The organism is Reticulibacter mediterranei (genome assembly GCF_016587455.1).
On sequence record NZ_BNJK01000001.1, the window covers coordinates 6,914,746 to 7,376,118 of the forward strand.

The following is a 461,373-nucleotide window of genomic DNA, read 5'->3' on the forward strand; positions in this document are numbered from 1 at the left end:
GGTGAGCAATTCAGCTACGAAGGGAAGCATTTTCAGCTCTCGCAAGTGCAATTTCTGCCCAAACCGCTTCAGCAGCCGCGCATCCCTATCTGGATCGCAGGCAACTGGCCGAACAAAAAGCCATTTCGCCGCGCAGCTCAATTTGATGGGATCTTTCCCCAAAAGAGCGGTGATACCCTCACTCCAGAGGACTTCCGGGAGCTTCTTCATTATACCAATACCTATAGGACGCCAGCAACCCCTATCGATGCGATAGCCTATGGACTGACCAATGGTGCTGACCAGGCTCAAACTGCGGCACAGGTGGCTGCATTTGCCCAGGCAGGTGCTACCTGGTGGTTAGAACACTTTAGTCCCGATTACACGTTTGAGCAGGTCCGCCAGCGTATTCACCAGGGACCGCCCCGTCTTTGAGCATAAGCCATCCCAGAGTAGTGCAGGAATAGAAGTAGACTCGATAGGTTTACTTCTATTCCTGCACTGATAAAAGCCTGCTCGTTTTAACGATATGGTGAGGACGATTGCCTTAATGCTTGCGACGACGCAAGAGAAGTATTCCGATTAGTAAGCCAATCCCAATTCCAACCAGTAGTGTACGCTGTTGGTTTTTCTCTGTGGTGGTATCTTGAGTGGTCAGGGTATAGGTGCCTCCTGCCCTGTATGCATTATCAAGCAATTGAATGGGATGCATCACCTCTATCTGTAATCCACGCTCTCGGGCACCCATCGCGATTTGCATCATACAACCAGGATTGCCGGTTGCAATGACGCTGGCTCTGGTCGCCGCGATATGCTTCATTTTGCGTTCTAGCAGTTCGTTCGCCATCTCCTGATTCGTAATATTGTAGATACCGGCACTTCCACAGCACCAATCTGCCTCTTTCAAATCAACCAGTCTGAGACCTGGTATCGATTTGAGCAGTTGGCGTGGCTGCTGCTTGATTTTCTGGCCGTGAACAAGATGGCAGGCATCATGATACGCAACTGTGAGCGGTAGTTCTCCCATGCTTTGATTTAGCTCGATGCCGACAAGGAATTCACTGATATCTTTGACCTTCTCACTAAATGCCTTGGCCCGTTGAGCATAAGCTGGATCATCTCGTAACAGATGACCGTACTCTTTGATGGTCGAGCCACATCCAGCGGAATTGATGATAATGGCATCGCAGTTATATTGCTCGAACACCTCAATGTTGTGGCGAGCAAGTTCGCGTCCATGCTCGGCCTCTCCTCCATGCACGTGCAAAGCACCGCAACAGCTTTGTTGGGGAGGTGTGATGACTTCACAGCCATTCGCGGTCAATACACGGATGGTTGCCTCGTTGATATCATGGAAAACCTGATCCATGATACAACCGCTAATAAAGCCAACCCGATAGCGCTTTTGTCCCAAAGCTGGCGTAATTTCCGGCAACTGTTCTGGGATGAGATCGCCTTTTGCCTTATCCATCAACGCTTCTGGCACTTTCAGCTTGCCCTGGAATGGCGTTGGCAGGGCATTGATCGCATCAAAAATCCCGCTACGATGGGCAAAAGCCTGGAGTCCACTACGCTGATACAGTTTCAAACCGGCAAAGACCAGCGATAGAATCGGGCGGGAAGGCAACATAACATCGAAAAAGAAACGGCGCAACAGTTGCAGAACGAGCGGTGTGCTCTTTGGTGCTGTTTCCGAACTTGCCCCGTTCAAGTTGCTCGCTTCAATTTCTGTATGGTTGCTGGTCTCTGTTGGCGTTAACTGTATTTGTTCCCTTGCTGCCTCTATCAATTTGCCAAATTGTACTCCTGATGGGCAGGCAGTTTCGCAAGCGCGGCAGCCCACACAGCAATACATATGGTCAACAAAATCATCGGTAATGCCTAGCCGTCCTTCAGCTACCGCCTGCATCTGATAAATACGTCCGCGCGGAGAATCCATTTCTACGCCTAATACTGCATAGGTCGGGCAAGTTGGCAGGCAGAAACCGCAGTGAATACACTGGCGCATAAGATCATATGTATGCGTGTGTCGCTGTAGCGGACCTATGGTTGGCGGCGTGATGTCCGACGTTGCGCTCTGTTCAGGGATCGAGTCAAGAGACATGGTTTGCTCCGTAATCTAGCTGGAAAAATAACGTGGTTTGACAAATGAGAACGGCAAGGCACAGGCGCAAGCTTGCCAGATGCAACAATGAGTATGCCTATGTTGCGAGAGGGTGTGCTAAAACGACTGTTACCTCCTGTCTGTTGTGAAAAAGCTGTCTGGCTTGTACAGTGTCATAGTAAGTACTTAAGATCTTCAGCGCGCTATGCAGCGTTGCCAGTGGATTGATCTCATGTGTAGCATGCGGTAATTTCAGCGTGCTGATAATCAGGCCATCGGGACGCAGACAGCGAGCTGCCTGTGCCAACAAGCGTGCGGCCTCTCTCGCATCCATACGCATATCATTGACGATGATGTCAAATTTATAGTGCTTTTTGAGCGCCTCCTCCAGATAATTCTCGGCATAGCCTTGATAATGGTCCAGGCGCTGCCGCTTTTTCAGTCGTACATCAAGATTGGCTGGATCGACCGCCACAACATGTACCCCACTATCCAACAGTAAACGCGTCCAACCGCCCGGGGCAGCTCCGAGATCAAGCGCTCGACCCTGTGAAGGTAAAGTAACGCCAAAGACCTCCAGCGCTTCGAGCAGCTTGAATTCAGCACGGCTGATTTCTTCCGCTGTATGGGAGTAGTGCCGCGCGCCTCCCGACCAGCTACTCAGGTTTTCTTCCGCTGTGGAGATCCCCAGGTAGCTTTTTTGCATAGTACAGAGGATAGAAACGACGATTTGCGGCTTCTTTATGGACTCTATCGCCCCCGTTTCTTCTGCAAAAGCCTCTGCCAGCTCCTGGTTTAAGCGTCCGCTACTATAGGGGCGTGCCCCCTGGCTTTTGTCGGTCTGAACGAGGCGAGACTGTACCGCAAAACGCACGCCTTTTTCCAATAAAGAAAATGATGACAGCATTGCCAGTGCCTCTGCTATTCTGCCAATATCGTGTTCATCGTTATGTATGTCCACTATCGTCTGTGCCGGAGATAGATGCCGCACGAAAATAGGTTTTGCACTTGCTGCTCTTTGCATGACAGCCGATGCATTGGAGGTTGTACATAGGATAATCCCCGGCTGTAGCTCTTCAACGACCGTTAGTTGTTTATCAAGTTGTTTCAATTCTGTTACTGCCGCCTGAGCAAATTCAGGATGGGCAGTGACCAGTAGTAGATCGGTTGTAATGAGACTGGTGATAGTTAAAGTCCTCCTAAAAATCTTCCTCGTACAAAGGTTCCTTCTGGATCAAATTGCTGTTTGAGTCGTTGCATCATTGGGAAGTCGCCTCTGGGTTCTCCCCAGATACTTATACGTCGTTTGAGATCGACCGGGCAGCGCTCTACAACAAGGCTCCCGCGTTCTTCTTGTGCTGTGATGCGTAGTTCATAGATAGCAGGGACGAGCCGTTGTAGGGCATCGCTGGGCCTCAATTCTACGTAAAGAATGCCATTGCCTGCATGAGCAATTGTTGCTGCTTCCAGATCATGTCGCTGGCAAACATCGTCAATTGTTTGTAAGTAGGGCGCTATCTGTGAGACTGGAATAGAGACTTTACAGGTTAACGATCCCTGGATATGTTCACGCACAACCTCCCAGAAGCGTTCCTGCTCTTCTCCTTCCAGGTCGTCTCCTAATAATACATGATATTTGCGCGCCAGCAAGTGCGTTTCGTTGATCTGGCGTTCGATCGTCGCTGGACTCCCTTCAAAGTTGACCGCCAGTGTGTAGCCATTGGTGGGAAGGCGAAAGCCAAAGAAATCGCTCATATCGTTGGCAGCTCTTGCGTCGATCAGCTCTATTGCGCTGGGCGTTAACGATGATCTCGTAATAGCCATCACCGTTCGCATGACATCATCGGCGGTCGTGTAGGTGAGGAGCAGCGTACGCTCAGAGGCAGGGAGGGGATGGAGCTTAAAATTCGCTTCGACGATCACCCCCAATGTTCCCAGTGATCCGATATACAGCTTGTTCAGGTCGTAGCCTGCAACGTTTTTGACGACGCGCCCACCACTTCGAGCCACTTCTCCGCTCGCCTGAATAACTTTCAAGCCGATGACGAGATCGCGCGCCGTTCCGTAGCGAAGACGTTTCGGACCGCTGGCGTTGGTCGCTAACAGACCCCCAATTGTGGCCTGATCCGCGCCAGGTGCGTCCAGTGAAAGGCGCTGCCCCTTTGTCGCCAGCTGTTGCTGTAATTGAGCCAGCGTGATTCCCGCCTCTACATGGCAGGTAAGATCCGGGGCTTCGTGTTCCAGCAAGTGTGTCAGCCGGGTTGTGATGAGCATAACATCGATCTGTTCCGCCAGACCTCCCAGATTCGTGCGTGAGCCTCCTCCACGAGGGAGCAGCGTGAGATGGTGTTGCTGCGTTAATTCAATTACCCGTGTGGCTTCTGTAACCGTCGTTGGCGTGACTATCAGACGGGGTAATATGCCGTCAACTGCGTAGTTGCGCAGTATCTCGGCATCAGCCACAATCTCCACATGTGGCATCTGTTGTTGCAATTCGTTCGCAAGTGTTTCAATCTTGCCCATATTACAACTCCATTGGAAAATGAACAGCTATGCTCGAATTCCTTTTATTTCGTAATGTATGTTTCCTGGAGCTTTATAACTGCTTTATATCAGCGCAACGACCCGGTAGCGGGAAGAGCTTACCAGGATTAAAGAGCTGGCGCGGATTCCAGGCTGTTCGTACCTGTTGCATGATGCGTAGATCGGTATCGCTAAAAATCAAAGCCATCTCTGCCTGCTTTTCCAGACCAACGCCATGCTCGCCGGTAATTGTTCCCCCTGCCTGGGCGCAGACTTCGAGTATCTCGCGTCCAGCCTGTCGGACACGCTCAACTTCGCCGGGGATTTGTGAATCGAAAAGAATGAGCGGATGCAAGTTGCCGTCACCAGCATGGAAGACGTTGCCAACTTTCAGCCCATAATGCTCGCAAATTTCGCTGACTCGTCGCAGCACGATGGGGAGCTTTGTGCGTGGCACCACGCCATCCTGTACGTAAAACTCGGGACTAATCCGGCCCACCGCTCCAAAGGCATTTTTACGTCCGGCCCATAACAACTGGCGTTCGGCCTCATCTACCGCGATTCGTACCACACGAGCATGATGTTTGCGACAGATAGAGACTATCTGCTCGATCTGTTCCGCTACGCTTTCTTTTAGCCCTTCCGTCTCCATCAGCAGCACGGCGGCGGCATTCATCGGGTAGCCAGCGTGGGTGTCGGCCTCTACTGCCTGTAAGATCATTCTATCCATCATCTCGATAGCGGCCGGGATAACTCCGCTGGCGATGATCTCAGTAACCGTATTTGACGCATCATCCATCTCATCGAACACAGCAATCATCGTTTTGACCGCTTCTGGCAGCGGAACGATACGCACGATGATTTTCGTGGCAATGCAGAGTGTTCCTTCTGAGCCGATAAGTAGGCCGGTCAGATCGTACCCTGGTGTATCATAGGTTGTTCCCCCAACCTCGACAATCTCCCCTTCCGGCGTTACAACCTCTAGCCCCAGGACATGATTTGTTGTGACTCCGTAAATAAGCGTATGTGGACCGCCTGCATTTTCGCCAACATTGCCACCGATTGTGCATGAGCGCTGGCTGCTGGGGTCCGGCACATAGTAGAATCCCTGCGGGCCAAGAGCGACGCTGAGATGGAGATTGACCAGTCCCGGCTGAACGACGGCTCGTAGATTGTCAACATCTACTTCAAGGATGCGGTTCATGCGCGTAAAAACAATGACGATACCGCCATATATAGGGATTGCGCCCCCGCTCAGCCCTGTACCTGCCCCTCGCGGGACGATTGGGACATGATAGCGTCCCGCAATTTTGACGATCTCTGCAACATCTTGCGTTGTGGCAGGTAAGACCACAATATCTGGTTTGCCACGATCAATCGAGGCATCGTACTCATAGAGCGTCAGATCATACGGAGAGTGCAGGACGTATCGCTCACCAAGTACGTTGCTCAATTCGCGTACTACCTCTGCTTTACGTGCGGCTGATAGGCGCTCATAGGCAGGAGATACAGTTGTTGGAGGAAGCTCTGTAATGCTCATGGATGTACCCTTCCTGGGCCGGTTGTGCTTGCAACCTGCAATCATCGTCGATCAACATCTCTTTCTTAAGAGATCATACCATGCAGAGACAGGCTTGTGAAGGATAACATAGCTCTGCATTGAGAGAAAATGTGCGCTTCTCTATTTCTTTTGCTTTAACAAAACAGGGGAGATAAAAAGCTTCCAGCACCAGAGCAGACCGCCAGACAGCAAGATAGCCAGCACCGTCATTTCGATATTTCTTATAGTATTGTTCCCTGCTTCATCATCGGATGTTGCGAGTGGATCGTTTGTAGAGGTGTTACCTGTGTCGTCGGATGCTGTTGATGAAGGGGTTGAGCCGGGCACCGGGAGTTTGTTCCATGCTGGCTGGGTGCCATCGATCAATACAGAGGAGTCTGAACCTGTCTGAATTGCGCCTCCACTGGCTATTGTCGAGCCATCTTGTTTGCTGCTGCTAGATCGGCTTGTTTTTGACGGGCGGGGTGTTGGTGTGTGACGTGGCGTAGGAGATGGTTTGGGGGTGGGCGTGCGTGTAAGTGTTGCTATTGCTGTGATTGTTGTGTTGGATGATATCGCCGTTTGGAGCGTTGGGTTGCTGGCACCGATAGTGGGAACGTTTAGTATTTGCCAGGTGTTGCTGCCATCAGGTATGCGTGCGTAGGAAGTATCTGTAGCCATGTTTGCTGTTGGTAAGCTAACTGTATCAACTGCTATACCTGAAATGATCAATCGTAGTGTGGATGTTTCACTATTGAAGAAATTGGGATTAGTTCTTGGAAAGACAACCAGGAAGCTATGAGGGGCTATGGCTGAGTGAACTGGGAAATAAAAGGGATCGGTGCCTTCCCCATGATCAAGTGCTGCTCGAACATCATCCAGGTTGTAGGCGGCATCTTGAGAATTATAAATTTCTACCCATGTATCATTGCCCGCTGAAGGATTGCCTGTATCTGAACAGTTCCAGTTCGCATTTGGGGCCAGGAGGATCTCATTAATAAATAATTTGCCTGCATCTGGAGAAGGATCTGTCAGTTGACCTGTTACCACTGGAGGTGTTGGGAATGCACATGGATGTGTAGAGGCTAAAGAGGTAAACGGGATGGTCACACTCAAGAAAAAAAGCACGAAGCTTGCTATAACCAGAGTCCTCACATTGCCACCTATCCTTTTTCTTCAAACGACTTCTGTTGCGTGACCACCCGTCAGCATCATCCGTGACGCTTACGGATAGAGTACTGATATTGAATTGTTCAGATTCGCATTATTGGCCAAGGTATTTGAATGGAACTTTATTTCTGCCCGGCACACGTTCATTGAGCACGCGCCGGATGGCCTCCAGACTGCTTTCACCAATAGTAAATGCGATAATGGAGCCAATAATAAGTCCGCAAAGACCCCCTAGCGCAATCCCTTCAAGGAACATGCGGTTCCGAAAAAATGTCATCATCGTCACCTTTTCTATTGTGGTAGATTATTGCAAGTACACAACTGTCTTTGCTTCACTCCACAACCTCTCGATACGGTAATACTCCCGTTCCTTTGGCCCGAAGATGTGTACAATCACGTCGCCGAAATCTAATAAAATCCAACCGGTTTCGGCAGTACCCTCGCGATGAAGTAGCGCGGCCCCCTGTTTCCCCAGCTCTTCATCGATAGTGTCTGCAATGGTCTGTATCTGGCGCGGATTGTTCCCACTACAGATGACGAAGTAGTCAGCAACCGTTGTAACTTCTCTGATATCGAGCAAGAGAACATCAGAAGCTTTCTTGTCAGATGCGGCATCTGCCGCTGCTCTCGCTAACTGTGCTGGATCTAACAGAACTCCCTCCACAAGCGCTCCCTTGTTTGTGTCTTTGCTATGAACCATCTGGCCCATAGCTGAATAGAAATCATTAAACTTCTAACGTACCTTCTCTTTGTCATTATACTCGGCTAAGAAGAAAACGCTAGAGCGTGTTTCAATGTAAGAAAGAGATGCCAGGCACCTCCTCTACTTTATGCAACGATCATTGTGAGCCGGGCGTTTTACTGGGACGAACGTCCGAACCCTGCAATAGAGATTGCACCCGCATTATAGCATGCCGGGGCAAGGCTTGTTAAGTAGGTATCTCTCTGGAGAATCGGCCCATATGAGAAAAATTGGCTATCTGGATCATTCCCATCTCTACCTTGCCAGCACGTTTATCGCAATGCTAGTTGTTATTTAGAGATATCTCACCGGCTACTTTCTCGATCCCTTCTTGTGAAACAGTAGCCAACAATTGCTGTATGCTCTTTCCGCTTATTGGATGAACCAGCTCTGGCGCGATTTCTGCCAGGGGTGCCAGCACAAAGGCGCGTTCGGTCATACGTGAATGTGGTATCGTCAGGTCTTCTTGCTCAATCTGTAGATCGTCATACAGAAGAATATCGATGTCGATGGGGCGTGGTCCATTGCGAAAGGTGGGTTGCCTGCCAAGAGCAATCTCTATCTCCTGGGTGTATTTTAAGAGATCTTGTGCCGAGAGCCGGGTTTTCCCCCTGCATACCATGTTGAGAAATTGTGGCTGTTCAAGGTATCCAACCGGTTCTGTCTCATAGAGAGATGATAGTGCGTCTATCTTGACGACTTTGCCCAGTCGTTGTAATGCTGCTGTCAGGTTCCCACGCCGATCTCCAAGATTAGAGCCAAGAGCGAGATACATCGTATGTGTATCCTCTGACTGGTTGCTTTGTGGGAAGAATGGTGAGCGCGTTGGATCACTGCTCATGAATAAATTCCTTCTCTTCAAAAACAATCTGGCAGTTATCTACAAATGATAACAATCAACCTGATTGATGACAAGAGAAGGTCTGGGAAAATAGAGCATGATGGTTTGCGACTGCCCCCTTTGAGATCAGAACTATTTTTGGAATACCCAGACATTGCTGAAAACTGCCTCTGTTCCTCCCAAGTTGTCGTCACCAACGAAAAAGCCAATAAAGCCGGAGAGATAGGTGGTATCGGTGAAGCCTGGAATAACAAGTTGTTTGTTGATATAGACGTTGATCTGACCGCCTTTCGCGACGACGAGAATAGTATTTGTACGTCCATAGCCGCTTGTAATAGCGCGAGAGCGGGTCCAGTCAATAAGCGTTAACCAGAGCGAAGGGTCGCTGCCATGCGCGCGTATTAGCCGATATTCTCCCTGGTTGTTCAATTCGAGCACATAAAAATCTTTGCTGTTGGGGCGCAAGCGAAAAACCAGGCCGTAGATATCGCCGCGTAATAGCTGCACCTGAACAGTAACAAACATATTGGAGAAAATCTGCTGGCCATAATAGCACCAGCCTGCTGTATGTACTGAGGCCGCAACATGGTAGCCATCAGATCTGAAGAAACACTGGTAGCCATCATTGAGCCAGCCGGAACTGGGAGATACCAGATCGCTATTGTAGAGTACTTTACCAGCTCCCAGAGTTGATGTGATTCCCGCCGTTGCCTGCACGTGAGCCTGTGCCGCCAGCGTGGCCTGTTGTTGTGCCTGGATTGTTTCCTGTTGTTGTACATGAGTAGTGGGAGTATTCCCCGTTTTTTTCTCTGAGGCGGGTTGTTGTGGACTATAATAAAGTAATACAGATGGAATGATAATCACAAGTATGAGAAGTGAGAAGAGTAGTATGTGTAGGGATGAAACGGGTCGTTTATTGCCCAACCAGAACCATGAGGGTAAAAGAGATCGTTGCTTTTTTCCTGGCGGAAACTGTTGAAAGAGCGTATCCGCTTGAGATGGATGCAAGTCTGATACTGCCGTTGGAACTGGGATCGCTCCCAGGCTGTGGACCGGATAGCGTTCTTCCACCTCATCAGGGCGAGTATGATTGTTGTCGTGTTGGTGTTCCTGAACTGCTCGCAGCGCTTTTCTATAGTCGGCTGCCAGGAGCCTGGCTTGCTGATAGCGGTCTCCGGGATCTTTTGCCAAAGCTTTGAGCATGACGGTCTCGATGCTTGCTGGTATAGTGTTGTTGATCCTGGTTGGTGGTGTGGGCTGAATTTGTAAATGCTTGAGAGTGACTGCGACGGGCGAATCCGCCATAAAAGGCAAGCGACCCGTTAACATTTGGTACAGAATAATCCCAAGCGAATAAATGTCGCTGCGATGATCATTCGCTCCGTTTGATAGCTCTGGGGCCATGTATTCTGGAGTGCCTACCATAGTGACACCATGGCTCAGACAATCTACCTCCATCTTGGCTTTAGCCAGACCAAAATCGGCAAGATAGGCATAGCCGTCTGATCGCAACAAGATATTGGAAGGCTTGACATCGCGATGCACGACGCCATAATCATGGGCATGTTGGAGCGCCGCCGCGATCTGATCAAGAAAATTCCCCGCCTCCTCTATCGTCAGGAGGTTACGTTTCAGTAGATAGTCACGTAACGTGCCACCATCGATATAGGGCATGACCAGATAATACCAGGGGCGTTGTTCCCCGAAGTCGTAGAGCGGCAAAATATGGTTGTGAGAGAGTGTTCCAATTGCTAACGCCTCGCGCTCGAAACGGCGTACAAATGGTTCGTCACTGCCGTTGAGTACTTTGATAGCGACACGCCTTTTGACGCGACGATCATATCCTAGATAAACTTCAGACATCCCCCCCTGGGCAATACGATGGCGTAACTCATATCGACCCAGCGTTGAACCTTCTATCCCCTTCATCTATCCTCCTCGTCTTCACCTCATCTGATAGAGATGGTTCCTCTTTCCCCTTTTTCCTAGACGCACACATGCTTTGCTGATTTGAGTATCGGGAGTGGCAGATTGTTCAAGGAAAGACATAGACACTTTGTAGATAGCCTTTCCTTGAAGCTTGTACCGCTGCTAGTGGTTGGACCAGTAACGCTCAAGATTGACAGTTTCTACCGGGCGGATACTGTGGGTGTATTTCTGTATCGAAGTCTGCATCGCCTCTTCGCTGCCAAAATTCACACTTGTTTGTGACGTGTACATGCTTGAGGCCTCTATGCGTAGTGGCAGCATTTCCGACATCTCCACCAGCGCGGGTTCGAGTGCCAGCCCTATTTCCTGCAAACGTGCTTCACGTGCGCCCTGAGTCAGGACATAGGGAAAATCTTCGTAGAAGTTGACTTTAATGCCACGTTGCGCCAGACGATCGGCGGCAGAACAGACGATTTGATGGTCTACATGACGGCCTATGCCAAGAGGTGCGTACCACACAGCATCAGGCAGGCGTTCTTGCAGGGCCAGTAAATCCTGGGCCAGTTGCTGATCAATCCAACTGTCCGCTTCATTGACTTCGCTGCCCGCCAGTTGCTCGCCGCTCGTATAGTAAGCTGGATTGCCACGATAGATAGCATCATGATAGTCGAGCCAGAGGTAGTCGGCCTGGAGAAAGTCGAGCGCGGCTGCGTCTTCTTTGCGTCGGTGCTTGACAACGTCGCTCGCGCTTAGCGTCCCAAGTCCCCATCCACGATGTACCTGCGTGGCATATGAACTGAGTGGCGTATCAACAGATGGTGCGCTTGCGAAGACAGTAATGACCAGTGGGCGGAGACCACAACTGACCTGAACGCCAAGCGTGCCACCGCAAGAATAGACAACATCATCAAAGTGAGGTGAGAGAAATATGTGGCGATGTGTCCTGGTGATATCATTCAAACTCGTGAGTTGCAATTGCTCAATCCTCCATATCAGGACCAGGCGGTGAATGTCCCTCTTCGTTCCGTAGCGCTCATGTGGTCCTGCTTATATTCTAGCTTTGGAATAATCATAAGAAAATATCCGCTTTAATAATATAGCACCAAAAGGAAGAGGGCAAGTTATGTTATGGCAGCAGGCTTGCTCTCTTTTGAAGCTGTTAAGGCAGGCGAACTCCCTCTTCTGTATAATCAAGCAGTCCATCTCTTGCCAGCCCTGTCACGATCTGTTGTAACCATGCTGCGTCATCAGTGCTATATTCGGTTTTTATCCGGGGGCCAAGTTCTGCCAGGGGCATGCGCTGACCTATTGAGAGGGTGCGGAGGAGGTCGATGATACGGCCACGAAAATAGCGATTGGTGCTGGTGAAGGGTTGGCTCTGATAGCTGGATTTCTTCTCGGCCACTTTCTTCAACTGGCGAAAGACGGTGCCTGATGGAAAGAGGCTGTACTGGCTCATTTCGGTATAGGCCTGGCATGTGTTTTGCAATGGACAACGGGTGCATTCGGGATTATTGCTTGTACAGATCGTCGCTCCCAGATCCATGAGCGCCTGATTCCAGTTATAGGCCTCCCCTTCTGGCAATACTTGTTCCGCCAGAAGAAGCATTTGCGCATCGTTGATTGGTTGCTCTGTTTGTCTTGACCCCACTTCTAACCCGAGAAAAATACGGTGTAACACGCGACGGATATTGGTATCAACGGTAGCGACCTGCTTATGATAGGCAAAGCAAGCGATGGCTCCTGCCGTATAGCGCCCTATCCCCTTTAACTTGAGGAGTTCATCAATGGTATCAGGAATGCGACCGTTGTACTCTGCAATGACCTGCCGCGCAATAGACTGCAAGCGCACCGCCCGCGTATTATAGCCCAGCGGCACCCAGACGGAGATGACCTCTGCTGTTGGTGCTTTGGCTAGATCGGCCAGCGTGGGAAATGCGGCTAAAAATTGTTGATACTTGGGGAGAACCCGATCTACCTGCGTTTGCTGGAGCATGATCTCTGATACGAGAATGGCATATGGGTCACTGGTGGTCCGCCAGGGCAAATTACGCTGCTCAGCCTCGTACCATTGAAGAAGCTGAGCGTGTACCTGCGTTACGTTATCTGGTAATGGCAGGGGAACAAGAGACTGCGTTTGTTTGCTCATAGTGTCCTGGTTATTGACCGGAGCGCGGTGAGGTCGCAGGTTTCTTGGCTTTCGTTGCCTTGCCGTCTTTCGACTCTTCCTGTTTGCGCGCCGCTAAACTGAAGATGGTGTCCCCACCTTCCATCCAGCATTGAGCGTCAGGAGCGGGCAAATTCTCGCAGAGTATCCAGTCGTTGGCATCTTTCAGGACATGCCCTTTGATGCACTTGGCATACATAATATGATCGTTGAGATCAGGATCACCAGGTTTGATAGCAGGCGAAGCGATCTTTGGAATAAAAAATCTACACCACGCCACGATTATGTACCTTTCTTCATTCTGTGAATTGATAAGACCGGCTCCGGCTCTTTAAAAATAGAAGCTTCACCGGGAACCGCGCTCATTATAACTCATTCAGCAGTGAAGAGTCTATAGCATCAGCCCATTATGCCGTATAAGATTACTCAGAAAAGCACGTTGGCCTGGCTTGTTTTGTATGTGATCTCTATTAAATCACTTTCTGACTGATAATGACCAGACGGCTATCCATCGTTAAGGCGCTGGCGTCGAGTCCTCCATAATATGCCTGAACAGGCATACCTACAGAACTGAGCATGTGTATTAGTTCTGTGAGTGTGTAGATGCGCATCGAGTGTTTATGCTCTTTTCGTCGCCCTTCCGCATCGAGCATGGTAATGCGGACTTCATTGCGGCTGGTGAGGAGATCGATATATCTCTCTTCTAGTACAATGAGGCCATCATCATAGCGCGTGAGGCCGTGAGGGGTAAATGCGCGCATGACTCTTGGCTGATAGACGGTCTCTAATAAAAAAAGCCCCTGTGGTTTCAGCGCTTGATACACCTGCTGTAGAACCCGTAAATCTTCATCTTCATTTTCAAAATAGCCAAAAGAGGTGAAAACATTGATAATAGCATCAAACTCATTTTTAAAGGGAATATTTCTCATGTCACTACGCAACCAGCGGATAGTAACTCCTTGCTCCTCCGCCTCTGCCACCGCCTTCTCAAGAAGCGGCTCACTTAAATCTAGTCCACTGACCTGATATCCCTGTTGTGCCAGTGGAATGGCGTGCCGTCCATTGCCACAGCATAAATCGAGAATACGGCTCCCTTCGGGGAGATCAAGCAGAGCAAGGATATCTGCAACTTCGCGAGCTGTCTTTTCGGGAGGAAGGAAGGGCGCATAAATACGCAGGTAATCTTTGCCAAAGAACGCCTGATACCAGGGAATATCTTTCATAATCTATCCTTAATGGCGCTACCTCTGCCTGTCATTACAGATCTTGAGAGAGTATAGAACGATCTACATAAATACATGGTCTATCAAAATAAACGCTTCGGTTGTTGGCTTTGTAGCGGATTGTTTCTTCTCTTCTTTTTTCTGACTGAACCATTTGATTATAGCATGAGAACCTTTCACTACTGTATGCTGTTCGATGGCATGAGCAGGCACTCAGCGCGGCAAGAAAATGGAACGCTATTCCTAGGATCTTGTGCTATAATTTGGCGGATTGATATGATGCTTCTTGGGAGAATGTCGTGTGTTAGCTGACGAATTATCAGTAATTGATGCCGACTCCAGTTTATGGAGTGCTGCACGTCCGCTCCTGGATAATGCCCTGCGGCTTGAGCAACAGGATGATACGTATATCTGGCATGGCTGGCGGAAGTCTCAGGTAAATGCTTTTCTGCAACGCTTACCTGCACATTGTACCCTGCTTGTTGGCGTTTGGGGAACGGATGAGGATGATCGGGAGCAATTGATCCTGGGGTGTGTCTGTGAAGTGATCGAAGGAGAAATCCATACCATTCGCACATTTGAGACACTTGCCGATCCTGATCTCCCTCCTGTGCAAGAGCTAGAGCCTGGTTTTGAACATGCTCTGGCGCTCATGCGTGTGGCGAGGAACAGCGTTGCTCCAGTAGCCTGGGCGCTCTTTACAGACAAAACGACCTGGGATGAATGGTTGTTTGCTACGGGAGAGGATGAGGGAGAGATCGACAAAGGCTCTGTGCTGGCATCGTTTGCTCAGCAGGGGCGTTGTGTTTTACTGGGCAGTCAGGCTCCCCATCATCATTAGCGTATTTTATCTTTTTCGCGAAAAGCGCGATGAATCGCGCAGCTGCGACTTTAAAGTAGGAATGCAATGGAACATACAACACCGTTAGTGTGGAATCCTATTTTGCGGCAGTATCTTGTCAACGCGGCCCATCGTATGAGCCGCCGAGAAGGGACCACACAATGTCCTTTTTGCGCTGATATTACGGAGGGACGCGTTGGGCCTGATACGCAAGTCTGGCTCCATCCCAATGATTTTCCTCCGCTAATGCCTCCCGTTGGTGAAGCGTTCGTCGTGATTTATAACCGCGAACACAACCGCACCTTTACCCAGCTTTCGGTTGACGAAGTGTTCGCTGTCACAAAGTTGTGGCGTGATCTTTATCGCGACCTGGCTTCTCGCTATCCGGCAGTGATGATTTTCGAGAATAGCGGTCAGGCTATCGGCCAGACACAAAATCATCCACATGGGCAGGCGTACGGCGTTTCGGTGATTCCACCAACGCTTGAGCGTGAACTGGAAACGGTGGTGCTGGAAGACGCCGCAGGGCGTGGCTGCCCCTTTTGTCACGTGCGGGAAGAGTTGAACGAGAGCGAGTATCAGGTTGCAGATAACAATACCTGGCAGGCGTTTTTACCTCCATATGTGCGCTATCCCTACGAAGCCCATCTGTATCCACGCCGCCACGTTGCGAACCTCGCGCTGATGCAAGATGAAGAGCTGCGAGATCTGGCCGCATTATTGCTCCGCGTGATTCGTGGCTACAACGCCTTGTTTGACGGCGCTATGGCTCCTATGCCCTATTTGTTGGGTCTGCACCAGCTTGCCGATGAGCGCTTTCACTTTCACGTTGAGATTCAGGCTATTGGCCGCGCACCCGGGAAGCTCAAATTTGCCGCGTCTTCTGAGGGCGTCTGGGGCTTGTGGACAAATGATTCCGCTCCTGCACTGAAAGCTCAAGAGTTACGCGAAGCAATTGCAAAGACTGAGGAGGCATCATCATGAGTACAGAGGCGTTCTCTCAACCGGTTCGGGTGGCTGCAGAGCAATTTGCGACGGCCTTTCACGAGAGCATGAGTCTATACACTGGCGATCTGAGCGCTGCCTGGGCACCCGGACGCGTGAACCTGATCGGTGAACATACCGATTACAACGAGGGATTTGTACTGCCTCTCGCCGTTGATCGCGTTTCCGCCTTCGCTGGGCGGGCGCGAGCCGATCAAACGGTGCGGCTCTGGTCAACGCACTTCAATCACTATGCGCAATTTTCTCTGGATGGATTGCCGGAAACATTTGAAGCGCAGCGAGAAGCATTGCCAGGTTGGGCGCGCTATATATTAGGTGTCGCAACCGAGCTGGCACGTGCGGGTATTCCCCTGCAAGGCTTTGATGCTGTGGTGAGCGGTGATGTGCCGCTTGGAGGCGGGATGAGTTCGTCGGCTGCTCTAGAGGTCGCGACCGCTCAAGCCTGCGCGCTCTTTTCCGGTGGAAAGTTCACTATTGGTGCTGAGGACGCGACGTTGGCCCCTTTGCAAGTCGCAGCTCTGTGTCAGCGGGCCGAACATATTGCTTCCGGCCTCAAGAGCGGCATTCTCGATCAGGCCGCCTCGTGTCTGGGGCAGCCCGGCAAAGCCGTCTTGCTCGATTGCCGCTCGCTTGCGTACCGTTACTTGCCCTTCAGGGCACCTGAAATCTCGCTAATGGTCATCGATACAGGCGTTCGTCGGGAACTTGCCAGTTCTGCATATAACGAACGACGCCAACAGTGCGAAGATGCTGTCGAGATCTTGCGCGGCCAGATCGAACAGCATGAGCCGGAGAATCAGCAGGCGCGAGAGATCAAGTCGCTGCGCGATATCACACAGGAGCAATTTGACCGTTACAAGCAGGAGCTCCCGGAGATTTTGCGCAAACGAGCGGGCTATATTATCAAGGAGAATGAGCGTGTGCTGCAAGTTGTCGCGCTTTTGGAGAAGAACGATATTGAAGCGGTTGGCGCTATTCTCTGGCAGGGCCACGCCGGTCTGCGCGACGAGTACGAGGTCAGTTGTGAGGAGCTGGATGCGCTGGTTGAGATTGCTCATCAGGTGCCCGGAGTGCTGGGTGCGCGTATGATGGGTGGTGGCTTTGGCGGCTGTACCGTAAATCTTGTGCGTACGGAAGCGGTTGAGGTACTGAGTGAGGCCGTGATGCGGCAATATCCAGAGCAGACGGGGCGACAGGCAAGCATCGATATTTGTCGTGCGGCTGGTGGACCTGGATCGGTGACGCTGTAACGAACGGGAGATAGGACATATGAAACTGTTTCTCTCCACCGACTTTGAGGGAACAAGCGGCATTGTGGCCTGGGAGCAGATCATGCGTGGCAATGCCGAGTTTGAACAGGGGTTGCGGCTGCTCACGGACGAGGTAAATGCTGTGATTGCGGGGGCGATAGAGGGCGGCGCGACTGAATTTGTGGTCAACGACTCTCATAGTACGATGCGCAACCTGCATCCGCAGGATCTGCTTGGAAGAGCCACGCTGATTACCGGAAGGCATAAGCCGCTGTATATGATGGAGGGGCTGGACGCCAGCTTCGATGGTATCTGTTTTGTGAGCTATCATGGCTCGATTGGTGCTGAACACGCTGTTCTCTCCCATACCTATAATCCCGGTGCGATCTGGGAGGTGCGTATCAATGGCGAGATCGTCGGAGAATCGGGTATCAACGCGCTGGTGGCTGCACATTATGGTGTGCCTGTTATTTTCGTCAGTGGCGATGCGACGACGGCGCAGGAGGCAAAAACGATAGCGCCGGATGCCGAAAAGGTGGTGGTGAAGCAATCGCTGGGCCGTTTTGCCGCAGCGCATATGCACCCCTCTGCCGCATGCGAATTGTTGCATGCGGGAGCTGTGTACGCAGTTCGCAATCTCTCTAGCATGCGGGCACCGCAGTTCTCGTTGCCAGTCACACTAGAGATTACCTTCCTGGTTGCTGATATGGCTGATATGGCGACATGGATTCGTGGCGTCGAGCGTAGCTCGGCCCGCTCAGTCAAGATTACTACTGAACACCTGCTTGATCTTTATCGAACGTTTGTAACGATTGTAACTCTGACGCGTTCTCTGGTGGATCGCTAATTGATCGACGGAAATTCTCAGTCATTGTCTGTTTTCAGTTCTTCTCTACTTTCCAGAGGGGAAAATTTGCTGTATAATAGCGTCTCTGAAGATAAAACCTGGAAATATATACAGCTAGCAATGCTCGAAGTGAGGCGTTTCTATGACCACGACGAATATTCCACGCGGCAAATATCATATTTGGACGGTTGGTTGCCAGATGAACCAGGCCGACTCGCAGCGCATTCAGACCATGTTAGAGGAGTTGGGCTGGGAAGAGAGCGGTATGGATCAGGCAAACCTCGTAGTCCTCAATACATGCAGCGTGCGCAAAGCGCCTGAAGAGAAGGCTCATAACCAGCTTGCTCAGTTGAAGTATGCTAAAGAGAAGCGCAGCGACCTGCTAGTGGCTCTGATGGGCTGTATGATTGGCAATCAGAAGACGATTGATGAGTTAAACAGGCGTTACCCGCATATCGATCTTTTCATGAAGGTCGAGCAGGCCGATATTTTGCCGCGTTTCCTCGAAGAGCGCTGGACTCCCATCTCGGGGGCTGGCTGTCTTGACATCGAGTTTCTGCCCGATGAGCTTGCAACACAGGCACCTCCTGTTCTGGACGAAGAGGTGCTGCCAACGTTTGCGACCTCGCTCTCGCGCACTGGCAAGCGCTCAGTGTTGCCAATGGCGATTGTACCGAAGCCTGGAGAGCGTATCGCGCATTATCCCACGAAAATAGAACCGGCCAAAGCCAGCCCGACAGCGTGGCTGCCGATTGTGCTGGGCTGTAATAAAGTCTGTACGTATTGTATTGTTCCCTATCGTCGGGGGCGCGAACGCAGTCGTCCTATCGACGAGTTGATGACCGAGGCGCGTTTGCTGGTGAGTAAAGGTGCCAGGGAACTGACGCTGCTTGGTCAGACCGTTGAATCATATGGACTGGATCTGGTGGAGAAACCGGATCTCGCTGATCTCATGACCAGTTTGAGCGAGATCGATGGCCTGGATCGCATTCGCTTTATGACCTCGTATCCGCGTTATATGACCGATAGCATGATTGAGCGCATGGCTCATCTGCCCAAAGTCTGTGAGCACCTCAATATCCCGGTGCAGGCGGGTGATGATGCCACATTGAAGCGCATGAAGCGAGGCTATGAGCTTGATGAATATATCGAGCGTATTGAGCGAGTGCGTGAACTGTGGCCTGGCATTTCGCTCTCAACCGACGTGATTGTGGGTTTCTGTGGCGAAACCGAGGAGGAGTTTCAGCATACATTGGATCTTCTGGAGAAGATTCGCTTCGATGTTGTCCATGTAGCAGCCTATTCCGTCCGCCCTGGAACGGTCGCGGCGCGCTGGGAAGATGATGTACCTCTGGAGGAAAAGAAGCGGCGTCTCCATGCTGTTGAAGATCTACAGGCAAAGATCGCTTTAGAGATAAACCAGCAATACCTGGGTAAAACCGAAGAGGTGCTGATTGAGGACTTGAATACTTCTCATGGGCGTCAGCAATGGAAGGGACGTAATCGTACGAACAAGCTTGTGTTCTTCCCACACCTTGCAGAGGGAGAGCAGGGGTATCCTGGCAATGTCGAGCCTGGAGACCTGATTAACGTACGTATCGAGCGAGTTACTCCCTGGTCATTACAGGGTTGCGCGGTTGCGGTATAATAAGCAAACTAAACGGGACATTTCCGGTGAAGATGGAGGAGTCGTTCGATGACCCAAGCACTGTCGGCTGAAGAAAAAGCTCGGTTAAAGAAGCAGTGGACCGATCTGGCCGTCAAACAGGCCCAGGAAGGCCAGTGGGAAGATGCTGTAGCTACCAACAGGAATATCTTGAGCCTTTTCCCACAGGAGCCTGATGCGCTCAATCGCCTGGGCAAAGCATATAGCGAGTTGGGGCAGTATTCGGAAGCGCGTGATGCTTACTCACAGACGCTGAAATATAGCCCCGGCAACACCATTGCAAAGAAAAATCTTGATCGTCTTGCACTGTTGCAGGAGACTCCCTCACAGGCTCCTGCGGGGGTTGATCGTATTGATCCCAGGCTCTTCATTGAGGAGACTGGTAAAACTGGCATGACCGAGCTAATCAACCTCGGTTCGCCTGCTGTTCTGGCTCGTGTGGGCGTTGGTGATCGAGTGCAGTTTCACGTCAACGGTCACAGGCTGCTGGTACGTAATTCCGCTGGTGAGGATATTGGTCAGGTCGAGCCGCGCCTGGCGAATCGTTTGATTAACTTTATGGAGAGCGGCAACCGTTATGCTGCGGCCATTCTTGCTATGGAACATGGGCAGATACGCCTCATCATCCGAGAAGACTATCAGCATCCCAGCATGTTCGGCAAAGTCAGCTTCCCCTCGCAGGGTGGCGGAGATACGATCCGTGCGTATATCAAAGATTCAATGTTGCGCTATGACCGTGAGGATGAGGACGAGCTGGGTAATGACGATGAGTACTACGACGGAGGCGATGAGAGCGATGATATGGCTGAGATCGACTTCGAGGGAAACGTTGACTCTGAAGAGTAAGACAGGTATCTAATAAAAAGGAGTGATTAACTTATGAATAAAGCAAAACGCGTCGCATGGCAGAAACATCGTATCAAAGCGAAGAAGTACAAAGAAAAACAGAGGCAGGCTCAAAAGGCTGGCACTACGGCTGCTGCCACTGTTCGACGTTAGACGTGTTTGTCTGATTTTCTCTAGCGCGTATTTGTTGCGTACCCTAAATATGTGAGTCTGTGAGTTATGAGCAGTCTACCTTCCTCGTCATCATCGGCTTCGGTCCGTAACATTCTTACCCTGCTCTCCTCACGAGACGCACAGATGGTAGCAGGTGCAGGAGGGTTAGAACGTCGCGTCACCTGGGCCGCCTGTATGCGCGCTCGCCTCCCGGCTTTTGAGAGTATCCAGGGAGGCGAACTCGCCCTGCTTACCCTTTCCCAATTGCGCCGCCTTGATGAGACGCTTCCTCATCTCTTGAAAAGTTTGCATAAAGCAGGTGTAGCCGCCGTTGGCGTAGCTGCTCAATCGCTGGCTGCTCTCGGTGAGGAGGCCATCTCCGACGCCGACCACCTTAATCTCCCCCTGATTTTGCTGCCTTCTTCTGCTCAACTTGAAGATATTGCACGCGAGGTGATTACCTTTGTCGTCAGTTTTCGAGGTGAGATCGAGCGAAAAGCAACTGAGATAACTCATCAGTTGATGCAGTTGAGTGTGCAGGGAGCCGGTATTCAGGGCGTATGCGAATATCTTGCCAGCAGTCGTGGTAAATGGGTGGTCGTACAGGACGCCTCGCAACAGGTACGCTTTCAAGCCGCTCCACCTCTAGCCGAGGTACTCCTCTTGCCTGCTGTTTTGACGGATGAGTTTTTGCGACAACAGGGGTTGACGCGTGTTGTCGAGCCAATTTTGATCCGTCACGAGGTCGTCGGCTATATCTCGCTGGTGGGCAACGAGAGCGATTTCGACTATCTGGAGCGCATCATTCTTGGCAAAGTGGCTCCCATTCTGGCAATAGAGTTCGCGCGTGAGCGTGAGCGCAGCGAGGTGGAGAGCCGCTATCTGGTCGAGGCTTTTACGGATGTGTTGCACGGCCACTATCAGCAACCCGATGAAATGTTAGCTCGCGCTCGTATTCTCGGCTATGACCTCACCATGCCACAGGTGATCGTTGTCTTTGAGGTCGCGGCTGCTGAACCTGATTTCCCCATGAGCAGCCCTCTGGCGCAATGGAGCCGACGGATACGCGATGAGCTGTTGCGGGTGTGGTCTTCGTGCTGGGTGTTGTGTGAGCCGCGACGCGTGGTTGCTATCCTCCCCATGCTAGAGCTTGCCAGCGGTATCGAGAGCGAGAGTGAAAGCGAGAATAACACGTTTACCCGTCTGGAACGTGTGCATGCTCGTATGGCACAGAACCGTAGTGGTTCTTCCAGTGTTCCTCTTTACTCGTGTGGCATTGGACGCATTGCGAAAAATCTACAGGGTATCCCACAATCTTCGCGCGAGGCACAGCAGGCTCTAGAGATTGGTCGCCGCCTCTTCGGTGAGGGCAAACTGCATTCGTTTGCTCGTCTGGGGGTCTATCGCCTGCTCTTCCATCTTGATGGTCAGGGCGAACTGAGCGACTTTTATCAGGAAGCGCTGGGGCCGCTGATCAACCATGATGCACGCAATGGCGGCACCTGGATTGAGACGTTGGAGTGCTTTTTCCGCTGTAACGGCAATTTGAGCGAGACGGCTCGCCTGATGCATCTGCATCGTAACGCGTTGCTATATCGTCTCGGCCGTATCGAAGAGCTTATCGGACGCTCTCTGGAAGATTCAGAGTTGCGCCTCTCCCTCCAGATCGCGCTGAAAATCCATCATCTACAAAAACGCTGAGTTCGCATGCCTCTCATGCAGGAAAGATCTTGCCCCCCGTCGCTTTGAGCAGGCGATCACGAATCGCCAGTCCCAATCCTTGCTCACTAAAGCTGCGGCAGAGAATGACCTGTACCCCCGACTCTTCGAGGATGCGCAGTCCTGCAAAGAGGTGCGTTGCGATCTGCTCCGGTTCGTCTGCCCTACCAAGCGTATAGATCTGCGCTCCACTCTGCTGGAATGTGGCGAGATCTTCATCGGCTATTAGTACGCCAACTCGTTCGCCCTGCGCCTGCCGCCGCTGTACCTCTGCCAGCATGGTTGCACGCATGGTTGCACCTGATCCTTCAATGAGGAAAGACGGTACTGCAGGAGCATAATGGATGAGCATCTGGCCTGGCGATTTCTGCGCTTGTTGTTCATCATGGCTATCTTCACCGTTCGGGACACGCCGTACGGGAGCCTGTACCGCTGGCAACTGTGCGCGTAGCGCTTCCAGGCTGATCCCACCAGGGCGTAGTATGGTTGGAACGTCAGAGCAGAGGTCAAGGATGGTCGATTCTACCCCCACAGCGCAGGGACCACCGTCGAGGATCAGCGGGACGCGCCCGGACAGATCGCTCAATACATGCTGTGCTGTCGTGGGGCTGACATGCATAAAACGATTGGCGCTTGGGGCAGCAATAGGCAGTCCAGCGGCACGAATGAGCGCAAGGGCGACGGGATGGCGTGGCATGCGTACCGCAACCGTTGCGAGTCCCGCTGTCACCATGCGTGGAATGTGTGGGTCAGCTGGCAGGATCAGCGTTAACGGGCCGGGCCAGAAGGTGCGCGCCAGATCTCGCGCAATCGGAGGAATGTCGATAGCGACCTGTTCGAGGTCGTGTTCATCGGCGATATGGGCGATCAATGGGTCGCTATAGGGACGCCCTTTGGCAGCAAAAATCTTCTCAACCGCATCAGCCTGCAATGCGTTTGCGCCCAGGCCATACACGGTTTCGGTTGGAAAAACAACCAGCTCTCCCGAACGAAGCAGTTCAGCGGCTCGTGCGATAATCGCCGGGTCCGGGCGTATTGGATCTATCTGTATAACTTCTGTTTGCCTGTCATTCATCTATCGATTGGCTTTCTTATAGTTTTCTCGTTCAGGTGATATTGAGAGGAGTATAACATGTTGAGTGCAGTAGGGGTAGAGTCGTATGGTCAAACGTGCTCTGGTTATGTCTTGTGATCGTACAATACATTGGGTATGCTATTCAGAGAGCCTTGCAGGAGTTTATTGGCCGTTGTCTGTTAGAGCGAAAAGAAGATCTGGTGCGGTATATGAAAGTTTATCAAGTTTTTTCTGCTCGTCATTATATTTATGTTGCCCTGCTCGCCCTGTTGAGCCTGGTGATGTGTGCCTGCGATGCACCTTTTGCTGCTCCGATGCCGGCGGCAAATCCCTCTCCCACAGCGACACAGGCTCCCTGTACCGCTTCTCCTCAGCGGCCAGGAGACAGCGTCAAGACGATCTCTTCTGGAGGTCTCAAGCGTAGTTTTCTTTTGCATCTGCCACCGGCGTATGGAAAATTTCTGCAACCGCTGGTGATCGGCTATCACGGCTATAGCTGGACGATGCAACAGATGGAACGAGTAACGCAGTTTAATGATAAGGCTGATAAAGTTGGATTTCTCCTCGCTTTGCCACAGGGCGTTGATTCGCCACCATCGTGGAATGCGGGAAATGGCGCGTATGGCCCAACGGGCGATGCCGATGATGTGCAGTTCACGCACGATCTGTTGACCATGCTTAAAAAGAATTATTGTGTAGACAGTCATCGCATCTATCTGGTGGGTTTTTCTCTTGGTGGTGGCATGGTCTACCGGCTAGCTTGCACGCTTCACGATCAGATTACCGCGATTGCCACCGTATCTGGAGCATATTATCCCTTTGGCAACTGTCATCCCTCGCATCCCTTACCAGTGATGGAGATGCACGGCCAGGCTGACACGCAGGCACCTTATGGGGGCAATCCCTCCGCACATATGGCAGCGGTACAGGATTATTTGCGCCGCTGGCAGTCGCTTGATACCTGTACCGGCTCTTCACAGACGTTTTTTCAACAAGGAGATGTGACGGGGATCGAGTGGACACATTGCGCGGCAGGATCGCGCGTGATCCATTACCGTGTGGGCAATGGAGGGCATTCATGGTCGATGTCGAAGAGTATCAATACCAGTGATGTTGTCTGGCAGTTTTTTGATAGCGTTCGTTAGTGTTTCAACACTTTATTGACCTGTCGGGCGGCATTGTCCAGTGCGCTCTGTGGATCTTCCTGGCCTGAGAGGGCGCTGCTGATTGCCAGATCGAGCCGCTGGTGGATCAAGAGGTCATATGGGCCGTAGTTATCGGGATAGCCATCGTTTTGTGCGGAATCGAAGAGGACTTTGAGATCGGGGTTGGCACGGAAATAAGGATCATTGACCAGCTTTTTGAGGGTGGGCAGTGCGAAGCCCTCTTTCAACTGGCTTTCCTGTACCTCCTGTCCGCTCATATATTTAATCAGTTCCCAGGTCGCTTCGGGATGGGGCGTCTGGCTGTAGGCAGCCCATGCGTTGGTGAAGATCAGATCCGCTCGTTTGCCGCTGGGACTGATTGGCAGGGGAGCAATGCCGTATTGTGTGTGGGAGAAGTTCTTCTGTAGGTACTGGATGAGCCAGCCTCCTTCGAGCTCCATCGCTGCCCGCTGCTGGCCAAAAGCGTCAAGTACGTCACCAGTCCAGGGCGTTACCAGGCTGGAGGCGAGGACTGATGAGTTGTCTTCGCGCTGGAAGCTGGTATAGAACTTGAGTGATTCCACACCAGCCTGATTGTTGAAGACAGCGCGTGTCCCATCCGCACTGAGAACATTGCCACCATTGGCAAAAAGGAAGGCCAGCCAGCGCGAGGAGCTATCAGGCAGCGTAATGCCGTACACGGATTGTGTGTCTCCATAGATCTTTTTGGCCTCTTCCCCGGTTTTCGTCAACTTTTTCGCTGCTGCCCGCATATCATCCCAGGTCCATGTATTGGTCGGTGGAGCAATATTGGCCTCTTGGAAGAGCGTCTTGTTGTAGAAAAGCCCCAGTGTGTTGAAATCTTTGGGAATCCCGTAGACGTTGCCAGTTTTGCAGCTAAAGGTATTGCTGAAGTAGTAAGAGTCGGCCTGCACGTGGTCTTTTGCCATATACGGGGAGAGGTCGAGTAGTTTGCCGCTACTGATATAGTCGGGGGCCATGCGTGGTTGCAGGTAGAACACGTCGGGAACGGTATGATCGGCGAAGTTGGATTGCATCTTTGTGGGGTAATCAGTACCGAGAAACGGGGTCCATTGAACGCGGATATTGGGGTGCATATGTTCAAAGTTATCGAGGTTCTCTCTGACTAGCCGAGATTCTTCAGGCGAAGCCGCCCAGCCTCCCACGTTCAGCACAATCGGACCGTTTTCAGCAGGTATGGCAGCGGCATTCGTGCTGTTGAGGCGAGCTGGGGGGCAATCAATGTAGTTGTTGCCGCTGGTCAGCCCTTGCATAGCCTCATCATTATCAATACCGGTTTTGCCTGTTCCGCTACTACAGTCGGCGAGGGCGAAAAGTACACAGAGGATCAGCACCAGTGCAAGCGGGCGTTTCATTGCAAACCTCCTCCCGCGCCTCTTCTCGTCAAATAGGGTCTACTTGTCAGAACTACTTGCGGGTAAATTTGCACATACAGATATGATACGTAAGCGCATCTTATGTGTCAAGTAGACCTTGAGGCTGACGTGTCGCTATCCCGCTTTTCTGTGCATGGCCTCATCTGAATTCACGGTGATGTATTCCATATTTGCAGTGTGCCGTCTTTGCTCACCGAGGCGATTGATTTGTCGTTTGATGACCAGGCAATATCGTAGATCGGTTGTGAGTGGCCGTTGTAGGCGTAAAGTTGATTCCCTGTCGTATCCCAGCCGGTAATGGTTCCCACCGGATTTATCGCTGTTGTAGCGGCTGCCAGGTATTTGCTGTTGGCGGACCAGGACAGGACGCCACTGAACAGTTTACTCTGGTTAGAGTACCCGTAGTTGAGCCAGATATCACTCATCTGGTCGCTCTTTTGTGGCAGGATGTGTACCTCGCCATCGGTCAGCAGATAGGCCAGATAGTTATCATCGGGCGACCAGGCGAGGGCTGTTACCTCGTCTGCAACGGAGATGGGTCGATATTGTAACAGCTTGTTATGCAATGCCTTGAGGGGCTGGCCTGTGGACGCGTTCCAGGTCTCTATCATGTGATCGTTGTCGTTGCTGGTACAGGCCGTGCTGATCTCTTTGCTATCGTCAGTCCAGGCCAGTGCCTTTATGCTGCCCGGCTTCTGTTCCAACTGGCCGTTTTTATCAAGTGTTGTGCTGCATGCTGGCAAGATCGAGATGCTTTTCTGGCGCGTGATATCCCATACCTGAACCGGCTCTGTGCTTTCAGTTTTGCTCCCCTGTTTGTTGCCCCAGGTCACTGCAATATGCTTTCCATCGGGCGACCACGATGCAAGAGAGGGTGCGTTCGCTGGTCCGGCAAGCTGAGTTATTGTTTCTACCTGGGCATTCAAGGTGGTAGTTGTTACAACCACACGGTCCAGTTGGAGCATACTGTCGCCAGGTTTTGTATACGCAACAAGCAAACTATTGGCAACTCTGGTGAAGGCGACCACATGTTGAAAGCGGGTCGCGACTTCCACTGTTTCTCCGCTGCGCGTATTCCACAGGTGAATATGACCTCTTGTATCGATGGCTGTAACGATTGGCGTGTTCTGCCAGTCGGTCGTAAGCCAGGCGACTTTTGTATAAGCGCTGCCAGCCGGAGCCTTTTGTTTCAAGGTAAGAGAAACATTCCAGAGCGATCCGGTGTTGGAACTGATCACTCCTCGATTGAGCAGGAACCAGGAGAGGGCGATCCCGATGACGACAGCGGCGGCTATCCCACGCTCCAAAATATGGATGAAGGAGGAGCGGCGCGATGTTCGTGTCGATAGCCGTGTGGGTGTGCGTGCCCTTTGAACATGACCAGCCGTCACTGGTGCTTTGGTGGAAGCCTGTTGTTTCTGCGGTGAGGGTGCTGATGCATGTTCGGGCGAGAAATCCGCATCATTTTGCGCGCCTGCTTCGGCAGGAATCTCATCTGTCAGATCCTCGCTGGAGGGCGTCGTTTTTGTTGATGCATCTGGCTGAGGGAGATCTGAGACAGTATGCGTTGTATTGAAAGCGGTGGTTGTGAGCATTTCAGGATGGGTTTGCTGAATCGCCCATTCCACCGCGTCTCGTACGGCGCTATCCTCGTCGTTGCGTGTCAGCAGGAGGGGGGTGATTGGTGCCCGTTTTCCCTGTTCGCTGAGTGCATAAGCGGCAGCTTCACGAACTGTCCAGATGGGATCGTAGAGCGCTTTCACCAGACATTCGATAGGAACCAGTTCGCCCAACTGACCAAGCGTACTAGCAGCAGTGGCGCGGACGGTTTCATCCTCATCTTCCAGGGCTGCGATCAGAAGATCAACAGGGGCGTGTTCGCGGTATTTTCCCAGCACTAAAACGACCTCAGCGCGTACATGCCAGGAAGTATCGTGCAGTGCTGTAATAAGTGGCTCGTTGGATAGAACATCCTGAAGGGTTGGGTACGTTCCGAGTGCATGGACCGCAGCTGCACGAACCGCTGGATGTTCATCCTCCAATGCCGTGAGAAAAGCAGCAAGCGCATCCTGCTTGTGAGATCGTTCTAATTGACGGATCGCCTGTACACGCGTTTTCCACTCAGGATGTTGCAGCGCAGAAGTCAGTTGGTCCTCGACGAGAGGCGAGATATTGCCCAGACCCAGGTAATGCTGAATGGGGAGCAGCGGGGAAGCCGACATATCCACATGATCCGGGTATTCTCTTTGATGATGTGGTAAGGGTCCATCTGTGTTCAGATGGTATTCACCTCTGCCGTATTCCATTCTTTACCGTACCTCGTGTATTTCTATTGCCAACGCTTTGCGTAATAGTCGGACACCGCGATGAACATAAACTTTTACCGTTCCAACTGGCTGGTTGAGAATATCAGCGATTTCTTGATAGTTCAGATCCTCAAAATAATACAGGCTCACCACATCTCGATAGTGTTGAGGGAGCGTAGCAACAAGGATCTCTAGCTCCTGTCGATCTTCAACATGTTCAAATGCAACTTCTGGTTGGACAAACCTGTCGTCTTCTCGCTCAAGCACCGGACTCTCATCCGAAAGATCAAGCGGCACCGATGGCGGTTGTTTCGATCTGCCCGTGTAATTACAATACACATTCCAGGCAATTTTATAGAGCCAGGGACGCGCCTTTAGCGTCTGCCGTCGTTGCACTGGATAGCGTTCCAGCGCTACATATGCACGCAACAAAGCTTCCTGTACAATGTCTTCAGCATCCTGTGGATTGCCGACACGCCGTGCGATAAACGCCCTCAGTTGATACCAGTACAGCGATACCAGTTGTTCGTAATATGTCTCGACAGTTGTTGCTGGCAAGGCCAGGTTACTTTCGCTGCTTGCGTCCATTGCATCTCACCGTGTCTCTCGTGCCAGCCTCACTTATGTACAACACAAAAAGACTGCTGAAAGTTACAACCTGCAACTCCAATTTCCTCACGGTATTTTCCCTGTTGAACTGTTCTGTATACTATCTTATCTCAACATTGAGAGAAGCATACAGATCGTGTAAATCCGCTATTGATAGCAATGACTGAATGAAATATGTCTCTCATAGTATCATCTTTTGGCGTGAATGTATATGTTGCGAAAGTTGTAGGGATGTATAAGTTTGCTGCGCTGTAAAGGGAGCTTACTGGCAGGGGTCAACAGGTGAATCTCTGCCAGTAACGATATCCAGGGAGAATGTTTAGCGTCCGCTGCGAGCCTGCGCGCGACGAATCAGCGCATCGGCAGTGACAGCGAGGAGGAGAACGGCACCTTGAATCATAAACTGCACATCCGTTCCTCGGCTTTGCAGGGACAGGCCGTTCGCCAGGCTGGTAATAATCAGCGTGCCGAGAATAATGGCCCAGGCGGAACCTTTTCCACCAAAGAGGCTGACGCCACCGATGACCGCCGCTGCAATGGCTTGTAATGTGAGAACCGGGCTAATCGCGGTGGCCACCGAGTTTGCGCGGGAGGCCTGGATTACGCCAGCAACAGCAGCCAGACCGGAGCAGAGGGTGAAGACCGTGATACGGATCATCGTGATATTAATACCAGCGCGGCGCGCGGCTTCTGCATTGCCACCAGCCGCATAGATATGGCGACCATAGGTGGTTTTTGTCAGGACAAGCCAGACAATGAGGATCAGGATCATGAAGATGGCTACACCAGTCGGGACACCCAGGTAGAGGCCAGGCGTGGGTGACGGTGTATTTTCAAGAGTGAAAACAACACCTAAAACAATCGCCGCTACCAGCACAATTCGCCCAACCAGTTGCGGCATCGATTTTGTGCGTAGCCCATTGCGTTTGCGTATTGTCTGATCATAGAAGACGCTGACAGCATAGACAATCAGTAAGACAATTGGTAGACCAATGCCTAACCAGTCGGGCAAGAAGCTGGTGGAACTACCTGCGATATTGACAATAGTAGGATTGTGGATAATCAGAGTATCCTGGGGGGCAAGCAACGATAACACTGCACCCTGATAGAAAATATAAGCGGCCAGTGTGACGATAAAAGATGGAATGCGGAGTACTGCTATAAAGAAGCCATTGATGGCTCCAGCGAGCGCTCCAGCCAGAATGCCAGCAGCGATAGCAGCGGTAGCAGGAACGCCCATACGTTCAGAAAGAATGCCCATGACGACCGCGCCAAAGGTACCAACGACAGCCAGGGAGAGATCGACCTCTGCCAGCAGAAGTACAGGCACCACACCCAGTGCCGTGATACCGGTCTGCACACTCTGTTGCAGCAGGTTAGAGAAGTTGCGAGGCTGTAGGAAGATACCGGCTGGTGGCGTGGCAGTAAAGTAAACGACGATAATAAGCAGCGTCAGGAATACAGGTAGGAAGCCGAGGTCGCCACGTAGCAATTGTCCAAACGTTTGTTTTTGCGTATAGGATGGAGCCTCAACGGAGGAGGCCATAGCCTGCTGATTAGACTCATCTGTATTTTTATTGACTATATTACTCATGATCTATCTGCCTCTCTTGCACCGTTGCCATTTCCGCCATTTTGCAAGAGTTCGCCAAACTCGGCTCCTGTAATGGCCGCCACCACCCGCTCTTGCGTGGTAGTTTTAATATCAAAGGTGCCTACTCTTCTCCCCAGTCGCAGGACGATAACGCGATCAACAACTTCAAAAACATCGGCCAGATTGTGGGAAATGACGACGACGGCCAGTCCTTGCTCGCGCAGGCGTTTGATCAGATTTAAGACCTGACGGGTCTGGGCAACGCCCAGAGCAGCCGTTGGCTCGTCGAGCAGAATAACTTTCGCGTTACGTAGAATCGTTTTGGCTACAGCAATCGATTGGCGTTGGCCGCCGGACAGCGTGGAGACTATTGCGCGTACGGAAGGCAGTTTTACATCGAGCGTCCGCAAGACCTGCAAGGCCCGCCGTTCCATCTCGATCTCTTTGAGTGTGCTGATAGCAGTTTTCTCTTCACGGCCTAAGAAGAGGTTGGAAACAACGTCCAGGTTATCGCAGAGAGCGAGATCCTGATAGACGGTCTCAATGCCTAGATGGGTGGCTATTTGTGGGCTGGTGATTTTGACAGGTTGTTCCTCGATAAAGATCTCGCCTTCATCGGCGGGGCTAACGCCGGCAATCGTTTTGATCAATGTTGATTTGCCAGCGCCGTTATCGCCAACCAGACCAACGACCTCACCAGGGTAGACCTCAAAGTCTACATTATTGAGCGCACGGACAGCACCAAAGCTTTTGCCGATACCGACCATGCGGAGTACTGGGTTCCCATCGGGTGGACGGCGCGGCGATGATGGGGTATCCACCGATGGTATGTTATTGTCGGACATGGAATCCTCCAAATGTATCATACATTTGTTATGTCGCGGTGAACAATGCACCTTCACATTGCGAATATGCAGCAGAACAGGTAGTTTGGAGCTATTGACAGCCCCAAACTACCAGCTATCTACCAGAGCTTAGGGGCAGACGCCACCAGCACCAGCAGGAAGACCTTTACAAACATCGGCAACTTTGACGAAGCCGTCTTTGATAACCGTATCTTTGATATTGGTCTTGTCAACTGCAACAGGGGTCTCAAGCACCGAAGGAATGGCTGTGCCATCTTTGGTTTTGACGGTTGCGCCATTGGTCAGGGCTTTAGGATCGGTGCCGTCATGGATAGCCTTCACGAGATCAGCGGCTCCCTGAGCCTCTTTGTCGATGGCTTTGTAGACGGTCATGGCCTGGTCGCCAGTCAGAATGTTCTGGATACCAGCGACGGTCGCGTCCTGGCCGGTGACGAGAACTTTACCGTTGAGCTTCTGAGCTTTGAGGGAAGCGATAGCTGAGTTCGCCATACCGTCGTTTGCGACATAAGCGATCTGGATATTGTTCTGGTTGGCGGTTAGCACGCCATCCATCTCGACGCGGGCCTTGTCGTTGTCCCAGTCAGGGGTGTACTGATCGTAGACTTTCTTCAAGGTGCCATTGTCGAAAAGTGGCTGTAGGGCTTTGATTGCACCATTGCGGAAAAGAATAGCATTGTTGTCGGTCTGGCTACCGTTGATCATCGAGATGTTTTTGCCATTCTTGATGTAATCTTTGTAGTGATCAACAATGTACTGACCCTGCAACTGGCCGACCTTCTCGTTGTCGAAGGAGACATAGTAGTTGAGGTCGGGAGACTGGATCAGGCGGTCATAAGCGATAACAGGAACGCCCTGCTGCTTCGCTTTGGTAACGATGGTCGCGGCGGCATCGCTATCATGTGCTGCGAGTACCAGGATACAGTCGCCTTTGGTCAGATCTGCATCAGCCTGGTTCTGCTGGACAGTAGAGTCGCCACCAGCGTTCGCGTAATCAACGGTTGCACCTGGGATGGCGGCCTGAATTTTCTGAGTCAGTAAGGGTTTGTCTTTACTGTCCCAGCGCTCTGAAGATGCGGTCTCAGGCAGGAGCACGCCGACTTTGGTGCAGCCTTTGCCGCCAGCAGCCGTCTGTCCGCTACCAGTGTTGGTGCCGCTGGTGGGATTAGAAGCGGGTGGGGTGCTGCTGTTGCCGCAGGCGGCCAGCAGCATTGAGATCAAAACAATTCCGAAAATGGCGGTGAATGATCTGTTTCGACTAAATAGTTTCATCGCTGAATTGGTCCTTCCGCTTTTCTTAAGCGTTGTATTGAAACAAACAATCTATGAGTTGCATGACGTTCGTGCATCATTGTACGGAAAAGGTTCATAAGAGATCCGTAGAAGATCGGTGAACCTTGATGAAATTGTGAATATGTCAGCAACATCTGTCACAGGTGCAAAAGTGACTGATTATCCCTGCCTTTCAAAACGTAGTAAAACGTGTTTACCACAATCTTAATTGTTGCACTTGTCCCTCACAGGAAGCCTCCATGACTTCTACGCTGCTTTGGGTCGCCTGCAATACACCGCACTCTTGGGGAGTGTGTGGCCCAGGCCGGGCAAGGAGCCGCAGTATTGCGTACTGTTCCATAAAACCAGCAGTGTGCCGATGTGGTGCGTTTCCGCTACCATTGTGCGGATCGTGCAAAGATGTCGTTGCGCGACTCCCCGGCTTACCGATCCTCGTGGTGAAAAGTGTTCGATCTGCATACATATGCCCACGTTTGCATATGTATGCGCTCATTGTTAGTTCCTCCTTTCCGCATAAATTTTTTGTTAGCGGGAGGAGTGTTGCAGGGGCATGGATTGAGCATGTTTATGGCTCTCTTCCTGCTGCTGTTCAGCGGCCTCTTCTCTCGCGATAAGAATGCGTTCCCACGCTTTAAAAAAGGGATAATAGATAAGCGCGGAAAGAGCGAGATCTCCAAATTGGAGGAGGCTTCCTCGGATGTCTCCTCCAGAGGCGATGAACCCGCTAATTCCGAGAGGAACGGTAAAAGGTTGTATCACAACAGGCACATGTACCCAGCCAATCGTAAACACAATATAGTTAATTGTGACGATTAAACAGGGCACCAGCACGAAAGGTATCATCATAATAGGATTTAGGGTCATCGGTACGCCGAACGTGACCGGCTCGTTAATGTTAAAGATGGCTGGTCCCAACGCCACTTTCCCCACCATACGTAACTGTGCCGAGCGTGAACGTAGCATGTAGATGACCAGCGGCCACGTCGCGCCTGACCCGCCCAGGTGCGCAAAGATATGAAAGAACGGTTCGGTAACGATGCCGTGTCCACCGGTGGCGTTGTTTGCCAGCGTTGCGAACCAGAAAGGTGCTGCAATGGCTGTGACAACGTTCATACCATGAATGCCAACCGACCAGAGAAGCATCATCAGGATGATCTCTAACAGAGCGGCAGGATAGCTATCCTGCACGACCACAAGCGGCTTAAATACCTCCATCAGCAGGATCGGCAGCGTAAATTGCTGCACCTTGCCTGTACTATCCACAAAGGTATGGATGCTGATGAACCATTCAAGCAACCAGACCACCGTTAAGAGCAAGAATGTCGGCACCAGAGCTTCAAAGGCGCGTTTCACGTTTGGCGGAACTGATTTGGGCAGCTTAATGGTGAAACGCGAGCTACGAAACCAGCGCACAACTTCGGTTGTCAGGATGCCAATCAGGATGGCAACCAGCAATCCCTGTCCTCCAAAATAAGGAAGGATGGTTCCCAGCTTTAACTCTGAGAGATTGTTCACTGGCATGCTGGCGACCAGAAACAGCACCATTGCCAGGATGCCAGGTTGTACTGGTTCGGTACGACGATATTGTGCCAGACTATACGCTACTCCAAACGTCAGGAAGAGTGCCATCAGTCCGAACGATAATTGATAGGGAACCAGGATCGCGTTTTGATATGGTTGTAGCCATTTGTCCAGCCCATAGATAGGTGGCGGGTTCGCGATGATGAGAAAAAGGCTTCCTGCAATAATGAGCGGCAGCGTGAAAATGATAAACGCATCTCGCACTGCTTGCAGATAGACACTGCTGGCCAGTGCGCCTAATGGTGGAACGAGATAACGTTCAAACCAATCGCTACTTCGTTCGATAAGCGTATTCACGCAGCCCGGTTCCTTTCTTATGTTCCGTTTACTATACGCAGTACTTGCTCTAAGACCGCTTGTCCGTTCATGGTAGCATAATGAAATGGTTCAATCAGTGCCACCGGTTTCCCTACCGTTTGTGCCAGTTTTTCGATACTTTTGCGCAGATGGCGAATCTGTGGCGCGATCAGAACAATGTCGCATGTTTCAACCTTTGCCGAATATTCGCCTGCGCTGAGCGCCTCCACGTATAGCTCGTATTGACGCTCTTTGGCAGCTTCGAGCATGCTTTCAACTAAAAGACTGGTAGACATGCCCCAGCTACACACAATCAAAACTCGTATCATAACTTCGCTTCCACGACCCCGGATTGCTTCTGTGTATAACATCGGCCAGAATGTAACACACAATGGATGAACCTGATCTGTATTTAGACCTGTATATATTACTGCAATTATCATGCCAATTAGTGTGCTACACAGATAACACACTAATACGGAAGGATAGGTGACACGTTTCAGGCAAAGATATCGACCTGTCTGAGAATGCCGACAATATTATATGCCTCTTCTTCCGGCAGCGAGCGTCCTACCTGCGTTCCTAGTGTTTGCCAGGCTCGGCGGCATATCTCTAATTCCCTGGTGTAGTGTTGCTTGACAAGGTTTTGCAACGTTTCGTTCGCCGCGAATCTTCCTGGAGGAATGCTGCGCTCCAGCACACAGGCCAGATGCAGAATTAGGCCTGTCAGCACCTCGATTTCAAAGGTTTCTCCTACCTCCACTTCTATCAGCTCGATCATGCGCTCTATCAGGGGTAAGACTCTCGTTGTATTGAGGAAGAGCAGGCGTTGATCCAGTGTGTGTGCAATCTCATGAAGGATATCTGTGCGTTGTGCAAAGACCGATACGGCTGTGCTGGCAAGTGTGTGTGGTTGGAGCAGGGCTGGATCGATCAGCGTGCCTCCCAGCAGTGTGCGCAGGCGAGCAATGCCATCGCGAAAAAGAATTTCCGTGAGTGAGATGAAAGGATAGTTTTTCAGGTGCGGGTTAATGGTGCCGACAACGGCTATGAGCTGCCGATTGCCGACCAGTCGTTGCACATCTGCCTCAGTTTTTCCCGACAGGCTAATATCCATACAGAGAATGTCAATATCTTCTCGACGCAGTTCTGGTAAATGTTCTCTGAGCAACTCTGCCAGTTTGTTTGCACTGCCGTATCCTGTCAGACAGATCGAGAGAATAACCCGCGCTGTCTGTGTCATTGTCAGCGGTGCCGGGCTGCTTTCTTGCTCAGTGACGACGTGATGGGATGTATGAGTATATGCTGCGCTCTGCTCTTTGACCGCTGTGTCTGCCTTGCCTGTTTCGTGGTGGATATGAAACTGTGTTAAGCTTCTCGTAAGCTGGTCCAGCGTGATATGTTCAGAGCGTTGCGCACGTCGCAACGCCTCAACCACCAGCGGCGCACAGACGCCGGCAATCGTTCTCACAGCTATACCTGTACGTTGTGTGACCAGATCGCCGAGCGAGAGGAGCGAGGCGAAATCAACCAGCAAGAGGACACCGCTACCTTGATCTGTGTTATTGATCGCATGTTTAACCAGCGTCAGCAGCTCTTCGGGCGATTGCTCTAGCGTCAACTCGACCGCCGCGACCGTGTTTACTCCTACCAGTGTATTTGCCAGTTCTGCCAGTCCCGCAGCCACGCCATGACCATGAGCAGCCACGACAATACCTACCGTTGATTGCTCGCTGCTTAGCAACGTATCTGCATTTGCTAGCAGAACCGCCAGCACATCGATCTCGCTTTCTGGCAGGCTAACTCCCAGCGTGACACGGATGCGCTGATGAGCAATACGGGCGATCTCATATTCATCGGGATAGGTTTGTCGCACAGATGGGATGATTGGAACCGATAGCTGGCGTCCCTGCGAAATGTGTTCCAGCGCGCTGGAAAGATGCAGTGCCAGAACCAGTGAGAGCTTTTCAGGAAACTGACGCGCCAGTTGTTCTTCCGCATATTGTACGATAGATTGTGCCAGCGATGAGATGTGTTCGCTGACAAGGTGTGAGGCCGTTCCAGGCGTTTCTTGTGAGACTGTCTCGGCGAAGTGCTGAAAGTAGTGCTGGATATCTAGATGGATTAATTTATTGATCTCATATTCTGAAAGACCGCTATTGCGAAGCGAGATAACTTCCTTATTAATCGTATCGTAGAGATTACGGGCCGATTCTGGCAGGTTGTTCAGGCTGAGGCCGGTTGGCGTGAAAATATGTGTTGCCTCCAGCTGGTGCTGTACCGGGGCCAGGATGCGATGGAGGTCCGCCGTACGCAGCAAGCCGCGGCTGATATGTTCTGGCAGCGTATCGGTATTGACATATAATTCTGTCTGGTTATTCGTACGATATTCGAGATACGCACGGGCACAGGTAAGCTGTACATCTGTGCGCAGCTGTCCGATGTTTCCAGGACAATCGTAGAGCAAAAAAGCACGTAATACCTGTGCTGTGACGTGAATATTGCTGCCAATAGTGCTGCATTCGGTTGTGAAAAAGGCCCGGAGCAACTCGTAGCGCTCCATAATGGTGCGCTCGTGCAGGCCCGGCAGCGTGATAGTCATGGGTATGCGACGTCGGAAGGTTGGTAATAACGTGGTATTTGGATCTTCCGTTGTTGCAGCCAGCAGCAGCAGCGAGGATTGGCGTTCCCGGACATCTCCCAGACGTCGGAAGCGCTCACGATCCATCAAATAGAAGAGCATCTCCTGTCCTTCTGGGGGCAGGCGATGTACTTCATCGAGAAAGAGGATACCACGATGGGCTTGCTCGACCAGACCCTCTCGATCTCGTTCTGCCCCTGTATAAGCGCCGCGAACCACGCCAAAGAGATGCGCCATGAGCAACTGAGGGTTTCCCGCGTAATCGGCACAGTTGAAGCTAACAAACGGCGCGTCGGGCGGGAGCGCTTTCAATTCCAGCGCAAAGGCATGCATCAGGCGTGCGAGCGTAGTTTTTCCTACTCCGCTCGGCCCATATAACAGCGTATGCAGGCCGCGAGGTGGATAGAGAATCGCCGCTTTCGCCTGTTGGATTGCCACTTTTAGCCCATCATTGCTTCCAATCAACGTTTCAAAGCTGGTGACAACCGCACCGTTTTGGATAGATGCCGAGATAGTGGATGGTTTTATTGCCTTGTCGATTGTTGTTGATGGTTGATGCTTGTTGTTTTCTGGATGCTCTTTTTTCTGATGGTTTTCCGATGCTGGTGCGCTGAGATTGAACAATACCGGCCGTCCTGGGATGCGTTCAATGATCCCTTCTTGTGCAAGCAGGTTCAGGTCTCGACTGGCATTCGTACGGTCTATACTGATCTGCTCTGCAACTTCTTCAGCGCTGAAACCGGCATGACGGCGCAAAACGTTTTGTTGTGCGGAGTGCTGCTCACACAACAGTCGTAATGCGTCTAACACTCTATCTTTTCGTTGCACAGAACGATCCCTTCCGATGAAGGTTCTCTATCATGATTGGTTATCCCAACTAGTATACAGCATTAATAGATCACTGTACAACACCGACTTTCGCCTATTTCTACACTCAGTTTGAAGAGCTTGGAGCTTCTTCAAAATCCGCTCCCTTTCGTTGCGGTGTTGATCAAATTGGCTAGCTATTTCAGATCGCGTGTTCATTACTAAACATTGTCCGTAATTTTGTTCGGGAAAATTGTTTCAAACGCTTTTTGCTTGATTTTCTTTTTCTGTTCATGGTAGGCTAACACCAATAATGATATTGAACACCCTGTTCAGTAGTGGTTGTACTGTCAATTGGGAAAGCATGAGAGAACGCAACAAGGAGAACAAAACAAGGATGGATGCTAGCTGGGATATACGAGAAAAGACCGTTGTGGTGACGGGAGGGACTGGAGGAATTGGGTATGAGACCGCGCGAGGGTTGGCCGCGCTTGGAGCAACCGTCGTTGTGGTTGGTCGCAGTGCCCCTCGTGGTGCGGGTGCAGTCTCTCGCATTCAGCAACAAACAGGCAACGTGGCCTGCTCATTTGTGCAGGCGAACCTCTCTGATCTTGCTGAGGTCCGTCGTTTAGCTGCCCATATCGCCACGCATTATCCACGATTACAGGTGCTTGTGAATAATGTTGGAGCAAGATATGCACAGCGTGAAGAGACGATAGATGGATTAGAGGCGACTCTCGCGACAACGCACCTGTCTCCTTTTCTCCTGACAAATCTACTCCTGCCTTTGCTTGAAGCCAGCGCTCCCGCACGGATTGTGAACGTCGGTTCATATACACATCGCTCTGCTCATATTGGCGATCTGCAATCCAAAAATGACTATGATGAACTGCAAGCCTATGCGCAGGCCAAACTCGCCAACCTGCTCACATCTTATGAGTTGGCACGCTGTCTGCATGGCACAGGTATTCGAGTCAATGTAGCAGATCCGGGCATTGCTTCTGATACGGAACTGGCGAAAAAGAGCATCGGCACGCGTCGCCTTATCGACAGGCTAACGATAGCGATTGGATCGCGCGTCTTCACCTCGAAGCGAGCGGCGAAAAGCTCGATCTATCTAGCATCCTCGCCGGATGTCGAGCATTTTACCGGCAAATATGTGGATTCTCGTTGCAGGATTGTACCCTCGTCGCCAGCTTCTTACGATCAAGCCATGGCCGAGAAAGTATGGGCTATGAGCGCTGAATTGACCGGTTTAGAGAACAGGAGCCTTGCAGGGTCGTGATGTGCCTGACAAGAGAGCAAAAAGGGCTTGCTTTCTGGCCACTAGAGCACTTGTTTTTGATTCGAGAGAGCTTGTTATGACAAAAAATCGAGCTTGCCAATTTGACAAGCTCGAAAGATTAAGAGCGGGAGACGGGACTCGAACCCGCGACAGCCACTTTGGGAAAGTGGAACTCTACCACTGAGTTACTCCCGCATGCCGCTATACTACCATAAGCGCATGAGGCTGTCAAGCAGGGAAATACGCAAATCTCCTGGATGACATAAATTTGCCCGAGAAACAAAAGGAAGCTCGCCAATGCAGAGAATGGCAAGCTTCCTGGTTGCTTTTCTGGCTATCCGTTTTCTTGCGCTGACTCCAGACGTGCTTGCATCGCTTTCATATCTTTTGCAACTGTCTTGAGGCCGATCAGACAGATCAAGCCTGCTATGAGCAGACAGGTTGGGGCTGTGGTGAGAAAGGCAGCCCTTAGAGATGAATGATCGGCAATGATGCCGATGAGCAGCGGCGAGGCGGCGTCGCCAAGCACGTGAGCAACGAGCAGCACAATACCTATCGCCGTCGCGCGCATTTCTGGCTCAATGATATCCTGAATAACAGCATTGAGTGGCCCCAGACAAAGGCTGAGCGTGACGATAGCGAGCGTAAAAACGCCTATGAACGGTGTCAGGTCGTGTATAGAGAGAGCAATAAAGGTCAGGGGAGCGCCGAGCAGAAACGAGATCGTTGATATGAGTAAACGTCCCTGCGGCATGCGTCTTTGCAGGTGGTCAGCTAACCAACCGCCGAGCAATGTACCGATCAAGCTGCCAACGGCCAGCGTGCCGCCCGTCACGCCTCCCGCTGCTCCCTCACTGAGATGAAAATCTCTCACAATATACGTGGTCATCCAGGCCATTGCAGCGCCTACCGTGAAGAAGCTGGCGATGAAGGCTCCAATTAAAATCCAGTATGTCGGGATTTTGATGATTTTTTTGAGCGTATTGCCAAAGCCTTTGCCGATGCTGCCGTGCCCCATGCTGGCGCTATCGGCGTCTTCTTCTTCCTGGTCAAATGCCCCGCGCTTTGGTTCCACTGCCCGCCAGATGAGGAAGGCGGCAATCAAGCCAGGGATGCCGACAAGATAAAAAGCCCAGCGCCAGCCTAGTGTGATTGCTATGACGCCACCCATTGCCTGACCGATGGCCGTTCCAATGATATTACCGATAGACCAGATGGCAAGGACGCGTCCTCGTTGCGATTTGGGGAAATAATCACCAATCATCGATAACGAGGCAGGTGCGTAACCAGCCTCTCCAATTCCAAGCACTGAGCGCGTGAGGAAGAGTTGGAGAAAGTTGTGGGTAAATCCGGCCAGCGTGGTGGCAATACTCCAGAAACCTACACAGAGGGCCACAATATTTTTGCGTATACTTTTATCAGCCCATATGCCCAACGGCAGCGTTGAGAGGCCATAGATGAAGAGAAATGATGAGCTAAGCAGGCCTAATTCTGTATCTGTTAAGTGAAATTCTGGTTGGATTTTTGTCTGAACAGCCGCAAGAACGGAGCGGTCTGCATAATTGAGTATATTAATGGCGAGCAGAACTATAAATGCGAAGCGTGCCTGTCCCTTTGTGATGGAAGCAATGCCGCGCTCCTGCTTTGATGGTGGAGACGTTGTTGTCATCAGGCTATTTTTGTCCCTTTCCTGTTTGGTTGTCTTAACATGATTGCCTGTTCGGGCGCGCCACAGTGGTTGCTCCGCCCCAACATTGTCTGCTTCTCTGTATTTCTTACGTCTGATAAACGTAGATGTTACGAGTTTTAGGACGGCTTTTGCTATGAGGGCGTCACTTTCTGTAGTCTGGAGCTACTATTTTTGTTCAGCAGTGTAACCGGCTTTCCTATTTGTTCGTCTTTGTACAATGAGAAAATGAATAACGAAAACCCCGGTACGAGTAATAGTAGTACTCCTGAAGCACTAGTGCAGATCTCTAGCATAAAAAGGACAGTTTTGTGCATATTGTGACACATGTTTTACTGCACACCAGTCCGTTGCTCATGTATCTTCTGGTTGGCTGTGTACTTCTTTTGGAAAGTTCTGGCGTTCCTATCCTCAATAGTACGCTGTTGCTGTTTGCAGGCGCATTGGTCTCACTCGGCCATCTGAACATTGTGAATCTGGCGCTTGTTTCGATTGCTGGGAGCGTCACAGGAGCGTGTCTGGCATATTATATTGGAGGGCATGGAGGTCAGCAGGTTCTCTTGCGCCTGGCCTCCCTCTTCCGTGTGGATGCTGGGAAGATCACCGTTGTTGAGCGCTGGTTTCAACATTCTGGCGCGTGGATGATCTTCTTCTCCCGTATGTTACCCTATGCACGACCTTTTGCCTGCTTCCCGGCTGGTATTGCGCAAATGAACTTCCTGCGCTTCTTTTGTTCTGCTTTTGTAGGTTCAACTATCTGGTGTATCTCGATGCTGGTTGTCGGCTGGAATCTTGGGAAGCGCTGGGAGCTAGCTGTGGCCGCTATTCAGCAATATACATTGCCCGTATTGGCGCTGATCATCTTGTTGCTGGTTCTGTATATTTTCTTTGCGCGTCAGGTGAAACGACATCTACAGGCGCGTTTTCAACGATCCTCTCATTCTAGCGAGTGTTCCCATGATCTAGTGGCAACGCGTCGCGGTTTCTCTAAAGATCGTCACTGGTGGGGGACAATCTCCAAACGATAAGAATGTTATAATGAGTTGTGCTAAGACTCTATCAAAGTGGGACAGGAAGCCAATTGATGGAGCGGCTTGCTCTCGATCAAAAATGGAGTTTCTTGAGAGAGATAGCCATCTTCTCTACGTAGTAGAAAATAAGAATGTTAATGTAGACAGGTTCTTGCTTGTCATCTATCGGCAGGCTGGCGCTACATAACGTTTGTTCTATCACAACAACTCATTTTTAGCTCTGAGGAGGTATACCTTCATGACATCTTTGACTCCAAAAGTGTCAAGGGGACGTGGTACATTCAGTATAGTGTTTGCTAGTGTGATGTTGGGGCTTTCCCTGTTATTTGTTGCATGCGGGGGCGAGGGATCTGCGCCTACCGCCGGTGGTGCTACTCCTACCGCTGCTAAGCCATCTATTGCAGCCCCTACCGATCTTATCACTCCTGGTACTTTGACGGTTGGCAGCGATACGACGTATCCACCACAGGAATTTATGGACCCGGCAAGTGGGAAGGCGACAGGCTTTGATGTTGACCTGATTACGGAAATGGCTCAACGCATGGGTCTGAAGGCTGATGTCAAAACCGCCAACTTTAACACAATTATCGATGATCTTAATGCGAAACGCTACGATGTGGTTATTTCTGCGTTGACGATTAACTCTGATCGTGAGCAAAAAGTGACCTTGATACCATACTTTAATGCTGGTCAATCGCTGCTCGTGCAGAAAGGGAACCCTGAGAAAATCGCCACTGTCACCGACCTTTGCGGCAAAACCGTTGGCGTGCAAGATGGCACCGTTGAACTGGATACGCTCAACGAGACAAACAAAACTGACTGTCAGGGCAAAGGCAAGCCTGCTATTAAGCTGACCGTCTTAAAAGATCAGACCGAAGTGATTCAACTCCTGGTCAACAAGCGCGTGGTAGCCACCTTCCAGGATTCGCCTGTTACTGATTACTATCTCCAGCAAAATGCGGCTCAGTTTGAGGTCGCTGGCACAGTTATCAAGCAGGCGCTCGAAGGTATCGCTGTTCGCAAGACCGACACCGCCATGCAGAAGGCTATCACGGATGCTTTTCAGGCGGTAAAGGCCGATGGAACCTATGGGAAGCTGTTCGACAAATGGCATTTGAACCCTGTTCAGAAAATCACCGTTATTGATCGCGCTGCGGCGTACGCTTAATTGATTTTTGCTGGCCTGGCCTTTTCTTTGCTTCTCAAGACTAGAGAGAAGGCCAGATCTTTTTATTGTGGAGGGTTCTAGTGTTTCGTTGGGATGTTTTCTGGCAGTTTCTCTTCTCTGGATTTTTTGTCCAGGCTGCCTGGACGACGCTCTGGATCTCAGTGGTCGCCCAAACAATAGGCGTTATTCTCGGCCTTTTTCTGGCCTTGATGCGCATGTCCCGTTTCCCTGTCCTTTACTGGCCTGCCCGGGCATATATCTGGTTTTTTCGCGGCAGCCCCTTGCTGGTACAGGTACTGCTTCTCTGGGATGGTCTGCCTAAACTCATTCAAGATCCCAGATTTTTGCTGCCAGACTTTGCCTGTGTGCTGGTCGCTTTCTCGCTCAACGAGGGAGCGTATATGGCGGAAATCATTCGCGCTGGCATAACTTCAGTTGATGCGGGACAGATGGAGGCAGCAAAGGCGTTGGGGATGCGCTACCCGCTGGCAATGCGCCGCGTCATCCTGCCGCAAGCTGCTCGCGTGATCATTCCTCCCCTGGGCAACGAATTTAACAATATGCTCAAAACGACCTCTATTGCTTCTGTCATCGGCGTTGTAGAGCTGACTCATGTAGCCGAGGTTTTTGGCTCTCCGACCTTTACCATTTTTGAATTGTTGATCGTTGCTACCCTCTATTACTTGCTCCTGACAACGCTCTGGGGCTACTTCCAGCGCTGGCTTGAGCAGCGTCTCGATCCGAACCGGACTATAAAAACTGATCTCTCTGAGCAGAAGGGATGGACTTCGCGCGTGCTTGGATTTGGCGGCTCTTCTCGTACCGGCGGCACTCTGGTCAGCGGTCACTAAGTTCTATGCATTGCATCAGACTGTGGGCCAGAATAAGAAAAGCAAAAGAGAGTGGATAGCATGTTCATGGATCTATCTATAAGGAGGTGCCGATAGCGTGGGAACACAACAAAAAGACGCGAACGAGATGGTTCGAGGAGAGCAAATTGTCAAGCGCTTTGGACCGCTCACTGTATTAAATGGGATCGATTTTACCGTCAAATACGGGCAGGTGGTTGTGATCATCGGCCCCAGCGGTTCTGGCAAAACCACTTTGCTGCGTTGTATCAATCATCTAGAGAAGATTGACGATGGGCGTATTTACGTCGATGGCGAGCTGGTTGGCTATCGCATCGTCAATGGCAAACCTGTAGAGGATAGCGAGGCCAATATTGCCCGGATGCGCTCTAAAGTTGGCTTTGTCTTCCAGCGCTTTAATCTCTTTCCCCATATGACCGCCCTTGAAAATGTCATCGAGGCTCCTGTGCATGTGTTGGGTGAGCCAGTCAATGTGGTAAAAGAGCGAGCGATGGCTCTGCTGGAGAAAGTCGGGATGGCTGAGAAGGCGGGGGCATATCCGCACAAGCTTTCGGGTGGACAGCAACAGCGGGTGGCGATTGCCCGTGCGCTCGCCATGCAGCCCAAGCTGATGCTTTTTGATGAGGCGACCTCGGCTCTTGACCCAGAGCTGGTTGGCGAGGTACTCAAGGTGATGCGCCAGCTGGCTGAGGAGGGGATGACTATGGTAGTGGTGACGCATGAGATGGGCTTTGCGCGCGAGGTGGCAGATCATGTCATCTTTATGGATAAGTCTGTGATTGTAGAAGAGGGGCCGCCTGAGCAGATCTTTGAGTATAGTGAAAACGAGCGTACCCGCAACTTCTTAGGTCGTATTCACTAAGCAAATCTTGCTGCTAGACAACGGAGTGATAGCATAGCATATGGCGAACACAATAATAGGCGTGGGTGTAGATCTTGCTCCCACGCCTGTTTACGCCTATCGTCAGGTTTATTTGTAGCTCTCTTAGCGATGATTGAGATCAACATGGTGTAGCTTCACAAAATTCGTGCGTGCTCGACTCGCTACCGGCATGCCTCCCATAATAACCACATTTTCGCCATGCGACACAATTTTATCCTCCAGTAAGCGCCGTTCCACAGTCTCTATCAGGTCTTCCGTCGTTCCTTTCAACTCAATACAATATGGCCAGACACCCCACCAGAGGGCCAGTTGCCGATAGACGCGTTCGGAGGGAGTATATGCAATGATTGGGGTGCGTGGACGATCTTTAGAGATCAGGCAGGCAGAATTTCCTGAGCGCGTCAGGACGATGATGGCTTTTACGCTTGCCTCTTCCGCCAGTGCTCGTGCGGCATGGCTGACCGCACGCGTTTGCGTGAGTGGCTGGCATTCGGGTTGTTGAGCCGTTCTGTCACCGGCTTCGGTCTCCAGAGCGATTCTAGCCATCATCTGTACCGCCTCGATTGGATATGCTCCGGTGGCCGTTTCAGCGCTCAGCATGATGGCATCGGTTCCGTCTAAAATGGCATTTGATACATCGTTGACTTCGGCGCGAGTAGGACGGGAATTGGTAATCATCGACTCGAGCATTTGCGTTGCTGTGATAACTGGTAATCCTAGCTCATTGCAGCGAGCTATCACACGTTTCTGGATTAATGGCACTTTCTCCAGCGACATTTCTACTCCCAGGTCTCCTCTTGCCACCATTATCCCGTCTGCGACTTTGAGAACGTCGTCCAGGCGCGCGACGGCCTCTGGTTTCTCCAGTTTGACAATCAGAGGAATGTTTGCCTGTTTGTTATTGCCCTGGTACTCGACCTGATATTCGTGGATAAGTTCGCGGGCCGCTATTACGTCTTCTGGTCTGCGCACAAAGCTGAGCGCGATATAATCAACTCCATGCATGATCCCAAAACGCAGATCATCGCGGTCTTTTTCGGTTAGAGCCGGGGTGCTGACCGCTACTCCTGGCAGGTTAATGCCTTTGTGTTCTTTGAGTAGCCCGCCGTGAATCACCAGACAATGGACATCGCTCTCGTCGGCACTGAGGACGCGCAGTTCCATGAGGCCGTCGTCTAAGAGGATGCGGTCGCCGGGTTTTACGTCCTGGGGAAGCTGTTTGTACGTGGTAGGTATGGTCTGCGAATTGCCCGCGACCGGGCGACTGGTAATGATCACTTCTGTTTGATCGATCAGTTGAAGCGGCTTTCCGTCCTGAAGCGATCCAACACGGATCTTCGGTCCCTGTAGATCTTGTAGAATGGCGATGGGGCAGCCCAGACGGGTGGAAATAGATCGTACACGCTCTATGACGGTGGCATGCTCCTCTTGTCTCCCATGTGAGAAATTGAGCCGTGCAACGTTCATTCCTGCTCGTATGAGCGCTTCGATACGTTCCTCACTGTTGGTCGCCGGTCCTATAGTACAGACGATTTTTGTTCGACGCATAGTTCTATTCCTCTATATTCATAGAATGGGATGCTGGATGATTGTGTTTGCCCTGCGACTCTGATCGGGTAAAAAGGACCGCTCTGTCCCGGTGCTAAGAGGAGTGTACACTGTATTGTGCTGGACGGCAAGCGTGGGGTGGGCAAAAGACTCTCAAACAAAGTTGACAATTTTTTTGCCGCATGCTATCCTAGTCTAGCCGAAGTTCAGGATCACAATCAGGTGACATATCTGGTGTTGGCGCTACCGTTCGCATGTGGCGCTCCTGCAAGTATAAAACTGAAAGTGCAAACAACCCCATTGAGTGGGGAAGAGGTGAGAGTAGAAAAGCATGGCCGTTAAGATTCGCTTAAAACGTACAGGGATGAAGAAAGCCCCTAGCTATCGTGTTGTGGTGGCAGATGCCCGTTCTCCACGCGATGGTCGTATCATTGAAAATATCGGGTGGTATAACCCACGTGTCGAGCCTTCCGCGATCAATATCGACAAGGAAAAGGCTCTCAACTGGCTCAAGAATGGTGCCCAGCCCACCGACTCGGTGCTTTCGCTGCTCCAGCGTGCTGGCATCGTCGAGCGTTCCTCTCAGACAACTGCTGCCCCTGACGCTCAGTAAGTCTGAAGTAAGGTAGTTATATGCGTAAACTGATTGAGTATGTCGCTCAGTCATTGGTGGATGATCCTTCGGCTGTACAGGTTCGCGAAGTACGCAACGATCGTAATGCTTTAGTGTTGGAACTGCACGTCGGTGCTGATGACTTTGGAAAAGTGATCGGTCGCCAGGGACGAGTTGCCAAAGCTATGCGTACCCTCTTGCGTGCTGGCGGTACGCGTGAAGGGCGTCATACCTCTCTGGAGATCATTTAACGTCGTTTGATCTTCGGGTAGTTGAGCAAGCATTACGTAGAAGGCAGTGCGTTATGCCAATGCAAAACGAGACAGAATGGGCTACTATCGGCAAAATAGTGGCCCTTTTTGGTCTACGCGGCGAATTCAAAGTCAAATCTCTTTCCGATATCCCCGACCGCTTTACTAATCTTGAAAGTATCTATGTCGGTTCTGAGCATCGGCGCTATACTATTGAAGGGGTGCGCCCGTATAAAGGAGATATGCTCCTGCTCAAACTGTATGGCATTGCAGATGCGACCGCTGCTGAGCCACTACGCAATCAGGATCTTTGCATCCCCCTCGATCAACTGGCTCAGTTGCCGCCCGATTCATATTATCAACATGATATTCTGGGCTTGCAGGTCTCTACACTTGAGGATCGTACTGTCGGTGTCATTGTTGATATTATTACGACTGGTGGCAACGATGTGTACGTGGTGAAGGGGCCGGATGGACAGCAATTTCTCATTCCAGCTGTCAAAGCCATCATTAAACAGGTTGACCTTATTCGTCGGAAGATGTATATTGATCCTATCAAGGGGTTGATCGATGACGAGGCCGTAGTCGATACATCCAATCCTGGATCTGGGAATGAAGAGGAGGTATAATTGTCGGCTTTTTCCCTCCATAAGGAGGAATAAAGAGAACCGACCCTGTGTTCTTTTTTATAGTGGAGCTTGCTGAAACCAGATGGTTACTCTACACGTGTAAGCGATGTTGGCCTCTTTCTTGTAAAGAATCAGCCGAAGCTTACGTCAATACGTAGAGCATCACAGTATTTCGTAGGGAGGTGTCTTGTGTCCGACCGTATCCCGACTCTTGCTGATGTGTGTTGCGCTATTGCTGAGGGCCATGTCTCTGTGACTCTTGACGACAATATGTATTCTGTCAGCGCACTTGAACTACGCCGCTATTTCAACAAGTCTCGTCCTCTTCCTTCCGTCTCTCAACCTTCTACAACGTCTTCGGGTTCTGATCAATGGTCAAGCTCTTCCCAGATCTCTGTCGCGTGATGCTCATCGGCCTTCTCAGGCCGTTTTTTATTGCTCATCAGAGATTGGGGCAGGCGGTTGCGTTCGGTGGAGGTTAGGACTATAATTAGGACTATACTTAAGATGGCAGCATACAGGCTATCATACGATTGCCCGCATGCATTGCTCGAAGTTGCCGAAATATATGCTGTGGAGGCGTAATCATGTTTCGGTTTGCCACCGCGCAAAACTCGCGAGCGACATTTGATCTTTGAGGAAGGTATTTTCATGGAACCGATTGATACAGATCTTGAATACACTACAAGCGGTTCGCGTGAACTCAATTTCCGTTCACGCTTCAACTGGTTGTATATTATTCCAACACTCGGCCTGATCTGGCTGGCGTATATCATCGCCGCCGTTGTCTTTCAGTGGCCCGTCTCCGGCATCGTTGATCCACTGATGGTCTTTATGCTTGTGGTGTTCTTTGCTTTTGTCATCCTGCTTTTCTGGGCGATGGCCCCAAAAGAAAACCGCTAATTATCCGCAATAATTGGACCAGACAGGCAGAGGGTGAACAGGATTTGCGAGGCTTCAGTCAGATCCACCTCTGCTTGTTTGGTTTATGCAATCTCTCTCCAGGCAGATTCATCCACGTTGATTGTCAGACGTTCTCCCCACAGTGCACGCGCCAGCAGTTCGGCAGATTCGACCAGTCGCGGCCCTGAGCGGTTCAGATAATAAATTCCGTCGATGGCATAGACACGCCCCTGTTGCACTGCTTGTAGCTCCTGCCAGGCTGGATGGCGTTGCAGGAGAGGGATATCTTGCATGGTTCGTTCCAGAGAGAAACCACACGGGGACAGCACCAGCACGTTGGGATTGGCCGTGACCAGTTCTTCCCATGTGAGCCAGGGAGAATGCTCTCCAACCCTGCCAAAGATCGCCTCACCGCCTGCAACATTGATAAGCTCTGGCGTCCAGTTTCCGGCAACCATCAGCGGATCAAGCCATTCCAGGACGGCGACGCGTGGCTTTGTTCTCAACATCGCCGTCATCTGTGCAAGCGAGTTGAGTCGTTGCTGATAGTCATTCACGAGCTGTTGAGCCTGTTCTTTTCGGTCCAGCGCCTCGCCGACGCGTATCAGATCTTCCCAGACATCGCTCAGACGATAGGGAGCAAGAGAGACGATACGCGGCTGAATGCCCACCACCTGTTGCAATGCCTGTATTACATCGCGTTCGCTGACCGCGCAGACCTCACATTGCGTTTGTGTAAAGATGATGTCTGGCTGGAGCGTTTGCAGGAGGTCGGTGTCGATGACATAGATGCTCAATGCTCTGAGCGCATTACCCTGGACTGCATCTTTTGTATGCGCGATCTGCTTGATCTGCGCATCGATCTGCTCACTGGTTGCGTTGACATCGATTTGCACATTGCTTACCAGTGGTAATTGTAGCACTTCATGTGGGTAGTCGCATTCGTGCGAACGTCCTACAAGCTGATCAAGGCAACCGAGCGCGGCAATCATTTCGGTCGCGCTTGCCAGAAGAGAGACAATGCGCATGGCAGTTCCTTTCAAATAATATGATCGTATCAGCCATGCGCTATTATAGCATATGCTTTGGAGCCGCATATGTTCTGGAGCTACCTTTTGTCAGGCTTCATCAACCTTCCAGACGATCACGGTTGTATCGAATGAGGTCGTTGCAATGTAGCGTCCATCTGGCGACCATCTTGCGTCGGTTATAGTATCGCCATGTCCATTTTTCTGCCCGAAGAGAAATGTCGGCATTTGTATGCCTTTGGAGACGACAGGTTTTTTCTCCTGCAAATCCCAGATATGGATATTGTGGCTTCTCCCATAGCCTCCCACCAGATAGCGTCCATTGGGCGACCAGCTGACTCCAGTGGTGTTTGGATTCCACTTGAAACCGAAGCCGGCATCATCATTAGGTGGAGGTGTAAGGGCGTTCTTGTCGTTGGTGCCGAGTTGCCAGCGGGGTTTTTTGGGTTGTTGCACATCCCATACATTCACGATATTTGCATTGGTGGCAAGTAGCAGGTGGTTGTCTGCTGGCGACCACTGAATCGCATCTCGAATCACGAAGATGGCGTGTGTGCCAGGAGGCAGTGTGAGGGGAGCATCGGGCACATTGATGTAGTATTTCACTTTGCCCGTCTTCACATCCCAGATAGCCAGGTTGAAATTGTTTGTCAGCGTCGCCAGCATCGTTCCATCCGCTGACCAGGCCAACTCGCCAACGGAGATCTCGGCCCCATCGACTTTGCGCGGCCCCTGATCGTTATAGAGGGTTTTGATCGGCGTGTTTGGCTTCTTGAGCTGCCAGAGCAACACATTCTGTGTGTTGGAGACGGCAGCGGCAAACATATTAGTTTTAGGCGACCAGGCGCTATAGAGAAAATCGGGACCGCCGAGATCATCTGTTTTGCTGCCATCTTTATAAATAACGGGATCGCTCGTTTTGCCGAAGACATCCAGAAGAAATATCTGATTTGAGCCTGTGACTGGCGTAGCAACAAGATAACGTCCATCGGGAGACCAGCTAAGCGCGTTGCTGTAGACTGTGCCAGGGAGCCTCCAGCGGCGTACCGGTTTTGTGAGAGTCTGGACCTCTTTCGGAGATTTTGCCAGATAACTGCCTACGTCCCAGAGCATGACCGTCTGATCCTCTCCTGCTGTGGCAAGATAGCGTCCATCAGGAGACCAGGCGGCATTATACACGGTGCGTAAATGTCTGGTGATATTTAAGAGAGGCACTCCCGGCATGATTTTCTGAGGCCCAGGAGGAGTTTTTGCGGGTGAGGCCGGCGTCGAGCTACGTTGCCAGATCAGAAACGATGCGCCTCCTGCAACGGCTACAGCGGCAACACTACCTCCTATGACCAGTTCGCGCCGACTTATAGTACGCTTTGGCTCCTGTTGAGGAGATGCTATCTCCTGTCTGGTTTGTGGAGACTGAACAGGCGGATATTGGATAGTGGGTGGGTAGGTGTTCTGTTGTGGCGGAACGATGTTGGTTGGGGTGACGGGATACCCTACATATGATGGAGTTGGCACTGTCTGCTCACGTCCCTGATTGGATGTCTGAAATGATACAGATGGTTGGGTCGGTGTTTGAGAGAGCGACGCCTCTGGTATAGTTGGAGTTGGCGTGATGGGTTGCTGTAACGGATATGTTAATACGACCTTGCGCAGGCGTTTGCTCCAGGGGGCCAGGATCGTTGCTTCTGAGTCATCCGATGTTGTTTGTGGTGGCAGAGAGAAGGCCTGCTCCAGCGCATTGACAAAGGCGACGCATGTTGGGAGCCGATCTTCGGGCCGTTTTGCCAATCCCTGCAAAAGAATCTCTTCGGCTGCCAGTGGCAGCGTAGGGTTCCATTGTGTTGGTGCGAGCGGGGCCGTTTTGATCTGTTTGATGAGAACCTCATAGGGGTTATCCCCTCTGAAGGGGAGCGCCCCCGTCAACAATTGATAGGCGGTCATTGCCAGGCTGTAGCGATCACTGGCGGGCGTGGCATGGCCCTGCGCCTGCTCTGGAGCCATATATTCGGGAGTGCCGGAACCTGTATGGGTGCGGCTGCGTTGGGTCTCGCTGCTCATTAACTTGGCGAGGCCAAAATCGGCGAGGAATAACCAACCTTCCTGAAGCAGCATATTGGCCGGTTTGATGTCGCGATGTAAGACGTTCTGACTATGCGCGTAGTCTATAGCTTGTGCGGCCTGCTTGAGATATTGCAAGCTCTCATGTGGTGGTAGCGTGCGAGTGGTCGCGCGCATGCGGTCACGTAAGGAGCCACCGGCCATATAGGGCGTAATCAGATAAGTGACGATCTCATCGCCGGCAATATGTTGTTCGCCGAAGTCATGGATGGGAAGGATATTGGGATGTTCCAGCGCGGCGGCGGCCCGTGCTTCATACTCAAACGCATGGAGATAGCTCTTGTCAGATGCCAGTACGGACGGCAAGAGTTTGGCGGCGATCTGGCGGCGTAGCTCAGTATCTTCCGCCAGCCAGACCTCGCCCATGCCGCCACGTCCCAGCAGGCGTATCATGCGATAACGCCCAAGCATCTCTCCCTGCCAGTCCATTGTTTGATTTGTCAGCATAATTCTTAGAATCCTCGTCCCTGTATGTTCCAAACCAGAATACTTGCATCTTTATCATTGAAACCCGCGGCCAACCACCGTCCATCAGGTGACCACGCCAGACTGATAACCTCAGCCTTCAAGCTGCTATTCAGGTGTGCAGGAATATTGCTGCCTGCATATTTCCAGATCAATACCTGTCCATCCTTGCTTCCGATGGCAATGAGATCGCTGGTGGCGGCAGGAGACCAGGCCATTGTGGTGAGTATTGCATCAGTGGAGAGCGCGTCCTGCTCTTTTTTCTGCATCGTCCAGAGCGCTAGAGAGAACGCCTGATCGTTTGTTGTGGTCAGAGCACCCATCACAGTTCCGCTGGACATCCAACTGATGGCTTTGATGCGACCATCCAGCTTGACCGGGCTTAGCACCTGCTGCCATTGTACCGTTGTTCCTGATAGCTTGATCTGTCCAGCAATAACGCCTTCTGCCTCCGCCAGAGCAAGCAGGCTACCATCGGGCGAGGCCAGGAGCAGCGGTGATCTGGCTGATAGCATCGTTGAAAGGGTGCCAGTGAGCGCGATGGGATCGAGTTGTTGTTGTGGCTCCTGAGTATTCCAGATATGCAGTTGTAGCGGTTTCTCTCCTGCGGCGATGGCTGTAAGATAGTGATTCTGCCAGGCGAGACCGGCGATGACCGTCTTGCTGGGAATAGTTACAGCTGTGCTATAGCCAGGGGCCGTCTTGCGCAAATCGCTGGAATATAGCTCAAGCGAGGCCGTTGTTCCTTTGCCCGTATTGCCTATTGCAAGCCACTGACCATCTGAAGACCAGGAGAGCAGCAAAGGACCGGTGGGCTGAAACGTTTGTCTGGCGGTGGCGGAAGGTTGGATTGCTTGTTGCTGTTGCGGGTTCCAGAGCAGCACCGTGCCATCTTCTGAGGCCGACGCGAGCAGAGATTGCGCCGACCATGCCAGCGAGGTGACAGGCTTCGTATGTCCGTGCAGGATCAGATCAGGTCCATTAGGATCAGTAGCGGTGGGCGTGAGCTGTGCAGTGCTTTCAGGTTTTTGCCAGGTGCTTGTGAAAGCCCATGTTCCCGCACCTCCCGCTAAAACGGCCAGCGTCGCACCACCTCCGATTAACAAAGAGCGCCGTGAAACCTGTTGTTTTGCTGCTCTGTCTGTTTCGGGATTGAGCGATCGCTGAATGTGAGGTATGGGTTCAGCTTGAGTCGCATGTGGATCTCGTATGTGGGAGGCATGTTCAGCTTTTGTATTGAATGAGCCTCGTATTTGAGATGTTTGCCCCTCTTCAGATGAGGTGCTGTTCTGCCTGAGTGCAGGCTGGTGAGATTGCCCGGTGATGGGCAGCTGGTTCTGTGACGAAAAGATTTGCTGTGAGAACGCGCTCGTGGTAGGGCCGGGCATTGTTTGCCGTGGGACGACTGGTGCGTAACTAAGGAACGATGTGTTGCCCGAAGCCTCTCGTAGCTCTTCCACCAGCGCGCAGGCCGAGTTGGGCCGTTCCGCTGGCTTTTTGGCGAGACCATGTAGCAGCACCTGTTCTTGTTGGAGCGAGAGGGCTGGATTGATCTGCCTCGGCACTGGTGGCGCTGAAGTTATATGCTGTACTATTGTGCCATAGCTGGACAGAGCTTTAAAGGGAACTTTTCCTGTAAAAAGATAATAGGCGAGAACGGCCAGACTATAGATATCGCTGGAGGCTTCTGCTCTCCCCTGGGCCTGTTCCGGCGCTATATATTCAGGGGTGCCAGTGCCAACACCTGTACGCGTGAGATTTTCTGTGTTGGAGAGGACGCGCGCGATGCCAAAATCGCCTAGCAGCAACCAGTTATCGGTGCGTAAGAGCATATTGGCAGGTTTGATATCGCGATGAATAATACCATGCTTGTGGGCGTAATCGATAGCCTCTGCTGCCTGTGTAAGATAGGCCAGCGCTTCCTGTTGTGGCATCGATGTCTGGTTGGTGTTATGTGCATCGATACGATCAGCTAACGTTCCGCCGGTGATATAGGGCATGACGATGTAAGCGATGAATTCATCGTCGGGCAAGTTCTGTTTGCCGAAATCGTGAACAGGAAGGATATGGGGATGATTGAGCGCTGCTGCGGCCCGCGCCTCCCGCTCGAAGCGGAGCAGAAACTCATTATCCTGTTGCTTTTGTGCTGGAAGGGTTTTAATCGCAACCTGACGGTGCAAGCGTGGGTCTTCGCCAAGCCAGACTTCGCCCATGCCTCCTTTGCCAATCTGCTTGAGCAGACGATAGCGCCCTAAGCTGGTTGTTGTCATGATATCACCGTCGTTCACAGCATGTATCCTGCCTTTGCTCTGCTATACCATCCATTCTTAATATACTAATTCTGTTTCAGCCGCCTGGTTCTGACGAGCCAGAGTAGCTTAAAAGCCTCGTCCCTGTATTTTCCAAACAAGGATGCTTGTATCATTATCGTCATAGCCGGCTGCGAGCCATTGCCCATCTGCCGACCAGGACAGAGCCGTGATTTTTTTATTGGTGATCTCCCCGCCGTTGAGCGTTCCCACCGGGGCAGTGCCTTTGTTCGGGTTCCAGATCTGCACTTTCCCATCTGTGGAAGCCGTTGCAATGAGCGGATTTTTTTGTGTGGGAGACCACGCCATTGTGATGAGCTTTGCATCGGTATCGAGTTCTTTGGCTGGCGTACTTTGTTTGTTCGGCCAGTTCCATAGGTAGAGGCTTGAGACATTGGACTGAAAAAACGTTCCTATGTTCCTCCCATCTGGTGCCCAAAAAACGCCGGTTGATTGCGCAAATGAGTTCTTCTCAAATTGGAGCGTGGAGGTCGGTTGCCATTGTACCGTATTGGCAAGCAGGCTCACTTTGCCGATGACAATTGTAGTGTACAACGAGATCGCGACAAGCGTCCCATCCGGCGATGTTGCCAGCAGTTGTGGGGGCGCACTAAGGGAGAATCCTCCTCCCAACGAGCCTGCTATTGGAATTGCCTTGATGTGTTGCCCGGGCTGTGTGACATCCATTGCCCACAGGCGAAAATGGTTGGAATCGTTACTGTTGAGGGGAGAATGTGTCACCGTGACCAGTGTTGTTTTGTTGGCCCAGCACATCCCGGAGACTGTAGCCGTGCCCTCGCCGGTTACATAGTTAGTAAAGCCCGGAGCGAGTTTGCTGATATCGCTGGTGTAGAAATCGATGGCGGCGCTATCCTGGCTGAGCGGTTCTTCTCCTGTGTTTGCCAGGGCCAGTATGCTGCCATCGGGCGACCAGGAGAGCAGCATCGCGCTGCCTTTGCGCGCTTTGCGCCTGGCTATCGGGTCAGGTGAGCCACTTTGTTGTTTGGTGATATCCCAGAGCAACAGATCGTCCTGATCGGCAATGGATGCCAGCACATTCTTTTGAGGAGACCAGGCAAGCGAACTGGCTGGCTTCAGATGCCCCTGTAAGATCAGATTAGGGCCATCAGGATTGGGGGTTGGCGTTGGAGCACTTTTTGTTTGCTGGTTTGGGGCCGCGCGAAATTTTGACATGGCGGCCCATGTTCCCAGCCCTCCCGCTACAACTAGAGCCGCACTGCCTCCTATGAGCATATTTCGCCGGGAGAGAGAGCGGCTCCCTGGCTGTCCAACTGGCGTATTCTGGTTTGCGCTCTCTTGTCCATTGGACATGGTGGGTTGCGTGATCGTTGAAAAGGTATTGGGTTGTCCAGCAGAAGGTGAATACGGTGTGGCAGAGATCATAAGTGCCTCAAATGGTGTACCTACAAATGCCTGTTGCAGCGAGGCAGCAAATGTGCGTGCCGATTTAGGGCGTTCTGCTGGTTGCTTGGCGAGGCCATGCAGCAGCGCCATCTCAAATGCCGGTGGGAGTGCCGGATTGAATTGTTGCGGCGGTGGAGGTGGCATGGTCATATGTTGAATAGTGGTCGCATAGCTTGTTTCGGCATTGAAAGGAAGGCAACCTGTAAAAAGGTAATAGGCCAGGACTGCCAGACTATAGAGATCGCTGGCGGCCTCAGCTCTGCCTTCCGCCTGTTCCGGTGCCATATATTCAGGAGTGCCAATGCCAACACCAGTTTGCGTCAGATTTTCTGCGCTGGAAAGAATATGGGCGATGCCAAAGTCTGTTAACAAGAGCCAGCGATCATCGCGCAGGAGCATATTGCCGGGCTTGATATCGCGATGGATGATTCCCTGGGCATGGGCATAATCGATAGCCTCCGCTGCCTGTGAGAGATATGCGATGGCCTCCTGGGGCGGCATGAACGTTTGCCTTGTCTGATAGGTTGCGATACGCTCTGTTAAAGAGCCGCCCGAGACATATGGCATCACGATATAAGTGACGACCTGCCCGTTTTTTGTGGGTTGTTCGCCATAGTCATAGATGGGGAGAATATGCGGATGACCAAGCGCAGCCGACGCCTGGGCCTCTCGCTCAAAGCGTTGAGAGAACTCACGATCCTGTTGACTCTGGGCAGGTAAGGTTTTGATGGCGACCTGACGATGCAGGCGTGGATCGTCGCAGAGCCAGACATCTCCCATCCCTCCCCTGCCGATACGTCTGATAATCTGGTAGCGACCAAGAGTTCTAGTGGCTGCTCGTTGTACGGCTTCACCTTCTCTCATGCTCTTTTTTTACCCCTACAGAAAAATATTGTATGTAATAAAGCCCGGCCTATACTATACTACGGTTTAGAACGCCTGTATAGACAATTGATGCTGTATTGCTCTGCGTACTTGATGAGGTTTGGATATCAAAAAGTCGTGAAATGGCCTCTCAGCCTCTTGTAAAAAATATACCTTTATGATATCGCATAGAGGTGGTTGTGAGGAGCGAATAGCCTATTGGTCATAGTGTATACCCATATTATGGAGCCTCTTAACTCGCTTCCTGTCAGTGAAGGTGATTCAGAAAAGAAGCGGATCTTCTATGCCCTCTTACTGCTCAAGCCCTTCCTATTTTAATGGTAGTGATACGGTAAATGTTGAGCCTTTTCCTTCTTCGCTTTCAACTATAAGCTCTCCTCCATGTTGCTTGACAATTTCATAGGCAATATACAGTCCCATCCCTAATCCTGAAAATACTTTATTGCGCGAGTCATAGGCGCGATAGAAGCGCTCAAAGATGTGTTTCAAGTGGGCTTGAGGAATGCCCACACCATAATCACGGACGCGAATAGTTGCAGTTTGCGGAGAGGTGGCAAGCAGTATCTCAACAGTATTTGCGTCGGGAGAATACTTGATGGCGTTTGTAATCAGATTGGTAAACACCTGACCTAAGCGATCTTTGTCTCCCACTGTAATAGCAGGAGCCGTTCCGCTCAGTGCCAGGATATGCGTTGGATAGGTTGGTTGTAGTTGTTCAATCGTTTCCCGCAGGAGGAGGGTGAGGTCAACTGCTTCCTCTTCATAATCTAATCGCCCGGCCTGGATTTTCGAGGCGTCTAATAGCTCATCTATGAGTTTGACCTGACGATTGACCTGCTCGTCCATCTTGCGTAGCAGGGGCAACTCTTCCACCTGAGCTTTTCGCTCAAGCCGTTTGATTAAGAGTTGCGTGAACCCTTTGAGGGACGAGAGCGGCGCTTTTAGCTCATGGCTGGCTATGCTGATAAAGTCATCTTTACGCTGTTCCAGGTCTTTGCGCTCTGTGATGTCCAGGGCAAAACAGACCCATTGGAAAGGATCTTGCTGGAAGCGTGCCGCACCAATAAGAATAGGAACCTGGCTGCCATCTTTGCGATAGTAGGCCTTCTCAAAGGGAGCGCATATCCCCTGTTCCTGCAACTCCTGTACAGCCTTCATGCTCACGGGAAGAAACTCACGGGGGGTGATGTCCCACCAGTCGAGGCGCCCAGATTTCACATCTTCTTGGGTATAGCCAACCATCTCAAGGAATGCATCGTTGGCCTCAAGAATATGCCTGTTATCTGCAATGACTACGCCGATAATATTCGCGTCAATGAGCCGTCGTGCCTGCTCCTGGCTATGTTGTAGCGCCGCCTTTTGTTGTTGAACCAGCATTTCAGCTTGCTTGCGTTGCGTTACATCCTTGCCAAGACCAAGAAACCCTATCGGCGCGCCCTCCAGGGAATGCATGAGCGTGGTTCTAATATCGATCCATATGGTTGTGCCATCTTTGCGTCGTCCCTCCCACTCTCCAAGATAATCCTCTCCAGCAAGTACGTGTTGTAAGTCGGCTTGCAGTGCATCGCTCGACAGTGTGGGATACAGGAGAGCAGGAGTTTTGCCAAGTACCTCAGAAGCCGTATAGCCGAAGATGTGCTCGGCTCCTTTGTTCCAGTAGGTAATAGAGCCCTGTAAATCCGTGACAATGACGCTCTCTTGAATACTTGCTAAGATGGTGGCTTGAAATTGAATCAGTTCTTCGGAATTTGCCATAAAGTTGCTTTTGTCTTTTCTGTTGCTCGCTCCCTTTTCATAGGAGGTTAACCACTTCCAGTGTACCTTTCTTATCTTTTCCGGTCAAGGCCACTTTTCGTTGGAGATTGTGTTGTGATGCAAGGGAACAATCACTTTCAAGCATTGCTTTGCCATAGAGGTATAGATTGGCGTCTGACCTCGGATCTCTCCATCGAGCGTCACATCTTGGGGATCATTTTGTGTGATAATGGTTACTCCCCGTACGCGCAAGTGATGCAGACCAGGAATACCCGTGAGTTCAGCTGTGTGCAGCAAAGGATAGCGCGCTTGCAATAGATCGAGATCAGAGGGTTGCTGCTCTTGATGAGAGAGAAAATGTGTGATTGCAGTTGCCAGCGTTGCTCTATCGATATCTTCTATAACAAGGATATCAAGCAAACGATCGTGCAGACTGGCTCCGGGGATCGTCAACTGCCATGCTCCACCAAAAATGGGTGCGTTGATCACCGCCACCTGGAGCGCTCGACAGCGGAGTGGCGGGATTGCATCGTTTGGCTGCATAGGTGCCACGCCAGATTGCATTACCAGCCCCTCGAAGCGCAGTTCTACATCGAGTACGGTATGGTTTTTCAAGACTTCGAGCGCCGTGAGCGGGTAGGTCAATCTGCCGTAGCGCTGACGAGTTGCAATACTGGTTGCCAGATGTGCGAATTGCACATTGAGGCCTACCGTCAACGCATGAGCGAAATAGCCCTGCTTTGGTCGAGCCGTTTGTGGATTGAGAGACGGTGCGCGTTTCCCGGATGCCGCATGCGGTGCTTGCTCGGCTGGCTGGGCAACGCCAATGTCGATCAATTGTTGTCGTCCATGCATAATATTTTTAGCGGCCAGGCGAATATCTTGCGGGATAGAGAGGGAGCGAGCGGTATCGTTTGCCGTACCCAACGGCAGGATACCCAGTGGTAGATTGCTTTCCGCGATATGGGTAATCACGCCTCCTACCAGACCATCTCCTCCAGCCGCGACAATCAGGTCGATACCAGCGTGCATCCAGTGCTGCCCCTGCTCTGGTAGTCCATCCAGATCGTTGATTGCCAGCACCTCGACAATGGAGATGTCCTCCTGCTGTAAGTAATCAAGGGCGAGTCCAAGCTCATTTGAGCGTCCAGAATGTGGGCTATGGACAATGAGCGCTTTGTGATGATGGGATTTCTTTTCTTCCATGTCTTTCTCGCTTCTGTTGACGCTATTTTCTTAGTATATCTTTGACAGGAGCATCAGGGCAACCGTGTGCTATACTACCCATAGCTCTTTGTTCTTCAGAGGCCGTCTGATGAGGAGAGAAGAGAAGCAGATGTAAGTAGAAGGTTTTGCCGGATTGGAGGTTGCTATGTCTATGACGACAGAAGATGTCTTGCGCTGGTTGCAACAGTTAGCTCAAGTGCTGCAAGAAAACCGCGAGTATTTAACGCAGCTAGATGCCGCGATTGGCGATGCGGATCACGGCGCGAATATGGATCGTGGTTTCAAAGCTGTTTCTGCAAAATTAGCAACGCTCACCAATGCAGATATTGGCGCTATCCTCAAGACTGTTGGCACAACGCTCGTCTCCACTGTTGGCGGGGCTAGTGGACCACTGTATGGCACGGCCTTCTTGCGCGCAGGCATCGCGACCGCCGGCAAACAGGTGTTGTCCGAAGCCGATGTGGTAGTTTTGTTGACAGCTTTTGTGGAAGGGGTGAAGGCGCGTGGCAAAGCTCAGGTAGGAGAGAAGACAATGCTTGATGCCTTGCAACCTGCGCTGGATGCCGCCAAAAAAGCCGGAAGCGATGGTCTGGACCTGGCGCAACTCCTCAAGCAGAGCAGCGATGCCGCCCAACAGGGAGTGCAGGCGACGATTCCCCTGCTGGCTACCAAAGGGCGCGCCAGCTATCTTGGGGAGCGCAGCATTGGTCATCAAGATCCTGGGGCTACCTCTAGCTGGCTGATATTGAAAACGTTAGCAGATAGTTGTGGATAGTGTTCTTATTTTTGTGGAGGTCTCTGCTTTATGGCTGTCGGTTTAGTCATTGTCTCTCATAGCACGAAGCTGGCCGAAGGTGTGGCGGAATTAGCGGGACAGATGGCACAGGGCAAGGTTGCGATTGCCACCGCAGGAGGAACGGCTGACGGCTCACTGGGTACGGCGATGGAGAAGGTGCTGGACGCGTTGCATCAGGTAGATGGTCCTGATGGTATTCTGGTGCTGCTCGATTTGGGCAGTGCGGTTATGACGACCGAAATAGCGGTCGAAACCTTTACCGCAGAGCAGCCGCGCCGCATTGTTATCAGCCCCGCGCCTCTGGTTGAAGGAGCGGTGATTGCCGCCGTCGAAGCCTCGATTGGCAACAGTCTAGATGATGTTGCCGCCGCCGCTGCTAATGCTCATCTGCTACCAAAAATATCGGATCAACCTTCTTGAGCGCTATCGATCGGTGAAAAGTCTGGTCTGATAGCGGATCAGAGCGTGTTGTGAAAAATGAGGAGATGCTATGAGTGTGATACATCGTTTTGGTGGGACGGAAAATGGGGAGCTACGCTGGCAAGATGTCCTGGTGCGAGCGTATGGGCCGGACAATAGCGGTGCAGATCGGGCCACGCGTCAAATTCTTGTTGGCAATGAAGAAGGCTCCCCGCACTTCCACCTGCGCTATTTTGCCGTCCAGCCCGGCGGGTATACGTCGCTTGATCAACACGCGCACGATCATGGCGTCTATGTGCTGCACGGAAATGCTCGTTTGCGGCTGGGAGATGCAGAGCATGAATTACATACTGGCGATATTGTGTATATTGCTGGTAATGAAGTCCATCAATTTTTTACCGTTGGCGATGAACCGTTTGGTTTTCTCTGTGTGGTTCCTGCCAAACGTTGAGGGGGGAAGAGTTGTATGCGTGTCGTCGAATATCATGCGAACGATGATATCCGTCTTGTTGAGCAGCCGGTGCCGGAGATCGGTCCCGGCGAACTGTTGGTCCAGATGAACGCCTGTGGCATCTGTGCTAGTGATGTGATGGAGTGGTATATGCAGCCACGTGCCCCGCTCTATCCGGGCCACGAGCCAGTGGGAACGGTTGTGAGCGTTGGCAAGGGTGTCGAGCAGTTCGCACCCGGACAGCGCGTATTTTTTCATCATCATGTTCCCTGCATGATTTGCCATTTTTGCCAGCGAGGATCTTTTTCGCAGTGCGTCACCTTTCGTCGCACGCGTCTCTATCCAGGTGGTCTGGCAGAATATGTGCGCGTCCCGGCTCAAAACGTGCAGCTTGATGTCCTTCCGTTGCCTGACGATCTCTCGTTTGAAACTGCTACGCTGATCGAGCCGCTGGCCTGCTGTATTCGTGGGATTCAACGAGCGAATATCCAGCCAGGAGACCGCGTGCTTGTGCTGGGAGCTGGGAGCAACGGTCTCATGCTGGCACAACTGGCCCGGCAGCGTGGTGCAATTCGTGTGATGATCGCTGATCCCATCGCTTATCGACGAGAGCGCGCATTGGAGGCCGGAATTGATCGCGCCTTTGATCCCCAGGCTCAACCACAGCTCGATCAGGTATTGGCGGCGAATGATGGCCTCAAACCTGATGTGGTGATTGTAACTCCATCTCATATGAGCGTCATGCGGCAAGGCGTCGAGCTGGTTGGTCCCGGTGGAACGGTTCTGTTCTTTGCTCCTCCCCCTCCAACTGAGGAATTGACGTTGACGCCTAATTATCTTTTCTTTCAAGAGATCACGCTTCGTACCAGCTATTCGGCAGGTCCATATGATACAAGGCAGGCGCTTGCTTTGTTGCAATCCGGTCGCATCCGCCCTGAGACGATCATTACCCACCGTTTTGGGCTTCATGATGCGGCTGAGGCGTTTCGCCTGGTTGCACGGCCCGGCAACGCCCTGAAAGTGGTTATTCATACATAGTCGTTAACAGCGAATAGCATTGCATCCAGCCGAGCTAATCAGCTCGTAATCATAGTGATGACGGTAATTCACTATGTTTTTGGTGAGAGGATTGCAATGCGTAAAACCACTGATCCCGAAGGAATACAGACGCCTACCGCTACGACGACGGCGGGTGGTGAGAGGCGTCAGGATGCCACTCGCTGGCACCGGTTGGAGGCTATTATATGGGTGATCGCCCTGCTGCTGTTTATTGTCTCGTGTTTCTTCGTGCATGTTCATCCAGCCCCGTATCCTATCGATCTCGCCGCCACAATCACTATTCAGCACTTGCAGCTCTGGCCCTGGCTTGACGCCGTTCTACGCTTCCCTAGCGTGCTGGATAATCCTCTGCCCTCTCTGGTTGGCGGCATCTTCTGGTCGGCAGGTATGCTTATCATGGGTATCGTCTTCTGGTTGCGCAAAAAATCTCCTCTGGTCTGGTTTCAGAATGGCCTGTTTTTCGCGCTGACCGTCTTAGGATCGGCAGCGATGAACGTGCTGGTAGACATTCTGGTCAGTCGTCCACGCCCTGATCCGCATAAGTATCCTATCCACCTGGAAACGCCGCTCGTTCCCTTCCCAACCTATCCTTCCGGGCATACGGAACATGATGTTGCTTATTACGGTTTTCTGCTGTACCTGACCTTCACCCGGCCTGTCCGTCAGTGGCGTTATCGCTGGTGGCTCCTGCCGCTGCAACTCTTCGCCGTTTATGATATTCTCGCGATTGGCTATTCACGCGTCCTGCTGGGCGATCACTGGCTGACCGATGTACTCGGTGGCTATCTTGAGGGAGCCATCTACCTGTTTCTGTTCATCTTTCTCTATCGCCGGGTCACGTCGCTTCTGGCTCGCTGGCGTGAGAAGAGGATACATGGCTAGTGGCAGGTAGATGATGGTTGAACCCGAATGACGAGCTTACCCGTATTACTATGGAAGCCTTGTATAAAATGGGGTTTAAGGACATGGAGGTATAAAATCATGACTATTACGTTTACTACCCTGGTCATCTGGTTAATCATTTCAGCTCTTGTTGGTATTCTCGGCGAAGTGCTGGCGCGCCGCCGCACTCCGGGCGGTATTATCGGAGCTATCGTTCTCGGCTTTATTGCTATTCTCTTGATCGTTGGCGTGTTCCACTTTTCTATCGCTGGTGAGCCGCGTGTAGAGGGTGTTCCGCTGATCAGCTCGGTACTTGTAGCAGCAATTCTCGTCATCCTGTGGAGCGGTTTTGCCTATCATAGAGTGGCCCCGTATGCTTCACGCTATACCTATCGTCGCGGCACGTATGCCCGTCGTCCTCGCACACGGCGTCGCTGGTTCTAAATGGTTAACACATCTGCGGTAATACAAAAAACGAGGTAGAGACCAATCTCACCTCGTTTTTTGTGCGAATGTCCCTAAATTGGTGTGAGATGCTTGGAGAGCAGGAATGCGCTGAAGTCGGCAACGCTCTCGACATCCCCTTCATCAAGCATATTGAGGATATTTTTGACCACCAGACGGCGGGGTTGGCCGGAAGATGAGGGAACAGTAAAGCCGATAGCCCTGGTCATCTGTGGCTCGCGTTCGCTGCGGATTTCTTCCGCCATCAGTTCCAGCAGTTCCGCCAGATCCAGGTCCAGCGCGCGGGCAAGGCTTTCCAGGACTTTCGCTGAGGGATATTTCTGTCCTCGCTCAATCTCTCCTACATAGATCTCGGAAAGACCCGCCTTTTCTCCCAACTCCTTGATAGTCATCTGGCGTAATTGTCTTTCCTGGCGTATAACCTTTCCGACAATTTCCTGTAAATCTGCCATAAAACGTACCTTCCTATGCTATTAGCATTGCTTTTGAACAGGGTATGCTAACAGCATATATTCTCTCTATCAGTATAAGCTATTGGCATGCTATATTCAAGACAAGGAAAACGGATCTATTCTCTTGATTGAGAGGAGTATTCACAAAGGAGCAGAACAATGTTTGGTCCACGTCCTTTTCAGACACAGCGTTTCTCTCATCTCTCGATGGCCGATAAACCAGATGTCCGTCCATCGGTGTTTATACCAACCGTTTATGAGCAAGTGACAGCGGAGCCAGCGCAGTGGGAGTACCACGTGCTGACGATAGATGTACGCGAAGCTCCACTGCCTGATGCAGAACAGTTAAATGCCCTGGGGAAAGAAGGCTGGATACTGGTGAGCCTGCTCGACGAAAGCGCCTCCGGGGAAGGGCATCGCGTCCATTATTACTTTGTGCGTCGACCGCAGGAATGATTGTCGCTTGAAGTAATGTACATCTATGTTTGTTTAGCTATATCAACCAGTAGTATTGTTGTCCAGTTTACGGGGCGACAGCTATTGTATCACTATAAAAAGGAGCCTTATCATGTCCAGTTTGTTGGTCCCAACAGTTTTAGAAAATACTGGTCGTGGGGAACGTGCGTACGACATCTTCTCGCGGCTGCTGAAAGATCGTATTGTGATTGTGAATGGCCCTGTTGAAGCGAGTATGGCGAGTCTGATCATTGCCCAGCTTTTGTTTTTAGAGGCAGAAGATAGCCAGCGCGAGATTAATATGTATATCAATTCTCCCGGTGGCTCTGTCTATGATGGCCTGGGCATTTACGATACAATGCGTGTGATGCGCTGCCCTATCGCGACGACGTGCGTGGGCTTTGCCGCCAGCTTTGGGACGATCCTGTTGATGGCGGGAGATAAAGGGAAGCGCTATGCCATGCCGCACGCTCGTATTCACCAGCATCAGCCGCTGCTGGGTCAGGGTGTCAGCGGACAGGCCTCGGACATTGACATCCAGGCGCGCGAGATCGTTCATATGCGCGATGAATTGAATGAGATTATCCACCTGCATACCGGCCAGCCTTTGGAGCGTATCCGGCGCGATTTTGATCGTGACCATTATATGAGTGCCGCCGAAGCCAAAGAGTATGGTATTATCGATGAGATAGTGACATTTTCGGATAAACCTTCTTTCAAATAGTGGCACCCACCACTCTATAAAAGCCGGGAAGGATGCGTGCAACAGAGCATCCTTCCCGGCTTTTGCTGTGATCTTTTCCCGCTATGGTATCATAGGCAAGCTAGCACATTGTCCATCTGGACGATATTTTTGGTGGCTCTTTCGGTTTTATTGTGCGGGAGAGCCTGTCACGTGGGAATTGTTGCTTTATTTTCAGGAGGTCTAGCTTGCAAGTTCGTCGCTTTAGCTCCGACATGAAAACGAAGATACCGGGCAATCACCCCGGATTATATGGCGTCCCGATACAGTTTGAACGCGGCATGATCCCCGACGACCAAATGGAAGCCGTAGCTCAGCGTGTCAACGGCCTGCCTATTTTGTTGGATCGACCAATGCTCGTGGTGGCATTTTATCTGGAACCGCATGGCAATATGGAGGAACATAGCACCGATGTTCCCATCCTGTTTCTTGTGACGGAGGGCAAGGGTTTTGTTCGCATTGGCGGCCCGAACGGTGAGACGCGCGAAGTAACGGTTGGCGATGCGGTACTCTGGCCAGCCGGTCTGGATCATATGGTGTGGACTGAAGATGAGGCGCTATCCGCTATAGTCATTGATGGCCCGCCTGAGCGTGAGGCAGCCCGATAAGGGGTATATGGAGGGAGGATTACAGCGGCTCGATGCGAATAGAATCGAGTTCAAGCCACTGCGGGCTACAGGCAATGGTGCCAAAGCGCAGGGTGCCGCGCGGCGTGGCGATTGCATATTGATTGTCGAGCCAGGCGACGAAACCGAGCGCGCGGTTCGGTGGTTGTGGAGCGCGTAAGACACAGGTGCCATCGACAAAGAATGTGGCCTCCGTTGCGCGCCATTCGAGCGTATAGGTATGCCAGGAGGTTATATCGGCACTGAGCAAGGCTTCATTGGCTCCGCTAAGTCGCTGGAGCCAGCGGGCAGCTGATCGCGTGTCTCCGGTCAGGAGACCCCAACCGGTTGAGAGCGCGGTCGGCACTGTTGCTAGCAATGCACCCGGTCGCATGCTATGGATCACCTGAGCCTTCCACCCCCAACCAGGAACGCCCGGAACAAGCGCCATATTGGAGGGAGGTGAGGCATAGAAGAACCAGACGGCTTCTGGGAGCATTAAGATGTCTCCTCGCACGGAGAAGGGATAGTTCCAGAAGCCAAACCCGGCTGTTCCACGCAAAAAGTTTGTGGTGGGATTGCCGACCGTTGCAGATGGCAGCGAAGCGCGGGAGCGTACTTCCATACGCAATGGCGGTTTCCAGGGGAATGCAGAACGCGCTAATGAGCCGTAATCGTCAATTTGAGCGTCGGCATAGTGGCCTTCCTGTACTTCTGGAAAGGCCAGCCGAAGCGTTGAGGTGGAAACTGTAAGCGTTCCTGGCCCTAAGCGTGTCTGCGTCCAGTAAGGAGCGAGAGGAGCATCAAAATCGTCAAACATGATACCATCTGTGAGCGAGTATAAGAGGACAGCAGGCGCGGTTATCGCGTCTTTTTGTGCGAGGCATACTGGAGTAGCTCCTCCTCCAATCGTTGCCATACTTTCCAGTCGGCTTGAACGTTATTTGCCGGTCGATTTCTGTGTGCCTCAGTGATCATCGTGTCCGCAATCAATTGTCGGAATTGGGAAAAGTATTGTTTTTGTTCCTCGTGCGATGGCATGACATGCAGGGCTATCTGCTCAGGCGCATAGAAATCTTCTGGCTCAAAGGCCAGCGCGAGTAGATCTGCATATTTCTGTACCAGCGAGGTGCGTGCTTGCGAGACAAAGTAACTGTATTGTGCGCTGGAAACCAGGAAGACGCCAGCAATGCGTCCGGCGTAGAGAATCGGGAAGATTGCGGCACTTTTCTCATTTTCAACACGTTGCGCAGGCATGAGATTATGTTCTTCATCCAGATTTTGAATAATGCCAGGACGACACAGTGTTATCACGTTGCCAGCTAGCGATTCTGCTCCCAAGAACATTGCCTGCTGCTCCAGGTTTCCCACCCAGGGCGGCGTTCCCAGTCCCACGCTCTCGCGCAAACTACGGACCTTATTATGTGGGCCCGACTGCGGCATGCAGCGTACTACCCACAGACATATGCCCAGACGGTTAGGATCGAGCTGGCCTATCGCCTGCTGCAAAATAAGATTGCAGGTGGACCAGAAGCGCAAATTTTCGGTTGTAGAGGCGCGGGCCGTAAAGATGCGTGCATAAAACTCCGCCGGAATATCTCTCTCCGACTCTTCTGGTATGATCTGCGATAGATCGCCAACACTTTGCTCTTCTTGTAATAACTTGACCAGTTTTTCACGATGCAGAGGTAAAATAGTGATAAGGTGACGCAAATTCTGCGGACGTGGCGCTGATTCTCCATTGATCCAACGCGTCAATGTAATCGGTGTAATATTGAGCGCTTCAGTGATGCGCTGCTTCTCTTTGCTATCACTAATGATCGTTGCCAACAACTCTCGCCATGTCTCTGCTTCTTGCATATCTTTCCCCTACCGCTAAAATAACCATCAAGCACCTCATGGGTTTTATGATAGCAGTTCGTTGCATGAACGTCAACGGTTGTTAAAATATTTTAATAGCAACCATCCCTATACCGAACGTTGAGAACCAGTGTATCTACCCCATAGCCAACGAGTTTATCTGATGACTGCAAGACAATACTTCCTACTTTTATATATCAGAAGTTACATAGTTCTCATGCACATCCAACAATGTTCACTGTGCTAACCAAATAGGTCAGGCTGATGCGTCTCAATTCAGGAGAGAATGAGCGCTATTTCATGAAGTAACTGCCTCCTTGCTACATTAAAGGAAGACGGCCAATCAGGAGAGCAGGAATAAGAAGGTACAAAAGAAATTGCGTTGGTGGTGTTAGTGCCGAAACGCAATTCAATTTAGGAACTCTATCCTCATAGAGGATTTTCAGAAGAGGATGTAGAGTGGAATCTTATTTATCATTAATATTGATAGGACGTAGAATGGCTTTATTCAGTTGTGTTAAGCTCGCGTGACGACCTATACCTCGTTGTTTTATCTAATGAGGTGTGATTTTTTGCTGCATTGACCTCATAGAGAGGGATGAGTGTGGCAGATGTTAGATTTGAACCTCGCTCTAATAATGTTACAACAATTTTTTCTGTTAGTGTGATTTTTTTTGCATCATGAGGGTCTTTTTCATCAGGTAATTCTTTAACAAGTTTGATAGTAAGCATAGTGTCTTGCAAAACGACTAGTTGCCTGAAGTAATAGTTCATTTGGGTAAGATTCATACGATACATGAAGAAGTATGAAGCACCAATAAAATCACACAATACACCAGATATAATTGTTATTGCTGGTAGAGTTATATCAGATGAACGTAAGTAGAAGAGCCATATGCCAGAAGCAATGGTGAGAGAACCAATGATAATTACTGACATACTAGCATGGAAACTCAATTTTGCTTGATCTTTGTTTAGACTATAGAACATTGCTAATTTTGTTAGTTGGCTCTCTATTGATTGCATAACATCCAGTTGTGCCTCTTCATGCGGCTTTTTTTCAGCTTCGCTTGCGATTATATCCTCCTGGCGTTCTACAACTTGGTTCCTTTTTGAGGTATCACGGATATATTTTATCAATGCACTTATGGAGGATAATCCAGCAGCTATTGCAGTGATTATCGGTATCAAAAGCTCTATTTCTGCCATCTGTTTTTCCTTTCTATAACTCGAATTTGGACTAATAAGTAGACGATGTTGAAATATTTTTTAGAGGATATATAAAAATGGTCTCGATCGATTAGATGTGTGAAGTCAATGTACTGATGCATCCTATCTATCTCCTTCAGATGAAATACTGGGAGGTCAATTCGTCCCCGATCAAGGCATTGTCCACTCAGCAAAACTTGTGCAGGAACTCTTGCCTGCATCGCTACGCCGAAGAGCGCAGGCATAATCTTTCCCTGGCGTGAACAAATGCTTGCGTATGCCCCGATAGAACCAGTATTTCCTACAGGAATAAGCGCCGATATAGACACGGCTGAATATTGGAGACAAACACCAGACGGAACTATACGCATCGGTGGATGTGGCAATGTTGAAGAAGAGAGAAGTTTAGGAAGTTGAGGATGAAAGCAGTTACTTTCGAGCCACTACCAAACAAAATGAGGGTGCCAGAAGAACAGCAGATATACAAGCAATACTCCACAGAGCGTGAGGATTATTCCTGGCAGGATAGTGCCCACGATAGCCATGCCTTTCCCCTTTCTCCATTGTCGCTTGGATGAAATGGTTAAGGCAATACCGGCGAAGATGAAAGCACTGAGGTAAAGATAGAACAATGAAGAAAAAAACGGAGGAAGAGGCATAAATAAAAATATCTTCAGAAGCAAAGATTGCAACAGATACAAGATCTGATACAGAGGTGCGAGTTGAGAATGTGGACGATATGGCACTATATTGCAAATAAGTTGTATCAGAAATACAAGCATCGCAAAAACAGAGTAACCACAACTCACTTTTGAGGTCCAATGAATATGAGAGACAGGTGTTTTATCATCCATAACAAGAACTCCTGGATCTGTTTTAGTATTGCTTGAAAGTTATTGTAATTGGCTTACCAGTACGATGTATGGGTCAAATGACCCATTTCAGAACGATGATTGGGGGCACACCGCTAAAGCTGGTGTCAATGCCAAAAATACAGTAGTTGCTGAAGTAATGGCATCCTAAAGCTAACAATGAGTAGTACAAATGGAAGGAGGCAGGGGAGAAATGCACGCCCAAGCGCACCGAGAAATGAAGAAGGCCCTCTAGATCTGATGAGTCTAGAGGGTCTCTATCGTCTACAGCGGCAACATCACAGATAGTTTCAATTTGTAATCTCCACATCAATAGGCTTACAGGTGCCATTATTGCATGCCTCAGTCGAGCAGGCTGTAATACCAACAATCAGGTTTATTTCTGCCCTGAGCCGTACAAAGCTGCCAGGTCGCGAGAGCGGAGGGGCGATCTTGATTTGTCCAGTAGGAAGAACTGATGCATTCATGAAGAGATTGAAAGGAGTTGGGATCATATCTCCCGTGATCCCGAAGGGGGACAGGTTCTTCACTAAGTTTTCAAAGCAACTGGGATGATACCCTTCAATCCCTCCGAGAATCCGAAACATCTCTGAGCTACAGGCAGCAAAGAGGAAATCGTGCTTCCCAACCGTATCTTCTACAATCGTGAACATTGGAGTACTTCGATTCGAGTAGAGGACATGACCCGTTGTCAGATAAATGGTTTCGCTATAATCGATACTTCGTCCAGACGATAACCATTCGGTCTTGTAGGACTGTCCAAAGGCCACCAGGTCGGCTACCTGTTCTCCTTGCGGATCAATGACGGTGAGAATGTGGCCTTGCTGTAACAGGAAGCCAATCCCTGTTTGTGCTTCCACATGGTACTGTGCAATCAGAGTCACTACTCACATCCTTTCCCTGTTCTCTGATATCGTTGTGAGAACTTGGCATAGCTTACTGAACTTCCTTTCCTCAGACAAGCTTTTTGCACCTATTGCTAATAGCATAAGTAAATCAAGTGCTACCAATTTCAGTTGTATTACCTTTACCGATGGCAACGGCTCTTGCAAGACCTTCTTTTCTATTGTGCATCCATGCTATTCTAACAGAGACATAGTAAAAACGTGAGGAAACATCAAGTTGACCATGATAAACTTCTCAATAGCTACGTCTCTTTAATAGCAACTGTTGAGAAAGAACCTCTCTACGCGGCTTAATGTGGTAGGGGTAGGGAGAAAAGGAGGGAGACTGCGAGTATTGAGAGGAGAAAGATCAGATGCTCTCCTGATCTTTCTCCCGTAATAATGTCTTGAAGCTAGATGAAGTGTATTACTATAAATGTTGCTTCTAAAGCTTTGAGCAAACCGGTTATCGAAGATAATGATACCCCTCATACGGCTCCAGAAGAGCCTCTTTAGCGTGTACAAATGCTCCTGATCGGGTTGATGTTAGCTTTTTGTTGCTACAATTTGCAGCCATGTGCGTGGCACTTCGGTAAGCTGTAGCTCTTCTCCTGCCTGATAGACTGCAACTTCTAGCGCCTTCGCACCATATGTCAGCGGCACTCCTGGTAGCGCCCCCTCGATAAAGAGCCAGTATTGCCCAAGATCTTTCCAGGCATCAACCGAGATCATGACATCGGTTTGCTCAAACTCTACGTGGCTAAAGCCGCTCTCTTTGAAGAAGTTGACGTATCCGTCTGGTGTGACCCACTGCATCGCCATCGCTTTTGCCTCACGTGACAGATGCACCTCTGGATGCTCTTTTTTGAGCCAGCCGACCGCACGCCTCGTCCATAAGCGGTAAAAACGCTCAGTGCCGGGAACGTAGGTTCCTTCGTAGAAGGCGCTGTTACAGGCAAAAATCCCGCCCGATGTGAGAATGGCCGCCATTTGTCGGAATGCGCTCAACTTGTCGGGAACAAGGTGAATGGCATTGCAAAAGAAGGCGGCGTCAGCATCATGAACGATAGAGGGCAGGTCGTCGGCCTCTCCTTGGATGAAGTCGGCCTGAGCGTTGATCCCCGCTTCTTTCATATGCTTGATTGAGGTGTCTGCCCGACGTAATGCTTCTGCTGATGGATCAACACCTATGAGTCGTGTCTGCTCCAGACGGCCCTGGCGTGCCATCTCTTCTGCTATCAGTCGGGTAATTGCCCCAGTGCCACAGGCCATATCAACAATTGTGAATTGGCCGTTCTTTGGCTGTGCTGGCAGATGAGCGAGAGCCTGGCGAACGAGCGCTCGATTGACCTCGGTATAAAATGGATGAGCGGCGAAAGGCTCAAATGTAAACTGGTTTGTTTCATCCGTTTCAGTTAAACCCATGTATGTTGTCTCCTTAACAGTATATGTTAAGGAGTTAGATACAATTTATCGCCAACTTGTTTCACCATTTTTTGTCTTAGATATGCATCGACATGCCACCGTCAACGGTAAGCACCTGGCCAGTAATGTATCCCGAGTCGGGTTGACAGAGAAAACAAATAGCAGAAGCAACTTCATCGACCGTACCAAAACGATCTAATGGGATGGTATCCATGATGTTTTTGCGTTGCTGCTCGGTCAGATTTGCTGTCAGCTCGGTTGGGATATAGCCGGGAGCGATAGCGTTGGCGGTAATATTGCGGCTTGCCATTTCGCGAGCGGTGCTGAGCGTCAGAGCAATGATAGCTGCCTTCGATGAGCTGTAATTGGCCTGTCCCGGAGAGCCAAGCAGCCCGGCAGTAGAAGAGACGTTGACGATCCTGCCCCAGCGAGCCTTCATCATGCCGCGCAGAGCCGTTCTGGTGCAAAGGAAGGTGGAGCGCAGGTTGCTATCCAGGACATGCTCAAAATCATTGAGCGACATTTGTAAGATGAGTTTATCGCGTGTTGTACCGGCGTTGTTCACGAGAATCGTAATAGGTCCCAGCTCTTGCGTTGCTTCTGAGAACAGTCGGGTGACTGCTTCTTCCTGGCTGACATCGGCTTGAATGGCGATACAGCGTCTCCCGATGGATTCAATGCTGGCCCTGGCCTCGGCTGCTGTGGCTGCGTTGCTACGATAGTTGATGATGATATCGGCCCCGGAGCGTGCGAGGTGTTCGGCGGCGGCTCGACCAATGCCCTGGCCGCTACCGGTAACTAGCGCGACTCTACCTGCTAATGGAAAGCGTTGTTCGTTGACCATTGTATTTATAGCCCTCTTTATTATTCATTCTGAGATTGGAACTCTGTTGATGTTCCTCCAGTGGCGTTGTCCTACCAAGTGTATCACACTCACTATGCGTTTTCAGCTATCTCCTCTGGCTGTTTTACAACTGCATTGTTCTCAGGATTCTGCTTTTCTTCCTCCTGTGCTTGTGAGGGTGTAATATCACTTTCAGCATCAGCGTTTTCTTCTATAGTTGTTTCTTCCTGCAAGGATGCGGATGATTCCTCTTTCGCTTTGGCAATTACTATAGATTCCTGATTTGCTGGTACTACATGATGTGCGCTGAAATCGGGATGAAGTGCCTGCGCTATCTCCAGATCAAATCGGGTTGTTTCATTATAAATTGTCGTACGAATCTGCTCTGATGTAAGGTTGTGAGCATTTTGCAAGTTTGCGCCAATTAGAATCGTGTTGTCAAGATCTGTCACCAGGAAGTTTGCGCCTTCCAGATTGGCCCCTCGTAGATCTGCATGAGAGAGATTGGCGGCGGAGAGATTTGCGCCCGCTAGATTTGCATCTGCCAACTGTGCCCACGAGAGATCAGCCATAAAAAGATTTGCCTGTGTTAATCTGGCCTCGCGTAAATCGGCATAATTGAGAAGGCGAGATGAGAGATCTCGTCTCGATAAGTCGGCCCCTTTGAGATCTGGCGCTTGCTGGGAGGAGAGTGGGCCAGTTTGCTCGCTCTGACTTCTGAGCGGCAATGGCGTATCTTCTATGCGGGGCAAGCGTGCCAGAGCGTATTCTTGCCGTGCCAGGCGCAGCGTCACTTCAAAATGTTGTTGTAAAGCCTCCGTGCTGGCTTTATGTTCCTGCTCTAGCTTTTGCCACTTACTTTGTGATTGCTGAAGCTGGCCCCTTAAATGCTTTATTGTGTCTGTTAAGCGTTTTTCTATATCAAGTGCCTGGGTCTCCTGCTGCATCTTCCATTGCTGCTGACGTACCTCTTGTGCTCGCTCCCAGGCTTGTTGTTGTGCCTGCATTCTGGCGTTGGTTCGTCGCAGCATTCTCAAGATGATGAAGGAGACTGCAAGGGCGATAAGTGAAAAGATTATAGCCCCTACTAACAACAGTTCAACCATCGTGATACTCCATCATGCTAATAATCTCGTATTTTTATATCTATGGGAACTTTTTTACATCCCTCTCATGATACAACAACGGGTGGCTCGCATAGTATGGGAATTTCGTGGGTAAAATAGGCTGTTTGATCACAATTTCAGGCCGCTTTATTCTATGGACCCGAAAGCAGGTTCCTATTATAATATGGACGATAAATTCATTCGATTTTTGCCATATTGTTGCCCGGTTTCAAGAGAGGTATAGAACATTACTATGTCGCAATATAATCATCCTGTTCCAACTTCATTTCTGTTGGATGAAGAAAATAGACGCTTGATTTTATCGTGGAGTGACGAGCATGAAAGCGTGTATGGTTGGGAAGCATTGCGCTGGGCCTGTCCCTGCGCCTGGTGCGCTGGCGAGGGGGGACAGCCCGGTATGCTGCAAAGCAGAGAGAGTTTAAATGTGGAGGAAACGACTCTGGTGAATATTCAGCCTGTTGGTCGCTATGGTCTGACTCCTATCTGGGAAGATGGACATAAAACAGGCATCTACACATACGAGAAGCTGCGCGCACTGTGTGAATGCGACGAGTGCCGCAAGTCAAAGAGGTAGGAACTGTTAACATCTCCTCTATGTACCGTTGTAATAAAAGTGTGGAAGGCTTCCTGGCAGCATTGAGCCAGGAAGCGCTCGAATCTCGTATGTTGTAATGTGTAAGTATACTATTGAGGACGCTCTTCGATGAATGGAAGCTCCGGGCAGAATACGACGACGCCTCGCCGTCGCCCCTGGTATGTCCCCAATCTGACAATGCGAATAGTGATTGCTCTGATCATTGCCTGGCTGGTTGTGATGGTGTTCTTCGGAACTTCAGCTATTTCTCATTGAGCCTGTGTGTGCTGTTGAAGCAACTGCCAGAAACCTGCGCCTGTCAGGTGTTCGGCTTTGTCCTGATCGCTTTGCATAATCTGTAGCGCCTGGGCAATATCGCGATTTGGAGCTAGCGTAAGGTCTGATCGGTTGTCCTGCACCGCTTGCACTATTTCGCTGGCTACCTGCTCGGGAGTGAGCAAGGCTTCGATATGGAGTAAGTTCATCGGATCTTGTTCCTGGTGAATCATGGGTGTGTCAACCCACGATGGATAAACAGTTGTGACACCGATTTCGTTTGCGCCCGTTCCATATAGCTCGGCTCGTAGTGCTGAGGAAAAGCCGCGTACGGCCCATTTGGTTGCAGCATATCCTGTAAGCATTGGTGGACATAATTTTCCTGCGACCGAACTGAGCAGGACAAAATGGCCATTTCCCTGTTGTCGCATCGTGGGCAGTGCCGCTCGGACGCAGTGATAGGTTCCCATAAAGTTGATATTCATCATCCGTTGCATCTCATCACCTGTGAATGCATCTACCGGGCCTCCCCGACCGATACCGGCACTGGTCACTACCAGATCGATACGTCCACAGGTGCTCAGGGCTTCGCGCATCAAATCCTGCACCTGCTCTTCTTGCGTGACATCCGTAGTGACGACGATGACCTGCTCTGAAGAACTGGCGTTGCTTTCACGTACCAGTTGCCCTGCCTGCTGTAATCCCTGCTCGTTGATATCGGCCAGCACAACATGCGCCCCTTTCCTGTATAATGCGCGTGCCGTTGCCAGTCCAATTCCGCTCGCTCCCCCAGTGATAACCGCGACTGCTCCTGCGAAGTCTTTCAATGGCATGGAACACTCCTCTCGACAGAGAAACTCTTCGTATCAACAATCTTATTTATCGATCTTATCTTTTTCTGTATCGTCCTGTCAAATCCTGCACCTGATTCTTTTTTGCTGTGTGCCACAATTTTCCAGTTGACACAATTCTGGTTTTGCTACTATACTCCCTATGTCCTTTGATATTGACGAGCAGGCATAACATGAAATTGGCAACACAGAAACAGGCACCGCACAGCATTCAGCCGCAGCGCTGGCTCAAAAAGCGGCGACGGCTCTCTCTCGCATTTATCTATAGTATTTTATGTGTGGTATTGCTGATAACTGTTGTGCTGGCCGTCAGCTTTGGTTCTGTCTCTATTCCTTTTACTACCATTGTACGTATCCTGTTAAATGGCTCCGGGCTGTTCCACTTTGCGCGGCAGTGGGATGCGACAATCGAGATCATCGTCTGGCAGGTGCGTATGCCAGTTGTGATCGGCGCAGCCCTGGTCGGTGCAGCCCTGGCGGTCTCCGGCGCGCTGTTTCAAGGCATGTTGCGCAATCCTCTGGCTGATCCCTTCCTGATCGGTACGTCTTCTGGTGCGGCGTTGGGCGCGACGATTGCGTTTGTGCTGCCCTTTGCCACGTTCTATGGCACGTATTTTCCGCTAACGATGATCCTGGCTTTTCTTGGCGCGCTGGCAACCGTGTTTTTCGTCTATGGTATTGCGAGGAGCGGAGGGCGCACTCCTGTCGTCACGCTATTGTTGGCCGGGGTTGTGGTTAATGCCGTTCTGGTTGCGTTACAAACGTTGATTCTGGCGCTATTTCCGCGTGAGCAGTTCCAACTTCAGGCGCTCTTTAACTGGCTCTCTGGCGGCATTCAGGTCACGAACTGGCTTCCCCTGGTGAGCGTTACCATTGTTGTCGTCCTGGGGATGGCGCTTGCCTTGAGCTTTGCTCGTGTGCTGGATAGCCTGGCGTTAGGGGAGGAAAGCGCAAGCCACCTGGGATTGCATGTTGAGCTCTACAAGTTTTTGATCGTCGTGACCGCATCGTGCCTGACCGCCGCCGCCGTTTCGATTAGCGGGCTGGTGGGCTTTGTTGGATTGGTAACACCGCATGTGATGCGCCTGTTGCTCGGCCCCAACCATCGCACATTGCTCCCGGCCTCCGCGCTTGGCGGAGCCATTTTCCTCACCCTGGCTGATCTGCTGGCACGTGTGGTCGTTGCTCCAACGGTGCTGCCAGTCGGGGTCTTTACTGCCCTGGTGGGAGCGCCGTTCTTCCTGCTGTTGTTGCGCAGAAGCAGGAGGGATTATCGATGGTAGCGACCATGCCGCCGATCTTACAGGTGCGCGATGTCACTTTTGGCTATGACTCGCAACCGCTTTTCTATACTGTGTCGGTGCAGGTGCAGCCCGGGGAGATGGTTGGTCTGCTGGGACCAAACGGCTCTGGTAAGACAACGCTGCTGCGACTGATAAGCGGGTTCTTGCAGCCGCAACAGGGCCATGTTTTGCTGGAGGGACGCGATCTGAAGCAATGGGGACGCAAAAAGGTGGCGCAACACATTGCCCTGGTGCCACAAGAACTGCATGTTCCCTTCGCCTTTACCGTCGAACATATGGTGAGCCTGGGGAGAACGCCTTTTGTCACCTCGTTCTTTGGCTCTCATACGCGTCAGGATCAGATAATTATGCAAGATGCGATTGAGGCTGCTGGAGTCGCACCGCTGGCAGAGCGAGTCTTTAATGAGTTGAGTGGTGGAGAGCGGCAGCGCGTGACGATTGCGATGGCGCTGGCTCAACAGCCACGTGTGCTGTTGCTCGATGAACCAACCTCCCATCTCGATATCAAATATCAGATTGAGACACTGGAACTGGTGCAAAAGCTGAACCGAGAGCGTGGCGTGACCGTGATTGCGGCCATTCACGATCTGAATCTGGCGGCCCGTTACTTCCCTCGTTTGTTGCTTTTTCAACGTGGGGTTGTGGCCGATGCCGGGCCTGCCGAAGTCCTGGAGACGGGATTGCTGCGGCGCGTCTATGGGATCAATGTGCAGGTCGGCATTTTGCGCGGTGCCGCCCATCTCAGCGTCTTGCCGCCAGCCAGTGATGTGCCGTTAGAGCCGGCGGAGAGGGCTGACATATCACGCGTACATGTGATGGCCGGTGGTGGCAGTGGAGAGGTCTTGATGCGTGCGCTGGCCGATGCGCGCATTCCCTTTGTTGCCGGTGCTTTAAATATTGGGGATAGCGATCATACGCTGGCATTGCGTTTAGCCGATGAGGTGATTACGGAGCAGCCTTACGCCCCTATCTCCTCAGCAGCGCTGGCACAGGTACGTTCTAGCCTTTCCTATGCGCCACTACTCATTTTTTGTCCCACTCCCATTGGTCCTGGCAACCTTGTTTTGCTGCAAGAAGCGGCGCAGGCAGCTCATCGTGGGTTGCCCGTGCTGCTGCTTGCTGCTTCCCCTGAGCAAATGGCAGACGAAGATGCATGTGAAAGAGAGTATCGCCGCGAATTTGCCGCTCGCGATTATACAGATGGCGAAGGAGGAAAGGCGCTGGAAGTACTCTTGCAATCTGATGCCGTCGTGGTACAATCAATAGGAGAAGTGCTTGAAATGATCAAAAAGCGCCAGTCTCTCCTCACCGAAGCCCAAATTTCCCCTGAATGAAATATAACCAATGGTTATGATTTAAATAACTTGCAATTATGATATAAATGTGGTATGTTGTTGATAGTAATCGGATCAGGCAGTATAGCGCTTTAACCGGGTTGGAAGGTCTGCCGATAAACACCAGCACATCTCGTGTATTTCTATTTGACTTTCGGTTTTGAGGAGAAGAAAATGTCAGAGAACAAAGGTTACGTTCATCCAGAGGTTCTGGTAGATGCTGATTGGGTACAGGCTCATCTCAACGATCCCAATGTGCGATTGATTGAGGTGGATGTAGACACAAAGTCATATGAGCAAGGCCATATTCCCGGTGCCGTTGGCTTCAACTGGCAGAAAGAGTTGCAGGATCAGGTTGTTCGCTCTCCCCTGGATAAGGCGCACCTGGAAGAACTGTTGAGTAGCGCAGGTGTGAACAACGATACAACGGTGGTGTTGTATGGCGATAACAATAACTGGTTTGCAGCCTGGGCACTCTGGATTCTCAAGTACTACGGCCATAACGATGTGCGCCTGCTTGATGGCGGTCGCGTAAAATGGCTTGCTGACAAGCGCGAAATCAGCACTGAGGCTCCCTCCTATGCTCGCACGAGCTATAAAGCTGGCGAACCCAATGACGATATTCGCGCCTTCCGCGATCAGATCCTCAGCACGCTTGGCAAAGAGGGCTTTACTCTGGTTGATGTCCGCTCTCCTGCTGAGTTTAGCGGTGAACTGCTTGCGCCCGCTAACCTGCCTCAAGAGGGTGCTCAGCGTGGCGGACACATCCCCGGTGCTGCCAATGTTCCCTGGGCCAGTGCGGTTCGTGAAGATGGCACCTTCAAGTCGGCAGACGAACTCCATGCTATTTATGGTGGTAAAGGGGTGACGGCCGATAAGGATGTGGTTGCATATTGCCGCATCGGTGAGCGCAGCAGCCATACCTGGTTCGTTCTCAACTACCTGCTGGGCTACAACAATGTGCGCAACTATGACGGCTCCTGGACCGAGTGGGGCAGCTTGATTGGCGCACCCATCGAGCGCTAGCTGCCGGCCATTTATTATAAAAATATAAAGACAGGCATGCTTGGCCTTGCTAGACGCTAAATAAGAAAAGATGTACGCATTTGATAAAAGACGTACATCTTTTCTTGCTCTATGGTTGTTTTTTCTGTATAGATCGTGATAAGATATTAGGAAAGAGAGTCCAATCGAAAAAATTGTCAGGCTCATTTTTGCTCTGATAGATAAATAGCTGGTCGATGAAGGTTTGTACGCGCCCGGCTTATGAGAGACACTTCGAGAGGGGGATGTTGAGGAGAGTGTATGTCTAAAGAAAAGCCCGTCGTGACGCTGCGATTGCCGTCAACGTTGAGCGCTTACAGCGGTGGCAAGAGTCAGATAGTGTTGCAAGCTGAGACGGTCGAGCAGCTTTTGAGTCTCCTGGAAAAACAGCATCCTTCGATATGGGAATATCTCTGTACGCAGCAAGGGCATGTGCGCGACCATGTGAAGATCTTTGTGAATAATGCCGTGATTACAGGCTCTCAAGGGCTGGAAACTCCGCTCAAATCAGGTCAGGAAATCATCGTACTTCCCGCCACCTCTGGTACATAATCCTCTGCATCACTTCCGACCAAAGCTCGTCGGTAATGATATACTATATTGCTATAGCATATCGTTTTCTATCTGGCCGTGTTTTTGAGCTAAAGAAGTCGGATGTTACATGAAGGCTGAACCACAAAAAAATACCTCCCCTGACTCCGCTATTGATCCTGCTATCGTTCCTGTTGCTACCTCGCCGTCTTACTGGGCTGTCCTGCGCAATCGCGATTATGCGCTGCTTTTCTGGGGTTATCTGATCTCCTCTGCTGGCACGCAGATGCAGATAGTGGCTGTAGCATGGCAGGTCTATGAACTGACCCATTCCGCCGTTGCCCTGGGCATTATTGGGTTACTCCAGGCTATCCCGCGCTTGCTGTTCTCGCTGGTTGGCGGTGTTTTTGCTGATGTGCTGGATCGGCGTAAAATGTTGCTGACGATTGAAATTGCGATGTCGTCTGCCTCGGTTGTGCTCGCGCTCTGCACTCATCTGCATATGATCAATATCTGGATTATTTATGTCGTTGTACTGTTCTCTGCCACCATCTCGGCCTTCGAGTTCCCGACACGGCAGGCCATTATCCCGACGCTGGTGCCACGCGCACAGATGGCCAGTGCGGTCTCGTTAAGCTCTGTGATGATGCAGTTGACGTTTGCTATCGGCGCGGCCTTTGGCGGCTATACCGTTGCCTGGTTGGGTCTGGTCAACACGTACTGGTTCGATGTGATTACCTACGGAGTTGCCATTACGACTGTTCTGCTAATGGTTGTGCCTGCTATTCCCTCTGAGAAGCGTGCGCAGCCGGGCTTGCAGGCATTTACCGCTGGCATGCATTTTTTGCGCTCACATCCGATTATCCTGGCGGTGCTGTCGCTGGACTTTTTCGCTACCTTCTTTGGCTCGCCGAAAGCGTTGTTGCCCGTCTATGCCAACGATATTTTGCATGTCGGCCCCGAGGGACTTGGTATTCTGCTAGCGGCAACCTCTATTGGCGCGCTGGTGTTGACTCCGCTGACTGGCCTGATTGGTCGCGTTGCCTATAAAGGCGCAGGTGTGGTGCTGGCAATCCTCGCTTGGGGAATATGTATTGTGTCCTTTGGTGTGGCGGCGGGACCGCTCTGGCTCTCGGTTCTCTTCCTCGCAGGGGCTGGTGCCGCCGATATGATCAGCATGATTTTGCGCGGGCTGGTGGTGCAATTGACGACCCCTGATGAGTTTCGGGGCCGCATCAGTGCGGTGAATGCGATGTTTGTGGTTGGCGGTCCTATGCTGGGGCAATTTGAGTCGGGGGTTGTCGCTGGCTTTGTTACGCCTCAACTCTCCGTAATTAGCGGTGGCATTGCATGCATTATTGCAACGTTGTTGATTGCAGTTGCTGTTCCGCGCTTGTTGCGCGTGAAGGTTGAGTGAGCGCTGGCACAGCGAAAAATCGATTTGGAAGCAGAATCTCGATCATATATTGATGTGATGGAGATAGAAATTTGTACTGGTTCTATTGCTTTTTGTGCAGTTTTCAGGCATAATCTGGGAAGAAACTACTGAGGAGGCATGGGGTTTATGTTGGCGATGGCACGAAGCTGTGCAGTTGTTGGGTTAGATGGCGCTCTGGTCGAAGTAGAAGTGGATACCTCTAATGGCATGGCCGGTTTTACGATGGTTGGCCTGCCTGACGCTGCCGTCAATGAAGCAAAAGAACGGGTGAAAGCCGCCATCAAGAATAGCGGGTGCATTTTTCCCTTCAAACGTCTGACCGTCAATCTGGCACCGGCTGATCTGCGTAAAGAAGGCCCATCGTATGATTTGCCTATAGCCATAGGCATATTGCTCGCTTCGGGTCAGGTTCAGATGACGGATGGGCAAGTGCTGTTTCTTGGCGAGTTATCGCTGGATGGGAGTGTACGCCATACAAATGGTGTGTTGCCGATGGTGGCGGTTGCGCGTGAGAAGCATATTCAGACGGTCTTTGTCCCGGCGGTTGACGCGATGGAAGCAACGCTGGTCGATGGCATCATGGTCTATCCTGTGGAGTCGTTGGGGCAACTGGTGGCGCATCTCAATGGGGAACGATTAATCGAGCCATTTAAGCGCGATCCCTCTATTCTAGAGCGTGCGAGCGAAGGCGAGTATGCTCAGGATATGGCGGCGATACGTGGGCAGGAGCATGTCAAACGAGCATTGGAGGTAGCGGCCAGTGGAGGGCATAATATTTTGTTGAGTGGCCCTCCTGGTTCGGGCAAGACGTTGTTGGCTCGGGCCACTCCGTCCATTTTGCCACGTATGGTGATTGAAGAGGCTTTAGATGTCACGAAGATTTATAGTGTGAGCGGGATGTTGCCAGCGGAAGTGCCTCTTGTATTGCAGCGTCCTTTTCGCGCGCCTCACCATACAATCAGTCATGCGGGTCTGGTTGGTGGAGGACGTATTCCTCGCCCGGGCGAGATCAGCCTCTCTCATCGCGGCGTTCTCTTTCTCGATGAGTTACCGGAATTTGGCAAAAATGTGCTGGAGGTGCTGCGCCAACCGCTGGAAGATAAGGTCGTGACTATCTCACGGGCGCAAGGGACGATTACATACCCCGCGAATTTTATGCTGGTGGCGGCTATGAACCCCTGTCCCTGCGGTTTTTACGGTGATCCCATTAAAGAATGCACCTGCTCGGCAACAGCGATTGCGCGCTATCAGAAGCGTATTAGCGGTCCGTTGTTGGATCGCATTGATATTCATGTCGAAGTCCCAAGAGTAGATTATGAGAAACTGGCCGATAAGCGGCAGGTAGAGAACTCAAAGACCGTTCGGGGGCGCGTACAGGAGGCGCGAGAACGGCAATTGCAGCGCTTCCATGGGACAAAATTGACCTGCAATGCAGAGATGGGACCAGCAGAAGTACGCGACTTTTGCCAGGTTGATGCAGCTGGTGAGAAACTGCTGAAAGCGGCAATGCAGCAGTTGCACCTCTCGGCTCGTGCCTTTCATCGTGTATTAAAGCTGGCAAGAACCATCGCCGATCTTGCCGGAAGCGAGATGATCGCGGCCAATCATGTTGCCGAAGCTGTGCAATATAGGCCCAGAGTTGGGATGTAACTCAGAAGCGCATGCAGCATATGCCGCCCTCTGATGGTATTCATCAGATTTGCTCTCTTGCTAAGGGAGAAGCAGGTGAAGATCACCAAACTCGTGCCAGAGATAGCCTTGCGTTAAGGCTTCCTGATATGCCTTTTTGAGATGCTCGCGTGGTGCCAGTGCCTCAAGCATCAGCAAATGAGAAGCTTGTGGCTCATGCAGACCGGTGAGGAGAGCATGAACGGAGCGAATCCCTCGTTGTGGAGTGACGATGACAGGCGTCCATCCTTCTCCGGGATGCACGGTGCCGCTGGCATCGGTTACTGTTTCGAGAGCGCGTATCACCGTCGTTCCCACCGCTATGACACGTTTCCCGGCTGTCTTTGTCTGATTTACCAGGCGAGCCGTTTCAGATGGCACACGATACCACTCTTCATATGGCGGTTCGTGGTGTTCCAGGCTCGCAACCCCTGTATGTAGCAGGAGTGGCGCGACCTGCACTCCCTGTGCCACCAGTTGAGTGATCAAGGTAGGGGTGAATGCACGTCCGGCTGACGGCATTTCTGCGCTGCCGATCTCTGTTGCATAGACCGTCTGATAATACTCTAGCGGCCACTGTTCTTTCACATAGCCATAGCGAATAGGGAAGCCGTAGCGCGTCAGGTAGGCTTGCAGCATGCTTTCCGTTATGGGAAGCTGCAGGGTTGCAAGCCAGAGACGAGATCGTGACGTGAGTGGATCTACTGTTGTATTGGCGATGAGATAGGGACGATGTAACGTCACCTGCGCGCCACCCTCAAGTTGTAGCACCTCTCCTGCTTGCGCGCCATAAAACGGCTTTGTGGTGTGTTCATGGTATGAACGCAACTCGACCGTCCACAAATCGGCGGGGAGATGCGTTGAGAGATGGAGTTCCAACGGTGTGCCATCTGAGCAGGTGGCATGCAGAGCCGCGTTCATTGTGCCACTGGTATTGATGACGAGCAGATCGCCGGCGTTGAGAAACTGCCCGATCTGGCGGAACTGCGTGTGCGTTATCTGATCCGTCGATTGCTGCGAAACCATCAACCGCACTTCATCACGAGCAAGCCCGCGAGCCTCCGGGGGCGCATCAGCTTCGAGTTCGGACGGTAATATAAAATCGAACAGATCATCGTGGAAAGCAACCACCTGATCGACTGTCGCGTCGTTTTTTGAACTGACGAACTGTAATGATGGACTATTGAAAAACTTAATCATGCTTGTCCCTCTGGCGTCAGAGCATGGGCGGAGTAGCGCCCGCTTGGATAGGTTCCTGTAATGAGTGCATAGAGTCCCGGCACGCTTTCTTCTGGCAATGGTCGATCGCTGATGTCTTCCCCGGGAAACGCTTCCTGGTGCATTTGCGTTCTCATATCTCCCGGATCAACCCAATAGATGCGCCAGGCTTCTTGCTCGGCGGCCAAAACATGAGAAAGCTGTTCGAGCGCGGCTTTGCTGGAGCCGTAGCCACCCCAACCGGGATATGCCTCAACGCCTGCGTCGCTGGTGATATTGAGAATGCGAGCACCTGATTGCAGATAGGGCCGCATAGCTTGAATGAGAGCCAGTGGCGTAAGAACATTGGTGCGGTAGACCTGTTCGAGGACATCGAGCGGATAGTCGAGCAGAAAGGGCTGCGGGCTGGGACCAAGCACACTGGCATTGTTGACCAGCAGATCAAGGTTTCCATGTCGCTCAACAGCATGAGCAAGTGCCGCACGATGAGCGGGATCGGTGACATCGCCAGCCAGCGCCTCAACCTGTGTCCATTGCGCCAGTTCCGTTTTCGCCTCTTGTAGAGCTGTCTCGCCACGAGCATCGATAATGAGGTGCCAGTCGCGTTGTGCCAGATCACGTGCCAGCGCCAGCCCTAGCCCTCGCGAAGCGCCGCTGATGAGGGCTAGGGGCTGATGTGAGGAAGTATCATGTATAGTCATCTGGATTCGTCCTTTCATTTTTCTCCAGAAAAGTGTCTTGTTTGTTCTTAACTATAGCCGAAAGCGGAGGAGATGAGATCGCACAAGAGGACAGGGTTGGCACTGATCTTTTGATCAGTAGGAAGCTATGAACGATCAGTTACTCACAAAACATTTTTTGAACATTTCTCATGATGAACTGGAAGAGTTAAATGATGGGCAAACTCTATACGTATATATCAGGGTTTGTTATAATGGTTGAGTCATAAATTCCCAATACAGGAAAGACAGTACATTAATTTGGACTGACGAAGAAGAGTAGATTTATTTCCTGAAAGCTTGTTCGGTGGCAGAAAAGGAAGAAAGCCGTGACCAACACATATATACTGGACCCGGAAGATGGGGCGGAGATGGCTCGCCTGATTCATCTCGATAGGGTGAGCACACAAGCGATGGGCGGACCACTGGCAGGGTTGCCTGAACTATCAGAAACGGCTCAGGTGCTTGATCTGTGTTGTGGTCCGGGTGGCTGGGTACTTGATATCGCTTTTGCGCATCCTGAGATGGAGGTCGCGGGCATCGATGTTAGCAATATGATGATCGACTACGCGAATGCACGAGCACGGACACAGCAGTTACGCAATGCCTCTTTTGGCGTGATGAGTATCCTGGATCCGCTGGACTTCAGCGATAACAGCTTTGATCTCGTCAATGCGAGATTTCTCGTAGGAGTTGTATGTCGAGAGAAGTGGTTGGATGTTCTGCACGAATGTTACCGCATTACCAAACCAGGCGGACTGATCCGTTTAACCGAAGCCGATTTTGCGGGATTGACTAGCAGTCAGGCTCTAGCAAATTTATGCCAGAAATATTATCAGTTCAGTCAGACTCGTGGCTATGGTTTCTCTCCCGATGGTCGTTCGTCGGGCATTACCCACATGTTAGGAGGCTTCCTGCGCACCGTTGGCTGTGAAAATATTCAGAATCGCATACATGTGGTGGATTTCTCAGCAGATTCAGAAGCATGGGCCGATCTTTTTCATAATTTCGATATCGGCTTCAAAGCACTACGATTGCCAATAGTCAATGCTGGAATAGCAACTCCCGAGGAATTTGATCGCCTCTATCAACAGTTTCTTATTGAGATGCATCTCAAGACGTTTCGAGGCGTCTGGCCCTCCATGAGCGTGTGGGGAACAAAACCTCTTCCTGCTTAGAGAAAGAGAAATCCTGATTATGATACCCGCTTGTTCTTAGCAAGCCGGTATCATAATCAGGATTTATGCTACTCCTTCTGCTTTTTCTAATTAATACTCCGAAAAAAGCTAGTAACGAACCAATCACCAGTTTTATGCTTTTGTTCTACTTTTCGACATAGAAGGGCAACTGTAGAAGAGACGTTAGTTTGTACTGTCTTCGAACAGAAGTTTAACGAGATATCTTATCAATCTGTTACACAAACTAAATGTTTTAGCGCATTGGAATATTTTAATGTGTCCTTAACGCATATCGCGCTTCCATTGTGATATGCTGTTCATATAAAGTTTCTGATGATTAACCTCTCTTTACTTGTGATATTCAGGGAGATTGCTCATGCGATATTACATGAATCAGTGCCCATTATCCCAGGAAATACTTGCTTATGAATGTGAACCTCCTCTTGCGATGTTATCCAGGAGATCAGGGCTATTCTTGCTCCAGCAGGCGACTGAGACGCTTCTATAATCGATTTTGTTTCTTTTCAAGGATGGATGGATTTAGGTTGGGAGGAAGCAGGAATGCAGACCAACAACTTCGCGAGTCTTTTACAACACCTCAATCTCTCGCAGCAAAGTGGCACGCTCATTGTCAGCCGTCAGGGAGAGGCCTGGCAAGCGCGCCTGCACTTGCGAAATGGCAAATGGCTTGATTGTTCTCTTTTGAGCGGGCGTAATGGTCGGATGTTATTAGATGGCGAGCAGGTGGTTTATTGGCTTTCACAAAAGGGCACCCTTGAGTGGCAACTGGTGGACCAGCAGAGCCACGATCGCTCAAATCAGGAGCAGGACAACCAGCAGGAGCACTTCGTCAAGCCGCCAGCCTCGGTCAAGAGCAATGTCCGTCTGATACCACGCCGTCTCACACCGACTCTGAGCCAGAAGCATGCGCGAGAGGTGCGTCACATTTTTCATTTAATCGATGGCAAGCGATCACTGGAAGACGTGGCCCGGCTTTTGCACAAGCCGTATGAAGAGGTCGTGAGAATTGCCCAGATGCTTGTCGCCGAAGGGATTGTGACCATCAATCATGATTAAAGGGTACATGCCTTCACCACCTGGTATTTCAACTGTGAGCGTGGTCTATTGGTGATAGTGCTGGAAGAACTCCCAGATCACCTGACTTGCATCCAGGTGGGTTTGAGACTCTGCAGGTTGTACAGGTTCACCACTACCGGGCCAGGTATGGACTCCGCCTTCAATAGTGTAAAGAACGACATCGGCGTCCTCTTTGCATGAACTATAGCTTGTGCGCAAGACAGAGGTGCCATCGTTGGTTGCCGGTGGTGCCTCTGTGGTGACAGGTGTGGGGTCGCAAGTATCGTGGTCCACCCATTGTTGGATGGTGTCAGCTGTTGAAAGATCAATGCCCTGATCACCATCGACTTCGCCGCCTTCAAAGGGGACAGACGCATCATCGGTTCCCATGAAGAGGAGAACAGGGATAGGACGAGCAGGCTGGCAGTCCTGGGAGATATTCTGGGCCATCGTGCCTGAGACACTGGCAATCGCTGTGATTTTGTCCGCCCGTTCACATGCGAGGCGCTCTGAGAAAATACCACCATTTGACATACCGACGGCGTATACGCGCTGTTTATCAACCGCCAATTCTTCGGCGAGTTTATCGATCAGGTCGGAGACGAAGCTCACATCGTCCACTCCGTCCACATCTGGCGGCGTGGTGCCACGCCCATCAGCCCATTGCTGTTGATAGCCATCGGGATAGACCACGATAAAATTGCCAGTGTCGGCAATATCGTTCAGATGGCTTTGGCGGGCGAGATCTTTACCAGTTGCGCTTGAACCATGAAAAGCAAGCACAAGCGGAATCGGCTGTCCTTTTTGATACGAGGGGGGAAGGTGGATATAGTAGGTGCGTGTGAGGCCACCAGACTGCATAGATTCGGTGTAGTCTTTCTGTATGATGCTTGCGGTGGGGAGAGCACGCGCTGATTCTGCCTCTGTGTGCTGAGGAAGCGTTTGAGATAAGGCGGCGTGTTGTGTGCTACAGGCGCTAGTAAAAAAGCAAATAACAAGCAATACGAAAAATTTCGCTCTCACTAATATCGTATCCATTTATCTATACCCGTTTGTCTACAGAGGACAACAATCTCTCATTACAGAATATACTATTTAGAAATAAAATGTATATGTGAGAATCTTCAAGATTTTATCAAGACGGGAAGGCAAAGCACGATGGGGAGGCGTACACATTGCAAGATGGAGGATAGGAGGGAGGGGATAGAAGGTCTCTCATCAAATGAGAGACCTTGCTTTTGGCCAGAGAACTATTGCTATGCGAGGTAGCGTTCAAACCAGGCGGTGATATGACGCAGGCGTTCCAGGCGAGAGTGTGGATGGCCGCCACGCGAGAGACCATGACTCTGGCCCTCAAAGCGCACGAATTCGACCTCGCGCCCCATCCATTTGAGGGCTGTGAACAGTTGTTCTGCCTGTTCAATATTGCAACGTAAGTCCTGTTCGCTATGAATGATCAGCAGCGGAGTATGTATCTGTTGCACATAGGAGATCGGCGACATGTGCATATAGCGGTCGAGATGCTCCCAGGGCGTAGTTTCCAGATTATCTTCGGCCAGATCCCAGCCAATATCGCTACTGCCGAACATCGAAGCCATATTGGAGACACAGCGGTCTGTAATAGCAACGCGGAAGCGGTCAGAATGTCCGATGAGCCAGTTAGTCATGAAGCCACCATAGCTACCACCAGTAACCGCGAGGCGCTGCTCATCGATATAACCGCGCTGGATCAACGCATCGATGCCAAGCTGGATATCCAGCGAATCTTTCTCACCCCAGGCACCGCGCACGGCATTGGCAAAGTCATAACCATAGCCACAACTACCGCGCGGATTGGTGTAGAACACGACATAACCCTGAGCGACGAGGAGTTGCATTTCGTGGAAGAAGCCGTGACCATATTGTGTATGTGGACCACCATGAATTTCTACGACCAGGGGATATTTGTTTGATGGATCGAAATTATGCGGTTTGAGTATCCAGCCATCCATCGGCCAGCCGCCCTCGCCTGTATAGGGCAGGTATTCCGGCTCGGCCAGCCGCAGCTCTTGAAAGAACTCGTCGTTGATATGAGTGATCTGACGGGGAGCGTCGCTTGCATCAAGAGAGCGAACAAAGATCTCCTGGGGTCGTGTGGCACTGCCGACCAGGAGGGCAAGCGTCTGATGGTCAGCATCAATGCTGACATCGCGAACATGAGTCTCACCAGGTGTCAGGGTTGCAGGCTCCGGTCCCGATCCATCGGTTGGGATGGCATAGATGCGCGAAGAGCCGCGCTGTGAAGCCAGCACATAGAGGGTTTTGCCATCAGAAGACCAGGCCGGGGCAGGCATTAGATGCTCATCGCCCAGATCTGAATTTGTCCAGTCCGCACAGATACCCTCGAACTCCTGGGTTAAACAGGTTGCCGGTGCACTGTTGGCGTTTGCCGCAATAGTATAGAGAAAGACATGACCAGCAGAGCGCAGCTTGGGCGACGCCAGGAATGCAATCGTTTTGCCATCACGCGACCAGGAGGGCGAGCCAGCCGCCAGCTTTCCATCGGTGAGGCAGCGCAGTTCGCCCACAGCGCCATTTTGCAGCGGTAAGATGTAGACATCGGCTCCAGGCAAGCGCCAGCGGTCTTCAGCATGGTTGGAGACGAAGGCAATCTGCGAGCCATCGGGCGACCAGGCAGCGTCCCCATCATCCCAATCGCCGTCCGTGAGCTGTTGCAGCCCGCCACCATCGATATCAATCAAGAAGAGGTGGGAGCGACGATCATAAATAAAGCCAACGCCATCCAGTCGATACCAGAGTCGATCGATGACGCGCACTTTAGGCAATAGTTTGCCATCCTCCGTCTCTTCCTCCGAGGGGCCGACCAGCGCATTGAAGAGGAGTTGTCGATTGTCGGGCGACCAGATGGGGGAAGAGGCTCCATGCTCGATAAAGGTTAATTGTCGCGCCTCGCCGCCATCGGTGGGAATGAGCCAGATTTGTGGTTTTCCCACACCAAATTGCTTTTTGGTCTTCTTGTCGTCGGGAGCTGTTTTCGGTTCCTCTCCTTCCCGCACAAACGCCAGCCATTTGCCATCAAGCGACCACGCGGGACTGCCAGTTCCGGTTGTTTCGGCTGTAAATTGTCGTGTTTCGCCGCCATCCACTGTTGCTATCCAGAGGGATGAACGATACTCATGCTTTTTGTCATCAATGCGCGTCACCACATAGGCAACCCGCTGTCCATCAGGAGCGATTCGCGGCCTGCTTACAAATTTTATTTGATACAGATCCTCAATCGTAATGAGTCGCGCCATGCTTTCAATCCTCTCTAGTAGAAAACGCAGTTCTGCTCGAGATAGCATTACTGCTCTTCAAACTATACGCTATGAAAGTATACGATATGCGTTTGCTGAATCTCTCCTCTTTGCCAGAAGGCAAGCCACAGCCGAAAGAATGCGTTTTCTCCAGTTTCTCGTCAGCAACGCGTTTTTATTGTAATTGTGACCGGTCCCATGTATATACAATTTATGGAAGTGCGTCAATAAAGCGAAATTCCACGTGTAAACGCTTTATGAATGATTGCGCTTTGCATAGCTTTTTCGCAATACTGCATCCTCATGGATGAGGGGATGTACTGTTGGACCCCGCCTTTCATCCTTTTGAAGGAGAAGCTTTTATGACGGTGAACTTCCCTTGCTCCAACAGGAAATGGAGATGGATGCTCCTCGGAATGTCTTTTGCGTTGATGGCGATAACCCTAATACCAATGCTTAGCGGACCATTTCATGTTGCTAAGGCTGCGCAGGCCGCGACGCAGGCATATACCTGGAAGAATGTTGTGACCGGCGGTGGCGGTGGTTTTGTCGTTGATACAATCTTTAATCAGAAGCAGAAGGATTTGATCTATGCCCGAACCGATATCGGAGGGGCTTACCGATGGAACGCCAGCACCAGCACCTGGACGCAACTGCTCAACTGGGTCAGCCCCGATCAGTGGAATATGACGGGCGTTGAGAGCCTGGCAACCGATCCAGTTGATCCAAAGCGTCTGTATATTGCGGAAGGAACGTATACAAACTCGTGGACTAGCATGAATGGCGTGATCTTGCGCTCGACGGACCAGGGCAATACGTTTCAGCAGACCGCGATGCCTTTCAAAATGGGTGGCAATATGCCCGGACGCGGCATGAGCGAGCGCCTTGCTATTGACCCTAACAACGACGCTATCCTCTATTTTGGTGCTCGTAGCGGAAATGGGTTGTGGAAAAGTACCGACTACGGGGCCACATGGAGCAAAGTGAGCAATTTTCCCGATACCGGTCCCTTTGTCGAAAAAGCGGGCGATGCTTACCAGGGCGATCCTCTTGGCATCGTTTGGGTGACATTCGACCCGGCAACAGGCACTTCTGGTAGCCCGACGAAGACGATTTATGTTGGGGTTGGAGACAATAGCAGCGGGGCGAAGAATATTTATCGCAGTACTGATGGCGGCGCGACCTGGGCGGCGATTCCGGGCGAACCCACATGTAGTGTGAGTGGAACGACCGTCACCTGTACAGGTGGGGCAACCTGGGACACTGGCTCCAATGTAACCACCGGCTATCTGCCGCATCAGGGCAAGCTCGATTCAACTGGAACGCTCTATGTAACCTACAGCGATTGGGACGGGCCATATAATGGCGGGCATGGCGATGTCTGGAAGTTTACGCCGAGTACGTCAACCTGGACGAAGATTAGCCCCATTCCTGGCTCTGATTCGTCGAATGACTACTTCGGCTATGGTGGCCTCGCTGTCGATATGCAGCATTCGGGGACGCTTGTTGTTGCCAGTGTGAACTCGTGGTGGCCCGACGCGCTGCTCTTCCGCTCAACGGACGGTGGCGCGACCTGGAAGCGTATCTGGGATTGGGCGAGCTATCCGAGCCGCACTTTGCATTACACGATCGATGTCTCAAACGCTCTCTGGCTCAACTTTGGTAACACCGCCCCAGTCGATCCCGTACCCGCCGTCAAGTTGGGCTGGATGATCGAGGGCATGAATATTGATCCGTTTAACTCTGATCGCATGATGTATGGCACCGGTGCGACCCTTTACGCCACCAATAACCTCACGGCCTGGGATACTGGTGGGCAGGTGGCGATTAAAAGCACGGCGTTGGGGATTGAGGAAGAGGCAGTAACGGGCCTGATCAGTCCACCGACCAATGCGCACCTGTATAGCACTGTGGGCGATGTCAGCGGTTGGCGTCACGACGATCTGACGAAATCGCCTACCGCGATGTATTCTATCCCTTACGCTGGTACCTATTCCGCTATTGATTATGCCGAACTCAACCCGAATTTTCTTGTGCGTGTTGGCTACGGCGATCCCAGCGCCAGCCCGGTTGTCACCAGCACAGCCTTCAGTTTCGACGGCGGCTCAAGCTGGTTCGCTGGCAATAAAGATATCTCGGGTGTCTCTACCAGCGGAGGCAGTGTGGCCGCCGCCGCCGATGCCAGTCGTGTGGTCTGGTCGCCAAAGAATGCACAGATATCGTACTCAACCGATAATGGCAATAGCTGGACCGCCTCGGCCAACATTCCACAAAACGCAGTTGTGGCCTCAGATCGCGTGAACCCGAAGAAGTTCTATGGTTATGGACAGGGCAAGTTCTGGCTCAGCACAGATGGTGGCGCGACGTTTAATGCGACCAGCGCGACAGGTCTGCCTCAGGCAAATGATCCGGTCGTCGTTAAGGCCATGCCGGGTCATGAGGGGGATATCTGGATCGCTGGTGGCAGCACGGGGAACGCATATGGAATCTGGCATTCAACCGACAACGGCAGCACCTTCACGAAGCTGTCGAGCGTGACCTCCGCCGACTCGATAGGTTTTGGCATGGCCGCTTCCGGGCAGAACTACATGGCACTGTATGCGCTGGGTGTGATCGGCGGAGTGCATGGGATTTTCCGTTCCGATGATGCCGGGAATAGCTGGACGCAGATTAATGATAGTCAACACCAGTTTGGTTCTACCTGTTGTGTCACCGGCGACCCGCGTGTCTACGGGCGTGTCTACGTTGGCACAAACGGTCTTGGCATCTTCTACGGCGACATTACCGGAGTATCACAGCCAACGGTTACTCCGACGGCGTCTGCAACCAGAACCACGCCAACAGCAACGCCAACGACAGGGGCAACACCGACCATGACAGCAACAGCAACGCCGACGCCGACAACTACCCCGGTCACTGGTAGCAACGGCGTCACTGCGACCGGGGTAGTGGCCAGTTCCAGCGGGTGGTATTCAGAAGAGGATGTGAAGTTTAACAATACATCCGCGATAACGGCCATGACCATCACGATTACCGTGCAGAAGACGACGGGAGTGACCTATAATGGCATGTATACTACCGCTGGCAACATCTCCCTGAGCCATGTAGACAACGGTACGACAATTACCTACACCTTTACGCTGGCTTCCAATCAGAGCGTCGCGCCCGGCACCAACCAGATTGCAGCTGCGCAACTGGGTGGCACCGGTACAACGCACGCGACGACGGGAGATCTCTGGTCGATCACGACAACGAGCAGCGGGAAAACCAACACCGTGAGCGGTCATTTCTAACCCCATCTCATGAGAAAAATCCCGCTGGCTTGAGTAAACACTTGCCAGCGGGATTTAATGAGGGAATATCAGTTGCGTCGTTTTAAGGTTGAAAAGGACCGATATCAATGCCGCCCTGTCGTGGTGTGCCGTCATAATCGTAAGAAGGGGCACCCAGAGTCGTTCCGCCATTGATGGCTGGACTTCCGACCTGCAAATGGTAGTCGCCAGTGCCATCAGCCTTATACATCTTAAACCGGACATCGGTGGTGATCGTGTTAGTGTCCTTGCTGCCAGAGGCCGAGGGCCAATTACCGTTCTCATCGCCAAAGGCCGCCTTGCCATTGCCGTAGACGATATTATTCGTAAACTGGTCATGCGATCCAACGCCTATGCGCTCACGCACTCCGTAGAGCGCATTGTAGATGATGATATTGTTGGCAACGACGAAATTATCACCATCGTTGCCATTCGTGTTATCGGTATTGGTGCCGATGCTGATGCCATGTTGTTTGTTGTTAAAGACGAGATTATTAGCGACCACCGTATCGGTCGCAGCATGCCAGAGATTGATGCCGACACCCGCGTTGTCGAAGGCGATATTGTTGAGGATGTGCCCACGTGCATTGGAGTGGTAGATGGCATGAACGTACTGGCAAAGTTCAGGATAGCTGCTGCCAATGTTGTTGACGACGTTCCCAATGATGTCATTGTCATGAGAGGTGTAGCCATTATCTGTCATACCTGAGCCGCCAGTGGTATCACATATGCCAGGGATATCATGGATATGGTTGGCAAGTGTACGGGTATAAGAGCCATAATTGACCAGTCCATCGCGCGCCCCATCGCTGGTGATGTCAAATCCAATGATATCAATATAGTCGGCGTCGGTGGTCCAGGGAACCTTACTGCCGGTGGTTTTGATCTGCGCCGCCCATTTGGTATCCGACAGAAAAGTGATGCGTGCATTGGCAGTGCCGCTAGTGTTAATGGTGATGATTTGGGTGTAGACACCTGGTAAGACATGAACGAGGCTGCCGGGTTTGACGACCTGAGCTGCTTTCTGGATAGTGGCAAAAGGACTGGCCTGGGAGCCACTGTTGGAGTCGCTCCCAGAAGGTGAGACGTAATACTGTGTGGCTCCAGAAGCAGCGGTGAGATACATTTGCGGGTATTGAGAGGCAGGTGGCGTGGATGCTCCTGTTGATTTTGCATTCTCCTGATTGTTGTCGGCTTTGGGTGTTGCCCCTTGTTGTGGGATTTGCAAGTCGATTGCTATTGGATTATGTGGGGCCAGGCCCGTGATCTCTTGTTGTTTTTGTTGCTTCTGTTTATTTGTTGTCGATTGCTTTTGATTCAGTACGCCACTGAGCGGTATGACGATGAGCGGTATCACAATAAGGGAACAGGCCAGAATGATACCACCAATAATATAATATTTTTTGGGAAAATGCATACATTTCCTCTTCATTACATCTTATCGTTGTTGTTCTGTTCATCTCTATCGTTGTCGGAGTGTGAGAGAAGCCTCTGCACGCAGGAGGGTTTCAAAGTTACATGAATAATTATAAAATGGGAAGTTGGTATCAGGGGCATTTCTGGTACCAACTTCCCATTTTATAGTGAATGACAAGATGTTCGCGAGTGAGTAGAGGGAATATCAGTTGCGTCGTTTTAGGGTTGAAAAGGACCGATATCAATGCCGCCCTGTCGCGGTGTGCCGTCATAATCGTAAGAAGGGGCACCCAGAGTCGTTCCGCCATTGATGGCTGGACTTCCGACCTGCAAATGGTAGTCGCCAGTGCCATCAGCCTTATACATCTTAAACCGGACATCGGTGGTGATCGTGTTAGTGTCCTTGCTGCCAGAGGCCGAGGGCCAGTCGTAGTTCTCGTCGCCAAAGTTCGCCTCGCCATTGCCGTAGACGATATTATTCGTAAACTGGTCATGCGATCCAACGCCTATGCGCTCGCGAACCCCTAAGAGGGCGTTGTAGATACTGATATTATTGGCGACGATGAAGTTATCACCCTTCTGTCCGTTGGTGTTATCGGTATTGGTGCCGATGCTGATACCGTGTTCTTTGTTGTTGAAGACGAGATTATTAGCGACCACCGTATCGGTCGCAGCATGCCAGAGATTGATGCCGACACCCGCGTTGTCGAAGGCGATATTGTTGAGGATGTGCCCGCGAGCATTGGAGTGGTAGATGGCATGAACGTACTGGCAAAGTTCAGGATAGCTGCTGCCAATGTTGTTGACGACGTTCCCAATGATGTCATTGTCATGAGAGGTGTAGCCGCCATCCGTCACACCTGAGCCGCCGATAGAGTCGCATTTGCCAGGGATATCATGGATATGGTTGGCAAGTGTACGGGTATAAGAGCCGAGATTGACCATTCCGTCACGTGCCCCATCGCTGGTGATGTCGAATCCAATAATATCGATGTAATCGGCATCGGTGGTCCAGGACGGATCGCTGCCAGTGGTTTTGATCTGCGCCGCCCATCTGGTATCCGACAGAAAAGTGATGCGTGCATTGGCAGTGCCGCTGGTTTTAATGGTAATGGTTTGGGTGTAGGCACCTGGTAAGACATGAACGAGGCTGCCGGGTTTGACGACCTGAGCTGCTTTCTGGATAGTGGCAAAAGGACTGGCCTGGGAGCCACTGTTGGAGTCGCTCCCAGAAGGTGAAACATAATACTGTGTGGCTCCAGAAGCAGCGGTGAGATACATTTGCGGGTATTGAGAGGCGGGAGCAGATGGCGTGGATGCTCCTGTTGATTTTGTGTTCCCCTGATTATTACCTGTATTAGGTGTTGCCCCCTGCGGTGGAATTTGCATATCGATAGCGCTAGGATCGTGCGGAACCAGACCCGTGATCTCTTTCTGTTTGGGTGGCTGTTTATCTGCTATCGGTTGCTTTTGATTCAGTACGCCACTGAGCGGTATGACGATGAGCGGTATCACAATAAGGGAACAGGTCAGGATGACCCCACCAATAATATAATATTTTTTGGGAAAACGCATACATTTCCTCTTCAATACATCTTGTCGTTGTTGTCCTGTTCATCTCTATCGATGTCTGAATGTGAGAGAAGCCCCTAAACACAGAACGTGTTGCAAATTTACATGCTTAATTATATATGGGAAGTCGTTACCAGGGGCATTTCTGGTACCAACTTCCCACTTTTTAGCTAATGACAAGATGTTCTTTTGTTGAGTACAACGTGGCGCCCCCCGTTGCACGGTTCATGCAGGACTATATAGTAGTTGTCTGAGCCTCTTTTTCCTGCGCTTTCTCTACACAGATCCGTAGCTGTTCTGCTAAAACGGAGAGATAGCGCGTTCTGCTGCTGATATGGTTGCCTGGAATGATGTGAACGTCTATCACATTCTCTTTAATCCAGCGAATCCAGCCATTTTTGCGTGCTGGTTCCTCTTCGGTCCAGAAGAAGGTAACTTTGCCAGGATAGGGCGTGGAGGGCCAGTAGCCCGCGACCGCCCATTCGTAGACGCTAAGCCAATCCTCTCGTAACACGTCTTTGCCAGGGAACAGCGCATCTGGTTGCCCAGCTTCCTCCGCTGCAAACGCGTGGGCCTCGATCTGGCTCTCAACGCTCTCAGGCTGTTTGTCTGGCTGGTGAGCCGCAGGCTTTTTCTGAAGGCGTTTCTTCATATCATAGAGATAGAGGCGCAGGTGTCGATACAACAAGAACCAATCAACCTGCTTTTCCGGGTTGAGCCGCAGCAGAGAGACACCCCGGTCGATGAGTTGCCACTCCTGTTTAAAGCGGAAGGCGGGAGCATCGGCATCCATCAAGACCAGCAGATCAACGGCCTGGCCTTGAGCGAGGAGCTGTTTCGCCATCTCGTAGGCGATCAATCCGCCGTTACACCAGCCACCGAAGAGATATGGTCCCTCCGGTTGTATGCTACGCATCACTTCCAGGTGGGCCGTTGCCATCTCCTCTAGCGTTGGTGGCACGGCCAGACCCTCGAAGCGGTACGGCTCTAGTAGATAGAACGGTTGGTCGGAACCGAGGGCACGAGCCAGTTCCAGGCTATAGAAGGCTCCTCCCTCCCATTGCCCATGCAGGAAGAAGAAGGGCCGCTTCGATCCGCTGGTTTGTACAGGGAGCAGCGGCACACGCGTCTCTTCGCCTTGCGCGTCCTGTTGTAGAGCGCTGGCTAGCTGTTCAATGGTGGGGCCAGCAAAGAGCGTGGAGAGTTGCAACTTCTTGCCCAATGCCTGTTCGATGCGATTGACCAGACGAATTGCCAGTAGCGAATGACCGCCCATTTCAAAGAAGTTGTCGTGAATCCCGATGGGATGGGTTTGCAGGAGATCCTTCCAGATGTCCGCTAACTGCTGTTGCAGCAAGGTCTGTGGTGCGACAAAGCTGCTCTCCCTTTCCACGCTGACCGTATCGGGAGCGGGCAATGCGCGACGATCAATCTTGCCATTGGGCGTTTGCGGGAATGCTTCCATAAGCATAAAGGCTGCCGGGACCATATAAGCCGGGAGCTGCTGTTGCACATGGCGATGTAGTTCATCGACTGCTGGCTGTTGTCCCGGGCGCGGCACCACATAGGCGACCAGACGCTTGTCGCCTGGTGTATCCTCGCGCACAACCAGCACCGCCTGTTGTACCGCAGGATGCTGGCTTAAAACGCTTTCGATTTCGCCTAGCTCGATGCGGAATCCACGCACCTTGACTTGATGGTCCAGACGCCCAATAACGACGATCGTACCATTCGGCTGATAATAGGCCAGATCTCCGGTACCATAAATGCGTGCGTTCGGATCGTCGCTAAATGGATGCTGGATGAAGCGCTCTGCTGTTAGCTCCGGGCGATTGAGATAACCGCGAGCCAGCCCATCTCCACCGATAAAAAGTTCCCCCGGCACGCCGATTGGCACAGCCTGACGGTGCGTGTCAAGTATGTAGATGTCGGTATTGGCAATTGGGCGGCCAATCGAGATGGGTTCGTCGCCTGGTTTGATCTCCCAGGCAGTGGACCAGATGGTCGTCTCGGTTGGTCCATAGACATTCCAGAGCGAGGCAACCTTTGACAGCAATTGCTGGGACAACTCGGGCGGGAGCGCCTCTCCACCACACAATATCTTGAGGTTGGGATTGCCCTGCCATCCCGCAGCAAGCAAAATGCGCCAGGTAATCGGCGTGGCCTGCATAACGGTGATCCGCTCTTGAGTAAGCGCCTGGATAAGGGCCGTTCCATCCACCGCCGTTGCTGCGCTGGCGACGATGACGTGTGCGCCAACGATCAGGGGGAGATAGATTTCGAGGCCAGCAATATCAAAGGAGAGGGTCGTCACCGCAAGCAGCCGATCCTCAGCCGTCAGTCCGGGTTCATGGCTCATAGAGATGAGGAAGTTGACGACGGCGCGATGACAGATCTGAACTCCTTTGGGGCGACCTGTGGAGCCGGAAGTAAAGATGACGTAGGCGCGATTCTCCGGCGTTGCCAGCGCGGAGGGATTGGTATCTGGTTGCTGTCGCAGCGTATCCTGATCAGTATCAAGGCAGACCAGGCTGGCGGTATGATCCGGCAGTCGGCTGGTCAGATGAGACTGCGTGACCAGGACAGGCATCTCCGCGTCTTCCAGCATAAAGCCAATGCGCTCTGCTGGATATGTAGGGTCCATCGGCACATAGGCCCCTCCAGCTTTGAGGATACCAAGCAAGCCAACGACCATTTCCAGCGAGCGTTCGACAAAGATGCCCACCAGCACCTCGGGTCCGACGCCCTTCTCGCGCAGATAGTGTGCGAGACGATTTGCGCGGGCATTGAGTTCGCGATAGGTGAGATGTTGGTCTGCGAAGGTGACGGCGAACGCGTCCGGCGTGCGCGCCACCTGTTCCTCGAATAACTGATGCAGGGGTTTGTCGTGGGGATACGGGACGTGTGTTGCCTCGTTCCACTCTTCTAATAACTGGTGACGTTCTTGCTCTGTGAGCAACGGCAACGTGGCGATCTGTTCGGTGGGATGCGAAACCGCTGCTTCTAGCAATGTGAGCCAGTGGCCCACCATGTGTTCGATTGCATCAGCAGTAAACAGATCAGTGCGATATTCAAAATAGCCGTGCAGACCGTCTGGATAGTCAGTCAGGATCAATGAGAGATCGAATTGGGCATTCTGAGTCTCGATATGGGTCGGCAATAGGCTCCACTCGGTCGGCAATGTGGGCAGCGATGGTTCAAGCGCGAAGAGCACCTGGAAGAGCGCATTTTGACTGGCATTGCGGTCTGGCTGAAGCTCCTGCATCACATATTCAAAAGGTACATCTGCATGTTGGGATGTAGCGGCGAGCATGTCGCGCGTGCGCTTGATAAGCTCCTGAAATGTGGGATGCTCTGAGAGGTCCGCGCGCAAGACCAGCGTATTGACGAAATTGCCGATAAGTGCCGCCGTTTCCTCGTGCGAGTGATGCGTCGAATAGGTGCCAATGCACAGATCTTGCTGTCCGGTGTAGCGGTAGAGCAGGGCCGTAAACGCGGCGAGCAGTGGAACGGAGAGGGAGACATCTTCCTGCTTACTCAGTTCCTTGAGTGCGCTGGTGAGTTGCGGCGAGAGCGCAAACTGGTGTGTGGCTCCTTGATTGGATATATTCAAGGAGTGCGAACGGTTAGCTGGTAGTTCAAGGGAACTGGGAGCCTGTTGCAAGAATTGTTTCCAATAGGTCAGATGCTCTGCCAGCGTATCCTGATGGAGCCATTCAAGCTGCTGGCGCGCAAAATCGGCATATTGCATTGAGAGTGCGGGAATCTGAGCTGTTTGATTGGTTGTATAGGCCCGATAGAACGCCGCAAGCTCCTGAAGAAACACGCCGGTTGACCAGTTATCAAAAACGATCTGATGGGCAACGAGAATGAGCAGGTGCTTATCTGCTGCGAGGCGTACGAGCGTAGCTCTGATAAGTGGGCCTTGTGTCAGGTCGAATGGGTGTTGCGCTTCCTGTTGCGCGACTCGTAGTGCTGCGGCCTCCTGCTCCTCTGCCGGGAGATGCTCAAGATCAGAGATGGAGAGAGGAAGAGAGAGGTGAGGAGCGATCACCTGCGTCAATTGTTCCTCAACGACGGCAAAGGTTGTGCGTAAGATCTCATGACGCTGCACAATTTCGTTGAGGCCGCGCTCAAGTGCTTCCTGCTGAACTGTTCCGTTCATACGGAGGAGCAACGTCGTGATATAGTGGCTTTGCTCCGGGTTCCATTGCTGGAGAAACCACAAACGCTGCTGAGAGAAAGGCGCAGGAAAAGTTTTTACATCTTTTTGTAAGCCTATATCACGGGAATATGTTGTACTCATTGCAATAGACTTTCTTTCCTAGTTTTGTAATGACGACCGGCTCTTCCTAAAAGAAAAGATTGGTGAAAGCGGAGAGCCGTGCCAGGACTCTGCAAACAAACATAATATGTACTTTTATAGTGATACCTGGGATATCAGCTGGTGGATAGGACAGTAAAAAAGAATGAGAATGTCACATCACCACGATAACAGCATTGAATCATCGAAATTTTATCATTAAGGAACGGCAGAGTGCAACAAGACATGCTCTTTATAATGTGGAGGGGATATCCTGATGCAACTCTTCAAGCTCTTAAATAAGAAGATTCAATGATTATTTCTAAACTCATTACATTCTCCCATATTCATGCTGAACTCTAGCAAGTTTTGCTAAGCCATTCAAGTTTCTGGAACTTTTCTCCCAGGTGGTGGCGAAATAGCAGGGGGATGCGTTGATGGTCATGGTCATGGTGGTTAAACTTGACACTAGCAGAATGATTTGGTATGCTCAATTGTGTCAGGTCTGTTAGTAAGTACGTTACAGTAGATTTGCATAAAAGGTTCTGTTTAGCGCATTAGAAGCATATAAATTTACTGTAAATTGCGCGAAAAACGTGCATAGTAGCGATCTGATGCCATCAATGAAGATGTGTCTTATTGTTTCAATAGAGATTGTGGTGTCTCTTAGTACTTATCGAAGATACTGTTTCTGGCTTCTTTCTGGCAAAGCTTTTTTTACTCTATGTGGGGGGGATGAAGTAACTATGTTAAGTATATACATATGTAGTGCTATTGCTTTAAAATTTTGATGCTGCCGTGAAAAGCCACCACCGTACCTAATATCGATCTTCACCTATGCGATAGGATTCTAAGACCCACACTTTCGGACCGGGGGCTTTCTGCGCTCAAAAAGCGGCAGATAACCATGTAAAAACGATTCTCGATCAGAAAATCTAATAATACTGTTTTTCTTTTGTAAAACAAATAACACTGGGAGTTATCTATGATTCCGATTGCGCGCCCTCTTATTGGGAGTGAAGAAGAAGCCGCAGTTCTTCGTGTACTGGCGTCGGGCCAGCTGGCTCAAGGGGAAGAAGTCGTAGCGTTTGAGCGGCAGTTTGCAGAAATGTGTGGTGCGCGTGAGGCGGTAGCGGTCTCTTCTGGGACAGCCGCGCTCCATCTTGCTTTACTGGCACACGGGGTTGGCCCTGGTGATGAGGTCATTACGACCGCATTTAGCTTTGCTGCCACTGCGAATGTTATTCTGCTGGTGGGGGCCACACCTGTCTTTGTTGATATTGAGCCGGATACCTATAATATCAATCCCGCGCTTGTAGAGGCCGCGATCACGCCACGCACCAAGATTATTATGCCGGTGCATCTGTATGGTAATCCCGCTGATATGCAGCGTTTAGAGGAGATTGCTGCTGCTCATGGGGTGAGCATTATCGAAGATGCAGCCCAGGCTCATGGCGCAAAGATCGGCGATAAGACTGTTGGGGGGTCTAATACATCCTGCTTCTCCTTCTACCCGACAAAAAATATGACGACGGGTGAAGGGGGAATAATAACGACGAATCATCCAAACATTGCTGAGCAGGCGCGCCTATGGCGCAATCATGGGCAGCCAACACGTTATTATCAGACCGCACTAGGCTTTAACCAGCGTATGACAAACCTACAGGCGGCGATTGGCAATGCGCAACTGAAAAAGTTGGAGCAGTTCAACGAGCAGCGTATTGCGAATGCGCGTTTCTTGACGGAACATATCAAAGATTTTGTGCAGACTCCCGTTGCTCGTCCTGGATATCGACATATTTATCATCAATATACTATTCGCGTCCTCGAGAATCGCGATCAGTGGGTAACGACCCTGCATGAGCGTGGTGTCGGGACCGGAGTGCACTATCCCCTGGCAATCTATCAACAACCATTCTATCAAAACTCTCGTTCGCGATTTCGTATCTCAGCACCCGATGGAGCTGTAAACCTGCCTGAGACGGAGGCAGCTGCAAAGCAAGTGTTGTCACTTCCGGTCCATCCAGCGCTCAGTCAAGAGGATCTTGCAACGATTGTCAAAGAGGTAGTGGCGCTATGCAATTAAAAATCGCTGTCATCGGCGCTGGTTCTATGGGATTGAATCATCTGCGCGTATTGAATGATCTGACCTCTGAAGGGAAGATCAAGCTTGTCGGTGTGGCCGAGATGCAGGAGTCGGCGCTGCAATATGCGATGCGCCGCTTTGGTCTGGAAGGATATGCTGATTACCGCGAGATGGTGGAGAAGACGCAGCCTGATCTCGTGGCGGTGGTTGTGCCAACGCATCTGCACTTCGAGGTTGCCTCTTACCTGCTCAGTAGAGGTATTCACATTCTGATTGAGAAGCCGATTACGAGCACGGTTGACGATGCGCGCGCTCTGATTGCACTGGCACAGAGCAATAACGTGAAGATTGCTGTCGGTCACATCGAACGATTTAATCCCGCTATTATGCAGGTGCGAGAGCGGTTGCGTGCTGGTGAGCTGGGGAAGATTTTCCATATGCATGCACGGCGACTTGGTCCATTCCCGCCGCGTATACGCGATGTTGGTGTGACGCTCGATCTGGCCACCCATGATATCGATATCATGCGCTACCTGGCCGATGCAGAGGTTGAGCGGGTCCATGCGGAGATGCAGCGTTATATTCACAGCTCACATGAAGATCTGGTTCTGGGTATTCTACATTTCAACAATAATGTGATTGGAATGCTCGATGTGAACTGGCTGACACCAACAAAAGTACGAGATTTGAGCATCACCGGGGAAAAAGGCATGTATCTCGTCAATTATCTGACGCAGGACGTATATTTCTATGAGAATGACTACATGCCCACGAACTGGGATGCGCTGCGATCCATTAGCGGAGTGAGCGAGGGAACCATGACCCGGCTCAAGGTCCGTAAAGCGGAGCCGCTTCGTCTGGAATACGAGGATGTCATCGCTGCAATCTGTAACGACACCATGCCCACCGTAACCGGTGAGGATGGGATCGCAGCCTTGAAGGTGGTACTCCAGTTGACGGCAGTTGCACAACAAAATGCCGCGAAGAGTCAAACAGCATTCAGGTCAATGGAGGTAGAGGGCTGATGGCACACAGGAATTTTGCAACGGTAGCGGTCGTCGGTCTGGGTAAGATCGGACTGCCACTGGCCGTACAATATGCGCAACACGGCAAGCGCGTGATTGGTTGTGATATCAACACCCAGGTTGTGGAAATGATCAATCAGGGCCAGTCGCATGTGCAGGAGGAGCCAGAGCTGGAGGTTGAGGTGCCACGCCTGGTGCGAGAGGGTCTGCTTTCGGCAACGGCATTGACCACTGAGGCCGTTCGCGAGGCTGATGTCGTTGTGGTGATCGTACCGGTTGTGGTGAACGCTGAGCGAGAGGTGAACTTTCGCGCGATAGACGCCGCCACTACAGCGATCGGAGACGGATTGCAACCGGGGACGCTGGTGGTCTATGAGACGACGTTGCCGGTGGGAACAACGGCGCAGCGCTTCTCACACATCCTTGAGCAGCAGTCAAGCCTGAAAGCAGGGCAGGACTTTTATCTCGCCTACAGTCCAGAGCGGGTATCGTCCGGGCACATCTTCCGCGACCTGCGCGTCTATCCGAAAGTGATCGGCGGTATTGACGAGGAAAGCACTCAGGCGGCACTCGACTTCTATCAATCGGTCCTTGATGCTGAGACGATCAGAATGGCATCGACTGACGAGGCTGAATTTGTCAAGCTCATCGAAACAACCTATCGCGATGTCAATATTGCACTGGCAAATGAGTATGCACGTTTTGCAGATACGAAGGGGTTGGATGTAACGGACGCAATTGCAGCTGCCAACACGCAACCATATTCACACATACACACGCCGGGCGTCGGTGTTGGTGGACATTGTATCCCAGTATATCCCTATTTTCTGCTAGCCGGGTGCATAGATCAACACCAAGATTCGCAACAATCAATGCTTTCGATACCACGTTATGCACGTCGTATCAACGATTCAATGGCAGAATATACGGTGGAACGGCTTCAGGGAGCTATTGGCTCTTTAGAGCGCCAATCTGTTCTCATTCTGGGTGTGGCATATCGAGGGAACGTGAAGGAAACAGCGTTCACCAGTGCGAAACTGCTCCAGGATGCTCTTCTCGCGTCCGGTGCAGTGGTATATGTTGATGATCCACTGTATAGCGCAGACGAGTTGCAGGCTCTTGGCTATACTCCCCTCACTCCCGACGTTGAAGGTCAGATCCGAGCCGTTGTTGTCCAGGCGGATCATAAGGCGTATCACACATTTGATTTCAGTCGCTTGAGCCAGTGCCAGGTAGTCCTTGACGGACGCCGGGCGCTTCGTCGTGAGCAGGTAGAGGCAGCTGGTATGGCCTACATCACGATTGGCGATGGCAATAAGCGGATAAACACAAATGAGAGGCAGCAAGATGCCTCTACGGCGCAGTAGAAAGGAGGAAAGCTATGACGCATATACTGTTTATCGCGCCCTACTATCCTCCTGAAAAGGGAGCGGCGGCCACGCGGGTGAGCGAGACCGCAACCCGTCTGGTGAAACGGGGGCATGAGGTAACTGTCCTGACGACGGTCCCCAATTATCCCACCGGAATTGTGCCAGAGGAGTATCGTGGAAAGCTCTTGCAAGAGGAGATGATGGACGGGGTGAGGGTCGTGCGCGTCTGGAGCTATACCAGCCCGAATAGAGGTTTTGTTCGTCGCGTGCTGGCACAATTTTCATTTGGTTGTCTGGCACCCATCCTCGGTGGGAGAGCGGTTGGTCGGCCCGACGCGATGATTCTCGAATCGCATCCCTTATTCAACGTCATTGCCGGGCGCGTCTTAGCCAGCAGCAAACATAGCCCGTTCATCTTGATGGTTTCTGATCTCTGGCCAGCGTCGGCTGTTGCATTAGGCGCGTTGCGTAATAAAACCTTGATCCGGTTAGCGGAGATACTGGAGCAATCGGCATACAAAAGCGCGGGTTTGATCTGGGCCTTATCGGGAGGCATCCGTGACGGGATTATCGCCAGTGGCATCCCGGCGGATCGTGTGTTTCTCCTGACGAATGGCGCTGATCTGAGCAAGTTCGCTCCACAAGATATGCAGGAAGCTCGCAAAGAATTGGGCTGGGATGATAGGTTCACAGTTGTCTACGTTGGCAATTTTGGACTTTCACATGGATTAACAACGGTGCTGGAAGCAGCCCGAAAATTGCAAGATCATAAAGAGATTCATTTTATTCTCGTGGGTGATGGTGCGGAGAGGATCGACTTGCTGGAAAAGGCTCGGCAATGGGATCTCAAGAACGTCACGTTCTACGAGGCCCAGGCGCATGATCGTGTACCTCTGGTGGTGGCTGGAGCCGATGTGTGTCTGGTTCCGATGAAGAAGCGGCAACTGTTCGAGGGTCGATTGCCTTTGAAAATGTTTGAAATCATGGCAGCAGCTCGGCCATTTTTGCTGGGGGTGGAAGGTGAAGCGCGTCGGATTGCTGAAGAGGAGGCGGGGGCGGCTCGCTATGTTGAACCTGAGAATGTTGAAGCGCTGGCTGAGGGCATTCTCTACTTACAGGAACACCCAGAAGAGGCGAAGTTGATGGGTGAGCGCGGCCATGCTTATGTAGAGAAGCACTATGACCGCGACCAACTCACGGCCTCGCTTGATGCTCAAATTGCAAAATTACTTGGCAAGGAGACGGCTCCCTCTACTGTGGCAACGTCTGCTGCTGAGAACGTATCCCCTGCTTCTGAAGTGATAGCAGGGAAGAACCCAAATTAACTTTGAAACTTATACTTATCCATTGCGCATGGCAAAGCGCACGCTAATACTAAATCTCATTTTTAACTCAATGGCAATAGACAGAAATACGTCTAGAAGGGTAAGGGAGGGAAGCCCATTATGCAGTCCGATCTCAAAACTGATATACCAGATCAACAACAAGAGACGTTACAGGAAAAGACTGAGATGCCTTCCGCGAAACAGATAGAGTATCTTTCTGCGAAGGAAAAGCTGAAGGAAAGACGTAAGCCATCGTCGGCATCGTGGCATCTTATTCTCATGCTAGGAGATGTGGTTCTGCTCGTAGCATTGTTCGGGTTGTTATACCTCTTTCACAGAGTTCCCCAGATCCCAATGAACTCGTTTGGTGTGCGAGAAGGGAAGCTCATGTGGGTATGTCTTGCCCTGGTATCCTGGAGCCTTGCCGTTAACATAACGCAGTCGCAGCAACTCAGTTATGCCGCGAACCGCTTTAAAGGCCCATGCTGCACCTTTTTTGCGCTGATTTTGATGTGTGTCTTCTGGATGTTCCTTTCATACATCCTGCTCGACCTGAGCCTCATGGTTTCTGTTGAGTTAGAGCTGTTCTTCCTGGGGCGGCGATCCCGCTCTTCTCCATCTGGCGCTTTCTGTTTGCCGAGATCAAACATCTGCCTCGTTTCCAGCAACGGGCCGTCATTGTTGGCGTGAATCCGGCGGGAGAGACGGTGGCAAAAGAGATCAAGATGTCCAGAAGCTCCAGCCTCGACGTGTTGGGCTACATCGGCGATAGCAATGAAGAGCGAACCTCCTATGAGGGGTTGCCAGTCCTGGGCGATAGAGACACGTTGCACTACCTGATCTATCACAATATGGTTGATATGATCATCATGGCGGTCGAATACGGAGCTAATCCGTCGCTCTTTAAAGAGGCGACGGACGCGGCGCAGTTTGGGATATCGGTGGTGCCGATGGAAGTGGTGTATGAGAGCTGCGGTGGCAAGATTCCAGTCGAGCATGTGGGCGATCAATGGTATGTTGCCCTGCAATCAGAGCGCTCCACCTCGATCCTCTATCTCTGCTGGAAAAAAGCATTGGATCTCGCCTGTGGGCTGTTCGGCTTGCTGGTGTTGGCTGTGGTAACGCCGGTATTGGCGATCTGCATTTACTTTGACTCTCCTGGTCCCATTTTCTATAGTCAGGAGCGGGTTGGATATCACGGCAGACCATTTCGGATTTACAAATTCCGCTCGATGCGTGTTGACGCTGAGAAGACGGGACAGGCGATCTGGGCATCGAAGACCGATTCACGCGTCACCAGGATTGGACGCTTTATGCGGACAACCCATCTGGACGAGCTGCCGCAGCTGATCAACATTTTGCGCGGCGAGATGAGCCTGATTGGGCCACGACCGGAGCGAGCAACCTTTATCAAAGAGTTGGAAAAAACCATTCCTTTTTATAGCCATCGTCACGCCGTCAAACCTGGATTAACAGGTTGGGCGCAGGTGAAGTATCGATATGGCAATTCAGATAATGATTCTCTCATCAAGTTGCAGTATGATCTTTACTACATCAAAAGACAATCTTTTATGCTGGACCTGTTTATCATTTTGAATACAGTGATCGAGGTACTCTTCCGAAAAGGAGTATAAAACCGATCTGTATTCGTGCCATATCAGGAGTGAGGGATATATTGTGAGAATATCCCTCACTACTCTTGCGCCTGACGCGATGAAAGAGGAATGCGATGACCTTTGAACAATTCTATAGATCGCTACTGAAACGATGGTATATCGTTGTCATTTGCTTTGTCTGTCTTGGAGCAGGCGCTTATGTTGGCAGCGCTGTGTTGCTCCATCCGATGTATCAATCGACGGTTGTCATGCAGGTCGTAATCCGCAATGGTGGTAGTCCTTTAAGTAGTGATAACTTGACCGCCGGGACCGCATTTGCTGAGACCGAAGCAGACATGGCTACGACTACTCCCGTACTGAGCGCAGTTGCGGCTCACTTTCCCGGTACTTCAGTTGATGATCTCTCGGGAGACGTTCAGGCAACGGCCAGAGCCAATAAGCCGTTGTTTGATATTATCGTCAAGAATGATGATCCAAACCAGGCAGCCAAGATTGCCAATGACATTGCCGCTGTGCTGAAGACGCAGCAAACTCAGTTGCTAGCGCAACCGACGACCGATGGAGACTTTCTGGTGGTGGTCGAACCCGCGCAGGTTTCTGATACGCCGGTCAGCCCGAATAAGACGCTCAATGCTGCCGGGGGCGTGGCTGTGGGTCTGTTGTTGGGCATGGTGCTAGCTGTTGTCTTCGAGATGGTAGATACGCGTATCCGTTCAAAAGCAAATCTTGTTTCCTTCCTGGGCTGGCCGCTTTTAGCGACGATTCAGCAGACCGGATCACGGGAGAGCGTTGTTAATTTAACCAGCCATAACGTCAACTCAGAAGGCTTTAGTATTTTACACACCAATATAGGATTCTCGGCTGTTGATAAGCCGGCCCGTACAATAGTAGTTACCAGTACGGTGCCGGGAGAAGGGAAGAGCGTTGTTGCGGCGAATCTGGCGATTAGCATGGCGAAAGCCGGGAAAAATACGCTGCTCATTGATGCGAATTTACGGCACCCAACTATTCATCAACTGTTCAATCTTTCGAGCCATGCAAAAGGTGTTACGAATGCTATCGTCGCCTTCAGAACGGCATCGAGCGCGAATGGTCAACAGGTATTGATGCCTTTGATCCGCACGGTGAATATTCCCAACCTGAGTATCCTGACATCAGGCCCATTGCCGCCGGTGCCATCAGAACTGCTTTCCTCAAATGCGATGCAAAATCTCCTGAAGGCATTGAGTACCAGTGCGTTTGAGGCGGTGATCTTCGATACTCCCGCATTGCTTGGCCTCTCCGATGCAACGGCGCTGGCATCAAAGGTTGATGGCACGCTTGTTGTGATCGATGTTGCCAATGCCAGGAAGAACGATCTCGAACAGGCGAAAGCGGTATTGCAGCAGGCAGGCGCGCATGTGCTGGGAACCGTTGTCAATAAGGATGAGGGAGGCAATCAGGAAACCCCCTATAAGCATGTCTCATATGACTCTTCGATGATGAGCCAGAATGAAGCAATGGGTGCGACCCCTGCTCCTGCCTGGTCAGGGCCGAATCAGGCTCAAGCATCGGCACATAGTATGCCGCCGAAGCCAGCGCAGTTCTCTGCACATGGTATTCCACCGCAGAAGGGTAAGTAGCTATGAAGGCAATGAACGCGGCCACTCCCTTCTCGCCAGTCGTGCTGGTTCTCTTACCGGTTGCGCTGTTGCTGGGAGTAGCGCTCAGTGTATTAAACCCACTCTACTCTTTTGTCATCGCTGCTGCCATCGGTCTGGGGATCTGTCTGATGCTCAGATTAGACGCGTTTATTGCGGCCCTGATCGTTGCTGTGCATATCGTGATCGATGCATTTATGGGTTTTGCAACCTATCAGCTTGCTATGCTTCTGACGGTGACATTATTACTTGTCTGCTATCTGGGGCGCTCGAAAGAGCGGCCCTGGACTGCACCGAACCTGTACTGGCTCTGGATTCCATTTCTCATCTGGCCCATTATGGCGGTGCTTGAAGGTGGAAAGTTTAGTCTGACGAATTCGATTGGGTATTACCTGCCCATCGTTTTTAGCGGCTTTCTGATGTTCTGGCTAGGCAACAATCTGTCAAAAGATACCTCTTCCATTCGGCGCATCTTTCAATGCCTGGCAATGATAGGGGCAATTTTGGCGATGCATACGGTGATTGAGGCGACGACGGGTGTGTTCCTGCTGAAATCGCTTGGAAAGGCCAGTGCGGCGGAGGCAGTCTTCATCTTGGATACCGGGAACTCGCGCCTGGGTTCGTTTTTTCTGAACCCGAATGGCAATGGGATGTTCCTTGCCACCTTCCTTTTTATTCCTTTAGGGCTATTTATGGAAACCAGGAACGGCTGGAGTAAAGTGATCCATATGGGTCAGATGCTGATCATCCTCCTGGCGTTGGTGGAAACCTATAGCACCGGGTCGTGGCTGGGAACTTTGGCGGGGTTGGTAATCTTTATCCTGTTTCTGGGACGGGCTCGCGATAGCATTTTGCTGACGGTTATGTTACTGATACTGGGTACTATCGGAGCCGTTGTTTTGCAGGCGCAGATCGCCGCTCAGCTTGCTCACTCAAGCGATACCAGCAGTTCGTCGTTACACATGGCAACCTGGCAAACAGCAACTCGCGTCATGCTGGCCTATCCGTGGTTTGGAGTCGGTCTGGGCAATCAGGCGTATCTTCACCTTGCGGAACCCCTTCGCGTCTATGGGCAGACGAAGCCACTGCAAGAGCCAGATAATTCCTATTTGCAGTGGGGAGCCACCTGCGGAATACCTATGGTAGTGATATTCCTGTCTTTGTTAGGCTCGGTCTTCTTGTCTGCGGGGCGTAACTGGCTGGCCGTTAATCCCCAGGAACGGGTGTTTTTCGCCATTGGTATCGCGTCGCTGATTGCCTTGAGTGTGTGCAGCCTGTTCGTTGATGGGTGGACCAGCCCGATCGATATGCCGTTTCCTGGCTGGTTGATCGCAGGCATTATTGCCACTCCATTTATTAGACGCTATCGACAGCATCGATTGGCGGTCGCGAGCGAAGGGAACGACGCCGAGCAGAACCTGGTAGCAAAGCATAACGAGGCAGAGTCAACTTTATGAACGATATGCGTAATAATGGGAAGGGAAGAACCGGGAAACTAGCACGTCAGTTCAGGGCACCCAGGCTTGACTGGGATGTGCCTGTAACAACTTCTGCTACTGCTGATAACGTCGATACTGATGATATCGCCACCTTTGAGATACCTTCCATCGATAAGATTGTGACGAGGCGTTTGCACTCCATCGATCAATCTCCGACGATGCAATTGCAAGCCTTCGATATGCCATCTCTGTCGCTCTCAACTGAGTTGAGGGCGATCCGTTTGGCGTTGCCTGCGATCCCGCAGGAGGTGGATGGCGACTGGGCTGATGCGGCAACATGGGTGATGCCTGCGATCCCGAAGCCGGGGACCGGGGCAATGGGCATTGCTACCGCTGTCAAGCCGGAGACGAAAGAGAAAGCGAAGGGGGCCGGGAGCTATCTCTCGCTCGCTCTTGAGATGGTGAAGAACTCAGGTATCTATGCTATCGCCGCTATGATGTCTCCGCTGGTTTCCCTGATCCTTCAACCATTTTTAACGCATAATCTTTCTCAGAACGATTACGGTGCGCTGGCTAATCTCTATATTATTGTTGATCTGATCTCAACAATAACTCAGCTGGGGCTGAGTCCGGCATTTTTCCGCGCCTATAATAAGGATTACGAGACACCACAGGATCGGGCGGGCGTCCTTGCCAACACGGTCCTCCTGCTGGCACTTTTCACAATTCCGGCAGCGATTGGCATGACCTTTGTTTCTTCCACGCTGTCAAATCTCTTCCTGAAGAGTTCGGCATATAGTTTGCCTGTCGCACTAACCGGACTGGTGATCGTGGCGGAGAACATCGCTTTGCCCGCAAGTTCATGGTTCCGAGCAGAAAAGCGTACTATACCATATACTGGCCTCTCGATCGCCAGTACCCTGTTGGTGCTGGCTACGAACCTTGTGCTGGTCGGCCCTTTACATATGGGTTTGATAGGTGCGTTGCTGGCGAAGGGTTCAGGCTATATTATTTACATTGTCTTTACCTATCCGCTGATCTTCCTCCGGCTGTTCAATCAAAGTGGTTTTAAGTTGCGCTTCGATATTATGAAGAGCATGCTTACCTTTGGCATCCCAACCGTTTTCGGCGATATCGCCTCCTGGGTGCTGCAAGTGTCTGATAGCTGGCTGCTGACTTTGGTTGGTGGTGGATTGGCCGAGTCCGGCGCGTATCGGGCGGCGTATGTGCTGGGTGGCGTCCTGTCTCCTGTGCTGCTCGCTCCCTGGGGACTGGCCTGGGGGCCGATTATGTATTCAGTCTCGAAAAGAGATGATGCGCCGAAGATCTACAGCATGGTATTCCGCTGGTGGAGCAGTGTCTTGCTCTTCGGAGCTTTTGGGTTGTCGCTGGTCAGTATTATCGTGCTGGATATATTCTACCCTCCAAGTTATAAGGTGGGTGAGAATATCATCCCGCTGATCACGATGGCAACGATGCTGCAAGGCATCTGGTATATGTTTATGATCGGTGTAAACTTGCGGCGTAAAACGATTCTTGAGTTTGTATACATGGTTATTGCATCAGGCTCAAATTTGATCTTTAACTTGTTTTTAATCCCACGCTATGGTGATATGGGCGCTGCTGTATCCACACTGCTTGCCTATATTATCCTGACGACTGTTTCGTATCTCGCAAATAAGCGTATCTATCCGATTGACTATGAGATCGGCACATTCCTGTTTAAACTGTTTGTTGGCGTCGGTCTTTATCTCGGAGGGCGCTTCCTGGCTAGCGGTCAACCACCGGTGATAAGCTGGTCGATCATTATTCTGACTCTGTTATTGTATGCCGTTATTCTGCTAGCGATTGGGGGGCTGACTCCCAAGAAAATTGTAGGATTGGTGGGGTTTGTGCGGAATGCGCTAGCGAAGAAGGGGCAGAATCAAGCCGCATAATGGTCGGGTGACAGTCTGGTCCATTATGCCGATGTCGAAGCGTTTTTATGACCTGTTCTTTAAAGTACGTAATAGTGAATAATCCAGTTTTTAAGAAGGAGTAACACATAAGCTATGAAAACACTGCCGGATGCAACCGATTTGGAGGCAGAAAATACGGACTCTGCAACAAAGCCTGTGAAAATATGTATGCATGTTACCGATGGAGCCTATGATGACTACCGCGTGATGCGTGAGGCAACGGCCCTGGTCGAGGCAGGCTATGATGTCACAATTGTTGATATTATGAATGAGGTCGAGCGGCCCCAAAAAGAGGATATCTCTGACGTACATATGAGCCATGTGATGTACCCTGAGCTGTTCATCCCCACCCGCTTCAAGCCCTGGTATCTGGCCAAAGCTGCGGATATGATCTTGCGCGGCTCCATTCGTCTTGTGCAGACCCCAACCGATATTTATCATGCACATGATGTCAAAGGGCTGCCCGCCTGCTATATTGCCGCGACCCTGCGCCGCAAACCACTCGTCTTTGACTCGCACGAGATCCCGCTGGATGACCCGAATATTACGCGCTGGCGTGGCTTGAGCAAGCTGGCTGGCAAGGTGTTGACGAGCATGATGCCGCGCTGTACGGGAGTGATGAGCGCCTCCCCCCTGTATTCGCGTGAGATCATGAGAGAGTTTCACTATCCCGACGTGATGACGCTGCTCAATCTACCAACCTATCGCGAGGTTCCGCCCAGCAACAAATTGCGCGAGCGCCTCGGGCTTGGGCCAGAGATTCGTATTGCTCTGTATCAGGGAAACATTCAGGCCAATCGCAGCCTTGAGCAACTGGTGAACGCGGCCCCATTCCTGGACCCGAACATTGTGATCGTAATGATGGGCCACGCCACCGAAGCGACGCGCATTGAGCTGGAGAAGCTGATCGCGGAGAAGGGTGTTGAGGATCGTGTGAAAATGATTCCTGCCGTTCCCTATAATGAATTGCTCAGCTGGACGACCTCGGCTGATCTGGGCTTGACGATCTTTAAGCCCGGCTATACTCGCAGTATTCGTTATTGTTTGCCCAATAAGCTCTTTGAATACTTGATGGCTGGCCTGCCGGTCCTCAGTTCGCAGCTTGATGCTATCGCTGAGGTTCTCAAAACATACGAAGTTGGCGATATTCTGCCCTCACTTGCTCCCGAAGATGTTGGTACTGCAATCAACGCGATGCTGGCTGATAGCGCCAAACTGGAACGTATGCGCCAGAACGCGCTCAAGGCAGCACGCGATGAGTTCCATTGGGAGAAAGAGAAGCTCAAACTGGTTGCCTTTTACAAAAAAGTCGTAGAAAAATCAAAAAAATCTATAGGGAAATAACGTCCTGTTTATTTTCTCACTATGCTGAACATGGTGCTTTTGCCTGAAGCAGGCGTATTGGAGCATATCTATGGTGGAAAAACATACACGTAAAAAAGTGGGAATGCACGTTCTGGGAACGGTCATAACCGATCCTCGTGTGCTGCGCGAAGCGGCGGCGCTGGTGGAGGCGGGGTATGACGTTTCGATTGTTGATATTGAAGAAGAGGGCAGTCATCAACGCGAAGAGGAACTGCGTGGCATCAATTTACAGCACGTCCTGATGCCGCCAGCTTTTTTCACAACGCGCTTAGATAAATGGACGTTGATCCGCGTCTCAAAGCTGTTTGTCAATACAACGTTACGCTTGCTGCAAACGCAAGCTGATATCTATCACGGTCACGAGGTCTCGGGGCTGTTGCCCTGCTATGTCGCTGGAGCCTTGCGCCGTAAGCCCGTCATTTTTGATGCCCATGAGATGCCACTCGAAGAGCGGCCAATTTCGGAGCTGGGAACGAGCAGGCGCATGTTGCGGCAACTCCTGATGGTTATGCTGCGCTATATCGTGCCGCGCTGTGCAGGCGTTATTACCGTTTCGCCTCCCATTGTGGAAGAGCTGATCAAGCGCTACAGATTGTCGGAGGTGACGCTGATTCGCAACGTGCCGCCTTATCGTCAGGTGGAAAAGACCAATCGCTTGCGTGAGAATCTTGGCCTGGACTCCAATGTGCGGATTGCGCTCTACCAGGGCTACTTGCAGCCTAATCGTGGCCTTGATCGACTGATCCGGGCGGCAAAGTATCTTGAGCCGAACACCGTGATCGTCATGATGGGCAAGAACCGCAAAACAACGCAGTCCCAATTGGAGGCACTGATTGCCAGCGAGGGCGTGACGGATCGTGTGAAAATCATTCCACCTGTGCCATATGAGGAGCTTCTCGACTGGACCTCTTCTGCGGATATCGGGTTGAACGTCGCCTCGCCCACTTATTCGCTGAATGTGAAGTACTTCCTGCCCAACAAGCTCTTTGAATATCTGATGGCGGGCGTGCCAGTGTTGACCTCGCCACTACCCGCGATGGTGGAGGTCGTCAAATCTCACGAGGCCGGCCAGGTACTTCCCTCGCTTGAGCCAGAGGAGATTGGAACAGCCATTAATGCAATGCTGGCCGATCCAGCCGCTCTTGCACAGATGAGCAGCAATGCGCTCGCGGCAACCAGGGAAGAGTATAACTGGGAGAAAGAGTGCGAAAAGCTGATTGCTCTCTACCGTAGCATCTTTCCCGATGGTGCAGCGGAGAAAAGCCATGATCAGACCCCCATCTCGGCAGGAAGCAAATAAGAAACAACAGATTGTATCGTGCGTTCAGGGGGTATGACGCAATTACTGTATAAGTACTATCGTGGAGAAGATTTTATGGTTGAATTTTCATTAGCAGGTTATAGACAATTAATAACGACGCTTCAAGATGAAGGCTATGCTTTTTGTGAGTATGAGGAAGTCGAAGAGCGTCTGACAGGGGGCAATCCTTTTGTCGTACTTCGGCATGACATTGATATTAGCTTGCGTCCGGCGCTAGAGATCGCTCGTCTGGAGCATGAACTGGGAGTCAAAGCAACGTACTTCGTGCTGCTCCGTTCGCCATTCTATAACGCTTTAACTCAGGCGAATATGGACATCATGGGCCAGATTCATAGCCTTGGTCATCCGATCGCTACCCATGTCGATCTGACAATGTACAATAACGATTGCGTGGCGGCACTGCAAGAGGTTGAGCTGTTAGCCAGGTGCTTCCCCTATATCAACAAGGATCTGGTCACGCTGCACAGTCCATACGAACTGCATCGCATTCCCATCCAGGATGTTCCCGAACTCAATATCGTGTACGGCTCTGCCGTGCGCGGCGACGTGGCGTATATCAGCGACTCAACCGGGCGTTGGCGTTATGGGCAGCCGCTCGACTCGGAAGCCTTCAAGACGCGCAAGCCAATACAACTGTTAACTCATCCCGTCTGGTGGATTCAAGAGGGTGAGACGCCGGGACAGAAGTTGGATCGCTGGCTTTATGCTGACTATGGCATCAATCGCGAGGCGCTGCGGGCATTTTTGCCCAAGCTCTTTAAGCTCGATGATCCCCAGTCATAGGAGTATATGGCTATGGCTAATCGGTTGCGATTATACGCATCAGCAGCTTTCTATTATACTGGACTTGTAGAGCTTGCTCGTCGTCGGGCGCAGCGTGCTGAGCCGCACCTGACGATTCTCTATTATCATCAGGCTTCCAAAGCGAAGCTGCGCGATCACTGGGAATATGTGCGGCGTCACTATCGCATCCTCCCATTGGAGAAAGCGCTGGCTGAGCTGAAGGAGGGCCGGAAAGAGGTCCAGAGCGGGGATCAACGCCCATTGATGGCATTGACGTTTGATGATGGCTATTACGATAATTATACCCATGCGTATCCGCTGGCACGCGAGTTAGAGTTACCCATCACGATCTTCCTCGTTCCTGGACATATGGAGACCGGGAAATCTTTCTGGTGGTTTAATCGCCTGATCAGCCATGCGCAGGCGGAACAGGTGACATTTGAGGGGAACGTCTATCATCTGACCAGCCTGGAAGAGTGCAAAGATCTGGCACAAGCAATTGACGCACAGTATACGCAGTTGGCTACTCCTCATGAACGGGCAAAATTCGTGGCCTCGCTCTATCTGTTGTTGGATGTGCCATCAACGGTAGTGCTGAAAGAGGAGCCGGTTTCACTATTGACCTGGGAGCAGGTGCGAGAGATGGAGGCAAGTGGATGGGTCTCATTCGGTGGGCATACGATGCATCATCCCGACCTGGGAGATCTGACCGATCATAGTGAGATAGAACGTGAAGTGGGCGAATGTCGTGCTGTGGTGGAGCAGCAACTCGGGCATAGGGTGCCGGGTTTTGCCTATCCCTTTGGGAGTACCGGAACCTATGGGCCTGAGGCCGTCAAACTGGCTGGCTATGATTGGGCAGTGACCGTAAAACCCGGTATTAATACGAGCCAGAGCAACCCCCATTTGCTCATGCGCAGAAATATGGATGGGGACAAGCACTGGCTGGTACTGGCCGCTGAAGCGGCTGGTATCTGGGGATTTTTCTCTCAGCTCAAGCATATGACAAGGAAAAAATAATGAAAGAAGCTGTATTAGAAAAAATTTCTCAACGTACGTTGCATATTGCTATTATCGGTCTCGGTTATGTTGGATTACCTCTTGCAACCAACTTTGCGCGGGCGGGATTCCAGGTAACTGGTATTGATATCGATCAAAATAAAGTCAATCGGGCAAATCAGGGCGAAAGCTATGTCGCAGATATTCCCAGTAGCCTGCTCAAAACACTGATCGATGATGCGAAACTCACATTTACCAGCGATTTTGATGCTTTGTATGATCAGGATGCCGTTATTGTGTGTGTGCCTACACCTTTAGGGAAGACCCGCGACCCGGATCTCTCCTATGTTCTTTCGGCAACACAGCAGATAAAGGCGCATTTGCACCCCGGGCAGATCGTTACATTGGAAAGCACCACTTATCCAGGGACGACGGATGAGATTGTCTTGCCCGAATTGGAGGCCACAGGCTTAAAAGTGGGTATCGATTTCTTCCTGGCTTTCTCGCCAGAGCGCATCGATCCAGGCAACCCAGAGTTTAACGTGCATAACACACCCAAAATCGTTGGTGGTGTCACCGAGACCTGCACCGAACTGGCGAAAGCTCTCTACTCATCTGCCATTGAAAAGATTGTGCCAGTTGCCTCAACCCGCGTTGCGGAGACTGCAAAAATTCTGGAAAACACATTTCGTGCTGTCAATATTGGCTTGGTCAATGAAATTGCCATTATTTGCGATAAGCTCGGCATCAGTGTCTGGGATGTGATCGACGCAGCTTCCACTAAGCCATTTGGTTTTATGCGCTTCCTGCCCGGCCCTGGACTGGGTGGACATTGTATTCCAGTCGATCCGCACTATCTCTCGTGGAAGCTCAAAACGTTGAACTACACCACACGCTTCATCCAACTCGCGACCGAGATCAATACCAGCATGCCTGATTATGTGGTAGAGAAAGTCGGGGAAGCGCTCAATGAGCAGTTTCGCAGCTTTAATGGCTCAACGATATTAATACTGGGTGTTGCCTATAAACGCAATATAGACGATGTACGCGAGTCGCCTGCTCTGGATATTATGCAAAAACTGAAAGCGAAGAAAAGTAACGTCATCTACAATGATGAGTATGTCTCCTCGCTCGTGCTTGATGAGCAGACCTTGTACTCTCAACCGCTGACAGCCGATTTATTACAGACGGCAGACTGCGTGGTCATTGTGACCGACCATGGCTACTATGACATTCCCTGGATTGTGCGCGACGCAAAATATATTGTAGACACTCACAATGCCACAAAAGGATATACAGACCAGAAAATACTCAAAATATGATAACTCAACCCTGACGTAAATAAAGATGATGATGGAGTGGGAAGAGAGACTAAGGAAAGGATTACCTAACTATGTCGTCTATTACGGTTTCACATAATTTGGAAGCGGGAGAAAATATAAAAATAGTTCCGGCATCTTCCTATCAGGAAGGACTCTGGATTCTTGATCAATTGCAGTCGGAAAGCACAGTGAACACGCTTTCGGCGACGGTGCAGGTGCATAAAGCTCTGACAAGCGCCACGCTGCAAGCCAGCCTTGACGCACTGGTTCGACGCTATGAACTCTTGCGTACGACCTTTCGCCTGGAAGAAGGACGACTTGTGCAGGTGATCGCCGAGGATGGGCACATTTCGCTCACGGTTCATAATCTGCAAGACGCAGCCCTGGCGCAACAGCCATCGCTCGTTCAGCATTTGAAGCGCGAACAGGTACAGACTCCCTTTGATCTCGGTCAGGGACCGTTGCTGCGTTGTGCGTTGGTCCAGCTTTCTGCTGAAGAGTCCCTCTTGCTCCTGACAGTACATAGGCTGATCGCTGATGACTGGGCCGTCGCTCTGCTTATACGCGATCTTGCCGCTCTGTATGAAGCCAACGCCGATGGTCAGCCTTCGCCGCTTGCTCCCGTTTCTGTACAGTATGCCGATTTTGTCCAGGCGCAGACGCAGATGCAGACCACAGAGGCTCTTGCCGAGCATCTGGCATACTGGAAGCAGCAGGTGGAGGATGCACCTGCAATCTTGCCGCTGCCAACCGATCATGCGCGACCGGCAGCCACCAGCTGGCGCGGCGCAGCGTTTCAGACTGTGCTGCCTTCCGAGCTAGTACAGAAGTTGCTGGCGGTGAGCGAGCAACATCAGGCCAGCCTGCACGATACGTTGCTGGCTGCGTTTTCCACGCTGCTTTCTCGTTATACCAACCAGCAAGATTTGCTGCTGGGATCGCTCGTCCCAGCTCGCCGCACACTTGAGAGCCGGGAACTTTTCGGTCCCTGCGATAACACGCTGGTCTTGCGCCCCAATCTAGAGGGCGATCCCAGCTTTGTTGATCTGCTTGGCCGTTCCCGCGATCTGCTCAAAGCTGGACACGAACACGAGATATTACCATTTGACACCCTGCTCAAAACGGTGCGTCCATCCCGTTCTATGAGCTACACTCCGCTCTTTCAGGTATTGTTGAGGTTGCCCTGGACGCTCCCCTCCTTGCCCGAAAAGTGGACGTTGCAGCCATTGGAAACCGGCAGCGATGCTGCTGAGGTTGATCTGACCTTGCACCTGCACGAAATGCCAGAGGGTCTCGTCTGCCGCTTTGTCTACAGCACCGATCTCTTTGAAGCGCCCGCCGTCGAGCGAATGAGCACGCACTGGTTGACACTGCTAGAAAGCGTGGTTGCCGATCCAACGCTGCCGATCAGCCGTTTGCCGATCGTGCCTGCTGCTGAGCGTGAGATATTGTTGGAGCAGTGGACCGCGACGCAAAGGACGTATCCGCTGGAGCAGTCCTTCTCCCAGCTATTTGAGGCGCAGGTGCAGCGCACACCAGCGGCGGTAGCTGTGGCCTATGAGGAAGATCAACTGAGCTATCTTGACCTCAACAAGAAGGCCAACAGGCTTGCCCGTCAGTTGCGGGAACGTGGTGTTGGTCCCGATACGCTGGTCTCTTTGCTCTCTGAGCGTGGCATCCCGGTGCTGGTCTCGATTCTGGCGATCTTCAAGGCTGGTGGTGGCTATCTGCCTCTCGATCCGCACCATCCACCAACCAGACTGCGCTACTACATCGAGCAGAGCCGTACTCCGCTGGTCATCTGCACGCGTACATTGGAGGCGAAGCTTTCCGAAGCACTGTTGGAGATGCCAGAGGAGAAACGCCCGCCGTATCTGCTCATTGAGGATCTGCTGGCAGAGGGCGAAGGTGTGCCAGAGCAGGAAGAAAACCTGTCGCACAATGGCACGCCCGACTCGCTGGCCTACGTCATCTATACCTCTGGCTCGACTGGCCTGCCCAAGGGTGCGATCCTCCAGCGCAAAGGCATGCTCAACCATCTGTACGCGAAAATTGATGCATTGCAATTGACCGCTGATGACATTGTGATCCAGACGGCCTCGCAATGCTTTGATATCTCTGTCTGGCAACTCCTGGCCGTTCTGCTGGTGGGCGGACGGGTGCAGATTTGCCCCGACGATATCACGCAAGATCCGGGGCTGTTGCTTCAGGCGGTGGAGCAGAAGCGGGTGACGATTCTGGAAACCGTCCCATCGTGGCTGCGCGCGATGCTGGATACGGCCCAGAATTCGAGCAAATCCAGTGCCAGCCTGACGGCGCTACGCTGGATGGTGCCAACCGGCGAGGCGCTGCCGGTGGAGCTGAGTCGTCGCTGGCTCAATCACTATCCCAATATTCCCTTGCTGAATGCTTATGGCCCAACTGAGTGTTCGGATGATGTCACCCATTATGTGGTTGCAGAGCCGCCCTCTGAGGGCCTGAGCAACATGCCTATTGGGACGGCTATTCCTAACATGCGGCTCTACGTGCTTGACCGCCATCTGCAACCACAGCCCATCGGTGTCAGTGGCGAGATCTGCGTCGGAGGTGTGGGCGTGGGACGCGGCTATCTCGACAATGAGCAGAAGACGCGTGAGGCATTTGTCCCCGATCCTTTCAGCGGCGTTGAGGGCACCTATCTCTACAAGACCGGAGACCTGGGACGCTTCCTGCCTGATGGCAATCTGGAGTTCCAGGGTCGCGTAGACTTCCAGGTGAAGATTCGCGGCTATCGTATCGAGTTGGGCGAAATCGAAGCTGTCCTCAACCAGCATGCAGCCGTGCGCGAGGCTGTCGTGCTGGCACGTGAGGATAAGCCTGGGGATAAGCGGTTGGTCGCATACGCCGAATTGAAGATTGGGCAACAGGTCACGGTAGAGGAACTCAGGAATCTGGCGCGACAGGAGTTGCCACCTTACATGGTTCCCGCCGCTATCGTAGTGATGGAGCAGTTCCCCTTAACCAACAATGGCAAGTTGGACCGCAAGGCGCTCCCGGTCCCTGAATGGAACAGGAGCGAGAAGGAAGAGGGGTATGTGGCTCCAATTCTGCCGAAGCAGAAGCAACTGGTTGCACTCTGGGAAGAGTTCCTGGGCGTAAGTCCTATCGGAATTAGAGATAACTTCTTTGATCTCGGTGGCGATTCGTTGTTGGCGGCGCGGCTCTTTGATCGCATCGGGCAGGTCTTTGGCAAGAAACTGCCGCTTTCCGTCTTCTTTGCGGGCGCAACCATTGAAAATGTTGCTCAGGCGTTGCGCGAGGACGAGCAGCCAGAGGCACAGGAATTCCAGACACCAACTCCTCTGGTGACGGTGCAGGCCGGTGGCTCGAAAACTCCCTTCTTCTACCTGCATGGAGAATGGACAGGAGGCGCTTTCTATACACAGGAGGTGGCGCGGGCGCTCGGACCAGAGCAGCCGTTCTATCTGCTGGACCCCTATAAACTTGTCGGGTTTGATGTGCCACCATCTATCGAAGAGATAGCAGCAGCGCATCTCAAGACCATACGTATCGTGCAGCCAGAAGGTCCATATCTGCTCGGCGGCTATTGTAATGGAGCGATGATCGCTTATGAAATAGCGCGCCAACTGCACGCACAGGGTCAGACCGTTGAACTGTTGTTGTTGATCGATCCAGACACCCCAGCTGAGGACAGGTGGTTCCTCAAACTGATTAATAATGTTGGCAATATGTTATCAATCAGTGAAAAGAAGCAATTGGAGTTCTTCCTTTCGGTTGGGCATATCTATCGCTATGCACGCTTCTCTCGCTATAGAGACCGAAAAATTGCTGAACTTGTTGGCATTGTTGATCCAGACGAATCGGATCATGAGGCCAGGGGCAAGAAGGCCAATGCATCGCTGATGCAAAAGCTGAAGGGATTACTGCCGGATATGCAGAATCTTCGTCAAAGCAATTCGACCCTGTACGACTGGCCTTCGTCGGAGTATTCGCCTGATCTTTATGCTGGCAAGATAACCTTCTTCTGGACAAATGAAGAACCCTGGCGACCATTGGGATGGAAGAGGACGATGGAGGCAAAAAGATGGGATATAGAGACATATACGTTACCTGGCAACCATATTACCAGTCGAACGACATATCTCCCCGTTTTGATTGAACATATGTGTGCCTGTATAAACAAGGCACAAGAGCAGATTAATAAATAAGTAAAAATTATGAAAGATGTGACTCTTGACAGAGCGTAAAAATGAGGAGGTCTTGATGGATACCGCAGCCATTGCGGATCTCGCGCCCGTTGAACTCAATAAACTGGCTCAACGTTTGGGGAACACACCGATGAAATCGGTCCACCTCGTTATCGGGGGTGTTGCGCGCAAAATTCACCTGAAGCTAGAGAGTGAAAATCCAACCGGTTCGGTGAAAGACCGAACTGGCTATGGCCTGATCCAAGCTCTGGAAGCAAAAAATCTTCTGCATAAAAATTCAACTATAATCGAATCGACATCGGGCAACCTGGGTGTGGCATTGAGCTTTTTCTGTAAGTTAAAGGGCTATGGCTTCGTGGCGGTGGTTGATCCCAAAACGACACAGGAAAACCTGGGCAAAATGCAGGCACTTGGCGCTCAGATTGAGATGGTAGATACTCCCGACGAAAACGGGGGCTATCTCCTTTCACGGTTGAGGCGGGTCCACGATCTATGTGAGAGTTCTGACTCATATGTCTGGACGAATCAGTACGGGAACCCGGCCAATCCGCAGATCCATTATAGTAGTACCGGACCTGAAATATACGAGCAAATGCAGGGAGAGGTGGATGCGCTGTTTGTGGCGGTATCCACCGGTGGCACGCTTGCCGGGGTCGGGCAATATTTCCGGGAAGCCAGCCCCACGACATCGATCATTGGCGTTGACGCGCATGGATCGGTTGTCTTTGGTACTCCACCTGCTCCGCGTAAATTGACGGGAATTGGCTCGTCCAGGCCATCCAGCTTTATCACAGGCAATCTCTATGATTTGCATATGCTGGTGAGGGATGAAGAGGCATTCGCTTTCTGCCGCACGCTCTGGGAGACCACCAGTATCAAAGTTGGTGGATCAAGCGGCGCGGTAATTGCTGCCTGCGCTCAATACTTGCAGGCTCATCCCGAAGTGAAAAATGTCGTTTGTCTGTGTGCCGATGGCGGCGACAACTATGCAAACTCTATCTATAACGATGAATGGCTGCAAAAACAAGGGTTGCAGCTCTCGAAAGAACATCTGGGGCCAGTTGAGGAGATTATACTCAAGACATCCTCGATCCGCTAAGTTCTTTATATAGAGGTAGCAGTTTTACGACAATGTGAGGTTTCTTCCAACCTTTCATTGTCGTAAAATGATTTATCCCGAACGTTTATCATTACACACAGATAGAAATGAAGCCGTATCCTATGAAAATACGTTCTATCTATTGCATTGCTTCTATCGCATTGAGCTTGTAGAACACATCTCTATCACCGGTGAAAAATAATACGATTAAATAAACAGACAATAAGAAAATATTGTTGAGTAACGTAATGGAGGAAACAATGACAACTACCAGTGAGGATCGCATCCTGTATCTCAGCAGAAAAGATGTGGTGTCAGTCACCGACGATCTCGATGTCGTCGGGGCTATTCGTGAAGTTTTCATGCTGCATGGGAAGGGTGAGACGGTTCTACCTGAAGAAGCATATCTGGGATGGAAGAACTCGTTGGGGGAGACCGTCAGAAGCTTGAGCCTGCCGGGATATGTTGGCGGTTCGCTCAAGAGCGCGGGTACAAAAATCATCAATGGTAATATTGCAAATCCAACTCGCGGCCTGCCACGCGCCAGTGGCTTGACGATGATTTATGATAATGTGTCGGTGCGCGTCAATTGCTTGATGGAGAGCGCCTATCTCTCCAGCCTGCGTACAGCTTGCGTCTCCGCACTCTCAGCGGACCTGTTCAAGGGCCGAGAGATCGAGAGCGTGGCCGTGATTGGCGCGGGAGTGTTGGGTCAGGCCCATATCGAACTGTTTGCTAAGCATCTGCCTGCGTTCCGCTCTGTTCATGTGTTTGATCTCAGTCACGAAAGAGTGGCTCAACTAAAAGCTGAACTTGAGCCAGTGTTGCAAGCGCGCCATATCAAATTCCACGAGGAAACAAGCGCCGAAGCAGCCATTAAACCAGCTCAGTTGATCGTCCCGACGACGACCACGACGACCGGGTATATTGAGTACGGTTGGTTGCAGCCCGGTGCAATCCTGGTTAACATTTCGCTTGATGATCCTCTGCCAGAGATCGTGTTCCGAGCGGAGAAAGTGGTTGTTGATGACTGGAAGCTCGTCAAAGAAGATCCCCGCCGCTTGCTGGGACGGATGTACCGGGCTGGACAGATCATCGGACCCGACGAGCCAGCCAGCGCTCTCAAAGAGGGCCAGCGCCGCATCGATGGTGCAATTGCGGATGTCGTGAATGGGAATCTGGAGGCCCGCAAGCACAACGACGACATCGTTCTCGTCAATCCCTTCGGGCTGGCAATCGAGGATGTGGCGCTGGCAACGCGCGTCTACCAGAAAGCCTTGCAGCTCAATAAAGGCGTCTGGCTGGACCGATAGCGTTCGCCAGGTGCGAATGGAGGCTCGCTCGCAATGAAGCGTAAAGGTGCATTCATACTGGTTGGCTCTCTCTTTCTGGTTGTGGTCGTGCTTGCAGTGATCGTTTTGGCCCCGCTATTAAGAACGTATGTTGCACAGATACGCTCTGGCAGGCTTCCATTTGTGCCGGTCAATCTGCCGGTGACAAACGCAACCGGGCCAACGGATGGGTATGGCATTTACGAAAGTTGCAGTCCCAAGACAAGCGCGAGTAGTGATTGCCTTGCCCACCTCGACTCGATGGCGGCGGCAGGATTTAAACTGGTGATTAACTACGGCGAGATCTACGGAGACGCTAGTTTTCAAAAAGCCTACCTTGATCGCGCGCAATCGGTCGGCATGAAAGTGATTTTCCCGCTCAAAGCTCCCGCCTTTTATGAGGGAAAAGATCTGCGCTCAACCTATCCCGATCTGGCTAAGACCTGCAATTGCACGGACAACAGCGGTTTTCTTGCGTATGTAGTCAAACTGGTAAAAGATCACCCGGCGTTGTGGGGGTATTATATTGGCGATGAGGTCGAGCCAGAGAATCACGACGCGCTAAAAACGAAGCTGTCCGATGTGGTCCATCAACTCGATCCCGTACATCCTCGCCTGTTTATCGATAGCTCTGGGCGAACTGTTGCTACATGGCACGGTAACAGTCCGTTTTATGATACTGCCGATGTGATCGGTACCGATTTCTATCCCATCAGGGACTATTCGCCCAGTTATCCCGCGCTTGATCGCGCGGGCGAAGTTGCCGCTGGCGTGCAGGCATACGCGGACGCGCACAAACACGGCGGCGCGATTGTGTTGCAGGCATTTAGTTATAGCAACTATGATATACCCGGTACGTCCTATCCTACGACAGACCAGATGAAGTATATGCTGTCTGAGACGTTGCTGCATTCGCGACCACAGATCATTTTCTGGTACAGCTATTACGATACTATGTCTTCTGGCAACGACTCGGATCAGCATTGGAATGCGTTAAAATCTTTGATTGCCAGGCATGCTTAGAAAATAGTATCCTGCTCTCACCATTGCGCGGTCTTTGACCCTCCTGATCTGAAAAAGGGATCAAAAGGGAGTCAAGGACCGCGCTGTTGCTATCAGCCCTGTTCTTGCTTGATTATGGCTGCATGTATGGAGGTTGGCTTCCATGAACCGGAGGCGACAAAGATAGTTGGGATGAAGACAATCAGCCCGGCAATGCAGACCCACCACCATGTTGCCCATTGCAGCCCATTGTGCTGGTCGCGCACGACGAACGAGAAGGCGAGGGTGGAAAGCACAACTATCAGACGCAAGATTGCTCCCTGAAGCGCCAGGCCAGTGCCGACGAGTGCGGGATTGATATCCTCAACGGTTTCGGTATAGGCAGCCATCCAGGTAACATAGCCAACGGCCAGAGTGATTCCGAACAGACTGAGGAAGATCGCCATCAGCGAGGCCGCTGTTGGAACACCGATGCGGCTGATAAAAAGGAGCGTGACGATAATTGTGGCAATGGCTCCAGCCAGCATTAGGGTTTGCGGATCAGCGTGCGGTCGGAGATAAAACCAATGACGATAGCGGCGACAACATTAACGATCCAGAAGATGCTGACCAGTCCGTTTGCTTCGGCCAGCGAGAACTGAAAGATGCTGTTGAGATAGGTTGGGAAGAAGGCAACGGCGGCATAATACATCAGCAAGTAAAGGCTAATGCCGAGGGCGCTGAGAATCAGGCGATGGTGCAATATTTGTTTCCAGGGGCGTTGCGTCGCTGCTTCGACATCGATGCTGCCTGCACGCTCTTCGATAAGCTCCTTCTCTTGTAATGTGTTCATGACCTGATCTCGTAGGCCGGGCGAGAGTTCGCGCATGGAGAAGAAGCAAAGCAGAAAGATGACCAGCCCCACAATGCCAGCAATAATATACTGAGATTGCCACGTGCCCTGGACTTGAAGCGTCTGGCTGGCGACTCCTGTTGCCAGGACACTGCCGCCGACTGGTCCCACCGTCCAGAAACCCATCGCCAGCGCTCGTCCAAAGCGTGGCGAGAAGTCGCGTACAAGCGCGGGCGTCACGACCAGGATAATGCCCTCAATAAATCCCAGAACCCAGATGAGGATCAGGAAGGGCCACAGCGAATTTGCCAGCGCGATTGCCAGCGTTCCAATGCCTGTCACCAGCAAGCCATAAATGATCAGATTGCTGCGACCGATGCGGTCCGACAGGCTACCGAAGATGGCGGCGAAAGCGCCAAGTGCATTGCTGACCAGGACAATAAGCGAATACGATGAGACGGAGAGTTTGAACTCTTGTAGGACGAGAGGAGCAACTGAGGGCAGGATATACGATTCGTAATACAGGATGATGGTTGCGATAACCGCAAGAGCGAGATACCAGATACGATAGGCGTTGGAGGGATAGTGTTCAAGGCTGCGCTGCCTGAAGCTGGTGTAGATGGTACTCATCCGAATCCTCCTGTTATTTTGTGCGTACAACAACGTACTGCTGGAAAGGGGGGGCAAGCGGGGGAAGCATCCCTGCAAATGATCTCTCTTGGTGCAATAGTGGTGCAGGGATGGCATATACGCCATCCCTGTTTAACTATGGTGCAGGTTTATGCTTCGCGTCGCGGCAATGCTGCTGTGAAGGTGCCACTGACCTTTACATCACTGTTCTGGTCGGCTGCCTGCACCGTGCCGACAATACGTGTTTCACCATCAACTTCGTATTTCTCAGTGACTTTCCCGGTGCAGGTAATGATATCGCCCAGGCGAGTCATTCCTTTGAAGCGCACATTGAATTTACGGAGCGCTCCCGGCCCGAGATAGTTGCTTAATAGTTGCCCGACAAAGCCCATAATCAGCATGCCGTGCGCGATAATGCCGCCGGTGCCGATTATTTCACCAACTTTGGGATCGGTATGCAGCGGGTTGAAGTCGCCGGAAGCGCCTGCGTAGCGGACTAGTTGCAGGTGCGTGATCGCATCTTTGACGAGCGGGGGCAGTTCGTCACCGGCGTGCACATCCTCGGCGTAGAGCGTTTTTTGCGTTTGCGTGGTCATGCATCCGGCTCCTTTGCTTTCTCAGAGGGCAGCTCGCGAACAATCACCGTCGATCTGGTTTTCAGCACTGGCTGGTTGTGCTGGTTGGTATAGTTCGTCTCGGTCGTGATGATATCCATCGAGAGGCCATCTTTGCCCACGCGAGTTTTGCCATCAACAACCGTTGTGACGCCCATTAAACGATCATCGGGATAGATCGGAGCGAGATACTCGTACTCTTCCTCACCATGCAGGATACGCTTTACATCGATGCCCAGGCTTGCCAGGCTGTTCCCTTCACGCTGCCTGGCACCCCAGAAGTTGAATATTGTGGGCGTCGTTGGCGACATTGGCACATCGGGAAACCCTGCTGCCTGAGCCGCTTCCCGACTGTGATAGACGGGGTTGTTGTCGCCTATCGCGGCGGTCAGCTCGTGAATTTTGTTGCGATACACCTCCACCGTGAAAGGTGCAAAGCTATGGCCGATCTTGCTTTTATCAAACATATTGTTGCTCCTTGCACGTCTAATCAAAAATGCAGCTTAGGTTCCGGCAGGGCCACCCGATACATAAATAATCTGGCCGTTGACGAAGCTTGCGTCATCTGAGGCGAGGAAATTGATGACGTTGGCAACGTCGCGTGGCTGCCCGACACGCCGGACCGGGATAACTTTTGAGGCGGCCTCAATGCGCTCCTGGGGATCAAAGCCCAGACGCCGCGAAGTGGCGCGCGTCATCTCCGTATCGATAAAGCCGGGAGCAACGGCGTTGGTGGTGATTCCAAATGGGCCTAGCTCGATTGCCAGCGTGCGCGTCAGACCTTGCAGTCCGGCTTTTACAGTCGAGTAATTGGCCTGTCCACGATTACCTAGCGCTGAGGTGGAAGATAGCGAGATGATGCGCCCGAACTTTTGTTTGACCATATGCGTCTGTGCGGCCCGGCTACAGAGAAAGGCACCGCGTAGATGGACATTGATGACCGTCTCCCAATCATCGTCGCTCATCTTAAAGAGCAGGTTGTCGCGGAGCACTCCGGCATTGTTCACCAGGATATCCAGTCGCCCAAAGTGATCAACGGCTTGCTGGACAGCTGCCTCCACTGAGGCTTTGTCGGCGACGTTGCAGGAGACGACGAGAGCCTGCGCGTTCTGGCGTTCCAGTTCTGCCGCCACCTGTTTGCAGTTGTCGGTATCGATATCGGCGAGTACGACGCGCGCGCCCTCTTCTGCCAGCCGTGTCGCGGTCGCGGCTCCAATGCCTCTGCCAGCTCCGGTGACAAAAGCGACGCGATTATCATGTTTGCCCATAATCGTCTGTCCTCCATTTCTTATAGTACTTATCCAAAATTAGAGAAGCTCCTGAGCATGCCAGCTCAGCAATACATCAAGCACTTCGATGCCTGCTGTGCCGATCAGGAGCGGATTGATTTCCAGCGTGTTAAGATCTGGGCCGAGGCTCAGGGCCAGTGTGCTAATGTGATAGATGACATCGACGAGTGCGGGGAGATCGACGGGTGTGTGTCCGCGACCACCAAGCAGCAGCGTTGCACCGCGCAACTCTCTGAGCATATTGCGGATATCTTCATGCTCAACGGGGAGGATGCGGATAGCGGTATCCCTGAGCGCCTCGGTCCAGATGCCGCCAAGCCCGAGCGTGAGAACTGGCCCCCAGAGTGGATCACGTACGATGCCCACAAGTAGCTCCGTACCGGGAGGCCGCATTGTGCTTACAAGTATCCCCTCAATGTGGACGTCAGGATGTTGTGCCTGCACGCGCTCCATCATCGTCGTGAAGCCAGCGTGTACAGCCTGTTCGTTTGCCACATTGAGCGCAACACCCCCAACGTCGCTTTTATGTGGGAGCGCCGCTGACTGGATTTTGAGCGCGACCGGAAAACCAAGTGCGTGTGCAGCCTGTACTGCCTCTTCCGGGGAGGTTGCAAGGCTACCGGGAACCACCAGAATACCGGCTTCCTGCAACAACAGCCGCACTTTAGCCTCTGACCAGTTGCCACGACGCGGATATGTGATTGCAGGAGCGGCGAGTTGCGAGACGGCCTGATTGTCCGGGACGGACGTGTTGAGCTGCTCAGACCACCAGAGCAGGCGACCGATGGCATGGACTCCATGTTTCATGCCAGCGACGACGTGTAGCCCAGTTCGCTCTACGACGGCCTGCCCGGTGGGAGTAAGATCGATGCAAGTGTTGGAGACCAGCACAACCGGCATACATGCCGCCTTGATCGTCTCGGCGAGCTGATCGTATTGTCCCAGCAGATTTGCCAGAGCGGACGGCTCTAGCTGACGCCGCCCATCAAGGCTGGTCAAAAAGAGGATAAAGTCGATGTTGGGATCATTGATCACCACATCGAGCGAGCGTGCCTGTAGCGTGCCATCAACGACAATATAGCCGGTGACATCGAGCGGATTGTGGGCCGTTGAGAAGGGCGGCAGGATCTCTTGTAAGCGCTCCACCGTCTGCGGCGCAAACTCTGGTAGGACGATCCCTTCATCCTGGGCGAGATCCGAAATGATATCGCATGCGCCGCCGGAGGGCGTCACCACACCCATGCGACGACCAGGCAGCGAGCGATGATAGCCAGCCAGACCAGCCGTGAGGAGCAGGTCTTCGAGCGACTCTACACGCACAATCCCCAGTTGCTTGAACGCTGCATCGTTGATGGCATCGTTGCCCACGAGCGCACCTGTATGTGCCAGGGCTGTGCGTGTACTCATCTCGCTGCGACCGATTTTGAGTGCGATGATGGGTTTGCGGCGCTCACGGGCTTTGTTTGCGACGCGGCGTAGCTCCTCCGGGTGGCGAATGCTTTCCAGAAAGAGAGCGATGGCGTGTGTTGCATCGTCTTCGATGAGATAATCTACAACGTCGGTGGTAGAGATCATGCTTTCGTTGCCCATTGAGACAAGCAGACTCAACCCGATGGCATGGGCTTGAGCAAAGGAGAGAACGGCACTCGCCAACGCACCGCTCTGTAGGACCACGCTGACTGGACCTGAGACGAGTGGAGGTGAGATGGCGAGGCCATAGGGCGTGATGCGATCCGTGACGTTGATAAAGCCATTGCCGTTCGGACCAAGCAGCGTCAAACCTCGCTCCTGTGCGAATGTGAGTAGCTCCAGCTCAAGCTGCGCTCCTGCCTCTCCCACCTCGCGATACCCGGCTGTCAGTATCACAAAGTGCTTTGTACCCATCTCCGCCGCTTCTTCAACAACCGAGAAGACGTGTTGCGTTGGAACCATCACGAAGGCGAGATCGGCTGGTTCGGGTAAGTCTCGCAGTGATGACACAGCTGGCTGACCATGCACGATAGCACGCTTAGGATTGACCAGATAGATCGGTCCCGAAAACTCGAAACGTTGCAGATTCTCGAAGGTAGAGATGGACCAGCGAGAGTTATCTGTAGCTCCAACCAGAACGATGCTCCTCGGACGTAGAAATCTGTGAAGCTGTTCCGGTGTGATACGGTCTTTATCAGACATGCTCCAGTACCTTTATGCGCACTTTCTATGTCTAGCGTGTCCTGCCTACATGGTCAATTGGAAGTATGGAAGGGTAATTTCCTCGTTGATAGCTGCAAACGTGACATGCACCGTCGCGCCAATATGTACCCGCTCAGGAGGCGCGTCAACGATACGCGTCATCATGCGCACGCCCTCTTCAAGCTCGACAATGGCAACGACGAAAGGCACCTCGTCGGCAAAGGGACCGAATGCTTGATGGGCAACGGTATATGAATAGATCGTGCCTTTGCCTGTTGCTGTAATCCACGATAGCCGCTCTGAAGAGCAGTGTGGGCAGATGGCACGCGGATAGAACACATGGTGGGAACAGGCATCGCAGCGCTGGATGCGGAGTTCGCCCAGTGCCAGTCCTTCCCAGTATGGCCGCGAGTCGCTATCGATCACGAATTGTGGCAACTGTGCAGGCATGGCGCTCACTCCTTTCCAAGAATCACGGTGGCCGCTGATGAGAGTACCCCACCTGTTCCGTGTGCCAGGGCCAGCCGCGTGCCTTCAACCTGTCGTGCCCCACATTCTCCGCGCAGTTGGCGAGTAGCCTCGATCAGCAGAAAGATACCATACATCCCGGGGTGGCAGTACGACAATCCGCCGCCATTGGTGTTGAGCGGGAAGGGACCGCCAGGCGCGGTTCGTTGTCCGCTCACAAAAGCGCCGCCCTCGCCGCGTCCGCAGAAGCCGAGCGCTTCTAAGGTGAGCAGCACAGTGATTGTGAACGAATCATAGATCTCCACCACATCTATCTCTGCCGGTGTCAAACCAGCCATTGCAAATGCTGCCTGTCCCGAGGCAATGGCGGCTCTATGTGTTGCGAGATCGGGCATATTGCTGATTGTGTTGTGGGTGTGTGATTCACCGTGCCCAAGTATCCAGATAGGTGCTTTCCGGGTGTGAGCCGCGCGTGTGGCCGAGGTAACGACCACCGCGCCGCCACCATCAGTGACGAGGCAACAATCCAGCAGATGCAGCGGCGAGGCGATCATGCGCGAGTTGAGTACATCCTCGATGGTGATAGGATCGCGCATCATGGCTTTCTCGTTGAGCGCGGCCCACTTTCTTGTCGCAACAGCCACCTCTGCCAATTGTTCGCCAGTGGTGCCATACTCAAACATATGGCGCATGGCCGCCAGTGCATAGGCACCAACCGGTGTGGGTAGCCCGAATGGACCCTCGTACTGTTCTGTGAGGCGGTAGGATGGGTGTCCACGTCCTCTCCCCCGGTCGGAGCGCTGGGTGCTGCCATAGGTGATGAGCGCGATATCGAAGAGACCTGCTTCGATGCCTGCCAGCGCGTGGCCGATATGAGCTTCAAACGAAGATCCGCCAATATTGGTGGTATCGGTATATTTGGGCTGGATGCCCAGGTATTCGGCCAGCATCAAATTTGGCGACCAGGCCCAGTTCCCGGCACAGAAGAGCGCCTCCACGTCCTGAATGTGCAGCCCGGCATCGTCGAGAGCGGCTCTGGCCGCCTGTGCCTGAAGTTGCAGCACCGTTTTATCAGGCGTGCGACCGAGATCAGACTCGGCCACGCCCACGATTGCAGCTTTTGGAGCGCGTCCCATCAGAGCATCTCCCCGATTCTTACATAGCCTCGTAACAGGTCGCGGGAGATGATGAAGCGCTGAATTTCGTCGGTCCCTTCAAAGATGCGCCACAGACGCACTTCGCGATACCAGCGCTCAATGGGCAGTTCTTTGGTGTAGCCCATGCCGCCGTGAATCTGGAGTACGCGATCAGCCACGTGGTTGGCCATATTTGATCCGTAGAGCTTGGCAATGGCGGCGGCGTGGCGTGTGTCCTGTCCCTGCTCGGAGAGCCACGCGGCATGGAGGGCCAGCCAGCGCGTCGCCTCAATCTCTACCTCTGAGTCAGCAATCATCCATTGAATTGCCTGTCGTTGCGCAATGGGCTGGCCGAAAGTGACGCGCGTTTTTGAGTAGTCGATTGCCATTTGCAACATGCGCTCAGCGGCTCCAACGGCGCGTGCTGCGATGGCCCAGCGTCCGGCACCGATCCACTGCATGCCCAGGTTGAAGCCGCCATTGAGTTCTCCCAGAATGTTTTCTTCTGGAACGCGCACGTTGTCGAAATAGAGCGAGGCCGGTCCCCATTCGCCCATTGTGGGGATATAGCTGGAACGCCAGCCCATTTCGCGGTCCACCAGGAAGCAGGTCACTCCACCATGCGCGCCTTTCTCCCTGTCTGTGACGGCAAAGACCATCGCGAAATCTGCCTCGTTGCCGTTGGTGATGAAGACCTTCTCGCCGTTCAGCACCCAATACTTGCCATCCTTGACCGCTGGCATCTTGATATTGGCCGCATCCGAACCGGCTCCTGGTTCCGTTAATGCGAAACAGGAACGCCGCTCGCCATTGATGGTGGGGAGCAGGTAGCGCTGCTTCTGCTCTTCGTTGCACCGGTAGAGAATATTATCAGCGTTGCCGCCAAAGGTGAAGGGAACGAATGTACGCGCCAGTTCCATCGCAACGATTGCCATCATCACAGGTCCGAGATTGGCCCCACCATACTCTTCCGGCGTATTGATGCCCCAGAAGCCCAGCTCTTTTGCCTTCAGTTGTAACTGGCGCAACTGTTCTCGTGTGATGCCGGGCTGTCCCTCGCGCTCGTTGCGGAGAACCTCACCTTCCAGAGGCATCAATTCTCGCGTGACGAATGCACGGACCGTCTCTTTCACCATGCGCTGCTCATCGGTTAAACGAAAATCCATAGCGGTTCCTCCTATTGCCTGTGAAATGGCGACAGTAAATATATCCGAAGGCTTCTGCAAAACATGGTAAGTAACAGTGAATGCTCGATATATAAGCATATAAAGTGTTACATCAATAATTGCAGGGCGCAGCGATACCAGGGTATCCTGTTTTATGGATGTCCTGTTCAACGTATAGATGGGATTAAGCCCGAAAAACTGTTGCTCATCGGACGGCTTCCCTAATCGGTTGTTGGTGTATCGGATGCAGAGCGATCTGCGGACTTTTGCAACAATTGCGCATGGAAATACTCAAGTTGGGCCGCGATGTAGGTTTCGAGATCGATCTCCGGGGCAAAGTGCCAGGTCTTTTGCAAAGCCCATTGATGTCCAAGACTTTGCACGTTTGCTGCCAGCACGCGTGGTTGCGGGATGTCCTTTGTGAAAACGCCAGCGCGTTGCCCTTCTTCAAAGAGCGCAACAAGATAGTCGTCGAGCCGTTTCATCGGATCAAGGATGCGTTGGCGCGACTCTCTCTGAAGCAGCGAAATATCTCTGTAGAGAATGATGAGCTGTTTCGATGTGTTATCCGTGATGGTGTACAGTTCGCGGACAATGGTATCGAAACGTTCGAGCGGATCGGCAATTTCGCGTGCTCGCTTGAGAACCTCGCGCGTGATGGTCGCGGTATCCTCACAACAGGCGAGCAAAATATCTTCTTTACTGGGAAAAATATAGTAGATGAGGCCAGTACTGATGCCAGCTGCCTGCGCGATGTCGGGCATGGTTGTGCCTCGATAGCCTTTACGGCTGAAGAGGTCAAGCGCGGCAGCAATGATTTCTTTGCGACGGGTATCGCGAATAGGAGTTGTGCTCATCGTCACCTGGATCTTCTTTGAACATCGGACTAATCTACAGCGACGTAGTAGCTTCTCTTTATTTAGAGATACCATATTTCAATTGAATAGTCAATAGATTTTTGGAGTGGTCGCGCGGCCTCTCACGTTTGTTTTATTATGGTGTGCAATGAGCTATCTTATGTCATCAAGACGGGTCTGTCGTGGTTTCTCTGGCTGTGCTCAGGAAGTTTTCGATGATCGCTGAATGTGCGTGGCGTTGCCAGGCCAGGGCAATCTCCGTGAGCGCCGTTATTCCATCCAGTTCGCGATACACAACCCCTTGACTGCGAATATTGCGGGTGGAGAGAGGAACCAGCGAGATTCCTATACCAGCGGCAACAAGGCTGACAATTGCATAGGTCTCGGTGACTTCCTGAATGACGTTGGGGTAAAGCCTGCGCTGATACAGAGCTTCATCAGTTGAGTGTGGTAGCCACCGCCGAGTTGTCTTGATTGCAGCACGAATGGCTCCGAGGCCAGCTGCGGTAGGACGATGCGTTCCTGGTGTGCGAGTGGGTGTCCCTCTGGCAGTACGCAGACGATTGGTTCGCGCCGTATCACTTCGATATCCAACCAGGGAGCGCTGATGGGCAGACGGAGCAGGCCGATCTGGATCTGGTTCTCTTCTAATGCGCGCATCTGCTCTTGCGTCGTCATTTCGCGCAAAGCCACCTCGACATGCGGGAAGCGCTCGCGATAGGTAGAGAGCATGATGGGGAGCAGGTCGAAGGCGCTAGAACTGATGTAGCCAATGACCAGACGGCCCACTTCGCCGCGATAGGCCCGTTGCGCGGCATGTTTCGCATTGCGTACTCTGGCAAGCACATCTTGCGCTTCCGTCAGAAATACTTTGCCCGCGTCGGTCAGTTCTACGGAGCGCTTCGTTCGCCTCAGAAGAGGGAAGCCCAGTTCGTCCTCAAGTTGCCGGATCTGCTGACTCAGCGATGGTTGCACAATGGAGAGCCGCGTTGCCGCTCTGCCAAAGTGCAATTCTTCTGCGACAACAACGAAATAGCGTAAATGACGTAGCTCCATGTTGATATCTTTCCTCTGATAGTTTCTATCTATTAATCTCGCAGTAATTATGTATTGGACATATGTATATTGAAGAATTTATACTAAAAATAGGGCTGTTGGCAAGGTGAGGAGAAGGTATTGAGAGGCGTTCTGCAATGGTTAGAGAGGATATGATGGAGAAAAAACCAGGGAAGAAAATTTATGGTAGATTTGAGTCGATGAGTATGAATTCCGCAACTATTTTCTCTGAAGAAAACGGTCAAGTTGTCAGCCCGTCAGCTGTACGTGCGGACGAGTCGCAGCGACAGATGAACAAGTGGGTAATCCTGGCATTGGCGGCATCGGCGAGCTTTATGACCACGCTTGATGGCTCGATTGTCAATATTGGCCTGCCAAGCATCGCCAGCACGTTCCATGCTGGGATCAGCGGCGCGACCGAGTGGATTATTATTGGGTATCTTGTAGTGATTGCTGCGTCTCTTCTCACTTTTGGACGCCTCGCCGATATGCTTGGCCGCAAGCCGATTTTTATGCTGGGACTGGTCATTTTTATTCTGGGATCGATGCTTTGTGGGCTGGCACCATCTCTCTTGCTGCTCATTATTGCTCGCCTGTTTCAAGGGATTGGAGGAGCGCTGATCTTCGCCGTCAACATTGCGATGATTACAAGCAGTTTCCCAAAGAATGAGCGCGGATTGGCTCTAGGCCTGAATGCCGTTGTCGTTTCGCTGGGTGTAGCGACCGGTCCAACCATTGGCGGGATCATTACACAGTATCTGACATGGCGCTGGATCTTTTATGTCAATGTTCCCATTTGTCTGCTTGTGCTCCTCGCTGGCTGGTACTTCTATCGAGAACAGCGTCCACCGCAGGGGCAACGCGGACGCTTCGATCCAGTGGGCGCGATCACGCTGGCGATTGGTCTGGCGGCGCTGACTCTGGGCCTTTCGTTTGGCCAGGAATGGGGCTGGCTCTCTACCGGAGCGCTGGTTTCTTTTGCAGTGGGAATCGTGATGCTGGCGGTGGCGGTCTTTGTTGAGACCCATGTTGAACATCCCATTGTCAATCCAGGGTTAGTTACGAATCGTATATTCGCGTTTGCCAATGTGAGCTTTATTCTCTGTATGATGGCTCTGTTTGCGCCCGGTTTTCTGCTGCCGTTCTATTTTCAGGAATTGCGCGGCTTTTCTACAGTTGAGACCGGCCTGTTACTCACTCCGTTGCCGTTGATGCTGGCTATTGTCGCCCCTTTAAGCGGCACGCTGGCAGATCGTTTTGGTTCGCGCTGGCTCTCTCCTATCGGTCTCGCTCTTGCATGTATTGGCTTAGCTCTGCTCAGCCAGATCAACGCTCAGAGTTCGACCTGGGATATTATCTGGCGGCTTGCTGTGATCGGTATCGGTCAGGGGCTATTCCAATCGCCGAATACCCGCACTATGATGGGCGCAGCCCCACAGGAGGCTCAGGGAGAGGCGTCAGGACTGCTGGCGACGGGACGTGTTGTTGGGCAGAGCATCAGTGTAGCGCTTACTGGTACTGTCTTTGCCGCGTTAGGTGGTGCAGCAGCCGGGACGCTGCTCTCGTCGCCACAAGCACACCATCTCTCAGCACTGGCGATGAGTAGTGTGCAAAATACCTTCGTGGGCGGTTTCCGCGCCTCTCTGCTCGTCTGCGCCAGTTTTGCAGCCATAGGCATTTTTACAGCCCTGGCACGCGGCAATGATGCAGCAGTGAAAAAGGCGAAGTAGTTGCTTCGCCTGTGAAACAGCCCCGCGTATTGCGGGGTTGTTTTTTGCCAAAAATGGGTAATGTTACGCTTGTAATTTGTTCTCTCCAGGAGTAGTTTAGTAGCAACGAAAAGCTTAATGGGTAAGAGACGCAAAAATACATGCGCTCGTATTTGCTCGATCTCTTGCTATCTATCTTCATGAAGAAGAGAAATTATTATGGAGAGAAACAATCAAGCGGGTTCGCTTCAGATCCTTACCGGACCGCTTGCCGGACAAACGTTTCCCATTTATGCTCCGACCATCACAATTGGACGCGATGCGGGCAACGATATTGTGTTGCTCGATCAAGCCGTTTCGCGCAGGCATGCCCGCATCGAGTATCAACAGGATGGTCAATGGCGAATTGAGAAGCTGACGCCGAATAATACGTTGCTGGTTAATCAGAAAGCAATTCAACAGGCGGTCATTCACGATCAGGATGTGGTGAGCCTGGGAGCAAACACCTCGTTTCGCCTTATCTCTCAGATGCAGCCTGTTCCTCGCAATACAGGCCGAGTCGCAGAGCCAGCGCCACATACGCCGACAATTGCCGTTGCTCTGCCTGTGCAGCCTCCAAACGTGGCTCCGAAGGGAACGCAGATCGCCCTCCCGCTCGATCAAATTGGTGAGGGCGTGCCATCGTTGGAGATCAGTACCAATACGGGACGCGCCAGCCAGACCTATCAGTTAACAAAACCGGTGATTACAATTGGTCGCGATCCCACCAATGATATTGTGATTAATGAGCCGACGGTTTCCAGCTTTCACGTTCAAATTGTGCGCGAAGAGGATCAATTAATCTTGCTCCATCCCCATCCTTCGCGACCACGTACCGCCAATGGTTTGATGTATCAGGGACAGATCATCGCGGGCGATCAGAAGTTTCGCAAGCAGCTCCAGCGCGGCGATATCTTTCGTATCGGCGATGAGGGCGGCGTGCTGGTGACGCTTACCTTCCACGACGGCACGAGCGCACCCCAGGAGGCGCTACCAGAGATTCGTCCCATTCCCCTGCATGATGCGATGATTACGCTGGGACGGCTGCCAGATAATCAGGTGGTGCTGAATCATCCCCAGGTATCGGGCCATCATGCGCGGCTGGTTCGTGATGCAAGGGGCTATCGCATCGTTGACCTGGAAAGCACCAATCATGTGTACGTCAACGCGCAACAGGTAAGAAATCAGCTTTTGCAAGCCGGAGATGTGATTCGCATTGGACCATTTAAGCTGACATTTACTGGAACGCAGTTGACGCAGCAGGACGAGAGCGGTGGTATTCGTATCGATGCGACCCATATTCAGAAGTTCGGCAATAAAAAAGTCGTGTTGCTCAATGACGTCTCGCTGGTCGTTCCGCCGCGAACATTTGTGGCGCTAGTTGGCGGTTCGGGTGCTGGAAAATCGACGCTCATGGATGCGCTCAACGGGCAGCGTCCCGCCCAGCAGGGAACGATTCTCTACAATGGGCAGGATTACTATCGCAACCTGGCCGCTTTTAGCACGCAGATGGGCTATGTGCCGCAAGACGACATCGTTCACCGCGACCTTACCGTCGAGCGCGCCCTCTATTATGCTGCTCGTTTGCGGTTGCCGGAGGACTTCACGAGAGCACAGATCCAGCAGCGCGTTGACGATGTGCTGGAAGACGTGGAGATGAAGCACCGCCGTAAATTGCTAGTAAGCAAGCTCTCGGGCGGACAACGCAAGCGCGTCTCAATTGCCTTAGAGTTGCTGGCGAATCCCAGCCTCTTCTTTCTGGATGAGCCAACATCGGGCCTTGATCCGGGCCTTGATCGTAAAATGATGCTGTTGTTGCGCCGCCTGGCAGATAAGGGGCATACCGTTATTCTGGTGACGCATGCAACCAGCAACATTAATGTCTGCGACGCGATCTGTTTTCTTGCTCAGGGCGGTCGTATGGCCTATTATGGACCGCCCAATCAGGCGCGTGCCTTCTTTGGCAAATCGTCGTTTGCCGAGATTTATACTGCGTTAGAGCCGACCGACGAGCGGCCCGATATTCCGGCAGAGGCGGAGGCGCGTTTCAAAGCCTCGCCCGATTATCAGCGTTATGTATTGGAGCCGCTCAAGCGGGGGCCGAACAAGAATATTGATGCCGTGCAGAGCACGACGGAGATCAAACAGCCCCGACGCGGCAAGTTCTGGCAGCAATTTTTATTGCTCTCATTGCGCTATGCGGAATTGCTCAAAAATGACGCTGGCAACCTGTTGATTCTGCTGTTGCAGGCACCAATCATTGCAGTGATTTTGCTGTTTATGGCCGGGCCTAATACTTTCACCGCCAACCATATCGTTGTGTGTCCGACGAGAGCGGATATTACCGCAACCTCTGGCCCCGTTGTTTCCACCGATTGTCAGCGGGTGGTGGACCTGCTCAATACGCCCCAGGGCCAGGCATTTGCGGCCAGCGAGGGGAAAAGTAAAGAGCAAATCTTGCAGGACTCGATAGCTCCCAGCTCGGGCGTAACGGCTCAGGAAGTGCTGTTCATTATGTCGTTTGCCGCCGTGATGTTTGGCTGCATTAATGCCGCGCGCGAGGTCGTCAAAGAGGGACAGGTGTATCGTCGTGAGCGTGCAGTCAATCTTGGTATTGCGCCCTATATGCTCTCGAAATGCTTTGTGCTGGGCTTGCTCTGCTTGCTGCAAAGCGCGATCCTGGTGTTGATCGTCAACGCAGGCATCCCGTTTCATCAGGGCATCTTTCTCCCGGTGGTGCTGGAGGTCTACATTACGCTGGCGCTCACCTCGCTGGCAGGCTTAATGCTGGGCTTAGCAGTTTCAGCCCTTGCGCCAAACACGGATCGAGCGATGAGCTTCGTGCCGATCCTGCTGATCCCCCAGGTGATCTTCTCGGGGATTGTTTTCACGCTGGATGGTCCGGCTGCTCAAGCTTTTGGCGGCATCTTTGCGGCACGCTGGGCGATAGCCGGCCTGGGTTCGTCAATTGGCCTGCACGCCGACAAATTGGGGGTCGATGACTTTGCCTACTGCGGCACCCTCTTCTCAACCTGTAGCAAATCGCAGGCGACAATGCATCTGTTGATCGTCTGGTTCGCGCTGCTGGCGATGATCTTGCTACTTGGTCTGGCGGTGGCGTATTTCTTGAAGCGGAAAGATAGGCGAAGTTAAGCTCACGAGTGCGATGATGTTAATGCTTGAAGAGCGGAAAAGAAAAAGGAGAAGGGAGCGATTTGCTCCTTTCTCCTTTTTGTGGAAGGATGTGATGTGTTAGTTAGCTAGTTGCCAGCGCTGCTTTCTTGGGGCGAGCCAGAGAGCCGGTCCAGGGTGTACCCAGGATTGGGAGGACGTAGCGGTCAAGACCCCAGTAGCCACCGATACGCCAGGCCAGAACCAGGAAGATGGCAAGTGCGCCGATAACCGGGTTGATGCTCACTGCGCCTGCCAGCATGAAGTTCAGGTTCATAAAGACACCGAAGAAGGCCGCGATACCAGTCAAGCAGCCAACGATCAGGCCAAGACCGACCAGCACTTCACCAAAGGTGACGGCATACGAGAAGACGGTGGCGTTAGGCAGAACTAGATTTTGCAAGAACCAGGCGTACCATCCCTGAACGGAGGGGTGCGCTCCGGTACTCAGCTTCAGCGCGTTAGTTGCGAAACCGGCCATTGCCGCGCCATCATGCCCGGAAAATACCCAGGCACCACCTTTTTGTGCTTCTCCGAACAGCGAGTAACCAGTCAATTTCTCAAAACCGGCGGAGAGCCACTCATAGCCAACATACAAACGAACGATCAACCAGAGCCAGGCCATACGAGTGTCAGCGAAGAAAAAACGAGCGATAGGGGGTTCGGGAATTTGCGTTGCTGCTTTCGGCTGCAATTGGAAGGCACGCATTGTTTTGCTCCTTTTTATACTATGCCTGAATGAGAGCGGCTACACTTGAGTGATACATTTCTAACAAAGACTATAAATTAGATCTCTTGGTGCGAGATGGAAGAAGAACTTTTTGAACGTCTCTTTGTTCTCGATGTTCGTTTCTTCTTTTCTCTGGCTATAGCATACTGTGACGGTATCTCTTTTTCGTCACACAGAGAACCTGTTCTATCACAGACGCATCACATGGAGGGGAAGACGGCGAGTGCGATGGTCTTTTTCTTTGATGAGGAACAAAAGTTCAGATAAGAGGCATTGTGATTGAAATGTGAGGTGAGCAGAGTAACCCGATAGGTCGTTGTGATGTGTGAGAGGTATAGTCTTTACTAGATTGTGAGAGAGAATGATGGATGTGGTTGTGGCATGGTTTGTACTTGTTTCTGTCTGCATAGTCAGGAGGCACTTCTCATGGCATTCAATCAAGATGAAGCCTATGCGCTCTTACATACGCACTTTCGGGATCGCGTGCGTCGTAACGAACCTTTAGCGCAATATAGTCCGCTTGGTATTGGTGGCCCGGCGGATCTCTGGATATTGCTGAACTCAATGGAAGAGCTGGTTCAACTGGTCAACACCTGTGCGGAGGAGCATTATCCTGTTCTTATTATTGGCAATGGTTCGAACGTGCTGTTTTCCGATGCAGGAGTTCGCGGTATCGTGGCGAAGGTCGCCACACATTCTTATACTGTTGAAAATCTTGGCAATGGACGCGGGTTGCTCATCGCCGACGCAGGGATAACTTGGCCCCGCCTTGCCTATGAACTGGCGGAGCTGGGTTGGGGTGGTCTGGAGTTTGGAGCCGATATTCCAGGAACATTAGGAGGAGGCATCGTCAGCAACGCGGGGGCGCATAATGAGGATGTGGGGCAGCATTTGCAGTGGTTAGAGGTATTGGATGCGCGGGGAGCCAATGCCGATGGGGAAGATACGATTGCATATCCGATGGTGCGCCGCTATGAACACGACGAACTGGATCTGAGCAATCGTCATAGCCGTTTTCGTGTGCAACGCTGTGCCTCTTTTGACGAAGATGGCCATCTGATGCCTTCTCTGCACACCATGATTGAACCGGGCGAAATCATTTTGCGCCTCGCGCTTACTTTATATCGTGATGATCCAGAACATCTCCACCGGCGACTCAAGCAGTATACAACTATGCATGAACAATTAAGGCCGTGCCATGCCGGGCCCTTGTTCAAAAATCCTTTTGGCCAGGATGTTAGCCACCTGATTGAGCGAGCTGGTATGAGAGGAAGGGTGCTCGGCAACGTCCAGGTCTCTTCGGCTGATGCAAACTATCTCGTGAATCTGGGTAGTGCGCATGCAACGGATGTAATTGCTCTGTTGACACTTATTCATCGACGGGTGCTTGAGCAAATGCATATCGATCTGGCCGTTGATCTTGAGCTACAGGGCGATTGGGAAGCGATGGGAGACCGGGAACAATTTGTAGGGACGGTAGAGAATGCGTAGGCGGGAGATGTCATACGCCAACATTTCTCTCACGTCTGAGGCGGCAGGAATAGTTGCTAGCGATTTTATTGCGCCTATCCAGACTATTCCTGCCGCCCCTGTACAGCCGCCGTTTCTACCAGCGTCAGGAGAGCAGAGACATCATCGATTGTTACACAGCAGTAGAAGACATCATCATCACTGCCCATGCGTTTGAATGCACAAAGATACTTCATCCCGTTTTGCTTGCTTGCGGCTTCTGTATGTTCTTGAAATCCATATCGCGACAGTTTTTGGATCATATCCTTGATGGTCATCTGCATTGTATAGTTCATCGGTGATCTCCTTTTGCCGGCTGGATGATAAATAACTCACAAGAATGAGTCTACTGAGATAGGAGATCCTTGTCAATTAAATCTTCATAAAATGTTTGGCCTATTTGGGGTCAATTTGGTTCATCATTATTTTTAAGCATTCAACAAGCAGAGATTCCGGGGTGTATATCCGAAATCTCTGCTTGTCTGGCTTTGTGTGGAGAGTTAGGCGGGATTGGTGAAAATGCTTAATGGTAGGAAGGCGCTGACCACCCAGTGGGGCGCATCCACAACCTCACACAGCTTCAAGTCAACGGCCACGCTACAAAGCATGTAGGCATCAGCGCGTGAGAGATGGTAGGTGCGTTGGAGGTAGTCGATCATATGGCGAATGGCGTTGCGCGTTGCCTCCATCAGGTCGGGTCCGATACCATCGGTGGCATAATAGCCAGCGGTATTGGTGCGTGGAGTTAGCGGACCTGCTGTGAGGAACTGTGGTTCTGGCACCTGAATATCTTTGCGCACCGTCAGGCGGAGAGTAGCCTGCATGGGCGTTTCGATGGCCGTTCCACACACTTCACCATCGCCCTGGGCCGCGTGTCCATCGCCGATAGAGAATAGCGCTCCGGTGACTTCGACTGGCAAATAAAGGTGCGCTCCCTTCGTCAGATGTTTCGTATCCATGTTGCCACCATGACGATAGGGTGGAATGGTTGAATGCGCTCCGGAAGCGGCAGGGGCAAGACCAATCTCGCCACAAAAAGGCTCAAGGGGGAGCTTAATGCCAGGGGCAAACTCGCCCCAGCCATTCGCGCCACCCTCAAGTTGCCAGATTTTGAGCGCGGGTTCGCTAAATTCATCGGCCAGTAAGCCAAAGCCAGGGATAATGGCGGTCCATCCCCACGTGGCGGGTTGTAGATCGACCATTTCAATCTCAAGCGTATCGCCTGGCTCTGCGCCTTCAACATAGATTGGACCGTTGACCTGATCGACCTGTGAAAAGTCGAGCGTCTTAACTGCCTCGATGGTGCTGTTTTCTGTGATTTGTCCACACGCAGCATCGAGCAGATCAAAGGTGAGGGTTTCGCCGGAGCGAATCGTGGCGATTGGTGAGATGCTGTGATCCCACGCCAGATGCCACTGATCGCAGTGAATATGAATGGTGCGTCGGGACGCCGTCATAAACTTGTTTGCCTTTCTTTGTCAATATATATTGAAGTAGAAGAATGAAATGGTTGAGCGCGTGTTTATTAGTAAATTTGCCCACATATGAGATTTTATCATCTCTTGACGATGTGGTGTAATAAGAAGAAGATCGATTTATGGAAGTGGTCAAACAAAGTGCAATGTTGCTCTCCAGGCAAGTAATGCCCGATCAGTGCGAGATTTGATCTACTTCAGGCCTGCTCTGAATGCGAGACAGGGAGATTGCAGCATTTTTCTCTTTTTAGCTGATCTCCAAGCGGGTGAGCAACCCATTATGAGCAGTAAAGGAAAAAGTGCCAGGTCCGGAATAGCCACCTTGAGATGCTGCTTGAACCTCTACAATCATTCCCTCTGTATCCTTCTCGCGTACTACATGAATTCGCATATGGACACCGATATTTTCGCGTTGCATCCATGCACGAATAGCCTTTGTCCCGTGATAAGTTGTGCCATCGACGACTATCGCATCATGAGCAAACAAAGCCATAAAATCATCGAGTCGTTCGTCATTGAGCGCTTCGATAGCTCGACGTACTAGTGGGGAGTGAAGAGACGAAATATCCATGATATTAGACTGACCTCTCTAAGAACAAGCGTTCTGGCAAATCTCGTTATCAGTTAATTATAAAGAAGTATAGGTTGTGGAATGTCATTTTGCAATGAATGTTAGCTGGCCTGTCAGTGGCATTCACAGAAGACTTACAATGGAGCGCTCAGGCGGAATTCGCGCGCCTGGACAGCAATAATGGCGTCTTATCTAGTAGGACGCCATTATTTGTCTCCTGATAGAGTAGCGTTATGCGATGTGTTTCATGGCCGCAGGCGGAACGGTGGATACTGGTCTGTAACCAGAAGGAGGGCGTAGGCGAGAACGCGATTGTGCCAGCGGAAGACGCCCTCGACAAAATCGAAAATCCCTCTGGGATAGTGTCCGGTAAACAGGATGGCAAACCAGGCGACGATGACTACTACAACGACCGCAATGTCCAGGAAGAACAGCACCACATAATGAGGAATTGCCAGTAGCCACTTGACCAGCGGCAACCATCTGTTCAAATCTTGTGCGGCATCAGGATAGGGGAAGTCCAGATGGACCGATTGTTCTTCGTCTGTGGCGGGATAACGATCATCCATGAGCGCGGTATATACCGTGACTCGATTTGAGAAGCGCAATAATTCACGATTCCAGTCGAACCACCATCGAGGGTACTTTTGCTGGAACAAGATCATCAGCAGTGGAGCAAGAAACAGCAGACCAGCAGCGCCGATAGTGATGACTGTGGTTCTGCTGTTCGAGGTCCATTGCCAATTTCCTCCCGAGATGGTTGCTAATACGATAGCAATAGGGATGACAGTGAAGATGCGGAAGAAGGTACTGAGCCGATTGAGTGGACGGTCGGGGTAATCAACTGAAAATTGAACTGGGTAGACCGTTTCTTGTTGCATCGCTTCGCTCCTTTGATAAGAACCACGTTCGTTCTTGGATATGATGCACATTAATCTTACTATAAGTGTATCATAAGTATTTCACAACAGTATCACTCTGATATGGTTTCTTATCACGGAGGTATCACGAGGAGTTTCGTTTGTGTACTATAAGGCAGATTAGTATGATGAATGGTCTACCCTATAGCACGCAACTAGAGTGCCGAATCTCTTATTGTTGATTAGCTGGTTTGTTGCCAGCAAGGAAGGGCGCGAGAACAGGGAGGAGAAGATCGGGTCGAAACACGATGTTGTAATGGGTGGTGCCAGGCAAGATGGCGAGTTGTGATGGAATGAGATGCTCGCCATTCCAGCCTGCATCCTGTTTGCCTCCACCTAACAGAGTGAAAAACTCGACTGCATGAGAAGGAGGGAGCGAATCGGAGTCACCTGCGACAATCAGCGTGGGCATAGGCAACGCAGACACCTGCTCCGTCCAATCATAGTCCTGACTCATTCCATCCTGCATCTCGGCCACGAAACGCGGGAAGTCGTCCGGCTTCGGGGCAACGCGCATATAGGCTTCGTACATTGGCGTACCCTGAAAGGCTTCAGGAGCCTGAGCTATCGATGCCATGCCCGTTTGAGTTTCGGGATGCCATCCGCTCCGTTTGAACGGAGAGGAGATCACTACGAGCTTCTTGACCTGTTCTGGATGGCGAATGGCGGTCTGGAGAGCCACAGCACCGCCAAGAGAGTAACCAATCACGTTGGCCTGTGCGATTCCAAGATGCTCTATCAAGCCAGCGATATCATCAGCCATCTGCTCAAAGCGGAGGGGACGATCTGTCAGGGCTGTGCGTCCATGTCCATACAGATCAACGCCGATGACCTGATGCTGTTGGATGAGCGTGGGAGAGAGGGCAGCGAACATCTCGAAGGTGCCAAAGCCACCATGAAGCATTATTAAGGGCGTGCCAGTGCCGTGAATTTCATAGTAGAGATTGATCCCATTGACAGATGCGTAGTTGCCTGTTGTAGGGTTCGTTGTGGGTGCCATAGGCAAAAGACTCCTTCTGGTGGATTATTCAGCAGACCAGAGGCCAATGCGGTTGCTCTCGCTATCGATGATTTGCGCCATGTAGCCCGGACTCATATCGCCTAAAGACATCTTTGCAATGACCACTTTGCCACCGGCTGCCTCTACTTTTGCCAGCGTTGCATTCAGATCTCCTTTGACCACCAGGTAGACGCACACGCCCTGGCCCTGACCGGGTTGATAGTTCGGATGTTGGACCAGTGCGCCCCCCGTCTCGCCCGGCTCCATCGGCAGGAAGGTATATAGCATATCTTCCATGTTCTGCTCTTGGAGTTGTTCGACGCCTAGAAGGGTCTGGTAAAAGTTTTTCGCACGTTGCATATCGGTGGTGGGGATCTCAACCCAATTGAAAAGATGTGCCATCGTCTCATGTCCTTTCTTGTATGGGTGCGTTTTTAAACGTAAAAGAGAGTCTTCCAGTACTAGAATCTAGCATAGAACAGTGCCAAAAACTTCTCGCATCTTGCGCTCTTTGCTAAGATGCCACTTGATGCGTTTGCGAGGCGAGCGAGTTTGCCCAACTGCTTGCCATCGGGCCCCACATAGAAGAAGGTGCCCATAGATGGCGTTTACAATGTACCTGTTGCCCCTTCTTTCCGCGCACGTGTTGTTCTTTTCTTTGCCACTGGAGATTTCGCAGGCGTATCCTCAGCCTTCTTCACGGTACGGGCTTTGCGGACAGGTGTTTTTGCCTGTGGCTCATCCACAGCGTTTTTTTTTTGCAACCGATGCCGGACGTTTTTTTCTCACCACCTTCTTCTCTGATGAATGAGCATCTACCTCGATTGCTTTTGAAGTTGTTTGCTTCGTCTTTGCCTTGTTTGTCGATCTCTTGACGGCAGGCTTTTTCTCTTCTGTAGGATCGGCCTGTTTCCTTTGAGCAGTTTTTGCTTTGACGGGGGTTGCTCTGACTCGTTGGGGTGCAGCAGTCTTCTCAGCAGCGACAGCCTTCGTTGTACGACGTTTTTTAGCGACCGGAGCAGTATGACCTGTTTCAGGAGCTATTACCTCTTCTGGTATACTGATCTCTGTTTTTTCGTAATAAATTGTGGAGTCGCTCTCCCTCGTTGCGGCAGTGCTTTTTAAGACTAGAGGCGACCATTTATGTGGTTTTCCGGCTTCTATTGCGGTGTTGAGAGCAGCTAGAAAGCCAGAGATATCTTTATAGCGGTCAGTATACTTTTTTGCCATCGCTTTAAGAATGACCGCATCCACCTGCGGTGGCAGGCTGGTGCGGAGCTGTGAGGGAACTGGTGGTTGTTCATAAAGGTGGGCATGCATCAATGCTGCCTGATCCTCTCCACGAAAGGGGCGTTTTCCCGTAAGCAGTTCATAGGCGATGCACGCCAGCGCATACTGATCGCTTTCTTTACGGACCTTCCCTTGAAATTGTTCAGGTGACATGTAAGCGGCCGTTCCTCCCAGGCTCTGAGCTGCCGCATTTGCTCTGCTCAACACGCGGGCAATATCAAAATCGGCCAGAACCGCTTGAGCGTTGGCATGGAAAAGGATGTTTTCGGGTTTCACGTCGCTGTGTACAATGTTATGCTGGTGTGCAAAGTGCAACGCCTCGCCCACTTGCTGCAAGACGAGGAGCGCTTCGTCTACCGATAGTGGGACAGCTGGCCGACGATTGAGTCTGTTGCGCAAGGAACCATGTGCGGCAAACTCGGTAATGATATATGGAAATCCCTCATAGATATTGGCATCAATGAGCGGAAGAATATGAGGATGCTGTAACGCTGCCAGCACACGGGCTTCGCGGAAAAAATCTTCCTGATCTCCCTGAGCCGGTAATTGGGCCGTATAGAGGAGTTTGAACGCGACAAAACGATTGGTCAAAATGCGATGTGCTGCTTGATAGATAATAGCAAACTGACCATGTGAAATCTCGGCCAGGAGGCGATAGTTGCCAATGTCCTGACCCACATGCATTACCATAAAAAAACACCTCATCAGAATTCCATACCCAGACGATCCTCTCTGGACAAACAAGCCTGGGTAGCCATATGAGCGCTTATTATACACTTTTTTCGCGCTGACTTAAAGTTACAGCACAACCATTTTTACTAAATGTTATTGCATATTTGTTCATCGTAGTGATTTGTGCCTCTTTCAACATATATAGCGAAAAAACTCTACTGGTGTCGTCTTACTGGCAGTTCTGCCTGCGCACATCTGTAAAAGTACCAGGGTAGACCTGCTTTTCCTTCTCAGGGAAGCAGGTCTACCCTGGTACTTTTACAGATGTGCTTTTTGGGGCCTCTGGCTATACTGTTATGGCAGAGATATGTCCCTCGCACTCTGGGAGAGGCATTGGACGCTGTGGCGTGATGTTGTAGGGAAATACCAACTGAGTTCTCGAACGTGTTGGCCTTCCTACTATCCACATGCATGCTACTGTGAAATCCAATGGGGTGTTTCCAGATTAACTATGCAACTGGGAGATCTCTCTGTTTCACTCAAGGAATGGTGGGACATGGAGTTACGTCTTGTTTGCTCCCATATCTTCCTGAAGAAGCGCAGAAAAGATCTTTTTGACCCTCAGATGCCCATGAGAAACGGGGTGGGTCATCGAGAAGGAGACATTTCATGAAAAAATCTTTGTGGGAATTGGTGGGTGGACCTCGTGCCCGCGCTTGTCGTAGCAGCGCTATCGCTATTGCCCTGGCGCTGCTAATAGGCGTGCTTTTGGGAGGGTTCCAGGTTCCTCAAGTCGCGGCGGTCCATGCTCAAACGACGATCAGCAAACAGCAGAACGGGGCTACTATACGCACGCAAGCTCAAGATGGTATGGCTCATCTGGATGTATTCGTGCGTGGTGCCGATAATGCTCTGTGGCACCGTTCAACGAACCTGGCTACAGGTATCGCGTCCCCTTGGCATAGTCTTGGTGGGCATATCGATTCGGCTCCTTCTGTTGTCTCCTGGGGGCCGGGACGAATTGATGTGTTTGCTCGTGATTTTCTGAGCACGAATAAGACGAATGGGTTTCTTGATCACGTCTGGTTCGATAATGGGAAGTGGTCTCAATGGGAAACGCTGGCACCGCCGACATCTACCAGTTGGCTCATTATTGAGACCGTCCATCCCCTCACCTCTGCTCCTACCGTTGCCAGTTGGGGACCAGGGCGTCTGGATGTGTTCGCATTTGTGGGGCATGCGCTGGTTCACAAATGGTTCAATAACGGTTGGCATGACTGGGAAACACTGAGTAATGGCAATTTCGTTGGCGACCCAGCGGCGATCTCCTGGGGCCAGGGGCGCATTGATGTGTTTGTACGTAGCTCGTATGCCAATGCATTAGAGGACAAGGTGTTCGATCATGGCCGTTGGACGAATTGGCAAGATCTGGGAGGGATCTTGACTTCGAGTCCTGCTGTCACCAGTGCAGTTCCCGGGCAATTACATGTCTTCGTACGTAATACCGCCAATGGGCTTTCAGAGAGAACGTTTTGGGCTGGCAGGTGGGGAGGATGGGAGAACATTGATAGTAACACTATCAACTCGTCTCCTGCGGCAGCCATTGTCAAGGGAGGCGATGGTGTGGGAGATGGGCGTCTGTCTGTGTTTGCTCTTGGTTTTAATCGGATGTTGTGGGAAAACTTCAAAAAAGCTGGTTACTGGGCGCACTGGAACCCTCTACAGCCTCCTCCAGCGGGTTTGAGCACCTCCGCACCTGCTGCTCTCTTTGTGATCTATTAGTTGCCCGTGTCACGATTACTACTTTGTTAGTTTCTTCGAGGACGGAACGTTTGGACCTGTTCAGTCTGAAGAAGCCAGAGGACGAGATCCTGGAACAGCCAGAGCAGCACCTGTCGATGCACGCCAGGCAGCGAGCTTCGCGTGATGCAGGGGGAAAACGCCTCCTCGGGAGGCAGAGGAAGAGTGAGGCGATGAAGCATGAGAAAGCTGTAGGCCAACAGGGCCAGGGCCAAGTGCCGATGCAAGCCGTTCCAACTGCGTCCCTGGTAATGATCCAAGCCACATTCCTGTTTCGCATCTTCGTAAAACTGCACACTGGCCCAGCGAGCATGGGCCAGTGTGATCAGTCGCTCCAAAGAAGTCTCGGGGGCAAGGTACTGAACCAGTATTTCGTCTTCAATCACCTCATCGTCCGAGACTCCTGTGTAGGTTTGCACGATGGTTGCCAGTGCCAGTAGTGCTGGAGCAATGGGTGGCTGGTGCATAGAGTGTGGCGAGTTCTTCTTGAAAGGCGTTTCCAAACAACTCATAGCGGTGATGACGGAGGAAGACAAACAAATTCCCCGTTTGATGCGTTGGGTGATGGTTTGCTCCGCGCACGAGAATTAAACTGGAGGATGTTAGGATGGGGGCGCATGCTCTCTTCTTTTTCAAGGTTGGCGGACTCTTAGGCCCGCCAACGAAGTGTACAAGCGCTTTGCAGTTCATCAGCGAAGCCGCGCGAACCTGAGAGGGAGCCTTCTTTTTTCTCCGGTGTTTCGAATGGCTGCTGCATTACTATAAGACCTACCTGTTGTTACTTCATGCCGTATGTGTGAAAGCTGGCATACTGTCTACTCCTGCATCACCTTTGTGCTCACAAGGCAAAACACGGGATGGTGCATCGCTTCCCGCTCAAAATCGGCGAGCGAGGACTTCGGGGTCACGTCAAAGTACGGCGGGATAAACGGCACTCTCTGAAAGCTTTGGAGAAATCGCTTGAGGATGGGTGCTGCCTCTCTTGCCTCAAGCTCGACGACTCCCATCGATTCTGTGTGCCATCCGCGCATGAGCCACACTTGACCAGCGGCACGAATATTCTTCACCCAGTTCACCACCCCAAAGGCCGCAACCAGAAAGCTCCTGCCATCCTGTTCAACCAATGCCACGGGAGTAGTATAGACCTTCCCGCTCTTGCGTCCTCGAACGGAGAGCAGGGTCAGAGGACCCAAAGGAAATCCGGCCCGTAACAGAGCCGTGAGAATGGCGGTTCCAATCTTCATGCCGCTGGTCATATGAAATGTTTTGGTCATCTAGCTGCTCCTCAATTTTCTCAAGGAAACCCTCCTCGGTGGGATTCACCCCAACGGCTCGATACTGCACGCCGACCCCGTGGCCTGAGTAAGCAGATCGTATCGGGCTCCGGTCAGTTCTTCCGACACATTCCAGAGATGTTGCGCTGTCACATGATCAAGTGCGGCGGGCGGAACCTTACTCACTACCGGATAGCCACCACCTATTCCCTCCGAGATGCCAATATACTCGGCGCTTCTGGCGGAAGGATCGGTTGCCTGGTAGAGAGCCGGAAGTGCTCCCCGAGCCGCTGGGTGTGCGAGCACGATCTGGAGGACTCGGATCAGGATCTCCGTTCCCCGCCGTGGGCGCCCCCAGTCAGACTCTTTACCGGTGAGCAGGTTGGTTCTGGCGACGCCTGGATGGACAGAAAGGCTGCTCATGCCACCTCCAACGGCCTGGCAGCGGCGGTCCAGTTCAAAAGCGAAGAGCAGATTCGCGAGTTTTGATTGAGCATAGGCTCTGATCCACTTGTAGGTGCGCTCTGCCTGTAGATCGTCAAAATCGATCTTTCCCTGGCTGGCGATAGTGCTGGATGTGGTTACCACACGCGATCCTGCCCGTGAACACAGCGAGGGCAGCAGCAGGCCCACGAGCGCAAAATGGCCGAGATAATTGACCTGGAAGTGCATCTCGAAGCCGTCGATTGTCTGACGACGGGGACCACCCGCAATGCCAGCATTGTTCACCAGGATATCGAGACCCTGGTGACGCTGGGAGAACGTCTCGGCAAAGCGACGGATAGAGGCAAGATTGGCTAAATCAAGCACTTGCGCTTCGATGCTCGCTTCTGGCAGCATCGTTGCTATCTGGCGTGCGACCTGCTCCGTCCGGCCTTGATTCCTGGACGCAAGCACGACGTGTGCATGATGTGCAGCTAACTGGAGCGCAATCTCATAGCCGATCCCGCTGCTGGCCCCGGTGATGACTGCCGTCCGACCTTCGAGGTTGGACATATCAGCGGCGTTCCACTTGATTTTCATTGTACTGTCTCCTTCAAGAAGGATACATGATTAAAGTCGATTTGCCCCATGACAGCCAATGCCTTGCTCAGGGTGACCACCTGCACGTCTGGGAATGCGAGTAGGTATGGTAGCAGAAGCGAACTGTGTTGGCCAGAACGCGGGTCACCCGTTGTGCGAATCTCGCGCCATCCTTCTTCCACAACTAAGGAGGGTGGCACGGAAGAGAGGCTGGGCTCGTCAGAACATGGTGTTATTGTTCACGGAAGTGGCTGGGATCTCCTGTAGAACGTCCCAGTGCTCGATGATCTTGCCCTGCTCCAGACGAAAGATGTCAGCCGCTGCGGCCCCCTGATCGTTTGGGGAGTAGGTAACCTTGCTGTGGACTACCACCAGGTCTCCCTCGGCAATGATCCGCTTGATATCACTGTGCGCCAGCGGGAACTGCGCTTGCAGGGAAGACGCGAAAGTGAGAAGACCATCGATGCCATCAGGGATGCGGGGATTGTGCTGGATGTAGGCAGAACCGACGTACTTGGTCACCGCCTCCTGCACCTTCTTGTCGTTGAAGGCCAGGTTGATAAAGGCCTGCACAGTCGCGCGGTTGTGCTCCAATGTGGCCTGGTCCATCTGTTGGTCATCGGGTGTGTTCATGGTGAGGTCTGCCGTCATTTTTCTTGCCCTTTCTCAATCTCTGTCGTCCATTCGTATGGATATCCGGTCGTATTGCTTACTCACTAGTTAGAAGATGAACGCTTTGGCGAAGCGACGTAGGCTCTCCTGTTTGGTTGCGTCTGGGAATCAGAGCACTAGCTCCTGGACACCTGCCTCATAGGTGGACAGACGCTCGTCGTGGTCGATCGCGTCTGTCCGTCTGTCGTGTCGCCATTATGCGTTGCCTCCTAGTTGTTTTATAGTAGTTGGTTAACCAACTATAAAGGAGTATACCTGAAAGCAATCGCAACTGTCAAGGGATGCTCGTGCAAAACGGGAGTGGACTTCACGATATGGGCGAAGTCCTTTGAGAAGGTCACCGAGCAGGAGAGACGCTCCCGTGCGTTGTTGTGTGGAAAGGGCTGGATCTCGGGTAGAGAGATGTCATCACCCGGCGGCTTAAGCAGAGAAGACCATCCTTTCAAGGGCAAGTTCGCTCATGCCTTGCTGCTTGCGTCTTCAGCCTTCAAGGAAAGGGATACCTGAGAATGAGAGCTTGCCAATGAGGAGAAAATCGGGTCTGGGTCTGGATTCCTTTTTCTTGAGAGGAGGGGTTATGCCGGTGGAGAGATTCGAACCCTCAACCCTTGCGGGACTTGTTTTTGAGACAAGCGCGTATACCGTTCCGCCACACCGGCTCATCCGAGATGCGCTTTGTTATGCATCTCTGGTGGTGCTTATAATAGCGCATCTCGGATCAGAAGTCAAGAGGTTAGACCTGGATTTGCGAAGTTTCTGTGGTCGTTTCTCGCCCAAAATGTCCAATGTTTCTAAACTTCTGATAGCGTTTTTCCAGCAATTCGTCTGGCGTCATCTGTTTCAATTCTGTCAGATGGCGTAACAGCACCGCTTTCAGCGACTCCGCCGCCTGACGATAGTTGCGATGTGCCCCGCCGAGCGGTTCGGGCACCAGCTCGTCTGCGATATGGAACTCCAGTGAGTCTTTAGCACGAATACGTTGTCCTTCAGCCGCCAGCGCAGCATGTGCCCCACCAAACTTTAAAATATCCGCCGCCGCCTCTGGAGCTGCCACTGTATAGTAGCTATGTTCCATCATCAAGATACGGTCTGCGATACTGATTCCTAAAGCGCCACCGCTGTTGCCTTCGCCAATCACTGTGGCAACGATGGGGACGCGCAGGCGAGCCATTAAATAGAGGCTGGCCGCAATCGCCTCCGACTGCCCTCGCTCTTCGTCGGGGAGCGCCACGGACGCGCCAGCAGTATCAATGAGTGTCACCAGCGGAATCCCAAATTTCTCCGCCTGGCGCATCATACGCTGGGCCTTGCGATATCCCTCCGGGTGTGGCATGCCGAGGTTGCGAAACTGCTTGTCCTTCATGTCGCGACCCTTCTGATGGCAGATCAGCATTACCGTTTGCCCGTCCAGGGTTGCCAGGCCCGCAACGATAGCATGGTCGTCGGCATAGGAGCGGTCTCCATGCAGTTCGAAGAAATCGTCGCACATGAATTTGATGTAATCTAGAGAGTAAGGGCGATCCTTGTGGCGAGCCACTTGTACCGTCTGCCAGGCGGTCAGATTTTTATAGATCTCTTCTGTGCGCGTGCGCAGCTCGTTCTCCAACGTCTGCAATTGCGCCTGCTCGTCTGGTTTCAGTCGATCCCCTTTGCGTTGTAGCGCATTGATCTTTTTTTCCAGGTCCGCCAGCGGCTTCTCGAATTCCAGGTCGTAAGCCATTTTACGTTCTATCCTCTATTTGTTTTGATTGAAGATATAAAGTATTTATTTCGTTATTGTCGGGTACATATGGAGCAGGCGTGCAAGCGTCTGGTGTAACTCACGTCGATGTACCACAGCATCAATCATACCATGCTGGAGGGCAAAATCGGAATTGATGGTATTTTCTGGCACTTTAATGTGCATGAAGCCCTCAATTACACGGGGACCGGTAAAACAGATCAGCGCCCCTGGTTCGGCCAGGATGACATCGCCCTGGAATGCAAAACTGGCAGAAACGCCGCCTGTTGTGGGATCGGTCAGCAGGCTAAAATAAGGCAGAGCCAGCTCTCCCAGCCGTGCGAGCGCCGCAGAGATTTTCGCCATCTGCATGAGCGAAAAAATACCTTCTTGCATGCGAGCACCACCGGAGGTCGAGACAATGAGCATAGGAATGCGCTGCTTCATTGCCAGTTCGATAGCACGAGTGATCTTTTCGCCAACGACAGATCCCATGCTGCCACCCATAAAGAAGAAATCCATCACTGCCAGCGCAATCGGTTTGCCATCGATGGTGGCGTAACCGCTGATGATGGCCTCGTTCTGGTCGGCCTTTTTGCGCTCTTCAACAAGCTTGCTGGCGTAATCAATGCTTTTCGCCTGATTGGGAGGACTGACCACGAAATGTAGCGGGTCGGTCGGGATTATGTCGGCATCGATCTCAACAAAGCTGCCCTCATCCACCAGCAATTTGATACGTTCACGTGCATTGATTCTGAAGTGATGACTACAACGCGGACACACTTTCTGGTTTTTTTCCAGATCGCGTCCATAGAGTATCTCCCTACACTTCGGGCATTTTACGGCGATATTGCCCACCGCAGACAAGGTGCGGTCATTTGGGGATGTCTGCTCGGTAGAGGGAGCAGCCGCTTCTTTCACCATACAAGAACCTCTTCCTACTTACTCCTGTGCAAAGAGCGCTGTTACAAAGCTCTGCGGGTCAAAGGGGATGAGATTCTCGACCTTTTCGCCGGTGCCGATGAACTTGATAGGCACACCTAAATCATCTGCGACGGCGAATGCAAATCCCCCCTTGGCGGTACTATCCATCTTTGTAATGATGACTCCTGTCAAACCAATATCTTCGGCAAATTTGCGCGCCTGTAGGAGCGCGTTCTGCCCGGTGGTGGCGTCGATAACCATCAACAACTCATGGGGACCGTCCGGGATGAATTTCTGGATGACTTTGTTAATTTTCTTTAATTCTTCCATGAGGTTGAATTTGGTATGCAAGCGGCCTGCCGTATCCACAATCAGCACATCACTGCCGCGCGTCTGGGCAGCCTGGATTGCATCATAGACGACCGCACCAGGATCGGAGTTGGGATGCTGGCTGATCACCGGTACACCGACGCGCTCACCCCATTCTTTGAGCTGATCGATGGCGGCAGCGCGAAACGTATCTCCAGCTGCCAGCAGCACCTTTTGCCCCTCGCGTGAGAGGCGATAGGCCATTTTCGCGATGCTGGTCGTTTTACCTGATCCGTTGACGCCAATGACCAGAATGACGGTGAGTGGAGATTGTTTGGCGAAGCGCAATGAAGAGGAGGGACCAAGCAAGCTTGCCAGTTCTTCGCGTAATGCTCGTTGCACCTGTGAGCCGGTGCGCATATGCTCTTCTTCGACCCGCTGGCGCAGGCGCTCAATCAACCAATCGGTTGTGCCAGGGCCGACATCTGCCGCCAGCAGCGACTCTTCCAACTCATCCCACAAATCATCTGTAATCGTATCTGTCTCCTGAACAGTATTGCCCAGGCGACTGAACAGTTGTCGCGTCCGACCGAGAAAGTTCAAGCGCTGCTCTGGTGCGGGTTGCGCCTGCTCCTGAGCGGGTGCTTGATCTTTTTTGGGGTCTTCTTGCGGTTTCTGCCCAAAGAAGCGATTGAGCACGTCTGCATTGACTCCTTTATTGCTATTTACGTTCCGAAGCGATCAGTGTTCCCTCGCAAACTCAAAGAAGAGGGCATCAGATCATCTCATTATACAATGAAAATGATTGTCCCTCTACATGATAGAGGCAAAAGGCTGTTAACAAATAAGCAGCACTTCTGCCCGAATGTGTTCACGTTAATGAGCGGTCGAAACCGCCCAAAAACGTGTTGTCTAACACCGTACTCCACCCTTATTGGCGACCGCTACGATAAGTGTGGAGCGAGCCATCACTGATCGGCTCATTAATGATTATGTCGCCATTACGGATCTTAATATTGTACAGGCACGACGGGTTGGTGCAAACCCACGCCTTGTACTCAATGGAAGCTCCCTGGCTACCGAAATCCGAAAGCGGTACCAGATCACCTTCACCACATTTGCGACACCGGGGAAATGCGTTTTCCACGAAATCGCCTCCTTCCTTCTTCTCTGGAGGTATTATCGTCTGACAGACAAATGCCAGACGAGGCTTAGCGAGAAAGTAAGCCGATGGGGGAGCCTCCGCCGCTGCATCCGCATCCCCACAGCAGGTCTAATCCATGCCTTCACTATCATACCACAACTCTTCTTCTCTGTCAGCAGGTATGTGAAGAAATCTTCATATTCATTAGGAAAAAGATATTCCAATCCCTTTACCATCACTGCTCACACAAATTGCACGAGAGATAGGACAAAAGGCATAGCACAATCACAACCGTTCCATTGCTTATTGTCGCAACCCTCCCCTGTCACACGGGGTCTATTGCTGCTTATCTTCAGCATAACAGGTGTTACAAGACTAGTCAAGCATGTCTATGTATCGTCCAATACGTCCTGTGACCCCTTCTACTCCCTGCTTCCTGTTCGCAGAGTGCATTGGGGAATTTTCCTCACATTATGGAAATCTCTTCATACTTCATGACTTTCTGTTCATCTCTTTATCATTTTTCTTATCTCATCCCTGACGCTGAAATCCATGCGCGGCTTTGCTGCTCTGATCTCTTCGCTCTCGATTTCTCCGCCAGTCCTTTTTCGCTTTGGCACAACTCTTGCAAAGAAAAAAGATGGGAGAGTATTTTTCGGACGGCATATTTGATTGCGTCCTCGTCTGCAAGCTATTTTTTGATGTTCTAGTTTGACCCTTGAGTGTGAATGAAGGAGTACTGGTTGTGGGAGTACGTAAAGCATCTCGTCGTGTGAGTGGGAACAGATCTGTTGCGTTGGAAGAGAACTCGATGGCACGAGAATATCTTGATGAGAGAGCTGATCTTAGCATGGAGAAGGGATTTTTTGAAGAGGAGACGGACGAAGCCTGTGAGGGCAATGAGGATCAGCGTACTGCCGTTGATGATTCGGTGAAGCAGTATCTCAAAGAGATTGGCATGTACCCTCTCCTTTCGGCTGAGCAGGAGTGTCGTCTGGCAGAGCGGATTGCCGAGGGGGATCAGCAGGCGCGCCAGAGGCTCATCGAAGCCAATTTGCGTCTCGTGGTCAGTATCGCCAAGCGCTACGCTAATCAGGGGTTGCCGCTGCTCGATTTAATTCAGGAGGGTAATATTGGTCTGATGCGCGCCACGCAGAAATTTGATTACAAGCGTGGTTTTCGCTTCAGTACCTATGCTACCTGGTGGATTCGCCAGGCCATCAGCCGCGCTATTGCCGAGCATTCACGCAGTATTCATATTCCGGTCCATGTGGTGGAACTTATTTACAAAATCAAACGCATCGCCCGCCGCATGTATCAGGAGCAGGGATTGGAGCCATTGCCCGAACAGATTGCGCTTGAGGTGGGCTTGCCAAGAGATCGTGTGGTAGAGTTGCTCAATGTCTCAGAGCAGCCTGTATCGCTGGATGCACCGATGGCCGATGATGAGGAGTATCATCTCGCCGATGTCATTGAGGATAGCAATACTTATGCTGTGGTAGATCAAGTGGCGTTGCAGGCGCAACGCGAGCATATTGAGCAGGCGATGACAGTGTTGAACCAGCGTGAGCGCACGATCATTGAGATGCGCTATGGTCTAAAGGATGGACATTCGCTCTCTCTTGATGAAGTCAGCATGTTATTTCATCTCACGCGGGAACGTATTCGTCAGATTGAGGTCAAGGCTCTGCGTAAGCTGCGGTATCCCGAGCGTTATGATGGGATGCGCGACCTTGTACGTGCTTGAGAGGACCGAGCAGGGCAATGCGTTCCCTCCTTTTTGTGCGTTGTTGCATTGCCCTGACGTGACTACTCAGTGGCGACAACACCACCTGCTTTGTCGCGCAGATAGGCGTCGATGAAGGGGTCAACGTCGCCCGACAGGTAGCCATCGGTGTTGCCCGTTTCCTGATTGGTGCGGTGATCCTTGACAATGTTGTAAGGATGGACCGTCACTGTTCGAATCTGGGTGCCGAAGTCCGCTTGCACATGTTCACCTTTGAGGCGTGCCGTCTCTTCTTCGCGCTTCTTCAGTTCCAGTTCGTAGAGGCGTGCTTTGAGCAGTTTCAAGGCAACCTCGCGGTTCTGGATCTGCGAGCGTTCGTTTTGACAGGTCACGACGATGCCGGTGGGAATGTGGCGCATGCGTACCGCCGAGTCCGTCTTGTTGACGTGCTGGCCACCAGCTCCGGTTGAGCGGTAGGTGTCGATGTCAAGATCTTCGGGACGGATGGTGATATCGATACTATCCTCGATATCTGGCATGATCTCCACTTTGGCAAACGAGGTATGGCGACGATGAGCCGCATCAAAGGGCGATAGGCGGATCAGTCGATGGGTGCCAGCTTCTGAGCGCAGATAGCCATAGGCATAGCGCCCTTCGATTTCCACCGTAACGCTTTTGACGCCAGCCTCTTCACCTTCGTTGTAGTCGTAGATTTCGGTACGGAAGTGGTGGTGTTCGGCCCAGCGCAGATACATCCGCAGCAGGATTTCCGCCCAGTCTTGCGCATCGACGCCGCCGCTGCCAGCGTGAATGCTGAGAATGGCGTTGTGCTCGTCGTGCTCTCCGTTCAACATCAGCGCAAACTCAAGCTTTTCTATCTGCTCCTGGATTGGGACGAGCGATTGCGCAACTTCGGCCTGCATCTCTTCGTCTGGCTCCTCTTCCAGCAGTTCGGCTAATCCGTGCAGATCGTTGAGTTGGGCGGCGATACCTTCCCAGGTGGTTACTTCTTCTCGTAAAGCGTTGAGCCGCTGCATATGGGCCTGAGCTTTTCGGTTATCTGACCAGAAGTCAGCAGCCATGCTTTCTTCTTCAAGTTTTTGGATTTGTCCGGCTTTGGTAGCCAGGTCAAAGACGCACCATAGTTTTCTGAACGCGTTTCTGGATGCGTTCGATTTGATTGCGAAGTTCACTCATAGTCTGTATTGTAGCATGTTTATTGGACCCTTGCACTCCCTTTTCTCATGCTCTTTGGTGCAAGGGAGCGGCATCATCCGTTTTAAATGGCACCGTTGTGTTGGAGAATAAACAGGAGGATCGAACTCAGGATGAAAAGTAGCCCGATCAGGATCAACACCAGTCCGGCAGAGCGGCCTTTAGAGGTGTGAGACACGGATTCTTGCATGCCCTGGTACGGGCTGCTTCCGGGATATGCGTTGGGAACGGGCGTGTTGTTGTAGAGTCTGCCGCTCGGTGGCGCGAAACCTCCGTATGTCTGAGGAGGGAAGCCTCCCGCTGGCGGATAGTTGGTGGCGCTCTGTTGCGGATAGGCCGTTGGGTACGCGTTCCCCATCATGGGTTGATCCATCATGCTTGTTGCATCTGAGGCGGCGGCCGTTGAATAGTTATCGTCACTCCATCCCGGACGCAGCACCAGTTTTTGCTGCATCTCGTTCTGTTGCGTCGGGGGATGGGTATATCCTTGTGTCGATGTTGGCGAGGGGCGATTGGCAATAAATGAACGCGCCTGCTCTGTTGGAGCGTTGGGATGCATATTGCCGGTCGCTGATGGCTCGCCGGGTTCTATGGCCGCTCCACAGCGTGGGCAGCGCGTATCTTCAGGGGCCAGTTGAAAGCCACATTGACCACAGAAATCCATCTTGTCGCTCCTTCCGTTTTAATCTACTATGCCCCTATTTTATCCTGCTCTGGCGTGTAAGGCAATGGGCAACACTTCGTCCATGCGCTCTACCAGAACAAAACGTAATGCGTTTACGATTTCTTGTGGGACATCATCCAGATCTTTCTGGTTGCGTTTGGGTAGAATAAAGGTCTTGATGCCCGCTCTATGAGCTGCCAGCACTTTTTCTTTGATGCCTCCAACTGGCAGCACACGCCCCCGCAGCGTAATCTCGCCGGTCATTGCCACATCGCGGTGCGTGGGCCGTCCGGTCAGTGCTGAGATTAAAGCCGTTGCCATCGTGATTCCAGCGGAAGGACCATCCTTTGGGATCGATCCGGCTGGCAGGTGCAAATGAATATCGTTCTTCTCATAGAAACAATTTTCTAGTCCAAATTGTTCCGCCCGTGCGCGGGCATAGGACAGCGCTGCCTGAGCTGATTCCCGCATCACCTCACCAAGCTGCCCGGTCAATGTCAGATTGCCACGCCCTCTCATGAGCGTTGCTTCAACCGTGATGAGGTCGCCGCCAGCGCTCGTCCAGGCAACACCCGTTGCGACGCCAGCTTCGTCTGTCTCCTCCGCCGTGCCGTAATAATGGCGCTGCGGCCCCAGATATTCGGGAACGGTTTTGGCCGTGACCCGTGTTTTAGTACGCCGCCCTTCCGCGATTTCCCGCGCAACTTTGCGCATAATAGTTGCCAGTTCCCGTTCCAGATTGCGTACTCCGGCCTCATAGGTGTATTCGCGGATGATGCGCTGCACAGCCTCATCCGCAATCTCGATGCGCGTCGTTTTCAAGCCATGTTCGCGCATTTGTTTGGCGATGAGAAATTGCCGGGCAATGTGCAGCTTTTCATCTTCTGTATAGCCGGGCAGCTCGATGATTTCCAGGCGGTCGCGCAGGGCTGCCGGGATGGGATGCATGACGTTGGCGGTCGTGAGAAAGATCACGCGCGAAAGATCGTATGGCACTTCGAGATAATGATCGGAGAATGCGCTGTTCTGCTCCGGGTCCAGCACCTCTAAAAGGGCGGCGGAGGGATCACCGCGAAAGTCGGCTCCAATTTTATCAATCTCATCTAACACGAAAAGCGGGTTGATTGTGCCAGCGGTTTTCATGGTTTGCAGAATACGACCGGGTAAGGCTCCGACATAGGTGCGACGGTGGCCGCGAATCTCGGCCTCATCGTGGACACCGCCCAGCGAGAGGCGCACAAACTTGCGGTTCAATGCCTGTGCGATGGAGTGTCCCAGGGATGTTTTGCCAACTCCGGGCGGGCCAACGAAGCAGAGGATGGGGCTGCGCATGTTGTTAGAGAGCTTGCGTACGGCGATATATTCGAGGATGCGCTCTTTGATCTTGCCCAGCCCATAGTGATTTTCTTCGAGAATGGTTGCCGCCTCTTTGACGTTCAGGCGATCGATCGTTGCGGTATCCCAGGGCAGATTGACCAGCCAGTCGAGATAGCTGCGGATCACACCTCCGTCCGGGGCGATTGAAGGAAGGGCGTTGAGGCGCTCCAGCTCTTTGTTCGCTCGGGTTTTGACCTCTTCGGGCATGCCGCTGGCCTGGATCTTTTCTCGCAGTTCCAGCCCCTCGCGAATCGTCGGATCGCCCTCGCCCAGTTCGTGCTGAATGGCCTTGAGTTGTTCGCGCAGAAAGTATTCGCGCTGGCTTTTGTCTACTTCTTGCTGGACCTGGCTATGGATGTGATTTTCCAGCTCTAGAATATCCAGTTCTTGAGAGAGCAAAATACTGACCTGTTGCAAGCGTTGTTCGACGTTCAGCGCTTCCAGGATTTGCTGTCTGGCTTTCACCGAAATGTCCAGTGAGGAGACAATAAAATCTGCCATGAAGCCCGGCTGATCGATGTTCATGGCAGTAATATATGCTTCATCCGAAAGAGTGTTGCTCAGTCTGGTGCATTTTTCAAAGAGCGCCAGCACTGCTCGCCTTAGCGCCTCTAATGCCAGAGAAGGCGCGGCCTCTTCCGTGAGGACTTCGGCTTGCACGCGAATATAGGGGGAGGCCTGAAGCGCGGCGAGACGGCGTAAACGGCGCTGTCCTCGCATCAGAATACTGATGGTGCCATCAGGCATTTTCAAGATGCGATCAATATAGCCTTCGACCCCTATCTCATACACCCCCTGTGGATCGGGGTTTTCTTCTTTCTCGTTGAGTTGTGTTGCCGCGAATAAAAGATGGTTGGAGCTGATGGCGTCTTCTACGGCTTTAATAGATGCGTCGCGTCCGACCAGAAGGGGAACGACGGCATTAGGAATGAGGACGGTATTACGGATAGGCAATAATGGCAACTCCAGGATCTCTTCCTGCATCTCCTCCTGTTGCGCCTCCATTACCCCGTTGCCTCTCTGCTCTTCGCCGTTTTGCTGCTCTGGAGTTGCGACTGGAATAGCTTTCTCCATGAAAATCTTTGTCCTCTCCATACGAAAAAACGAGTCGAGATACATCGTTCTTTCCATTATAACGCACTCCTGACGCTGTAGCAATGTGATGCAGCCCGTAATTGATACTGTTATGCTCTACTATTCCTTCTCTCTTCGGCACTTGACAGGTCGCAAAGAAATGGATACTATTATTGATACATAACGCAAAAGACCTGGAACGAGCGGAGTAAAAGATATCGGACTGCCAGAGAGTGGGGGCCACCGGGTGCGAGCCTCCTTCGGTTGCGATCTTTGAACGTGGCTCGTGAGTCGAATAGCTGAGGCAATCTCTGTTGCGATAAGCTATTCCGGTGTAGTCCGTTATCGCTACGAGAGGATAGTCAGGCTCCAAAGGTTGGGCGAGTCGGCTATCGAAACAAGGTGGTACCACGAGTACGCGCTGCCCTCGTCCTTGTATGACGGTGGCGCAAAGAGTTGTTAGTACACAAAAAGGAGTACCATCCTATGTTGCCCAACCGGTATAACTTCCGCGAGGCTGAGCCTGCCCTGGCTCGTCAGTGGGCCGAAACTGCTCTCTATGCATTTGATCCTGACGGTTCCGGTCCCATCTACAGCATTGATACCCCTCCTCCTACCGTTTCCGGCGAGCTACACATCGGTCATTGTTTCTCCTTCACTCAAACCGATGTTATTGCGCGTTTCCATCGCATGCGCGGTGAACGGGTCTTTTACCCTATGGGTTTTGACGATAATGGCTTGCCTACCGAACGCTTTGTTGAGAAGACGATCAAGCGTAAAGCAACGCAGATGGATCGTGCGGAGTTTATCGCTCATTGTCTGGAACTGGTTCAACAGACGGAGGATCGCTTCGAGGCGCTCTGGCGGCGTTTGAGTTTGAGCGTCGATTGGCAGTATCGCTATTCGACCATCTCTCCACAGGCGCAGCGCACCTCACAGTGGTCGTTTCTTCAATTGTATCAGGCAGGCCGGGCCTATACGCAACTTGCCCCGACGCTCTGGTGTCCCGAATGCCAGACGGCTATTGCGCAGGCCGAGGTTGATGATGCAACGCTGCCCACGCTGTTTTCGACGTTTGCGTTTCGCTTGCAGGATGGCGGCAGTTTGCCCATCGCCACTACGCGACCGGAACTCCTGCCAGCCTGCGTTGCTATCTTCGTTCATCCAAACGATAAGCGCTATCAGCATCTGATCGGGACGACCGCGCATCTATCTGGTACAGCCTTCTCTTCGCGTGGAGAGATAGAGGTTCCTATTCTGGCCGATGAACTGGCCGACCCTGAGAAGGGGAGCGGCGCGGTTATGTGTTGCACCTTTGGCGATTCGACCGACGTTCACTGGTGGCGCACACATCAATTGCCGCTGTTGCAAGCGATTGGGCGCGATGGGCGAATGACCAAGTTGACCGGTCCCTTAGCTGGCCTGCCGATTCTCGCAGCTCGCAAACGTATTCTGGAACAATTGGGCGCCGATGGTTTGCTGTTGCAGCAGGAGTTGATCGAGCATAATGTTGGCGTTCATGAGCGTTGCGGTACGCCGGTCGAGTACTTGCAGACGCGTCAGTGGTTCATTCGCGTTCTGGATCAGAAAGAGCGCTTGCTTGAGGCTGGGCAGCGTATCCGCTGGTCTCCTGAGCACATGCGCACCCGTTATGAGCATTGGGTTGAGAATCTGCAATGGGACTGGTGCATTTCTCGCCAGCGTTTTCTCGGCGTTTCGTTCCCAGCGTGGACGTGTCGGCGCTGTGGGGAGATGCTGCTCGCCACACTGGAAGAGTTGCCCATCGATCCGCGCGTCACACCGCCTGCCAGACCGTGTGCCTGTGGTTCGACCGATTTTGAGCCGGAGCCAGATGTTATGGATACCTGGGCCACATCGTCCTGCTCGCCGCTGATTATCGGGCGCTGGCCGGACGATCCCGCCTGGTTCGCGCAGCATTTTCCTGCCAGTTTGCGACCTCAGGCCCACGATATTATTCGCACCTGGGCATTTTATACGATCGTCAAGGCACTCTATCATACCGGTGAGATTCCCTGGCGCGAAATCATGATCTCTGGTTTTGCGCTCTCAGCAGAACGCGGCAAGATCTCCAAATCGAAGGAGCATAACGAGATGGCGCCAATGACCCTGATTGAACAGGAGTCGGCTGATGCGTTACGCTACTGGGCCACATCAGTCAGGACGGGCCTCGATACGCCTTTCCAGCCCGATCTGTTGACCACCGGACGGCGGCTGATTACCAAGTTGTGGAACGCCAGCCGTTTTGCCGAGCGCCATCTGCTCGATCTGGAACCGGAGCACGAACCTGCGCATCTGCTACCGACTGATCGCTGGTTGCTCTCGCGTCTGGCCCGCACGATTGCGCACGTCACCGCCGAATTGGAGCGCAACGAGTATGCCCCGGCGCGTGCTGAGGTTGAGCGCTTCTTCTGGTCCGACCTGTGCGACAACTACCTGGAACTGGTCAAGGCGCGGCTCTATAATGACGCCGGGGCAGCTCGTGATGCAGCGCGTTGGACGCTGTACCATGCTCTGCTTGCGGTCTTAAAGATGCTGGCTCCTTACCTGCCCTACATCACGGAGACGATTTATCAGGGAGTTTTCCGCGAATATGAGGGTGTTTCGTCGATCCATCGTGCAGCGTGGCCCGTTGCCCGTCCGGGATGGATCAGCGAGGAGGCCGAACAAACTGGCAGTACCTTGCTTGCCCTATTGCAGCAGGTTCGCCGCTATAAGGCCGAACAGAATCTATCGGTTGGTGCTGAAATCGCGGCTTTGCGTGTCGTTCTCGATCCTGCCTTGCATGCCTCGTTCAGCGAAGCTCTGATCGATCTCAGGAGCGCGACGCGAGCAAGGGAGCTTCTCCTTGAAGGGCGTGGTAAGATCGCTGATTCTCGTATGGAGAAAGAGCAGGCGCTTCGGATAGAGGTTTAATAGATGTCGTAGTGGAGCGATTGATCGCGGGTGGAAGATTGCATGACAAGTGCCCTGCGATCAATCGCTCCACTACGAACAAGATATGTTACCAGAGGGCGAGGAACATAGTGAGCAGGCCATAGCAGATGAAAGCGCTGCCGAAAAGAACGTTCTCTGTCGCGTCGGGGATCGTCCCATTCATACGCTCGTCCAGGATACCGTAGCTGAGCAGGGTGATCAGTGTGATCAGGCCGCTTACACCGAACCACCACAACAGGCGTTGCCCCCAGCGGAAATGAGTTGAGGGATGGCGTATGAGGACTATGGCGAGGACGAAACTACAGAGCAGCAGGACTGCGAGCAAACTGACGGCTGCCCATGAGTCGCCAACAAAGCTATCGAGAGCGCCAAAGCTACCGAGCGCCGCGCTGAATGCGCCGAGCAGATAGAGCATAATGCCCAGCACTTTACTGCCGATGCCCTGGGTCGCTGGTGTTTTCCGGTCTGAATGATAAAATGCTCGCTCGTTTGATGGATAATAAGCTTTCTCATCTTGCGGCATGTTGCCTGAGAGATAGGGAACCGTGTAGGCCGATGATGCTGTTTGATAGGGATCTGAAGCCGGCGGGGGAGGAGGTGGCATATTCACACTGGGAATGGTGTATTCAACCTCGCTGCTTGTGGAGGTGGAATATGTCTTTAAAGAAGATCCGCAGCGTTCACAGTACTGGCTGATTGCCTGATTTGTAGTGCCACAGGCAGAACATCTTTGCATGGAAACACTCATCCCCATTTCTTTATATTTTTCTATCAAGCAATCGCTGGTGATAGCGGCTTTTCTGTATTATCTTGCATAGAAGAGTTTTTGTCGATAGAGAATGGTTGCTCTGGGCCAAAAGATAAACAAGCGAGCCATGATCGCGGCTCGCTTGTATTGTTTTAAGGAGATTAGTTATTGTTGAAGCCCCAGCGTTCGCGTACGCTGCGCTCAAGCGGAGAGAAGATCAGGAGATCGATCAGAGTACCGACAACGATAATAATCAGCATAATGGCGAAGACCTGGGCCGTATCATTGAGATCACGTCCGTTTTGCAGCAGCGTTCCCAGGCTGAGGGTTTGATAGATCAGTTCGGCGGCCATTAACGAACGCCAGGCGAAGGACCATCCCTGTTTGAGGCCGCTGATCACCGCTGGCAAGGCGGCGGGAAGGATAACCTGTGTCGAAAGGGCTAGCCCTTGCGCTCCCATATTGCGTGCCGCCTTCAGATAGACCGGGGGGTATTTTTGACTCCCGCATCGACGCCCAGCGTGATCGAGAAGAGTGCCCCCATGACTACAACAAAGGTCATTGCCTGTTCGCTCAGTCCCAGCCAGAGCAGCGCCAGCGGAATCCAGCAGACGCTAGGCAGAGCTTGCAGTCCCAGTACCAGCGAGCCAAGTGTCTCTTCGACATAGCGGTTGCGGCCAATCAACAGGCCCATCACGACTCCCAGTACCAGCGAAATGCCGTAGCCGATAGCGAGGCGGCGCAGACTGGTGAGAATGGCCTGCAAGAACGAGCCGTCCCCGAAACCGCTGATAAGCTTGCTCACTACCTCCCCAGGGCCTGGTAGCAGGTAAGAAACCCAGAGACCGCTCTGGGATAACAATTGCCATATGATTAACAGAATGACATAAAAGCCAAGCAGCCGCGCTATTTTTCCCCACGACCATGTGGTCACTCGTGGGACGCTGATATTAATGGCGCGTGCCATGAACTACCTCCTCCTCGGATGCCTCCATTTCAGAGCGCAGCACGTCGAGAATGTCAGATGCCACATCCACCAGATTATGATCTTCCAGCGAGCGCGGACGGGGCAGGTCGATCTTGAAGTTGCGCACGATGCGTCCGGGGCGTGGAGCAAAGACCACCACACGATCTCCAAGCGCCACCGCTTCGCGAACGTTGTGTGTCACGAACAGGATTGTTTTGCGTGTGCTGGACCAGATCGATTCCAGCTCAGCATGCAGACGGTCACGGGTAAACGCATCCAGCGCACCAAAAGGCTCATCCATTAAGAGGGCGGCTGGATTGATTGCCAATGCTCGTGCAATAGCGGCGCGCTGGCGCATTCCTCCCGAGAGCTGATGAGGATAGCTGCGCTCAAAACCTGTCAGGTGGACGGTATCGATGAAGTGGCGGGCCGTCTCCGCTCGCTGTTTGGCAGGGATGCCCATTTGACGCAGACCAAATTCGACATTTCCCTGGACATCGAGCCAGGGAAAGAGCGCCGCTTCCTGGAACAGCAAGATGCGATCTGTACCAGGACCATCAACTTTTTTATCGTCGGCGTAGATTGCACCACTGCTGGCCGTTTCCAGGCCAGCAATAATGCTCAGCAAGGTTGATTTCCCACATCCGCTGGGGCCGAGGAAGCAGACGAACTCGCCTGCCTCCACTTCCAGATCAACGGGGCGTAGCGCTTCCACCGTCTTCTCGCGGCTGATAAAGGTTTTGCTCACGCCTTCAACGCGGATTGAGATTCCTCCACCATCGTTTGATGAGGTCGATGTATTGATTTTCTCGCGTGACTGTGAACTGGTGGTGCGCAGTATGCTCATATACTTTTCCTCCTCACGATCCTGCGACTGGTGAGAGATTTTTGGCCTTGAGTACTTTGTTCAGAATGGTCAGGTCAAAGATGCCACTCAAATCTGGCTTGCTCGTACCCAGGAAGCCCAGTTCGTAGGCGCTATCTGCGGCCTTAAAGAGCGATTGTGCCAGTGGATCGTAGGTGATGTCGAGATTTTTAAATGCTCCGTCAATCACCGGGGTTGCCAGTGGCTTGCCCGTCAGCGCTTTCAGTTGAGTGTTGACCTGGGTTTTTGCCTGATCGCTATTGCTATTGATATATTGAACAGTTTCTACATGGGCCTGAAGGAACTTCTCTACCAGGTCGGGATGCTGATCCAGAAACTTTTTGCTCGCGACAACGACGGTGGTTGTGAAGGCATTGTTGGGCCAGAGCGTGCGCTCATCGACAAACACCTGACCTTTGTCTTCGACGATCAGGCGCGTTGCCCAGGGTTCGGGAACCCAGGCACCATCGATGCTTCCCTGCTTGAAAGCAGTCAGGATGTTAGCATTGTCTGTCGGGACAATCTGGACTGTCCCGCCTTTATCGGTTGTTTTCAGGCCGTTCTGTTGCAGATAGTGGCGCAATGAAACGTCCTGTGTTCCGCCGAGCTGAGGTGTTGCCAGTTTTTTACCATTCAAATCTTTCGCGCTATGAATATTGGCTCCGGGACGTACAATGAAGAGCGCTCCACCGCTCGATGCGCCAGCAATAATGCGCAAGGCCGCACCTTTACTTTTGACATAGCCATTGATGGCGGGGTTGGGACCAACGTAGCCGATGTCGATGTCTCCAGCAAATAATGCTTCGATTTCTGCCGGGCCAGCATTGAACGTTTTGGTATCAAGTTTCACATTTGAACCCAATGCCTTCTGAAAGGTTCCGCGCGCAACGCCGACGAGCGCGACGGCATGCGTCAGGTTCGGAAAGTACCCGAGATGGACAGTGACCGAAGAGTCACCGCTACCAGAACCGCCTGTGCTGCTGGAACTGGCATTTCCACCACAGGCAGATAATAGAAGAACGATAAGGGCCAGGAGTATAAACCATGGAAATGCGCGCGAGCGACGCCGGGCTAATGTCCTCATCAAAATACTACGTCTCCTTGATTGCTGAATAATGAACCAGACGATGAATACGTATCTCCTTTGACCCGTCAGCAAATCTTTGCCTGTTCTGCAACAGTACCATATTTATATCATTCTTTCAAGTTATTTTTATCATCATTTTTCATAATAATATGTATATAAGTTATCTATGATATTCGTGGGAGTTATTCGACTGCCTGAAGATGGAAAAGCGTGCTTGCCAGGCATGATATCTTGTAGGGAAGGGACAGATGGTGCAATCGGGCAAATTGTAGCTGAACAGTGAGAAATTTGCCCACACAGCCCAGGATCTATGATAATGTATAGGTCAGAGATTATGTGGCGTGAACCATCTGGTTCTGGCCCCAGCAGCAAGCACTGATATGGACCCCAGGGTTTGGAGAACAAAGAAAACATATGAATTTGCAGAACTTACGTGTGTTTCTAAAGGTCGCCGAGCTTGAGCATATTACACGCGCATCTGAAGAATTGAATTTGAGCCAGCCTGCCGTCACAAAAACGATTCAGAGCCTTGAACACGAGGCGGGCCTGGAGCTTGTTGAGCGGCAGGGCCGCCGTATCGCTCTGACACATGCTGGCCGCGTGTTGCAAAGCTATGCTCGTCAAATATTTGCCCTCGAACGCGAGATGGATGAGGCTTTGTCAGCATTGCGCGACGTAGAAGGCGGTGAAGTGACCCTGGCGGCAAATAGAACGGCAGGGGTCTATCTTTTGCCTTCACTGGTTGCTCGTTTCCGCACAAGCTATCCCCAGGTTGCTTTGCGTATTTCGATTATGAACTCTTCTGAGATTGTACAGGAGATATTAAACTGGACGCTGGATTTTGGGTTGGTGGAAGGTGATGCGTCGTCTTTGCCGTCGGGCTTGAAAGTGGAAGTATTTGCGTACGATGAGCTGATCCTGGTAGTGGCTCGTAATCATCCCTGGAGCAGCCTGGCTTCGCTGCCCCCTTCTGCACTGAGCAAGCAAGGGCTGATCTTGCGCGAAGAGGGGAGCGGGATTCGCGAAGTGATCGAGCATGGATTTTTGCAACATGGCGTCCATATTCGCCCCTTATTTACGCTTACCGACAACGAGGCCGTCAAGCAGATGGTGTTGAGCGATGTGGGTGCGGCCATTGTCTCCTCTCTGTCTGTCCAGCGCGAACTGGCGAACGGCGATCTGGTGCAGGTGCCAATTGAAGGTCTGGAACTGCGTCCCCAGCTTAGCCTGGTACAGCGGGCTGATAAACAACTCTCACGCGCAGCTCAGGCCTTCTGCTCGTTTTTGCGCCCAGCACTTGAGAAAGAAAGCGCCTTTCACCGCCTTTCTGTGCAAAACCATGTGAACGCGGAATAAGCGCCGTTTGTGATGCTGATAAGTTTTTGTACTAAACATGGTGAACCCTCTGGTTGTAGTCAAGCGATTGATCGCGGGGGGATCACACAACAGGCCCAGCCTTCCGCGATCAATCGCTTGACTACAACCAGAGAGATTCCGATCCTGGCGGAGAAATTTCATCATTAAAGTAATTTCCAGCCGGAGAGGGCCAGGACCGATGCCAGCAGTGGGCGCAAAATATTGTCGGGAATATATTTACTGAGCCTACTCCCTAGAAATACGCCGGGGAGAGAACCTGCTAGCAACAAAAGGACCATCGCCCAGTTGATGGTTCCTGAGAGCAGGTAGCCAATTACACCTGATGCCAGCAGCATGAAGGCCTGGAAAATATCGGTGCCGACCAGTTCTCGCGGCCCCAATCTGGGAAACATAAAAGCCAGCGAGACAATAATCAGTGTTCCACTGCCTACAGAGGTAAGGCCAACCAGAAATCCCACTACTGCCCCCATAACGATTGTCAGGAGTGGACGATAGCGCTGCTCCCAGCGATTGACGCTCTTTTCTTCAGGTTCTCCTTGCAGTGCTGCCGGTTTATGCCTCTCCAGGTTTCTCTGTTCGACCCCTTTCATAATAAATGGCTTGAGCAGCAGCAGAGCCGCTACTATCATCAATGTGATGCCCAGAGTGCGCAATATAAATCCATCGATGAGATTGTGATAGTTAGTGCGGAGATATTGCACGAGGCCGATACTCAATAATGTTGAGGGAACGCTGCCACAGGCCAGCCAGAGCGCGATTTGAAAATTCACCGTCTTCTGGCGAATATGTACGAGCGAGCCAACGGCTTTGGTGACGGTTGAATAGGCGATATCGGTTCCGATGGCCCAGACGGGCGGAACACGAAAGAAAAGAATCATGATCGGGGCCAGCAGTGATCCCCCGCCCATTCCTGTTAGACCGACCAGCACACCGATCAGGAGTCCCACAAGTGAGATACGATAATCCAATTACTACCTCCGGTAATCCATGTTCACTAGAGAGAGTGGGATGCTCCGTCGCGCCACTCGCGGCTCTACGTTCTGGCTAGTATGTAGTATATATTCGGTTTAGCCCCACCAGAACGAAACGGCGACAATGCCATAAAGTCCAATCAGTGTTAATCCTTCCAGCCATGTTGATTGTCCATCATAAATGATAACTGTACTCAAGAGCGATGCTATTCCTAACACGGCGACTAGTAAGGGAGCTAATACTAACGTCATCGGAGTATTGCCGATCACAAAGCTGAGCAGAACCAGGATTGGAGTAAGTCCAAGCGCCACTTGCAGCGAGCTATTCAGGATCACGCTGATGGCATAATCGGACTGGTTGCGAGCAGCAAATTGAACGCCAACAACGTTTTCTACCGCATTACCAGCCAGGGCCACAATGACCAGTCCCGTAAAAGTAGGGGAGATATGCAGAAATTCTATTGCAGGAGTGAGCGCGGCAACAAACCAATCGGAGACAAATGCCGAGCCAACACCTGCGCCTATCAGCACCACGAGCGTTAACCAGAGCGGCCAGGGAGCTGGTTCTACGAGCGCACCAGTGGGTGGTTTGGTTGGCAGACTGGTGGGACCATCTTTGAGCGAGACCGGGACGCTGGCGATGAAGATAACTAGCAATATTAGCGAGCAGGCGATGCTCAAACCCTCTTCATGTCCCGCTGCTGGAGTATGTAGCCTCTGCACCAATGTTGGTACTGCCAGAGCCGCTACCGCAAGCATGGTTAGCATGGCGATATTGCGGGGAGCACCTGACGCAAAGCGCTGGGTGCCGTGACGGATGCCGCCAACAAAAAACGCGATGCCAAGCACAAGCAGGCTGTTGCCTAGGATGGAGCCGACGATGGCTGATTGCACGACATTGATCAGCCCGGCGCGTAAGGCGAAAATGCCCACAAAGAGTTCTGGCAGGTTGCCAAGCGCGGATTGTAGTACTCCAGTTGCCCCTGAGCCCAAATATGAGCCGAGTTGATCGGTTGCCTGGCCGACGAGGGCGGCGAGAAAAGCCAGCGCAATCCCGCTGATAATAAAGATTACAACGGCATTGGCTTGAAATATTGTTAGAAAGCAGGCCAGCAGGCTAATAGCAAGCGAGCCAAGAAACATCAACCATTCTTTCCGGCTGAGCTGGCCGGCTAGAAGAGATGCATCCTTCCAGGGCATGCGTATTATTCCTCGTCTCTATTTTGGCTTTGCTGCATATACTCTATGACACGTACCACTTTTCGAGAAAGCGTCACATGGCATGTCCCTCTGTTTCCCTCTCAATCAAAGAGTGTAGGTGTTGTTACCATTGGATCAGGTTTACGCGGCGAGCCATCGCGTCGGAAGAGATAAGGATTCAAAATGCCATCCTCATCTGTTGGCTTTAATTCGGCCTCCTGAATGAAGCGCGAGGCGAGTGCGTCGCTCCCACGATAGCGCAGGATGGAAGAGAGGAAGAGCAGCTTTTGCGCACGTGTGAACGCGACATAGGCCAGACGGCGCTCTTCGGCAATGCCTGATGTGACGATGGGACCATCTTCAGCCATCGTAAACGAGCGGCGATGGGGAAAGACGCCTTCCGTCAATCCCATGACGAAAACGACCGGCGATTCAAGTCCTTTGGATTTGTGAACTGTCATCAAACTGACGCAATCGCGCTTATTTTTGCTGGTATCTTCTGCCTGCTCTTTCAAGCGAGCCATTGCACGGAGGAAATGGCGAATTGTTTGGTGGCGCTGGGCAATCTCGGTCAACTCTTCCAGTTCGTCGTAGCGTCCTTCCAGCTTGACATCTTCGTGGTGAGTTGGCGTTTCGCTGTCCTCGCCTTCCTGGTGTTTGCTGTCGTAGTGGCGCAGATGCGTATCATAGGCCAACTCGCGGATCAGCTTGATGGCCTCCGCCGGGTTATTGCGACAGCGCGACCAGACCTGTTTGATCAATGCGACGCAGTCCTTGACGCCCAGTTGGTGTTCGGCGGCGATGGTATAGGCGTTTTCTTCACAGAACTGCAACAGGGGGCGTCCTCCCGCAAACGAGCTTAGCGAGCCGAAAAATGAGGGCGTAAAGCGATGCGATGTCTTACCTGTGCGGGCGAAATAGTCGCGTGAGGGGATGTTTGCCACCGCGCGAAAGGCGGCGTTTTGCTCGCCACAATGGACCGGTGTGAAGACATCATCCCATTTGAGCGGCTGCGGGCCGTTGCGCGCATCAAGATATTCCCGATGCACATGAACGCCATCGATCAGGGCGAGATAGGCCAGCATGTCGCGCGTCGTTTTGCGCTTGAAGAACGAGGAGCCGCCTGCTGCCCGGTATGGGATGCGGTGACGCGCCATTGCTATTTCGAGCGATGCGAGATGATGGTTGGTGCGTGAAAGGACAAAGATATCGCGGTAGGAGAGATCTTCGGAATGCTCACGCCAGGCACGCACAAGCTGTTCGATGCGGTTGGCAATGCCGTCAGCTTCGCTTTCCTGATCTTCGTAGGCAGTTACATGGATCGGGGCACCGTCCGGGTGTGTGGCTCGTAGCACCTTTTCAAAGCCAGGCGTCGTATCGTTGTGGCTGATCAGGCGGTTGGCAGCCTCTAGAATCTGCGGCGTTGAGCGGTAATTGTGTTCGATGCGGTATATCTTGCCTTTAGGATACATCGTGCGAAACGAGAGAATCGAGGCTTCCGGGCTGGCACCGCGAAATTGATAAATAGCCTGGTCCGGGTCGCCAACCACAACGACGTTATGTTTCGGCGCGGCCAGATATTGGATGAGTTGGTACTGAGAAGGATTGGTATCCTGGGTTTCGTCGATCTGTAAATATTGATAGCGGTTTTGCCACGTTTTGCGAAATTTGGGGCTGTTCTCCAATAGCAGCAGCGGTACGTAGATCAGATCTGAAAGATCGTATTGCTTCTCTTTTTGTTTGGTCTGTTCGTAGTGGGTGAAAAATTCCTGGTAGCGTTCAGCCAGATCTGTTTCGACGCCAAGATGGGAACGGAAGAAGGCCAGCGATGCTTCGGGGCGTATCAGGCTCTCTTTGGCACGATCCACCGCCGCCAGAACACCGGCAATTTCGACATCCCAGTTCATACCACGCGAGCGATTGCTGCGCCAGGGCCGGATGATATCTTCTGCCAGCCATTGACGGGGATCGCCGCTCAACAAGCGCTGATTAAGCTCTTGTGGCTTCCATTGCAGCTTTTCGCGCAATATCTGGTGTCCCAGGCCGTGAAAGGTCACGACGCGCAACGCTTTCATCTCTTTAGCCGCGAATCCGCGCCCTTTGAGAGCCTTTAATGCACGTTTTTCCATTTCATCGGCGGCGGCGCGCGTGAAGGTAACACAAAGAATAGATTCCGGCGCGATCCCCTCGTCGGCAATCAGGCGTACCAGGCGTTGCACGAGGATGGAGGTTTTGCCGGTTCCTGCGGCAGCAATGAAGGCGGCTGGACCATCTTTATGAGCAATCGCGGCAGCTTGCTGCGGATTAGCGCTAAAAGTGGGTGCTGTACGAGCGTTCGTCTTAGATTTGGTTCCCTGTGAGGCCATGCTAAGCATCTCTTCCTTGTCTATTTTTATGCATTGTTGGCTAGTATCGGTCTGAGTGAAAGCGGGAGCGAACTGTCACTCCTGCCACGTCTGCTCCGAGGTTCCCGGCCATTGCTCGGTCATGAGATGCATCCTTGCCGGGATCTGCGGCCCCTTTGCCGCCTCTCTATTATGCATGTGCTTTATTCTGATTTCCTGTCGTGCCTGTTTCGGAGTCGTACTATAGTTCCAAAAAGTCTAGCGAAATAGAGCGTTTTCTTGCGTTCTCTTGATCGCTTGCTTCCGCTGCTTTCCGCTTGTCTTCTGGTTTCGTGAGGGGAACGACAACCTCACTGGATGGACTACCAGGGGGACAGCCCTTTTCCCATCCTCTACCCCCTCCAACCCGAAGGCATTAGGGGCTACTTTTCGTGTAATATTATACGACCCGTTGCAATCGGCATTGATCAGTGTCCCATCCGCTGCACGGTAGAGTCCACGCTCAATGCGCTTGCCACTAAACTTCGGCTTCTCTTTCCGAGTGGGATCATAAACCGGCATCTCATCCCTGTCAAGGAAACTGGCACGGCTGGTATAGGACTCTTCGGTGATGATGACGGTGATACCTGCTAGTTCCGCTTTGTAGGTCAACATCTGGATGAACCGAGCATGAGGGATAGGCACAAAGTTCTGGTTGGTACGCTTGCCCATATTGGCCTCTTGCTTCCACCCGTCATTTTTGCCAATCACCAGCGTTCCTATTCCATGCGCCACCAGATCATCGACAATCCATCTGGATGTTGTGTGCATATAGTGGTCAATGCGACGATTGCGTGTATTGGTCAGACGCTCCATCCGCTTGGTTGTGCCAGTATGCCCAAGCTTGCTCTGTAGTTCTGCTTTTTTCTTGTTGTAATATTGGTTGATGCTTTTCATTGGACGCCCGTTAACCAGAACCGGAACAAAGCCGGGTTGGTTTGAAGTTAGCGCCACCAGATTATTCATGCCAATGTCTATGCCAGCATAGTAAGCAGGGTTCACGGAGGCGGGTGTCGTCTCTTTGGTGTAGAGTAGGGTAGGCACCCCGGCGAGGTACTGTATCAGCCCTTTTCCGTGTGCCCCCCTCCGAACCGTGCTGACAATTTTCACTGTACACGGCTCTCCAGTAGTTCTTTCCAAGATGTGCCTCGTTCCGTCAGTCGTTGATCGATTGTTCCCTGATGGATCGCGAGATGACAGGTCCGGCAGGCCACAATGGTTTTTCTCCGGCGTGCTATCATGTAGCGTTTCCAGTTCTCCATTGTTTTTCGCCCTCTCTGGTTCAGATCTGCTAGTTTGTGGACATGGTGGACTTCAACCTTCTCCCGGCTCCCGCAAAGTTCACAGGTGTCTGCTAGTAGCCGTTCGAGTAGTTCGGTCCTCTGGTTCCAGGTTTTAGGCGGCTGGTCATTAAGAATTGCCAGGGGTTTTCGTATCAGTGACAGACCCCCAAAGCGCGCAATAAGTGGAGGTTTTCCATTGCGGGCGACCTTGACTTCCAAACATCTGAGAGTTTTCCCCTCTGGTGTGGTTGTTTTGGTAACATATCGCTGGTGGATTTTCTTGCTGCTGATTTTGTGCTTGTTCGCAAGCGTTCTCAGCAACGATCCCCACATCACCCACTGGAGCCGATACAAGGTCGAGACATTGTATGCCAGTTGATAATATTGCACGATGCCCCGATATTCCGCTTGGTAAAGGGCTACAATCGTGTAATCACTTTGAACGAGATGTTCTCGGCGGTCTACGATTTTTCCTTTGCGCATGTATCGGGCGATCTTCTTCTTGAGAACGTCTGTTGGTACTCGTAAACCAATGCGTCCGTTAATTCGGCGGCGTCCAGCGGTATGCTGGTTGTTTTCTTGTTGGTTTACGATGTCGTAGCCGAGAAATCGCGCAGTCCCGCTTACCGCATGCGTGATGAGCGTCTTTTCTTCGGAGAGGGTTAGTTTGAGGTGTTCATGTAACCATGCTCCGATGGCTTGCTTGATTTGTTCTGCTTCGGCTTTTGTACCTGCAAATCCTAGTAAGAAGTCATCTGCGTACCTCACATATCGGAGTCGTCTGTAATTTGGATCATTCGGATCTTTCGCCGGGATTTGGTTTCGTTGCTGCTTGAGCCGCTTCACTTCCTCTCGGTTCTCTTCCTTTTTCATACGCCCGATTTGCTTGGTCAGCTTTTTCCATTGGAGGTGTTCCTTGCGGGTTTTCCCCCGTGTGCATGCCGGAATGAGTGTTTGGACAATATATTGGTCCAGTTCGTTCAGGTAGATATTCGATAAGAGCGGGCTGACCACCCCTCCTTGTGGTGAACCGCTCAATGTAGGATGGTACGTCCATTCTTCTAAATATCCTGCCTGTAGAAGCCCCTGGATCAGCCACAAGAACCGCTCATCTTTGATGGTTTTGCCTAGTATGTCGATTAGAATACCATGATCTATGGTGTCGAAATACTGTGCGATATCCCCTTCGATGAACCACCGTGTTCCCGTCCATTGATGTTGTATCGTTTGGAGTGCGCTATGACATCCTCGTTCGGGCCGAAAGCCGTGGGAACAGTCGGAAAACTGTACATCGTAATACGCTTCGAGAATGCTGCGTATGACCTCCTGTAAGAGTTTATCCGACCAGGATGGAATGCCGAGCGGGCGCATTTTCCCATTCTTTTTGGGTATTTGTACCCGGCGTACAGGAGTCCATCGAAAGGTTTTCGCCTGGAGTGAGACGATGAGTTGTTCGATTTTCTTCTGTGACATCTCATCCACAGTTTCATCGGTGCTTCCTTTGGTCATTGCGCCATTATTGGCGTAAAGGCGTGCATAGGCACGCAGGTAGAGATCCTTGTTGTACAAGAGTCTATATACTCGTTCCAGTGGCAACCCTTGTTTTCCGCGTTCTTGGATGATTGTTAGGATCGTTTCGGCAGTACGCATCTCGCGTTTCCTCTTTCCTTTCAATCTGAACTACCTAACCCCCTTCACCCTGTCATCGGTTTTCCCGATGTCCGTGGCGGAGCGTGACTTCCGCGATTACTATGGGGTTTCCGTGACCTTGGGGGTCGCCCCCTTTAGGCCATCCCGCGTTCCGTTGGATAAAGACGTTTCGAGTCGTCCGTAGGTCGTCCGTTTGTCCTTCAAGTACCCCGTTGGTAGCTCCATCACCGTTAGGGATTACCCCGGCAAGTCGTCAACCCGATGGTAAACGGTGAAACTGGTTTCAGGCATTTTTCCAGCAACGTCGTTCTGCGTATGGACAGGACTAGACTTTAAGCAGTTTAGCTTTAACCTTAGACAACGGCTTTTGCGGCCCTTCGATACGCAATGCCTTTGTATCTTATCCGCTTTCACATCATGCTGCTTTCCGCCATTGGTTTCCCTCTGACGTTAGATGCGGAAGCCAACAACGTTTCCCTAGTTGTTGCCCTCTGCGAGGGCGATCTTTATCCGCGTGACGCGGCGCACCAATTTCTACCACATAAAACCCGTTGCGAGGAACAATCCGTACTTGATCGACGTGCGTTTGTTGAGTCTTGACCGTGATTGCCAATCCTGATGGTTTGATAAGCCCTTGCTGTAACGCTCCCTTTCCCCGGCCTCCACTGAGTGCCTGAATGGTGTAGATAAGGATGTTACGACCATCCGTCTTGTGCTTGTACTTAGGCAGTTTGGGACGGCTTAGAAACTTCGAGGGGTCTTCATGGTAAGCTTTGAGCGCCTCAAAGAACGCTTTCCAATTCTTGTCAAGCAGCATCAAGACTTGTTGACTGACTTTGGACGGCAACGCTTTATAGGCTTCATGTGCCTTTATGCGTCGTTGTACTTCATTGTAGTTGGGGTATTTCCCCTCGAAAATGTAGGTTTGTCGGATGAGGTACAGAGCAGCGTTATACAGATTTTTCGACTTGAAAGCCGCCTCATCAATGACCGCAAAGCGCGGATCGGTGCGATCAATGACGTGGCGTTCTGTCAACTGCATGACGTTGCTCCTAACACTCATTACCTCTTTCGATTTTAACTATCACTAGTAGTGTACTGTATGGGCAGGCTTTTTGTCAAGCCTTTATGACTTGACATGTTTTGCAAAAGATCAATTTTTCCAATGCCCTGTGGGATAGTCATAGCTAAGGACGAAGAGGTTCGCGACAAAGATGATTTTATTTACCATAATTACTGTGTCGTCTTCTGCATAATTGACCCTACTTACTTCTAGCACAGGAGTCTGAGGGGTAATGTTGAGAAGTTGCCGTTCTTGGCTTGTGGGAAGTCTTCCAATCACATCTTCGTGGACACGTACAGGCGCTTTCCTATGTTTCTCTCTAATGGCTAAAAGCACGTCAAAACGTTCATCTTTCCTTATTTGATCTAAGATCGCTTCATCAACCAGTGCAGTAGGATAGAAATTCTCTGCCAGTCGGTAGGGAATAATTGTATCTCCTTGTTCCGCTCCCTGCTTCCGAAAACGTCTCACGACAGGTGTTCCCTCCGTAACGCCTAATGCTCTAGCAATGTGAGAAGGAGCAGGAACAAGAGCAGGTTCATCTATATTCGATTCAGTAGACACAAGTCCTAATTTCTGAAGTTCTAGGTCAAATCGGGCCGTAATGCCTTGAATACGCACCCGTGATCGACTAATGACCACTCCTCTCTTACTCTCTCCTCTGGACTCAAGGTATCCCTCGGCTTGAAGGAGTTTCAGCGCTCTATTGATGGTATCTCGTGACACATGAAACTGATTTGCTAAATCGATAGCGGGGGGAAGACGACCATATTGTCCAAAATCTCCTGCGACAATACGTTCTCGTAGGGCTTCTGCGACCTCTGTGACGGTAGTTTGTTGCTTTGGCATGGATGACTTCTCCTTCCTTATGTCTGGTCAAATAAGACCAGTCTAAATTATATCATTACTCGCGATGAAATGTAATATCGAAAGAGTGTTCCAGTCAAGGTAGAGAAGGATCAATAAGTAATTAAATTCTAGCGTCTTTTTGACAAGGCTTAAATTTTGCTCATTTTTGACTTGACAATTTGACTGGACATATTGTATCCTTCATTATAGAGAAGTTGTCAACCAGACCAAAGAAGGCTCTACGTTGACGACTTTGGAATGTTTCATGGATGGTGTTGAAGGATACGTGAGGAGAAACTTGTAGCGCATTTTCGGTGTAGTGCGAATGTGGACGATCTTGGCGGACTGAACACATTCGCACCCCTGCCACAGAGTCCATGACGAGTGGCCCTGTCAGTGTACCATTTGCTCTTGTGGCGAGCAAGCCTTGATATGTGTTCGCCAATGCTGGAGCGAGAAAGGATTACACATGGACCCTGACGACGAGACCCTTGAAACGCAAGCCCTGGACGATGTCCCCTCGTATGTCGAACAGCAAGCTGCCGATTTTGTCCTGTTTTGTGATGCACTTGATATTGACGCTCGACCTGACGACGACATGTCTTCTCGCTAAGACAGAAAGGAACCATACCACATGGCAGACCTGACCACCACTGGCAACGCCTTTGACGATGAGGAAGAGTACTTTGTGTTCACGGTTCCTGAAGGTGGCGAGGAGGACGACGAACTGGTGATCCCGCTCCTTCCTGAAGCGGAAGCCCACGCCATCCTCGACGATGACGAGCAAGAAGACGAGTAGTGTCGTACGAACACGCACTGGCAGATGGGAGCCTTCCCGCTCCCGCTTGCCTCACAAGGAGCAACCTATTCATGCCTCAACAGATCAATCCCTTGTGCAAGGCCACTGGCAGCCACGACTGGCAAGAGACCGTGAGCCACACCTATCGCACCTGTAAGCGTTCCGGCTGTCGCGCCGCTCAGCGTCTCGTCGCTGGCACCTGGAAGCAAGTCGCCTCTCCTTCACCAACCCACCAGCAGCAAGACATAGCTTCCTCCTCGCTGCTGTGGGGGACGCAGCAATGGAACGCCCTCACCTTTCCCTATCCCGGCTACGATCCCGCAAGAGAGCAGTACATGGAACAGCAATACCACAAGGCCGTCACCGACGAACAGCACTACCGTGCGGCTCATCGCAAGATAGGAGGTGCCTGATGCAACTGCTTCACCTGTTGTGCCCGCGCAAACAGACCTTTTCTCTGGAACAGTCCTTCAAAGATCAGTTCATGGATCAGGATGCCTTCGGGGTTGTGGATGTCGGCTTTGTCGAAAAGCAACCTGTTGGCTTTGTCGTGCTGATGGCGCGAGAACAGTTTGACGAGGAGTTTTTGGCCCAGGTCTACGCTGATCCCGATGTCACTGGCTACTCTACCTTTTCATTTCCTGATGACGACGCGTTTTTGTACCCATTTGGCTCTGAAGTCCTTCATACCGCATAGATGAGGAGGAATACATGATGATTGCACTGCCTCTCTCGTACGATGTTGTTTCTACCAACGAGATCGGTCAATTGACCGGTCTCTCCCTCGACACACAGCCCTCGTTCCAGCAAGAGGACGAGGCGACGATGAACCTGCTTGGGTGCTACTTGCGCGAGATCGACTGCTACCCGCTCCTCTCTGAGCAGCAGGAACGATCCCTCATTGCACGTCTCGCACAAGGCGATGGAACAGCCCGGACCCGTCTCATCGAGGCGAACCTGCGTCTGGTGGTGAGCATAGCCAAACGCTACCAGGGACACGCTCAAAACCAGCAACATTTCTCGTTGCTCGACCTGATCCAATATGGCAACACGGGTCTCATACGTGCCGTAGACAAATATAATCCGACCTTTGACGTGCGTTTCGGCACCTATGCCACCTATCACATTAAAGCAGCGATCTGGCGGGCACTAGACGAACACGGACGCCTGATCCGTCGCTCTAGCTACCAGATCGAACAATATCGACACCTGGACACCCTCACCGATGATCTGACCCACAAGCTCGGACGTGTGCCCACCCTCAGTGATCTTGCACTCCACACGGGACAGTCCGAGCGATCCCTTACCCTGATCCAGGCCGTTGACCAACCGCCCCTGTCTCTGGACGCTCCTCTTTCATCAACAAGTGATGATGCTGTGCTGCATGAAACCCTTGCCAGCGAGCAATCACCCGATCCAGCGGAAGCGCTCTGTGAGCAAGAACGAGTGCAGGACATGCAGGGTGCCGTGACGATCCTGCTTGCCGTTCTCACGCAACGCGAACAGGAGGTCATCACCTGTTTGTTTGGGCTAGATGGCAAAGGGGAGCGTGAAGCCCTCGCTGCCAGTGAAGAGCTTGGGATGTGCCGCTCACGTGTCTATCAGTTATTCCATTCTGCTATGAGCAAGCTACGTCGTGCTGCCTGTGCACATGGCATCACCTGTCGTGTGTTTGAACCGTGTGCATGAGGCACACAGAAAGGACGAGAAAACGATGGAAGCGTTAGTTCCGTATGGCTTTGAGCGTGACCTGCTGCCAGCAACCAGCGGGCTGATCCTGCCCGGTCAGGCACAGGGCATCTACATCACGCTACACCCTGAAGTCACTGAGGAAATTACCGCGAAAATTGCTCGCTGGTTTGAGGGACGCGACGACGTGATGATCGTCGATCATGGCACTTCGGACAAGCAAGGCTTCGGTTTTCTGCTGATGGAATGGATCGAATGTGAGATCGACCCGCTCTTTCTCGCCATCTTGCGTGATGAAGAGACGGTCGGCGATTATACGGTCTATGGCCGTACAATGGAGGAGTAAGACCATGGCAGGACACAATGTACGTGGCACGGTCGGTCACGCCGCCACCTATCTGGCACACAATCGGGGCAACGTCCCCATCCTTAAGGGACTCTTAGGTGTGGTGCTCATTGGTTTCTGGTTGCTGGCGCTCATGCTGCAAATCCAGACCAGTGAAGCCTTCATCTTGAAGAGTGCGGTGATCTCCTTTGCTCCTGATTGGGGTATCCTGCTGCAACCGGTGCAGTTGCTACACGGCGAACTGTCCATGAATATGGCAAAGGCGGTCATGTGGGGCTGGGGAGTTGAACTGGTCTACCTGGTCTGTGTGATTGGCGAGGTTGCTGTGCAGGGACGGCTCGGCGGCTGGTTTAAAACTGGAGCCTTCATCCTGGTTGCCTTTAACTTCTGGACCGACTTCAACTATGGCAATCTCCCCAGCGGCATGGGCGGACAACTCGGCTTTGCCGCTATCACTTCCTTTATCGTCGCTTTCTTTGGCCTGATTGGGATCAATCTGCTCTGGACTGCTATCACAGAATGGGGCCGCTAGAAAGGAGGCCACAATGCGCGAAGAAGAACCACAGGACCAACAGCACACAGAAGACAAGAAAACGTATCCGCTCCAGCAGTCTGCTGCCTGGGCGGGGGGGACGTTTCTGGCAAGCTTGCCCTTTGACATCTTCGGCCATTTCGGGCCAACGGGCTTGCTCGTTGGGGGGCTAGCCTCCTATGTGGCATGGCGACATGGACCGGAAGTCTACGAACAGATCGCCGGGCAGGTGAGGGGGATGCTTCCCTCTCCTGCCCCCTCTGAGCCACCAGCAGAGCAACCCGGACGCAGTTGGCTAGAGCGTGCCTTTGGACACTTCCCTGAAGCCGAGGCACAGCCCAAAGAGGGGGAAGCGCAAGAGCTACCAGCAACACCCGAACCAGAGGCACCAGCAACCCATCAGCAGTCAGAGACATGGGAGGAAGACTGGTACGACCGAGACCCCCTTGACGAGGAGGATGAAGTCACGCTGCCCCAGCAGTCCGGCACCCGCTTCACCTTCTCCCAGGTGCTTTCCTCTGGTTTTACCCCGTCCCTGCACAAACTGTACCTGGGACGGCTCACTGATGGCAGTCCGGTGTACGTTGCCGCCAAAGACCTCTGCCATGTGGCGCTGGCAGGCAATACAGGCGGCGGGAAATCCTCGCTCATGCGCCTGCTCATGGCGCAACTGTGTCATGTCGGGGTGCGGGTGCTGCTGCTCAATCCCCACTACATGCGCTACGACCGGGACGCAGGAGAGGACTGGACGCCCTTTGATCCTTGCCTCAACAAGCCGCCGCTGGAGTGCGCGAACTATCCAGCGATCAAGCAGTCCTTACAGTGGATGGTTGAGATGCTGCTCCCACGTCGCATTGCCCGTGCGCGTGATGGACAACCGATTGGCAAACCGTTTTTTGTCGTGATCGACGAACTGCCCGCCATCGTCGCCGAGGTCAAAGAGGCTCCCGGCTACATCGCCAAACTCTTACGCGAGGGGCGCAAGTACGGCCTGTTTCTGATCGTCGCCTCACAAGACTTTCTGGTCAAGACGACCGGCATGGACGGAGGAGGCGTGCGTAAGTGCTTCCGTACCGCCATGTATGTAGGTGGCGATCCCACCACAGCGGGCGTCCTGCTGGGAGACGCCGGGGGCAAACTGCCGGAAAACGATCTCGGCAAGGGGACGATCATGCTGCGGTGTGCAGTAACCAAGCATCCAGTGCAGGCACACGTGCCCTATGTGGACAACGAGAGCCTCTATCACCTGCTTGGACCCTCTACGTTTGTCGCCCCTGTGTCACAACAGGTGGATGACCTGCCGCACGCAGGCAATGAGCAGCAGGCGGTAAAAGTGAGCGATCTGACGCTTGAGCAACTCATGGCGCTGATCAATCGCTTGCCAGAAGTGGACCCAACGGACGCCCGCTATGGGGGTGATGACGAGCAAGAACGTGAGCAGGAAGAACCGGTTTCCCCTCCGCAGAACGTGACGCCGCTACCAACCCCAGTGTTGCCTGAGAAGGGGCCACGCGCTGAAGACATCGATCTCGCAGCAGCGATTGCCTTGTGGAACAGCGGTTACAACAGTGAGCGGAAACTCATGAAAGCCTTCCGTCTCACCCAACATCAAGCGGGCAGACTGATTGAACGCATTAAAGCACAGGCTGGACAAGGAGCCTCTAATGAGTGAGCGAGTGAGTGGTTGAGTGAGTGAGTGAAAACCCTCCGAAAAAACGAGGATGTGAGGGCAAAAAGATCGCTCACTCAACCACTCACTCACCAGACAAGGAGCAAGGAAGATGAAACAGCAAGCAACACGCCTCCAGAGCGCCATGAAGAAGACAGCAACCTGGATACCAAAAGCCGCTCATACGCTCTGGAGAAAAAGTACCGATCTGTGGCACAAGCTCCAACCAGGGCCACGAAAACCGAAGCCAGCACGAGCCGTTCGTCATCAGTCCTGGATTGATCGAGCGGTCGATGGTGCCTTTCTCTTCGTCACCAGTCTCGCCTTTCTGGTGTTTCTGGTGGCGTCTTTGCCTCATGTCGCCTACTTTTTCGCCGCCTTTGAACCACAAAACGCAGATGGCACCCTTTCAGACTGGTGGTGGTTCGTAGCGTACCTGATCGCCGGAGCCATTAATATTACCGAATTTCTGTTGTCGATTAAATTTGCTCGTGAGTTACGTAACGCGACCTACGGTTTACCCTGGTATCAAAAGTTTCTCCCGATCCTGGGATGTGTGTTAAAGTTCTGGCCCTTCATCCTCCTGATTTCGGGTTTCAGTTGGGCCGCCAACTTACAACATGCTCGTGAGTTTCACAGTGACATGTTATGGACCGCTGAAAGTGTGACAGTCACGATCCCTTTCATGCCTTATATTCACACGTGGGGAGACTTAAACCCTTACATTGTTTCAGCCTTTCCGATTTTAAATATCGCTTACACCTTAATGTTTGACAGTAGCCGTAACCAGGACCACTTACACTTACAGCCTGAAACCCTGAAACCTGTAAGTGAACCCAGCACTGCCTTACAACCTGCACCTGTAAGTCAACCGATGACGCTTACAGACTTTCAAGCTGAAATGATGAAAGGGTTTCAAGCGATGCAGGATGCCAACACGCAAGCCATGAAAGAGATGCAACGTGAAAGTGTGAAAGTGATGGTTGAAACCTTCCATCATCTGGCTGGGGTGAAAGCTCCTCAACAAACAGGCACGCCTCATCTGAAAGCAGTCGGCAAGAAACCGACCCATATCCGCAAGGGCGGCAGTAACTACGAGGAACCTATTCGTAAGTTACTGCAAGACCATCCTACGATTACAGCGACCGAAGCTGGAAGGAAAGTCGGTTGTTCGCATGTCACTGCTGGCAAAATCTTAGCCGGATTACGGGTCACGATTACAGAAGTGAAAGATGAAAGTGTCCCGACTGAAAGGGATACAGGATCAGTGACGACCCCCTTACAGAGTGAAAGCGCGTAAGTCATGTACGGGATGAAATCTGTAAGGCTGTAAGTGATGTAACTTTCAACTTACACGCTTACACTTACAGCCTTACAGACCATCTCTTTCAGCCTCATCCGTCCAAGCGAGAGGTCAGAGTGCAATCCTCTGACGAGGCCATCGGTGATGATCCTGTAGTGTGTTACAGAAGCCAGGATACAATCAAGAAAGCATCATGAAGCAACGCAACCTGAAAAGCACGACCGTCCGACAAACGGCGCTCTTTCCCGATAAGGGACAAGGAGCCATCATCGAGGACGCCTATCGCTATCGGCTTTGGAGAACCTGGGACACGGATCGTCCCTCCCTCGTCTGGATACTGCTCAATCCGAGTATGGCTGACGAACACACCGACGATCCCACCCTGCGCCGCCTTCTCCGGTTCTCACAGACCTTTGGCTATGGTGGTCTCGTGCTCGTCAATTTGTTTGCGTGGCAGACCCCTGATCCACGCCTGCTCTCAACGGTCCCTGATCCAGTGGGACCGAAGAATGATCATTTCATCCAGGAGGCGGTCACGCAGACAGAGCAGATTGTCATCGCCTGGGGCAATGGTGGTCGCTACCTGCATCGTGAGCAGGCCGTTCTTGCCCTGCTTTCATCGGTTCCCTTATCCTGTCTGAATGTCACCCGATGTGGCTCTCCAGTCCATCCGCTCTATCAACCGCGCACTAGATCGCTCATGCCCTTTCTCAGTCCAATGACGCAGGGAATGTGTGATGTCGCTGGAGAGTGGACAGGCCGCACACAAGGCAACGACCCTCTGACGAGCAATGATGGAGTGCGTCATCCTGAACACGAACAAGCAACAGATCACTCAGAAAGGAAACCCTGAATGCAATCAGCCTGCTCTCCCTTTCAGCAAGGACAAGACCTTGCCCGACGACTCATTTTGCTAGGCGTTCTCTCTGGCTGGCCCATCACGGACTGCACGGAAGCCCATGAAGTGGCGATGCGCTATGCTCGCTACGTGGCCCCACGTGGCGGTCCCGAAGAGGTACGCGCGATTGCCGCTGGCCTGCTCTTTCGCTGGATGCTCTATTCGACAGGAAGGGTCAGGATGTGACGATGAGCAGCTATCCGTTCTTCCTAGTTTATCCCTGCGGTTACAGTCGAGACGGAGCGCTCGTTCACCACTTGATGAAGCGTGACCCTCGTATGCTGCTCATTGATACTCGCATGTCGCCCCGCTCGCACTGGTCGGAGTGGAACCAATCTTCCCTGCACACCCGCTACAGTAAGCGTTACCGTTGGGCTGGCGCATTTCTGGGCAACCGCAACTATGCTACAGGCGGTCCTATCACACTTGCTGATCCTGCGGTGGGGATTGCTGGACTACTCCAATACTTACAGGAAGGACACCTGCTGATCTTGCTGTGTGGGTGTTACGACTTCACTCTCTGTCATGTGAGCCTGATCGTCTCCCTGCTGCAACAGGCACGTCCGACCGTGCTTGCCGTTTTGCCAGAGGACGTGCGATATATTGCAGCACTGACCACACACCATTGTTCTCAACCCGAACAGGAGGAGCACCGAGCATGAAAACAACGATTGAATGGACCCATAGACACGTGCCTGATGGCACCATCATTCCCGGCTACACGTTCAATATCGCCTGGGGATGTGTGAAAGTCTCGGAAGAGTGTGGCAACTGCTATGCAGAAGGCATAGCCAGTCGCTATGGGATGAAACTTTGGGGTCCAGCCTCAACCACGACACGCCGGACCTTCGGCATTAAGCACTGGCAGGAACCGCTCACCTGGAACCGGGAAGCAGAGCTACAGGGACATCGACGCAGTGTGTTTTGTAGCAGTATGGCTGATGTGTTTGAAGAGCATCCAACGTTAGAACCAGAACGCGAGAAGTTATGGCGGCTCATTGCGCGTACTCCCTGGTTGAACTGGTTGCTGCTCACCAAACGCCCGGAGCATATCCTCTCGATGGTTCCCTGGACGCAGTGGCCGGACAACGTATGGATCGGGACATCAGCGGGCAATCAGCGACGGGCCAATGAACGCCTTCCCTTGCTCATCCAGGTGCCAGCGTTCGTGCGATTTGTGAGTTATGAACCAGCGTTGGAACGGGTTGATTTCATGCCCTGGTTGCAGCAGATCGATTGGCTCATTTGTGGCGGGGAAAGTGGAGCGCGGGCACGTCCTTTCGATCTGGATTGGGCACGCTCCGCACGAGAGCAATGTCGAGCGGCAAGGGTGAAGTTCTTCTTTAAGCAGGTGGGAGGACGGTATCACAACAGCGGTGGACGCCTGCTTGACGGGCGAACGTGGGATGAACTCCCACCAGAGAAACCAGAGTACGTGATATAGATGTAAATGAGCGCAACGGAAAGAGAGCATCTGAGCAAAGACGTTTGGGTATTCTCTTTTCTCCCCTCTGAGACGAGAATACCTACCTTTTATGAAGTATCTCTCTGACTTTCTCTGCAATCAGGACCAGTTCTTGATTAACCCTTGATGAAGTTGTCAAACTATCTAAAGGCTCAGAAGGATTATTAACTGCTTGGTAGTTAACAATCTCTGTTATTTTATACATACTATAACTTACTGCGATCCACAGGATCACTAATCCTTTTTTCTCAGCTGCATCTAAAAGAGGAGGAAGTTCGTGGTTTGCAATAAAATCTGAAGCGAGAAAATCCGGGCTGACTAATAATAGAGCTACCTTCGCTGAGGCCAAGGCTGTATTGATCTCATCCTTCCATTTTGAGCCTGGAGCAATTAAGGTATCAGACCAGGTCTTGAGCAAACCTTGTCTTTCTAAAGGCTTAAACATTGTGAGAAGCTTGTCTAACCACTCTTTATCTTTGTGGCTATAGCTAATGAAAATATGATCTCGCAGAGGATTAGTTATACTTCCTCCTACTGGTCTCTGCAGAGGAGTATTCGTCTTTCCTACCTCTTTTTCCAGCATGTTGAATTGTATATTGTTGAGATAAAAGGTAAATTGTGGATCTTCGACTACTAATGCTTGAAGTGTCGGATCAAAGAAGAGATGATGCTTGGATATCGGATATACCTCAGAAAGCTTGTCTATCCACCTTTCATCAATGAATCTTTCAATGCCTTCTGCAAGGTTCGGTTTCTGCTCTTTGAGACGAGCTAAGGAAACAAATCCATCACCACTAGCTGCTAAAGCCTCTAATAGCCTTAAACATGTTATATCTCTATACCCACCCATTGCAGTAAAACGCCTGGTTAGCTCTCCAAATTTCCTTGATAGATCGATTATCACATAGGATATAGCAGTGTCTATAGTACAATGAATTGTTCGCTTTTGCTCCTGCGTCTTGATTATTCTCTGCTTATAGCAGATGTTAAAGCAGAGAAACTGAGCAATATTGAGGCTTCCACTTGAAGCCGAGATAATCTCAGATTTTTGGGTCAGTTCAATATTTAATGCTTGTTCCCCTTGCTCGATCATACGAAGAATAAGCTCATCTTCCACTTTTCCCCATTTGAAGACATCTATCCGTGTCGCGATATCGAACGATATATCAACGAGCATTTGACCTGTCTGTGGTATTCCGACGATCACCAGTTTTTTCGATTCAGGTTCAGTATCCGCCAGATATTTTAAATAATCAACAATTTTCTTACTGGTTGCCGGGCTTAGTCGGTGAAAATCATCAATGATAACAGTCCCATTATGCCAGCTTACCAGTGTTTCTATGCTAGCTTGGTGTTCTTGCTCACGTGCGCTTAGTAGTAATACAGACGAATCTGCCGATAGAGGTTTTTCATGGGTTAATTCCTCAATAGCCTTTTTGAGGGCTGTTGTTTTTCCAACCCCTGATGGACCTTCTATAATTACGCCACGACCAGGTTGCGCTAAAGAGAGTTTCAGTAATCCAAAATCTTCACGTTCTACATATGTTATGTAGGGAAAGCCTGATTTCACAAACACGTCGAAAAGCTGGTGAGTGTCCTGTACAGGAAAAGGCGGTTCTGAATCTTTCCCTGATCGAGCCGATGAACCAGGGAACACGGGTGCTGTTTTTGGTTTGCTCCTCGTATTTCCAATCGAGGCAAGTAATTGAGCACGCGCTGAGAGTTTATCTAGTCCAACTAGATTAACGTATACAATTGATCCCAAAAAACCGCTAACATCACTAGGCTCAACAACCACAGGGATGAGTAATCCCTGGCTCCCTGTGGGATCACGTTGAAAGGTAGTAGTCCATTCCGATTGGGTAAAGGCAGAGGATAGGTACTCAGGCGAGATTATAGCAATAGTCCTTCTTGCCGTTTTAACCGCTGCGTTCATCTCACTGATGAAATTTCTTCCTGGAAGGAAGTCCCATACCTGAATGACTGTGGTATAACCTGCCTCTTCCAATTGCCAAGCAATCCATTCTGCCCAACTACGATCAGCTGCCGCATAACTAATGAAAAAATCCCTGAGAGTCTCTGCAGAAGGGATAGGTAATGTTGCTTTTTGGATGGACTCAAGGGCTTCTTTAATACCTTTGACAACCTCAAGAAATGCCTCATCTCGATTGCTCCATGAGGTGATAGGTTTACCCTCACTTGGCAGCATGGAGAGTTTCTCAAAGGGTGTATCGCCCAAATCCACGGGGCGCAACAGAATGGGAATGACCCGGGCTTCACCCGCTTCATGCCTCTGTACCGCCCGTTGTATCTCGACACTAAAGCAAAAATCCGACGCCAGAAAGCGAACGCTCAGAAGTAGCAGAATAACTGAGGCAGTATTAAGATGGCGATTAATAACCTCAGCCTCTTTCATGTCTGTATCGATTTGGTATCTATGCCAAGTAGAGACAAAACCTTGACGCTGCAATAGCTTCAGATGTTTCTCTAATTCTCTGCTCAACGGTTCGTCGGAGTGTGTGTAACAATAGAATATCTCTGGGGCTGAAGCTATGGCGCTTATCGTACTCACTTCTTTCTCTCAATCTGCGATGAAATTATTATAGCTAAAATATATCCTGTTTCTTCTTGCAATGCAAGAAACCCCTCTTCTGAGCCTGCGAACTGTACAACAATGAAGTTTCAACTACTAAAATACAATGAAACGGCAATGGCCCTATCTAAGAACTCTATAAAACTACTTACGCTCCTCGTTTTAATTCCTCTAACTCCTCTCTGAGTTTTCTGATCTCGTCTTCCTGCTCTTTGATCTTCTCTTTTTCCGGCTCCCAATGCGTGATCTTCTCTTCTACTGGTTTGATAATATCGTCTTGAAGAGAATCGATGAGATGAGAGATATCCTGGTAGCGAAAGGTGTCTAGTATCCAATGATATCTCTTGCGTAAATCTTGAAACATCGTATACTCGCGCCACGTCTCCACTTCTTTTCCATCTTTAAGTATGAGTTCATTGGAGATAATTGGTTTGATAGGTCTGATACATTGGGGAGCGATGGTTGCCATTTCATGCGGAGCGCTACTTGGATCAGTCAGGTCAATAATGATAAAGCGTGCAAGGTGGGCCAGAGTGCTTACTGTCTCCGTCAAATCCTGGCTTTTCGGTCGATCAAAGTCAAATACAACTGGTGAATAGTTATAGTTACGAAGTTCTTCCCGTAGGGCATTCAATACTGGTTTTCTTTCTGAAGTGAAACGGCCAAGAATTAAGACGACTTTCGAGGTGATAGTATCAATGACTTGTCGGATCTTTTGGTTATTGAGAAGAAGGTAGATAAATTGAGCAACTTCGAGATTGTCTACAGTAATAACAGGTGGTTGGTTTAAGGGAGTAATGACAAGGTTTCTTTGGGTAGTTTCTTTTAGATCTATATCCCAAATAGAAATTCCATAAACAGAACAATCTGTGAGTATTGCTTGTGATAAATTCGTCTTTATGAAAATTGCTCCTGTTAGGTCAGCTCGGCTGAGATTTGTTCTTGTGAAGTTCGTTTCTGTGAGAACTGCTTTGCACAAGCTCGCTCCTGTCAAATTAGCATCTGTTAGATTAGCCCAACTCAGATCAACACTATCGAGGTTAGCTCCTGATAGATTGGCTCCTGTCAAATTAGCTCCCCTGAATTTAGACTCAAATAAACGAGCATCTTGCAGATTGGCATTACAGAGGGTAGCTCTATCGAGGTAAGCAAGGTAGATAGATGCCTTTCTCAGATCTGCATTGCTAAAATCAGCCAAAAGTAGTGCAGAATGATTAAGATCAGCATCTACAAGGGTTGCATAACGAAAATCAGCTTGGGTGAGATTAGAACCCTGGATGTATGTACTACTAAGATTGGATTTGCGAAAATCAGTCGAGTAGTGGAATGCCCCACTGAGGTTCATTCCACTAAGATCGATTCCACTGAGATCAGGAGCTACTACACTCTTTTGTTTCTCCTCGATCTCCAATCGCCATTTATTCCACACCTCCACTCCCTGTTTCAAAATATCAACATGTCTCTGGTTTGCCATACGATCTCTATCTCCTTTACCAGAATAGACGAGCAAACAGAGCAAATTCCAAAACAGATTATCTTTCTATGGATTATCTTTATTGATTTCTTGTGATGAGTTTTGATCTTTTCAATTTCGTATTCCTGGTCATCCAGAAGAAAGAGCGATTTGATAATACGGCGTAGAAGAAATGCCAGTGCTGTTTCTTTTTATATTGGACCCGGCATATGAGTCCATTTTAAGCAAAGCGCTCAGATCCCTTGTTATATTCTTTTCGAAATTGCCTTATCTACTCGTCTATTTTATTAAGGGGGAAGCATATGGCAAATCAGGAACACTTAAACATTCTAGAGCAAGGCGCAAAAACATGGAACAGTTGGAGAAAGGATCATCCTAAGATAAAGCCAGATTTGAGGCGCATTAATCTAGGTGTTTTGGGTGGAGTAAACCAACACGAAGCAGAACTGAGGAGAGCAAGCAAAGCCACCATAAGATCTATAAATCTCAATAAATATGGTCTAAAAGGAATTAATCTCAGCAATGCGGATTTGAGAAATACTAATCTGTGGCAAGTGAATCTAAGTTATGCAGATCTGCGAGGAGCTAACCTTCAAGAGTCTTATTTACGAGATACAAATTTCTACAGAGCTAATTTGGAAGGGGCAAACCTCAGTCAATGTCTGCTTAGGTCCACCATATTTAACTCAGCTTTTTTAGATCATGCAGATTTTTCTAATGCAGAGATAAATCTCGCCAAATTCCACAACGTAGATTTAAGGACTGCAAAAGGTCTTACTAAGGGAACATTTCCTTACCAGCCAATTATTAATCTAGCAACAATCTTTCTTTCAAAAGGTATCATTCCTGAAAATTTTCTACGAGATGCAGACATTCCCGAAGCATTAATTGCCTATTCAAAATCTCTAGCTTCTCAGCAGTTTGATGAACAAGATAGTTTGTATCCTTCTAAAGAAAAACCTATAAAGCTTTTCTACTGTTATGCGAGAGAAGACGAAAGATTACGCAGGCAGTTGGAGAAACATTTGGCGCCACTAAAGCGAGAGGGATTAATAATGGAATGGTATGATCGTAAAATATCACCTGGAAAAGATTATCAAAGGGAAATCTTGCTTCAGATCGAGGCTTCTGATATTTTCTTGACTTTGATTTCCCCCGCCTTCATGAATTCGGATTACTGCAATAATATAGAACTTAGCAGAGCATTGGAGAAACACATCTCAGGCGAAATAAGAGTCGTACCAGTTATTTTACGTCCTGTAGATTGGACGCATACACGACTTGGAGAACTTCTCGCTCTCCCTCAAGATGCTCTCCCTGTTACTGAATGGAAGCCAAGAGATAAAGGTTTACAGGATGTAGCGAGAGGTATTCGTATGGTGGTAGAGGAGTTGCAGGAGATGAAAACAAAATTTTCTCCCGAAATCTCCGCGCTTGACGAAAAAAAGGGGGTTGAGCTTCTTTCTCTCGGTTCCGATACCGGTTATGATAATTATTATTGGGAAGCACTTGAAGCATTTAAACGAGCTGTTCATTTTAATCCCTATAATATGGATGCATGGTCAGGGATGGCTGAAGCATGGTTTTCTCTTAAAAGGTATCAAGATGCATTATTAGTTTGTGAACGAGTACTTCATATTCCAACTGAGACGCCACGCTACTGGAACACCTATAACATCAAAGCAGAAGCACTAGAAAGATTAGGAAAACACGAAGAAGCCAACCAGTTACGGGAAAAAATTAGTCAAATAGCATCAAAACGAAAGGATGAAGAAGAAGCTTAGAAAGAAAATCGGCTATAACTATAATTCTATTCTCTTCGAAATGCCAATGGGAGAAATATGAGACCATCTATACCAATCAGCAAACCCACCACGAATATAGCCTTATCTTTCTTCTATTGCTCTCGTAGCTTAAAATGTTGCGACCTTTTGCGACCTTTTTTCTGTCTAATAAAAAACAATAGGAGAACATTCCATTCTCAAATACTAGTTTTCTATACCATGCTCCGATGAGTCCTGACAAGATGGGGGCTGTCGAGCCCGGTTTGAAGCGCAAGAATCGGATAGTACTCTCACCGCTTTTACGGTATGCTTCGTTCATCAAGCAAGCGCGGCTCTTGTTTTGTAAAGATATAGAACACATGTCAGTATAAAGGACGGAAAATGTATATGCATACGGCGATCACACCTAAAATACTCTACTTTGGCACGCCGGTTGTCTTGATCAGTACTCGCAATGAAGATAGCTCGCCCAATCTGGCCCCGATGTCTTCAGTGTGGTGGTTGAACCAATCCTGCATGCTGGGGATGAGCGGTAGATCGAAGACGGTCGAAAATCTCTTGCGTGAAGGGCAGGGAGTACTTAACCTGCCCTCAGCGGACCTCGTTGGCGCGGTGGATCAGCTGGCGCTGACGACCGGACGCGATCCAGTTCCAGATTATAAAGAGAAGATAGGGTATCGCTATGAAGCAGATAAATTTGGCATTGCCGGACTGACGCCGCTACCTGCTGATCTGGTCAATGCGCCACTGGTTGCCGAATGCCCGATTCAACTGGAGGCGTATGTAAAGCAGGTCCATGCGTTTGATGAGGAGCATGGAACGATCAAGGCAATTGAGATGAGCATTGCGCGTGTGCATATTGATGAGTATCTACTTGTGCCAGGAACGGAGAACTATATCGATCCTGAGCGCTGGAACCCACTGATTATGAGCTTCTGTGAGTTTTTCGGTCTCAGCGGCAAGCTCCATCATTCGCGGCTGGAAGCTGCCTTCTATGGGTTGCCTCGCAATAGACAGGCTCAGGAGATCAAGGTATGAGCTAAAACTGTTCGTTCGATGATTTTCTCTTTTTCTTGCCGCCAATCAAAAATCAGGGCTGATACTGTCACTCTTTGAGGGTATACTTTATCTATCAAGAAGTTAAATAAACGAGCGCTATGATAGAGAAACATAAGGAGAGGGATATGAAACTGAACGATTTCCGCCTGCTGGTCAACGATTTCGCGGCATCCTTTCACTTCTGGCACGAGATTGTGGGTCTTTCTACGATATTTCGAGACGAGAACAACACATACGCAGAATTAGATGCTGGCAATGTGAAGTTGGAATTGCTTGACGCCTCCTATTTTGCCAGATCGATTGGTTCTGTCCACTCTGCGCCCGTGCAGGAAGGCTATCGGGGCGTCGTTGTGTTCGAGGTCGATGATCTGGAGGAAGCCTATGCAGATCTCGTCAAGCGTGGCGCTCCCTCCCTGGCCCAGCCGCACGATCACCCGGCGGGGTTTGCCCGCGTCGCCCTCTTGACGGCTCCTGATGGATACGTGCTTGAACTCTTCAAATCACGCGGCAACTTCCCACATTAAAAAGCAGAGGTGAGGGACATGAAAAATAGTGAGACCTATCCGATACTTGCATGTGAAACGCAGCGTGAGTGGGAAATGTGGCTTGAACAGTATCATAGCGAGTTCAGGGGAGCGTGGCTGAAGTTTGCGAAGAAAGCCAGCGGTCTTCCATCCATTACTTACGAAGAAGCGTTAGACGCAGCCCTCTGTTATGGATGGATTGACAGCCAGGCGGCTTCGTATGATGCACAGTACTGGCTGCGAAAGTTTACCCCGCGTGGCCCGAAAAGTAAATGGTCACAGATAAATCGTGGCAAAGTTGCAGTCTTGCAGGCCGCTGGCAAAATGCGCGCTGCGGGGATCAGGCAGGTCGAGTTGGCCCAGGCAGATGGACGATGGGAAGCTGCGTATGGCGGGCAGAAAAGGGCAAGCGTTCCAGACTGATACCCGGCGAACAAGCGATCTGAAAAGACGAATATCTTTGCGATATAAGAGTTATGTTTGAGAGAAGGTCCAGGCACAAAATGAATGGTTGCCTGGACCTTTTCTCTTGCAAACAATGTACCGCTGCAACAAAAAGAGAGCGTGTATCGTAATGTTAGGAAGTTGAGATAAAGAAGCTGAGTATTGACCATTCTTATAGTCTTTTCTCATCATCACCAGAATATAAAAGCAATGTTTCGGGTGCTTGTTAGAAGGGATTTGGAGCCTTCTGCGATACGCTACAATATGTGGAGTGGACCGATGTATAAAACTAGAGTGGTCGTTAGATGGAGCAGCCTGTGCGAAAGCTACAGCCGATAGAGATAGCTGAAGGGGCATTGATAGCGGATCTGGCCGTCATTTTTCAGTTAATGGCAATCTATATTCCCATCGTGGGCGATTTTTTTCGCATGCCTATTTTTGTGGTGTTTGCGATCCTGGTGTTACGGCGGAGCCTGTATGTTGGCATTATGACAATGTGCGTGACCTGGTTTATGCTCGGCGTCATTATCGGGCCGCAGTATCTGATAGCCCCTTCTCTTGAAATGATGGGAGGGCTATTTCTCGGTGTCACGATGAAGTATCATTGGCGCCATTCGCTGCTGCTGGTGGGAGCCGTCTCCTGTGGTGCTTTCACCCTCTATTGTCTGATTTTGTTGTTCACGATAGTCAGCGGCACCCCCGTAGATACTTTCGTCCATTCCTTGCAACAGCTTTATAATGGATTGATCTTTGTCGCCAATACGCTTGCAGTGCGAGTAGGCATTGGTCACTGGTGGCAGCAACAAATCTATCCTGTGATTACCGCTCTGGCTACCTGGGCATTGACCTACTGGTGGCTCTCGTTTTATTGCGTCCTCTGGGTGGCCTCCTGGTTTATGGTGCTGCCCATCTATAGCGTTACCAATTTCCTGATCCGCTTGCTCGGGTACGATGTACGTCCCTTCCCTGATGGCAAAGTGGGGTGGTGGTTGGAGCGCGGAAGGCGACGCATCGTCAAGCGAGCCATCAGGCGGCGGCTGGCGGCAGCGCGCAAGGCTAGCAAGCAGGAAGAGCAGCAAGAGGAACAGAAAGTCGAAGTATGAGTCCACTGCTTGATATACAAAATGTGATCTATGGCTATCCCGTCCCGACACGCCCACACGAGAATAGCCCCTCCATCCCTGTCCTGCGCGATCTCAGCCTTCAGATACAGGAGGGCGAGTACATTGTGCTGCTGGGACATAACGGCAGCGGCAAATCAACACTAGCCCGTCTTTGCAACGCGCTGCTCCTCCCTGATCGTGGACATGTGCTGGTGGATGGGCATGATACGCGCGATGCAGCCCAGGTACGTACTATTCGCGATTGCGTGGGGATGGTTTTTCAGAATCCCGACAATCAGTTGATTGCAACGGTGGTAGAGGATGATGTTGCCTGGTCGCTTGCCGTTCGTGGTTGGCCGAGAGCCATGATCAAAGAGCGGGTTGAGGCAGCGATGGCAGCTGTGGGCATTAGCCATTTGCGCGATCTGCCACCATCGAAGCTCTCCGGTGGTCAACGGCAGCGTGTGGCGCTGGCTGGCATCCTGGCTTTGCGTCCCCGCTGTATCATTACCGACGAAGCAACCTCGATGCTCGATCCTCTCTCTCGTCAGGAAATCACCGCGTTATTACATCAGTTGCATCAAGAGCAGAAGTTGACACTGATACAGATAACGCATCTCTTAGAAGAGGCAGCGCTGGCACAACGAGTGATTGTGATGGAGCAGGGACAGGTTATACTGGATGGACCTCCAGCAACAATCTTTCGTGATCTAGATCTGTTGCGCGATTTGAAGCTGGAGATTCCTGAGCCGCTGTTGCTAGCTGAGCGCTTGAGGCGCGCTGGCGTCCCTCTCTCGTCGAGAGCCATCACCCTGAGTGCTATTGCGGAGGAGTTAGCGCCTTGACCGATCCAATTATTCTCGCTTATCGTCTCTCTCATGTTTATCAAAACGGTTCCTTGCGCAGAGCCGCTTTAGAGGATATCAATCTGGAGATTCCGCGCGGCAGTTGCGTTGCGTTGATTGGCGTGACTGGATCGGGCAAAACCACGCTGATTCAGCATTTCAATGGGCTATTGCGTCCCACATCTGGCACGGTAGTTGTCGATGGCATTGATGTTGGGGTTGCGAAGGCCGATCTACAAGCGTTGCGCCAGCGCGTTGGTATGCTGTTTCAATTTCCAGAGACGCAGCTCTTCGAGCGAACCGTGTATGCTGATGTGGCGTTTGGACCTCAACGGATGAAGCTGAGCAGACGTGAAGTGCGCAAACGTGTCATAACCGCGCTAGAACAGGTTGGCCTGCCACATCATGAGTATGCCTGGCGCTCTCCCCTCGATCTCAGCGGAGGGCAGAAACGGCGTGTGGCACTGGCCGGCGTGCTGGCTATGTCTCCTTCGATTCTCATCCTTGACGAGCCAACAGTTGGACTCGATGCGGAGGCGCGTGCGGAGTTTTATGCCTATCTACGCCATATCCAACAAACGCAAGGCACAACTATTGTGCTGGTGACACATGATATGACTGAGGTAGCGATGCTGGCCGAGCTGCTCTTTGTTTTATATGATGGGCATCTGGTGATGCAGGGGACGCCGCGTTCCGTCTTTGCTCAGGTGGAACAATTGCGCGAATGGGGGCTGGCAGCTCCTCCATTGAGTCAATTGCTGCAATTGTTGCGTAAACGCGGCCTGACGATTCCTCTCACAACCTTTACATTGGATGAGGCTTTTGCTGCTTTGAGAACAGGTGAATATTAAATGTCGTATTCGCGCTTTTTACTGCGCATCCTTGCACATGCGCAGTAAAAAGCGCGAATACGACATTTAATCGAAAGATAGATATTATGCTGGGAAATATATCGCTGGGAACTTATTATCCGGGTAGTAGCTTGCTGCATCGTTTGCAAGCCAGGACGAAGCTCTTAGCGCTCTTTGGGATTGCGTTCTGGATGCTGGTGGCGCTGCGGCATCGCTGGCATTTCATCCCTTTTATTGTGGCGCTGGGACTGCTTTGCCTGGGTACGCTGCTCTCTGGTATCTCGCTGCGAGAAATGTGGCGGCGTGTACGCTTTCTGATCTTCCTGATCATCATCGGGTCACTGACGACTCCCTTTGCTCGCGGAGATGATCCTCGGGCGCTCTACACGATTGGGCCGCTTGTGACATCGTATGGGAGCGCGCAGAGTGTCTTGCTGGTATGCTGGGCTGTACTGTTTGCTTGCTTGATCGCCTCGCTGTTGCCTGTTGCTGCTCTGAGTTGGTTCAAGCGCAGAAGAGGACTGCTCATCCTGTTGCTTCTCGCAACTGTAGTCGGATTTCTGCTGGTCTACGGTCCTCCTCCTGCACAGCATTTCAACATCGGACCGTTGATCGTGACATATGGCGGTGTATGGCTTCTGGTGAGCGTTTCCGTCGCTTTATTCAGCCTCTTTGCCTTTTCGCTCTTGTTGACGATGACAACCTCTCCGATTGCGCTGGTGGAAGGATTGAAGATGTTATTATCGCCGCTACGCCGCTTAAAGCTCCCGGTTGATGACTTCGCGTTGATGGCGTTGCTTGCCCTGCGGTTTATCCCCAGCCTGCTCGAAGAAGTTGAGCATCTGGTCAAGGCGCAGATGGCTCGTGGGGCTGATCCAGGGCATGGGACAGTACGAGAGCGCTTGCAGAGCATGGCGATGTTATTCGTGCCCCTGATCCGCAGTGTGTTGCGCCGTGCGTCTGAGCTTGCAACGGCTCTGGAGGCGCGCGGCTACGATATCGAGGGCCAGCAAACGCCCCTGCACGAAGCGCCGTTGGGTTGGCGCGATTATACTGTACTGGTGTTTGTGGTCGCTGTCGCGGTTGGGACGCTGTTGCTCTAAGCATGAAGGTTTCTCAACCTGAGATGGGGACGCTCAGGTGAACCTTAATGATATCTTAACACGTTGTCAACCAGATCTTCTCCTTCGTATCTTAGTATTATGAGCGGGGAACGAATACACGCTTACAAATGCTCTGGGGGGAGCCGTAAGCGTTTCATTCATTAGAATGCATGCTTATTGGGGCATCCTGGGGGCGATGCCTTTTGTAATCACTTATTATACGGGTGCCCGTTCAGGGGATAAGAAACGAGAGACCGGTTCGCGAACTGGCTCTCGTTTCTTATTTGTAGTTCGCTAACTTTGTCGATAGGCCACTCGCAACGTTTCAGTGTCGCCAAGCAGCTCTACCCAGCGATCAACATCAGCCTCGCGTTGTGCCTGTAGCTGATCGAGTTGTTGACGTAGCGCCTCCGACGTGAGGACGCGCTCAGTGAGCAGGCTATAGAGGCTATTGATGAGATCAGAAAAGGCTCCAGGCACGCTGGTTGGCAACGTATCCAGCCGATCAGCATCGTAGACCTGGCGCGTTTCCAGCTTGTCCAGTTCATAGCGGAAGAGATGGGCGATGCGCCGCTCCGTACACTGAGCGAGATTGCCACAGATCACATCGAGAATTGGTCCCATTAATTGACGCGCCTGCTGAATAATCTCTTCGGGACGATCTTGCGACGAGACGAGGCGATACAACGAACTGACGGCGGGAGCATCTTTGGTTGGCGCGTATTTCTCTTCATTCAGCAATTCGGCCATACTGACGTAGAGGCAGATATCGCGTGCCTTGTCGCGAATACTCCGCTTCAACTTATTGTAATTTTTTGCGATCTCGTCCAGTTCGCCGCCAACCTCACCCAGTGAGATGCGCGTAATGTCCAGCGTACCATCAATTTCTTCTTTATAGGCGATAGGCATGAGAAAGGCTTCTGCCAGCGTACGGGCCGGTTCGTTCAGTTCGCGTTCCAGAGCAGCGCTAAAACTGAAGCGCAGTTCTTTAATCAGATTCCAGCCATCGATATCGACCCAGCGCCGTCCAATCTCCATCGCTGGCGAGTCACCCTGGATACGATTGTTGACCTTGATAAAGTGATCGAAGTGCCCCTGCATGATGCGCAGCTTGATGCGTTGGGCTGCTCGCTCGTGTGCCATGACCTGAGCATGATGGAAGGCATTGTTTTCGCTGCTAATGACGGCATCAAACTGCTTGAGCGCCTCGCCCCAGGCGATGTGCATCTCGCTGGTTCGCCTTTGCAGCAGCTCGAAACGGATTGCGCCGCGCTTGCTTTTGCGCAAATGCATCTCCTGTTGTAACTCGTCGAGGTCGCGGCTATGAATACCCTGTGTATTCAGATGTTCCCAGCAGAGATCTTCCAGATGTTGCAGCGCCATTGCAATCTGTGTCTCGGCCTGCCGGAGTTGCACTTCGTAGCGATTGCTGGTCAGGAAGCATTGTAAATCGTGCATCAGGCTGGGCAGTCCGCTGAAACGGAGCATCGCCTCGTGTTGCTTCACTGAGACCTTCTGGAAATCCTGCGCATTGGCGGTTTTCGGCAGCTTAGGATCGATTTGTAGCAGTTCTGGGTAGACGCTCAGCACGCGCCCGACGTAATCTCTGCCCTCTTGAAGGCGATCATCGTCCAGCGTTTGCTTTTCGGCTCCCAGCGTGGCAAAGAGCGCGTCGAGGCTGCGTAGTGGGTAAAAGAAATAGTCGTTGTTGGGTCCGTGACGGTGGAGGGTGCTGTAATTCGCCGGAAGATCTCGCAGCAAAGATCGCAGACTACCCAGCGCCTTTTCCATACTGGCGGCTGAGGTGATCTCATCCCAATGGGTGACGGCAAGAAAGACCATCTGAGCTGCGATTTCAGGAGAGCGATGCTGCAAGACTTTGTGCTTGACCTGCTCGAAGATGCGCTGCGTGCGGTCATCATCGCCAAAGCGGTTGTTGCCAATCACAAGGATGATGGCGTCAACATCGTTGAGTTCCTCGCGCAAGATCGCATCATGGCGAATTTGACCAGCTGAGCCTCCTGGCAGATCGACAAGAACGCTGCCTGGCGGCAACAATGAATGTGGTGTCGCATGGACGATGTACTCAACGAAATCTATAAGGCGAATGAGGTGCGGTTCCTTGCTGTCGCGCGCCGGTTCCTCAATGTAGCGGTTGCTGTCGTCTTTCCAGGCCTGCCGGGGAATGATCTCTATCAGCGGTTCTTCGCGTAGATAGCGATCTGCGTATGCTTCGCTGGCCTTGAGCAGGATAGACAGCTCGCCTGCCAGCATGTCGCGCTGACGGGAATTTCCAGCCTGTTGAATGCTTTGTTGCGTCTGTTTGAGAGCGTCCGCGAAGGCGGCACGCGTCAGGAAATGTACCCGCATTTCTTCTGGTTCGTTCTCGTTGCAGAGCCGGATGCGCGTCTTGACACCCGTGACAGCTCCACCAGCCATGCGGGGAAAGATATCGCGCCCAACCATCGCCGCAAGCAAAGTACTTTTTCCTGCGCCCGCATGCCCAATGACTTTGACCGTATATTCGCGGGTATAATCAAGTGCCTGAGCTGCTTCAGCCAGATGAAGGCGCAGCTTCAAGAGTTGTTGTGATTCGATATGTTGGAGCTGCGGACAGTCAAACAGTTCGGCGCAGGTGGATGCTCGCTGCAATTGTTTACGCCAGGAGCTCAACTTCTGGGCTTTGTCGGGCATATCTGCCGGGAAATATTGTTCCATTTTTGCGGCCTGTTCTTGCAACTGCTGCAAGGTCTGAAGGATCTCTGCTGGAGTCGCTGGTAGTGGTGGAGCTTCTTCTTGAATACTTATCTCTTCCTCCTCATCGTACCCCTCCTCATCCTCCTCGTATTCTTCTTCTTCGGTATCTTCCTGTGTGGTAAGCGAAGCCGCTAGATCCTGAAGTGTCTGGGCTGGTAACGGCGTTGTGAGTGGCGTTGGTGGGACGTTAGGAGCCGCTTTCCCATTCCCTGCTCTGAGACGTTTTCCACAAATATTGCACACTTCCGCGTCAATACGTACGATGTTATCGCATTGAGGGCAGACGGCAACCTGCTGTTTTTGTCTGATAAATTGCATGTGTGGACGTTTCCCCCTTTTCATTTGCGCACATGGGTAATTGAAGCGATGATAGCATATCTCGCTATTAAGAATCAATAGAATGTGACCTGCAATTTCTATATATCAGTTATTGTCTATGTGGAAATGCTCTTGTCCAATTGTAACTCTATTGATGGAATTAGAAATAGTAGTTGGGTCGCATCAAAATTCTGATGTGATCAGGCCATGTGCAATGGCGAAACGGACAAGCTGGGTGATATCCTGTAAGCCGAGCTTTTCCATCATATTTGCGCGATGAGCCTGAACGGTCTTGATGCTGATCACCAGTTGATTGGCGATTTCCTGGTTGGTGCGGCCCTCAGCTACCAGGATGAGGACTTCTCGTTCGCGTGGGGTGAGAACGTCGAGAGGCGTGTTGAGCGTTGAAGAGGACAGGGCAGGATTGGTGGGCATCTGGGGCGTGAGATAGGCGCGAATGAGCGCTCTGGCTAAACCGGGATAGAGGAAGGCTCCCCCGTGTGCAGTGGTGCGGACGGCCATACAGAGATCGGCAGGCGCGGCCTTCTTGACGATGTAGCCGGCGGCTCCCATGCGCAGAGATTGTAAAAAGTATTCTTCGCTTTCATGCATGGTCAGCATGAGTACCTGTATATTGGGATGTTGCATACGAATGTGCTGACAGGCCTCCATGCCGTCCATTTCTGCCATGCTAATATCCATCACGATGATATCTGGTTGTAGTTCTTGAGCCTGCTCTATTGCTTCTTTTCCTGTGCGTGCCTCCCCAACCACCTCGATATCTGGTTGTGCTGCGAGCAATAATTTCAAGCCCTGGCGTAAGATATCATGATCGTCGGCAAGGAGAACGCGAATCAGTTGAACAGTATTGGAGTCGCCAGACATGAATATTCCTCTCTTTTTATTTGAGCAAATGGTCCGTTGGTAGTGGCAAAATGACCTGAACCGTTGTACCCTGGCCCGGTCGCGATTGAATGCGCAATGTGCCTTTGAGTTGTGTTGCCCGTTCTCGCATCCCGATCTGCCCCGATCCTGTATATTGTTGCTTCGGTGCATACCCGCAGCCATCATCGTGAATGCGCAGGCTGATCTGTGATTGGTCGCGCTTTAGCTTGATCGAGGCATGTTGTGTGTGTGCATGGCGCGCGATATTGGTGAGGCTCTCCTGGGCAATGCGGAACAGCGCTGTTTCGTATGCGGGTGGCAGAAGATGTTTCGCCTCTGTCATCCCCTCGACGCTCAGATCGATGGTCAGATGCAGGTGTTGACGACTATCTTCTACCAGCCAGCGAAAGGCCGCCAGCAGCCCCAGATCGTCGAGAACGCTGGGACGCAGTTGTTGGGCCAGCACACGGATGTTTTCCAGCGTATGTTGTGTTAACTGCGCCAACTGCGTCAGTCCCGTTTCTAAGTGTTGGCGAGTATCGTCAGGCAGAGTAGTCTCTGGCAGCATCTGGATGCTCTGGCTTAAAACTTCGGCGTGGATCAGCAATGCGGTGAGATTCTGGCCCGTCTCGTCGTGCAGTTCCAGGGCCAGACGGCGGCGCTCGTCCTCCTGAGCTTGCAAAATCAGCATCGTCTGCTCGCGCCGTACTGCCTCCAATCGATCGAGCATATTATTGAAGCTTTGCGCTAAGGCACCAATTTCTGAATCTGTGGCCGTGATCTGTGCGCGAGCCTGTGTTGCTCCAGTGCTGACCTCACGCATGGTGGAGAGCAGACCGAAGAGTGGGCGAAAGCTGACGCGCAATAAAATGATATTGGTAAGCAGTGTAATCAATGTTGCCAGGACGATAAAGCTGGTGTCGATCAGATAATGATGGACCTCTAAATTATGGCTTGTGACCCATAATCCGGCCACAGCTTCGATAAGTAGCATGACAGTATTGACGAGGATCACCTTCTCAAAAAGCGAAAGGTGCCAGCGCTGAAAGAGGTTTTTGAAGAAACGAATAACTCTGCTCACGTCAGGATACACCTTTTCGCTGATCATCTCTGAACTGTCAACCTTCCTGATGTAGTGTAGCATGAGTGCGGCCAAAAACCAATCTGGCCCGGATTTCAAATGTTTTCATTCTGTGTGCGGATGTATCTATGTGACTTCGACGTAAAGGATTTGCTTTTGGGGGGCGAAGCCTTCGGCCTGGGTTTGAATGACGATTGCCCAGGGACCGGCCATATCCAGATGGAGCTTGACGGCATATTTACCGCTGCCTAATGCATTGACAGTGTGAGTGCTGGCCTGCATATCCATGTTCGTCATATATGCACTTGGCAGTACCTCTGCTCGCTCAACAGGGATGCCCTGCGGATCGGTCAGTTGGAGGTTTAATGAGGTCATTCCCCCCGCGATCAGGGTGTGACGATCCACATGTACCTGCAATTTTGCAGGTACATGTGGACGATGGAGTATTGCCAGCAGCAAGACGCTGATACATGTCAGGGTGAGCAAGCACCAGAAAAACGGACGTACGCGCATCGTTCTTTGCTCTTTGTTAACTACTACTTGCTGGTGATTTTATCTTCCGGTTTCGCTGACTCAGCGCTGGTTACGGGAGCGGGACGTGTTCGACCAAAGCCGAAGCCTGCGCCCAGACCAACGAGTAGCGCGATGATTCCGGTAATAACTGCGGGCACGACTGGCGAACTGCTCTGCGTTGCTGTTGCTGGCTGCGTAGATGGTGCGGCAGTCGGTTTCGCTTCAACTCCGGTAGTTGCGTTGCCGCCAGCAGGATTGACGGTGAACGTAAAGGCACCCTCAGCCGGATCATTATCGTCTGCTGAGACTGTTACCCAGCGTACCACATAAATGCCGCTGCCGGTCGCCTTGATGGGAACAGACATCTCTTTGGGATTGTTCAGCGGAATTTTTGCGTCACCCTGGCTAATCAGGTCGCCAGCAGGACTATAGACAAAAAGGTTGCTCTTTTTGGGATCGGGGTTCATATTTTCAGCTGTTGTTACCGATATGCTCGTCGGCGCTGTGGCAACGGTTTGACCCATGCCGGGCGTCGAGCTAATGACTTTGGCGTGCGCTGAGGCTGTTCCGACGGCGAAGACGAGCATAAGTCCCAGACTGAGCATGAGTGCGGTACTTACCGTCACGAAATGGCGTGTTTTTTGCATAAATATCCGACTAACTTTCTCCACTTTCTGAATGAAAAAGCGTTCAGAAAGTATATATCTCTTTTCTCTACTCTACAACAGGTAAACGACGATAAATGCCTGTGTCTTATAGCATATGCGGCAACGTTGGGGCTGTCTATTAGGAGAAATCCCTATTTTTTGCTGTAAGGTGGGATGTCTGCATAGGTATATTGCCCTGTTGAGTGCTTTGTCGTATTCTCTATTGTGAGGTAATTGTGATCTGTTATAATTGATGCTTTCCGATGCTGGTTAGATCTACATAATGCAGCTTATTTAAGCTAGACCCGTCCCCAGGGGAATTGTATAATGGAAATGCCAGCTTACGGTTTCGCTAAAAGCAATTGAGAAAGGAACGTGCAATGCAGGAAGAGCGTCGTAAAGAGGTATTAAAACGGCTTTCTTATATAGAGGGTCATGTAGCTGGTATTCGTAAGATGGTGGAAGAAGATAAGTATTGTGTGGATATCTTGCGGCAAACCTATGCAGTGCGTAAGTCATTGGAGAAATTGGAGAAGATAGTGCTGGAGGGGCATCTGCAAACATGTGTGCCGGAAGGGATTCGTGGCAATCGCGAGGAGGCTGTGATTCAAGAACTGGTCCAATTATATGATATCGCCGGAAATCGCTAATGGAAAGACGATTGCAATAGAGATGCGTGCTGTCAGGCCGGGTGGAGATACTCTCTATCTGGTCTTTTTCTTGTGCTGGTTGTTGTGCAAGCATTCGTCTGGTATCATCAATATTATGCTATTTGTGCTGAAGAAAAGGTGTATTGTGCCATGAGTGAAGAGTTTCGTTGCTGGTATCCTTTGCAGATCCGTTTTCGTGATCTTGATCCCCTGGCCCACGTCAATAATACAGTCTATTTTGTCTATTTTGAAGAGGCGAGAAGCTATTATTTTGATCAGTTGAAACCCTGGCTCAAGCAGTGGCCCTCCAGTCAGGAGCATCAGCTGGACGATGTGATTGAAGAGGATGCGTCGCCAAATCCACGCATCCAGACGGGGCCACGCGGCCATCACTATGGTATGTTGGTAAAAGAGACCACTTGCACCTACGAGCTACCATTAATCCGCTCTGATACTGCTGAGGTTGGTATGAAAGTGGTGCGCGTGGGCCGTTCAAGTTTCGTGATGGAGCATCAGATTCGTGATGTTCGCGATCATGAGCGCGTCTACGCCACTGGTCGCTCGGTGATGGTGTGGGCCAATTACTATCTTGGCAGATCGCATCCCATTCCGCCATCGTTGCGTTACGCCTTTGAACAGATGGAGGGGCGTACGTTTCCTCTTCCCACTGAAGCACATTGATTGGGTAGGGTGCATGATGCGCTATTTGATACTGATCAGGCATTCACAACCAGCTATCGAGCCAGAGATGGCTGGTCGCAAGTGGCACCTCTCCGCTGAGGGGCGCGCCCGATGTCGGCAGTTGGCGGAGCAGATCTCCAGCTATCAACCCTCTCCAATCGTATGCAGTACTGAACCAAAGGCCAGCGAAACCGCTGCACTACTCTCTGCTCAACTTGGAATTTCGTATAGTACGAATCACGATTTGCGTGAGCATGAGCGGGATACTGTGCCATATCTGGGCCAAGAGAAGTGGGAACGTGCCATCACTGAGTTCTTTACACGGCCTGATGAGTTAGTTTTGGGCAATGAGACGGCGACTCAGGCTTTGCAGCGCTTTGATCGTGCTGTACAAAAAATATTGCATCAGCATACTGAGGGGAATATCGCCATCGTTGCGCATGGAACGGTCATCACGCTTTTTTTAGCTCAACATGCCAGCATTGAGCCGTTACCATTCTGGCATGCGCTCACCTTGCCTGCTTTCTTTGTGGTATCCCTTCCTGATTATGTATTGATCAACGCTATAAAGGCGCTTGAGTAGCTCTTCAGTTTGTTTGCTTGCTTTTATGCTGAAGTGTGTCGCTGGTAAATCTGTTAAGTGGCAGTTTGTGGAAGCACTACTAATAACGTTGCGGGTATACTATCTGACTTGCAAAGCTGTTCAATAAATACCCGATTTTTTGTAGGAAAGGCATGTGGTATTTGCTGCTACTGTCTGATCTGCAATTGCGTTTGTGGTGGAAGAAATCCTCATCAATTCCAGAAATCCCTCTTGAAGATTTGTTGTCAAAGAGCGTCTCAGGCTCTTTTGTTGCCTTTTTATTAGACACCTATAAATAAATTTTTTTTGTAATTACATTGATAAATGATATAATTTTTGTAGAATATAAAATATTTTATTTCATTACTCTGCCGAAAAGAGATATTCTATATATTTTCCTTGTGTTGTAATATTTTATGGGTGGGTAATTCTGAAGTCTTATATATGGTGTATCTTTTAGCACAATCTATTCGTGTTCAGGAATGGATGATTCAAGGCTATTCCTGGATGATAGGTATTATTGCAACTATGTATTTATCGTGGGTTGGAATGCTTATCAAATAATAGCAATTTAAGAATGAGTTGATGTGTTGCCGTCAGGCCATGATATTAACGCGGTCTCTTTGTAGTGCTACTGGCTAGTGTTTTCTTCTTTCTTTTGCGAGAAAGAAAGAGAGGAACGTATGAGAATTGCACATATTGCTCCGCCCTGGATTTCTATACCTCCCTCAAATTATGGAGGAACCGAGATAGTTTTGTATAACTTGATAGAGGAGCAGGTTGCCCGGGGTCACAAAGTTACTTTGCTGGCTCCTGGGGATGCGCGAACGTCTGCTCAACTGGTCTCTTTTTTTCCAAAATCGTTGATTGAAGCGGAAGTTCCCTGGGCTGCGCACCTCAAGGCGTACTTCCATTTTTATAAGGCGGTTGAGTACGTAAAGGAACATTCCTTTGATATCCTGCATACCCATCTGTCCTCTGCTGCCGATATGTACCTGTTTCCCCTCACTGCCCATTTGACGACGCCCCACGTGATGACGCTGCATAGCCGCTTCCCTTTTGACCGCGTTGGTTCATGGACCGGCGATGCAGATCGAGATTATATGGAATGGGCTACCTCAGTGCCGATGGTGGCTATTAGTGAGGCTGCACGTGATGAAGCTCCGTTCGGTCTGAATTTTATCGGTGTGGTTCATCATGGCTTACCGATGCAGAGGCTTCGACCAATGCAGGAGCAGCCGGAAAATTTTTTTGTCTGGCTTGGCCGCATTGTGCCTGATAAGGGGCCGCATCTGGCGATCCAGGCGGCAAAGAAAGCGGGCGTTCCTCTTGTACTGGCAGGTATTATTGATTGCTATGTTCCAGAGGCAATGGAGTATTTTGAACATACGATCAAGCCAGAGATTGATGGGCAACAGATTACTTACATTGGCCCGGTCAATATGGAGCAGAAGATTCAACTGCTCAGTCGGGCGCGTGCTTTTCTCAATCCTATTCGGTGGGAGGAGCCTTTTGGCATGGTGATGATCGAGGCAATGGCGCTGGGATGCCCTGTAATTACCTTCCCAAGTGGTGCTGCGCCCGAGATTGTGGTTCATCGTAAGAGCGGTTTTTTCGCCCACAATGTAGACGAGATGGCACATTTCATTTGCAAAATTGATACATTGAACCGTGCCACTGTACGTGCGCACGCCGAGCAGCATTTTTCGGCTCGTGTGATGGCTGAGAAATACACTGCCCTGTATCATAAGGTGATGCTCAAGCAGCATTGCCCTCAGCCTGCTACCTCGACGCCGCTGATTACGCCGGCTCCGCTTAGAATAAACGACCCTGCTCAACGATTGGTGTATCCGCCTTCGCAAACTGCCACGACTGGGGCGGAAGCGGAATCTGTTTCCTGATCTGTTGATAAAATTGGACGCAGATTGCGGGTGAATGCTCTTCATATGGGCAGTGGCAAAAAACATACAGGGTGCGGCCCTGTTGATGCCACTGCCCCAGTTGCGTGGCCCATTCCTGGAGAAATGGCCCGTTGACGGTCGGGTCTGGATGCCCGATATAGCGGAGAAAGGTGAAGTCTGTCGTCGCGACCGGATGCAGTGGCAAGGCTGGTTTGCGTTCCCTCCCCAGCAACTCGCGCTGCTCTTTGGCGGTGCCTGTTTGCAGTGGGCGAATATCCATCATCACACGTGCCACGTTGTATGTGCTGAGTAGATTGTTTAGCGCGTCTTCCTGAGGTGCTTGAAAGAAATCCGCGTGTCGTACTTCCACAGCCAGTTGCAGATCGTCGGGCCAGCTATCCAGAAATGCCTGGAGTCGGGGCAGGTGAGCCGGTGTGAACGCGGGTGGGAGTTGCATGAAGATCGGGCCGCAGCGGGTTCCTAGCCCTCGCATGCGCTGTACAAACAGATCGATTGTCTGCTTCGGCGCATCTAATGCCGGGGCATGGCTGATGTCACGCAAGACTTTGGGACAGAAGCGAAAGGTTTCCGGCGTTTCTTGCACCCAGCGGGCGACAGTTTCTGTGGCTGGGAGACTGTAAAAAGTTGTGTTGCCTTCGACACTGCTGAACTTCCTGCTGTAGAGGCGAAGAAACGCGTTCGCCGGAGTGCGTGGTGGAAAGAAGTCTCCCACCCATGCTTTATATCCCCACATTGGACAGCCAAGGTAGAGCATTGCGGTGTTGTCCTTTCATGCGCTGCAAAGCCGTTTGAACGATCTCAGACCACCATAATAGCGCGTGAAGCACATTCCTGCAAATCTTCTTGCGCGCGATACCGTTCAGTACTTTCGTCGCTTTTGTCCCAATCGATTTGATCTCACCAGTTCCTTTTATTGGAAATCAGGGATGGTTCGCAGGTTTATTTTTCGACAAGAAAGATATAGCACTATCTGGCTGGCTCTGATTGTGAGCTATAGTTCCAGGAAAGTATAGCGATCACTAGCAAGCTAGGATTTCTCTTTCCGGTTTCGTGAGGGGGTAATGACGAACCTCACTGGATGGACTACCAGGGATGCAAGCACCCCCTTACCATCCTCTACACCCTCCACTTTCGAGAAAGCATCAGGTGCTACTTTGCGTATGATGTTGCCTGATCCGTTACAATCAGCGTTGATGAGGCGTCCATCGGATGCGCGGTACAGCCCACGCTTGACGCGCTTGCCGGAAAAGCGGTGCTTTTCATTGGGCTTGTTCGGGTCACGTACTGGCAACGGGTCCAGGTCGAGCAAACTGGCTTTTGATGTATAGGATTCTTCCGTGAGCTTGACGGCGAGACCAACCAGTTCCGCTTTGTAGGTCAGCATGGCGATGAAACGAGCATGTGGGATTTGCACGAAATGTTGATTGGTACGTTTGCCCATGTTGCTGTTTTGCTTCCATCCATCATTTTTTCCGATGCACAACACGCCGATGCCCTCTTTGACCAACAGATCAATAATCCTCTTACTGGCTCTGAGCACAAAGCCAAGACGATACAGGTACGAGATGGGGGAATATCCTACATGGCGACTCATACGTAGTTCACGCTGATGCATCTTGCCTGATAACTCTCGTGAGCAAGGTAGCTTCGGTCACAAGTTTCAGGGAAGGGCTAAAAGGTGAGATAAAAGTCCATTTTGGCTATATTTGTCCATATTTTTTAAAAATGTTGCTATACTGAACTGTATCTATCATTTCAGTACAAATTGTAGTCGTGAGGTGCATGTATGGTGCCTGCCGTTGTTACAGCATTGTCATTTGCTGTAATGCTGCTAGTTATTGCCAGTTTTATTTGGGGAGCATGGCGGGCGTATCAACGCTACAAGCGTATAGTGGCAACACAGTCACGCTTGCCAGCTCATCCTCTTGATCGTCATGTGACAGCTATTTTGAATATGCAGGATGGCCAGGTAGTGAGCGTTGAGTCGCCACCACCGCTTCAGGGATTTTCATTACCTGCTTCCTGGTATCGCCGCCGTCGCACCCTTGTTTCGCTTGGACTCATCTGTATGGTGCTGCTGGCCCTCTCTGTACAGAGCGGATTGGCGGGAGAGACCTTTCATTCTATTACAAAGAGCGTGGAGACGACGATCCTCAGCTATAATAAACCTGCTGATGTCAATACCCCTGCACGTCCTTTGCCTCAGACGGCAAGCATGCTGGTGGTGCGTGTGGATTCGGCTGCTACGAATCAGTATTATAGCGAAACTCAGCGCCAATCCTGGATGTATTCATCTTGCTCCGGCATCGCTATGGAGACGGTCATGAATGCATATGGCCGCCATCTCATTGCCGCCGATGTGTTGCAGGTGGAGAGCGATCTGGGGGTCTGGAACGTGCAGCTTGGTCTGTTGCGCGAGGGTGGCATTGCGTTGACCGCCGCGCATTTTGGCTTTGATACCAGTTCTGGTCACAACCGCACATTGCAAGAGGTCATTGACACAGCCAATAAGGGTGCTCCGGTCATTGTCAGCGTGCGCGATAGCTATTATTATCCCAATGGACATATTTTTGTGATACGCGGTGGCGACGACCAGTATGTCTATATTGCTGATTCATCGTTGGCCAACTTCCAGCGCATGACCCATCCTATGTTTGTTGGTATGTGGCAGGGCTTCAGTGCGGTATTGACGCCGCGAACTAATTAATAAGCAACGAAAAGCTCGATCTTACAGTCTTTGCATAGTGTATTGTAAGATCGAGCTTTTTTGTTTCTGGCAATTACTGAAAGTTTTAAATGTGTATCCTTCTATTTAAGGTGGGAAAAGGCAGGCCAACGGCGTTGTTAGCGCGCTGATTGGATTTTCGTGATGATCTCTTGATGGAGTTCTTTGGTGCAGGCAGCGATCAGTGAGAAGCCTTCCGTCAGGTTGGTGATCGGGCGGAGTGGTTTTCCCTGGGGATCACTGATGATCCCGCCAGCTTCTAGCACGATGCTTGCCGATGCTAAGAAAGATTCTCCGGTAAGAATGTCCCCCACATCGATGTAGGCGTCATAGGTTCCGCTGGCAACGTAAACGCTGTCGATGGCAGAACTACCCATGCGCCGCACATATTCGATGCCTGGTGATCCTGAGAGCAGTGTTCGCGTTAATTTGGAATCTCTGCCATCCAGGTTGATCCCTGCAAGACAATGCTTCAGACTTTTCACATCGCTTACCTGGCAACGGCGGCCGTTGCGGAAAGCTCCCCCTCCGCGCTGGGCCTGATAGACAATACCGCTAAAGAGTTCTCCCACCAGCGCCCACTGTACGTTTTCTGGCAGTACTGGACTGTCAATGGGTAATACCGCGAGCGCTATGCCAGCGGTCATAATGCCTCTAGCTACATTGGTTGATCCGTCAATAGGATCGACTACTATGCGATAGGTGGGTGATGAGCTGGTGCTGAATGTTGCTCGTTCTTCTGTAATGACTTCAAACCCGTAGCCGCTCTCTTCCAGCCCTCGCACAATGATATCTTCAGCATCTCTATCGAACTGCATCGTTGTGTGTCGGGGCGATTGAGCGTATATTTGTTTGCGGTCATAACGTTCAGACTGGGTGTAAACGCGTACCTGTCGAAATAATTGTTCCAGTAGTTCTAGCATGGTTGCCCTTTTGCCTGTCTTCCTGGCATGTTTACGCCTGTTTTTTCGTCGTCATTGATTCACTATGATTGTATCACGAGCGTCTTTCCTCCTGCATCTAAGAACTGTTCTATTATACAACGCGATATGCAAAGCGCTCTTGTCGAGCTTGCATGTAGCCAGGAGGTCATGATTGTCATTCTTTGACTATCAACTGCTGAATGCGAAAAGGTCGCTGCAATCCCGCTGTTTGCAAGCGTTGGCTGGTGGTTGTGATTGCCAGTTCGCTTTTATCGCCTGCGATCCAGCGCCGACCAGTCCGTTCCGCGACCAGCGGTGTAACGCCGCTGCCACAAAAGCAATCCAGCACCAGATCATCCTCTTCGGAGGAGGCGAGGATGATGCGTTCGAGCAGGGCTTCGGGTTTTTGGGTGGCGTATCCTGTGCGTTCCGGGTCTTTTTGGTGCAGGTGGCTGATATCGCTCCAGACATCGCTGAGCGCCATCAATGTATCCTCATCATAGGTATAGATGCGTCCTGCTGAACGGATGCTCCAGGTAACCTTGCCATCTTGTCCCACTTCTTTGCGCATGTGGTTGCGTTTTTGCGCGCCTCGCCGCTCTCCCACTCTCTCGCTGTGAAAGCAATACTGGCTCGATTTAGTATAGAGTAAGATAGTATCGTGTTTGCGTGCATAATGCTTTTGCGAGCGTCCACCAGATTGATAGTGCCAGATGATTTCATTTTTAAATCCGGCCCCCATATCGGTTGCGTGTTTTCTAAAGATTTCATCAAGCAATAGTTTTGCGTAGTGGGTAGCGCGCCAATCCAGGTGGATATACAGGCTACCAGTCGGCGTCAGCAATGTGTGTAACTGAAGGAATGTTTCGTACAACCATTGCAGATAGCTATCCAGATCGTTATTCCAGAGATCTTTATAGGCGAGATGGGGACCGCTATTAAACGTTTTCCCCGTCATAAAGGGAGGATCAACGTAGATCAGATGAATGGAGGAGGCAAATGTAGGAAGGAGCGCGGCGAGTACGCCTTTTTTGTCACCCCAGAGCAAATGGTTCGTCCAATGATCGTTGGGAGCTATATTGTTGTCTGGGCGATGTTCTGCTTGAAGAAGCCATTCATAGTGAGCTTCTGTGCCGTCCTCCTGCGTTGCCTGGCCAGGCTCATGTTTATTTCTCCAGGTTAGCTCTGCCATAGCAACGTTTCCTCTTTTTCGTTGGCTTGTTGTTCGCGTTCAACTATAACACAAAAGCGCCCCCTGCGTTAAGTAGTTCAGTTGCTCATAGATATAAGGGGTTAGCCTGAACGAAACAAACTTCGATCCAGGTTAACCCCTTATATCTATGAGCGGCTATTACAAATGCATTCTAAACGTGCTCAGGTTCGCAACGCCTGTTGGGCATCTGCTGGTGGTGTCAATGTTGTTTCGATGGTGGGCTGTGCCTCGCCTGCTGCAACGATGCGTGCAAGCAAGCGTTCACGCAGGGTTGCGGCAATCTCGAAATGCGACTTTTTCCCAATCAGATTCGAGAGTTCATAGGGGTCAGCTTCCAGATCGAAAAGGGAACTTTCTACATAATGGTCTGAAGAGGAGTCCCGCCAGCCGTCTTTTTCTGGCGCGACGACTGCGTATTTCCACCGCTTTGTGCGGATCGCACGCCCGACCTGCGACTCGCTGATCTGAATAAAGACCTCTTGCTGCCAATCTTCTTTTTGTCCCTGAAGCAATGGCAGGATGGAGTATCCCTGCATCTCTGTGGGAACAGAGAGACCAGCGGCATCAAGCAGTGTTGGCGCCCAATCAATCAGGCTGACCAGTTCAGTAACGCGACCCCTGCTTGTGAAGCCGGGACCGTATAAGGCGGCCAATGTACGAATTGAACTTTCATGACACGAGCGCTTATATTCGCTGTTACGGGTTTTGAAGTGGTTGCCATGATCGGAAGTGAAGAGGATGATAGTTTTTTCATCCAGTTGCAGGCTCTTGAGCGCGTCTAGCAGGCGGCCAAAGGCTTCATCCAGGCGTTTGACCTGTCCATAGTATCCGGCGATGTGTTGATATGTTGAGCCACCTAGTGCGGCTAGATCAGGTGGCACCCACGCGCCAGTATAACGTTCTTGATAGCCATCGGGTGCCGGGAAATAATCCTGCTGATTTTGCTGGTGCGGCTCTAATTGTGAGAGGAACAGGTAGAATGGTTTGTGCCGGTGTGCATCGATATAGCGAATCGCCGCATCTGTCAGGGCATCGACGCGATATCCTGGCAACTTGACCGCCCGATTCTCGTTGTCGTAGACCACCGTATCGTAGGGTCTGGAGGTGTGTTCAAGCCCGTTTGCTGCCAGCCAGTATTCATATCCTCCGCGCTGTTCTTCGCGAACCGGCTCGCTATCTGCCAGGTGCCATTTCCCGATATAGCCTGTATCATAGCCTGCTTCACGGAAATAGTGTCCCAGCGTGTGAGCAGAAGCAGGGAGCGCAATCTTATTGTGAAAGCAGCCTGTTGTAGTGGCATGGAGGCCCGTTTGCAGGATTGAGCGTGCGGGACCGCAGACCGGTTGAGGCGTAAATGAATAGTAGATGTGCGTTCCGCTCTGGGCCATCCGATCAAAGTTCGGAGTGAGATCCAGAGGATTGCCATGCAGCTTCGATGTATCCCAGCGCTGCTGATCCGTGAAGAAGACGATAACATTTGGATGTTCTACAGCTGTTTTAACCATCTCGTGTTTCCTTTGCTAGATACTGTTGCTTGAGTATATCCATCAGGTGAGTTTTCAATGCTTGCAACCGTTTATTTCATGCCCGAGAGAACCAGCCCTCGAACGAAATAGCGCTGCGTACACAGAAATATGATCAGCATCGGGATAAAGAGGAATACTGCTCCGGCAGCCGTGTATTGCCATTGTGTGTAGTATTCTTGATTGAATAGTGTAAGCCCTATCGTCATTGTGCGCATCTCGTTACTGTTCACGATGATCAGCGGCCACAGTAACTCATCCCAGTGAAAGAGAAAGGTGAAAAGCCCCAATGTTGCCAGAGCCGGTCTGACCTGTGGCAGAATGATGCGCCAGTAGATGCCAAACTCTGAGCAGCCATCGATGCGGGCAGCGTCGATCAGTTCATAGGGAAGAGGGCGAATAAATTGTCGCATTAAGAAGATACCATAGGCGCTCATCATGAATGGGACGATCAATCCTTGATAAGAGTTGAGCCAATCAAGATTGGCCATCAGCAGATAGAGCGGGATCATACGCACAAAAAAGGGGATCATTAATGTGCCAAGTATGATCAAAAAGATGGCCCTCTTGAGTGGAAAGCGAAATTTCGCGAAGACATAGCCCGCCAGCGGATCAAAGAACAGGTGCGAGAGCGTAACGGCACCTGCTACGATTGCGCTGTTGAGAAAAAAGCGTGCAAATGGTGCGATCTGCCAGATCTCAAGATAATTTTGGAACTGCGGCACAGCGGGCCAGAGGACTGGTGTGCTGGCAAGTACCTCTGTGTCGGTTTGCAGAGAGAGCGAAAGCATATAGAGCAGCGGCAACAGCGCCAGTGCTGCAAAGAGAATGAGAACCGCATAGCTCACGCTGATACCAGCAATCTGTATTCCTGTTTTTTTGCTCATTATCCTTCCTCAATATTCGATATCGTTGCCACCGATGCGCAACTGTAGTGTCGTTAGGAGTAAGATGGCGAGAAACATAAGAAATGTCAGTGCCGACGCGTAAGCGATATTGTTCTCGTTAAAGGCGACGTTGAAGACGTGATAGACATAGAGCCGCGTGGCTTCTGCTGGCCCTCCCTGCGTGATGATCAATGCCTCGCTAAAAGCTTGCAGGCTGCTGATGACACTGATAATCGAGACAAACAGCGTTGTGGGAGCAAGCAGCGGGAGGGTGATATGGCGAAAACGTTGCCAGTGCGTTGCTCCATCGACGCTTGCCGCTTCAGCATATTCTGGCGGAATGCCCTGAAGTCCGGCCAGAAACAGGATCATAGTATACCCCACGCCGTGCCAGACCATGATCACTATCAGGACAGGTAGCGCTGCCTGATAGTTGGAGAGCCAATCCTGGGGAGGAAGCCCCAGGATTGCAAATACACGGTTGAGAATGCCGGTTGCAGGGTCCAATATGTTGCGCCACATCAACCCGACGATCACCCCTGATGTAATATAGGGTGTCAGCAGGCAGGCGCGCAAGATTACCCGTCCTCGTAATGGTTGATCCAGCAGGATTGCCAGGCCCAGCCCAATAATGATGCTAAGAACCGTGACTCCCAGCGCGAAGAGACCAGTTACTTTGAAGGAGTTCAGGACGCGTGGGTCTTGAAACGCCTGGATGTAGTTTTGTAGCCCGGCGAAAACACCACTGTCATTGTTTTGCAAGCTGCTCCATAGCTCTACACCAATTGGATAAAAGAAGAAAATGCAGAAATAGACAAATGCCGGGAATAAAAAGAGATAGGCGATGAGTGCCTGACGGCTCGCTAATCCCATACGTACCATGCGTACGGCACCCGCCTGATCCCGTGTTGCGATCAGACTCACAAGTTCCCCCTTTCGACGCTACATTAGCTTACGATTGTAAGGCTTTATTGCCTGCTGCGACGAAATCTTTTAGTGCCTGCGATGCAGAGACATTGCGATAGATGACATCCTGATAGGCTTTATCTAAGAGATCCGCAATGGCACCAGATTTGCCTGTAAGATCAAGCTGGGCGGACGCTGATTGTGCATAGTTCAGCCCTTCGGCGAAGGGGGCGATGCGATCTAATCCCTTGATCTCTGGATGTGTTCCCCAGGATTTGCGCGGCATCGTCAGACTAGCCTCTTTCGCTACTGCAACCTCAACATCAAGAGTAGTCAGGCGTTTGACCAGTTCCCAGGCCATATCAGGATTTTTTGCATCCTTTGGGATCATCAGGCTTGTTCCGCCAGTGTTGGTGGTCTGGACCTTTTTCTTTAAGGCTTGAGAGATGTTCCAATTGATATTGGGGCTGCTGGTCTGGATTGTCTTGATGTCCCAGGGTCCGGTGAGAATAAACGCAACCTTGCCAGCGGAAAAGAGTTGTTGTGGTCCCTGACTCGAGTTCACGACCGGCGGTAAAGGCGAGTATTTGTATTTGTGAATAATATCTGACTGGAACTGGAGCGCCTCGTAAGCAGCATCGTTATCCATTGGGATACTGTTGCTAGTCGGATCGTAGTATTTGACCTCATTTTGCAGGAACCAGGGCCACGCATTGGCGGATTGTTTGTTGAGTCCGACGCCATACACCCCGTCGTGCGTGAGTTCTTTTGCCATTGTCAGGAACTCATCCCAAGTTGTGGGTGCCTGTTTAATGCCCACTTTATCGAACATATCCTGATTATAGATGCAGAGAACGCAGGTCAAATGAAGTTGAATGCCGTAGACCTGCCCGTTGATCCTGTTGCGCTCAACTGCATAAGTTTGCCAATCGTTGGGATAGCCTATGCTCTTACCATCTGTATTTACATACTGTTGAAGAGACAACAGCTTGCCTGCGCGTGAGAATTCCTGAACCCAGCCACCGGGTTCTTCGACGAGATCGGGGACGCTATGCGAGGTAAAGTTTGCCAGCAATTTTGTACGCATGTCGGCCCACTGATACGGTTCCATCTCGACTTTCCAGCCTGGGTGATCCTCCTCGAATTTATTGACCACCTTTTTATAGGCGTTATACATATGACCGGTACTCCAGTAGACCCTAAGAGTTTTGGTAGATGATGAGCTACCACAGGCTGAAAGAATGGTGGGCATGGCTATGCCCGCTGTAGCAAGCTTGCCGCCCAGTTTGATCATCTCGCGACGACTGATTGATCGCTTAGAGGGGACTTCTGTAATGTCTGTTGTTGTAATGTTCTCTGACATGATAAACCTCTCCGGCATGGAATCAGGCGGAGGCGCGTAAAATGAGTTGCCATTGCAACTGATAGACGCGTCCTTCCTGTTCAGGATTCGCCAGGCGACTGAAGAGAAGGTCGGCAATGGCTGTAAAATCGAGATCGGCAGGTCCAACGGTGGTGATTGGCGGATCGGTGATTTCTCCCTCTGGAATGTTGCCAGCACCGATTAGCGCCAGATCTTCAGGGATACGTAGACCTATGCTGTGCGCCGCCCAGATAGCGCTGACCGCAGCAATATCCGAAGCTGCAAAAATAGCACTCGGCGGTTCTTGCAATCGAAGCAGATCCAGGGCGCTCTGATAGGCGTCGTTACGCGTTGTTGCTCCTGCGCAAATAAGTCGCTCGTCAATAGCGATATTGTGATCTTTGAGCGCCTGTAAATAGCTGGTAAAACGGTCATAGTGTTCCAGTCTGCTCGGTAAATTTTCAAAATGGCCCAGAAAAGCGATCCGGCGATGTCCCTTGCATAAGAGATAGCTGACTGCCTCATAGCATGTCTCAGCTTCCGTTGTCTGCACGACATCAAAGCCTTCTGCTGTGACGTGATTGCGCTGGACGACGAGCGGTAAGCCTGCCTGCACCAGCTCGGCAAAGTCTTCTTCTGCCCAGGTGCCATGCACGATAATTGCTCCATCTGCCAACCGGCGTTTGAGCTGGTTGAGCATATGTCGTTCGCGCTCCGGCGTATCAACCACAGAGATCATTACGGTGTAGCCATGTTGATCAGCGACCCGCTGGATATCTCTGATTAAGACATCGTTGACCGGCACGCCTATTCGGGGCAGAATCAAACTGACGCGTTCGGTGCGTTGCAAGCGCAGGCTACGTCCTATCTGATTGGGGACATAGCCAAGCGTGGTGACGGCATCCAGTACGCGCTGACGCGTTTCTGCGCTGATAGTGTTGCTTCTCTGGCGTCTTCCGTTCAAAACATATGAGACGGTCGCTGCCGATACTCCTGCTAACCTGGCGACATCCTTTGTCGTTGGTAGCGTTCTTCTACTCATGGTGTCCAAGCCACTCTCTCTTCAACCTGGTTAATCGATTCACCTACCCGACTATACCATGTATAACAATTCATGTCAATAATTTATAATAACCATATTAATTAGTTATTGTTTGTCGCCAGGCGACATTTTTTGTTGCTGGCCCAAATCTCCCATGTTACGATATTCTTTCTTTGAGGGTCGTTGATATATGATGAAGTAAGATGAACAATAATCTACCATTTTCAGTAGCGCCATATCGACATATGGCATATGCTGGTTGAGGCTGGAATTTGAGGTGAATATTTGTTGATAGATAGACGATTTTCTCCCGTATTGCTCTCTGTCCTGCTTGCTCTGTTGGGCCTGCTTTCTGCATGTGGATCATCCAGAGTGGGCACCGTTCCGCGTGGAACGCCTGATACTGGCAATGGGACTCCTGCGATCCTTTCAACGGCAACTTCAGTTGTTGTGCCTTCGGCCGCCGCCGGGACGATGGGCAAAACGTATGCCTTCATACGCAAGGATCAACTCTGGGTCGCGCTCAACGGTGCCACTGCTGTTCAGATGACGAATTTTAATTATGAGCAGGCTCCCAATGTCTTCTGGCAGCGTCCTCTCTGGTCGCCGGGTGATCGCTATCTGGCGCTGGTGATGAACGCCAGTCCCGCCGGTTTAGGTGGTGGTGGCTGTCCCGGACCCGATTTTGGGGCCAGTGGATCGCTCTATGTCATGGATGTAGCCACAAAGCAGTTTACAGCTGTGACTTTTCCGGCCATACAGAAGAATGTGCCAGTCAGCGGTGCGCCCCAGAATAGCAGCTGGGAATATGTATTTTGGGAGGACTCAATGCACTTGCTGGCGTGGTACAATGGCGTTGCGGGAAACGTAGGTAATACTGTGGGTTTGTACCGCTATGATGTCGCGGCAGGGAAGCTATCGCTTGTTCTCCCTTTGCGCACGCTCGGCGTTACGACGCTGACTGATCCTCAAAAAGGGATGCCACTCATGCTCTCTATGCGTTATAGCAAAGGGCAACTTTTTTATCAGGTCGTCGTACATCCTTTTGAACAGAAAAGTCAGTTGGTGATTTATCGTCATTCCATCGCACAATCCACTGCACAGAGCAGCAAGGTGTTCGATATGGGCAGCGAGGCGTGGTGTAACGACTCTGGCAGCGCGTACATGAGGCCGGGCTGGGATGTTTCGCCGGATGGTGCGCTGCTGGTAGCACAGCATATTCTGACTGGCGATGCCAATGCGGGCAAGAGTGCTGTGCAGGTTCATCGTCTTGATGATGGATCAGAGGCGCCTTTGTTTGCCCAGATGTCCCCTGATCTGCTCGCTCATGACCTTGCGTTGTCATGGGGGCCAGATAGCCAGACGGTGGTTGCGACTGAAAACCATCCGCTCTTGCAGAAGGGGCCGTCTGTGGCATCTCTCGCCGATCCAACGGCGATGCAGCAATATAGTCTTGCCTTGAGTGGGCAGGTCATCTGGCGCTCTGATAGCTCTGCTTTTGCTTTGCAGCAGGTGGATATGACAGATACCACTGGTATTTCTACAGTCTATGTGTTTCTCGTGGGTGATACACATGGGTATACATTGTTAACCAACGCCCATGAATTCGCTTGGGGATAAAGATAAGATGTCGTATGTACTCTGGACGCTGCTGAGCCTGATTTCATATGTTGGTGGTTTGATTATTGTCATCAAGGTCACGCCTAAATTGCAGACTCGCTCTTTTGACGAGGGGCTGTTCATGGGTTGGGCGATCCTTGATATTGTTGGGGCACTGCTGGCCTTTGGTGCGGTGTTTATCACACTTGCCGTGTTTAACGGCGCTTTTGCTATCCGTGTGCTGGATTTCTTGCTACTGATCGGGATTCTGATTATAGCGGCTCGTCTGGCGTATCAAAGCCTCAGTTCGCGCGCGTTAGCTGGTTCCGTCCCTGTGTCGCGCGTGCTGGTGGGAGGTTATGGCATTTTTCTCATGCTGGCCTCCTTCTTCTGCATTACGCAATTGTTTGTGACGAAATAACCGTAATCGAGCGATTTATCGCGGAAAATTGGAAGACTGCGGTAAATCGCTCGATTACGACATTTAAAATCACAAAACTCAGTATTAAACGAAATGTTCAAACCATTCGAGGCTGCGGCGCAAACGATCTACACGTTGCTGGGGCTGACCCACCTGGGGCCAATCCATCAGGTGGCTTGCGGAGGGATAGCTCACCAACTCAACTGTGCGTTTGCGCTTACGTAGCGCGACAAACAGTTGCATGGATTCGCTTGTGGGACAGCGCAGGTCGCTCTCGCCGTGCAACAACAATAACGGCGTGGTGATAGTATCTACAAAGGTCAATGGAGAGCGTTGTTGCTGTAGGGTTTCGTTGTCCATTGACAGATGAAACCAGATGGTCTGATCTGAGAGCAGCCCGGCAGTGACGATGGAACTGATCCCGTTGCGGCTCACAGCTGCTTTGAAGAAACTGGTCTGAGTGATCGCCCAGTTAGTCATATAGCCGCCATAGCTGATGCCACCGATGCCGACGCGTTTTTCGTCGATGGCTTCATGGGCAATGACATGCGCGACGCCTGCCATGAGATCGTGAAAGTCTTTGCCGCCCCAATCGTTGAGTATCCTGCGACAAAACTCCTCGCCATAACCAGCGCTGCCCCGGATATTGGGTGCCAGCACCGCATAACCTCGTCCCGCCAGTACCTGGAACTCGTGGATATAGGCGTCTCCCCAGGCTAGCGAGGGACCTCCATGTGGTGTGACGATCAATGGCGCTCTTGTGTTTTCAGCTAATGGTGGCAGGTAGAGAAAGCCCTCGATCTCCAGTCCGTCCGCACCTTGCCAGGTAATGCGTTTCGGACGAACCACCTGTCGTCCTCGCAGTAAGGTATCGTTGACTTTTGTTAGCTTGCGGAGATTCTGGCCGTTGCTGTCCATGCCCCAGATATCGCCCGGCGTAAACCAATCGGCGCGGACCAGGGCAACGCTCTGCCCATTATTGCTGATCTGAGCGCTGATATAACGTCCGTTGCCGCTGGTAATCTGCGTGCGGGTGTTCTGTTCCAGATCCAACCGGTGGAGGTGCAACTGGCCGCGTTCTTGTACTGGCACCAGGAGCGCTTTGCTGTCTGGATACCATTGTGGGCGGGCGAGATATTCTTCTCGTAGCTCATCGATGATCCAGGCCTGACAGGTCAATTGCTCGGCACCAGTCACGGCGGGATGGCCGATGCCACCTCCACCCGGAGAGACGATCCAGGGGGCAATATTGCTGGTTTCGGTCTGATCTGCGGTGTAGAGGTAGGCGATTTTTTGTCCATCGGGGGACCACGAGGGCATCTGAGCCAGCCCATCTTCGGGCGTCAGGCGGCGCAATTGTCCGGTGGCGACGGTCAGCACCCATAGCGCCATGCTCACGCTTAAATCTGGATCGGGACGGCGATTAGCGGCAAAGACTATTTCCTGACCATCGGGCGACCAGCACGATTGGAGCAGATCGACCGGCTCGGATGTGAGACGAATGGCTTCTCCTTCTAATGGTAGGAGCCAGAGTTGCTGGTGGCGTGCATATTTATAGCCGTCACCATCCCAATGTGCATCGATGCGGGTATAGATGTTCGCAGCGTTATTTGGTTGACTGTCGCTCTGATCGTCGCCGGGTTTCCAAAGACTATGGGCCAGGAGCATGGCTCCATCGGGTCGCCAGCTATACGCGCTTACACCCTGGGTCAGCGAACTCAACTGACGCGCCTCGCCGCCCCTCAATGACAAAAGAAAAATCTGAGCCGTCCCGGTGCGGTCGCTAACGAAGGCCAGCGTTCGTCCATCGGGCGACCAGCGTGGTTGCGAGTCGTGATACTCTCCGCCGGTAATCTGCCAGGGAGATGCATTTTTCCCACCAGCACTGTTGACGAGCCAGATCGCGCTACTGGTAATATTCTCTTCGGCATGGCATTGCAGGACGGTGAATGCGATCAGGCTGCCATCCGGCGAAATTTGTGGGTCGCCGGCAATTTGTAGCGCGAGAAGATCCTCGATGCTCATATATGGGAGCGCTGATGGTGATGGATGCGCCACGATGGTTTTGTTCTCGCTGGCTGGTTGAGCTGGAACTGCGGTTTCCGGTTTATCTTCAATTGCTGGTTGTTCGATTGTCGTCGCAGCCTCGCTAGCCGGACTTGCGCTATCTTCTACCGGAGCTTCCAGCGCTGCTTCCTGTTCTGGTATGGCAGGGGGATGTACTTCAGTTTGCTCGTCGATGGAATCTGTTGTGGTGTTGTTCGTAGACCCTGTTGGAGCGTTATCTGTTGTATCGGCGTTATCTGTTTCTTGCGCTGGGAGGTCTTGTGAGGCGGGAGGGGTGGCAGAGGCTTGATTGTTTTCTGCCGGGATAATTGAGTGTGGCGTTGGCATATCTTTATGATCTTCCATTCGCAGTCTCCTATATATGTTGAATACTACTTCTGGATCGTGTGACACGTCGTTAGTATACACCCCTTTGGCGCTTTTGCCACCGTTCGGCAATATGTGCGCGATGCCCGGTTCTGTTAGCCAGGAACATAGGAGCAACGGGACAACATATGCTATGATTGGGGTAGGCTTATTCTATTCTACGAGCAACCTGGCGAAGTGTTGCGGACGCTGTTCTATTTACTGCCCATAGGGAGCGAACTGTGATTATACGCGATATTATGACAACCCAATTGGTGACGGTGGCTCCTGATGATACGTTGGCTCGTGCGATAAGTCTATTTCGCCAGCACCATTTTCACCATTTGCCTGTAGCGCGAAGCGTCTCCGTACGAGATCCTCAACCTGACGACCAGGAGAGGCGCAAGGTGCAGCGTGTGCTGGCGGGAGTGCTGACCTCCCAGGATATCGATCTTCAAGCAGCTCTTGCCCGCCAGAACCCAGCCGCAGCAGGACAACAGTCCTGGCAGGAGCGCCTCGTTGCGGAAGTAATGCATCGCGGCCTTATCCGCGTCACACCAACCACCAGCGTTGCCGCCGCAGCCCAGATCCTGGTTGAGCGTAATTTAACGTATTTGCCGGTCGTTGAATATGCAGCGGAACAGGAACCGGCCCTCGCTGAACAGCAAGCAATTCTTGTGGGGCTGGTCACTCGTAGCGATTTATTGATGGCACTATCACGCGCGATGGGCGCTTTTGAACCCGGTATGCAACTGAATCTGGCTCTCCCTCTCGGCGATATGTCGTTTCTTGCTCGTACCCTCTTGCTGGCCGCCGAACTGCATATCTCCGTTCGCAGCATTCTGGCCGTGCCGGTGGATGATGGCGTACCACGTGTGGCAACTCTGCGTCTGGGGACGATTAATCCCGCGCCCTTGTTGATGCGCCTGCAAAAAGAGGGGATTCAGTATTCTTTTGGCAATGCGCTGGTTGAGGGAGAATAATTATGTCTGTTTCGCAAGTGTCACATGGCGTACGTATCGCGTTCGATCCTGCCGAACTGTGCTATAATTTTGGCCCTGAACATCCTTTGCAGCCTGCTCGCGTCGAGGCACTGCTCGATCTCCTGACCAAAAGCAGCCTGTGGAAGCCTGATGAGCCACAAACGCGGTTAGCTGTGCGCACAGCCACTCTCGATGAGCTAAAGCTAGCTCATACCGCCGATTATATCGAGGCCGTACAGCGCTTGAGTATCCCTGCAATAGAGGAGACCAGTCAGGAGCGCGCACGACTGGCACTACATTATGGCTTTGATGGGGGTGATACGCCAGCGGTGCCCGATATGCATGAGGTTTGCGCGACGATTGCCGGGGGAACGCTGGTGGCAATGAGCGCAGTGATGGGACTGCCGGAAGGTGGTTCTTTTGCTGACAATGAGCGGCCTTTGCATGTCTTCCATCCATCCGGTGGGTTGCACCACGCCTGGGCCGAGCGCGCATCGGGCTTTTGTATCTATAACGATGCGGCAGTGGCTATCGCGCACGTGTTGCGAGCAACAGAAGCGAAAGTGCTCTATATCGATTTTGATGCTCATCACGGCGATGGCGTTCAGCGAGCATTTTATGATGAGCCGCGCGTTATGACCATCTCTCTGCACGAAACGGGACGCTATCTCTTTCCCGGCACTGGCGATGTGGTGGAAACGGGCAATGGTGGTGCTCGTGGGTATGCCGTGAATGTGCCGCTGGAGCCGTTTACCGAGGATGATTCGTATATCGAGATTATGAATGCGCTGCTCACGCCATTGATCACGTCTTTTGCTCCCGACGTGCTGATTACGCAGCATGGTTGCGACACACATGCCTATGATCCATTGACGCACCTCAGCCTCACGACGCGTGGTATCCTGGCACAGATTAAAACAGCTCATGAATTGGCACATACCTATTGTGGTGGGCGCTGGGTGGCGCTTGGTGGGGGTGGTTATGATTTGTATCGTGTGGTACCGCGAGCCTGGAGCCTGGTGTGGGCTGAGATGTCTGAACAGGCGGTGCCAGAAGCGTTGCCGCCTGCTTGGATTGAGCGCTGGCTTCCCGCGTGGCAGGCAGGACAGGAGCATGAAGAGACGGCACAGATGTTGATGGGGAAGGCGTCTGCCGCGACCGGCTTCCCCACGACCTTTCTAGATCGTGCGGCAGACTTTCCCCCACAGCCTCGCCGCTGGTCTATCAGCACTACTAATCGGCACACAGCGGCTCTGGTGCGTCATCTCGTCGTGCCACCTCCGGTGCGTCAGGCATTCCCTTCGCCTCGCCATCGCTCGCCGCTTGCGGGACTTTTCGATCTCTTGCATCTCAATCGCGATGCAACCACCGCGCCATCGCGGACCAGAACGCTGCAAACGGAGCGCGGCCCCATCCTGATGCGCGATTTTTCGCCTCCATCTCTGATTGAACGCTTGCGACCGGATAGTGGCCTGAAGACATTCGCTCGACTTCCTGAGCGCGAACATCAGTTGCTGCTCACCATCGCAAAAAATCCTGATTGCGCGCTGACGGTGGCCCATACAACGATGGGTGAGATCGTGGGCGAGGTGACGATTGCTCCTGCCGATGAATGGTGGGAGGGCATTGAGAACCTGTACGAAGTGGCTATTGAGGTGAGTGCTTCGTGGCGCGGCCTGGGGATCGCTCGGAATATGCTCTCTTTCGCGCTTGAACTGGACGCGCTGGAGGATATGATCCTCTTTGCGATTGGTCTCTCCTGGCATTGGGATACCGAGGGGCTGGGAATATCTGTCTATCGCTACCGAGAATTGCTGGCTCATCTGTTTGGGACACTAGGCTTTGCGGAATATCCAACAACGGAGCCAAATGTTAGCATGGAACCATTCAATGTCCTGCTGGCCCGAATTGGTAAACGTGTTGATCAACGAGTTGCGAACCAGTTCCTCAGCCGCTTGCTTAGCTCTCCTAACCTCGCGATCCTATAGGCGAAAATGACGACAAGCGCAAGGCATTGTGGGCGACAAGCGCAAGGCATTGTCGCTACTGGACATTTTCTCCAAACTTTCTTATTATGTAGATAAGGACGAGATAAGAATGCTTGGAGAAATGAAACTCTCTTCTTATCTTATTCGTGCTAATTCCAGAGGTTGTAACAGGTATTCTAAAATATAAAGGGAACCGCGATGAAGGATTTATCCCAGCCATTCTTTGCTAATGACGATGATGACGATCTTTCACCAATGGATGATATCGATCAACTGTTTTTGCAGTTAGAGGTGGTTCAACCCCCTCCATCTCTGGTGAATACGATTCTGGCTTCAGTTGCTCGCCTGCCGCGCCATGAGTTCTTAGCGGACGTGACGGAAACCAGCGAATTGGAGCGGGAGATCGATGGTCTGGTCGTGCGCAATACACATTTGCAGCCCTCTTGAGGTTCCCTGGACCTGATAGATAAAAAGAGAGAGGCATCAATCGCCCGTATAGACCGGGTGGCTGATGCCTCTCTCTTTTCTAGCGTTGCATGCGTGGAGGGCGCAAGCACATCACTGCTGATTTTACCTGCCTGCTAGGAAGCGATCTGGTCGGTGAGCTTCCCTGTAGTGACAAGCCAACGGACGAATTCCATGCGCCGATGAGCCATTGCAGCCTGCTGCTTCTCTTTTTCTGCGTAATACCTGCGTAGTCTGCTCAGTTGGTCCATCTCGGTTTCGGCGAACCCGCTCTTACGTAACATTTCGCGATCATCTTTGCGGTCCATATGGAACCTCCTTTTTGGCTGATAATGACACAATTATTGAGGTGCTATCATCAACATGCGCTTGACACGCTTGAGAAGTGTCTGCATAGGATACGGTTTGGGCAGATGATCCAGGGTAATCCTGCTCTCGCCTCGGCTACGGATATACTGTCTCACTGCCGTTGTAGCGCTGGTTGTCACCAGAACGGGTATGCTGGCCGTAGTTCTCAACATTTGTAAGACCTCCCAGCCCTTGATACTGCCCGGTAATTCAAGATCCAACACTACAAGATCGGGAATGGCGCTACGAAGTGCGGTGATGGCGAGTTCTCCACTATGTACGGTGACGACGATGTAGCCATGAGCCGTTAAAATCTCAGATTCCAGGGTTGCCAACGTGGGATCATCTTCGACCACCAGGATGCGTTGTATCGTTCTGCTTGTCCCTTCCGGGATTTCTTGAGTCGGGTGTTGAGACACATGTATTTCATGCGCTGCACCCTGTAACAAACTCATATCGCCGTTGCCCGGCCCCGTGTCCACAGCTTCTTGCTCGTGCATGTCCGAAAACCTGCTTCTGCTATGCGTTCTTAACATTATGCTGTGTGAATGTGCCGCCGGTGCGACGGATACGGTGAGCAGTGGTCTTTTCCACCCTTTCACCTCTGCCAATAGTATACCTGACCTTCGGTGATAATCGCGTGAAGATTTGCGCCCTCATGTGAAAAGCGTGTGAATTTCTGTTTTTTGTTGCGAATTCATCGCTTCCTTGCTTCATAGCTATCCTATACGGCGTCGAGGTCGGGGGGAGGAACGTAGTAGCCAACGCCCAGTTCATTATGCAGGAAGCGTGGTTGGGATGGGTCCGGCTCCAACTTGCGGCGCAGATGGCGGATGAAGGTACGCAGATAGGTGTTTTCTCCGCTGTAGTCTGGTCCCCAGACTTTTTGCAGTAGTTCGCGATGGGTTAACACTTTGCCAGCATTTTTGGTCAGCTCACACAAAAGATCATATTCTGTAGGTGTGAGATGGACTTCCTGGCCCCCTGAACGGACATTGCGGCGAGCGAAATCGACAACCAGCCCGTTCTCTCCTCCTGTGCGATAAGTTGGGCGCTGAGCCTCGCTGCCCGTTGCGCTGCTGCGTAGTCGCGCCGTCTCTTCTGCTCGACGCAAGGCGACACGAACACGCGCGAGTAGCTCATTTAAGCTAAACGGCTTGGTCAGATAGTCGTCGGCTCCCTGGTCCAGCGCTTTGATTTTCACCGGCTCTTCATCATGGGCGGAGAGAACGATGACGGGCGCGCCGCTCCATTCGCGCAGGCGTCTCAAGAAGGTCAGTCCATCCAGTGACGGCAGCGAGAGGTCAAGCAGCACCAACTGTGGTTGGAAGATGGCGGCAAGGTCGATGGCCTGCGCTCCATCGCGAACAGCCTGTACGTAGAAACCTCGCGCCTTCAATTGTGCGAGCAAGAAGGTGCGCATTTGCGGGTCGTCTTCCACGCAAAGGATACGTACCTTTTTATCCGTTGTGGTCATCGTCTAATCCTCTAACTGGCTCTGATGTTATTGGCGTTGCTTCTCTGTCACGTTGATGCTTTTTCCGGCCCCTCTCTTCGGTATAGATCGGGAGGGTGAAAGAGAAGCTCGCTCCCTGCCCTGGGCTGCTCTTGAGCATGAACTGGCTGCCATGTGCCTCAACGATTCCCCGGCTGATGTAGAGTCCCAATCCGGTTGCGGGACTCCAACGAGCTGTGCCTCGTCTCCTCTCTACCGCTGGCTGTCCGGGCCGATCCAGCGCGGGGCGATTCAATGCAGCGAATGTGCTGAAGCGCATAAAGACCTCTTTTTGTTGTTCCTCCGTCATGCCCGGCCCCCGGTCTGTCACGCTTAATGTGACGCCTGTTGGAGTCTTTCCATCTGGCTCGAAGACGGTTCGGGCCTCCAACAGGACGCTGTCGCCTTCTGGCGCGTATCGAAATGCATTACTCAGTAAGTTCGTCAACACGTTTATAATCAGTTCGTAGTCACCCAGCACTGCTGGTAGGTGCGGCGAACTCTCAATTTGCAACTCGCGCTGCGAAGATGAGATGAGCGCCTCCAGGCGGTCTTGTAGGTCTTCAAGCATTTCTGGTATGATAATCGCCTCGTGTTCCAGTCTGAGTGCGCCAGCCTCGACTCGTGAGGCATCCAGAAAGTGGTTGACCATGCCCACGAGCCGATCTACCTGTTCGTCGGCTGTTTGTAAGAAATCATATTGCTCTTCTACCGACCATTGCAGATCGCGGGCGAGCAGGGCGCTGAGATGAGCGCGAATGTTGGCCAGAGGAGTTTTGAGTTCGTGAGCCATTGTGGTAAAAAAGTCTTCACGCGCCCTCTCCAACGTCTTCATCGTGGTAATGTCGTGCAAGACTAATACCGCGCTACTGACTGTCCCGCCAGCTGTGCGCACGGGAGCAGCATTGGCGAGCAAATGAAGCGTCTGACCGTCTGTTGTGAGAGCCTGCATCTCTGCTTCGCTGGCCTCTCCATTTTTGAGCGCACGATAGAGTGGCCGTTCTTCATATGGGACGTGCGCGCCGGATATGCCGTAGAGTGGGATGGCGCTAAAAATCGTTTCGCTATTGAGGCCAATATAGCGTTGTATCGCCCCATCTTGATGATCTTGAGCTTCCTCTCCCGGCGCACCCATGCGACAGAGCAAATGGGCCGCATGCTCGTTGATGATGGAGATTGTATTGTCCTCAGCATTGACCAGAATGACGCCCGATGGGAGCCGTTCGAGGAGCAAGGCCAGGCGAGCATTCGTCAATTCTTGCTCGGCCCTCGTTTGTTGGAGCGCCTCGTTCCGTTGGGCCAGCTCTGCGGTTCGGGCAATCACCTGTGCCTCGATACGTTCGCGAGCCGCTACCTCTTCTGTAACATCATGATAGACGATGATGAATGCGAAGATATCCCCAAAATCATCGCGGATAGGCGTGTAGGAGCAGCGCAGTGTGGAGGCCTGTCCATGCGTGCTGATGATCTTGAATTCGTCGATCTGCCCCTCTAACGCTCGTCGTTCAAGCTCGATTGCCAGATCAGGAACGTGCATAAAGTCTGCCAGCAGGATGGTGCCGCTTTGTGCCAGCGCTTGAGCAATGGGTTTGCCGATAATGTCATCGGTCCAGCCAAAGAGCTGGCGGGCGGCGTGATTGGCATCGGCCACGCGCCAGCGCGGATCATAGATAACAACCCCGTCGGGGATGGCCTGCATCATATTCTCTTTTTGATGGGCCTGCCTACTGGCTGCACGCGCCCAGCGATCCACGCTACGGAAGAGGCGCGCGTTATGGATCGCCAGCCCTGCCTGAAGCGTGAAACGTTCCAGCAAGCGTACTTCCTCCGCTGGATAGCCGCGCGTTCTGCGATGATAGACCTCGATGGTGCCCAAAACAGCTTGCTTGTGAGTCGTCTCCTGAGCAGCATCTTTCACCGCTCGCTGATCCACTGCATGATATGGTTCAAAAATGGGAACGCAGAGCACGGAGCCGGGACGTGTGGACTTGCCCTCATCATCGAGCAAGGGCAGGTCGATCTCGGGTGCCAGCCGCGTATCGGTGATGATCAGGGCGTGCCCTGCTTGTTCGGCGCGTCCCAGCAGTGTCCGTTCTGTGACCGGTGGATGCCAGTCTTGCGTCCACAGCCCCTTATACGCGACGATTCTTGCGCTCCGGGCGGGTTCGGCTGGCAGTTGTTGCGGCTCTTCATAGCCAGGGATATGCGCGTCTGTACTTGGCTGGTCGGCCAGGATCACGGCACAACGCGTAGCTCCTACCATTTCTTGAATCGCCTGTAAGATGCGATCTAATACCTGGGGGAGCGCTGTTGGGCTGGAGATAACCGCCGATATATGATGAATAGCGTTCTGGTATATGCGGGCGCGGACCGTTTCGGTGACATCTTCTATTGTGATTAGCAATGCCGGGCCGTTTGCGCGCTCTTCCTGGCTGTGCGCGAGAGGAGGCAGCGCCGGAATGCGCTCAATGGCAACGCGCCAGTAGGTGCGGCCTCTAGATTGCAGAAAACCTTCATAGGGTACTTCGGCATGCTCGATGCGCTCTCCAGTGGCGGCGACGTGTTCCAGTATAGGACGGGCAACCTTGAGAACAGGAGGCGAGATCATATTGTCCACGTTGTATCCAATCACGTCCTGATAGCTCCAGGGTTCCTCCAGGAGTGATTTCAGATAAGGGTTGATGTACCGAATACGCAAATCGCTGGCATCGAGCATGGCGATGCCGATAGAGACATGTTCAAAGACGTATTCGGGCTGCACGACCTGTCCGGGCTGCATAACCATATGTTTCTAGATACTCTCTGGTATATTGCATTTCGGCTGCCGGATTCTTGAGAGATCTGGTAGCGGTCTTGCGCTGACAAATAACGCGAATGATGGATGGGATAGTTGTGTTCACCCTCAATTATACTGTTTTTTTGGTTCCTTGTCTTTGTGCAAATGTTATATTTGTTTCCGACGCGCGATTCTGCTATTATGGAGACCGATCACCACCTATAATGATGTGTTGAATGATGCGTTCAACGCCGACGAAATGAGGATTGCTTTTATGGATCTGCGTGGTAAGCGTGTTCTGGTGATGGGGTTGGGCCTGCAAGGGTCGGGTATGGCAGCGGCCCGTTATGCAGCCCAGCAGGGTGCCAGTGTGCGCGTAACAGATATGAAGTTGCCCGATGTGCTGGCTCCCAGCGTACAGGCTCTCTCCGGGCTACCGATAGAGTTTGTGCTGGGACAACATCGCGAGGAAGATTTTATCTGGGCCGATGTTGTTATTCGTAATCCTGGCGTTCCTCGCTCCTCTCCGTATCTCTTGCTTGCTCAGGAGCATGGGGCGCGCATAGAGATGGAGATCGCTCTCTTCTTCCTGGCCTGTCCCGGCAAGATTATTGGTATCACCGGGACTCGTGGCAAAACGACCACCTCCACGCTCATTTACGAGATATTGCGCGCTCACGGTGGCTCTCCCGTTGTGCTGGGCGGCAACGTGGCTGGCGTGGAGACGCTCTCCCTGCTCCCTCAGATTACGGAGGAGACGCTCGTTGTGTTAGAACTGTCGAGCTGGCAACTTGAGGGACTTGCTCCCCATGCAATCAGCCCTGCCGTCGCTGTGATGACCAACGTTTATCCCGATCATCTCAATACATATCGCGATATAGAGGAATATGCGGAGGCGAAGGCGAACATTTTTCGTTTTCAGTCGTCTCAGGGGTTGGCGATCTTCAACTATGACAATCCCTGGACGCGCCGTTTTGGTGAGGAGGCTCCGGGTCAGGTCTGGTTTACCAGTATCGAGCGTGACGGCAGCTTTGCTCGCACATCCCTTACAGGTGGTGACCTTCGTGTTGATCCCTTCCGTTTTACCGACACGCCTTTAAAGGGCCGTCACAACCTTGAGAATATTCTGCTCGCCACCACCACTGCGCGCCTGCTTGGTATCCCTGACGAGAGCATCGCCCAAACGGTGCGCCGGTTCGAGGGTGTCGCGCATCGTTTGCACGAGTTTCGTGTGCGCGACGGGGTGCATTTCATCAATGATAGCACCAGTACAACTCCTGTGGCGGGTCGCGTTGGCATTGAGGCGTTTGCGGGCAAGAATATTGTGCTGCTGGCGGGAGGCAATACCAAGCATTTGCCGTTAGAACGCTGGCCTGAGGCGATTGTGCGCTATTGTCGCGACGTGGTCTTGCTTGCTGGTTCTGGCACCGATGAACTGGTGCCAGCTTTGCAGGAGGAGGCGCAACGGCAGGAAGTGAGCAATCCTGTGCGGGGAGTGTTTTCAGATTTTAAAGAGGCGCTCAATGTCACCGTTGCCCTGACGCGACCCGGTGATATCTTGCTCTTCTCTCCCGGCTTTACTAGTTTCGGCATGTTCCTCAATGAGTTTGATCGCGGCGACCAGTTTGTTGCGTATGTGCAGGCACTCTAACGAGCGATACTACATATATCGTATTTGCGCGCTTTATCGCACTTGTAGTGTACAGAAGATAGTCACGATAAGGCGCGCAAATACGGATCATGCAAATATTGCTATCAAAAAAACATATTTACCATGCAAGCATAATATTTTGTGTATCACCTTCTGCCTGTTGAAACGTGTCTATCTTGTTATTCCAGATATTCTACCGGATGCAGGCGCGTTTTGATGGCGGCCAATTCTTCTGTCGTGGGCAAATCTTCCCAGAGAGGGGCGATATAGCCTTCTTCCTCCAGATAGAGAAGGATGCGTAGAGCGCTGCGTTCGGCCAACTCTGTTTCCGTATCGATGCATAGTTCAGCCTTTGCAGGCTCCTGATACAGACTATCTTTCACAAAGATCTCGCTCTCCTTTTGATGCAGACGACGGCGGCGTTGTGACAACGAGCAATTGAGGTACACCTCGATAAAATGCTCAATGTGTTCACGCGCATGGCTACGAGCTGCCTCGAAAGGGGAGACGGAAGTTGTGATCGTGATGACGCCGTTGCGTGCCAGAATCGCGCAGAGATAGGTGACGAAGGCATCATAGCCCGGAATATGGCTCCGATCCCCCTTGATGGTTTCGTCGATGTGCAATTCGCGTTGGAGCCAGTAGGAGAGTGTGCTGCTATCGATGATCTCGACTTTATAGCCACGCAGGGCCAGCGCATTCTGGAGCAGAGTTGCGAGGGTACTTTTGCCGGTTCCATGCAGGCCAGTAAACCAGAGGGTGAAGCCGAGATAATTGCTTGCAGAGATCATTGACCAACCGGGCCATCGCTGCCATGTTTGTTGGGGGCGCTGAGCCATGCCATACACTCCTTCCTTCTAAATAAGGCTATGAGTTGAACACGCTCGAATAGTTGAGTGACGTTATATGTCCTCTCCTTCGTATATAAGTGTAACATTGATTGCCATGAAAGTACATGCATTTTTATGTTGTTTGATCTGAGATGCGAAAAAGCAATGGCCGAATTATGGATGGCGCTCGCGTCTTTCTCAGTGACAAGCAGAAACATCTGGCATTTGCTCGGATGAGGGGGATTGTTTGTCGTCGGATGCGATTGATAAGTTGGACAATAATCCATGTGCGAGGGACATGGTGGCTTATCAATCGCATCTTTCTTTGTTGCTTTTATAGACATTTTATGCTGTTCGGGTTGCGTTTCCGGCGTCAGTTGTATTAAACTAACGGTGGTTAGGGGCAAGCGTATCATCTCATACTCCGTCCGGGTAGAGTATGTTGCACCATCGCCGTTGTTGAATGTGCGCTTATAAATAAGATGCCCCAAAGGAGAATGAATAAAATGACAATGATGATGAGTAGGAAGGCTCTGGAGGATTATGGGCTGGTAAATCTCGGTACGATCAACTGGAATTTGCCACCTGCTGTACTTGCCGAGCGTGCGCTTGAGCGTAAAGAAGGCGTGTTTGCATCGAATGGTGTATTTGCTGCAACCACCGGAGTACATACAGGGCGCTCTCCTAAGGATAAATTTATAGTTTCTACTCCTGAAAACACTGCTAAAATCTGGTGGGGTGAAAATAATCACCCGATGTCTATTGAAACTTTTGAGGTGGTTCGACGTAGTCTGGCCGATTATTTGCAGGGTCGTGATGTCTTTATTCTTGATGCCGTTGCCTGTGCTGATCCGCGCTATCGTATGCCTGTGCAGGTGATTACTGAACTGGCCTGGCACAATCTCTTTGCGCGCCAGTTGTTCTTGCGTGCTAACGAGAGCGATCAGACCAGCGAGCGTCCGGGCTTCACTATCCTGTGCGTTCCTCATTTCCGCACGAATCCTCGTGTGCATGGAACTCGTTCTGACGCCGCTATTATTATCGATTTTGAGGAGCGACTGGTATTGATTGCCGGGACAGAGTATGCTGGCGAGATGAAAAAGTCCATCTTTACGGTGCTCAACTTCATCTTGCCTGCTCAGGGTGTGTTGCCGATGCACTGCTCCGCTAATGTTGGCCCTGCCAATGATGTGGCGCTGTTCTTCGGTCTTTCTGGCACCGGCAAGACCAGCCTTTCAGCCGATCCTTCGCGGCGCTTAATCGGTGATGACGAGCATGGTTGGGGCGAGAATGGCGTCTTCAATTTTGAGGGTGGTTGCTATGCCAAGTGTATCAACCTCTCACAAAAGTATGAGCCTCAGATCTGGAATGCAGCCCGTTTTGGGGCTGTCTATGAGAATGTGGTGCTTGATGAAAAAACGCGTGATCCCCGCTACGAGGACGATTCGTTGACCGAGAATACGCGTATTGCCTATCCGGTTGACTTTATCGAGAACGTTGTTGAGGATGGCGTGGCTGGACATCCCCAGGCGGTCATTTTCCTCTCGGCTGATTCGTTTGGGGTGCTGCCACCGATCTCGAAGCTGACAACTGAGCAGGCGATGTACTATTTCCTGTCGGGCTACACAAGCAAGTTGGCGGGAACGGAGGCGGGTGTCACGACGCCGCAGGCGACGTTTAGCTCGTGCTTTGGTGCTGCCTTCTTGCCATTGCGTCCTGGCGAATATGCCAATCTGTTGCGTGAGCGAATCGAGAAGCATAATGTTCGCTGCTACCTGATTAATACGGGTTGGACTGGTGGACCATATGGCGTGGGGCAGCGCATTAATATCAACTACACGCGTTCAATGGTCAAGGCAGCCATCAGCGGCGAAATTGACAAAGCTGAGATGGTGTCAGATCCGATCTTTGGTTTGCTCTCTCCCACATTCTGCCCGGATGTGCCTTCCAGCGTACTTTCTCCGCGCGATACCTGGGAGGATAAAGACGCCTATGATCGTCAGGCCGCAATGTTAGCCGAGCTGTTCAAGAAAAACTTCACACAGTTCACGCTGACAACCGAGTCTGTTCGCAGCGCTGGACCTCGCTAGCCGAAATCGAATAGTATGGTTGTTGGGGGCCATCCACCAGTGGTGGGTGGTCCTTAATAGTGTGTTGGGATCGAATAGTGTCAACACCAACCTATTATTATTTTTTTTCTACTGCCGATACTAGAGAGTAGGGCAGCGATAAGGATCAATTTTTTTTCCTGGGACAACCTGGACGCAGGTTCTACCTCCTTTCTGGTAACGAGGGACGCTTGTTATGATGGCAGAGCATGGTACTTCTCCTGTTCCATGCTCTGCTTTTTCTCTGATGGCTTTGTTTCTAGAAAAGTTGCTTCTATGAGATATGCAAGACCGCTTTCCCGGGGATGCGGCGGTCCCGGAATTGCTGAACGATCTTGGTAATCTCTGTCCAGGGAGCCTCTATGCCAATCAGTGGATGTAAACGCTCCTCTGCAACCAGATGCATCAGCCTGGCGAGTCCTTCCGCTCCAGCTTTGCTTTTCAGCTCTACAGGCAAAACTAGCGTGGATAGATTAATGTTGCCCGCCTGCATGAAAATCTCTCCAAGATTCAGCGTCACTTCAAGGCCATCCATCATTCCCAGGCCAACGCAAAGACCTCCAGGGACGAGAAGGCTACTCAACGCTACTGCTAGCGCGTGGCCTCCCAGCACATCGATAATCAGGTCGTAAGGACCGAACTGCTGTGCAACGGAAAGATCTGCACCTTTTGCGATGTGGCGAACTCCGAGCGCTTTCACGCTTGCAATATTCGCTTCCTGCCGTACCGCTCCAACGACAGATGCTCCTGCTAGTTGAGCCAGTTGACATGCAAAATGACCGACACCGCCGGAAGCTCCAGTGACTAGAACGTTCCTATGAAGAAGAGATCCGCCCCTCTCCAACGCGTAAAGGGCGGTCAATCCTGCGGTTGGGAGAGCAGCTGCCTGGGCAAAAGAGACCCCGTTTGGGATCTCCGCAAGATCTTTCGTTGGGACAGCAACGAGCTGTGCTCCGGCTCCAAAGCGAGGAGCAACGAGAAGTCCTGCTACTCTGCTGCCACTCTTTGGCCCTGATCCATCAGCGGCTGCTTGCTCAACAGTACCCGCCAGATCCCATCCTAGTTGCCCTCCTGATTCCGCCAGCGATATTCTGTAGATATCACCCACGTTAAGCGAGATAGCATGCACTCGAACCAGTGCTTCTGATGGTGTAGGAATTGGACGCTGAACTTCGCGTATTACCAGATGTTCGGCAACCTGGTGATCAACGACAATTGCTTGTATTGAATCCATTAGCTTCTCCTGAATATTCTCCTTTAGATTTGGTCATTATTACAGACAACTCTCCTGCCTTGAACGGTGAGAGGAGCCAGATCACATATGGACTGGTCAGTACTATTATGGAAGAGCACTCCGATTTACAACAGGAGTGTGTTGAACATAGGTGTGGGAGTAACATTTTCAGGCCTGGTTAGAAACAAGAGTAGCGGTCTTTTGGACGTTACACGTCCAAAAATCTTGCGATGTCCGTCCGATTTTGCGATCCCATCGCAGACTTTTTCTATGTATACTGCAAAAACCTTGCCTTTTTCTTTATTCCATGCAATAATTTTTCTATCAGCTATTCTCACTATCGTCTGTCTCACAGCAAAAATCTGTTAAAAAACTCTTTATACTTGTGCATTATGAATGGAAGGCAGCCTTATGAGATTGTGGCGGTACGGACATGCTATCGAACATCTGGGCCAGCGCTATCATCTGGAAGGGTTCCTGGGCAGTGGGGGAATGGCCGATGTCTGTCTGGCCTGGGATGAACAGGAGAAGCGCGAGGTAGTCATCAAGGTTATCAAGCCTGATGAGCTTGACCAGAGGGCGCTTGATCGCTTTGTGCAGGAGGCCACACAGATCGCGCAATGGCATCATCCCAACATCTTACACATCTATGGCGACCTTGCATCAGAGTCGATCGATCAAACTCAGGCAGTTCCTTATATTGTGATGGAGTATGCTCAGGGAGGTGATCTCCAGAAGCGCTTGAACCCTGGTCAGCCCTATCCGTTGAGCGCTATTCTCTCCATCTTTCCGCAGTTATGTAGTGCTATCTCCCATGCTCACAAACAAGGGATTATCCATCGTAATCTCAAGCCACCGAATGTGCTGTTTCGCATTCTGCCTGATGATACCGAGCAGGCGGTAGTGAGCGATTTTGGGCTGGCCATAGAGGTTGATGCCGCTCATTATACCTATGCTCGTGGCAGCATGCTCCCTTATATGGCCCCCGAACAACTGCGTGGCCAGACGCTTCCTGCCAGCGACATCTTCGCTCTGGGCGTGATCCTCTATCAACTCTGCACTGGTCGCCTTCCTTTCAGGCGCACACTGCTTGATTTGCGACCCGATGAGCCACTCAAACCGCCTCTGTCGCCTAGCCTGCTACAACCGCTGTTGCCTCGCGAACTCGATGAGGTCATCTTTACGGCGCTTGCCGATGATCTGGCGCAGCGTTTCTCTGATGCGATACAGTTCTGGGAAAATGCTCGCACGGCCCTGCTCTCCCCACCAGCGCGCTCTTCTCATATCCATCAGTTCTCCTTTCGCTCAGCTTTGTCATTTCCTGATGACCCAATGCAGCCAGCTGTATCGGATTGTTCGCGATCTGCACGGGGCGAGAAGCAGGAAGAGAACGCGGATACTGAGCTTGAAGGAGGTGATGTAGAAAACCCTCCTGGCTCTGTGCAATAGGCGGAGGACGAAATCTGCGAGGGGCATAGGCCGAAACGCACAAAAGGTTGGAGGTCTCGTTCATTTCAAGTAGTGTCAGAAGAAAGAAAAAGAGATCGCTGACTTTGAAAAGGAGCAGGAATGAGCGTTTAAATGAATAAGCGGAACAGACTGATGCGTCTGGTGGAGAGATTGGAGGCAAACAGACAGTGTATAACATAAGGCGTTTTTGAACGTGTTAATAGAGGGGTAGGAGAAATGTTGGCAACAGGTTGGTCCATCTTCGCCTGTTGGCTGGCACCCCACTGTGGATCAGGCGGGATTGGCTTCCGAATAGCCCCTCTCTCGGAGTAAATCCTGCCCCACATTTTCATGGTATTCTCTCCACACGAGCAGATAAAGGGTATCAAACCGCAAGAAAACATTCCGACAGGTCTTTCAGATTCCGACTTAATAGTGTAAAATGACACCGGAAGTGAAAAAGCGCTACTTCAAGGGAGGCAGAGGGAAGGCGACCATGAGACAAGGAAACGGTTCGGAATTGTTGGGGATGAATGATCCGCGTAGCCAGAATATCGGTATCATCTATGTCTCACCCAACGATGATCGCAAAAGCGTGCTGGCCGCTATACTGACACACGAGAAGCTTGGTCGTAAGCAAGTGGCAGTTGTATTGCCCACGCAGCAGAATAAAGCATTTCAGCGTCCAGTCGATTTCGAGGATTTGAAAAGTATGCGCCGCCGATTAAAGGCGCAAATCATTTTTATTGCGCCGCTGGGTCAGGGACCGGCAGAATATGCCCGGCAGCGGCGTTTTACGGTCTATTCATCTCTTGAGAGCTATAAACAGGCATTACAAGAAGAGAAAGAATTGCCCATTGGACAGAAGAAGGGTTTGTTTGGACGAGGGAGAACGGTCAATGGAGGTGGAGCGGTGGGTGCGAATAATGCTTCCTCTCCACAGGCTCGGCAGGCTCAGGAAGAGGGGGAGGAGGAGGATTCAGCATCGTCAGCGGCTCCTTTTGTGATGGGGGGATTGGCAGGAGCGGCGGCAGCGAGTGCGATGGATGATCTGCCTGCGAAGACACCGGCAAACTCTGCAAACACGATGGGCAACACTGGTGTGTTTTCGTTGTCGGATGATGAGTTTGATGATGAGGACGATATGCTCGCTCCTCCTTCATCTGCTCCGGCAGCCTCGCGGGCGGCAGCCTCGCAGCCAATCAGTCGGCCACTGCAACCGTCCGCTAATAGCAAGCCAGCGGCTGATGCCGATGATGATGCCGGTCCTCAGCCGATTGAGTTGCCTTCTCGACGCGCGCGTACGACCGTGCAGCTTGATCCGAAAACGCTTGAGCCAGCGCCAGCGCCAGCTCGTGCCAGCAAAGCACGTGCGAGCGGCACATTGGCAACTGGAGCGGCGGGAGCAGTTGGCGTTGCAGGGCTGGCGGCAGCAGCAGTATCGCAGCGTACTACTAGCGGCGCAAATCCGCCTCCGGTGCGCCCAACTCCGGGTGGAAGCAGACCAACCGGACCACGCCGTAGACGCGGGAGGGGCTGGCTCATCGCTTTGTTGCTTTTGTTATTGACGTTGCTAATTGTCGGTGGCGTGATGGCCTACTTCCCGGGCACAAGAGATATGCTGTCGCGCTCCTTGCCTACGGGACAGCCAGTTGCCACCGTGAGTATCACCCCGGCGAATCAGGTTGTATCTGATAGCTACGTGATCACCGGCGTTGCCAGCAATCCCGATGCTGCCCGCTTACAGATCACCGCTCGTACATTGACGCAAACCACCCAGCAGCAAAAGACCGTGACGGCCAGTGGGCACAACCTGACTCAGGGGATAGCTGCGACTGGGAAGCTCACGTTTACTAATGGCTCTTCTGCACCGTTTACCGTTGCGGCAGGAACCACTTTCAAAAAGGCCAATGGTGTGGTGATCGTGACCAATACAAACTTGTCCATTCCAGCGGCGGTTCCTGGGGTTTCTTTTGGAACAGCAGCAGTTGCCGCACATGCAACGACAGCAGGGGCTGCTGGCAATCTTCCAGCCCAGGCGATCAATGGAACATGTTGCACAAACCAGAATTTCATTACTGTCGTCAATAATACCCCATTTACAGGTGGGCAAGATCCCAAAGACTACAAATTTGTGCAGCAGGGGGATATCAGTGCCGTTGCCAATCCGCTGAAGCAGCCGCTTGTACAGCAGGCATGGAGTGGGGTGCAGAAGCAGATGGCCAATGGTGAGCAGATGATGAATGGGGCGCAATGTACCACCAGTTCCAGTACCGATCAACCGGTGGGTGATAAGGGGATGAACGTGCCGCAGGCGACGGTGACGGTTGCCGTCAAATGTACTGGCACGGTCTATAATCGGCAGCAAATGCTGGATCTGGTCAAGGGACAACTGCAAAAGAAGGTGGACACGAATCTGGGAACCGGCTATGCACTGGTTGGCGGGATGCAGACAAACCTCAAACCGCAGACCCCGAAAGATGGGATGGTCTCGTTTATTGTCGATGCGAAGGGGGTCTGGGTCTATCAATGGACGGATGCACAGAAACAGGCGTTGGCAAAGCAGATAGCTGGCAAGTCAGTCAAGGATGCGACGGCGCTGCTTCAGGGGCAGAAAGGCATCAGCAAAGTGCAGTTCAGCGGAGGTGATGTATTGCCTGCTGATCCGGCACAAATCGCGATTCAGGTGCAATCGATCACAGGCCTGTCGGGGAGCGCCAACCCGCCTGCGGTCACTCCCACTGTCATTGATTCTGCTAACGGCACGGGTGGCGCTACAGCCGTGCCGGGCAATGGGAGCATTGGCACCGTTGTAATTACGTCTGCCTTTGCCCCATCGAGACGCGTATTCGGGTTTATGCTCTAGACAGAGTGTGATACTGTAGGCTGATGTGGTTGTTGTACTTCTGGTTTTTCGACCTGAATACTCGGAAGCGCGCTGGTGGAAAGGATAAATGCACGCGATGCTGTCTCTGGAAGGCAAGCAGCTTGGCAATTATGATGTCATTCGACGTATTCGTGTAGGTGGCATGGGGGCCGTCTATGAAGGCAAACAGCGAACCGCCTTTGGGCGACGCGTAGCGATTAAGGTCATTCTCGGTGATTACGCGACTGACCGCGATATGCGTCGCCGCTTTGCCCGTGAAGCACGCACTGTGGCGCGGCTTCATCACCCGCACATCTTGCCCTTGATCGAGTTTGGCGATGCTGGCGGTATCCTCTACCTGGTGATGCCATTTATTGATGGTGGCACGCTGACCAGTTATCTGCGTCGCTCGCTGCCAGATCTGGCAGAGGTCGCCGTCGTTTATCAACAACTGCTGGATGCCGTTGAGTATGCGCACGAAGAGGGGCTGATCCATCGGGATATCAAGGCGTCGAATGTGCTGCTGGAGCTACGCCGTAGTGGCGCCCCTTATGTCTATCTGGCGGATTTTGGTCTGGTGCGTACATCACCGACCAATACTCGTGCAACGAATGGACGCAGTGGGCGTGCCGAAGAGATGGATGATACGGGCAAAATCGGTAAGCCCATACCGCTCGATCAGGTGCCGGGAACGCCTCAATATATGGCACCGGAGCAGACGCGCGGTATTGTCACTCCTCAGACCGATATCTACGCGCTGGGCGTGCTGCTCTATCAACTGCTGACCGGCGAACTACCCTATAATGATCCTGATGATATACGTGTGATTCAGATGCAGATGCAGGCACCTATTCCCGCGCCCAGCGATCATGACGCCTCGATTCCACAGGAGCTAGATGCGGTTGTACGGACGGCGATGGCGAAGCGTCCAGAGGAGCGATATCGTAGCGTAGCCGAACTGCGTGCCGCGTTTCTAGCAGCTTTGAAGGGTCCGACCACTCTCAATCAGGAGAAAACTGCTTCGGGACAGTTTGAGGCTCCTGTCGTACCCTATCCACCGCGTCAGCGTCGCACCAGAGTTCTCTCATCAGCCGAACAACCAGCCCCTATTGTGATGCCGCGTCGTGGGCGCGATGTTGACGTGCCAGTTGCCTTGCGCGGAGCCGGGGCAAAGGCGCGCACGACTGATAGCATTCGGCAGTCACCACGCATCACTGAAGAGCCAGAGCCACCACGCCACAAACGCTTCTCTGGCCGCCTGCTGGCGACGATGATTATACCGGCCCTGTTGCTGCTTGCGTTGCTTGTTCCACGTCTGATAGGCATCAATATTTTTCCGGCAGGCTTTCCTCTTCTGGGGACGCCTGCTGTTGCCACTGTGTATGTCACTGCACAGAGCCGGACAATGCAGGAGAGCTATGTATTGACCACTTCTTCTCAGGTCAAAGCGCCAGATCTGGCGACGCATAGTATCCCCAGCCGCGTGATCTCAGCTTCCACCAGTGATAGCCGAACGGTTGCAACTACCGGTTCCCAATCTGCGGGAGGATCGACGGCACAGGGAACCATCGAGTTTGTCAACAGCAGCAATAACGACTTTACGGTCTCAGCGCAAACCATTTTTACCAGCAATAATGGCGTCCAGGTGCGGTTGACCCAGGATGTTCAGGTGCCGTCGCGTCAGGATGGACAAAACGGCAGGAACTCGGGCGATGCTGTCGCGGTAAAACAGGGCGGTGCGGGCAATATTTCCGCGCACACGCTTGATGGTCCCTGTTGTGCAAATGGTATCTCTTTAAGAAATACTAGCCCCTTTACCGGCGGCTCCGATGCTCAACAGGTGACAGTCGTTGCCCAGAACGATCTGGATGATGTACGCAATCAACTGGTCGCGCGCCTTGAGGATCAGGTATTGCAGAGGATACAGCAACAACTGACGACGGGCGAAACGATTGCGATTGCGCCAACTTATACCGTGAAAGATAGTGCTAGCGAGCCAGTTGGGGCGCGGGCCGATCATGTGAAGGTGACGGTCAAAGTGACTGGTAGTGCCATCGTCTATAATCGGACGACCGCGACGCAACTTGCCACCCAACTTTTGCAGAAGGATGCACTACAGATGTTGGGCAACGCCTATAAGGTGCAGGGAACACCCGCGCTGGTTGGCAATCCAGTAGTTCATCCAGGTAAGAATGGCGTCGTTTTTTTGAGTACGACCGTGAAGGGACTCTGGGTGTATCATTTAACTCAGGAGGCCATGAGTACCTGGCCCCAGGCCATCAAAGGCTCAACAACTCAGGCTGCGCTTGCCTTTCTCAATGGGCAGCCAGGCGTGAAGAGTGTTGAGATTACCTTGCCCTTTGGAACCGATCATCTCCCCTCTTCTGTGAGCGAGATTAAAATCATCCTGGTCAATAGTACCAGTACAGCACCATGATTTGAGAAGTCAGTGTGGGAATAGATGGCCTTGAGTGAGTGTTACAATGAGTAGACGTGTATATCTCACATATAAGGAGCTATCTGTGCTGGATTCTACTTTAGAGACACCCAAAACTGGAGAAAAAATCAAAATGTACGCCACCAACTGGTGTGGCGATTGCCGCATGGCGAAGCGTTGGTTTGATGCGCATGGAATTGCCTACGATTATATTAACATCGAGGAAGACGACGCGGCGGCAGAGTTTGTTGTAAAGGTTAATGGAGGCGCGCGTAGCGTACCGACCATCATTTTCCCTGATGGCTCTGTCCTGGTAGAACCATCAGCCCGCGAACTGGCAGCCAAGTTTGCCAGCTAGCCAGACGTTCACTAGACGCTTTATGAAACTGGTTCTTACTGCAAACTGGTAAGGGCCAGTTTTTTTTGCCAGAAATAGTAGTTGAGATTGACAGTGAGGCGAGAAATGTTCTATCTTCGTTTCATCAATGGGAGAGATTTTTCCCGTTTAGCTTAGAGGGAACAGCAGATCATGAAAACGCACCCGGGATTACAGGGTAATCCAATCTATTTAGATTATAATGCCACCACACCGGTTGATCCAGCGGTGCTTGAAGCGATGCTGCCTTATCTTTCGACCAACTTTGGTAATCCTTCCAGCACGCACTATTATGGGCAGGCAATGCGTCAGGCTCAGGGAACGGCCCGCGATCAGGTGGCGCAACTATTGGGATGTGATCCTTCGGAGGTTGTGTTTACTGGTTGCGGTTCGGAGAGCGATACGCTGGCTATTCGCGGCGCTGCGTTGGCATTGCGGGAACGAGGCAATCATATCATTACGCAGATAACGGAGCATCCCGCCATCCTCAATGTTTGCCGCTCTCTTGAGCGCTTGCACGGCTTTCGTATCACCTACCTGCCGGTGGATCGCGATGGCCGTGTGAATCCGGCTGATCTGGAGGCAGCTATTGATGAGCAGACGGTGCTGGTCTCGATTATGCATGCGAACAACGAGACGGGAACGCTACAACCGATTGCGGAGCTTTCCGAGATTGCGCATCAACACGGCGCTCTGTTTCATACAGACGCCTCGCAATCGGTAGGCAAGATTGCAACCGTTGTTACCGAACTGGGCGTGGATTTGTTGACGGTGGCAGGCCATAAGTTGTATGCGCCCAAAGGCATTGGCGCGTTATATGTGCGGTGGGGGATACAGCTTGAACCGGCTATCTATGGCGGCGGCCAGGAAGGAGGTCGTCGGGCTGGGACGGAAAATGTTGCGTTCACTGTAGCGCTCGGCATGGCGGCTGTGCTGGCCTATGAGCAACTCGATAACAGTCGGGTGCGCCTTCAGCGTTTGCGCGATCTGTTTTTGCGGCGATTGGTGCAATATCTGCCTGGTGCCGTTCATCTCAATGGGCATACGACCGAGCGCCTGCCCAATACCTTGAATGTTAGCATTGATGGCGTAAGCGGCGAGGAGGTGCTGGCCGCGACACCACAGATTGCCAGCTCTACCGGCTCCGCCTGTCATGAGGGGCAGACGGAACCATCAGCGGTCCTGCTTGCGATGGGTCTCTCACCAGAGCGAGCGCTTGGAGCCGTACGCCTCACGCTTGGTCGCTGGTCTACTGAGGATGAGGTGGAGATTGCCGCGCGCTTGCTGGCACAATCGGTTGAAACGCTGCGCTAGCGGCGCAAACAGGGGGATGTGAATTTTCATTGACCTCTGTTACAATAAAGGAAGATTAATGCACGCTGTTTGGTAACTGAGGCGTTGTCATTAGACAAAACAAGTCGAAGGAGTAAGCCGCATGTCTCTCGGTGAATCCAGGATGCAATATCCTGTTCCTCCTGCTATCGAACATCCGGAACTGCTCGCGTATCGCGACGAGTTTCCTATCCTGCAACGCAAAACCTATCTCAATAGCTGCTCGCTCGGAGCATTATCGGTACGGTCCGTGCAGGGCATAGAACAATTTGTAGAACAGTGGAATGAGTGGGGTGCTCATGCCTGGTATGACATCTGGCTGGGTGAGATCGCGAAGGCCCGCAAAAAGTTTGCAGCGTTAATTGGTGCTCAGGTGCATGAGATCGCCATTGCCCCCAACGTCTCTACGGCCTTGAGCAGCATTGCGTCTGCGTTCGATTACACAACCCGTAATAAAGTAGTGATGTCAGATATGGATTTTCCGACGTTGGGTCATCAATGGCTGGTGAAAGAACGCCTGGGCGTGGAGTGCCACTTTGTGAAGAGTCCTGATCGCATCTATGTTCCTGTTGATCTCTTTGAGGCCGCAGTAGATACGAAAACGGCTCTGGTGGCTACTTCTCGCGTTTGCTATACCAGCGGCTATATTCAGGATATTCGAGCCGTTTCTGATATTGCGCATAAGCACGGAGCCTATGTCCTGGTTGATGATTATCAGGGAACGGGACAGGTGCCCCTCAATGTTGATGCGATGGATATAGATGTGCTGGTGACGGGTTCCCTCAAGTGGTTAATGGGTGGTCCCGGGCTGGCCTTCGTGTATATTCGCGAGGGCTTGATACCGGCGCTGCTCCCAACTATAGCGGGCTGGTTTGGGCATCGCGAGCAGTTTCAATTCAATGTGGAGGCGTTCGAGTTCCGCTCTGATGCGACGCGTATCGAGATGGGCACTCCTGCGATGGCGGCTGTGTACGCGGCCAATGGCGGTCTGGATATTGTGCTTGAGGCCAGTGTGGAGAGTATTTGTGAGCGTTCGCGCTATCTGACGAACGATCTGATCGCAAGAGCGCGCGAGCAGGGGTGGGTAGTACGCGCTCCCGCCGAACCTGAGTGTCGCAATTCTATTGTGATGCTGGAACTTGAACAGCCTCAGGAGATTGTTGAAAGCTTGATTGCTCGCAATATTATCACCGATTCGCGTCCTGGTTTGTTACGTCTCTCCCCGTACTTTTATAATACTATTGAGGAAAATGCAATCGTTATAGACGCAATTGCAGAGATTGTGCAAAATCGAACAAAAAAGTAAATGTTATTTGACCTCACGAGGAGGAAGGAATATTATGCAGTGTCCCAGTTGTCATTCTGAATATACGGTGGAAGACATCTATTGCCGTCAGTGTGGTGTAGAATTGACGAATACAGCGACCGATATTGTTCCCGCACAATCGTTCTTGCCTGCTGTGCTGTACAATTCGCCCCTGCCACGCAAAGTTGCTGCCAGTGTTGGTGCGGTTGCGCTCGGCTTCGGCCTGGAACTGTTGCGTCGTGGCCTGATGGCTCGCATGACAAAACCTGTCCGCGCAGTGGAACCAACGATGCCCGTGTTGGACGGCATCAAAGATGTGCTCACCCCTCGGAACGGAAAAGCGATTAAACCACCAAAGGGATACGAGGTGCAGGAGACCGTCGTCTATATGCGCCGCGTGATCCGTCGTACTAATTAGCAACAAACCGCGCTAATTAGTAACACACTGTAAAAAACAGGGAATTGATTATTGATCATGTAAATAATCATAAGCAGTAAAGTAGAGCGTTTCGTATGGCGTTAGTTTTGCGAGAGAAAGATGTGCGCTCTTTATTGAGCATACACGATGCACTGATTGTGTTGGAAGATGCCTTCACTGCTCAGGCTCAAGGAACAGCCATCAATACGCCACGCGATCGGCTGATGCTGCCTCATGGCGTACTGAATATGCTTGCCGCCGCCGCTCCCACGCTTGGTGTGCTGGGATATAAGACGTATACGGCTTTTCGTGAAGGCGTGCGTTTCGTGGTATTGCTCTTCAGCGCGCAAGATGGGCAACTGTTAGCGATTATTGAAGCCGACTGGCTGGGAGCTATTCGTACAGGGGCAACCAGCGCTCTGGCAACAAAATATATGGCGCGCCCCGATGCGCGAGCGGTTGGCTTGATCGGTGCTGGCAAGCAGGCCATGACGCAGCTGATGGGCGTGTGCGCCGTGTGTCCCATCTCCTCCGTCTACGTCTATAGCCGCAATTTTCAGCGCTGTGAGCTATTTTGTCAGGAGATGATGCATATCCTCAATATCGAGGTGGTGCCGGTCTCCCATGCCCAGGATGCGGTAGAGGGGGCCGATATCGTGATTACCGCAACCTCTGCGGGTGGACCAGTACTATTCGGGGAATGGCTTGCTCCGGGTTGTCATATCAATGCGATTGGCTCGAACTGGGCAAAGAGGCGCGAACTCGATTCTACAGTGTTGCAGATGTGTTCGTTGATCGTCACCGACTCGGTAGAGCAGGCTCGCGTTGAAGCGGGCGATTTCATTTTGGCAGAGCAGAGCAACTTCGACTGGTTGCAGGTCCATGATCTGTCGGAGGTCGTTGTCGGCAGACGTACTGTGCGGGTTGCGCCCGACGAGATAACGCTCTACAAAGGGCTGGGGATCGCGCTTGAAGATATCGCAACTGCTGCCCATGTGTATAAGCTGGCCTGTCAGCATGGTATTGGCGAGCAATTGGAGCTATTATGTTGATAAACAGGGCATGGTATCGCTATGTGCTGGGGATGACGCTTTTGTGTCTGTTGCTGTTGTCTCTGGGCGGTTGTGCCTCTGGTAGCGGTTTGTTGGGTGGCGGCAACTGGCAGGCCAACGGATTGCAGGATACGCAACTGCGCGTGCTGGCCGTTAATCCGAACGATCCTCAACAGATCTATGCTGGGGATGAGCAGGGGCGCGTTTTTATAAGTGCCAATGCTGGGCAGCAGTGGCAGGAACGGAGTAGTGGCCTGCCCTTACCTGCTGCACTGTATGCGCTCTCGCTGGATAACGCCGGAAAGAGGCTCTACGCCGCCACAGAAAAAGGTCTCTTTGTTAGCACCGATGCCGCTCAACATTGGCAGAGGCTTTCTCCCACTTCTGACTTACCTGCAACTAGCTATACCGCGCTCTTTTTCACTCCCGGTACTACAGCACAGACAATCTATGTCGGCACAGTCAAACAGGGGATTTTTAGCAGCACGGACGGCGGCACGACCTGGCACGCAGCCAGCGGCGGTTTGCCGCAAGGGGCAGGGGTGAATAGCCTGGCATTTGATCCCGGCCTGCATCAACTGTGGGCCGCCACCACGTCTGGCATTTATCGCTCAGTCGATAAGGGAGCTTCATGGCGGGCTTTTATGAATGGATTGCCTGCCAACATCACGATTAACGCTATCCAGACTGCTGCATCGAGCGGAGGAACGCAAGGGTTGCTCTACATCGGGACGAACCAGGGATTGTATCGCTCTCAGGACGCAGGGGCACACTGGCAGAGGGGGGAGACGCCACTGGTCGGGAGCAACATTCGTACGATCCTGGTCGATTTTCGCAGCGGCAGCAGTGGCACAGTGTATATCGGCAGCGATCTTGGCGCGTTGCGCAGCGATGATCAGGGACAAAACTGGCAAAGCGTCGCCTCCGGCCTGCCCAAAGGCGTCACCGTCTATGCGCTGGCTCTGGGGGCGACAGATTATGCCCAGTTGTATGCGGCTGCCGATAAACTTTACCTCTTCCCAGGAATAGGCGGGATGAGCGATCCCAAACGGATTGTGCCGCTGGTATTGATCCTGTTCTTCTTCTATTTGTTGTTGCGTATGACGACGCGAACGCGCAGGAGACCCCGTTCCCCTGCGCCAAAACAACCACCTGTTACTTCTCGTTAGGCGCTTGAAACTGAAATAACCACTGGACCATGCAGCGAACGTTCTTTGCATGGGCTTCTCTATAAAAGGAGCTGTCGTCCTGGAAAAGTGGGGCCAGCGTTGAGAGCACCTCTTCAAAAGGGTACTCGTGTAATGTTGCTGTCAGAAGTGCTTCCTCAGTCGATGCCGCTTGCGTTGTCAGGAGAGCCTGTACCCGCAGCTCAATGGTATGTAAGTACGCCAAATTTTGCTCGATCACTGAGATTTCGTTTGTACCTCCATGTGAACAGAGGACGCGTGCAGGATTCAGAGCCAGAAAGCGTTCCAGCGTCTCAATCATTGAGGGAACCCCTGTGGCCTCATGGAGCGTTGGGATAGGATATTCGGCGGCATCAAAGGCCAGGAGATGGCGCAGTTCAGGAATCCAGAGAGCTATCTGGTCTGGCTCATGGCCTGGTGCTGAGAATAGCTCAAGCGTCAGATCGCCGCCATAGATCGTCAGGCTCTGCTCAAACGTGAGTGTGGGCGGTATCAGTTCCACATGCTTGAATGTATTGTAGTGGCCCTGAAAATAGGTCAGCGTTTCCCTGGATGCGTCAGAAAACAGGCCTTGCGGGCACTGGGCCTGGGCAATAATTGGCGGCTTCCCATGTTCGGTAAAGTATCTATTGCCCCAGGTATGGTCCCAGTCGGAGTGGCTGTTGACAACCAGCAGTTGGCGCTGTGTCAGTGTCGGGGCTATCTCGTTGAGAACGATAGCCATATCTTCGGGACAGAGCAGGGTGTCGCAGAGAACGATATAGCGTTCGGTGATGATGACATAGGCATCCACCTGGAGCGTGTCTTCTTTGACGGGAGGAGTGAAATCGCGCCTGAAGACCAGGACGCGGCTATCACTGCTCATGTTGGGGACGAGATAGACCTCTTCAGCCATTTTGTGTTCTCCCTTGTTTATGGATGTCTGTTGCCCAGGTAGGCCACGACGAGATAGAGAATATAGAGCAGAACGCAGATGAGGAGAAAAGAGCCGTAGCAGGTGAGGGTCCAGGCTCGGCGCGTGTTCAATGCCTGCCGCAGCTGCTCTTCCATATCAGGAGGGTCGAGTTGTATCTCCGGGTGCAGTTCGCGTATGCGGGGCAGCATGGCGCGAAAATCGCGGGCGTTCGACATCCCTTCGGCCAGGATGATTGTTGTGTCATCGTCCAGATCTGCCATAAATACTAACTTGGATGGGTTAGGGTCGCCAGGAATTAATGTGAGCTGCTTGATCGCATGGAGTTGGACTCGTGTCTCCTGGTCTTCTTCGGTTCCTGTGACCACGAGTTCTTCCTCAAAAAGCTGTATCTCTTTGCCCATCCCAAAGCGTACAATGCTGATGGGGGGCCGTCTTATGTGTTCAGTGTCGTTCATTTGCTATGTCCATAAAGTAGAGATGAGTTGTCGTTGAGATGAATGCTGATGGCATTATATCATGCTTGGATCTATTATTTTGCCGCCGGAAAATGTGGTGACGAATGGGATATTTGTTCTCTGCCTTGACAGAGTGTGTATGAACACCTTACAATTGAGAAGACACACGCAAAGGCAAACAAAGAATACTCGGTGCTATGGCTCGAATCGGTCTACTCGAAGATAATATTCGGATCGCAAAACTTTGTGCGACCATGCTTCAATATGCTGGCCACGACGTTATTGTCTATGAGCATCCTCATGAATGTTTACAGGCGCTCCTGTCGCATGCTGTTTCCCATGAGAAATGGTCTGTTCCCACCAAGATTATACCTTCGGCTACTTTGCCAGTAGATGTTCTCATTCTCGATCTGCACCTGCCCGATATGGATGGTCTTGAGGTGATTCGTTACCTGTCTTCGCATCGACGAACCCGATCACTACCCCTGATATTTTGCACTGCCGCCACTCCTTCGGAGATTGCTCAGGCTTTGAGCATGGTTCCTGACGCCTGCTTTATCGAGAAGCCATTTACGTTCCAACAGCTCACCTCTACTGTCAAGAACGTTCTGGCGCTGCCCACCAAATAGCTCCTTCAAGACAGAGATCACATATTTCCGTTTTTTGCTCCTGTCGTAAGAACATTTTGAAGAGAAGCAGGTCAAAAGGATAGTGTTTGTCAGGAAAAGGAGGGACGATGCATGTTGGCGTCGATCAAACAGCACGGTCTACACATGACAATTACTCCGGGCTTTGTATGGGACGAAGCGCAACATATCTTCAAAGGCTCGGTATTGTATGGAGATGAAACGCTTACCCTTTGTGTCACTAGAGCGCGTATGCAGGACAGAATTCATCAATGTCTGGAGGCAAACGAAAATATTGAGCCGTTGTTTGATCCGGCGAACTGGGTAGTGTATGCAGAGTATTTGCATGACCCGGCGGTCTATTTTGAGGACGAGGGAGAACTTGGCCCATAGTTGGGAACGATAGACATAGCGTGGGGCTACCTGTAGATGTACATCCCAGATGGCACCACGCTATACATAATGATACGATATAAGATTACAATTTTTATACGACAATTAAGCCGCGCTATTTGGAAGCCCTTCGAGCAATTTATTCAACGTTTCTCGCTTAATTCGGTATGCCTGACGTTTATTTACATGGGGCAATACTACGGCCTCAAGCGCTCCAATTTTCACCCAACGGCGAACGGTGGTGTCATCGACACGCAGAATTTCAGCTACTTCCGATACGGTTAACAGATCGTTCATGAATGGTTACTCCTTTTATACGTCACTACCTCTAACACACTCTGTGAGGATGCATGGGTAAGAGTCATTATAAAGAGAAAAGCTGCAAGACTACCTTGCTTGTATATTATATGACAATGTCAAACATTTGTCAAAGAATGTGTAGCAATCATGAAGAAAACTAAGCTAGAAATTTGCTGGCGTATACGTATTGCAGACTTAAAAGCGGCACTTTACTGATGTGCTTGCTTGCTGGCAACGCGTGAAATACTCGACCTGTGCAGGTTATTACTGATCTGTGATACAATAGGTATCAACCTTATTGAGTTGTAGCCTCGCATCACTACACTCTATGGGTTCCACAAGAAAGTGCGAGACCTGATGATGAATACATATGAAAGGGATGCTCAAGCGCTGGATGCTTATTCGCATGCCGTGACTCAGGCGGCAGAGCGTGTTGGTCCCGCTGTTGTCCGTATCGATATTGAGCGTGGAGATGGACGTGCTGGCCGTCGTTCATCGCCATCAGGATTTGGAGGTGGTGGCCTCGGCTCCGGCTTCATTTTTGCCTCGGATGGCCAGATTCTTACGAATGCTCACGTTGTTGAGCATGCCCGTCGTATTCATGTGACGCTGGCTGATGGACGAACGTTCGATGCCGGACTGGTGGGAAGCGATCCAACCGTTGATGTGGCCGTTTTGCGGATTGGCGCGGATCATCTGCCCGTTGTCGAACTGGGTCGAGCGCCGCTGAAAGTGGGTCAGCTGGTTATTGCGGTAGGTAATCCTTATGGATTGAACTGGACGGTCACGGCGGGTGTGGTCAGTGCGTTAGGGCGGACGCTGGAAGCTCCAGGTGTGCATAAGATGACCAATCTTATTCAGACCGATACGCCGATTAATCCGGGCAACTCTGGTGGTCCGCTGGTGGATAGTGCCGGGCGAGTTGTTGGGATTACAACTGCGATGATGCCGATGGCGCAAGGATTGGGTTTCTCTGTTCCTCTGGATACGGTGAAAGTGGTTGTGGCAAAGCTGGCCCAGAAGCGAGAGATGGCGTTCGTAGGGGTGACGATGGGCGTTGGTGGGATGCGTGTCAAGATCGATGAGGCGCTGCAACGCACGTTGAAGATCACGCAGCAATTTGGTATGGAAGTGATGGAAATTCGGCCCGGCGGCCCCGCTGATCGTGCCGAACTCAAGCGCCTGGATATCATCATTTCAGCTAATGGTGAGGCAGTGAAGGAGCCACGCGACCTACAACGCATCGTGCGGCGTCACCAGTCGGGGGCACAAATCCCGGTTCAGTTTTTGCGAGGAGGGCGATTGCGCAAAGTCACTGTTCTAGTATAGATCAAGAATGTTTAAGTTCATCCACAGCATAGAAGCTGTTTTTATTCAGGCTTTCACCAGAAAAATAATTCAATGGTGAAAGCCTGAAATTTTTATTTTTCTTTTAATGTTGCGTCTTAGATGTATAGAGTGAGGTAAAGAAAGAAAAAAGGCTCAAAAGCCGAGGACGAAAGAATGGTGCATGCTATGAGTACATTTGCTTGGCTAACCTGGGCGATGACAGGCATCTTGGTAGTGATCGGTTTTGTAACGCATCTGGTTCTTTATCATAAGGGAGCTTTTAAAACTGGATTGCAGGAGCGCGTACAGCGGTTGGCGCCTATGACCCTGAGCAGAGAAATTACCCGGAACGAGACAGATTACTATCTGAGTGTAGGAGTAAACCAGCGTCCCTGGGATTCGTATTCTCTCCGACTTCTCAGAATGTTTATTTGCTCGGCCATTCTGGTGAGTCTGTTCTTTATCGGCTTGATTCTCTATGCATTTCCTCATTAGATAGAGATCGCTCCGATCATTTCTGTAGGATAATTGCAGGATATGCCTGTCATATGGTAGAACATGGCAGGCATAATTTTGCAATCAGAATGTTTAGTATTTCGGTAGAGAAGAAAGGCCTTTATATATGCTCATGCTGCCGGAGAAGATGCGTACACGTTTTACCGATCTGGTCGGGGTTCGCTATCCCATTGTGCAGGGAGGATTGGCTCATCTTTCGTTTGCAAAATTGGCGGCGGCTGTTTCCAATGCTGGCGGGCTGGGACAAATTGGTTGTGCTTGCTTCAGTTCCCCGGAAGAGTTGCAGGCTGAGATTCAAACAGCAAAGCGCCTGACGGATAAGCCCTTCGGTGTCAATTTTCCCATCGGACACATCCCCCTGGAGCCATTTCTTGATGCGGCGCTGGCAGAGTCTCCCGCAGTGATCAGTATTACGGGTGGCAATCCCGAACCGTTGCTCAAGCGTATCCAGCAGAGTGGCGTTTCTGTCCATACGATGGTGCTGGTTGCGGGTGTACGAGCAGCACGCAAGGCAGAAGCGTTGGGAGCTGATGTAGTGATTGCCGTTGGTTTTGAAGGTGGCGGTCATCTGGGGCGCGACGATATCGGCACGATGGTTCTGACCCCGCGCATCGTGGAGGCCGTGAAGATCCCCGTGCTGGCGAGCGGAGGCATCGTTGATGGTCGAGGATTGGCAGCTGCGTTAGCACTTGGAGCCGAAGGCGTTGAACTGGGAACGCGGTTTGTGGCTGTGCAGGAGAGCAACGCCCATCCCAACTATCAGCAAGCACTGGTGGAGGCGCAAGAGACCGATACCGTTATCATCGAGCGCTCAATTGGACGACCAGCACGTGTGCTCGACGGATTGGTGGCACGCAATATTTTGCATCTGGAGTCGTACGGAGAGCAGGAAAGCCTTTCGCGTGAGCAGCGTCTGAACCGCCTGCTACCAGCGATCGCTGGCTCTGTCAACGTACAGGCGGCGCTTCACGGTCAGCTCGATAAAGGGTTTGTTTGGGCTGGTCAGGCAGTGGGCCTGATTCACGATATCCCCAGCGCAAAAGATCTGATCGAGCAGACTGTAACAGAAGCTCGTGAGATTGTTCAGCGATTGGGCACGATCTTTCAGGATGGTTGAGCTGGCTTTTCCGCATCCTCGCGCTGATTGGCTTTTTTGAGGGCTGTTTGAAACAGGGAGTAGCCAATAATCCCCCACAGGCTGCATAGAAGGAAAATGCAGCCTGCTATCCACAAAATATGCCAGATTTCAGCCAGCAGCCCGGCGAAGATGCCAAGTATGCCCAACCAGTTTGCAATGTGCATATGTGTGGACTGGACCGTATACTCATGGGTTGCTTCTTGATAGTTGCGCACGATGAGCAGGCCCAGAAAGGGGAGCGCAATGGAGAAACAAAACAGAGCAATTGTGAGCGTGCCATCCAGCGGCGTCTGATTGATAAGATCAATGATAAAAAGTATACCGATGCCGATAAGCCCCCCATACATAAAGTTTGATTGCAGACGTTTCTGCTGGTTGACTTTATACATCTTATCTGGCATGGCTTTCTCCTTCTTGGCTACCTGGAGATCTACTTACGATCAGCCAGGAATTGTCCTATTTCTGCCAGGGCAGCCATTGCACGGCATGTGATTTCGACAGATTCATAGTAGGGAACATTTTCCTCTTGCAGGAGGCGCAAAGCCGGGATGTCATGGCGTGCATAAATCGTTTGCACCAGAACCGGCTTGTTATATTGCCGTACAAGCGCGCCCAGCATACGAGCAGCAGCCTCCTCGCGTGGCCCAAATTCCTCTGAGAGGAGTTGACGATAGCCTCCAAAGAGGCCGGTAATGATGACGCCATCCACATCTGGATCTTTGAGGCAGACTTCGGTGAGGTGAGCAAATGAGAGAGGATCTTCATCGGCGGCGCCAGCGACATCGACCGGGTTAGTGGAGGTTGCGCGGTTCGGCATCAGTGCCCGCAACGCTTGCTGCGTTGTGGCCTTTAAGATAGGAACCTCCAGCCCCGCTCGTATTGCTGCGTCTCCACTTGCCACCGAACTGCCGCCACCGTCGCCGATAATGGCAATACGGCCTCTCCCTTGAGGTGTGGGCGGTTGTTGCGCCAACGCTTGTGCGACCGGGAACAATTCGTCTGAACGCAGGACGCGTACGACACCGCTTCTGGCGAGGCTGGTGTCTGTGTCTGGGCGTACGGTAGCCTGAGTGCCTGTATGCGCCAGAGCAGCACGCACGCCGACTTCGGTAGCGCCACTGAGTAGGATCACGGCTGGTTTATAACAGCCACGCTCGTACATGGCTGCCGTGACCTGACGTAATGTGTCTGCTTGAATGGCTTCAACATAGCCAGCAATCACCGTCGTCTCGGGGTCGTTGGCCAGATATTGCATGCATTCGGGAAAAGAGACATCAACCGCGTTGCCAACGCTTAAAAATGTGGTGAAGCCCAGGCCGTCCAGATAGGCCTGCGCAAAGAAATACATGCCCAGATTGCCGCTTTGTGAGACCAGACCGATGGGACCGGCTGGAAGCGGAAAGACCATGCCCAGCACATTGACGTTGGAGCGCCGGACATACAGGCCCATACAATTGCTACCAATAATGCGAATCCCATGTTCGCGACAACGGGCGACCAGTTCTTGTTCCAGCGCGCCCCCCTCCGGTCCTGTCTCGCTGAAGCCGGCCGTAATCATGACGATCCCTTTGACGCCATGAGCGATACAATCGTCAACTGCCTGGGGAACGTGAGGAAAAGAGGTAGCAATGACCGCCAGATCAACTGGACCCGGGACGGCCTGGATGTTGGGATAGGTGGGGCGTCCCAGGATCTCAGAAACGCCTGGATTGATTAAATAGATGTCGCCGGGAAAGCCTCCCTGCATTAATTGTTTGGCGGCTACGTGCCCCCATTTCTGAGGGGCACGAGATGCGCCCAGTATGGCAACTGAGCGCGGCTGAAAAACTTCTTCTAAACTATAAGGCGTCCTACTCATTCACTCTCCTCGTCATCATCGAAATGCATCTGAGAGCCGTTCTCTCGTTCTTTGCGCAGCAACTCTTCCACATCGCGGATCAATGAATCTGCGCTTGGTAAAGGTCCGGTGCCGGTCGCTTTGTCGAGGCTGGGTTCATCCTCATCATCGTCGTCCTCGTCGTCCTCATCTCGCGCGCGAGAAGCGACCTGCTCTTCAAGGCGGCGGACATAGGCGCTGGCCTCTGGATCACGAGCCACCAGAGCGGTGATTTGCTCCTCAAAATGAACGGCGTCGGATTGAATACCACTGAGATCGAGTCCCAACGAGAGATAGGTATTCAAATAGGTGAGTAAAGCCGCCGTCACTTTGATATTCGGGGTAGCTGCCAGGTAATGAGGCGCTGCTGCCCAGAAGCTTGCTGATGGGATGTGTACGCGTCGGAAGGCATCTTGTAGTACGCCGAGCATGCCTGTCGGCCCTTCATAGGGAGAGCTTTCCATATCCATCTCGTTTAAGCGTTCCATCACATCTTGATCCGATGATGAGCCAGTCAGCGGGACGGCCATCGAGTGTGGTACGTCGGCCATGAGCGCGCCAAGAAACACTGCTTCCGATACGTGAAAGTGCTTGCAAATCTCTACGAAGGCGGCGCTGAACGTCTGCCATTTCAGTTGGGGTTCACTGCCCAGGAACAGGATGATGTCATGGTTGAGATCGGGTGCTACATATGCGAGAAACTGGTTAGACGGCCATGTGATGGTACGTTGTATGCCATCAATAAATTTAATGGTTGGCCTCGTTTCGGTGAAGACAAAAAAATCTTCCGCATCAATCTCTGCAATTTTTACGGGCGTCCAGCGGTCAACTAAGAATTTTATTGCTGTTGTCGCCGAATCAGCGGCATCGTTCCAGCCTCCAAAGGCCACTATGACGATAGGGTCTCGTAATACTGGCTCGTTCTCATAATGTATAAGCGACATATCGATACCTCTTTATCTGCTGACAGTATAGTTCCCCAGCAAATATATGACCCCATTCTATCACGTTAGGGAAGAGGGCGTAGAAACGAGATCGGGCATCAATATCCGCAACTAAAGAGAAATTCTTATAGTCTTGGTTGTGCATTGACGTTGGCCTCAGTTCGGACTATACTCGCGCTATGAAGACTGAAGATCTTGCTCAAGAGAGGCGAGCGTTGCCTCCCCTTTCAGTTATTTATCGGGACCACCATCTCTTGATCCTGAATAAGCCGCCGGATCTGGTGATGCATCCGACGTACAAGCACGCCGATGGGACGATGTGGGATGCTGTGCTGGCATATCAGCAAGAGCAGGGGGCAGATGATTGGCAACCGCCTGATTTGCCGGATGAGCCGGGATGGTTGCAGGCTCCGGCTCACATTCGCGAGATGTTGCGGCAGCGGCGTCTTGAGCGGATTTGGAAAGAAGACGGGCTGTTAGAGCGTCCGGGGCTGGTTCACCGACTGGACAAAGATACCTCGGGTATCGTCGCGGTCGCACGGACGGAGCGCTCGCGTTATCATCTGGTGCAACAGTTTTACGATCATAGCATTGTCAAGCGCTATTTTGCCGTCGTGCAGAAAGGAGCACCCGACTGGTCGCACCCACGCACAACGTTCACTGTGAGCAAACGGCTGGCCGATGGGAGCGAGGCGCCGCTTGATCCCGATGCAGAGCTGGCAAAAGCGAGCGAGGATAATATTATCTTGAACGGCCCGTTACAGCGTGATCCTGAACAGCGCCGCCGCTGTATTGTCGGTCCCGATGGACAGGAGGCGACGACCATCATTCGGGTGCTGGCGGTTGAGCATGGGTTTGCCCTGCTCAGTGTGCGACCTGTCACAGGTCGCACGCATCAGATCCGCGCTCATCTGGCAGCACTGGGCTATCCAATCGTTGGTGATCGTACCTATGGACTACCGATAGAATGCTCCACGCCCGATGCAATGCTGACGCGGCAATTTTTGCATGCCTACAGCCTCACGCTGCGACGCTATCCCGATAATACAATCTGCACATTTATCGCGCCTCTTGCCGAGGATCTGGCGACCTGGGCGGAGCGCTGCTTTCCCTTAGCAGCACAGGAGATTGCAATGCGCTGCGAACGGCAGGCTGGTCAATAAGGCTTTTTCGAGAAGCCAAAGACTGATACAAGATCGAGGGGAATGAAACTGTATTCTCTCATCCCTCCCTATTTAGAGGGGGAGGGACTTCATGCGCGGGAGTTAAAAGGTGCCGATCAGATGGAGCAATTGTTTTCGCTCGGTCGCCTCATCCACAATGGGTATGACCAGGAGCAGCAGTTCATCCAGACCACTGGCTAACAGTTCTTGCACACGATCTCGCACGATCTCCTCATTGCCACTGATTACGAGTGTTCGCGCCAGGGCGTTCAATGCTGCTTCGTCGCCATTCATAGCAGAAGCCCAACCTGCTTGCGCAAACATACGAGCGTATGTGCTCGCCTGTGCCAACTGTTGTATGAATTGACGCATCGCGACACTCACCGTTGCATCATCCGTGCTGAAAGCAACCGGCAAACAGGCGACAACAGGGGGAGCAGGGCGAGATTTTTCCTCAGCTCCAGCTCGCAGGGCAGGTAATGCCTGTTCGAGCAGGTAAGGAACTGGACAGAGCGAGGCAAGAGCGCCATCTGCAATCTCTCCTGCAAGCCGAAACGCCTTCAGACCCAATGCAGGTATGAGCAGTGGAACCTGAGCTGTGCGTGGCAAGGTATCCACTACCTGGAAAAACTCGCCGTGATGGTCAATTCTGCCCTGCCATAACACGCCGCGCACTACCTCCATGTATTCTTTGAGATACCTCAGAGGTGTGGTCTGCTGCAAGCCATATCGACCTTCGATGAACGCACGATTGCCGGAACCAATCCCCAACCGCAAGCGCTCCGGGGCGAAATCATGCACAGCGAGAGCTTGCTGCGCCGTCACCAGTGGGTGACGCGAGTAGGCAGGCACAATTGCTGTTCCCAGCTTGATCTGTTCTGTTTGCGTAGCGGCAATTGCAAGAACAGTCAAGATATCCGCGAAACCCGCGCCTCCCATTGCCATCCAGGCTTGTTGGACACCAGCGTGTTCAGCCTCCTGTATTCTAGCAATAGCGTCTATTGTATCTCTTGCCTGAATGTAGACACCAACATGCTTACTAGGTTGGCGCTCGTGAGCTATATTTGATGAAATTTGTTGGATTAACTCATCTTTTTGTTGCATATTTTCTCTCATCTCTTTTTCTTATTTTGGCATTCGCTCATACCCCTAATTGCGTCTTTCCTGTCTTCTCTAGCCAGGTAGCAAAGTTCATCAGGCCAGGGTGCAGCTTGCGCAGGGCAGGGATATCTGCCTGATAGCCTCCCATATTGACAAAATCGTAGGCGCGGGCTGCATCTCTGGTGGTAGTATGGTGCGAAGCCGCGACTTTAACCAGGAGTGTGTTGTATCATATGGCTAGAAAGTCATAGCTTCCCGCTGGGAGACCTGGAGCGGGCGCAACGAGGAATATTATGAGAGAAAGAGTCAAGCACCGTGCGGGACTGACCGATTTCTTACAAAATCGCCGTGCCCGCCTGCATCCAGAACAGTTTCACCTTTCAACATTTGGAAGGCGACGAGCGCGTGGCCTCAGACGAGAAGAGCTTGCTCAATTGGTGGGGGTGGGCGTTTCCTGGTATACGTGGCTTGAGCAAGGCCGGGATATTCAAGTTTCTGATCAGGTATTGGAGCGGCTTGCATCCGTCCTGCAACTGAATGCTGAGGAACGCCGCCATTTGCTGCTCCTGGCACAAGATTCAGCTTCACCATTAGACGAACCAGACAGTCAAAAGCACATTCCCAACACCGCCACTCAAGCCATTCTTGATGGTTTCACCTATCCGGCCAGACTCTTTGATGCACGTGTGAATGTGGTGGGGTGGAATGAAAGTGCGAATCGAGTCTTTGGTGATTATTCCCGCCGAACTGCCCGAGAACGTAATGCTCCCTGGTTTCATTTCATGTGCCCATCTGCACGCGTCGTTCATGTCCACTGGGAACGTGAGGCGCGACGTTGTATTGCCTCTTTGCACGCAAGGTACGACCAGCACCCTGATGATCGATGGTTGAGCGAGTTGATCGTTGAGTTGCAGCAAGACAGCCCGGAGTTTCGCGCCTGGTGGCCGGAGCATGAGATTGTATTGGACTGCGGCGGCCTCTACGAAATTAATCATCCACAGGTCGGTCGCCTTGTCTTGCACCCCACCGTCTTCCCTATGCCCGAGCAGCCAGACTTGCAGATGATTGTCTATACACCGCTGGCTCAAGAAGACACTACAGCCAAATTGAAAGCGTTAATGATATGAACGCGTATCCTTCGGCTACTGGTTCCCTTGCCCATTTGAGCGAGGTAGAGAAGAAGAAACGGTTGGATGCAATGGTGAGGCTATGGCAGAGCGAGACCGAGCGGCGCGTCAAACGTGAGGGGCAGCAAGCGATGATCGGGGCAATGGGGCTGGATGAGTATCGATATGCTGTCTGGTTGCGTTTCCCTGAATGGGAGCGTTCGGCTGTGCTTGGTCAGGTGCTAGCGCGACGGGAACTACAGAAGCCAGCCTCAGAGCATTCCTTGTTGTTGAGCAGCAATTGGCGACATGATCCCCTCTTGAAGGCGATGCCAGATTGGAAACTGCATCTACCCAACGAGACGGTGTTTAATATTACCGTGCGCATTACCCCTGGTGGACTCGGTGAAGGGAGCAAGTGGGCTGTTGTGATGCCCAGAGAGATGATTCCGCGCTACAAATCTGGATGGCCCACCCAACGAGAATGGGTTGCCTGGACAGGCGCTTTTGATTGGCTCTCGCTTGCCGTTGGTTTTGTACGTACGATGCTTGATACGCTCTAAAGTATTGATGCAGGATGTCAAAAAAGAGGAAACAGACCGAATTATGGAAGATGAAGATGCACATTTACGGCAGGAACCCCTGCGCGTATCGAGCAAAGAGTTAGTGATGGAGGTGGTCAATGTTACAAAAAGCCTGCCATTGGGACGCGAAAAGATCGAGATTTTAAAGGGGATTAGCTTCCAGGTGTATCGCGGCGAGTTTGTCTCGATTGTCGGCCCGTCAGGATCAGGCAAGAGTACATTGTTGGGAATTGTCGCCGGGCTGGATACTCCCTCTGCTGGTCGCGTCCTTATTGACGGCATCGATATTACGCATATGAGCGAAAGCAAACTGGCGGCGGTACGCAATAGCAAAATAGGTGTCGTGTTTCAGGCATATAACCTCATTGCCACCTTGACGGCTCAGGAAAACGTCGAGGTTCCCCTCTATGTCGGCAAGCATGGCGGTTCACCTTCAGCGCGAGCGAAAGAACTGCTCGATCTGGTCGGACTCTCGCATCGTCTCTCCCATCGCCCGCATCAGTTGTCGGGCGGAGAGCAGCAGCGAGTGGCGATTGCGCGCGCCCTGGCAACCAATCCTGCATTTGTGATTGCAGATGAGCCGACCGGCAACCTGGATGCCGGAAATGGCGAACATATATTGCAACTTATCTCACAATTGCGCGATCAAACTGGAAAGACGTTTATTATCGCGACCCATGATCCCGTCATTGCGGCGCAAGCAGATCGAGCGATTCGGATTGTTGATGGACGTATCGCTGAAATGGTGGCGCGTAATGAAGCAGGCGTTGATCCGAGCGAGTAGCTGTGCTTTTGTGTCTGCTCAAGCAGAATAAATGGCCTGTGCTGCTGCGAGATAGGCAAGTTCTCCCGCTGTCAGGTGGAGTGCGGCGATATCTGCGATGGGATGGGGGAAGGCATCCAGTTCATAATCGTCGGTACGCCTTGCTCCTGTAATATATATATTTGCTCGTGCTGTATATACAAGCTGAAGAAAATCAGCATATGGATAGAGGTAGTTAGCTGGCTTAGGAGTGAGGTGATGAAAATGGAGGAAGCCCAGCAGGTAGGGAGGGTGAATCGTCCAGCCGGTTTCTTCCAGCAGTTCTCTCTCCAACGTTTGCAGGAGCGTTTCGCCTTTTTCACGCCGTCCACCGGGGAGAATATGGATGCTTTCAGGGTCGCGTACCGCAAGTACCTGATCTTCCCGTAAGATCACGCCGCGTACGGACGTAATGTAATCGAGAGGGGGAAGCTCGCGGCTCAGATAGCTGGTCACGTGAAATTGCATATGAATGCTCTGCCACGTGACGGTATCTTCGGTCAGCGGCAGTTGTTGAGCGAGAAAGCTTGCAAGATCTGTCATGGGGTTTCTCCGATAGTATGATAAAGTTCTGGCTAGACTGATTATAACCATTCTTCAGGGCAGGGTGCCAGCAATGAGGAGTGGAAAAAGGAGATGCAGCGTGCTTCCGTATTTTCCATTTGTCGATGACACATTTAAGATGCTGATGGGGGTGACGGCGCTTCACGATAGGGGGTTGATCGAGGTTGACAGTGAGCGGTATCAGGAAGAGATAGCGCTGAAGCAGGCGTTGTTAGCAGATGTGTATGATCAGTATTTTCAGGCTTCGTTGGAAACTGAGCCTGCGCAGTGGGATGTTGTGGAGTTGCTGCTGCAAGATATGGCTGCTCGCTATCCCCACTATTTCGAGCTTATCATCGATGGGAAGCAATGGACATGGCGGAATCGGTTGCTCAATGACGAGACACGTTTCATTCTGGGAGAGAGTGCGAGCTTACCTCTACCGCCGCTGGATTGGGTGGGAAGGCAGATGCAGGAGGACCTGCTGATTTTGAGCGGGAACGCGGCTGATGAGATGCCGCTGGTAGCGGGGCAGCTCTGTTTCCCAAATGGCTGGTGTCTGGACGACAAAATGGGGAAGTCATTTCTTGGCATCCATCATGAGGTGCCGCTCTTTGCTCATTATCTGGGCCGCTCGTCGAGCCTGTTGTTGGAGCGCTTGAAACCTGAGAGACCAGTATGGCGCGTGAACTGGTCGCTGAAAGCCACTCCTCGCTTGAACCTCACGCCTCACTTCTTCTCTGAAGAGCAAGAGGCGCATCTTATTCTAGAAAACATTGGTACGCGCTGTTTTCTGCGCCTGGAACGGCAGACGCTTTCACGATTGCCGCGAACAGGTTGTATCCTCTTTACTATCCACACTTATCAGGCTCCTCTGGATACGGTGATAGAGAGCGCTGATGTAGCACGTCGGATCGCTGGCGTGGTGCGTACGATGCCGGAAGAGATGCAGCGCTATAAAGGTATTGCGCTGTTCCTCGATCCTCTCCTGGCGTATCTGGCGGCAAAAGAGATATAGATTTCGTAGTGGAGCGATTTATCGCATAATCTCGCATTTACGCGATAAATCGCTCCACTACGAAGCCTATTTGGCTACTACTTCTCAGTGGTGAGCATTGCTGGCTGCCTCCGACTTTTCAGGATTTGCATCGGGAATAGTCGGAGAGTCTGCATCCTGTTGCCGGCTGACTGGTGGCGTGGTAGGAACAAAGCTGGCAAACGGCGGCATCTTGGGTCGGGCCGCGAAACGTGCTTGTAGACGGAAGCGACGCACCAGCCAGATGATAACGACAACGGGAATGATATAGACACTGAAAGCAAGCAACCAGATCAGGAAGCTTGCCAACCCCTGTCCAAAGGCCAGAGAAGCGGAGAGGGCATCCTTAAACACCTGACCGGCACTCCATCCAGGAGGAGGTGGTGGTGTTGGAGGAGTATAAACGGATTGCAGCGAGATGGTGATCGGGTAGAACATCACCTGATTGGTGAGAGTGTTGAGTTGGGCCTGGGTGCTTTCGATCTGCCCCTCGACATCGGAGAGCCGCTGTTCGACGGTGAGCAGATCGGTGAGATTTTTTGCCTGGCTCATCAATTCCTGAAGGCGAGCCTGTTCGACGCGCAAGTTCTTCAGTCTGGATTGTGTATCAACGTAGGTACTCGTGACATCCTGAACCGTTTCCGTCATGCCGAGAAGCTGACCACCGTGTTGAGCAGGATAGGTGCCCAGGTATTGTTGAATTTTGGGATAGATGCTGGCCTGAACGGAGAAGGTCATGGTGACGTTATAGAGATTGCTTCCAATCTGTTGGTAATCCATTCCAGCAGAAGTGGCGTGAGTGTCGGTAAGCGTGATCCAGTTTTGCAGGTCATCGGCGACCTTGCGCGTATCTGTCACCTGCATGCTGACTTTGAGGCTTTTGATCAGGTATTGTGGGCCTACGAGATTGGCCGACTTTTCCTGTTGGTTTGCTGCTTTGGCCTTTGTATAGGCAGAGTTGCTCGATGATTGCGGTGCACTCGCCATTTGTGCTGATCCGTTATCAGCTCTGCCTACTGCTGACGTGGCGCTACTGTTACCGCCTGCTGCACCAGCGCCACAGGCGGCTAATAGAACGAGTAATAAAATACTACTGACTAACCAGAACATGCGCCTTTTGAAGAGTTTTTGGATATGCTGCATTGATCTGCTCCTTCATAAACATTGTTTGTCTGGTTTTTATAGGTAAGTCCAACGGTAGAAGTTGTTGGGATGCTGGGTTGCATCCCTGGACTAATACAGAAATGACGGTAGAAGCAGAAGAATAGTTCCCATTATTGTACGTGGGGAGAGGCATTTTTTTCACGACATGAGGGATCTGCGAAAGATCCCTCACGGAGGTACAATTTAGTGTGTTGTATGCAGTTCTACAGGAGCAGATTCAGTTTTGGCGGGCTGTGGACGGAAATGGGGCATGACCTCTTTCGCCATCAGTTCCAGATGTTGAAGCACAAGATAGCTGGGCATTTCGCCGATCTGAGCCAGATCCACCAGGATGCCGGCATGTAGCTCTTCGGCATAATAGGCCAGTTTCTCGATTACCGTATTGACGCCACCAGCAATCACAATGCCCGCATTGACAAGATCTTTAAAGGTTGGTCGCGTTGGTAGCGCTTGCAGACCGGCCTGGATAGTACCCAGGTAGCTGGCCTCGCTCACATAACCTGGTGGAAAGTTGAACTCAGGACGTACTTTTAGCCCTCTGGCAAATAGCCACATCATGTAGCGTTCGCCAATCTTCATCGCCTCGTCGTCGGTTTCAGCCACCACACAGGGAGTGCTAAAGGCCAATTGTTCTGGGGAAGCCTCGTAGCCGTACTTCTCTTCGGCAAAGCGACGATAGAGACTATACGCTTTTTTGCGCTGCTCCATGCTCATAAAGACCGTCATGTAGGGATATTTATGCTGAGCGGCAAAATCGATGGTCTCGCGGCTTGCTGTTCCGGGCAACCAGATAGGAGGATGAGGCTGCTGAAAGGGGCGAGGCCAGGTGTTGACGTAGCGGTAGTTGTAGTGCTCGCCCTCAAAGGCAAAGGGACCAGGACGTGTCCAGGCCTGAATGATCAGATCGTGCGCTTCGTTCATACGTTCGCGGCTCAGGGCAGGGTTTATATTATAGGAGTAGTACTCCATGCCTGTACCGCGTACGAAGCCGGAGATGATACGTCCCCCAGTAATTACGTCGAGCATTGCGATCTCTTCGGCCACGCGTAGAGGATCGTCATGCAGCGGGAGGGCATTGCCAACAACGGCAATCTTTGCTCGCTTGATGCGCTGGCTCAGGACTGCCGCCATAATGTTAGGCGAGGGCATAGTACCGTAAGCGTTCTGGTGATGCTCGTTGACGACCACTCCATCCCAGCCCAGCCTATCGGCGTATTCTAACTGATCGAAATAGCGGTTGTAGAGTTCGTGGCCTTTGACCGGATCGTAGATGGTGTTGGGCAGCGTGACCCAGGTTGAGTCGTAAGCAGTGTCGAAATTGGCTGGCAGGTAGGGCCAGGGCATCAGGTGGATGAAATAGAAACTCATGCTATTCATGTGTTGCTCCTTCGTGTGCCTGCAAGAATGTCACAACGTGCTGCGTCCAGTCCTCCAATTGCTCAAACATGGGCATATGGCCTGTATCCGGGAGGGAGATCAGCGTAGAGCCTGAAATGAGCTTATGCCAGGTTTCTCCATAGACGGGAGGGAGCAAACGATCTTTCTCGCCCCAGATAATCAGTGTGGGACACGTGATTCTTGCCAGGCGACGCCCCAGTTTGGGGTCGTAGTTCGGATTCCACATCAGCAGAGCCAGCGATATATTCTCGCGATATTGCGTCATCAGAAAGTCAGTGGTGATCTCTGCGGGAATCAGTGGGGATGCTGCATCGAGATGTTCAAAGCAGAGTGCCAGAGCTTCCTGGGGATTGAGCGCGAAGAGGTCGCCCATTGGAGATCCCTTAACGCGCAGGCCAGCAGCATTGCACAGCACCAGTTTACCGATCATCTCAGGATACCAGACGGCCAGTTCCGCAGCCATCCAGCCGCCCAGCGAATGGCCGATAAGATGTGGTTGCTGCAAGTCGAGGATGCGGATCAGGTCTTGTTGGAAGAGGACATAGTCGCTGATATCGCGCATCCAATCGGGGCGTGGTGTGAGGCCGAAGCCGGGAAGATCGGGAGCAAATACGTGAAATTGTTGGGCAAGTGCTCGATGATAATCAAGCCAGAGATTGCCAGAATGCGCGCCATGCAGGAACAGAACGGGTTGCGCTGAGGTGGGTCCAGCCTCGAAGAGATGGGTCTCAATATCCTGTACAATGATGGTACGTTCGATGCGTTCTCCAGAGGTCACATTGGGATGTGTTGTCATGATGCGAATTCCCTTTCAGTACAATTAGTAGCGTTACAATGTGAGGAAGCTGCATATGTAGCGCCATCACTATAGCTCAATAGATCTTTACAGGGATGCAATGACGGTACTTTTTGTATCTGATGCTTGCGTAATTATAAACCATAGATGGCGTTTGATGTGGGGGGAGTCGCCTCATCTAGATTTTTAAGCGTGGGGCTTGTTGAGATGTTGGAAGTGTAGAGGGTAAAATGATTAGCGACAGAGGATGGAAGCTATAGAAGTTTCCATCCGAACGACTTTGTGCTTTTCTTGAGTATGAACAGCTATTCAACGGTCAGGACAAGTTTGCCGCGTACATGCCCGTTCTCGCTCAGTTTATGGGCCTGACCAGCATCTTGCAGTGGGAAGACGCCATCAAGATAAACCTTCAATTGGCCGGCATCGAACAATTGAGCCATCTCTGCCATCTGTTCACCTGAAGGATGGACCATAGCCAGGACAAACTGTATGCCGTAGCATGGGGCAAGTTCCGCACCAAGCTGGCCAACTCCTTTATGTCCAGGTAGAGAAACAATGATGTTGCCGTGCTTAACCACCTCAAAAGAATGTTTGAGAACATCTTCACCAATGGTATCCAGCACCATATCGACATCCTTCACCACATTTTGAAACGCTCGCTGCGTATAATCAATGACCACATCGGCACCCAGAGCACGTACAAACTCGACATTGCGAGTTGATGTCGTCGTGATAACCTTTGCACCTTTCCATTTGGCAAGCTGAATGGCGAAATGACCAACACCACCGGAGCCGCCAGAAATGAAAATGGTTTGTCCTGCTTGCAGATGGGCTATGTCGAAGATTGATTGCCAGGCCGTCAGCGCTGCCAGTGGGACGCCTGCCGCTTCTTGATACGTCAGTGTACGTGGCTTGAGTGCGATATCTGCCACTGGTGCGGTCGTATATTCGCTATATGCCTTTGCCTCATCGGGAAAGCGTGGCATGCCATATACCGCATCGCCAACCGCAAATTGTGTCACTTCAGGGCCGAGTGCCACCACATCGCCAGCAATGTCCCAGCCGAGGATGTAAGGCAGATCTTTCTTCGCTGTGGTGATCGGGAGCGGAAAGCGGCGCGATGCAGCATCCACTAGATTGACACCAGCCGCGCGTACTCTCACCAGAACTTCCCCTGCTTGTGGTTCAGGTCGCTCGACTTCCTTATATTGTAATACATCAATATCACCAAATGCATCTATCTGTACAGCCTTCATCGTAGCCATAATAGAATCTGTCTCCTTGAGTAGACTATATTGTTGAAAATCCCTCTGGTTGCCCACTTGAGTCAAGCACGCGTCTCGATGGCAATACTATAACACTTGAATGTCTGGATAGTCTATGGCATAATGTTCTGGTTCTATGTCTGATCGTCCAATATATGGAGCATAGTGTGGATGTATTGACGGATGTACTTAATTCGCTTGACCTCAAGGGGTGGCTTTCATCACGCACAGAGACAACTACTCCCTGGCGCTTTGACTTTGCGGCCAGTCAGGATAGTATCTTCCACATTCTCAAATTGAGCGGAGGGTATTTATGTGTCGAGGGGGAAACCTCGGCCCGGCGCATCGAGGATGGGGATGTGATTCTCTTGCCACATGGACACGCCCATGTCCTCTGCGATGAACTCGCTTCGCCATTGACTCAAGAGCTACACTTGAACTATGAGGCCTATCGTGAACATCGACTTTTTCCCTGTCAAAACGAGCAAGCGACGATGGTAATGCTCTGCGGAGCATTTCATTTTGAGCATTGGGGCAATTTCCCCTTGCTCCACTGCTTGCCAGATGTGATTCATATTCCGGGCGAGCAGGGATGCATGGGGGAGGACTTCGCGGAAATTGTGAACTGGATTGGGCGCGAATCGATCTCACTGCAATCTGGCAGCGAGGCGATGTTGAGGCGATTAACAGAAATGCTCTTTATACAGGTGATCCGTGTCTGGATCGATCAGCAGGCACAGGCGACGGGAGCATGGCTGGCTGCCCTGCGCGATCAGCCAATCAGTATGGCGCTTGGCCTCATCCATCAATCGCCCGAACGTGGCTGGAAGGTTGAGGAACTGGCAGATGCGGTTGCCCTCTCTCGCTCGGCGTTCTCCGCTCGCTTTACCCAGCTTGTCGGTGAGCCACCCGTGAAATATCTCACTCGCTGGCGTATGCATGTGGCAACCCGCCTGCTCAAAAACGAGGTCAGCATGGATAGAATTGCCCGGCAGCTCGGCTATGATTCGGAAGCTGCTTTTCGCAAAGCATTTAAACGCGAGGTGGGTATTCCTCCGGCCAGATATCGCCAGCAAGGATAATTGAGAACTACTCTATATATTGTGTGAAGAGGTTTGTAGCATGCATATTATTCACGGCACCTGGATTCCCAATGAGGGGGAACAGGAAGAGTTCATTCAGGCCGGAGCTTTCTATCTCTGGATTGAGACCGACGCACCTCCTGACAGCTCGTGGCGTTCCGCAGAAGGTGTGCATCCGCGCCATCTGAAGCAGACAGCCCTTGCCGCTTTCCTGATGAATAGGCTCAACTTGCAAAACTCAATTGGTGGCGATCCGATGCACGACATGTGCATGCAATACTTTTTGTTGCCGACCGTTGCGGGCAGACCAACTCCCTCCTTTGAACTGGTTCGCTATGTGGATGAAGAAGCTCCCACAACGTTTGAACTGATGCCCTGGCAGATCTGTTGCTATCGGGTGGTGGATATCGTTTCCGTATTGAATGACATTCACTTTGCCGCACTGCATACCGCCGAAGATTTTCAACTGGGGGCAGACCTGCTCTTCTGGTATCAATATACGCAAGTATTGAAAGGTGTTATCGCCAAAGATCAATATATCCCGTCTATGAAGTACCAGGTGATTCTGGCAGTCGTGACGAAGAAACAGCGTGTGAAGAAACATGAGAGCGTCGAGCTTCATTACGGCTGGGAACTGTTGTCGAAAAGCTATGAGGAGGCTATTCAGCGGTATGCAACTGCTATGCCGTTTGTCTGTACGGCGGGAATGAGCAGTGCAAACAATGTTGCTCTCTTCGCGAAAGAGAGCCTGTTGCGCCATTTCTCCGAGTGCTTGTTGGTTGATATTATTACTGGAACATCTTTTACTGGAAAATTTGACAGGATTATTGACGGAACGTTGCTCTACAAAAGCATCTATCCGTCTCGTATAGCCCTATTTGATGCTTCCGTCAATAAAATTGAGGATTACAAACACTGGTTGGCGTGGCGTGCCAAGCTGATCGGCGTGCATACGGAGGCCGGTTTCACCCTTTGCTTTCGTCTGGAAGAGGCACCCGCCAGCAATATTGATAACTGGTATCTGCACTTTTTTGTTGCGGCCAGACATGATCCTTCACTCAAGTTGAGCCTGAGCGAGTATTGGGATCTCACGCCTCATGAGCGCGTGGAAGTTGCCCGACCCTTTGGACAGGATTTTGAGAAAAATTTGCTGCTGGCGCTGGGATATGCAGCGCGCGTCTATCCTGAGATCTGGTCAGGTCTTGCCACAGCTCAGCCCGCCGGCTGTCAGCTGACGCTAGATGAAGCGTTCGCCTTTTTGAAGGAGAGTGCATGGGTACTTGGAGATGCAGGCTATACCGTCATCGTTCCGGCATGGTGGACGCCACAGGGCCGCAGACGCGCGAAGGTTCGTCTCAAAACGTCGGTGCATTCGCCCAAAGGGACGGCAGCAGCCATTCCAAGTCACCTCAACCTCAAGGCCATTGTCTCGTACGAATATCAACTTTCGATAGGCGGTCAGGTTGTCTCCTCCGAGGAATGGCAGCAGCTTGTGAATGCGAAGACGCCGCTGGTGCAGTTTCGCGGGCAATGGATGGAACTGGATCGCGAGAAGATGCAACAAATGCTGCAATTCTGGCAGACACACCGGAATGAAACGCCTGAAATTTCGCTGCTGGATCTGTTGAAGATCAGCAGTGAGGCAGAAGATGATCTGGAATGGGAACACGATCAAAGCTTGCATGAGATGCTCGCGCGACTTCAGGATAAAAATGCGTTTGCGCCTATTGAAGATCCGGTGGCTTTGCAGGGGAACTTGCGCGACTATCAGCGGCGCGGCGTGGCCTGGTTGCAATATCTGGAACAACTCGGTCTGAATCCCTGTCTGGCCGATGATATGGGGCTGGGCAAGACGCTGGAGGTTATCGCACATCTGCTCAAAGAGCGCGAGAAGCTACCAGAGGGCGAATGCGCGCTGCCAACGCTGGTGATTGCGCCAACATCTGTGCTAGGTAACTGGCGCAGAGAGATCGAGCGTTTTGCGCCACAACTGCGCGTGGTAGTGCATCAGGGAAGCAATCGCATGAAAGAGAAGCAGACTTTTATCGAGGCGTGCCAGGCGTATGATGTGGTGTTAACCTCCTTTGCGCTGGCACGGCTGGATGAAAAGCTCTTGCAGGGCGTGAGCTGGCGGCGCGTGGTGGTCGATGAGGCACAGAATATCAAGAATCCGCAGGCTGCTCAGACGCGGGCAATTCTCAAGCTTGCGGCACCGCATCGCCTCGCTTTGACCGGCACGCCTGTTGAGAACCGCTTGCGCGATCTCTGGTCCATCTTTAACTTTCTCAATCCCGGCTATCTGGGAAAAGAAGCACAGTTTCGCAAGAGCTTTGAGACACCCATCTATAAGAGCAACGACCTGAGCCGCTCGGAGACGCTGAAGAAGCTAGTCGAACCCTTCATCTTGCGGCGCGTCAAGACCGACAAGCGCATTATTAATGACCTGCCTGATAAGATCGAGCAAAAAATGTATTGTACGCTCTCGCCTGAACAGGCATCACTCTATGAGGCGGTGGTGAACGATGTTTCGCAACAGATAGAGCAGGCGGAGGGTATGCAACGGCGTGGGCTGATTCTGTCCACGTTGTTGAAGCTCAAACAGATCTGCAATCATCCGGCGCAGTTTTTGCAGGATGGCAGCGCCTTTACCACTGAGCGCTCTCACAAGCTTCAGCGGCTCGGAGAAATGATCGAAGAGGTGATTGAAAGCGGGGAGAGTGCGCTGGTCTTCACTCAGTTTACCGAGATCGGGAGTGCATTGGAGCGGTATCTTGAGCATAACAAACATTACAATACCTACTACTTGCATGGTGGAACAAGCGTCACGAGGCGTGATCAGATGGTGACTGAGTTTCAAGATCCTGAGACCGAGCCGTCGCTGTTCATCCTCTCGCTACGCGCAGGTGGCGTTGGCTTGAATTTGACGAAAGCCAACCATGTGTTTCACTTTGATCGCTGGTGGAACCCGGCAGTTGAAGATCAGGCAACCGACCGCGCGTTTCGTATCGGTCAGCGCAAGAACGTGTTTGTGCATAAATTTGTGGCGCTGGGAACGATGGAGGAGCGCATTGACGCGATGATTGAGGATAAAAAACGGCTCTCCTCGCTGGTGGTAGGAACCGATGAGTCATGGCTGACGGAACTGGATAACGACACCTTTAAAGATTTGATCGCATTGCGACGGAGCGCAGTTGTGGGGTAAATACTATGGCACAATTCAGTCGTACCTGGTGGGGCCAGCGTTTTATCGCGGCCCTGGAACAATTTACCGACCCTGGCCGTCTTGGACGTGGGCGCTCTTACGCCAGTGGAGGCCGGATTATTGAACACAAACTGGCGAATGGCACCGTCTCAGCCCGAGTGCGGGGTTCGATCAATCCGTACTTTGGCGTCTATAAAGAGCCAGTCTACAAGACTTCCATTACCATAAAGCCCATTAGCGCCGCCGATTGGAAAAAGGTGATTCGCCAGATTGCGGGACGGGCAGATCTGGTCACGAAGCTGTTGATGAGCGAGATGCCGGATACGATAGAGGAGGCGTTTTCTGAACTGGGGTTGCATCTGTTGCCGCATAGCCAGAATGATTTCGTGACCTCCTGTTCGTGCCCGGATTATGCAAATCCCTGCAAACATATCGCCGGAGTGTACTATCTGCTCGCCTCTGCGCTGGATAGAGATCCGTTTGTGATGTTTGAGTTGCGTGGATTATCCAGAGGAGATCTACAGGCCGAACTTGCCCAATCGCCGCTGGGACAGATTCTAGCATCAGCTCTGGCGGCCAATGATGAGCCAGTGGAGCCGGTTGAGTCCTCTTCCTACTATACTCGTCCGGTCAGAGAAGCGGCCTCTTCTACGGTTGGCTATAAAGAGTTCTGGACCGGTGCAAAGCGGCTTCCTGCCCAATCGCCACCAACTGGAGCACCAGGCGTTCCAGCGCTGCTGATTAAGAAAGAAGGCGATTATCCGGCCTTCTGGCATAAAGACGCCTCATTCATCAAAGTGATGGAGGAGATCTATGAGCGCGTACGTACAAAGAACAAGCAAATGAAGTAGTGTGCTTACAGACGATGTGAGCGTAGCGGCATGCTTTTTTCTCGGTAGAATGGTCTATGAGGTGCTGTCACGTTTTCTTCTGGTGGACGTGTACCTTTTGTGGTGGAATTACCCGCTGGCCTGGGACAATTCGTGGATGGGAGGCGGAGGAAGTGGGATGTCCCAGGCGCTATACACCGAGAGAAAAGAGAAAAAGATGCCAAAGAGACACCAACAAAGACCTGCTAAAATAGCGGCTGGTCATAATCATCCTCAGAAGAGTACTGTCATTACGACAGGCACTTATAAAAAGCATGAGACGTATCAGGCGCAGGCGGCCCGCCATGAGAACCCGAACGTGCAGCCCCAGGAGGCTAAAGTGCCGCCTTCCAGAGATATGAGTATGGGAAGAACTCATCGGGCCGAGTCACAGGAGCGCATCCAGGATAAAGAGTCGCGTAGTGGCACCGACTCGAATGCTCGCAATCCGCGTAAGAGTTCGGAAGTGCATAAGAGCGACAAAACGAAGCGAGAGCCACATCAGCATGGCATCAATCAAGCCGCTGTATATAATCACGATCTTGCCGTTGGCCATCGTTCCTCTGATGATGAAGGGTTGGGAGCACCAACGATCATAGGCGAAGGCTTCTCTGCCAATGATTTTAAAGATTTGCATACGATCCTGGCCGATCTGACCGACGATGAACTGAAGCGCATAGAGATCATGCCGACAGGCACGCGCTTGATCCAAGGCTCGAAGTATATTGATCTGAGCCATCTGGAAAACGGTGAGTTTGTGGCGTCAGGCGATATGGTGGCGGAACCCGGTCACTACTATGTCCTGAAGCAGGATTCCGACTATATCCTCTGGAATCGTCTCAATCAGGTAACAAATCCTGCTCGCCTGGATGAATCGGAGACGCAAACCGAATGATCTATAACGATTTTCACGCTTCGTAGGCTACACCATCGCTCAAAGAGCGGTGGTGTATAGTACCTTTTAGTAATATGCTTGACTAAAGATGAGCTAACCTCCTAGACTTACTATAATGAGAGCAAGATATATCTCCATTTATCGGGCACGGAATGTGTCTTGATCCCCGCAATCTGTAACATAATCTGGTCTTGAGCGATTTTAATATATGTATATATCTATTTCTGTGATCAGAAAAATAATCAATTGCGGCAGGGAGGCAAAAACGTGAGAAGGCTTCCACGTAGAATAGTACAACAGATAGGAAAAATATTCGTTATCTGGTTCCTCATAAGCATGTTTTCACTGGTAGGCCTGTTGTCATTACAAACAGAGGCTTATGCGTATACACGACAGCAAAGTATTGTTCTGGACGTAACCTCGACCAGCGAGACAGCTACGTCTGAAAAGACATCAGACAGCGAGACAACTACATCTGAGAATACTCCAACCAGCGAGACAACTGCGTCTGAAAAGACATCAGCAGCAGATGATCCCACACCAACACCAGACGATCCCACACCAACACCAGACGATCCCACACCAACACCAACAAAAGAGCCGACGCCAACGCCGACACCGAAGCCGACCGCGACGCCGACACCCAAACCAACGGCAACGCCAACACCGAAGCCGACCGCAACACCAACGCCGAAACCAGCGGCGACAGCGACGCCCAAACCTGTTGCTACTGCAACACGTCCTACTGTGCCTGTGACGCCTGTAACCAATGGTGGCGACGTGTTGCCAACACCTATAGCTCCAGACGCGACGCCAACTGAAGATCAGCCTACCCCTGAAGCTACTACTGCTCCACCACCGCAGACCACGCCTCCAGATAATCCTGTGCCTACTCCCACGCCAAAAGCGGCGACCACGCCCCACGATCAGGGAACGATGACTACATTGATTGTCACTGGTAGCCTTGGTATGACGACGCTTGTGTCTGCCGGGGTACTCATCGGAGTGCAGCAAAGGAAGAAGAAGAAATTGGCAGAGGCGATGGCGTACAGCCAGATGCAGCGCCCAAGCCAGACCGAGTTTGAGCTTGCTGTGCAGGTTTCTGCGCCCCAGCAGGCATATGCACCGCATTTGATGGACCCAAATGTGCTAAATTCGCCTGCCATGAACGATATCTTGCAGCAAGCGCCCGATATGTTCATGGCGAATGGAGCGGCACCCGCGAATATGCAGGGACAGTATGATCCGTTTGCAGCCGGGATGCCAGCGCAGTTTGACCCGTTCGCAGCCGGGATGCAGGGGCAGAATGCATTTCCTCCCCCACAAGAGGCCGTCTTTGAGCAGTCAACCGCGCTGATGCCGAACTATCCGCAAAACGGTCCGGGAGCTGCGAGCGCATTTTACACTCAGCCAATGATGACCAGCGCTCAGAATGTTGCAGGTGCGCCGGCCATGCCACAGAATGATCCAGCATCGGCGAGCATGTTCTATACTGAACCAATGATGACCAGTGCCCAGAATGGGATGGATGTGCCGGACAATTCACAAAACGGGCCGATGGGAGCCAATTCGTCGCCCGCAACGCCTGTGCCACCTCCATCAATTGAGCCAGGGATACGTACTGATCCGCGCGTGATTGCGATGCAGAAGCAGGCCCAGATGGGTATCTTCGTGTTGCCCGGCCAGGACAAACAGGAAGGGACAGAAAGCGAATCACTCTGATGTGGCACTTCAACATCAGAGTGATTCGCTTTCTGTCCCTCCGCAATGCTTTAGAGCAGGAGCGTGCCTTCAGCTGCCGTCACAGCCGCGCCAAAGATACGTACATCATCGCCGTGCAAACGTATCTCAATGTGGCTTGGTCGCTTCAGTGTATAGCCCTGCTCAATCATGATTGTTGTATCGGGGGCAATCCTGCCGTACTTTGCTAGATAGCAGGCCAGTGGTCCGGCGGCGGTTCCTGTAGCTGGATCTTCGACGATTCCCTCTGTAGGATTGAAGAAACGGGTATAAGCTATAGAAGTGGTATTAACTGGATCGAGACTAAATAGATAGCAACCCTGTCCATCGACTGAACGCAATTGTTGGAAGAGACGGGGCATATCTGGTTGGGCGCGGTTGATCGCTGCACGGTTGCGCACCGGCACAAGCAGATGCCCGGCACCAGTGGAAACAATCTGTGCGGGAAGTCCTTCTACAGCCAGATCATCTACCGACAGTGCGAGTGCCTCCGCGAGCTGTGTCGGATTGTTGTGGATGGTCCCAAATGATGGTGGACTTTGTCGCATCCCGATGGCAGTTGGTCTCCATTGCTTCCCCTCCTCTCCCTGTTCTGCCAGGATCTCCACCGATAAAATTTGCTGCACAATCTCTTGCTGAAAGACCGTTTGTGGTCCTGACAGTGCGATCCGACCTGATTCTGCCAGCCACCACCAGGCACCTAGCGCATTGTGACCAGCACCGGAGACCTCAACTCCAGTTGGGGTGAAAGAGCGCAGACGCCAATCGGCCTCAGCCCTGGTTGGTGGCAGCAAAAAGGTGGTTTCCGACTGGTTAAACTCACGGGCAATCTGTTGCATTGTCTCCTGGCTCAGATCTGTTGCATCGGGCACAAGCGCAAGCGGGTTGCCGTTTAGTGGCTCCTGTGCAAAGACATCAACCACGTAGAAGCGAACTTTCAGCCCTTTCATCGGGTTTCTCCTGACACTATCTTTCACAGTATGAAACCCAGGAGATTCTGGCAAGCAATTGCGCGAATTCATCCTGGGTTCTTAATTTGTAGCAATTTTAGTACTTATAAAAATGTTGGAGTGTTTCTTCTTCCGGCGTTTTGTCCTGGAAGAAGGCCACTTCAGCGCGTTTGACGGCGATATAGGATGTCGCCAGTAATGGTCCCAGCGCCTCGGTCAGCACGCTATCCTGTTCGAGTTCGTCAAGCGCCTCATTGAGGGTGGTCGGCAGGCGATAGATGCCGCGTTGCTCGCGCTCCTCATCGCTGTAGTTGCCTGGATCGATCTCTTGCGGCTCACCCGGATCGATCTGGTTTTTGATGCCATCCAGCCCGGCAGCAATCAATGCGCCAAGTGCCAGATAGGGATTGCCGCTATGATCGGAGCATTTCAACTCAATATTGGCCGAATCTGCCTCGCGCCCACTGAAAAGCGAAGGGATGCGAATGGCTCCCTCGCGATTGTCAAACCCGTAAGCTCCGTAGGCTGAACTCCAATAATGAGGGAGCAGGCGGCGATATGAATTGGGGCTGCCACAGGTCAGTGCGACCAGGGCGCGAATATGGCGTAACACACCACCGACAAAATATTTGCCGAGCTGACTGAAGCCGCCGCGCTGGTCAGGATCATAGAAGAGATTGGCCTGCGTCTGCCCGTTTTCGTTGGTTCTCCAAAGGCTAAAATGAATATGAGCGCCGCTACCAGCCTGATCAAGGAAGGGCTTTGGGGCGAAGGTGGCGTAGAGATCGAACTCACGCGCCACGCCGCGTACGGTTTCGCGCACCTGACAGACATGATCAGCAGCTTGCAAGATCGGCGCATGCTCGACCGATAGCTCCTGTTGGGCCGGACCAAGCTCTGTATGAAATAGCTCGACGGAGATGTTCTGCGCTTCTAAGGCGGCGAGGATCGCATCAACGACTTTGGCTTGCTCATCCAGTCCGATGCTGCTATAGCACAGACTACGATCCGCAGGCGCAAACTGCCCCAGCTCTTCTCGGGCCAGATAAAACTCATGCTCGACCGCCGCCTCCGCAGCCATGTTTGCTTCAGCTAGACGCGCGATCATGCGTTTGAGGAAGGTGCGCGGACATGCTTCCCACGCTTTGCCGTCGAGACCAATCATATCGCAGAGCATGCTACCAGTATTGGGCGCGTAGGGTAGGATCACGAAGGTTTCTGGATCTGGGATGAGACGAAACTCTCCGACTGGTCCCATACCCTCAACGGTTGCTAGCGACTCAACGCCAGTAAAGGCTTGCATCGCGAGCGTCTGGCCGATCCCCTCACGCATGCGGCTCGTCAGCTTTTTTGCCTGTGTCGCTTTGCCACGAATGATGCCGCCGTTATCACAATATAAAAAGCGTATCAGACGTAGATTTTCCTGTTGCGCGAGTTGAACTACATCTTGAGCATTCATACGCCTGGTTCTCCTCTCCTATTGTCTTGTATTGTTCTCCAATCCAAAGGTACGACGCACGAATCCAGCGCGCTGCGAACGAACGGTAAGCTCAAGGTTGGTTCCTTGCGGCCCTTGCAATACCCATTCGATCTTTGCACGATTATCTGTTGATGGGTGGCTGTTAAACCACGCCCAGAGCTTGTTTGAGCGTCCCTCAAGCTGGCCAATCTCTTGCGTGCGCTTTCCGTTGACGATACTGACCTCTTCTGGTAGGACCAGTTCAACCTCGATTGGCCGTACTGCTTTCCGTTCAAACGCCTTCTTACTGGTATAAGTCGGCAAGAAGCCATTGTTTTCTACAATAGCGGTGACGTGAAAGACATCGTCGCTCACCTGATCTATCTTGAGGTGGCGCAGGCTAAGATACGGGTTCAAGGAGGCATGCGACAGCGTGAAGCGGCTATGCTTTTCGCACATTTCGGGAAGATAGCGTAGCGGAGGGTTTTGATCGCTGAGTTTGTAGTCCCAGCCGCCAATCTCCACCGGCCCCAACTGCGGATGATCAAATGGTCGCCAGTTATGGAACGCCTCCCCTTCCATTACCTCGTCGTTCCACTTCATCAGTTTGAGGTCGTCTTCTTCAGGATGCCAGCGGAACCAGGCGATGAAGTTGCGCGGACCAATCCCGGCTGTTGTTGGCATATCCCATAATTCCGTTGTAAAGCCAAACCAACCGTAATGATCGTATACGTAATCATCCATCGCACCGTAGGTCACATCGTCAGGGCCATAGTGAAAGCCGTGAAACGTTGAAACGGAGGGATAGCCTGTAATCTCGGTGCCGCGTTCGCCAAGCAGCTTGAACACATCCAGATCGGCGGATGGCATCTGGTCGTCGGGTTTGGTGCTATAGGGTCGGAGCAGAACGCCGGAGATCGTATGATACGTCAGGAAGCCGGAAATATTGGGGTGCGTACGCCAGAACTCGGCCTCGGCGTGTGTTTCAGGCTCCGAGAGCGGATAAGCTCCCGCACCGCGTTGCGCCCCTTCAGGTTCCCACTGGAAAGGGTAGTTGCGGTTGATGTCCATTCCCTCGCGCGGTGGCGCGATAGGGATGAGGTAGCCATCGTAGTTGCGGATAAGCCCTTCAGTGAAGATGTGATAGTACTCTCCACCTTCTTCATCGATGGGGCGGCGGCGCATGATGCGAGGATCTTTCTCGGAGCATTTCCAGGCTCCGTTGGGATCTTGGACGCGCATATCAAGGATCAGTCCATCGCCATCGATATCTTCTGGATAGAGGCCGTCTTGCTCCTCTGGATATGGATAGAGGCGTGTGCTGCTGCGCAAAAAATAAGGGGTGGTGAGGTAACGCTCTGCTCCATCGACGCTCAGGCGTGGTAGGATGTAAAACGTGGAGCGATCCAGCAGACGCGTAACCGTCTCGTCCTTGCCATAGTTCGTCAGGTATGACCAGATCGTGTAGAGTGCGACCGTTGAACCGGTTACTTCACCGGCATGCGTATTTCCATCGATCCAGTACGCAGGCTTCTCCAGAGCTGGCCCTGTCTGCTTGTTGGTTAAGGTGACAAGCCAGAGTTCGCGCCCTTCCAGACTTTTGCCGATCGATTCAATCTCTGCCAGGTCAGGATGAGCGGCAACAATCTCATGCAGAAGTGCGGTCAATACATCGTAGGTGTAATAAGAGAGAACACCATGAGCAGGATCAAAGTTCTGATGCACAATAGCTTCGGGCATAAAAAAGTCTACCTCATAATACAGAAGAAATATGCCTGGAAGAGATATCACCAAGCACCAGGGTTACAGGCAAATGTTAGCGACGGCGACGGCTTCGTCTCTCCCGTTCCAGAGCGAAGTCCAGCGTCTCGTGGAGGCGCTCGAAATCATCGACATCGAGCTGTAGTTCAACGGCGGGAGGATCGTCGGGTCTGGCCCGTCCCTCTTCAAAGAGTTGTAAGACCATGACCAGCTCCACCTCGATATCGAGCACGCCGCCCTCTGTCACTGTATCCTCGTCGTCCTCATCGTCCTCGTCGTCCTCATCCTCGTCATCATCATGGGTTTGAGGGATGAATTCGATGTTTGTCCGAGCACACTTGAAGCGACCAGTGATTTTAAGGGCATCTGTGGACATCTCCTCGGCAAGTTCGCGCACGACCTCCATCATTTGTACGAAGGCGTCTTGCAATTGCTCCAGCGCGTCCTCTTCTTCGCCACTCCCCTCTAGTTCAGCTGGCACCTCGCTGCTAGACTGAGCGCTACCACCCAGGCGTTGTCGGGCCAGTTCATTGAGTTGTTTGAGCGTCTGAGCAAACGCGGGAGAAAACGCTGTACTGTCCGCTTCGGAGGGTTTTTCGCCAGTGTTGCCTTCGTTGCTCTCGCCTTCGTCGCCGATGGTCTCATCGTCCTCATCTTCTTCATCTTCCACATCTAAGCCAACTGCCGCTTCGACCATCAAGATTTGCTGATGCAACTGTTCGGCGACCTCGTGTGTGAAATAAGCCAGTACGCGCGCCTGCCTCGATGCTGCCAACAATTCAAACTGGGGCCACTCCCGGTAGCGTTCCCGACCGCGCAGGTAACGCACCTCCACCATGCCTAGCGTGTCCAACCGCAACGAAATTTCCATAGCTTCCTCCTCCTAATGAGCAGAACCAACGACTACCACATCTCTTTCTGCCGCTACTACCATCTCTGCTTTCTCCAGGATTCTTTTGTTTATTTTTTTATACACAGCAAAAGCGATTTGTTATCTTTTACTGTGGGGATACGCTGTGAAAGTGTATGGATAGAAATAACTCCTACTTACTTTGCTATTTCTGGTTTGCTTTTCGACACCGGAAAATCCAGAGAGAGCTACACAGTTATTGTGCGGCTCTACCTCTGGTAATCGAAGCATCTATGAACGCTGGGGTAGAAATGGATGAACATCCGGCTATAGATGACTTCGGGTGTACTCCCTCATCATACCACAACGTCCAGTCCTGGCACAGTACTATCTACGGGTTTTCTCTCCTGCCTATTGCAAGCGCGTCCAGACAGTGCGCAAACGACGACGCGCCAGACTGAGCGTCGTTGCGATAGCCAGCAGCGTGCCTCCTAAGATGGTCAGGGCCAGAGATGGTGGCAGCCCCAATGATGGGAGGAAGAGAGCATGCATTGCGGCCACAACCACTAGCGCGGCTCCGCTCAGCACGAAGAAGCGCACGCGCAGACCGACGCCAAGCAACAGCAGAACGAGCGCCTCACCTGCCAGAATCAGCGTCGGCGGCAAATTTGCAGCACTGAAACTGAGCCAGAGTGCGGGGGCTAAGAGCAGTATTGCGCCTAGTACAGAACAGCATTGCCCGATCCTGTGGTGATATGGCAACGTTTCGTCTCGGCTCAAAAACGGCGAGATGACGATCAGGTAACTTGCTGGTGCCAGAGTGAGGACATCGAGATGTGTCTGCCCTGAAGCTAATAGCTCCCACGGGACGACCAGTGCGAGAAGCAGCCCGGTCATGTATCCACACCAGCGGCGGGTCGTTCTTTGCACCTGTAGACGCCCAGCCCAGAAGAGCAGGGTCGCTAGTACCAGCAATGCACTAGCGCCCACGTGAGCAAGCAGGCCTGTGGAGGCAGACAGACCACCCTGTCCGATAATTGCCAGCACCACGCAGATCTGGCCGCCCAACCCTGACAATTGATGCAACATTGCGGGCGATACGATAAGAGAAGCTGGTGGTAACTTCTTCCACACGAATTGTGAACTGAAGATGAGGATGCAGAGGAGTGTATAACCGACCATCTGTTGCCAGAGATCCCAATGGACGAGAGAGATGGCCCAGGCTGCCAGCGCAACCGGCACAACAACGATCTCCGGGACGCGCTCAACCAGCATAATGAGCAGAGAGAGCAGAATAAACGCACATAAAATGACGAGGAAAGGAACGTGATCTTTCAATCCGTAACCCCAGCTTGCTGTCGTTACAATGGCGACCAGCGAGGACAGATACCACGACCAGTTCCAGGCAAATTTTGTCTGTATGCCACGATTGAAGAGGCGGGTCAGCAGGCCAAGCATACCTGTTACCAGTGCTATGCCTGTCAGGTAGTAGATGGCATTTTGTGCCTGCATATCGCATTGCACCGATGCGCAGATTCCATTCAGCAGGTACTCGGGCGCCGTGATCAGTTGCGTTGCCGAGAGGATACCCCAGATGGCAAATCCTGCGACGACCCATTGATAGAGCGGTTTGCGCTCAAAAGAGGTGATGATGTAGGCGACCAGCGCGTAGATCAGCAGCGCATCGGGGATCGCCGTATAAAAGGGATTATTGACGCCGGCTAGCAGCCCGTAGATGCCGGTGAAAACCGCTGCTACAAAGGCGATGGCATAGAGTGGCAAAGAGTACCCCAGGAGGCTGTGAGATGGAGCGGGGGAGGATCTTGTGGGAGCCAGCCATTTCAGGCAACCGATACCTATGCCGAGAGTAGCGCAGGAGAGAGCCATGATGGGAGGGAAGAAACGGTAGAAACCGCCGATCATTCCCGAGCAATAGATCGATGAGGACGCAAACACAACTGCAATCCAAAAGAGGAGCGGTTCATGTTCTGCGTAGCCGATCAGGTAGAGATCTACAGCGAAGACGAGCAAGGCCCAGGTGGTGGCAAGGTAGAGGCCGTGAGTATAGCCAGTGATGCCCATGATGATAGCTGCAATCACCGCCGTTGCATAAAAGGGCAAGGCCCAATCGCGCCCGGCCAGACGGTTCACGCCAAAGGCCAGCAGTGCCAGGATAGGGGCTAACCAGGTCAGGAACCAGAAAGAATTGTTCGGCACGAGCAGAGCCAGCACTGCAAAACCAGCAGCAATGAGCAGTAGCCCTTTGAGCCGTGTCAGAGCGGCGGCGGCATACCAGACAATAGCGATCAGCGCTACCTCCATCCCGGTGGGGAAGCCAACTCGTAACCAGCTTTGTACTGTACTGACAGGTGCAAAAGCATCGTACAGCGCAAAAGTACATCCGTAGAGTATACCCGCGACCAGGAGCGGCCACTCCCACTTGATCCGGCTGATTTTGCTCGTCTTCATTGGAGCATCAGCGTACAGGTGATGAGTAATGAAGCTATATTGCAGTGCAGCGAGGAGAGGAAGCACAAGCGCAACTATGTATAGCGCTGGAAGATGTTGTAGGAGCGGTGATAGCGCCAGAAGTGCCAGGAGCATCGGCAAGGCGAGCAGGATCGCTCGACGCTGGTAGAGTGCTATGCCATAGACAAGTGCAGCGAAAAAGAACAGGAGGAAAATGATAACTTCCGTACTCTGACCCAGCCCCAACACGAGCGTTTCCCCTATGATACAGAGCGCCACCACATCGAGCGGTGCAGCCCAACGAGCACTCATTTTCTGGCGTACCAGGACGGCGAGGGCAATCAATACGAGGGCCAGACCGAAAAAGCTCCATACAGGCGTACTACGAAAGCTCCACATAACCGTATTGTGAAGCCACAGATGCAGCCACAAAACGGCCACGCTAAAAGCAGCGTTGAGCAGGAAACCACTGAGCAAGAGCAGCCAGGGCCATCCTGTCTGATTCGTTGCAAGCGTGTTCTGCCACTTTGTATGATGCTGGATGACGCTTAGCGTGAGAACGCAGCCAGCGCCGATTGCCAGGAAACCGAAAGTGGTTTTGCCCGTCATCGACAGGAAGGTTTGCTGTATATTCATGCTGTCCAGGAAGATCTGCCAGAACAGATCAGGGAAAGCGATCAGGGGTAGCAGGGCCACGAGAAGCAAGGCGATTGCCTCCAACCATGAGGTCATATCTTTGAAATGTTGTAGCTGTCGTTCGGCAAAACGTACCAGTCCATGATAGAGCAGAGCAATGCATATCAATACAAACACATATCCTGTCTCGTTTGCATTGAAGGTATAGGCGACAGAGAGCGCGCATGCAAGAAACTGGAGCGTAGTGCTTTGAGCAACGCCAGCTTTCCGGGTGCGCCAGACGAACAGACAGGACCAGCAGAGTAAAAGCAGCAGCATCGTCATCAGTGCAACGCGATCCTCTGTTATGTGCTCAGTGACACCCGACGAGAGAGAAAAAAGAGAAGTTGCCATGATGCCGAAGAGACAGACCGCTATACAGCTATACATGAGCATGCGCACGGGTTCACGCAACACGGACCAGGAACCGGCAAAGAAGCGCGTACGTGACTGATGGGAGACGCTGAGCAGGGCAGGGAAGGCCAGCCCCATCAACGTGCAAGGCCACCACCACAACGTCAGGTGAAAATTGATGGCAAGGGCGAGATCGGCGATCGCCAGCGCCACAACAGCGAGGTATGCGAAAGGGGTGAAGCGCTGATAGACGGCCAGCGCTCCATAGATGAGAGCTGCGTAGATGGACGCAATGGAGATCAGCAGCGGCGTTTCGATATGCACGAGATTGCCTGTGACCAGACGATACCCGGAGAAACCCACCAGCGGTATCAGTAGGGCAAAGATCGCGGTGTAGATGACAGCCACAATACGAAAACTCTGGAAGCGATAAGAAATGATTCCAACGGCACCGAAGACCGCATGAACAATAAACATCAGCAAGAAAGCCAGTACGAGATCACTGGTCGTGGCAACAAAGCTCAACGAGCCAACGAGAATGAGAAAGGCTCCTAGAGAGGCAACAATATTGATCGTCTGATCTTCTAGAAACGATTTCAGAGAAAACATTTTGCCCGCTTGCTCGGGGCCGCTTTGTGCTGGCAAGACAGGCACAACAGGCGCAGTGACCGGAACAGCAGGAGGAGTTTGAATGGCCGCTGTTTGTGAATGGAGAGGCCGTGATTGGGATGGTGTTTCGCTCTGATTATTGACAGCGACCAGTTCTTTATTATTTTGCTGAGCCAGTGCCTTTTGTCGCTCTAAATCGCTCAGGCGAGCCTGATAGCGTTGGATAAGCTGTGTGATGGTCAGGTTTGCGCCGCCGTATGTGACGATCCTCTGAAGGTCGCTGATCGCATGGTGTAGAAAACGCTCTTCTTTGAGAGCATCGACCGGATAGCCGCAGCGTGGACAATCAGCTCCAATTTGTATTGTAGAGTTCGGCAAGCCGCAACAATTACAGTATGAGAGAGATGGTGTCAACATCTCAAGCTCCTTCTCTTCTATAGAAGATATTTTTATCAAAAATTGCTGGATGATTTTAAAATGCGTATAAGTTGAGATTGATTGCAATGTTATAGGGAGTGTACGCTAGAGTAGCTCAACAGAGAAGTGTCAAATGACCTATCACAAAAAGCCGTGCTGGTTGTCTATGGGTCGCAGAGGGCTGTTATAATATCTGCTATGAAAGCGTCAAAAATACTACAAACAGTCTATTTCTCGATCCTGGCAATCATTCGGCACTACTTCAAAATAGGAGCGTTCGCTATTATTTTTGATGAGGAGCAACGGATAATGCTCTGTCATAGAAGTGATGTAGATCTGTGGAACTTGCCGGGCGGCAAAGTAGAGAAAGGCGAGGAGCCGCGTCGCGCCGTTGTGCGTGAGGTGAAAGAGGAGGCACGGGTCAAGGTGCAGGTCAAAAGATTGGCGGGCGTCTATATCAATTTTGCCAGGGCTGTGCTCAGGTTTGTGTATCTCTGTGAGATCGTTAAAGGGAAGCCTGGGGCAAGCGATGAGACGGATCAAATTGCCTATTTTACCTTGAAGAAGTTTCCTCGCTACACGTACCCGGATCATCAGCAATGGGTTGGAGATGTACTGGAGAACCCGACCAGATTTCATTTCAAGATCCAGTCAGGTCCATCAGCCAAGAAATTGCTGAAACAAGGCAAACTGTGAGCATCACTACTCCTTTGATCGCGTGGCCACGATGGTTTGTGCACCCGTAACGGCAAGCAGGTCGCTCACGCGCAATTCCAGATCTACGCCGCGCTGTCCACCGCTCACAAGGATCTGTTCGTACTGCAAGGCGGCATCGTCGAGATAGACATCGAAGGGGCGATTGAGCAGGGCCAGGGCAGAGATGCCGCCAACTTTCAGTCCTGTGAGCTTCTCCGCCTGATCGTGACCAGCCATGCGTACGCTTTTCACCCCTAGCTCGCGCGCTAAGAGTCGCACATCGATCTCGCGATTTGCGGGAACCATCACCAGCAGAGGACGAGCGTTGATCACATCCTCGCGTAACAGGACAAGCGTCTTGAAAACCTGATCGACAGGTTTGCCAATGGCGGCGGCGACCTGCACGGCGTCGTGGATAGTATCGGGAAAGATATCGATCTGATAAGGGATTTTACGGGCATCCAGTGCCCTCATAGCCTGTGTTCGTGGTGTTTTTGCCATAGAGACCTCTTAGACTAGATTCTAGAAAATGAGTATACCATACTGGGGAGAAGCATATGTCCATACACGATACTGCAACTGCTAACAATTTTGCCAATGTCTACTGGCTAGGAGGCTCGCCCTGTTCTGGCAAGAGCACAATTGCCGATGTGCTCGTGAAAAAGTATGGGTTTGCTCTCTATCGCTGTGATGAGGCGTTTTACGAGCATAGCAAGATCGTCACTGCCGAGCAGCAACCGATATTTCATCGCCTGGTCCATCTGTCGAGCGAGGATCTCTGGATGCGCCTGGTGGCGCAGCAGGTTGCTGAAGAAATAGCCTTCTATCATGAGGAGTTCCCCTTGATTCTGGAAGATCTGCTTGCCTATCCCCGCACACAGCCCGTTCTCGTTGAAGGGGCCGCGCTTCTGCCAGAGTGTGTATATCCTCTCCTCTCTCATCCTCGTCGGGCAATCTGGATCGTGCCTACTGGCGAATTTCAGATGCATCACTATCGGCAGCGCACGTGGGCAAAAGACGTGGTGAAAGCATGTAGCGATCCCGAACAGGCATTTCTCAACTGGATGCAGCGCGATATTGCATTTGCCCATCATGTGGCGCATGAAGCTACCCAACGAGCTTTACCCCTTCTGGTTGTTGATGGGCAGCGTTCGCTGGTGGAGAATATTACGTGGTCAGAGCAACACCTGGGCCTCTCTTTGTGAGGAAACATTCTCTTTTTTCAATCTTCGGGTTTTCCCTTGACGATGCATGTTAGCCTATGCTAATATCTGAGTGGAGGAGTCAGATATTAGCATATCCTTACCAGGAAGAGATAGGTGATATAGCTATTTCGTCCCGGCTCTGACAATGTTCTGCACATCTGGCGTGTTATGCATAGGCCAGCACTGAGCAGGCTGTAGAAACGCGGAGATGTTGCAAACAACTTGTGGCTCTGTACAGAGCGAAGGAGAGACCCGATGAAGCTGTTTCACAATTGCACTTGCGCCTATTGTAACGCCTCACTGAAATGGTGGGACGCGCAGACCTGCACGAAATGCCAGCGTAGCATATGTAGCCATCATGCAGCAGTTGTGCGCTACTCGCAGAAATCCGTCTTGCAGACTGTGTGTACCTGCTGCACCGAACAGACTGTTGCAAGCATGCCTGCATCGGTGGTTGCTCCTTCAGCCCCGGTGGTTGCTCCTTCGGCAAAAGAATATCTGGCGGTCTAAACCAGTATCGATACATTAAATCATGGCATCACAGGTATATTGTCCTGGGGAACTGTAGTTATTTCAGCGGGAGCTTTATGCAGAAAAGGGAGTTGCTTTGCCTCTGCTAAAGCTTGCTCAAATTTTGCCTGTACGTCGCGCTCACGATATATAATCTTTTCGTCGTCTACTAATGGTCTGCCAAAACGAAACATGCCATCCTGTTCTGTATGCTCCACATGTGGTAACTTTTGTGGTTTCGGTAAGTTAGCACGACCGATTGGATAGGGCATGTGGAACGAGAAGCGCAGATCGGGAAACACAGCGCTTGTGATTTCCAGGTAATAGAGCGCGTAATAATCTTTCTCGTAACTGACGCTGCACTGAGGACACTGCCTCACGGTTCTTGTGTTCTGATAGTAATATTCCCAGATAGACTCGTAGTATTCTTCATATTTCTCTTCATAATGTTCCTGACAGAGCCAGAGATGGTGTTTGTCGGGATCGGGTGGACGATAAAACGAGAGGCGCGCATAGGATGTTTGTGCTAAAAGAAACATGGCCTGATTTTTCCGCTCGTACCACTCGTCTCGCCGCTTTGCATACAACTCAGCATGTTTTATGCCTCTCGTCGCTTTGATCTGGTTCTCTTTTGCCCAGCGCGAGGCCCAGATTGTCCAGTAGGCGAGGATCAGTACTTGAGCCAGTTCAGGTGATCCCTTTTGCCTCCACTCGTCAATCGTTTGTTGCCAGGACTGTGAAAATTGCTGGCGTCTCTGTTGATTGACTTTTCTGCTTTCCAGTGCAAGCTGAGCAGCGGCCTGTCTGTTCACGCGTACCTTGTCTCGGTGCACTATCCTCCACTGTTGAATGTCGTCCTGGGAGACCAGTAAAATTTCGCGGCGATCATGCACGGAATACTCTAAATCGTGACCAGATTTCCTGAATGTGCGATATTCGAGGACGGGTAACTTCCCCTCTTTGACCCAGCGTCTTCGCTCGATAGGCGTGCAGTGCAGGATTTCCTCAAGCTCGAAAGGCTCGACCGCCAGTTCGTACAGAAACGTTTCCAGTAGGCGAGCCTTTTCATCGGCATTGGTTTCTATTCGTGCGAGCAACTGCTCGACAAGCGTCGTTTTCTTTATTTTTGTTGCCTTTGTTAGTCCCAGAAACTCGCAAATTTGCTCTTTAGACAGGGCAAAAGAAATGAACTTAGGTGACATTATCTCTCCTCTTAGCAGACGAAAATGTGTCTCTAAGAGAAGAAATACCGGTCAAATTCCCAAAAGCGGAAAGGAAGCAGCCTATGGTATCTTTTTCGCAAGGTTTTGCGCTCGCCATTGCGCCAACTCCTCATCCAGCTTTTGCATATGTTGACGCCGGATGCTCGCCTGCTCGATGCGTTCGGCCTCCTCCTGATCGGCTGGAGCCAGAGGAGGCACAGGCGTTGGCTTGCCCTGCTCGTTGAGGGCGACATAGATAATTGAGCTACTGGCGATATGACGAAGCTCACCAGTGATCAGGTCTTCGGCGATCACTTCAACGCCAACCTCCATGCTGGTGCGACCAACGTAATTTAATGCGCAATTGACAGAGACCATATTCCCGATATAGGCGGGGGCGAGAAAGTCAAAGCGATCAACTCTGGCGGTGACGCATGGTCGCTGGCTGTGCTTCATTGCCACAACTCCAGCAGCTTCATCAACCATGCGCATAATTGTGCCACCATGCACGTTCCCTTGCCCGTTGCCATCGATAAGTTCCATGATACGGCACGTCGTACTGCGCGAATAGGCAATACTGCGGCCTCGGGTCAAATCCACTTCGGGGAACGACGAACGTGCAGCTTTTATCTTGTCAAATGGATTCATAAATATCTAGGCTCCTCAAATTTCATAGAGTGCTATTTATCAATGGTTTCTTCGTGAGAAGTTTGTTGCTTTTGCCCGGTCTTACCAGTTGTGGCTTTGCGAGTATCCTGAATCATGAACCAGGAGCAGCAGGCACCAAGCAAGCCCAGTATTGAACAGATCAGGGCCGCAAGGCGAAAGCTTGCCACAAACGCCTCGTCAATGGCCTGTTTGATCTGCATGCGCGCTTCACCGTTGATCCCTCCAGGGAGCTGGATCGCAGCCAGCTTGTGTCCCTGCGCTGCAATTGCCTGCTGAACAGAGGCCGGGAGCGGCAAATGTGCCAACTGGGACATAAGGTTGTTCTGAAAGCTCGCCACCACTACTATACCCAGAACAGCGATTGCAAGCAAGCCAGCTGTACGCGCCACCGCATTGTTGATGCCCGATGCGATGCCTGCGTGCCGCTCTGCTACCGATCCCATTACAACCGTTGTCAGAGGCGCGACAGTGATCGTCATGCCTAAGCCCATGACTAGTACGGCAGGGAAAAATGTGAGCCAGTATGTTCCTCCGATGCCCGGCACGGCGAACAAAGCAAAGCCGATAGCGGCAATTACTGGCCCAACAACGAGAGGCAGTCTGGCTCCATAATGGTCCACCAGCCCGCCAGCCCAGCGGGAGAGCGAGAACATAATCAAGACAAATGGGAGGAGGGCCAGACCCGCCAATGTAGGAGGATATCCCTGGACCTGAATCAGATTGAAGGGCAAGTAGAAGGTGATCCCGTTCATAGCGGCATATAACAGCAGCGTTAGCAGATTGGCCCCGCTGAAAGAGGATGAGCGAAAAAGCGTGAGTGGGATCATCGGGTTGGGGATGCGCGCTTCCAATAGAATGAAGGCCACAAAAATGATGACCCCAATAGCCAGGATACTCAAGACCAGTGGATGCAGGATACCGAGCGAACCCGCCTCAATTAAAGCGTAGACGATAGCGCCGAGTCCGATGGTGGCAAGCAGGGCACCTCGCCAGTCGAGTCCACCGCGAACTGTTTCGTCCCGGCTCTCAGGTACGTGCAAGAAAAGGATTACCAGCACGATCGCAGCAAGCGGGACGTTGAGGAAAAAGACCCAGCGCCACGAGGCATACTGCACCAGTCCTCCTCCCAGCACAGGGCCAATAGCGGAGGTAATAGAGGTGAAGCCCGACCAAGTGCCAATGGCCCGGCCACGCTGATTGGTATTGAAGGAGGCGCTGATAATTGCCAGACTGCCCGGCACCAGCAGAGCGGCACCGATGCCCTGAACTGCACGCGCAAGAATTAACGAATCGATATTGGGCGAAAGGCCACACCAGACCGATGCCAGGCTAAAAAGAGCAATACCGATGGCAAAGATACGTCGCCGCCCAAAATGGTCGCCGAGTGTGCCGCCAAGTAGTACCAGCGATGCCAACAGGAGCAGATATGCCTCCACAACCCACTGCACATCTGCGGCGGTGGCGTTCAAATCTACCTGCAATACAGGTAAGGCAACATTGACGACCGAGCCATCGATAAACGCCATGCTCGACCCAAGAATCGTTGCGACCAGTACCCACATCCCGGAGGGAGGTCGCCCGGAAGCCGTAGGTGGAGTTACGCTGAGCACTCCTTTGTCACAGGGGGTTTGTGTGATGTTGCTCATCTTATTCATCTCCTTTCCCAAACTAGCAGATTCTGGCATACAATAAAAAATTTGTCGAAAAACACTTGACAAAGCGCAAAGATGCGAGTACACTATCAACAGTGGAACTTGACAAACAGCAAAGATACATAGGAATGTAAGTGCAGAGACGTGTACCCTTGCAACTATACTCTATCAAATATACTCTACAAACGTACACGCTGGGAGGTGTAGCAATGACACAGCTGATAAACCAGACCATACATGTGCGCTTCGATGGACGCAGCGAAGAGTTGACAGCTGCTATGCTGCATCTGGCTACCCAGGCTACCGACTCCCAGATCAGGCAGGCAATTGTCAGCCACTTTGATCTCCCTGCTAGCCATCTGGACGATCACGTCATTATTCGCACCAGCAACGCGATCATCGTGCGTCCAGAGGCCATCTACGGCTAATACAAGAGCAACCACCTGGGACGCGCTCTCACGGGAAGAGCTTACATACTAATTAACCGAAAGGTTACGCGAGTTCGAATCTCGTCTTCTCCGTTCTCCGCTTATTGGAGAAGTAGCTTAGTGGTCAAAAGCGATTAGTTTTTCTCCGCTCCTTCGACTCGCGCGTCTCAGGCTCTCTTATCTCTATATATGTAAAAAAGCATAGTGCCAGGGCGCACCCTGACCGAGTGAGCTTACAAACTTTTGGGATCTGGATGTTGGGAGTTCAATTCTCCCATCCTTAACAATCGGGGATTAGCTCAATGGTAGAGCGCCAGTTATGTTTTTACAGCTCATTGAACTTGTGCGCCTTGATCAAGCCCTGAATAAAACGTTTTCATAAAAAACAATTATGCTGGGACGCGCTCTAACCTGGAGAGCTTACAAACTTTTTGGACTACTAATCCAGAGGTTGTGAGTTCGAATCTCACCAGCTCCATTCATGGGGCTGTAGCTCAATGGTAGAGCACTTGTTTTTACAGCTCTTTTAACTCGCGCGTCCCGGCTTTGATTTTTGATACCCAAGCAAGTATATTTGCCCTGTACTCTAACTTGAAGAGCCTACAAACTTGGATTGATTTCGTCTCCAAAGCGAAAGCAGTTGGTTCGATCCCAACCTCCCGCGTCTCGTGCGGGAGTAAACGGCTCCTTGAACTCGTACAGGGCATTATTTTGCCCTAAAATGACCTCATCTGTGAACTCGTACATTGCCAGAAGGTGGGGGACATGGTATTGGTAATGTACTCTAACGAAAAGAAAGAGGTAGAAATCATGACTCAGAGCCACGAGCAGGATGTACGTGTTCAGATCCTCGATTCTTTTTTGACCACCCCTCATCGCCGCTTCGAGGAGCTTGCCCCTCTGCATAACAGCGCATTGGAGCGTGATCCGCTTTTTTATGGCCACCTGGCTGGTTGGTACTTTGAGAAAGGCAGCGTGCGCGACCATAAAGTGTTGTTTATTGCGCACCTGATGACCAGCGCCTATCCAGAGTTTCGCGGTGCGGCCTGGATGCTGCTGCAAAACCTGGCACCTTACGAGGTTGCACGCGTCCTCGACCATAGCAAGCAGGTGATTGGGAAAGCGCCGCGCTCGCTCAAAAGTGCCATCGCGCACTATCTCAAGACGCGTGAACAGAATATTCGGCAGTTTGACGGGGCCGCGTTGCGTGCGCGTGATGATCTTAAGCATCTCTACGCCAGCCTGCGCATCAAGCCGGGTCCACGCGCTCAGGCGATTCTCTTTGATGAGCAGCCACCAGCGGATAGTCCATTGGCCGCCCTCAAGCAACTGGCGAAGGCAAAGGATGCAGAAGAACAGGCACAGATCATCCTGAAGCATAAAATCCCATATACAACAGCGGTTGGAGCGCTGAAAGAGATCACGCCTGCACTGTTGACGACGCTGATCAATGCCATGACGCCCCAGGAGGTCATTAACAACATGGCGGCACTCAAGCGGCGTGGCGTCATGGATGATCGGGAAATGAAGGCGCTGGTCGAGCGCAAATTGCAGGAGGCGCAGAGCGACAAACGCGTTTCAGCCTTCAAAGCCAGAGTTGCTGCGGAAGCAGCGGAACTCTCCGGCGAGATTGCCCGGCAGCTTGAAGCCGTGACCGAGGCGCAGGTGAAGAAGCAAGGAAGGATCACACGACCGACCGCCCTATTGATCGATAAATCTTCGTCTATGCATGAGGCTATCGATCTGGGACGTCAGATTGGAGCGATGCTCTCGCTCATTTGCGAGCGCGATTTGCTCACCTATGCGTTTGATACTCAGGCATATGCTGTTCAGGCACAGGGCAAGACACTGGCCGATTGGGAGCAGGCAATGTTGAGCGTGTACGCGCGAGGCGCAACATCCTGTGGGGTCGCTTTACAGGCGATGATGCAGGAGAAGCAACGCGTTGAGCAGATTATCATTGTCACCGATGCTAACGAGAACCATGCGCCATTGTTCAGAGATGCGTACACGGCGTATGTTGAGCAGATGTTTGTGAAGCCGGAGATCATTCTGGTGAAGGTGGGGCAGACCAGCGAGAAGATAGAGGTGGCCGGCAAAGCGCTGGGCGTTGTCGTGAATGTCTTCCATTTTCAGGGCGATTACTACGCGCTGAGCAACCTCATTCCCTTGCTCAGTCGTCCATCGCGAGCCGAACTGATTGACGAAATTCTGGAGTATCCACTCCCCGAAAGGCAGGTAGCACACGTATGAAAGAGCTAGAGGCAATCAACGCGCTCGACCTGGCGTTTGTGGTGGATACGACAGGCAGTATGAGCGGATTAATCGAGACGGCGAAAGATCAGATGGTCGCGATGCTGACCCGCTTGACTCAAACGGCCCAGGTTGCTATAGATATGCGGCTTGGAGTTGTGGAATATCGCGATCATCCGCCCCAGGAGCGCTCCTTTGTTTACAATGTGCATCCCTTTACCGGCAAAATGAAGGATGCGCAACGTATGATCAATGAGTTGGGGCTCGGTGGCGGTGGAGATCTGCCAGAAGCGGTGTTTGATGGCATCCTGGGGGCATGCCGCGAATTAGAGTGGCGAGAGCATGCGCGGCGTCTTCTGGTGCTGGTGGGAGATGCGCCACCGCATGGTGTGGGGACCAAAGGCGATAGTTTCGCGAAAGGGTGTCCTTGTGGGGAGACTATTGAGAGCGTCACTGCCGCCGCAGAGGAAGCAAGCATTACGATCTATGCGCTTGGCATGAGGCAAGAGGCGAATGACTCGTTTACGCGGATCAGCCAGGCAACCGGAGGCGAGTTTTTCGCCACAGCACGCAACGAAGATGCCATCGCGCGTCTTCAGGCGATCCTGGTAAAAGAATTTAGTCAGATAGATTTTGATCGGCGCTTGCTTGCTCTCTGGCAAACGCAGCACTCGCTGGATGTCCTCGCGGAGCAGTTAGCAAGCAGTCGCCCAGCAGTCGCGGTTGCCATCAGCCGACTCGGAGCAAGAGGATTGTTGCAAATAATATGAGAGAAGGAGAAGTACAGGATGACTCAAAATGACGAACAGGATGTGCGCGTGCAGATCCTCAACTCCTTCCTGACCACGCCGCATCGCAAGCTGGAAGAGCTGGCACCGTTGCATACCGGTGCTTTGGAGCGAGATCCGCTTTTCTACGGCCATCTTGCTCCCTGGTACTTTGAGAAGGGAGAGGTGAGGGACCACAAATTGCTCTTTGTGGCCCATCTCGCCACCAGCGACCACGAGGAGTTGCGTGGTGCAGCCTGGATGTTGCTTCAGCAGCTCGCACCATATGAGGTTGCTCGCGTCCTGGATCATAGCAAGCAGGTGATTGGCAAGACGCCGCGTTCGTTGAGGAGCGCTATCACGCGTTATCTCAAGACGCGTGAACAGAATATTCGGCAGTTTGACGGGGCCGCATTGCGCGCACGCAACGATCTCAAGCATCTCTACGCCAGCCTGCGCATTAAGCCGGGTCCGCGCGCTCAGGCGATTCTCTTTGATGAGCAGCCACCGGCGGATAGTCCGTTGGCCGCCCTCAAGCAGTTGGCGAAGGCAGAGACCGCCGAGGAGCAGGCGCTCCTCATTCTAGAGCAGAAGATTCCCTACACCACTGCGGTAGGTGCAATCAAGCATGTGACGCCAGCACTGCTGGTGGCTCTGATTAACGCGATGTCTCCGCAGGAAGTCATCAATAACATGGCAATGCTCAAGCGTCGGGGCGCGCTGGACGACAAAGAGGTGAAGGCGCTGATCGATCAAAAGATCACTGCTTCTGCCAGCGACAAGCGCGTGTCCACGTTGAAGGCCAAGAAAGCCATCGAAGCTGCTCAACTCGATGAGGAGACTGAGCAGTTGTTGACCGATGTAACCGATCAGCGCGTCGCATCCCGAGTCGAAATCAAGCGGCCAACCGCGCTCTTTGTGGACAAGAGTAGCTCGATGACGAAGGCTGTCGAGGTAGCAAAGCAGCTTGCTGCTCTGGTGGGTGCCGTGATTAACGCAGAATTTCGTGTCTATGCCTTTGATTCGGCGGCGTTCGAGGTGAAAGCAAGCGTCAAGGGCAAAGATCGTCCAGCGTTGAGCGACTGGGAAAAGGCATTCAAGCTGATCAAAGCCGATGGCAGCACCTCGATTGGCGCGGCGTTGGCGAAAATGCTCAAAGATAAATTTGTCGCTGAGCAGATCGTCATCGTCACCGATGAGGGTGAGAATACGCCGCCGCTCTTCCACAACGCCTATGCAGAGTATGTGAAAGAGATGCACGTCGCCCCGAGCGTGATTATTGTGCAGGTTGACGGCTCTAATCCGAGCTTTATGGCCGGGTTGCAGAAGCAGGGTATTGAGGTGATGCGCTATCAGTTTCGCGGCGACCAGTACAGTGTGGTCAATATTCTTCCGCTCATGGCCATGCCGAGTCGGGCCGAGATGGTGGATCTGATCATGCAGTACCCGCTACCCGAGCGTCCACAACGGATCATGTCAGTTGAATAGAGGAGATCTCCTGTAGCTATCCCTACAGGAGATCTTCACGTATATTAGCGCTGCGCGGTCTCTTGTACAGAGGAGAGCAGCAGTTCCAGGTCCAGTTCAGGGTAAAGGATATAGTGGCTGAGCAGAGCACTGATGCGTTGCTGGGCCTCTGCAATGACGTTGGCGCTCAAGTTATATTTGGCGCGGCTCTGTTTGCCTGCCGTGCTTGTCGGGGTGGTGTGAGAGAGGACCAGCTTGATGATGCTTGCGATCTCTTTCATTTCTTCCGTGCCCATGCCAAGCGTCGTAGTGGCAGGTGTTCCCAGGCGCAATCCGCTCGTGTACCAGGGACCGTTGGCGTCGAAGGGGAGCGAGTTGCGATTGAGCGTAATTGAGCAGGCGCGCAGTGCTGATTCCGCTTGCCGCCCGGTCAAGCCATAGGTTTTTGCCACATCGAGCAGGAGTAGATGGTTATCTGTGCCGTTCGTCAAGACCTGGAGCGATTCGTCGAGACATGCCTGAGCGAGCGCCTGGGCATTTTCAACGATCTTGTGTGCGTAGGTCTCGAATTCGGGGGTCAGCGCTTCGCGGAAGGCAACCGCTTTTGCCGCCAGAATGTGGGGCAGCGGTCCACCCAGCATCGCTGGGCACCCTTTGTCCACCCACTCGGCCAGTTCCTCTTTGCACAGAACCAGTCCACCACGAGGCCCGCGCAGGGTTTTATGGGTCGTTGATGTGACGATATGGGCGTGTGGAACCGGATCGTAGTCGCCCGTGAAGACTTTGCCTGCGACCAGACCGGCAAAGTGTGCCATATCGACCATTAGGACTGCCCCAACCTCATCGGCCATTTCGCGCATTTTCGCAAAGTTCAGCTTGCGAGGATACGCGCTATAGCCAGCCAGTAGGATCAAGGGGCGGATCTCATGCAGCTGGCGACGCAGATTGTCCAGGTCGATGCGGTAGGTATCAGGCTCAACGCTGTAGGTATACACATCGAACAGGTGGCTTGAGATGTTGTGTCTATAGCCGTGCGTGAGATGGCCTCCCGAATAGTAATCAAGGGAGAGCAAGCGCTGATTGTGAACCGCCGCCCGTACCTTTGCCCAATCTTCGCGCGAAACCTTCGAGGGATCTTCTAGCCCCAGTTCGGTTAAGAGCGGGCGTTGCACCTTTGCGGAAAGGACCGCCAGGAAAGCAACCAGGTTGGCATCGGCACCCGAATGTGGCTGGACATAGGCATGCTCAGCGCCAAAGAGCTTGCACGCAAGCTGTCCCGCCTCTTCTTCGATGGCATCGACGTTGTCGCACCCGGCGTAGAAACGATGGTGAGCATAGCCTTCGGCGTATTTGTCAGTAAGCAGGTTCGCCCCTGCCAGTTGAGTTGCCAGAGAGCTATAGTTCTCGCTGGCGATCAGCTTCAGGTTGCTGCGCTGGTCCCGTAGTTCCTTGATGATAGCTGTGCTGATGGACGGTGAGACCGTATTGATCTGATCTAGTGAAGCATAGAAAGCGGCAGCAGCCGAACTGGGAGAGATACCGTTCAGGGTATTGAGATAGCGGATAAGCAGGGATTGTTCCTGTGTGGTTGTTGGCATAACCGTTCGCTCCTTTTCTCGAATAGCAACAGAATGTGATACAGACCGATGACTATTCCAGCCCAGGCGAACGACTGCTTTGTGAATCTCGCTCCAGGCTCCCCTGTGGTTGCTTCCACCGTCTCGCCAGTTACCCGGAGCTATCTATGAAGTTGTGTTATAAATGAGTATACACTATTTTGGCCACTGATCAAGTGCTTTAGCCAGCAACCATCATAGACAAGCCATTTTTTATGTTGGCCAGGAGTAAAGTATATGTTAATTCTAAGGATAGAAACGAGGAGAGCAGAGTGCGATGACGAGAGAGCAGAAGCCAAAGGTTGATGCACGGGCGCTGATTGCTCGTTTGAATAACCAGAGTAGGACGCTGTTGCAGCGAGAAATAGTTGCTCCCCTGCTTCCTGGTGGCCGTATTCGGACCCGGCTTGGTGGCATGGTGCATGAATTCTATCCCACGCGCGAGTTTGTCGGCTGGGGCCGTTTCCGTCCGATCAACGAGCGAGAGGCGGAGGTGCTTGAGGAGGCGCTGCCCTGGGAGCGTGGCGGCTATCTGGAACTGTTCCCCGCGCTGCGGGTTGTTCTGCTCTGGCCTGATACCAATCCAAAGCAGCCGGGCATGTGGTGGGCTGTGCCATTCAATGATAGCGATGCCCGCCAGCGTTTCGGCTTTCGGGCTGAGCCATTGCCCGTCTTTTTGTGCGATCCAACCAATGGAGCGGAACAGTTTGAGCGCGTGATCGTGCGTGTGGAGGGCCACAATCTCTGGTTTGATGGTCCTGATGTGCTGGCCGATCCCACGCATGCCGAGTGGCTCCGTGATACCGCTGCTAATATCGATAAACTTGAACGTTTCCTCCCTGGATTGGCAGGTTCTGAACGCCTTGCTCTGCTGTTCTGGCAACTGCATCATATCGAGACAACTCTGGCAGGTGAAGGTTCTACGATAGAACGCCAACAGCGGGCTGCGCAGCAGCAGCAGAGCCATCAACAGCAGCGAGAGTGGTTGCGGCGGCAGGCGTTGAATAGCCAGCTGGAACAGCGTTTGCGACATGCTCTGGCGAAGGCTGATGCGGTTCTGCATAGCTACAGCGAGATCACAAATACCGATGGTTCTCCTGGGCATCTTGTTGTTGAGTGGAGCGAGCAGGGCCAGACCAGACGCTATCGCTCGACCATCGATCCACGCCTGAATGTTGTGTCCAGCGGGATCTGTCTCAGCGATCGAGATCAAGATTTTGATCTGACCAGTCTGGTGAATGTGATGACGGATGTTCCCTGGGAATAACAGCCTCAGATGGTGTGCCGCGTGCGAAAACGGGCGTGGACGTACCCGTGCTCTTGCGTTTGCGGGCGACATCCGGCAAAAATACGATCTGTCCACGTTCTGGTTTGCGATAAGTTTTTTCGTGTAGATGAACTGCTAGCGAGCGCATAAAATCGTAACCATCGCTAAAGCTGGAGGGGGTGTGGCCCCATTTCTGTTCGTATGCGCTATCGTGGAGTGCGTATCCAGCTAATGGAATCACGTTATGATAGAAATCTTCTATCGAGAAGGAAGTGAGGATGTTCCGAAGCGTCTCTGCATCGGGAACAATCCAGGTAATGCCCATGAAGTTAGGCTCGGCGGCTTCGAGTTCCTCAAATGAGGCATAGACAGCCTCTGTGGTATCTGATGCGACCTGATAGCCCAATGTGTAGCGAAAATGGTTGCTCCAATCGGCGTACTGAAAGTATTCGTCGGCGCGGTCGAGCCACTCTATGATGGTTTCTAGCAAGACTTTATTCGAGCAGGCAAGCAGTGCATCACGTACCTGTTGCGTGAGCTGTTTTGTTTTTGTTTTCATAACGGGCTAGCTATCCCTTTCTCATTCATGATAAAAGAAAAGCGTTGCATATCTGTTTCTGAGCAGAGAGATTGCTCTACTTATGTAATACACCGACGAATCCCAAAAGCGGAAAGATGGCTCATAATTCGTTAAGCATGCCATTTGAAGAAAGCAGTGAGAAAAGCATATGACACAACCCAATTTGAATCCCAATAGCCCCTTTTTTCATGAGGAGCGGCATATATCGCTGGCCCCATTTGTGGAGAAGCAGATCACGATTTGTGGAGCGGGCGCATTAGGAGGAAATCTGACCGAAACGCTGGCTCGTATGGGGTTTATGCGCATCAAGCTGATCGATAAAGATCGGGTGGAGATGCGCAATCTTTCGACTCAGCCATATAGTCGCGCGGAGGTTGGAGCACCAAAGGCTCGCGCGCTGGCGAATACGTTCTATCGAGCGGTGCAGACAAAAATAGAGCCGGTGGTGGTGGAGCTAACAGTGGCAAACGCACAGGCGTTGTTGCAAAAGAGCGATCTAGTTGTCGATGCCTTTGACAATCGGGCGGGACGAGCAGCGATCAGTGAGACAACTCGTACGCAACGTATTCCCTGTTTGCATATCGGGTTTAGCGCCAATGGACTCTATGGCAACGGGCTATGGGAGCCGCAGTATCAGGTGCCACAGGAAGTTCCTGGCGACCCCTGCGATTACCCTTTGACGCGCCCATTTGCGCTGATGATGGCGTCGCTGGCAGCACGCACGATCATCGATTTCTTTCGCAGTGGTCAAAGGACAAATTTTGAGTTCACTTGGCGCGATCTGACGATTACTCATTTGTAATCTCTGATCTCATCCCCTTAATGTTGTTGCCGATTATGATGACGAGTGGATGAGGCACTGGTAACGCATAGGCCGTCGTTTGCAGCGGTGCTTTTTTGGTAATGTCATTCCTTGCTCATCTGGAGGAGGTAAAGAAACTGAGCTTGTCCCGCTCTGTTGCAGTCTTCTTGACACAAGATGTCAGGATTCATTGGTACAATTGGAGAAGATCATTCTGATCGTTGCCTATTCACCTGTTGGAGGTATTGTATGATCAATGAAACAAGCCTGACATTGGCACTTGAACAGGTAGAGAAAGAGCATTGTCTGAGTGGAGCGCTTCTCATTTCTCAGGACGGACACATAGTATTTGAAAAAGCGTATGGATTTGCAAACAGGCAATTGAATATTCCCAACGTCATTGAAACCAAATTTCATATCGCTTCGGTGACCAAGATGTTTATCGCAATGGCAGCATTGGTTCTCTCCGAACATGGGCAGATTTCGCTTCAGGAAAAGCCGTACCGTTATCTGCCTGAATTGGTCGTACTCGATCAGAACATCACTCTTCATCATTTGTTATCTCATACGTCCGGTTTACAAGATATTTATGATGTCCCAAATCTGCGGTTTGAGATGCAAAAACTCAAAAACGAACGCGGAAGCCTGCTCTCATATCTAGTCAAATTGCCCCAATTGTTTCAGGCAGGCGAAGGATGGAGTTACAGTAGTACTGGCTTCATTTTGATGGGTTATCTTCTGGAACGGGTGACGGGCCTGTCGTTTGACGAATTGATGAAACGCTATGTCCTCGCGCCTCTAGACATGACCGATACAGGCCTGGATCGGCCTCGTTGGATTAATTTTGGTCGTGCCTATGGTCATACAGTTGAGGATGGAGAGGTTGTCCATGCAGACAACGACCGCTTGAGCTTGTTTGAGGAGGCACCAGGAGAGTTGTACTCAACGGTACTGGATCTCAACAAGTGGTGTGATGCACTGTTTGCATGTCCCTTGGTTTCTCCCCATACGTTGCAGTTGATGTTTACCCCACATGGGCAAGGCACTGCATGGGGGAGGTCATGGCAGTATGGATATGGCTGGTTTCTTGGCCCTGGATTTCGGATGCATGGAGGCGGAACTCAGGGCTTTTGTTCGCTGATCAGGCAATATCCTGCGCAGAAGGTTAGTATTATTGTACTCTTGAACTCTGATCACATGGAGGTAGGCCCAATCATCAGCGCAGTTGAGCCACTCCTTCTGAACTAATTACTCCTTATTGAGGCATAAAGAGCTTGAGAGCGAGACCAAGAAGTTACACTCTCGATGAAGCAAAGAGGTGACTCCCTGGCTTCTCTCACTCTGAGCGCCCTATCCGTCCATCGGACGGATAGGGACTACGGCCAGAATGTTGCGGAAGAGTTACTGAATCAGAGAAGATCGAGGTTCTTTAAAGTCCTAACGAAGTGATGGTATCCAAAACTTCCTGGGCATGTCCTTCAGGTTTCACTTTGGACCAGACCTTCCGCACGATCCCATCTTTATCGATGAGGAACGTTTCCCGGTTGACGCCCATATACTTTTTGCCGTACATGCTTTTCTCTTTCCACACGCCATATTGCTGGGCGACCTGCGCGTCGGTATCGGACAGCAGGGGAAAAGGTAAGCTAAACTTGTCGGCAAACTTCTTGTGCGAGGCGACGCTATCTTTGCTGATCCCTAAGACCACGATGCCATGCTGCTGCATGATATGATTGGCATCGCGGAATGAACACGCTTCAGTCGTGCAGCCGGGAGTGTCGTCTTTTGGATAAAAGTACAAAACCGTAATTTTTCCCTTCAAATCCGCCAGATGAACCTGATTGTTTTTTACGACCTCATCGTCTCCTATGGCTGGCAGCGTAAAATCAGGAGCCGCTTGCTCTTCTTGAACCTCTATTGCATCACTCATTGGTAAATCTCCTTCTTGCTAGTTGACTATCAATCGTCAAAGCTTTTCGCCTCCACAATACAACACACTGAGGTCTTCTGCCAACAAGTCAGCCAAAAGACACTATCACGGGTAGTTCAAAGGTCAGCGAATTGCAAAGAAAAGCGCGGACACCATATACGGTATCCGCGCTTTTCTTTGGCCGCATATCCTGGGGTTATGCGGCCAGGGCCAGCATGCGCTCCAGAGCTACACGAGCCCAGTGGACGGTCTCTTCATCGACGCTGACCTGATTGATCACCTCTCCATCCACCAGCGCCTCCAGCACCCAGGCCAGATATGCCGGGTGAATACGGTACATGGTGGAACAGGGGCAGACAATCGGATCAAGGCAGAAAATGAACTGTTCGGGATGCTCCTTCGCCAGGCGGTGCACCAGGTTGATCTCGGTCGCGACGCCCCATTTGGTCCCGGCGGGGGCATGCTCGATCTGCTGGATGATATACTCAGTTGAGCCAAACAGATCGGCAGCGTCTACCACCTCGCGGCGGCACTCTGGATGGACCAGGATCTTGATATCGGGATACTCAGCGCGCGCTTTCTCGATCTGCTGCACGTTGAAGCGCATGTGCGTTGTGCAGTAGCCTTTCCAGAGGATGATGCGCGCACGTTCGATCTCCTCTTCAGCGTTCTCTGAAGACATCGGATCTTTCGGATTCCAGACCGTCATCTGATCTTCACGAATCCCATAGCGCAGGCCAGTGTTACGACCAAGATGCTCATCAGGGAAGAAGAGGACGCGTTTTCCCTGTTTGAAGGCCCAATCGATGACTTTAGGCGCATTGGACGATGTGCAGACAACGCCGCCATTGCGCCCACAGAAAGCCTTCAGGTTGGCTGCCGAGTTCATATACGTGACCGGGATAATACCAGCATCCTCTCCCAGCAATTCAGTGAGCGTATCCCAGCACTCCTCGACCTCGGCGATATTCGCCATATCCGCCATTGAGCAGCCAGCTGCTGGATTGGGCAGGATCACTTTCTGATGTGGGGCGCTGAGGACATCTGCGCTCTCGGCCATAAAGTGAACGCCGCAGAAAACAATATAATCGGCCGCTTTCCGTCCCGCCGCCAGTTGTGCCAGCTTGAACGAGTCGCCGCGATAATCGGCGTATTTGATGATTTCGTCACGCTGATAGTGGTGGCCCAGGATCACCAGCCGTTCGCCCAGAGTGGCTCGTGCCGCTGCGATACGACGATCCAACTCCTCGCCATCCATTTCGGCATAGAAGGTTGGGATATTATCGGCACGCTTAGAAAGATCATGTTTGGCGCGTGTTTTGGGAGTAAGGAGCGGCAAAACGCGCGTCTCCTGGCTCTCTGCACACTCAGTTATTAGCACCATCGTCTCCTCCTTATTCATATCCATCAATGGAATGCATCAGGCAAATTCCAGTGAGATATCGAAATTGGGTGCCGAATGCGTCAGGGCACCAATTGAGATAAAATCGACGCCAGTAGCGGCGACAGCCGCCAATCGTTCGGCATCAGTACCCATATTGCCGGAAGCTTCAATCAGGACGTTTGGAGCTTGCTGGCGTACTAAAGAGATCGCACTACGCATCGTTTCGACGCTCATATTATCCAGTAGCACCACATCTGCCCCGGCTGCTAACGCCTCCTGCACTTCGCCGATTGTCTCGCACTCGATCTCAATTTTGAGGAGGTGGGGGGCCGTGCGCCGTGCAGCGACAATGGCGGCGGTGATCCCGCCTGCTGCTTTGATATGGTTGTCTTTGATCAGAACGCCATCATGCAGGCCAAAGCGATGATTCTGGCCACCGCCGAGCCTGACTGCCTCTTTTTCTAATGCTCGCAATCCCGGTGTGGTCTTACGAGTATCGATGATGCGGGCGCGGGTTCCCTCGATAGCGCGCACACAATGAGCGGTCAGCGTGGCGATGCCAGAGAGACGACCAAGAAAGTTTAATGCAACGCGTTCGGCGCTCAATAATGAGCGTGCGGGACCGCTCAGGCGAGCAAGCACGTCATCTGGTTGTACCACAGCTCCATCTTTCACCAATACCTCTACGGAGGACCGCTCATCGAAAACACGGAATGTCTCCACTGCAAGTTCTAACCCTGCAACGACTCCTGTTTTGCGAGCGATGATTCGTCCGATTGCCTGTTGTTGCGCGGGGACGGTGCTTAACGTCGTAATGTCGTACGCCGCTCCATCTTCTTCTAAGGCACGTTGAATCAGCTCTATTGATGGTTTATACATGTCGTATCACCTCTTTGTGCCGGAACGATAATCCATAAGGATCAATGCGTGAGTGCTGAAAAGCGTAGTGGCGACCAGCGAGCAGGTCATCAGTTGTCTGATAATCAGAGCGCCAGTGGCTCCCGCGACTCTCCCGCCGCTCTAGAGCAGCCGCAATAACCAGTTCGGCAACCTGAAGCATATTGATGGTTTCAGCAATGCGTGGCGATAATTGCCGCTCTTCGTTGCCCGATTCCAGGACCAGAGCTTGCAAAGTTTTCACTTGATTGCGAGCGGTCAATAAGCCCTCACGTTCGCGGCGCAACGAAACATACTGCCACATCATCTGCCTCAGTTCGCCACGTATTTCCAATGGAGATCGCTCGTTCGCATTACCGGATGACGGAACCTCATCATCTGATGCGCTGTCGAAGATTATTGTTGAGACCCCTTTGCGGGCGTGATAGCTATTTGTGTGGCCATCGTTGAGCACCGCCGAGGCCGTCAGATGATCCGCAACGCGTATGCCATAGACCAGCCCCTCTAACAGCGAGTTACTGGCAAGCCTGTTCGCACCATGTACCCCAGTGCAGGAAACCTCGCCAACGGCATAGAGACCCGGCAGCGTTGTTCTGCCCTCGGTATCGACCAGAACACCTCCCATACAGTAATGGGCAGCGGGAGCAACAGGCAGCAGATCAGTGGCAAGATCCAAACCATTTTGACGGCAGATTGCTGAAATGGTCGGGAAGCGTGCATGCATTTTTTCAGCTGGCAGATGCCGTAGATCGAGATACTGGCACTCGGTCTGTTCCTTCAGCATTTCGCTGAGAATGGCACGGGCCACGACATCGCGCGGGGCCAGCTCATCCTGTTCGCTATAGCGCGGCATGAAGCGTTCACCGGCATGATTGCGCAGATATCCTCCCTCTCCGCGTACGGCCTCCGAGATGAGATGGGAGGTGCCATTCACCATCAGGACGGTCGGATGGAACTGCATAAATTCCAGGTCTGCCACCGCCGCTCCAGCACGCCAGGCCAATGCAATACCGTCAGCTGTTGCACCGGAGGGATTGGAGGTGTGCAACCAGAGGCCTCCTGCTCCGCCATTCGCCAGCACTATTGATTGTGCCATGATTGTAAAGGGGACTTCGTTACGATCAACGGCTTGCACGCCAACGCAGACACCATCCTCTACGAGCAGATCGCTGACAAACGTTTCTTCGTATAGCGCAATGGATGATCTTGCCCGGAGTGCCGTCATGAGCGCGCGTTCGATTTCGGCCCCGCTCGCGTCACCACCAGCATGCAGCACGCGCCAGCGACAATGAGCTGCTTCTCGACCCAACAATAACCCATCCGGTGTGGAATGTGCATCACTACCCGGTTGCGCTCGATCAAACTGGACTCCCATATCATCAATCAGCCACTGTACAGCCTCGGGGCCATGTTCCACCAGGATACGTACCGCTTCCTCATCGCACAATCCTGCCCCGGCAACCATCGTATCCTGATAATGAAGCTCGGGGTTATCATCGGCCCCCATTGCAACTGCCAGCCCCCCCTGGGCATACCGCGTGTTACTCTCCCCAAGCAGTCCTTTGGTGAAAAGGGCAATACGCATATGTGCAGGTAAACGCAAGGCAACCGAAAGCCCGGCAATGCCACCGCCGATGATGGCGACATCAAATGCCTGACCAGGTTGGCTAAAGGTCATGCCTAACTCTCCTTTGAATAAGTGTAATTTGTACACTTACTAGGCAAACAAAAAGAAAAGGTGTTTCCGATACACTAAGTCACAGTGTACCCGATTTTTTTGAGAATGTCCAGGTTTGGGGGCAGCAAAAACGAAGGAAAAGATAGCTTCTTCTGTTTTAGGAGAAGCTATCCGTAAAAGTTTTGCCAGCATGATAGATCGCTGTTGAGCCATTGCGATAGATGGAGATTGCGCCCTGACCATACACTCGCCAGTCGGTTTTTCTGTTCGTTCCGGCATCGTCAATCAGCCCCGTACGTTCATCGATTCCCAGCAGGACAACGCCGGGCAGGTCTTGAGAAAGTTGGGTGGCCCAATTTTTGCCGAAGGTGTTGTGATGGGGAAGCACGCAGGTATTGTCCAATAGGCGAAGTCCGTTAATGAGTTTGCGGGTGCCGGGATCATAGTAATACTGGCAGAGTACCATTGCCCCGGCACTGCTTCCGGCAATTACGGCTCCGGCCTCATATGCAGCGAGCATTGCTTGCCAGGCGGTACTTCCTGCCAGCGTCGTGCCGAGATAGCCTGGAAAACCGCCTAAAAGATAGATCAGGCGCGATTGTTGGAGCGAGGCAGCAATTGTCGCATCGTTGGCGGAGGCGGTATCGATCAGCGGAAGCGCTTCGATGTTGTGTGCGCCGAGATGCCGAAACCAGTTGACACCGTTGTTGCCAGCGCGACGATGATTGTTATCGGGAGCAGCTGCGGTAGGAATGATGCTGATGGGCACATCGAAGCCGCCAGCTAGTTCGATGGCTCGCAGATCGGGTGCCGACATCAGCCCACCAAATTCAGCGCCCCCTTCCAGGAGAATATATCCAGCCATTACATCCTGTTTCTATTAAAATGATATACAAAGACAGCTACGAAGACTCAGGACGATTGTTGGCGCTCCAGAATGCGCTTGAGCAGACCGACAAAAGCAATTGTTCCAAACCACGCGGCAACAAGCACCCAGGGGCGATGTTTGCTCTGTTCAGGGATTGTGCGCTCGCTCATTAGCTATCTCCATTTCTCGGGACGGTATAATTATACGGTTCCACTATTACTCTGTTCAGGGCGATCAACGAAACGATCCGCTTTGAGATTGTTATGCCAGGGCGCTGTCAGATCCAGATAACCCGATACCACCTGTTCGGCGAAGGGACTCAGCGGCTCAGTTGAGGGAACGACGCGCCACGTACGTTGTCCTGGCAGATCGGCGGGCTTCCGAAGCACGCTGACCCCTAATGCATTCATCACGCGCATGTTGCGTTGGGCCAGCATTTGATGAGGGACATAAGTGTAGAGCGGCGAGTCCTCTTCCTGCAACTGGCGTGCTATCTGGTCCGGGGTGTGTCCATATTGTTCACAGGCCGTACGGACCTGCTGTAATAGCTCTTCCTGTGGTAATGCAAATAGGGCATCCAGCGCCATCATCAGATTGATGCCGCGATTGAGTAAAATTGCTCGTCCATGAGTGAGACGCGAAGCCAGACCATCATTTGTCCGAGTGTATCTGGCGGCCTGCACCTGACGTGTCAGATTGGCGAAAGGCAACATATCTAATTTGTGTTGCAGAAAAGCTACGACATCGGCAGTATTCTCGTCGCCCTGCCAGTGGCGCAGCAGTTCCAGACATGTTTTGCCTTCATATTCTTTGATTGTTTGAAAAACGCTCAGCAGGCGGCTTTTATGCTCACAGATCCAGAGGGAGTGTAGATAGCGTACGGTGAGTGCGACGGGAAATGAGGCGAAACGTTGCTGCCCATGCACATCTTGTACGAGTTGGAAGCACGCTTCAAACTCAGGTTGCAGGCGCTCAAAAGCATCTAGCTTCTGCTGGACCAGAGTCGGTATTGCTGGAGTGGTCGTTATCATCATCGTAAAATCTCCTTGTGTAGGGATCATTACTGCCTATCTAGATCACGGTTCAGTATCGCGGAATGATACTGTTCCTCCAGCCACATCGTAGAAAAACAATTGATAAAAAGAGTGTACCCGATTTTTGAGCGTTCTACCAGAGAGGTGAAGCTGCATAGTTTGTGCGCTTTTTATTGGATGATTTGCGATATTCCTGTTGAGCCAACGAAAAGAAAGAAGCCTGAGCATATTTGCATGCAGGCTTCTTTTTGGTTGTCGAGAAGACAATTATTCGCTATCGTCGCTATCTGAGCCACTGCTCGATTTTTTTGGCATCTTTTCATAGACGGCAAGCCAGTTGGTTGCAATGGCGACCTGGACCTCTTTCAAGGTCATGTTGCCCTTGCATAATTGATCGTGTAAATAATTCTCGACTCTGTCCTTTTCATGGAAGCCGGGTTTGGGGGCATCGATTTCGGGCCAGAGGTTAGAAATATCGTTGGAGCCGCCCAACTGCAAGCTGACAAGATGATCAACTTCATATTGGCCGGGTTTGCGTGTTTTGACGCCGTAGGCCGCGTAGACCTTATTCTTCAGGCTTTGTGGAACATTGCGAACTGAACCAGCATAGCCAGGAGTACAGATCTGCTTTTTTGTGGCGCTTTTAATGATGGCGCCGGGCGTGCAGGCAAAATCCTGTAAACCTTCCTTTGCCTTGCAGCCTGTGGTTTTGGTTTGCACGCCCCAGTTGGGTTCATTTGCTGATGGGGCCGTCGTAGGTGTTGTAGTGGTTTCTCCTCCCGTCGTTGCCGTTGCTCCTGGTGGTTCAACGGTAATGTTCGTGCTACAACCGCTGAAGACCAGCGATACCGCAAAGAGCAGCACTAGCCAGGACACATATTTTCTCAATGAGCTTCCCTCCCATGATAATGGTACGTATTTTTTACCGCTTCCTTGAATTAAACGAACAAACTCATTCAGATTGCAACACCAACCATGTATGCTCGAAATTGTGAGCTTGAAGATCCTCTTTTTTTATCCAGTAATACAGCATTCCAGTACTGGCCCAGCGCATGCCAGCCTGATGATCCGAATCCACTTGAAGTAGTAGCAACCAATCATTTGCATTTTTCGATAGTTCTTCTACGCGTGGATCATCCATGTCGGTGATGCCGTTAGAGTAAAGTTGACTCTGCAAATGCATGTCGTCTTGAAGGGTATCAGAGTTGCCCTGTATACGGTTGTGGGGTTTGGCACGATCAGCCTGATCGGGGAAGGTTGAGAGCAGATCTTCGTACTTCTGCTGTTCTTCGTCGGTCCAATCAAAATTGGGGACGATAAGCTCAGGTTGTTGAGGCAGCGTTATCTCTTGAGCAAAACGAATGGAGCAAGGTTTAAAGCGGCTTTTAGCGGGTAAGGCTGCGGGAGCGGAGGCTAGTTGCAATGCGTCGAGATTGTCATCCTTAAAGAAAACGTGCCAGGCACCTTTATCGTCGGGATTGTCTCCATAGGTTTCTTGCGTGGCGTCGTAGAAAAACCAGAGCATGCCCTTTGGCGGCAGCACTTTGTCTACATCGTACGGTTGGACATCTTCAAGGCGTATCTGAGCAATGAAGGATTGCGGTAGCTTTTTCCATTGCGGCCATTCAAATCCGGGCGGAAGGTCTGGCATGCCTCCAAGCTTCGATGCCCCTTTTGCCAGCGATCCTTCCTTCGCCGGAGCGGTGAAAAGGCGAATCGACGGTTGGGCTAAGAGGTCAAGATCTTTTATGACACGCGAGAGGCCTGCCTTCATGAAGGCGTCCTGCACACCTGCTTTATCCATGTACGTCTCCTCTTTTTACAATCATCACTAGTGCATACCATTATTGTATACAGCACCCTCCAAACGATAGCTCCACAAATATTATACTGTTCGTCAATGAGCAAAAGTTTCGTCGTAGCACTCTACCTGGCTATAGTTGCTCCATTATTGCATCTCGGATTCAAGTATGCTGAGCAAATGATCACACCAGGAAACGGCTTTGTTATGCTCGAAGGAGACAAGGAGTCCATTACCCAGCTAAGAGCAGAAGACGAATTTGTCAAGATTATTGTTGGAGTACAGCTTGTGCATAGGCGTGTGAGGGTCGTTGGTGCCTATACCGGGGCCGAGATGCAATCGTTGTTCACGATGTGGGACGAACAAGAAGAGAAATTGCTCTCGTAAAGGCCAGTTCCCAATCTTTTTGTAACGCTTATCTCTGGAGTTTCGTATAACCATCAGGCAGTGTATGAAACGAAGTAGGGAGATAGACATGAAAGAACGTGTGAAGCGTGTGCGGAATCTTGCTGATTATGGGTATCCCTCAAACGATATAGCCGCGCTCTCTGAAAAAGCGTTAGAAGTGACCCGGCGGTTGACAGATCTCTATGGCGAGCTTCCCTTCTCCAGTAAAGATCCAATGGGGATGCTGGTCGATATTCTGCTCTCCCACCGGACCCGCGATGAGCAGACAGCGGCTGCCTGGGACAATCTTTTAAAGCGGTTTGGTTCCTGGGAAGGGGTGCGCGATGCGCCAACGACTGAGGTAGAGGAGGCGATTGCAAACGTCAATTGGCCGGAGGTGAAAGCGCCACGTATCCAGACAATTATGCACCAGATCACCGAGGAGCGAGGAGAACTGAACCTGAATTTCTTATGCGACCTGCCCTTAGAAGAAGCATCTGCCTGGCTCAATCGCTTTGAGGGCGTGGGTCCAAAAACGACAGCTTGCGTCTTATTGTTCAGCTGCGAAAAGCCCATCTTGCCAGTTGATGTTCACGTGGGGAGAGTGAGTCAACGTTTGGGACTCATCGGGAAGAAAGTAACGAATGAAGCAGCACATAATCTCTTGCAAGCATTGCTCCCCAATAACTCGCGCGTCATCTATGATTTTCATAAAGCCCTGCTGCGACACGGACAACGTATCTGTGTGTTTGAGCGACCACGCTGTAGCAAATGCGCTCTGACCGATATCTGCGATTACTATAAATCTGTGGTAGTACCTGCAAAACAGATATAACTCCATTATAGAAAAACACGCCGAGCAACATTCGGCGTATTTTTCTATGTACTAAATTTGTTATATCCTATAATATAACTATATACTTGTTGATTTTGTTATGCTGGATAGAAATCTAGAACATAAATATTTCAAGCAGGAACGGCAGATACAGCTAGAGTAAGACGGTAATTGATGTATAAGAAGCAAGAAAGTATACTGTTCAAGAATGTGGAGAGAATCGCATAATGGATAAGATATGGGTTTAAAGGATTGCTTTTTGCTTTACGATTGAGTATGCTCTTTCTTTAAGACAAAGTTACTGAATCCCAAGACCTAAGCACGCGACCCAATCGAACTCTCAAGGAGACACAGAAATGGATCTCAGGCTCGAAGTTGTTATCATCCCCGTCTCGGACGTGGATCGTGCAAAGAAGTTCTACGAGGAGGCACTGGGCTTTCGGGTGGACGTTGACTATAGCGCAGCCACCTACGAGGAGGCACTGGGCTTCCGGCATCGCGGGGCAGCAAGCTATCGCATCGTGCAACTGACGCCGCCAGGATCGGGGTGCTCGATTCAGATCGGCACTGGGCTTACGCAGGCAACGCCGGGCGCATACCAGGGATTGTATCTGGTCACGTCTGATCTCAAAGCCACGCGTGCCGAACTCGTCGAACGTGGAGTGGAGGTAAGCGAACCTTTCCACTTCGGACCAGAAGGACAGACTCCCGGCCTCGACTCTGGACGGAACAGCTACAACAGTTTCGCGTCGTTTAGTGACCCGGACGGTAACGGTTGGTTGATACAGGAAATCAAGGTACGCGCTCCAGGGCGATGATGGGCTTAGCCTTTCTTTAGGCGCGCCTGGCACTCCTTGACTGGTTGAGCGATCATCTGCGACCTGTATATACTATTGAAACAAATCTATTCTCACGAAGAGGCGTGCCTTCCGAAAGGACGTGTGGGAGTAAGCGTCTTCCTCTAGTATGAGAGAGAAAGAGGTCTGTTCAAACATGAGCGAAGAACAGAAACAACACAAAGAAGCTATTGCTGCTTTGCTCCATCAAGCAGGAGAGGCTCATCTCGCGACCCATCAGGAGACCAATGGGGACGATCCCGATTGGCCGATCTGGTATGCAGGCTACTTGTTGGAAAACGGTTTTGAAGCTCTCCTCGATGCAAAACTGCTGAGAAGCGATCTGATCTATTTACTCGTGCTGGTCGATAAGCAGCAGAAGATCGAAGCCCCTGGCGCGCAGTGGGAAAGGTACTACGCGGACTTTTTTGTCACTCGCTATCTGAAGTAATCAGGATCTTGTGCCAGTCGGCTCGTCAAGATTGTATCATAGAACATCAATGCGACCAGCTGTAGCAAATGCGTGCTAACCGATATCTGCGATTACTATAAAGCGGTGGTGGCACCTTATAATCCAACTATGAGAAAAACACGCCTAATGTTACTAGGCGTGTTTTTGTATTTTCGGCAGATCGCAGTGTCCTGCGCATCTGTATTATAGGTTTGGTGTTTATTTTGCTTGGCGTCACGTTCGTCACCTTAAGGGTGGCGTACCTATCTCGGCTGAACTGGCTTTGTGGGGAACGGTTGTGACGCTACTTATGGGTATTCCGGTCGACATCTGGTCTGCACTCAAGGCCAATACCCGGCTTGATACAGTCAATTACCTTGGCAAAAAACGCAATGGCACCTTTTCGCTGAGAGGCATCGTACTCTATACGCAACAGATGCCCTTCTGGCAATATGTGGTTTTCTTTCTTCCTTTCCTTGTGTATGGAATTGGATTGCAGATCGTGTACTCGCCAGTAGTAGCGGTTCTGGTCAAGCAGTGCTTTAGCTGGATGCCTGCGTATATGTTGCCGCAGTCCACAGATCTGGGGCCATTGACTGCGATTACCCTGATTACAGCCCTTCTCACACTGGTTTTCGATGGCATTATCAATCCGATTGTTGAGGAGCTCTACTTTCGAGGATACCTCTTGCCTCGTCTCTCACACTGGGGATGGCTTGCTGTTGTCATCAACGCACTCTTGTTTGCTTTGCAACATTTCTGGCAACCATACAATTACCTGCTCATTTTTTTCTTAGTGCTTCCAGAAGTCCTGATTGTGTGCTGGAAACGCAATATCCGCTTCTCCATTCTCTGTCATTGTACCGCGAATACCCTGGGGGCTGTACTCACGCTTATTGCGCTTCTATCAACGCGATGACGGCAAGCTAAAGGTGGCCTGAAGCAATCGGAGTCGTCAAGATTGTATCGTAGAACATCAACTCGAATTCGTGGCTGAGGCGGACGGCTCGTGTGATGGATTGGCGCTCAGTGGGGGTTCTGTAGCGCTGCAACAATGCTTCGTCGATGGGGCCGACGCGTTCGCCGATAACATCGTGCGCGGTAAAAAACTCGACCTGCTCTTCGCTTAATCCGTAATGCTGGAGCAGGCCAGGCTTTACTCTCGCACAGATCTGGATGAAAATATCTTCGCTTGCTCCAACTGCTGCCAGCTTCTCGCCAATAGAGCCATACGTCAGCATCCAGTAGAAAAACGTGGTCAGAGCCATACAGCCCGCCAGAGGCTCCACTGTATCGAAATCCTCACGTGTCAGCCCTAGAGCCTCGCCAAAGCGCAACAAGAGGGTATATCCACCGATTTTAGGAGTCAGCTTGCTGATCAACAATTCCTGCACGTCGAGATCGGAGACAGAGGCAATCGCCAGCGCATCGAGCCGATACGCCTGATGTACAAGCCACCAGTCTTGCAAGGCAAAGAGGCGTAAACGTGCCATCTCCAATGTGCCATTGATGATGCACTCCCATAGGGGATGATGCAGCAAACGAGCGCGTAACGGCTCCATATCTTCCGTTAATAGTTGATCGGCAAAGCTCATGTTTGTTATTGCTCCTGAGAACAGTTTTTGAAGTAGTGCAGAGGACGAGCCAGCATTGTAAACAAACTGGCTCGTCCGACTCAAGCACGCCAATTTAAAGAGGCTTGCTGATAATTGGCTTTAAGGCTGGATAGAGCGCGCGATAGGTCTCATAGGCCTGCTCGTATGCACCAGCAACCTGTGGGCGCGGCTCTGTGCGCTCAATCACGTGAACCGTTTGCGCACATGCTGCCTGCACTGAGCTATAGACACCACTTGCCACACCTGCCAGCAATGCTGCCCCAAAGGCCGGCCCCTCAGTAGCGTTGGTCAGGACCAGTTCAGCGCCCAGCACATCGGCGATGATCTGACGCCAGAGAGGGCTCTTGGCACCGCCACCGGTTGCGCGCATCTGGTCAAGCTTCAGTCCTTGCTCGCGAATAATCGAAAAGCAATCCTTCAGGCTAAATGCGACACCTTCCATGACCGAGCGGATCAGGTGGCGACGATCATGGCTGGCGGTCAGTCCAATCCAGCCGCCACGTGCATAGGCGTCGAGGTGAGGAGTGCGCTCACCCTGTAAATAGGGCAGGAAGATCAAGCCCTCGCTGCCAGCCGGGACACCCGCCGCCTCTTTCGCCATATGTTCATACGCATCAACCCCGGTCCAGCGCTCTAGTGCTCGCTCCGGCAGCCCGATATTGTCGCGCACCCAGCGGAGCGAGAGTCCGGCCCCCTGCGTCACGCCCATCAGATACCAGGCATGCGGGACCGCGTGGTTGAAGGTGTGGACTCTGGGGATAGGACCAGAGGTGTCCACCTGCGGCAGATCTGAATAGGCCAGCACAATACCGCTGGTGCCAACCGAGACCAGGGCTAATCCCGGCTCAACAATGCCATTGCCGACCGCGCCACAGGCATTATCTGCTCCACCGCCGGCTACCGGCGTACCAGCTGGCAAACCAGTTAAGGATCGTACCTCTTCAGTTGTGGTGCCTGCTACGGCATCTGCGGGAACGACGGGAGGCAGGAGCGCGGGATCAAGCTCTATCGCCTGCAACACCTCCTGCGACCACTGACCATGCTTGACATCGAGCAGGCAGGTTCCGGCGGCGTCGGAGATTTCCATGGCCAGCGTGCCGGTCAGACGATAGCGGATGTAATCTTTGGGTAAGAGCAGGACGCGCGCTTTCGCAAATATCTCTGGCTCGTTGTCGCGCACCCAGAGCAGCTTGGGCGCAGTAAAGCCGGTGAGCGCGGGATTGCTGACATAATCGATTAGCTGGCTGGCGCCTACACGCTCGGTCATCCAGCGGCATTGAGCATCGCTGCGCTGGTCGGCCCAGATAATACAGGGGCGCAAGACGCGATGATCGTCGTCCAGCAGAACCACGCCATGCATTTGCCCGGAGAGTCCCAGGCCGCGTACATCTGCCGGCTGGATGCCCTGTTGAGCGGCTTTTGCCAGGCACGCGCCAATTGCAGAGATGGTCGCATCCCACCAATCGGAGGGATTTTGTTCAGCCCACCCCGGCTGAGGATGGTAGAGGGGATAATCAAAGAAGGCATCGGCCAGGACACGCCCATCTTCTACCGCAAAAAGTGCAGCTTTGACGCCGGTAGTGCCAAGATCGATGCCAAGAAGTGCTTGCATAGGTATGCTCCTTTGCTTCTGGCAAGAAATAGTTGTTGAATGATCCAGCCAAATGCAACCTCATCGGCCATTGCCTATTATTCTACCACTAATTTCTCTTACCGACTCGTTGAGCAACCAAGCTGCAATGCTCCCAAACTCTATACCGTACTCTATACTCTGAATTTGATCGTGCAGCCAACCGGCCTCGTTTCGGGCTGCGCCACCTTTTGATCGATGAGGATAGCATCGAGTGCTTCCCGGGCATAGTGATGCTTGACCTCTTGCTCGTCTTCATAGTTATCGTCAGGCGCTCCATGATAGCGTAGTATCCCGGTAGCATCGAAGATAAACAACTCAGGCGTGCGCTCTGCACCATATGCTCTGGCGACATCCTGGCTCTCATCGTAGAGATAGGGGAAGACGTAGTGCTTCTCGATGGCGCGCTTCGTCATATGCTCGAAGTCATCGGCGGGAAACTTCGTAGCATCGTTCGAGCTGATCGCCAGCATATGAACGCCCTGCGGATCATAATCATGGATGAGTTGAATCAATCTACCTTCCCACGCCTGAGCATATGGACAATGGTTGCATGTAAACGTTACAATTAACGCCTTTGCTATTTTTAGTACGTTGCTGGCTCTATACGTGTTGCCATCGGTTGCCGGGAGCGTAAAGTCGATCAATTTGTTGCCAATATGTAGATTTGCCATTATTGAGCTTCTCCTTTTATGATCACTCAAAAATACACTAGATGACGATGTTAGCTGTGCGAGGCAGCCCGTAATGCCGCAATAATCCGCTCGCGTGGTGGCTGGGGAGAGATACGTCCATCCGCACGACGATAGGCGCGGCAGGTGAGACTCGGCTCGCCTGCATCCTCTAGCGGGAGAACGATATCGCGTCCGTTAATGTGAATGGTTGGCGAGCCATAGAAGTGGTAGCGTTGAGCCTCGTCTTCAGTTTTGACCTCAATCACATCGACAGGAGCGGTGATACCTTCCTCTGCCATCACTTCGCGTAAAATAGCCAGTGCGCGTTCGTGGCTTGGACACTCCTCCCAATAAAAGAATTCGATTGTTGGCATTTCACCTCCTTTTACGGATATTTCCTGCGCTGCTTATGGAATGTATACGAGCAGTGAGCCAATGATGCTTGCCCACTGCTATTCACCAATTGATAACAATTGCGTGAGGAGGAACATTCCAATGGATGTGCTTGTTTGCTGCCTGAATCGCAAGTAATATCTTATATGTAAGAAATGTAGCGTGTCTTGTCTATTTTTCGTGAGCAAGCGAGAGGTGAAAAATAGACAGATGTTTCAGCGAGGAAAGGACACCGATTGAGTACAGGTAGTATTTCGATCAAGGAGTTCTGGCTTAGATTGAGCGAACTGACATGTACCGGTCATGATCTTGTGCGGCCGGAATCGATCATTGCGCAAACTGATGGGACGCTCTGGGCCTCCGATGGGCGTGGCGGCGTGACACGTATCAATCCAGACGGTACAGAGCAATTTCTGGGTGGCCTGGGTGGAGAGCCAAACGGTCTGGCGATGGCCGATGATGGATCGTTGCTCGTTGCCAATATTGCCGTTGGCACCATTCAGAGGATCTATCCCGATGGGAGGACGGAGACTGAACTGACAGAGGTCGATGGCGTCACGCTGACATGCGCAAATTTTGTATTTCTGGATAGCAAGAACAGATTATGGGCAGCCTTCTCGTCGCGAGGCGAACGGGAATGGTGGCCAGCAGCCGCAAAACCCCGGCCCGATGGCTATATCGTTCTCGTTGATGAAAAGGGGCCGCGTATCGTCATGGATGGCATTTACTTCACTAACGAGATTCGCCTGGATGCAAAAGAGGAATATTTGTATGTTGCCGAAACCATGAAGAACCGCATTCTACGTTTTCGCGTACAGCCTGACGGTAGCCTGACCGATAAAGAAATTGTGGGACCGAATGGGGCAGGTGCAGGAGCGCTGGTTGATGGTTTTACTTTTGACAGCGAAGGCAACATCTGGATTGCTTTTCCGCTCAGAAATAGCATTGGCATTCTCACCCCAGATGGGGATTATCATGTCGTCTTTGAAACAGATCTGCGCACTGTCTATGTTGGTTCGCTGGCAATGCCGTGTTTAGCAACCTTTACATCACCGGTAGCAGGCTTGCCGATGCGTCATTGGCGCTAATGGCAATAGAACAGAGCATCCAGGCCGGGTCGTCAGCAGCTACCTGGCCTGGATGTTGTTTGGCGTAGAAGGGGTGGAATCGTCCTGTAGCTCGATGGTTTGCACCAGCGGTTGCTGGCTTACTTGAGGCGCCGGGCGTATCAACTTGACGCGCCTGACAATGCGTTGGCCTACCCAATCGCCAAGCAGAACAGCCAGTAAGCCGCCAATAAAGCTACAGAGCAGGTAGGAGATGGCGGGCAGCCACATAGCTTTGGAGAAGAGAAGGATATCGCCAAGCGCAAGGCTGCTAAATGTAGTATACGCGCCCATAAAGCCAACGTTGATAAAGAGGCGGCGCGTCGGGCCGATCAGGATGGTGGCATCGGCGAGCGTGGTAAAAAAAGCTAGCAGGAAGGCTCCCGTCAGGTTAATCAGCAGAATGTCATACGGCCAGCCATTGCCGAAATGTGCTTGAATCATTGTGCTGAGCAAGGCCCGCGCAAGCGTGCCCAGAAAGCCGCCGCAGAAAACGGCGAGGAGGCGACGAGCAGGCGAAAGTGTTGTTCCCATTGATTAGAGGCTCCTTCCAAGCAGCATACCCAGCGTTTCAGCCAACAGTCCAAAGAGAAACGTACTGCCGACGTACAGAAAACACTGCGCTATGCTGCCACCACGCGCTAGTTGCAACCCTTCCCAGTCCATCGTACTGAATGTTGTGTAGCCACCCAGGAAGCCGGTCGCCAGCAGTGATTGGAGCGCGGGGGAAAGAAACTTTTGTGATGTCAATGCGAAGACCAGACCGATCAAGAAGGCTCCTGTAATATTGATAATCAGTGTGCCCCAGGGAATTTGCGAGCCTGACCGCTCGGCGATGAAACGCCCCAACAGGTAGCGTGCCACTGCGCCCAACGCGCCTGAGATACCAACTCCGCCCATTAGCAGCAGCGGGTTCATCGTCATAGGGTTGTCCTCCAACTGGTTAATATTTTTCTCTGCTAAGCTTACTCCTCGCCTCTAGATAAAGAGGGATAAAGAACACGAAAAGGCTCCTGATTTCGCGCCCAGGCGTCATCAGGAGCCATTAGCATGCAAGTGTATGCGGTTCCGCCAGCATCATCGCTCTGGCGAGGTAAGCTCCATTACCATCTTTTTGTCTGGTACATCTACTATATCATAGCACTCAAGTCCATTACCAGACTTTTCACCCATCTTTCCATCTTAGAGCATCATTCTGTCTGTGGCTCCCCGTTCGCCCGCTGTCATGTGTTATACTTGCACATAACGCATGTGTTCTGAGGATCATGCTTATGGGTCCGGGGTGCTGCCGTCTGGTTACGTGATGAAAAAGGAAAGGGACATATGAGTAAACCTCTCAGACCTATCGATGAATATGTAGCGGCTGTCGAGGCGCGCTACGGAGGCAAAAAGAGCAACCGAACGATTGTGGCTGAGCTTGCGCGTAAAGAGCGTGTGAGCGAAAGAGCGCTCTATAAAGAAGTTGCGCGTATTACTGCAGATTTATTTGAGCAATGGGATCGTGAGAAGCATGCCGAGTTGGGCGAAGATGAAGAGAAAACCATCAGCTTTGAGCCGCAGTTGATGATGTATCCCGATGGCCGCAAACAGTTTTCTTGCACAATGCAGATCGCTCATTACGATCTGGCGCTGCTCTATACTAAAACGAAAAAGGAATGGGTGGTCTTTAAGGAAAAGTATCAGTATAAGGCTGCGTTCCTTGCCGAATTGAAACAGGCGCTAGCTCCAGCGTATGAGCTTGCTCTGCCCTATGCACAACAGGGCTTTCAACCCAGAATGTGGTCGGTGCGAACCGTGACGCCGGAGATCCACTTTCCTGGCTATTGCCCTTCCCCTATTCCTGAATATGTGACCTCGATTAAAAAGAGCTACAGCGAACCATTTCTGCATCCCATTGATCGCGAGTATGTCGAACAGCATCTGGTCATGACGAAGCCCTGGTGCCCTGTGCCGGACGAGCCGCGCTATATGCTCATTGCCTATGAACTGCAAAACAATGAGCGCGTTTATGATATCTCCACTGCCCTCTATGCGTTTCGCCCTCTGCTAGGCTTGAAACAGGAAAAACAACTCTCAGAGGGTTATGCAATCCAGAAGCTTTCCCTCTATGATCTTGCGTGGCTGGGCATCACCCCTTTTGCCAGAGAGCTAACTCGCTGGCACACATATGAAACTTATTATTTATCGTAGGAAGTATTTGTAGTGAGTTTATTTATAGTCGTAAGGAGAAAAAGCTTTCATGGGTCTGGAAGTCTTTAAACTGGATGGTCGGGTTGCGTTAGTCACCGGTGGAAACCGGGGGTTAGGTCTGGTTATGGCACGCTCGCTTGCGGAGGCAGGGGCCGATGTGATTGTGACCAGTCGCCAGAAGGAGCGAGCAGAGGAGAGCGCCGCTGCCATTGCTCAGGCCACCGGTCGTCGGGCTATGGGGCTGGCAGTGGATGTCACTGATGCCACCCAGGTGGAAAACATGGTGCAGACGGTGCTGCAAGAGTTCGGGCATATCGATATCCTGGTCAACAATGCTGGCATCAATATTCGCAAACCGATTGAAGAGTTTGACGAGGAAAGTTGGGATCTGGTACAGAGCACCAACTTGAAGGCACCGTTCCTCTGCATTCGTGCCGTTGCACGTCATATGAAAGAGCGGCGCTCTGGTCGCATTATTAACGTCGCATCTATGCTGGGAATAGCTGGATTAGCGGAACGTAGCGCGTATTGTTCCAGCAAAGGTGGCGTGATCCAGCTGACGCGCGTTGTCGCTCTGGAACTGGCAAGCTATAACGTGACGGTTAATGCTATCTGTCCGGGTCCGTTCGCCACTGAACTGAACACTCCCGTTCTCAATAATCCGCAGGCGAACCAGTTCTTTATCGATCATATTGCGCTCAAGCGTTGGGGTAATCCTGATGAGTTGGGTGGTGCTACTATCTTCCTGGCTTCCGATGCATCCAGCTTTATGACGGGCGCGGCACTGGTCGTTGATGGTGGTTGGACCGCTGAATAAGTCGTTATCGCATCAATCATAGCATTTGTTTCACTGGCAAAGGAAAATCATTCTATGCGCATTGGTCTTTCAGTTTATGGTACAACTTTCAGTATGGGGTTGCATCCAGCCTCCGGGCGTCCTCTCATCACTCCTCAACAATTAATGGATCAGGCACTTGCAGCCGGACTTCAGGGCGTCGAACTGCCGGCAACGCTCCTGCAAAACTCAGATATCCCTACTGTTACACGTTATGCTCAGGAGCATGGGCTGTTTATCACTCTGGCCGCCGGTGGCTATGATCCTGCAAAGCTGGCCGAGGCAATCGATCTGGCGATCCAATTACAGGCGGCAACCGTGCGAACGGTGATCGGGGGCGCGAAAATCGGTGGTGATCGCCGACATCTGGCGGGACGCTGGCAGCCGTTTCTACAAGAGGTGCTGGCAAAACTGCGCGAGGCAACAGCGGTAGCGGAACGGGCCGGGGTCAATCTGGCCGTCGAAAATCACCAGGATCTCGCATCCGAAGAGTTGCTCTGGCTGTGCGAATCCATTGCGTCACCACGTTTTGGCCTCACGCTGGATGCTGGCAATCCTCTGGCAACGGCGGAAGAGCCGGTCGATTTTGCAAGACGCGTTGCCCCTTATCTCAAGAATGTTCATTTGAAAGACTACTGGATCTATCTGAGCGAGGAAGGTTATCGACTCGTCCGCAGTCCGCTGGGACAGGGCGTGATCGATTTCCCAGCGCTTTTCGATATTTTTGCTGCCGCCTGTCCAGACGTTACTATGTCAATAGAACTGGGTGCGTTAGAAGCTCGTCATATTCGCGTGCTGGCCGATGATTACTGGCCTGAGTATCCGGCGCGCACGGCGGCTCAACTGGCCGAGGTGTTGCGTATGGTCCAGGCCAATGCAAAACCCATCGGCGATTGGCGAACACCGTTTGAACGCGAGGAGCCGGTAGAGGCCATTGTCGAGTACGAGCAGCGGCAGCTGGCGGCAAGTCTGGCGTATATTCATATCCTTCAACCATCGCTTCGCAAATAACGAGCAGAGATCTCAGTAGAAAGCAGACAGGGTACACAACATGACAAAGGGAGACCTGACAGGCAAAGTTGCACTGGTCACTGGTTCAAGTCGTGGCTTAGGGCGTCATTATGCGTTGCACCTCGCGCGTGCCGGAGCCGACGTAATTATTCATGATATCGATGAGCAGGCCGCAGCTCAATTTGGTGAGGCTGCTTCGGGTCAGGCGGTGGCTGATGAGGTCCGCGCTCTGGGGCGTCGTTCGCTCTTTCTTGTCGCCGACTTGAGCGTGCCAACTCAAGTGGAACAACTGGTACAGCGGGCGCTTACGACATTTCAGCAGATCGATATTCTGGTGAACAATGCCGGTGGCGATATTGGCGCGCATACACCGCGTCCGGTGCCAAACGATGCACTGGATATCGACCCTGATGATATCCGCTCAGTCGTTGAGCGCAACCTGCTCACCACGATGTATAGCTGTAAATATGTAGGCACGCATATGCGCGAGCGGCGGGCAGGCAAGATCGTCAATATTGGTTCCTCAGCCGGGCATGTGCCAGTGCAAGGTGGCATCATTTATGCGGCGGCGAAGACAGCTATTGCGCACTACACGCGCTGTCTGGCCGAACAGATGCGGCCCTATGATGTCAACGTCAACTGCATTGCGCCCCCGCCAACCTATACGGGACGCTTTCTGGCAACACGCACTGTGAGCGGACAGGAGGGGAAATCTCGCTTGCAACGGATTGGGCAGCCTGAAGATATGGCTGAGGCCGTTCTGTTTCTGGTTGGCCCGCAATCGGAACGGCTCACAGGAGAAACTATCGTTTACTGGTAATAGATAAGAGACAATGAACATATAACGAATACAATGTTCCCAGATGTCGTAGTCGAGCGATTTATCGCGGGGGAAGCCGATGACAGGCTTCCCCCGCGATAAATCGCTCGACTACGACATCTCCAGTATTACCGAGCTATTTCATTATTACGGTAAAGAATGGCATGTTTTTAATCGCCAGCACCGAGCCGCCAGCGGATTTGATCGACGTTACGCATCAATCGTTTGAACATGTTGCGGCGAATGCTATAGATCTCTTGTGCGTCCTTGAACTCTTCGGGGCAAAATTGCAGGATTTCCCTGGCTTTGAGGCCACAGCGGAAGTGCAGGTAGGCCACGCGGACCTCGCGTTCGTTGGAGAGCATGCTGCATATAATAGTCCATAGTTCTTCAGTCTCGTCTAATTCGTCCATGACCAGTTCGGTTGAATCTGTCTCCGGCCACGCCATTTCCTTTGGCCGCGAATAGCTGCGCAGGGTGTCCATAATCGTCCCATTGAGGCTGGCACGCAAATAGCCGAGCGCTGCGGAGAGGGTCTGGAAATGCAAATTCTCGTTTTTTGTGCTGGCATACCATAAACGCGTGAATGCTTGAGCAACATAGTTTTCTTCGCTATCGATGGCGCAGGCCATTTCCCAGCGCGGATGGCGACGGAGCCAGCTTCGAGCTATTCCAGAGAAGCAGCGCTGTAGTGCTTCCCATGCATAGGGGTCGTGTAGCACCGTTGCGCGCCGAAACATTTCTAGCCCATAATTTTCATTACATAATGCATTATGATAATAACTGTCAATTTCTATTAAACAATGTTTTTCTAATGTAGCCAGACTCATATCACAAATTGCTACATCTTCTGATTGAAAAAGTGTTGTAAATGAGGCATCTTCCAAATTGATCTGCTTTGCAATCGCTATTTGCAGCATACTAACACCCCTTTTTGTCTTTCTACTGTTCACGCGAGAGAAAATAGCAATTGATAGCTTCGCTTGCATTTTTATGTATTGTATATATATCGGTGTATCAATTGCATCTCTCCTGAAACGTCCTGCCAGGAGAGCATTTCGTGAACCTGTCCGTGCTTTGTTGACTATACTATACTGGGGATGCGTCTCTTAAACGTTACGAAAAAGTCAAACGCTGAGAAAAATCGGCCATCAGAAAAAATATCTGCTATTTCTCGCTGAGATTGTCCGATGAAAGAGATAGAGGATAGCCATAAAGATCTCATCGGCGTGCCATGTTTATTGATGAGTTAGAGCATGCGTAATGTGTTCTAGTGCATTGTAATTAAGCCGAACTTAGAGTATCATCTCAACATATCTCCTTACGAGGGGATCAAGGGGTTACGTATTGCTCTGCAATGTTTGTGTAACAACATGTTGATGAATAGCATTTACCTCTCAATAACTGTTCAAGGAAATATAGATGAAACGTGCAGTTGGCATAGATCTGGGTACGACATTTTCTTCGATTACGATTGTCAACGCTGACAATGTGGCCCGTCCTATTCCCAATGCTGAGGGTATGTTCACCACGCCATCAGTTGCCCTCTGGCGAGATGGCAGCTTTTTTGTTGGGCAACCAGCGCTTGATATGGTGCAAGCTGCGAGCGGGGAAGAGCGCGAACGGCTCACAGGGTCGCTCATCCGCGGCGTCAAGCGCATGATGGGTCGTCCACCAGTTGGCGGTCTGGTCTCAAACGGTTACAGGACTGATCCGGTCGAAGTCTCTGCCGCCATCCTTGCCAAACTGGTACATGATGCCTCTACCCTGCTTGGTTTTCCTGTACGCGATGCCGTGATAACCGTTCCCGCTCACTTTGGAGATCGCGAACGTAGCGCCACCAAAGCCGCAGCCGAGAGAGCTGGCCTGCACGTCCTGCAAATGATGAACGAGCCAAGTGCGGCAGCATTGACCTATACGCATGGTCAGCAGGTGGAACCAGGCGCGGCGCTCGTTTTCGATCTTGGCGGTGGCACCTTTGATGCTACCATTTTACAACTTGGCACGCACGAATCACGCGTCCTGGCAACGAAAGGAATTGAGGAGCTTGGGGGCATCAACTTTACCAATGCGCTGGCAACCTCGCTCCGACGCCGCTATGAGATTGAAACAAAAACGGCGTATCCCAACGATATCGCTGCCTATGACCAGCTTGTAAATGTGGCAGAGGCGGCAAAGTGCCGTTTGAGTGCCGCTCAAAGTACGCGAGTAATGCTTGCACCTCCTCACGGTAGTCTGTTGGAACTGGAGGTGACGCGCAAGCAATTTGAAAGTCTGGTTGGATTGCTTTTGCTCCAATTGCAAGTTGTGGTCGAGCAAACGCTTGAGAGAGCGCACAAAACTCCGTCTGATATTCAGAAGGTCTTGCTCTGTGGTGGATCATCGCGCATTCCCGCCGTCCAGGAGATGCTGGCCCGCTTCTTTGGTCGTCGGCCAGAGGCCACGCTCGATCTCGATTTGAGCGTTGCGCTGGGAGCAGCTTATCAAGCAGCCGCGTATGCTGAAGTGCAAAAGGATGTGCAGGGGCAAAACGGACAGAGGCAAGAGGCACCGCAGCAGCACACCCCGGCTCTACAACTGTTGGCAGAAGAGGGGCTGGTGATCGATTGTGTGAGCTATCCGGTGGGTATTGCAGTGAAAAATGCAAGAGGTGAAGCTATTAAACTGGTGATGCTCCGTCCTGGCGATGCGCTGAATGCGTGGAGCCAGCCTGTTCCGGTGCGGATACTTGGTTCAACAGCTACATTTCCGCCTATTGATGTATATACTGGTGATGGCACGCAACTGCTTGCGAAAGAATATCTGGGCCAGATCTCGCTGGCATTGCCCCTTGGCACGCCGAGCGGCGCACACGCCACCGTCATGATGAGGCAGGATGGCAGCGGACTGGTACAGATTCAGATTAACCTTGCCGGGAGAGATCTCCCAGGCAACTTACAGCGCATATAGACGCATGTTCCCTCCAGATGAAAGGCAGTAGATATATTTATGCAGAAGATAGCAAAGCAGCAGCCAGCAAAGAAGCTGCTGAACCTGGAAGAGCAACATAAGCTCTTTGTCTCCGATGGATTGAACGACGAAGAGCCAGGGGATGAGAAGAAGGGGAAAGGGGATATTACCGACAAATTCTTCTTGCGCTTCCTCCTTCGCACACATGTTGAAGATAATACGGTAATGGTAGTCTATCGCGATGGGAAGCAATATAAGATACTGCCAGCGGGACCGCATTTTTTGTGGAATTGGGATATCATCTGGGGCAGTTGGCAGGTTAAGCGCATCAACCTGCGCACTGTCCTGCTGCCTGCCGTAGCCCAGGGGCGCGTCAAGGGGCCGTTGTTACCACATGATGCGCCAGGTGCGGCTAATTCTGATCTGGCCTGCAATGTCACCGCTCAAGTTGAACTGGCCTGCCAGATCGCAAATATTGATAAGTTCCTTTCTTTGCAGGAGCCGCTCGCCGTTTTTTATTCGGCATTTCATAATATTGTGGCAGAAATTATTGGCAAGCTCCCCTATGATCAGTATGGCGCGTGGGCGACAACCTTGCGCGATTACGTCAAGGAGCGCTTACAGGGAGGCCGGGACGATGCGGCCATCCTGAGCGGGTTGCGAGTGGAAGATGTGTTTGTGACGGCGGTTGAGGCCAACGAAGAGCATGACCGCATGATGCTGGAAATGTATAAGCTGGTGGAGAGAGCGCGCCGAGAGTTGCTTGAGGCCCAGGCCAATAGACAGCGGGATCGCGAGGTCATGCACGGCTTTATCGATCAGGGCCACATTCTCAATATCGCTCCGTCCATTCTGGCATTGCAGGATAGCACAATCGGCAAGGAATTGATTGAGCGCGACGCCGAGTTGCGCAAGCTGATGCTGGCGGTGGGACTTGATCCCGCGCTTAACATCCAGCAGCCACATATACAACGGCAACCTGGACAGACCCCGTCAGCCCCTTCAGTTGGCTATCTTCAACCGTTTAGCACCAGTGGGCAGCCACCAGCAGGAACCGCGCCAAACAGCAGCCAATCATTACCACCCGGTTACGCGCCTGCTTTTAGCGTGTCGGGTTCGCTCTCTCCCGCACCGCCTGCCCAACCGCCATCTGCCAGTTATCCAACGCTGGTCAACACTGACGGTCTGATGTTCCCGATCGGCAACCAGGGAACTGTGCCTCAAGCACCTCCACTGCCACCAGCGCCTCAGAGACAGGAGAGCGGCGCATCCATCAGCGAAACGCGCCAGGAGCAGGAGATAACGGAACTCACAATGGCAGGCTTCCTGTGTGCCGGGAAGGGACAGCAGACTCCCATCTTTGATGCGAACGGAAAACCTGTTCCGGGCAGCACTGAATGGGTGCTGGAAGCCTATTCACCCAGAGGGATAGGGTTTCTCACCATTATCTTTCACTGCCCGATGGGGTATCCAATCACGCCGCCAAAGGTTCAGGTGCGGACTCCCAATGGTGGGGAGATGCAGTGGGTGGAGCCGGACGTGGTGCAGGCCTGGCATCCGGGGCATTTACTGGTCGAAGTAGCGCAGGCGATAGATGAACAGATGCCAGACTGACCGCTGACAGGAGTTGTCCATGTCCACGTTGCACGAACCTCGTCTCCAGATCGATCCGCGTTGTATCAAGTGCGGAAAATCTCCTTCCGTCGATACTCCGTTGTTGGAGATGCAAAACCATCTCTACATTTGTAACGCATGTCGCCAGGAAGAGGAGCGCAAAGGGAAACGGATTGCCTGGGCCGATGGTGGGACGCTGCAACCGCTTGAGTTGCACATCCCCGTTCATCAGCCCACAGGAAGTAATGGAAACTCGAATAGTATCTTTGCCTTGCTTGGCATTGCAGCAGATGCTTCGGTTGACGAGGTTGAGATTGCACTGGCGGATAAGATGCGCTTCTGGATGTTTGAGCCGGATTCGGAAGAAAAAGAACTGATGATCGAGCGCTTGCGAATCTGGCAGGAAGAGCTGATCAACGATCCTGAGTTTCTGGAGAAGCAGCGACCATCAACCCCGCACGCGCAGCCAAAGGGGAGCGCCCTCACCATTGGCGAGCAACAGGTATATACGGCTCAAGAGTTCGTGGTCGCATGTGAGGAAAGTCGAGAGGGTTGGCAGGATGGAGAGCGCCTGTTGCGCAAGGGGGAGTTGCAGCACTGGATTCTCTTTCAACTTGAAAATCGCACGCTGGCTGGCAATGTTCACCAGATGGCACGGTCCAGCGTCCCGGATTTCCGTTTATTGAATGAGATTCTGTATCATCTCTCGCCGGAGCGCCCTTTTCGCCTCTATGCGCAAGAAAGTTGGGAGCCGTTCTCGCAGGTGCCGCAAGTAACCACGCTCGCTGAACTGATACAGCTCTGTGATCGCTATTGGGATCGCGGGGAGCAGCACCTCTATACGGGAGCGATGTTGCTCTGGCTTGAGCAGGTTCAGCACTGTGAGGGCATTCAGGAATATTATCAGGCGTGCATCAAAGCGTATGAGCATGATCAATACAGGCGCGGTCTGGGGCTGGAGCTGGTGCTGGAAAAGGTTGTGCCACAACTGGCCCGTCCTGCACTGCTCGTCTCCTTTGATGGCGTTGCGAATAAGTTTGTGCTGGAAGCCTGGGATCGTGAGCTGGCCCATAAGCCGATTATGCTGCAAGTGACCAGCAACACGCGCGGCTTTTCGAGTCTCACGCTTGAAATCCTCAAGCCAGATCTGGCGGCTCCCAGCTGGCTGCAACTGGCTGGTATTGTACCGCCGGCGGCAGAGCGGATTGCAATTAGCGGCAGGCTGGGCACGGGAACGCCCGCATCTCACTCTATCAAACTGGTCAATCTGGAGGCGCTGGATCGAGGCAAAACGTATCGTCAGGCGTTGCGCATCGTGGAATGGCGTGAAGTGGGACAACCACCGATACTTCATGAATATCCATTAACGATCACCACCATGACCTATTTCCAGGGCTTACGAGGCAAGCTCTGGCTCTGGGGGCTGCGAGGAGACTTCCCCGGTTTTGTGTGGAACTTTGTGACTGGTGCAGTGCTGGCAGGGCTTGTGATAGGTTTCACGTCTGCCCTGGCCGCTCCTTTCTATGCTCCCTGGCAGGATCAGGTTCAGCATGGAGCGATGAACGCTGGAATAGCGTTGATGAGTTGCGTGATTGGGGCGGCAGAGATGGGACACCAATTGAATCTTTTCTTCCTTCTGCTCGTTGGCCTGATAACCGGGGGAATTGGCGCGTATACAGGCTTCAGACGCGGCCATACAAGCTATACAGAGAAACAGAGTGCCGGAATATTCAAAAAGCTTGGAAATAAGTTGGTGCCGCTGTTATGCGTTTTTATGTTGTTCTGGGGTATCATTCATCCCCCAACGGCGGCAGAAAGCAACGCCTCTCCCTATTGGATTATTGGTGGCGGCCTGCTTATAAGTCTGTGTATGGTGTTGCTCATTCATGTTATGACGCTTATTCGCACCTATGCTGAGCGCTACATACGGAGACGATATGCCAATCTTGTTAACCCGCCTGGGAAGGAGTGAACGATGGTCGATTCTATCGAGCAATCTTTTGTCAATTACTATGAAGTGCTGGGGGTGACAGAAGATGCCGATACAGCCGATATCGAAGAGGCACTGGAGCAGTACGAACAGAATATGACCTTCCAGCTCAATAATCCATTCACGATGAAGAGCGCTCGCTATGCCATCAATGTGTTGATACCGGGGATACGGCAGCATCTTCTTTCCGGGCAGGCCACACGCGAGCATTATGATCAACAACTGATCGTATTCAAGCAGCAGGATCAGGAGAGCGAGTCAGGGGAACAGGCAGACGATGAGGGGCTTGATCTGTTGATCCGCCAGCCGTTTTTCTTCGATCCCTATGATGGCTATGATACCGAGCTTCCCACCTATACGTTGCGTGGGATCGCCGAGCGATTCGATGCAGAGTGGGAACGAGCGCACACCTGGATTGCCGACACATCTGCCATGACACATCCGCTGGTTGGTTATCTCACGCATGCTGCTTTACGTCATCGTCTGGCGGCGTGTGTGAACGAGATCATCCAGGCGATCTCTCTGTCGGGGATGCATCCAGATGAGGCGATAGAGCGCTGTATTCTGCTGCTCAATCCTGCGGTAGAGCGGCCTCGCTTTGGCATTCAGGAACTTAGAGAAGGGGGAAGCCTGTTTCATGCCGGAACATTTGTCGCGGATCGCCCCGCCGAAGCAGCCTTGACGCTCTATCATAGCGGCAGGCGAGGTTGTACCTTTGGTCGCATCGAAAGCAGAACGCCCTGGCTCACATTGCAGGCTCAGAGAACTTCCATGCGCTTTGCCCTCCTACGACAGGGGACTGGAAGTTCATCCACTATAAAAATACCACTATGCTTTGATGTACAGCATCTCACGCATAATGTTTCGCATACAGCAGAAGTGATGCTCTATCTGGATAATTATGACCCTCCTGTTGAGATGCCGTTGCAAGTCATGATCCATGTTCCTGCGCTCCCGCCGCGTGTGGTATTGGATCAGCTTACCGCAGCCCCTATCTTTCTGGGAAGCATCCGGCGTGGTCAGATTGTTCGGTATGTGGTGATCCCACACAATACTGCTGATGAGGAACTGATCCCTCTCGTCGCTCAGATCAGCAGCGATGATGCAGGGGCTAGCGCGGAACCAACTCATTTTCATCATAATCAACCGGTGGAGCTAATTATTGATACCAGCAATAAAGCACACGGGAGCCATTACGATGTGACCTATCATATCAGCTATCATCTCACGCCGGGAGCCTCCGGCCCCACGACATTGCGGCTGTATGGTGAAATTTTGCCGACCGTCTGGCAAAGTATGCTGCGGGTGAAGCCTTTGCAAAAACGGTTGCAGGCAGGTAGTCTTGGTTTGTTCATCGGCCTTGTCTGGTTTGGCAGTCTGGGAGGCGTCGTCTCTGGTCGCATTCTGGCAATGCTCGTTTTCTTTTTTGCCATACCACTGTGCATCATGGGGGCCGCTCACCTCAGCCTTGATGCTCTGCTGCCTCACCTGCAACGCTCTGCATATGTTGATCTCTCACAAAAACTGGTTGCTCCTCTTATACGCTGGGGTATCCCTGCGGGGATTGGTGTGCTGCTGGGCCTTATCTGTGGCCTCATTCCACAGATTGATACTGCATTGCTCATCGGGGGGGGGGTTGGTGCCCTGGTGGGAGGAATGCTGGGATTTCTGGCCGACTCCTTGCCGTTGGCAAAGCGATTGCCAGCGTGGAAAGCAAATCTTGCTTTCATGAAATGGCGCATCAAAAGAAAGACCCGCGTATAACCCATATGGGTCATGCGGGCCTTCTTTGTTGGGAGAAAGGATGTGCTTCACGATAGGTGCCCAGTATGACCTACATATTCACCATGCTTGGCTCCAGTCTTTTGCAGCATCAGACTGGCTGGAATCGTTTGCTCGCTGATCGGGAATGCTACCACCAGCACGCCGTTGCCATAGGTGATGTTGGCGTGGACTGCATCAACTGTGTTAGGCAGATCCAACTCGCGATGATAGCTTCCCACGCTCCATTCATCGATCAAAAGTTCTTTGATATCCTTGAGGAGTCCACGAATAATGCCATCGATGATCAAGTGACCGTTGGCATCGACCCGGACATTGATATCTTCCGGCTCCAGACCGGGCATCGGAGCTGCGATCATGAGGCGATCAGCGCTGCGATAGACTTTAATAGGTACATGTTGGATCTTGGCTTTCTCTTGCATAAACTTCACCTCTTCGTCAGTGGGCGGGGAGAGACCCGCACCGCTCGCTCTTTTCTCTTCATCATCTGATCCCTTAGCCAGCGGGATTGCTCCGGTCGGGGGTATCCGTCGTATAGCCCATCTGCTGATCATCACCCCAGGAGGTGCCGGTCTCGCGTCCAGGAGTTTCGACCTGCTTCCCAGGCTGATTTTTTGCATGTCTGGCCCCGCTATGAGCCGGGTTGTATCCTTGTTGAGCAGGATTGGCGCTGGCTGGTTCTCCAGTGCGCTCTTCAGCACGACCATAGCCCTCTGTGCCTTCTGTCTCCAGATATCCATCCTGGCGTGGGCGAGCAGAGGATGTGGCGTTTTGCTGTGAGGTTTGAGCCACATCAGAGATATTGTGTAAAACTTTCTCGCGTGTTGTGCCAGCCGCCTGAGCCGCCGCATCTATATCTTGTAGCGTGATATTCCGTTTATCTCCATGATTATCAGCGGGATGATTACATCCACAGCTAATACACATCATTCATCCTCCAATCTCTCTTGATGACTTTTTCATTCCCCTCTCGCTTGTGAACAGCCTTTATGAAAAACATCATGGCATATCAATCTCACGTATTCAGCGCGGAAGTAGTTTCAACGTCACCACTCCGGTTGTGCGCAAGAAGGTCAGGCTGCGGTAGAGCTAAAAACTAGTCATTTCGTCCCTTTTCTGGCTGGCACAGTACCCATTCCTTGCCGTTTTCGGTACACTGCAAAAGAACAACAATACAGACAGACAAAAAGGACAAAAAATACTTGTTCTGGGGGGATATATTCGTGGGGTTACAAATCACGACAGACCAGGTATTGGCACTGTCTCCCGATGCAAGTTCCACCAAAGCCGGAAAAAAGCTTGGGAATAGCAAGCATTGGAAGAATACTGGTCAGAGTTCAGAGGTACTCTGGGGAGAGTGTCAGGGAAGCGCACTCTATCAGGTGCGAGTCGAATGTTCCACGCTCACCATTCAATGCAGTTGTCCCAGCCGCAAGCAGCCCTGTAAACATGGTCTCGGTCTGCTTTTTCTCGCTATTGATACTCCTGACGCCGTTCCAGAGGCAGAACATCCCGATTGGATCGTGTCGTGGCTGGCGAAACGTGCGGCAGTCACGAAGCGCAAAGAGACGCTTCAGGCGAAAGCAAGCGAGGGAGTCTCACCAGCCGCGCAAGCCAAGACCGTTGAGAAGCGTAAAGCGCAGGTAGTGCAGGGGATTGAGCGCCTTGATCTCTGGCTCAACGATCTGGTGCGCAACGGTTTGGGGAGCCTGGAAACCCAGCCTTTCACCTTCTGGGAGCAGCAGGCGAAACAGATGGTGGATGCGCAGGCGTCCGGCCTCGCTTCACGCATACGAACAATGGGTACGATCCCTAACGCTTCTCCAAACTGGCCTGAGAAGCTCCTGGCGCACTGTGGACAGCTTGCCTTGCTTACTCAGGCATATGGGCGGCTTGATCAATTGGAGCCTGGCTTGCAAGAGGATGTGCGCCAATTGGTTGGCTGGTCACTCAAAGAGGATGAGGTGCTGGTGCGTGGCGAGCGCATGAGTGATGACTGGATGTTTCTGGGTCAGATCGTTGAGACTATCGACCGGGGACAGGCCCAGCGCACATGGTTGCTCGGCACTGCGACAAAACGCCCGGCCATGATCCTGCAATTTTCCATCGCTGGCAGCGGCTTTCAAACCACATACCCCTTCGGCGTTCGGCAGCAGGCCAATCTCGTCTACTGGCCGGGCGCAGTACCACAGCGAGCGCTGATTGAAGCACGCAATGGCGATCTGATACCATTCACAGCTGCCCTTCCTGGTTATCCAACAATAGATGAGTTTTACACCGGTGTTGCGGTGCTGCTGGCTCGTCAGCCCTGGCAGGAGCGCTTTTTATGTGTGTTGAACAATGTTATTCCGCTCTATGACCAGAGAAGCGATCAGTGGTGGGTGCGCGATGTGGAAGGTCAGGGATTGCCGCTGACCAGGGGCGAATACTGGCAAATGTTGGTGCGCTCTGGAGGCCGTCCCGTTGATTTTGCGGGTGAGTGGAATGGCGAAACAGTTGCACCATTGGGAGCGTTGGTGGAAGGCCAGTATCACAAAATTTAAAGCCACAAAATGTACATGAGATTTTGAAGGGGTTGTATGGATATTATTGTTACCACCGCTATCGTTGGCACCGGGCAGGCAGGTAATCAGGGCATAACGACCAGTACGCCAGTTGACGCGTTGGCAGCACAGCTTTCATGTGAACCTGAGCGACAATTGTTGCTGGCAGCTGGTGCCTGGGCCATGTATCGCCGGGCCGGGAGAGTCGCTGGCGCAGCGCCAGAGGCCCCTCCACCTGCGGAGTCAGAAACGCTTGCCGATTGCTCTCGTCGCGTCAAACAGATTATCGATGATACGCTGCTGCAAAACGAGGACGATCTGTTGCTGGAAGCGTTGGCACGTATGCGCAATGCTGGTTTACGTCTCCCGTATGATTTTTTGCCCCAGGTATTGCAGCGGGGCGCAGAGAAGAAGGCACTGAGGGCTGCCCTCGTTCCTGTGCTGGGCACACGTGGACACTGGTTGAGCCAGTTTAACCCGGCCTGGTCCTGGGTTGCGCAATACCTGGCCGAGACGACCCAGGCGCTCCCGACTGATGCGGAGACAATCTGGCAAGAGGGAACGCAGGGACAGCGGGCCGAGATTCTCCAGCGTTTGCGCCAGAGCGATCCAGCCAAAGCGAGAACATGGTTAGTAGAGGTGTGGAAGCTGGAAAAGGCCGAAGCCAGAAATGATTTTCTCGCGACAATGGAGACGCAGCTTTCAATGGAGGACGAGCCATTTCTTGAGCAGGCACTCGATGATCGTAGCTCCAATGTGCGTGCTACCGCTGCCTCGTTTCTGGCTCGTCTCCCTGAGTCTGCCCTGACCCGACGTATGCGGGCGCGCGCCAACGCGATACTCTCTTATACCAATAACGAACTCGTTGTGACGCTCCCAGAGGAGATCGATCAGGCATGGGAGCGCGATGGCATCATAAGCAATAGCGATAATATCCAGGGAAAACGTACTACCTGGATGACGAAGGTACTTGCTCAAGTGCCGCCTCAGCATTGGGAGGAGCAGTTTGGCCTGACCCCGCAGCAGCTTCTCGATGCCGCCGTTCAAACGCACTGGGTGCTGGAACTCATCGAAAGCTGGTCATATGCAACCCTGCTTCACCGTAGCGCTCACTGGATTGCCCCGCTGGTTGACTGGTGGGATGGTTCTCAACCTGATTCTCAACTCACCCTGGCTGGTATAGAGGCAAAAGCAAAATCGAGCTTTGCACGCCAGCATAAGGCTAGTCTCCTGGCCCTTTTGCCACAGCGAGAAGCAGAGCAAAAGGTATTGCAATTGCGCGAAAGCGGCGAAGAATGGATGCCTGCTGCTGTGGCTCTCCCGAAGCCCTGGAGCGAAGAATTCGGGCACACCTGTTTGCAAATCATGCGCGATTACTTGCATTCTCTCAATAAAGATTCAGACTACGGGTATGAGTGGGTGAATTTTCTCAAAGGGATGGAGATGGCGCTGCCACCTGCCTGTTTCGCCGCAGCGCTCCAATCCTGGGAAATACCAGACGTGAAGCAATGGATAGTATCCTACTGGAAACGTGAATTAACAGCATTTGAAGCATATATACGCCTGAAAAAACGCATATTGGAGGAGATTTAATAATGACAACGGTAAATGGAAATGGCACGCACATCACAACTGAGAATAAAGAAACAACTGCACTGAACGCTGTCTTGCGTCAACATGCTGAAGAGCAATATGCCGAAGAACTTGCTGAACTGGAGAAAATTGATACGCGTCAGCGGCCCCCCAACTGGAAGCTCTCGCCCTGGGCGGCGCGCACCTACCTGATGGGCGACACGCTCCCCAATGGCTTTGTTGTTAGCCCGAAATATATCGGCAATCCGCGCCTGATCGAGATCGCTGTGGCAACGCTGGCAACGGATCGCGCGCTGCTGCTGTATGGCTTGCCCGGTACTGCGAAGAGCTGGGTCAGCGAGCATCTCGCCGCCGCCATTACCGGCAACTCGACTCTACTCGTTCAGGGAACGGCAGGCACTGACGAGCAGGCCATTCGCTATGGCTGGAACTACGCTCGTTTGTTAGTGGAAGGTCCATCGGAGGCCGCGCTGGTGGTAAGTCCGATGATGCAGGCCATGCAGCAGGGAAAAATCGCACGCCTTGAGGAGTTAACTCGTATCCCCAGCGAAGTGCAGGACACGCTGATTACCATTCTTTCCGAGAAAACATTGCCCATTCCTGAGTTGAATACAGAAGTTCAGGCCAGTAAAGGGTTCAACGTGATCGCCACCGCCAATAACCGCGACAAGGGAGTCAACGAGCTTTCCAGTGCCCTGATGCGCCGCTTCAATACCGTTGTCCTGCCGCTACCCGATAGCATGGACGAAGAAGTTGAGATCGTTGATCGCCGCGTTGCCAGCCTCGGTCGCGCGTTGGAGCTTCCTGCTGAGAAGCCAGCGTTGGAGGAGATTCGCCGTGTCGTGACAGTCTTCCGCGAACTGCGATCTGGTGTCACGCTCGATGGCAAAACGAAGGTCAAGACTCCCAGCGGCACCCTTTCAACCGCTGAAGCCATTTCCGTGATTAACAGCGGCCTGGCTATGGCTGGCTATTATGGCGATGGCACGTTGCGTTCAAACGATCTGGCCGCTGGTTTGACAGGAGCGATTATTAAAGATCCGGTTCAGGATCGCGTTGTCTGGCTTGAATACCTGCAAACCGTTGTCAAAGAGCGCGACGGATGGAAGGATCTCTATCGCGCCTGCCACGAGGTGCTTTAACATGAGCATTCATGTTTTCGGGATACGTCATCATGGGCCAGGGTGTGCGCGTAGTCTACACGCCGCCCTGGAGCAGCTCCAGCCCGATATTGTGCTGGTGGAGGGACCGCCTGATGCACAGGAGGTGCTGCCGCTGCTAACCCATGAGCAGATGCAACCGCCGGTCGCGCTGATCATCTACGCACCGGAGGAGCCAAAACGCGCCGTCTACTATCCATTTACTCATTTCTCACCGGAATGGCAGGCGTTGCGCTATGGCCTGGAACATCAGATCCCGGCGCGCTTTATGGATCTGCCCCAGGCGATTCAGCTGGCAAAGACACCGATCCAACCGGAGGCGACCGCACCTCTGGAGACTGATGCCCCAGATGCTCAACAGGCCACAACCAGCGCCCGCAAGAAGCTGAAGGAGGCGCAAATGGTTGCTCCCGACGCTCAGGATGCGGGCGATACCAATGACGTACGGCATACCGATCCGCTGGCCCTGCTTGCCGAGGCTGCGGGATATAGCGATCATGAACTCTGGTGGGAGGAGCAGATAGAGCAGCGGCGCGATATGACCAATCTGTTCGAGGGCATTCTGGAAGCGATGACCGCGTTGCGAGCGGATACAACACCAAAAGATGAGGAAGAAGCGCAGCGCGAAGCCTATATGCGTCAGACGATTCGAGCGGCCCAGAAAGAGGGCTTTGAGCGTATCGCCGTTGTGTGTGGAGCATGGCACGCCCCCGTTCTGGTCTCGCCAGGACCGGCGAAAGCTGATACGGCGCTGCTCAATGGCCTGAAGAAGCTCAAGGTCTCAGCGACCTGGATTCCCTGGACCAATTCGCGCCTCTCTTATCGTAGCGGCTATGGGGCAGGCGTCACCTCGCCCGGCTGGTATGAGCATCTCTGGACGACGCCGGATCGCCTCTCGATTCGTTGGGTGACTCGTGCCGCCCATCTGCTGCGTGAACAGAAGCTCGATGTCTCCTCCGCGAGTGTAATTGAGGCGGTGCGTCTTGCCGAAGCGCTCTCAGCCCTGCGCGATCGTCCGATGCCCGGATTGGCCGAGTTGCACGAAGCGATCAGGACGGTGTTGTGCAATGGCGATGCTTCGCCGATGGCGCTGATCCATGAGAAGCTCGAAGTTGGCGAGAAGCTGGGAGAGGTTCCGTCTGACGCACCAGCCGTGCCGCTTCAACGTGATCTGGAAGCGAAACAGCGCCGCTTGCGCCTCAAACCATCGACGGAGATTGTGACGCTTGATCTTGATCTGCGCAAAGAAACGGATCGTGCGCGCAGTCAGCTTTTGCACCAGTTGCGGTTGTTGAACATTCCCTGGGGCGAGCTTCAGCATGTTTCGGGCAAGAGTGGTACCTTTCATGAGATCTGGCGGCTGCAATGGCAGGTTGAGTTTGCGGTAGCCATCATCGAGGCTAATATATGGGGCAACGCCGTTGAGACTGCTGCAACAGCCTTTGCCTGTCACAAGGCAGAGAACACAGAAGAGTTACCAGCTCTGAGCGAATTGTTAGATCAGGTCATTCTTTCGGTCTTGCCTGAAGCGATTGATCGCCTGCTCTCCATCATTCAGAAGCGAGCTGCCGTCTCAGCCGACGTGCAGCATTTGATGGGCGCTCTCCCGCCTTTAGCGCGAGTGGCTCGCTATGGCGACGTACGCCAGACCAGAGCTGAGCAGATTCTCCCCGTGATCGATGGGTTATTCGAGCGTATCATCATCGGCTTGCCCGGAGCGTGTTCGTCGCTCGACGATGATGCCGCCCAGAAGATGGTGAGCAGTATCGACAGGGTGCAGGAATGTGTTGGCCTGCTCAATCGCGACGAGCAGCGGGAGGAGTGGCAGGAGACCTTGCGCCAACTGATGGAGAAAGAGGGCATTCACGGCCTGTTGCGTGGGCGCTGCTGCCGATTGTTGCTGGAGCAGCGTGTGTTGGATGAAGAGGAATTACAACGGCTCACCCGCCTGGCTCTCTCCACTGCTGTTCCAGCACCACAGGCGGCGGCATGGGTCGAGGGTGTGCTACGTGGCAGTGGTATGCTGGTGCTGCATCAAGATGGCCTGTGGCGTGCGCTGGATCGCTGGATGAGCGATCTGACTGCTGAGACATTCGAGGCATTGCTACCCATTTTGCGTCGAGCATTTTCCAGCTTCCAGGCACCGGAGCGACGCGCAATGGGCGAGAAGGTGAAGCACCTGTCGGCATCCTCCGCGCATGTGATAGCTCAGCACGGCTCAGCGCATGGTCAGGAGGCGTTGCATCAGGGGCGCGCAATGAGCGTTCTGCCAGTATTAGCACAGATTATGGGGGTGAACTTGCATGGCAATTGACGAGCAAGAGCGCTTGCGCCGCTGGAGACTGGTGCTGGGCAAGAGTGCTGGAGAGAGCATGGGTGGTGCTGGTGGAGATGGTGCAGGAGACGGTATGGCGTTGAGCGGTCGCGATAAAGGGATGGATAGCGTTCTGGAGGCGCTGTATGATACGGATCGCTCGGCAGGTCTGGGCAGTTCGTCACCCAATGTGGCGCGCTGGCTTGGCGATATCCGCACCTACTTTCCATCATCAACCGTTCGCGTCATGCAGCAGGATGCTTTGCAGCGTCTGAATCTGACGCAGATGTTGTTAGAGCCGGAGATGCTGGAAAATGTGGAGGCAGATGTTCATCTGGTTGCTACGCTGCTTTCGCTGAGCCGGGTTATTCCCGATAAAACCAAAGATACCGCACGACAGGTGGTGCGCAAGGTGGTGGAAGAACTGGAGCGCAAACTGGCGAATCCGCTGCTTCAGGCCGTGCGTGGTAGCCTCAGTCGAGCCACACGCACCCGGCGTCCACGCGCAAACGAGATCGACTGGAATCGTACGATTCGGGCCAACCTGAAAAACTACCTGCCAGAGCGCCGCACGATCATCGCCGAACAACTGATTGGGTACGGCCACAAACGTTCGTCGTTGCGCGATATCGTCCTGTGTGTGGACCAGAGCGGCTCGATGGCGGCGTCGGTTGTCTATTCGGGCATTTTTGGTGCAGTGCTGGCCTCGATCAAAGCTGTCAGCACGCGGATGGTGGTCTTTGATACCTCTGTGGTGGATCTGAGCGATGACTTGCAAGATCCGGTTGATCTGCTTTTCGGCACCCAGCTTGGCGGCGGCACCGATATCAATCGTGCGCTGGCCTACTGTGAGCAGGTGATTACGCGTCCAACACAAACGATCCTGGTGCTTATCACCGATCTCTATGAGGGGGGCAATCGGCAAGAGATGATGCGGCGAGCAGCGGCGCTTGTGGGTAGCGGTGTTCAGGTGGTGTGTCTGCTAGCCCTCAGCGACCGGGGTGCGCCATCCTTTGACCAGCGCAACGCCGCCCAGCTTGCCAGCATGGGCATCCCCTCGTTCGCCTGTACGCCCGATCTGTTTCCTGATCTGATGGCAGCTGCCATTCAGAAGCAAGATCTGAACCTGTGGGCTGCCAGAAACGATATCGTCACGGCACGGGGCGAAGAGGGCTAGGGAAAGATTGCTTTCTTGATCGAAGAACGGTAGCCTCGAAAGTTCGTAGTGGAGCGATTTATTGCGCAATCCAGCCCATGCGCGATAAATCGCTCCACTACGAACTTTCGAGATCGTGATTTCTTCTTTAAAGAATTATTCTGTATGAGAATTATAGCGCCAACAGGTCAAACCAGCATACAGAGCAATAGCCTCTATTTTAAGAGTGTAGGAAGGTTGTTGTTGAGGTAGTAATTGGTAACAAAGTACTATCTCTGTTTGGCGCAAATAGTTGGTCGAGGGCGCTGACAACTACATCCTCGGCCATGATCGGCGCAATCCAAAAATGTAATCTTAACAATGGGGTAAATGTTTTGACGCACCCATCATCTCTGCTAAGCATCTGGGGGGCCGAGACAGGGGTGTCATCAATGAAACAACTGACTGTATCGATTGATACCTACTATGATTTTCTCATTTTCGGCTTCAACTCTTCGCGCTGTTAGGGAGGAGTTTGAGCGTATAGCACAACCTGATGTAAGGTTATGAAATCCATATATTTACTCTTTAGTATTTCGCTGCAATGAAAGAGGCCAAATCGTGAGTTATCCTATCGGTTCACCTGTTACCTTTCGCAAGACGCCCTATACGATAGAGCGTTTTATCCCGGTACACAAAGTCCCAACAAAATGTAAATTGCAAGATCGAGGTCCAGGATACAATCTGTATATCGTGAGGAATGTGGAGGAGCCGAGCAAGAGCGCTTTTGTGTGGGAGAGCGAACTGGACCTGGAAAATAAAGTAGCGCAGGCACAGGAGGAAGCTGTAGGTATGTAACCCTGTACGCGCACCCTCTTGAATGCCTGACAAGAAGCCGGGGATCACTTAATCCTCGGCTTTTGTTTTTTTGCAACGTACCAAATAGGTATATCTGTTATAATGGAAATGGCAAGTAGATAAAGGGGAGGTAATTATGGGGAATGTCGATCTACAGGCAATGAAAGTTGCATTTCGGCAATTTGTGCAGGACAGGGGATGGTCGATTGTAGCGGAAAAAGAGATCCAGAGCGGGTATCAATTCACCATAACAGATAGAACAACGGCGGTTCCGGTTGCGCTCTACAAAACGGGTAAGGTGCTGGTACAGGGCAAGCCGGGAGTGCTGCAAACAGCGCTCAAAGCATGGGCCTATGGTTCCGCAGTTCCAACTCAGCCGCAATTGCAAGATGTAACGAGTATACCCTCTTCGCCACGTATGACCGGTCTTGCCAGGATTGGTAGCGATGAATCGGGGAAGGGCGATTATTTTGGCCCGCTGGTGGTCGCAGCAGTCTATGTGGATAAGCAGACCGAACCACAGTTGCTGGCGCTCAATGTGCGAGATAGCAAGCAACTCAGCGATTCGGCGATTCTCACGCTGGCCGAAGAGATTAGAAGTGTGTGTCGTGGGCAGGGGATGATGCGTGTCTATATGCCGGAGCGCTATAACGAGTTATATCAACAATGGTCAAATCTCAATCTGTTGCTGGCTGATGCCCATGCTCAAATCATTTGTGCGTTGCAAAAGAAGGTGCCGTGCGAGCGAGCAATTGTGGATCAATTTGGAGATGAAGCGCTGGTGCGTGAGGCACTGAACAAAACAGGGTGTAAGATTGCATTAGAACAGCGTCATCGGGCCGAGGATGATCTCGCTGTGGCCGCAGCCTCAATTATTGCTCGCGCCGAATTTGTGCGTCAGATGGTAGTTTTGTCGCAAGCCGTTGGCATCGATCTGCCCAAAGGAGCCTCCAATCCACGTATCAGCGAAGTTGGGCGCGAGATTGTCGCCGTTGGAGGATTGGATGCGTTGCGCAAGGTGGCGAAGCTACATTTCAAGATCACATCCGCTATTATGCAAGGACAGGCAACTCTGTGAGCTATCCTACTGGGAAAGGAATCTTCACCAATGCCGCAAAAAGCAGATGATCCCATCAGAATCGTTCCCTACGACGCATCCTGGCCTCATCTCTTCAAAGAGCTAGCCTTGCCGCTTCGTCGCGAGCTTGGGAATGTAGCTTTGCGTATCGATCACATTGGATCGACCTCGATTCCTGGATTAGCGGCCAAGCCTGTGATTGATCTGCAAATCTCAATAGCCGACTTTGAGCCTCTAGAGGCATATCGCCTGCCTCTAGAGCGCCTGGGCTATGTGTTTCATGCGGAGAATACAGAACGCACGAAACGTTTTTTCCGTGAATCGATTGGACAGAGGCGAACGCACATTCACGTACGCAGAGCAGGGAGCTTTAGCGAACAATTGCCCCTGCTCTTTCGCGATTTCTTGCGCACTCATCCATTGGTCGCACAGCAATATGCGGATCTCAAGATCGAGCTTGCCAGGCAGTACGAATGGGATCGTCAGGCATATACCGATGCCAAGCAGCCCTTTATCTGGAACGTCATTGCACAGGCTGATGAATGGGCGCAACAGATAGGCTGGCTTCCTGCCCCTTCAGACGTGTAATCTGTCTACTTTCCTCGCACGATTGGTGGGACCTTGCCAGCAGGAATCTCTTGAAAATCGGGAAGCGCCTCCAGCACTTTTTCAGCCCCGGCGGGATTGTACATCGCTAGCAGGCGTAATGGCTCCCAGCCCGTATTGAGCGTTGAGTGGAACATCGCAGTTGGCACATAGATCGTGTCGCCAGGTTTGATGGGGAAAGGCTCGCCATCGTTGAGCATCTGCAAGCCCTCGCCGGAGAGAACATAGAGTATCTCCTCCGATTGTGGGTGGTTGTGACGATCATGCCCCTTGCCCGGCAGCAAAACGACCTCGCCAAAGGTCACACCGGCCCCGCTGATATGTTCGGGCCTGACGAACCATTTGATGGCTCCCCACTCAAAGGTTTGCGTTGAAACGGAATTCGGATCTATTTGTCTGGCTATCTCCTGTAGCATGTTTAGTCTCCTTTGCGCTGTTTATTAGTGGTTCTACGACGCTGTAGCAGGTCGAAGCTGCTTGAAGCGCTTCGTGTTTTCAGTGATGGCAACCTCTGTAGGCAGGCGTTCCATACTGGAAGCTCCGAAGAAGCCAACCACGCCCTGAGTACGGGCCAGCACATAGGCGGCATCTTCTGGTTCGGCAATCGGTCCGCCATGACAAAGAATCAGAATATCGGATTTGACGCTTTTCGCTGCATCGTGCATGGCCTGGATACGCTCCACACATTGATCGAGCGTGAGTGCTGTGTACGCACCAATCGATCCTTTGGTGGTCAATCCCATATGTGGCACCAGCACATCCGCACCAGCCTGAGCCATTGCTCGTGCTTCGTCTGGATTGAATACATAGGGAGCGGTGAGCAGATCCAACTCATGTGCCATGCGAATCATTTCAACTTCCAGATCAAAGCCCATTCCGGTCTCTTCCAGGTTTTGTCGAAATGTACCATCGAAGAGGCCCACTGTGGGGAAGTTTTGCACGCCCGCAAAGCCCATCTCTTTGAGCTGGCGCAGGAAGTAGGGCATGACGCGAAATGGGTCGGTGCCACACACGCCAGCCAGAACAGGCGTCTTTTTGACAACTGGCAGCACCTCGTTTGCCATCTCAACCACAATTGCGTTTGCATCACCATAGGGCAGCAGGCCGGCCAGCGAGCCGCGCCCGGCCATTCTGTAACGACCAGAGTTGTAGATGATAATAAGATCGACGCCTCCAGCCTCCACGCACTTTGCTGAGAGGCCAGTGCCAGCACCAGCTCCGATAATCACTCCACCCTGATCTCGTGTGCGACGTAATCGTGCGAGCGCCTCTGTTCTATTCATGATGCACCTCCCACTTTGTTCGTTTGCGTGAGCTTCTGACTGTGCAATAGCTCATCGAGCCGTTGCGCCATTGCCTGTGCGAAACGAGGATCGTTAATGTCCATGTCCAACTCGTGAACCTCAATATGACCCTGCAAGCCGCTTTTCATCTGCTCGATCAACTGACGATCTGCCTCTGGATCGTAGAAGACGCCTCCCTCAGCGGCAATCATAGAGATACCGCGTAAGGGAATAAACAGCGCAACCGGTCCTTTTGCCTGATTGAGCTTGTTGGCGAGGATGCGTCCGAGTTTTGCGCATTCTTCGGGCGTCGTTCGCATCAAGGTAACAGTGGCATTGTGTCGATAGAGGTTGCGCTGGCGAAACTTGTCGGGAACGGTATCGATGGGTCCAAAATTGACCATATCCAGCGCGCCGAGCGAGACAACCTGGGGCAGCGCATGCTTTCCGGCTGCTTCCAAACGATCTGGCCCCGCGCTCAGTACGCCTCCCACCAGTTCATCAGCTAGCTCGGTCGTGGTAATATCGAGGACGCCAACGAGAAAATTACCGTTGACCAGCGCCTCCATTGAACGCCCACCGGTCCCTGTCGCATGGAAGACCAGCACTTCGTAGCCGCGCTCTTCTAGCGCTTTACGAGCCTCGGTGACACAAGGCGTCGTCACGCCAAACATAGTAGCGCCGACGAGCGGTTTCGCGTGGGTGGAAGGTTGGAACGTGGCATAGTTCTTTGCCATGCCAGCAATAGCGGTGGCGGCGTTGCTTAAAATAAGCTCGGAGATGCGGTTGATCCCGGCGATATCGACGACCGAGTACATCATGGTGACATCGACCTCGCCAACATATGGTCTGGTATCCCCGGATGCCAATGTTGAGACCATTAGCTTCGGGACGCCGACCGGCAAGGCACGCATCGCTTGAGTTGCGAGTGTGGAACCGCCGGAGCCACCCAGACCAAGTAATCCGTGCAAGCGTCCCTGCGCGAAGAGATCCAGTACAGTTGCGGTTGCACCACGCGCCATTGTCTCGATAGCCGCGCCACGATCACCAACAGTCGCCAGTTGTGTAACATCTGCTCCGACCGCCGCCGCCACCTGCTCACGGGGAATATCTGGTTGCGCTAATGGCTGGCCCTGAACTCCGGCGTCGATGAGTAGCACCTCGCAGCCTTCTTGCTCCACTCGTTTGCGCAAATAATCATACTCAACCCCTTTGGTATCCAGTGTGCCAAGCAGTACTACCGTCGTCATATCGGTCAATTGCTCCTTTCATCTTTGAAAAGATAGATCGCTTGCTTCTCTGAAAAGTATACCGAATTGATGTGGTTCTATTTAGAGGGTCTCATAAAAAGAGCGCTCGCGGCTCTCCAGATTGGGGATTGCCTCGCCTCGCACATATTGCTCAAAGTATGGGGTTGCCATGTGCGCTTCATAGCCGGACTCATCAACGTATTGCTCGTACAGGAAAAATAGTTGTGGGTCGGTAGTTGAGCGCTGGGCCTGATAGTACAGAGTGCCCGGCTCCTGACGTGACAGAGGGGTCATTTTTTCAATCACCTGTGCAATCAGATCTTCCTTGCCCGGTTTGGCACGCCACAGCGCGGCAACGACAAAAGCCATATCATGCTCCTCTCTCTCCAATGCGATTTTCAGGCAAAATATCTGCCCTTGATTGTCATCTCCACAACGTCTTGGATTTGCTCTTTTTAACTATCACCGATAATACCTGCAATGCAGGCATCTTTGTATCTTCTCCATGCACGCTCTGTGATGCCAAGCTGTCCCTTGAGCATGCGCAGTTCGGTTGGCAGCAGATATTCTTCTGCTTCATAGCAATAGCGACCGACCTGGCGCTGCTTTTCCTGATAGGCGGGAGAAGCGACGGACAGTCTCTTCAAATCGAAGAGATTTTCTGCCAGAGCAACCATGAACCCATCGAAGGTTCTCATTGTCTTTCTTTCCTCCATGTATAATCTTACCATGTTTTACGGAAAGCGTTTCCTGTTGTGGCAGCTCGCTTGACGAAGAGCAGGGAAGATGGTAGCTCTCTGCTACTTTTTATATATACCTGTAACTACGGAGAAGGTATCTTTACGCAAAACAGTTCTCACCCTTTAAACCATGCCAAAATCCTCTAAGATTTCACGCGCGGCCCGCGCCCCTTCGCCCGCGCCGCCTTCCATGTAGCCCTGGGCCTGTACCGAACAATGTTCGCCAGCAAAGTGGATAGCCCCCTGACGTACGCGCTCGTATCCGGCAAAAGATGTGTACTGACCGACCAGCCAGCAGGCATAACTGCCCTGGATATGTGGATCGCCTGTTGGATAACTCAATGCGGCATTTCCAGTGTAGTGAGCGCTGATACCAGGAAGCACCTGCTCTAGCTGTTGCAAACAGTAGGAGGCGTAACGCTGGACCTCTTTCGAGTCTTGGGAGGTCGAGTAGGGAGAAGCAGGCGTATAGGAAGAGCTGAAGATACCACCAGTGTAGCTCACCAGAACTCCAGTAACACCAGATTGCCCCAGCGATGCATCCCAGAGGACACGCATATGAGTATCGGTGATAATGAACCCGTTGTTCGTGGCAGGCCAGGGACCGCCCGGTTGCCGCCAGTAACGCGTGTCGAATTCGAGGAAAAGTTTGGAGTTTGTGCCATAGCCTAGCTGCGTAATCGCCTTTCGCTTCAGGATATCGAAGCCTGCCAGCTGATAATCGACCTGGCGCAATGTGCTGAAGGGAAGGGTCAGGATTACATGGTCGTAGGTAGCATCATGTAAGCCATCAGGAGTTTGCACTGATAAGGTGATGCTTTCATCGCTATTGCATTTGATTGCCATCAGGCGATGTTGCAGCTTGATGGCCTCCGCGGGGAGACATTGAGCAATGGTGAGCGGCAAGAGCTGGTTGCCACCCGCGATCTTCATGCGTCCCTGAACAGAGCCAGTTAGATTGAGGCGACCTGTGGCTGGTTGGGAGCCGAGAAGATAGATCAGATTGAGCGCGCTCTGAAGCTTTGTTTCGACGCCATAGAGTCCCGTGCCAGCAATATCCAGCAATTGTCCAAATGGGGTGGTATGTCCTCCCGGAACATATTGCTCAATCCACTCATAAATACTCATGTGATCAAGGCGATAGCCAGTTCCTGTGTAATGGTTATAGGTCGTGGGATAGCCTGCCTCCAGGACTTGTTGGTGCAACGTCGCTGAGACGGGCTGAAAGTCTTCAAGAAACTGTTCGGCTGAATAATACTGGCCGCCGAAGAAAAGAATGCTCTCAGCATCGGGCGGCAGCGCTTCATCAAAGCTGATGGTCGGCAGCGCGAAACGTTGAATCAAGTCGTGTATGACTTTTTGTTCGGGATCAATAAATTCCCCGCACCATTCGGTAATGATAGCATTAGCCCAATCGGTGGTATCAGAGTGCATGCGTCCACCAATACGATTGGCAGCTTCATAGATGGTGCAGGTGAGACCTGCATCTTGCAGCACCAGGGCGGCATGAAGTCCGGCGATACCCGCGCCAACAATGGCAATTCGTGCCTGCTGGGGCGTGCGAGTCTGTGCGATGGGGAGCGCTTTGAGCAATGGGATAGAGAGCCGCTCATCTGTATCAGTTGATAAGCCTTCAATTTCTCCTGTGTCGTATTGTTCCTGGATGAGAGTATCCTGTTCATCCTGTCTCTGCTCTGATTCTCCAGAATGCTCTGTATTCTTTTCTTGTTCGTGGGGAAAAGGAGAATATGCCATCTCTATGCTCCTGCGCGCTGATAATCAATGGTAAGTTTATGCATATATTATCCATATCATGCTTTACACATTGTTGTTTCTACCAGTTATTCTATTCGCGGCTTCTATTATCGCACGTGTGATCTGCTAGTGGAAATATGGCCAGAAAATAGCTCTCTTTTACCAGTTCGCAACCGGAGAACTATTGTAAGGTTGACCTGGATTAAAAGCTCTGCGGCGGATTTATCCGATAATGAGGTGTATTTTTGGGGGTGTATAAACGTTTCTATAGAAGGGAGATTGTTCGGGAGGTCTAAGTGGAAAGGCACATCTATATATGTATCTGCTTGCCTGTCACTATCTGAAGGCAATACAATGGAATAACTGTTATCGCATCTGTTGAGAAAGGATATGGATGTTCTGTTATGTCTTTTTGTGGTCAATGTGGTAATCTCTTAGCTCCAAACGCGAAAAAGTGTCCTCGCTGTGGTGCAACCGTACCCAACGATGCATCTACTGTCCAGGCACAGTCAGAAAATCTATCTTCGGCAGAGGAAGATTATGCGACGCAGCAATCAGTGGACTCGCGAGAGACGGAGTGGATGGCGAGTGGCGATCAAAACGCAAAGAGTACAGCTGGCCCTGCTGATTGGGAGCAAACAATTCCACCTCATGCTGCGGCAGGATCTTTTTACCCGCCCTCATATAATATGCCAGCAGAAAATCACCCGATAGGCGTCAGCCCCTCGTTTATGCCTGGAGGTGAGACATATCCTGACCCGACCCCATCGCCTGATTATCCAATGAATTATCCCGAAAGCTCATATCACACACCTGCACCGCCTGCTCCAACAAAAAAATCCTCCACCGCGCTCACGTTGGCAATTATCGCCTTTGTGTTTGCCGCAGCGCTAACCGCCACGTTGCTTGCAATGAAGCCCGGAACGCTTGATCGGCTATTAGGGCATATTGCGACCCCCACCGTAACAGCGATCACGCCCACGCCGTCGCCAACTGCTGCCAAAACGCCAGAACAGCAAGCGCAGGCCGTGATTGAACAGTACTTCAATTACATCAATCAAAAGAATTACCAGGCCGCTTACAATTTATGGACGCCATCGCCCAGCAGCTATCAGAGCTTTGTCAACGGCTTTGCACATACAAAGCACGATGATATTCAAACAGGTAGTATTACTCAGCAGAACGACGGCACCGTACAGGTTCCCATCGTGATTACTGCGCTGACCGATAAAGATACAAAGGACACCTTTAGCGGCTATTATGTTGTGGGGCAACAGCCTGACGGTTCCTGGAAAATTACAGGCGCGAAGATTAACCCTGGAGCCAGTTCATAGCGTTACTTACATCTCTTAATGCTATCTGTTCCGTACAATATCTATAGGAATAGAGATCATACTACTGGGAGCATAGTGTTATGGATAACTTATCCTGGCTTGCTAGCCTGATCAAATCAAGAAATACTATAGATGGCAAAATAGCTGATCTTATAGGCCGTAGCGCGCAGATCAATCATGTGGGAGAATATATTGCTGCCTCTATCTTCAATATCGCTTTTGAAGAAGAGGGCAAGCGGCGTGGCTACGATGGCCGCTTCCTACAAGGCCCACTGGCAGGCAGGACCGTTGATGTGCAGTGGCGGCTCAGACACGATGGGCTGCTCAATATTCGCCTGGACGCTTACCCCGATTATTACCTTATTCTCACTGGGTTAGAGAATACATCATCTACCCTGGCAAATCCCTGGAGCATTGCATTTGCCTTTCTCTTCAATGCCCAGGAGTTGCTGAATGCGTTGAAAGAGCGCGGTGTACAGATCGGCAGCGGAACCAGCGTGACTGGACCCCTATGGGAGCGAGCAGAAATCTACCCCATCCCTCGCAACACCAGGTTTGTTCTGTCAGATGAAGAGCGCAAGATGCTCTTTTTGTTTAATCAATAGATAGCAGATAATCATTGTCAGACGAGAAGCCACCATTGAGGATATCCCCACAGGCAGCATGAAACTTTTCCAACTAACGTAACGTGAAAGCGAATAGGTGCCTCACAAATACAGAGAAGGTGGACGAGAGATGCCAAACTGGAATCACCAGGACATACATCAACATATGCATGTCTATTCTTCAGAAAATGAAGATTTAGGACATATTGCAGAAGTATACGAGGATTCTTTTTTAATACGCAAAGGCTTAATATTCCATAAAGATCGGTATATACCTTATAGTGCGATTTCATATATAGACAAAGATAAAGGCAAAGACAACGTACATCTGGTGATGAGCGCGGATGGGGTGAAGGATAGAAAATGGGAAAAGCGCCCCGATTATGAAGATCATCTAGGAGATCCAACGCAGCTCTTTTATGATCGTGGTCATGGCGTCCATGATCCTTTTGACGAAACCAACCCGGATAAAAGCTGATGTATTTTCCTGCATACAATCAAAAGGGTGACACATTGCGATGGAAAACAACCTGATATGTGGTGGGGAGACGGAACGTAGCAAGATAAGGTTACAACCTGATTGTATTTAAGGTAATTACCCGATGTGATGGCCCGGTCCATTCTTTTAAAATAGAGGAAAAGAAATAGAGAATCAAGGAATGGACACGTACCTATCAGCACGAACATTCGACTGTGCCTGTTTGTGCTGACCACGAGGCCATACGGGGTCCGACGCTGATTTTGTCGGTAAGTTTCCTGAAGGGAGCGTGGAATTCATGGCAATTGTTAATCCTGTCAGTGATGACCATCGAACTATGTTAGCGACAGCAGCAAGAGATGGGTTCTCAGCTGCCATTACAGATCTCGATGTAGATCTGGAGCCTCCATCCACTAGAAGCCGGGCAAGACGAACAACAGAACCCCTCGGAGATATCGGGTTGACGTTGGGGGATGTTGAGACATTTTTTAGCGGTCTTGAAGAAACAGAAGAAGACGCTGAAAGTGAAGAAGAGTTGGAAGAAGCCCCGGCTCGTGCGCGTCAGGCAGGTGTTGCCAATACGAAACATGCATCTGGCTCTGAAGATGCTTTTCAGAGCTACTTGCGTGATATTCGTGGACTGGGGTTAATTACACACAGCGAAGAGATTGAATTGGCACAGCGAGCGGCGGCAGGCGACGAACTGGCACGCCGCAAGCTGATCGAATCGAACCTGCGCCTGGTTATCGCAATAGCTCGCCGTTATACCAGCACCGGTGTTCCCCTCATCGATCTTATTCAGGAGGGCAACCTCGGATTGATGCGAGCCGCTGAAAAGTTTGATTATCAACGGGGCTGTCATTTTGGGACATATGCAACCTGGTGGATACGTCAAGCTGTTAGTCGGGCAGCTGGAGAACAGTCTCGTTTAATCCACTTACCCGAACATGTCGCCACGCGCTTGCGCAAAGTGCGCCGCATAGCCGCGCAGCTCTCGCAAGAAAACGGACTTGATCCCTTGCCTGAACAAATTGCAGAGGCTTGCAATTTTGATGTCAATGAAGTGAAAGATCTCCTGGGCGTTATCGAGCAACCTGTTTCGCTCGATGCTCCTGTGGATGATGAAGCCCGCTACTCATTAGCGGATTCGCTAGAGGATAGTACAACTCCCGCTCCCGCCGATACCGCCTCTCAACATCTGCTAGGGGAAGAGCTTCATCGCGCTTTAGCTGTCTTGACACCACGCGAACGGGCCGTCATTACCTTACGCTATGGCATTGGTGATGGCCGCAGTCGCACACTTCTTGAAGTGGGAAAAGAACTGGGTATCTCACGAGAGCGCGTGCGTCAGCTTGAAGTGGTTGCGCTGATGAAATTGCGCAGCTTGAGTGGCAGCATTGCCCTGCGAGAATGTGTCTAACTCACTGTCTTGTTTAGAAGCACCTCTACTGGTGCTTCTTCTTTATTTTTGGGGAGCATGGACACCTCTTATGTCCAGATTTCATATGGGAGTGTGGGATCATTCGCTTGACAACAAATCTCGTCACTGCTATACTCTTTACGGAAATGGAATTCCAATTCCATATAAGAGTGTGGTTAGGGGTGTGGCACGTCATCTTCTCCGAGGTCTTGACGAGACCTCGCCAAACCTCAGGGACAACGCCGTGCAAGATCAGTTGCCAAAATGGGACACTCTCAATGGGAGCATTGCATGTTCCTGATGATCGTCTATTCGTCATCAGGAGAGGAGGAGTACATGAGCCATGTTGAAAAATCATGCAAACGAGCCGATGCCGTGACCAATCGTGCGCGGCTGCTTGCGGCAGCTCTAGCTGTGTTCGCGCAATCCGGGCTTGACCTGGAAGTGAATGATGTTGCCTCGCAAGCCCAGGTTGGGGTGGGCACGCTCTATCGCCATTTTGGTAATCGGGAGGATCTCCTGCGTGCTCTTGTCAATGATACCTTTGAAGATGCCCTGACCCAAATACGCCTGGCAGTCCAGCCCCACATGGATGATCCACGTGCCGCGCTTGAGGCACTGGTCGCGGCAGGATTGCGTGTGCAACAGCAATATAGATCTCTCTTTGCCGTGATGCGCGATCCACGACTAAAAAAGTTGCTAGATCCAGCACGGGGAGAGGCTCGGCGGACGCAGTTTCTCGATCAGGCCAGAGGGGTGATGGAACGAGGCATCCAGGCCGGGATTTTCCGGGAGGATATCGATCCCGAACTGGCCGCAGCTGTCATCATGGGGTCATTCGCCAGCGTCTTTGATCACTTCGGGAAGATCACTGCGCTGGCTGAACTGGAGCAGCGGCTCTTTCAGCTTCTATGGATGATGGTTGCGAAGGAGGGTGGCAATGCACTCCTTGTTGGTTCCCCGCTGATCGAGCCTGGATCGACTGGCGGGTGATCCACCTCAATGGCAGCTTATGTTTGCGCAATTCTCGTGCGAAAAAGCTGCCTCTTTCTTTTTTTCTTTTGTTATGTTTTCTAGAACTGTTTTATTCATGAAAAATCTAGATCACGGCCGCCTACCCCTGATCAACCTGCAACGTTGCATGAGAACAGTTTGGCCATTCTGAAAGGAGTATCTCTGCATGTCGCAAGTTCAAATGACGACCCCCCAATCAAAGTCCCCCGTAGGCTGCGACCACCTGGCCCCCACTACAAATGGATCGCGCTCTCTAATACCACACTGGGCGTTTTGATGGCTACCATCAACTCCAACATTGTACTCATCTCGTTGCCCGCTATTTTCAATGGAATCGGTATTAATCCGCTGGGAGCTGGCAACACCAATTATCTGCTCTGGACGTTGATGGGCTATATGCTGCTCACCGCGACGTTGGTGGTCTCGCTGGGCCGCATTTCGGACATGTTTGGCCGTGTTCGCCTGTATAATATGGGTTTTGCAATTTTTAGCGTGGGTAGTGTTCTCCTGTATCTCCTGCCTGGCAAAGGAGACATGGCGGCGATTCTGATGATCATCTTCCGTCTGGTGCAGGCGGTAGGCGGTGCCTTGCTTATGGCCAACAGCACGGCTATTCTGATGGATGCCTTTCCGCTAAAGCAGCGTGGCATGGCCTTGGGCATTAACCAGATGGCGGCTATCCTGGGGTCGATTATTGGTCTGATCCTTGGCGGATTACTCTCCGCTATTGACTGGCGTCTGGTCTTCCTGGTCAGCGTGCCGGTGGGTATCGCGGGTACGATCTGGGCGTATCTGATGCTACGTGAGGAGGAGCAGACCAGGGCGCGCCCGAAAATGGACTGGTTTGGCAATATCACGTTCTTCCTGGGCCTGACGATTGCGCTGATTGGCATGACCTATGGCTTGCAGCCGTATGGCAGCGACCCGATGGGTTGGGGCAACCCGTTTGTGATCGGCTGTCTGGTTATCGGCGTGCTGCTGCTGGTTCTCTTTGTATGGATTGAGATGAGCGTTGAAGCGCCGATGTTCAACCTCAAGCTGTTCAGGATTACCTCGTTCACGAATGGCAATATCGCGAATCTGTGTGCCGGTTTGGTACGTGGTGGTCTGCAATTTATGCTGATCATCTGGCTCCAGGGCATCTGGCTACCGCTTCATGGCTACAGTTTCGCCGACACCCCGTTATGGGCTGGCATTTATATGCTGCCACTGATGGCCGGTTTTATCCTGATGGGGCCGTTAAGCGGCGTTCTCTCGGATCGCCTGGGTCAGCGCCTCTTCGCGGTGAGCGGCATGATTGTGCAAGCCGTCTGCTTTATCCTGCTGACGCTTCTGCCAGCAAATTTCGATTATGTCTGGTTCGCCGTACTCCTGGTCTTCATGGGTATCGGTCAGGGTATGTTCTCGGCACCCAATACCACACTGTCAATGAACGATGTGCCATCGGAGCAACGCGGCGTGGGTTCTGGCATGCGTTCCACCTTTACGAATGCCGCGTCGGTGGTCAGCATGACGATGTTTTTTAGTATTGTCACGCTTGGCCTGGCTAATTCGTTGCCTTCGACGCTCTCCAGTGGGCTAATCAACGAGGGCTTACCGGCTACCATCGCGAATAGTGTCGCTAAACTACCGCCGATCGCGGCGCTCTTTGCTGCCTTCCTGGGTTACAATCCGATGCAGTCCTTGCTGCCAAGTGCAGTCCTTCAGCAGTTGCCACAGACTGCGCAGAATACGCTGCTAGGACAGAGTTTCTTCCCCAATCTGATCTCGTCGCCGTTCATGAATGGTATGAGCATGGCCTTCTATCTGGCCGCAGTAGTCTGTGTGATTGCCGCCGCAGCCTCGATGGTTCGCGGCAAGGTTTCACTCCCACAGGAGGTGATTGTCAACGCCGGGAGCGATGGGCTGGGTCTGGAAGAGGGCATGCCCGCGATGGTCGGTCAGGCGCAATCGATCCGTCAACAGCCGTTACCGCAGCCTCTCCAGAACAACCAGAACAATTGGCAGCCCACACCCATCCCGGCCTTCTCGCTGCCAGCGACTCCCGCCTTCCAGTCTATATCGACTGCGGCCTATCCGTCGAAGAACCCGGAGGGGCAGCACCAGGGCCAGCTTTCCTCTGCCATCAACCAGTTGCTCACTGCCGCTCGTGAGGCCAATGTGAGCATAGATAGCATTCATGCGGAGATTGAACGCCTGAAAATCGCAGATGAGGAGCGCAAGCGCCATCTGACCGTTGTCGTCAGCCAGTTGCTCATGGTCGCGCACCAGTACAAACTAGGGCTGACCGAGATCCAGAGCGAGATCGAGCGGCAAGAAATACTCTATCTGCAATCCGTGCAGAGAAGAAATCCCAGCAATATGATTCATCCTGAAATTTGATGCTGGAACAAACTCCTACGCCGAACTCAATTTGAGTTCGGCGTATTTCTGAAGAGAATGGTAAAAATGCAAAAAATCTTCTCTTTGTTTAGAAGCCACATCTGAGGTGATCTCCATATTTCCCTCCGTCTCGACGTAAGCGCCTCGATATGATATACTGGCGACCTATCCGCTACCACAATATCTCTATTGGCTCGCTTTGAGCGTTAAAACATGAATGTAAGAATTGATAACCTGCACGATGAGGGCGCTCTCCATAAGCTGGACCGTATGCAGATTGTGCGGCGTTATACCCCGACAACGCGTGATGTGCTGATTACTTTGGCCTTAATGATACTGGCTCTGATCCCTCGCATAATACTGGCGCGACAATTGGATGTGGTGACTGATGAGATTGTTTATATCTTTGGTGGCAAAACAGATTTTCACCTCCTGACTCACTGGCTCATCAAAGAGAACTTGTGGAGTTATAACTATGAGCATCCTCCCCTGGTCAAGCTCATCATTGGATTGATTATCTTCCTCAACATGCATAGTGGCGCTCTTCTCAGCGAGCTACAGGTTGCGCGTGTTCCCAGCATTATTTTCGGGAGCCTGTTAATCGCTGCTATCTACAGGTTCGGGCGTATCCCCTTTGGGCGTGTTATTGCGCTGGGGGCTGCTTTGTGCCTCGCCTTTAGTCCCTGGCTGGTCTATTTCAGCGCTCTGGCATATCTGGATATGACCATGACCGCCCTCATTACGATAGCCTATCTGCTGCTGTGGCCTGCTATCCGGTGGCCACAACTATATCTGCTGATCGCGGTCCTGGTGGCGCTGGCTGCCGATAGCAAGTATACCGCAGCACTGGCAATTCCGGGCATGTTGCTCTTCACACTCTACTATTATCTGCTCCTGCGTCCACGCCTGCCACAAGAACAGCAACCCACAATCCCCTGGCGCTGGTGGTTGCTTGCGTTCGTGCTGTGTCCACTGACTTTTCTGATTGCCGATCCTGCAATCTGGCCGCGCCCAATCCCGTTGCTGCTCCATAGCTTTCTTTATGAATGGAACCACGCCTCAGAGGGGCATCTCACTTTTATGGCCGGTGCCGCCAGCCTGCATATGCCTCAATGGACGATTCTCTATATCCTGTTTGCGAAGTTCAGTCTGCTTGTCACGCTTCCCGCGCTCTTCTTTCTGCTCTTCGCGCCTGTACAACTTGTGCGCTTTCATCTGGCGCGCACTCAATCAGGCTACCAGGAGGCGGCGCGTTATGCGTTTCTCTTCATCTGGCTCCTTTCGATGCTGTTGATGTTTAGCCGTTTAACTATCGTCGTCGGCACACATTACCATCTGCCACTGGCACCACCGCTGGTCCTGGCAGGCGCAACAGGATTGGTGATCTTGTTGCGATATGTTGCTATTGCGGCTTCTTATATTCATACTTATAACCCTGTTCGTTTTGATACATGGAAATGGCGATCCGTATGTGGATGGGATGGTAATCCCTTACACGGTAAACTGCTGGCGAGTGTGCTTATTACCGCACTGGTTGTGCCGCATGCGTTGGGATTGGCAACGACGTATGGAGCTGAGGGATATGCAAGTGAGCTCTTTGGGGGAGAGAATACGTCGCTTCAGGTAGCTTATCCTGGCTATCGTGACGGATTGTTCTGGCTGGCAGATCATACTTCTGCTCAACGGGCGCGGGTCGGGTTGGTTGGCCTGGAAAATGCTCTGGGTGGGGGCAATTATGGAACCTCCTGGTACACTTATAACGGTGATCTGGCTGCTCGCTTTCAGTTGACAGAGGTTCACCCGGACGATTACAATCTCTCGTATGATTATCTGGTATGGCCGATGCATCTGATTCAACGCGGCTATACTATACCTCCCGCCTGGCAAACGCGTGTTGTCCATACCATTACCGGTGGCGCGACTATTTATTGCTATATTCTCGCACGCAATCCAGCGACGATTAGATAAAATACAGGTAGTTTAATGAATACAAATGTATTGGATGACAATGCTTCCCGATCCTCCTCTATAGCAACCAGAAAGAACGTGCGGTATTTCTGGCTAGATATTGTGTTGCTGTTGCTAGTTGGTGCGGCTTTATACTATGGTTCGTTCTGGAAGAGTTTGGATGTTCATAGTGCGGCGGCTCAGCAGACCGATGTTGCTCGCTATGCATGCTATACAGTGACTTTCTGGCAAGGGTATGCAGGGTTGTCGGAGTTGCCCACGCAACAATGTGCGTTTATTACCCATCCAACCTCGACAACGCCCATTCTCTCTTCGATCAGTGTTCTCAAGAAGCTGACGGCGTTAGGTGCGCCAGCGTGGTTGACCGACTTTGTAGCGACACAATCGCCCACGCAGCCATTGCACGCTCTACCAAGCGAATATCCGTTGATTGTGATGGTGCCGTTTAGCCTAGCCGGTCTCGCTCCACCCATTTATTATCAGTTGGCATTTGCTGTGGTGATGCTGGTGCTGATGGCGATGATTTATCTAGTGCTGCTGCGCTTCGCAGGCCGCTGGACAGCTTGCGCTTTTTTGCTCTTGCTGCTCGTTGGTGGTTGGGGAACGGCGCTGGGTCGCTTTGATCTCTTCCCGGCAGTGTTGACATTGTGTGCGTTGCTCTGTGCCGAACGCGCACGTTGGAACTATGCTTTTGCGTTGTTAGCGTTGGCGGCACTGTCAAAAATCTATCCTGTCTTGTTAGTGCCTGCTTTTCTCATCGCTCAGCAAAGAGAGTATACAGGCAAATGGTTCTCATGGCGGCGCTGGCTTGCACCGGGCCTATTTCTCGCGCTCTGTATCGGCGTGAGCGCCGTATCGTTGCTCTTGAGCGTGGCCGGGACGCTGGCCCCGCTAAGCTACTTTGGTAACAGACCAATTCAGGTTGAGTCCGTTTCGTCGTCGCTGCTCTGGCTCGCTCACACGCTGGGTGGCTATCCACTGACGTTCGGTTTCAGCTTTGGATCGCGCAATATGTTCAGTCCGTTGTCGTCTCTCGTGGCAACAGGTGGTACAGTGCTGCTCGTCGTAGGCTTGCTCTATACGCTCTGGTTACAATGGCGCGGAAAAATTACGCTGGCGCTGTCGTCGCTGCTGATCTTACTGATCATCATCTATACCGGCAAGGTTTTTAGCGCGCAATATCTAATCTGGATCGCGCCCATCATTGCTTATGTCAGTCGGGGCGAGAGGAGATGGTTGCTTGGCTGGGGGAGTGTTAGCCTTGTTACAACATTAATCTACCCTTTCCTTTATGAGCGCCCGAATTTCCCCTTCGGACCCTATCTGCCAGATTTTTATCTCACCGTTTTTGTGCGCAATGCCCTGTTTTCGATATTCCTGGCTACCCTGTTCTATGTCGTCTCGCGCCGCCCTGCTGCTTTCGGAAAGTCGTCATCAGCAGCCGAAACAGGCTCATGAGGTTGTCTTTCGGATGGAGTGGCAGTCATAATTTGTGGCTCTGCCGATACCATGTCCGTTATTCATCGTAACATATGCAGACCAGACGGAGGCGGCTCATTGCAGCAAAGATGTGCATCATTTTTCAAAACTATACCAATACGAGATATTTTCTGGCTCTTTCTCATCACGCGATTGGCGCTGGTCGCCATTACCTATATAGCCTATGCGCTCTTCACGGTTCCTGGCCAAACTAGCATGCCTGTAGACAGCATTGCACTACTGACGAGTTGGAATCGTTGGGACGCCCTCAATTATGTGCGAATCGCACAATACGGCTACGAGCAGCGCGTTGATCTGGCCTTCTTTCCACTTTTTCCCGCGCTGATTAATGGTATTGGGCGTGTGCTGGGCGATTGGAGCTATCTGGCAGCTGGCATGTTTATCAGTAATGCAGCCCTTTTTGGCGCGATGGTGTTGACATATCGGCTGGCCTGCGATGCCTTTGGCGATGAGGGTGCCCGGCGCACCCTGCTCTACTGGTGCATCTTTCCAACGGCCTTCTTCTTTTTCGCGGCCTATAACGAATCGCTGCTTCTCCTATGGGTGACAGGCGCTTTTCTGGCAATGCAGCGGCAACGCTGGTGGCTGGCCGGCCTGCTTGGCCTGCTTGCCTCGCTGACCCGCGTGACAGGTATCTTGTTGATCGTTCCCTATCTCTGGGAGCTATGGAGCGCACGCACGCAACTGCTTGCATCTCGCAAAGGCGCTCTTCTGGCAATAGTACCAGTGATTCTTATTCCAGCCGGGATGTTCATCTATTGTCTGTATTGCTGGTATGCGGTCGGCGATTTTCTGGCGTTTCTCCATGTGCAGCAGCATTCGGGACGCTATTTGTCGCTGCCCTGGGCGGGTATCTGGCAGGCAATTTCGGCGCTGTTTCTCTATCATGCACAACCGTTTGGCTCGGCGAATCAGGCGCATCTCTTGTTGGATCTCAGCGCAACGCTTGGCTTTATTGTTCTGGTGATCGCAGGGTGGCAGAAGTTGCGCATCAGCTATACGCTCTGGCTGGCCTGTTTTCTCGTCTATATCCTGCTCTATCCCGCTCTGGACAAGCCAGATATCTTGCTTTCCAATCAGCGTTTTGTGCTGGAAATGTTCCCGGCCTTCTTCACTCTGGCGGCGTTAAGCTTGCCGCGTCCACGCCTCCATCAGAGCTTGATCTTACTTTTCCTGGCGTTGCAGGCGGTCTTAGGGATAGCGTTCTTGATGAATCGCTGGATTGTGTAGGAATGACGACTATGAAACGTGCTCCCATTCGTGATATCATGGTCCTGTTTCTCGTGACGCGCTTGCTGTTGTTGCTGGTCACATACTTCGGCTATATTTTGCTGACTGCCGAGCAATATTCGAGTGCGCCCGTTGATGCTGCGTTCTTTACCTCGTGGAATCATGGGATTGTATTGCGCTACCTGCATATTGCCCAGGCTGGCTATCAAAGTGCAGCGGATACCGCTCTCTTCCCTCTTTTTCCGTTGCTCATAGCTGCCCTGGCACATCTGTTTGGCAATGGCGATTGGAGCTATCTGTTTGCTGGCATGCTTATCAGCAATCTCGCTTTGCTGGGAGCGCTGTTTGTGCTCTATCAACTGGCCGTTGAGAGCATTGGGGAAGCGGTTGCACAGCGTACCTTGCTCTATCTCTGCATCTTCCCAACGGCGTTTGTCTTTTTTACCGCATCCCATGAGGCGCTATTCCTGCTCCTGACCACAGGTGTATTGCTCGCCCTTCGTCGGCAGCACTGGTGGCTGGCGGGACTGCTTGGCTGTGGTGCGGCACTCACCGATATTACAGGACTACTCCTGATCGTTCCATATCTTTATGAGTTATGGTTGAGGCGTGAGAACGCGAAGCTGTGGTTGGCGCTGCCGCCAGTGGTGCTTCTCCCTATTGGGACCGTTCTCTATAGCTTTTATTGCTGGCAAATAGTGGGTAATCCTTTCGCTTTTCTGGCATCTCGACCTCTCTCCTGGCCCTGGCAGAGTCTCTGGCAGGCTTTTGTTGAGCTATTCTGGCGGCAACCGTTCGGCTCCTTTTATCAGGTGCGTGTTCTGATCAGTTTGAGCATCACGCTCGCTTTTCTCTTATTGACGCTTTCCGGCTGGTCCAGACTGCGCATCAGCTATAGTCTCTGGAATATTCTGCTTCTATGTAGCATTTTGCTTTTTTCTGGCTCGGATCAGCACGATCCCCTGGCTGCAAGTCAGAGCCTCGTACTGGTCATGTTCCCTGCATTTATCACTCTGGCACAAATAGGAGAGCGGCGCTCCTGGCTTCATCAGGTGGTGCAAATAGTCGGTGTGATGCTCCTGGCAACGTTGAGCCTGCTCTTTATAATGAATCGATGGATGGTATAGGAGATTGTAACGGTGAAAAAGGTGTTGGAAGATAAAAAGCCGTCACATGCTGAGCGTAGGAAAGTAGGTAGCGATGGTCGGGCAAGCGGTCTGTTATATTGCGCTATTGCGTTTGTTGCCTGCATCCTGGTGAGCCTTGCACCTCTCAATCGGCTGGCTGGCGTCGAGTATTTTCGCTCGCTTCCTCTCAGCATGTGGCCACTGGCAATCGGCACCTGGCTCCCTCTCGACTTACATCTGGTTGCCAACGCCCGACAATCGCAGCTCTCCACCCATCTCATCCTTTTCCTCTCGCTGGTGACGTTGGCATTTGTGATTTATGGGGTGAGTGCATGGTATATCCAGCACTTACCTGAGCATCTTATTGATAAACGTTCTCCTCAGATGAGGAGGTGGATCTGGTTGGCGGTGGTGATCGCCGGGCTTGCGCTTGTCTTTACGCCGTCCATGCTGTCGCATGATGCGTTTGTCTATGCTGGTTACGGACGCCTGCTTACGGTCTACCATGAGAATCCGTATTTTGTGACGCTTTCGACCCATCCGCAAGATCCTTTTACGCACCTGGATGATTGGAATAATGCTCCTGCCGCCTACGGTCCGGTCTGGCTCATTATCAGCATGCTTGGTTCATGGTTGGCAGGAGACCAGCCTCTTACCTATATCCTCTGCTATCGCCTGCTTGGGTTGGGTGCGCATTTGCTCAATATGGTGCTGGTCGTCATGATCTTACGGGCGTCCGGGCGCTCTGAGCGGACGGTAGTGTTGGGAACACTCCTCTACGCCTGGAATCCGCTGGTGCTGTTGGAGAGCAGTCTGGGTGCGCATATGGATACCGCGATGGTCACGTTGATGTTGGGCGGCATCCTGTGCTGGGTGCGAAGAGAACAGTCTGCTCGTAAACCAGACATACGCGCCGCTCTGCCATCGCTGCTCTGCTTTACATTGGCAGCCTTGATCAAGTTTACAGCGGCACCTCTTGCCATACTATTTCTTGTGCTGCTAGGGCGCAAAACCCTGTATGCCACTCGCAGTGAATTGGGCGAGGGCGCTCTTCAATGGCAGGCAGCTATCCGCACGGTTGTTATCAGTGGTGCTATAGGTGCAGGGTGCGCGCTGGCGCTCTATATCCCATTCTGGATCGGACAGAGCCCTTCCGCGATCATCGCCAGCTTTACGAGTCCGCCCTCGGCAAACGCGGCGTATGGCTCGATTCTGTCGGCCATCCTCAACTGGATACGCTGGCATGGTGCGGCCAATCCTGGTTGGCGGAAGACGCCGCTGCTCTTCTTCAGTCAGTACAAAGTCTGGCAAAATATGGCTCTGCTCGCGCTGGCGGCTACGATGATTGGTGGGATTGTGTGGATCTGGAGGCTGCCAACTGCCAGGACGTTGACGCTGGCAACTGTCGCGGTATTGGGGGCGTTGCTGCTAGTGACGCCCTGGTTCTTTCCCTGGTACGTCATCTGGTTGGTGGGATTAGCTGCCGCCTGCCTGCCAATGCGTGATCGGCCTGGTCGCGCCGTGATTGGCGCAGCACTGGCGTTCTCCACATCGGCATTTTGCATCTATCTCTTTCGTGGCTTCCCACCGATTGGCGATTGGGAGGGCTTTACCAGCCTGACGACCGTTGGCCCTCCGCTGCTGATGCTGGTTATCCTCCTGTTGTTTGGATGCGATACCAGTAATGATAGTTCTCCTGAAAGCCGAACTTAGCATACAGGCCGCGCGCATCCTGGTTGGTGCTGACCACCTGAAGATAGGCTCGACTTGCTCCTCGCTCGCTGGCCCAGTTGAGCATGCCGCTCACAAGTTGTGTACCGTAGCCCTTTCTGCGCTGTGCTGGATGGGTAATGATATCGAAGAGACCGAAGATCTCGTGCTCCAGCACACCCACTCCACAGGCGACAGGCGTATCCTGCTCGTAATAGACGGCAAAGAGCGTTTGAGGGACGATATGTTGCAAGATGGCGCGGTGAAAAGCTTGCAGCTCTTCGTTTGCTTGATTCAAGCTCCTATAGCATGAGAGCCACTCATCCAATGGCACGGCCTGAAATGCGGGTTTGAGCATCGTGTCATTGGTGGTGAGCTTCGTTGGAAGCAGTGTTGAGAGTACCAGTGTCAGATCGGCAAAGCGGTACTCACGTTGCCCTAGCAGGTCGTCGAGAACCTGTGCATCGTCAGAGAAGGATGGGAGGCGAAAGATGGTTGGCTGCTGCTGCTCCCGATAGTGTTGTTCACAGAAAGCGATCTTATCCTGAACTGGCAAGGATGAAGGATAGACGGGCGTGACCGAGTTTGCTCGTTTCGTATATCCATTGGCAAAACGAATGACCCAACCATCGAACAACACCTGTTGCAGGGCCGGCCAGCTATTTAGCGCCGCTTCCTCAATGCGCCTCTCTAACATAGATTTCCTCTCGTTCGTTGTGTTTGTCATTTATTGCGAGATCGATACCTGCGCTGCTTGCTCATCAACGGTTGACTCGTCGGCTGTACCTGTATGCTTGTTACGCGTGTAATAGATGAGCAGGGCAAGAATGAAGCCAAGGAGCAGGAAATTGCGAGCCGTTGTGACCGGGAAGAAGACTGGTAGCAACGGCACATCGGAGAGGCGAGGCGTCATGATATAGATGTTGGGATAGATCCAAGTCGTCAGCAGCCCGATTGCACTCCACGAGATTAGCCATTTGATATTGGCTCTGCCAACATAGGCGACCAGGGGAGCGACCCAGATGAGGTATTGTGGGCTGAACACCTTTCCTGTCACCATAACGATCAGCAACGTTAAGAGAGCAGCAGCCGCCAGTTGGATCTTGCCGCGCCACTGCAACCAGTAAGTATAGAGGAGGCCGCTGCCTAAGAGGAGCGTGCCGAGCAAGCTGATTTTTGAGCCAAGCGATGGCACATTCAGGATATTGAGTGAGCCAAAGGTTTTGCCGTAGACCAGTGTATGATGAGTGACAACGCTAGCGATCCAGATCAGGGAGGCGGAGAGCGATTCCACCTGTACAGGTCGGTCGCCGAAATAGCGTATCTGATCGATCGTGTTGCCGACGCTCAAGAGCAGGGAAACGCCCATGATGACGACACAGGCAACTGCAAAAAGACCCAGTGATTGCCAGCGCCGCCAATTGAGCCACTTCATCCCTGTTTTGTGAACCTCCATCTGTTGAGCTAGCAGGAACGGGGGCAGAAGAATGGCCGGGTAAAACTTGACCATTGTTCCCAGGGCAAGCCAGAAGAAGGCCCAGTTCCAGTGTTTGCGCATGGCACAGACGATGGCAATGAGCGTCAGAGCCGATGGCACCAGATCAAAGCGTCCTAGAGCTGTTCCCCAGCAGCCTGTCACCAGATAGAGGGCAAAAGCGATGGCCGCGCTCCTTGAGCGGAAGCGTGCCAGTACCGCGTAGATTATCGCGGCCACGACTGCCATCACAACGGCAAAGGCTATCTGATACCAGTAGAAGGGGGCGAGCAGTGCCAGTGAAAAAGGGATCAGATTGAGAAATGGATATTCGCGTGGCAGTGCGTGAAAAGGCATATCGGGCGATTGTGCTGCAACGAATTGTACTAATGGTTGCGGAATGCCCATGCGCTGCATCTTTTCCGCAAGAGCGGTATTGTTAATAATAGGAATTGTTGGGTCGGGATGCAGGATATTATCGCACTGATGTTCGGGGAACGAGTGCAGAGCAGGAACGCCTTGCAGAAAAGCGACCGCGTAGCATTGATATTTGGCCGCGTCTGTGTAGATTTTAAATATCTGCCAGGAAGCGCCATAGTAGAGTAGGCCACACATGACCAGTATGATAGCGACATCTAACAGGGTTTTTATGGAACGTTTCTGTATTGGTTCTTGCTGCGATGTAGTGTTATCTGCTTCTTGTGTCTTTACATCCATACTTATTTTCACCATCCCAGACATTAAATAGAGTGATACCAGCGAGACAAATCTCAAATCAATCTCAGATTTAAATTACAATCCAGATCCAAATACTAAACGCGAATGCGTGTACCTTCCGTCACAAAAAATGGCCGGTGTTCACTCCGACCAATGGATCGTCGTGGACAGTATAGAGATATGTTGTGGCGATTGTCAATGCAAATAGGCATAATCACACTTTTTTTGCCTTCAAAATAACATATGAAATAGTAATAGAAGAAATTTATGATGTATATGGGAAAATACTAGAAAAGATAAAAAGATAATAATGGTTAAAAACCTTGCGAATTGGCCTGCTGACTCGTTTGCTTGCTGCAATGAAAGAGATGAAGAGAGGGAATCTTTCATGTATAATGGCTGGGAAGATACTATCTGGCCAGTACACGGTGAACTCACTTGCTATTGCTGGCATGGTACTATAGAGAGTAGGAAGCATAATGAGTTTTACAAATAGATCCGATAATGCAGTTCGTAGTGGAGCGATTTATCGCGGTGGGGTGGCTTCACAGGTGGTTCTACCACCGCGATAAATCGCTCCACTACGAACTGTTGGGCATATAGTGCGGACTGTGATGCGCATATTGGCAGGTGCGGTGAGTATTGATAGTTCTGGTGTCAGGCAGATTGAAACTATCTTAGCGGTAAAGGTTGTGCTACAATAGTGGGCAATATCGATAGGTCTTCAGGAGTGCGAGGTAGATATGCAAGAATTGGAAGCGGGTCAGAAGTTTGAGCGTTATCGCGTGCTTCACTTTTTAGGCAGCGGTATTTCGGGAGAAAGCTATGAGGTTGAAGATACATTGCTTCAGCGAACAGTGCTTCTCAAGCTTATTCATCCCTGGCTGTTATTGTCAGATGCGATCCGTCGCCAATTTTTTCGCGATATGCAGCGTATTAGCAGTATTACTCATCCCTATCTGACGGCGATTCTTGACTATGGAGAAGTTGATGGCCAGTTGTATATGGTGCGTCGTTTCGTTGGCCCCGGCTCTCTGCTCAATCGAGAAGGAAGAACCTGGTTCAACCCGCCGCTAGCTCTGGTTGACGCCATTACCTATACGCATCAGTTGGCTCTGGCCCTTCATCATCTGCATTGCCAGGGACTTGCTCATGGTTCATTGACCTTTTCCAATATCATGGTGTCAGGTAGCCCGACTCAGAGTCGGAAACCGGATTTTGCCCCATTCTTGCTTGCGGATGCTGGAATAGCAACGTTTGTACGACGTTTTGGCTTGCCCAAAATCACCATCCTACCAATCACTGCCGCTCCTGAACATCTGGAGAAGCATGTTGTTCCTGCTGGCGATCAATATGCGCTGGCGGTTCTGCTGTATTTCTGGTTGGCCGGGCGTCCTCCATTTCTTGGCTCACCGAATATGCTGATGCAACAGAAGGCTACCGAAACGATCACGCCGTTGACCTTGTTTAATCCCAGTGTCAGTGCCAGACAGGAAGAGATTATATTGCGCGCACTGCGCTGTTTCCCGGAGAAACGCTTCCCCTCTATTCTCGCATTTGCAGAGGCTCTGGCCGAGTCGTTACAACAACCAGCACATACTATTTTGCCCGACGAGACGCCTCTACAGCTATTCCGTATATCGACATATACGACTGAATCGCCTCCCTCATCAGAAGACGAAGTGGCGCAGACAACTTCATCAGCCGTTGAACAACATACGGAAGAGCTTTTGTATCTGGAGCCGAAGCCTTTGGAGAGGAAAACGCAATCGCTGGCAGCAGATAACAAAGATGAGACAGGAGCAAGCCAGGGCGAAGAAGAGTTAGAGGTATCTGATTTGGAAGCATTGTTGGAGTCTTTGTTGCAATCTGATCAAGAGTCGCTTCCGCCTGCTTCCTACTATATACCAGATGATGCTGATGGTATTGATGGTATATTGACAACCGAACCCGCCTTGCAGAATGGACAGCTCACCGAGTTGGGTGCCCAGGGGCATCTGGCGGGCATATATGATACCGAAACAAATATTGTCTGGAATAACATTGTCTTGCAAGAGCAGCCGGAGCCAAAGGTTGCACCTGATATCCCGCAGCCTTTGCCGCAGCCGGAAATCACCCCGGAGCCCGAGCCAAAGCCACAACCGGAGACCTTGCCAGCAGAGCCGAACCCGCAGCCTACAATTTTGCCCCCACCAGGGCCAGATATTCCGCAACCTCTGCCAGAGCCAGCGCCAACGCCGCCAGAAAAACCGGCACCACCAGAGAAGCCAGCATCACCTCCTGCTCAGCCGAACGAGCCACAGGCGCGAGATGTGCCAAAAATTATGCCGCGTCTGGTGATTACCTCACAATATCTGGCTGAGCCGCGCGAGGTCTCTCTGGAAAACGAACTGATCACGGTTGGTCGTGCCGGATCGAGCGACATTTTGTTGGACCACGACAATCTCACGTCTCGTCACCACGCCATTTTAAAATATGACCGTGAGCAATATGTCATTTTCGATCAACGCAGCGCGAAAGGTATTTTGGTGAATGGTCAGCGCCTCACTGTTGGGGTAGGATGGAGGTTAACCGATGGGGATTGCATTACTATCGGAGCATATACGCTGGTTTTTCATAGTTCTCCATCGCAAGATAGTTCAGCCCCTTCAGAGCAGTGATGAAGGGGCTGAAAAACCAGTGAGCGGGCGCCTTTAGCGCGGCTTGCGACGATCCTCTACGCGAGCGCTGGCTGTCTTTGATTCGCCTCCTGAAGCGCGTGGAAGCGAATCAGCAGGCACCAGTTGCACATGAGGTGTGTTGCCCGTGATCGATTTCACCGCTTCGCCCATCTGTTTGCCCAGCACTTTTGCATGTTCAGCGTTTTCCAGGATCGCGCCATCCTTGATCTCCACTTTCAGATCAAAGGTATCGAGACCGTTTTTCTTATCGACGATGATGCGGAAATTGGCTCCCGTCTCGGGGAAGCGGATCAGAGCTGCCTCCACCTGGCTGGGGAAGACGATCAGGCCGCGAATAGAGACGGCATCGTCGGTGCGCCCCTTGATCGCGCCGATCTTGGGATGGGTACGTCCACAGGGGCAGCGTTCATCCCACCAGGTGCGAGAGAGGTCGCGGCTACGGTAGCGGATCATTGCGGTGCCATCGGCGGCGAGCCAGGTCCAGACCAGTTCGCCTTCTTCGCCGTCTGGCAACGGTTCGCCCGTTTCGGGATCAATGCACTCAACCAGAAATGCGTCAGCCCAGGCATGCATGCCGTCGCGTACCTCACACTCGCAGGTCATGCCGGGGCCAAGAAACTCCGTCATCCCAAATTCATCATAGGCCGTGAAGCCGAAATATTCTTCAAGCTTCAGGCGCGTCTCCCAGGGCCAGGGTTCTGCCCCGAACAGGCCCACTTTGAGCTTTGAACCTTTGAAATCCACGCCCATTTCTCGCGCCTTATTGCCCACATAGAGGCCAACAGAGGGGGTCATACAGACGCCGGCGACGCCAAAGTCGAGAATAAACTCGATGAAGCGCTCGTATTGGCGGGCGTCAGAACCCATCGGAATTGCCAGCACGCCCATTTCCATTGCGCCGTAGTGAAAACCAAAGCCTCCGGTTGGCAGACCGTAGCCGTAGCAGTTCATGAAGACATCGCCAGGACGAACGCCAGTCATCCACAGTTCGCGCGCGTTCAGATCAGCCCAGTTTGCAATATCTTTTCTGGTGGCAAAAACGGGAACGCTTTTACCGGTTGTGCCGCTGGTCGCGTGCATTTCGACCGCTTCCCCGGGCTGAGCCAGCGCCATGCCATAGGGATACGCCTCGCGAACGGTTTTCTTTTCCAGGAATGGCAACTTGTGGATATCTTCCAGGGAGTGTATATCGGCTGGCTTGATGCCTGCTTCATCATAGAGGGTACGATAAAACTGGTTCTGGTGGTAGGCGCGCTCTACTATTGCCTGCAAGCGCTCTAACTGTAATGCTTTGAGCTTTTCTTTAGGGAGTGTTTCTATTTCTTCATTAAAGAAGCGACGGTGACTCATTACCAGACATCCTCCGAAAACATTCCAAACGGTCCCCCCACATATTTTTATTATGAACCTGCTTTGATGACATCAACGTTCTGTGATGGAACAATCCAGGTATCGAGAGAGCAACAATACACCACTATCAATCGATGCAGGCATACGCCAGATCTAGTGGGGGCAGAACATGTATGTATAGGCAAAAAAATTCCCTACATTGCCACCATTCTATCACGGCAGCAACCCAACGTCTATTCAGCAGGCCGCTGTGACAGGGCTTTCCAATTCTCCCATCTAGCAGGAGTACAGAGGGCGGCAGCCCTTTGCCGGGGTGCGGGGTGTCCCCGCAAAAAACTTTTTCCTTCTCTTTTGCGCGCCGCCTGCGGCGCGCGAAGGAGGGAAGGAAACTGGGGACCCCCCAGACCCCGGCAGGGAGACCCCTGCACCCCTTTGAGCGGAGAACTGGAAAGCCCTGGCCGCTGTGATATGATGGAGGAAAAAGATTGGCAGGAGTTCTATTTCATAGCTATGGCAAATACGATTACAGCCGTCATCTGGGATCTGGATGGCGTCATTTTAGATAGCGCGGAGGCTCATCTCAAATCGTGGTATCGTTTAGCGGAAGATTTACACATCCCATACAGCGACGAGCAGTTCTGGGCGACGTTTGGCTGGCGCAACGATGCCATTATCCCTACGCTGGTTGGCCCTACCACGCCTGAGCGCATCAAAGAACTGGCGGACCAGAAAGAGATCTACTTTCGCGAGTTTATTCGTGAGACGGCGACACCTTTACCTGGTGCCATCGAACTGTTGAGTGCGCTCCGGGAGGCGGGATATCGGCAAGCGCTGGCCTCGTCCACGCCGATTGCCAATATCGAGTTGATCAGCGCAGTGTTGGGATTGGAGCGCTATCTCTCGGCGTTTGTTTCGGGAGAGTCGGTGCCACGTAGCAAGCCAGCGCCAGATACCTTTTTAAAGGCCGCAGAAGAACTTGGCGTTGCACCTGCGAATAGTCTAGTCATTGAGGACGCGGTTGCCGGGATACAGGCGGCACGAGCGGCCGGCATGTACTGTATAGCGGTGGCGGAAGAGCGAGACTTGCCCGGTTTGCGTGTGGCCGATCTAGTAGTGAAAGATCTGACCGAAGTGAATGTAGGGCGCATTCGGCAACTGGCTTGACAAGCGCGGGCGTGAATGGCACAATACAGCATCATATGGAGGTGTAGGGACTCCGGTGGGTCTCACCGTCTTCAAAACGGCTGGGGGGGCGCTCCGCGCGTTCCCCGGTGGGTTCGACTCCCATACGCCTCTGCCCGCATCTAACACAGGAGCAGTGAGAATTCCAGCGTAACTCCGAAATGAAATGAGATTCCATTGTAACTCCGAAAAAAGTAAGAGGTGGAAGCTAAAAGTTTATTTGAGTTTGTTCTTAATTTTGAACGTATCTACCAGTTTTTTTGCTTTCGGATAATACCTTAACGTTGCGTAACCCATCCTTAAGTTCTTCATAATAGCAGTTACAGATACGCGTTTGCCCAATTGCTGTAGTCTCATCACTTCTTCATGAACTTTCTGAATAATTTCTTCTTCTTTCCAGATACGCTGTTGCAAACGCATCATCTGTTTCTGCTTATTTATAGCCTTTCGTATGAAAGTAGCAACACTATGATGATAAGACAAACTACCAGGAGCGACACTTATCAGTTCACCTATAGCCTCGGGCGTTACTATCTGGTCATTGTCTATCAAGCTTTTTATTGCTATTTGTACTCGAATAAGTAAATCATCTTCTCGTTGTTGTCTTTGTACTTCTACGAATTGTTTGATAGCTGCATTTGCATTGGAGTATTTCCTCATACATTGCCGTGTTATATTTAATACTTCACAAACTCTAGCTTGAGTAACCTTCTCACCTCTTGTTGTAATTTCCTGAATAGCATTTTTAACCATAGAAAGCAGAATTTCCTCTTGCTTTTGATGGTTCCCCATTGATAATCTATATTCACAAGTTTTTTGCGTTACTAAATCCCAGACTTGGTAATTTGATCTTAATCTGTCCCTATGTATAGGTATAGTTTGACAGATAGTTTTTGTCGTCACCCCAACACCTATATCTTCTAGATACTTAATAACCTCTAATACTTTAGGTAGGATATCCTCCTCTTTTTGACTCTTCGATAGAGATAATACAATACGCCGAACCGAAGCATTAGTGCGTAAGGACCATACAGTAGTGCCAATAATTTTGCTTAAAGCTAAAAATGTAACCTCTTCTTCTCTATCTTGCAAGTATTTTATAGCTTTATTCACCTCAATAATCAGGCTTTGCTCCTGCAATTCTCCTTTTCTTTGGTAAGAATATACATAATTTTCTTTCACGAATGACTCCAGAGAGGGATATCGAGAGAAAGCATTTCGATGTATACCAATTATTTTACCAACAGTCTTATATGTAATAGGCTCTTTCCTTTCATTTAGATAATTAATAGCATCTCTCGCCTTATATAATAAATCATGCTCGTATATATCTTTTTGCATCTTCTTATATTTTGAACGATTTTCTTCTATTATTTCTAATATGCTATCATGTTTTTTAAAGATATCATTAGATATATAAGTTAAATGACTTATTTTCTTGCGCGTGATCGATTCTCCTTTGGATACCAGTATACCTATAGCTTCTTTTACTGCTAAAATTATATCATTTTCTTCGGACATCTTTTTTTCTATATACATAGAAGCATATTCGTTAGAAGGCATTTTATATGCTATACAAGTAAATATTTCAGATAACGTAGTATCAAGATATTGAGCATATTTTAAATATGCTCGCAATGTTCTACCTCTATCATTACCAAACTCTATTGACGTTAAGCTGCCATGACTTATATTCGTAGACTGACTTACTGATGTTCTTTTAACATTTCTTTTTCGGCGCAAGGCAACAAATTCTTTACCAAGCAGTTCTTTAATAGGACTGATAATTTCTTCAAAAACCTGCGGCGCAAGTAAAAATTCTATCTCTCGAACAAGCAACAGCGCCTTCTGAGTTTCTTCATCAGTAAGTTGCAACGATTGACACAGCCGCAAATCTTTTCCGCAATTCGAGCAGATATTCAGCTGCAATGGCAAAGTAAATAAGGGGACAACAGATTGACAATGACCACAAACGTTGAGCAGTTGGCATTGATGCTTAGGGCAGCCTTGTATGTTAATAAACCTCCATGTTAAAAGATAGTAACCTGCTTCTACCAAGCAATGTGGGCAGTACCGTAAGTAATCAGCAACACTACCCATTAAAAATGGTATCAGGAACTGTGAGTCAGAACGATCAAATTTCCTGCCTAAATGGTAGAAGGTCGTTTGTAAAAGTTGTTGCTGAGAACATACAGCAAGCACCTGAAGGTGTTCAAATGATAAGGGCGGATAATCTTTAAAGTTTCTTATACTTGCTGTGCTTTGATCAGGAAATGCCATTAGACCTAGTTCCCAAATAGAAGATATACAGTTAGCTTCACATAGGCGCGTTAAGTAGCTAGTGAGCGATTCTAGCCGTTCAGGTGGAGGATGTATAGGTAAACTATCAAAATAATATAGAGCACTTTTCATGATTAATCTCTTTATCCTTTCTAATATCCGCGTTTTACCTATTTTCTTCTAGTGGCTTACTTTGAATACTCTTCCACGTTCGCTCTAATAACTTGTCATCTAAACAAGGTCGACTCTCTTGAATAGCCTGTTTGCTTGCTTCAACAACAAGAATCATCACATCACGCAATTTTCCTCTTGTCCATTTCTCGATAGACTTCACTAGCCCATTATCGATGACATACGACGATTTTTTCGGATCGCCAGAGTCAGGGAGCATGAACGAATCGCTTGTGAAGGGCAGTAGAAGATTAATGTAAAGAAGCAATTGCTGGAGTCGCTCATTTTTATAGAGATCGAGCCGGAAATAGTCGTTCCAGCGACCTGCTACTTCCGAGTCTCCAAGCGTCCATCGATGTGGATCACAAGAAGCACAAATGATGGGAATGCCATAGGTCATATTCGATACCTCTAAAAGGCGACGACGTACACCATAGCTCTTAATATGCTCTACCTCATCAACAATCAAAACCTCAACGCCGCACTTCTGAAAATAGAGCGACACCTTCATAAGCAGATCCTCCTCATTATCCTTTTTCAGATAATTCTTTCCACATGCCAAGATAATGCGCTGGAAAAGAGGCTTTGGACTATTTCCCTCTGGCGCATCAATTTTTATGACGGGAACCCGCGTGCGGTCACTCTCCACGACTGGAAGATAGTTTGAGGTAAACCAATCCAGATAGGTTGTCTTGCCCATTCCTGATTCACCGCCTAAGAGAAAATTTCGTTGCTGACCAAACGACCGATAGCTTCGTATCTTAGCAATTTTGTCATTTAGTTGACGAACATCTGGTGTCATAATGAAGAGAAAATTGTTAAGCCAAAGAAGGCGTTCCTCTGGTAACAATCTTGCAAACTGCTCGACAAGGTGCTGGCGGAGTACTGGATATGTTATCTTTATGACCTGTTCAGGAGAAATTTCCAGTGGTCTTCGCACTTGCCGTAAGAGCAGTCGGCGACGCAGAGATCCTATTTGTGCCCCCTCTTGTGAAGCCAACTGGGAGTCGCTCAGTTCTTCAACGCGTTGAGCTAGGTAGTTATCTTCTTTTTTCCATTCTCCCTGCCATTCACACAGTTGTTGTAACCTTTGGCGAACATTAATCTGGTCGTCCACTGCTAATGTAAACATATCGTCTGTATTCATATCGTCTCAATCATCACTCCTTTTCTATCAACTTAGAAAGCGTGCAAGCAATTCAGTCGGATCATTGTGTTGACTTGATCTTGTTTTTGTTATATTTACTTCTGCTGAAGTAGGCTGAGTATGATCATCTGCTCCCTTTTGCAGTTCTCTCTGCCTTCTCCTCTTCTCGGACATGCGTCTTTTTTTCAACTCCTCAGCTTTATTGACATAAGCAAGCCAATCGCGGGTATCACCATTTACGTCTTTTGCGAGTGCTTTCGCCGTCTGAATCTCCCACAAGCTCGTTGGTTTATAGCATCCATCTGGAAGCAGGAGTTCTTTGGCCCCGATATCGTCAATCCAGTGATCCTCGCGAAACAGCGCAATCTTACTAATATCAGCGGGATCATAGCGTAGACTATACTGGATTGGTTTTTTGTCCATGCCTATTCTCTCAGCACTTGCCACAACAGGCGAAGTGTATTGCATACCGAATACGCAGATCCCTTTTTCCGTAATTTGTCTTTTTTCTGGAATCAGGTGGAGGAACTGCCGCTTGGTCTCTTCAGTTAAACGAGGAACCATTGGGATGCCAGTTTTCATTCCCTCCACCCACTTCTGATGTGGTGTCATTCCTAAAGTTCTATGTGGGGTATGATTATATTCAACGATGCTTTCCTGGAGGAAACGGTTAATATCTTCGTAGAGCAGACACGCTTTTTTCGCCGCATCTCGAATATGTTTCGGATCACTAGATTGAATTGCTCCTGGCAAAAACTGCTTGATACGATCTGATAACCATTCGAAGTACGTCTCTATCAACCCACCATAGCGTGCTTTGTATGGCGGACGGAATACTAAATCTATTGTATCGAACTTTCCATTCTGCCCAATGAGCCGGGCCAAGTTTTCAAGGCTATGCGAGTGATGCGCCCATGCATTGTCAAGGAAGAGCTGCTGAGGAATACCATAACAGGCCCATTCGCCCTCTATTCCCATAGCTGTATGCGATGATTTTGGCCAGATCGCATGAAGAAGCGCGTTCTGGATAGACTCAATACACGGGTCTTCCTCAAGGAGAGCTATGCCCACTATACACCGAGAATAGGCATCAATGAGAACAGTAAGCCAGAGGCGACTGATCTTGCTACATGTCGCTTCATCCACGATGAAGACATCGAGTAGGTAATGATCAGCAAAGACATATTGCAATGGAAAAGTCGCTCGATGAGCAAATGAGTCAAAGACCATATAAATACGCTCCCATGTGCCTTTCCCATAGCGATCGTTCAGCACCTTCTTTCCTTGATCAGGTTGCGACTCGAACCAGCGCAGATATTGGTAAAAGAACCCCCGCGATGGCATAGTGATTTCCCTCAGGAGCTTCTCCTTATTTGTGTTTTCTCGAATTGCTTGCATTGGTAATCGTTCATCAAGAACCAGGCGTAACTCTGCAAGAAGATCCTGAGGAACACCCTTTTCACATTTCTCTGGGTCAACCCAGCGGTTTTGTAAGTGCTTTTCCAATGCAGATCGGGCAATCTTTAACACTGTCATTGGCGATGAAGGACGGTCCGCTCGGTAATAATCAGTGATGACGGTATCCAGGAAATGAAGCTGCGCTTTGGTAAGTCTGGTCTTGGAATAGGTGCTGCGCCTATATGACGCCGCTAGTTGTATACGATCCCATTGATTCTTCCTACACCGCCCTCGATAATCATAAAAGGTAGTCAGTCCCACAGGCTCATGCAAAAGAGCACATGCTGTGCGCAATGCATCCGATTCCCTGCATTTACACTCCTCTACTTCACACGCGCTGCTACACTTACCCTGCTCATTTCTCTCCCGGCACTGCAATTCTCTAGCCTTCTCCTCAACAAAGTGAACAAGGTCAATCATCTTGTCCGCTCTTTCAATTAGTTCGTGAGGCAACCCGTTTTCAGGCGCCCCCTCAGGTTCAGGTTGGGGATCTTTAATATCTCGAAGAAGTTGCTCGAGGGTTGGTGCATAAAGTGGGATAGCTTGATCCTTACCATCTGCTCGCAAAAGGTGCTTAACCTGAAGCGTCTTCGTCTCTTCGGAGAGATGATCTTCGACATGGAGAACAAGGTTTGTGCTGTCAAGAGACTTGATACAGTATATTTGCTTCTGCCAGTAAATCCACCATCCAGGTCGTAGGCACTGTCTAAGCGATGGTATTCCCTCTTTACTCGCCATTGTTACTTCCCTCCTTGGGTAACCAAACAGTTGTACCAGGCACAAATGTACTATCAAAGATAAGAAGTTTTTGGAGATCAGTACAAAGTTCTCCGTGCCAGAGTAAATAGCAGAGCGTAGTAAAGACTACTGATTCAGCCATATCTAATTGGTGAGCGACATACTCTACACAGATCGGCAAATGCACTTCAGAATTTTGTCTAAGATGTTCAAGCACAGCAGCGATGACGGAGATGTGTGCATATGCCTTTAATCGGTAGCGAAGCAGAGCAAGTAAGTTTGTGCCCTCCGTTTTTTGTGGTAAAGTTTGCTCTGTATGCACAATATACTTCCATTGCCGATCTTGGCAGATCTCTCGAGCGCCGACCTCGCGCTCACTAATGCGTAGTTGTGCTTGTCTCTCTGTTCGTGTAACCTCGTGAATTTCTATCGTTCCATCAACTTTCCAAACCTTGAAATCGGGGGTATACCTTCGTAATTTTCCATCCTGGCCTTTGAATTCAAAGATCTCTGGTTGGCTTCTGTAGTCCAAGACAGTTTTATCGCGCTCAAGAAGCAAGAGCAAGATACGTTCTGCAAAGGACTCAAATTGGACTGTGTGACCATTTTTGTTTGTGGTTACCCCAGGAAGGTTCGAACCCATTGACATCACACGTCGCACATTGTTTTCAGGTGGTTTGCGCTTGAGTGCCATAAAACACCTCTTCAAGAATCGAAAAAGAAATTAACCCTACACCACTTCTACTTCTTCTAACGAAGAAGCAGCCTTTGATTTTCCACAATCCATATGTCGGTCAATATTTGCTGCTAGAGTGCAGTTGTATTTATAGGCCTTCACCTGTTTAGTGCCTTTGCCTGCCGCATTCCAAGGCTACTTATCCAATGTCAACTAGTTCAAGACGTGCGTCTCTTTACCTCGTGGGCTTTGCCCAAAGCAGTGAAGCTACGATGACAACCTTGGCACTTATACCTTTGTGAACCACTTCGGTTATACCCACAGCGAGTAACGTAATGACTTTGCTGACAAAAAGGACAAAGAGGCAAAGAAGTTGTGGAAACGGGAGCAGGTGAGTTGATAGCACCGCTAAATATTTCCCTTAAGCCGAGGCATAAGTAATGAGCATATTTGAGATAACTCTGAAGCGTCGCTCCTCTGCCTTGAGAATCGCCTCGTTCTATGCCCTCCACAACCGTCAAAGTTACTCCGATCTGGTTTGCCACTTCTACAGCCGTAAGTCGTTTCTTTTGCCTAACGTAAGCAAACCCTCGCCCTATATGTCTGATGATGCTACCACTATCCACTTCCCACAGATGGGGTGTTAGTAGAAATACGATATCATTATGAATATGTGCCACTCTCTCCAACTCTGCATCATCTACTACCAAATCTGCTGCACACAGTTGTAGATCCAGTTGACACTTGGGGCAACTACCTAATTTGAATGGAGAAGTGAAGAGAGGAATCAATTCGCCGCAATGCCCGCATACTTCTAGCAATCGACATTTATGTTTGTAACAGTAGGTTACCATGAGAAATCTCCAGGATAGCAGATAGTATCTTACTTGCTGTTCAGTAAAGCATACCGGACAATAGCGTAGATATTGACTCATGCAACCAGATAAAAAGCGACTCGTAGGTTGGGGAAGAGTTGAACGCCCAAACTTAGATGTGAGATGAAAGAAGGTTGTTGTTCGCAGTATTTCCTCGTTACAAGCTCCTACTATCGTCAGTTGATCAAACGATGTAGGTGGGTAATCGGCTATATCTCTTGTAATCCTGCGATCCTGACGAGGAAAACATAGGGCTGATAAGCCATCTATGGATGAGATTCCATTGACTTCAGCAAGACGCATCAAGTAACTGGTAAGCGATTCAAAATGCTCAGGCTGCGGATGAAGTGGCAACGCATCAAAATAATATGTCATAGTAAAAAACTCAGTACAACATTCTAGAGAAGATATGCTACTACAGACACCGCAAATGGATATTGAAATGCTTAGACGCATACTATATATATTTGATTATGCACTACCATCCGCTAAATTTTCTCCTTGCAGATCGCTGAGAAAATGTTCACGCCACTCTACCATATATCCATTGATGGCCCATGCTTGCATCATAGAGTTATTTGGGTACGTGTTTTTTGCTGAAATGTAGGCATAACAGTCAACAGCAAAGTCGATATGGGAGAAATAATCCATTTGCTCTTGATTATCCATTGCACACGTTAAATCTTCATGAAAAAGGTTGCGACCTTTCATCCACGCAGTTTTTATGTACGGGAGCATCTGCTGAAGATTCCGCCAGTGATCTTTGAAGTGTTTCGTCTTTTGTGCATTTTCAAGAGCGCGGGGTACAAAGCGTTCAAAATGTTCAGGATGGAGTGCATCTTCATCGCTAGACCGACCATTGCTACTTCCTCCATACGCCAGCAATCTACCGATATGTTGTATCGCAAGTGCCGCCGCAAATAACTTCGGATCAATATCATCTCGCTCAAGATTCGTAGCATCTTCAAGGTCTTCTCTTTTCATGATACCTTCCCCTCTTTTTTACATCAATTTATCTGCTGTGATTCCTGTCATCCCAGATACCGCTTCTCTGTCCTTTGTCTCAGATAATCCCACGTGTGCTTAAAAATCTGTTATTTGCTGGTCTTATCACGATATATTTTCAAAGTACTCAAAGAAGCAGGTGATATTTTCTTCTTGTATGATCGGGAATATAAGCTCTTCGCTCACATCTCCTTCAGAGTTAATTTTCGCCGTGTCAACTATCGGAGCTGCAGCCTTATCCTGAAGTATACATTGTCCATGTGTACTAGCATCCTCAATATGAGTTTTTCTCTGAGTGATGAGGTCTTTCTATGTTTGTCAAATGTGCTTTTCGTACTCTTCCACTTTCATCAACCTTACCTCTTTCAATGACGTTATTCACTATTTGCTGCTTAGATGCAAGATAAGATCGTCCATTACAGATGGACTGTTTGCCCATCGCAGGATATGCTCTGCATGCTGTACTAGTTGTTCTTGAATAATGATTTTAGAACGCTTATGCATATCATGGTGATAAAAGATTGGATGCATTAGCTCAATATTAACATTCTCGAAACATCCTTGAGGCGTCACCACACAGAGTTGAGTATTACGCTTCGGGAAAAGCACTATCAAATCAGATAGGAGAAGCAAGCTTTTAGAAATATCTGTAGCAGTCAGACTAACCGCAAAAGCAGCAATGACCTCATCCTTACGGAGCCATAGGATATCCATGTGCTTAATAATGTGATGAAAGGCTGAATCAGCCAGGATAGGTAAAGATGATGGACAAAAGTCACCTAACCTTTCCTCATTGTATACTTTCTCATGGTCATCAATAGCGACCCAGACGCTACAACCTATCTTGATCCCAATTTTAGCTAGCAACCATTGTATGTAAGTGTGATTAGTATCCACTTGTCCCTTCTTATAAGTCATGGTTCCCCTTCCACTACTATTGCTTCTAAAACGTACAGTCTCTGTGATTAAACTTTTATTTCCTTTCACTTCTTTCTGATTATGAGAAGAGGGTGAATTTCTACAAGATAGTGAGGTAGAAGCTTCTATCTCAAGGATAGGTGTATTATTGGTATGGTGCCATATAATAAGCTGTTCCAGTTCCCAGGCGCTAAGAGCTAGAACCTGTTTGAGATCTGAGAATCTCGCTTTGAATACAAAGTATGTTTCTACTGGATCTTGCAAGGCGCCTACAGCACGTTCTTCTGACAGAAGAACGTGACGCAGATCGAGGTAAAAGATCGGCCAGCATTCTACCTCCTGGATGTGCCACCACACGCTCAAAAAGAATGGAACACGTGCTGGTTGCAGTTGGAGTCTTGTGGCCTGCTGCGAGGCAATAATTCCTTCTAAGAAGCGAGTGAGTGCTCTCATATGTCGCTGTCCATCTTGCTGATCCACTGGAATACGCAGCATCATCCGCAAGAGATGAGCAAATGTATCTTCTTCAGGAATGTATTTAACAAGCTTATTGAGGAATAGCCCTCCGGACATTCCTCTCAAATGGAAAACATTCCATTCCTCATGAGTTCTTTGCTGAAAGACTTGGTTAAATTCTTTGAGTGTCATTGCTCCATCCAAAAATAAGTTTAACACTTGGAGCATTTCTTGTTGAACAAGCAATCGTTGTTGATGGATCTCTTTATGAAGCTCTACTGAGATTTTCTCAGAAAAATACTGTTGTTTTCTACAATGCCATTTCTCTAATTGCTCATCTGTCCACATGACATTTTTTCCCTTTCCCGACTTTCCATCCGTTCACGATCAGCCATCAAACATGTCATAGGATAACCTATGCGGCCTGATCAATACTGCTAGTTAGGCTTGATTTACGCACTGCCGATAGTCTCCAGTATACCACTATCTCAATAGATTAAAAAGGGTTACTTAATATCTCTACATCAAAAGGGTATACGAACAGTAAGATAACCGCATGCGTGAAAGCCTTGATCTTCCTAATATAGCTGAATATGTCACCATTAAAGAAGCCGCAAAAATGCTTGGGGTCTCAGACAAACGAGTCTATGCCTATATTGAGGAGGGACGTCTCCCAGCAGTACGCGCCGCTCATGTCATTATGATTTCAGTGGAAGATGTTAAGAAATTTAAGCCCAAAATCTCTGGGCGCCCGCGCAAAAATACTCCCGCTTGGCGTGCATCTCCAGTGGATAATCGACTACTCACAAACTCTATCCTTGTACGCCTACATGGTGAATCCCAGAAGCAGCTAGAGCAAAGGCTCGAAGAAATAAGGCAATCGGGAGAACAGATTTTCCCTGGCACAGTCGCACGTTACATCATTCAGGATAAAACACATGCAGGTGAGATAGAAATACTGCTTATCTGGCGTAGTGTTTCTAGGCCAGATAAGCCGACGCGAGAAAAAGCTCTAGCCGAATTTCTGCGTTCGCTGAGCGACATAGTAGATCTTAACACTGCCAGATACAGCGAAGGTCAGGTTTTGTTACATACCTAACCTGCCAGTCTTATAAGCGGCAGTACACCCCATATCTTTTGCACGTTCTTTTAAATTTTATATAAAGATGCCATAGAAAGTTGATGGAGAAAGCCTGGAATGGCAATTAAGAAAAGTGAGCTTTATAGTTCGTTATGGAAGAGTTGCGACGAACTGCGTGGGGGAATGGATGCTTCACAGTATAAAGATTATGTCCTCGTCCTCCTCTTCATCAAATACGTCTCCGATAAGTACGCCGGTCAGCCTCGCTCTTTGATCGAGGTGCCCAAAGGCAGCAGCTTTGCCGATATGGTCTTGCTCAAAGGCGATAAAGAGATCGGCGACAAGATCAACAAGCAGATTATCGCGAAAATCGCCGAGGCGAACAACCTCAAAGGTATAATCGATGTGGCGGATTTCAATGATGCCGATAAACTGGGCAAGGGCAAGGAGATGCAGGATCGGCTCTCCAATCTGGTCTCGATCTTTGATACTCCCGCCCTGGATTTCCGCAGGAACCGTGCCGAGGGGGATGATCTGCTGGGAGACGCCTACGAGTACCTGATGCGCCACTTCGCAACTGAATCGGGCAAGAGCAAGGGTCAGTTTTATACGCCCTCCGAGGTCTCACGCGTCATGGCTAAAGTTATTGGCATCAACAAGGCACAGGGCCGAAGTGAGACTATTTATGATCCTACCTGTGGTTCCGGCTCTCTCCTGTTGAAGGCCGCTGATGAGGCAACAAATGGCATTACGATCTACGGGCAGGAAATGGATAATGCAACCTATGCGTTAGCCTGTATGAACATGATTCTGCACGGCCATGAAGCCTATGATATCTGGCATGATAATTCGCTTTCTCGTCCCTATTTTAAACAAGATATTAAGAACGATCCGAGTGATCACAATCTCAAGACGTTCGATTTCGCAGTTGCCAATCCTCCCTTCTCCAATAAAGCCTGGAGCAATGGCTTTGACCCAGAGCATGATCTTTATCAACGCTTTGCGCTTGGCGTTCCCCCTTTAAAAAATGGGGATTATGCTTTTCTGCTGCATATCATCTGTTCGCTCAAGAGTACCGGCAAGGGTGCGGTGATTCTACCTCATGGCGTCCTCTTCCGGGGCAACAGCGAGGCCGAGATTCGCCAGAAGATCATTCGCCGGGGCTATATCAAGGGCATTATCGGCCTGCCTCCCAACCTGTTCTATGGTACTGGCATTCCTGCTTGCATTATCGTTCTCGACAAGGAGAACGCTACCAGTCGCACCGGTATTTTTATGATCGATGCCAGCAAGGGCTTTATGAAGGATGGGAACAAGAATCGCCTGCGCCACCAGGACATTCACAAGATCGTCGATGCCTTCACGCGCCAGCTTGAGCTACCCCGATACTCGCGCATGGTGAGCATATCCGAGATCGAGGCCAACGATTATAACCTCAATATCCCACGCTACATCGATAGCACGGAGCCTGAAGATTTGCACGATATCACAGCCCATCTGTTGGGCGGCATTCCAGAACATGATATCGAGGCACTGTCTGACTACTGGCAGGTCTTTCCGACGCTCAAACAGCGGCTCTTTGCGAGCGGGCCGCGTGCTAGCTATAGCGAACTGTGCGTGGATAGCTCTCAGATTAAGCCGACGATTTTCTCGCATCCCGAATTTGTGGCGTACACGCAGACCGTGACCTCATTGTTTGAGCAATGGAAGGCCTGTAATACGCCTGCACTCAAGCAACTGGGTGTGGGGAGCCGTCCCAAAGCGTTGATTGAGCAGCTTTCCGAGGATATTTTGCGGGTATTTGCCGTGGCGCAACTGATCGATAAGTACGATGTCTACCAGCATTTGATGAGCTACTGGTCCGATGTAATGCAGGACGATGTGTATATGATCGCTCAGGATGGCTGGCAGGCCAACGAGGATCTCATCCCCAGGCAATTGATTGTCAAGCGCTATTTCGCCGCCGAGCAGCAACACATTGAGCAACTGGAAGCAGCGAAAGACGAAATCACGCGCAGGTTGGAAGAACTGAAAGAGGAGCATAGCGGCGAGGATGGTCTGCTTGAAGAGGCGAAAACCGAGAAGGGCACTATCACAAAAAATAGCATCAATGCCCGGTTGAGAGATATTATGACCGATCCTGAAGCAATGGACGAGCGCATGATGCTGAATACATGTCTCGATCTGATCAATCAGGAGGCCGAAGCGAGCAAGAAGGTCCGAACGGCGCAAAAAGCTTTAGATGCGAAAGTTGATGCAAAATATAAAGTATTGAGTGAGGACGAGATAAAGACGCTGGTAGTTGATGATAAATGGTTGGCGTCCCTCTCAGCCGATGTGCAAACCGAACTGAACCGTGTATCACAGGCGCTAACCGGTCGCATTAAAGAGTTGGCGGAGCGATATGAGACGCCGCTGCCAAAGCTGTCGGAAGAAGTTGAAGTTTTGAGCGAGAAGGTACACCAGCATTTGCAAAGGATGGGATTTGCATGGTCATAATGGCAGAAGAGAAAGAATGCAATGATGCGCAACGATCCTGGAAAGATGTTTCTATTAAGGATGTTTGCGAATCAATTACTGACTGCGTAAACAAGACAGCCCCAACCGTAGACTATCAAACTTCATATATAATGATCCGTACCAACAATGTAAGGGATGGGGATATTGATCTTTCTGACGTTAAATATGTAACTAGAGATGTATTCGAGATCTGGACAAGACGAATGACACCTAAAAAAGGAGACGTTATTCTTACGAGAGAAGCTCCTTTAGGTGAAGTTGGTATGATCAAGACTGATGATTATATTTTTTTAGGCCAGCGTCTCATGCAATATAGGGCCAATCCGTGTTACCTGGACAACAGATTTCTACTTTATGCATTTCAAGATCGTGTTCTTCAAGAACAGATCAGATTGTTAGGCAGTGGAGCAACTGTTGAACACATGAGGGTTCCTGATGCAGAAAAACTTATAATCCGTCTTCCTCCCCTTCCCGAACAACACGCCATCGCCACTGCCCTCAGCGACATAGATGCCCTGATCACATCGCTCGACAAACTCATTGCCAAGAAGCGCGATATCAAGCAGGCCACTATGCAGCAGTTGCTCACGGGGAAGATTCGGTTGCCGGGGTTTAGTGGTCATGGAAGCGCAAAATTAGGGGACTTTTTTGAGTTAAACCCCAGCAGAACACGTCTTAAAGATTCTGATTTAGTCACCTTTATTGGTATGGAGGATGTTTCCGAGAGCGGCAGCATTATTAATCAGAGCATTCTACCTTTGTCATCAGTTAAAAAGGGCCTTACATTCTTTGAGCGCGATGATATCCTTGTTGCCAAAATCACGCCCTGTTTTGAAAACGGCAAAGGTGCATGCTTAGATACCCTGAAAACAAAAGTGGGATTTGGTAGTACGGAATTCCATGTTTTGAGGGCAAAAAAGAACGCTAATCCTAGATATGTGTTTTACCAAACACAAACTGCTGAATTTAGGAAACGTCTAGAAACGGAAATGATTGGCACTGCAGGTCAAAAAAGAGTGCCAGCACAGGCAATCATTAATTATCCGTTGCCTGTGCTTCATTTAAAAGACGAGCAAACCGCCATTGCCACAGTCCTATCCGACATGGACGCCGAAATCACCGCATTAGAACAAAAGCGCGATAAGACTCGCGCCTTGAAGCATGGAATGATGCAGGAACTACTCACAGGGAAGATGAGGTTATTATGAGCATAGTTGGACAGATCGAACGCATTACGCAAAATCGAGTCGTCAAGCTATTCCGCGATCAACTGCACTATACCTACCTCGGCAACAAAGAAAAACTTCTCAACAACCGCAACATCGAAGAAGCCTTGCTGCTGGCCTTCCTCAAAAAGCAGGGCTACAGCAACGACCTGATCAACCGCGCCACCTACGAATTTATGCGTATCGCAAGCGATCAGAACCGAAGCCTCTACGACATCAATAAAGATGTCTATGAACTCCTGCGCTATGGTGTCAAAATCAAACTGGGGGCAGGTGATAAAACTGAGACCGTCTGGTTGATCGACTGGAAAAAACGCACAAACAACGACTTCTACATCGCCGAAGAGGTCACGGTACGGGGTCCAAATGACAAGCGGCCCGATATCGTACTCTACGTCAACGGCATTGCGCTTGGCGTGCTGGAATTGAAGCGAGCAATCGTAGGTGTGGCCGAGGGCATTCGCCAGAATCTAGACAATCAGGACGCGGATTATATCCAGCGTTTCTTTACCACAGTTCAGTTAGTCATGGCTGGCAACGATACCGAGGGCCTCTATTATGGCACCACTGGCACCCCGGAGAAGCAATATGACTTCTGGAAAGAGGAGAGTACCATTGCGAACGTGCTGGATCGGCACCTGACCCAACTCTGCTCGAAAGAGCGTTTGTTAGAGATCATCCACGATTTTGTTATCTTCGATCATGGCATCAAAAAGGTGTGTCGTCCACATCAATACTTCGGTGTGAGAGCAGCCCAGCAGCGCATCAAAAGTCGAGAGGGCGGCATCATCTGGCACTCGCAGGGCAGCGGCAAAAGCCTGACGATGGTCTGGCTGGCAAAATGGATTCGCGAAAACGTCACCAATGCTCGCGTCCTGATCATCACCGACCGCACCGAGTTGGACGAACAGATCGAAAAGATCTTCCTGGGCGTCGAAGAGAAAATCGTGCGCACAAAGAGCGGGAAAGACCTTGTCAACAAACTCGGCGCAACCTCTCCCTGGCTCATCTGCTCGCTCATTCACAAATTTGGCAGAAAGGCAGGCAAAAACGGTACCGCAGAAGAAGGAGATGTGGACGCCTTTATCGCAGATGTGAAAAGCAATCTCCCGCCCGACTTCAAAGCGCAGGGCGATATCTACGTCTTTGTGGATGAATGTCATCGCACGCAATCGGGCAAACTGCGCGAAGCCATGAAAGATATCGTCCTGCCTCACGCCATGTATATCGGCTTTACTGGCACTCCTCTACTGAAGACTGACAAGCAGACCAGTACTGATATCTTCGGAACATACATACATGAGTACCGATTCGATGATGCCGTAAGGGATAAAGTCGTGCTGGATCTGTGCTACGAGGCTCGCGACATCAACCAGTATATCGGCTCGCAGGAGAGGATTGACCGCTGGTTTGATATCAAAACTAGAGGATTAACCGATGCAGCACGCGCCCGCCTCAAGCAGAAATGGGGCACCATGCAAAAGGTGCTTAGTTCAGAGGCGCGGCTCAAGATGATCGTGGACGACATCTTGCACGATATGGACGAAAAGCCACGTCTGATGAGTGGGCGCGGCAATGCCTTGCTGGTCGTAGATAGCATCTATCAGGCGTGTAAAATCTACGAACTATTCATTAACGAAGGCTTCAACGAATGCGCCATTGTCACCTCGTATAAGCCCTCAAAAAAAGAGATTAAGGGCGAACGTACTGGCGAGGGGCGCACCGAGAAACAGCGGCAGTACGACATCTACATAAAAATGCTGAATGGTAAAACGCCCGAAGACTTTGAGAAAGAGGTCAAGCAGAAGTTTGTCGAGCAGCCGGGGCAGATGCGGCTCCTGATCGTCGTGGACAAGTTGCTAACCGGCTTCGACGCACCATCGGCCACCTATCTCTATATTGACAAGCAGATGCATAATCATGGGCTGTTTCAGGCCATCTGTCGCGTGAACCGTCTGGATGGTGAAGACAAAGACTACGGCTATATCGTCGATTATCAGAACCTCTTCAAAAGCCTTGAAGGCTCAATCCGCGATTACACTTCGGAAGCGCTGAGTGGCTACGATAAAAAAGATGTCGATGGGCTGCTGAAAGACCGCATTGCCAAAGGCCGCGAACAACTGGAAAATGCACGTGAACAGATCAAAGCGCTCTGTGAGCCGGTTGATCTGCCCCGCGCTACAGAGGACTATTTGCGCTACTTCTGTACCAGCGACACGACCAACGGTGACGAACTCAAAGACAACGAGCCGAAACGTGCAGCCCTTTACAAACTCACAGTTGCTCTGATTCGTGCCTACAGTAACCTCGCCAATGATATGCCTGAAGCTGGCTATAGTGAGCAGGAAAGCCAGAAGATCAAGGATGAGGTGGTTTATTATACGAATGTTCGAACTGAAGTCAAGAGAGCCAGTGGTGACTTTCCTGATCTCAAGCTCTATGAGCCAGCGATGCGCCACTTGATCGACACCTACATTCGAGCCGACGAGAGCCAGAAAATCTCAGACTTTGATGATATCTCTCTGGTCCAGCTTATTGTAGAACGGGGCGTAGAAGGTCTGGAAGACTTGCCACCTGGAATAAAAAGTAATCAGGGGGCAATGGCTGAAACAATTGAGAATAACCTGCGTCGGGTCATCATCGATGAGACGCCAACGAACCCTATGTACTACGAAAAAATGTCGGAGGTACTTGACACTCTAACCCAGGAGCGGAGGCAGAAGGCAAAGGATTATCAACAATACCTGAAAGAGATCATCGAACTGACCCGACTGGTGTACAATCCTGCTGGTGCGGGCAGCTATCCACCATCGCTGAATACACGTGCTAAGCGAGCGCTGTATACTAATCTAGGGAACGATGAAAAGCTAGCGCTGGCTGTGGATGCTATAATACGTCAAAACAAAAGGGATGGCTGGAAAGGCAGCATTGTGAAGGAAAAGGAAGTCCTCTATGCGATCCAGGATCTTCTGCAAGATGATGACCTGGGGAAGCGGATCTTTGATCTAGCAAAGAATCAGGATGAGTACTGAGGAAAAACACCAGATCACGGTAAATGGCCTTGTCGTTGATGTCGTGCGTAAAAACATTAAAAACCTGCACCTTGCCGTCTATCCACCAGCCGGGCGAATACGCGTGGCGGCACCGCTAAGGGTCAACGATGAGGCCGTGCGCCTCTTTACGATTTCCAGACTGGCCTGGATCAAGCGTCAACAGGAGAAATTTCAGGATCAGGAGCGGCAGTCGGAGCGAGAGTATATTTCCGGTGAGAGCCATTACTATCAAGGCCATCGTTATCTGCTCAATGTTGTGTATCGTGAAGGCACGCCCTCCGTAACTATTCGCAACAACAAAATTCTGGATATTTTTGTGCGGCCCGGTAGTAATACGCATGATCGTGAACGCGTCCTGACCAACTGGTATCGTCGTCGGCTCAAAGAGGAGATAACTCCCCTCATTGCTAAATGGGAAGCTATCATCGGCGTGCAGGTGGCTGAATGGGGCGTAAAGAAGATGAAAACAAAATGGGGTACGTGCAATATTGAGGCGGGCCGTATCTGGTTGAATTTAGAGCTGATTAAGAAGCCGGTTCACTGTTTAGAGTACATTATTGTACATGAAATGGTCCATTTGCTTGAACGTCATCATAACGAGCGGTTTATGATGTATATGAATCGTTTCATGCCTTTGTGGCAACACTATCGCGAGGAACTCAATCGAGCGCCCCTGGGGTACGAAACCTGGGAATACTAAAAGATTTATACAAAATAGTATGGATGCAAGAGACATTTTGTAAAAGATAGCACGAAGTTACTTTTCGTATGTTTCCATAAGTAAACAGATCTGCTCTTGAGTAAGCTTTTCTGATGACCCCAAAAGCTCGAGCGCATATCCGCTCATGGTTAGCGCTATTTCCAATTCCTCGATGGTACTCCTCAGATCGCGCACTACGCGTACACTATCTGGTTGCTCGAAGAAGATACTATCGGGGTTTGGCACTGGTATGCCACTCCAACGACAGAATTGTTCATAGACTAATTCATCTGCTTCATAGACCAGAACGCGCAAGATATAGCGTTGTCGGAGATCACTCGTATTCCCTAGATAGCGAAGAGGGCCAGGGTGGAGATGTTCGCGTTCCACTGCCAAGTCATAGAGTTCTGGATGGTCTGCATACACCCCTTGCGAAGCTCATCCTAGATCTCCAGCATAGTAAGACCCTGCTCCTTATGAGTGATCATTGTCGAGGTCCGTTTATTACAAGCGAGCAATAACGGGATATCGCCTAGCATATTTTATAGGTTAATTATCGGGCAGATCCCTGCCAGTGCAGAAGATTGTAACATAAAACCTGAGAACGTCCGCACTGCAAGTCAATAAGGCATATCTAGCAAGCAGTTTTGTATAGCTCTACGAGCAACATACCTTTTCTACATTGCTCGTAGAGTCATATCACGATAGTGAAGGCATTTTTTGTTTATTGACGTTTATTCTATTCTAGAGTTACAATAGATGTCATATAAAAATCTAGGAGCTTGATATCTTCCTCGCTAGCCAGAACATTGGAAATCTTGTTCGGGCCAGCGCAGGCCATCTCAGCAACGCTCCTTTCTCAAGGAGTATTTTGCAATGTCTGAGTCTTACTCGGATCAGGAAGCCGTCGGCATGGAGAATGATGTCGGCGCGTTGTGTCCATCCTCACTGAACGCATCAATTGTAGACTCTACCAATGAGCCCAGCATTGGCGGACAATTGCCGCTGGCAGGATCGATCGAGATGAGCACTTCCGAGGCTTTTTTGAGCGACGTTGCTGGCTTCCCCAAATGGATCAAGCCAGGGCTCAGCGTCAAGGCTGGCCGAGATCCACTAGGCTTGCAAACAATCACGATCGACCGAATCATGCCGCAGCTACTGCCCGGCATACTTGCACTTTCACAGCGAGCAAGGTACTTTTCGTTCTATCCGTTTCTCCTCTCCGAGTATCAGGCACACAAGCTCCCTCCAACTAATAATGAGCTCTCAACTTTCATCAAGGCACGAGAGTACGAGTATGGGCTTGCCGTCCAACTCTGTTCAAAGGGATGTGGTTCTCGCTGGTCAGCGGTCGTCGGTAAAAACCGCGTTGACCCAGTCGTAAAAAGCGGTACAGATCCCCTTCCTCGCGGCGAGTCAGTCCAAAGCTTCCTCGGCGGCTATGGTCTCTACTACCGCAGCCCTTTAATCGATCTCCAAGTTGTGGCTCCCCTTGGCACACAACTCGCCGCCACTCCTACGCATGTCGATGTGCTTCGTCAGGAAGAATGGATCACTGCACTGGCTGGGCACTTTGGTAATGCGATCCGCGACACTGCCTACTACAAGCAATACTTCTGGGGTACGAGTCCGATACCGGTGGCTGTGCTCCGCGAATACGCCGAGACGGCATGCCTCTGTCGGTTGTCAGAGTTTCCAGCAGAGCAGGAGGCCATTCGGAATACTCTGTTTACCACGCGAGCCGAGTGGATCAGGGATGCGGTGCAACAACGTCGACGGAGCTTTGCATTGTTCCTGAGTGTACTGGCGGGGTCACCTGCCGCTAGTCAGAATGAAGGGGTGTTTCGGCAAGCTGTCATCGAACATGCCCGGCCACGTCTCTCCGACAACACACCAGAAGGCGACGCCTCGTCCCGTTGGGCCGCCCTGATCATGAAGGAGTATATGCAAGAGGCCCTTTCGTGCATATGGACCGAAGTCTGTCGTACTGGGTTTGCAGTTCAAGGCCCCAATGGCCTCACACGAGAAGAGGTGCAGACCCTGCTCCAAAATCTTATTTTGACGGCAGATGACATCAATATCTGGGATGAGCCAATTCAGGTTGTACCGGACTTACCGTCATTGAATTTTCGAGATGCAGTTGCTATAGCAACAAGAACACGCAACCTGGAGGACCTTCGTTCCTGGGCTGCCGAACAGCAGACGGCAATAGCAGGCCTCGTGCTTCTCTTCGCAACGTTTGATCGCTTTCCCGATCCTGCAGTTATATCGGCTGGCTGGACACATATCGCACGGCAGAGATCCGATAATCAGCCAGGGCTTCTCGCTCTATGGCGCCTCTTGCAGGATCACGTCCAAGCTGGAGAGACGCTTGCTACAACGCTTGCATGGCTAACAAACAACTATATTATACAAGCTCACGAGCGTATTGCCTATTTCAAGCTTCCTGAGTTCACCTTCCGCTTCCGATGGGAAAATGGACTGCTGCGTTTCTATGACAACGGACTGGAGCGCTTCGAACTCGCCAATATCCGCCGCAGTGCTGTCGCTCAAATCAGCAAGGACCTCGGATTCTGGGTAGCCAACGGAGATCAGTCTGTACTTACATCGCTAGGCGAGACCTTCATCCAGGAGGTGTTCGGATGAGGATTACACCAGCCGAGTTCTTTGTACCTCGATGGACCTGTTTCTGGGCGACGTCCTATCAGTTTGAGCCATCACTCTTCGAGCAGTTCTTGTTCCGCCGTCTCGGCGACTCGCCACTTAATGTCACGCTGCTTCTCGACGCCGATAAACTTACCGAGACTTGGACGGCAATGACTGATGGTGAGCAATGGAGGCTACAGCGTGTGGGACGCGATTATATTGTTCGCGGAGTAAAGCTGGGTACTGGTAGCTTCCACGCTAAGACGTATTTCTTCGGCAACGTCCGTGACGGTCTCCTTTTAGTGGGGTCTGGGAACTTGACCCTCCAAGGATTGGAACAAGGTCACGAAGTCTTTTCATCCTTCTCCTCTACAAACAACCAGGACCTGGCGGTGATTCGATCATGGCGCGACTGGATGCAAGAACTCGTCGAAGAATTGGACGATGACGATGTCCATCGACGTTGGTGGGATCTTCGCTCGAAGACACGGTGGCTTGCAGGGTCTGGCAGCCGATCGATCTTCGTAAGCAATGCTCATACCAGCATTTTCTCGCAGCTTCGGGCCGATTTGCCTTCTTCTGTGGACGAAGTGCATGCCCTTGCTCCGTTCATGGATCAGCACGCTGCCACTCTTGAGGAACTGGTCAAGGTAACACACCCTCGGCAGCTCCATCTGTACGTCTGCCACAAACTTAGCGTCGATGGTCCTACGCTAGCGCAAGTCCTTCAGCGCCTCAACTGCGATGTAAAGCTCTGGTGCTTTGAGCCTGACCACTTCGTCCATGCGAAGTTAATAGGCATCGTCTGGGGCGACCATGGCCGCTTACTGTCCGGCTCCGCAAATCTGTCTCGTGCGGCAATGACTGTAAGCCGCGCTGCAGAACCCTGGGCCAATGTCGAGGCGGGCGTGATTGTGTCCGCCTCTGCCGACGCAGTTCGGTCAGCATTCTGTCCTCCGGGTCTATTGCTGCACTCGCTCTCACTCGACAGCGTCAAGACCCTTTCGTACCAGCAACCTATCAAGGCCACCTTCCACCGCTATTTCATCCGATTCGCTCGACGGCTCCCTGACGGTCGGATCGAGGTGGTCGTTCAGCCCACCCTGTCTCCTGAAACTCGGGTGCTGCTGACTGATGGATCAACCAAAGTACTCTTGACCAGCGAACAGACTACAGAGCCCTTTCAAGTTGGTGATGGAGCCGTCCTATTATGGCTTGAGGACGAAACCTGCTCTCAGATCTCCAATGTGGTAGCGCTTGACGATCCGCAATCCCTTGCAGCGTGGTTGCAGGAGCGGAACCAGACGATGGATAAGCCAAGGGAACTCGAGGTCACTGATATGGAAACTCCAATCGGAGCTATACTGCAGCGTCTCCATCAGGCATGCATCTTCGACGTTGATGAGACTGCCGCTGTCAGCAACGCCCAACTAGCCCTCGATTCCAGTGACGGCGAGGAGGCCGATCCCGCATTCTGGGATCGGCTAGTCCAGGAAGAACTGACCCTCGATCGGCGCATCACGACCTATCAACAATTCGCTGTCGGTCAGCTCGTTCACGAAGACGAGATCCTTCTCCTCCTCCGCGAAATGTTGGATCGCACCCCCGCTCATCGTCTGCCCTCCAGAGCCTCAGAGGATCAGCAGGAGAGCATCCAGAAACAGAACTCAGGCAAGCCCTGGACTCCAACTCAACGTCTGCGTGTCCGACTCTTCCACGTTCTCGAACGATGGGCGCGAGCCATGAATGATCCACGCCTCCGTTGGGTCAACCCCCTTGCTCCCGTGCGCAACTACGCGGCACTGCTTCAGGCCATCGCCGAATGTTGGGAGAATGCATACCTCCCCGATCCAAAGCTACTTGCCGTGCTCCAAACTCTTTTCGAGAGCTTCATTACTGGAAAAGACGCAACAGGCTATCTGCTCTCAATCGACCAGTTGGACCGTGATGCAGCACTGGCTCGCCTGCCGGACGACGCTCGAAGTCTCGCTTCTGCTCTCGTCTATATAGCACTGAGGCCACACTCAAATTGGCAGAGCTACGTCTTCAATTGGCAGATCTTTCTGATACCAGGAATCGAGTTAGGAGTCTTTCAAGCTGCTCCTGGCTGCAGTACAGTCATCGAAAGACTGATGGGTATCCAGGTCTCTACCACTGCGATCGAGGACCGACTCCTTGAACTGGCTGATTATATGGACGACACTCACTGGTGTGCCAGAGTCCAGAAGGAGCTTGGGCTTGACTCTATCGCCTTCCGGCCAGATGCCTTCTCACAGGAATTCAAGCTTGGACTGGTCGTGCAGGGCATTTCCGACCCGCTTCTAGATCCTCGCTTGGTGGTCCTGGTCAGACGCACCTTTCAATACAAGCAGATCTCCAGGTTCGTTATTACTGCATATAACTGGCATCTCAGTATCAGAGATGGAGAGTTGGTGAGTGTACGCTTGTCAACTGGTGCCATTCTCAGATCGACGAGAAAGATCACAACATCATATCTCATCTCTCTAGAGCAACAGCACCTCGGACTCGGCAACATCTTTGCGGGCAGTCAGGAGGCTGTCTCCTAAAGCGGCTTCGCCTAATAGGGGGCACGAGGAGGGGAAGTTACATACTCGTCCCAAACGAACTTAAGAGAGTTCCATTTGAACGCCATAAATATTGATAGAAAACAGAACAGATGACAATTCAAAGCCCTACAAGTGATGTGCCATATAGGAAATGACCGGGAAGGAGAAAGCATGCCTTCACCACTCGACGACGAAATTCGCGGCGATTGGAATAATCTGAAAGGGACAGAGTATCACCTCATATATGTCCTTTGGCTGCTGCTCTGTCGAAATGTTAGATCCGTAGCCTTCTATCGAGGTAATGATCTTCTCGCCAATCTAACAACACCGCCAGCACCAGAAGAGACGAGCATACTTATGCCAGCAGTTCGTGTGCAAGACCCAGAAGAAGACGAATGGATTCAACTCAAGGCTACCCGTGATCCATGGACGGCTACTGCTCTCCTTGATGAGAATCTGCTTCTCAATTTCATACTGAATGCACTATCTTCAGAGACTGGTGGCAGGGCTTGGAGAACTCGCCTAGTTACCCAGGGAGAAGTTAGAAAAGAGGCCATTGAAAGGTTCGCCGATGACCCTGAAACTCATTCAGAACTCAACTCCAAGCTCAAGGTGATTCTTGATAATGCTCAGAAACGTTTACAACAAGAGGGATGGCAACAGGTTGATCAACCACGACTTCAGCTTATTGCATTGAACATATTAGGGCAATTAGCCCAGGAAGAACCGTTATCTCTACGCCAACTGAAAGCCGAGGTCGATCTCCAACTCGCCTATCGATACCTCGTTCCTAAAGTTGTCCAACAGGCTGGAAATAATCTATTGGGAGCCCTCCTTCGCGATTCTGCTGGAGGTCCAACCGTTGCCCGCATCTACGATAACGCTTGGCTCGATGAGGTAGCAGGAATGCCCCTCAAGCCACTTTTGCCTTTCGATTCGGACCCGGCTAGTGCTTGCGATCAAGCAGTGCAAGCAGTATATGACTCACCTGGTTTTCAATGGGAAGCGAGACGCTGCGCACCCCGTACCCGCGTTACAAACGAGCTCCAATATTTTTTACAAGCGCCAGAAATTGTATTTGTGATGCTTGGGATGAGCGGCATTGGGAAATCGTGGATCATAGCTGACTGGACAGGACGCGTGCTACTAGGACGTGCGCGTTTGTTGATCCCTGGGTCAGATCTTGATCATGTTGACCAGAGAATACTCAGCCGCCTGATTGCGCAACACTTGCGCATCTTCACCTCGGCTCCCATTTCCGATGAGGATCTCCTGGCAAAATTACGAGCGTTTGCGCGCCTCGAGGGTAAGGGTCCCCTTGTGTTGGTAATCGACGATCTCCAGCCCACTGGAGATATTTCTGTCTTCCGCCGCGATCTAGGGAAAATGGTCGAACAATGTCGTGATGCCGGAATTAAACTTATTCTGACGGCACAAACACATATCTGGGAGTTTTATCGATTAGGTCAGAAGATTCTCTCGAGTGACATTTACCAAATGGATCCAGAAGTTCCTCAAGAAGGCGAGGAGGGCAAGATTCGCGTACAACTGCAGAGTCCTTGTAGCCTTATCCTGCCGGATTTTACTACTGAAGAGCAGGAGATAGCACTTCTTCAGCGACTGACACCCGAAGAAGGCCGCTGCTTGAGCCACTTTTTCCGTTCTCCTGCCTTTGCTCCGCTCCGCCGCCCCTACCTGCTGGAACGGTATCTAGAACAATACAGGGAAAACCCTCGGCAACAGGAAGGAGCTCCTGCTCCAGTCAATATCGATGCTCTACTTGATTCGCGTCTCGAGGCATTACTTCTGCATGTTGCTACTCTGCTCAATGTTGATGAGCATGATGTGGCAGATGCGTTCCATACATTGCACCAGCAGATCTGGATGGCTCGTCCTAATGGTCTATCAAATGCAGACGCCATCGCCCAACTGGAACTTTTTTTGAGGAATCGCAGCAATCAAGCCCTGGATGCACTTAGACAGGTAGGCATTTTGACAACAAGAGGACGAATACGCTTTGCAGACACACCACTTGCTGAGCGTGTGTTCGCCCGAACCCTCAGTGAAAACTACCTGGCCGGAAATGATGATGTGAAGGATAACATCATTCAGCAACTACGCCCGGAAGAAGATGCAGGAGTCGTGAGCGCTTTACTTCGCAGCTTGGCTCACGCAAACCCAGTATCACCCGCTGAAGCGCTACTCAGGCGTGATCCACTGTGGGTGGTGCCGGTTGCTGAGGGTCTAGCGCAATGCTCTTCTCAGGATTATCGTGTGTTGGCTTTTCTCACAACGCTTACTCGTCGTGAAGAGGATGCATTTGGGGTTGTAAGCTGTGCCGCCCTGGGTCAGCTTGCAGCACAGAAAGCTACCCAGAAGAAAGGTATAATGTGCATGCAACGGGCCTTCAAATGGGTTGCGCAGCTCTATGTGAGCGAACGACGTAAAAATCGGCTTAACGGTAGTCATGCACTTGGTTTCACACTTGACTTCGCACCTGAGCATGTGGAGGCTGTAATGCGTTTCTGTGTGTCACAGATATCGCATTTGGTTCATGTAGACAAAGAACAGCGCGATGAGCGACTCCATGATGCATTTATGCCTCTTTTGAGTATCAATCACACGACGGCAGCAGAAGTAGGGAAGCGTCTATTGAGTCGCTACTCATTCCTATTAACAAATGTCGCTCATCTTCCCAGCAGGCGATCCCTGCGAGAGATTGATGAGGTTCGAGGGCGCATTGCACTTTTTGAACATGGTGAGTTAGAGAGTATCCTTTCCGATCTCCACTCACAAGAGGTAAATACCCGGGGGCGCGCTGCTACAGCACTCCGTAGCATCATGTTTGAGCAACCTGAGCGCATTCTGGATGAGGTTTGCGATGCGATCAGAAATGAGAGCGATCAGCATGTGACGAACCAATTGCTCTGGGCAACCTACAGACTCTTAGAGATTGCCCCAGATAAGCTCCTAGACGCACTTATTGGCTCCCCAGCGCTTGATTGGTCTATACCTTCGCTGTCGACTGGATCAGTGTTAGCATGTTTGTCGAATCTCGCGCAACTACTTCCTACGCGGGTTGCTCCGCTCCTACCAGAGAGGCTGAAACCCTATGATGCACGACTACGCGCCTGGCTGAGCGAAGGACTTGCTTTTACCTGGTGGACGTGTGCTCAGTATTCCTCCCAGGCACAGGAACAACTTACACACCTTGCTGTACCAGATATAGCGGACGTCCCCACAGATTACAGGCTCTTTGCCTTCCGTGGGGCCATTATTGCGCAATTAGGCCTTACATGTCTGGGTCTTGCGTCACCTAAGGAACTGCAAGGCCTCCAAACCCCCTATCCCGAGACAGAAATGCAGTTTTTCTTCGTGAACACCACCAGCTTTGTACGCAACCACGCCTCTACCCTTCTCAGACAGTCAAGCGCAGATCATTTGCTCAACCTCCTGCTACGTTGCCTTATCGAAGAAAGCCAAACTCTTGTACACCCGTTGCAAAAAACGCTTTTCCGAGCACACAATGTATGCACTCACCTCTGCATGGAAATGTTGATCTGGCTTGCAGCAGCACATTCCGATCCTATCTCACTGCTGCGCAGATTACCGAGGAACTGGAGGCTGGTGTATGCCATGCGCCGGTTGCTAGATGCCGGGCGAAGAGAGGCCAGTATACTCAGTTTTGCCCGCGAACTGTGTAATGTTTCGGTGGTTGGAAGCGATGTACAAGAGCTAGGAGAACGCGAACAGTTGCTTGCTCAACTAGTCAGTCTCTCTGAAGCGCCTGCCATTGCATTACAGGAATTACAAGCATCTCTTCCAGCATCACCGTTTACAGCAGACCACCGAGCTGAGGCCTTCACCCGACTTGCTGAGGCGAATCTTGAGAATATGCTAGACTTGCTTAGTCAGAGCCTTGAAAGCGAAGACAACCTGGCAGCGTTGTATCAATGGAGTCAGAAAGCACGTTCATGGCAAGGTCTGTTAATCGCGAGAGTTTATGAACGTATGTTTGATGAGCGTCCAATACGCCGTATCGAAGCATATGAACTCTGTGAGCAGATGCTGACAGCGATACATGCGCTCCCCAGATCCGAACTCCAGCAGCAATACATTCTAGTCTATAGCATGATCGCTCAGTGGCTAAAAGAGAAGTTACCCCTCAAGCCTGAAATTTCTCCATTAAGCACTGGAGATGCAATGATCAGTCGCTCTCACATCTTTGCGCTGGAGTTGCTCCAGCAGAATTTTCCTCAATCGATAGGTGAACAGGAGCTGGAAAATAGGCTTCTTGATATGCTAGCTACTGGATATAACAGAGGATGGCGGGAGAAAACAGGGGTAGCATTGAAGGAAGAGACTGTTTCTATTGGCACATCGCATGACCTGGCTTACGTGTTTCCTGCCGTGCGTCTGGCTCTTATTGCCATAAAAGCAGTGACAAACACAGGCTTGGCGAGGGACCTTGCAGCGCAATTCCTCGAACAGAGAGCCTCAGTGAGAGCAATCATTGCTGAACATCATTGGCACTTAGACACAAACGATCAGGAGATACTACAAGCCACCCTTGCCGCCTTTGAGCAAGTGGGTTATATGGCAAGAAGAGACGAGCGGGTACGACTAAATCGTGGATATCTTTTGATAAAGCTCGACCGTCTAACCGAGGCAGAAGAAGAGTTAAATCAGTGCTTGACAATGCCATCCTGCAAAGGCCTGACACAGGCATCCGCATTCTACGATCTTGCTTGTATCTACGCCCTGACGAACCGAGAAGAATTGTGTCGTACGACGTTGCCAAGGGCGATTAAAATTTGGCCTCAGTTTCGAGAGGAAATGGCAAAGGATCCAGACTTTGTTACAGTATGCGATTCTCCATGGTTTCAGGCATTACATAATGATGGGATCTAATGACCTTCAAAGGTATCGCGAATACTGTTATTGTTTGTCACAACTATGAGCTAGCTAATGCGCTAAAACAATAATAGCCTGTTCAGGTTCTTGGCAATGAATATGTTAAAAACCATTGTATGCGAAGTTTATGACCGGACTGCATTGATAAGAAAGAAATCCTGTAATGCTACATATTATTGCTGATGAGCCAGGGAATAGAGTATCATAAAAAAACCAATGAGCACAATATTGCTCAAAGTGTTCTCATTTTCATTTATAATTATTGAACGATTAAGAATAGAAAGATATCATGAAGACTTACAGTATTCATCTTACTCACCCCAGTACACACTCAATTGACCAGGCTGTCACCCAGGCATGCGAATATGTAAAAAAGAAGCAAGATGCGACAAATAACCAGATTCATTCACTAGAATACCTAGCGTGGCTATTTTTCCTCAAGTGTCTGGAACACCAGGAGCAGCGAGCAGAACCAGTCAAACGAAAAGCAGAAGCTCCCCTCGCATTATTCAAAGATACACAGTACACCTGGTCTGCGTGGATAGAAAACGTATCCAAAGCAGAGACTCAGGAGCAAGTGGCATATTTTCTGTATCAGGAACTATTTCCTCTAATACAGACAAGTTTTGAGATCGATACAAAGTATATGCATATATATCCTGACTTTACAGTCTTCAAACAACTGCTAGCAGTAGTCGACAGCGTTGACCTAGTACAAAACATTGAAAAAGATACTACTGCCTACCTCTATAGTAAGCTCTTAGACATCCTCGCAAAGGGTAGCAAAACTAAAAGTTACAAGCAGACAGGCATATTTTCTACACCTTTACCACTGGTACGCTTTATGGTAAAACTTGCCAGTCCTCAACAGGATGAAATCATCTACGATCCTGCTTGCGGCGCAGGGAATCTTCTAATTGCGGCACATAAATATATACATGATATCGATCCGAGACAACCAGTTGCAAGTGTGTTTCAGGGGAGTGAAGTTCATCCATCGGTCCTGCAACTCTGTAAAATGAACCTATCCTTGCACAATGTTGACTGTTCAAAGATCCGTGAACGAGACATAACGCGTCCTATTACTATTTCTGATCTTTTTACTTATCCTGATCTTTATGAAGATGATTATCAGAAAACAGAGAAGAAGAAGTTAGTTATTCTCACTCATCCCCCATTTGATGTATTAGATCGACAGCAAATACAGGAAAAGACTACAAGGAAAGGATCATCCTCAAAGGACTATGATAACCAATTTCTGGAACATTGTATGGATAAACTAGTGGATATCGGGGATAAGTGCGTCATTGTCGTTTCACAAAATATATTGCTGAATAGGAGCACTAGAGATATAGAAGTTAGAGAGAAGTTGGTCAATAACTTCAATCTACGGATGGTTGTCCAACTACCACCAGAAACCTTTGATCCATTTACGCACTATCCCACTTACCTTCTTTTTTTTCAAAAAAGTGGAAGGTCTGACAAGATTCTGTACTGCAAAATGCAGCAACAAAAAGAAACATCTAAGAAAAAACGACAAATCAGAGATGAAGAGTTTGATCAATTACTGACAGTCTGGCAGAAGTGGATTCAGTCTCCTACGGATGATCTTCTACAGAAAGGGCAGGAAATGTATATACAGATAAAGGACAGCAACGAATTGCGCAAACCAGATTTCAAATACATACTCACGATTGACGTTGCGCAGCAAGAAGAGAATGAAGCAAGGGATCTGTCAAAGACGCTTGATCAGCTTTTGCAGAATTGCGCTGATTTACATAACTTGGCAATGAAATTGCGAGATGAGATAGTTGGGGAGACACAAACGCATGAAACAGGGGAATAATAATCCCAAAACATGGCAATTGCTCCCATTGAAGGAGATTCTGAATATAGAAGTGGGAGATGATCAAGCAACGAAAGATATAGCAGATGCCAAGGGAACTATTCCCTATATCCAGTCTGGCGATGTAAAGAACACTAAGGATATACGAATCAGGTTCTATACAACAAGAGATAGGATAGAAGCAAAAGGAATGAAGCCAGACCAGAAAGTGCTAACGAAAGAAAGACTCTTGCTTGCAATGGCGAGGCTTGGAACAGCGGGACGAGTAGGTATATTTAGAGAAGCAGCAATCCACAATCAAGCTACTGCAGCGCTTATTCCCATCATTCCAATTGACATTGATTTTTTATTTTATTATTTTCGCTATCGACAACCTCTCGTTGCACAGGAAGTTGAAAAACATGGCAAACCACGTATCACAAAGAAATACTTACAGGAAAACATTTTTATTCCTCTTCCACCAGGAGGAGTAGAAGAAGAAAAGCGTATTGTTGAACGACTCGAAGCAAGATTGAGAGAAGTACAACAAGGCTATAAGCTCATTGAAAACACACAGCGAGAGATTACAAACGCATTCAACAAGGCATTGCTGAATATATTCACTCCTGAGCAGATAGAAAAATGGCCTGGTACGCGCAGAATAGAGCTAAGAAACATGGTTGACACTATACAAGAAAGGGTAGTACAACAAAACGCACAGCTTGAAAGTTATCTTTATATTGATGAAACTCATATAACACCTGAGAGGGGACTACTCCATACGAGAAGCACTTGGCAGGCACACCAGGAGAGCATCGAGAGTTCAATAATCTTACTGGAACAGGCACAGGATGTAGTGTTGTACTACAAGTCAAACGCATTAGCACGTCTAGCAGTATTGTTAGATGTAGATCAAGCGCTTTGCAGTACAACTATGATACCCCTACGTGTCAGGAAAGACAGACAAAAAGATCTTCTGCCAGGATTTCTCCTCTGGTCTTTGCTCTCGAAGCAATTTCTAGCATATGTCACAACGAACAAACAGGGAATGATGCAAACTTCGCCATCAGTCAATAAAGTGCTTTCCTACGAACTTCCATTACCAGATATAAATATGCAGCGCGATATTGTAAAGCACCTTATGCGAGTGCAAGAGATAACACATGAGATGCAAGAGAAAGCAGACGATAGCCGAAATAAACTGACACGGGTGGAACGTGCAATCTTCCAAAAAGCATTTCAGGGAGAGTTATAGGATATGGGCACAATAGATGAAGAGATTCAGAAAATCTTGAATGAGATATGGTTGATGTTCAATCGGTCTAGTATTGTTGATAACCGCGAGATTATCGAGTATATAGCTTTGCTCCTACTTGAGATAGCGGGCAAAAAACTACTCTTATTAGCGGATTTCATTCCACGCAGACCACGTAAGCCTTACAACGGGCAAGAAGAAGAGATTAAGGAAAAATTAGTAGAGGCAAGCAGATTAGCGCAAGGGGAAGGCAATCTTTTTGATCGCTATGTTCTGTTTCATGCCTTCGACTCAGCCCAGAAGGAATCCTACCCCATCCCACGTCATATCGAGCGTTTTATGCTAAACGTTCTTGAGATCGCATCTGAGGATACTTTTGCAGATTTCACCTGTGGAAGTGGTGGCTTCCTGGTAAACAGATACGTTACAAACAACACTCATACAGGGACAAGTGTAGGTATAGATATCTCCCCTGAGTGGGTGCGCATTGCAGCAGCCAACGTCGTACTACACAACCTTTCCACAGAAACTGTTCAGCTTTACAACGGGGATGCATTTATTCTCTGTCACAGAAACTTTGCTGGAACAGAATTTGATCGTATTGCTATGGCTCCACCATTTGGCATCACCATTGATGAGAGAACAGCACGAGAAACCATGAACGTCACTAACGGACGTGCTAGCGAGCTTTTATTTACTAGCCTGGCACTCAACAAGCTAAAAGAGGGAGGCCGAGCTATTATCATGGTTCCCGAATCGCTGCTGACAGATAAAAAAAGCACTATGAAACTTAAACGTACTATTCTGGAAAAGCATACAATGCGAGCCGTGGTTTTACTGGGAGAAGGAGCTTTGTATCCTTTCAATCACAAGAATGTTGGTCTGCTCCTCTTGGAGCGTGACCGACAACAGACTGTTCATCCCTGGCTATTCAATGTTGAGAATGATGGCTATACCCGTAGGCGCAACCGCAATATCACAGCAGAGGCTGCAAGCGGGAACGATCTGGAAACGATCACAGAGGTCCTGCGGCTGCGCGAGCCCGATTTTTGGCCTATACCACGAAACGATGGCAACCCAGACACCACTCTCTTCTCTGTCTTTCCGTTGCACTCGACGGAACAACCCTCTAAGGTACATTTTGTCATCAAAGTCATGGAACAGGCAATTCTCACCTCAATCTGGCGGATTGAAGAGAATAAAGAGGGATCAGAGAATAGACACTATTTCTTTGCTAAGGCATCCATTCCAGGACAAGCTGTCCAATATATTGCCTTACCTTTAGATAAGGTCGATATACAACCAACAGATATTGAGCATGGAGAAGATGATATTGCGTGGTTAAAAACGCTCGATGAAAAACGTACAGGTGTTATACTCTTTGCCAGTAATACTCCTGGTCAGACGGTTGCAATTTTAGCTGATGGCCGCTTGCTTGGTTGTACACGGACAGTAGAGGCTATCCAGACCGGAAACTATAATATTCGCCCAGTGGATTATTTCAACGATCTTGTCCAACGGCAGGTGCTTAGTGACGCTCAATTACAGAAAACTCAACAGCCAACCTCTCAAAGGGTGCAGCCTGAAGTGGACGAGTCAGGAGTGGAAACTCGGTCAGACATAGCAGAAAGTCTAGGGGAAGAAGGATCAGCACTCGACTCACTGAATACTATTAAGCGTTTGCACAACCAGATACGGCAACGTGCTGACTATCTGCTGGGCCAATTAGAAACCAGACCTTTCGTAGACCTCCCCCCACGCGTTTGCGATCTTTCCTCACTGACGCTGCCGCATCACCTGGGTAACCAGCAAGATACCATCTGGAAAGCGATAAAACAGTTTGTCGATCCGGAAGGCCACGCTCTGTATTTTACGCAGTATCAGCTCTTACAAAAGCTGGAGGAAAAAGATGTTGTAAAGGTCCAGCATACCCTTGAGATTTTAACGCGCATGGGGGTTCTGGTACACGTTCATATCAACCATTCTGACAAAGGAGTGGTGAACTGTTATCGTTTGCCCACTGAGCATGACCAAGTGAGTTTAGGTGAGTCTCTATCTTCTAAAGAAGAGAGGATCTGATGCGGCTGCGTAAAATAAAGATTAAAGAATATCGTACCCTAAAAAATTTTACGCTTGATTGTATTGGAGGAGCAGAGGAAACAAAAGACTATACTCTGCATCTCATTGTGGGTGTAAACGGTACGGGCAAATCGACGTTGTTACGCCTGCTGGCAAGACTCTTTCTCCAGCTTAAGAACGAACAACAACGGAACCCTCCCTTTGGTTTTGTAGTAAGCTATCAACTTAAACAAAATGATGAGGAAAAGGTTATTTCTATTACGAACCTTGATGAAGAAGGCAATCACATATCAGGAAGTGAAGGTCTATACATTCGTCGTGAAACAATAGCGCAGTATGAAACAGGGGATCACGAGAGCTATGTTCCCTTTGACGCTACACAACATACAAACGATCTTCCCCCACGCATTATTGCCTTCACCACCGGTAACGAAGAGGAGTGGATAGAGGCCCTACAATTTGAGGATCAGTCAGATAACGGCGATGACGAAGAATTGCAATTTCCCGATCCAGAGCAGCCTGGATATCAAGATGCATTGAAAGAGTGGTATTTGCAGGAACTACCAGGAACGCCTATTGAAGATGAGAAAGCTGATGACACACAAAAAACAGAAGAGATTCGTACCGATCATTTCTACTTCCTATCCGCTGAACAGATACCACTGGTGGCTTTGTGTGGCATGCTAGTTGATATGAAAGATGCATCGACGACAGAGTCCTCTTCTCAGTGGAGATACCTGTCCAATATCATGCAAGAATCAAGAATAAAGGCGCTAAATGGCTTTTCGTTGCGATTGCGCATGAATAAGGAGGCGCTTTTAGAGCCGGACAAAGGCTTTATCCAGGAACTGCTAAAGCTAGCAACCCATACAATACAAATTGGTTCTGACTACTTGCTAGTCTTCGATCTACTCGCAAAAAAAACGCTGCCGAACGACTTGCTGGCGCTAAGAGGTGGGGGAGGTTTTTTATTCTTTAGCAGCCTAGCACGCCTGGCTCAGGCACGCGAGCAAAACGAGCAACTCTTACAAGAGGTCAATCTTTTCCTGGAACGGAGTCAGGAGCAGGAGGAACGAGATGAACTGGGTGCTTCGGTTGAGCAACCGCCTCTGCACCTGTTCACATGGCTCAGCGACGGCGAACAGAGTTTCCTGGGCCGCCTATGCCTCATGCCTCTGCTCCGAGAGAGCGAGGCGCTTATCCTCCTTGATGAACCCGAAGTCCATTTTAATGATTATTGGAAGCAACAACTTGTGTTTATGCTTGACGAGTCACTCACGATACCACAAGATAGGCCAAAGCCTCAACCCTGCCATGCCTTAATGACGACGCATTCAAGCATCACACTCACAGATGTGGTTAATACAAATATTTTGATTCTCAAACGTCGGAACGGCTACACTTATGAGACAATACCTACAAGCCTGGAGACGCTAGGAGCAGATCCCAGTGATATTATTGTCTCTGTCTTTGGGGCACGACACGCTGCTGGCGCAAACGGCGTGAATCGCATCAAACAGAAACTTGAAAGCATAAGGAAAATCGCATCTGAGTGGCAACAATTACCAAGCAACATTAAAAACCAATGTATAAAAGACCTGGAAAACTTAGAAAAACAGGTTGGCCCTGGCTACTGGCGTTTCTTAATTTTACGCCAAATTCATGATTTACGTGGGAGATAGTTATGTTGCTGCATGCTTTAAAGCTCTCGCCCATCATTGAGAAGAGTCTTGCAAATGTGGTAGTGCTGCAAGTCGAATTATTACGCTACGCGGCCAGCGGAGAGAACATAAAGTTTATGGTAACTAATCAGGAGAAGCAGAAGAAGGTGGAGGAAGTAACGCACATGACAGAGGCTTTTGCTAAGTACCTGAAGAGCTTAACACAAATTACACGATTTCGAGGACGCGAAGACGCAATCGCACAGTGGTGTTGGAACGGGCCAGAAGGTCATAGAGGAAAGAAGCGCCAGAAGCACTTAGAGTATCTCGAACAGTTTGTCTGGCTGTCCGGAGAGCAAGAGCAAAAGCAACAATGGTGTGAACGCATTGCTCAGGAAGTGAACGACCTGTTGGATGAAGAGAAGCAAATAATACCAATAGCCAAATTCCTAGAAGGCGAAAAAACAATCCATATTGATAAGAAGGATACTGCTCTCACCTGGCAAGGTGCTGCTTATTGCTTTTTTCTCTATTTCTATGATGCCTTTCTAGGTAATAGTGCTGACAGCGCTACATTCCCAGGTGAGTTATCTAGCACTGGTCAACCATTTGGACGGCAGGCTTTCTTCGAAGCATTCATTGATGCTAATCAAGAGCTTATAATCTGCCCGATCTGTGATGCAAGTCGTTACTACGTGAAAGCTGATAAACATATCTACGGGACTATTGATCATTTTCTGCCCAAGTCGCTCTATCCCCATTTTGCCTGTCACCCCTATAATCTTATCCCGACCTGTCATGGTTGCAACTCTTGGATCAAAAGCACACACAACCCGCTTCAGGGTGAACATGCACTCATGCGGTCCATGCTTCCCTACACACAGCATAATGGTGGCAGCTTCTATCTGCATGTTACGTTAAAAAGCAATACAACCTCTGTAGACGTCGGACCATTGATTCCTCACACTAATGGGAATAAAAAGGGAGTACAGGACATAGAAAAGTTGATCGATACGCTCAAGAGTCTATACAAGATACCAGGACGCTGGCAAGCAGATACCATTGGTGAGACACTATTTCGACGGATGCGCCAATACCTTGACAATGGTAGAGTGATACCTGGCGGCAACAACCTGCCATCCGAGATTTATAACAGCCTCGAACAGCTTCTTTATTACCTGGACCAGGAAGACCGCCAGAAGGACCCACTCGCCTTTGCTCTAACATGGACTCTCGTTGCCTTTATCAAAGAGCAGCTACTCCCCTATCTGCCCCACACAGACGAAAAGTCAAAGCAGAAGAGTAACGCAGCTGAAGCAGCGAAAGAATCTTATCTGCTGAAAGAAATTGAACGATGGTTCAGTGAAGAGGCCAGGAAAGAGGTAACCCAAAGATCAAAGAGAGCACAAGAGTTGTTATCTATTCCGACGAATGTAGTTGATCACGACATGAGAGGCACCGATCAATAAGGCCAAAGTCGTTCAGGAACTCTTGAGAGAAGAGAAAACGCTGGCCCAAATTGTCTCAGAATATGAAGTGCATCCGTCACAATTAAAAAATAAAACCTTTCTTGCTCCACTTAGCGTAATACCCACGACCACTAAAATGGGCATATGAGCAAGTAGCCGAAAAACGGTTACTGATTGAGTTTATCCACCTCATCGCCCATAGTCATATGCTTGCAGAGCAAATTGAAGAGCAATTGCAACTATCGAGGCAAATGGGGAGGATCGATTCGAACTGGAAGTACTGGGACTTATCGCAACAGCTCATATATATAATACTCACGTAAATGTCACATCTCTTCTTCAACACGTAGATTTTCAACGAGATCCAATGGTTATGCGGGTATGTTCCCTTTAGAGGTAGCAACGAAAAACATAGTATATTGATAAATCTGTGCATATCATGTAGTATTACCATATAGACAATCATCAACATATTCTTTCTCTCAATACAGGTCGTCTCGTTATTTATTCTGTCGAACAGGAGTTATAGCATGAGTGAGTCGATGATCAAATTCTACTTTGAACGGACTCTTCCGCTACGCTATCGGCAGCCTTCGTCTGGAGAAACGAAAAGAGATAATTTCGAGGCTGCTGCCGAAAAAGCTTTACGTTGGGAAACCAGAACACTGTACGTAACCTTTCTAGATGGTGATCCACGAGTCCATAAAAGGGTAGAGAAGTATGCGAAACAATGGTGTGAACATGCAAACATTGATTTTGTCTTCAGGAGCCATCCCTCTCCCCAGATACGTATTTCATTCAAGGATAAGTTCACATGGTCCTATATTGGTCGGGAGTGCGAACAAATTCCTCTTTCTCAACCCACGATGAATTTCGGGTGGCTCAAACACGATTCGTCTGATAAGACCTATTCTGCTGCCGTCCTCCATGAGTTTGGTCATGCGTTAGGTTTGATACATGAGCACCAACGTCCTGACATTGAAATTCAGTGGAATAGACCGGCTGTATTCGCATACTTCAAATCTCTGGAACCACCCTGGCCTGATACTCAGATCGAATGGAATATTTTTCACCGTTACGACGAAGGCCAAACGCAGTACAACGAATTCGATCCCCACTCTATCATGATCTATCGCATTGACCCGGGCTGGACCTGCAATCAATGGGGTGTAGAAGAGAATAGCGAACTTTCTCAGACCGATAAGGATTTCATCCGTCAACTCTATCCTTAGTGGAGTTTTTACCGTTCTCGTTGATCTGTTGGCGCATCTCGCCGGGAAGTATTGTATGACTGTGTCTGATGATGCGCGGGTGCGCCTGTTCTCTAAAAAGCTAAAGGAGTGAAACAGTGCCTCGTCTTCTAAGAAAAAGATTATTACCGAACCAGGTCAGCCAGTTTCAGAAAGCTCTGTTGGATGCTTTTGATCCTATAAGTTTTGATAATATGCTTCAAGTGGATTTCGGCCATAGAAGAGAGAGCCTGTATTTTGGGAATTTTCATATGCCTGATCGTGTACTCGGAGTGATAAATGCCGTTGAAGATCGTAGTTGGACCGCTGAACTACTCCTGGCTGCAATACATGCTCGTCCAGATGATCTCGAATTGCAAGAGTTTGCCAGCCAATTTGGACTTGCTTACACAAAACATTCAAAGAAAGCGTTTGAGCGTATTATCTACGAGTCGCATAGCATGTTGGACCCCGACGTATGGATAAAGAGTCTGGCAGAACTGCTTCCACGAGTATGTCGTATTTCTTATACTTCTTTGGGAAATAATCGCATTACCGGGACAGGTTTCCTGGTAGCACCATATATCGTGATGACAAATTACCATGTTATGGAAGATGTTATCCATAATCCCGCGTTAGCATCAAGAGTCAGGCTAAGATTCGATTATAAGGAAGATCTTGATGGCAATGTCCTGTCTAGCGGCACTCCTTATCAACTGGCTCATGAGTGGGATTATGATCATAGCGAGTACAGTCCTATCGATACCATGCCGTATCCGGGAGGTAATGTACCGGAGTCAGAGCAGTTGGATTATGCTCTATTATGTGTGAAGGGTACTCCGGGCAAAGATCACGTACAGAACCTATCAAGTACTACACGTGGATGGATCACATTGCCAGATGATGTTAATCTTGTTCCAAACACTCCGCTTGCTATCTTACAGTACCCAGGTATTCCCAATTTAATGCTGGCTATAGAGACCTCGGGCATCATGACAACGAATAGCAACCTGACTCGCGTTCGCTATTCTACCAATACAGTGGAAGGCTCATCGGGAGCACCTTGTTTCGATGCCGATTGGAATCTAATTGCCTTGCACCACTGTGGAGACCCTAAGTATGAAAATTTTTATAAGCCACAGTATAACCAGGGGATTCCAATAATAGCCATCTGTGATTTACTGAATAAGCGTGGCAAGCCACTCCACCTTACTAACTAGAGAGACAACATCTACACGAGAAGGACGTGAGAGATGTATTTATTAAATCGTGAGCAACTCCAACTATTGGATGAGACCCTTAATGATACATTTAGGACGCGAGAGAGCCTGAACGAGCTGGTGCTAAAAGCGCGTGGGGAAACGCTGGATCAATTGAAGTTCAGTGCGGAAAATGTTTCTCAGTTTATTACTTCACTGCTTCGAAAAGCCATCGATGAAAACTGGTTGGGGCGTTTGATTCAAACTGCTCTAGATCTCCGACCAGACAGCGAAGGACTTCAGAACATCAGCAGCCAGCTCCTCTCAACAATCAGGTGGCATGAACAATGCGACCCATTCGCCACCTGTTACCTTCGAGAGGGAAAGGTTTTATTAGATCGTGAAGAGTTGCGCAACGCTCTAAAAAATCTGCACGATGAGGCGGGAAAACGCATTCTTATTGTGAATGGTGGGCCTGCGAGTGGAAAATCACACAGTTGGGAACTCATTCATTATATAGAATATACGTACAAATTTTTCAGCACTGTTTTCATTGATCTTGATAGTCTGGTGGAGGTAAAGGCAGAAGATCTAGGGTATGCTATTGTATTGCAAATGGGCTTACAGCAATGTTGGCCTGAGGAGTTCAAGCAGCAACAAGAACACTGGATCTCTCTCTTCAGTAACTGGCTGAAAGGAAGACTTGCGGGCGACTCAACAAAATACTGGATTGTCATCGATAGTTTTACTGGAAAGTTACTACTTCCTCGAACTCAGGATTTCATCCATGCTCTAGCTGAGCTGATACATAAACAATTGGCTAATTTGCGACTCATCCTTCTGAGTTACCAGGATCTAAATAGCATGAATACATTCATTCGTAATGGTATTGAATATGAATATATACATGATATTGAAGCCAAGCACCTCCTTCACTTTTTTTGGGCTATCTACGAAGAGCGTGAGGCAAAACAGCACATATCTTTGAGAAATGAGGATATTAGGGACTCTGTGGTTCGGGTCTGGGGGCAGGTCAATCCTGAAGATTCTCATAAAATGGAAAGGCTTGGGAATGCTGCCTATGAAGAAGCCAAACGACTCCTCGTCCAACCAGTGTTAGATAAAATACCCCAGAGCCTCAAAGAAATGGAAGAAGAACTCCATACGTGGGATCTTAGCTATGATCCTTCCATTAGAGCAGCTTCTTCCCCGCCTCGTTATGGTCCCTATTATCAGGCGGCAGCCGTTCTATCTTCCTTTCGAGAGACAGAACTTCGCCCTGTTGATGGCATCCAGGGCGAGGAAAGTATTCAAGATATACTCAAAGAGAGTACTTTACTGCTTGATGGACAAAAGGAGAGACGTTGGGTTTTGCGGCCACACGTGCGGCGGGATGTTATACAACAGATGGGTAATCGTGAAGCACTTCGGCACGCTCTTACAGCAAATTATGTGCGTCCTGATGACCCCGTACAACAATTGTTAACCGCGTATATTACCGGGGGTGCTCCTCCCTTGCCGGAGCAGGACTTATCGCAAACGACAGCCGCTTTTCAGGTCGTAGATTGGCTAGAGAACGTTATTCCTGATCTCCCTGCCAAAAGTGATATCCAACAACGACAAGAGCTACTTAGCCTCCTTCAACCTTTCTATGAGTTGGCCGGAGACAATTTCCGTGGACGGCAATATGATTTGAATAGGTTGCGTGAATACATAGGCATTCTATCCACTACTCCAGCCAGCAGCGATAAGCAGTTCGTGACGGATGCCCTTCATTTCCAGGATCAGGCATTAACCATCTACGGGCCAGGGGGAGCGGGAAAATCCACTTTGCTGGCCCGTTTCATCCTGAATAACGCTCAACTCGCTCAGGAACAACGCTTTCCGTGGGCCTATATTGACTTCGAGCGCCCCAGTATGCGTATCGAAGAACCTCTCACCATCTTAATCGAGGCGGTACGACAACTCGGAATTCTCTATCCTGATATACGCAAGTATTGCGATAAGATATGCGATACAATGCGTAATCAGGTTGCGAAATACGAGCAAAGGAGAATTTCGAAGGGGATAGAGTTAATAAATAGTCGGAAAGAGTGGGAAAGGTTTGCCGAAGATTTTGCATATTTATTACAACCCTTTACAAAGCACGCTCCTTTTCTACTTGTGTTAGATACCTTTGAACGGAACCGACACTACAGTCACGTTGTATTCGCAAGCTTCTGCTCATTCTTGAATATAATGAAACACTTACTCCCTCAACTAAAAATCATATTTATAGGGCGATACCCCATCTCAGGCACTTCTGATTATTCAATTGGACGTTATGCTCTCAAAGGTTTTGACGCTGAAACTGCGCAAGGATATCTGGAGACGCAGACACACGGCTTGCTTACCTCTGAGCAAGCAAAAGCAATTGTTAACCACTTTGGTTCTTATACTCTACCGCTTACTCTAAAATTAGTAGTACTGGCTTTAGAGAAATTGGGCCAACTTGAGATCGAGAATCTTATACAAAAGGACCTGCTCAAATCTCGCCTCGATGAAAGTGCATTTCAAGGACAACTCTTCTTACGCATTCTTGACCATATCCAGGACCAGGATGTACGTAAGCTAGCTTATCCAGGTCTCGTCTTGCGTCGTATCACGCCCGAATTGATTCAAGATGTATTGGCGACTCCCTGCGGCATTCTGCTAAAAAACCATGACGATGCCCAGCATCTCTTCGGAAAGCTCCGGCGCGACGAGTCACTTGTGCAATTTGAAGATGGTGCCTTGCGCCATCGTCCAGAGCTTCGCGTTATCATGATCAGATTGCTACGACAGCGAGATCACGAGAAAACTTGTCGCATTGAAGAGGCTGCAATTGCATACTACGAGCGCCTGGAAGATCCCATTGCACGAGCCGAGGAATTATATCATCGTTTATCCCTGCATCAGCCTATCGAAATACTCAATAAACGTTGGACAGATGATAGTGTTGTAAAGACTCGTCTCCTGGACGCTCTCGATGAACTCTCTGGTATGACAAAGGCATGGTTGGCAGTTCACTTGAATGTCCCTCTTACAGACGAAGATCGGAGTGTGGCTGATTCAGAGAGCTGGGAGCGCGATACTGAACGGCGAGTAGAGGAGCTTCTACAACGAAATCAAGCAGAAGGAGCCATTGCTCTGCTACAAGAACGCGAGGAACGGAGTTCCGATAGTCCTCTCTACGAACTTCAAGCTCAAGCATATGAACGGCTGCAAAAATGGGAGGAAGCTATCTCCACACTTAAAAATGGACTCTCATCGGCTTCTGACGTACGACTTGTTGTTGCTTTGCTCATTCATCGCGCCCGTCTGGAAACACAACGGATGAACATCCAGCAAGCTCATCAGTGTCTGGATGAAGTCAGGGCGCTGCTACTCAATCACAATGAAACCTCTCTCTCCGCCGATGAAGTCTCTCTCTTCTTATTGGAGATCGGGCTGCAGGATCTTGGATTGGATCGTATTGAACGAAAGATCACACCCTCTGATTTCAAAGAGCGCCTTTATATCCTGTTTGATAGTATAGCTGACGAGCAGATTGAGCAGCACCCGGCGTTAATGGGTTGGTTTGCCGGAGAACTAGGACGAGATCGCCCTGCAATTACTGCCCGTATTATTCGTCGAACAGGACTCTATACAGAAAGAATAAGTGCATGGCGAAGGTTAGTAGATGCATTGACAACCTGGGAACAGGAGGTAGTGAGAGATGGGATCAGGTCTCCGGGAGAGTTGACACGAGCAGCAGGTTTCTCTGAAATAGAGCTTTCAGTTGAAGAATGGACTGATCGTTTGCAAGCAGACAAGACGAATATACGTGTGCGGTTTATCACGAGGGTATTGGAGCAGCAACCGCCTCCACCTCCTACAGTTATCGAAGCAGTTATCGATATTTTAGGAGAGAGCGCCTGGAGTGGTCCTAACCCCATTGCTATCGTGCAACGTGGAAGTAATCGTCTCTTCGCAGTTGAACCACTGAGAACGTTCACTCCTTTGTTTGCTCTTCCCCAGCTAGCGGAAGAGTCCACAGAATACAAATCTGTTGAGCTTGGAACGTTAACCTCATCGCAGTTCGCTCAATTTCGTGACGCATTGCTTCACAGTTTTAACCGGGATGATCTAGTGCAAATGGCACAGTTCAGGCTAAACAAGAATTTAGAAGCACTATCGCTTAGTGACGACCCTGTAGTAACCGTGAACAAACTTATTGAACTGTCTCAGGCAGAAGGTTGGACTGCACAACTCCTTGCAGCCGTACTTGATGCCCATCCTGAAGATGTCAGCCTACGAACCTTTGCGGATCAATTTGGGCTGGCCGCCAAAATTTTACCCTCTGATGTACGTGAGAAATCTGAACACTTTGAGCAATTAGCCACAATGAGCAATGGTAAATTCGCAGATATAGCACAAATGCGCTCACGCCTGGGAGTACTTGAGACAGAGATCTGCCTGGTAGAAATTGGTGATGCTATATACGGTACAGGTTTTCTTATTGGCCCCAATATAGTGATGACAAGCTATCACCTCATAGAAACGATAATGAAGGGATACGCTAATCCACAAGACGTGCTGTTACGTTTTGATTACAAAATGCTCCCTGGCGGTGAGACTGTGAGCACAGGAACTATCTACCAGCTAGCAAACAACTGGCTGATTGATTACAGCCCGGTTACAAAACTCGACTTTGCTCTCTTACGAACTTCTGGGACGCCTGGTAAAGAGCCAGTAGGTGGCGAAAGGGCAGAACCATCGGCACCATCACGAGGATGGATTTCTCTGGCCTCTCCTGCACCAGAAGTGATTATTGATACACCACTTTGTATTTTACAGCACATTGAAAAAGGCCCATTACAGCTTACCTATCATCCACATGGCATTATTGGTTTGGGTCAACGCGATACCCGTCTCTTTCATAGGGTCAATACTGCTCCTGGAGCGAGCGGTGCTCCTTGCTTTAATCAAAACCTGGAACTCATTGCTGTTCACCAGGGAGTATCGAGAAAACGGAATGGCATTTCTCACAATGTTGCCACTCCACTGAGTGCTATTCTCGCTGCTTTAAGACAGGAAAATGTAGCCCCTCCTGATCAGCCAGAAGATAGGAGAAGCGGCACTAACCAGCTACAACTCCATGTCCATCTTCGCATCAGTACAATCATACAATCCATTGAAAACACACGAAAGCTTTTTATGAAAAATAGCTATATTCCTCCTAAACGATATAAAGAAAGCATAGAGATATTACGTAGTACCAAAAACAGCTTGCTAGATCTCCGCCAATACCTGGACGATACCCTTCTCAATCCTACGACATATTTACCTGACTCTATTGTGCAACATTATCCAGCTAGCATCAGTGGGATAAATGATATAGTAGCAGAGATAGAAACCGTTATTTCAGCACTTACTCCTGATGAAGAAAATCGTCAACTGATACAAAGGAAAACAGAAGCATTGATAAGTCATCTCCAGAGACTAGAAAGCTTTATCTGTGGGGCTAAAAGTTCGCTGTAACTAGTCTATAGTGTAGGCGGATTTTATGAAACATTAGAAATAGAAATTCATCCTTTGAGTCGAATGAGAAAACGTGGTTTGTACCATACAATGGATTATGCCATATGGCAGATGCCAGAGCTGGCTTGCTCAATCGTATTGCTCGCCAGCATAATGTTTATGACATTCAGACAGCTTCGTCTCAAGAGAAATTTGAGATTTATCTGGGGATGCTGGAAGCAATGTTTTTTTTGCTCCAAAAAATACCAATCCAGGACGACGACCTCAACGATATTGAGAATGGCCTCAACGTGATTTATCAGGGCTTCTATGATTTTCTTCATGGAAAAGAGTCACTAGATATCGATTTGAATGCTCATATGAAAGAGCTTAATCGCGCGATAGGAAGCTTCTTGTCAGCACGACGGCAGGGTAAAGCGAAGAAGGTACATTTCATGGAGCTACAAAAATCTCGTTATTACATGTATCTCTTATGCTATGATTTAGGGCGCAAAATAAACTTTCGTTCTTCAGGGATAGATGCCTATAATAGGCGTCTATACAGGATATACACGAAAATTGATACAATCACGAAGGTCAAAAAAATCAAGGAGCGGGATCTTGAAGAAATGAAGGATGTCCTTCTTATCCTTGATAGTGACTTCTACAGCTTTCTTAAAAGAAAAAAACAACCTCCGGGTATTAATTTTGACCACGAGATAAAAAAGTTTTTCGAGGTCCGCTCACTTTTTCAAGAAGCGCTCTCATACTCTATTGGCGTTTCTGAGTATTACACATGTTTACTTGATTGTAAATATGCTGTTCATCTATTGCTTGATGCCTTGCTATTCGATTGGTCTTGAAAAAGCGTTTTTTTTGTTGCATACTTTAGGTAATGCTTTTTGTATGGCGCTCAGGAGCAGCAAACCTATGTCAAACAGAACAACGCGCACGGCAGGTGATGAGCAAAGAATAGTAGCTCTGTTTCATCTCTACACTTTTTGTGAGATCGTACACAATCATCTCATGATAATCGAAGAGATGGAAGCCACACTAAACGAAAGCAGTATTCCCTTTAGAGGACGTGGAACCATTCGTCCCGTTCAATGCAATAGAGCAGTCAATACGCTTCAGGAGGTACAATTAAAACTCCACAGCTTTTGTCAACTTTTTCATAGCGATATTACCAGCCTCCCCATAGCATTCACTATTTTGAGTTTTCGATTTTTGCCTCTGATTAACGAGGCAAATGAGCAAACAATCTTATTGATTCATCTTATCGAAGATTTTCGTAGTGATTGCATGACTCCTTCTTCAGCTGTGCTTCAGCAACGCAAAAGTATTTTTGTAGCATTTGGACGGCTATTATCTCACTTATATTCTATACCTCTCCAATTCATGGATATAAAAACAGAAGCACGTCAGATCACAGTCAAGCTCGTTTTACAGCATCAACAAAGCACATAACTTTTCGTCAATGAGTTGTGCGCTAGGCTATCACGCCCTCAAACTATTGCAAAGTCGTCTGGATAACCTGTTCTAGTTGCGGCTGTTGAATTTTATCTCTCTGCCACCCTATGATGCCGATCTCATTTAGAAAAGAAGAAGTTCCCTGAACAGATTAAGCAGAAATGCCTGCAACGGCATGCGTCACAGGTACAGCAATAGCGCCACACTTGTAAGTTCATCTCATAACGGTTCCAGATACTTTGGGTAAGCGAGAAATAGATGTATTGTTTGACAATAGGTGTTCGTACTTTTTTCGGAGTTACACTGGAATATTTCGGAGGTTTCTAAAGGCATTTGGCCCCTTCGTGTTCATTTCATTTCGGAGTTACGGTGGAATTCCCAAGCAGAGCGCGCTTGTAATTTAACCCATAGGTTTTGCAGAATCTGTAAAACTATGCTTCTCTTTTTCGTTGCAAAACTATGCTTCCTCTTTGACCAGTAAAAAACATGCAGGTTTTTAATCAGCTAAGAAATTGTTTTGAATGATTAGCCAGCTATAGAGCAAGGTAGATAATAATGAAGCCGTTATACACCTCTTATTAGTTTTTCTATGTATAGCCGAGATCTTGTAGCGCTAACAGCCATACCTCATGATTTTTTCTTGAACGCAATACATGCTTATCTTCTAAAATCCTGCAAACTTGCCTTATACTGGGGTAAATTTTCTGTTTATGAAGCTGAAGAACTGCTTGGCAAATATCTTCAGCTATTGCCGCCTGTTTTTCTGTATGCCGCGCTTTACGCTCTGCAGAGCGTCGTGCTGAAATTTGCTGACAAAGATTCCTAAAATTATCACGAAAAATGTACGCTGGGTAATTCATTTCCCTTGCCAATTCATTCACAGATGGTACTTCTTCACTAGAATTTAATACTTCATTCAACCTTCTCTCAATTCTCGCATACTCAAACCGTTCTTGCCTCTTAGTTATAATCGCTTTGCAAAGAACAGGGAAATATCTATGTAGTGTTGTTGCGCCATAACCTGTCTCTCTAACAACGGCCGTTAAAGGCAAATATTCTTCACTATTCAACGTACGTTCCAATGTTTTCTTTATCAAAAGGAGAGCCTCTTCATTAATTATTCGATGTTGTCGCTCAACAATCGCCTTGCATAATTCAGGGTAATACTTTCTTAAAGTTTTAGCATCTAAACCTAGCTGTGTCGCGATCTCAGACAAGCTTGGATAAAACTCTGCATTTTCAATCGTCAGCACATTAGTTAAAATTTCACGTATTCGCCGGATATCATCGATCTTCACCTTAATCCCTCTACCTGACGCCATTATTGACCATTGACCTACGGCCAATACCTCAGTTTTTGGAAATTGATTTTCTTGCATCGTCAAAAAATTTAAAGGTGCAATAGATTTCTTGTTTAAACTAACGGAGCAAAAGAGAGCGACCGATCTTGCGAAAGGTCGCTCAACCGAGTAAAGTTCCAGTATCAACCCAAAGATACAAGGAGCAAAACTCGTATGCACCTTAACACACTCAAAGCCTTTCGTCACGCGGTGTATGGGACGTTGGAACGGGCCAAAGATGCCCTGTTCAATCTGTTGGATGCATTGGTGACAGAGGATCGAGCGCACTCGTTGCCAGAATTGTCGCTGTCTCCGCATTTTGAGCGGGGCTGGGGAAGCGTCTACGAAGCGCTGGAAGATGGGCGCATCAATGAAAAGCACCTGCGAGAGGTCTTGGTAAACTTCCGCCCAGCCTCTTGTTCTCCCTTGCGCTTGGCGGTGGATGCCACCGGGATCGCCCGTCTGAAAGCTGTCACCTCGGCAGATCGCAGCGCCCAAATGGTTCACAATTTGCCGGAAGGCGAAACGGCCAGGACGTATGGCTGGCAATTTTCGACGGTGGTGGCATTGCCGGAGCAGCCTAGTAGTTGGACCTATGTCCTCTCGGTGCAGAGGATCGAGACCGCGATCACTGCTCAGCAGATGGCTTGGACGCAGTTGAGGGAGCTTGCTCCCCAGTTGCCGACTGACACGATCATTTTGATGGATCGGGGCTATGATTCTGCTTGGTTGTGGTGTCAATTGAGTACCTTGCCCGTTCAAGGCACGTTGATTCGACTCAAGAAGAATCGCTGTTTTTACCGTCCAGCTCCAGCGCCAACAGGCAAACGTGGTGCCCCACGCAAACGCGGAGAGAAATTGCAGCCCTGCGATGTGACAACGCACAGCGACCCAGACGGCACGTGGTCTGGCTCTGATACTGTTGGACGCCCGGTGCAACTGCGTTGGTGGCACAAGCTCACGCTCAAGGAGGCTGGCTGGTTGAAGCTGTGCGTGATCCGCGTGGAACGCCCACAGGCCAAGCGAACCAAGTGTGATCCACGAGTCAGTTGGTTTGTCTGGATTGGACAAGCAAGCGCTGATCTGCCTGCCGCCACTCTGAGCTACGTCCATCGCTTCAGCCAAGAACATGGGTATCGTTTTGACAAACAAAGTCTGCTGTGGGACAAGCCCAAGTTGCGGACCCCAGAACAGTTTGAGCGCTGGAGCCATCTGGTGGCAATTGCCCACAATGTGCTGGTGCTTTCTCGTTACTTGGTTACTCCTCAGCTTCGCCCGTGGGAAAACCGACACCGCGAGCTTTCCCCGCAACAGGTGCGTCGAGCGATGAGCAAATTGTTGCCACAATTGGGCACTCCTGCTCGTTCTCCACGACCTCGCGGAAAATCGCCAGGGAGACCTAAAGGGGCCACGATTCGCAAAGCTGAGCGCTTTCACATCATTCATCAGAAGCCGAAAGTGCCTCCACTGGTCCCAAAATAGACAGCTGATTGGCTTTTTCATGCGTTTTCGCTCTTTTCACGGAACGGCTTGCCGTCTTCCGTAAAAAGCTGTTAGTTTAAACAAGAAAATAGATAATGTATAACATATATGCAAAAAAGAGTAAATATAAGGTAAATCTTCTTTTCTAATATAACCCCATAGGCTTGCTGCTGTTATATTGAGCAAACGAGCAAATGCATTCATACGACTTTTTGCCATATTTTCCATATAAGCATTGATCACAAATGCAAAATGTCCTTGCTGAGGTATCTCTAATAAATTCGGGGCGGCCTCAAGCATTTCTCCAACACCCTCAACAACCCAACATTGCTGGCTAGCCTCCTTTGTATCGCATACAACTAATTCCGTAGGTTCAAAATTGAAAACATCTCCGAGCCAACCTTCACAAAACGAACAATGTCCTGGAAGAGTTATTTTTGTCAATATAGGTTGTCTCTTCAAACATTGAGGACATTCTATTGTTAGTAATCGTTTGTGCCGTAAGCAAATATCAATACCATTAAGTGTCCAAATAAGAGGCTCATATATGGGTTCTTGTCTCTGTTTCCATTCTTCCAAGCACAGTAAACACCATCTTTTATGTTTACAGAGTAATCTATCAACTGCAAGCACATTTCTCCAAGTTAGTAACGTCAAAAAACGTAGATCTTGCCGAGAAGTTAAATTTTGCAATACTTCTACCCACATGGCAGAAATAGGGCTTATACCATTAAGAGTTGATATATTCTCAATCCGAAAATTATTGAAGTGATATCCATAATCGAGGGCATCATTGAATCGTTCGAGTTCTGGCAAAATTATTTTCATTACCAAAGCTTGCAGAGTCACACAATGTACCTGAGCTAGGCGCGTAACATAGCTAGTTAAACTTTCCACGTATGGCGTTCCAATACCAATTGGTTCCAGGCTATATAAGCGACTACGCGGAGGAACGGAAGGAATGTTGACATCCCATATCTTATAGCATTCTATCTGATCTATGTCCGAAATACTCATACCGATTTATTCTCAGGAGAAGGTATAACTTGACCGGTTCTGTCACGTTTCGGATTACGTCGTCCAGGCTGAGAAATACGCGATTTTGCCTTTTTTGACACTTTAGAAACTTCATCAGCAACCTTTTCTCTAGTCTCTGACTTATTCCCATTAGTTTGTGCAACTTCAAGGTATTTAGCTTCTTGATTAGGCAATGGGGTACTCTGATTTTGCTGTGTCTCGGATGAAGTTTCTGGCTTACCTTCTCCTGTAGGATACAAACCCAGCATCTCCCGTAATTTGGTATGTTGTTCTGGCTTGGCAGCGAGTTCTTTTTCGCCTTCATGGGCTTCTACCATCATTTCAAAAAGTTCGGCTTCAGAAAATGCATGTTTTTCTAGCAGTTTCAAGCTCAATGTCTTTTCATTTGCCTCCATTGCGGCTCGAACCGCGCGTATAAGCATCAGCCGGAGGTTGCCTAGACATCCAATGGACCGTTCGTAACAGAATTCCCAATTTTTTAGGAGTACATCTGTTTCCTCTGCAAAAGGTAAGCGCTGCTGGAACGTTCCCAGGATATTTTTAAACTGTGATAATTCTTTTTTTGTCGTGTGGTATCTGGGAAAGTGGATATCCAAACTACGCCCAATGAGCTGAGCACTTAAATTTCGTAGTGGCAATAACTCATATGTACCAATGAGAACGTGGACCGTTTCTGTAATATCAGCTAAGGACTTGATGCAATCTAGTTGATTTTGAAGCTGACGACCTCCACTCACCTTACCCAAGTGTTGTGCTTCGTCAATAATAACTGCTCTAGGGCGACGACGGCGGATAGCAGTCTCGAACGAAACACGCAAAGCATCTTTAGTTCCCTCTGGCGTTCGTCGTCTTGTTTTTGCAGACCAGGTTGCCTCCATCTCGCCCTCGCCATTCCCAGTATTTAAGAGAACTTTGTGATCGATCAAAGGCTCTTCCAGGGCAATAAGAGCGCTCTGCAAAAAATCTTTCCAGCTAAAAGAATTATTCATCGGAGGTCTTGGCAGTATACTAACAATTGGAATTTGCTCCCGATCCTCCTGAAGCGCTGGCAGCATCTCTGTGATAATTTCTTTTATCACGTGATTTTTCATTGTAGTTTTGCCGACCCTTGCAGGGCCATATACTAGAATGAGAGAAGCTCCACCAGGCTCACGAATCGCTTCCCGCAAAGATTGATCTGCAGCCTTCAAATGCGGATGAGCAACAGTACGCTTGAATTCCTGCAAACGTTCATCCTTAGTCATTACTGCATACTTTTTACGGTCCACAGGCAAATTATCACCCTCAGCCTGGGACTCATCTGGTTTCGACATCGCTAATACTCTCCATATATTTCCACATCATCTTTATCATCGACTTCTTCATCTTGTATTTGTGGAGGCATAGAAGATGCTTGTAAAGCCTGAAACTGATTGACGTAACTTGCATCAATAACTTGCAAAATTTCCCGTGATTCTGCATCATAGAGGCGTTGTATCCCAAACTTTTCTTCAGCCTCAACAGAAGTAAGAAACTCAGCAATCTGTTTCATTGTAAGCGTGAAATGTTGAGCATGGACGGAACGTCGCTTCCGTAATTCTGCGGAAACCATTTTTAACTCACGTTCAGAATGATTGCGCAGGATAGAATAGTGAGCCGCAAGACACTGAATCCATTGGCCTTTCACAAACGCAAAAGCTCTGCTTATATCGAACGGATCATATCGTAGGAGTACTTCAGTATTTTCAACATCAGGGTTCTTAAACGCATCTGCCCAGTAAAATTCATAATGAATCTTCACTCCTCGTCCAGGAATGACTTTTGCCTTCCCCTGCGATGTAGTAGGTAAAGTCATCATAAGAAAGGTTTCATCGTATGGGATCATACGATAGGATCGCACTCCACTTAGCTTTATACCCGCGATAAACTCATCTCGTGGAGACTGCTCAAGAGCAGAGTGCATACGCTGATCGTAAACCTCATAAAACCACTCACATAATCTTCTATAAAATGCTGGTAAGGTCCATTTCGCTTTACGATAGGGATCAACACTTTTAGTCATTTCTCGGGGCTTCTTCGTGTTCTGTGTATTTGCCATAACGTTATTAATAAAGCTCGTATTGGTGGTACCAAACAAACGCTCAATAACTGATCCAGCACGAGGTTCAGCAGAAGGACGCTCTAACTTTGTGATATCGTAAAACGCCAGCAACGTTTCAAAATAGGTGCTGCCGAAGTCCGATCCTCTATCCACTACGAGGGTTTGCGGTAAACGCCCATGCCTCCGTACACATTCTCGTAAGACCATCATATCCGAACGATAACTTGGATCGTCAAATGTTAGATAGACAGCAAGAACACGCCGAGAATAGGCATCTGTCATAACTGTAGCCCAGGGTTTTCCCAACACTTTGCCCGTACGAGAGGATCGCAATACCACATCTAGCTGATCATGATCGAGATGAACAACCTGAAAAGGGAAGTCACCGTGACGAGGAGTACACTGGTCAAGCATAAGATACATCGTTTTCTCCTGATAGGCCGCTCGACGCCCTTTGCGTCTCAGCGTCTGTTCATATCCTTTACGCTTCTTTATTTCCTTGCAAAAAGTTTTATAGGTCGGAGTTGGTATACCCTCTGTTTCACAAGCATGAGCTAGTTGTGCCCAGGAATGGACACGAACCTTTTGTCTGTCAGTCTCATAATCGTTTTTAATGTGCTCTATCATTTTGTCTATGGAAACTTGAGGTAACTTCCTCTGGGCGTTGCCAGAACGTTGATACCTAGCCAGCAATCCAATATATCCATGACCATAATCGCGCTCGGCTTTCTCCCACTTTTTCTCCCAATCACGTAGGGTCCGATAGGGAACTTGCAGTGTTTCTGGCGTAGCACCTGCACGATACTGCTGTAGTAGTGAGTGCCTTTTGTTTGCAGCTTCATAATCTTTCATGCCTGCTTTAGACAGAATCTCGTGCCCGTTTTCACTTATACCTCTAGTATCTGTCTTTTTATTATTGTCAGGCTGAATAATCTTTCCTTGTACTACCCAGGCCTGAAAATCCTCTTTCGATATTTCTGCCCAATCCTTTTGTTCTGACCGCATATAAAAGGCAGTTTCTCCAATGTTACAAATCGTCCACACACGACCATCCCAAACAATATCCTGACCTATTCCAACATCCACATATTGAGGCCTCGCAGGTCGATACGGATTCTCATCGAGAATAATATAAGCACGTGCTACTTCCTGATCACGAAAGAAATGCACATATTTACTATCAGCAAGAGGTGCAACTGCAAGATTTACATAGATATGTTTAAGGAGTAATGCATGATAGATATGCTGAGCTTCAAGCTGCTCTAAGAGCTCCGCAAAAGTTATTACTGGCTCTTCAGAAAATAAGTTCTGCAAAACTTTTAAAGCTACTGGGTCAACTTGCGCACATGACTCTCTTACTAGATCTTCTATAAATCTCAAATTGCGTAGGTAAATAGGGTTCAACTCAGCGTCAGATCGCACTCGGTACTTAAGTCCATAGCGAGCAGCATAGGCTTCGCCGGGTGGACAACGCCAATTGCCTTCTCCGTCCAGTTGATACCGATTAGCCATAGATTTGGCAAGCTCTTTTAGCTGCTCTTCCGGTTTCCATTCCTCCCATCCTGCACTATCAGCATATAACACAAAAAAGTCTGGCGTATTCCAAAATACAACAGGTCTAGGATGCTCTCCACTGGACATATAACGCATTTCTATTTTTGATGGTTGATCATAGAGCTCTAGTACCATGTCATCATTTTCCATGTTGTAGATGGCTGGGAATTCTACGGTCCGACTCTCAAACTGGATTGTTCGTTTCATTTTCTTGCTTGGGTAACGTCCTGTCCAATTTCCGACTCGGCTTTGCCTGTTACGTACTGGTTCAGATGAGCGAATCTCCTGAATTTTTTTACAGGTAGCCTCAGGGAATTTTAGCTTGTCACACCACAAAGAAAAATCAAGTGGTTGAAGCATACTATTACTCCTATTTCAGGATACGACGGCTACTCTTCTAATGCACAATCATAACCTACTCATTCAGACAGACACGGCTTTTCTCAGTGAATGAACCAGAACCGTGCTTGGCATTTGCGAAAATAGTAAAAACTTACACCTAAAAGTCCTACTATCCCATCTTCATATCTTTTTGTGATCCCTATCATGATTAGAAACATCCCCATCTAACTGATGACGAGCATCTAGAAATGCGCGACGCATCTCATATTCTCGAAAACATCCCGGTTTTCCCAATACAGCACCCACGCGTTGGTAGGTAAGATTCATTCCCCGGTTTTGTACAATGAGAGCTGCTTCATGAATCTGAGCTTGCAGAAGAGATTTTCTATGCTCTCCCTGTTGTCTGCGATACTCTTTATAGCGAAGAGAGATTGTTCGGCAGTGCTCAGGGAAATGAGTCGATATTGTTCTCGCATGATGACCTAGTTGTTGTGCCACCGCCTACATAGAAACTGGTTCGTGCTGCTGATCGGAGAGGATCTCTTCAAGGGCCTGCCTTACCTTCGCACGATCAAAAAAACGACGCAAATCTTCTTTTATTACTGATTTCTTGGGCGAATAAGAATCAGGCAAAGTATCATCCAGTCCAACAAGTAGTTGGAGCAGAGAAAGGCGAAATTGTAAACAAAGCCGGAATAAGAAAGGCAGTGATGGAGGAAAACGCCCTTGTACAAGTTCCCATAGAGTAACTTTGGGTAGTTCAAGGCAACGCGCAAATGCCGCAATGTTACCTTCAGTCGTGATAGAAATAAGTTCACTCAATGATTTAACAAAAACATCTCTTGATACTGAAATTGACGCTGATGAAATATAGGCCAAGAAATTTCCCGTCATTTCAGCAATATAGATATCTTTTTCCTCAATCTGATTAGCGTTGCCAATGTTTCCTAACCACCTACCACAACCCGAACAGTAGCCAGGGCGAGATCGCCAAGCAAGCCACGGAAGATGCGAGAGACAATGCGGGCACCGCTTTTCTAACAAACGATGATGCTCCAGACAAATGTTTACGCCACTGATTGACCAGAAAAGCGGTTCATAAATAGGAGCATTCTGGCGCTGCCATTCGCTATAGCAAATTGGGCACCATTGCCTAGTTGGTTGAAATAGATTACGATGTGATACAGCATTAGCCACAGCAAGCATGGTCAGTTGGGAAAGATCGTTGCGAGCGGTTAGTAGAGCCAATATATTGACCCAGTCAGATGCCATAACGCCGTTACCATTTATCGGAGTTGCATAACGCAAGAAACTGCTAATATTTCGGCTTTGATCACCAGCAATATAGTGCTTAGAGATAAGTGGGGCAACGATATGCTGAAGCATTGTTCCTGTATGTATATGATGCTCATATGCAAGTCGGCATATATAGCTAGTCAATGATTCAACAAAGGGGCTGCCAAGGCCAAGAGGAGCTAGACTATATAAACAACTTCGAGATGGAATGTCTGGGATATCTATCTCCCAAATAGGAAAGGAAGATGAGGGTGCTTCATGGAAGTACGAAAGCATGAATATTCTCTTTCTGACCAGAGCCAACATTTGCGATATCACAGCGACCAGACCAAGTATGCGCAGCTAAAATCTAATCTTATAGAGGTGCAGGTGATCCATCAGATAGCGCATCATATCAAATGGTATCTGCTTTGGCACATCTTCTCCATTAGCCTGGATCTTCTCGTAGAGCTGCTCCACTTCAAACTTCGTAACGCCTTTCCTCATGGCATCCAGCACCAGCCCCAAATAATGTTGAGCGCTATCTGGATCATGGTAAGCGCCAATAAAGATGCACGGAGCACCAACTATCATCCAGATCTGCCATAGATGAGTTTCTGGATGCATTACAATTCCCGCGGCTATTTCAGCCATGCCAACTGATATGTCATTTTCCTTAGAGGAAAATGGCAGAAAAAGCTGTGAATACTCCCTTTTCGTCGCAAGAACCTTCTTTTCGTCTTCAAGTATGGTATCTAAAGAGTAGGGAAATGAGGGAGCTGGCGTATATAGGCCAGCCTGCCAGATTACTTTGATATCATTAGCTATCGCTGTTATACTTTTGGCTGAGGGATAAGGTTCACCAGTGATAAGTATTCGGACACGTTGAGCTAATAAGAAAAATCCATCCGCAGGAGAGAGTCTATGTGCTTCTATCAGTGGTGTTACCTGTTCTTCCACACGTTTAATGTAGGTGACGACATCCTTTAGCCCTATTTCTATAATTCTTGGTTTTGAAGGCCGAGAGCCAGTCGCAGTTTTGAAGCGGCTTTCCTTTTGCTTCTTTCTTCTCTTCATAATGAACCCTTATAGATACTAATGTTATTTGATAAGATTAGTATCCTTTTAGTATTGCTACACACGTTTATCTGGCGCATCATCTGGTACTTCTTCAATGAGTTCCCCAGGAGAAACGCCCAGTGCTCTCGCCAGCTTTCCCAGCGTCTCTGTAGTAGTGACATAGTATGGATCTTTGAACATGCGCTTCACTGTGTTATAAGCTACATCAGCATCTCGTTGAAGCTTTCCCATACTAAAGCCTCGCTCTCTAGCAATCTCTCTGATCCGTAAACGTACTGCCATTGGCTAACTGCCCTTATACGTAATACACAGGATTGTAGCAGGGTTTACCTTCAGGCAGAACTAGCCAGCTAGCTTCCCACCTATGTGTGGGGCCATAGATGTCATATTGTTTCTGCGTGCTGCTCATTTCTGTTCTATTCTGCTAGTTACATGGTTACAACCTTTCTCTTCTTATTGATATCGGACATATAAGAGTACCCATGTAGGTAGGACGCTTACTATGTAGTCTACTATATGGCGACTACTCCTGAGGGGAGTACCTTGATACAATCTCGTCAAACAATAGGTGAGAAGACGAGATATGGCAGTACGTTTACGGGTCAAAGAGGTTGCTCAAGAAAAGGGCATAAGCATGGGCAAACTTCATAGGGCAGCAGATGTATCTTATAAGACGATTAAGCGCATCTACTCTGACCCTTTTTATGCTACGACGACCATAACACTCGGAAAACTTGCAAGAGTGCTCGGAGTCTCGCCTGGTGAGTTAATAGAGGAAGTTCCTGATGAAGAGAACTCTTCTCACGTAGTAAATGGAGACCAGTAATCTCTTAGATTGCAGCTAGAAGGCCAAACAAAGATATGGCAAATAAAGCAATTTCTGAGGCCAAATTTTGCATCAACAAAGGCTTTAGATGAGATGTAGGAAACGGCTCTGGGCAAGAGCCGCATCACTGACTTGTTACCGTGGCAACAGGTTTTGGAGAGATATCTCTGTTTGACTTATGTTACTGTACAACATGCGAGAATTTTAAATAAGTTATGGCAAGATTAACCCTGCCCCAGCTCGAACGCCATCTGTTCGCAGCGGCTGATATTTTACGAGGCTCCATCGATGCCTCCGATTACAAGCAATTTATTTTTGGCATGCTTTTCCTCAAGCGTAGTTCCGATGAGTTCGATATTGAATACAAACGTCTCTATCAGCATTACCAATCTCTTGGCTACAGTGAGGAGAAAATCCTGGAGCAGGTTGAGTACCCCGAGAACTATCGTACGGCTTTCTTCCTCCCCAAACTCTCCCGCTGGAAGCATATCTGTGATGAGGCCCAGCGCAATAACGTTGCCAATACGCTCAACATCGCTCTTGAAGGACTGATGAAAGCCAATGAAATTCTCAGAGATATTCTCGATCTCCGTTTTGATCGCACCTTTGGCAACAAATCCATTCCAGAGGCAAAATTGCGTGCTCTGATCGATCATTTCAGTGCCGTGCGTCTGGGCAACGAGGATTTTGAATTCCCGGATCTCTTAGGTGCGGCCTACGAATATCTCATCCGCGAGTTCGCTGATGAAGAAGGCCGAAAGGGCGGCCAGTTCTACACCCCTCGCGATGTAGCCCGTCTGATGGTCCGCATTGTGAAGCCTCGCGAGGATTCCCGTATCTATGATCCCTGCGTTGGCTCTGGAGGTATGCTGATCCTTTCCAAACAATATGTCGATGAACACGGCGGTAATCCAGATACCCTTAATTTATTTGGTCAGGACCCGAACGGCAATGCCTGGTCCATTTGTCGCCTGAATATGATCCTGCATGGCATCAAAACCGCCGATATTAAACAGGGCGATACGCTCCTCAATCCAGCCCATCTGGAAGCTGACGATAAGTTGATGCGTTTCGATTATATTCTCAGTAATCCTCCCTTCAGCCAGGATTATAAACAGGATGATATGCAGTTTCAGGACCGTTTTGATCATTTCTGTCCTGAAACTGGAAAAAAAGCTGATCTGATGTTCGTGCAACATATGCTCTCTGTACTCAATCTTGGCGGCATTATTGCGACGGTGATGCCTCACGGCGTCCTCTTTCGTGGTGGCATGGAGAAAGTGATTCGCCAGGATCTTATCACAAAGGATCGGTTGGAGGCAGTCATTGGCCTTCCTCCTAATCTGTTCTACGGCACCGGTATTCCAGCCTGCATTATGGTAATGAGAAAAGAGGGGACTAAGCTACCAGAACGGGTGGGTAAGGTACTTTTCATTAACGCCGATGCTGAGTACGGTGAGCGAGGCGCGCAAAATATTCTGCGCCCGGAAGATATCGAGAAGATCGTGACGACTTTTGAGGAGTTTCGCTGTGTTGAAGGCTATGCAAGTGTCGTGACCTGTAAGAAACTGGCGGAACCCGAAAATGATTATAACCTCAATATCCGCCGCTACGCCGATAATGCGCCACCTCCTGAGCCTCACGATGTGCGTGCTCATCTTTCCGGCGGCATTCCTAAAGCTGAGGTGGCTGCTAGGTCAGAGTTGCTTGCCGCTCACGCTCTTCCCGTTTCAGCTATTTTTAGTAAGCGTGATCAACATTACTATGACTTCCGGCCATCGATTACTGAGCGTCGTGCGATCAAAACACTTCTCCTTACACAACCAGAGATGCAAGCTCAGGAAGAACGCTTGCGCTCCTCTTTTGAAAGCTGGTGGCTCGCTCATCAGCACCATCTCCGCAACTTGCCCACTACCGGGAAGCTGATGATCCTGCGTGCCGATTTTCTGAGCACCTTTAATACAGCTCTCGCTCCTGTTGGCCTCCTTGATCGCTATAAGATTGCCGGTGTGATCGCAAGCTGGTGGAATGAGAGCCAGTATGATCTTCTCACTATCGCCAATCAGGGTTTCACCGGCTTGATTGCCAGTTGGATCAGCACAATCCACTCCATGCTAGAGGAACCCCAAGAGAACATTCCCAACCAGACCGAGAAAAATTCTAGAGACAAAAACACAACAGGCAAAAAGAAGAGTAATAAGAAGAAAAAAGGTCTCAGCCGAAACGAGCGCATCGACTATATTCTCGTCCATACCCTTATCAGTCGCTTGCTTCCAGATTATGTTCAGCAGTTTGCCGAAACGCGCGAGGCCATCGCTGAGTTGGAGCAGCAAAAAGAGGCATTCGAGCGTGGTGATCTGGCCGATTCCGACGAAAATGGCACAGACGAAGACGCTCTTCTCGTAAATGCAGAAGCCGAAGAGGAATCCAGCGAAGAGAATGGTGAAACTACTAAACGCAATTATGTCCAGGAGTTAGAGAGCCGCCTGGCCGCTCTCGAAAAAGAGCTTCAACAGCCACTTCAACGCCTCCAGGAACTCAAACAGAAGCTTAACGGTGCCAGGCGTGGTAAAAACAACGCCCAGGTCCAGCCTGCACTCTTTCCCGAAGAATCCGTTGCGCCCCAGGATGAGATTTCGGTCCTGGAAGCTACTTTCGCCCCTGAACTCCAGGAAATTGCTTCCATCAAGAGCCAGCTTACCTACTACGATACTATCATAGAAGGACTCAGCCGCACGCGTAAACAGCAGCAAGCCCTGCTCGATACTTTCCTCCAGCATCTTGATGCTCGCCACCAACAGCTCACTCCTGAGGAGTGCGAATACCACATCCTTGAGATCACTCATAACAACATCATTGCTCAGCTCGAACGCTACGTCATCGCCCACCGCCAGCAGGTCATTGCTGCCATTGAAAATTGGTGGGATAAGTATAACGTGACGTTGCAGGAGATTGAGGCTAAAAGAGATGAGGCTGCGAGGAAGTTAACAGGGTATTTGAAAGGGCTGGGGTATGCCAACTAATTCTTACAACTTGCCAAATGGATGGTCATTGACTACTATAGGGACTTCTTGTGACATCTTAGACAATTTACGAAGACCTATCAGTGAGGAAAAGCGGCAAAATCGTCAAGGCCATGTACCCTATTATGGAGCTAACGGACAACAGGGGTGGATAGACAGCCCAATTTTTAATGAAGATTTGATACTTCTTGCAGAAGATGGAGGCAATTTTGATAACTATGCGAATCAACCTATCGCTTACATGATTCACGGAGAGGCATGGGTAAATAATCATGCTCATGTTTTACGTGCAAAATATCTTACAACTAATCTTTGGGTATTCTACAATTTAGTTCATAAAGATATTCGGTTCTACATTAGAGGAGGAACAAGAGCTAAACTAAACCGTGGTGAACTCCAAACAATAGAAATTCCTCTTCCACCACTTTTTGAGCAGAAGATTATTGCCAATATCCTTGATACCCTCGACACCCAGATCCAACAAACCGAGCAACTCATCGCTAAGCTCAAGCAAATGAAGATTGGTTTGCTACATGACCTGCTTACTAAGGGGATCGATGGACATGGAGATGTGCGCGATCCGGTGGCGCATCCTGAAGAGTTCAAAGAAGAATCCTTTTTGCAGAAAAGGATCAAACTACCTAAAAAATGGGAAATTCAACTGTTAAAATCTTTTCTCGTAGGCATCGACGCAGGGAAAAGTCCAGACTGTCCTGATCAACCAGCAGGAGCAGGTGATTGGGGAATATTAAAAGTCAGCGCGATTCACCCCACAGGTTTCCGTGCTGAAGAAAATAAAGTGATTACAAATCCTGCTTATATTAAGCCTGCTTATGAAGTTCACGATGGTGATTTGCTGATGTCAAGAGCAAATACCTCTGAATTGGTAGGGATAGTTTGTTTAGTAAGCAAACCTCGTCCACAACTTTTGTTATGTGATAAAACACTGAGACTACAGGTTAACCCCAAAAATGCTCTCAGCGAATTCATCTTCTATATGCTCCAAATGCCCTTTGTACGAACTCAAATTGAGATGCATGCTACAGGCAGCAGTGCCAGTATGAAAAATATTAGTCAGAGTAGTATCAAAAATTTAGTCATCCTGGCTCCTTCTAGAGAGGAGCAAAAAGAAATTATCGCTATCTTGAATGCTCACGATGCCCGCATCACCGCCGAAGAAAACGAACTCGCCAAACTCAAGCAGCTCAAAAAAGGACTCATGCACGACCTTCTGACCGGCCATGTACGAGTCACACAGTTAATGGCGGAGAGCGGGCAATTAGCCGTTCGCTCAAAGAGTGTTTCCGATTGTAATTGTAAGTGAGGGAGTTGCTGCATGGCTGAACCAGTCCAGCTCTATATTTGCTACGCAGAGGAAAATAAAAGCGCTCTATCCAGGCTAGAAAAACAACTCACATCACTGATAAGGACAGAGAAGATCCAGTTCTGGCACCGCGACAAGCTTTTAGGAGGCGATAATAAAGATCAAAACATCATGACTCAACTGGACCGGGCCAGAATCATCCTCATGCTGGTCAGCGCCGACCTTTTCGGCGAGTACTATAATAGCTCTGAAATGCAGCATGCTTTCCGGCTTCATAAAGAGCAAAAGATAAATCTCGTCCCGATCATTGTAGGTTCCTGCAACTGGCAGGGAGACCGAATATTAGGCGGTTTAGTACCTCTTCCCAGAACGGGCAACCCTACTCAGAATGACAAAGACTGGAGCAGTGTAGTAAAAGAAATTATTCCTATTGTCACACAGATACAATCGGAGCAGGCCCCAAAAGAGCCAATACCTGTCGAAAAATCCTCTAGCCCAAAGCTGCGTCAGCCTCGTAAACCTGCTAGGCCAAAGCCTCAACAACTCTCTGGGGCTGCCCTCACCACCAGCGTGCCTACCACCAATGCCCCTCCACGCTCGACGTCTCTTCCTGCGTCCACTCAACCCGATTATACCCTCCCGGCTGCCGAGGAGCCGGAACCCAGGACCACCGAAGCTGGAGCCACGACGCCCACTTTTGGACAGGGCTATAACCAGGCGCAGAACGGTATCCATCAGGTTGTTTTCACTATATTAATCTGGGAACCGTCTCAGTCCACCTACGATCTTATTGCCAACGAACGTCGTGCCATTTACCATGCGCTGCTGAATGAGCAACATCAATGTATACTGGGTGGCTCTCTCCTTGTTCCCGAAGGTCAATCGCTGCAGGACCGTGAGATTAGCCAGGCTTATATTTCTGACAATACTGTCGTGCTGATTGAACCAGAAATTTCTCCGATCAGCGAATGGCAGGAATTTTATAACAATTCTGATGATGATTTTCGCAAGAAAGCACTCTGTTACTATCCTGAAACCGCAAAAGCCTTCCCCGGAAGTTGGAAACGCGATGAGACCCTTTACTGGCTCAGACAACTTGAGTACTATCAGGAGATCGAGATTACCAATTGCCAGATGCGTACAAAAGTGCTAAAATTCTTTCATGCTAAGCGTCTCGAAACTTATCGTATGAGTAGTAGAAGTGGGAGGGGAAGGTGAGTATGCAGCAATTTATTGATACATACACATGGCAGATCGCACAGGTTCTGGACAATCGGCGTGCTACGTTCATCCTCTGGGCGATTAAAACCCTTTTCTGCACGACGAAAGACGATTTCCTGCGCCACTACAAAATCACTGATGATGAACTCATGCCCTTCCTGAATTATTTGACCATCCAGGGTTTCCTCCAGCAGGATGGTGAGCATTATGTGCTGACCCAATTAGGCGATGATACGGTAGAGCTTCTCGGCGAACTTTCAATCTCTGAATTTGCTCGTCCGCAGCAACTCAGCCGTGAAGTCACTACCCGCTTCGACCCTACCGCTTCCGTTGCTACTTTGCCTGCATCTGTCAAAGGGGCAAACAAAGATGAGATCGCGCAAGAGTTCTGGAAGGATCGTGAGTATGATCGTCAGAACCAGGAGGCTACTTTAGTCGAACTGCCCTTCATTCAGCAACTCGTATCCCAGGGCTGGAAGTACAAAAGAGGTGATATCAACGCGCCTGAGTTCACCGGTCGTGGCACCTTCCGCGAAGTGCTCATCGAAACATACTTCCGCGAGGCCCTTCCCAAAGCCAATATCGACGAAGAGACTGGCAAGCCCTGGATGAACGACTTTCATGTCCAGCTTATGCTCGATACGCTCAAACCTCTTCTCAAAACGCGTGCAGTCAGCCTGCTCCAGACCAATCGCGAGGCCACCGACCTCTTGCTCAAAGGACGCGCAGTTCCACTCACACCGGGATCACGTCATACCCGCCGCGCCCACTTTATTGATTTCGCTCATCCGGACCCGGAACATAATGATTTTTGTGTCATCAATCAGTTTCGCGTCGATCTCGCGGGCAATCGCTACATTGTGCCTGACCTTGTCCTCTTCGTCAATGGCATTCCCCTGGTCGTGGTCGAGTGCAGAAACCCCAGGCTGACCAATCCGCTGGAGCAGGGCATCTCTCAGTTGCTGGATTATGCTCGCGCATACATACCAACTTCTGATCTCGTTGAGAGCCAAGCCATGCCCGAACTCTTCTACTTTAACCTCTTGCTCATCTCTACGAGTTTCTTCCAGGCACGTTTTGCTCCGCTGGGCGCTTCCTACGAAGATTTTCAGGAGTGGAAAGATCCCTATCTCCCACCTGAACTTGAGCACTATCGCGCCGCACTTCCGGCAGAGCCTTCCAGCCAGCAAAATCTTATCCTGGGCGTGCTCCTGCCGCATAATTTGCTCGATCTGTTCTATAATTTCACACTTTTCGACACCTCGAAGGGTAAGGTGCGCAAGCTGATCGCTCGCTATCACCAGTTCCGTGCGGTCCATCATGCTATCCTTCAGTTGCAAAAAAATCCCACGCGCCGCCAGCACGGAGAGGAAGACCAGCGCGGAGGTATTATCTGGCATACGCAAGGTTCGGGTAAAAGTCTCACAATGGTCTTTCTAGTGCGTAAGATGCGCACTATACAGAAACTGCGGAGCTTCAAAATTATTTTTGTGACAGACCGCAAGCAACTCGAAAAACAACTCAGTGGAGCTGTTGTTCTAACCGATGAACCTATAAGCAAGGTGGACACTATTCCTGAGCTGAAACCTCTTTTGCGCAGGCCAAATACGCAGCTTATTTTTGCGATGATTCAAAAGTACCGCGACCTGAAGGACGCGCTCGCGCCAGCTGTCAATGAAGACGAAGATCAGGATGCTGCCGCGACCCCTGCCGATGACGACCCTGATCCCTCAGAGAAAGCGGTCAATTCTGATGAGACTGTGCTTGTGATCGTAGATGAAGGTCATCGCTCCCAGACCAGAAAACTCCACGCAAATCTGCGTAGGATGCTTCCCAACAGTGCGCGTATCGCTTTTACTGGCACGCCCATTATTCGAGGACCGGGCAAGAAGACCACTGATATCTTTGGCGACTATATTGACAGATACACGATTCGGCAATCCGAAATCGATGGTGCAACCCTGCCGATCTTCTATGAGGGTCACGAGGCCGATATCGAGATTACACAGAAGCGCATCCTCGACGCAAAGTATGATACGCTTGTCCAACCCCTCGCGGATTTTGTGCGCGCATCCCTTCAGGAAAGCAATATAACCTATCGTACTATTCTGGAAAACGAGCAGCTCATTGAGAAGAAGGCTGAGGATATCCTTCTACACTATGGCGCCCACATCCTGCCTAACCGCCTGAAAGCCATGGTGGTCGCAGTGAGCCGCCTGGCCGCCATTCTCTACCGCAACGCACTACAAGAGGCACAAAAACGCATCATTGCGCGTCTAGACGTTATACCCACAAATCATCGCCATCTTACAGAAGAGCAGATCGAATTACTTGATGAAAGCGATGAGTACAAAACCTTGTTACGCATCCTACCTTACCGCAATCTGCTCAATGCACTCGATTTCGCCGCCATCGTCTCATCCAGTCCCAAAGATGATCTCCATGACACGCATCTTAATTGGAGCAAATGGACTAGCGAAGATCTGCAAGATGAATATATTAAAGCCTTTAATAAGCCGCTCCCTTTTGATCTCGCCAGCCCACAGGCCTATGAAGCTGCCCTCTCTGGCACTTTCCCAGTGGAATCTCCACACAACGACCAGCAATTGAGTATCTCGGACGTAACCAGCACCCAGGACACCAGTCCTCTCGCCTTTCTCTGTGTCCGCAGCATGCTCATCACTGGCTTCGATGCCCCCATTGCTCAGGGCCTCTACCTGGATCGCAGCATTAAAAACCATGAGCTGCTACAAGCCATTGCCCGCGTCAATAGAATCCGAACCTCCAAGGGCAACGGTCTGGTCGTCGATTACTATGGCATTGCCCAGAACCTCAAAGATGCGCTCGACGCCTATGACGCTGCCGATGTCCAGGGCGCTTTAGTGAGCATCAAAGATGAGTATCCCCTGCTAGCTGACCGACACCGTCGCATTCTGGCCCTCTTTACAACCAGGCAGCGTGACATTCATCAAGATTGGGAGGCCTGCGTAGAGTTACTCAAAGATCGTGAGATCCGTGCAGACTTCGAGATCAAATTGAAGAAATTTATGGAGAGCATGGAAACGGTTCTTCCGCGCCCGGAAGCCCTGAATTTTATTAAAGACGCTCAACAGCTTGGCTTGATTAATCTTGCCGCTTCCTCGGTCTATCGCGATACAGAGCTTAACCTTCTCGATATTGGCAATAAAGTGCGTAAACTGATCGCTGAACATATCGATACGCTCCAGATTCATCATCGCATCCCACCCGTTGATATCCACGACATCAACTACCAGGATAAGCTGCGCCGCTACCATTCCGATGAAACCAACGCCGCCCAAATGGAAGGCTTCGCGCGCGATTATATCACCTACTATTTTGAGCAGGAAGATCCCTCCTATTATCAGACGCTCAGTGATCAGCTTCAGTCCATCATCGAGAGGCTGCGAGGTCAATGGGACTTGACCGTCGATGCCCTCGATAAATTTATCCAACAAATTACCAAGGCTCGCGAGATCGATACCAGCCTCAACCTCGATGCCAGGACCGAATACCCATTCTTTGGCATCCTAGAAGAAGAGGCTAGAAAGGGCAGCCGCCGTTTTAAGATAGCGCCACAGGCTACAGATGCCAAACTAAGCCAGGAAGAACGTGTGTTTCTTGCTGGCATTACAAGGCGTATCGTCGCATTCATTAGCCAGCGCCTGACCGAGAATAAAGACTTCTGGCTATCGGTGGAGCGTGCCAATGAGTTACGTAGAGATATCGGTTTCCTTTTTCTCGAAGAATATCAGCTTCTGGAGCCCTTTCAACGACGTGAGGAAGTAGCAAGCCGCCTGGTCAGGCTGGCTCTGGTTCATACCAGCAGGCTGAGAAAAAATGCATAATCCCGTCACGGTTATTATCGACAATCTTACATTTGAGCTGCGTAGAAGTGTCAGGCGCAAAACCATCGGCATTACCATCGGACGTATGGGAGAACTGATTCTTTCCGCTCCGTTTGATTGCCCACAAGATTATATTGAACGTGCAGTTCGCGAAAAATATAGTTGGATCTACACGAAACTGGCCCGTAAGGAGATGCTCTTCAAAGCTCCTGCGGCCAAAAGATTTGTTGATGGTGAAGGCTTCTACTACCTTGGTCGTAGTTATCGCCTCCGTCTCGTTCCGGTCCGCGACAATCCTCCCCTGGAATTGCACAATGACCGCTTTCTTCTGCGCGAAGACGCTATTGATCAGGGAGAGACACACTTTACCAATTGGTACACCGCACAAGGAAGAGTCTGGCTTCAGGAACGTGTTGAACTCTTCAGGTATAGAGTCGGCGCAGAGCCAGAGGCCATCAAGGTCCAGCCTCTTGGCTATCACTGGGGTTCCTGTGGCCGCAACAACATCCTCTATTTCCACTGGCGCACGATGCTCCTTCCCCCTTCCATCATTGACTATATCATCGTTCATGAGCTGGTTCACCTGCGCGGTGAGCGTCACCACCAACCCTCCTTCTGGGAGCTCGTTGCCCAAGCTATGCCTGACTATGTGGAACGCAAACGTTGGCTGGCGGAAAATGGAAATAGTCTCTGATCTTAGACATATCGGCTTCTAATAATTGCGTCATAAAAGAGCAGGAAATCAATATTTCCCGCTGTTATATAATATACTAGAGAAAAAGTTACGCTCAAAGCAAAATCGTTAAAGTAGGGTTAAGCCATAAAAATAACAGCGGGAAATATTTTTTGGTGGAGGATGGCTTCATGGAACGAGTAACTACCTTCAAAACAAATCATCAAGAATCTGATCCAAAGACTCTTCTTGTCCCTTGGCAACGTTATCTTCAAGAACACGATCATTCTGCTGGCACCATTAAAAAATATATTCAGGCTGTGTCGAACTTTTTGGGTTGGTATGAGGAGGAAGAACATGCGCCACTCCAGTTAACGGCCCTAACTCCTATTGCTCTCATCGGCTATCGTAACGAGCTGCAACATGAACAGCACAAATCTATCAGTACGATCAATCTCCGCATCAGCGCTTTACGCACGTGGTGTGGCTGGCTAATAGATCAAGGATATCTCACCATCGATCCATCAGCTAGAGTAAAACTAGTGAACGGTCAAACAGGCTCCAAGCGGGAAGGGCTCTCCAATCCCCAGGTAAATGCGTTGCTTCGCCAAGCCCAGGCCTCCCGAGACGCAGCGCGTAATTATGCTATTATCCAGACACTCCTACAAACGGGTATTCGTCTCAGCGAGTGCAGTGCTCTTACCTTCGGCGACGTCACTTTTGGAGAGCGTGGCGGAATGCTCTTAGTCCGGGCAGGCAAGGGCAACAAGGTACGATCTGTTCCGCTAAATAGTTCAGCGCGTGATGCACTCGCAACCTACATAGCTCCACGGCTTGAGATTGAAAAACCTTCGATCAAAGCAGTGGCAACCAAATGGCCCAAATCAGCATCCCCACATGCATTCGATGCACTCTGGGAAAGTCAAAAAGGAGGAGCACTCACAACCTCAGCAATGGGACAGATGATTGCAGATCTAGTAAAAGCGGCAGGCAGTTTGGTTCCCGAGGAAATGAGCGCTCACACTCTTCGGCATACTTTCGCTCGGAACTATCTGACACAGTATCCAGGTGATCTGGTTGGATTAGCAGCATTGTTAGGGCATAGTTCACTTGATACAACGAAATTGTACACGCAACCATCTATACATCAACTAGCCAAGAAAGTAGAACAACTTCATATCAATGCCTACTCAGAATAAAAGTACGATACAAACGATTAAAAAAGAAGGAAATCTATAAGCTTTATCTTTCAATCTTTGAGGATACTAATCATGACACTGCCGAAGTAATCCTGCATCACCAGGCATGTAGGCACAATGCTATCCGAAGCAGCCTCCGAACATGAACGCATAGCACGCAATATAATTAGACCTGTACATCTTCAGGTTAGTTTCCATCCAGTCATATTGCATCGGTAACGAACCATTTGTACGCTAGCTCCAAAGTGCTCAGCGATCTCCTGCAAAGTCATACCCCGTTGAAATGCCCAGTCAAGGCCTCTTGACGAAATTTGTAGACACCCGCCTAGATATGCAGCCGCATCTTCATCAGGAACACGATACTCACGTACAAGAAGTCCCCCAGAAAGCTGATGAAAACGGATTGGCTGGTGACCAAGGAGCAAATGAGCCAACTCATGCATCACGTTTGACTCATACCGCGTAGCCGCATGGGTCGGATTGTAAATAATCAAATGCTTACCTTCGCCTATAGGCAGGGTTAACGCTGACCAGCCTGCATCCTCCGCCAACAAACACTGGAGCAGCGACTCATCTATCTCTGGGATCTCTACAGGACTAATGACACGAATCTTCAGATGCTGCGCCAAACTTCGGGCAGGCAGAGGATCATAAGCATACATTTTCAACTCTTTTCGCCAGCGTATCCCCTCATTCTCACACCATCTACGCATGTTTCTGTCCAAACCACTCATCTACTCAGGTCCTAACTTCCCTTCAGTTGCAGCTCTATACGCCGACTTCATTAATTTTGCTAATGCATCAGCCATCTCAGGAGTTAATTCCCTATCTGCACGTAGATATCCTTCAATACGATCTGTAGTACTTATTTCGTTTTGTTGCTGATCATCCGTCTCTTTAATAAATTCTTCAGAAGAAACCTGTAACCAAGTGCAAATGCGCAGAAAGGTATCCATATCTGGTACTTTTCCATTCTCGATGCGAGATAATGTCGAGGGACTTACGCCCCCGATTTCCTGAGCGATTTCTCGTAGTCCTCGATTACCGCGCTTCGTCTTGATCAACGCAGCCAGATACTCTGTATCAAAGACTCTTGTCATTGTTTCCTCCCAGTTTGGGCCGTCTTTTTACAGAAACGCTGTTTCATCTATTGCACATCCATCAAAAATACTGTATACTCTTTACTGTTTCTTACATGAAACAGCGTACCACATTTGGTACAAACGGTCAAGTATGAAAGAAGGAAGCGACGTATGACACAACCATTACCAGAGGAAGTCTTTCCTTATCTGGCCATTGGCCTAGCAAAATATACGGAGAACGAGCAGAAGTATCCCTATCCAGACGAGTTGTTCTACGCCTTGAATCAACTCTCGCTGGTCATGCTGGGAACATACCCAAACACCATCACAGACCTCTTCGAGCTTTTCGAGCAGCCACTTGAGCAGTGGTGGCCTGGCATACTACCAACTGGGGTTGATCCACGTTTTGAATTACTCTACGAAGGCGGATTGGATGAACAGGTAGTAGAGTTTCTGTTGGAATATCAGATCCCTGAAAAAGCTACTCTCCGCGATCTACAAATTATCCTTGAGAACCAACTCATGATCAACATCCTGAACATGGCCAGAAGTGCTTCTATAGCTGATCCAGTTGGAGCGAACGAGGACTATGTTGCTATCAGGCAGTATGTCATCACTCACCCTTGGACGAGCAACGAACAGCTTCGTCGACAATTTCGCGACTTGCGGCATATCAAAATCCAAGATGTTGGTGGCTTATACCAAGAAGCCCGCTCGCTCCAATCCATACTCCTCCACCAGTCAGCTGGTACATCAGAGGCTCACTACTGGAATTGCCCTGCATGTGGTCCGCTCTATCAACGCAACAAGCGGCTTGGAAGTCTTAAACCAAATGCCTGCCTTGGGCGCTGCCCGGGTCCTCTGGGCTGGCAAGATCTTGACCCTATGAACTATCCCCTGGTTCTCAAGCGCGGTATCCATTTGCGGACAATGATTCCAGGAACGACTGAAATACAACTCTATCAATGGCTCACACAAGATGCCCAATCAACTACTCCTGAACTGCAACACGTCATTTTATGGCCTGGCGTTGATTGTTACGATTTGCAACTCAGATTCCAGCGTTCTTCTCAAACGAGCGAAACCTGGGCCATAGACGTCAAAGATTACAAAGATCCCTTCGCATTGGGAAAACATATTGCTCAAGATAAGCGACACTTCACTGAACAGGCACTGGAATGGCAGCGATGGTATTATGTCTACCCATCCTACCGGGAGCAACAGCGGAGCGATTATCGGACATGCGCGTTGCGTGCTGCTGGGCAGTTACCAGCTCATGTCGGTATTCTCAGCGAGAAGCAATTCAAAGCAATGGTAACAGCTTAAGCACTTCAGGCTTCAGGAGGCACACATGTACGATAGAAGTCACTGGTATATGTCCCTTGTTCAGATACTCAAAGATCAAGATCAAGGTAATACGCTGAAAGGCAAATATGTCCTTCTTCTCCAGGTCGAACTCGGCCTGCGACTCCTTGAACGACTTGGCTTGCTCGACGAACCAATTACCGTCCTCTGGGTGATCTTAAGCGGTTTGCCTATTCCTGACTCTCGGCTTCATGCCTTCGACCAGGTCCAGCGGCACATGATCGCCAATGCACGCATTCTCTTACCCTTTTCCGGGCGCTTCAACTGGGAACATGCCCTCAGAGAGTACGCCTCGCTCCCTCAAATTTGGCGCAGCTACAATGTACGACCAGACGATTTTGAAAAACAGATGCTTTTGCGAGAACCTCAGTTTTCCGAAGAACGCCTTCTTGCATATGATACGGTTCTGGATAGCATATTGCCATTCGTACAGAGAACAATTAAGCCTGCTACAGCGGCACCATTTCTCTTCGACGCCATAACGAGGCAAGGCAAACAAGTCGTTCAAGTAGATATCCCTGAAGAGATCGCAGAGCGGGCAGCGACAAGTATTCCCTGGTTTATCCAACCACGTCCACGGTCTGCTCTGAGCTATTCATACGATGACTTACATGCCATTGCTGCTGAAATAGACCTATTACGACAACAACGTGGATTACAAAGTGCTCTGGGATCGCAAACAAGCTGGGCTGATTTAGTAGAGAAGCTGATTGGGTATCGCGCCATGCAATCCGACGGGAGCCTCTCTCACAAAAATGCAGTGCCTCTAGAATTAGACGGCCACGCCTATGTCGTAGGTGCTGTTGGCGCAGGTAAATCGACCATCGCCAAGTTGCTCCTAGCAGACACGGCTTTGCATCCAGAGAAAGATTTACGCATCACCATAGTTGTCGGTGACACCATGTCTGCACTGAATCTTGCTGATGATTTTAACAGCTTTTTTTGCCAGCGAGGAGAAAATCCAGTAGCCGCTCCTTTAATTGGGCGCTCAACACGAGATATCCATCTGCAACGTCTCTATCGCTCCAGCAAATTTCGTTCTGATCACTGGGCTTTGCGTTGGCTCAATACAGCCTGCCCTTTGCAAGCACTTGCCACTGACCAGCAAAATCCGGTCAAACCAGGGTACGAACCCTGTGAAGCGTTGTACAAATTGCCGAAGAGAGAGGGCCAACGGAAAACATACTCTTCCTGCCCTTTGTTCTCTGTTTGCCCGAGCAAACAATTGTATCGCGATATGCCATCAGCACGCATCTGGATTACCACGCCAGGAGCATTAGGAGCTGCCAGTCTACCAGCCCAGATCGATCAACGGAAAATTCACCTGACTGAGATTGTCTATGAGCAATCGGACCTGGTTATCTTCGACGAAGCGGATACAGTACAGGAGTGGTTTGACAATCTCTTCGCTGGAGAAGTGCCTCTGACGAAAACCGACGGCAGTGGTCTACTAGACGTTGAAGACGTCGAAACAGCCCAAGCATGGATACCTCGGCGGACACAACCTGCTCCTACACGCCGCTGGGTAGTGGCGGAACGACACTCCCTGGCCTCCATTTCCAATATTCTCAGCAATCTAACAGATACAGAACAAGGAGAGCTTCTGCGACACTGGATTGGGCGCAACTTCTTTACGTCACTCACCCTGGCCTATAAACTGGTCTGGCGCTTGCTTGATCTTCCTGAGCGAGATTCCGACGAATATCAGCAACTAGATCAGGTTGAAGCAAATAAAAAAGTCTCGCGTATTGTACGCTATTTTGACCGACTGAGCCAGTCTGATCCGCTAACCCTGCAAAGACCTAAAGGGGATGTTCAACGCAACCAGGTGTACCGCTTAGCACTGATTATGCGTACACTCATTGCAGCAGGCGACAGCGCTCACAACGATGCGGTGAGCGATGAGTGTAAGGCCTGGATTCAGGACTTTATTCCAAATATTGAGCAAACATTAGCAAAATTAGCTCAGCGCAGAGTGGCCTGGCAGGCGCAGGCAAAGCAGCAAAAACCTCACGAGCAGAAACCGCCGGATGACCTGAATACCTTCGCACTGCGTCTGGAATTTGTTCTCAGCGTCATGATTCTGGATCGCAACATTCCGGTCGTCTTCTATGAGTGGTATAACAAGCCTGAGAATATGATCACCGATCTCAACGAACACTCACTTGAGCGTTCACCCAGTAATTTAGCAGATATTCTGCCTGTCCCGCCGACTGGTCGTATGTTTGGTACCTATTACTCGAAAGATCTGGAAATCGGTCAGGAGGAGCAAAGAAACAGTTCGGTCCCATCTGGCCTCTCTGTCTTCGGGTATCCCAACGTGGGACGCTGGTACACCATGTACTTTCACACACTTTTTACCGATCTCGATGGCAGACGCGGCCCAAACGTGTTGGCTCTCTCAGGCACCTCCTGGCTGCCACATTCTTCGCGTTGGCACATCGATATCACTCCACAAGGGATACTCGACCCATCGCCAGAAGCTCAACAGGCAATCGAGCAAAGTAAATTCTTCTATAGCCCGCAATATATCCGCAAGAAGAATGGCCTGGAGCCAATACGCATTTCTGGCAAGACCGAGAAACTCGTACCGATCAAAAATATGCTGCGAGCCATAGCTGGCAATCAGAGCAACCAGCGTGTGTCTTTGAAGAGTGAACTAGAATGGCTACGGGAGTTGGGACAACAGGAACCTCAAAACTGGCAAGATCGCGAGCGCTTGCTTCTCATTGTTAATTCATATGATCAGGCAAGGTGGGCTTTTCAGGAACTCAGGCAAAATGAGCAATGGCAAACAGCTCCTCCTGGAGAAATCCGTTATCTTGATCGCACTGATGCAGGCATCGATGAAGTGAGAACAGATGATACAATCTATCGCAGCGACATTGAAGATTTTGCCCAAACCAATGGGAAGATCCTTATTGCTCCATTGCAAGCCATTGGGCGTGGTTACAACATCCTCAATCGGAATGGCAAAGCGGCTTTCGGAGCGATTTACTTTTTGACGCGTCCGATGCCTTACCCTGCAGACACGCAATCGCTGGCACGCGAACTGAATCGCCGCACCCTGGACTGGTGCAAAGACGCACAGTTCAAAGCCTGGCAAGAGCAAGAACTTATTGGAAAAGCGCTCCTGCTACGTAGTGAAGCCAGCGATTACTGGCGCAAGGCCGAACTGCGCAGTTATTACTCAAGACTCAAACACAAAGATGAGAACAACGATACGACCTACAGCGAGCGATTCGATCTCGCCGCGACAACCGCTGGACATATCATTCAAGCTTGTGGGCGGCTCCTGCGTGGCGGTGTCCCTTTTCATGCCTACTTTATGGATGCAGCCTGGGGGCCCAAAAGCGCAGAAGATCGCACTCGAACGGAGACATCGGATACTAGCCTCTTGACAGCCATGATCGAAGTGTTACAGGAATACATTGAAAAAGAGATTGGACAGGCGCTCTACGAAGCAATCGTAAATGCACTGGTAGATATTCAGGGCTTTAACCCCGAATATTAAGCAGAAAGCGAGGTAACTATGGACACCTTCTCTCAAATTGTACCGATGCGTTTTCGTCTTGATGAAGCGTATCTTCGCAACTTAGCAGTCTCATTCTCAAACTTCGCCTATGAGCAGGATTGTCTGAATTTTCTTGAGAGCATGAAGCAGCTTTCACCCCGTGACCATCCCGAAAATCCGCCTTACCGCCGTCTTAATACCGTGCTCACTGCACTCGCACCAACATTAGCGCATCCATTTATACCTCTTCGCGATGTGGATACTCAACAGCCTGAACGACAAATGTTAGTGGTGGGCGTAGATGTAACACGACGTCCCCAACCAGAACAAATGAGCGACTTGCTTTATGAGTGGGGAAACCAATGGGGGCAAAATAGCTTTGCCAAAGCTATCAGCGGTACAGGAAAAAGTGCTCATCAGCGACTATTAGATCGTTTACAACAACCAGTACAGCAATGGCAAGAAACAGATGCCGCCTCACTTTTTCTCAATCTTGACGGAGGTACGCGAGCGGGATATCGTGCTATTCCCAGCGTGCTGGCCTCTCTTCTAGCGGGAAAACAATCTCGCATCAATGGAAAAATCGTCACCTGGCGTCTAGCGCAGGATGGTAACGCCGGATTAGCCGTCATGAGTAATCCATTCCGGGCCGAGTTTGAAGATGAACATCTCATTACACACGTGAAAGAGATAAAAACTGGAACATTCGCCTATAAGCTGGAATTTAGTCTACAAACGCAGGCAGGTAGCCCCCATCGTTGGCTTCATCTCTACGTGCGATGTAGCCGTTACGTGGATGGGCATCTGAGAGACGCCAATTGGAATCGCGACGTCAGTGTCAAAGTTGGCATACATCAACCTCGCCTAAGCGGATGGGGTTGGTCGCCAGCATTAGTCACCCTTCCACTCACTGGCGGTGTAACCAACCCTCGTTGGCAGGACGATCCGACACAACTCCTTTCAGCCATAAAAGCGCGTAATCTGGTTGCTCCAGACTTGCTCTTACAAGCGCCACCAGACTACCGTATAGCTAGCTCACAAACCATGTATGATGAATACTTTGTACTCCACGCCGAAGGGCTCAAGCCCAAGCATAAAGTAAAAACAGGCTTCGATTTCGCGGAACTACGAGAGGTTGCGAATGCAGTGAGCGACCTATTAGGGCTCGAACTTTCGGCAGGTCATACGCTGATTGCTGATATACCAATAAGGCAAATGTACCGACCTCAGCTTCCTTTGATGATGTACGGCATGGAAGATCTTGAAGAAAAAAAGTTCGTGAAAAAGCATTCGCAAATCTCCGATGAAGAAAGGGAGCGTCAAAATCGACAGGAGCGTCAAAAGCTCATCTTTGCTGCTCTTCGACGCGCAGCCAATAACCAGCCCATCACTATCGTTCTTTGTTGCAGCGATACAATCTCTCAAACAATCCTAGAACAGGAAATTCGCCGAGACCTATTCATGGAAATGGATGAACCATGGCCAGAACATATTCAGCTGATAATTATTCCTCCCACTCCGATGCTTGATACCTTATTGGCACCATTAGATCAAGGCCAACTCGATCCACACGATCACTATAAAAAATTTCCTACGCGGGCTGACCGCCAAAAATACCTGACAGAGTGGAAAACGCAAATGCGCGCCGCTTTTCGTGAAAAGACGCGGGCATGGGAAAACTATCTGAGCAAGTTGTTACCTGCTCAATCAGGCTATGTTTTAGCACTAATCGGATTGCGCAAGCTTGATTCCAAGAAAACATATCCCGACCAGCACATTAAAGGCGCTGTTCGCCGAGCATGCAATAAACTTGGATGGGCATCGCAGATGTTCTTTCTTCCTCTTAAGATTGATAAAAAGGGAGTGACAACAGAAAGCAAGGCCCGAGCACACAATAGTGTCGCAGATCTCATCTATCGCCAGACGGGGCTGGTTTATGATCTGCCTCGCGATCTCTATACGAAGGCAGGGATACCACAAGAACAGGCCGAGCATCTGCATGTGATCGGCCTGTTCAAACTGCGCAAATATGAGCCAAGAATGGATTATCCAATGGCAGTACGTCTCTGTCCCAACGGCACATTCCAGGCTCTCTTGCCTCACAAGCCTCAACAATGGCTACCTTTCATGGAAGCTCGCCAAGAATTAGGTAAACTATTCATGCGAGGAAAAGAAGAAGATATCCGCCTAGAAAAAGATGCTCAGGCACACTTTGCTGCTCAGATCTTCACCAAAATGTACAGTGAGCCCACGCTTATTCTCCTCGAAGCTCAGGATTGGCGAAATCGCGATGTACTACCTCAGTTCGCCAACGGCAAAACGGCGCTGAAAAATCAACTCGACCTGGTCCACGTGAAAACATTTGAGCGGCTCTACCATCAGGGAGATCTCCCTAACCTGCGTATTATTCGTGTACGCACACTTGGCGCTGGCGAAACACCCCAATACTTTGCGATACAGCAAGACGATGAGGGGATAAAAGAGGGGAAAGATCTGAGTCATCTGACCGGCTTCATCGATACACAGACAGAAAGTGAGTTCTTCCACTACCTTTCAGTTGGACGCTTGCCAACGACAGCTGCGAAAGAACAGCGGGGGAAACCGGGCCTCTATAAAACTGACGAAGGAGGGGGAATCGCTTTTAAACATCAGACCATCGTTGAAGTTGTTCCCTTTTTCTTGCAGGAAATGGACAATCCCCAGGCCTGGTGTCACATTCCCCATTTTCTGCGTATCTCGCCAGGATGGGATGGCGGCAATATCGCCCTTCCTTATCCTATGCATCTAGCAAAATGCATGATAGAGGACCAGCTCTGCATACTCGATGGTGGATTGAATGAAGAAGAGACTTAAAACCTCTTCCATCTTCCTATACCCTTGTATCCAACTATTGTTTGTTGTATAACTCAACAAGGTATATTTGTTCTAAAAGAGAGGAGGGAAAAGAGGCATGTCATTATACGATGCATTAGCAGACAGTGCAGTACATTCTGAGTTGGTCGCAGCTTATTCTCCGGCTTCTACCACAGGAGGTCGGCGACCAGTACTTACCAGCGACAAGGAGCAATGAAGTAATGAGAGAGTCGCCGTTCCTGTCACATGAAGAATATGAATTGATGAAAGTACCTCTGGATCGTTCAGATGTCCCAGTCGAAGCCATTGCTGCACTTACAGCCTGGATTGAACGGGAACGTCTCCTTACGGATGAGAGAGAAAATATAGGAGGTATCAGTTTTTCCCGCATGGACGCAAAAGCCGTTTCACCGCTTCCTCACGTCGTCGTTTCCTTTTTTGCTCGCCGCCCGTATGAGCGCAAAGCAGGACACTATCCCCAATGGAACGGCTTTTATCTGCTTCTTTACCGGGATACTGAGGAGGGCTGGAAGCTCGTGCAGATACGAAAAAACTCCTCTTATGTTGAATTTTTGCCAATATTCGCGGCGAGAAGCAAGGCTGTACAGGAGATTGACAGGCGCATTAATAATGATCGAGAAGATACCGAACAAGGCGAATAAGAGGCGATTATGAGCGAAGTTTTTATCTCTTACGAGGATCGAGATAGTGATTTTGCAGAATCACTGATATTGCATATGAAAAATAACGGAAATTTCGTTTCAGAACACGAAATCTTCCCTTCTTCTGAAAAAAGCTATACAGGCATCGAACAAGCAATCAGAAATGCTTCTCTGCTTCTAACAATTATGACTTCTGCAGCAAAGGCCTCTGAAACAGTCACGTATGAGTGGATATTCGCTCTAGGAGCTGGAATACCAGTTGTCACGATAGTACGACAGGAAACAGAGCTACATCCACGCCTCACAATGCTTCCCCATTTTGACTTTACTGATCCTCTGACACCTCCTTGGGAGGCTCTTATTGAGGCAATAGAAGGCATAGTAAAACATTTAGAGCCTCATCGAGTACCAACATCTCATACGGCAACGCCATCATATATTAGAATGGCCATTACCGCTCTCGATAGCGCCAATGCAGAAGATCGTGCAGGAGCTATCGATAATCTGGCACAGACCAGCCATCCTGTAGCCGTTGAGGCACTAGTGGGGGCATTATCTCATCCACTCCAAGATGTACGTACTCTAGCTGCCCTAGCAAGAGGAAACGCCGGGGATATCCGCGCAATTCCTGAACTTCTGGATACTCTCCGTCTGCGAGATGAAGAAATTTCTAATGAGGCTATCATTGCATTAGGCAACATTGGAGATGCAACGGTTGCACCACAGCTTGTTGATATGATGCATCGTCGATGGGATCGTAGCCGCTACTTGATTGCTGACGCCCTTGAGAAAATGGGAAGTGCAGTAGTACCAATTCTACAAAACGTACTTCATGAGGAGAATACGGAGAGAAAAGTCTGGGCAACACAAACGTTAAAAGGATTTGGCAAAGCTGCAGTTCCTAGTCTTATTCAGGCCCTACATGATAAAGAACGGGCTGTGAAAGTCTACGCTATAAGTGCATTGAGCGACATTGGTGGGCTAGATGCTGTTTCCAATCTCATAAAAATGCTTGCATCTGATAGCGAGGAATGGTCAATACGTAGTCATGCAGTAGAGGCACTTGGGGAGATAGGTGATGTCAGCGCAGTTCCAGGACTCATTCTGGCACTCTCTTATAACGATGATGCTATACGCCGCAACGCGGCAAAAGCACTAAGACAGATAGGAAGCAGCGCAGTTCCAAGCTTAGTAGAGACTTTAGGCACAGCCGAAGGTGATTTACGTCGTCGCATTAATAGCTTACTCAAACAAATTGGCACGCCAGAGGCGTTATCCGCTCTCAATACAAAATCTCGTCGCTAAAAAATCAGAGGAAGCCGCGGTTTTTAGCAGAAGGAGCACAGGCCAATGAATATCAGCACATTTCGAGCAATGCTCGAACGAAGAGGATATACTGATTTTTTCTTCCATGTAAAAAAAGATGGAATTGAGTGTACTGTTTGTGGGCCACATGTTGAAAAATTGATGAGTTTTGGTCAACAAGAATGGGATGCAATGACGGTCAAAGAAGCACGGATCTATCTGGATGAGACAATAGGAGAAGGTATGATCCATGTAATGCATGTATGTGGCCAGGGACTATTACAAGCAGACGAAGGGTGGAATGCGGAAGAAAGCAGCGAAAATCCTTATAGTGATCTTCCTCCAGGATATTATACTGTTCCCGTTGATGAGGATTCGGAGCCAATAGAACAATGCCCAGAGTGTGGATTGATCCTGAATCTGGCAAAAGGGCTTCCACGGGTTGACGATCCTGAAGAGCTGTTACCTGAAGACCACGACTTTGACGATGATCCAGCACCTCGCGATCTAGAATTCATGGCGGGCGAATTGGCTTTACATGAGAAAGAGTTCACGCGCGCAGAAGAACATTTTCGTACCACACTTGATCTTGATGATCTTTGTTTGACTGAAGCACGATTATACCTGGGATTGACGTTGATCTGGCAGGGAAAATTAGAGGAGGCCATTGAGCACTTTGAGCTCGATCTGGAAGACCGTGGAGTACGGCTCTCTGGCTTTTTTGCCCTCTGGTGTGTCCTTAGCGGCTATGAAGATCCGCAGAAATTTGTTGCTGATACGAGAAACTACTATATCAAGTTGGGCTGGCTGGATTTGGATGGCAAACCACAGGATGATAGTTGGGATGAGGAAGAGGAAGAAATAGAGAAGCTTCACACACCACTGCTCCCACGAGATGTCCTGAGTATGCTAAAAGATAACTTGGATGCAGATAGCATTGAAGATTCTGCAACTCCAGGCGACCGTTTATTATCTGCTCTTGTGAGTTATCTGCGCCAGGAATTTCGTCGTGTACTGGCCCTTCTCCACAACAATGCTGATGGTCGTTTTGGATGGGCAGCTACGTTCTGGACAGCTATGGCTTGTCTTGAGCTAAACCGCGAAGTTGATGCTCAAAAGCTCCTGGAACAAATCAGGCCTCACCCACTTTTTCCTCTGGCTTTGCTTGCTCCTTTGCGTTGGGCGCAGGTCAGCCATCCTACATTCTTCAATGCCTGTGTGCAACCTTTATTCCAGAGGTTACATTTCCAAGATCATACGGACAATTGATGAGGCATTAGAAAGACTTATTGCTTTTTACAGAGGTATAAATTCAGTGATAGATCATAGTCAAGTTGAGCATTTGATGGAATGGGCAAGTAGCTTTAATCCCTCTACTCTGCAAAGTGAAGATGATGTAGAAACGAAATTTGTTTTGCCACTCTTCAAACTTCTCGGCTATCCAGAGGCCTACCGTCGGGGCAAATATCCAATGGATGATTATCAGTCACGGAAAGCGGGCAGAAAGCCGGAAGCTGACCAGGTATATTTTTCAACAGAAGAACAAGACAAACAAAATGCTGATACAGCTCTTCTGCTTATTGAAGCAAAGAAAAGAGAGATATATGATTTAAGCGGTGCAATAGTACAAGCCAAATATTATGGGAACCTTCTAAAACCTCCATTTCTTGTAATAACGAATGGACAACAAATGATCGTTCTTAAACGTCATCAGCATCATGATGAGGAAATAATTGCTGATATTACGATAGAGCAACTTAGTGATCAAGCTACGGCAAGTACACTATATGACCAACTCCAATTTGAAACTGTCAAAAAACTGAAAGAGCAATTGTTAGATCCTCTGAGGCATATTCAGTATGTGGAGCTCATGCGGACGCTTGAGCGCTATCCTGATATACAAGAGCAGCTAGCAAAGGGAGATTTCGAGCCATCTATTGTGAGAGATGAAAGGCTTCTGAGCGTTGTAAAGTCCAAAGTTGCTATCACATGTGAACTACCAATAGTATTTGCCGAAGGTAGTTGTCAGATTGAATTCAGCAATATTCTGCTCCGAGGACTTACCTGCCATCTTTCGCACGAAGAAATCCTCACAAAATTTCTTATTGGTCTGGAAACACCTCCAGATTGGGAAGCACGTCCTTTCCTCCAGAGAACAAAGCAAAATACATTTGAAGCCCAACTGGGGAAAACAACTGTTATTCTTTCAAAACGCGAGGCAGATGAGTTGTGCAATGCAGTGGACGAAGTTTGCAAGCAATACAAAGCCATCATGTTAAAAGCAACTAACATCTTGGAGACGTGGGATTTCCGGCCAGAAAAAATAGAACATGAAAAAGGATTTGAGCTACTCTCTGTAGAAACGTGGTTATGGGAGAAGATGCAACAGTTTGCTTACGAATTTGATTATGATAAGGGGGACTCCGAATGGCATATTTTCGATAGGCGGAATTTGAGTATACGAGTATGTCCTAAAGGAGGTTCGGATCATGTCATTATCTGGCCAAAATTTGGAAATGGCCTTTTTCCAAATGGCATGGTAGATCTTCTTTACATTGACAGTATTACCTATCTTTACTTGTATAAAGAGCCAGATGTAACATATGATTCTATCTTTCAAAACGTTGGTCCTCACGGCGTTTGGACTGCCAGTTATACAAAAAAATGGTTAGAGCAACACTTTATTCCAAAAGTGCTCTCGTATTTTCGGATAAACTATTTGTCTCCCAAGGGAATGAGAAAGAACTTGATAGAATGGATCCTTCTCAAACTGTTCCCTTTTTCAAAATCAAGTCAAAAACGACGAGATGCTGTTATACAAGCATCCACGCTGGACTATTCATCAGAAGATGAGATACCCTGGGCTGAGATATGTAAGCTAGAACAATTTGCTCCCTATATGCACAAGATACAGTCGTGGTTCCACCATTACCGCTCTTACGGAGCTTCTAATATGGCAGCATCTCTTTTACGGCCATATTATGCCGCATTCACAGGCCTCGCTCGCTGTGTTGATCCTACTACGGTGAATGTAGAGTATATCCTAGGAAATTTGGGGGCAGTTGGTCTCAGGACGAAAGACGATGAAGATACAGATAGCCAATCACATTTTTCAACATATGATGACGCTTTGACCTTTCTCGCCAAGCAGGTTGTACGCATTCAAGAGGCTAACTATGAAAATCACTATGTTGCCGATCTACTATCAAGAGCTTTTATAACGATAGTAGAGGAAGGAACGTTCCATCTTCAGCAAAACCAAATTAATGCAGCAAAACTAGCATTATTTCCCTTGTGGGAACAATGTCGCTTCGCTGACCATTTTATAGACCCAATACTTTTCCCTTGATATACACATGTTGCAGCATAAGTTTGACCGCTTTCTTCTCCAGAATAGAGCAAGCCACGAGCGTGTTGTATTCGTCAGCTTTTCTTGCTGGCTGATTGCGTCCTCGATGGAAATAGAAGTATTGCTCAAGAATGGCTCCATGCAGACATTTATAGCGAGGCGATATAAAACGACAGAGGAGGCCACTCTCCATCACTAAATGAAGCAGTACGGATTGACTAGGCCAAGGGCTTCAAACTTTTTAGTTGTGGAAATGTGGCTCTTGCTTTCGGTCTTCAGGCACTATATACTCACTTCAGCGCATAAAGGAGGAATTGGTCGCAATGGCATCCGAACCGAAGAAAGCACTAGAAGTCTTCTTCTCTTACTCTCATAAAGACCAAGATTTGCGAGATCAACTAGAAACTCACCTCAGCCTTTTGAAATATCAGGGATTTATTTCTAGCTGGCATGATCGTAAAATCATTGCTGGGACGGGGTGGGCTGAAGAAATTGATATACACTTAAACAGCGTCCAAGTCATTTTGCTGCTTATCAGTGCTAACTTTCTTGCCTCACCTTACTGCTATGGGGTGGAAGTGAAGCGCGCAATGGAGAGGCACGACGCAGGAGAAGCCCGCGTTATTCCTATAATTCTTCGCCCCTGTGATTGGCATAATGCACCATTTGGCAAACTCCAGGCACTTCCAACCGATGGGAAACCGGTTGATAGCCGGAATTGGTACAGTAAAGATGAAGCATTCTATGATGTTACTCAAGGCATCAGAAGAGCTATTGAAGAGCTACAGGAGTTAAAAATTGCTCCAAAGGTACCAGACGATAGATTAACGAGTTTGCCTAAAACAGATCAAAAAGTTGCTCTATCAAAGCCACGAGCGAAGAAGGCGATTAATCCATACGAAGTAAGAGACGAGTGGATTGAATATATTACCATAAACCTGAAGAAAGCTGTTGAGGAGGAAGACACGCTAAATTTCTATGCTAATGATGTTCAGGGACATAGACAGATACGCATTTTGTCTAACCAGATGACCATTTATTCCTTGGATATTCATAGAGGCTCGATGGGGGGAAGTAGAGGGGATGAGGGTATAAGTTTCTCGTATACGGAGGGTAGAGCAACATTTAGCAATGGATTTCATGCATCAGGAAATTTTAAATGGAACCTACAAAAAGAGGTAGTTGTGCTTGAATTATTGGATATAAGTCTACTTTCTCATATGAGCGGGACCAAAGAATATACTAGGGAAGATTTTTTAGCTGCATTATGGGATAAAATCCAGTTAGCAATCGAAAGATCTTCTCGTTGGTAATGAGGATTAATGCGGCCCCGCTCGGCCCTTTATCTACGCAATAAATCGCCTGCGCCTAGGCACCACATTTCGCTTGGTCGAATAAAAAATAACCCATAGACTCTCACCTGCTAACAGCAAGCTAAGCAAATGCCCATGAGATAGGAGCATTATCACACAAAACAATCAACTACTTTTTTCGGAGTTACACTGGAATATTTCGGAGTCGAAATGAGCACTTTTCAGCAGCTTGTGTTCATTTCATTTCGAAGTTACAATGGAAATCACATGGAATAGTCACTCGTTCTCCAGCCTGTAGATCTTAAAGAAAGAGGCAAGAAGCCCGTGCTTAGTAAAATTCGTCTACAGAACTACAAGAAGTTTCGAGACATTGAAATTATACTCCGTCCCTTTACTATCCTGATGGGAGAAAACAGTTCTGGTAAAACGACTGTACTTCAAGCCATCAATCTTGCTTTACAGGTAATATATGATAGAGACTTAATTATAGGCAAAAACGGCAGCATCCAGGCATCATCAAGAGGTACGGTCTACTTTCTTGAACAATTACCAGCAGTCAATATATCCAAACTTGGAGAACTCTTCTATGGAGGGAAGGTTTCTAACGATCCCGCGCTAATTGATTTGGCAGATCTCAATGGCAATACTTATCGGCTACAAGTAACATCACGATTTGGCAGCTTCAATTTCAAATGTATTTCATCACCAGAGGATCTTCAGGGCAACCCTATTTTGCACTTGTCGCATCCTCTTCTAATCTCAGGGTTCGTTGGTATAAATACGGTAGAAGAGCGCAAGTTTCCTAAAGCAATCCAGGACAGAGTGCAGACAGGCAGAATGAGCGAAATCATTCGCAATCTGGTATTAGATATCAAGAAACAGTCTGGTGGAGAAACTTATAAACAGCTTTCAAGCATACTAGAACGCTATTTCAATTTCCATATCGATGTAAGTGAATTCGACGAAGACCATGACCTTTATATCGCTACATCTTTCTCGGAAACTCGTCAAAAACAACGTATATCTCTCGACTTGATCTCTTCAGGAAGCGGGCTTTTACAAGTACTTCAAATATTAACACCAATTTATCGATTTGCGTCTAAAGGGACAGTT

377 protein-coding genes, 3 tRNA genes, 3 pseudogenes, 2 riboswitches and 1 other annotated feature (2 of these 386 cut by a window edge) are annotated in these 461,373 nt (G+C 50.9%); of the genes and pseudogenes, 201 read left to right on the top strand and 182 right to left on the bottom strand.

Annotation, left to right across the window (positions count from 1 at the left end):
* A protein-coding gene (locus K3T83_RS29910; protein WP_220206577.1) for an LLM class flavin-dependent oxidoreductase crosses the window boundary here: on the top strand, positions 1–414 show its 3' portion. Its footprint begins 432 nt before the window's first position; 414 of the gene's 846 nt are visible here — the last part of the coding sequence; its start codon lies beyond the left edge, outside the window; it ends in the stop codon at positions 412–414.
* A 112-nt stretch (positions 415–526) separates the two neighbouring features.
* Here K3T83_RS29910 and K3T83_RS29915 read toward each other — a convergent pair whose 3' ends face one another.
* The 13 genes from K3T83_RS29915 to K3T83_RS29975 all read right to left on the bottom strand — a co-directional run bounded on the left by K3T83_RS29915 (position 527) and on the right by K3T83_RS29975 (position 14,218).
* Entirely contained in the window at positions 527–2,083 is a 1,557-nt protein-coding gene (locus K3T83_RS29915) for a (Fe-S)-binding protein (protein WP_220206578.1), read from the bottom strand.
* A gap of 97 nt (positions 2,084–2,180) precedes the next feature.
* Positions 2,181–3,194 carry an SAM-dependent methyltransferase gene (locus K3T83_RS29920; protein ID WP_220206579.1) on the bottom strand — a complete coding sequence of 338 codons (1,014 nt, stop codon included), beginning with the start codon at positions 3,192–3,194 and terminating at the stop codon, positions 2,181–2,183.
* A 77-nt stretch (positions 3,195–3,271) separates the two neighbouring features.
* Positions 3,272–4,606 carry an FAD-binding oxidoreductase gene (locus K3T83_RS29925; RefSeq protein WP_220206580.1) on the bottom strand — a complete coding sequence of 445 codons (1,335 nt, stop codon included), beginning with the start codon at positions 4,604–4,606 and terminating at the stop codon, positions 3,272–3,274.
* 73 nt (positions 4,607–4,679) lie between these two features.
* Entirely contained in the window at positions 4,680–6,146 is a 1,467-nt protein-coding gene (locus K3T83_RS29930; RefSeq protein ID WP_220206581.1) for an FAD-binding oxidoreductase, read from the bottom strand.
* 141 nt (positions 6,147–6,287) lie between these two features.
* Positions 6,288–7,301 carry a lamin tail domain-containing protein gene (locus K3T83_RS29935; protein WP_220206582.1) on the bottom strand — a complete coding sequence of 338 codons (1,014 nt, stop codon included), beginning with the start codon at positions 7,299–7,301 and terminating at the stop codon, positions 6,288–6,290.
* A gap of 109 nt (positions 7,302–7,410) precedes the next feature.
* On the bottom strand, positions 7,411–7,596 hold the full coding sequence (locus tag K3T83_RS29940; RefSeq protein WP_220206583.1) for a hypothetical protein: 186 nt from the start codon (positions 7,594–7,596) through the stop codon (positions 7,411–7,413).
* A gap of 24 nt (positions 7,597–7,620) precedes the next feature.
* Complete coding sequence (gene rsfS, locus K3T83_RS29945; RefSeq protein ID WP_236065021.1) at positions 7,621–7,980, bottom strand: ribosome silencing factor; 360 nt, start codon at positions 7,978–7,980, stop codon at positions 7,621–7,623.
* A gap of 361 nt (positions 7,981–8,341) precedes the next feature.
* Entirely contained in the window at positions 8,342–8,899 is a 558-nt protein-coding gene (gene folK, locus K3T83_RS29950; RefSeq protein ID WP_220206585.1) for a 2-amino-4-hydroxy-6-hydroxymethyldihydropteridine diphosphokinase, read from the bottom strand.
* A gap of 132 nt (positions 8,900–9,031) precedes the next feature.
* Complete coding sequence (locus K3T83_RS29955; RefSeq protein ID WP_220206586.1) at positions 9,032–10,828, bottom strand: protein kinase domain-containing protein; 1,797 nt, start codon at positions 10,826–10,828, stop codon at positions 9,032–9,034.
* A 162-nt stretch (positions 10,829–10,990) separates the two neighbouring features.
* Complete coding sequence (locus tag K3T83_RS29960; protein ID WP_220206587.1) at positions 10,991–11,803, bottom strand: PIG-L deacetylase family protein; 813 nt, start codon at positions 11,801–11,803, stop codon at positions 10,991–10,993.
* A gap of 184 nt (positions 11,804–11,987) precedes the next feature.
* Entirely contained in the window at positions 11,988–12,977 is a 990-nt protein-coding gene (locus K3T83_RS29965; protein WP_220206588.1) for an A/G-specific adenine glycosylase, read from the bottom strand.
* Between the two features lie 10 nt (positions 12,978–12,987).
* Complete coding sequence (locus tag K3T83_RS29970; protein WP_220206589.1) at positions 12,988–13,275, bottom strand: hypothetical protein; 288 nt, start codon at positions 13,273–13,275, stop codon at positions 12,988–12,990.
* A 190-nt stretch (positions 13,276–13,465) separates the two neighbouring features.
* A complete protein-coding gene (locus K3T83_RS29975; RefSeq protein WP_220206590.1) occupies positions 13,466–14,218 on the bottom strand; it encodes a class I SAM-dependent methyltransferase in 753 nt (250 codons plus the stop codon).
* 301 nt (positions 14,219–14,519) lie between these two features.
* Between K3T83_RS29975 and K3T83_RS29980 the strand changes: the two genes are divergently transcribed.
* The 7 genes from K3T83_RS29980 to K3T83_RS30010 all read left to right on the top strand — a co-directional run bounded on the left by K3T83_RS29980 (position 14,520) and on the right by K3T83_RS30010 (position 22,527).
* Positions 14,520–15,059 carry a hypothetical protein gene (locus K3T83_RS29980; RefSeq protein WP_220206591.1) on the top strand — a complete coding sequence of 180 codons (540 nt, stop codon included), beginning with the start codon at positions 14,520–14,522 and terminating at the stop codon, positions 15,057–15,059.
* Positions 15,060–15,125: 66 nt separating this feature from the next.
* On the top strand, positions 15,126–16,043 hold the full coding sequence (gene galT, locus K3T83_RS29985) for a galactose-1-phosphate uridylyltransferase (protein ID WP_220206592.1): 918 nt from the start codon (positions 15,126–15,128) through the stop codon (positions 16,041–16,043).
* On the top strand, positions 16,040–17,314 hold the full coding sequence (gene galK, locus K3T83_RS29990) for a galactokinase (RefSeq protein WP_220206593.1): 1,275 nt from the start codon (positions 16,040–16,042) through the stop codon (positions 17,312–17,314). Before galT ends, galK begins: the two co-directional genes overlap by 4 nt.
* A gap of 19 nt (positions 17,315–17,333) precedes the next feature.
* Positions 17,334–18,161 (top strand): M55 family metallopeptidase, encoded by an 828-nt coding sequence (locus K3T83_RS29995; protein ID WP_220206594.1) that lies wholly within the window; start codon positions 17,334–17,336, stop codon positions 18,159–18,161.
* Between the two features lie 142 nt (positions 18,162–18,303).
* The gene (locus tag K3T83_RS30000; RefSeq protein WP_220206595.1) at positions 18,304–19,809 is read left to right on the top strand and encodes a MiaB/RimO family radical SAM methylthiotransferase; all 1,506 of its coding nucleotides are present in this window, start codon (positions 18,304–18,306) and stop codon (positions 19,807–19,809) included.
* Positions 19,810–19,857: 48 nt separating this feature from the next.
* Positions 19,858–20,673, top strand: coding sequence for a tetratricopeptide repeat protein (locus tag K3T83_RS30005; protein WP_220206596.1), 816 nt, complete (start codon positions 19,858–19,860; stop codon positions 20,671–20,673).
* 219 nt (positions 20,674–20,892) lie between these two features.
* The gene (locus K3T83_RS30010; protein WP_220206597.1) at positions 20,893–22,527 is read left to right on the top strand and encodes a helix-turn-helix domain-containing protein; all 1,635 of its coding nucleotides are present in this window, start codon (positions 20,893–20,895) and stop codon (positions 22,525–22,527) included.
* Positions 22,528–22,540: 13 nt separating this feature from the next.
* Here the strand turns inward: K3T83_RS30010 and K3T83_RS30015 are convergent, their stop codons facing one another.
* A complete protein-coding gene (locus tag K3T83_RS30015) occupies positions 22,541–23,620 on the bottom strand; it encodes an L-threonylcarbamoyladenylate synthase (protein WP_220206598.1) in 1,080 nt (359 codons plus the stop codon).
* Positions 23,621–23,829: 209 nt separating this feature from the next.
* Here K3T83_RS30015 and K3T83_RS30020 point away from each other — a divergent pair, with 209 nt between their 5' ends.
* Positions 23,830–24,765 carry a CE1 family esterase gene (locus K3T83_RS30020; protein WP_220206599.1) on the top strand — a complete coding sequence of 312 codons (936 nt, stop codon included), beginning with the start codon at positions 23,830–23,832 and terminating at the stop codon, positions 24,763–24,765.
* Here the strand turns inward: K3T83_RS30020 and K3T83_RS30025 are convergent.
* The 10 genes from K3T83_RS30025 to K3T83_RS30070 all read right to left on the bottom strand — a co-directional run bounded on the left by K3T83_RS30025 (position 24,762) and on the right by K3T83_RS30070 (position 38,195).
* Complete coding sequence (locus K3T83_RS30025; RefSeq protein ID WP_220206600.1) at positions 24,762–26,162, bottom strand: ABC transporter substrate-binding protein; 1,401 nt, start codon at positions 26,160–26,162, stop codon at positions 24,762–24,764. The two genes, K3T83_RS30020 and K3T83_RS30025, sit on opposite strands and share 4 nt — an antisense overlap.
* Positions 26,163–26,332: 170 nt before the next feature.
* On the bottom strand, positions 26,333–28,489 hold the full coding sequence (locus K3T83_RS30030; RefSeq protein ID WP_220206601.1) for a HEAT repeat domain-containing protein: 2,157 nt from the start codon (positions 28,487–28,489) through the stop codon (positions 26,333–26,335).
* Between the two features lie 3 nt (positions 28,490–28,492).
* Positions 28,493–29,077 carry an RNA polymerase sigma factor gene (locus K3T83_RS30035; RefSeq protein ID WP_220206602.1) on the bottom strand — a complete coding sequence of 195 codons (585 nt, stop codon included), beginning with the start codon at positions 29,075–29,077 and terminating at the stop codon, positions 28,493–28,495.
* A gap of 340 nt (positions 29,078–29,417) precedes the next feature.
* Positions 29,418–30,692: a sugar ABC transporter permease gene (locus K3T83_RS30040; RefSeq protein WP_220206603.1), complete on the bottom strand. Its 1,275-nt coding sequence runs from the start codon at positions 30,690–30,692 to the stop codon at positions 29,418–29,420.
* Entirely contained in the window at positions 30,689–31,459 is a 771-nt protein-coding gene (locus tag K3T83_RS30045) for an ATP-binding cassette domain-containing protein (protein ID WP_373324622.1), read from the bottom strand. The genes K3T83_RS30040 and K3T83_RS30045 overlap by 4 nt, the downstream gene beginning before the upstream one ends.
* Positions 31,460–31,666: 207 nt before the next feature.
* On the bottom strand, positions 31,667–32,827 hold the full coding sequence (locus K3T83_RS30050) for a sugar ABC transporter substrate-binding protein (protein ID WP_220206605.1): 1,161 nt from the start codon (positions 32,825–32,827) through the stop codon (positions 31,667–31,669).
* Positions 32,828–33,041: 214 nt separating this feature from the next.
* A complete protein-coding gene (locus K3T83_RS30055) occupies positions 33,042–33,341 on the bottom strand; it encodes a hypothetical protein (RefSeq protein ID WP_220208381.1) in 300 nt (99 codons plus the stop codon).
* A 32-nt stretch (positions 33,342–33,373) separates the two neighbouring features.
* Positions 33,374–34,726, bottom strand: coding sequence for a PTS sugar transporter subunit IIC (locus K3T83_RS30060; protein ID WP_220206606.1), 1,353 nt, complete (start codon positions 34,724–34,726; stop codon positions 33,374–33,376).
* Positions 34,727–34,743: 17 nt separating this feature from the next.
* Positions 34,744–35,055 (bottom strand): PTS sugar transporter subunit IIB, encoded by a 312-nt coding sequence (locus K3T83_RS30065; protein WP_220206607.1) that lies wholly within the window; start codon positions 35,053–35,055, stop codon positions 34,744–34,746.
* A 170-nt stretch (positions 35,056–35,225) separates the two neighbouring features.
* Entirely contained in the window at positions 35,226–38,195 is a 2,970-nt protein-coding gene (locus tag K3T83_RS30070) for a sigma-54-dependent transcriptional regulator (RefSeq protein ID WP_220206608.1), read from the bottom strand.
* 376 nt (positions 38,196–38,571) lie between these two features.
* On the opposite strand from K3T83_RS30070, the gene K3T83_RS30075 reads away from it, so the two are divergent.
* Positions 38,572–39,459: an SDR family NAD(P)-dependent oxidoreductase gene (locus K3T83_RS30075; protein WP_220206609.1), complete on the top strand. Its 888-nt coding sequence runs from the start codon at positions 38,572–38,574 to the stop codon at positions 39,457–39,459.
* 123 nt (positions 39,460–39,582) lie between these two features.
* Here the strand turns inward: K3T83_RS30075 and K3T83_RS30080 are convergent.
* Together K3T83_RS30080 and K3T83_RS30085 are read right to left on the bottom strand one after the other, a co-directional pair.
* A tRNA-Gly gene (locus K3T83_RS30080) sits at positions 39,583–39,654 on the bottom strand.
* Positions 39,655–39,793: 139 nt separating this feature from the next.
* Positions 39,794–41,128: a spinster family MFS transporter gene (locus K3T83_RS30085; RefSeq protein WP_220206610.1), complete on the bottom strand. Its 1,335-nt coding sequence runs from the start codon at positions 41,126–41,128 to the stop codon at positions 39,794–39,796.
* Positions 41,129–41,457: 329 nt separating this feature from the next.
* Between K3T83_RS30085 and K3T83_RS30090 the strand changes: the two genes are divergently transcribed.
* From K3T83_RS30090 to K3T83_RS30105, 4 genes are all read left to right on the top strand, one after another.
* The gene (locus tag K3T83_RS30090) at positions 41,458–42,174 is read left to right on the top strand and encodes a DedA family protein (protein WP_220206611.1); all 717 of its coding nucleotides are present in this window, start codon (positions 41,458–41,460) and stop codon (positions 42,172–42,174) included.
* Positions 42,175–42,415: 241 nt separating this feature from the next.
* Complete coding sequence (locus tag K3T83_RS30095; protein WP_220206612.1) at positions 42,416–43,345, top strand: ABC transporter substrate-binding protein; 930 nt, start codon at positions 42,416–42,418, stop codon at positions 43,343–43,345.
* 80 nt (positions 43,346–43,425) lie between these two features.
* Positions 43,426–44,196: an amino acid ABC transporter permease gene (locus K3T83_RS30100; RefSeq protein WP_220206613.1), complete on the top strand. Its 771-nt coding sequence runs from the start codon at positions 43,426–43,428 to the stop codon at positions 44,194–44,196.
* Positions 44,197–44,323: 127 nt separating this feature from the next.
* The gene (locus tag K3T83_RS30105; RefSeq protein WP_220208331.1) at positions 44,324–45,076 is read left to right on the top strand and encodes an amino acid ABC transporter ATP-binding protein; all 753 of its coding nucleotides are present in this window, start codon (positions 44,324–44,326) and stop codon (positions 45,074–45,076) included.
* A 123-nt stretch (positions 45,077–45,199) separates the two neighbouring features.
* Here the strand turns inward: K3T83_RS30105 and pyk are convergent, their stop codons facing one another.
* The gene (pyk, locus tag K3T83_RS30110; RefSeq protein ID WP_220206614.1) at positions 45,200–46,645 is read right to left on the bottom strand and encodes a pyruvate kinase; all 1,446 of its coding nucleotides are present in this window, start codon (positions 46,643–46,645) and stop codon (positions 45,200–45,202) included.
* Positions 46,646–46,976: 331 nt separating this feature from the next.
* On the opposite strand from pyk, the gene rpsP reads away from it, so the two are divergent.
* From rpsP to K3T83_RS30130, 4 genes are all read left to right on the top strand, one after another.
* Positions 46,977–47,258: a 30S ribosomal protein S16 gene (gene rpsP, locus K3T83_RS30115; RefSeq protein WP_220206615.1), complete on the top strand. Its 282-nt coding sequence runs from the start codon at positions 46,977–46,979 to the stop codon at positions 47,256–47,258.
* Between the two features lie 20 nt (positions 47,259–47,278).
* Positions 47,279–47,509, top strand: coding sequence for a KH domain-containing protein (locus K3T83_RS30120; RefSeq protein ID WP_220206616.1), 231 nt, complete (start codon positions 47,279–47,281; stop codon positions 47,507–47,509).
* Positions 47,510–47,562: 53 nt separating this feature from the next.
* On the top strand, positions 47,563–48,138 hold the full coding sequence (rimM, locus tag K3T83_RS30125) for a ribosome maturation factor RimM (protein WP_220206617.1): 576 nt from the start codon (positions 47,563–47,565) through the stop codon (positions 48,136–48,138).
* Positions 48,139–48,789: 651 nt separating this feature from the next.
* Positions 48,790–49,041: a hypothetical protein gene (locus K3T83_RS30130; protein WP_220206618.1), complete on the top strand. Its 252-nt coding sequence runs from the start codon at positions 48,790–48,792 to the stop codon at positions 49,039–49,041.
* 83 nt (positions 49,042–49,124) lie between these two features.
* Here the strand turns inward: K3T83_RS30130 and K3T83_RS30135 are convergent, their stop codons facing one another.
* The 6 genes from K3T83_RS30135 to K3T83_RS30160 form a co-directional block, all read right to left on the bottom strand.
* Entirely contained in the window at positions 49,125–50,069 is a 945-nt protein-coding gene (locus K3T83_RS30135) for a cobalamin-binding protein (RefSeq protein WP_220206619.1), read from the bottom strand.
* A 90-nt stretch (positions 50,070–50,159) separates the two neighbouring features.
* On the bottom strand, positions 50,160–52,634 hold the full coding sequence (locus K3T83_RS30140) for a serine/threonine-protein kinase (RefSeq protein ID WP_220206620.1): 2,475 nt from the start codon (positions 52,632–52,634) through the stop codon (positions 50,160–50,162).
* A gap of 5 nt (positions 52,635–52,639) precedes the next feature.
* Entirely contained in the window at positions 52,640–54,940 is a 2,301-nt protein-coding gene (locus K3T83_RS30145; protein WP_220206621.1) for a WD40 repeat domain-containing serine/threonine protein kinase, read from the bottom strand.
* A 90-nt stretch (positions 54,941–55,030) separates the two neighbouring features.
* Complete coding sequence (locus K3T83_RS30150) at positions 55,031–57,250, bottom strand: serine/threonine-protein kinase (RefSeq protein WP_220206622.1); 2,220 nt, start codon at positions 57,248–57,250, stop codon at positions 55,031–55,033.
* 330 nt (positions 57,251–57,580) lie between these two features.
* The gene (locus K3T83_RS30155) at positions 57,581–59,026 is read right to left on the bottom strand and encodes a PAS domain-containing sensor histidine kinase (protein WP_220206623.1); all 1,446 of its coding nucleotides are present in this window, start codon (positions 59,024–59,026) and stop codon (positions 57,581–57,583) included.
* A gap of 84 nt (positions 59,027–59,110) precedes the next feature.
* Positions 59,111–60,232, bottom strand: a complete 1,122-nt coding sequence (locus tag K3T83_RS30160) for a diacylglycerol/lipid kinase family protein (RefSeq protein ID WP_220206624.1) — start codon at positions 60,230–60,232, stop codon at positions 59,111–59,113.
* A 166-nt stretch (positions 60,233–60,398) separates the two neighbouring features.
* Here K3T83_RS30160 and dhaL point away from each other — a divergent pair, with 166 nt between their 5' ends.
* The 6 genes from dhaL to K3T83_RS30190 all read left to right on the top strand — a co-directional run bounded on the left by dhaL (position 60,399) and on the right by K3T83_RS30190 (position 64,305).
* Positions 60,399–61,028, top strand: a complete 630-nt coding sequence (gene dhaL / locus K3T83_RS30165; RefSeq protein WP_220206625.1) for a dihydroxyacetone kinase subunit DhaL — start codon at positions 60,399–60,401, stop codon at positions 61,026–61,028.
* Between the two features lie 30 nt (positions 61,029–61,058).
* The gene (gene dhaM / locus K3T83_RS30170) at positions 61,059–61,469 is read left to right on the top strand and encodes a dihydroxyacetone kinase phosphoryl donor subunit DhaM (RefSeq protein ID WP_220206626.1); all 411 of its coding nucleotides are present in this window, start codon (positions 61,059–61,061) and stop codon (positions 61,467–61,469) included.
* 70 nt (positions 61,470–61,539) lie between these two features.
* Complete coding sequence (locus K3T83_RS30175; RefSeq protein ID WP_220206627.1) at positions 61,540–61,920, top strand: cupin domain-containing protein; 381 nt, start codon at positions 61,540–61,542, stop codon at positions 61,918–61,920.
* 15 nt (positions 61,921–61,935) lie between these two features.
* Positions 61,936–62,958, top strand: coding sequence for a zinc-dependent dehydrogenase (locus K3T83_RS30180; protein ID WP_220206628.1), 1,023 nt, complete (start codon positions 61,936–61,938; stop codon positions 62,956–62,958).
* Between the two features lie 96 nt (positions 62,959–63,054).
* Positions 63,055–63,861: a phosphatase PAP2 family protein gene (locus K3T83_RS30185; protein ID WP_220206629.1), complete on the top strand. Its 807-nt coding sequence runs from the start codon at positions 63,055–63,057 to the stop codon at positions 63,859–63,861.
* 99 nt (positions 63,862–63,960) lie between these two features.
* Positions 63,961–64,305: a transglycosylase gene (locus K3T83_RS30190; RefSeq protein ID WP_220206630.1), complete on the top strand. Its 345-nt coding sequence runs from the start codon at positions 63,961–63,963 to the stop codon at positions 64,303–64,305.
* A 74-nt stretch (positions 64,306–64,379) separates the two neighbouring features.
* Here the strand turns inward: K3T83_RS30190 and K3T83_RS30195 are convergent, their stop codons facing one another.
* The gene (locus K3T83_RS30195; RefSeq protein WP_220206631.1) at positions 64,380–64,778 is read right to left on the bottom strand and encodes a helix-turn-helix domain-containing protein; all 399 of its coding nucleotides are present in this window, start codon (positions 64,776–64,778) and stop codon (positions 64,380–64,382) included.
* A gap of 159 nt (positions 64,779–64,937) precedes the next feature.
* Here K3T83_RS30195 and K3T83_RS30200 point away from each other — a divergent pair, with 159 nt between their 5' ends.
* The 3 genes from K3T83_RS30200 (at position 64,938) to K3T83_RS30210 (ending at position 66,584) form a co-directional block, all read left to right on the top strand.
* Positions 64,938–65,234, top strand: a complete 297-nt coding sequence (locus K3T83_RS30200) for a hypothetical protein (protein ID WP_220206632.1) — start codon at positions 64,938–64,940, stop codon at positions 65,232–65,234.
* A 112-nt stretch (positions 65,235–65,346) separates the two neighbouring features.
* Positions 65,347–65,958 carry an ATP-dependent Clp protease proteolytic subunit gene (locus K3T83_RS30205; RefSeq protein ID WP_220206633.1) on the top strand — a complete coding sequence of 204 codons (612 nt, stop codon included), beginning with the start codon at positions 65,347–65,349 and terminating at the stop codon, positions 65,956–65,958.
* A gap of 206 nt (positions 65,959–66,164) precedes the next feature.
* Positions 66,165–66,584 carry a cupin domain-containing protein gene (locus tag K3T83_RS30210; protein WP_220206634.1) on the top strand — a complete coding sequence of 140 codons (420 nt, stop codon included), beginning with the start codon at positions 66,165–66,167 and terminating at the stop codon, positions 66,582–66,584.
* A gap of 19 nt (positions 66,585–66,603) precedes the next feature.
* On the opposite strand, the gene K3T83_RS30215 is transcribed toward K3T83_RS30210, so the two are convergent.
* The 8 genes from K3T83_RS30215 to K3T83_RS30250 all read right to left on the bottom strand — a co-directional run bounded on the left by K3T83_RS30215 (position 66,604) and on the right by K3T83_RS30250 (position 74,781).
* On the bottom strand, positions 66,604–67,500 hold the full coding sequence (locus K3T83_RS30215) for a LamG domain-containing protein (protein WP_220206635.1): 897 nt from the start codon (positions 67,498–67,500) through the stop codon (positions 66,604–66,606).
* Complete coding sequence (locus K3T83_RS30220) at positions 67,443–68,441, bottom strand: GAF domain-containing protein (protein WP_220206636.1); 999 nt, start codon at positions 68,439–68,441, stop codon at positions 67,443–67,445. Before K3T83_RS30220 ends, K3T83_RS30215 begins: the two co-directional genes overlap by 58 nt.
* A gap of 504 nt (positions 68,442–68,945) precedes the next feature.
* Positions 68,946–69,650, bottom strand: coding sequence for a TRADD-N-associated membrane domain-containing protein (locus tag K3T83_RS30225; RefSeq protein ID WP_220206637.1), 705 nt, complete (start codon positions 69,648–69,650; stop codon positions 68,946–68,948).
* Positions 69,651–70,093: 443 nt separating this feature from the next.
* Positions 70,094–70,504 (bottom strand): hypothetical protein, encoded by a 411-nt coding sequence (locus K3T83_RS30230; RefSeq protein WP_220206638.1) that lies wholly within the window; start codon positions 70,502–70,504, stop codon positions 70,094–70,096.
* 308 nt (positions 70,505–70,812) lie between these two features.
* Positions 70,813–71,406, bottom strand: a complete 594-nt coding sequence (locus tag K3T83_RS30235) for a DUF1989 domain-containing protein (RefSeq protein WP_220206639.1) — start codon at positions 71,404–71,406, stop codon at positions 70,813–70,815.
* 546 nt (positions 71,407–71,952) lie between these two features.
* Positions 71,953–72,831, bottom strand: a complete 879-nt coding sequence (locus K3T83_RS30240) for a class I SAM-dependent methyltransferase (protein WP_220206640.1) — start codon at positions 72,829–72,831, stop codon at positions 71,953–71,955.
* 76 nt (positions 72,832–72,907) lie between these two features.
* Entirely contained in the window at positions 72,908–73,675 is a 768-nt protein-coding gene (gene fabG, locus K3T83_RS30245; protein ID WP_220206641.1) for a 3-oxoacyl-[acyl-carrier-protein] reductase, read from the bottom strand.
* A 92-nt stretch (positions 73,676–73,767) separates the two neighbouring features.
* Positions 73,768–74,781, bottom strand: coding sequence for a pentapeptide repeat-containing protein (locus tag K3T83_RS30250; protein WP_220206642.1), 1,014 nt, complete (start codon positions 74,779–74,781; stop codon positions 73,768–73,770).
* Positions 74,782–75,034: 253 nt separating this feature from the next.
* On the opposite strand from K3T83_RS30250, the gene K3T83_RS30255 reads away from it, so the two are divergent.
* Positions 75,035–75,376 (top strand): gamma-butyrobetaine hydroxylase family protein, encoded by a 342-nt coding sequence (locus tag K3T83_RS30255; protein ID WP_220206643.1) that lies wholly within the window; start codon positions 75,035–75,037, stop codon positions 75,374–75,376.
* A gap of 129 nt (positions 75,377–75,505) precedes the next feature.
* Entirely contained in the window at positions 75,506–75,652 is a 147-nt protein-coding gene (locus K3T83_RS30260; protein WP_220206644.1) for a hypothetical protein, read from the top strand.
* Here K3T83_RS30260 and K3T83_RS30265 read toward each other — a convergent pair.
* On the bottom strand, positions 75,646–76,485 hold the full coding sequence (locus K3T83_RS30265; protein WP_220206645.1) for an SDR family NAD(P)-dependent oxidoreductase: 840 nt from the start codon (positions 76,483–76,485) through the stop codon (positions 75,646–75,648). The two genes, K3T83_RS30260 and K3T83_RS30265, sit on opposite strands and share 7 nt — an antisense overlap.
* Before the next feature lie 191 nt (positions 76,486–76,676).
* Between K3T83_RS30265 and K3T83_RS30270 the strand changes: the two genes are divergently transcribed.
* The 6 genes from K3T83_RS30270 (at position 76,677) to K3T83_RS30295 (ending at position 83,804) form a co-directional block, all read left to right on the top strand.
* Positions 76,677–77,786, top strand: a complete 1,110-nt coding sequence (locus tag K3T83_RS30270) for a FecCD family ABC transporter permease (protein WP_220206646.1) — start codon at positions 76,677–76,679, stop codon at positions 77,784–77,786.
* Positions 77,780–79,141: an ABC transporter ATP-binding protein gene (locus tag K3T83_RS30275; protein ID WP_220206647.1), complete on the top strand. Its 1,362-nt coding sequence runs from the start codon at positions 77,780–77,782 to the stop codon at positions 79,139–79,141. The genes K3T83_RS30270 and K3T83_RS30275 overlap by 7 nt, the downstream gene beginning before the upstream one ends.
* A gap of 174 nt (positions 79,142–79,315) precedes the next feature.
* Positions 79,316–80,167: a sulfurtransferase gene (locus K3T83_RS30280; RefSeq protein WP_220206648.1), complete on the top strand. Its 852-nt coding sequence runs from the start codon at positions 79,316–79,318 to the stop codon at positions 80,165–80,167.
* A 279-nt stretch (positions 80,168–80,446) separates the two neighbouring features.
* A complete protein-coding gene (locus K3T83_RS30285) occupies positions 80,447–80,737 on the top strand; it encodes a MoaD/ThiS family protein (protein ID WP_220206649.1) in 291 nt (96 codons plus the stop codon).
* A 109-nt stretch (positions 80,738–80,846) separates the two neighbouring features.
* Complete coding sequence (locus K3T83_RS30290) at positions 80,847–82,133, top strand: MFS transporter (protein ID WP_220206650.1); 1,287 nt, start codon at positions 80,847–80,849, stop codon at positions 82,131–82,133.
* A gap of 147 nt (positions 82,134–82,280) precedes the next feature.
* Positions 82,281–83,804: a YifB family Mg chelatase-like AAA ATPase gene (locus tag K3T83_RS30295; RefSeq protein WP_220206651.1), complete on the top strand. Its 1,524-nt coding sequence runs from the start codon at positions 82,281–82,283 to the stop codon at positions 83,802–83,804.
* 60 nt (positions 83,805–83,864) lie between these two features.
* Here the strand turns inward: K3T83_RS30295 and K3T83_RS30300 are convergent, their stop codons facing one another.
* Positions 83,865–85,022 (bottom strand): S-adenosylmethionine:tRNA ribosyltransferase-isomerase, encoded by a 1,158-nt coding sequence (locus K3T83_RS30300; protein ID WP_220206652.1) that lies wholly within the window; start codon positions 85,020–85,022, stop codon positions 83,865–83,867.
* Positions 85,019–85,741, bottom strand: a complete 723-nt coding sequence (locus K3T83_RS30305) for an SDR family NAD(P)-dependent oxidoreductase (protein ID WP_220206653.1) — start codon at positions 85,739–85,741, stop codon at positions 85,019–85,021. Before K3T83_RS30305 ends, K3T83_RS30300 begins: the two co-directional genes overlap by 4 nt.
* 347 nt (positions 85,742–86,088) lie before the next feature.
* On the opposite strand from K3T83_RS30305, the gene K3T83_RS30310 reads away from it, so the two are divergent.
* Positions 86,089–86,937 carry a class I SAM-dependent methyltransferase gene (locus K3T83_RS30310; protein ID WP_220206654.1) on the top strand — a complete coding sequence of 283 codons (849 nt, stop codon included), beginning with the start codon at positions 86,089–86,091 and terminating at the stop codon, positions 86,935–86,937.
* A gap of 561 nt (positions 86,938–87,498) precedes the next feature.
* The gene (locus tag K3T83_RS30315; protein ID WP_220206655.1) at positions 87,499–88,014 is read left to right on the top strand and encodes a DUF4388 domain-containing protein; all 516 of its coding nucleotides are present in this window, start codon (positions 87,499–87,501) and stop codon (positions 88,012–88,014) included.
* Between the two features lie 45 nt (positions 88,015–88,059).
* On the opposite strand, the gene K3T83_RS30320 is transcribed toward K3T83_RS30315, so the two are convergent.
* Positions 88,060–88,875 (bottom strand): extracellular catalytic domain type 1 short-chain-length polyhydroxyalkanoate depolymerase, encoded by an 816-nt coding sequence (locus tag K3T83_RS30320; RefSeq protein ID WP_220206656.1) that lies wholly within the window; start codon positions 88,873–88,875, stop codon positions 88,060–88,062.
* Between the two features lie 395 nt (positions 88,876–89,270).
* Positions 89,271–91,310, bottom strand: a complete 2,040-nt coding sequence (locus tag K3T83_RS30325; protein ID WP_220206657.1) for a S9 family peptidase — start codon at positions 91,308–91,310, stop codon at positions 89,271–89,273.
* Positions 91,311–91,672: 362 nt separating this feature from the next.
* Between K3T83_RS30325 and K3T83_RS30330 the strand changes: the two genes are divergently transcribed.
* Positions 91,673–94,603: a sialidase family protein gene (locus tag K3T83_RS30330; RefSeq protein ID WP_220206658.1), complete on the top strand. Its 2,931-nt coding sequence runs from the start codon at positions 91,673–91,675 to the stop codon at positions 94,601–94,603.
* Between the two features lie 82 nt (positions 94,604–94,685).
* Here K3T83_RS30330 and K3T83_RS30335 read toward each other — a convergent pair whose 3' ends face one another.
* The 3 genes from K3T83_RS30335 to K3T83_RS30345 form a co-directional block, all read right to left on the bottom strand.
* Positions 94,686–96,038, bottom strand: coding sequence for a choice-of-anchor Q domain-containing protein (locus K3T83_RS30335; RefSeq protein WP_220206659.1), 1,353 nt, complete (start codon positions 96,036–96,038; stop codon positions 94,686–94,688).
* A gap of 218 nt (positions 96,039–96,256) precedes the next feature.
* Complete coding sequence (locus K3T83_RS30340) at positions 96,257–97,612, bottom strand: DUF1565 domain-containing protein (RefSeq protein ID WP_220206660.1); 1,356 nt, start codon at positions 97,610–97,612, stop codon at positions 96,257–96,259.
* Between the two features lie 232 nt (positions 97,613–97,844).
* Positions 97,845–101,915: a non-ribosomal peptide synthetase gene (locus K3T83_RS30345; protein WP_220206661.1), complete on the bottom strand. Its 4,071-nt coding sequence runs from the start codon at positions 101,913–101,915 to the stop codon at positions 97,845–97,847.
* Positions 101,916–102,897: 982 nt separating this feature from the next.
* On the opposite strand from K3T83_RS30345, the gene K3T83_RS30350 reads away from it, so the two are divergent.
* The 18 genes from K3T83_RS30350 to K3T83_RS30435 all read left to right on the top strand — a co-directional run bounded on the left by K3T83_RS30350 (position 102,898) and on the right by K3T83_RS30435 (position 127,822).
* Positions 102,898–103,998, top strand: coding sequence for a DegT/DnrJ/EryC1/StrS family aminotransferase (locus K3T83_RS30350; RefSeq protein ID WP_220206662.1), 1,101 nt, complete (start codon positions 102,898–102,900; stop codon positions 103,996–103,998).
* Positions 103,989–105,023, top strand: a complete 1,035-nt coding sequence (locus K3T83_RS30355; RefSeq protein WP_220206663.1) for a Gfo/Idh/MocA family protein — start codon at positions 103,989–103,991, stop codon at positions 105,021–105,023. The genes K3T83_RS30350 and K3T83_RS30355 overlap by 10 nt, the downstream gene beginning before the upstream one ends.
* Positions 105,023–106,390 carry a nucleotide sugar dehydrogenase gene (locus K3T83_RS30360; RefSeq protein ID WP_220206664.1) on the top strand — a complete coding sequence of 456 codons (1,368 nt, stop codon included), beginning with the start codon at positions 105,023–105,025 and terminating at the stop codon, positions 106,388–106,390. The genes K3T83_RS30355 and K3T83_RS30360 overlap by 1 nt, the downstream gene beginning before the upstream one ends.
* A 14-nt stretch (positions 106,391–106,404) precedes the next feature.
* Positions 106,405–107,718, top strand: coding sequence for a glycosyltransferase family 4 protein (locus K3T83_RS30365; protein ID WP_220206665.1), 1,314 nt, complete (start codon positions 106,405–106,407; stop codon positions 107,716–107,718).
* Positions 107,719–107,838: 120 nt separating this feature from the next.
* Positions 107,839–108,408, top strand: coding sequence for a hypothetical protein (locus K3T83_RS30370; RefSeq protein ID WP_220206666.1), 570 nt, complete (start codon positions 107,839–107,841; stop codon positions 108,406–108,408).
* Entirely contained in the window at positions 108,369–109,352 is a 984-nt protein-coding gene (locus K3T83_RS30375; RefSeq protein WP_236065141.1) for a sugar transferase, read from the top strand. Before K3T83_RS30370 ends, K3T83_RS30375 begins: the two co-directional genes overlap by 40 nt.
* A gap of 95 nt (positions 109,353–109,447) precedes the next feature.
* The gene (locus K3T83_RS30380; protein WP_220206667.1) at positions 109,448–110,956 is read left to right on the top strand and encodes a tyrosine-protein kinase domain-containing protein; all 1,509 of its coding nucleotides are present in this window, start codon (positions 109,448–109,450) and stop codon (positions 110,954–110,956) included.
* Positions 110,957–110,958: 2 nt separating this feature from the next.
* The gene (locus K3T83_RS30385; RefSeq protein ID WP_220206668.1) at positions 110,959–112,431 is read left to right on the top strand and encodes an O-antigen ligase family protein; all 1,473 of its coding nucleotides are present in this window, start codon (positions 110,959–110,961) and stop codon (positions 112,429–112,431) included.
* On the top strand, positions 112,428–114,350 hold the full coding sequence (locus K3T83_RS30390; RefSeq protein WP_220206669.1) for a lipopolysaccharide biosynthesis protein: 1,923 nt from the start codon (positions 112,428–112,430) through the stop codon (positions 114,348–114,350). Before K3T83_RS30385 ends, K3T83_RS30390 begins: the two co-directional genes overlap by 4 nt.
* A gap of 114 nt (positions 114,351–114,464) precedes the next feature.
* A complete protein-coding gene (locus K3T83_RS30395; protein WP_220206670.1) occupies positions 114,465–115,715 on the top strand; it encodes a glycosyltransferase family 4 protein in 1,251 nt (416 codons plus the stop codon).
* A 70-nt stretch (positions 115,716–115,785) separates the two neighbouring features.
* Positions 115,786–117,036 (top strand): glycosyltransferase family 4 protein, encoded by a 1,251-nt coding sequence (locus K3T83_RS30400; RefSeq protein WP_220206671.1) that lies wholly within the window; start codon positions 115,786–115,788, stop codon positions 117,034–117,036.
* Between the two features lie 75 nt (positions 117,037–117,111).
* Positions 117,112–117,840, top strand: a complete 729-nt coding sequence (locus tag K3T83_RS30405) for a hypothetical protein (protein WP_220206672.1) — start codon at positions 117,112–117,114, stop codon at positions 117,838–117,840.
* Positions 117,841–117,852: 12 nt separating this feature from the next.
* On the top strand, positions 117,853–118,860 hold the full coding sequence (locus K3T83_RS30410) for a polysaccharide deacetylase family protein (protein WP_220206673.1): 1,008 nt from the start codon (positions 117,853–117,855) through the stop codon (positions 118,858–118,860).
* On the top strand, positions 118,860–120,161 hold the full coding sequence (locus K3T83_RS30415) for a nucleotide sugar dehydrogenase (RefSeq protein WP_220206674.1): 1,302 nt from the start codon (positions 118,860–118,862) through the stop codon (positions 120,159–120,161). The genes K3T83_RS30410 and K3T83_RS30415 overlap by 1 nt, the downstream gene beginning before the upstream one ends.
* Before the next feature lie 71 nt (positions 120,162–120,232).
* Complete coding sequence (locus K3T83_RS30420; RefSeq protein WP_220206675.1) at positions 120,233–124,369, top strand: non-ribosomal peptide synthetase; 4,137 nt, start codon at positions 120,233–120,235, stop codon at positions 124,367–124,369.
* Positions 124,370–124,424: 55 nt separating this feature from the next.
* Positions 124,425–125,468 (top strand): 2,3-diaminopropionate biosynthesis protein SbnA, encoded by a 1,044-nt coding sequence (gene sbnA, locus K3T83_RS30425; protein ID WP_220206676.1) that lies wholly within the window; start codon positions 124,425–124,427, stop codon positions 125,466–125,468.
* Positions 125,469–125,728: 260 nt separating this feature from the next.
* On the top strand, positions 125,729–126,781 hold the full coding sequence (locus K3T83_RS30430; protein ID WP_220206677.1) for a hypothetical protein: 1,053 nt from the start codon (positions 125,729–125,731) through the stop codon (positions 126,779–126,781).
* Between the two features lie 33 nt (positions 126,782–126,814).
* Positions 126,815–127,822, top strand: coding sequence for a hypothetical protein (locus K3T83_RS30435; protein WP_220206678.1), 1,008 nt, complete (start codon positions 126,815–126,817; stop codon positions 127,820–127,822).
* Between the two features lie 92 nt (positions 127,823–127,914).
* Here K3T83_RS30435 and K3T83_RS30440 read toward each other — a convergent pair whose 3' ends face one another.
* From K3T83_RS30440 to K3T83_RS30490, 11 genes and pseudogenes are all read right to left on the bottom strand, one after another.
* Positions 127,915–128,328, bottom strand: coding sequence for a hypothetical protein (locus K3T83_RS30440; RefSeq protein WP_220206679.1), 414 nt, complete (start codon positions 128,326–128,328; stop codon positions 127,915–127,917).
* Positions 128,328–129,263: an MFS transporter gene (locus K3T83_RS30445; RefSeq protein ID WP_220206680.1), complete on the bottom strand. Its 936-nt coding sequence runs from the start codon at positions 129,261–129,263 to the stop codon at positions 128,328–128,330. The genes K3T83_RS30440 and K3T83_RS30445 overlap by 1 nt, the downstream gene beginning before the upstream one ends.
* A gap of 149 nt (positions 129,264–129,412) precedes the next feature.
* Positions 129,413–129,859 (bottom strand): MaoC/PaaZ C-terminal domain-containing protein, encoded by a 447-nt coding sequence (locus K3T83_RS30450; protein ID WP_220206681.1) that lies wholly within the window; start codon positions 129,857–129,859, stop codon positions 129,413–129,415.
* A complete protein-coding gene (locus K3T83_RS30455; RefSeq protein ID WP_220206682.1) occupies positions 129,856–130,344 on the bottom strand; it encodes an FAS1-like dehydratase domain-containing protein in 489 nt (162 codons plus the stop codon). Before K3T83_RS30455 ends, K3T83_RS30450 begins: the two co-directional genes overlap by 4 nt.
* Before the next feature lie 36 nt (positions 130,345–130,380).
* The gene (locus K3T83_RS30460; RefSeq protein WP_220206683.1) at positions 130,381–131,145 is read right to left on the bottom strand and encodes an SDR family NAD(P)-dependent oxidoreductase; all 765 of its coding nucleotides are present in this window, start codon (positions 131,143–131,145) and stop codon (positions 130,381–130,383) included.
* 39 nt (positions 131,146–131,184) lie between these two features.
* The gene (locus tag K3T83_RS30465) at positions 131,185–133,338 is read right to left on the bottom strand and encodes an acetate--CoA ligase family protein (RefSeq protein WP_220206684.1); all 2,154 of its coding nucleotides are present in this window, start codon (positions 133,336–133,338) and stop codon (positions 131,185–131,187) included.
* Positions 133,339–133,383: 45 nt separating this feature from the next.
* Positions 133,384–133,788, bottom strand: a complete 405-nt coding sequence (locus tag K3T83_RS30470) for a Zn-ribbon domain-containing OB-fold protein (protein ID WP_220206685.1) — start codon at positions 133,786–133,788, stop codon at positions 133,384–133,386.
* Positions 133,789–133,793: 5 nt separating this feature from the next.
* Entirely contained in the window at positions 133,794–134,942 is a 1,149-nt protein-coding gene (locus K3T83_RS30475) for an acetyl-CoA acetyltransferase (RefSeq protein ID WP_220206686.1), read from the bottom strand.
* Complete coding sequence (locus K3T83_RS30480; RefSeq protein ID WP_220206687.1) at positions 134,942–136,108, bottom strand: acyl-CoA dehydrogenase family protein; 1,167 nt, start codon at positions 136,106–136,108, stop codon at positions 134,942–134,944. Before K3T83_RS30480 ends, K3T83_RS30475 begins: the two co-directional genes overlap by 1 nt.
* A 221-nt stretch (positions 136,109–136,329) precedes the next feature.
* Positions 136,330–136,965 (bottom strand): TetR/AcrR family transcriptional regulator, encoded by a 636-nt coding sequence (locus K3T83_RS30485; protein WP_220206688.1) that lies wholly within the window; start codon positions 136,963–136,965, stop codon positions 136,330–136,332.
* A 166-nt stretch (positions 136,966–137,131) separates the two neighbouring features.
* A pseudogene (locus K3T83_RS30490) lies at positions 137,132–138,021 on the bottom strand (LysR family transcriptional regulator).
* 200 nt (positions 138,022–138,221) lie between these two features.
* On the opposite strand from K3T83_RS30490, the gene K3T83_RS30495 reads away from it, so the two are divergent.
* Both K3T83_RS30495 and K3T83_RS30500 read left to right on the top strand, forming a co-directional pair.
* Positions 138,222–139,751, top strand: a complete 1,530-nt coding sequence (locus K3T83_RS30495) for an MFS transporter (protein ID WP_220206689.1) — start codon at positions 138,222–138,224, stop codon at positions 139,749–139,751.
* Between the two features lie 198 nt (positions 139,752–139,949).
* The gene (locus K3T83_RS30500) at positions 139,950–142,922 is read left to right on the top strand and encodes an FHA domain-containing protein (RefSeq protein ID WP_220206690.1); all 2,973 of its coding nucleotides are present in this window, start codon (positions 139,950–139,952) and stop codon (positions 142,920–142,922) included.
* Positions 142,923–143,025: 103 nt separating this feature from the next.
* Here K3T83_RS30500 and K3T83_RS30505 read toward each other — a convergent pair whose 3' ends face one another.
* The gene (locus K3T83_RS30505; protein ID WP_220206691.1) at positions 143,026–143,649 is read right to left on the bottom strand and encodes a DoxX family membrane protein; all 624 of its coding nucleotides are present in this window, start codon (positions 143,647–143,649) and stop codon (positions 143,026–143,028) included.
* Between the two features lie 447 nt (positions 143,650–144,096).
* On the opposite strand from K3T83_RS30505, the gene K3T83_RS30510 reads away from it, so the two are divergent.
* A complete protein-coding gene (locus tag K3T83_RS30510; RefSeq protein ID WP_220206692.1) occupies positions 144,097–145,161 on the top strand; it encodes a UDP-N-acetylmuramate dehydrogenase in 1,065 nt (354 codons plus the stop codon).
* A gap of 83 nt (positions 145,162–145,244) precedes the next feature.
* Here the strand turns inward: K3T83_RS30510 and K3T83_RS30515 are convergent, their stop codons facing one another.
* From K3T83_RS30515 to K3T83_RS30545, 7 genes are all read right to left on the bottom strand, one after another.
* Complete coding sequence (locus K3T83_RS30515; RefSeq protein ID WP_220206693.1) at positions 145,245–145,475, bottom strand: hypothetical protein; 231 nt, start codon at positions 145,473–145,475, stop codon at positions 145,245–145,247.
* A gap of 204 nt (positions 145,476–145,679) precedes the next feature.
* Positions 145,680–146,636 (bottom strand): acetamidase/formamidase family protein, encoded by a 957-nt coding sequence (locus K3T83_RS30520; protein WP_220206694.1) that lies wholly within the window; start codon positions 146,634–146,636, stop codon positions 145,680–145,682.
* Positions 146,637–146,901: 265 nt separating this feature from the next.
* Positions 146,902–147,225 (bottom strand): nuclear transport factor 2 family protein, encoded by a 324-nt coding sequence (locus K3T83_RS30525; protein WP_220206695.1) that lies wholly within the window; start codon positions 147,223–147,225, stop codon positions 146,902–146,904.
* Between the two features lie 245 nt (positions 147,226–147,470).
* Complete coding sequence (locus tag K3T83_RS30530) at positions 147,471–148,106, bottom strand: DUF4389 domain-containing protein (RefSeq protein WP_220206696.1); 636 nt, start codon at positions 148,104–148,106, stop codon at positions 147,471–147,473.
* A gap of 211 nt (positions 148,107–148,317) precedes the next feature.
* Positions 148,318–149,145 (bottom strand): alpha/beta fold hydrolase, encoded by an 828-nt coding sequence (locus tag K3T83_RS30535; RefSeq protein ID WP_220206697.1) that lies wholly within the window; start codon positions 149,143–149,145, stop codon positions 148,318–148,320.
* 24 nt (positions 149,146–149,169) lie between these two features.
* Positions 149,170–149,547: a VOC family protein gene (locus K3T83_RS30540; protein WP_220206698.1), complete on the bottom strand. Its 378-nt coding sequence runs from the start codon at positions 149,545–149,547 to the stop codon at positions 149,170–149,172.
* 336 nt (positions 149,548–149,883) lie between these two features.
* The gene (locus K3T83_RS30545; protein WP_220206699.1) at positions 149,884–151,125 is read right to left on the bottom strand and encodes a serine/threonine protein kinase; all 1,242 of its coding nucleotides are present in this window, start codon (positions 151,123–151,125) and stop codon (positions 149,884–149,886) included.
* A gap of 651 nt (positions 151,126–151,776) precedes the next feature.
* Between K3T83_RS30545 and K3T83_RS30550 the strand changes: the two genes are divergently transcribed.
* Positions 151,777–152,889 (top strand): PLL family lectin, encoded by a 1,113-nt coding sequence (locus K3T83_RS30550; protein WP_220206700.1) that lies wholly within the window; start codon positions 151,777–151,779, stop codon positions 152,887–152,889.
* 26 nt (positions 152,890–152,915) lie between these two features.
* Here the strand turns inward: K3T83_RS30550 and K3T83_RS58025 are convergent, their stop codons facing one another.
* The 8 genes from K3T83_RS58025 to ftsY all read right to left on the bottom strand — a co-directional run bounded on the left by K3T83_RS58025 (position 152,916) and on the right by ftsY (position 159,528).
* Entirely contained in the window at positions 152,916–153,374 is a 459-nt protein-coding gene (locus K3T83_RS58025) for a hypothetical protein (protein WP_220206701.1), read from the bottom strand.
* Between the two features lie 348 nt (positions 153,375–153,722).
* Complete coding sequence (locus K3T83_RS30560) at positions 153,723–154,181, bottom strand: nitroreductase family deazaflavin-dependent oxidoreductase (RefSeq protein WP_220206702.1); 459 nt, start codon at positions 154,179–154,181, stop codon at positions 153,723–153,725.
* 45 nt (positions 154,182–154,226) lie between these two features.
* Positions 154,227–155,204, bottom strand: a complete 978-nt coding sequence (locus K3T83_RS30565) for an oxidoreductase (RefSeq protein ID WP_220206703.1) — start codon at positions 155,202–155,204, stop codon at positions 154,227–154,229.
* Positions 155,205–155,423: 219 nt separating this feature from the next.
* Positions 155,424–155,855: a nuclear transport factor 2 family protein gene (locus K3T83_RS30570; protein WP_220206704.1), complete on the bottom strand. Its 432-nt coding sequence runs from the start codon at positions 155,853–155,855 to the stop codon at positions 155,424–155,426.
* 599 nt (positions 155,856–156,454) lie between these two features.
* Positions 156,455–156,535, bottom strand: a tRNA-Leu gene (locus K3T83_RS30575).
* Positions 156,536–156,609: 74 nt separating this feature from the next.
* Positions 156,610–157,596, bottom strand: a complete 987-nt coding sequence (locus tag K3T83_RS30580) for an acetyl-CoA carboxylase carboxyltransferase subunit alpha (protein ID WP_220206705.1) — start codon at positions 157,594–157,596, stop codon at positions 156,610–156,612.
* Between the two features lie 45 nt (positions 157,597–157,641).
* Positions 157,642–158,520, bottom strand: coding sequence for an acetyl-CoA carboxylase, carboxyltransferase subunit beta (gene accD, locus K3T83_RS30585; RefSeq protein WP_220206706.1), 879 nt, complete (start codon positions 158,518–158,520; stop codon positions 157,642–157,644).
* 18 nt (positions 158,521–158,538) lie between these two features.
* On the bottom strand, positions 158,539–159,528 hold the full coding sequence (gene ftsY, locus K3T83_RS30590; RefSeq protein WP_220206707.1) for a signal recognition particle-docking protein FtsY: 990 nt from the start codon (positions 159,526–159,528) through the stop codon (positions 158,539–158,541).
* A gap of 1,190 nt (positions 159,529–160,718) precedes the next feature.
* On the opposite strand from ftsY, the gene K3T83_RS30595 reads away from it, so the two are divergent.
* Complete coding sequence (locus tag K3T83_RS30595; RefSeq protein ID WP_236065023.1) at positions 160,719–161,720, top strand: sigma-70 family RNA polymerase sigma factor; 1,002 nt, start codon at positions 160,719–160,721, stop codon at positions 161,718–161,720.
* 62 nt (positions 161,721–161,782) lie between these two features.
* Here K3T83_RS30595 and prfB read toward each other — a convergent pair.
* From prfB to lon, 3 genes are all read right to left on the bottom strand, one after another.
* A protein-coding gene (gene prfB, locus K3T83_RS30600; protein WP_220206708.1) for a peptide chain release factor 2 occupies positions 161,783–162,896 on the bottom strand; the annotation gives its coding sequence in 2 pieces (ribosomal slippage) (positions 161,783–162,829 and positions 162,831–162,896; 1,113 coding nt in all).
* Positions 162,897–162,978: 82 nt separating this feature from the next.
* Positions 162,979–163,578 carry a hypothetical protein gene (locus K3T83_RS30605; RefSeq protein ID WP_220206709.1) on the bottom strand — a complete coding sequence of 200 codons (600 nt, stop codon included), beginning with the start codon at positions 163,576–163,578 and terminating at the stop codon, positions 162,979–162,981.
* Between the two features lie 39 nt (positions 163,579–163,617).
* Positions 163,618–166,086 (bottom strand): endopeptidase La, encoded by a 2,469-nt coding sequence (gene lon, locus K3T83_RS30610; RefSeq protein WP_220206710.1) that lies wholly within the window; start codon positions 166,084–166,086, stop codon positions 163,618–163,620.
* Positions 166,087–166,215: 129 nt separating this feature from the next.
* Positions 166,216–166,467: a binding site (T-box leader), on the top strand.
* A 48-nt stretch (positions 166,468–166,515) separates the two neighbouring features.
* On the opposite strand from lon, the gene K3T83_RS30615 reads away from it, so the two are divergent.
* On the top strand, positions 166,516–168,963 hold the full coding sequence (locus K3T83_RS30615) for a valine--tRNA ligase (protein WP_220206711.1): 2,448 nt from the start codon (positions 166,516–166,518) through the stop codon (positions 168,961–168,963).
* 88 nt (positions 168,964–169,051) lie between these two features.
* Here the strand turns inward: K3T83_RS30615 and K3T83_RS30620 are convergent, their stop codons facing one another.
* From K3T83_RS30620 to K3T83_RS30640, 5 genes are all read right to left on the bottom strand, one after another.
* The gene (locus K3T83_RS30620) at positions 169,052–169,720 is read right to left on the bottom strand and encodes a zinc ribbon domain-containing protein (protein WP_220206712.1); all 669 of its coding nucleotides are present in this window, start codon (positions 169,718–169,720) and stop codon (positions 169,052–169,054) included.
* Between the two features lie 173 nt (positions 169,721–169,893).
* Positions 169,894–170,193: an ABC transporter permease gene (locus K3T83_RS30625; protein ID WP_220206713.1), complete on the bottom strand. Its 300-nt coding sequence runs from the start codon at positions 170,191–170,193 to the stop codon at positions 169,894–169,896.
* A gap of 14 nt (positions 170,194–170,207) precedes the next feature.
* On the bottom strand, positions 170,208–170,699 hold the full coding sequence (locus K3T83_RS30630; protein WP_220206714.1) for an ABC transporter permease: 492 nt from the start codon (positions 170,697–170,699) through the stop codon (positions 170,208–170,210).
* Positions 170,683–171,546, bottom strand: coding sequence for an ABC transporter ATP-binding protein (locus tag K3T83_RS30635; RefSeq protein WP_220206715.1), 864 nt, complete (start codon positions 171,544–171,546; stop codon positions 170,683–170,685). Before K3T83_RS30635 ends, K3T83_RS30630 begins: the two co-directional genes overlap by 17 nt.
* 13 nt (positions 171,547–171,559) lie before the next feature.
* On the bottom strand, positions 171,560–172,648 hold the full coding sequence (locus tag K3T83_RS30640) for an ABC transporter substrate-binding protein (RefSeq protein WP_220208334.1): 1,089 nt from the start codon (positions 172,646–172,648) through the stop codon (positions 171,560–171,562).
* Positions 172,649–173,065: 417 nt separating this feature from the next.
* On the opposite strand from K3T83_RS30640, the gene K3T83_RS30645 reads away from it, so the two are divergent.
* Entirely contained in the window at positions 173,066–174,007 is a 942-nt protein-coding gene (locus K3T83_RS30645) for a LysR family transcriptional regulator (protein ID WP_220206716.1), read from the top strand.
* A gap of 164 nt (positions 174,008–174,171) precedes the next feature.
* On the opposite strand, the gene K3T83_RS30650 is transcribed toward K3T83_RS30645, so the two are convergent.
* The 7 genes and pseudogenes from K3T83_RS30650 to K3T83_RS30680 all read right to left on the bottom strand — a co-directional run bounded on the left by K3T83_RS30650 (position 174,172) and on the right by K3T83_RS30680 (position 183,428).
* A complete protein-coding gene (locus K3T83_RS30650) occupies positions 174,172–174,996 on the bottom strand; it encodes a sulfite exporter TauE/SafE family protein (RefSeq protein WP_220206717.1) in 825 nt (274 codons plus the stop codon).
* Between the two features lie 99 nt (positions 174,997–175,095).
* Positions 175,096–176,199: a calcium/proton exchanger gene (gene cax / locus K3T83_RS30655; protein WP_220206718.1), complete on the bottom strand. Its 1,104-nt coding sequence runs from the start codon at positions 176,197–176,199 to the stop codon at positions 175,096–175,098.
* A gap of 101 nt (positions 176,200–176,300) precedes the next feature.
* A complete protein-coding gene (locus K3T83_RS30660) occupies positions 176,301–178,565 on the bottom strand; it encodes an ATP-dependent helicase (RefSeq protein ID WP_220206719.1) in 2,265 nt (754 codons plus the stop codon).
* A 237-nt stretch (positions 178,566–178,802) separates the two neighbouring features.
* Positions 178,803–179,603, bottom strand: a pseudogene (locus K3T83_RS30665) (RNA-guided endonuclease InsQ/TnpB family protein); the annotation flags it as partial.
* 86 nt (positions 179,604–179,689) lie between these two features.
* A complete protein-coding gene (locus tag K3T83_RS30670) occupies positions 179,690–181,516 on the bottom strand; it encodes a reverse transcriptase domain-containing protein (RefSeq protein WP_220203951.1) in 1,827 nt (608 codons plus the stop codon).
* 529 nt (positions 181,517–182,045) lie between these two features.
* Positions 182,046–182,558 (bottom strand): annotated as a pseudogene (locus K3T83_RS30675) (nuclease/transposase family protein); the annotation flags it as partial.
* Between the two features lie 111 nt (positions 182,559–182,669).
* Positions 182,670–183,428 carry a GntR family transcriptional regulator gene (locus tag K3T83_RS30680; RefSeq protein WP_220206722.1) on the bottom strand — a complete coding sequence of 253 codons (759 nt, stop codon included), beginning with the start codon at positions 183,426–183,428 and terminating at the stop codon, positions 182,670–182,672.
* A 469-nt stretch (positions 183,429–183,897) separates the two neighbouring features.
* Here K3T83_RS30680 and K3T83_RS30685 point away from each other — a divergent pair, with 469 nt between their 5' ends.
* The 13 genes from K3T83_RS30685 to K3T83_RS30745 all read left to right on the top strand — a co-directional run bounded on the left by K3T83_RS30685 (position 183,898) and on the right by K3T83_RS30745 (position 192,108).
* Positions 183,898–184,041, top strand: a complete 144-nt coding sequence (locus K3T83_RS30685; protein WP_220206723.1) for a hypothetical protein — start codon at positions 183,898–183,900, stop codon at positions 184,039–184,041.
* Between the two features lie 21 nt (positions 184,042–184,062).
* The gene (locus tag K3T83_RS30690) at positions 184,063–184,227 is read left to right on the top strand and encodes a hypothetical protein (protein WP_220206724.1); all 165 of its coding nucleotides are present in this window, start codon (positions 184,063–184,065) and stop codon (positions 184,225–184,227) included.
* 71 nt (positions 184,228–184,298) lie between these two features.
* Positions 184,299–184,640, top strand: a complete 342-nt coding sequence (locus tag K3T83_RS30695) for a hypothetical protein (protein WP_220206725.1) — start codon at positions 184,299–184,301, stop codon at positions 184,638–184,640.
* On the top strand, positions 184,640–184,924 hold the full coding sequence (locus K3T83_RS30700; RefSeq protein WP_220206726.1) for a hypothetical protein: 285 nt from the start codon (positions 184,640–184,642) through the stop codon (positions 184,922–184,924). The genes K3T83_RS30695 and K3T83_RS30700 overlap by 1 nt, the downstream gene beginning before the upstream one ends.
* A 14-nt stretch (positions 184,925–184,938) precedes the next feature.
* A complete protein-coding gene (locus K3T83_RS30705; protein ID WP_220206727.1) occupies positions 184,939–185,916 on the top strand; it encodes a sigma-70 family RNA polymerase sigma factor in 978 nt (325 codons plus the stop codon).
* Between the two features lie 25 nt (positions 185,917–185,941).
* Complete coding sequence (locus K3T83_RS30710; RefSeq protein WP_220206728.1) at positions 185,942–186,262, top strand: hypothetical protein; 321 nt, start codon at positions 185,942–185,944, stop codon at positions 186,260–186,262.
* Between the two features lie 4 nt (positions 186,263–186,266).
* Positions 186,267–186,794 carry a hypothetical protein gene (locus K3T83_RS30715; RefSeq protein WP_220206729.1) on the top strand — a complete coding sequence of 176 codons (528 nt, stop codon included), beginning with the start codon at positions 186,267–186,269 and terminating at the stop codon, positions 186,792–186,794.
* A gap of 13 nt (positions 186,795–186,807) precedes the next feature.
* Positions 186,808–188,466 carry a helicase HerA domain-containing protein gene (locus K3T83_RS30720; RefSeq protein ID WP_220206730.1) on the top strand — a complete coding sequence of 553 codons (1,659 nt, stop codon included), beginning with the start codon at positions 186,808–186,810 and terminating at the stop codon, positions 188,464–188,466.
* 109 nt (positions 188,467–188,575) lie between these two features.
* Entirely contained in the window at positions 188,576–189,763 is a 1,188-nt protein-coding gene (locus K3T83_RS30725) for a hypothetical protein (protein ID WP_220206731.1), read from the top strand.
* A 196-nt stretch (positions 189,764–189,959) separates the two neighbouring features.
* Positions 189,960–190,619, top strand: coding sequence for a DUF1643 domain-containing protein (locus K3T83_RS30730; RefSeq protein WP_220206732.1), 660 nt, complete (start codon positions 189,960–189,962; stop codon positions 190,617–190,619).
* Positions 190,620–190,850: a hypothetical protein gene (locus K3T83_RS30735; RefSeq protein WP_220206733.1), complete on the top strand. Its 231-nt coding sequence runs from the start codon at positions 190,620–190,622 to the stop codon at positions 190,848–190,850.
* A 2-nt stretch (positions 190,851–190,852) separates the two neighbouring features.
* On the top strand, positions 190,853–191,326 hold the full coding sequence (locus K3T83_RS30740) for a hypothetical protein (RefSeq protein ID WP_220206734.1): 474 nt from the start codon (positions 190,853–190,855) through the stop codon (positions 191,324–191,326).
* Positions 191,323–192,108 carry a DUF5131 family protein gene (locus K3T83_RS30745; RefSeq protein ID WP_220206735.1) on the top strand — a complete coding sequence of 262 codons (786 nt, stop codon included), beginning with the start codon at positions 191,323–191,325 and terminating at the stop codon, positions 192,106–192,108. Before K3T83_RS30740 ends, K3T83_RS30745 begins: the two co-directional genes overlap by 4 nt.
* 82 nt (positions 192,109–192,190) lie before the next feature.
* On the opposite strand, the gene K3T83_RS30750 is transcribed toward K3T83_RS30745, so the two are convergent.
* Positions 192,191–194,701 (bottom strand): TIR domain-containing protein, encoded by a 2,511-nt coding sequence (locus K3T83_RS30750; protein ID WP_236065024.1) that lies wholly within the window; start codon positions 194,699–194,701, stop codon positions 192,191–192,193.
* 169 nt (positions 194,702–194,870) lie between these two features.
* The gene (locus K3T83_RS30755) at positions 194,871–196,196 is read right to left on the bottom strand and encodes a pentapeptide repeat-containing protein (protein ID WP_220206737.1); all 1,326 of its coding nucleotides are present in this window, start codon (positions 196,194–196,196) and stop codon (positions 194,871–194,873) included.
* Positions 196,197–196,498: 302 nt separating this feature from the next.
* Between K3T83_RS30755 and K3T83_RS30760 the strand changes: the two genes are divergently transcribed.
* The 8 genes from K3T83_RS30760 (at position 196,499) to K3T83_RS30795 (ending at position 203,909) form a co-directional block, all read left to right on the top strand.
* Positions 196,499–197,980: a pentapeptide repeat-containing protein gene (locus tag K3T83_RS30760; protein ID WP_220206738.1), complete on the top strand. Its 1,482-nt coding sequence runs from the start codon at positions 196,499–196,501 to the stop codon at positions 197,978–197,980.
* Between the two features lie 387 nt (positions 197,981–198,367).
* Positions 198,368–199,018: a flavin reductase family protein gene (locus tag K3T83_RS30765; RefSeq protein WP_220206739.1), complete on the top strand. Its 651-nt coding sequence runs from the start codon at positions 198,368–198,370 to the stop codon at positions 199,016–199,018.
* A 146-nt stretch (positions 199,019–199,164) separates the two neighbouring features.
* Positions 199,165–199,563 carry a VOC family protein gene (locus tag K3T83_RS30770; RefSeq protein ID WP_220206740.1) on the top strand — a complete coding sequence of 133 codons (399 nt, stop codon included), beginning with the start codon at positions 199,165–199,167 and terminating at the stop codon, positions 199,561–199,563.
* A gap of 18 nt (positions 199,564–199,581) precedes the next feature.
* Entirely contained in the window at positions 199,582–199,986 is a 405-nt protein-coding gene (locus K3T83_RS30775) for a YdeI/OmpD-associated family protein (RefSeq protein ID WP_220206741.1), read from the top strand.
* Positions 199,987–200,324: 338 nt separating this feature from the next.
* The gene (locus K3T83_RS30780; protein ID WP_220206742.1) at positions 200,325–201,110 is read left to right on the top strand and encodes a YybS family protein; all 786 of its coding nucleotides are present in this window, start codon (positions 200,325–200,327) and stop codon (positions 201,108–201,110) included.
* Positions 201,107–201,955, top strand: coding sequence for an energy-coupling factor transporter ATPase (locus tag K3T83_RS30785; protein WP_220206743.1), 849 nt, complete (start codon positions 201,107–201,109; stop codon positions 201,953–201,955). Before K3T83_RS30780 ends, K3T83_RS30785 begins: the two co-directional genes overlap by 4 nt.
* Positions 201,952–202,806, top strand: a complete 855-nt coding sequence (locus tag K3T83_RS30790) for an energy-coupling factor transporter ATPase (RefSeq protein ID WP_220206744.1) — start codon at positions 201,952–201,954, stop codon at positions 202,804–202,806. The genes K3T83_RS30785 and K3T83_RS30790 overlap by 4 nt, the downstream gene beginning before the upstream one ends.
* Before the next feature lie 86 nt (positions 202,807–202,892).
* Entirely contained in the window at positions 202,893–203,909 is a 1,017-nt protein-coding gene (locus K3T83_RS30795) for an energy-coupling factor transporter transmembrane component T family protein (protein ID WP_220206745.1), read from the top strand.
* A 294-nt stretch (positions 203,910–204,203) separates the two neighbouring features.
* Here the strand turns inward: K3T83_RS30795 and K3T83_RS30800 are convergent, their stop codons facing one another.
* From K3T83_RS30800 to K3T83_RS30820, 5 genes are all read right to left on the bottom strand, one after another.
* A complete protein-coding gene (locus K3T83_RS30800) occupies positions 204,204–206,984 on the bottom strand; it encodes a dynamin family protein (RefSeq protein WP_220206746.1) in 2,781 nt (926 codons plus the stop codon).
* A gap of 183 nt (positions 206,985–207,167) precedes the next feature.
* Positions 207,168–207,869, bottom strand: coding sequence for a response regulator (locus K3T83_RS30805; RefSeq protein WP_220206747.1), 702 nt, complete (start codon positions 207,867–207,869; stop codon positions 207,168–207,170).
* Between the two features lie 16 nt (positions 207,870–207,885).
* Entirely contained in the window at positions 207,886–208,950 is a 1,065-nt protein-coding gene (locus K3T83_RS30810) for a HAMP domain-containing sensor histidine kinase (RefSeq protein WP_220206748.1), read from the bottom strand.
* A gap of 126 nt (positions 208,951–209,076) precedes the next feature.
* A complete protein-coding gene (locus K3T83_RS30815; protein WP_220206749.1) occupies positions 209,077–209,463 on the bottom strand; it encodes a FixH family protein in 387 nt (128 codons plus the stop codon).
* A gap of 23 nt (positions 209,464–209,486) precedes the next feature.
* Positions 209,487–210,110 carry a copper resistance CopC family protein gene (locus K3T83_RS30820; RefSeq protein ID WP_220206750.1) on the bottom strand — a complete coding sequence of 208 codons (624 nt, stop codon included), beginning with the start codon at positions 210,108–210,110 and terminating at the stop codon, positions 209,487–209,489.
* A 380-nt stretch (positions 210,111–210,490) separates the two neighbouring features.
* On the opposite strand from K3T83_RS30820, the gene K3T83_RS30825 reads away from it, so the two are divergent.
* From K3T83_RS30825 to K3T83_RS30840, 4 genes are all read left to right on the top strand, one after another.
* On the top strand, positions 210,491–210,760 hold the full coding sequence (locus tag K3T83_RS30825; RefSeq protein WP_220206751.1) for a metal-sensitive transcriptional regulator: 270 nt from the start codon (positions 210,491–210,493) through the stop codon (positions 210,758–210,760).
* 150 nt (positions 210,761–210,910) lie between these two features.
* Positions 210,911–211,441 (top strand): acyl-CoA thioesterase, encoded by a 531-nt coding sequence (locus tag K3T83_RS30830; RefSeq protein ID WP_220206752.1) that lies wholly within the window; start codon positions 210,911–210,913, stop codon positions 211,439–211,441.
* A 13-nt stretch (positions 211,442–211,454) separates the two neighbouring features.
* A complete protein-coding gene (locus K3T83_RS30835) occupies positions 211,455–212,024 on the top strand; it encodes a histidine phosphatase family protein (protein WP_220206753.1) in 570 nt (189 codons plus the stop codon).
* 683 nt (positions 212,025–212,707) lie between these two features.
* Positions 212,708–213,925: a glycosyltransferase family 4 protein gene (locus K3T83_RS30840; RefSeq protein WP_220206754.1), complete on the top strand. Its 1,218-nt coding sequence runs from the start codon at positions 212,708–212,710 to the stop codon at positions 213,923–213,925.
* Here K3T83_RS30840 and K3T83_RS30845 read toward each other — a convergent pair.
* Positions 213,840–214,700, bottom strand: a complete 861-nt coding sequence (locus K3T83_RS30845; protein ID WP_220206755.1) for a DUF72 domain-containing protein — start codon at positions 214,698–214,700, stop codon at positions 213,840–213,842. The genes K3T83_RS30840 and K3T83_RS30845 overlap by 86 nt on opposite strands.
* Before the next feature lie 273 nt (positions 214,701–214,973).
* Positions 214,974–215,561: an IS200/IS605 family accessory protein TnpB-related protein gene (locus K3T83_RS30850; protein WP_220206756.1), complete on the bottom strand. Its 588-nt coding sequence runs from the start codon at positions 215,559–215,561 to the stop codon at positions 214,974–214,976.
* A gap of 171 nt (positions 215,562–215,732) precedes the next feature.
* Between K3T83_RS30850 and K3T83_RS30855 the strand changes: the two genes are divergently transcribed.
* The gene (locus tag K3T83_RS30855) at positions 215,733–216,653 is read left to right on the top strand and encodes a C39 family peptidase (RefSeq protein WP_220206757.1); all 921 of its coding nucleotides are present in this window, start codon (positions 215,733–215,735) and stop codon (positions 216,651–216,653) included.
* Between the two features lie 137 nt (positions 216,654–216,790).
* Here K3T83_RS30855 and K3T83_RS30860 read toward each other — a convergent pair whose 3' ends face one another.
* The 7 genes from K3T83_RS30860 to K3T83_RS30890 all read right to left on the bottom strand — a co-directional run bounded on the left by K3T83_RS30860 (position 216,791) and on the right by K3T83_RS30890 (position 224,528).
* On the bottom strand, positions 216,791–217,594 hold the full coding sequence (locus tag K3T83_RS30860; protein ID WP_220206758.1) for an inositol monophosphatase family protein: 804 nt from the start codon (positions 217,592–217,594) through the stop codon (positions 216,791–216,793).
* Positions 217,595–217,769: 175 nt separating this feature from the next.
* A complete protein-coding gene (locus K3T83_RS30865) occupies positions 217,770–218,786 on the bottom strand; it encodes a DNA-methyltransferase (RefSeq protein ID WP_220206759.1) in 1,017 nt (338 codons plus the stop codon).
* Positions 218,787–218,968: 182 nt separating this feature from the next.
* Positions 218,969–220,312 carry a sulfatase family protein gene (locus K3T83_RS30870; RefSeq protein WP_220206760.1) on the bottom strand — a complete coding sequence of 448 codons (1,344 nt, stop codon included), beginning with the start codon at positions 220,310–220,312 and terminating at the stop codon, positions 218,969–218,971.
* A gap of 71 nt (positions 220,313–220,383) precedes the next feature.
* Positions 220,384–221,217: a carbohydrate ABC transporter permease gene (locus K3T83_RS30875; RefSeq protein WP_220206761.1), complete on the bottom strand. Its 834-nt coding sequence runs from the start codon at positions 221,215–221,217 to the stop codon at positions 220,384–220,386.
* Between the two features lie 9 nt (positions 221,218–221,226).
* Entirely contained in the window at positions 221,227–222,141 is a 915-nt protein-coding gene (locus K3T83_RS30880; RefSeq protein ID WP_220206762.1) for a carbohydrate ABC transporter permease, read from the bottom strand.
* 28 nt (positions 222,142–222,169) lie between these two features.
* Complete coding sequence (locus K3T83_RS30885) at positions 222,170–223,486, bottom strand: ABC transporter substrate-binding protein (RefSeq protein ID WP_220206763.1); 1,317 nt, start codon at positions 223,484–223,486, stop codon at positions 222,170–222,172.
* 22 nt (positions 223,487–223,508) lie between these two features.
* Positions 223,509–224,528, bottom strand: coding sequence for a LacI family DNA-binding transcriptional regulator (locus tag K3T83_RS30890; RefSeq protein ID WP_220206764.1), 1,020 nt, complete (start codon positions 224,526–224,528; stop codon positions 223,509–223,511).
* Between the two features lie 288 nt (positions 224,529–224,816).
* On the opposite strand from K3T83_RS30890, the gene K3T83_RS30895 reads away from it, so the two are divergent.
* Complete coding sequence (locus K3T83_RS30895; protein WP_220206765.1) at positions 224,817–226,148, top strand: hypothetical protein; 1,332 nt, start codon at positions 224,817–224,819, stop codon at positions 226,146–226,148.
* Between the two features lie 7 nt (positions 226,149–226,155).
* Complete coding sequence (locus tag K3T83_RS30900) at positions 226,156–226,548, top strand: hypothetical protein (protein ID WP_220206766.1); 393 nt, start codon at positions 226,156–226,158, stop codon at positions 226,546–226,548.
* Positions 226,549–226,632: 84 nt separating this feature from the next.
* Here the strand turns inward: K3T83_RS30900 and K3T83_RS30905 are convergent, their stop codons facing one another.
* Positions 226,633–228,960, bottom strand: a complete 2,328-nt coding sequence (locus K3T83_RS30905) for a S9 family peptidase (RefSeq protein WP_220206767.1) — start codon at positions 228,958–228,960, stop codon at positions 226,633–226,635.
* Between the two features lie 242 nt (positions 228,961–229,202).
* Between K3T83_RS30905 and K3T83_RS30910 the strand changes: the two genes are divergently transcribed.
* The 3 genes from K3T83_RS30910 (at position 229,203) to K3T83_RS30920 (ending at position 232,378) form a co-directional block, all read left to right on the top strand.
* Positions 229,203–229,943, top strand: coding sequence for a CBS domain-containing protein (locus tag K3T83_RS30910; protein ID WP_220206768.1), 741 nt, complete (start codon positions 229,203–229,205; stop codon positions 229,941–229,943).
* A gap of 2 nt (positions 229,944–229,945) precedes the next feature.
* A complete protein-coding gene (locus tag K3T83_RS30915) occupies positions 229,946–231,931 on the top strand; it encodes an acetoin utilization protein AcuC (RefSeq protein WP_220206769.1) in 1,986 nt (661 codons plus the stop codon).
* 198 nt (positions 231,932–232,129) lie between these two features.
* Complete coding sequence (locus K3T83_RS30920) at positions 232,130–232,378, top strand: hypothetical protein (protein WP_220206770.1); 249 nt, start codon at positions 232,130–232,132, stop codon at positions 232,376–232,378.
* Positions 232,379–232,512: 134 nt separating this feature from the next.
* Here K3T83_RS30920 and K3T83_RS30925 read toward each other — a convergent pair whose 3' ends face one another.
* The 4 genes from K3T83_RS30925 to K3T83_RS30940 form a co-directional block, all read right to left on the bottom strand.
* The gene (locus tag K3T83_RS30925; RefSeq protein ID WP_220206771.1) at positions 232,513–232,704 is read right to left on the bottom strand and encodes a hypothetical protein; all 192 of its coding nucleotides are present in this window, start codon (positions 232,702–232,704) and stop codon (positions 232,513–232,515) included.
* Positions 232,705–232,737: 33 nt separating this feature from the next.
* Complete coding sequence (locus tag K3T83_RS30930) at positions 232,738–233,244, bottom strand: response regulator transcription factor (protein ID WP_220206772.1); 507 nt, start codon at positions 233,242–233,244, stop codon at positions 232,738–232,740.
* Between the two features lie 224 nt (positions 233,245–233,468).
* Positions 233,469–234,221, bottom strand: coding sequence for a response regulator (locus K3T83_RS30935; RefSeq protein ID WP_220206773.1), 753 nt, complete (start codon positions 234,219–234,221; stop codon positions 233,469–233,471).
* Positions 234,205–237,024 carry a PAS domain-containing protein gene (locus K3T83_RS30940; protein ID WP_220206774.1) on the bottom strand — a complete coding sequence of 940 codons (2,820 nt, stop codon included), beginning with the start codon at positions 237,022–237,024 and terminating at the stop codon, positions 234,205–234,207. The genes K3T83_RS30935 and K3T83_RS30940 overlap by 17 nt, the downstream gene beginning before the upstream one ends.
* A gap of 265 nt (positions 237,025–237,289) precedes the next feature.
* Between K3T83_RS30940 and murD the strand changes: the two genes are divergently transcribed.
* Positions 237,290–238,666, top strand: a complete 1,377-nt coding sequence (murD, locus tag K3T83_RS30945) for a UDP-N-acetylmuramoyl-L-alanine--D-glutamate ligase (RefSeq protein ID WP_220206775.1) — start codon at positions 237,290–237,292, stop codon at positions 238,664–238,666.
* Positions 238,667–238,845: 179 nt separating this feature from the next.
* On the opposite strand, the gene K3T83_RS30950 is transcribed toward murD, so the two are convergent.
* Positions 238,846–239,505, bottom strand: a complete 660-nt coding sequence (locus K3T83_RS30950) for an adenylyl-sulfate kinase (RefSeq protein WP_220206776.1) — start codon at positions 239,503–239,505, stop codon at positions 238,846–238,848.
* A 497-nt stretch (positions 239,506–240,002) separates the two neighbouring features.
* Here K3T83_RS30950 and pckA point away from each other — a divergent pair, with 497 nt between their 5' ends.
* Positions 240,003–241,586, top strand: coding sequence for a phosphoenolpyruvate carboxykinase (ATP) (gene pckA, locus K3T83_RS30955; RefSeq protein WP_220206777.1), 1,584 nt, complete (start codon positions 240,003–240,005; stop codon positions 241,584–241,586).
* Positions 241,587–241,878: 292 nt separating this feature from the next.
* On the opposite strand, the gene K3T83_RS30960 is transcribed toward pckA, so the two are convergent.
* Positions 241,879–242,838, bottom strand: coding sequence for a zinc-binding dehydrogenase (locus K3T83_RS30960; RefSeq protein WP_220206778.1), 960 nt, complete (start codon positions 242,836–242,838; stop codon positions 241,879–241,881).
* A gap of 411 nt (positions 242,839–243,249) precedes the next feature.
* On the opposite strand from K3T83_RS30960, the gene K3T83_RS30965 reads away from it, so the two are divergent.
* The 9 genes from K3T83_RS30965 to K3T83_RS31005 all read left to right on the top strand — a co-directional run bounded on the left by K3T83_RS30965 (position 243,250) and on the right by K3T83_RS31005 (position 255,243).
* The gene (locus K3T83_RS30965; protein WP_220206779.1) at positions 243,250–244,287 is read left to right on the top strand and encodes a serine/threonine-protein kinase; all 1,038 of its coding nucleotides are present in this window, start codon (positions 243,250–243,252) and stop codon (positions 244,285–244,287) included.
* Positions 244,288–244,783: 496 nt separating this feature from the next.
* Positions 244,784–247,153: a baseplate J/gp47 family protein gene (locus tag K3T83_RS30970; protein WP_220206780.1), complete on the top strand. Its 2,370-nt coding sequence runs from the start codon at positions 244,784–244,786 to the stop codon at positions 247,151–247,153.
* A 97-nt stretch (positions 247,154–247,250) separates the two neighbouring features.
* A complete protein-coding gene (locus tag K3T83_RS30975) occupies positions 247,251–249,590 on the top strand; it encodes a serine/threonine protein kinase (protein ID WP_220206781.1) in 2,340 nt (779 codons plus the stop codon).
* 85 nt (positions 249,591–249,675) lie between these two features.
* A complete protein-coding gene (locus K3T83_RS30980) occupies positions 249,676–249,948 on the top strand; it encodes a mycoredoxin (protein WP_236065025.1) in 273 nt (90 codons plus the stop codon).
* A 171-nt stretch (positions 249,949–250,119) separates the two neighbouring features.
* Entirely contained in the window at positions 250,120–251,280 is a 1,161-nt protein-coding gene (locus K3T83_RS30985) for a cysteine desulfurase family protein (RefSeq protein WP_220206783.1), read from the top strand.
* Positions 251,281–251,401: 121 nt separating this feature from the next.
* On the top strand, positions 251,402–252,604 hold the full coding sequence (locus K3T83_RS30990; protein WP_220206784.1) for an aminotransferase class V-fold PLP-dependent enzyme: 1,203 nt from the start codon (positions 251,402–251,404) through the stop codon (positions 252,602–252,604).
* Between the two features lie 34 nt (positions 252,605–252,638).
* A complete protein-coding gene (locus tag K3T83_RS30995) occupies positions 252,639–253,022 on the top strand; it encodes a hypothetical protein (RefSeq protein ID WP_220206785.1) in 384 nt (127 codons plus the stop codon).
* A gap of 95 nt (positions 253,023–253,117) precedes the next feature.
* Complete coding sequence (locus K3T83_RS31000) at positions 253,118–254,074, top strand: ornithine cyclodeaminase family protein (protein ID WP_220206786.1); 957 nt, start codon at positions 253,118–253,120, stop codon at positions 254,072–254,074.
* Entirely contained in the window at positions 254,068–255,243 is a 1,176-nt protein-coding gene (locus K3T83_RS31005) for a WD40/YVTN/BNR-like repeat-containing protein (RefSeq protein ID WP_220206787.1), read from the top strand. Before K3T83_RS31000 ends, K3T83_RS31005 begins: the two co-directional genes overlap by 7 nt.
* On the opposite strand, the gene K3T83_RS31010 is transcribed toward K3T83_RS31005, so the two are convergent.
* Positions 255,230–256,156 carry an MBL fold metallo-hydrolase gene (locus K3T83_RS31010; RefSeq protein WP_220206788.1) on the bottom strand — a complete coding sequence of 309 codons (927 nt, stop codon included), beginning with the start codon at positions 256,154–256,156 and terminating at the stop codon, positions 255,230–255,232. The genes K3T83_RS31005 and K3T83_RS31010 overlap by 14 nt on opposite strands.
* 17 nt (positions 256,157–256,173) lie before the next feature.
* Positions 256,174–256,632 carry a hypothetical protein gene (locus K3T83_RS31015; RefSeq protein ID WP_220206789.1) on the bottom strand — a complete coding sequence of 153 codons (459 nt, stop codon included), beginning with the start codon at positions 256,630–256,632 and terminating at the stop codon, positions 256,174–256,176.
* A gap of 197 nt (positions 256,633–256,829) precedes the next feature.
* Here K3T83_RS31015 and K3T83_RS31020 point away from each other — a divergent pair, with 197 nt between their 5' ends.
* A complete protein-coding gene (locus K3T83_RS31020; protein ID WP_220206790.1) occupies positions 256,830–257,261 on the top strand; it encodes a response regulator in 432 nt (143 codons plus the stop codon).
* Positions 257,262–257,372: 111 nt separating this feature from the next.
* Entirely contained in the window at positions 257,373–257,651 is a 279-nt protein-coding gene (locus K3T83_RS31025) for a hypothetical protein (protein WP_220206791.1), read from the top strand.
* Positions 257,652–257,756: 105 nt separating this feature from the next.
* Here K3T83_RS31025 and K3T83_RS31030 read toward each other — a convergent pair whose 3' ends face one another.
* Positions 257,757–257,948 carry a helix-turn-helix domain-containing protein gene (locus tag K3T83_RS31030; protein ID WP_220206792.1) on the bottom strand — a complete coding sequence of 64 codons (192 nt, stop codon included), beginning with the start codon at positions 257,946–257,948 and terminating at the stop codon, positions 257,757–257,759.
* A gap of 360 nt (positions 257,949–258,308) precedes the next feature.
* On the opposite strand from K3T83_RS31030, the gene K3T83_RS31035 reads away from it, so the two are divergent.
* From K3T83_RS31035 to K3T83_RS31045, 3 genes are all read left to right on the top strand, one after another.
* Positions 258,309–259,280 (top strand): S1C family serine protease, encoded by a 972-nt coding sequence (locus K3T83_RS31035; protein WP_220206793.1) that lies wholly within the window; start codon positions 258,309–258,311, stop codon positions 259,278–259,280.
* Between the two features lie 186 nt (positions 259,281–259,466).
* A complete protein-coding gene (locus K3T83_RS31040; protein WP_220206794.1) occupies positions 259,467–259,775 on the top strand; it encodes a hypothetical protein in 309 nt (102 codons plus the stop codon).
* A 127-nt stretch (positions 259,776–259,902) separates the two neighbouring features.
* Positions 259,903–260,913, top strand: coding sequence for an NAD(P)H-dependent flavin oxidoreductase (locus K3T83_RS31045; RefSeq protein WP_220206795.1), 1,011 nt, complete (start codon positions 259,903–259,905; stop codon positions 260,911–260,913).
* Here K3T83_RS31045 and K3T83_RS31050 read toward each other — a convergent pair.
* From K3T83_RS31050 to K3T83_RS31060, 3 genes are read right to left on the bottom strand one after another with little or no spacing between them, the layout of a single operon-like run.
* Complete coding sequence (locus K3T83_RS31050) at positions 260,901–261,335, bottom strand: hypothetical protein (protein ID WP_220206796.1); 435 nt, start codon at positions 261,333–261,335, stop codon at positions 260,901–260,903. The two genes, K3T83_RS31045 and K3T83_RS31050, sit on opposite strands and share 13 nt — an antisense overlap.
* Positions 261,336–261,364: 29 nt before the next feature.
* Positions 261,365–262,792: an acetate--CoA ligase family protein gene (locus K3T83_RS31055; RefSeq protein WP_220206797.1), complete on the bottom strand. Its 1,428-nt coding sequence runs from the start codon at positions 262,790–262,792 to the stop codon at positions 261,365–261,367.
* Positions 262,789–263,754 (bottom strand): PAC2 family protein, encoded by a 966-nt coding sequence (locus K3T83_RS31060; protein WP_220206798.1) that lies wholly within the window; start codon positions 263,752–263,754, stop codon positions 262,789–262,791. Before K3T83_RS31060 ends, K3T83_RS31055 begins: the two co-directional genes overlap by 4 nt.
* Before the next feature lie 179 nt (positions 263,755–263,933).
* Between K3T83_RS31060 and K3T83_RS31065 the strand changes: the two genes are divergently transcribed.
* Entirely contained in the window at positions 263,934–264,917 is a 984-nt protein-coding gene (locus tag K3T83_RS31065) for an RluA family pseudouridine synthase (protein WP_220206799.1), read from the top strand.
* Between the two features lie 102 nt (positions 264,918–265,019).
* Here the strand turns inward: K3T83_RS31065 and K3T83_RS31070 are convergent, their stop codons facing one another.
* Entirely contained in the window at positions 265,020–266,021 is a 1,002-nt protein-coding gene (locus K3T83_RS31070) for an LLM class flavin-dependent oxidoreductase (RefSeq protein WP_220206800.1), read from the bottom strand.
* A gap of 290 nt (positions 266,022–266,311) precedes the next feature.
* On the opposite strand from K3T83_RS31070, the gene K3T83_RS31075 reads away from it, so the two are divergent.
* Genes K3T83_RS31075 through K3T83_RS31085 form a run of 3 tightly spaced genes read left to right on the top strand, consistent with a single transcriptional unit; the run spans position 266,312 to position 268,492 of the window.
* Complete coding sequence (locus K3T83_RS31075) at positions 266,312–267,145, top strand: helix-turn-helix transcriptional regulator (RefSeq protein WP_220206801.1); 834 nt, start codon at positions 266,312–266,314, stop codon at positions 267,143–267,145.
* A complete protein-coding gene (locus tag K3T83_RS31080) occupies positions 267,142–267,687 on the top strand; it encodes a hypothetical protein (protein WP_220206802.1) in 546 nt (181 codons plus the stop codon). The genes K3T83_RS31075 and K3T83_RS31080 overlap by 4 nt, the downstream gene beginning before the upstream one ends.
* A gap of 43 nt (positions 267,688–267,730) precedes the next feature.
* A complete protein-coding gene (locus K3T83_RS31085) occupies positions 267,731–268,492 on the top strand; it encodes an ABC transporter ATP-binding protein (protein ID WP_220206803.1) in 762 nt (253 codons plus the stop codon).
* Positions 268,493–268,510: 18 nt separating this feature from the next.
* Here K3T83_RS31085 and K3T83_RS31090 read toward each other — a convergent pair whose 3' ends face one another.
* Positions 268,511–269,053: an NUDIX domain-containing protein gene (locus K3T83_RS31090; RefSeq protein ID WP_220206804.1), complete on the bottom strand. Its 543-nt coding sequence runs from the start codon at positions 269,051–269,053 to the stop codon at positions 268,511–268,513.
* Between the two features lie 100 nt (positions 269,054–269,153).
* On the opposite strand from K3T83_RS31090, the gene K3T83_RS31095 reads away from it, so the two are divergent.
* Positions 269,154–270,071 (top strand): heme-dependent oxidative N-demethylase family protein, encoded by a 918-nt coding sequence (locus K3T83_RS31095; protein WP_220206805.1) that lies wholly within the window; start codon positions 269,154–269,156, stop codon positions 270,069–270,071.
* Positions 270,072–270,155: 84 nt separating this feature from the next.
* On the opposite strand, the gene K3T83_RS31100 is transcribed toward K3T83_RS31095, so the two are convergent.
* From K3T83_RS31100 to K3T83_RS31115, 4 genes are all read right to left on the bottom strand, one after another.
* Positions 270,156–271,232: a DUF4349 domain-containing protein gene (locus K3T83_RS31100; RefSeq protein ID WP_220206806.1), complete on the bottom strand. Its 1,077-nt coding sequence runs from the start codon at positions 271,230–271,232 to the stop codon at positions 270,156–270,158.
* Positions 271,233–271,436: 204 nt separating this feature from the next.
* Complete coding sequence (locus tag K3T83_RS31105) at positions 271,437–272,630, bottom strand: LLM class flavin-dependent oxidoreductase (protein ID WP_220206807.1); 1,194 nt, start codon at positions 272,628–272,630, stop codon at positions 271,437–271,439.
* Positions 272,623–273,447, bottom strand: a complete 825-nt coding sequence (locus K3T83_RS31110) for an alpha/beta fold hydrolase (RefSeq protein ID WP_220206808.1) — start codon at positions 273,445–273,447, stop codon at positions 272,623–272,625. The genes K3T83_RS31105 and K3T83_RS31110 overlap by 8 nt, the downstream gene beginning before the upstream one ends.
* Before the next feature lie 305 nt (positions 273,448–273,752).
* Positions 273,753–274,712, bottom strand: coding sequence for an NADP-dependent oxidoreductase (locus tag K3T83_RS31115; RefSeq protein WP_220206809.1), 960 nt, complete (start codon positions 274,710–274,712; stop codon positions 273,753–273,755).
* A 167-nt stretch (positions 274,713–274,879) separates the two neighbouring features.
* Here K3T83_RS31115 and K3T83_RS31120 point away from each other — a divergent pair, with 167 nt between their 5' ends.
* From K3T83_RS31120 to K3T83_RS31140, 5 genes are all read left to right on the top strand, one after another.
* Positions 274,880–275,794 (top strand): AraC family transcriptional regulator, encoded by a 915-nt coding sequence (locus K3T83_RS31120; protein WP_220206810.1) that lies wholly within the window; start codon positions 274,880–274,882, stop codon positions 275,792–275,794.
* Between the two features lie 40 nt (positions 275,795–275,834).
* Entirely contained in the window at positions 275,835–278,996 is a 3,162-nt protein-coding gene (locus K3T83_RS31125) for a DEAD/DEAH box helicase (RefSeq protein ID WP_220206811.1), read from the top strand.
* A gap of 5 nt (positions 278,997–279,001) precedes the next feature.
* The gene (locus K3T83_RS31130) at positions 279,002–279,847 is read left to right on the top strand and encodes an SWIM zinc finger family protein (protein WP_220206812.1); all 846 of its coding nucleotides are present in this window, start codon (positions 279,002–279,004) and stop codon (positions 279,845–279,847) included.
* A 196-nt stretch (positions 279,848–280,043) separates the two neighbouring features.
* Positions 280,044–280,760, top strand: coding sequence for a hypothetical protein (locus tag K3T83_RS31135; protein ID WP_220206813.1), 717 nt, complete (start codon positions 280,044–280,046; stop codon positions 280,758–280,760).
* A gap of 336 nt (positions 280,761–281,096) precedes the next feature.
* The gene (locus K3T83_RS31140; RefSeq protein ID WP_220206814.1) at positions 281,097–282,482 is read left to right on the top strand and encodes a polyadenylate binding domain-containing protein; all 1,386 of its coding nucleotides are present in this window, start codon (positions 281,097–281,099) and stop codon (positions 282,480–282,482) included.
* Positions 282,483–282,532: 50 nt separating this feature from the next.
* Here the strand turns inward: K3T83_RS31140 and K3T83_RS31145 are convergent, their stop codons facing one another.
* The 5 genes from K3T83_RS31145 to K3T83_RS31165 all read right to left on the bottom strand — a co-directional run bounded on the left by K3T83_RS31145 (position 282,533) and on the right by K3T83_RS31165 (position 292,044).
* Entirely contained in the window at positions 282,533–283,450 is a 918-nt protein-coding gene (locus K3T83_RS31145) for a PhzF family phenazine biosynthesis protein (protein WP_220206815.1), read from the bottom strand.
* 97 nt (positions 283,451–283,547) lie between these two features.
* Positions 283,548–284,909: a glutamine synthetase family protein gene (locus tag K3T83_RS31150; RefSeq protein WP_220206816.1), complete on the bottom strand. Its 1,362-nt coding sequence runs from the start codon at positions 284,907–284,909 to the stop codon at positions 283,548–283,550.
* Between the two features lie 18 nt (positions 284,910–284,927).
* Positions 284,928–286,649: a M14 family metallopeptidase gene (locus tag K3T83_RS31155; RefSeq protein WP_220206817.1), complete on the bottom strand. Its 1,722-nt coding sequence runs from the start codon at positions 286,647–286,649 to the stop codon at positions 284,928–284,930.
* Between the two features lie 76 nt (positions 286,650–286,725).
* Positions 286,726–287,541, bottom strand: coding sequence for a hypothetical protein (locus K3T83_RS31160; RefSeq protein WP_220206818.1), 816 nt, complete (start codon positions 287,539–287,541; stop codon positions 286,726–286,728).
* Positions 287,542–287,931: 390 nt separating this feature from the next.
* Complete coding sequence (locus K3T83_RS31165; RefSeq protein ID WP_220206819.1) at positions 287,932–292,044, bottom strand: hypothetical protein; 4,113 nt, start codon at positions 292,042–292,044, stop codon at positions 287,932–287,934.
* A gap of 198 nt (positions 292,045–292,242) precedes the next feature.
* On the opposite strand from K3T83_RS31165, the gene K3T83_RS31170 reads away from it, so the two are divergent.
* Positions 292,243–292,740 carry an NUDIX hydrolase gene (locus K3T83_RS31170; RefSeq protein ID WP_268963487.1) on the top strand — a complete coding sequence of 166 codons (498 nt, stop codon included), beginning with the start codon at positions 292,243–292,245 and terminating at the stop codon, positions 292,738–292,740.
* 6 nt (positions 292,741–292,746) lie between these two features.
* Here the strand turns inward: K3T83_RS31170 and K3T83_RS31175 are convergent, their stop codons facing one another.
* Entirely contained in the window at positions 292,747–293,241 is a 495-nt protein-coding gene (locus K3T83_RS31175) for a YbaK/EbsC family protein (RefSeq protein ID WP_220206821.1), read from the bottom strand.
* A gap of 56 nt (positions 293,242–293,297) precedes the next feature.
* Between K3T83_RS31175 and K3T83_RS31180 the strand changes: the two genes are divergently transcribed.
* Positions 293,298–293,945, top strand: a complete 648-nt coding sequence (locus K3T83_RS31180) for a DEAD/DEAH box helicase family protein (RefSeq protein ID WP_220206822.1) — start codon at positions 293,298–293,300, stop codon at positions 293,943–293,945.
* Positions 293,946–294,200: 255 nt separating this feature from the next.
* Complete coding sequence (locus K3T83_RS31185) at positions 294,201–294,455, top strand: hypothetical protein (RefSeq protein ID WP_220206823.1); 255 nt, start codon at positions 294,201–294,203, stop codon at positions 294,453–294,455.
* A 20-nt stretch (positions 294,456–294,475) separates the two neighbouring features.
* Here K3T83_RS31185 and K3T83_RS31190 read toward each other — a convergent pair whose 3' ends face one another.
* The 3 genes from K3T83_RS31190 to K3T83_RS31200 form a co-directional block, all read right to left on the bottom strand.
* The gene (locus K3T83_RS31190; RefSeq protein WP_220206824.1) at positions 294,476–295,657 is read right to left on the bottom strand and encodes a hypothetical protein; all 1,182 of its coding nucleotides are present in this window, start codon (positions 295,655–295,657) and stop codon (positions 294,476–294,478) included.
* An 81-nt stretch (positions 295,658–295,738) separates the two neighbouring features.
* Positions 295,739–296,305, bottom strand: a complete 567-nt coding sequence (locus K3T83_RS31195) for an acyl-CoA thioesterase (protein WP_220206825.1) — start codon at positions 296,303–296,305, stop codon at positions 295,739–295,741.
* 32 nt (positions 296,306–296,337) lie between these two features.
* The gene (locus K3T83_RS31200; RefSeq protein ID WP_220206826.1) at positions 296,338–297,972 is read right to left on the bottom strand and encodes an MFS transporter; all 1,635 of its coding nucleotides are present in this window, start codon (positions 297,970–297,972) and stop codon (positions 296,338–296,340) included.
* Between the two features lie 215 nt (positions 297,973–298,187).
* Here K3T83_RS31200 and K3T83_RS31205 point away from each other — a divergent pair, with 215 nt between their 5' ends.
* The 4 genes from K3T83_RS31205 (at position 298,188) to K3T83_RS31220 (ending at position 302,914) form a co-directional block, all read left to right on the top strand.
* On the top strand, positions 298,188–298,406 hold the full coding sequence (locus K3T83_RS31205) for a hypothetical protein (protein ID WP_220206827.1): 219 nt from the start codon (positions 298,188–298,190) through the stop codon (positions 298,404–298,406).
* An 810-nt stretch (positions 298,407–299,216) separates the two neighbouring features.
* Positions 299,217–300,659 carry a hypothetical protein gene (locus K3T83_RS31210; RefSeq protein ID WP_220206828.1) on the top strand — a complete coding sequence of 481 codons (1,443 nt, stop codon included), beginning with the start codon at positions 299,217–299,219 and terminating at the stop codon, positions 300,657–300,659.
* On the top strand, positions 300,656–301,429 hold the full coding sequence (locus tag K3T83_RS31215) for a vWA domain-containing protein (protein ID WP_220206829.1): 774 nt from the start codon (positions 300,656–300,658) through the stop codon (positions 301,427–301,429). The genes K3T83_RS31210 and K3T83_RS31215 overlap by 4 nt, the downstream gene beginning before the upstream one ends.
* 18 nt (positions 301,430–301,447) lie before the next feature.
* The gene (locus K3T83_RS31220) at positions 301,448–302,914 is read left to right on the top strand and encodes a vWA domain-containing protein (protein ID WP_220206830.1); all 1,467 of its coding nucleotides are present in this window, start codon (positions 301,448–301,450) and stop codon (positions 302,912–302,914) included.
* 44 nt (positions 302,915–302,958) lie between these two features.
* Here the strand turns inward: K3T83_RS31220 and K3T83_RS31225 are convergent, their stop codons facing one another.
* The gene (locus K3T83_RS31225) at positions 302,959–304,491 is read right to left on the bottom strand and encodes a glycine hydroxymethyltransferase (RefSeq protein ID WP_220206831.1); all 1,533 of its coding nucleotides are present in this window, start codon (positions 304,489–304,491) and stop codon (positions 302,959–302,961) included.
* A gap of 53 nt (positions 304,492–304,544) precedes the next feature.
* Positions 304,545–304,635, bottom strand: a riboswitch (ZMP/ZTP riboswitch).
* Positions 304,636–304,786: 151 nt separating this feature from the next.
* Between K3T83_RS31225 and K3T83_RS31230 the strand changes: the two genes are divergently transcribed.
* The gene (locus K3T83_RS31230; protein ID WP_220206832.1) at positions 304,787–305,776 is read left to right on the top strand and encodes a hypothetical protein; all 990 of its coding nucleotides are present in this window, start codon (positions 304,787–304,789) and stop codon (positions 305,774–305,776) included.
* On the opposite strand, the gene K3T83_RS31235 is transcribed toward K3T83_RS31230, so the two are convergent.
* A complete protein-coding gene (locus K3T83_RS31235; RefSeq protein WP_220206833.1) occupies positions 305,706–306,335 on the bottom strand; it encodes a hypothetical protein in 630 nt (209 codons plus the stop codon). The two genes, K3T83_RS31230 and K3T83_RS31235, sit on opposite strands and share 71 nt — an antisense overlap.
* Positions 306,336–306,504: 169 nt before the next feature.
* Between K3T83_RS31235 and K3T83_RS31240 the strand changes: the two genes are divergently transcribed.
* Positions 306,505–307,158, top strand: coding sequence for a HesA/MoeB/ThiF family protein (locus tag K3T83_RS31240; protein WP_220206834.1), 654 nt, complete (start codon positions 306,505–306,507; stop codon positions 307,156–307,158).
* Between the two features lie 249 nt (positions 307,159–307,407).
* Positions 307,408–308,406 (top strand): serine hydrolase domain-containing protein, encoded by a 999-nt coding sequence (locus tag K3T83_RS31245; RefSeq protein ID WP_220206835.1) that lies wholly within the window; start codon positions 307,408–307,410, stop codon positions 308,404–308,406.
* A 181-nt stretch (positions 308,407–308,587) separates the two neighbouring features.
* On the opposite strand, the gene bcp is transcribed toward K3T83_RS31245, so the two are convergent.
* The 9 genes from bcp to K3T83_RS31285 all read right to left on the bottom strand — a co-directional run bounded on the left by bcp (position 308,588) and on the right by K3T83_RS31285 (position 316,753).
* The gene (gene bcp / locus K3T83_RS31250) at positions 308,588–309,088 is read right to left on the bottom strand and encodes a thioredoxin-dependent thiol peroxidase (RefSeq protein ID WP_220206836.1); all 501 of its coding nucleotides are present in this window, start codon (positions 309,086–309,088) and stop codon (positions 308,588–308,590) included.
* A 196-nt stretch (positions 309,089–309,284) separates the two neighbouring features.
* Complete coding sequence (gene nadA / locus K3T83_RS31255; RefSeq protein ID WP_220206837.1) at positions 309,285–310,472, bottom strand: quinolinate synthase NadA; 1,188 nt, start codon at positions 310,470–310,472, stop codon at positions 309,285–309,287.
* Positions 310,473–310,508: 36 nt separating this feature from the next.
* Positions 310,509–311,351: a carboxylating nicotinate-nucleotide diphosphorylase gene (gene nadC / locus K3T83_RS31260; protein ID WP_220206838.1), complete on the bottom strand. Its 843-nt coding sequence runs from the start codon at positions 311,349–311,351 to the stop codon at positions 310,509–310,511.
* A complete protein-coding gene (nadB, locus tag K3T83_RS31265) occupies positions 311,344–313,047 on the bottom strand; it encodes an L-aspartate oxidase (protein ID WP_220206839.1) in 1,704 nt (567 codons plus the stop codon). Before nadB ends, nadC begins: the two co-directional genes overlap by 8 nt.
* A gap of 157 nt (positions 313,048–313,204) precedes the next feature.
* Positions 313,205–313,912, bottom strand: a complete 708-nt coding sequence (locus K3T83_RS31270; protein WP_220206840.1) for a Type 1 glutamine amidotransferase-like domain-containing protein — start codon at positions 313,910–313,912, stop codon at positions 313,205–313,207.
* Positions 313,913–313,959: 47 nt separating this feature from the next.
* On the bottom strand, positions 313,960–314,085 hold the full coding sequence (locus K3T83_RS57350; RefSeq protein WP_268963489.1) for a hypothetical protein: 126 nt from the start codon (positions 314,083–314,085) through the stop codon (positions 313,960–313,962).
* Positions 314,086–314,115: 30 nt separating this feature from the next.
* Positions 314,116–314,949, bottom strand: coding sequence for a hypothetical protein (locus K3T83_RS31275; protein ID WP_220206841.1), 834 nt, complete (start codon positions 314,947–314,949; stop codon positions 314,116–314,118).
* 267 nt (positions 314,950–315,216) lie between these two features.
* Positions 315,217–315,837: an HNH endonuclease signature motif containing protein gene (locus K3T83_RS31280; RefSeq protein ID WP_220206842.1), complete on the bottom strand. Its 621-nt coding sequence runs from the start codon at positions 315,835–315,837 to the stop codon at positions 315,217–315,219.
* 64 nt (positions 315,838–315,901) lie between these two features.
* Positions 315,902–316,753: a YwqG family protein gene (locus tag K3T83_RS31285; RefSeq protein WP_220206843.1), complete on the bottom strand. Its 852-nt coding sequence runs from the start codon at positions 316,751–316,753 to the stop codon at positions 315,902–315,904.
* A gap of 204 nt (positions 316,754–316,957) precedes the next feature.
* Between K3T83_RS31285 and K3T83_RS31290 the strand changes: the two genes are divergently transcribed.
* The 5 genes from K3T83_RS31290 (at position 316,958) to K3T83_RS31310 (ending at position 320,178) form a co-directional block, all read left to right on the top strand.
* Entirely contained in the window at positions 316,958–317,137 is a 180-nt protein-coding gene (locus K3T83_RS31290) for a hypothetical protein (RefSeq protein WP_220206844.1), read from the top strand.
* Between the two features lie 88 nt (positions 317,138–317,225).
* Positions 317,226–317,972 (top strand): endonuclease III domain-containing protein, encoded by a 747-nt coding sequence (locus tag K3T83_RS31295; protein ID WP_220206845.1) that lies wholly within the window; start codon positions 317,226–317,228, stop codon positions 317,970–317,972.
* 356 nt (positions 317,973–318,328) lie between these two features.
* Entirely contained in the window at positions 318,329–318,790 is a 462-nt protein-coding gene (locus K3T83_RS31300) for a VOC family protein (protein WP_220206846.1), read from the top strand.
* Positions 318,791–318,965: 175 nt separating this feature from the next.
* Complete coding sequence (locus tag K3T83_RS31305; RefSeq protein ID WP_220206847.1) at positions 318,966–319,259, top strand: hypothetical protein; 294 nt, start codon at positions 318,966–318,968, stop codon at positions 319,257–319,259.
* Positions 319,260–319,557: 298 nt separating this feature from the next.
* Positions 319,558–320,178, top strand: a complete 621-nt coding sequence (locus tag K3T83_RS31310; RefSeq protein ID WP_220206848.1) for a CPBP family intramembrane glutamic endopeptidase — start codon at positions 319,558–319,560, stop codon at positions 320,176–320,178.
* Positions 320,179–320,185: 7 nt separating this feature from the next.
* Here the strand turns inward: K3T83_RS31310 and K3T83_RS31315 are convergent, their stop codons facing one another.
* The 4 genes from K3T83_RS31315 to K3T83_RS31330 all read right to left on the bottom strand — a co-directional run bounded on the left by K3T83_RS31315 (position 320,186) and on the right by K3T83_RS31330 (position 323,553).
* Positions 320,186–320,854 (bottom strand): thiaminase II/PqqC family protein, encoded by a 669-nt coding sequence (locus K3T83_RS31315; RefSeq protein ID WP_220206849.1) that lies wholly within the window; start codon positions 320,852–320,854, stop codon positions 320,186–320,188.
* A 94-nt stretch (positions 320,855–320,948) separates the two neighbouring features.
* Complete coding sequence (gene xylB / locus K3T83_RS31320; protein WP_220206850.1) at positions 320,949–322,487, bottom strand: xylulokinase; 1,539 nt, start codon at positions 322,485–322,487, stop codon at positions 320,949–320,951.
* A 152-nt stretch (positions 322,488–322,639) separates the two neighbouring features.
* The gene (locus K3T83_RS31325; RefSeq protein WP_220206851.1) at positions 322,640–323,179 is read right to left on the bottom strand and encodes a thioredoxin family protein; all 540 of its coding nucleotides are present in this window, start codon (positions 323,177–323,179) and stop codon (positions 322,640–322,642) included.
* A 50-nt stretch (positions 323,180–323,229) separates the two neighbouring features.
* Positions 323,230–323,553 (bottom strand): DF family (seleno)protein, encoded by a 324-nt coding sequence (locus K3T83_RS31330; protein ID WP_220206852.1) that lies wholly within the window; start codon positions 323,551–323,553, stop codon positions 323,230–323,232.
* Between the two features lie 297 nt (positions 323,554–323,850).
* On the opposite strand from K3T83_RS31330, the gene K3T83_RS31335 reads away from it, so the two are divergent.
* On the top strand, positions 323,851–324,660 hold the full coding sequence (locus K3T83_RS31335) for an SMP-30/gluconolactonase/LRE family protein (RefSeq protein WP_220206853.1): 810 nt from the start codon (positions 323,851–323,853) through the stop codon (positions 324,658–324,660).
* A 39-nt stretch (positions 324,661–324,699) separates the two neighbouring features.
* Here K3T83_RS31335 and crcB (K3T83_RS31340) read toward each other — a convergent pair whose 3' ends face one another.
* Positions 324,700–325,212 carry a fluoride efflux transporter CrcB gene (gene crcB, locus K3T83_RS31340; RefSeq protein ID WP_220206854.1) on the bottom strand — a complete coding sequence of 171 codons (513 nt, stop codon included), beginning with the start codon at positions 325,210–325,212 and terminating at the stop codon, positions 324,700–324,702.
* Between the two features lie 3 nt (positions 325,213–325,215).
* Entirely contained in the window at positions 325,216–325,602 is a 387-nt protein-coding gene (gene crcB / locus K3T83_RS31345; protein ID WP_220206855.1) for a fluoride efflux transporter CrcB, read from the bottom strand.
* Between the two features lie 105 nt (positions 325,603–325,707).
* Positions 325,708–325,795: riboswitch (Fluoride riboswitch) on the bottom strand.
* 206 nt (positions 325,796–326,001) lie between these two features.
* On the opposite strand from crcB (K3T83_RS31345), the gene K3T83_RS31350 reads away from it, so the two are divergent.
* Genes K3T83_RS31350 through K3T83_RS31365 form a run of 4 tightly spaced genes read left to right on the top strand, consistent with a single transcriptional unit; the run spans position 326,002 to position 329,534 of the window.
* Positions 326,002–326,868 carry a hypothetical protein gene (locus K3T83_RS31350; RefSeq protein WP_220206856.1) on the top strand — a complete coding sequence of 289 codons (867 nt, stop codon included), beginning with the start codon at positions 326,002–326,004 and terminating at the stop codon, positions 326,866–326,868.
* A 49-nt stretch (positions 326,869–326,917) separates the two neighbouring features.
* Positions 326,918–327,685 (top strand): SDR family NAD(P)-dependent oxidoreductase, encoded by a 768-nt coding sequence (locus tag K3T83_RS31355; RefSeq protein ID WP_220206857.1) that lies wholly within the window; start codon positions 326,918–326,920, stop codon positions 327,683–327,685.
* Positions 327,686–327,739: 54 nt separating this feature from the next.
* Positions 327,740–328,714 carry a sugar phosphate isomerase/epimerase family protein gene (locus K3T83_RS31360; protein ID WP_220206858.1) on the top strand — a complete coding sequence of 325 codons (975 nt, stop codon included), beginning with the start codon at positions 327,740–327,742 and terminating at the stop codon, positions 328,712–328,714.
* Between the two features lie 40 nt (positions 328,715–328,754).
* Positions 328,755–329,534, top strand: a complete 780-nt coding sequence (locus K3T83_RS31365; protein ID WP_220206859.1) for an SDR family NAD(P)-dependent oxidoreductase — start codon at positions 328,755–328,757, stop codon at positions 329,532–329,534.
* A 170-nt stretch (positions 329,535–329,704) separates the two neighbouring features.
* On the opposite strand, the gene K3T83_RS31370 is transcribed toward K3T83_RS31365, so the two are convergent.
* Positions 329,705–330,454, bottom strand: a complete 750-nt coding sequence (locus K3T83_RS31370; protein WP_220206860.1) for a hypothetical protein — start codon at positions 330,452–330,454, stop codon at positions 329,705–329,707.
* A gap of 502 nt (positions 330,455–330,956) precedes the next feature.
* Here K3T83_RS31370 and K3T83_RS31375 point away from each other — a divergent pair.
* Genes K3T83_RS31375 through K3T83_RS31390 form a run of 4 tightly spaced genes read left to right on the top strand, consistent with a single transcriptional unit; the run spans position 330,957 to position 337,851 of the window.
* Positions 330,957–332,483, top strand: coding sequence for an Hsp70 family protein (locus K3T83_RS31375; protein ID WP_220206861.1), 1,527 nt, complete (start codon positions 330,957–330,959; stop codon positions 332,481–332,483).
* Positions 332,484–332,522: 39 nt separating this feature from the next.
* On the top strand, positions 332,523–334,097 hold the full coding sequence (locus K3T83_RS31380) for an SPFH domain-containing protein (RefSeq protein ID WP_220206862.1): 1,575 nt from the start codon (positions 332,523–332,525) through the stop codon (positions 334,095–334,097).
* Between the two features lie 19 nt (positions 334,098–334,116).
* Complete coding sequence (locus K3T83_RS31385; protein WP_220206863.1) at positions 334,117–336,069, top strand: hypothetical protein; 1,953 nt, start codon at positions 334,117–334,119, stop codon at positions 336,067–336,069.
* Between the two features lie 3 nt (positions 336,070–336,072).
* Positions 336,073–337,851: a hypothetical protein gene (locus K3T83_RS31390; protein ID WP_220206864.1), complete on the top strand. Its 1,779-nt coding sequence runs from the start codon at positions 336,073–336,075 to the stop codon at positions 337,849–337,851.
* Positions 337,852–337,898: 47 nt separating this feature from the next.
* Here K3T83_RS31390 and K3T83_RS31395 read toward each other — a convergent pair whose 3' ends face one another.
* Together K3T83_RS31395 and K3T83_RS31400 are read right to left on the bottom strand one after the other, a co-directional pair.
* Positions 337,899–338,291 (bottom strand): Hsp20/alpha crystallin family protein, encoded by a 393-nt coding sequence (locus K3T83_RS31395; RefSeq protein WP_220206865.1) that lies wholly within the window; start codon positions 338,289–338,291, stop codon positions 337,899–337,901.
* Between the two features lie 73 nt (positions 338,292–338,364).
* Complete coding sequence (locus K3T83_RS31400; protein WP_220206866.1) at positions 338,365–338,799, bottom strand: hypothetical protein; 435 nt, start codon at positions 338,797–338,799, stop codon at positions 338,365–338,367.
* A gap of 293 nt (positions 338,800–339,092) precedes the next feature.
* Between K3T83_RS31400 and K3T83_RS31405 the strand changes: the two genes are divergently transcribed.
* The 8 genes from K3T83_RS31405 (at position 339,093) to K3T83_RS31440 (ending at position 349,138) form a co-directional block, all read left to right on the top strand.
* Positions 339,093–340,412 (top strand): SWIM zinc finger family protein, encoded by a 1,320-nt coding sequence (locus K3T83_RS31405; RefSeq protein WP_220206867.1) that lies wholly within the window; start codon positions 339,093–339,095, stop codon positions 340,410–340,412.
* A 36-nt stretch (positions 340,413–340,448) separates the two neighbouring features.
* Complete coding sequence (locus tag K3T83_RS31410; RefSeq protein WP_220206868.1) at positions 340,449–342,005, top strand: DUF5691 domain-containing protein; 1,557 nt, start codon at positions 340,449–340,451, stop codon at positions 342,003–342,005.
* A 2-nt stretch (positions 342,006–342,007) separates the two neighbouring features.
* Positions 342,008–343,147 (top strand): AAA family ATPase, encoded by a 1,140-nt coding sequence (locus tag K3T83_RS31415; protein ID WP_236065026.1) that lies wholly within the window; start codon positions 342,008–342,010, stop codon positions 343,145–343,147.
* A gap of 1 nt (position 343,148) precedes the next feature.
* Positions 343,149–345,479 (top strand): DUF5682 family protein, encoded by a 2,331-nt coding sequence (locus K3T83_RS31420; protein ID WP_220206869.1) that lies wholly within the window; start codon positions 343,149–343,151, stop codon positions 345,477–345,479.
* On the top strand, positions 345,469–346,656 hold the full coding sequence (locus tag K3T83_RS31425; RefSeq protein ID WP_220206870.1) for a VWA domain-containing protein: 1,188 nt from the start codon (positions 345,469–345,471) through the stop codon (positions 346,654–346,656). Before K3T83_RS31420 ends, K3T83_RS31425 begins: the two co-directional genes overlap by 11 nt.
* Before the next feature lie 579 nt (positions 346,657–347,235).
* Positions 347,236–347,472: a hypothetical protein gene (locus tag K3T83_RS31430; RefSeq protein ID WP_220206871.1), complete on the top strand. Its 237-nt coding sequence runs from the start codon at positions 347,236–347,238 to the stop codon at positions 347,470–347,472.
* A 136-nt stretch (positions 347,473–347,608) separates the two neighbouring features.
* Complete coding sequence (gene rnhC, locus K3T83_RS31435; protein WP_220206872.1) at positions 347,609–348,550, top strand: ribonuclease HIII; 942 nt, start codon at positions 347,609–347,611, stop codon at positions 348,548–348,550.
* A gap of 30 nt (positions 348,551–348,580) precedes the next feature.
* On the top strand, positions 348,581–349,138 hold the full coding sequence (locus K3T83_RS31440) for a GrpB family protein (RefSeq protein ID WP_220206873.1): 558 nt from the start codon (positions 348,581–348,583) through the stop codon (positions 349,136–349,138).
* A gap of 5 nt (positions 349,139–349,143) precedes the next feature.
* Here the strand turns inward: K3T83_RS31440 and K3T83_RS31445 are convergent, their stop codons facing one another.
* The 6 genes from K3T83_RS31445 to K3T83_RS31470 form a co-directional block, all read right to left on the bottom strand.
* Positions 349,144–349,572 (bottom strand): cupin domain-containing protein, encoded by a 429-nt coding sequence (locus tag K3T83_RS31445; protein WP_220206874.1) that lies wholly within the window; start codon positions 349,570–349,572, stop codon positions 349,144–349,146.
* Positions 349,573–349,605: 33 nt separating this feature from the next.
* The gene (locus K3T83_RS31450; RefSeq protein WP_220206875.1) at positions 349,606–350,439 is read right to left on the bottom strand and encodes a phosphoenolpyruvate hydrolase family protein; all 834 of its coding nucleotides are present in this window, start codon (positions 350,437–350,439) and stop codon (positions 349,606–349,608) included.
* Positions 350,436–351,689 carry a Tm-1-like ATP-binding domain-containing protein gene (locus K3T83_RS31455; RefSeq protein WP_220206876.1) on the bottom strand — a complete coding sequence of 418 codons (1,254 nt, stop codon included), beginning with the start codon at positions 351,687–351,689 and terminating at the stop codon, positions 350,436–350,438. Before K3T83_RS31455 ends, K3T83_RS31450 begins: the two co-directional genes overlap by 4 nt.
* A gap of 81 nt (positions 351,690–351,770) precedes the next feature.
* On the bottom strand, positions 351,771–352,058 hold the full coding sequence (locus tag K3T83_RS31460) for a putative quinol monooxygenase (protein ID WP_220206877.1): 288 nt from the start codon (positions 352,056–352,058) through the stop codon (positions 351,771–351,773).
* Between the two features lie 86 nt (positions 352,059–352,144).
* Positions 352,145–352,387: a hypothetical protein gene (locus tag K3T83_RS31465; protein ID WP_220206878.1), complete on the bottom strand. Its 243-nt coding sequence runs from the start codon at positions 352,385–352,387 to the stop codon at positions 352,145–352,147.
* 165 nt (positions 352,388–352,552) lie between these two features.
* Positions 352,553–354,184, bottom strand: a complete 1,632-nt coding sequence (locus tag K3T83_RS31470) for a flavin monoamine oxidase family protein (protein ID WP_220206879.1) — start codon at positions 354,182–354,184, stop codon at positions 352,553–352,555.
* Positions 354,185–354,588: 404 nt separating this feature from the next.
* Here K3T83_RS31470 and K3T83_RS31475 point away from each other — a divergent pair, with 404 nt between their 5' ends.
* The 11 genes from K3T83_RS31475 to K3T83_RS31525 all read left to right on the top strand — a co-directional run bounded on the left by K3T83_RS31475 (position 354,589) and on the right by K3T83_RS31525 (position 368,955).
* A complete protein-coding gene (locus K3T83_RS31475; protein ID WP_220206880.1) occupies positions 354,589–355,518 on the top strand; it encodes a hypothetical protein in 930 nt (309 codons plus the stop codon).
* An 80-nt stretch (positions 355,519–355,598) separates the two neighbouring features.
* Entirely contained in the window at positions 355,599–356,123 is a 525-nt protein-coding gene (locus tag K3T83_RS31480) for a hypothetical protein (protein WP_220206881.1), read from the top strand.
* A 130-nt stretch (positions 356,124–356,253) separates the two neighbouring features.
* Positions 356,254–356,601, top strand: a complete 348-nt coding sequence (locus K3T83_RS31485) for a DUF2171 domain-containing protein (RefSeq protein WP_220206882.1) — start codon at positions 356,254–356,256, stop codon at positions 356,599–356,601.
* A gap of 298 nt (positions 356,602–356,899) precedes the next feature.
* Positions 356,900–358,021 (top strand): sigma-70 family RNA polymerase sigma factor, encoded by a 1,122-nt coding sequence (locus K3T83_RS31490; protein WP_220206883.1) that lies wholly within the window; start codon positions 356,900–356,902, stop codon positions 358,019–358,021.
* Between the two features lie 336 nt (positions 358,022–358,357).
* Entirely contained in the window at positions 358,358–359,014 is a 657-nt protein-coding gene (locus tag K3T83_RS31495; protein ID WP_220206884.1) for a TetR/AcrR family transcriptional regulator, read from the top strand.
* Positions 359,015–359,230: 216 nt separating this feature from the next.
* Positions 359,231–361,417: an MFS transporter gene (locus K3T83_RS31500; RefSeq protein ID WP_373324623.1), complete on the top strand. Its 2,187-nt coding sequence runs from the start codon at positions 359,231–359,233 to the stop codon at positions 361,415–361,417.
* 213 nt (positions 361,418–361,630) lie between these two features.
* The gene (locus K3T83_RS31505; RefSeq protein WP_220206885.1) at positions 361,631–363,385 is read left to right on the top strand and encodes an ArnT family glycosyltransferase; all 1,755 of its coding nucleotides are present in this window, start codon (positions 361,631–361,633) and stop codon (positions 363,383–363,385) included.
* A 15-nt stretch (positions 363,386–363,400) separates the two neighbouring features.
* Positions 363,401–364,843, top strand: a complete 1,443-nt coding sequence (locus K3T83_RS31510) for a glycosyltransferase family protein (protein ID WP_220206886.1) — start codon at positions 363,401–363,403, stop codon at positions 364,841–364,843.
* A 99-nt stretch (positions 364,844–364,942) separates the two neighbouring features.
* The gene (locus K3T83_RS31515; protein ID WP_220206887.1) at positions 364,943–366,115 is read left to right on the top strand and encodes a mannosyltransferase family protein; all 1,173 of its coding nucleotides are present in this window, start codon (positions 364,943–364,945) and stop codon (positions 366,113–366,115) included.
* 11 nt (positions 366,116–366,126) lie between these two features.
* Positions 366,127–367,242 (top strand): hypothetical protein, encoded by a 1,116-nt coding sequence (locus tag K3T83_RS31520; RefSeq protein WP_220206888.1) that lies wholly within the window; start codon positions 366,127–366,129, stop codon positions 367,240–367,242.
* A 12-nt stretch (positions 367,243–367,254) separates the two neighbouring features.
* Positions 367,255–368,955 (top strand): MptA/MptB family glycosyltransferase, encoded by a 1,701-nt coding sequence (locus K3T83_RS31525; protein WP_220206889.1) that lies wholly within the window; start codon positions 367,255–367,257, stop codon positions 368,953–368,955.
* On the opposite strand, the gene K3T83_RS31530 is transcribed toward K3T83_RS31525, so the two are convergent.
* Complete coding sequence (locus K3T83_RS31530; RefSeq protein WP_220206890.1) at positions 368,894–369,649, bottom strand: GNAT family N-acetyltransferase; 756 nt, start codon at positions 369,647–369,649, stop codon at positions 368,894–368,896. The two genes, K3T83_RS31525 and K3T83_RS31530, sit on opposite strands and share 62 nt — an antisense overlap.
* 30 nt (positions 369,650–369,679) lie before the next feature.
* Complete coding sequence (locus tag K3T83_RS31535) at positions 369,680–371,143, bottom strand: glycosyltransferase 87 family protein (RefSeq protein ID WP_220206891.1); 1,464 nt, start codon at positions 371,141–371,143, stop codon at positions 369,680–369,682.
* A 743-nt stretch (positions 371,144–371,886) separates the two neighbouring features.
* On the opposite strand from K3T83_RS31535, the gene K3T83_RS31540 reads away from it, so the two are divergent.
* Complete coding sequence (locus K3T83_RS31540) at positions 371,887–373,803, top strand: FHA domain-containing serine/threonine-protein kinase (RefSeq protein ID WP_220206892.1); 1,917 nt, start codon at positions 371,887–371,889, stop codon at positions 373,801–373,803.
* Positions 373,804–373,836: 33 nt separating this feature from the next.
* Here K3T83_RS31540 and K3T83_RS31545 read toward each other — a convergent pair whose 3' ends face one another.
* Positions 373,837–375,174, bottom strand: coding sequence for a phenylacetate--CoA ligase family protein (locus K3T83_RS31545; protein ID WP_220206893.1), 1,338 nt, complete (start codon positions 375,172–375,174; stop codon positions 373,837–373,839).
* Positions 375,175–375,606: 432 nt separating this feature from the next.
* Between K3T83_RS31545 and K3T83_RS31550 the strand changes: the two genes are divergently transcribed.
* Together K3T83_RS31550 and K3T83_RS31555 are read left to right on the top strand one after the other, a co-directional pair.
* Positions 375,607–376,338, top strand: coding sequence for an HAD family hydrolase (locus K3T83_RS31550; RefSeq protein WP_220206894.1), 732 nt, complete (start codon positions 375,607–375,609; stop codon positions 376,336–376,338).
* A gap of 37 nt (positions 376,339–376,375) precedes the next feature.
* Positions 376,376–376,471 (top strand) — tRNA-Sec (locus K3T83_RS31555).
* A gap of 101 nt (positions 376,472–376,572) precedes the next feature.
* Here K3T83_RS31555 and K3T83_RS31560 read toward each other — a convergent pair.
* The 7 genes from K3T83_RS31560 to K3T83_RS31590 all read right to left on the bottom strand — a co-directional run bounded on the left by K3T83_RS31560 (position 376,573) and on the right by K3T83_RS31590 (position 386,428).
* On the bottom strand, positions 376,573–378,768 hold the full coding sequence (locus K3T83_RS31560) for a TniQ family protein (protein ID WP_220206895.1): 2,196 nt from the start codon (positions 378,766–378,768) through the stop codon (positions 376,573–376,575).
* A 34-nt stretch (positions 378,769–378,802) separates the two neighbouring features.
* Positions 378,803–379,954, bottom strand: coding sequence for a TniB family NTP-binding protein (locus K3T83_RS31565; RefSeq protein WP_220206896.1), 1,152 nt, complete (start codon positions 379,952–379,954; stop codon positions 378,803–378,805).
* A gap of 27 nt (positions 379,955–379,981) precedes the next feature.
* Complete coding sequence (locus K3T83_RS31570; protein ID WP_220206897.1) at positions 379,982–382,150, bottom strand: TnsB C-terminal domain-containing protein; 2,169 nt, start codon at positions 382,148–382,150, stop codon at positions 379,982–379,984.
* The gene (locus tag K3T83_RS31575; protein WP_220206898.1) at positions 382,140–382,844 is read right to left on the bottom strand and encodes a TnsA endonuclease N-terminal domain-containing protein; all 705 of its coding nucleotides are present in this window, start codon (positions 382,842–382,844) and stop codon (positions 382,140–382,142) included. Before K3T83_RS31575 ends, K3T83_RS31570 begins: the two co-directional genes overlap by 11 nt.
* 200 nt (positions 382,845–383,044) lie before the next feature.
* Positions 383,045–384,157 (bottom strand): TniQ family protein, encoded by a 1,113-nt coding sequence (locus tag K3T83_RS58030; RefSeq protein WP_373324544.1) that lies wholly within the window; start codon positions 384,155–384,157, stop codon positions 383,045–383,047.
* A gap of 15 nt (positions 384,158–384,172) precedes the next feature.
* Positions 384,173–384,685, bottom strand: a complete 513-nt coding sequence (locus tag K3T83_RS31585) for a hypothetical protein (protein ID WP_220206900.1) — start codon at positions 384,683–384,685, stop codon at positions 384,173–384,175.
* A 402-nt stretch (positions 384,686–385,087) separates the two neighbouring features.
* Positions 385,088–386,428 carry a type II restriction enzyme NmeDI-related protein gene (locus K3T83_RS31590; RefSeq protein WP_220206901.1) on the bottom strand — a complete coding sequence of 447 codons (1,341 nt, stop codon included), beginning with the start codon at positions 386,426–386,428 and terminating at the stop codon, positions 385,088–385,090.
* A 208-nt stretch (positions 386,429–386,636) separates the two neighbouring features.
* Between K3T83_RS31590 and K3T83_RS31595 the strand changes: the two genes are divergently transcribed.
* From K3T83_RS31595 to K3T83_RS31615, 5 genes are all read left to right on the top strand, one after another.
* The gene (locus K3T83_RS31595) at positions 386,637–387,179 is read left to right on the top strand and encodes a helix-turn-helix domain-containing protein (RefSeq protein ID WP_220206902.1); all 543 of its coding nucleotides are present in this window, start codon (positions 386,637–386,639) and stop codon (positions 387,177–387,179) included.
* Between the two features lie 99 nt (positions 387,180–387,278).
* Positions 387,279–389,660 carry a type I restriction-modification system subunit M gene (locus K3T83_RS31600; protein ID WP_220206903.1) on the top strand — a complete coding sequence of 794 codons (2,382 nt, stop codon included), beginning with the start codon at positions 387,279–387,281 and terminating at the stop codon, positions 389,658–389,660.
* Positions 389,651–390,889, top strand: a complete 1,239-nt coding sequence (locus K3T83_RS31605; RefSeq protein WP_220206904.1) for a restriction endonuclease subunit S — start codon at positions 389,651–389,653, stop codon at positions 390,887–390,889. The genes K3T83_RS31600 and K3T83_RS31605 overlap by 10 nt, the downstream gene beginning before the upstream one ends.
* On the top strand, positions 390,886–393,939 hold the full coding sequence (locus K3T83_RS31610) for a type I restriction endonuclease subunit R (protein ID WP_220206905.1): 3,054 nt from the start codon (positions 390,886–390,888) through the stop codon (positions 393,937–393,939). The genes K3T83_RS31605 and K3T83_RS31610 overlap by 4 nt, the downstream gene beginning before the upstream one ends.
* Complete coding sequence (locus tag K3T83_RS31615) at positions 393,929–394,660, top strand: M48 family metallopeptidase (RefSeq protein ID WP_220206906.1); 732 nt, start codon at positions 393,929–393,931, stop codon at positions 394,658–394,660. Before K3T83_RS31610 ends, K3T83_RS31615 begins: the two co-directional genes overlap by 11 nt.
* Positions 394,661–394,717: 57 nt before the next feature.
* On the opposite strand, the gene K3T83_RS31620 is transcribed toward K3T83_RS31615, so the two are convergent.
* Positions 394,718–395,086, bottom strand: coding sequence for a hypothetical protein (locus K3T83_RS31620; RefSeq protein ID WP_220206907.1), 369 nt, complete (start codon positions 395,084–395,086; stop codon positions 394,718–394,720).
* 450 nt (positions 395,087–395,536) lie between these two features.
* Between K3T83_RS31620 and K3T83_RS31625 the strand changes: the two genes are divergently transcribed.
* From K3T83_RS31625 to K3T83_RS31685, 13 genes are all read left to right on the top strand, one after another.
* Entirely contained in the window at positions 395,537–397,306 is a 1,770-nt protein-coding gene (locus tag K3T83_RS31625) for a hypothetical protein (RefSeq protein ID WP_220206908.1), read from the top strand.
* Positions 397,303–399,873: a hypothetical protein gene (locus tag K3T83_RS31630; RefSeq protein ID WP_220206909.1), complete on the top strand. Its 2,571-nt coding sequence runs from the start codon at positions 397,303–397,305 to the stop codon at positions 399,871–399,873. Before K3T83_RS31625 ends, K3T83_RS31630 begins: the two co-directional genes overlap by 4 nt.
* A 171-nt stretch (positions 399,874–400,044) precedes the next feature.
* Positions 400,045–404,784, top strand: a complete 4,740-nt coding sequence (locus tag K3T83_RS31635) for a TPR end-of-group domain-containing protein (protein ID WP_220206910.1) — start codon at positions 400,045–400,047, stop codon at positions 404,782–404,784.
* A 292-nt stretch (positions 404,785–405,076) separates the two neighbouring features.
* The gene (locus K3T83_RS31640) at positions 405,077–406,633 is read left to right on the top strand and encodes a class I SAM-dependent DNA methyltransferase (protein WP_220206911.1); all 1,557 of its coding nucleotides are present in this window, start codon (positions 405,077–405,079) and stop codon (positions 406,631–406,633) included.
* On the top strand, positions 406,617–407,867 hold the full coding sequence (locus tag K3T83_RS31645) for a restriction endonuclease subunit S (protein ID WP_220206912.1): 1,251 nt from the start codon (positions 406,617–406,619) through the stop codon (positions 407,865–407,867). The genes K3T83_RS31640 and K3T83_RS31645 overlap by 17 nt, the downstream gene beginning before the upstream one ends.
* Positions 407,868–407,870: 3 nt before the next feature.
* Positions 407,871–409,946 carry an HsdM family class I SAM-dependent methyltransferase gene (locus K3T83_RS31650; protein WP_220206913.1) on the top strand — a complete coding sequence of 692 codons (2,076 nt, stop codon included), beginning with the start codon at positions 407,871–407,873 and terminating at the stop codon, positions 409,944–409,946.
* Positions 409,946–411,628, top strand: coding sequence for an AAA family ATPase (locus K3T83_RS31655; RefSeq protein WP_220206914.1), 1,683 nt, complete (start codon positions 409,946–409,948; stop codon positions 411,626–411,628). The genes K3T83_RS31650 and K3T83_RS31655 overlap by 1 nt, the downstream gene beginning before the upstream one ends.
* Before the next feature lie 2 nt (positions 411,629–411,630).
* Positions 411,631–413,076: a hypothetical protein gene (locus K3T83_RS31660; protein ID WP_220206915.1), complete on the top strand. Its 1,446-nt coding sequence runs from the start codon at positions 411,631–411,633 to the stop codon at positions 413,074–413,076.
* Between the two features lie 530 nt (positions 413,077–413,606).
* Positions 413,607–414,308 (top strand): M12 family metallopeptidase, encoded by a 702-nt coding sequence (locus tag K3T83_RS31665; protein WP_220206916.1) that lies wholly within the window; start codon positions 413,607–413,609, stop codon positions 414,306–414,308.
* 116 nt (positions 414,309–414,424) lie between these two features.
* The gene (locus tag K3T83_RS31670) at positions 414,425–415,525 is read left to right on the top strand and encodes a trypsin-like peptidase domain-containing protein (protein WP_220206917.1); all 1,101 of its coding nucleotides are present in this window, start codon (positions 414,425–414,427) and stop codon (positions 415,523–415,525) included.
* Positions 415,526–415,558: 33 nt separating this feature from the next.
* Complete coding sequence (locus K3T83_RS31675) at positions 415,559–421,045, top strand: effector-associated domain EAD1-containing protein (RefSeq protein WP_220206918.1); 5,487 nt, start codon at positions 415,559–415,561, stop codon at positions 421,043–421,045.
* A 104-nt stretch (positions 421,046–421,149) separates the two neighbouring features.
* Positions 421,150–421,887, top strand: a complete 738-nt coding sequence (locus K3T83_RS31680; RefSeq protein WP_220206919.1) for a hypothetical protein — start codon at positions 421,150–421,152, stop codon at positions 421,885–421,887.
* Between the two features lie 67 nt (positions 421,888–421,954).
* Positions 421,955–422,491: a hypothetical protein gene (locus K3T83_RS31685; protein ID WP_220206920.1), complete on the top strand. Its 537-nt coding sequence runs from the start codon at positions 421,955–421,957 to the stop codon at positions 422,489–422,491.
* 590 nt (positions 422,492–423,081) lie between these two features.
* Here the strand turns inward: K3T83_RS31685 and K3T83_RS31690 are convergent.
* Positions 423,082–423,792 carry a hypothetical protein gene (locus K3T83_RS31690; RefSeq protein WP_220206921.1) on the bottom strand — a complete coding sequence of 237 codons (711 nt, stop codon included), beginning with the start codon at positions 423,790–423,792 and terminating at the stop codon, positions 423,082–423,084.
* A 216-nt stretch (positions 423,793–424,008) separates the two neighbouring features.
* Here K3T83_RS31690 and K3T83_RS31695 point away from each other — a divergent pair, with 216 nt between their 5' ends.
* The gene (locus K3T83_RS31695) at positions 424,009–425,316 is read left to right on the top strand and encodes an NF041680 family putative transposase (protein ID WP_220206922.1); all 1,308 of its coding nucleotides are present in this window, start codon (positions 424,009–424,011) and stop codon (positions 425,314–425,316) included.
* 36 nt (positions 425,317–425,352) lie between these two features.
* On the opposite strand, the gene K3T83_RS31700 is transcribed toward K3T83_RS31695, so the two are convergent.
* The 6 genes from K3T83_RS31700 to K3T83_RS31725 form a co-directional block, all read right to left on the bottom strand.
* A complete protein-coding gene (locus K3T83_RS31700; protein WP_220206923.1) occupies positions 425,353–426,333 on the bottom strand; it encodes a TniQ family protein in 981 nt (326 codons plus the stop codon).
* Positions 426,330–427,667, bottom strand: coding sequence for an ATP-binding protein (locus tag K3T83_RS31705; protein ID WP_220206924.1), 1,338 nt, complete (start codon positions 427,665–427,667; stop codon positions 426,330–426,332). Before K3T83_RS31705 ends, K3T83_RS31700 begins: the two co-directional genes overlap by 4 nt.
* 2 nt (positions 427,668–427,669) lie before the next feature.
* Positions 427,670–430,348 (bottom strand): TnsB C-terminal domain-containing protein, encoded by a 2,679-nt coding sequence (locus tag K3T83_RS31710; RefSeq protein ID WP_220206925.1) that lies wholly within the window; start codon positions 430,346–430,348, stop codon positions 427,670–427,672.
* A 483-nt stretch (positions 430,349–430,831) separates the two neighbouring features.
* A complete protein-coding gene (locus K3T83_RS31715) occupies positions 430,832–431,932 on the bottom strand; it encodes a TniQ family protein (protein ID WP_308441695.1) in 1,101 nt (366 codons plus the stop codon).
* 36 nt (positions 431,933–431,968) lie between these two features.
* The gene (locus tag K3T83_RS31720; protein ID WP_220206927.1) at positions 431,969–432,682 is read right to left on the bottom strand and encodes a hypothetical protein; all 714 of its coding nucleotides are present in this window, start codon (positions 432,680–432,682) and stop codon (positions 431,969–431,971) included.
* 57 nt (positions 432,683–432,739) lie between these two features.
* Positions 432,740–432,967 (bottom strand): helix-turn-helix domain-containing protein, encoded by a 228-nt coding sequence (locus K3T83_RS31725; RefSeq protein WP_220206928.1) that lies wholly within the window; start codon positions 432,965–432,967, stop codon positions 432,740–432,742.
* A gap of 301 nt (positions 432,968–433,268) precedes the next feature.
* On the opposite strand from K3T83_RS31725, the gene K3T83_RS31730 reads away from it, so the two are divergent.
* From K3T83_RS31730 to K3T83_RS31760, 7 genes are all read left to right on the top strand, one after another.
* Positions 433,269–433,511, top strand: a complete 243-nt coding sequence (locus tag K3T83_RS31730) for a helix-turn-helix domain-containing protein (protein WP_220206929.1) — start codon at positions 433,269–433,271, stop codon at positions 433,509–433,511.
* Between the two features lie 215 nt (positions 433,512–433,726).
* Positions 433,727–436,534 (top strand): type I restriction-modification system subunit M, encoded by a 2,808-nt coding sequence (locus K3T83_RS31735; RefSeq protein ID WP_220206930.1) that lies wholly within the window; start codon positions 433,727–433,729, stop codon positions 436,532–436,534.
* Positions 436,524–437,858 carry a restriction endonuclease subunit S gene (locus K3T83_RS31740; protein WP_220206931.1) on the top strand — a complete coding sequence of 445 codons (1,335 nt, stop codon included), beginning with the start codon at positions 436,524–436,526 and terminating at the stop codon, positions 437,856–437,858. The genes K3T83_RS31735 and K3T83_RS31740 overlap by 11 nt, the downstream gene beginning before the upstream one ends.
* 12 nt (positions 437,859–437,870) lie before the next feature.
* Positions 437,871–439,076 (top strand): TIR domain-containing protein, encoded by a 1,206-nt coding sequence (locus tag K3T83_RS31745; protein ID WP_220206932.1) that lies wholly within the window; start codon positions 437,871–437,873, stop codon positions 439,074–439,076.
* 2 nt (positions 439,077–439,078) lie between these two features.
* Positions 439,079–442,945 carry a type I restriction endonuclease subunit R gene (locus tag K3T83_RS31750; RefSeq protein WP_220206933.1) on the top strand — a complete coding sequence of 1,289 codons (3,867 nt, stop codon included), beginning with the start codon at positions 439,079–439,081 and terminating at the stop codon, positions 442,943–442,945.
* Positions 442,938–443,639, top strand: a complete 702-nt coding sequence (locus tag K3T83_RS31755; RefSeq protein ID WP_220206934.1) for a M48 family metallopeptidase — start codon at positions 442,938–442,940, stop codon at positions 443,637–443,639. The genes K3T83_RS31750 and K3T83_RS31755 overlap by 8 nt, the downstream gene beginning before the upstream one ends.
* A gap of 155 nt (positions 443,640–443,794) precedes the next feature.
* A complete protein-coding gene (locus K3T83_RS31760) occupies positions 443,795–444,817 on the top strand; it encodes a tyrosine-type recombinase/integrase (protein WP_236065143.1) in 1,023 nt (340 codons plus the stop codon).
* A 182-nt stretch (positions 444,818–444,999) separates the two neighbouring features.
* On the opposite strand, the gene K3T83_RS31765 is transcribed toward K3T83_RS31760, so the two are convergent.
* Both K3T83_RS31765 and K3T83_RS31770 read right to left on the bottom strand, forming a co-directional pair.
* Positions 445,000–445,479 (bottom strand): ImmA/IrrE family metallo-endopeptidase, encoded by a 480-nt coding sequence (locus K3T83_RS31765; protein ID WP_220206936.1) that lies wholly within the window; start codon positions 445,477–445,479, stop codon positions 445,000–445,002.
* Between the two features lie 72 nt (positions 445,480–445,551).
* Positions 445,552–445,917 (bottom strand): helix-turn-helix domain-containing protein, encoded by a 366-nt coding sequence (locus tag K3T83_RS31770; protein ID WP_220206937.1) that lies wholly within the window; start codon positions 445,915–445,917, stop codon positions 445,552–445,554.
* Positions 445,918–446,070: 153 nt separating this feature from the next.
* Here K3T83_RS31770 and K3T83_RS31775 point away from each other — a divergent pair, with 153 nt between their 5' ends.
* The 9 genes from K3T83_RS31775 to K3T83_RS31815 form a co-directional block, all read left to right on the top strand.
* The gene (locus tag K3T83_RS31775) at positions 446,071–447,225 is read left to right on the top strand and encodes a restriction endonuclease-related protein (RefSeq protein WP_220206938.1); all 1,155 of its coding nucleotides are present in this window, start codon (positions 446,071–446,073) and stop codon (positions 447,223–447,225) included.
* 25 nt (positions 447,226–447,250) lie between these two features.
* Positions 447,251–450,778, top strand: a complete 3,528-nt coding sequence (locus K3T83_RS31780; RefSeq protein ID WP_220206939.1) for a pPIWI_RE_Z domain-containing protein — start codon at positions 447,251–447,253, stop codon at positions 450,776–450,778.
* Between the two features lie 18 nt (positions 450,779–450,796).
* A complete protein-coding gene (locus K3T83_RS31785; RefSeq protein WP_220206940.1) occupies positions 450,797–453,631 on the top strand; it encodes an RNaseH domain-containing protein in 2,835 nt (944 codons plus the stop codon).
* A 221-nt stretch (positions 453,632–453,852) separates the two neighbouring features.
* The gene (locus K3T83_RS31790; protein ID WP_220206941.1) at positions 453,853–454,293 is read left to right on the top strand and encodes a hypothetical protein; all 441 of its coding nucleotides are present in this window, start codon (positions 453,853–453,855) and stop codon (positions 454,291–454,293) included.
* A 9-nt stretch (positions 454,294–454,302) separates the two neighbouring features.
* Positions 454,303–455,598, top strand: coding sequence for a HEAT repeat domain-containing protein (locus tag K3T83_RS31795; protein ID WP_220206942.1), 1,296 nt, complete (start codon positions 454,303–454,305; stop codon positions 455,596–455,598).
* 45 nt (positions 455,599–455,643) lie between these two features.
* On the top strand, positions 455,644–456,867 hold the full coding sequence (locus tag K3T83_RS31800; protein WP_220206943.1) for a tetratricopeptide repeat protein: 1,224 nt from the start codon (positions 455,644–455,646) through the stop codon (positions 456,865–456,867).
* Between the two features lie 46 nt (positions 456,868–456,913).
* A complete protein-coding gene (locus tag K3T83_RS31805; protein WP_220206944.1) occupies positions 456,914–458,947 on the top strand; it encodes a type I restriction enzyme HsdR N-terminal domain-containing protein in 2,034 nt (677 codons plus the stop codon).
* Positions 458,948–459,270: 323 nt separating this feature from the next.
* On the top strand, positions 459,271–460,260 hold the full coding sequence (locus tag K3T83_RS31810; protein WP_220206945.1) for a toll/interleukin-1 receptor domain-containing protein: 990 nt from the start codon (positions 459,271–459,273) through the stop codon (positions 460,258–460,260).
* A 324-nt stretch (positions 460,261–460,584) separates the two neighbouring features.
* Positions 460,585–461,373 carry the start of an ATP-dependent nuclease gene (locus K3T83_RS31815; RefSeq protein WP_220206946.1) on the top strand. The gene runs 1,008 nt beyond the window's last position, so 789 of the gene's 1,797 nt are visible here — the first part of the coding sequence; it begins with the start codon at positions 460,585–460,587; its stop codon lies off the right edge, out of view.

What these genes read in the sequence shown, in the direction of transcription:
- K3T83_RS31365 (WP_220206859.1), top strand. Translation starts at nt 328,755, where the DNA reads ATGACAAAGGGAGACCTGACAGGCAAAGTTGCACTGGTCACTGGTTCA.
- K3T83_RS30640 (WP_220208334.1), bottom strand. Translation starts at nt 172,648, where the DNA reads ATGAGGACATTAGCCCGGCGTCGCTCGCGCGCATTTCCATGGTTTATA.
- K3T83_RS30850 (WP_220206756.1), bottom strand. Translation starts at nt 215,561, where the DNA reads ATGCATCAGCGTGAACTACGTATGAGTCGCCATGTAGGATATTCCCCC.
- K3T83_RS31295 (WP_220206845.1), top strand. Translation starts at nt 317,226, where the DNA reads ATGAAAGAACGTGTGAAGCGTGTGCGGAATCTTGCTGATTATGGGTAT.
- K3T83_RS30835 (WP_220206753.1), top strand. Translation starts at nt 211,455, where the DNA reads ATGATGCGCTATTTGATACTGATCAGGCATTCACAACCAGCTATCGAG.
- K3T83_RS30530 (WP_220206696.1), bottom strand. Translation starts at nt 148,106, where the DNA reads ATGCAACAAGAAACGGTCTACCCAGTTCAATTTTCAGTTGATTACCCC.
- K3T83_RS31060 (WP_220206798.1), bottom strand. Translation starts at nt 263,754, where the DNA reads ATGTCGCTTATACATTATGAGAACGAGCCAGTATTACGAGACCCTATC.
- accD (WP_220206706.1), bottom strand. Translation starts at nt 158,520, where the DNA reads ATGGTGAAAGAAGCGGCTGCTCCCTCTACCGAGCAGACATCCCCAAAT.
- K3T83_RS31195 (WP_220206825.1), bottom strand. Translation starts at nt 296,305, where the DNA reads ATGAATCCATTTGACAAGATAAAAGCTGCACGTTCGTCGTTCCCCGAA.
- K3T83_RS31590 (WP_220206901.1), bottom strand. Translation starts at nt 386,428, where the DNA reads ATGTGGACAGATGAGCAATTAGAGAAATGGCATTGTAGAAAACAACAG.
- K3T83_RS30770 (WP_220206740.1), top strand. Translation starts at nt 199,165, where the DNA reads ATGAAACTGAACGATTTCCGCCTGCTGGTCAACGATTTCGCGGCATCC.
- K3T83_RS30685 (WP_220206723.1), top strand. Translation starts at nt 183,898, where the DNA reads ATGGACCCTGACGACGAGACCCTTGAAACGCAAGCCCTGGACGATGTC.
- K3T83_RS30075 (WP_220206609.1), top strand. Translation starts at nt 38,572, where the DNA reads ATGGATGCTAGCTGGGATATACGAGAAAAGACCGTTGTGGTGACGGGA.
- K3T83_RS30355 (WP_220206663.1), top strand. Translation starts at nt 103,989, where the DNA reads ATGCAATTAAAAATCGCTGTCATCGGCGCTGGTTCTATGGGATTGAAT.
- K3T83_RS31770 (WP_220206937.1), bottom strand. Translation starts at nt 445,917, where the DNA reads ATGACAAGAGTCTTTGATACAGAGTATCTGGCTGCGTTGATCAAGACG.
- K3T83_RS30220 (WP_220206636.1), bottom strand. Translation starts at nt 68,441, where the DNA reads ATGCAAGAAGCAGAGACATGGCGAGAGTTGTTGGCAACGATCATTAGT.
- K3T83_RS57350 (WP_268963489.1), bottom strand. Translation starts at nt 314,085, where the DNA reads ATGAGCGAGCGCACAATCCCTGAACAGAGCAAACATCGCCCCTGGGTG.
- K3T83_RS31640 (WP_220206911.1), top strand. Translation starts at nt 405,077, where the DNA reads ATGAAGACTTACAGTATTCATCTTACTCACCCCAGTACACACTCAATT.
- K3T83_RS31030 (WP_220206792.1), bottom strand. Translation starts at nt 257,948, where the DNA reads ATGAACGATCTGTTAACCGTATCGGAAGTAGCTGAAATTCTGCGTGTC.
- K3T83_RS31070 (WP_220206800.1), bottom strand. Translation starts at nt 266,021, where the DNA reads ATGCAACAAAAAGATGAGTTAATCCAACAAATTTCATCAAATATAGCT.
- K3T83_RS31680 (WP_220206919.1), top strand. Translation starts at nt 421,150, where the DNA reads ATGGCAGATGCCAGAGCTGGCTTGCTCAATCGTATTGCTCGCCAGCAT.
- crcB (WP_220206854.1), bottom strand. Translation starts at nt 325,212, where the DNA reads ATGGGAACAACACTTTCGCCTGCTCGTCGCCTCCTCGCCGTTTTCTGC.
- K3T83_RS30400 (WP_220206671.1), top strand. Translation starts at nt 115,786, where the DNA reads ATGGTGGAAAAACATACACGTAAAAAAGTGGGAATGCACGTTCTGGGA.
- K3T83_RS30645 (WP_220206716.1), top strand. Translation starts at nt 173,066, where the DNA reads ATGAATTTGCAGAACTTACGTGTGTTTCTAAAGGTCGCCGAGCTTGAG.
- K3T83_RS30290 (WP_220206650.1), top strand. Translation starts at nt 80,847, where the DNA reads ATGAAGGCTGAACCACAAAAAAATACCTCCCCTGACTCCGCTATTGAT.
- galK (WP_220206593.1), top strand. Translation starts at nt 16,040, where the DNA reads ATGAGTACAGAGGCGTTCTCTCAACCGGTTCGGGTGGCTGCAGAGCAA.
- K3T83_RS31200 (WP_220206826.1), bottom strand. Translation starts at nt 297,972, where the DNA reads ATGAGCAACATCACACAAACCCCCTGTGACAAAGGAGTGCTCAGCGTA.
- K3T83_RS30865 (WP_220206759.1), bottom strand. Translation starts at nt 218,786, where the DNA reads ATGGCAGAGCTAACCTGGAGAAATAAACATGAGCCTGGCCAGGCAACG.
- K3T83_RS30130 (WP_220206618.1), top strand. Translation starts at nt 48,790, where the DNA reads ATGGAACCGATTGATACAGATCTTGAATACACTACAAGCGGTTCGCGT.
- K3T83_RS30085 (WP_220206610.1), bottom strand. Translation starts at nt 41,128, where the DNA reads ATGACAACAACGTCTCCACCATCAAAGCAGGAGCGCGGCATTGCTTCC.
- K3T83_RS31115 (WP_220206809.1), bottom strand. Translation starts at nt 274,712, where the DNA reads ATGGCTACGATGAAGGCTGTACAGATAGATGCATTTGGTGATATTGAT.
- K3T83_RS30250 (WP_220206642.1), bottom strand. Translation starts at nt 74,781, where the DNA reads ATGGTTGAACTGTTGTTAGTAGGGGCTATAATCTTTTCACTTATCGCC.
- K3T83_RS58030 (WP_373324544.1), bottom strand. Translation starts at nt 384,157, where the DNA reads ATGCGTCTAAGCATTTCAATATCCATTTGCGGTGTCTGTAGTAGCATA.
- K3T83_RS30480 (WP_220206687.1), bottom strand. Translation starts at nt 136,108, where the DNA reads ATGGATTTTCGTTTAACCGATGAGCAGCGCATGGTGAAAGAGACGGTC.
- K3T83_RS31100 (WP_220206806.1), bottom strand. Translation starts at nt 271,232, where the DNA reads ATGCAGCATATCCAAAAACTCTTCAAAAGGCGCATGTTCTGGTTAGTC.
- K3T83_RS31785 (WP_220206940.1), top strand. Translation starts at nt 450,797, where the DNA reads ATGGACACCTTCTCTCAAATTGTACCGATGCGTTTTCGTCTTGATGAA.
- xylB (WP_220206850.1), bottom strand. Translation starts at nt 322,487, where the DNA reads ATGCAAGCACTTCTTGGCATCGATCTTGGCACTACCGGCGTCAAAGCT.
- K3T83_RS31790 (WP_220206941.1), top strand. Translation starts at nt 453,853, where the DNA reads ATGAGAGAGTCGCCGTTCCTGTCACATGAAGAATATGAATTGATGAAA.
- K3T83_RS31660 (WP_220206915.1), top strand. Translation starts at nt 411,631, where the DNA reads ATGTTGCTGCATGCTTTAAAGCTCTCGCCCATCATTGAGAAGAGTCTT.
- K3T83_RS31485 (WP_220206882.1), top strand. Translation starts at nt 356,254, where the DNA reads ATGCCAAACTGGAATCACCAGGACATACATCAACATATGCATGTCTAT.
- fabG (WP_220206641.1), bottom strand. Translation starts at nt 73,675, where the DNA reads ATGGTCAACGAACAACGCTTTCCATTAGCAGGTAGAGTCGCGCTAGTT.
- K3T83_RS30845 (WP_220206755.1), bottom strand. Translation starts at nt 214,700, where the DNA reads ATGCTCTACCTTGGCTGTCCAATGTGGGGATATAAAGCATGGGTGGGA.
- K3T83_RS30985 (WP_220206783.1), top strand. Translation starts at nt 250,120, where the DNA reads ATGAAAACGCACCCGGGATTACAGGGTAATCCAATCTATTTAGATTAT.
- K3T83_RS30200 (WP_220206632.1), top strand. Translation starts at nt 64,938, where the DNA reads ATGTTTGGTCCACGTCCTTTTCAGACACAGCGTTTCTCTCATCTCTCG.
- K3T83_RS30755 (WP_220206737.1), bottom strand. Translation starts at nt 196,196, where the DNA reads ATGGCAAACCAGAGACATGTTGATATTTTGAAACAGGGAGTGGAGGTG.
- K3T83_RS31180 (WP_220206822.1), top strand. Translation starts at nt 293,298, where the DNA reads ATGTCCATACACGATACTGCAACTGCTAACAATTTTGCCAATGTCTAC.
- K3T83_RS30055 (WP_220208381.1), bottom strand. Translation starts at nt 33,341, where the DNA reads ATGAGCGCATACATATGCAAACGTGGGCATATGTATGCAGATCGAACA.
- K3T83_RS30065 (WP_220206607.1), bottom strand. Translation starts at nt 35,055, where the DNA reads ATGATACGAGTTTTGATTGTGTGTAGCTGGGGCATGTCTACCAGTCTT.
- K3T83_RS31560 (WP_220206895.1), bottom strand. Translation starts at nt 378,768, where the DNA reads ATGAAAAGTGCTCTATATTATTTTGATAGTTTACCTATACATCCTCCA.
- K3T83_RS30905 (WP_220206767.1), bottom strand. Translation starts at nt 228,960, where the DNA reads ATGGAAGATCATAAAGATATGCCAACGCCACACTCAATTATCCCGGCA.
- K3T83_RS30515 (WP_220206693.1), bottom strand. Translation starts at nt 145,475, where the DNA reads ATGAACTATACAATGCAGATGACCATCAAGGATATGATCCAAAAACTG.
- K3T83_RS30230 (WP_220206638.1), bottom strand. Translation starts at nt 70,504, where the DNA reads ATGGATGATAAAACACCTGTCTCTCATATTCATTGGACCTCAAAAGTG.
- K3T83_RS30445 (WP_220206680.1), bottom strand. Translation starts at nt 129,263, where the DNA reads ATGAGTACCATCTACACCAGCTTCAGGCAGCGCAGCCTTGAACACTAT.
- K3T83_RS31330 (WP_220206852.1), bottom strand. Translation starts at nt 323,553, where the DNA reads ATGCCAACAATCGAATTCTTTTATTGGGAGGAGTGTCCAAGCCACGAA.
- K3T83_RS31415 (WP_236065026.1), top strand. Translation starts at nt 342,008, where the DNA reads ATGACAACGGTAAATGGAAATGGCACGCACATCACAACTGAGAATAAA.
- K3T83_RS30270 (WP_220206646.1), top strand. Translation starts at nt 76,677, where the DNA reads ATGAAATTGGCAACACAGAAACAGGCACCGCACAGCATTCAGCCGCAG.
- K3T83_RS30700 (WP_220206726.1), top strand. Translation starts at nt 184,640, where the DNA reads ATGCAACTGCTTCACCTGTTGTGCCCGCGCAAACAGACCTTTTCTCTG.
- K3T83_RS31040 (WP_220206794.1), top strand. Translation starts at nt 259,467, where the DNA reads ATGAGTACATTTGCTTGGCTAACCTGGGCGATGACAGGCATCTTGGTA.
- K3T83_RS31080 (WP_220206802.1), top strand. Translation starts at nt 267,142, where the DNA reads ATGAACGCGTATCCTTCGGCTACTGGTTCCCTTGCCCATTTGAGCGAG.
- K3T83_RS31275 (WP_220206841.1), bottom strand. Translation starts at nt 314,949, where the DNA reads ATGATGATAACGACCACTCCAGCAATACCGACTCTGGTCCAGCAGAAG.
- K3T83_RS31565 (WP_220206896.1), bottom strand. Translation starts at nt 379,954, where the DNA reads ATGAATACAGACGATATGTTTACATTAGCAGTGGACGACCAGATTAAT.
- K3T83_RS30735 (WP_220206733.1), top strand. Translation starts at nt 190,620, where the DNA reads ATGCAATCAGCCTGCTCTCCCTTTCAGCAAGGACAAGACCTTGCCCGA.
- K3T83_RS31050 (WP_220206796.1), bottom strand. Translation starts at nt 261,335, where the DNA reads ATGCCAGATAAGATGTATAAAGTCAACCAGCAGAAACGTCTGCAATCA.
- K3T83_RS30390 (WP_220206669.1), top strand. Translation starts at nt 112,428, where the DNA reads ATGAACGATATGCGTAATAATGGGAAGGGAAGAACCGGGAAACTAGCA.
- K3T83_RS31300 (WP_220206846.1), top strand. Translation starts at nt 318,329, where the DNA reads ATGGATCTCAGGCTCGAAGTTGTTATCATCCCCGTCTCGGACGTGGAT.
- K3T83_RS30320 (WP_220206656.1), bottom strand. Translation starts at nt 88,875, where the DNA reads ATGCAGTCTGGTGGCCTCACACGCACCTACTATATCCACCTTCCCCCC.
- K3T83_RS31160 (WP_220206818.1), bottom strand. Translation starts at nt 287,541, where the DNA reads ATGGAAATTTCGTTGCGGTTGGACACGCTAGGCATGGTGGAGGTGCGT.
- K3T83_RS30135 (WP_220206619.1), bottom strand. Translation starts at nt 50,069, where the DNA reads ATGCGCATTGTCTCTCTTCTGGCAAGCGCGACCGAAATGATTGCCGCG.
- K3T83_RS31605 (WP_220206904.1), top strand. Translation starts at nt 389,651, where the DNA reads ATGGTCATAATGGCAGAAGAGAAAGAATGCAATGATGCGCAACGATCC.
- K3T83_RS31650 (WP_220206913.1), top strand. Translation starts at nt 407,871, where the DNA reads ATGGGCACAATAGATGAAGAGATTCAGAAAATCTTGAATGAGATATGG.
- K3T83_RS31110 (WP_220206808.1), bottom strand. Translation starts at nt 273,447, where the DNA reads ATGACAACACATCCCAATGTGACCTCTGGAGAACGCATCGAACGTACC.
- K3T83_RS30315 (WP_220206655.1), top strand. Translation starts at nt 87,499, where the DNA reads ATGCAGACCAACAACTTCGCGAGTCTTTTACAACACCTCAATCTCTCG.
- K3T83_RS30010 (WP_220206597.1), top strand. Translation starts at nt 20,893, where the DNA reads ATGAGCAGTCTACCTTCCTCGTCATCATCGGCTTCGGTCCGTAACATT.
- K3T83_RS30940 (WP_220206774.1), bottom strand. Translation starts at nt 237,024, where the DNA reads ATGGTTATGCAGCCCGGACAGGTCGTGCAGCCCGAATACGTCTTTGAA.
- K3T83_RS31700 (WP_220206923.1), bottom strand. Translation starts at nt 426,333, where the DNA reads ATGAGTATTTCGGACATAGATCAGATAGAATGCTATAAGATATGGGAT.
- K3T83_RS30855 (WP_220206757.1), top strand. Translation starts at nt 215,733, where the DNA reads ATGGTGCCTGCCGTTGTTACAGCATTGTCATTTGCTGTAATGCTGCTA.
- K3T83_RS31315 (WP_220206849.1), bottom strand. Translation starts at nt 320,854, where the DNA reads ATGAGCTTTGCCGATCAACTATTAACGGAAGATATGGAGCCGTTACGC.
- K3T83_RS30360 (WP_220206664.1), top strand. Translation starts at nt 105,023, where the DNA reads ATGGCACACAGGAATTTTGCAACGGTAGCGGTCGTCGGTCTGGGTAAG.
- K3T83_RS30120 (WP_220206616.1), top strand. Translation starts at nt 47,279, where the DNA reads ATGCGTAAACTGATTGAGTATGTCGCTCAGTCATTGGTGGATGATCCT.
- K3T83_RS30625 (WP_220206713.1), bottom strand. Translation starts at nt 170,193, where the DNA reads ATGGGAGCGCAAGGGCTAGCCCTTTCGACACAGGTTATCCTTCCCGCC.
- folK (WP_220206585.1), bottom strand. Translation starts at nt 8,899, where the DNA reads ATGAGCAGTGATCCAACGCGCTCACCATTCTTCCCACAAAGCAACCAG.
- K3T83_RS31350 (WP_220206856.1), top strand. Translation starts at nt 326,002, where the DNA reads ATGAGTAAACCTCTCAGACCTATCGATGAATATGTAGCGGCTGTCGAG.
- K3T83_RS31695 (WP_220206922.1), top strand. Translation starts at nt 424,009, where the DNA reads ATGCACCTTAACACACTCAAAGCCTTTCGTCACGCGGTGTATGGGACG.
- K3T83_RS31725 (WP_220206928.1), bottom strand. Translation starts at nt 432,967, where the DNA reads ATGGCAGTACGTTTACGGATCAGAGAGATTGCTAGAGAGCGAGGCTTT.
- K3T83_RS31035 (WP_220206793.1), top strand. Translation starts at nt 258,309, where the DNA reads ATGATGAATACATATGAAAGGGATGCTCAAGCGCTGGATGCTTATTCG.
- K3T83_RS30430 (WP_220206677.1), top strand. Translation starts at nt 125,729, where the DNA reads ATGACAACTACCAGTGAGGATCGCATCCTGTATCTCAGCAGAAAAGAT.
- K3T83_RS31810 (WP_220206945.1), top strand. Translation starts at nt 459,271, where the DNA reads ATGGCATCCGAACCGAAGAAAGCACTAGAAGTCTTCTTCTCTTACTCT.
- K3T83_RS30140 (WP_220206620.1), bottom strand. Translation starts at nt 52,634, where the DNA reads ATGCTGACAAATCAAACAATGGACTGGCAGGGAGAGATGCTTGGGCGT.
- K3T83_RS30440 (WP_220206679.1), bottom strand. Translation starts at nt 128,328, where the DNA reads ATGCTGGCTGGAGCCATTGCCACAATTATCGTCACGCTCCTTTTTATC.
- K3T83_RS30920 (WP_220206770.1), top strand. Translation starts at nt 232,130, where the DNA reads ATGAAGGATTTATCCCAGCCATTCTTTGCTAATGACGATGATGACGAT.
- K3T83_RS31220 (WP_220206830.1), top strand. Translation starts at nt 301,448, where the DNA reads ATGACTCAAAATGACGAACAGGATGTGCGCGTGCAGATCCTCAACTCC.
- K3T83_RS31290 (WP_220206844.1), top strand. Translation starts at nt 316,958, where the DNA reads ATGCTCGAAGGAGACAAGGAGTCCATTACCCAGCTAAGAGCAGAAGAC.
- K3T83_RS31600 (WP_220206903.1), top strand. Translation starts at nt 387,279, where the DNA reads ATGGCAATTAAGAAAAGTGAGCTTTATAGTTCGTTATGGAAGAGTTGC.
- K3T83_RS31170 (WP_268963487.1), top strand. Translation starts at nt 292,243, where the DNA reads ATGAAAGCGTCAAAAATACTACAAACAGTCTATTTCTCGATCCTGGCA.
- lon (WP_220206710.1), bottom strand. Translation starts at nt 166,086, where the DNA reads ATGGAAAGAACGATGTATCTCGACTCGTTTTTTCGTATGGAGAGGACA.
- K3T83_RS31585 (WP_220206900.1), bottom strand. Translation starts at nt 384,685, where the DNA reads ATGAAAAGAGAAGACCTTGAAGATGCTACGAATCTTGAGCGAGATGAT.
- K3T83_RS31630 (WP_220206909.1), top strand. Translation starts at nt 397,303, where the DNA reads ATGAGGATTACACCAGCCGAGTTCTTTGTACCTCGATGGACCTGTTTC.
- K3T83_RS31305 (WP_220206847.1), top strand. Translation starts at nt 318,966, where the DNA reads ATGAGCGAAGAACAGAAACAACACAAAGAAGCTATTGCTGCTTTGCTC.
- K3T83_RS30680 (WP_220206722.1), bottom strand. Translation starts at nt 183,428, where the DNA reads ATGCCAAAGCAACAAACTACCGTCACAGAGGTCGCAGAAGCCCTACGA.
- K3T83_RS31495 (WP_220206884.1), top strand. Translation starts at nt 358,358, where the DNA reads ATGAGCCATGTTGAAAAATCATGCAAACGAGCCGATGCCGTGACCAAT.
- K3T83_RS31625 (WP_220206908.1), top strand. Translation starts at nt 395,537, where the DNA reads ATGTCTGAGTCTTACTCGGATCAGGAAGCCGTCGGCATGGAGAATGAT.
- K3T83_RS31535 (WP_220206891.1), bottom strand. Translation starts at nt 371,143, where the DNA reads ATGGATGTAAAGACACAAGAAGCAGATAACACTACATCGCAGCAAGAA.
- K3T83_RS31745 (WP_220206932.1), top strand. Translation starts at nt 437,871, where the DNA reads ATGGCTGAACCAGTCCAGCTCTATATTTGCTACGCAGAGGAAAATAAA.
- K3T83_RS31065 (WP_220206799.1), top strand. Translation starts at nt 263,934, where the DNA reads ATGAAGACTGAAGATCTTGCTCAAGAGAGGCGAGCGTTGCCTCCCCTT.
- K3T83_RS30725 (WP_220206731.1), top strand. Translation starts at nt 188,576, where the DNA reads ATGAAACAGCAAGCAACACGCCTCCAGAGCGCCATGAAGAAGACAGCA.
- K3T83_RS30000 (WP_220206595.1), top strand. Translation starts at nt 18,304, where the DNA reads ATGACCACGACGAATATTCCACGCGGCAAATATCATATTTGGACGGTT.
- K3T83_RS30805 (WP_220206747.1), bottom strand. Translation starts at nt 207,869, where the DNA reads ATGTCTGGCGACTCCAATACTGTTCAACTGATTCGCGTTCTCCTTGCC.
- K3T83_RS31470 (WP_220206879.1), bottom strand. Translation starts at nt 354,184, where the DNA reads ATGGCATATTCTCCTTTTCCCCACGAACAAGAAAAGAATACAGAGCAT.
- K3T83_RS30295 (WP_220206651.1), top strand. Translation starts at nt 82,281, where the DNA reads ATGTTGGCGATGGCACGAAGCTGTGCAGTTGTTGGGTTAGATGGCGCT.
- K3T83_RS30695 (WP_220206725.1), top strand. Translation starts at nt 184,299, where the DNA reads ATGCCTCAACAGATCAATCCCTTGTGCAAGGCCACTGGCAGCCACGAC.
- K3T83_RS30705 (WP_220206727.1), top strand. Translation starts at nt 184,939, where the DNA reads ATGATGATTGCACTGCCTCTCTCGTACGATGTTGTTTCTACCAACGAG.
- K3T83_RS31410 (WP_220206868.1), top strand. Translation starts at nt 340,449, where the DNA reads ATGGATATTATTGTTACCACCGCTATCGTTGGCACCGGGCAGGCAGGT.
- K3T83_RS30025 (WP_220206600.1), bottom strand. Translation starts at nt 26,162, where the DNA reads ATGAAACGCCCGCTTGCACTGGTGCTGATCCTCTGTGTACTTTTCGCC.
- K3T83_RS30325 (WP_220206657.1), bottom strand. Translation starts at nt 91,310, where the DNA reads ATGGCGCGACTCATTACGATTGAGGATCTGTATCAAATAAAATTTGTA.
- rnhC (WP_220206872.1), top strand. Translation starts at nt 347,609, where the DNA reads ATGGGGAATGTCGATCTACAGGCAATGAAAGTTGCATTTCGGCAATTT.
- K3T83_RS31005 (WP_220206787.1), top strand. Translation starts at nt 254,068, where the DNA reads ATGTTGATAAACAGGGCATGGTATCGCTATGTGCTGGGGATGACGCTT.
- K3T83_RS31510 (WP_220206886.1), top strand. Translation starts at nt 363,401, where the DNA reads ATGAATACAAATGTATTGGATGACAATGCTTCCCGATCCTCCTCTATA.
- K3T83_RS31085 (WP_220206803.1), top strand. Translation starts at nt 267,731, where the DNA reads ATGGAAGATGAAGATGCACATTTACGGCAGGAACCCCTGCGCGTATCG.
- K3T83_RS30825 (WP_220206751.1), top strand. Translation starts at nt 210,491, where the DNA reads ATGCAGGAAGAGCGTCGTAAAGAGGTATTAAAACGGCTTTCTTATATA.
- K3T83_RS31090 (WP_220206804.1), bottom strand. Translation starts at nt 269,053, where the DNA reads ATGACAGATCTTGCAAGCTTTCTCGCTCAACAACTGCCGCTGACCGAA.
- K3T83_RS30615 (WP_220206711.1), top strand. Translation starts at nt 166,516, where the DNA reads ATGTTGCCCAACCGGTATAACTTCCGCGAGGCTGAGCCTGCCCTGGCT.
- K3T83_RS31520 (WP_220206888.1), top strand. Translation starts at nt 366,127, where the DNA reads ATGAAACGTGCTCCCATTCGTGATATCATGGTCCTGTTTCTCGTGACG.
- K3T83_RS31175 (WP_220206821.1), bottom strand. Translation starts at nt 293,241, where the DNA reads ATGGCAAAAACACCACGAACACAGGCTATGAGGGCACTGGATGCCCGT.
- K3T83_RS31185 (WP_220206823.1), top strand. Translation starts at nt 294,201, where the DNA reads ATGAAGCTGTTTCACAATTGCACTTGCGCCTATTGTAACGCCTCACTG.
- K3T83_RS30545 (WP_220206699.1), bottom strand. Translation starts at nt 151,125, where the DNA reads ATGGTAATGCATGTGGGTCAGGACATTGGCAACTATCGCCTCCTGGCC.
- K3T83_RS30195 (WP_220206631.1), bottom strand. Translation starts at nt 64,778, where the DNA reads ATGGCAGATTTACAGGAAATTGTCGGAAAGGTTATACGCCAGGAAAGA.
- K3T83_RS31020 (WP_220206790.1), top strand. Translation starts at nt 256,830, where the DNA reads ATGGCTCGAATCGGTCTACTCGAAGATAATATTCGGATCGCAAAACTT.
- K3T83_RS31445 (WP_220206874.1), bottom strand. Translation starts at nt 349,572, where the DNA reads ATGCTACAGGAGATAGCCAGACAAATAGATCCGAATTCCGTTTCAACG.
- murD (WP_220206775.1), top strand. Translation starts at nt 237,290, where the DNA reads ATGGATCTGCGTGGTAAGCGTGTTCTGGTGATGGGGTTGGGCCTGCAA.
- K3T83_RS30875 (WP_220206761.1), bottom strand. Translation starts at nt 221,217, where the DNA reads ATGAGCAAAAAAACAGGAATACAGATTGCTGGTATCAGCGTGAGCTAT.
- rimM (WP_220206617.1), top strand. Translation starts at nt 47,563, where the DNA reads ATGCCAATGCAAAACGAGACAGAATGGGCTACTATCGGCAAAATAGTG.
- K3T83_RS31480 (WP_220206881.1), top strand. Translation starts at nt 355,599, where the DNA reads ATGGATAACTTATCCTGGCTTGCTAGCCTGATCAAATCAAGAAATACT.
- K3T83_RS30305 (WP_220206653.1), bottom strand. Translation starts at nt 85,741, where the DNA reads ATGACTATACATGATACTTCCTCACATCAGCCCCTAGCCCTCATCAGC.
- K3T83_RS30890 (WP_220206764.1), bottom strand. Translation starts at nt 224,528, where the DNA reads ATGAGTAGAAGAACGCTACCAACGACAAAGGATGTCGCCAGGTTAGCA.
- K3T83_RS31775 (WP_220206938.1), top strand. Translation starts at nt 446,071, where the DNA reads ATGACACAACCATTACCAGAGGAAGTCTTTCCTTATCTGGCCATTGGC.
- K3T83_RS30915 (WP_220206769.1), top strand. Translation starts at nt 229,946, where the DNA reads ATGTCTGTTTCGCAAGTGTCACATGGCGTACGTATCGCGTTCGATCCT.
- K3T83_RS31400 (WP_220206866.1), bottom strand. Translation starts at nt 338,799, where the DNA reads ATGATGTGTATTAGCTGTGGATGTAATCATCCCGCTGATAATCATGGA.
- K3T83_RS30185 (WP_220206629.1), top strand. Translation starts at nt 63,055, where the DNA reads ATGCGTAAAACCACTGATCCCGAAGGAATACAGACGCCTACCGCTACG.
- K3T83_RS30260 (WP_220206644.1), top strand. Translation starts at nt 75,506, where the DNA reads ATGAATGGAAGCTCCGGGCAGAATACGACGACGCCTCGCCGTCGCCCC.
- K3T83_RS31460 (WP_220206877.1), bottom strand. Translation starts at nt 352,058, where the DNA reads ATGGCTTTTGTCGTTGCCGCGCTGTGGCGTGCCAAACCGGGCAAGGAA.
- crcB (WP_220206855.1), bottom strand. Translation starts at nt 325,602, where the DNA reads ATGACGATGAACCCGCTGCTGCTAATGGGCGGAGTTGGTATCTCAGGC.
- K3T83_RS30550 (WP_220206700.1), top strand. Translation starts at nt 151,777, where the DNA reads ATGAAAAAATCTTTGTGGGAATTGGTGGGTGGACCTCGTGCCCGCGCT.
- K3T83_RS31135 (WP_220206813.1), top strand. Translation starts at nt 280,044, where the DNA reads ATGCCAAAGAGACACCAACAAAGACCTGCTAAAATAGCGGCTGGTCAT.
- K3T83_RS30005 (WP_220206596.1), top strand. Translation starts at nt 19,858, where the DNA reads ATGACCCAAGCACTGTCGGCTGAAGAAAAAGCTCGGTTAAAGAAGCAG.
- K3T83_RS30500 (WP_220206690.1), top strand. Translation starts at nt 139,950, where the DNA reads ATGGAGAGAAACAATCAAGCGGGTTCGCTTCAGATCCTTACCGGACCG.
- K3T83_RS30860 (WP_220206758.1), bottom strand. Translation starts at nt 217,594, where the DNA reads ATGCTAGAACTACTGGAACAATTATTTCGACAGGTACGCGTTTACACC.
- K3T83_RS31740 (WP_220206931.1), top strand. Translation starts at nt 436,524, where the DNA reads ATGCCAACTAATTCTTACAACTTGCCAAATGGATGGTCATTGACTACT.
- K3T83_RS58025 (WP_220206701.1), bottom strand. Translation starts at nt 153,374, where the DNA reads ATGCACCAGCCACCCATTGCTCCAGCACTACTGGCACTGGCAACCATC.
- K3T83_RS30565 (WP_220206703.1), bottom strand. Translation starts at nt 155,204, where the DNA reads ATGAAAATCAAGTGGAACGCCGCTGATATGTCCAACCTCGAAGGTCGG.
- pckA (WP_220206777.1), top strand. Translation starts at nt 240,003, where the DNA reads ATGACAATGATGATGAGTAGGAAGGCTCTGGAGGATTATGGGCTGGTA.
- pyk (WP_220206614.1), bottom strand. Translation starts at nt 46,645, where the DNA reads ATGCGTCGAACAAAAATCGTCTGTACTATAGGACCGGCGACCAACAGT.
- K3T83_RS30450 (WP_220206681.1), bottom strand. Translation starts at nt 129,859, where the DNA reads ATGACCACGCAAACGCAAAAAACGCTCTACGCCGAGGATGTGCACGCC.
- K3T83_RS31685 (WP_220206920.1), top strand. Translation starts at nt 421,955, where the DNA reads ATGTCAAACAGAACAACGCGCACGGCAGGTGATGAGCAAAGAATAGTA.
- K3T83_RS30150 (WP_220206622.1), bottom strand. Translation starts at nt 57,250, where the DNA reads ATGAGAGAAGGTGAAGCCGTACAACGAGCAGCCACTAGAACTCTTGGT.
- sbnA (WP_220206676.1), top strand. Translation starts at nt 124,425, where the DNA reads ATGGATACCGCAGCCATTGCGGATCTCGCGCCCGTTGAACTCAATAAA.
- K3T83_RS30045 (WP_373324622.1), bottom strand. Translation starts at nt 31,459, where the DNA reads ATGGTCGGTATCGGCAAAAGCTTTGGTGCTGTCCGTGCGCTCAATAAT.
- K3T83_RS31420 (WP_220206869.1), top strand. Translation starts at nt 343,149, where the DNA reads ATGAGCATTCATGTTTTCGGGATACGTCATCATGGGCCAGGGTGTGCG.
- K3T83_RS29965 (WP_220206588.1), bottom strand. Translation starts at nt 12,977, where the DNA reads ATGAGCAAACAAACGCAGTCTCTTGTTCCCCTGCCATTACCAGATAAC.
- K3T83_RS29930 (WP_220206581.1), bottom strand. Translation starts at nt 6,146, where the DNA reads ATGAGCATTACAGAGCTTCCTCCAACAACTGTATCTCCTGCCTATGAG.
- K3T83_RS30095 (WP_220206612.1), top strand. Translation starts at nt 42,416, where the DNA reads ATGACATCTTTGACTCCAAAAGTGTCAAGGGGACGTGGTACATTCAGT.
- K3T83_RS30510 (WP_220206692.1), top strand. Translation starts at nt 144,097, where the DNA reads ATGGCATTCAATCAAGATGAAGCCTATGCGCTCTTACATACGCACTTT.
- K3T83_RS31285 (WP_220206843.1), bottom strand. Translation starts at nt 316,753, where the DNA reads ATGGATAAAGCAGGTGTGCAGGACGCCTTCATGAAGGCAGGCCTCTCG.
- K3T83_RS31270 (WP_220206840.1), bottom strand. Translation starts at nt 313,912, where the DNA reads ATGGCTGGATATATTCTCCTGGAAGGGGGCGCTGAATTTGGTGGGCTG.
- K3T83_RS31440 (WP_220206873.1), top strand. Translation starts at nt 348,581, where the DNA reads ATGCCGCAAAAAGCAGATGATCCCATCAGAATCGTTCCCTACGACGCA.
- K3T83_RS30830 (WP_220206752.1), top strand. Translation starts at nt 210,911, where the DNA reads ATGAGTGAAGAGTTTCGTTGCTGGTATCCTTTGCAGATCCGTTTTCGT.
- K3T83_RS31155 (WP_220206817.1), bottom strand. Translation starts at nt 286,649, where the DNA reads ATGCCCGAAGCTATTGTGCATCAGAACTTTGATCCTGCTCATGGTGTT.
- K3T83_RS30175 (WP_220206627.1), top strand. Translation starts at nt 61,540, where the DNA reads ATGAGTGTGATACATCGTTTTGGTGGGACGGAAAATGGGGAGCTACGC.
- K3T83_RS30885 (WP_220206763.1), bottom strand. Translation starts at nt 223,486, where the DNA reads ATGTCAGAGAACATTACAACAACAGACATTACAGAAGTCCCCTCTAAG.
- K3T83_RS30505 (WP_220206691.1), bottom strand. Translation starts at nt 143,649, where the DNA reads ATGCGTGCCTTCCAATTGCAGCCGAAAGCAGCAACGCAAATTCCCGAA.
- K3T83_RS30050 (WP_220206605.1), bottom strand. Translation starts at nt 32,827, where the DNA reads ATGAAACTATTTAGTCGAAACAGATCATTCACCGCCATTTTCGGAATT.
- rpsP (WP_220206615.1), top strand. Translation starts at nt 46,977, where the DNA reads ATGGCCGTTAAGATTCGCTTAAAACGTACAGGGATGAAGAAAGCCCCT.
- K3T83_RS30475 (WP_220206686.1), bottom strand. Translation starts at nt 134,942, where the DNA reads ATGGGACGCGCTCCAAAAGCTGCAATCGTGGGCGTGGCCGAGTCTGAT.
- K3T83_RS31395 (WP_220206865.1), bottom strand. Translation starts at nt 338,291, where the DNA reads ATGCAAGAGAAAGCCAAGATCCAACATGTACCTATTAAAGTCTATCGC.
- K3T83_RS30740 (WP_220206734.1), top strand. Translation starts at nt 190,853, where the DNA reads ATGAGCAGCTATCCGTTCTTCCTAGTTTATCCCTGCGGTTACAGTCGA.
- K3T83_RS30385 (WP_220206668.1), top strand. Translation starts at nt 110,959, where the DNA reads ATGAAGGCAATGAACGCGGCCACTCCCTTCTCGCCAGTCGTGCTGGTT.
- K3T83_RS31425 (WP_220206870.1), top strand. Translation starts at nt 345,469, where the DNA reads ATGGCAATTGACGAGCAAGAGCGCTTGCGCCGCTGGAGACTGGTGCTG.
- nadA (WP_220206837.1), bottom strand. Translation starts at nt 310,472, where the DNA reads ATGGTGCTAATAACTGAGTGTGCAGAGAGCCAGGAGACGCGCGTTTTG.
- K3T83_RS30795 (WP_220206745.1), top strand. Translation starts at nt 202,893, where the DNA reads ATGCTGGGAAATATATCGCTGGGAACTTATTATCCGGGTAGTAGCTTG.
- K3T83_RS29940 (WP_220206583.1), bottom strand. Translation starts at nt 7,596, where the DNA reads ATGATGACATTTTTTCGGAACCGCATGTTCCTTGAAGGGATTGCGCTA.
- K3T83_RS30275 (WP_220206647.1), top strand. Translation starts at nt 77,780, where the DNA reads ATGGTAGCGACCATGCCGCCGATCTTACAGGTGCGCGATGTCACTTTT.
- K3T83_RS29975 (WP_220206590.1), bottom strand. Translation starts at nt 14,218, where the DNA reads ATGAAAGATATTCCCTGGTATCAGGCGTTCTTTGGCAAAGATTACCTG.
- K3T83_RS30180 (WP_220206628.1), top strand. Translation starts at nt 61,936, where the DNA reads ATGCGTGTCGTCGAATATCATGCGAACGATGATATCCGTCTTGTTGAG.
- K3T83_RS30760 (WP_220206738.1), top strand. Translation starts at nt 196,499, where the DNA reads ATGGCAAATCAGGAACACTTAAACATTCTAGAGCAAGGCGCAAAAACA.
- K3T83_RS30255 (WP_220206643.1), top strand. Translation starts at nt 75,035, where the DNA reads ATGTCGCAATATAATCATCCTGTTCCAACTTCATTTCTGTTGGATGAA.
- K3T83_RS30030 (WP_220206601.1), bottom strand. Translation starts at nt 28,489, where the DNA reads ATGGAATACGGCAGAGGTGAATACCATCTGAACACAGATGGACCCTTA.
- K3T83_RS30410 (WP_220206673.1), top strand. Translation starts at nt 117,853, where the DNA reads ATGGCTAATCGGTTGCGATTATACGCATCAGCAGCTTTCTATTATACT.
- K3T83_RS31140 (WP_220206814.1), top strand. Translation starts at nt 281,097, where the DNA reads ATGTTTTCACTGGTAGGCCTGTTGTCATTACAAACAGAGGCTTATGCG.
- K3T83_RS31380 (WP_220206862.1), top strand. Translation starts at nt 332,523, where the DNA reads ATGCAGAAGATAGCAAAGCAGCAGCCAGCAAAGAAGCTGCTGAACCTG.
- K3T83_RS31665 (WP_220206916.1), top strand. Translation starts at nt 413,607, where the DNA reads ATGAGTGAGTCGATGATCAAATTCTACTTTGAACGGACTCTTCCGCTA.
- K3T83_RS30950 (WP_220206776.1), bottom strand. Translation starts at nt 239,505, where the DNA reads ATGGCTCAGCGCCCCCAACAAACATGGCAGCGATGGCCCGGTTGGTCA.
- K3T83_RS31465 (WP_220206878.1), bottom strand. Translation starts at nt 352,387, where the DNA reads ATGAGAACCTTCGATGGGTTCATGGTTGCTCTGGCAGAAAATCTCTTC.
- K3T83_RS31235 (WP_220206833.1), bottom strand. Translation starts at nt 306,335, where the DNA reads ATGAAAACAAAAACAAAACAGCTCACGCAACAGGTACGTGATGCACTG.
- K3T83_RS30745 (WP_220206735.1), top strand. Translation starts at nt 191,323, where the DNA reads ATGAAAACAACGATTGAATGGACCCATAGACACGTGCCTGATGGCACC.
- K3T83_RS31390 (WP_220206864.1), top strand. Translation starts at nt 336,073, where the DNA reads ATGGTCGATTCTATCGAGCAATCTTTTGTCAATTACTATGAAGTGCTG.
- K3T83_RS31105 (WP_220206807.1), bottom strand. Translation starts at nt 272,630, where the DNA reads ATGAATAGCATGAGTTTCTATTTCATCCACCTGATGCCCTGGCCCTAC.
- K3T83_RS31755 (WP_220206934.1), top strand. Translation starts at nt 442,938, where the DNA reads ATGCATAATCCCGTCACGGTTATTATCGACAATCTTACATTTGAGCTG.
- bcp (WP_220206836.1), bottom strand. Translation starts at nt 309,088, where the DNA reads ATGAGTGATGCAATAGAGGTTCAAGAAGAGCAAGCGGCTCCTGATTTT.
- K3T83_RS30205 (WP_220206633.1), top strand. Translation starts at nt 65,347, where the DNA reads ATGTCCAGTTTGTTGGTCCCAACAGTTTTAGAAAATACTGGTCGTGGG.
- K3T83_RS31475 (WP_220206880.1), top strand. Translation starts at nt 354,589, where the DNA reads ATGTCTTTTTGTGGTCAATGTGGTAATCTCTTAGCTCCAAACGCGAAA.
- K3T83_RS30965 (WP_220206779.1), top strand. Translation starts at nt 243,250, where the DNA reads ATGAGATTGTGGCGGTACGGACATGCTATCGAACATCTGGGCCAGCGC.
- K3T83_RS30105 (WP_220208331.1), top strand. Translation starts at nt 44,324, where the DNA reads ATGGTTCGAGGAGAGCAAATTGTCAAGCGCTTTGGACCGCTCACTGTA.
- K3T83_RS30280 (WP_220206648.1), top strand. Translation starts at nt 79,316, where the DNA reads ATGTCAGAGAACAAAGGTTACGTTCATCCAGAGGTTCTGGTAGATGCT.
- K3T83_RS30930 (WP_220206772.1), bottom strand. Translation starts at nt 233,244, where the DNA reads ATGCACGAGCAAGAAGCTGTGGACACGGGGCCGGGCAACGGCGATATG.
- K3T83_RS30630 (WP_220206714.1), bottom strand. Translation starts at nt 170,699, where the DNA reads ATGGCACGCGCCATTAATATCAGCGTCCCACGAGTGACCACATGGTCG.
- K3T83_RS30225 (WP_220206637.1), bottom strand. Translation starts at nt 69,650, where the DNA reads ATGGCAGAAATAGAGCTTTTGATACCGATAATCACTGCAATAGCTGCT.
- K3T83_RS31715 (WP_308441695.1), bottom strand. Translation starts at nt 431,932, where the DNA reads ATGTTGGCTCTGGTCAGAAAGAGAATATTCATGCTTTCGTACTTCCAT.
- K3T83_RS31800 (WP_220206943.1), top strand. Translation starts at nt 455,644, where the DNA reads ATGAATATCAGCACATTTCGAGCAATGCTCGAACGAAGAGGATATACT.
- K3T83_RS30925 (WP_220206771.1), bottom strand. Translation starts at nt 232,704, where the DNA reads ATGGACCGCAAAGATGATCGCGAAATGTTACGTAAGAGCGGGTTCGCC.
- K3T83_RS31385 (WP_220206863.1), top strand. Translation starts at nt 334,117, where the DNA reads ATGTCCACGTTGCACGAACCTCGTCTCCAGATCGATCCGCGTTGTATC.
- K3T83_RS30215 (WP_220206635.1), bottom strand. Translation starts at nt 67,500, where the DNA reads ATGGCAACGATTGGAGGAGGAGCTACTCCAGTATGCCTCGCACAAAAA.
- K3T83_RS30995 (WP_220206785.1), top strand. Translation starts at nt 252,639, where the DNA reads ATGCAGTGTCCCAGTTGTCATTCTGAATATACGGTGGAAGACATCTAT.
- K3T83_RS31655 (WP_220206914.1), top strand. Translation starts at nt 409,946, where the DNA reads ATGCGGCTGCGTAAAATAAAGATTAAAGAATATCGTACCCTAAAAAAT.
- K3T83_RS31570 (WP_220206897.1), bottom strand. Translation starts at nt 382,150, where the DNA reads ATGGCGAGTAAAGAGGGAATACCATCGCTTAGACAGTGCCTACGACCT.
- K3T83_RS30605 (WP_220206709.1), bottom strand. Translation starts at nt 163,578, where the DNA reads ATGGATTTCTGTGGTCAATGTGGCTTTCAACTGGCCCCTGAAGATACG.
- K3T83_RS31720 (WP_220206927.1), bottom strand. Translation starts at nt 432,682, where the DNA reads ATGAAGAGAAGAAAGAAGCAAAAGGAAAGCCGCTTCAAAACTGCGACT.
- K3T83_RS30840 (WP_220206754.1), top strand. Translation starts at nt 212,708, where the DNA reads ATGAGAATTGCACATATTGCTCCGCCCTGGATTTCTATACCTCCCTCA.
- K3T83_RS31730 (WP_220206929.1), top strand. Translation starts at nt 433,269, where the DNA reads ATGGCAGTACGTTTACGGGTCAAAGAGGTTGCTCAAGAAAAGGGCATA.
- K3T83_RS30300 (WP_220206652.1), bottom strand. Translation starts at nt 85,022, where the DNA reads ATGATTAAGTTTTTCAATAGTCCATCATTACAGTTCGTCAGTTCAAAA.
- K3T83_RS30155 (WP_220206623.1), bottom strand. Translation starts at nt 59,026, where the DNA reads ATGGCAAATTCCGAAGAACTGATTCAATTTCAAGCCACCATCTTAGCA.
- K3T83_RS30570 (WP_220206704.1), bottom strand. Translation starts at nt 155,855, where the DNA reads ATGACGGCAGACCTCACCATGAACACACCCGATGACCAACAGATGGAC.
- K3T83_RS31530 (WP_220206890.1), bottom strand. Translation starts at nt 369,649, where the DNA reads ATGTTAGAGAGGCGCATTGAGGAAGCGGCGCTAAATAGCTGGCCGGCC.
- K3T83_RS31595 (WP_220206902.1), top strand. Translation starts at nt 386,637, where the DNA reads ATGCGTGAAAGCCTTGATCTTCCTAATATAGCTGAATATGTCACCATT.
- K3T83_RS31735 (WP_220206930.1), top strand. Translation starts at nt 433,727, where the DNA reads ATGGCAAGATTAACCCTGCCCCAGCTCGAACGCCATCTGTTCGCAGCG.
- K3T83_RS31125 (WP_220206811.1), top strand. Translation starts at nt 275,835, where the DNA reads ATGCATATTATTCACGGCACCTGGATTCCCAATGAGGGGGAACAGGAA.
- K3T83_RS30715 (WP_220206729.1), top strand. Translation starts at nt 186,267, where the DNA reads ATGGCAGGACACAATGTACGTGGCACGGTCGGTCACGCCGCCACCTAT.
- K3T83_RS31780 (WP_220206939.1), top strand. Translation starts at nt 447,251, where the DNA reads ATGTACGATAGAAGTCACTGGTATATGTCCCTTGTTCAGATACTCAAA.
- K3T83_RS30415 (WP_220206674.1), top strand. Translation starts at nt 118,860, where the DNA reads ATGAAAGAAGCTGTATTAGAAAAAATTTCTCAACGTACGTTGCATATT.
- K3T83_RS30720 (WP_220206730.1), top strand. Translation starts at nt 186,808, where the DNA reads ATGCGCGAAGAAGAACCACAGGACCAACAGCACACAGAAGACAAGAAA.
- K3T83_RS30240 (WP_220206640.1), bottom strand. Translation starts at nt 72,831, where the DNA reads ATGGGTTTAACTGAAACGGATGAAACAAACCAGTTTACATTTGAGCCT.
- K3T83_RS31190 (WP_220206824.1), bottom strand. Translation starts at nt 295,657, where the DNA reads ATGTCACCTAAGTTCATTTCTTTTGCCCTGTCTAAAGAGCAAATTTGC.
- K3T83_RS31230 (WP_220206832.1), top strand. Translation starts at nt 304,787, where the DNA reads ATGACGAGAGAGCAGAAGCCAAAGGTTGATGCACGGGCGCTGATTGCT.
- K3T83_RS31450 (WP_220206875.1), bottom strand. Translation starts at nt 350,439, where the DNA reads ATGAATAGAACAGAGGCGCTCGCACGATTACGTCGCACACGAGATCAG.
- K3T83_RS29915 (WP_220206578.1), bottom strand. Translation starts at nt 2,083, where the DNA reads ATGTCTCTTGACTCGATCCCTGAACAGAGCGCAACGTCGGACATCACG.
- K3T83_RS30765 (WP_220206739.1), top strand. Translation starts at nt 198,368, where the DNA reads ATGCATACGGCGATCACACCTAAAATACTCTACTTTGGCACGCCGGTT.
- K3T83_RS31705 (WP_220206924.1), bottom strand. Translation starts at nt 427,667, where the DNA reads ATGTCGAAACCAGATGAGTCCCAGGCTGAGGGTGATAATTTGCCTGTG.
- K3T83_RS31010 (WP_220206788.1), bottom strand. Translation starts at nt 256,156, where the DNA reads ATGGCTGAAGAGGTCTATCTCGTCCCCAACATGAGCAGTGATAGCCGC.
- K3T83_RS30340 (WP_220206660.1), bottom strand. Translation starts at nt 97,612, where the DNA reads ATGCGTTTTCCCAAAAAATATTATATTATTGGTGGGGTCATCCTGACC.
- K3T83_RS31165 (WP_220206819.1), bottom strand. Translation starts at nt 292,044, where the DNA reads ATGTTGACACCATCTCTCTCATACTGTAATTGTTGCGGCTTGCCGAAC.
- K3T83_RS31205 (WP_220206827.1), top strand. Translation starts at nt 298,188, where the DNA reads ATGACACAGCTGATAAACCAGACCATACATGTGCGCTTCGATGGACGC.
- K3T83_RS31375 (WP_220206861.1), top strand. Translation starts at nt 330,957, where the DNA reads ATGAAACGTGCAGTTGGCATAGATCTGGGTACGACATTTTCTTCGATT.
- K3T83_RS30015 (WP_220206598.1), bottom strand. Translation starts at nt 23,620, where the DNA reads ATGAATGACAGGCAAACAGAAGTTATACAGATAGATCCAATACGCCCG.
- cax (WP_220206718.1), bottom strand. Translation starts at nt 176,199, where the DNA reads ATGCCCTGGAAGGATGCATCTCTTCTAGCCGGCCAGCTCAGCCGGAAA.
- K3T83_RS31150 (WP_220206816.1), bottom strand. Translation starts at nt 284,909, where the DNA reads ATGAATGCTCAAGATGTAGTTCAACTCGCGCAACAGGAAAATCTACGT.
- K3T83_RS31130 (WP_220206812.1), top strand. Translation starts at nt 279,002, where the DNA reads ATGGCACAATTCAGTCGTACCTGGTGGGGCCAGCGTTTTATCGCGGCC.
- K3T83_RS30990 (WP_220206784.1), top strand. Translation starts at nt 251,402, where the DNA reads ATGTCTCTCGGTGAATCCAGGATGCAATATCCTGTTCCTCCTGCTATC.
- K3T83_RS30785 (WP_220206743.1), top strand. Translation starts at nt 201,107, where the DNA reads ATGAGTCCACTGCTTGATATACAAAATGTGATCTATGGCTATCCCGTC.
- K3T83_RS30525 (WP_220206695.1), bottom strand. Translation starts at nt 147,225, where the DNA reads ATGGATATTTCGTCTCTTCACTCCCCACTAGTACGTCGAGCTATCGAA.
- K3T83_RS30350 (WP_220206662.1), top strand. Translation starts at nt 102,898, where the DNA reads ATGATTCCGATTGCGCGCCCTCTTATTGGGAGTGAAGAAGAAGCCGCA.
- K3T83_RS30365 (WP_220206665.1), top strand. Translation starts at nt 106,405, where the DNA reads ATGACGCATATACTGTTTATCGCGCCCTACTATCCTCCTGAAAAGGGA.
- K3T83_RS30580 (WP_220206705.1), bottom strand. Translation starts at nt 157,596, where the DNA reads ATGGCTTACGACCTGGAATTCGAGAAGCCGCTGGCGGACCTGGAAAAA.
- K3T83_RS30345 (WP_220206661.1), bottom strand. Translation starts at nt 101,915, where the DNA reads ATGAGTACAACATATTCCCGTGATATAGGCTTACAAAAAGATGTAAAA.
- K3T83_RS31615 (WP_220206906.1), top strand. Translation starts at nt 393,929, where the DNA reads ATGAGTACTGAGGAAAAACACCAGATCACGGTAAATGGCCTTGTCGTT.
- K3T83_RS30370 (WP_220206666.1), top strand. Translation starts at nt 107,839, where the DNA reads ATGCAGTCCGATCTCAAAACTGATATACCAGATCAACAACAAGAGACG.
- K3T83_RS30020 (WP_220206599.1), top strand. Translation starts at nt 23,830, where the DNA reads ATGAAAGTTTATCAAGTTTTTTCTGCTCGTCATTATATTTATGTTGCC.
- K3T83_RS30495 (WP_220206689.1), top strand. Translation starts at nt 138,222, where the DNA reads ATGAGTATGAATTCCGCAACTATTTTCTCTGAAGAAAACGGTCAAGTT.
- K3T83_RS30285 (WP_220206649.1), top strand. Translation starts at nt 80,447, where the DNA reads ATGTCTAAAGAAAAGCCCGTCGTGACGCTGCGATTGCCGTCAACGTTG.
- K3T83_RS30900 (WP_220206766.1), top strand. Translation starts at nt 226,156, where the DNA reads ATGTCGTATGTACTCTGGACGCTGCTGAGCCTGATTTCATATGTTGGT.
- K3T83_RS31795 (WP_220206942.1), top strand. Translation starts at nt 454,303, where the DNA reads ATGAGCGAAGTTTTTATCTCTTACGAGGATCGAGATAGTGATTTTGCA.
- K3T83_RS31610 (WP_220206905.1), top strand. Translation starts at nt 390,886, where the DNA reads ATGAGCATAGTTGGACAGATCGAACGCATTACGCAAAATCGAGTCGTC.
- K3T83_RS31045 (WP_220206795.1), top strand. Translation starts at nt 259,903, where the DNA reads ATGCTCATGCTGCCGGAGAAGATGCGTACACGTTTTACCGATCTGGTC.
- K3T83_RS30395 (WP_220206670.1), top strand. Translation starts at nt 114,465, where the DNA reads ATGAAAACACTGCCGGATGCAACCGATTTGGAGGCAGAAAATACGGAC.
- K3T83_RS30335 (WP_220206659.1), bottom strand. Translation starts at nt 96,038, where the DNA reads ATGCATTTTCCCAAAAAATATTATATTATTGGTGGTATCATTCTGGCC.
- K3T83_RS30265 (WP_220206645.1), bottom strand. Translation starts at nt 76,485, where the DNA reads ATGCCATTGAAAGACTTCGCAGGAGCAGTCGCGGTTATCACTGGGGGA.
- K3T83_RS30660 (WP_220206719.1), bottom strand. Translation starts at nt 178,565, where the DNA reads ATGGCCTCACAGGGAACCAAATCTAAGACGAACGCTCGTACAGCACCC.
- K3T83_RS30455 (WP_220206682.1), bottom strand. Translation starts at nt 130,344, where the DNA reads ATGTTTGATAAAAGCAAGATCGGCCATAGCTTTGCACCTTTCACGGTG.
- K3T83_RS30330 (WP_220206658.1), top strand. Translation starts at nt 91,673, where the DNA reads ATGACGGTGAACTTCCCTTGCTCCAACAGGAAATGGAGATGGATGCTC.
- K3T83_RS31145 (WP_220206815.1), bottom strand. Translation starts at nt 283,450, where the DNA reads ATGAAAGGGCTGAAAGTTCGCTTCTACGTGGTTGATGTCTTTGCACAG.
- K3T83_RS30160 (WP_220206624.1), bottom strand. Translation starts at nt 60,232, where the DNA reads ATGGAAGAAAAGAAATCCCATCATCACAAAGCGCTCATTGTCCATAGC.
- K3T83_RS30975 (WP_220206781.1), top strand. Translation starts at nt 247,251, where the DNA reads ATGCTGTCTCTGGAAGGCAAGCAGCTTGGCAATTATGATGTCATTCGA.
- K3T83_RS30870 (WP_220206760.1), bottom strand. Translation starts at nt 220,312, where the DNA reads ATGGTTAAAACAGCTGTAGAACATCCAAATGTTATCGTCTTCTTCACG.
- K3T83_RS30820 (WP_220206750.1), bottom strand. Translation starts at nt 210,110, where the DNA reads ATGCAAAAAACACGCCATTTCGTGACGGTAAGTACCGCACTCATGCTC.
- K3T83_RS31645 (WP_220206912.1), top strand. Translation starts at nt 406,617, where the DNA reads ATGAAACAGGGGAATAATAATCCCAAAACATGGCAATTGCTCCCATTG.
- K3T83_RS30485 (WP_220206688.1), bottom strand. Translation starts at nt 136,965, where the DNA reads ATGAGCACAACTCCTATTCGCGATACCCGTCGCAAAGAAATCATTGCT.
- K3T83_RS31240 (WP_220206834.1), top strand. Translation starts at nt 306,505, where the DNA reads ATGACACAACCCAATTTGAATCCCAATAGCCCCTTTTTTCATGAGGAG.
- nadB (WP_220206839.1), bottom strand. Translation starts at nt 313,047, where the DNA reads ATGACCTTTAGCCAACCTGGTCAGGCATTTGATGTCGCCATCATCGGC.
- galT (WP_220206592.1), top strand. Translation starts at nt 15,126, where the DNA reads ATGGAACATACAACACCGTTAGTGTGGAATCCTATTTTGCGGCAGTAT.
- K3T83_RS31710 (WP_220206925.1), bottom strand. Translation starts at nt 430,348, where the DNA reads ATGCTTCAACCACTTGATTTTTCTTTGTGGTGTGACAAGCTAAAATTC.
- K3T83_RS31075 (WP_220206801.1), top strand. Translation starts at nt 266,312, where the DNA reads ATGAGAGAAAGAGTCAAGCACCGTGCGGGACTGACCGATTTCTTACAA.
- K3T83_RS30815 (WP_220206749.1), bottom strand. Translation starts at nt 209,463, where the DNA reads ATGCGCGTACGTCCGTTTTTCTGGTGCTTGCTCACCCTGACATGTATC.
- K3T83_RS30405 (WP_220206672.1), top strand. Translation starts at nt 117,112, where the DNA reads ATGGTTGAATTTTCATTAGCAGGTTATAGACAATTAATAACGACGCTT.
- K3T83_RS30035 (WP_220206602.1), bottom strand. Translation starts at nt 29,077, where the DNA reads ATGGACGCAAGCAGCGAAAGTAACCTGGCCTTGCCAGCAACAACTGTC.
- K3T83_RS31225 (WP_220206831.1), bottom strand. Translation starts at nt 304,491, where the DNA reads ATGCCAACAACCACACAGGAACAATCCCTGCTTATCCGCTATCTCAAT.
- K3T83_RS30635 (WP_220206715.1), bottom strand. Translation starts at nt 171,546, where the DNA reads ATGAGCATACTGCGCACCACCAGTTCACAGTCACGCGAGAAAATCAAT.
- K3T83_RS31055 (WP_220206797.1), bottom strand. Translation starts at nt 262,792, where the DNA reads ATGAGTAGGACGCCTTATAGTTTAGAAGAAGTTTTTCAGCCGCGCTCA.
- K3T83_RS31765 (WP_220206936.1), bottom strand. Translation starts at nt 445,479, where the DNA reads ATGTATGCTTATGATCCTCTGCCTGCCCGAAGTTTGGCGCAGCATCTG.
- K3T83_RS31750 (WP_220206933.1), top strand. Translation starts at nt 439,079, where the DNA reads ATGCAGCAATTTATTGATACATACACATGGCAGATCGCACAGGTTCTG.
- K3T83_RS30040 (WP_220206603.1), bottom strand. Translation starts at nt 30,692, where the DNA reads ATGAGTAATATAGTCAATAAAAATACAGATGAGTCTAATCAGCAGGCT.
- K3T83_RS31575 (WP_220206898.1), bottom strand. Translation starts at nt 382,844, where the DNA reads ATGGCACTCAAGCGCAAACCACCTGAAAACAATGTGCGACGTGTGATG.
- K3T83_RS30520 (WP_220206694.1), bottom strand. Translation starts at nt 146,636, where the DNA reads ATGACGGCGTCCCGACGCACCATTCATATTCACTGCGATCAGTGGCAT.
- nadC (WP_220206838.1), bottom strand. Translation starts at nt 311,351, where the DNA reads ATGTATAAACCATCAATAGAGCTGATTCAACGTGCCTTAGAAGAAGAT.
- K3T83_RS30690 (WP_220206724.1), top strand. Translation starts at nt 184,063, where the DNA reads ATGGCAGACCTGACCACCACTGGCAACGCCTTTGACGATGAGGAAGAG.
- K3T83_RS29925 (WP_220206580.1), bottom strand. Translation starts at nt 4,606, where the DNA reads ATGGGCAAGATTGAAACACTTGCGAACGAATTGCAACAACAGATGCCA.
- dhaL (WP_220206625.1), top strand. Translation starts at nt 60,399, where the DNA reads ATGTCTATGACGACAGAAGATGTCTTGCGCTGGTTGCAACAGTTAGCT.
- K3T83_RS31245 (WP_220206835.1), top strand. Translation starts at nt 307,408, where the DNA reads ATGATCAATGAAACAAGCCTGACATTGGCACTTGAACAGGTAGAGAAA.
- K3T83_RS31675 (WP_220206918.1), top strand. Translation starts at nt 415,559, where the DNA reads ATGTATTTATTAAATCGTGAGCAACTCCAACTATTGGATGAGACCCTT.
- K3T83_RS30435 (WP_220206678.1), top strand. Translation starts at nt 126,815, where the DNA reads ATGAAGCGTAAAGGTGCATTCATACTGGTTGGCTCTCTCTTTCTGGTT.
- K3T83_RS30935 (WP_220206773.1), bottom strand. Translation starts at nt 234,221, where the DNA reads ATGACCACAACGGATAAAAAGGTACGTATCCTTTGCGTGGAAGACGAC.
- K3T83_RS31215 (WP_220206829.1), top strand. Translation starts at nt 300,656, where the DNA reads ATGAAAGAGCTAGAGGCAATCAACGCGCTCGACCTGGCGTTTGTGGTG.
- K3T83_RS30620 (WP_220206712.1), bottom strand. Translation starts at nt 169,720, where the DNA reads ATGCAAAGATGTTCTGCCTGTGGCACTACAAATCAGGCAATCAGCCAG.
- K3T83_RS31355 (WP_220206857.1), top strand. Translation starts at nt 326,918, where the DNA reads ATGGGTCTGGAAGTCTTTAAACTGGATGGTCGGGTTGCGTTAGTCACC.
- K3T83_RS30560 (WP_220206702.1), bottom strand. Translation starts at nt 154,181, where the DNA reads ATGACCAAAACATTTCATATGACCAGCGGCATGAAGATTGGAACCGCC.
- K3T83_RS29995 (WP_220206594.1), top strand. Translation starts at nt 17,334, where the DNA reads ATGAAACTGTTTCTCTCCACCGACTTTGAGGGAACAAGCGGCATTGTG.
- K3T83_RS30380 (WP_220206667.1), top strand. Translation starts at nt 109,448, where the DNA reads ATGACCTTTGAACAATTCTATAGATCGCTACTGAAACGATGGTATATC.
- K3T83_RS30190 (WP_220206630.1), top strand. Translation starts at nt 63,961, where the DNA reads ATGACTATTACGTTTACTACCCTGGTCATCTGGTTAATCATTTCAGCT.
- K3T83_RS31370 (WP_220206860.1), bottom strand. Translation starts at nt 330,454, where the DNA reads ATGCTGCAAATAGCGATTGCAAAGCAGATCAATTTGGAAGATGCCTCA.
- K3T83_RS30670 (WP_220203951.1), bottom strand. Translation starts at nt 181,516, where the DNA reads ATGCGTACTGCCGAAACGATCCTAACAATCATCCAAGAACGCGGAAAA.
- K3T83_RS31545 (WP_220206893.1), bottom strand. Translation starts at nt 375,174, where the DNA reads ATGAGTCACCGTCGCTTCTTTAATGAAGAAATAGAAACACTCCCTAAA.
- K3T83_RS31210 (WP_220206828.1), top strand. Translation starts at nt 299,217, where the DNA reads ATGACTCAGAGCCACGAGCAGGATGTACGTGTTCAGATCCTCGATTCT.
- K3T83_RS30460 (WP_220206683.1), bottom strand. Translation starts at nt 131,145, where the DNA reads ATGGGCAAACATGATAATCGCGTCGCTTTTGTCACCGGAGCTGGCAGA.
- K3T83_RS30420 (WP_220206675.1), top strand. Translation starts at nt 120,233, where the DNA reads ATGTCGTCTATTACGGTTTCACATAATTTGGAAGCGGGAGAAAATATA.
- K3T83_RS30970 (WP_220206780.1), top strand. Translation starts at nt 244,784, where the DNA reads ATGAGACAAGGAAACGGTTCGGAATTGTTGGGGATGAATGATCCGCGT.
- K3T83_RS31025 (WP_220206791.1), top strand. Translation starts at nt 257,373, where the DNA reads ATGTTGGCGTCGATCAAACAGCACGGTCTACACATGACAATTACTCCG.
- K3T83_RS31015 (WP_220206789.1), bottom strand. Translation starts at nt 256,632, where the DNA reads ATGAACGACACTGAACACATAAGACGGCCCCCCATCAGCATTGTACGC.
- K3T83_RS30960 (WP_220206778.1), bottom strand. Translation starts at nt 242,838, where the DNA reads ATGGATTCAATACAAGCAATTGTCGTTGATCACCAGGTTGCCGAACAT.
- K3T83_RS31490 (WP_220206883.1), top strand. Translation starts at nt 356,900, where the DNA reads ATGGCAATTGTTAATCCTGTCAGTGATGACCATCGAACTATGTTAGCG.
- K3T83_RS30775 (WP_220206741.1), top strand. Translation starts at nt 199,582, where the DNA reads ATGAAAAATAGTGAGACCTATCCGATACTTGCATGTGAAACGCAGCGT.
- K3T83_RS31360 (WP_220206858.1), top strand. Translation starts at nt 327,740, where the DNA reads ATGCGCATTGGTCTTTCAGTTTATGGTACAACTTTCAGTATGGGGTTG.
- K3T83_RS30535 (WP_220206697.1), bottom strand. Translation starts at nt 149,145, where the DNA reads ATGGCACCCACAACGAACCCTACAACAGGCAACTACGCATCTGTCAAT.
- K3T83_RS30730 (WP_220206732.1), top strand. Translation starts at nt 189,960, where the DNA reads ATGAAGCAACGCAACCTGAAAAGCACGACCGTCCGACAAACGGCGCTC.
- K3T83_RS30540 (WP_220206698.1), bottom strand. Translation starts at nt 149,547, where the DNA reads ATGGCACATCTTTTCAATTGGGTTGAGATCCCCACCACCGATATGCAA.
- K3T83_RS30465 (WP_220206684.1), bottom strand. Translation starts at nt 133,338, where the DNA reads ATGTCTGATAAAGACCGTATCACACCGGAACAGCTTCACAGATTTCTA.
- K3T83_RS30470 (WP_220206685.1), bottom strand. Translation starts at nt 133,788, where the DNA reads ATGCCTGCACAGTTGCCACAATTCGTGATCGATAGCGACTCGCGGCCA.
- K3T83_RS31325 (WP_220206851.1), bottom strand. Translation starts at nt 323,179, where the DNA reads ATGGCAAATCTACATATTGGCAACAAATTGATCGACTTTACGCTCCCG.
- K3T83_RS31505 (WP_220206885.1), top strand. Translation starts at nt 361,631, where the DNA reads ATGAATGTAAGAATTGATAACCTGCACGATGAGGGCGCTCTCCATAAG.
- K3T83_RS31000 (WP_220206786.1), top strand. Translation starts at nt 253,118, where the DNA reads ATGGCGTTAGTTTTGCGAGAGAAAGATGTGCGCTCTTTATTGAGCATA.
- K3T83_RS31455 (WP_220206876.1), bottom strand. Translation starts at nt 351,689, where the DNA reads ATGACGACGGTAGTACTGCTTGGCACACTGGATACCAAAGGGGTTGAG.
- K3T83_RS30710 (WP_220206728.1), top strand. Translation starts at nt 185,942, where the DNA reads ATGGAAGCGTTAGTTCCGTATGGCTTTGAGCGTGACCTGCTGCCAGCA.
- dhaM (WP_220206626.1), top strand. Translation starts at nt 61,059, where the DNA reads ATGGCTGTCGGTTTAGTCATTGTCTCTCATAGCACGAAGCTGGCCGAA.
- K3T83_RS30800 (WP_220206746.1), bottom strand. Translation starts at nt 206,984, where the DNA reads ATGCAATTTATCAGACAAAAACAGCAGGTTGCCGTCTGCCCTCAATGC.
- K3T83_RS31540 (WP_220206892.1), top strand. Translation starts at nt 371,887, where the DNA reads ATGCAAGAATTGGAAGCGGGTCAGAAGTTTGAGCGTTATCGCGTGCTT.
- K3T83_RS29955 (WP_220206586.1), bottom strand. Translation starts at nt 10,828, where the DNA reads ATGAAGGGGATAGAAGGTTCAACGCTGGGTCGATATGAGTTACGCCAT.
- K3T83_RS31635 (WP_220206910.1), top strand. Translation starts at nt 400,045, where the DNA reads ATGCCTTCACCACTCGACGACGAAATTCGCGGCGATTGGAATAATCTG.